The organism is Pseudomonas oryzihabitans, assembly GCF_006384975.1.
Lineage (GTDB): Bacteria > Pseudomonadota > Gammaproteobacteria > Pseudomonadales > Pseudomonadaceae > Chryseomonas > Chryseomonas psychrotolerans_B.
Map to the genome: position 1 here is coordinate 1113122 of NZ_CP021645.1, position 461373 is coordinate 1574494.

A 461373-nucleotide genomic window follows, 5' to 3' on the forward strand; every position below is an offset into this window, starting at 1 on the left:
GTTCTGCGTGCTGTTGTCGGCCACCTCGCACGAAGCGGCCCACACGGTGGCCGAACGCTTGAGAAAGGCCGTCGAGGCCCAGGCCAGCACCGAGGGTGCCATCCCGCTATCGGTCACCCTGAGCATCGGCCTGGCGACCCTGCGCGAGGTGGAATCGCCGCGCTGCCTGTTGCAGCGCGCGGATCGCGCCCTGTATCAGGCCAAGGCCGGCGGCCGCAATCGCCTCTGCAGCCTGGCCTGAAAGTCGCCTGCGCTCAGGCGACCTTGCTATCAGCGGCGACCGCCCTTGCCGGTACCACCACCGCTCGGCCCCCGACGTGGCGCGATGCCGGGTGCAGTCTGCCCCTTGCTCACCGGCTTCTTGCGACCGACTTCGTTCGGACGCTCGGCCACGGCCGAACCCTGGGTCTTGCTGCTCTTGTTCCGCGAGCCCCGGCCCGCATCGATCGGCCGCGCGGTCTTGCGCTGTTGCCGCTCGAGCTTCTCCTTGGTCTTGCCGCCCATGGCGGGCAAGGCTACCGGCGGCAAACCGACTTCACCGGCGAGGATGTCCACCTCCGCCTGGTTCATCTCGCGCCACCGCCCCACCGGCAGATCGCTGGTCATGAACACCGGCCCGAAGCGTACCCGCTTCAAGCGGCTCACCAGCAAACCCTGGGACTCCCACAGCCTGCGCACTTCGCGGTTGCGGCCTTCCATCACCACGCAATGGAACCAGTGGTTGAAGCCGTCGCCTTCGGGCGCCTGCTGGACGTCGGTGAAGCGTGCCGGACCGTCTTCGAGGATCACCCCGTTCTTCAGACGCAGCAGCATCTCTTCGGTGACCTCGCCGCGGACCCGCACCGCGTACTCACGGTCCATCTGGTAGGACGGGTGCATCAACCGGTTGGCCAGTTCGCCGTCGGTGGTGAATAGCAGCAGCCCGGTGGTGTTGATGTCCAGGCGACCGACGTTGATCCAGCGGCCCTGCTTGGGCTTGGGCAACCGATCGAACACCGTCGGACGACCCTCGGGATCGTCCCGGGTGCAGATCTCGCCCTCGGGCTTGTTGTAGATCAGCACGCGACGCACGACTTCCTCGGCCTGGTCGCGTTTGAGCAGGCGACCGTCGACCGCGATGGCATCGTTGGGCATCACCCGCAGGCCCAGGGTGGCGACCACCCCGTTGACCTTGATACGGCCTTCACCGATCCAGGCTTCGACGTCGCGGCGCGAGCCGACGCCCAGGCGTGACAGGACCTTCTGCAGCTTTTCACCGGCAGGAGCCGGAGCAGTTTCGGCGAGGGGATCGTGGGCGTGGGTTTTATCTTGGGTCATCTGGCACCTCCCGGTGTAGTGGACGACAGCAGCGCCACGGAATGGGCGCCAGGAAATGAACGAGGGGCGCATGATAGCGCCCCTCGGTCCGCCAGCCTAGTAAGTGTGGTGTCTCAGAAGTTGACTGCACAATTTTGGCGGCGCTTCTTCGACCCTGGCGGCGTTGCCACTTCTCGCCATAGCCCTGCTATGACTCGGCGCGGCGCCTGGCCAGAATCAAAGAATCACTCGCCAATTCTTGCGCGAACTTCTGAGGCACCACACTAGCCTGGCGGGTGACGGATGGCCGCATCAGTCCAACGCGGCCAGGGCCTCGCGGCACAGCTGCTCGACGCGGTTCCAGTCCTTGGCCTTCACCACGTCGCCGGGCAACATCCAGCTGCCGCCCACACAGAGCAGGTTGGGCTGCTGGAAGTAGTTCTTCACGTTGCCCGGATTCACCCCGCCCGTGGGGCAGAACTTGAGCTCGGCGAAGGGGCCGGCAAAGGCCTTGAGCGCATCCACGCCACCGTAGACGTTGGCGGGAAACAGCTTGAAGCGGCGATAGCCCAGGCGGTAGGCCTGCATGATCTCCGACGGCGTGGCGATCCCCGGCAGCAGCGGTATGGGTGCGGACACCCCGGCCTGGAGGATTTCCTCGGTAGTGCCCGGCGTGACGATGAACTGCGCTCCCGCCTCGACGGCAGCGTCGAACATCCGCACATCCAGCACGGTGCCGACACCGACGTCCAGATTCGGGCGTTCCTTGCGCAGCAACCGTACCGCATCCAGCCCGTGGACCGATCTCAGGGTGATCTCCAGCGCAGTGAGGCCACCAGCCGCCATGGCATCGGCGAACGGCAACACATCGGCCGGGTCGTTGATCACGATCACCGGCAGGATCCGGGCACGGGCGCACAGGGCATCTAGGGTCGCGATCTTGTTCTGCATATCCACAAACTAACTCCTCGTCACGGGCACCAGTAGACGACCAGGGGTTCACGCAGGAACGCCTTGATCGGAGTGGCCAGCTCATCGCCCTCGGCCAGTGCGGTTTCCAGTACCTGACGCTTGCCCGCGCCCTGGATGGCGAGGATCTGCTGCCGCGCACGACTCAGGTAGGCGCGGCTCAGGGTAATGCGGGTCTGGGGTGCGGAAGGCGCTACGCCTGGAAAGCTCAATCGCTCGCTGGCGGGGTCGAGGGCCTCTTCCAGGCCGGGGCTGCCCGGGAACAGCGAGGCGGTATGGGCGTCATCGCCCATACCCAGCACCAGCACGTCGGGCGTACCCAGGGCATCGCCCAGGCGCGCCTCGGTCAGCGCCATACCCTCTTCGGGAGTCGCCGCCGGGCTGTACAGATCGATGAAGCGTGCAGCCGCAGCCGCGCCCTGGAACAGGTGCTTGCGCAGCAGGCCGGCATTGCTGTCGGGATGGTCGACGGGTACCCAGCGCTCGTCCGCCAGGGTCACCGTCACCTTGGCCCAGTCCAGCTCGGCCTGGGCCAGGCGCTCCAGGAAGGGCACCGGGCTGCGCCCGCCGGACACGATCAGCAAGGCCTCGCCACGGGCTGCCAGGGCCTCGCGCAGCGCCGTGGTGACCGTCTCGGCCAGGGCCGCGGCATGGGCCTCGCGGTCGGCTAGTTCGCGCAGGGTCACGCCCTGCCCCAGGTCAGACGTCGCCATACCAGGATCTCCCGTCTCGTGCGATCAGTGCGATGGAGGTCAACGGACCCCAGCTACCCGCGGCATAGGACTTGGGCGAATCGCCCATCTTCGACCAGCCGGCCAGCAACTGGTCGCACCACTTCCAGGCCGCCTCGATCTCGTCCTTGCGTACGAACAACGACTGGTTGCCCTGCATGACTTCCAGCAGCAGTCGCTCGTAGGCGTCTGGGGTGCGCAGGTGCTTGAAGGTCTCGGAGAAATTCAGTTGCAGCGGACCACTGCGCAGTTGCATGCCCTTGCGCAGGCCCTGGTCCTTGCTCATCACCTGCAGCGAGATGCCTTCGTCCGGCTGGATACGGATGATCAGGCGGTTGCTGATCAGGCTGCGCTGCTCGGGAGCGAAGATGTAGTGCGGCGGCTCTTTGAAATGGATGACGATCTGCGACAGCTTCTGCGGCATGCGCTTGCCGGTACGCAGATAGAAAGGCACGCCGGACCAGCGCCAGTTGCGGATGTCCGCACGGATGGCGACGAAGGTCTCGGTGCGGCTTTCGGTATTGGAGTTGGGCTCTTCGAGATAGCCCGGCACCGGCTTGCCGTCGCTGTAGCCCGAGGTGTACTGCCCCAGGACCACCCGGCTGGCGAACTGGTCGGGGGTGATGGGTTCCAGCGCCTTGAGCACCTTGACCTTCTCGTCCCGGATACTGTCGGCCGAAAGATCCGCCGGCGGATCCATGGCGGTCAGGCAGAGCAGTTGCAGCAGGTGGTTCTGCACCATGTCGCGCAGCTGGCCAGCCTGGTCGAAATAGCCCCAGCGCCCCTCGATGCCCACCTTCTCGGCCACGGTGATTTCCACGTGGGAGATGTAGTTCTGGTTCCACTGGGTCTCGAACAGGCTGTTGGCGAAGCGCAGCGCGATGAGGTTCTGCACCGTCTCCTTGCCCAGGTAGTGGTCGATACGGTAGACGCGATCTTCCGGGAAGAAGCGCGCCACGGCGTCGTTGACCACCTTGGAGGATTCGAGGTCGTAGCCGATGGGCTTTTCCATCACCACGCGGGTGCGTTCGCACAGGCCGACCGCGGCGAGGTTCTCGCAGATGGCGCTGTATACCAGGGCGGGCGTGGCGAAATAAGCGATCAGCGTATCGGTATCACCCACATCCTCGGCGAGTCCCGTATAGTCTTCGCGGTTGCGGAAGTCGATGGCGCGATAGCCCAGGCGGGCACGCATCCGCGCGAAGACCGTCTCGTCCCAGTCCGCCTTGGGCACATAGTGACGCAGGCGCTCCTCGATGTGCTCGAGCTGCTTGACCCCATCGCCCTTATCACGCGCGAGCGCCATGATCCGGGTGTCGTCATGCAGCAGACCTTCACGATCCAGCTGATACAGGGCAGGGAAAAGTTTGCGCAGGGCGAGGTCGCCCAACGCGCCGAAGATTGCCAGGGTACAGGGTAGAACTCGGACGCCAGCCATAAATATTCGTTCTTTTACTTAAAGTTTGAGATATTCCGGCGCCATGATAGGGGAGCCGGGCCGATTCGCGTAGTCTTTATATTAAAAAATACGGTCCAGGGGTCAGCCCGGCCCAAACCTTTTATAGCCTTAGGATAGAGGCACAACAACCACTAGGAGTTCTCATGGATCGTGCCAGCACCCTGCTGCAAACCATCCAGACCCGTATCGGCGAACTCAACCGTGCGGAACGCAAGGTCGCCGAGGTCATCCTGCAGAATCCCCGGCAGGCCACGCGCTACACCATCGCGGCCCTGGCCCAGGCGGCGCAGGTCAGCGAACCCACGGTCAATCGCTTCTGCCGCTCCCTGGGCGTGAGTGGCTATCCAGAGATGAAGATCCAGCTGGCGCAGAGCATCGCCAGCGGTGCGGTCTACGTGAGCCAGGCGGTGGCGGCCAATGACGAACCCGAAGCCTACGCCGAGAAGATCTTCAGCAGCACCATCGCCTCCCTCGACAGCGCTCGCCAGCGGCTGGACGCCAAGGTGGTGGATCGGGCGGTCGACCTGATGATTCAGGCCCGGCAGATCCATTTCTTCGGCCTGGGTGCCTCGGCACCGGTAGCCCTGGATGCCCAGCACAAGTTCTTCCGCTTCAACATGGCGGTGTCGGCGCATTCGGACGTGCTGATGCAGCGGATGCTGGCGTCCATCGCCCAGACCGGCGAGCTGTTCGTGATCATTTCCTACACGGGTCGCACCCGCGAGCTGGTGGACGTGGCCAAGGTGGCACGGGACAACGGCGCCTCGGTACTCGGCCTGACCGCCAGCAACACGCCGCTGGCCAAGGTCTGCACCCTGAGTCTGGACATCCCGCTGCCGGAAGACACCGACATCTACATGCCCATGACCTCGCGGATCATCCAGCTCACCGTACTGGACATCCTGGCCACCGGGGTGACGCTCAAGCGCGGCGTGGATTTCCAGCCGCACCTGCGCAAGGTCAAGGAAAGCCTGGTGGCGACGCGTTACCCCTCGGAGCCCGACCAGGGCTAATGGCGCCCTGCCCGATGTGCAAAACGTGCTTACGATCTCGCGAGCTAGAGCCAAACAAGGCGAAAGCGCCTGAGGAAGCGGAGTTTACATATAGTAAATGAGCATTCCGAAGGCGATTTCAACGCAGTTTGGCCGACGCGCAGCAGATCGTAAGCAGGTTTTTAGATATCGTCGCGGTGGCTGAACAAATCCCAGGTCGACATGAACAGCGCGGCGATCAACGGACCGATCACGAAGCCGTTGAGACCGAACAGCGACATGCCGCCGATGGTGGAGATCAGCACCACATAGTCGGGCATCTTGGTGTCCTTGCCGACCAGGATCGGGCGCAGCAGGTTGTCCACCAGGCCGATCACCACCACGGCGAAGACGATCAGGATCACGCCCTTGAGCACCGAACCGGTGGCCAGGAAGTAGATCGCCACCGGTACCCAGATGAGCGCCGAGCCGACCGCGGGCAGTAGCGAGAGGAAGGCCATCAAAGTGCCCCAGAGCACCGCCCCCTGCACGCCCAGCACCCCGAGAATGAAGCCCCCCAGGGCACCCTGCACCACGGCGACGATGATGTTGCCCTTCACCGTGGCCCGTACCACCGCAGTGAACTTGGCCATCAGGCTGCGCTTATGCATGTCGCTCAGCGGTATGGCCTTGCGGATCAGCGCCACCAGTTGGGAGCCATCGCGCAACAGGAAGAACAGCAGGTAGAGCATCACGCCGAAGCCGATGAGGAACTGGAAGGTTCCCTGGCCGAAGCTGAAGGCCTGGGTGGCGACGAACTGACTGCCCTGCATGGCGCCTTCGGAGAGCTTCTGGCGGATGCCTTCCAGGTCACCGGCACCGAAGCGCTCCAGCACGCTGCGCACCGAGTCCGGCAGCGCGCCCCAGACCTGCTGGTAGTACTGGCCGAAATTGAGCTGACCACTACTGATCTGCTGATAGAGCAGCGCGCCTTCCTGCACCAGGGAGATGGCGATGAACACCACCGGCAGGATGACGATGAGCAGGATCACGAACAGGGTACAGAGCGCGCCGAGGTTACGGCGGTTGTTGAAACGCCTGACGAACCAGCGCTGCAACGGTGCGAAGAGGATGGCGAGGATCGCCCCCCAGAACACCGCGCCCAGGAAGGGCGTGAGGATCCAGACGAAGGCGAGCGAGACCACCACCAGCAGGATCAGGAACGTCTTGTTTTCCAGCCGAGCGCTTTTCATTGGCTTTTCGTGATTCCAAACAAGGAGGACAGGCCTTGCTTAGAGCCTCGGAAGCCGTGGGGTTCCCGTGAGCGCCCCAACTCGACCTTGAGAGGCACGCCAGAGAAGCCCGGCGCGCCTTGCATCATACACGGAACTGACGCACCAACCCGTCCAGTCGCTTGCCCAGGCCAACCATGCCAGCGGTACTTTGCGCGCCCTGCTGGGCACCCTGGGCCATGCTGTCGACGGCCCCGGCAATGGTATGGACGCTGCGATTGATCTCTTCGGCCACGGCGGTCTGCTCCTCGGCCGCACTGGCGATCTGGCTATTCATGGCATTGATGGTCGTGATCAGTTCACTGATCGATGCCAGAGCAGTACCCGCCTGCTCGGCTTGGGCAGTGGTGGCTTCGCCCAGGTTGCTGGAGCGCTCCATGGCGCCCACGGCGCGGCTGGTAGCCTGCTGCAACCGATCGATCATGCCCTGGATTTCCTGGGTACTCTGCTGAGTCCGGCTGGCCAGCGCCCGGACTTCGTCGGCGACCACGGCGAAGCCACGCCCGGCCTCACCCGCGCGGGCGGCCTCGATGGCGGCGTTGAGCGCCAACAGGTTGGTCTGCTCGGCGATGGCGCGGATCACGTCGAGTACGCCGACGATAGCGCCCACATCCTGCTTGAGCCCATCGAGGGATACGCCGCTCTGGCGAACCTCTTCCACCAGTTCGTGAATACGGATGACGCTGGCCGTGACCACCTGATGCGCGGCATCGCCCTGCTCTTCGGCCGCACGGGTCGCCTCGGAAGCCTGCTGGGCGCTACTGGCGACCTCCTGGGCGGCGGAGGACATCTGGTTGATGGCGGTGGCGACCTGATCGGTTTCGCTGCGCTGGCGCTGCATGGCCTGATCGGTTCGCTCAGCCTGGCCAGCCACTTCGTTGAGCAGGCCGGTGAGTTGGTGGGTGATATCGACCACCTGGGCGATGGTGCCCTGGATCTTGTCGACGAAGCGGTTGAAGGAGACGGCGAGCTGGCTGAATTCGTCCCGCCCGGTGACCGGCAGGCGCCGGGTCAGATCGCCTTCCCCATCGGCGATGTCGTCGAGGTTGGCGCGGATCTGCAACAGCGGGCGCAGGGTACGGCGGGCGAAGACCTGGGCGATGACGCCGATCACCAGCAGCAGGGCCAGGGCCACGCCGAGGGTCAGCCAGAGTTGCGCACGGGTGCGCTGATCGACCTGCTCGGCCACCGCGGCGACCTGGGCATCTATACCGTCCAGGTTCACCGCCGAACCGATCACCAGATCCCATTTCGGCAGGTAGTCGGTGTAGGCGAGCTTGGGCACCAGGACGTCCTTGTTCCCAGGCAGCGAGGAACTGTAGCGACTGAAGTGCGAGCCATCCTTGCCCACCCGCACCAGCTCCTGGTTGAGATAGACGCCGTTGGGATCGCGATTGTCCTTGAAGCTCTTGCCGATGCCGGCCGGGTCGTTGCCTTTGAAGAGTCGCACGACGTTGGAGTCGTAGCCGAAGAGGTAGCCGTCCTGGCCGTAGACGATGGAGGACAGCAAGCGGATGGCTTGGTCGCGCGCCGCGGTATCGCCCGGCGCCGAAGCGTCGTAGAGCGGTTTGATCACGGTCATGGCGATCTGTACGTTGTCCTGTAGACCGGCCTTGCTACGCGCCATGAGGCGCTCGCGGACATCCTGGACGTCCTGGATGGCCTGACGGTGCAGGATCCAATAGGAGAGACAGCTCAGAATCAGGGTGAATAGGCAAACTGGAATAATCGCCAGGGCGGTGACTTTGAGCTTGAGGCTCATGCAGGAAATCTCCAAAGAGCTGGATCAGGGCCCGCATGATCGGCCGCTTTCGAGAAAACTTGAAGTCAAAAATGTGGCGATGGGTAAATGACGCGGGAACTCAGGGCGATCGGTGTGGTCTCGGCAGGTGGACGGCTGCCCGAAGGCCGCCCCAGAGGCTTTCCATCAATTGCAGCTCGCCGCCACAGGCCGTGACGATATCGCTCACGATTCCCAGACCCAGGCCATGTCCGGCGACCGCCTCGTCGAGTCGTGTCCCGCGCTCGAGAATGGCCAGGCGCTCTGCCTGGGGCACTCCGGGGCCGTCATCGTCGACCGCGATCCAATAGCCCTCCTCCCGCACCTCCACGGTCAGGCGCACCCGGCTACGCGCCCACTTACAGGCGTTGTCCAGCAGATTGCCGAACAGCTCCAGCAGGTCCTCGCGATCCCAGGGCAGGCGCGCTGCGCTCGGCAGCTGACAATCCAGGCACAGGTGCTCGCCGTGCACCCGCCCGAGCAGTTGGCAAAGCTCGCGCAGTTCGTTCATTTCCAGATAGGCACCCGGCAGAGCCTCCCCGGCCAGGCGCGCCCGGCGCAACTCGCGCTCCAGACGGGCGCGGATCCGCTCCAGTTGCTCGCGCAGGGTGGCCTGTAGCTCAGGAGAACCTTGCAGCTCGGGTCGCTCGGTCAGGCTCAACAGTACCGCCAACGGCGTCTTCAGCGCATGGCCGAGGTTACCGATACCGTGCCGCGCCCGGCGCAGACCGTCCTCGGTATGCCGCAGCAGGGCATTCATCTCGTTGACCAAGGGCTCCAGTTCTACCGGCACCTCGGGATCCAACGCCGAGCGCCGGCCCTGATGCAACTGAGCGATTTGCTCGCGGACCTGATCCAAGGGCCGTAGCGCACGACGGACGATGAGCCGCTGCAACAGCAGCACCAGCAGCAGCGTCGCCAGCCCCAGCAGCGCACCGAGACCGAGGATGCGCAGCAGACTCGTCAGCAGTGGATTGTAGTCGTCGGCCACGATTACCCTCACCTGCTGACCATAGCGCTGGTAATCGGCTCGATAGGTGAGCAGGCGCTGGCCACTGGGGCCAGCGGCGAGGCTGTCGGCCATTCCCTGGCTGGCCGGGATGTCGAGCTGGGCATCCCAGAGCGAGCGTGAACGCCAGCGGATGTCCAGCGCCGGGATTTCGATGAGGAAGTAGCGCCCGGACAGTGGCCGGGTATAGAGATTACCCAGGCGCCCCTCGTCCAGTTGCAGCCTGTGAGGGCCGCGCACCAAGGCAGCCAGCAGATTCTCGGTCTCACTGCGCAGACCGGTTTCCAGGTAGCGGCGTAAGGCGTGGTCCACCAGCCAGGCGCCGCCGAGCACCAGCACCAATCCCGCCACCAGCAGGATGGCGACCAGACCGAGCCGCAACCGGGCCTGGATCGACCTCAATCGACACCGCCCAGGCGATAACCCTGGCCACGGCGCGTCTCGATCACGTCACGACCCAGCTTGCGCCGCAGGTGATTGACATGCACCTCGATGACGTTGGAGTCACGTTCGCTCTCGCCGTCGTACAAATGGTCGTTGAGGCGGGTCTTGGAGAGGATCTGGCCGGGATGCAGCAAGAAGCAGCGCAAGAGGCGGAATTCCGCGGCGCTCAGCTCGATGGTTTCGTTGCCTCGGACCACGCATTGGCGCGCCTCGTCCAACGCCAGCCCGGCGGACTGCAGCAGCGGCTGGTTGGTCACACCCCTCACCCGTCGCAGCAAGGCGGCGATGCGCAGGCCGAGCTCCTCGGGATGAAAGGGTTTAGTGAGATAGTCGTCGGCGCCCGCCTTCAGCCCCTCGATGCGCTCGGCCCAGCTGTCACGGGCGGTGAGGATCAGCACCGGGGTGGCCAGGTCGGCTGCGCGCCACTCCCTGAGTACCTCCAGACCCGGCCGGCCGGGCAGGCCGAGGTCGAGTACGATGAGGTCATAGGGCTCCTGGGCACCTTGCCAAGCGGCATCGCGACCATCGGCGAGCCAGTCCACGGCATAGCCCTGGCGAGCGAGAAACGCCGAGATCTCGTCGGCCAGGGCTACGTCGTCTTCCACCAACAACAGGCGCATCTAGTCGTCCACCTCGTCCTTCATGATGGCGCCATCCATCGCGCCGATTTCCAGTTCGCGGACACCATCGCCAACGAGAATTTCGATCTCGTAGCGATACTGCCCGTCTTCCTCTTCCAATTCGGCCTCCAGCAGCCGTGCCGTGGGATAGCGCTCGTTGACCTTCTGCAACAGGGTTTCCAGGGGCCGGATCACGCCTTCCTTGCGCAACTTGAGGGCCTCGTCCTGGTCCAGGTCGCGCGCCTGGACCAGCGAGCTGGCACCGCCGAGCAGGATCAGCCCGGCCAGGATGAGACTCAGTTGTCGCGCTGGTTTTTCAGGACTTCGCCAGTGGTGGCGTCGAGTTCCAGATCCCATTTCACACCTTGGGGGTCACGTAGTTCCAGTTGGTAGATGTAGCGGCCGTACTCTTCTTCCAGCTCGGTGTCGTGGGTGGTCGACCCCGGATGCTTGGCGATGGCGGCCTGGTTGAGCACCTCGAAACTCTTGATCTTGCCGCTGTCACGCAGTTTGAGGGCTTCGTCGGGGCCGAGGTCGCGGGCCTGGGCGACGCCCACACCGGTCAGCAGGAAGGCGGCAGTGGCAATGGCGGTCAGCTTTTTCATGGTGATTCCTCTGGGTTGCTGTCTGTTCCGGGTCCAGAGTAGCCATCGGCCATTAATCGAAACTTAATCGTCCATTAAGCCAAACTTAATCGGATCGGGCCATGCCAGGGCGCGGCGGGATGCAAGGCTTCGCCCTTCTGGCTCACCCGCAGGCGTCCCTCGCGCGCCAATTCACGGGCAGCCAGGCGCAGCGGCTCCATCAGCGGTCGCCAATCCGCCGCCAGCTCACGGGCGACCTCCGAAGGACAGAAGGTGGCACCTGGGCGGCGCGTGCGCGCCTTGGCGAGCAAGGCCTCGCGGAGCTGTGCGTCGGTCGGCTTGGCGGTGGTCATGAGAACCTGGTCCGGTTTCCTGGAGTCCACCGTTTCGACCAGGAAATCGTCGGTGCAGTCATGACCTCTCGTTCGAAAGTAATGCAACGCCTCGCCCAGACCGATCTACCCGCCCCCACCGATGAGCGTGACGACACCGGTACCGCCCTTTGCACCCCCTTGCCACCCGATCTCAACTACGTCGACGACCGCCAACCCGGCCTCAGCCGGCGCAAGCTGCGTGGCAAGTGGACCTACTTCACCGCGGACGGCGAGCGCATCCGCGACCAGGCAGAGGTGGAGCGGATCAACAAGCTGGCCATCCCCCCGGCCTATACCGATGTCTGGATTTGCCCGGACGCCAATGGCCATCTCCAGGCCACGGGTCGCGACGCCCGCGGTCGCAAGCAGTATCGCTACCATCCGCGCTGGCGCGAGATTCGCGACACTGACAAGTACGAGCGGATGCTCGCCTTCGGCCAAGCCTTGCCGAAGCTGCGCCAGCGCGTGGAAGAAGACCTCAATCGCCGCGGTCTATGCCGGGAAAAGGTCATGGCCACGGTGATCAGCCTGCTGGATGCCACCCTGATCCGGGTCGGCAACGCCCAGTACGCCAAGAGCAACAAATCCTATGGCCTCACCACCCTGCGTAACCGGCATGCCGAGGTGCATGGCAGCACCATCGCCTTCCACTTCCGCGGCAAGAGCGGGGTGGAACACGATGTGAAGGTGAGCGATCCCCGCCTGGCGCGGACCGTGAAGAAGTGCCTGGAGCTTCCCGGCCAGCACCTGTTCCAGTACGTGGATGCCGAGGGCGAACGGCATACGGTGACCTCCTCCGACGTCAATGCCTACCTCCACGAGCTGACCGGCGCCGAATTCACCGCCAAGGACTATCGCACCTGGGCTGGTAGCGCCCTGGCGCTGGAGGCCTTGCGCGAGTTGCGTTGTGAGACCCAGACCGAAGCCAAGAAGGAGCTGGTGGACATGGTCAAGGCGGTTTCGCGCACCCTGGGCAATACCCCGGCGGTTTGCCGCAAGTGCTACATCCATCCCGGCGTGCTCGACGCCTTTCTCGCCGGGGATCTCGGCACCCTGCCCAGACCGCGCAAGCGCAAGGGACTCAAGGAGGAAGAGGTGTTGCTGCTCAATTTCCTCCAGCGCCTGGAGCAGCGGGTAGCGCAGACACAGGCGGCCTGATCGCCTGGAGTGGCCGCCAGGCTGCCTGCCCCGGAACACGCAGCCTGTCCCAGGTTGCGTGCTACCGCACTTTGGAGATCAGGGGCCACACTTCGATAGATGCACTCGGCGGGTATGGCGCGCCAGCGACTCGACCGGATGACGGGAGCAATTTCGTTATGTTATAACTTAGTTACAACTTGTAAGGCTTGACCATGTCCTCCACTCGCCCCTCCCTGCTGATGCTGTCGGTCCCCTGGCGCCTGTTGCTCGCCTGCATTCCCCTGGTCGCGCTCTGGCTGGCCGTGCTCTGGGCGGTTGCCCTGCCATGAGTGCCGCCGTCGAATTGCAGGATTTGACCCTGGCCTATCAGCGGCATCCTGCCATCCACCATCTGAACGGCCACTTCGCCACCGGCAGCCTCACCGCCATCGTGGGTCCCAACGGCGCCGGCAAATCCACCTTGCTCAAGGCTATCGCCGGCACCCTGCGCCCGGTCAGCGGCCGGATCAAGCGAGCGGTCTCGCAACGGCGTCTGGGATATCTGCCACAGGCCGCGGAAATCGACCGCAGTTTTCCACTGAGCGTACTGGAGACCGTGGTTCTGGGCGCGTGGCAGACGGTGGGAAGCTGGCGCGGGGTCAGCGCCGCCCAGCGTGAAGAGGCACGCCAAGCCCTACGCGCGGTTGGTCTCGACGGGCTCGAAGAGCGACTGGTGGGCACCCTTTCCTCCGGCCAGTTCCAGCGGGTCCTGTTCGCCCGGCTGCTCTTGCAGGATGCACCGGTGCTGCTGCTCGACGAGCCCTTCACCGCCATCGACGCCCGCACGACGGCCGACCTCCTGACCATCGTCCGCCGCTGGCACGGCCAGGGTCGCACGGTGATCGCCGTCCTGCATGACCTGGATCAGGTTCGCCAGCATTTTCCCGAAACCTTGCTGCTGGCCCGGGAGGCCATCGCCTGGGGCGATACCGCCCAGGTACTGATTGCCGAGAACCTGGCCAAGGCACGCAATCTCGCCGAGTACTGGGACGCCGACTCGGCGATCTGTGAGCGCGTATGACCCTCTATCAGCTGCTGTTCGAGCCCTTCGTGGAATTCGGCTTCATGCGCCGGGCCCTGGTGGCCTGCCTGGCCCTGGCCCTCGGGGCCGGTCCGGTGGGGGTGCTGCTGATGCTGCGCCGCATGAGCCTGGTGGGCGACGCCATGAGCCATGCCGTGCTGCCAGGTGCGGCCCTGGGCTTCATGGTCGCCGGGCTTTCGTTGCCCGCCATGGGCATCGGCGGCCTGCTCGCGGGTCTCCTGGTGGCGGGCCTGGCCGGGCTGGTCAGCCGCTTCACCAGCCAGCGCGAGGATGCCAGTTTCGCCAGCTTCTACCTGATATCCCTGGCCGCCGGGGTGCTGATCGTGTCGTTGCACGGCTCCAGTGTCGATCTACTGCACGTGCTGTTCGGCACCATCCTCGCCATCGACGCCACGGCCCTGTACCTGGTCGCCGGCATCGCCACCCTGTCGCTGCTGATGCTGGCGGTGATCTATCGGCCGCTGGCCCTGGAATGCTTCGATCCGGGCTTCCTCCGCGCGGTGGGCGGTCGCGGCTCGCTCTACCACCTGCTGTTCCTCTTGCTGGTGGTGCTCAATCTGGTCGCGGGCTTCCAGGCGCTCGGCACCCTCATGGCCGTGGGCCTGATGATGCTGCCCGCCACCGCCGCGCGCTTCTGGGCCAGCAGCCTGCCCGGACTGATGGCCGTGGCGAGCCTGATCGCCAGCCTGAGCGGTCTGGTCGGCCTGGTGCTCTCCTATCACCTGGGTTACGCCTCGGGCCCCGCCATCGTCCTCACCGCCGGCGCCTGCTACCTCTTCTCCCTGCTGTTCGGTCGCTTGGGCCTCTACCGCCGACTGCGTCCACCTCCCCACCTCACGCACTGATAAGGAGTCACCATGAAATCCCTATTTTCACTAGGCGCCGCCCTGCTGCTCGCCATCGCCGGCCAAGCGCAGGCGGCGGAACCGATCAAGGCCGTCGCCACCTTCACCGTGATCGCCGATGTGGTCAAGCAGGTGGGCGGCGACCACGTCCAGGTGACCTCCCTGGTCGGCCCCAACGGTGACCCCCACGCCTATGAGCCCACCCCTGCCGATGCCCAGGCACTCAAGCAGGCCGACGTGGTGTTCATGAGCGGCCTGCACATGGAGGGCTGGATGGATCGGCTGATCAAGGCCTCCGGCCAGGCTCGCCCGCCAGTGATCCTCAGCGAGGGCATCAAGACGCGGGAGATGGCAGAAGACGAAGACGGTCATGACGACCACGATCATGAGCATGGCGTCGATCCCCATGTCTGGAACAACCCGCTGAACGTGGTCGTCTACACCCGCAACGTGGTGAAGGCGCTGTCCCAGATCGACCCGACCGATGCCGCCGTCTACAAGGCCAATGGCGATCGCTACATCGCCAAGCTCGAAGCCCTGGACCGTTATGCTCGCGAACAGATTGCCCAGGTGCCCAAGGCACGGCGCAAGGTCCTGACTTCCCACGATGCCTTCGGTTACTTCGGCGATGCCTACGGGGTGCAGTTCATCTCGCCGCTGGGCATCTCCACCGAAGCCGAGGCCTCGGCCCAGGACGTCGGCAAGCTGATCCGCCAGATCAAGAAGGAGCATGTCACGACTTATTTCTTCGAGAACTCCAACGACCCGCGCCTGGTGCAACAGATCGCCAAGGCCAGTGGTGCCCAGCCGGGTGGCGAACTCTACGTGGAAGCCCTATCCCCGGCCAACGGCCCCGCGCCGACCTATGCCGACATGTTCCGCTACAACGTGGATACTATGGTGAAGGCGATGAAAGCAGGGCATTGATCCCGGCGCTAGCGTTAGGTGTAGGTTGGGTTGAGCGTAGCGAAGCCCAACACCACGGCATCTGAATCCTTGATTGTTGGGCTTCGACGATGAAGCCGTCTCAACCCAACCTACATGACCTAGCAGGTTGGGTTGAACGTAGCGAAGTCCAACATCCTGGCTAGATCTCCGGCACCTCTTCCAGGTGCCGGTACTCCGCTCCCAGACGTCGGGCGAGCTCCGTAGCCCGCCCCAGCCGAACCGGTCCCAGCTCGATATCCAGTACCAGGGTCCGGCAAGCGGGCACCGCCAGTCCCGCCAGCTCCCACAGCCGACCATCGGTGACCAGCAATAGCTGGCATTCCTCCCCAGGGTGGCGACGTCGACGCCCCTCGAGCCACGTTCGGGCCTCCTCCAGCCCGGCGAGCAACGGAGTTCCACCGCCCGCCCCCAAGGTATCCAGCCAGACCTGTAGCGCCTGACCACTGCGCTGCCCCTGGAAGGACCACTCCGGCTGGTCGCCGGCGGCCTGGAGTACCGCGACCCTTACCCGTTGGCGATAGGCCTGCTCGAACCAATCGGCCAAGAGGCCCTTGGCCTGGGCCAGGGCGCCATGGCGGCGGGTGGAGGCGGAATGGTCGAGAATCACCAGCCAGAGTTGGGCCGGACGGCGGCTGCGCGGCTGACGGACCAAATCGGCAGCCCGCCGCGGACGACCGCGCAACAGGGTCGGTAGCCAGGCGATGGCGCCCTTTTCGCCCAAGGTGCGGGCACCCTGACGGCCACCCGCGGTCCTGCCCACCCCGGTACGGGCATCACGATCCGCGGTGTAGGTGGATCGGATGCCTAGGGCTTTTTTGCCACGTCCAGCCGGCGCCGCGGACCACTCGCCATCGGTTCGGGGGCCAGGGCGCCCCAGGCATCGCCTTCACCGCCGGGACTTTCGGCGTCGCCCCCGCCCTTTTGATTACCTGACTCCTGCTCCGAAGTTGAGGAAGGAGCCTCACCATTCAGGGGTGGTATTATTACCGAAGGGTCGGCTGAATCTCGGCGACGATGCCGCAGGGCGAAGTCGGCTACGGCGGCGATGTCGGCGTTTTCGATGGCAGCACTGCCGCGCCAGGCGGCATGGGCCCGCGCCGCGCGCAGCCAGACGAGGTCCGCCCGCAAGCCATCGACACCGGCCTGATGGCAGCCCTCGGTGATGGCGTCCAGCGCGACGTCATCCAGGGGAATGCTGGCGAGGCGCGCGCGCGCCTGGGCGCAGCGCTGGCGCAACTCCGCCTGAGCCGTCGCCCACCGAGCGACGAAGGCCGCGGGATCGCTATCGAAGGCCAGCCGCCGGCGCAGGATCTCGGCTCTTTCACGCGGCGCCGGACGACTATCCAGCGCCAGGGCGAAGCCGAAGCGGTCGAGCAACTGCGGGCGCAACTCGCCCTCTTCCGGATTCATGGTGCCCACCAGCAGGAAACGGGCAGCGTGCTCGTGGGAGATGCCATCGCGCTCCACCCGGTTGACGCCGCTGGCGGCCACGTCCAGCAGCAGATCCACCAGATGATCCGGCAGCAGGTTGACCTCGTCGACATAGAGCACCCCGCCGTCGGCGGCGGCCAGCACCCCGGGGGCGAAGCGCGCCCGGCCCTCACCGAGAGCAGCGTCCAGGTCCAAGGTGCCGACGATGCGCTCTTCGCTGGCGCCCAGCGGCAGGGTGACGAAGGGGCCCCCGCCGAGCAGATCGGCCAGGCCGCGGGCCAGGGTGGACTTGGCCATGCCGCGCGGCCCCTCGATCAGCACCCCGCCGATACGGGGGTCGATGGCGTTCAGGCACAGCGCCAGCTTCAAGGGCTCCGCGCCAACCACGGCGGCCAGGGGAAAGACAGGGGCGGTCATCTCAGGCTTCATCCATATCCATCAGTAGCTGCTCAAGGGCCTCGCGATAATCGCCGGGCTCCTGCCAGAGGCCGCGCTGCTGGGCTTCCAGCAGGCGTTCGGTCATGTCGCGCAGCGCCTCGGGATTGTGGCGCTCGACGAAGCTGCGGGTGTCGACATCCATTAGGTAGGCATCGGCCAGTTGCTGGTATTGGTGATCCTCCACCAGCTGGGTGGTGGCGCCAAAGCCGAACAGGTAATCCACGGTGGCGGCCATCTCGAAGGCGCCCTTGTAGCCATGGCGCTTCATACCGGCGATCCATTTGGGATTGGCCGCCCGCGACCGTACCACTCGGCCCAGCTCTTCCTTGAGGGTACGAATGCGTGGCAAGTCGGCTTGGGCATGATCGCCGAAATAGCTGGCGCGGCGTTCCCCGCTCAGGGTCTCGGCGGCGGCCAGCATGCCACCCTGGAACTGGTAGTAATCGTTGGAATCGAGCAGATCGTGCTCGCGGTTGTCCTGGTTCTGCAGCACCGCCTGCAAGCGACCGAGGCGGCGCGAGAAGTCGTCGCGGGCGGCGGTGCCGTCATCCTCGGCGCCATAGGCAAAGCCGCCCCAGTTGAGATAGGCGGTGGCCAGCTCGCTGCGGTCCTGCCACTGACGTTCTTCCACGGCACCCTGGACCCCGGCGCCATAGGCGCCGGGCTGGGCGCCGAAGATCCGCCAGCCGGCCTGGCGCCGCGCCTGTTCTGGTTCTGCACCGGCCGCCTCCAGTTCAGCGCCTTCGCGACGGACCTGGGCGGCCAGGGGATTGAGCTCGTCCGGCTCGTCCAGCGCCGCGACCGCCTGGACGGCCGCATCGAACAGCCGCACCAGCCCGCCGAAGGCATCGCGGAAGAAACCGGAGATGCGCAGGGTGACATCCACCCGCGGCCGGTCCAGCAGCGACAGGGGCAGGATCTCGAAATCCTCGACCCGGGCGCTGCCGGTCTGCCACACCGGGCGCACGCCCAGCAGGGCCATGGCCTGGGCGATGTCGTCGCCACCGGTCCTCATGGTGGCCGTGCCCCAGACCGAAAGACCCAGTTGGCGCAGGTGATCGCCCTCTTCCTGCAGATGCCGCTCCAGGAGCAGGTTGGCCGACTGCCAACCCAGGCGCCAGGCGGTCATGCTCGGCAGGTTGCGCACGTCCACGGAGAAGAAATTACGCCCGGTGGGCAGCACATCCAGTCGGCCGCGACTGGGCGCGCCACTGGGACCGGCTGGGACGAAGCGGCCCTCCAGCGCCGCCAGCAGTCCACCGAGTTCGGCGGGACCGCAGCTGTCCAGCGCCGGCGCGACCTGGGCTGCGAGGTGTTCCAGCACCGGACGCGTCATGGGGAGATCGTCCAGTGCCACCGGCAGAGGCTCGCCATCCACCGTCGCGGCCACCAGGGCAAGGGCCAGCAACTCCAGCCGCTCGCGGGTATCGCCCAGGGTGCGCCAGGGTTCGGCGGAAAGCGCGGCCAGGCAAGCCGGACGTGGGCCCTGCCAGGACTCGCCCAGGTCGGCAGCCAGGGGATCGAAATCCAGCTTGAGGTCTTTGGCCAGCGCGCGCAGCAGACTGGCATTACCGCCCTGGGCATCGCCGCGCGGAATGCGCAGCAGGGCCACCAGGGTATCGCGGCGCAGCTGTCCGGTCGGTGATTCGCCGAACACGTGCAGGCCGTCGCGGATCTGGGATTCCTTGAGATCGCAGAGATAGGCGTCCAGCTGCGGCAGCCAGCTGTCCGGATCCTCAGTGATGACCAGACCCAGCTCGCGATCCAGAGCGGTCTCGCGCACCAGTCGCAGGATCTCGCCACGCAGCTCGGTGGCGCGACGCAAGTCCAGCAGGCTGGCGTCATAGTATTCGTCGGCCAGGCGCTCCAAATCGCGTAGCGGACCGTAGCTCTCGGCGCGGGTCAGCGGCGGCATCAGGTGATCGATGATCACCGCCTGGGTGCGTCTTTTGGCCTGGGCACCCTCACCCGGGTCATTGACGATGAAGGGATAGACGTTGGGCAGCGGTCCGAGGATGGCATCTGGCCAACACTCGGCGGACATTCCCACGCCCTTGCCCGGCAGCCATTCCAGGTTGCCGTGCTTGCCCAGGTGGACCACCGCCTGGGCGCCATAGACTTCGCGCAGCCAGAAGTAGAACGCCAGGTAGCCATGGGGCGGCACCAGCGACGGATCGTGGTAGACCGCGGCGGGATCGACGTCATAGCCACGGGCCGGCTGGATGCCGACGAAGGTCAGGCCGAAGCGCACCCCGGCCACCATGAGCCGACCGCGACGGTGCATGGGATCGGCATCGGGGGCGCCCCAACGCTCGGTCACCGCCTGCTGCAGGCTTTGCGGCAGCTGGGCGAACAAGGCTTGGTAGTCGTCCAGGCTCAGGCTCTGCAAGGCTGGCCGCAGATCGCGCAGGGCACTGTCGTTGGTGACGCCACCGAGCAGGCGCTCGATCAGGGCGGTCCCGCTCTCCGGCAAATTGGCCACCGGATAGCCCGCCACCTGCAGCGCCTGCAGCACCTTGAGCGCCGCCGCCGGGGTATCTAGACCGACGCCATTGCCGATGCGGCCATCACGGGTCGGATAGTTGGCGAGGATCAGGGCGATGCGTTTATCCGCTGCCGGGCGGCGCGCCAATTCGATCCAGTTGCGCGCCAGGCGCGCGACGAAGGCCATGCGCTCGCCATCGGCCTGGTAGTTGACCACGTCGCTCTGGCTGCGCTCGCAGCGCCAGGCCAGGCCCTTGAAGCTGATCGGCCGGGTGATGATGCGCCCGTCCAGCTCCGGCAAGGCGATGTGCATGGCCAGGTCGCGGGCGCCCAGGCCCTGGGGATTCTCCAGCCAGCGCTCGCGATTGTCCTGGGCGCAGATGGCCTGGAGCACCGGCACCGGTCGGCGGAAGGGCGCAAAATTCGGTCGCTCCGGGCTGGACTGGGCGAAACCCGTGGTATTGAGGATCAGGGCAACGTCGGTCTCGTCCAGCAGCCGCTCCACCTCGGCCAGGCAAGCCGGCTCCTTGAGACTGGCCACGGCGATGGGCAGCGGATTCAGGCCCTGGGCCTGCAGTTGCTGGCAGAAGACCTCGACGAAGGCGGTGTTGGCCGCCTGCAGATGGGTGCGATAGAACAGCAGCGCGGCCGTCGGCCAATCCGGTCGCCAGTTCGCGCGCCAGCCGTCGAGGCCCAGCCCCTCCGCCTGATAGACCGCGACTCGCGGCAATTCCCGCGGCGGCTCATAAGAATAGTCCGCACCCAGGCACTCGGCGGCCAGGCAGTGCAGGAAATCCCGCGCATTGGCCAGGCCACCCTGGCGCAGATAGCGCCATAACCGTTCGGCCAACTCGGGCGCCACCGTCCCCAGGGCCATCAGCTCCGGATCGGGCCGGTCGCAACCGGGCACCGCGATCAGGGTCAGCCCCCGGGCGGCCAATTCCGCCAGCCGCTCCATGCCATAGCGCCAGTAACCCTGGCCACCATGCAGCGAGATGAACACCACCCGCGCCTGGCTCAGCACCTCCTCGGCATAGAGATCCACCGAGGCGTGGTTCTGCAACTGCATGGGATTGGCCAGGCGCAGGCTCGGATAACCGGCGTCCAGGGTGCGGGTCGCCTCGGCCAGCAGCGCCAGGTGCGAGTCGCCACTGCAGAGGACGACGATTTCACCTGGCGTCTGGGCCAAATGGGCGATGCCGTCGTCCGGGACAAAGCCGCCCGGCTGGGTACGCAGCAGATGCATCTAGGCTCAGGCCACCGCAGCGCGCAGCTGGGCGGTGATGGCCGCCTGGTCCAGCTCCTGGCCGATCAGCACCAGTTGGGTACTGCGGGCCTCACCCGCCTGCCAGGCGCGATCGAAGTGCTTGTCGAAGCGGGTGCCGACGCCCTGTACCAGCAGACGCAGCGGCTTGCCGGCAATGGCGGCGAAGCCCTTCACGCGCAGCACGCCATGGGTCTTGACCACCTCGCCAAGAGCCGCCAGCAAGGTCGCCTCGGCCACCTCGGGCAGCTCGACACCAAAGGAATCGAATTCATCGTGATCGTGGTCTTCGTGCCCTTCGAGATCATGATGGGTCGGACGGCTGTCGATATGGGCTTCGGACTCGGCTTGCAGGCCCAGCAGGACCGACAAGGGCAGCACACCACGACTGGCCTCCACCACCTTGACCGCGGCTGGCAGCTCTTCGCTCACCTCGGCACGTACCCGCGCCAGGGCCTCGGCGTCCAGACCATCGGCCTTGTTGAGGATCACCAGATCGGCGCTGGCCAACTGGTCTTCGAACAACTCGTGCAACGGCGACTCGTGGTCGAGGTTGGGGTCCTGGCGGCGCTGGACGTCCACCTGCTCGGGATGGGCGGCGAAGGTACCGGCCGCCACCGCCGGGCTGTCGACCACGGTGATCACCGCGTCCACGGTGCAGGCGTTGCGGATCTCCGGCCACTGGAAGGCTTGCACCAGGGGCTTGGGCAGGGCCAGGCCGCTGGTCTCGATGAGGATGTGGTCGATGTCGCCACGGCGTGCCACCAGCTCCTTCATCACCGGGAAGAATTCCTCCTGCACGGTGCAGCACAGGCAGCCGTTGGCCAACTCGAAAACGCGGCCCTGGGCTTCTTCTTCGGTGCAGCCGATGCTGCATTGGCGCAGGATTTCACCATCGATGCCCAGCTCGCCGAATTCGTTGACGATCACCGCGATGCGGCGGCCTTCGGCGTGGTCGAGCATGTGGCGCAGCAGGGTGGTCTTGCCGGCACCGAGGAAGCCGGTGACGATGGTGACGGGGGTCTTGGCCAGGGTTTTCATGGGCTGCCCTTAGGTAGAAAGCGAAAGAAGACGGGCAGGCATGCCGGACGCTCGCCCAACGGCGAGGCCCTGATGGCAGCCCGGATCACCCCGCCCGGTTGCGTATGGGAACTTGGCGAGGCAGGTCTCCTGGCTCGCGGCGCCTGGCTCCGGCCTTCCCGCGTGAGCAGTGGCCTAGTGGAGAGGTTCTGGATGCCGCTTACAGTTGCGGGGGCAGCCGCGGTATCGCACCGCGTTCCCTTTCAAGCTCTTGCATAGAGCCTGTTCACAATCTCGCGAGCTAGAGACCAACAAGGCGTTTTCAACGCAGTTGGGCCGACGCGCAGCAGATTATGGACAGGCTCTTAGAGCACCTCGAAGCCCGACAGGCTACGAGTGCCCCGCCGGGGTGTCAATCGAACAGGCTTGACCGGCGGACAACGCCCATGGTCTGCTGAACCTTGCTTCAGGTGTCGCGACTCCGCCATGGGTCGCGGTGAAACGGGAAGCCGGTCCGAGTCCGGCACTGCCCCCGCAACGGTAGACGAGCGCAGGATCACGATGCCACCCGGCCGGCAAGCTTGGGGAAGGCGATCCTGGTAATTGCAGCCTGCAATCCTCGTAAGTCCGGAGACCGGCCTGTCGCTTTCAAGCAACCCGCGGTGGGCGGTCGTGCTGGACGGCGGCCGCCTGCGGCTCGCTGCCTAGGCGCGTCCCTGCCGCTTCGACTCCGAGGCCTTGCCATGACCGTCGCCCGCTCCGCCACCACCCTGCCCCAGACCAATACCCTTGCCCAGCGCCTGACCGCCACCCTCCTCGCCGGTCTCCTCGGCCTGAGCCTCGTATTCCTGGCCGGCTTCTCCCACATCGAGGCGCTGCACAATGGCGCCCACGATACCCGCCACAGCGAAGGCTTCCCCTGCCACTAGAGGAGCTCGACATGTTCCAGCGTATTGCCTTCAGTGCCGGTATCGCCGGTCTACTCGCCGCCCTGCTTCTGAGCGCGCTGCAGAGCCTATGGATGACCCCTCTCATCCTCCAGGCGGAAACCTACGAGGTCCAGGCCGAGACTCCGGCCCTGGCCGAACATCATGAGCATGGCGAGGAAGCCTGGTCACCCGCGGATGGCTGGCCGCGCACCCTGTCGACCTTCGGCGGCAACCTGGTGGTGGCGGTGGGCTTCGGCCTGTTGCTCGCCGGCCTGTTCAACCTGCGCGCCCCGACGCGCGTTCACCAGGGGTTGCTCTGGGGGTTGGCCGGCTATGCCACCTTCTGTCTCGCCCCCAGCTTAGGCCTGCCGCCGGAATTGCCGGGCACCGCCGCCGCCGACCTGACCCTGCGCCAGCTCTGGTGGATCGGCACCGCTGGCGCCACCGCGTGCGCTCTCGCCCTGCTGGTCTTCGCCCGCCGTCCCGGCTTCAAGATCGCGGCTTTGGGCCTGTTGGTCCTGCCGCATCTGCTCGGCGCCCCGCAACCGGTCGAGCATGCCAGCCTGGCGCCGGAAGAGCTGCAGCGGCACTTCCAGATCGCCGTGCTGGCGAGCAACCTGCCGTTCTGGCTGGTACTGGGCCTGGCCTGCAGCTGGCTATTCCAGCGCCAGAGCGGCCGCGCCTGATGACGCTGATACTGGGTTTGGGCTGTCGCCGGGGTTGCTCGGTTGACGAACTGGCCGAGCTTGCCCAGGCGGTGTTGAACGAAGCGGGCTGCGAGGTCGACCAACTTGCGGCGCTCGCCACCCTGGACGTGCGGCTGGAAGAGCCCGGCCTGCTGGAGCTCGCACGGCGTTGGCAACTGCCCCTGCGGGGCTTTCCGGCGGACCAATTGGCCGCGCGACCGGGCGTTACCTCTGCCAGCCCGGTCGCGCTGCAACACACCGGCAGTCCCAGCATCGCCGAAGCCGCTGCCCTGCTGGCGGCTGGGGCAGAGGCGCGATTACTGGTGAGCAAACGCAAGAGCGCCGCGGCCACGGCGGCGCTGGCCTATGCCTGAAGCTCCTCTTCCGCGGCGGCGCCGCTGACCCGGGCGCGGACGTGGATGGGGCTGAAGGGCTCGTTCTGCACCAGCTCCACCAGGGATTCCTTGACCAGCTCAAGGATGGCCATGAAGGTCACCACCACCCCAAGTCGGCCTTCTTCCAGGGTGAACAGGGCAACGAAGGGCACGAAGGCACCATCCTTCAACCGCTCCAACACCTGACTCATGCGCTCGCGAGTGGACAGGATCTCGCGGGTCACCTGGTGGCTTTCGAACAGATCCGCGCGGCGCAACACCTCGCCCATGGCCAGCAGCAACTCGCCCAGCTCCACTTCCGGCAGCAACTTGCGCGCCCGGGCCTCGGGCGCCGGCAGCGTGGGCACCACGAAGTCGCGGCCTTCGCGCGGCAGCTCGTCGAGGTCTTCGGCGGCCTTCTTGAAGCGCTCGTATTCCTGCAGACGGCGGATCAGTTCGGCCCGTGGGTCTTCTTCTTCCGCCTCCAGTCCCTCGGCGCGGGGCAGCAGCATGCGCGACTTGATCTCCGCCAGCATGGCCGCCATCAGCAGATACTCGGCGGCCAGTTCCAGCTGTACCGCCTTCATCAGCTCGACGTAGCTCATGTACTGCCGGGTGATCTCGGCGACCGGGATATCGAGGATGTCGATGTTCTGTTTGCGGATCAGATAGAGCAACAGATCCAGAGGCCCCTCGAAGGCTTCGAGAAAGACCTCCAGGGCATCCGGCGGAATATACAGGTCCTGGGGCAGCTCGGTGAAGGCCTCGCCATAGACCAGCGCCAGCCGCAGTTGCTCGGGTTCGAGCAACTGGGCATCGACAGCCTCGCTCATGCTTCGATCATGAAGGGCGTCGGATCCCCGGCCCCTACCCGGATGACCTCCGGCTCGTCATCGGCCAGGCTGATGACGGTGGACGGCTGCAGTCCGCCAGGGCCACCTTCGATGACCAGGTCGACGAAGTGTTCGAGCCGCTCACGGATCTCCCAGGCGTCGCCCAGGGCCTCGTCATCCCCTGGCAGGATGAGACTCACGCTCATCAAGGGTTCGCCCAGGGCCTCCAGCAGCGCCAGAGTGATGGGATGCTGGGGTACCCGGACGCCGATGGTGCGCCGCTTGGGATGCAGCAACATGCGCGGCACTTCGCGGGTGGCATTGAGAATGAAGGTGTAGGGCCCAGGCGTGTAGGCCTTGAGCAGACGGAAGGCGCTGGTGTCCACCTTGGCATAGATGCCCAGCTCGGACAGGTCGCAGCACACCAGGGTGAAGTTGTGCTTGTCGTCGAGCTGGCGGATGCGACGGATGCGTTCCACCGCGCTCTTCTCACCGATACGACAACCCAGCGCATAGGATGAATCGGTGGGATAGGCGATCACCCCACCGGACTGGATGACTTCCACGGCCTGACGAATCAGCCGCGGCTGGGGATTCTGCGGATGAATCTCGATGAACTGGCTCATTGGGGTTCCCGATTCTGTGGGTACAGCGGTTGACTGAAGCGCGCCCAGAGTGGCGGCAGATCTTCGGGCAACGGGCGGTACATCCCCAGCTCCGACCAGTCGGCCGGGGCGTGGAAATCGCTGCCCGCACTCACCATCAGACCGAATTCCCGCGCCAGAATTGCCAGGGTGCCGACCTGCTCGGCCGGCTGCACGCCATTGACCACCTCGATGGCATGGCCACCGCCGGTCACGAATTCGCCAATCAGCTTGCGCAACTTGGTGCGAGTGAAACCGTAGGCCAGCGGATGCGCCAGACTGATCCAGGCCTTGGCCGCCTTGAGCGTGGCCAGGGTTTCGGCCAGGGTCGGCCAATGCTGCTTGACGTCGCCGAGCTTGCCACCGCCCAGCCACTTGCGGAAGGCATCGCCCCTATCCTCGACGTGACCGGCCTGTACCAGGTATTCGGCGAAATGCGGTCGGGCCGGCGCGTTGCGGCTATCGCCAAGGGCCATCTGCACCGCCCGGGCACCTTCCAGGGTACCGGGCATGCCCTTGGCGGCCAGCCGCCGGTCGATTTCCCGCGCGCGCTCCCAGCGACCCTCGTGCAACGCATTGAGCGCCGCGATCAGCGTTGGGGAGTCGGGCGCGAAGTTATAGCCCAGCACGTGCAGCGTCGCACCACCCCAGGTACAGGACATCTCGATTCCCGACAGCAGCCTGACTCCCAGGCTTTCCGCCGTCTCCATCGCTTCGGCATAGCCGTCCAGGGTGTCGTGATCGGTGATCGCCAGCAGTTGAACGCCACGCTCATGGGCACGCCTGACCACCTCGGCGGGCGCGAAGGCGCCGTCGGACGCGGTGGTATGACAATGCAAGTCGACACGCATGGGCTTTCTCCTCCGGCTTCATCGGGTATTATGCCGCGATGCACTGCTATCGGCTGCGGTAATGAAACAATTCATCGACTTCATCCCCCTCCTGTTGTTCTTCCTCGTCTACAAGCTCGATCCGCGTCCGGTGGAATTCGCCGGGCACGCCTTCACCCTGGGCGGCATCTTCAGCGCCACGGCCGTGCTCATCATTGCTTCGCTGGTGGTCTATGGCGCCATCTACCTCACCCAGCGGCGCCTGGAGAAGGGCCAATGGCTGACACTGGCGGCCTGCCTGGTATTCGGCGGCATGACCCTGGCCTTCCACAGCGAGACCTTCCTGAAATGGAAGGCGCCGGTGGTGAACTGGCTGTTCGCCCTGGCATTCCTGGGCAGTCATTTCATCGGCGACAAGCCGCTCATCCAGCGCATGCTCGGCCATGCGGTCAGGCTGCCGGCACCGATCTGGGCACGCCTGAACATCGCCTGGATCCTCTTCTTCATCGTCTGTGGCTGCGCGAACCTCTACGTGGCCTTCACCTACGAAAGCTTCTGGGTCGACTTCAAGGTATTCGGCAGCCTGGCGATGACCCTGGTCTTCATGCTCGGCCAGGGCCTGTATCTGGCGCGCCATCTGCAACCCATGGATGAACCGCGAGACTAGTGTCATGAGTCAGATTCTGCTGATCGACGACGACCAGGAACTGTGCGATCTGCTCGGTGCCTGGCTGAAACAGGAAGGCTTCGAGGTCACCGCCTGCCATGCCGGTACCGATGCCCGAAGGCAGTTGCGCGAGGCCACGCCCGACGTGGTGGTACTCGACGTGATGCTGCCTGACGGCAGCGGCCTGGAACTGCTCAAGCAGCTGCGCAGTGATCATCCGCAGCTGCCGGTGCTCATGCTGTCCGGTCGTGGCGAACCGCTGGATCGGATTCTGGGTCTGGAACTGGGCGCCGATGACTACCTCGCCAAGCCCTGCGATCCACGTGAATTGACCGCTCGCCTGAGAGCCATCCTCAGACGCAGCCATCCGGCGCAGCCCGCCGCCCGCGTGCAATTGGGCGATCTGTCGCTGAGTCTGGCGCGCGGCGTCGCCAATATCGGCGAAACCGAGATCACCCTGACCCTCACCGAAAGCCGGATTCTCGAAGCCCTGTTGCGCCAGCCAGGCGAACCCCTGGAGAAACAGGCCCTGGCCCAGGCGGCCCTGGGACGCAAGCTGACCCTCTACGATCGCAGCCTGGACATGCACGTGAGCAATCTGCGGCGCAAACTCGGCAACCATGCCGACGGTCGCCCACGCATCCTCGCCCTGCGCGGCCGCGGCTACTACTACAGCGTGTAGTCGGGCCCACTGACAGGCTCAAGCCTTTACCCCCTCTTTACGCCCGCTGACCGCCCCTGACTCCCCCGCTCCTAGACTGGGCTCATCCGGTTGCTGCACCGGCCATCCCAAGGAGATATCCAGATGCGCAAACTCATTCCCGCCGTCCTGTTCGCCGCCCTGCTGCCGACCTTGACCTTGGCCGCCACCCAGGACAGCGCCGACGTCGCGCCCCCGCCCCCCGCCAAGATGATGGACGGTGGCCCCCATGGCGGCGGCCCCCTGCGCGGCCTCAAGCTCACCACCGAGCAACGCGAGCAGGTGGGCAAGCTGATGGGCGAGGAACGCCGGCAAGAGCGCGAGATCGTCAAGAGCTACCTGGACAAGCTGCCCGAAGATCAACGCAAGGCACTGCACGACCAGCTCGGTGGCAATCGCGACAAGACCCGCCAGGCCATTCGGGCGCTGCTCAAGCCCGACCAGCAGAAGCGCTTCGACGAAATGGAGAAGAAGCGTGAGGATCACGCCAAGGAGTGGGCCGAATTCCAGCAGTGGAAGCAAGACCACAAATCCTCGTAACCCCCGCGCGCTGCGTCGACGGTCCTCGGCGCAGCGCCTGACCAAGCGCTAAGGCGACCGCATGGTTTTTCGCTCTCTCTTCTGGCGCATCTTCGCCACCTTCTGGCTGGCGATCCTCTCCGCCGTTGGCCTGACCATGCTCCTTGGCCACCTGGCCGACCAGGATTCCTGGATCCTCGCGCAACATCCGGGCTTGCGTGACCTGCCCGAACAATGGGTGCAACGCTATGAAAACGACGGTCCCGCCGCCGCCCAAGCCCTCCTCGAACAACGCAAGGGCCGCTACGGCATCGATGTGCTGGTGCTGGGCGAAAACGGTTCGCCCCTGGTGCGCGGCACCCTGCCACCGCGCGTCTTCGACCAGGATCTCGACCAACCGCAGCGCCTGCAGCGCACCGGCCCCGGCGCCCGCGATCCCAATCGCCCGCTGCCATGGCGACGCCTGACCGACGAATACACCAGCTCCAACGGCCAGAGCTATCTGTTCATCTACCACCTGCCCACCCCCGAACTGGGTGCCTGGCGCCGCCAGAGTCTGTTCTGGCCGGTCGGCCTGCTGGCCATCGCCACCGTGGTACTGACCCTTTTCAGCCTGCTGCTGACCCTGAGCCTGACGCGCCCGCTCAATCATCTGCGCCGCGCGGTGCACGACCTCGGCCAAACCGCCTACCAGCAGGACACCCTGGCACGCCTGGCGCGACGCAAGGATGAGCTGGGCGTGCTGGCCGAGGACTTCAACCGCATGGGCGCCCATCTGCAGCGCCTCATCGACAGCCAGCGACAGCTGCTGCGCGACGTCTCCCATGAATTGCGCTCGCCGCTGGCACGACTGCGCATCGCCCTGGCCCTGGCCGAGCGTTCGGATCCCCATGACCTGGGCAACATGTGGCCGCGTCTGACCCTGGAGTGCGATCGTCTGGAAACCCTGATCGGCGAAATCCTCGCCCTCGCCCGCCAGGAAGCCGACCCCGGTCCGCCCGAGCAGGTCGAATTGCATCCCTTGCTGAGTGGCCTGGTCGAAGACGCCCAGCTCACCGCTCCGCAACAGCGGGTCGAGTTGGACGTACCCACGGCGCTGCACCTGGATGGCTGGCCGGATGTGCTGGAGCGCGCGCTGGACAACCTGCTGCGCAATGCCTTGCGTTTCAACCCGCCGGCGCAGCCCATCGTCATCTCGGCAGCGCCCGTCGACGGCGAGATCCGTATCCAGGTCCGCGACCACGGCCCCGGCGTCAAGGCCGATGATCTACCGCGCCTGGGCGAACCCTTCTTCCGCTCGGACCAGCAGCAGGCCACCGGTTACGGGCTGGGCCTGGCCATCGCCCGCCGCGCCGTACAGCGGCACGGCGGCGAGCTGCACCTGGCCAATCATGCCGAAGGCGGTTTCGTCGCCACCGTCACCCTGCCGTTGCGGCCGGTCCTGGCCAATGGCTGACCCGATCATCCAGGCTTCTGGCCGCCGGTACCCGCGGCGCCACTTCCGGCGTGCCCAGATAGATATAGCCCACCAGTTGCTCGGCATCGGCCAGTCCCAAGCCCTTCAGGACCCACGGATCGTAGCTGAAGTCGCCGGAACGCCAGACCGCGCCCAGACCCAGGGCGAAGGCCGCAGTGACCAGGCCGTGGGCGACACAGCCAGCCGTGATGACTTGCTCCTGCAGCGGCACCTTGGGGTGCTCCTGGGGGGTCGCGACGACGGCGATCACCAGCGGTGCACGCAGCGGCATCCGCCGGGCCTTGTCCAGGGCCGCCGCATCCGCCTCGGGTTCGCGACGCTGCAACGCGTCGGCAAAGAGTTCGCCCAGGGCCACCCGTGCATCGCCCGACACCAGGATCAGTCGCCACGGACGCAGTTGCTTGTGGTCCGGCGCCCGGTCCGCGGCGCGCAGGAGCAACTCCAATTGCTCGGCAGTGGGACCCGGCTCGATCAGGCGACCGACCGATACGCGATTGCAAAGGGCCTCGAGGGCATCCATGGCGTCACTCCTATGGAAATGTCGCAGTGTACCCCAAGGACGGAGCCCGATTTTCGATGTCATACGACTCGATTTGGTGACATCCTTGGCCGCTACCCAAGCTCTCAGCTAAGATCGCCACAGCTTGAAAACCCGGCCGCTTTCATCGTCGCGAACGGAGTTATCCCGACCTCTCGCCTTTCACGAAACGGACCCGTCAGATGAAGTTTGCGCTCAACCGGTTCCTGGCTGCTTCCGGTGACAGCCTGGGCGTTTACTACGCTCGGGTATTCGCCTATCTGATCGCCGCCGCCAGCGTCACCGCTGGCTACTACACCCAGGCCAATCCCGTCGGCTGGTGGCTGATCCCCTACGCCCTGCTCTATCCACACTTGGCGCAGACCATCAGCCTGAAGCTCAGGCGCGATCGCGGCCCCCAGACCGATATCCTGCTCGCCGCCATCGATGCCATCCACGTCGGCATGGCGGCGGTGGCGCTGCGTTTTCCGCTGATGCCCACGCTGATGCTGCTGATCATGCTCGGCTACACCAGCATGCTGCGCGGCGGCCCGCGCCTGCTCGGACTCTGCCTGCTGTTCGCCACCAGCGCCGCGGCGCTGGGCAGTGCCACCTTCTTCCAGGGCGTCGACCTGACCAGTCCGCTGCTGGTGGCCGTCACCAGTGTGGTGGGCACCATGCTGCACCTCTGGGGGACCGGCTACTTCCTGCACCGGCAGCGCAAGCGTCTCATCCAGATCAACGATGACCTCAAGCGCGAGCAGGAAAAGTCGGCGATCCTGGCACACAACCTGGCCAAGTACCTCTCGCCCCAGGTGTGGGAATCGATCTTCACTGGCAAGCAGCACATCGCCCTGGGCACCCAGCGCAAGAAGATCACGGTGTTCTTTTCCGACATCAAGGGCTTCACCGAGCTGTCGGAAGAACTCGAGGCCGAGGCCCTCACCGACATGCTCAACAACTATCTCAACGAGATGTCGAAGATCGCCGTGAAATACGGCGGCACCATCGACAAGTTCGTTGGCGATAGCGTCATGGTGTTCTTCGGCGACGCCAACAGCCAGGGCGCCAAGAAGGACGCCGTCGCCGCGGTGTCCATGGCCATCGCCATGCGCAAGCACATGAAGGTACTGCGCCAGCAGTGGCGTAGCCAGGGCATCAACAAGCCCCTGGAAATCCGCATGGGCCTGAACACCGGTTACTGCACGGTCGGCAACTTCGGCTCCAGCACGCGCATGGACTACACCATCATCGGGCGCGAGGTGAATCTCGCCAGCCGCCTGGAAAACGCCGCCGATGCCGGCGAGATCCTGATCAGCCACGAGACCTACTCGCTGGTCAAGGAAACCATCATGTGCCGCGACAAGAGCCAGATCACCGTCAAGGGCTTCAGCAAGCCGGTGCAGATCTACCAGGTGGTGGACTTCCGTCGCGACCTCGGTGCCTCGCCCAGCTACGTCGAGCACGAACTGCCCGGCTTCTCCATGTATCTGGATACCAACAATATCCAGAACTACGACAAGGAGCGGGTCATCCAGGCGCTGCAATTGGCCGCCGAGAAGCTGCGCGACAAGGTGATCTTCTAGCTCCAGCCCGGAGCTCGGCGACCCGGCAGAAAGCCTCGCTCATGGCCTTCTTGCAGGCAGAAAAAAGCCCCGGATATCCGGGGCTTTCTCATGTCACTGCGGGGATCAATCCTCGCGATAACGACGCAGGCGCAGGGCCTTGCCGGCAACGCGGGTGTCCTTGAGCTTGGTCAGCAGGCGCTCCAGGCCTTCCTCGGGCAGCTCCACCAGACTGAAGGAGTCACGGATCTGGATGCGGCCGATGGCCTCACGATCCATGCCACCCTCGTTGATGATGGCGCCGAGCAGGTTCTTGGCGGCGATGCCATCGCGTGCGCCCAGGGCGGTACGGCAGCGGACGCGACCTTCCGGCAGCGGCTGCATCGGGCGACGCTCGCCACGATCCGGACGCTCACCGCGCTCGCCACGCTCAGGACGTTCGCCACGCTCGGTACGCGGACGGTCGCTGCGGCCGGCGCCGGGGGTCAGCGGCTGCTCACGGCGCACGGACTCGATGTCCAGGGCACGACCGGAGGTCAGCTTGGCCAGCAGCGCGGCGGCAAGGGTCGAAGGATCGCACTGCAGACGCTCGCAGAGTTCCTGACGCAGCGCGCCATGGGTGGCATCGGCATCGGCCAGCAGCGAGCCCACGCCATCGGCCAGGCGAGAAATACGGGCTTCCAGCACGGCTTCGGCATCGGGCAGGCGGATCTCGCCCACGCGCTGACCGGTGACGCGCTCGATGACCTGCAGCATGCGGCGCTCGCGCGGGGTGACCAGCAGCAGGGCGCGGCCTTCGCGACCGGCACGGCCGGTACGACCGATACGGTGCACGTAGGACTCCGGATCGTAGGGCATGTCCACGTTCAGGACGTGGGTGATACGCGCCACGTCCAGACCACGGGCGGCCACGTCGGTGGCGACCACGATATCCAGGGAGCCGTCCTTGAGCGACTCGATGACCTTCTCACGCTGGGCCTGGGGCATGTCGCCGTTCAGGGCGCTGACGCGATAGCCCTGGCGTTCGAGCAGCTCGGCCAGGTCCAGGGTCGCCTGCTTGGTGCGGACGAAGGCGATCAGGGCGTCGAAGTTCTCCACTTCCAGCAGGCGCAGCACCGAGGCCGGCTTCTGGTCGGCGTGGACCATCAGGTGAGCCTGCTCGATGCGGGCGACGGTCTGGGTCTTGGCCGCGATACGGACGTGCTGCGGCTCCTTCAGATGACGCTCGGCGATGGCGCGGATCGACGGCGGCAGGGTCGCCGAGAACAGCACGGTCTGGCGGGATTCCGGCATGGCTTCGAAGATGAATTCGAGGTCATCCATGAAGCCCAGCTTGAGCATCTCGTCGGCTTCGTCGAGCACCAGGTGCTGGACGGTGGCCAGCAGGTTTTCGTCGCGACGCAGGTGATCGCACAGACGACCGGGGGTGGCGACCAGTACCTGGGCACCCATGCGCAGGGACTTCAGCTGCGGCCCCATGGGCGCGCCGCCGTAGAGCGCCACGACTTTCACGCCGGGCATCTCGGTGGAATAGGTTTCGCAGGCGGTGGCTACCTGCAGGGCCAGTTCCCGGGTGGGAACCAGCACCAGGATCTGGGGTTCGCGGCGGGACGGATCGAGCTTCGATAGCAGCGGCAGGGCGAAGGCTGCGGTCTTGCCGGTACCGGTCTGCGCCTGGCCGATCATGTCATGGCCGGCGAGGATTACCGGGATCGACTGCGACTGGATGGGCGACGGCTCTTCGTAGCCAACGGCCTTGATGGCGGCCAGGATGGCGGGATTGAGATTGAGCGCAGCGAAATTGCTGGTGTCCTGGGTCATTGTCTTGCCTCGTGTGCTTCGCAAAGACCCCAAAGCCAAGAGCTGCGCTTATCCGAATGACCGAAGTCGCCCAGGCAGCCAAGGTGTGAGCTTTTTGCGAAATAGCGGATGAAAAAGGGGTGTAGCGTCTAGGATTGTTCGCCGTCGGGCGAACGCACGACCGGTATGGCCAAGGCGGCGGACCGGGAAAATGCAGTTCCTGAACGGAAGGTCAAAAAGACCGGGGCGAATAATACCCGAACCCTGGACATTTCTCCAGAAAACCTTGGCCGATCTACACGTCAGGTTGCCGCACGCAGGGTATCGAGATACGGCTCCAGATCGAAGCCGGCTCGCGCCGCCAGATCTCGCACGCGCCGCCGGGTGCCCGCCTCGTCCAACGACTGCTCCAGACTCGCTGGCACCAACAGGATGACGTTACCCTCCACCACCGGGCACTCCCAGTAGTGATGGCGGAACAAGCCGCGCAACAGCGCAGCGCCCAGCGGCTTGCCGTCGGTGGCGCTCCACTGGTTGATCACCAACCAGCCACCCGGATTGAGCTTGGCCTGGCAGTCTTCCAGAAAGCGCCAGGCCAGGTGGGCGCTGGACGGACCGACGTCGGTATAGAGGTCGACGAAGATCAGATCGGTCGCAGAGGCCGCTTCGAGCAACTCCATGGCATCGCCGATGCGGATGCTGAGTCGCGGATCGTCGCTCAACCCCAGATGCTGCCGCGCCAGGCGCGGAACGTCGGGACGCAGCTCCAGCGCCTCTACCGCCTCCAGTGGCAGCCACTTGAGGCAAGCCTGGGTCAGGGTGCCGGCACCCAGCCCCAGAAACAGTGCGCGGCGCGGCTGCGCATGGCAAAGCGCACCCAGCAACATGGCGCGGTTGTAATCGTATTCCAGCCAGGCCGGATCGCGGGTGAAGACGCAGCTCTGCTCGATCTCTTCACCGAATTCGAGGAAGCGATAGGGACCTACCTCCACCACCCTGATCCGCCCATGGTCGTCGATGACCTCTTCCAGCAACACTTCCGTATCGGCCATGACTACCCTCCTCTATTAACGCCCATGGTAGCCGCGATGGGCATTGTCTATCGAGCGCTACGCCTTGCTTCGGTTACCATGGAAGGCTTCGTCGAACCATTCAGAGAGAATCATGTCCGCGCCCTGGAGCCCCACCAGCTGGAGAGGCCTGCCCATCCAGCAGCAGCCCGAATACCCCGATCAAGCCCGTCTCGCCGAGGTAGAGCGCACCCTGGCCAGTTATCCGCCGCTGGTCTTCGCCGGTGAAGCCCGCGAGCTGCGCCGGCAGTTCGCCGAAGTCACCCAAGGGCGGGCCTTCCTGCTGCAGGGCGGCGATTGCGCGGAAAGCTTCTTCGAATTCTCCGCCGGCAAGATTCGCGACACCTTCAAGGTGCTCCTGCAGATGGCCGTGGTCATGACCTTCGCCGCCGGCTGCCCAGTGGTCAAGGTCGGCCGCATGGCCGGCCAGTTCGCCAAGCCGCGCTCTTCTGGCGAAGAGGTTAAGGACGGCGTGTCCCTGCCGGCCTACCGCGGCGATATCGTCAACGGCATCGACTTCAACGAAGGCAGCCGTATTCCCGATCCCCAGCGGCTGATCCAGGCCTACAACCAGTCCACCGCCACCCTCAACCTGCTGCGCGCCTTCGCCCAGGGCGGCTTCGCCGACCTGCATCAGGTGCATCGCTGGAACCTGGATTTCATCGCCAACTCGGCGCTGGCCGAGCGCTACCATCAGTTGGCCGACCGCATCGACGAGACCCTGGCCTTCATGCGCGCCTGTGGCCTGGACACCGCGCCCCAGGTCAAGGAAACCAACTTCTTCACCGCCCACGAAGCGCTGTTGCTCAACTACGAGGAAGCCTTCGTCCGTCGCGACAGCCTGACCGGCGACTGGTACGACTGCTCCGCGCACATGCTGTGGATCGGTGACCGCACCCGCCAACCCGATGGCGCCCATGTCGAATTCCTGCGCGGCGTGAACAACCCCATCGGCGTCAAGGTCGGCCCCTCCACCACCAGTGAGGATCTGATCCGCCTGATCGATACCCTCAATCCCGAGAACGATCCAGGTCGCCTCAACCTGATCGTGCGTATGGGCGTGGGCAAGGTCGGCGACCATCTGCCGCGGCTGATCCAGACCGTGGAGCGCGAGGGTCGCCAGGTGCTGTGGAGTTCCGACCCCATGCACGGCAACACCATCAAGGCGTCCACCGGCTACAAGACCCGGGATTTCGCCAGTGTGCTGGGCGAGGTCAAGGAGTTCTTCGGCGTGCACAAGGCGGAAGGCACCTATGCCGGCGGCATCCATATCGAGATGACCGGCCAGAACGTCACCGAATGCATCGGCGGTGCCCGCCCGGTCACCGAAGACGCCCTCTCCGACCGCTACCACACCCATTGCGATCCACGCCTGAACGCCGATCAGTCCCTGGAACTGGCCTTCATGATCGCCGAGACCCTCAAGGGCATCCGCCGTTGAGTTTGCCGGGTGGTCGCCGAAGCGGCGACCACCTAGTAACGCGCCAGCGCCTCCTGTAATAGGCTGGCCGGCCCATGCAGCTGCACCTCGTCGAGGCCGAGCCAGTCGGCCAGACTGCGTAGTTGTCCGGCCAGGGCGTCCACTCCCTCCTCGTCCAGCCCCTTGGGCTCCAGATGCACCGCATGTACCGCCAGGCGCGATGCCGAGCGCTCGGCACGCAGATCCACTCGCGCCGCCAGCCGCTCACGGTAGAGAAAGGGCAATACGTAGTAGCCATAGATCCGCTTCGGCGCCGGCGTGTAGAGCTCAAGGCGATAGCGGAAAGCGAACAGTTGCTCGGTGCGTTCGCGCTCCCACACCAGAGAGTCGAAGGGCGACAGGAGCGTCGCCGCTCGCACCGGTCGCCCGGGATTCGGCGCCTCCGCGACATAGGCGAGCTTCGACCAGCCCTGTACCTGAACCGGCTGCAGTGCACCCTCCTCGCACAACTCGAGGATACCTTGACGGGCCTCGGCGGGACTCAGGCGAAAATAGTCACGCAGTTGAACCTCGGTCGCAACGCCCAAGGCCCGGGCGCTACGCAGCAACAGTGCTCGGCGCGCCGCCGCGGGCGTGGGCGCCGGAGCCGCCAGGATCGCTGCTGGCAGGACTCGCTCGGGCAGATCGTAGAGGCGTTCGAAACCACGCCGACCCGCCACCGTCACCTCGCCCGCGGCGAACAACCATTCCAGCGCCAGCTTGCTGGGGCTCCAGTCCCACCAGGGGCCGGCCTGGTCGGCACGCTTCGCCAGGCTCCCAGCGCCCAGAGCACCCCGTTCCACCACGGCCGCCAACGTCTGGGCCACCAGCTGCGGCTGCTCCTCGGCGAAGCGTGCCAGTTGCCGATAGATGCCGACACCCTGGCGCGCCAGGTCGCGACGCCAACGCAATTCGGCCCAGACTTCGCCCGGCACCAGCGATGCCTCGTGGGCCCAGCACTCATAGAGTCGACGCGAGCGTCCTTGCCCCCAGGCCAGGGCATCGAAGTCGGCGAAGGCGTAACGCCCGAGGCGACTGAACAACGGTAGGTAGTGGGAGCGCACCAGCGCATTGACCGAGTCGATCTGCAGCACACCCAGACGTACCGCCTGCCGGTACAGCGCAGCCGGAGCGGCGCCGCCCTTGGGCGGCGAACCAAAGCCTTGGGCGCGCAACGTCAGACGACGCGCTTCGCGCAGGGAGAGACTGTCCATCCAGAGTCCTGACGGGAAAGGGCATTCCCCACCCTAGCAGGATCGGGCGAAACGCGGTGCCTTTGGCTGCTCACTCGGAACCGTTGGCACCACCTAGAGCGCCTTGAGTGATCGACCTGGCGCTCTGTATGACACCTGCCCGAACCGAGATGCCGATTGTTATCTATCGACCTAGCGTTGCGCCGGAAGAAAAGCTGTTGAATTTCTTGAACGCCGAAGAAAAAGACCCCCCTGAACGGACTAATCTTATTCGAAGAAAACGCCCTGCTCTCGATATGCCTGCACGACGTTGTAGCCGCCAATATGGGTAAGAACCAGTCCTTCTCTCGCTTTTTTGTAATATGACAGAATGCTTTCACAGTCCCAGCCAGCACGCTTCTTGTCCGTATTCAACGTCCCATGAAGTACGTCTAATAAGTCATAAGCCGAGACATTTACTTGGGATTTGGCCAGGCTCTTTTGATAAGACTCCACGAGTTTCGCGATATTTTCCGCCTCCTCGCCGACGCCTCTATCGTTGCGGCATTGACTCATGGCTTGCTCAACCATCATCAGCGTCTGCGATAGGCGCTCAGGCTTGGCCGACGCATCGAATCCCTGATCGAGCCCCACGAAAAACAAGGTCACCGAGCCACTGGTGGATAGGTCTTCGGCATAGCTGCCAGATGCGAATACGCTGAGTAGAAAACCTGCTGCAATCCGTTTCATCCAATGCATAGCTCCGTTGCCGAACGCAAACAAGTCGGGCGCATTGCAGCTATGCACGGCCCTCTGGCGGGCGATGATCGCATAAACGGTTGGAGAAGTGATCTCGCACTCGAATATCACGCCAAGAGAGCTCTTTCATTACCGCCCAACCAGGGAGCATGAGGGCTGGACGGTTTAACTATGACTGCCAAAGTGCCCGTATCAAACGGGCCCTTTGGCAATCTTCCCACGCTAGCGAGAGCTGCAGCTGGCCTCCTCCGCAGGCTGCTCCCAGAACGGCTTGTCGGCTTCCTGCCAGGCATCGGCGCGACTCAGACCGAGGTCGTTCAAGGCAGCATCATCCAGCTGGTACAGCGCTCGACGCTGACGAGAAACTTCCAGCGCACGCTGGAGCCAGGTACGAACTTGGACGAGGCGGACTCTCACGCCAGAAGAAGATTTGCCGAGAGAAACCGAAAGGTGACGCGGACTGAGCTGAGCCATGATGAAACTCCTTCGCTAGGGGCTATGGCTCAAGTCTCCAATCCGGCTTAACATCAATCCAACGAATCTTTCTGATACGACCCATTCCTAGGGCTGATGAATGAACTATCCAAGCATAGAGACCGACCTGCTGCGTACCTTCGTCGCCATCGCTGATCAAGGCGGCTTCACCCGAGCCGCGGAAGTGGTCAATCGCACCCAGTCAGCGGTCAGCATGCAGATGCGTAAACTCGAGGAAGACGTGCTGCAGCGCCGACTGTTCGAGCGCGAGGGCCGCCAGGTACGTCTGACCGCCGAGGGCCAGATCCTGCTGGGCTACGCGCGGCGGATTCTCAAGCTGCACGGTGAGGTGATGACCACCCTGCGCGAGCCGCATATGGTGGGCACGGTGCGTATCGGCACCCCGGACGACTATGTAATGAGGTTCATCCCGGGCATCCTGGCCGGCTTCGCCAAGGCCTATCCCTTGGTGCAGGTGGACGTCCACTGCGAGACCACCGCTGGCCTGCTGCAACGCCAGGATCTGGATCTGACCATCGTCACCCGCGAACCGGGTAACGAGATCGGCCTGCCGCTGCGGCGGGAACGCTTCATCTGGGCCGAGGCGCCCGGCTTCGATGTGCATCAGCGCGATCCGCTGCCGTTGGCGATGTTCAATACCTCCTGCTTTCTCAGCGAATGGGCGCGCCGGGCGCTCGACAATCGCGGAAGGACCTATCGACTGGCCTACAGCAGTCCGAGCCTCGCGGCGCTGCTGGGGATCGTCAAGGCCGGCCTGGCGGTCACTGCGCAACTGGAAAGCCTGCTGCCCGCCGAGTTGCGTCGACTTGGCGAAGCCGACGGCATGCCGGACCTGCCGTCCTGCTCCATCGAGTTGCTACGCAATCCGCGCAGCGCTTCGCCGATCATCGACACCCTCGCCGAGCATATCGCCGAGGGCTTTCGGCAGTAGTCAGCGCAGGGCCAGCAGCACCGCGCACAGGAGCAAAAAACCGCAGAACAACAGACGCAGCAGCCGCTCGGGAAGCTGGTGGGCCAGTCGCACGCCCCAGCTCACGCTGAGCAGCCCACCGATTGCGAGGGGAATACCGACGCGCCAGTCCACCTCGCCATGCCAGGCATAACTGGCCAAGGTGACGCCAGTGGTGGGCAAGGCCATGGCCAAGGACATGCCCTGGGCGGCGACCTGGGTCAGGCCCATCACCCCCGCCAGGATCGGCGTGGCGATCACCGCGCCACCCACGCCGAACAGCCCGCCCACCAAGCCGGCCACCAGCCCCAGTACGCCCAGCCCGGTGCGGCTGGGCGTGGTCAGCGGTGGCTGGCCGCGACGATAGAGCTGCCAGAGGTTGTAGACCACCAGGAGCAGCAGGAAGCCGACGAAGCCGTGGCGCATCGAGCGGGCATCCAGGGACACCGCCAGCGCCGTGCCGACCAAGGCCGAGACCATGCCGGCAGCGGCGAGCAAGGCGGCACGCTGCCAGTCGATGCGGTTGCGCTGGTTGTACTTGTAGACCGACAACAGCACGTTGGGCACCACCATCACCAGGGCCGTACCCTGCGCCAATTGCTGGTCGAGCCCGAACAGCAGCGCCAGTACCGGAATGGCGATCAACCCTCCGCCGATACCGAACAGCCCACCCACGACACCCAGTACCGCCCCAAGGACGATATCGATCAACAAGGTAAACAGCGATTCCACGGTGGCACTATCCGGACACAGACATTGAGAGAAATCGACCCAACCCGCAGTGGCAGGTCATGGCCAAACCCCAGACAGCAAAAAGCCCGGCGAGCCGGGCTTTCTATCGAGACGCCTGGTTTAGACCTTGGCGCGCGACTTGTACTCGTTGGTACGGGTGTCGATCTCGATGTGGTCACCGATGTCGCAGAACTCGGATACCTTCAGCTCGTAGCCGTTGTTCAGGCGAGCGGTCTTCATGACCTTGCCCGAGGTATCGCCGCGAACGGCCGGCTCGGTGTAGGCGATCTGGCGCACGATGGTGGTGGGCAGTTCGATGGAGATGACGCGCTCGTTGTAGAACACGGCTTCGCAGACGTCGGTCATGCCGTCTTCGATGAAGGCGATGGCTTCGCCCAGATCGTCTTTCTCGACTTCGTACTGGTTGTAGTCGGCATCGACGAAGACGTACAGCGGATCGGCGAAGTAGGAATAGGTGACTTCCTTGCGATCCAGGATGACCGGCTCCAGCTTGTCGTCGGCGCGGAAGACGGTTTCCGTCGCGCTGCCGGACAGCAGGCTCTTCAGCTTCATCTTGACCACTGCAGCGTTACGGCCGGACTTGTTGTATTCAGCTTTCTGGATGACCCAGGGAGCGTTATCGATCATGGCCACTTGGCCGGCACGGAACTCTTGTGCGGTTTTCATGCGGTTATCCGTATGGATGGGAGAACGGGATTTCGAGGCGCCATATGATAGCCAATCTGTATGAAATTGCACCAGGCTGGCGGCAAGATCGCTTCGGGCGCCCATTTTTTCGCTCCATTGCCACGCCAGCTCCTGCCAGTCCGTGACCTGGTCACCAAGCGCAGACCAGGCGGCAGTCAGGTCACCGCGCCCGTTCCAGGCCAGCCAGAAGGCGCTCAGAGCGGCGGCCAGCTCTGGCTTGGCCGCCTCCAGGTAACGGGCCAGGAAGGCCTCCAGCTTGATGAAATGCGCCTCTTCCTCCTGCGGATAGATGTGCCAGACGAAGGGCTTGGCCGCCCACTGCGCCCGCACGAAGGAGTCTTCGCCACGCACGGCGTTGAAATCGCAGCACCAGAGTAATCGGTCGTAGTCCTGCTGGGAGACGAAGGGCAGTACCTGCAACCGCAGGGCGCCGCGGCGATGGCCGTCGCCGGTCTTGAGCCAGTCGACCCCCAGCCAGGCCGCCACGTTGGCCAACACCCGCCCCTCCGGCACCAGCAGGCAGGTAGGCTGAGTGCCCGCACTGAGGGCATCCAGCCAGTCGATCAGCGCCGGATTTTCGTAGGCGAACAGGGAAAACAGGCGCTCCCCTGGCTGGCGCTGCACACCCAGGCCGGCGAGAAAGTCAGCGCGGACCTCGGGGGCGGAAAGAAAGCCGTCGCGCTGAGTCAGCAGATCCTGCTCGCGCAACAGTCCGCCCACCTTGGGGGTGAAGCCGGGAAAGAAGAAATACTTGTTCAGTCCGGTGGGCTGCAGGGAGGGCAAGGCGTGGCAGCCTTCGATCCACTCCTCGGCGCTCAGGTACTCCAGGTTCAGCCACAGCGGCCGTTCGGCACGCCGCGCCATGGCGGCGATGAAGCCTTCCGGCAGTTGGCAGGCAAAGGCCTCCACCACCACGTCGCCCGGCTCGGCGCCCTTCCAATCGGCGTGCCAAAGACGGACCTCGACCCCCCGATGCCACTGCTGCTCGGCAGCCCTGTCGACCCCGGGCTGGATGCGCGCCAGCGGATAGAGATCGTCGATCCAGAGACGGACCTGCTGCCCGTGCTCGGCAACCAGCTGGTGGGCGAGACGCCAGGTGATGCCCGCGTCACCATAGTTGTCCACCACCGTGCAGAAGATGTCCCAGGCGGCCATGCCTTACCTCTAAGTCATTGATATCGAATTCTTTCCGCAACAGAATGCGGGCACGAGCGGGACGGCTTCCAGTGAACCCAGTCACACCGCGACCTCATGCGGGTCGGTAGTATCCGCGCTTTTTCGGACGGATTCTCCATGTCGTTGCGCCCCGCCCTGCTGCTTTGCCTGACCCTGGCCTCCCTGACAGCCCTGGCGACCCCCGAACCACCCCGCACCTTTCGCGAGGCCAAGGTGGTGGCCGCCAAGCTCTACGCCAAGCAGAGCGTGGACTTCTATTGCGGCTGTCATTACAGCGGCAAGACCGTGGATCTCAAGAGTTGCGGCTACGTCCCGCGCAAGAGCGCCCAGCGCGCCAGTCGGATCGAATGGGAACACATCGTGCCGGCCTGGGTAATCGGCCATCAGCGCCAGTGCTGGCAGAAGGGCGGCCGCAAGAACTGCACGGCCCACGATCCGGTGTACCAGCAGGCCGAGGCGGATCTGTTCAACCTGGTACCGGTGGTCGGCGAGGTCAACGGCGACCGCAGCAATTTCGCCTTCGGCTGGCTACCACAGAAGCCGACCCAATACGGCGCCTGCCAGATGGTGGTGGACTTCAAGGCCAAGACCGCCATGCCACGCCCGGAAATCCGCGGCATGGTGGCGCGCACCTACTTCTATATGAGCGACCGCTACGGCCTGCGCCTGTCCAAGCAGGATCGCCAGCTCTATACCGCCTGGACCAAGCAGTACCCGCCGGAAGCCTGGGAGCGCCAGCGCAACCAGCGGCTGGCGTGCATCATGGGCCGTGGCAATCCCTACGTCGGCGAGACCAAGGCCTGCAAGTGAGGCGGCTCACGCCCCCTGCGGGATCCCGCTGTGGAATCTCATCTCCTGATCGCTGGAGGTGATCAGCTCCACTTCCAGGGCGCGGACCTCGGCGATCTTGGCATCCACATCATCCCGCTCGCCATAGAGGTAGGCGAGCTTGAGATAGTCCTGGAAATGCCGCGCCTCGGAGGCTAGCAGGCCGCTGTAGAACTTGCCCAGTTCCTCGTCCAGATGGGGCGCCACGGCGCCGAAGCGCTCGCAGGAACGGCACTCGATGAAGGCGCCGATCACCAGGCTGTCGGTCAGCTTCAGCGGCTCGTGGTTGCGACAGAGCTTGCGCAAGGCACCGGCATAGCGTGCCGAGCTGACATTGCGATGCTCGATGCCGCGGCGCTTCATGATCTGCAGCACCTGCTCGAAATGGCGTAGCTCTTCCCGGGCGATGCGCGACATCTTCCAGGACAGCTCGGCGCGGTTGGAATAGGTGAACAGATAGTGGAAGGCGGCACCGGCAGCCTTCTTCTCGTTGTTGGCGTGGTCTTGCAGCAACGTCGGCAGATCCTGCAGCGCCGCCTCGACCCAGGCATCCGGCGTGCGGCAGCCGAGGAATTCGTTCATCTCGGGCAAGGACATCAGCGTAATCCCGTGCAAAAGCCGCGCATTATAGAGAAAGCCCGACCAGGCTCTACCCCCTTCCGCCGGCCCGCACAGCATTCGCCCAATGGGGAGCCGCGCTCCCCCCTTCGCCTCGGCCGTCAGGGATACTTCGTGGCCTGGATCCGGATGGCTTGAACGCCCTGCTCGCCTTGACCGGACCCGCAAGACGAACAGCTGCCACACCCACTGCCACAGGCAGCGGACGACCGTCGCCACAGTCGCCTCACCAGCGCCCCTGTCGCGAGCAGGACGATGCCCCCGACAAGGGCGTATTGCCAGATCAGGCTGGTAGTCATATGAGCACCTCGAGCAGATGGTAGGCGGCGAACGCGCCGACATAGGCGACGACGAACATGTAGCTGAAGGCGATGGCCGTCTTGCGCCAACTCAGGGTTTCCTTGCGGATCACCGCAAGCGTCGACATACATTGCGGGGCGAAGGCGAACCAGACCATCAGCGATACGGCACTGGCCAGGGAGATATGTTGGGCCATGATCTCCGCGAGCGAGGACACATCACCCGCATCGGCTACCGAGTAGATGGTGGCCAGGGTGGCGACCGCGGTCTCCCGCGCCGCAAAGGCCGGAATCAGCGCGAGGGTGATTTGCCAGTTGAAACCCAGGGGCGCGAAGAAGAATTGCAGCGAGCGCCCCAGGTAACCGGCGATGCTGTAGTCGATAGCCGGACCGCTGGCTCCCACCGGGGCACCGGGGAAACTGGAGATCGCCCACATGATGATCGTCAGCGCCAGGATCACCCCGGTGAGCTTGCGGAGAAAGGTCACGCCCTTCTCCCAGAGCCCCAGGGCGACGTTGCGCGGCCTGGGCAAGCGATAGGCGGGTAGCTCCAGGATCAGGGTAGGCGGCTCCTGTGCTGAGCCACGCAGCTTCTTGCATACCCAGCCGACGGCCATGGCGCCGAGGATCCCGAGCAGATAGAGCCCGAACAGAACCAGGCCCTGCAGATTGAAGGTGTTGGCGATGGTGCGATCGGGAATGAAGGCACTGATCAGCAGGGCGTACACCGGCAGGCGCGCCGAGCAGGTCATCAACGGTGCCACCAGGATCGTCGTCCAGCGGTCCCGGCTATCACTGATGCTGCGACTGCCGATGATGCCGGGAATGGCGCAGGCGAAGCTGGACAGCAAGGGAATGAAGGAACGGCCGGTGAGCCCGACCGCCAGCATCGCCCGGTCGAGCAAAAAGGCCGCACGCGGAAGATAACCGGACTCTTCCAAGATAAGGATGAAGAAGAACAACACCAGGATCTCGGGCAAAAAGCCCAGGACCGTCCCGAGTCCGCCGATCAAGCCCTCGCAGAGCAGTCCCTGTATCGGCCCTGCTGGCAGCACGCTCGCGGCCCAGGCATTCAGGGCGTCGAAGCCCGCGCCGATGAGATCGGTGAGCGGTTTGCCGAGGGAATAAACCCCCTGGAAGACCATGAACATCACGGCGACCAAGAGCAGGGGGCCGACGACCGGATGCAGCACGACCCGGTCGATGGCGTCGATCCTGCTCTCGGAAAGCTGGGGCAGAGACACGCAGCAGGCCATGAGGCGGCGCGCCTCCTGGTGCAGGTCGTCCAGCGGACGGATGACTGGCGGCGCTATCTCCCGCTGCTCGTCGAGCAGGCGGATCAATTCGTCGGCGCCCCCGCGCCGGATCGCCACCGTAGAGGCCACAGGCATCCCCAGCTCCGCCGCCAGGCGCTGCTTGTCGATGCGAATTCCCTGACGCTGGGCGGCATCGGTCATGTTCAGCGCCAGCACCATGGGGCGCCCCAGCCGCTGCACTTCCAGAACGAAACGCAGGTGCAGCCTGAGGTTGGTCGCATCGACGACGCAGATGACCAGATTCGGCGGCGCCTCGCCGGGATAGTTCCCGGCCAATACATCCGCCGCGATGCGCTCGTCGGCGCTCTGGGATTCCAGGCTGTAGGTTCCCGGCAAATCCAGCAGCCGTACGGATCGACCGGAGGCAGTGAGAAAACGTCCCTCCTTCCGCTCGACCGTCGCCCCAGCGTAGTTCGCGACCTTTTGCCGCGCCCCGGTGATCAGGTTGAACAGCGCGGTCTTGCCACAGTTGGGCGTACCCACCAGCGCCGTATACAGACTTTCGGTACTCATGATGCGACGCTCTCGCGCAGCAGGACCTGCTCGGCCTCGTCCCGCCGCAAGGCGAAGCGCGCCCCAGCGACCTGCACCAGTACCGGATCGGCGGACCAGGGGGCGTGGGTGATCATCCGCACCTCCTCGCCCTGGACGAAACCGACATCCTGCAGCCGCCGCAACAGAGCCGGCCGGCCATCCGCGCGTCCACCGTCCACCCCAACCACTATGCCGCATTGTCCCGGCCGCAAATCAGCTAATCGCATTCGTCATCTCCAGAGTCATACTGGCTGCAAATGCTACAACTTATCGCTAGCGTTTGTATTAAGGCTGGCTTAGCACAGCGACGCCGAAAGGCGCGCGCTTGACGCATCCGAGTGGAAACAGCCTTGGTCGGCGGGCCAGCAGCAAAGCGTCCGGGATGTTCAAACGCGACTATCGACGCCTTCCAAAAGGAAGCGCGGGGCGATGTAGCGGTCGTAATGGGCTTCGGAGAGCAGGAAGAATTCCCGGTCGATGGCGTCGCGCAACTCGGCCAGGGGCCGCTCGCGAAATTCCGGCAGCAGGCGTACCCCGTAGGCATCCAGTTGCTGGATATGGCGAGCGCCACGGGCCAGGAGCTGATAGGCCCAGCAGTATTCCGACTGATCCGGGCGGAAGCGAATGCTGCGCTGCTGCAGTTGCTGGCGCAGCAGCGCCGGATCGAAGACGTCGACCTTGGCCGAGACCACCTGCACCAGCAGCAGCTCCAGGCGGGCCCAGACGGCGCGACGCTCGTCTTCGCTGTAGAGATTCCAGTTCACCACCTCGTGATGAAATCTCTTGCAACCACGGCAGACGTGATCGCCGAACATCGTCGAGCAGAGGCCGACGCAGGGCGTCTTGATGACAGGAGCGGACATGGGTGAAGCGCCTTGGAGCAAAACACCTAGTCTAGCCCGAAACGCCAGCGGCCGGAGCAGGTAGCCAGCTCCGGCCGCTGGGGATCAGTGGGTCGATCAGACGGCGGTGGCGCCGCCAGCCGGCAGCGGACTGGCGCTGCGGCGGCTCAGGGCATAGAAGAACAGCCCGCCCAGGAAGCAGCCGGTGAACCAGGCGAAGTTGGCGATCGGCTTGAACCAGGGTACGAAGGTGAAGCACAGCCCGATCAGCGCCGCGGCCACCAGTGCCTGGACGGCCACCCAGTTGACCCCGCCGCTGTACCAGTAGGCGCCGGTAGGGGTGTCGTCGAACAGAGCATCGACGTCGATCTGGCCTTTGCGCAGCAGGTAGTAGTCCACCAGCAGGATGCCGAACAGCGGGCCGATGCAGGCGGCCAGGACATCCAGGGTGTAGTGGATCACCTCGGGGTTGTTGAACAGGTTCCAGGGGGTGATGAAGATCGACGCCACGGCCGCGATCATGCCGCCGGCGCGCCAGCTGATCTTGCTCGGTGCCACGTTGGCGAAGTCGAAGGCCGGCGAGACGAAGTTGGCCACGATGTTGATGCCGATGGTGGCGGTGACGAAGGTGAAGGCGCCCAGCAGCACGGCGGTGGTGTTGTCGATGCGGGCCACGGTGGCGATGGGGTCGTGGATCATCTCGCCGAACACCGGCAGGGTGCCGGACACGATCACCACGGTGACCAGGGAGAAGGCCAGGAAGTTGATCGGCAGCCCCCAGAAGTTGCCGCGCCGTACGTCCTGCATGGAACGGCAGTAGCGGCTGAAGTCACCGAAGTTGAGCGTCGGGCCGGAAAAATAGGACACCACCAGGGCGATGGCCATGATCACCTGGCCGAAGGCGGCCCAGCCGGTCAGCTGCTTTTCCGCCAGGGTGAAGCTGATGTTGCTCCAGCCGGCGCGCCAGACGATCCAGGCAGCGAGCAGGAACATCACCGCATAGACGGCGGGACCAGCCCAGTCTATGAAACGGCGGATAGATTCCATGCCCGCCCAGAACACGCAGGCCTGCAGCACCCAGAGGGTCAGGAAACCCATCCAGCCGAGATACGAAAGACCGAGGAAGCTGGTATCGCCATAGACGGCCAGCGCCGGGAAGAATCTGAGCACCACGATGACCAGGGCACTGGAGGCCAGGTAGGTCTGGATACCGTACCAGGCCACCGCGATCAGGCCACGGATCACCGCCGGGATGTTCGCGCCGAAGACGCCGAAGGCCAACCGGCAGATCACCGGATAGGGCACGGCCGCCTGCTGGCTGGGGCGGGCGACCAGGTTGGCGATCACCTGGATGATGCAGATGCCCACCAGCAGCGCGATCAGCACCTGCCAGCTGGCCAGGCCCAGGGCGAACAGGCTGGCGGCGAAGACGTAGCCACCCACGCTGTGCACGTCGCTCATCCAGAAGGCGAAGATGTTGTACCAGTTCCATTTCTGCTCGACCGGGCCGAGATCTTCGTTATACAGACGCGGGCTGTAGCCCGGTGGAATCTGCTGGGTCATGAATCGCCTCCTCCGTGGTAGCAGCCACCTGCGTACGATGCCTGCCTGATTTTGTATACAATCCACCACGCAGGGAACGTGCCAGTTGCTCAAGAACCGAGCTAAATGGCTGGCTCAACACCAGAATTCCGCGATAAACCCCTCTGGCACAGCGGCTAAGCCTACGGCGAATGTGCACTTCTCTGGGGCATTTGGTATCAGTGAAGCGCTACCTTGGCGCATAACCGCTCAGCCCTTTTCTCATCGTCGCCAATCAGAATTCTGTATACAATTTACGCAAATCGCCGGAGCACGCCCATGAGTGCAGTACCTTCGTCACTCGCCGTTGCCGCCTCTCCCCGGGACGAGCGGATTTATCAGGACATCCTCGAAGCCATCGTCGAACATCGCCTGGCGCCCGGCACCCGACTGCCGGAAGACACCCTGGCGGAAACCTTCGGTGTCAGCCGTACCGGCATCCGCAAGGTGCTGCAGCGCCTGGCCCTGGAGCGCTTGGTGACCCTGCGCGCCAATCGCGGCGCCCAGGTCGCCCAGCCCAGTGCCAAGGAAGCCCAGGACATCCTGGCGGCGCGGCAACTGATCGAGCCAGCACTGATGCCCCTGGTCGCCGCCCGGGTCGACGCCGCCCAGCTGGCACCCCTGCGGCAGCTTTGCGTCGAGGAGCACGAGGCACAGCACAGTGGGCGTCACAGCCTGGCGATCCAACTGTCCGCCCGCTTCCACGTCGAACTCGCGGCGCTGGCCGATAATCAGGTGCTGACCGAACAGGTCGCCCAGTTGGCCAGTCGCTCGTCGCTGTTGATCGCCATCTATGGCTCGCGCCACAGCCTGGGCTGCGATTGCGGCCAGCACGGCGACCTACTGGACCTGCTCGCCCAGGGCGACGGGACCGCCGCCAGCGATTGGATGGCGCAGCACCTGCGCCTGATTCGCGAATCCCTGCGGATCGATCGGCCCACGGCGGCCGATCCAGATTTCCGCAGCATCTTCAAACGCAGTTGAGACACCTCATGCAGATTCAGGTCATCAATCCCAACACCAGCGCCGCCATGACCGCCAAGATCGGCCATGCAGCCCAGGCCGTCGCCCGTCCGGGCACCACCATTCTCGCCAGCAATCCGGACGCCGGTCCGGTGTCCATCGAAAGCCACTACGACGAGGCGGTGGCCGCGGTCGGGGTAATAGAAGAGATGCGCAAGGGCGTCGAGGCGGGCTGCGCGGCCCACGTCATCGCCTGCTTCGGCGATCCGGGCCTGTTGGCCGCACGGGAAATGGCCCAGGGGCCGGTGCTGGGCATCGCCGAGGCCGGCTTCCACCTGGCCAGCCTGTTGGCCACCCGCTTCGCCGTGGTGACCACCCTCACCCGCACCCGCATCATCGCCGAGCACCTGCTGCAGAGATACGGCTTCGCCGAGCTGTGCACCTCGGTGCGCTGCATCGACCTGCCGGTACTGGCGCTGGAAGCCGCCGATGACAGCCTGATCGAGCTCATCGCCGCCGAGGGCCGCCGCGCGCGGGACGAAGAAGGCGCCGGCGCAATCGTGCTCGGCTGCGGCGGCATGGCCGATCTGCGCGAAGCCCTGAGCGAGGCCATCGGCATCCCGGTGATCGAAGGCGTCAGCGCCGCGGTCAAGCTGGCCGAAGCCCTGGTCGACCTGGGCCTCGGTACCAGCAAGCACGGTGATCTGGCCTATCCCATCGGCAAACCCTTCACCGGTCGTTTTGCCCATCTGGGTCGCTAATACATCTAGGGCCAAGGTCTAAGGCGGGGAAGCAGGGTTGCGACAACGCAGCGCTTAACTTCGCCAGAGGCTTGGCGTAGAATTGGGCAGCCTTATAGGCGCAATGTCCGATACGAAGCTGTTTTCAAAGCGTCACGAGCAAAGTTTCCGGCGACCATCCGGGCAGCGGCGGCCTCATCAACCGCACTGCTGCCCGACCTGCCTTGCAGCAGCCGGCGTAAAACTTTGAAAACAGCTTCTAGCGGAATGCGTCCGGCGCGACGGCGGTCTGCCCGCAGCCTCCCCCGTCACCCCTGCCGGATGCATTTTGGGGCACCAGCCCCCGGACGCAATATTTGGACCACTGATGAGGGTCAACCTGTGCTTGAAGCCTATCGTAAACACGTAGAAGAGCGTGCCGCCCAGGGCATCGTGCCCCAGCCGCTGAACGCCGAGCAAACGGCCGGTCTGGTCGAGCTGCTGAAGAATCCCCCCGCCGGTGAGGAAGACTTCCTCGTCGATCTCATCACCAACCGCGTTCCGCCGGGCGTCGACGAAGCCGCCTACGTCAAGGCCGGTTTCCTCTCCGCCATCGCCAAGGGTGAAGCCCAGTCCCCGCTGATCTCCAAGCAGCGCGCCACCGAGCTGCTGGGCACCATGCAGGGCGGCTACAACATCGCCACCCTGGTCGAGCTGCTGGACGACGCCGAACTGGGCTCTGTTGCCGCCGAGCAACTCAAGCACACCCTGCTGATGTTCGACGCCTTCCACGACGTAGCCGAAAAAGCCAAGGCGGGCAATGCCCACGCCAAGGCCGTGATGCAGTCCTGGGCCGATGGCGAGTGGTACCAGAAGCGTCCGGAAATCGCCGAGAAGTACACCCTGACCGTGTTCAAGGTACCCGGCGAAACCAACACCGACGACCTCTCCCCCGCCCCCGACGCCTGGTCGCGCCCGGACATCCCGCTGCACGCACTGGCCATGCTGAAGATGGCTCGCGATGGCATCGTCCCCGAGCAGCAAGGCAGCATCGGTCCGCTGAAGCAGATCGAGGAAGTGCGTGCCAAGGGCTTCCCGGTCGCCTACGTCGGTGACGTGGTCGGTACCGGTTCGTCCCGTAAGTCCGCCACCAACTCGGTGCTGTGGTTCTTCGGCGACGACATCCCCTACGTGCCCAACAAGCGCGGCGGCGGTTTCTGTTTTGGCTCCAAGATCGCCCCGATCTTCTATAACACCATGGAAGACGCCGGCGCCCTGCCGATCGAATTCGACGTGTCCGCCCTGGAAATGGGTGACGTCATCGACGTCTATCCCAAGGCCGGCAAGGTCACCCGCCACGGCAGCGACGAGGTGCTCGCCACCTTCGAACTCAAGACCCCCGTGCTGCTGGACGAAGTCCGCGCCGGCGGCCGTATCCCGCTGATCGTCGGCCGTGGCCTGACTGAAAAAGCGCGTGCCGAACTGGGTATGGGCCCGTCCGACCTGTTCAACAAGCCGGACCAGCCGGCCGAGAGCAGCAAGGGCTACACCCTGGCGCAGAAGATGGTCGGCAAGGCCTGCGGCGTCGCGGGCGTACGTCCCGGCACCTACTGCGAGCCGAAGATGACCACCGTCGGCTCCCAGGACACCACCGGCCCGATGACCCGTGACGAGTTGAAAGACCTGGCCTGCCTGGGCTTCTCCGCCGACCTGGTGATGCAGTCCTTCTGCCATACCGCAGCCTATCCCAAGCCCATCGACGTCAAGACCCACCACACCCTGCCGGATTTCATCCGCACCCGTGGCGGCGTCTCCCTGCGTCCCGGCGACGGCATCATCCACAGCTGGCTGAACCGCATGCTGCTGCCTGACACCGTCGGCACCGGTGGCGATTCCCACACCCGCTTCCCGATCGGCATCTCCTTCCCGGCCGGTTCCGGCCTGGTCGCCTTCGCCGCCGCCACTGGCGTGATGCCGCTGGACATGCCGGAATCCGTGCTGGTGCGCTTCAAGGGCAAGATGCAGCCTGGGATCACCCTGCGTGACCTGGTGCATGCCATCCCCTACTACGCCATCCAGAAAGGCCTGCTGACCGTCGAGAAGAAGGGCAAGAAGAACATCTTCTCCGGCCGCATCCTCGAGATCGAAGGCCTGGAAGACCTGACCGTGGAGCAGGCGTTCGAGCTGTCCGATGCCTCCGCCGAGCGTTCCGCCGCCGGTTGCACCATCAAGCTGTCGCCCGAGTCCATCACCGAGTACCTGCAGTCCAACATCACCCTGCTGCGCTGGATGATCGAGGAAGGCTACGGTGACCCGCGCACCCTGGAGCGCCGCGCGCGCGCCATGGAAGCCTGGATCGCCAACCCGGAACTGCTCTCCGCCGATGCCGACGCCGAATACAGCGAAGTCATCGAGATCGACCTGGCCGAAGTCACCGAGCCGGTACTGTGTGCCCCGAACGATCCGGACGATGCCCGCCTGCTGTCGCAGGTGGCCGGCGACAAGATCGACGAGGTGTTCATCGGTTCCTGCATGACCAACATCGGTCACTTCCGCGCTGCCGGCAAGCTGCTGGACAAGGTCAAGGGCTCGATTCCGACCCGCCTGTGGCTGTCGCCGCCGACCAAGATGGACCAGCACCAGCTGACCGAGGAAGGCTACTACGGCATCTACGGCAAGGCCGGTGCGCGCATGGAAATGCCGGGCTGCTCGCTGTGCATGGGCAACCAGGCCCGTGTGGCCGCCAACGCCACCGTGGTCTCCACCTCCACCCGTAACTTCCCCAACCGCCTGGGCGACGGCGCCAACGTCTACCTGGCGTCGGCGGAACTGGCGGCGGTGGCCTCGATCCTGGGCAAGCTGCCCACCGTCGAGGAGTACATGGAATACGCGAAGAGCATCGACAGCATGGCCGCGGACGTCTACCGCTACCTGAGCTTCGATCAGATCGCGGAATTCCGTGAAAGCGCAGAAAAGGCCCGCATCGCCGCCGTCGAAGTTTGACGCTAGCGTTCGGTACTGAAAACCGCCCTTCGGGGCGGTTTTTCATTTCAGGACCAAGAGGACAACTCCGGTACTCACTTCGCTGAACTAGCGCCGTTCCGTACGAAAAGTCCGAGCGCGCGGAGGCGAGGCAAAGGGCAATGAACTCCCTGATGAAGCAAGGGAGTTAATCGTAGATTTATCCCGCGCAGGTCGGGCACAAGCATCGGGTTCACGGACGTCTATCAACCAGGGAAAAGACGCTGGCAATATAACGCTCTCATTGGAGCAATGACGGGCTTCGCCGCCTGGATGAAGACACAACGAAGTCGTGCGCATAGGGAAAGAGATGTATGGTGTCGATCTGGGTGGATGGCAAGGATAAGACCTCACAAGTCAGCGACTGGAAGATCTGGAGCGACAACTACGCAGTCCTGCAACTGACGTGTTGTTTCCCCTCCCAAAAACGCTATACGCGCCCGCTTAGCGTCTGCAGCGTTTCTCCCACTCGCGAACTGGGCGAGAGGTTGCTAACCAAACCCGGCAGCACGATCTTCAAGCCCATAGTCAAGGCGACGATCTACGATGAGCGGTATGCCGTCGTGCATTATCCAGACACCGAAAAACCCGAAGTCTTCAAAATGGATGACGTCGACTTTGTCATGCCGACAGCGATGAAGGACACACCGGTCTTCCGCTATTTCACTACCGTAGCCAATGCCCGGCAAGAACGTGCGGCTTCGAAGACCGCCAGCGACATCGCCGCCAATGTCGTGCGCCAGCTAGGAAAACTACCCGCCAGTGCCGACACGGCCTTGCAGGCCTACTGCACGGGGCGCAACGGCCTGCTGGCGCCGGGTCGGGGGCTGATCTTTCCGTTCGGACTGAACGAAAGCCAACTCGCGGCAGTTGAACAGGCATTCCGCGCGCAGGTCAGCGTGATCGAGGGTCCTCCAGGCACGGGCAAGACCCAGACCATCCTCAACATCCTCGCCAATATCCTGCTGCGTGGGCAGACGGTGGCAGTGCTCTCCAACAACAATGCGGCGGTGGAAAACGTCTACGAGAAGCTGGAGAAGTGCGGTCTGGGCTATCTGGTCGCCAAGCTTGGCAATCAGGATAACCGCGAGGTTTTTTTCTCCGCTCTGCCGCCATGGCCAGCCGACGAACCCGAGCCCGCACCGACGCTGGAGGAGATCCAGACCCTGCTGGCCCGCTTGAAGCAGTACCTGCACGATCACAACCGGGCGGCGCAATTGCAGGTCGAACTCGATGAGCTGACCATCGAGCGACGCTATTTGCAGCAGTGGCAGGCAGACAATGGCGTGCAGCCTGCCGTCTCGCTGGCGCGGTACGGACTAACTCCGCGCAAGAGCACCGACCTGATGGCCTACCTGGCCCATCTCGGCGAGCGGCGCATTCGTCTCAAAGACCGTGTCGAGCTGCTATTCAACTTCCGGATTTTCCGCGCCAAGCCGTTCGCCGACGACGAGGCGCGGCTGTCCGTGTTTCATGCCTTGCAGCTGCACTACTACGACAAGGCAGTGCAAGCCAAAGCAGCGGAGTTGCAGGCATGCCGCGAGGCGCTGGCACGTGGCAATTTCAGCGCCCTGTTGGATGAAGTGAAGAGTGCCTCGATGCGCCATCTGAAGCAGCACCTGCACAGGCTGCCTCGGCCGTCGGAACGCTTCGATGCCAAGACCTACCGTAAACAGTTCGACGCCTTCTTGAAGCGCTTCCCGATCCTGGGCAGCGGCACGCACTCCATCGTCAATTCGATCGCAGCGGGAGCGATCCTCGACTACGTGATCATCGATGAAGCCTCGCTACAGGACATCGTGCCGGGCATCTTGCCGTTGGGCTGCGCAAAGAACCTGATCGTCGTCGGCGATAATCGCCAGTTGGCTCATATTCCAGTAAAGCTAGGTCTGCCGGCGCCGGCCGAGACCTACGATTGCGAGCGCTACAGCCTGCTCGATTCGTGCATCAAGGTGTTCCAGGAGACGCTACCCAGGACCCTGCTGAAAGAGCATTACCGCTGCCATCCCAGGATCATCCAGTTCTGCAACCAGCAGTTCTACGACAACGCGCTGGTGCCGATGACCGAGGACAAGGGCGAGACACCGCTGCGCCTGGTGGTGACCGCCAAGGGCAATCATGCCCGCCAGAACACCAATCTGCGGGAACTGGACTCCTTGCTCAAGGTGCTCGACGACGAGGGCGAGCCCGTCGGCATGGACGGCGAAGGCCGGGGTTTCATCGCGCCGTTCCGGGCCCAGGTCAACCTGTCCGGCACGCGCCTACCGGCGGATTTCGTCAAGGACACCGTGCACAAGTTCCAGGGCCGGGAGTGCGACGAGATCGTCTTCTCCACCGTACTGGACCAAAAGCGCTACAACCAGGAGCACAAACGGCTGACGTTCGTCGACGACCCGCGCATGATCAACGTGGCGGTGTCACGGGCCAAGCATCGCTTCACCCTGGTCACGGGCGACGCGGTATTCGCCGGCCACAACGGGCACATCGCGGCCTTGATGCGCTACCTCACCTATTACGCCCAGGACACGCAGATCGTCCGTGCACCCGTGGTGTCGGCCTTCGACCTGCTGTACCGCGAATACGACCAGTCCCTGGCGCGCTTGAACGCGCGCTTGCGACCCGAGGATTCGCGTTACAAGTCCGAGCAGATCGCGGCGCAGTTGCTGCGCGAAGCCCTGTCTGATCCGGCGTACCACGCCTTGATGGTCCATGATCAGGTCAAACTGGATCAGGTCGCCGCGCCGAGCAACCCGGCCCCGACGGAGCGCGAGCGAGCCTTCATGGCCCGCGCCAGTTGCGACTTCGTCATCTATTTCCGCGTCGGCAAGATCCCGGTAGGGGTGATCGAGGTCGACGGCGGCGCCCACGACCGGCCCGATCAGGCAGCGCGGGATGCCATGAAGGACAGCATCCTGGCCAGGAGCGGCATCGCTATCCTGCGCCTGCGCACCGTCGAAAGTCGCATCGAAGAGCGGATCGACAAGTTCATCGCCCCATGGGCGGCCTTAAGCGCCAGTTAACCCTGCTGCCCTTACCCTCGGCTCTCCATCCAGCCTGAGATCCCTTTCATGAAACGTCTTGCTGCCATCACCCTGACCGCCCTGCTGTTCGGCCTCAGCCAGACGAGCATGGCGGCCGGTTGTATCAAGGGCGCCGTGGTGGGCGGTGTGGCCGGGCATGTCGCCGGTCACCATGCCATAGCGGGCGCGGTCGCCGGTTGCGTCATTGGCCATCACCTGGCGGAGAAGGCCAAGAAGGAAGATCACCCGCACCATTTCCTTTGAGGTCAATGGCCTGCTCCTGACGGGATGCCGGAAAGCAGCGCCTGACCCCTTACGAGGCCATGCTAGAGTCCCCAGGGGAATCTCGAAGATGCCGCGCTCCGTCGTCGCCCTGCTGCTGTCTCTCGGTCTCTTGAATGCCAGCGCTGTCGCCCTGGCGGCCGATCCAGAGACGCCGGCTGCCACCCGCTCCCTGGCCGCAGCCTATGACGGCCGGCTGAAGATCGGCGCCGCCATCGAGCCCGATCAGCTCGCCGGCCACGATGGCGCGCTGCTGGCGCTGCAGTTCAGCAGTGTGGTCGCCGAGAATGCCATGAAGCCCCTGCAGATCCATCCTCAGGAGGATAGCTACGTCTTCGGGCCGGCCGATGCCATCGTCGCCTTCGCCGAACGCCATGGCCTGGCGGTGCGCGGCCATACCCTGCTCTGGGGCAGCCATACGCCGGATTGGTTCTGGCAAGGGGACAACGGCCAACCGGCCTCGCGCGAACAGGTGCTGCAGCGACTCCGCCAGCACATTGCCGCGGTGGTCGGGCACTATCGGGGTCGAGTCTACGCCTGGGATGTGGTCAACGAGGCCATAGATCCCAATCAGCCTGGCTGCCTGCGTAATGATCGCTGGCTGCAGGTGGTCGGCCCCGGCTATCTCGCCGAGGCCTTTCGTGCGGCCCATGCCGCCGATCCCAAGGCGCGCCTGTTCATCAACGAGTTCAACACCAATGAACCGGCCAAGCGCGACTGCCTGGCGCGGGTGGTGAAGGGGCTGCTGGCCGAGGGCGTGCCGGTGCAGGGGATCGGCCACCAGACCCACATCAGCATCTACTGGCCAGCGCTGGCGGCCATCGACCAGTCGCTCACCACCTTCGCCCGGCTGGGCCTGGAAAACCAGATCACCGAGCTGGACATGAGTCTCTATCAGCACCATGACTATCGACCTACGCTAACCTTGCAACAGCGTTTGGGGCTGCAGGCCGAGCGCTATCGCGATCTGCTGGCCATGGTCCTGAGGCATCCCAAGGTGACTGCCGTGACCTGGTGGGGCGTGGCCGACAACCACAGCTGGCTCAACAACCAGCCAGGTGTGCCGGGCGATGACCAGCCCTTGCTGTTCGATCGTCAGCAGCGACCGAAGCCGGCCTATTGGGCGGTGCTGCATCTGCGAATGCGCCAGTAGCACGGCCTGTACAGGGGGCACTCTCCACGGCCTCCCGTCCGCGCCCGACGCAGTTATCACGGCCATGGCGATCCGTCGAGGCGGCCGCTACCCCGGGCCGCCGTAGGTTGGGTTGAGCACAGCGAAGCCCAACAGGGTCTCCGGACCCAGGCAATGTTGGGCTTCGACGATAGAGCCGTCTCAACCCAACCTACAGCCTATCGCGGCCATGGCCGCGAGCGCGACTGGATAGCGCAAGAGAACCGGCAAGGCTCGTTCGGGTCAATTGCTACAGGACATTACTTCGCACCCACGAGAGGTCGCCACCATGAAACTCCTGCCTACCCTTGCCCTTTCCGCCCTGCTACTAGGCGCCAGCCAAGCTACTTTTGCCGCCGGCTGCATCAAGGGTGCCGTCGTTGGCGGTGCCGCTGGCCATGTCGCTGGGGGGCACGGCGTCGCTGGTGCCGCAGCCGGTTGCGCCATCGGTCACCACGAGGCCAACAAGAAGGCCAAGCAGGAACAGCAGCAACAGAACGCCCCGCAACAGTAATGCGCTAGAGGCCCCGTCACGCCTGGAGGGCGGGGCCGATTTAACGCTTTCTTTACGCCCCTTTCCCTGAGCACGTCTCGCTTCTTTACAGCCCTCCTCCCGACAATTTCTCTACGCGGCAATCGCCGTTCGAGGAGTTTTAATTCGTGGAGAGCGCGCAATGAATCCCTGGAATCTCCTGGCCCTGCTGCTGGCACTGGGTCTGTTCGTCTATCTGCTGGCGGCGCTGCTGCGCGCCGGCCGGTCCTAGGGAGGCGGCATGGACAGGCAAGCCGCGTTCCTCATCCTGGCCTTCCTGGCCCTGACCTTTCTTCCGGCGCCCTTCCTGGGGCGCTTCTTCTATCGTGCGCTCGAAGGCGAGCGAACCTGGCTGACCTTCATCGGCGCGCCCCTGGAGCGGCTGACGCTCAAGCTGGTCGGCACCGATGGCCGCGGTCAGGACTGGCGCACCTATGCCATCGCCCTGGTGCTGTTCAACCTGCTGGGCATCGCCCTGCTGTTCGCCATCCTGTTGCTGCAGGGCGAATTGCCGCTGAATCCCCAGCATCTTCCGGGCCTGGAATGGACCCTGGCACTGAACACCGCCATCAGCTTCGTCACCAACACCAACTGGCAGGCCTACAGTGGCGAAGCCTCGCTGAGCTACTTCAGCCAGATGGTCGGGCTAGGGGTGCAGAACTTCGTCAGCGCCGCCGTGGGCGTGGCGGTATTGGCCGCCCTGGCTCGCGGCATTGCCCGGCGGAGCGCCCGGGAGATCGGTAATTTCTGGGCCGACCTGTTCCGCGCCACCTTCTATGTGCTGCTGCCACTGTGCCTGCCGCTGGCGCTGCTGTTGATCTGGCAAGGCGTGCCCCAGACCTTCGCCGCCTACGTGGATGCCACCACCTTGCAGGGCGCCAGCCAGAGCCTGCCGCTCGGCCCGGCCGCCAGCCAGATCGCCATCAAGCAACTCGGCACCAATGGCGGCGGCTTCTTCGGGGTCAACTCGGCACATCCCTTCGAGAACCCCACGGCGCTGAGCGATCTGCTGGAGCTGGCCGCCATCCTGATGATCCCGGCCGCCCTGGTGTTCAGCTTCGGCCACTATGTGAAGGACCAGCGGCAGAGCTGGGCGATCTTCGCCGCCATGTTCGGCCTGCTGGTGCTCGGCGCCGTGGTCGCCATCGCGGCCCAGGACCACGCCAATCCGACGCTGGCCAACCTGCCGATCACCCAGGGCGCCTCCCTGGAAGGCCTGGAGACCCGCTTCGGCGCCACCGCCTCGGCGCTCTGGGCCACGGTGACCACCGCGGCCTCCAACGGCTCGGTGAATTCCATGCACGATAGCCTGGCTCCCCTCACCGGCCTGATCGCGCTATTCAACATGATGCTGGGCGAGGTGATCTTCGGCGGCGTCGGTGCCGGGCTCTACGGCATGCTACTCAATGTGCTGATCGCCGTTTTCATCGCTGGGCTGATGGTCGGCCGCACCCCGGAATACCTGGGCAAGAAGCTGGAGGCACCCGAGGTGCGTCTGCTGATGGCGACGCTGCTGGTAATGCCGCTGGGCGTCCTGGTGCTGGGTGCCATCGCCGCCAGCGTCCCGGCCGGCGTGGCTGGCATCGGTGCCAGCGGGCCCCATGGTTTCAGCCAACTGCTCTATGCCTATACCTCAGCCACCGCCAACAACGGCTCGGCCTTCGGTGGCTTCAGTGCCAACACCCCCTTCCACAACCTGATGCTGAGCCTGGCGCTGTTGATCGGTCGCTTCGGCTACATCCTGCCGATCCTGGCCATCGCCGGCAGCCTGGCCGCCAAGCGCGCCGTGCCGGTGGGCCCGAATAGCTTCCCCACCCATGGCCCGCTGTTCGTCACCCTGCTGGTCGTCACCATCCTGCTGGTGGGCGGCCTGACCTTCCTGCCGACGCTCGCCCTGGGGCCGATCGCCGATCAATTGCAACTGTTCGGAGTCCGCTGAAATGGATGCCCAGACCCACACCTTGCCCACCCCTACCGCCGGCACCCTCTGGCGCCAGGCGCTGCGGCAGGCGTTCGTCAAGCTCGACCCGCGCCAGCAGATCCGCTCGCCGGTGATGTTCGTGGTGGAGATCACCGCGCTGTTCTCCACCCTGCTGTGCCTGGCGCCCAACAATGGCGTCAGCACTGGGGTAGCGGTCCAGATCACCCTCTGGCTGTGGTTCACCCTGCTGTTCGCCAACTTCGCCGAAGCCCTGGCCGAAGGCCGCGGCAAGGCTCGCGCCGACAGCCTCAAGGGCATCGGCCAGAACCTGGCCGCCCGCCTGGAGGAGAACGGCAACCATCGCATGGTGCCGGCCAGCTCCCTGCGCAAGGGCCAGGTGGTGCGCGTCGAGGCTGGCGAGCTGATCCCCGGCGATGGCGAGATCATCGAGGGCGTGGCCGCGGTCAACGAAGCGGCCATCACCGGCGAATCCGCGCCGGTGATTCGCGAATCGGGCGGTGACCGCTCGGCGGTCACCGGCAACACGCGGGTAGTGTCGGACTGGATTCGGGTGCGCATCACCGCCAATCCGGGCGAATCCACCCTGGACCGGATGATCGCTCTGGTGGAGGGCGCCAAGCGCCAGAAGACCCCCAACGAGGTCGCCCTGGACATCCTGCTGATCGGCCTCACGCTGATCTTCCTGTTGGTGGTGGTCACGCTGCAGCCCTTCGCCGCCCTGGCCGGCGGCCAGTTGCCACTGCTGTTCCTGGTGGCCCTACTGGTGACCCTGATCCCCACCACCATCGGCGGGCTGCTTTCGGCCATCGGCATCGCCGGCATGGATCGCCTGGTGCGCCTCAATGTGATCGCCACCTCGGGCCGCGCCGTGGAGGCCGCGGGTGACGTCCACACCTTGCTGCTGGACAAAACCGGCACCATCACCTTCGGCAACCGCCGTTGCAGCGCCCTGTACGCCACCCCCGGCGTCACCCCCAAGGCCCTGGCCGAAGGCGCCCTCTATGCCTCCCTGGCCGACGAGACCCCGGAGGGCCGTTCGATCGTCGAGTACCTGCGCAACCTGCACCCGCTGGAAGAGCCGCCGCGTGCCCAGGTCACGCCCATCCCCTTCAGTGCCGAGACGCGGCTGTCGGGTATCGACTGGCAGGGTCGCGAGTATCGCAAGGGTGCGGTGGACGCCGTGCTGATGTTTCTCGGCCAGACCCGCGCCGACCTGCCGGAGGTATTGGCCCGGGAGATCGAGACCATCGCCAAGAGTGGCGGCACCCCGCTGCTGGTCTGTGGCGAGGGCCGGCTGCTCGGCGCCATCCACCTCAAGGATGTGGTCAAGCCCGGCATCCGCGAACGCTTCGCCGAACTGCGTACCCTGGGCATTCGCACCGTGATGGTGACCGGCGACAACCCCCTGACCGCCACCGCCATCGCCGCCGAGGCGGGCGTGGACGACGTCATCGCCGAGGCCACCCCGGAGAAGAAGCTGGAGCGCATCCGCAGCGAACAGGCCGAGGGCAAGCTGGTGGCCATGTGCGGCGACGGCGCCAACGACGCCCCGGCCCTGGCCCAGGCCGATGTGGGCATGGCCATGAACGACGGCACCCAGGCCGCCCGCGAGGCCGCCAACCTGGTGGATCTGGATTCCGATCCGACCAAACTGCTGGACGTGGTGCAGGTGGGAAAGGAATTGCTGGTGACCCGCGGCGCCCTGACCACCTTCTCGGTGGCCAACGACGTGGCCAAGTACTTCGCCATCCTGCCCGCGCTGTTCGCCGGCATCTATCCGCAGCTCAATGTGCTCAATGTGATGCACCTGGCCAGCCCGCAGAGCGCCATTCTCTCGGCCATCGTCTTCAACGCCCTGATCATCGTCGCGCTGATTCCCCTGGCGCTGCGTGGGGTGCGGGTCAAGGCCGCCAGTGCCGCCGCCCTGCTGCGTCGCAACCTGCTGATCTACGGCCTGGGCGGTATCGCCGTGCCTTTCATCGGCATCAAAGCCATCGACCTGGCGCTCGGCGCCCTCGGTCTGGTCTGAGGAGACCGCCATGCTCATGCAATTGCGTTCCGCCGTGCTGATGCTCCTGTTGCTCAGCGCCCTGACCGGGGGCGCCTACCCCCTGCTGGTGACGGTGCTCGGCCAGGTGCTGTTCGCCGACCAGGCCGGCGGCAGCCTGATCCAGCGCGCCGACGGCAGCGTGGTCGGCTCACGCCTGATCGCGCAGAAATTCAGCGGCCCCGAGTGGTTCCAGCCGCGCCCCTCGGCTGGCGACTACGCCACCGTCTCCAGCAGCGCCAGCAACCTCGCGCAGTCGGCACCGGCGCTGCGAGAGCGGATCGAGAAGGCGCTGCCCGAGGTCCAGGTGACCGGCCAGGGCCCGGTGCCCCAGGAACTGGTAACCACCTCCGCCAGCGGCCTCGACCCGGACCTGACCCCGGCCGGCGCCCGCTATCAGATCGCCCGGGTCGCGGCCGCTCGCGGTCTGGCACCGGAACGGCTGGAAGCCCTGGTACGCGAGCAGACGCACACCTCGCTCTTCGGCCCGGCAACGGTTAATGTCCTGCTCCTCAACCTGGCCCTGGCAGACCTGAGCAAATGACCGACAGCACCGGGCGCGCCGAAGCGCTGCTCGCCGAACATCGCGAAGGGCGCGGGCGCCTCAAGGTCTTTCTCGGTGCCGCCCCTGGGGTGGGTAAGACCTACGCCATGCTGCAAGCCGCTCAGACCGCCCTGCGCCAAGGTCGCCGGGTACGTGCCGGGATCGTCGAAACCCATGGGCGGCGGGAGACCGCTGCCCTGCTCGCCGGTCTGCCGCAGCAACCGCTGCGGCGGGTCGAGCACCGGGGTCTCAAGCTCACCGAGCTGGATCTGGAGGGCCTGCTGGCCGAGCCGCCGGAACTGGTGCTGGTGGACGAGCTGGCCCATAGCAACGCCCCTGGCAGCCGCCACGCCAAGCGCTGGCAGGATGTCGAGGACCTGCTCGCCGCCGGCATCCACGTCTACACCACGGTCAACGTCCAGCATCTGGAAAGTCTCAACGACGAGGTGCGCGACATCACCGGCGTGCAGGTACGGGAAACGGTGCCGGACCAGGTCCTGCTCGATGCCGATGAATTGGTGCTCATCGACCTGCCACCCCGGGAGTTGCTGGAGCGCCTGCGCGAGGGCAAGGTCTATGTGCCCGAACAGGCCCGCGCCGCCATCGATGCCTTCTTCAGCCAGACCAACCTGACCGCGCTGCGCGAGCTGGCCATGCGCACCGCGGCCGCCCAGGTGGATTCGACCCTGGCACTGCGCTATCGCCAGCAGGGTCAGGCCGCACCGCCGCTACTGGGGCGCCTGATCGTCGGCGCCGGCACCTCGCCCTCGGCGGAACGCCTGGTGCGTCATGCCAGTCGCCTGGCGGAACAGCGCCACCTGCCCTGGACCCTGGTCCACGTCGACACCGGCCAACCGCTGGACGACAGCGCCCGCTCCAATCTACAGGCCAGCCAGCGCCTGGCCGAACGACTCGGCGGCGAGGTACTGACCCTGCGCGACAGCGACCCGGCCCGCGCTCTGGTCCGCCATGCCCGCGATCAAAGAGCCAGCGTGCTCTTGATCGGCCGCGGGCGACCACGTGGCTTCAGCCTGAGACGCCGCCTGGCCAACCGACTTTTGCGCCTGGCCCAGGGCCTGGAGATCGCCATTCTCGACCTGGATCGCGACGCCCCGCCCACCGCTCGTCCTCGGCGCCCCTGGCGGCCCGGCCCCTATGGCGCGGCCATCCTGGCGACCGGCTTGGCCGCCGCCATCGCCGAAGGCGTCTCGGGCTTGCTGGAGTTGCCCAACATCTCGCTGGTCTTTCTCGCCGCGGTGCTGCTGGTGGCGGTGCGCAGCAGTCGTGGACCAGCGCTGTTCTGCGCCCTACTCGGCTTTCTTGCCTACGACTTCCTGTTCATTCCGCCGGCCTTTTCGCTGACCATCAATCGCGAACAGGATGTGCTCACCCTCGCCTTCTTCCTGCTCATGGCGCTGCTCACCGGCGACCTCGCCGCACGCCAGCGCCGGCAGTTGCAGGCACTGCGCCTGACCCAGCGCGAGACGCTGGCACTGCTGGACTTCACTCGCCAACTGAGCGCCGCCAGCGACCGCCAGGCGGTGGTCAGCGTCACCCTCAAGCACCTGGGCGGCAAAGGGCAACACGTCTGCCTGCTGCTCCCTGAAGACAAGGCGGGACTGGCGCCCCACCCGTCCGACCTGGTGCTGGCCGATAACGAGCGCATCGCCGCCGAATGGGCCTGGAAGCAGGAAAAGCCGGCGGGCTGCGGTACCGACACCCTGCCCTCCGGTAGCTGGTGGTGGTGGCCGCTGCTGGCCGAGAGTGGCAGTCTCGCGGTCCTCGGCGTACGCCGCACGGATGCCCAACCGCTGGACCATGTGGAACGTCGTCACCTGGCCAGCCTGGCGCAACCCCTGGCCCAGGCCCTGGCGCGGGTCCGTCTCAGCGAGGATCTGGAGGCCGCGCGCCTGCATGGCGAGACCGAGCAATTGCGCAGCGCCCTGCTGGCCTCCGTCTCCCATGATCTGCGCACGCCCCTGACCGTGATGCGCGGCTCCATCGATGCCCTGGCGACCCTGGGCGAGGCCATCCCCGCCAGTGATCGCCAGGAGCTGCTGGATGCCACGCGCCAGGAAGCCGAGCGCCTCGATCGCTACATCCAGAACCTGCTGGACATGACCCGCCTTGGGCATGGCAGTCTGCAACTGGCCCGTGACTGGGTCGACCCCGGCGACATCCTCGCCAGCGCCCTGCAGCGCCTGCAACCGCTGCTGACCGGCTTGCAGGTCACCACCCGGGTGGAAGAAGGCCTGCCGCTGCTCTGGGTCCATCCGGCGCTGATCGAACAGGCCCTGGTCAATGTCCTGGAAAACGCCATCCGCTTCTCCGAACCCGGCGGGCGCCTGGAAATCAGCATTACCCGCCAGGCCGGTGAGCTACAGATCGCCGTGGCGGACGAGGGGCCCGGCATTCCGCGGGAAGATCGCGCCCGGATCTTCGACATGTTCTACACCGCCGCCCGTGGGGATCGCGGCGGCCAGGGCACCGGGCTGGGCCTGGCAATCTGCCAGGGCATGGTCGGCGCGCATGGCGGCCGGGTCAGTGTGGATGACGGGCTCGACGGCAGGGGCACGACGATGCGCATGCATCTGCCACTACCGACGCCTCCTGCGGAATAGCCCAGGTACCTGGCTCACCGCAGGCGCTATGATGACGCCCTCTCGCGTGGAACCCTGCTGATGTCCGCTCATGTCCTCGTCATCGACGACGAACCCCAAATCCGCAAATTCCTGCGCATCAGCCTCGCCGCCCAGGGCTACCAGGTCAGCGAAGCCGCTACCGGCACGGACGGCCTGGCCCAGGCCGCCGTCGGCCAGCCGGCGCTGGTCATCCTCGATCTCGGTTTGCCAGATCGCGATGGCCAGGAGGTGCTGGCCGAGCTGCGCGAGTGGTCGGCGGTACCGGTGCTCGTGCTCTCGGTGCGGGCGGATGAACGCGAAAAGGTCCGCGCCCTGGATGCCGGCGCCAACGACTATGTGACCAAGCCCTTCGGTATCCAGGAATTTCTCGCCCGGGTCCGCGCCCTGCTCCGCCAAACGACGGGCAGCACCACCGCGCAGGTCGCCACCCTGGAGGTGGGCGAATTACGCGTGGACTTCGCCTATCGGCGGGTCACCCTGGCCGATAACGAAGTTGCCCTGACGCGCAAGGAATACGCCGTTCTGGCAGCGCTCGCCCAGCATCCCGGACGGGTCGTGACGCAACGCCAGTTATTGATCGATATCTGGGGACCGACTCATGCTCAGGACACCCACTATCTGCGGATCGTGGTCGGTCATTTGCGGCAAAAGTTGGCCGATGATCCCGTGGCCCCGCGTTTCATCGTGACCGAAGCAGGTGTGGGTTATCGCTTGCGTCACGATGCCTGAACGAAACCTGTCCATTAGAAGAGCGAGCGGGTCTAGCCTAGGCCTGATTACCCACTCACGTTTGTTCAGCGGCGAAACCGAATAGGCTGAAACACGGGAAGGAATTCGCTGCCGGTGCAAAACCGCGGAAGAATTAACCTTTCGGTCAAGTTAGGGTAAAGAACGCGCGGTGGCAGGGGCTAGACGGCGAATTTTCTGGGACAGGTGAAATCCGTAGTACTCGCTAAAACAGATAACGCTCAAGCCGGCGGCCAGGCATTGCGCCTGGCGCCGACCGAAACGTGATGAAGCTTTACTGCAGCCAGCCCTCGACGGTATCGGCACCGTGTTCGGCTTTCCAGGCCTTGAGCACCTTGTGATTGCCACCCTTGGTCTCGATGACTTCGCCGGTCTGGGGGTGCTGATAACGCTTGGTGGTACGCGGACGCCGCTTGCCTGCTGGCTTTTCCGGATGCGGGGTCTGCGCCTTGTGCTTGGGGGCGGCATTCGGATCCAGGATGCCGATGATGTCGCCCAGGTTCATGTGGTACTCGTCCATCAGCGATTGCAGCTTGCTTTCGAACTCGATTTCTTTCTGCAGGGAACTGTCCTGCTTCAGATCTTCGAGCAACTGCAATTGGGCACGCAGTTGTTCTTCGGCGGCGCGGAATTCGGCAAGGCGGGACATGACTACTCCTGAAGAGATAAAGAGGACGGGAATTCAGACTTCGCCCATAAGCGAAAGTTGAGGGAAAGATAAATCATCTCGCGTCATCATACCAGTGGCATTTGGAAAGATAGGATAAATGTCGATGCCTGCTCATTTGTATGGTGAGTTTATTAAGGACGGCTTAAAAGGGCGGACTACATCGGTGCATGATCCGTTGAATAACGAAGGCTCGTCAGCGATCGACAAAAATCGAGTTGGAGCTCGTCGCTATAGCCCAGCCTAGAGAGCCCAAACTTTTCTGCTCTAGCGTTCCAATACTTGGAATTCAATGCGACTTCAAGGCCAATGTCGCGATGAAGGTTGGCAGAAAACGATCTATGACGAAGCGTGGTACGGGTGCACGGGCCTCTGCAAATCCTGCAATCCTGAAGCCTGACTCGGTTTGACCGCCGATCTGATCGGTCAGACCATGGCCGAAGACCAACGCCTCGCCACGCATGATCTTTGCATCCAGCTGGTCCGCGTCGAGATCCCGCGTATCGGCGTACGGCACCTTGCAGATCGGGCGGATGAGCGCTTGCTCCTCCCATTGGGTGTCGCGGTCACCGACGAAAACGATCGGATTGTAGAAGCCCGCCAGCACCCGCCCACCCTTGCGAAGCGTTCGATAGCACTCCCTCCACACGGGCCTGAGATCGGGCACGTAGAGATTGGAAATGGGATGGAAGACTAGGTCGAAAGATTCGTCTGAAAACCGGGAAAGGTCACGCATATCGCCCTGAATCACGGACAAAGCCAGCCCATCCCGCACCGCTACCAGACGGTCCTGCTCCAGTTGTCTCGCCGAGGCATCGAGGACAGTGACTGTTGCACCCGCGGCGGCCAGGATAGGGGCTTGTTGTCCGCCAGTTGAGGCAAGGCACAGAATATCCAGACCCGACACATCACCGAGCCAGTGGCGGGGCAGATCGTCCGGTATCAATCTCACGGACCAATCACCCTGGCGGGCAGCTGCGATGACTTGCGCTGAAACGGGGCGAGACCACTCACAATCCTGCGCCGCAAGTTTGTCCCATGCAGCTTGATTGTGCGCAACGACGTTGTCCGACGAACGACCTGAAAATGCCATGCTGATACCTGTGAAGTTCTCGTTCCAGCGCAGCGTCTGCACGAGGCGGACATGTTGCACGACAGAGAACAAATAGAACGAAGTGATGACCGCGCCGCGTGGGTGCCGTCTCCAATCGGAATCGCCTAGTGCGATGAGTCGGAGTTACTTCGTTACAGGATCACTGCCAGGGCACTCCTACCTATAGTGCAGAAAGGATAAAGGCGAGATTGCTCGGGGGCCAGGCAGCAGGTCGTCCAGAGAGGTGACCGGTGGCCGATCGGTGTGGGCGTCCCGGTCGGGGCCTAGGCCATGAGCAGCCGGCTAACCAACTTAGCATTCATTCGACACCGCGAGTCGAGCTCAAAAAGGCGCTTCACCGGTCTCTATACCAATCCAGCGCCTGTTGAACCCTAGGCCGACTTGCCAATATCCAGTGTCGCTTCCGGCAGCGGCAACCAATGGAAGGTCTCTTCGATGAGCCGCCGGTAAGGGGTATCTATGGCGACCGGCGTGCGCTGGATGTAGTCACGCGCATGGGCTTGCCGCTCGGCATCGAGGGTGCGTAGGTAGGTCAGGGCTTCTTCGGCCGAAGGCTGACGCCCGTTGCGGCCACCGCTGCGCGGGGGCAAGGCGGTCCAGACCACGGCATCCAGCCCCTGACCGCGCGCCCAGTTCGCTATGGTGGATTGGAACGGCGATGACGGCCCCTCCGGCCAGCTACCGATACACTCCGGCTGCTGCCTGGGCACGCCTTCGCGTTCGCGCAGGGCCTCGCGGGCGGCGTCCAGGGTAGTCACGGCCAGGTAGGCCCACAGCACCTGCACCTCGGCCACGCCCTCGCAGAGTACCGTGGCCAACTCGCCGCTATCCCCTTCCCGGGCGAACTCGACGGGCAGCCAGGGCCCGTCGGTGAACCAGTCGGAGGCCACCGGCAACTCCGCGGCTTTCCAGATCAAGGAACCCCACCCCAGACAGGCGATCTTCATGGCCACTCCCACGCTTGGACGTTAGGGGTTGGAGGTCAACGAAGCGCCGCGGTTTCGCTCTGGCAAGACTTGGCGACAAAAAGGCAGGACGAAAAAAAGCGGCCACGAGGGCCGCTTCTTTCGATACCCGCAAGGCAGAGCTTACGGGTGGTAGATGGCGCAGCGGACGGGACTCGAACCCGCGACCCCCGGCGTGACAGGCCGGTATTCTAACCGACTGAACTACCGCTGCGCATGGAAGCCTTGCGGCATCCGGCTGGCTTGAGCAGCGAACCTGTTCAGCGGGGTTCTCTGCACCAGCGGCCGCTAAGATACTGATTTATCAGGAAAGAAACAACAGGCTTAGGAAAATATTTCTGCCTTCAGCGGCGCGGCCCACGGATGCCCCTGCAGGACTCAACCGCCCCCTTGCCCGCCTGCCGCCTGAGCAGCTCGAGAAAGCCTTGAAGCGCTGTGCCCGGCACCTGCCCCGCCCGCAGCAGGATGCCGAAGGGCGTCAGGGGTTCGGTGATCTCGAGGTCGAGCGGCACCATGAGACCGGTACGCAGATGGTCGCGCACCACGGCCTCGGTCAGCACCAGGATGGCGTCGGTGATCTGCACCAGTTGCAGCATGGCGAATACCGAACCGCACTCGATGATGTCCGCCGGGGGCGGTAGCTGGCGGCGGGCGAAGGCGGCCTCCAGGGCGACCCGCGCCGGGCTCGCCTCGGGTTGCAGGATCCAGGGCCACTCCTCGACCAGCTCGGCCAGATCCGGTACGGCGCGCCCGGCCAGCGGATGTCCGGTGCGCACCACCACCGCCAGGTGCTCATTACCCAACGGCTCGAAGGTGAAGCGGCCGAGATCGGCCGGGCTGGTGAAGCGAGCGATGGCGACATCGATCCGCTCCTGCTCCAGCAACTCGGTGAGCTGGTCGCTGGTATCGCCGAGGATGCGCAGCTGCAAGCCCGGTTGACGCGCCTTGCTCTCGGCGATGGCCCGCACCACCAGATCGGGCAAGGCGCCCATGATGGCGCCCACCGCCAGATGACCATAGCCACCGGCGCGCCGCGCATCGAGGTCTTCGGCGCAGCGATCCAGGCCATTGAGGGCGCGCCGGGCGAACTCCAGGATCTCCGCGCCCAGCGCCGTGGGCTTCAGGCCCCGCGCGTGCCGCTCGAACAATGCGCAGCCAAAGGCTTCCTCGACCTCCTGCAGCATCCGGGTGGTGGCCGGCTGGGACATGTGCAGGGCTTCCGCGGCCCGGTGCAGATTACGGGTACCGGCCAGGGTCACCAGCATCAGCAGGTGCTTGTAGCGCAGGCGATTGAACAGAGCGCGGGCATGCGGGGAGGCGTTCATCGGTAGCGTCCTGGTGCGTGATCGACGACGCGTGCGCGTCTTGAGCGTGAAGGCTCTGGTCAGGCCCTCACCCAGTACCGATACCCTAAGGGTATCGGCCCTAAACAAAAAGCGATTATCCAGGCATTGCAACTGCGACTACCTTGAGCCGTGGCCGAATCACAACAACAAGAGAGATCGCCATGCATACCACCCTGTCTCCAGGGCTGGTCGCCAAGGTCACCCGGCGCCTGCTGCCCTTCCTGCTGCTGATGTACGTCATGGCCTTTCTCGACCGGGCCAACGTGGGCTTCGCCAAGGTCGCCTTCCAGGCCGATACCGGCATCTCCGATGCGGCCTTCGCCTTTGGCGCCGGGGTCTTCTTCGTCGGCTACGCCTTTCTCGAGATTCCCAGCAACCTGATCATGCACCGGGTCGGCGCCCGGTTGTGGATGTGCCGGATCATGGTGACCTGGGGGCTGATCTCCGCCGCCATGATGTTCGCCCACACGGCGACCACCTTCTATGTGCTGCGCTTCCTACTCGGGGTGGCCGAAGCCGGCTTCTTCCCGGGCGTCATCCTCTACCTCACCTACTGGTTTCCCTCGCGCTACCGCGCCCGGGCGCTGGGGTTCTTCTATTTCGGCGCGCCCCTGGCCTTCATCTTCGGCAGTCCGCTGTCGGGCCTGCTGCTGGAGTTCGACGGCCTTGGCGGTCTGCAGGGCTGGCAATGGATGTTCCTGGTCGAAGGAGTGCTGGCCAGTCTGGTGGGCATCTGGGCCTGGTTCTACCTGGACAATCGGCCGCGCGATGCCCGCTGGCTGAGCGAGGCGGAAAAGCAGACCCTGCAACAGGCCCTGGATACCGAGGACGCCGCCAAGCCCCACCATGGCGGGCTGCTGCGCCTGCTCGGCCAGCCGCGCATCCTGCTGCTGTGCAGCATCTACCTGCTGATCCAGGCCAGCGTCTATGGCGTGGTCTTCTATCTGCCGACCCAGGTGGCCGGGCTGCTCGGGCAGAAGGTCGGGTTGCTGGTCGGCCTGGTCTCGGCGATTCCCTGGGTCTGCGCCCTGCTCGCCGCCTGGCTGATCCCCAGCTGGTCGGATCGCACCGGCGAGCGCCGTCGCACCGCCGCCGCCACCCTGGCCCTTTCCGGCCTGGGCATCGCCGCCTCGGTGACCTTCTCACCGCTCTATGCGCTGATCGCCCTGTGCTTCGCCGCCGCCGGCTTCATCGCCGTTCAGCCGCTGTTCTGGACCTTTCCGTCCGACCAGTTGCGCGGTAGCGCCGCCGCGGGCGGCATCGCCCTGATCAATACCTGCGGCGCCATCGGCGGCTTCATCGCGCCCCTGGCCAAGCGCTGGGCCGAGGTGACCTTTGCCCACCCCGGCGCCGGCCTCTATCTGCTCGCCGGCACCACCCTGGTCGCCGCCGCCCTGATCCTCGGCCTGCGCCGACGCGACCAGGCCGATCCCCAACCCCAGCTCACGCCCAGTCATTGAGGGAGCCTCGCCATGCCCCTACCCACCATCAAGCAGGTGCGCGCCTACACCCTTCGCGGCGGCGGCGCCGACTACCACGACCAGGGCGACGGCCACTGGATCGACGACCACATCGCCACGCCCATGGCCAAGTACCCGGAATACCGCCAGAGCCGGCGCAGCTTCGGCATCAACGTGCTGGGCACCCTGGTGGTGGAGGTCGAGGCCAGCGACGGCACCGTGGGCTTCGCCGTCACCACCGGCGGCGAGCTGGGCGCCTTCATCGTCGAGCGGCACCTGGCGCGCTTCCTGGAGGGGGCCAAGGTCACCGACCTGGAAAAGATCTGGGACCAGATGTACCTCTCCACCCTCTACTACGGGCGCAAGGGCATCGTGCTCAACACCATCTCCGGGGTGGATCTCGCGCTCTGGGACCTGCTCGGCAAGCTGCGCCAGGAGCCGGTGCACCAGTTGCTCGGCGGCGCGGTGCGCGACGAATTGCAGTTCTATGCCACCGGCGCCCGGCCGGACCTGGCCAAGGAGATGGGCTTCATCGGCGGCAAGCTGCCGCTGCAGCATGGCCCGGCCGAGGGCGAGGAAGGCCTGCGCAAGAACCTGGAGGCCCTGGCGACCATGCGCGAGCGGGTCGGCGACGACTTCTGGCTGATGCTCGACTGCTGGATGAGCCTCGACCTCAACTACGCCACCCGCCTGGCCCAGGGCGCCCAGCAGTTCGGCCTGAAGTGGATCGAGGAGGCGCTGCCGCCGGACGACTACTGGGGCTATGCCGAACTCAAACGCAATGTGCCACGCGGCATGCTGGTGACCACCGGCGAGCACGAGGCCACCCGCTGGGGCTTCCGCCTGCTTCTGGAGATGGGTTGCTGCGACATCCTGCAGCCGGACGTCGGCTGGTGCGGCGGCCTCACCGAGTTGATGCGCATCTCCGCCCTGGCCGATGCCCACAATGCCCTGGTGGTGCCCCACGGCTCCTCGGTCTACAGCTATCACTTCGTCATCACCCGCACCAACAGTCCCTTCGCCGAGTTCCTGATGATGGCGCCCAAGGCCGACGAGGTGGTGCCCATGTTCCATCCGCAACTCCTCGACGAACCCGTCCCGATGCGCGGCCGCCTGCGCGCCTCGGCGCTGGATCGGCCCGGCTTCGGCGTGCGCCTCAATCCGGAATGCGCCCTGGAACGTCCCTATCGCCACTGAGGCCTTGCCCAGGAGGGCTGGATGAAAGCGACCCAAGAGACCCTGGCGACGCCCCTGCCGGATGCGCGCCCCGCGGCGACGCCGCTGCCACCCAAGAGTGCCCGCCTCAAGCGGGTCCAGGTGATCGCCCTGGCGCTGCTGGTGCTGGCCGGCTTCGTCAACTACCTGGACCGCAGCACCCTGGCCATCGCCAACCAGACCATCAGCGGCGAGCTGGGCTTCACGCCGACCGAGATGGGCCTGCTGCTGTCGGCCTTCGCCTGGGCCTATGCCTTTGCCCAGTTGCCCATCGGCGGTCTGCTGGATCGCTTCGGTGCGCGCCTGACCCTGGGCCTGGGCATCTGCCTCTGGTCCCTCGCCCAGGGCGTGCTGGGGCTGCTCAGCAGCCTGCACCTGATGATCCTCGCCCGCGTCGGCCTGGGCATTGGCGAGGCGCCGCAATTCCCGGCCGGCGCCAAGGTGGTCAGCGAGTGGTTCAATGTGCGCGAGCGCGGCCTGCCCTCCGGCATCTTCAACCTCTCCTCCTCCCTGGGACCGGCGATCTCCCAGCCGATCCTCACCGCCCTGCTGCTGTGGCTGGGCTGGCGGCAGATGTTCATCGCCATGGGCGTGCTCGGGATCGCCGTGGCGGCGCTCTGGTACCTGAGCTATCGCGATCGGGTCCAGGTGGCGCTGGACGCCGCCGAGCGGGCGCACCTGGACGCCGGGCTGCCCCCCCAGGACGCCGGCCAGCGACTGACCTTCGCCGACTGGCTGGGGCTGTTCCGCCGCCGCCTGACCTGGGGCGTGGTGATCGGCTACGTCGGCATCATCTACATGCTGTCGCTGTTCCTGACCTGGCTGCCGGCCTACCTGGAGCGGGTCCACCACCTGTCCCTGTCCCAGGCCGGCTGGGTCGCCAGCCTGCCGTTCCTGGCCGGCGCCTGTGGCGTGATCGGCGGCGGCCTGCTGGTGGATCGCCTGACCCGCAGCGGGCGCAGCCTGGCCTTCAGTCGCAAGCTGCCGATCTGCGGCGGCCTGGCCGCGGCCGGGCTGTTCGCCCTGTGCAGCGCCGGGGTGACCGGCATCGGCAGCGTCATCCTCTGCTTCAGCCTGGCGCTGTTCAGCCTCAACGTGGCGGTGGCCGGCACCTGGTCACTGGTGAGCGTCGCCGTGCCCTCGCACCAGGTCGCCTCGCTGGCCAGCATCCAGAACTTCGGTGGCTACTTCGGCGGCGCCTTCGCTCCGGTCATCACCGGCATGATCGTCCAGCAGACCGGCTCCTTCGGCCTCGCCCTCGGCATCGCCGCCGCCGTCGCGGTGGCCGGTGCCCTGAGCTACGGCCTGCTGGTCCAGTTGCCCGATACCTCTTCCTGAACCCGTTGGAGCCCTTATGGACCTGCCCCGCAACCCCTTCAAGACCCGCCTGGCGGGCCGCGACACCCTCTATGGCCTCTGGGCCGGCTTCGCCACCGGCTATGCCGCCGAGATCGCCGCCGGCACCGGCTACGACTGGCTGCTGATCGACGGCGAACACGCGCCTAACACGGTGCCGAGCATCCTCGCCCAGTTGCAGGCGGTGGCGCCCTACCCCACGGCGCCGGTGGTGCGCTGCGTGACCGGTGACGCGGTGCTGATCAAGCAACTGCTGGACATCGGCGTGCAGACGCTGATGGTGCCCATGGTGGAGACCGCCGAGCAGGCCCATGCCCTGGTGCGGGCCATGCGCTATCCACCCCACGGCATCCGCGGCGTCGGCGGCGGCCTGGCCCGCGCCACCCGCTGGGACGCGGTGCCCGACTATCTGCACAGCGCCCATACCGAGCTGTGCCTGATCGTCCAGGTGGAGTCGCGCCTGGGCAGCGACAACGTCGCCGAGATCGCCGCGGTGGACGGGGTGGACGCCGTCTTCGTCGGCCCGGCGGACCTCTCCAGCGGCCTGGGCCATGCCGGCAATCCGGGCCATCCCGAGGTACAGGCGCGCATCCGCACGGCCATCGAGGCGACCCTGGCCGCCGGCAAGGTAGCCGGCATCCTGGCGCCCCAGGAAGACGATGCCCGGCGCTATCGCGACTGGGGTTGCCAGTTCGTCGCCGTCGGCATCGACATCAGCCTGTTCCGCCAGGCGGCCCTGGCCAACCTGGCCCGCTATCGTCCGCTGGATGCGCTCCAGGCGCCCCAGGCGTCCTCTCGTACCTACTGACTCAGCAGCGGCTGCCCAGCCGAAATCGGCAGCCGCTCGATCAAGCCTCAATCCCGCTGCCCAGCTACTAACAGCCGCATTACCCGGTGCGAACGACACGGCGTTCGCTGCCTATACGGCCTGGGCAACGTCGCCGGCAGCCTACGTGACCTTACCTGCTGCACCAGGCGAGACATGACTCTGAGGCGTGCCGACATAGCTCCAAATGCAGGCGGTGATAGCACGCCTTGACCAGAAAAGGGGCATTCCGCCGAAGCCATTCAGAACCGCTGCCCGTAAACACGGCGGCGCGGTCTGGCACAAGCCTTGCAATTCCTAAAAGGAATAATTTTTAACCAGCACTTCTAGAACATCCGTTTGCCCTTTCTACCGATCATTGCTCAAGCCACCGTCACCTCCGTTTTGAGGATTCTGTGATGAGAGAAAGGAGAACCCTTTCCTTTATCGACCTGAAGCCCAAGGAATCCATTATGGCCTGGTTCAAGCCCTCTCCCTCCCCTACACCGGCCTGGCAGGTCGCCCTGCTCGCCGGTGATGTCGAAGGCGCCCTGCGCCTCGACGACGGCAACCTTCCCGCGCGCCTGCGCGAGTTTCTGGAGCGCGGTCGGATCCAGCCCGAGCAGGACGGCGAGGGTCCCGCTCTGAGCCTGCTCTGCCAGCGTCTGGACGCCTTGCAGCGTCATGCCCTGCAAGCGGTCGAGCAGACCGAGAACAGTCTGTCCGAGATCGCCGTACGCAGCGGCGAACAACTGACCTATCTCGATGACACCCGGGGTTTCCTCGATCACAGCAGTCAGAGTGCCGACGAGTTACGTCAGGCGCTGGCCCGCGAGTTGGAAGAGACCCGGCAGTTCTTCGCCCAGCAATTCGCCGAACTGCAGCAGGCCATCGAGGAACGTGCCCACGCCTCGCATCAGGTGATCCGCGCCATCGACGAGATCGGCCGCACTGTGCAACTGCTTTCGATCAACGCGGCCATCGAGGCGGCGCATGCCGGCGAGGCTTCGCGGTCGTCGCCACGGAGATCCGCGACCTGGCCCAACGTACCCAGGTCAACACCCAACAGGCCTTCACGCAGATCGACATGTCGCAGGTTGGTACCCAGCTTCATACCCTGCTGGGTAGCGCCGAATCGCAGTTGCATCAGCTCAGTGGCAAGGTCGGCACCTCGCTGAGCAGTCTGCACGGACTGTTCGACCAGATGGACAAGCGCCTCGACCAGATCGAGGGCAACAATCGCGTCATCGTGGCAGGCGTGCAACTCGGCCAGAGCGCCAATTCGCAACTGCGCGAACGGGGCAGTTGGAGCCGAGCACTGCTCAGCGACCTGCAGTCGGCCTATGCCAGCCACCCCCCGTCGCAGGGGCTGCGGCGTCTACTGCAAGAGGAACGCCTACAATCTGATCCGCACTACGACCGACTGGCCGACATCCGCGCCCGGGGTGAAATCCGCGTGGCGATAGAGCCGGCCTTCAAGGGCCTGTCCTTTCGCACCGAACCGGGTGCCGAACTGCAGGGACTGGACGCTGACTTGGCGCGTGCCTTCGCGCGCTGGCTGGGCGTGCGGTGCCGCTTCATCGAGCATCCCTGGGATCGCTGCCTGCAGTTGCTGGAGGCCGGGGCGCAACGGCGGGACAACGAGGCCGACCTGGTGTGGAGCGCCCTCCCGCCGATGCCCGGCTACGATCGGGTAGCCTTTTCCGCACCCTATGTGTTCCTGCCCTATGTGCTGGCCCGGCGGGCCGGCGACGAGCGCATCCGCGGCGTCCAAGACCTCGCCGGCAAGGTCCTCGGCTGCATCAATGACCCGGCCGCCCTGGCGGCCCTGGAGGCCTGCGGTCTGCGCTGGCAAGCCAACCGCAGCAAGCCTGGTGGCAAGGTCGAACTGGCCAACCTACTGGCTTATGGCGACCAAAGCCTGATCCACGACTGCCTGGCCAATGCCACGGTGGACGCTTTCGCCGTTGATTTGCCCATCTATCACTGGGCCTGCCAGGGCGAGCACAGTCCCTGGCGCGGACGCCTGGAGATCCTCCCCGGCAATCTCAGCCCGACGCTCTGGTACTACTCGGCAGCGGTAGCCAACCAGCCGGGCAATGCCACGCTGCTCTCCGCCATCGACAGCTTCATCAACCACTATCGCAGCCAACCGGCCTATCACGAACTGGTGCAACGCTGGCTGGGCAAGGTCTACGACGACGCGCACTGGCGCTTCGCGCCGGGTATCCACGACGCCCGCAGCCTGACCAGCGCCTGAACCTGGACTCGAAGGCCGCCGAGAACAAAGCCAGCTGGCAGGCGACAGCAGGGCCTGCGCCACCACCCAGGCCTAACGCCTGCACAGGAGCCAGACGTGCGCGGCTTTCCACGCAACGCACTGATATCTCGCGCTCATCGAGCGTACCGGCGCACGCAACCTTGACGATGGCCTACCCGGTTGCCTGGCAAAAGATGTCGGCGATTTCCGCGCTATCCTCCATTGGCTTACGGGTAACGGCCTGCACCCTAGGAGGGAGGTCCACACCATCTGCCTTGCTTCTTCCTCCGTGTGTTATCTCCCATCCAACGGCACGGCGCGAGCCTGAGGCGATCAGCTTGGTAAGGCTGGAAATAGATGTCGAAAAGCCTGGCGGCAAACAAATGGTCCACCTGCGTGCGGCATCAGCGGACCGCCCCACCCAACATGCAGGGCAGGTCATGCAGGTCGATCATCTACTTGGGCTTTTCCCACCGAACAGGGGCCTATAGGGGCAACGACTCGACAGCGGTACCCTTGCGGGCAAGACCGGCAGCGTCTCCATCCGATAGATCGAAGTTTTATAAGAAGAAGAGCGCACCGCCCCAGGCAATGCAGGGACGGCACGCTCAGAGCGGGACATCAGCCACCGCAGCGTCCAGAGTGGCTGGCTCAAGCAGGAGACCGATTTCAGCTGTAGGCTTTTTCGCCATGCTGGAGCAGGTCCAACCCTTGCTCCTCCACCTCTTCGTCGACGCGCAGCCCGCGGGTCAGTACCCGGGTGATGCTGAGCAACAGGAAGGTCATGACGCCGCAGAAGACCACGGTGAAGATGACGCTCTTGAGTTGGATGAGGACCTGGCTGACGATGGAGATGTCCTGGTAGCCGCCCAGGCTCTTGGCGGCGAAGACGCCGGTGAGCAAGGAGCCGACGATGCCGCCGATCCCGTGTAGGCCGAAGGCGTCGAGGGCGTCGTCGTAGCCGAAGGTACGCTTGAGATAGACCACTGCAGCGTAGCAGATGGCGCCGGTCACCAGGCCCATCACCAGCGCACCGGCCGGACCGACGAAGCCGCAGGCCGGGGTGATGGCGACCAAGCCGGCCAGGGCACCGGACGCCACGCCCAGGGCACTGGCCTTGCCGGTGCGCAGCCATTCCACCGCAAGCCAGCCGAGAATACCGGCGCAAGCGGCGATCTGGGTGGTGAGCATGGCCATGCCGGCGCTGGCGCTGGCAGCCACCGCGGAGCCGACGTTGAAGCCGAACCAGCCGACCCATAGCAAGGCGGCCCCGGTCAGGGCGAAGCCCAGATTGTGCGGCGGCATGGCCTGGGTGCTGTAGCCCTGGCGGCGTCCGAGCATCACGCAGGCCACCAGTCCGGCAACGCCCGAGTTGATGTGAACAACGGTACCACCAGCGAATTCGAGGATGCCCCAGTCATAGAGCAGCCCACCCGGGCCGCTCCAGGCCATGTGCGCCAAAGGCAGGTAGCAGAAAGTGAACCAGAGGGCGCAGAACAGCACGGCGGCGCTGAATTTCATCCGCTCGGCGAAGGAGCCGGCGATGATCATCGGCGTGATCAGCGCGAAAGTCATCTGGAAAGTAGCGAAGACGCTTTCCGGAATGCTGCCGACCTTGCTGTCGCGCACCACGTCGAGCAGCATCCAGTGCTGCAAGCCGCCGATCACGCTGTGCAGGTTGAACTCACCGGCCGCCATGCCGGTGGTGTCAGCGAATAGGCTGTAGCCGTAGACCATCCACAGTACACCGATCACCCCGGCCACGGTGAAGCTCTGGGTGAATACCGAAAGCAGGTTCTTCGCCCGCACCAGTCCACCATAGAAGAGCGCCAGGCCCGGGACCAACATCATCAATACCAGCACGCTGGAGATCATCATCCAGGCCGTATCGCCGCTGTCGAGCTTCGCCTCCTGGGCCAGCGCCATACCCGGTAGCCCGAGGGCTCCTACCAGAACTGCAAACGCCTTGCCTTTACCGATCATGTCGAGCTTCCTTCGCTGAGAGATGAAAGGGAACGTGAGTGTTCCAAAGCGTCGGCAGGTCAGGCGACCTGCCGAAACAACCCTTCGTGTGCTTCTATCGCGGCCATGGGCCGCTCCTACGGGACATCCGGCTTTTGTAGGAGCGGCCCACGGCCGCGATCCGACCAAGCACACCAGGCATGAACGTAGCGGCGAACCGCCACGACCACGATCACAAAAGCCACCCTTCACAGCGCTAGGGGTGGCCCTACCCACTAAAACCCCGTCTGCCCCGGAATCCACTGGGTGCCCGCCAGGGGTACGCGGGCCATGGCCGCGGCCTCGATGGTCAGGGCTACCAGGTCTTCCGGATCAAGGTTGTGCAGGTGCGACTTGCCACAGGCGCGGGCCATGGTCTGGGCTTCCAGCACCAGCACCCGCAGGTAGTTGGCCAGGCGGCGACCGCCTTCCACCGGGTCCAGGCGCTTGGCCAGCTCCGGGTCCTGGGTGGTGATGCCGGCCGGATCGCGGCCGTTCTGCCAGTCGTCGTAGTAACCGGCGGCCGAGCCGAGCTTGCGCAGTTCGGCGTCCAGCCGCGGATGGTTGTCGCCCAGGGCGATCAGGGCGGCGGTGCCGATGGCCACGGCGTCGGCGCCCAGGGCCATGGCCTTGGCTACGTCGGCACCATTGCGGATGCCACCGGAGACGATCAGTTGCACCTTGCGGTGCATGCCCATCTCCTGCAGCGCCTGCACCGCCTGGGGAATGGCCGGCAGGATAGGGATGCCGACGTGTTCGATGAACACCTCCTGGGTCGCCGCGGTGCCGCCCTGCATGCCATCCAGTACCACCACGTCGGCGCCGGCCTTGACCGCCAGCTTGACGTCGTAATAGGGCCGGCTGGCGCCGATCTTGACGTAGATGGGCTTTTCCCAATCGGTGATCTCGCGCAACTCGGCGATCTTGATCGCCAGGTCGTCCGGGCCGGTCCAGTCGGGGTGGCGGCAGGCACTGCGCTGGTCGACGCCGATGGGCAGGGTGCGCATGCCGGCCACCCGCTCGGTGACCTTCATGCCCAACAGCATGCCGCCACCACCGGGCTTGGCGCCCTGCCCCAGGACGATCTCGATGGCGTCGGCCTTGCGCAGGTCGTCGGGGTTCATGCCGTAGCGCGACGGCAGGTACTGGTAGACCAGGTGCTGGGACTGGCCGCGCTCCTCGGGGGTCATGCCGCCGTCGCCGGTGGTCGTGCTGGTGCCGGCGATGCTGGCGCCACGGCCCAGGGCCTCCTTGGCGTTGGCCGAGAGCGCGCCGAAGCTCATGCCGGCAATGGTTACCGGAATCTTCAGGTGGATCGGTTTCTTGGCGAAGCGGGTGCCAAGCACCACGTCGGTGCCGCACTTCTCGCGATATCCCTCCAGCGGATAGCGCGAGACGCTGGCGCCCAGCAGCAGCAGGTCGTCGAAGTGCGGCAGCTTGCGCTTGGTGCCGCCACCGCGGATGTCGTAGATGCCGGTCTCGGCGGCGCGCTGGATTTCCTGGATGGTGAGGCGATCGAAGGTGGCCGATTCGCGCAGCACGGGGGTGTTCTGGTCAGTCATGGCGAGTCTCCTGCGCGATCAATAGGCCGAGGCGTTGTCGACCTTGAAGTTGTAGAGCTGGCGGGCGGAGCCATAGCGCTTGAAGTCGCCGGCGCGCTCGGCGAAGCCGGCGGTGTCGAGCAGTTCCTGGAGTTCGGCCAGGTGCTCGGCGCGCATCTCCTTCTCGATGCAGTCCGAGCCCAGGGAGGCGACGCTGCCCTTCACATAGATGCGCGTCTCGTAGAGCGAATCGCCCAGGGCCTCGCCGGCATCGCCGCAGACCACCAGGCGCCCGGCCTGGCCCATGAAGCAACTCATGTGACCGATGCTGCCGCCGACGACGATGTCGACGCCCTTCATGGAGATGCCGCAACGCGCCCCGGCGTCGCCCTCGATGACCAACAGGCCGCCGTGGGCGGTGGCGCCGGCGGCCTGGGAGGCGCTGCCCTTGACCCGTAGCGAGCCGGACATCATGTTCTCGGCGCAACCGACGCCGACGTTGCCGTGCACGGTGATGGCGGCGTGCTGGTTCATGCCGGCGCAGTAGTAGCCGGCATGGCCATGGATATCCACGGACACGGCGTCGTTCACGCCCACGGCGAGGTTGTGGGCGCCGTTGGGATGGGTCACCACCCACTCGCGCTCGGCGGCGGTCTGGGCGGCGTCGTGCAGCGCCTGGTTGAGGTCACGCACGGCGATTTGGGTGAGATCGAAGGTTTTCATGTTCGCTGCTCCTCAGGCCGACTCGCGTTCCCAGACGTACAGGGTGGCCGGTGCCGGTTCCCAGACCTTGGCCTGCTCGATGCCGGGCAGGCTCGACAGCGCCTGATATTCGGAGGCCATGGCCACGTAGTCGTCGGTTTCGGCGAGGATGGCCGGCTTACAGGCGATGGGATCGCGGATCACCGCGAAGCCGTTGCGGGTGCCGATGGCGAAGGTGAAGAAACCGTCCAGGTCTTCCAGGGAGCGATCCAGTGCCTGCTTGAGGCTGTCGCCCTCGCGCAGGCGCCAGGTCAGGTAGCCGGCGGCCACCTCGGTGTCGTTCTCGGTCTCGAAGGTGATGCCTTCGCGCCGCAGGTTCTGGCGCAGCCGCGAGTGGTTGGACAGCGAGCCGTTATGCACCAGGCAGAGGTCGGCGCCGGTGGAGAACGGGTGGCTGCCTTCCATGGTCACGGCACTCTCGGTGGCCATACGGGTATGGCCGATGATGTGGCTGCCCTGCATGCCGGCCAGGCCGAAGCGGCTGGCGATCTCCTGCGGCAGGCCCATGCCCTTGAGGATCTCGATGCTGCGCCCGGCGCTCATGATGCGCACCTCGGGCGCCAGGTCGGCCAGTACCGCCCGCACCTCGGCTTCCGGCGCACGGATCTTGAGCACGATGGCGCTGGCGTTCTGGAACCAATCCAGCTCGGCGCCCAGCCGCTGCTGCACGGCGGCGACCAGGCCGGCGAAGTCGTAGCCCTCGCTGGTGGCCTGCAGGGTCAGCTTGACCCAGCCCTCGGCTACCTCATCGCCATAGATGGCGAAGCCGGCGCTATCGGGCCCCCGGTCGGTCATGGCTTCGAGCATCGGCTCGAAGAGGCTGCCGAGTTGGGCCTCCAGTGCCGGGTTCTTCAGATAGAGTCCAACGATTCCACACATGGGTGTCACTCCTTCGCAGGCAGAGGGCGCGTCAGGGCGCCCGAAGAACAGTCAGGAAAAATCCAGAGCGATCAGAAGAATTCGGTGTAGCGCTGGATCTCCCAGTCGGAGACGTGGCGGCTGTATTCCACCCACTCCATGCGCTTCAACTTGATGAATTCGTCGACGATTTCCGGCCCGAGCATCTCGCGGAACAGCGGATCGGCATCCAGGGCATCGCAGGCTTCCTTGAGGCTCTGCGGGAGAGTCGCGATCCCCCGCGCGGCGATGGCTTCGAGGCTCAGGTCGTAGAGGTTCTCGTTGCAGGGGACGCCCGGATCGAGTTCGCGCTCGATGCCGTCGAGACCGGCGGCGATGATGGCGGCGGTGACCAGATAGGGATTGCAGCCAGCGTCGGGCAGGCGGAACTCCAGGCGGCCATAGGGCACCCGCACCATCGCCGAGCGGTTGTTGGCGCCATAGGCGATGAAGGCCGGTGCCCAGGTGGCACCGGACAGGGAGCGCCCCACCACCAGCCGCTTGTAGGAATTCACCGTGGGCGCGGCGAAGGCGCACAGCGCCGGGCCATGGGCCAGCAGGCCGCCGAGGAAGTGATAGGCCAGCTTCGATAGGCCCATGCCGCGCGGATCGCTGTCGTCGTGGAAGAGATTGCGGCTGGTGGCGCTGGCTAGCGACAGGTGGAAATGCATGCCGTTGCCGGCGCGCTTGGGATCCGGCTTGGGCATGAAGGAGCAGATCATGCCCAGCTCGTTGGCGATCTCCCCAGCGGCCATGCGGAAGAAGGTGAAGCGATCCGCCGATTCCATGGCTTCGCTGTAGGTGTAGTTGATCTCGAACTGGCCGTTGGCGTCTTCGTGGTCGATCTGATAGATGTCGAAGCCCACCGGTTGCAGTGCCTCGGTCAGCTTTTCGAGGAACAGCCGCGAACGCGACAGGCCCTTGTAGTCGTAGCAGGGCTTGTCCAGGGTATCGCTGCCATCGACCAGAGAAAGCTTGCCGGCCTCGTCGCGGCGCATGAGAAAGAATTCCGGCTCCAGGCCGGTATTGAGACTCCAGCCGCGGTCGCTCAGCCGCTGCACCTGGCGCTGCAGCACATAGCGGCTGTCGTAGGGATGGGGCTTGCCGTTCACGTGGCCGATGCAGACCACCCGGCCGTAACCGGCCTGCCAGGGCACCGGGATCAGGGTGGAAAGGTCGCCGCGGGCCATGAAATCCGGGCCATGGGGTTCCATGCCCATACCGCAGATGGCGAAGCCGGCGAAGCCCGCACCCTCTTCCGCCACGGCGGCCAGACCCGCCACCGGTACGGACTTGGTCTTGGCGGAACCGTGGATATCGACGAACTGGGCCAGTACGTAGCGGATACCGTGCTGATCGATGAGGTGCTGCGTTTCGCTGGGCAACATGACGGGCTCCTGGGCTGAGGTCGTATATATTCCCAAGGGGAATTTATTCTTCCCAAAGGGAAAGCAAGGAGTCTGCCAATTTGGGAGTCGCTGGCCTTTTGGTATACCAGGTGTCGTCGCACTCCTTACTAAAGCCCTGAGTCTCAAAGGAAATCGCTGGTGCAGCCCAGCAGGCATTTTTCCGGCATGATGGCTCTCACACCAGACGCCTCTTGCGTCTTCCCTCTCGCTCTGCACTTTACTGGTGCGAATTTTTTATTCTCAAAACTAAAATGATGCAAGAAACCTCAAGTCGTGAGCCACGCCTGAAGATCGAGCAGTACATCGGCATCCAGATTCGTCGCCAACGGCAGGACCAGGGCCTCAAGACCGCCGACGTGGCGCGCATGGCCGGTATTAGCCAAGGCATGCTGAGCAAGATCGAGAACGCTCAGGTCTCCACCAGCCTGGAAACCCTCGGCCGGCTATGCGATGCCCTGGGCCTGCCCTTGTCGCGGCTATTCAGCCAGTACGATCAGCAGGAGCGCGATGCTCTGCTGGTCAAGGCAGGCGAAGGACTGGAGGTCGTGCGCCGGGGAACCGACAAGGGCCACACCTATCATCTGCTCAACCACTCTCGCGGGCCGAAGAAGAGTCTCGAGGCCTACCTGGTCTCCATGGACGATGCCAGCGAGGAATTCCCCACCTTTTCCCATCCCGGCACGGAGTTTCTCCATCTGCTCGAAGGCAGCCTGGTCTATCGCCATGGCAACCATCTCTATGAGATGAATCCGGGCGACAGCCTGACCTTCGACAGCGACATTCCCCACGGGCCCGAGCGTCTGACCCAGGTGCCGATCAAACTGCTGTCGATCATGACCTTCAAGGACGACTGAGCCTCGTCGTCACCGGTGAAAGACCGATTCACCGGTGAAACAGCCATCAGATAACTGACAGGAAATTTTTATTACTCGACGCTAGACGAGGGCTTCTCCTTACCCTATAAAAGCTTCCGTGAATTTTATATTCCCAACAGGAAATACCGCGACAGCGAAAAACTTCCTTCACTGGTGAAATCCGGACGCGCCCATGGAAACCTTGCCCACCTACATCCTCAACGTCAGTTGCCCGGCCACCTCGGGCATCGTGGCGGCGGTCAGCACCTACCTCGCCCGTAATGACTGCTACATCGCCGAGATGGCCCAATTCGACGATGAGTTCACCGAGCGTTTCTTCATGCGCACGGTGTTCCGCTTCAATGCCGGTGCCAGCACTGGAATAGCGGCGCTACGCGACGGCTTCGCCGCGGTCGCGGGTGAGTTCGCCATGGAGTGGGAGCTGTATAGCACCGAGCGCCCTACCCGTGTCCTGCTGATGGTGAGCAAGTTCGATCACTGCCTCACCGACCTACTCTATCGCCACCAGAAGGGTGAGTTGCCGATGGAGATCACTGCCATCGTCTCCAATCACCTGGACCTGCGCCCCATGGCGGAGCGGGAAGGCATCCGCTTCGTCTATCTGCCGGTGACCAAGGACAACAAGCGCCAGCAGGAGATCGAACTGCTGCGCCTGGTGGAGGAAACCGGTACCGAACTGGTGGTGCTGGCGCGCTACATGCAAATCCTCTCGGACAATCTCTGCAAGGAACTGGCCGGGCGCGCCATCAATATCCATCACTCCTTCCTGCCCGGCTTCAAGGGTGCCAAACCCTACCACCAGGCCTTCGAGCGCGGCGTGAAGCTGATCGGGGCCACCGCCCACTACGTGACTTCGGACCTCGACGAAGGCCCGATCATCGAGCAGGAGGTGCAACGCGTCGACCACGGCTATCGCCCCGACGACCTGGTCGCCATCGGCCGAGATACCGAGACGGTGGCGCTGTACAAGGCGGTGAAGTACCACATCGAGCACCGCCTGTTCCTCAATGGCAATCGCGTGGTGGTGTTCCGATGAGCGCCCTGCTCATCGACGGCAAGGCGGCTGCCGCCCGCTTGCTGCAACGAGTCGAGCGGGACGTGGCCGAATTGCGCGAGCGCGGCATCCAGCCCGCCCTGGCGGTGATCCTGGTGGGCAGCGATCCGGCCAGTCAGGTGTACGTGCGCAACAAGATCCGCCGCGCCGCCGAGGTGGGCATCCGCTCCCTCAGCCATGAACTGCCGGCGGACCTGGAGCAGACCGAGCTGCTCGGCCTGATCGACTCGCTCAATGCCGATCCCGAGGTGCACGGCATCCTGGTGCAATTGCCGCTGCCGCCGCAGATCGACGAGGCCGCGGTGATCCAGGCGATTCGCCCGGACAAGGACGTCGACGGCTTCCATCGCGAGAACGTCGGCGCCCTGGCCCTCGGGCAGCCGGGCCTGGTGCCCTGTACCCCGGCCGGCTGCCTGCAATTGCTGCAGGACCACCTGGGCGATCTCAGCGGACGCCACGCCGTAGTGGTCGGGCGTTCCAATATCGTCGGCAAGCCCATGGCCGCCCTGCTCTTGCAGGCGCACTGCACGGTGACCCTGGTGCATTCGCGCAGCCGGGACGCCGCGGCGCTGTGCCGCCAGGCCGACATCCTGGTAGCGGCGGCCGGCCAACCCGGCCTGATCACCGCGGGCTGGGTCAAGCCCGGCGCGGTGGTCATCGACGTCGGCATAAACCGCGTGGAGCTCGAGGGCAACGCCCGGCTGGTGGGCGATGTCGCCCCCGCCGTGGCGGACATCGCCAGCGCCCTTACCCCAGTGCCGGGCGGAGTCGGGCCCATGACCATCGCCCTGCTCATGCACAACACCCTGAGCGCCGCCCAGCGCCAGCATCCCCACGCCGCCGCGACCTGACCGGGAGTCCGTCATGCCTTTCAGCCTGTTGAAATATGGCCTCTCCGCCGACTATCCGGTGGAGGTCGATCTGCCGCCGCCCAAGGAACTCAAATCCAGCTACGACGTGGTCATCATCGGTGGTGGCGGCCATGGCCTGGCCACTGCCTACTACCTGGCCAAGTACCACGGCATCACCAACGTGGCGGTTCTGGAGAAGGCCTACCTGGGCGGCGGCAACACCGCGCGCAACACCGCGGTGATCCGCTCCAACTACCTCACCAGCGAAGGGGTGAAGTTCTACATCGAGTCGGTACGGCTGTTCAAAGAGCTGTCCAACGAGTTCGACTTCAACATCATGTATTCCGAGCGTGGCCAGCTGACTCTGGCGCACACCGACGCCACGGTACGCGCCTTCCGCCAGCGCGCCGAGGTGAATAAGCACTTCGGCGGGCGCACCGAGCTGATCGATCGCCAACAGATCCGCGAACTGGTGCCCTGCCTCAACCTCGATCCGGGCCACCTGCCGGTGCTGGCCGGACTCTGGCACATCGACGGTGGCACCGCGCGGCATGACGCCGTGGCCTGGGGTTACGCCAAGCAGGCCGCCAAGCGCGGCGTGGAGATCCACCAACTGACCGAAGTGCAGGACTTCGTGGTGGAGAACAATAGGATCGCCGCCATCAAGACCAACCGTGGCACGGTGCGCTGCGGATGCGCGGTACAGGCGGTAGCCGGCACCAGTTCGCTGCTGATGAACAAGCTGGGCATCCGCGCGCCGCTGCACACCTATCCGCTGCAAGCCATGGTCACCCAGCCGTTCAAGCCATTCCTCGATCCCCTGGTGAGTTCCAGCGCCCTGCACTGCTACGTGCAGCAGACCAGCCGCGGCGAGATTGTCTTCGGCGGCGGCTCGGACCCCTATCCGCTGTACCACACCCGCTCGACCCTGGACCTCAAGGAAAGCCTGCTGGCCCACGCCATCGAAATGTTCCCCTTCATGGCCAACGCCAAGCTGATGCGCCAATGGGCCGGGATGACCGACATGACCCCGGACTACAGCCCGCTGATGGGCCTCTCGCCCATCGACGGCTACTACCTGGACGCCGGCTGGGGCACCTGGGGCTTCAAGGCCACGCCCATCTGCGGCAAGACCATGGCCGAACTGGTGGCCAGCGGCGGCCGGGTACCCGAACTCATCGCCCCCTTCGGCCTGGACAGGTTCAGCCGCTTCCAGCAGGTCAACGAGATGGGCGCCACCGCGGCCAGCCATTAAGGAGCAGTCATGAAAATCCTCACTTGCCCGCTCAACGGGCCGCGCAACATCAGCGAATTCACCTATGGCGGCGAGCTCAAGGCCATGCCCGATCCCAAGGCGTGCAGTACCGCCGAGTGGGCCGACTACGTCTTCAACTGCGAGAACCGCCGCGGCGTGGTCACCGAGTGGTGGCTGCACAACGCCTCCAGCTACTGGTTCCTGGCCGAACGCCACACCGGTACCGACGAGGTGCTGCGCACCTTCGATCCCCGCGAGCTGTTCACCCAGCGGGTCGACTTCAGCGCCCAGGAGACCCGTTCATGACCCGCCTGCCCGCCCCCATGGGGCTGCTGATCGACCGCAACCGCCCGCTCACCTTCAGCTTCGAAGGCCGGAGCTACCAGGGCTATGCCGGCGATACCCTGGCCAGCGCCTTACTCGGCGAGGGTCGCTGGTTGCTGTCGCGCTCCTTCAAGTACCACCGGCCCCGCGGCCCCCTGACCCTCGCCGGCCAGGACGCCAACACCCTGGTGCAGTTGCCGGACGAGGCCAATGTGCTGGCGGACGAACTGCCGCTGCGTGAAGGCCTGACCGCCAGGGCGCAGAACGTCAGCGGTAGCCTCGAGCGCGACCGCGACGCCCTGCTCGGCAAGTTCTCCAGGTTCATGCCGGTGGGCTTCTACTACCGCGCCTTCTACAAGCCCAAGGGCATGTGGAAACGCTGGGAACCGCTGATCCGCAAGAAGGCCGGCCTCGGCGTGCTCGACCTGAGCTTCGTCCCCACCTACCACGATAAGGCCTATCTATTCTGCGACGTGGCGGTGATCGGCGCCGGTCCCGCCGGCCTCAGCGCTGCGCTGGCCGCCGCCCAGGGTGGCGCCGAGGTGCTGCTCGTCGAACAGCAGCCGCTGCTCGGCGGCGCCCTGGCCTGGGGCCGCTTCGGCCTCGACGCCGGCCAGGGCGAAGGGGTGCGCGAGGAACTGGTGGCCGCGGTGCGCGCCGAGCCGCGCATCCGCGTACTGGAGGCCGCCGTGTGCAACGGCTGGTTCGCCGATCACTACCTGCCGGTCATCCAGGGCAACCGGATGTTCAAGGTCCGGGCGCGGCAGACCATCCTCGCCAGCGGCGCCTTCGACCAGCCGGTGATCTTCCGCAACAACGACCTGCCCGGCATCCTGCTGACCAGCGCCGCCCAGCGCCTGATGCGCCTCTACGGCGTGCGGCCGGGCCAGCGTGCCGCGGTCCTGGCCGGCAACGACGACGGCTATCTCGCCGCCCTCGATCTGCAGGAACAGGGCGTCGCCGTGGCCGCGCTCATCGATCTGCGTGCGGCGCCCTTGGATGGGCAATTGCTACAGGCGGTGACGGAACGCGGCATTCCGGTGCATCGCAACCACACGGTGTACGAAGCCCACGCCGATGCCGCCGGTCGCCAGCTGGCGCGGGTGGACGTCCGCCCCATCGTCGCCCAGGGTCAGGTCGGCCCCGCGGGCCTGACCCTGGACTGCGACCTGCTGTGCATGTCCGCCGGCTACATGCCGGTCTACCAGTTGGCTTGCCAGGCCGGTGGCACCCTTGGCTACCTCGATGAGCAGGCGGCCTTCAGCCTTGGCAACCTGCCGGGTGGCCTGCACCTGGCCGGTTCGGTCAATGGTCGCCACGCACTGGAGCGGGTGTTGGCCGACGGTCGCGCTGCGGCGGCAAAAGCCCTGGCCGAACTGGACCTCGCCCCGCTCGACATCACAGCGCCGCCGGCCGACGACAGCCAGGTCAACTTCCCCTGGCCGATGTTCGCCCATCCCCAGGGCAAGGAATTCGTCGACTTCGACGAAGACCTGCAGATCGCCGACATCGTCAACGCCACCCGCCACGGCTATCGCGATGTCCAGCTGGTCAAGCGCTTCTCCACCGTCGGCATGGGTCCCTCCCAGGGTCGCCACTCGGCGCTGCCCACCGCGCGCCTGGTGGCCGCTGCCACGGCGCGCAGCGTCAGCGACACCGGGGTGACCACTGCGCGGCCGCCCTTCACCGCGGAAAAACTCGCCCATGTTGCCGGGCGCGCCTTCGATCCCTATCGGCGCACGCCCATGCACCGTCGCCACCTGGAGCTGGGCGCCAGCCTGATGCCGGCGGGCGTTTGGCAGCGACCGGCCTTCTACGGTCCCGCCGCCGACCGCGAACGCTGCATCCAAGCCGAGGCCCGCCAGGTGCGCGAAAACGTGGGGCTGATCGACGTCTCCACCCTGGGCGGCCTCGATGTGCGCGGTCCCGATGCGGCCGAGTTGCTGGAGCGGGTCTACACCTTCGGCTTCCGCAAGCTGCCCGTGGGGCGTACCCGCTACGCCCTGATGACCGCCGAAGACGGCGTGGTGATCGACGACGGCGTGGCCGCGCGCCTGGGCGAGCAGCACTTCTATGTGTCGGCCACCACCAGCGGCGTCGACCGCGTCTATCGCAGCCTGCTGAAGTGGAACGCCCAGTGGCGCCTGGACGTGGACATCGCCAACGTCAGCGCCGCCTTCGCCGCCGTAAATCTCGCCGGCCCGCGCTCACGGGAAGTACTGCGGACGCTGTGCCCGGACCTTGACCTGTCGTCAGAGGCCTTCCCCTACCTGGCCGTGCGTGAAGGTCGGGTCGCCGGCATCCCCGCTCGCCTGCTGCGGGTCGGCTTCGTCGGCGAATTGGGCTACGAGATCCACGTGCCGGCGCGCTTCGGCGAACGGCTTTGGGATGCGCTGATGGAGGCCGGCGCCCAGGCGGGCATACGTCCCTTCGGCGTCGAGGCCCAGCGCCTGCTGCGCCTGGAAAAGGGCCACGTGATCATCGGCCAGGACACCGACGGCATGACCCATCCCGCCGAGATCGACATGGGCTGGGCCATCGGCCGGCAAAAGCCCTTCTTCGTCGGCCAGAAGTCCATCGAGATCCTCGAGAGCCAACCGCTGCGCCGCAAGCTGGTGGGCTTCACCCTGCCGGCGACCGCCACCCGGCCGCTGGAGGGTCATTTGGTGCTGCGCGGCGGTGACATCGCCGGCAACGTCACCTCCTGCGAATTCTCCCCCACCCTCGGCCACATCGTCGGCCTGGCCTATGCCGCAGCCGACCAGGCCGAGCCCGGCACGTCGTTACCGATCCGCGTCGAGGGCGGCGAGATCGTCCAGGCCACGGTGGTGCGGATGCCCTTCTACGATCCCCAAAGCCAACGCCAGGAGATAGGCGCATGAACCAGACCCTCATGAGTTTCGACGAGCGCAGCCCCCTGGCGGAACTCCAGCTCGATGCCTCCGTGTTGCAGCATGAGGGGCGGATCTTCGCCGAACGACTGAGCGATGGAGACGAAGCGGACCTGCTGCAACGCGGTGGTCTGGCCGACCTGTGCAACCTGCCACGCTTCGGCCTGCGTGGCCCTGCGGCTGCTGGCTACCTGCTCAACCAGGGCTATGTGTTGCCGGAGCGACCCAACCAGGCGCTGCGCCAGGCGTCAGGGGAGTGGCTGCTGCGGTTGTCGCAGAGCGAGTACCTGCTGCTCGGCGCCCTGGCCGATGGCGGGGCCCGCGTCGCCGCCCTGGAGGCGGCCGCGGGAGAGCTGGGCCCCGGTTGCTACCCGCTGCCGCGGCAGGACTCCCACGCCTGGCTGATCCTTACCGGTGCCCAGTTGCCGGCGCTGTTCGCCAAGCTGTGCGGTGTGGACCTCGGTAAGCCCTTCGCCGTGTGCCAGGTGGTGCAGACGTCGGTGGCGCGACTCAACGCCATCCTGCTCAATGCCGGCGACGGCGCCCTGCCGCACATCCATCTGCTCTGCGACCGCGCCAGTGCCCATTACCTTTGGCACGTGCTGCTGGATGCCTTGGACGAGTTCGACGGCGGTGCCCTGGGCGTCGCGGCGCTGCTGGAGGCGGGCATCCCATGACGGTCCTCGACGCGGCGGCGGTCGAGACCGACAGCGACTACCTCGTCCCCGCCCTCCTGCGCGGCCTGCGGGTGCTGGAGCTGTTCGGTCCCGAGCGGCGCTTGCTGACGCTGCAGGAGATCGCCGACGGCCTGGGCGGCTCGACCTCTTCGGTCTACCGCATCGTGGTCACCCTCACCGAGCTGGGCTATCTGGAGCGGCGCTCCAAGACCGAGTACGGCCTAGGCATCAAGGTAATCAGCCAGGGCTTCGCCTACCTCGCCAGCCGCGACCTGGTGGACATCGCCCAGCCCCATATGGAACGGCTGCGCTACGTCACCTCGCTGTCCTGCCACCTGGGCGTGCGCGACCGCACCGAGGTGGTCTACCTCTATCGCGCCATGGCCAGCCAGCGGCTGACGGTGAACGTCCCGGTGGGCACCCGACTGCCCTGCACCCGTACCGCCCTGGGTCGGGTTCTGCTCGGCGGCCTGGACGCCGAGGCACTCGGCGCCCTCTACCAGCACGAGCGCCTGGACGACCAACCAGCCCCGGCACCGCGGACCCTGCCGGAGCTGCTGCGGCTGATCGAGGAGGATCACCGCCAGGGCTGGGTGCTGCATCGCTCCGACTACTCCACCGCTATCGCCACCGGCATCCGCGATCATCGTGGCCAACTGGTGGCGGCACTCAACGTCTCCGGACCGGATGCGGTGATGGATACCCCGGCGACACGGGAATGGGTAGGTGCCGTGTTGGCGGAGACGGCTGGGCGGATTGCTGGGGAATTGGGGTATCGGGCAGGCGGTTGAACAGCTGGCGAGGGCTAGGACGCCAAAGAGCAACGCCGAATACACCAAGACTGAAGGCAATCAATGTACCCTTTACCTAAACTGCCTCTTCCCTAGGAACCGAAATGCAAAACGCATAACCTAGAGAGTATTTTTCATCAAGTCACTCATTCCGGTGAAGCTCAAGCGCTTACGGGACTTTGCTGAGCGCCCTTTCGATCTCACAAGCATCAACATATCGAAACCGCCGGCGCCCATTCTTACCTATCTTTAAACTCCTTGAACCGCAGCTTCAACACTACTTCTCTTTAAACTACCTATTGCAGAAACCACAACAAGTAAGACACCAGCAATCTGCGTCATTGAAAGTGCCTGCGACAAAATCAAAAATCCCAGGAGAGCACCTATAGCTGGCTCTAAACTCATCATCAGTCCAAATGTATAAGATGGAAGAACCCTAAGCGCCTGAATCTCCAATATATAGGGCAACAGCGGAACCAATACTGCCAAACCAGCTGCTTGTAGGTAAAAATCAACATTTCCCAGAGCGTAGGCGCTAGATAACCCCATGGGCGACAGTATGAGTGCAGCAAAAAGCAGCGAAACTGATAGCCCTTCCAAGCCTTTGAAGCGGGCTCCGACGGATTTCATGAGCAAAATATAACTACCCCAGCCAACAGCAGCCCCTAATGCAAGGAAAACTCCCTGGACAGTGGCAACCCAAGCCGTTCCGTTATAGGCAATCATGATTACGCCTATCAGTGAAATAATAGGCCACACAATCATCCTTATTCTTGCCGCGCTCATTACAGCAACGCATATAGGACCTAGAAAATTAATTGAAATAACCAACCCAAGAGGAGCATACAAGACGGCCTCAAAGATACATGTCGTCATTAAAGCCATTGCAGCGCCCAACGCAAACGAACACAGCCATTGCTGAGCTGAAAAATGTCGAAAATTAGGCCTCGCAATGAGCAAAACAACCGCCGCTGCAAAGCACAACCTCATCCAAGTAGTAGCAAAACTTCCAAACTGCTGCAGCGTGCCTACTGATAGAGAAACACCAAGCTGAATACTTATCATTGAAGCCAGACAAAAAACTACCGCCACACGCCTATTCTTAACCAATTCATCAAGAAGATAGAGCAAGCCGCCCCTACGAATATCTATTTCGCTTATTTCGTTCTCGCTCATAGGATCACTCTTTAATTCGATTTGAATTCACCAGTTCATTCTCGCCAATTGCGCAGATCCCATGCATTGCAGCGCGAGTTCTCAGGACGCCCACAAACGTTAATAGCCTCCCCAAAAATCGTCCATCAAGTTTTTCTTAACAACCTATAAGCAAGCCTAATAAACACCCGTAACCTATGGCGCACCTGCTTAGGCATGAGGTATGCTGACAGCAGCAGATCTCTACGCACAGACATAAGCTTATGCATAACGACATAGACAATGATTTGTTACGCACCTTTTTAACAATTGTAGAAACAGGCTCTTTTAGCCGAGCTGCGGATGTACTGCATAAAACACAAGCAGCGCTGAGCCTGCAGATCAAACGACTGGAGTCTGACTTGGGCGTCAAGCTGCTAGAAAGGTCTACAAAGGGTGTTTACCCTACCGAGGCAGGGAATAACCTGAAGCCTTATGCTATTGAGTCGCTAAAATTAAGTGACACCATAAAGAGCGTCATTGAAGGGAAAAAGATATCAACAGTGATTCGTGTAGGACTACTCGAGGATATTGCTCTGGGGGCATTACCTCATGTGATGCAAAGATTCATAAAGTCCAACCCGAACGTCAAGATAGAAATCACCGTTAGTGACAGCCAAAACATGTCCAAAATGCTAAAAGACCGGCAATTGGACATTGTCATAGCCGATAGAAACCATGTAGATGCAAAGCCTAGTTTTTGCTGGCAGGAAAAGCTGGTCTGGATTTGCGCTTACGATTATCAACCACCCAAAACCGGGCCCGTTCCCGTTATCGCTTTCGGTAAAAACTGCCCATGGCAAGAGCAAGCCTTTAAGGCATTAGACTCAATGAATACGCCTTGGGAGATTATCCTCAACAGCTCGAATCTGAGCGCGATCAACTCCGCGGTGGAAGCAGGAATAGGAATCTCCTTTGGATTAAACTACAGCGTCGTGCGTAGCAACCTCAGAGTACTCAGCACTGCAGACGGCTTCGCCGATATTGAACCTGTTGAACTAGGAATTTATGTGAATGACAGGAGCAACATTTCAGATCAACTAGGCAAAATATTTGAAATCGTATGTGGAGAACTTATCGATAGCCGTATTTTTACGGGGAACTCTGCTGATCAATAATGCTTTGGGATTTTGTCCGAACAGCCAACATTTCGACGGCGTTCGATGTAGATCAAAGCGCCAGTGCTTTAAAATGCCGGCCCGCCTAGCTGGGTACGGCCTCCCTGAGTAGGCCGATAGAGGCGTATCTGCTCTGCTGCCGCTTCATCGAACCGGTTAAGGGCTACTGGCAGGTTTCATGGAGAACGACGAGCGATCCCCGTTGCGGGAACCTGGTAGGCAAGCGGCGTCGTCACAGCGCAGCTCATTGCTACCTACTCCATCTTAAACGCCGCCGCGACGAACAAGGTCTATCTAGCCTTCTATGCCAAACTGATCGAGATCGCGGCGGGGCATCCCTGGCCCGAGCTGGCCGATCCCTAGATCCATCAGATCCTGGCCCGACGCATCCAGCAGTCAAAAGATCATCAAGATCTCTATTTCGATACTTGCCGAAGAGGCAGTTGCAACCCCTTGGCTGATGCCTTTCGGTCGGGCTACGACCACCTCAGCGCACTCTTCGATGCTGTTTGATCGCGGCCATGGGCCGCTCCTACGGATATATCGGACCCTGTAGGAGCGGTCGTGGCGGCGGACTGCTACGCCCGCGATCAGGACCAGAATCGCCAAAGGAGCTTTCCTCTCGCCAACCCTTTCCCGGTGGTAGGCGTCCTTGCGCCCTTCGATTACAACTGCGCTTGCCACATCCGGTATTATGGTATACCAATATGAAAAGAGACGGATTCTAGCCGTCGTAGACCACTAACAACAGCACTCGCGCCCGCCGCCAGGGTGGACGACAAGAGGTAGGCACCTATGAAGTTTTCCCTGTTCGTGCACATGGAACGCTGGGACGACAGCGTCAGTCATCGGCAGCTATTCGAAGAGCTCACCGAGCTGACGCTGTTGGCTGAAGCCGGTGGCTTCTGCACCGTCTGGGTCGGCGAGCACCACGCCATGGAGTACACCATCTCCCCCAGCCCCATGCCCATCCTGGCCTATCTCGCCGCCCGTACCTCGACCATCCGCCTGGGCGCCGGCACCCTGATCGCGCCCTTCTGGCATCCCCTGCGCGCCGCCGGCGAATGCGCCCTGCTCGACGTGATCAGCGAAGGACGCATGGAAGTGGGCCTGGCGCGCGGCGCCTACCAGGTGGAATTCGACCGCATGGCCGGCGGCCTGCCCGCCACCGCCGGCGGCAAGCACCTGCGCGAACTGGTCCCCGCCTTGCGCAAGCTCTGGGAAGGTGACTACGCCCATGACGGCGAGATCTGGCAATTCCCCACCTCCACCAGCGTGCCCAAGCCGGTTGGCACCCCGCCGATCTGGATCGCCGCGCGCGACCCCGACTCGCACAATTTCGCCGTCGCCAATGGCTGCAACATCATGGTCACGCCCCTGATGAAGGGCGACGAGGAAGTGGTCGACCTCAAGCACAAGTTCGACAGCGCCCTGGCCAACAACCCCGGCGTCGCCCGGCCCAAGTTGATGGTGCTGCGCCACACCCATGTGCACGCCAAGGAGGAATCCGAGGGCTGGAAGATCGGCGCCCAGGCCATCGGCCGCTTCTACCGCACCTTCGATGCCTGGTTCGGCAACAAGGAAACCCCGGTCAATGGCTTCCTCGCGCCGAGCCCGGAAGAGAAGTTCGCCGGCCGTCCCGAGTTCGAACTGGAGAACATCCGCAAGAACACGATGATCGGCACCCCAGAGGAAGTGATCGCCCGCCTGCGTCACTACGAAGAACTGGGCGTCGATGAATTCAGCTTCTGGTGCGACAACAGCCTGCCCTTCGCCGAGAAGAAGAAATCGCTGCAGCTGTTCATCGACCAGGTGGCGCCGGCCTTCGCCTGAGCATAGAGCCGCCGGGAGTCGGTTCGTCCACAGCACGCCCAAAGGCATGGCATACCATCATTTAACAGACATATCAGGAGTCACCATGAGCTTCGAAATCCGCAAGGTCGTCACCTACCTCGAAGAGACCCACAGCGAAGGCGGCAAGGCCACCGACAAGCCCGTGACCATGGCCGGTGTCGCCGTGGTCATTCGCAATCCCTGGGCCGGCAAGGGCTTCGTCGAAGACCTCAAGCCAGAGATCAAGGCCCACTGCTCCGATCTCGGCGCCTTCATCGTCGAACGCCTGACCCGCGCCATCGGCGGCGCCGAGCGCATCGAGGCCTATGGCAAGGCGGCCGTGGTGGGCGCCGACGGTGAGATCGAACACGCCTCGGCGGTGATCCACACCCTGAGATTCGGCAATCACTACCGCGAGGCGGTGAAGGCCAAGAGCTACCTGAGCTTCACCAACAAGCGCGGCGCGCCGGGCACCTCCATCCAGATCCCCATGATGCACAAGGACGACGAGGGCCTGAGATCCCACTACATCACCTTGGAAATGCGCATCGAAGATGCGCCGCGCGCCGACGAGATCGTGGTGGTGCTGGGCGCCGCCGACGGTGGCCGCCTGCATCCGCGCATCGGCAACCGCTATATCGACCTCGAGGAACTCGCAGCTGAAAAGGCCCGCTGAGGAGAATCCGCGAATGATCCGCTCTACAGACGCCAAGACCCCTGCCGGCACCGCCTTCAGTATCGCCGGCGACGGCAGCCCCCTCGTCCTGATCCACGGCGTGGGGCTCAGCAAGGAGATGTGGGGCGGTCAACTCGCGGGACTCGCGCCACGCTACCAGGTGATCGCCTACGACATGCTCGGCCACGGCGCCAGCCCGCGCCCGGCGCCGGACGCCACCCTCGACGACTATGCCGACCAGCTCGCCGAGCTGCTCGACCATCTCGCCATGAAGACGGCCGCGGTGGTGGGCTTCTCCATGGGTGGCCTGGTCGCCCGCGCCTTCGCCCTGGGCCATCCGCAGCGGCTGGAAGCGCTGGTGATCCTCAACAGCGTGTTCAACCGCTCCGTGGAGCAACGCGCGAGCGTGCTGGAGCGCACCCGCCAGGCCGAATTGGAAGGGCCTGACGCCAACCTGGATAGCGCCCTGGCGCGCTGGTTCAGCCGCGAATACCAGGGTGCCAATCCGGCCCAGATCCAGGCGTTGCGCGAGACCTTCGCCCATAACGATCCCCAGGGCTACCTGACCAGCTACACCCTGTTCGCCACCCAGGACCGCTATGGCGCCGAGCGGCTCGCTAGCATCCAGGTCCCCACCCTGGTGGCCACCGGCGAACTAGACAGCGGCTCCACCCCGGAGATGGCGCGGCAGCTAGCGGCGCGGATTCCTGGGGCGCGCACTGCCGTGCTGGCCGATCAACGCCATATGATGCCGGTCGAGTCACCCAAGCTGGTCAACGCCCTGCTGCTGGACTTCCTCGACGAGGTCCTGGACACGGCCTCCTCCACTTCCATCAAGGGATACGTGGCATGACCCTGCAACGCTTTCAGATGTGCATCGACGGCGAATGGAACTCAGCCCGCTCCGGCCGCACCTTCGCCAGCCTCGATCCGGCCACCGCCGAGCCCTGGGCGGAATTGCCCGATGCCGACGCCGAAGATGTCGACCGCGCCGTCCAGGCCGCCCAGCGCGCCTTCGAGGCGCCCGCCTGGCGCGGCCTGACCGCCACCGCCCGCGGCAAGTTGTTGCGCCGGCTGGGCGATCTCATCGCCGCCAACAAGGAAGCCCTGGCGCAGTTGGAGAGCCGCGACAACGGCAAGCTGATCCGCGAGACCCGTGGCCAGGTCGGCTACCTGCCGGAATTCTTCCATTACACCGCCGGCCTGGCCGACAAGCTCGAAGGCGGCACCCTGCCGCTCGACAAGACCGACCTCTTCGCCTACACGGTGCACGAACCCCTGGGCGTGGTGGCTGGCATCGTGCCTTGGAACAGTCCGCTGTACCTGACCGCCATCAAGGTCGCCCCGGCCCTGGCCGCCGGTAACACCGTGGTCATCAAGCCCTCCGAGCATGCTTCCGCCACCATCCTGGAGCTGGCGCGGCTGGCCCTGGAAGCCGGCATTCCGCCCGGGGTCTTCAACGTGGTGACCGGCTACGGTCCGGGTGCCGGCGCGGCCCTCAGCCGCCATCCGCTGGTGCGCAAGATCGCCTTCACCGGCGGTGCCGCCACCGCCCGCCACGTGGTGCGCGCCAGTGCCGAAAACTTCGCCAAGCTGAGTCTGGAGCTGGGCGGCAAGTCACCCAACATCATCTTCGCCGACGCCGACCTGGACAGCGCGGTCAATGGCGCGGTAGCCGGCATCTATGCCGCTTCCGGCCAGAGTTGCGTGGCCGGCTCGCGGCTGCTGGTGCAGGACGAGATCTACGACGAATTCGTCGCCCGGCTAGTCGAGCGCGCCCAGCGCATCCGCATCGGCAATCCCCAGGAGGACGCCAGCGAGATGGGCCCCATGGCCACCGAGCAACAACTCGCCATCGTCGAGCGCCTGGTCGCCGACGCCCTGGCCGAAGGGGCCACCCTGCGCCTGGGTGGTAAACGGCCGGACACCGGCAGCGCCGGCTGGTACTACGAACCCACCCTGCTGGAATGCGACCGCCATTCGCTGCGCATCATGCAGGAGGAAGTCTTCGGTCCGGTGGCCGCGGTGATCCGCTTCAAGGACGAGGCCGAGGCCCTGCGCCTGGCCAACGACAGCGAGCTGGGACTCGCCGCCGGCATCTGGACCCGCGACCTGGGCCGCGCCCATCGCCTGGCGCGGGACATCCGCTCCGGCATCGTCTGGGTCAACACCTATCGCGCCGTCTCGGCCATGGCGCCCATCGGCGGTTTCAAGAACAGCGGCTACGGCCGCGAGAGCGGCATCGACTCGGTACTGGCCTATACCGACACCAAGACGGTATGGATCAACCTGTCCCAGGCACCGATGCCCGATCCCTTTGTCATGCGTTGAACGAGGTTGGCAGTCATGATCGATCCGACAATCTACAAGCAGGTGATGGGCGCCTTTCCGTCCGGCGTCACCGTGGTCACCACCCTGGACGCCGAGGGCAACCTGGCCGGCCTGACCGCCAGCGCCTTCAGCGCCCTGTCGCTGGATCCGGCCCTGGTGCTGTTCTGCCCCAACTACAGCTCAGCTACCTATCCCCTGCTGCGCGATGGCAAGGGTTTCGCCATCCACCTGCTCGGCGCCGAGCAGCAGCGCATCGCCTACGCCTTCGCCAGCAAGGGCAAGGACAAGACCCAGGGCATCGATTGGACGCGCAGCGCCCTGGGCAATCCGCTGCTGGCCGATGCCACCGCGGTGATCGAATGCGAGCTGTGGCGCGAATACGACGGCGGCGACCACGCCATCATCGTCGGCGCGGTGAAGAATCTCATCGTGCCGGAACAGGAGGTCGTCCCCATGCTCTATCACCGGGGCAAGATGGGTGCCGCGCCCGCCCACGCCTGAGGACCACGGCGCGCCGACGGACTTATGGCATGCCAAGGGTGCATGCTAGACTTCGATCTCATCGTACAGGCATGGGCTGTGCGGTCGTACGTCCCTTGGGGGAGTACCGCCGCCCCGGCCATCTCCTGTGGAACCGGTCCGCCAGAGAGCCTCATGAGACGCGCGCAACTAGACGACAGCTTCAAGATCACCCGTAGCCCCGTCACCCTCCGCGAGATGGTATGCAACCGTCTACGCCAGGCGATCCTGAACTTCCAGCTGCTCCCCGGTGACCGCCTGGTGGAGCGTGATCTCTGCGACCGCCTGGGTGTGAGCCGTACCTCGGTACGCGAAGCCCTGCGTCATCTCGAATCCGAGGGGCTGGTGGAGTTCGCCGATGCTCGTGGTCCGCGCGTCGCCATCATCACCCTGCAGGACGCCTGCGACCTCTATGAGCTGCGCTGCGTACTGGAAGGCATGATCGTGCAGTTGTTCACCCTGCGCGCCGGGCCGCAGGAGATCGCGGCGCTGGAACAGGCGCTGGTGGAAAACCGTGAAGCCCTGGAAGGTGCCGAATTACCAGACGTCCTCGAAAGCGTGCAGAACTTCTATGACGTACTCATGGAAGGCTGCGGCAACCGCGTCGCCGCTACCCAGTTGCGCCAGTTGCAGGCCAGGGTCAGCTACCTGAGAGCCACCTCAGTGTCCCAGGCCAATCGCCGCCAGGCGAGCAATGCCGAAATGGAGCGCATGGTCGCCGCCATCCGCAGCGGTGATGCCCTGGCCGCTCACCAGGCCTCGGTCGACCACGTCCGGGCCGCCGCCAAGGTCGCCCTGGATTACCTGCGCCGCCAGCAGGAACACCAGGGCGAAGAGCCGCGCGAACTCTTCACTCCGCAGGTGCAGGACGAGCCGCGCATCGAGCGCTAGCCTCTTCCGGCCAGAGCCGGCCCCCGCGCGCCTGGCCCTGGGCTTACAGCCCTTCGACGATGAATATCTCCGCCCGCGCCGCCGTCTGGCGGTGGCCGCAAGCGTCCTGGTACTCCGCCGAGCGATAGCAGGCCAGCGCCTGCTCGTAGGAATCGAATTCGATCACCACGCGCCGCGTGGCCCAGCCTTCGCCCTCCACTTGCTCGGCACGCCCACCGCGGGCGAGAAAGCGGCCACCGTAGCGAGCGAAGGCCGCCGGCGCACGCTCCGTATAACCGCGATAAGCCTCGGGATCGGTCACGTCGACCTGGGCGATCCAATAACCTTTCATGGCGACTTGCCTCTTTCACTGGGTCTTGTCTAATGGTATACCAGAATACATAACCTTCTAGAAGCCCTGTGAGGACGTCGTGGCCATCCACCCTATCGAAGCGCTCATCGAGGATTTTCGTGCCGGCAAGATGGTCATCCTGGTGGATGACGAGGACCGCGAGAACGAAGGCGACATCCTCATCGCCGCGGACGCCTGCACGCCCGACGCCATCAGCTTCATGGCCCGGGAAGGTCGGGGCCTGATCTGCCTGACCCTTACCGAAGAGCGCTGTCGGCAGCTCAACCTGATGCAGATGGTCAGCGACAACGGCACCGTACACGGCACGGCTTTCACGGTCTCCATCGAGGCGGCCAGCGGGATTTCCACCGGTATCTCGGCCGCCGATCGGGCCCGCACCATCGCCGCCGCCGTGGCGCCCGGCGCCACCCCGCGCGACCTGGTGCAGCCCGGCCACATCTTTCCCCTGCGTGCCCGCGACGGCGGCGTGCTGACCCGTGCCGGTCATACCGAGGCCGGTTGCGACCTGGCTCGGCTGGCGGGTCGCGATCCATCCGCGGTGATCGTCGAGGTGATGAACGACGACGGCAGCATGGCCCGCCGGCCGGACCTGGAGCGCTTCGGCGAACGCCACGGCATCAAGCTGGGCACCATCGCCGACCTCATCCATTACCGACTGCGCACCGAGCACACCGTGGTCCGCATCGGCGAGAGCGAACTGCCCACGGTGCACGGCACCTTCCGCCTGCTCACCTACGAAGACCGCATCGAAGGCGGCGTCCACCTGGCCATGGTCATGGGCGCTATCGACCGCGAGACGCCAACGCTGGTACGGGTGCACGCCCTGGACCCACTGCGCGACCTGGTCGGTGCCGAGTACAGCGGTCCCCCCAGCTGGACCCTCTGGGGCGCCTTGCAAAAAGTCGCCGAGGAAGGCCACGGCATCGTCGTGGTGCTGGCGAACCACGAATCGTCCCAGGCTTTACTGGCACGGGTCCCCTCGCTAACCCAGCCCAGGCGGCTGTTCGAGCGCTCCCAATCGCGCATCTATGCCGAGGTAGGGACGGGGGCGCAGATCCTGCAAGACCTTGGCGTCGGACGCATTCGCCATCTCGGTCTGCCGCTGCGCTATGCCGGCCTGACCGGCTACGAGCTGGAGATCGTCGAGACACTGCCTTTCACCGGTTGAAGGCCATTCGCCGCGGGGGAAGGCTTGCAAAAGGTTTGGAATACCATAATATCGAATTACGCCACGGCCTGCAGTAGACGGGCCGACAGAACAAGTCAAGGTCTCTACTTTCTGGTCTCTGGCCGCACTGCTCTTAAAACGGACAAGGCACCCACGCCATGTCGATCCAATAACAGAGAGGGCATTACGATGTCGTTGAAGCGCAAAGTCATAGCCGTAGCAGTCGCCGGTCTGCTGACCACCCTGGGCGTTCAGGCCCAGGCGGAAAGCATCACCTTCACCAGCTGGGGCGGCACCACCCAGGATGCTCAGAAGAAGGCCTGGGCCGAACCCTTCACCCAGCAGACCGGTATCCAGGTGGTGCAAGACGGCCCCACCGACTACGGCAAGCTGCAGGCCATGGTGCAAAGCGGCAACGTGCAGTGGGACGTCGTGGATGTCGAGGCGGATTTCGCCCTGCGCGCCGCCCAGATGGGCCTGCTCGAACCGCTGGACTTCAAGACCATCGACCGTAGCAAGATCGATCCGCGCTTCGTCAACGACCACGCGCTGGGCTCCTTCTTCTTCTCCTTCGTGCTCGGCTACAACCAGGGCAAGCTAGGCAGCAAGCAGCCACAGGATTGGTCGGCGCTGTTCGATACCACCACCTATCCCGGCAAGCGTGCCCTCTACAAATGGCCGAGCCCTGGCGTCCTGGAGCTGGCCCTGCTGGCCGACGGCGTGCCCAAGGACAAGCTCTATCCGCTGGACCTGGACCGGGCCTTCAAGAAGCTCGACACCATCAAGAAGGACATCGTCTGGTGGGGTAGCGGCGCCCAATCCCAGCAGCTGCTGGCCTCCGGCGAAGCGACCCTCGGCCAGTTCTGGAACGGTCGGATCTATGCCCTGCAACAGGACGGCGCGCCGGTCGGCGTGAGCTGGAAACAGAATCTGATCATGGCCGACATGCTGGTGGTACCCAAGGGCACCAAGCACAAGGACGCCGCCATGAAGTTCATCGCCGAGGCCACCAGCCCGAGCGGGCAGGCCAATTTCGACAACCTCACCGCCTATGCGCCGGTGAACGTCGACAGCGTCGCCAAGCTGTCGCCGGACCTGGCCAAGAACCTGCCCACGGCTTACGCCAGTGAGCAGGTGAGCCTGAACTTCGCCTACTGGGCACAGCATGGCAGCGAGATCGCCACTCGCTGGAACGAATGGCTGGTGAAATGACATGGCGGCCCCAAGCTCCAGCCGGGCGGTGCTCGGCACCATGAGGGACAGGCAGCGCCAGGTGAGCGATCCGACCCGGATGCGGGGTGAAAGGGCCGTACGCTGGAAGGGGGCGGGTCAGCTCGTCCCCGCCCTGCTGTTCCTTGGTGTGTTCTTCCTGCTCCCGCTCAGCGGCCTGCTCCTGCGTGGGTTTCTCGATCCCACGCCAGGGCTGGAAAACTACCAGACCCTGTTCGCCAACGGTGCCTATGCGCAGGTGCTGTTCAACACCTTCGGCGTTGCCGCGCTGGTGACCCTGTTCAGCGTGCTCATCGGCTTTCCATTGGCCTGGACCATCACCCTGATGCCCCGCGGCTGGGGCCGGATACTCTTCAACATCGTGCTGCTGTCGATGTGGACCAGTCTGCTGGCGCGTACCTATGCCTGGCTGGTGCTGCTGCAGGGTTCGGGCGTGATCAACAAGCTGCTGTTGGCGACCGGCCTGATCGACCAACCCCTGGAGCTGGTCAACAACCTCACCGGGGTGGTGATCGGCATGACCTACATCATGATCCCCTTCATCGTGCTGCCGCTGCAGGCGACGCTACAGGCCATGGACCCCATGGTGCTGCAGGCGGGTGCCATTTGCGGCGCCAGCCCCTGGACCAACTTCCGCAAGGTGTTCCTGCCCATGTGCCGCTCGGGCCTGGGTTCGGGCGCGCTGATGGTGTTCGTCATGTCGCTCGGCTACTACGTCACCCCTGCGCTGCTCGGCGGGGCGCAGAACATGATGTTGCCGGAATTCATCATCCAGCAGGTGCAGTCGTTCCTGAACTGGGGACTGGCCAGCGCCGCGGCGGCCTTGCTGATCGTCATCGCCCTGCTGCTGTTCGCCCTCTATCTCAGGTTGCAACCGGAATCCCCGGTCGATCCCCAGAACGCGAGGTGACCCATGCTGCTGACTCCCAATGCCATCGGCTGGCGCCTGCGTGGTGGCCTGCTACTGGTCACCGGTGCCATCGCCGCGGTTCTGCTGCTACCCATCGTCTTCATCGTGCTGCTGTCGTTCGGCTCGTCGCAGTGGCTGATCTTCCCGCCGCCGGGCTGGACACTGAAGTGGTACCAGCAATTCTTCTCCAACCCGGAATGGATGGAGGCCGGGCTGACCAGCCTCAAGGTGGCGCTGCTGACCACCCTGGTCTCGGTAGCCCTGGCGCTGCCCTGCGCCTTCGCCCTGGTACGCGGCAAGTTTCCCGGGCGCAAGACGCTCTATGCGCTCTTCACCCTGCCGATGATCGTGCCGCTGGTGGTGATCGCCGTGGCCATCTATGCGCTGTTCCTGCGGCTGGGCTACACCGGCACCCTGCTGGCCTTCGTGGTCAGCCACGTGATCGTCGCCCTGCCCTTCACCCTGATCGCCGTCATCAACTCGCTCAAGCTGTTCGATCAGTCCATCGAGGACGCCGCGGTCATTTGCGGCGCCTCGCGCCTGCAGGCCATCTACCGGGTGACCCTACCAGGCATCTGGCCAGGGGTATTCGCCGGGGCGCTGTTCGCCTTCCTGGTGTCCTGGGATGAGGTGGTGCTCAGCGTGATGATGGCCAGCCCCACGCTGCAGACCCTGCCGGTGAAGATGTGGGCGACGCTGCGTCAAGACCTGACGCCGGTGATCGCCGTGGCGTCGACGGTCCTGATCGGTCTTTCCCTGCTGGTGATGCTTGGCGCCGCCCTGCTGCGCCGCCGCCAACCCCATTCCCATTGATGCCCGGAGACCTGCCATGAGCGCCGTACTCCAGAACACCACTCCCGCGGCCCCGCTGGTCCGCCTGCAAAATCTGAACAAGCACTACGGCGACTTCACCGCCGTCGACGATCTCTCGCTGGACATTCACGAAGGCGAATTTCTCACCTTCCTCGGTTCCAGCGGCTCGGGCAAATCCACCACCCTGGCGATGCTGGCGGGCTTCGAGACGCCCAGCTCCGGCGCCATCAACGTCGCCGGCCGCTCGCTGCTGCGGGTGCCACCACATCAGCGCGACATCGGCATGGTGTTCCAGCGCTACTCGCTGTTCCCGCACCTCTCGGTGCGCGACAACATCGGCTTCCCGCTGGATATCCGCAAGCTCGGCACCGCCGAGCGCAACCAGAAGGTCGACGCCATGCTGCGTCTGGTCCAGCTCGAAGCCTTCGCCCATCGTCGCCCGGCGCAACTCTCCGGCGGCCAGCAGCAGCGCGTGGCCATCGCCCGGGCGCTGGTGTACGAGCCACGCATCCTGCTAATGGACGAACCCCTGGGCGCCCTGGACAAGAAGCTGCGCGAAGACCTGCAGGACGAACTGCGCCAGTTGCACCGGCGCCTGGGCATCACCATCGTCTACGTCACCCATGACCAGGAAGAGGCGCTGCGGCTGTCCCAGCGCATCGCCATCTTCAGCCACGGTCGCATCGTCGGTCTGGGCAGCGGCTATGACCTCTACCAGAATCCGCCCAACGCCTTCGTCGCCGCCTTCCTCGGCAATTCCAACTTCCTGCGCGTCACCGCGCGGGCCCAGGCGCATTGCGACTTCGAGGGTCAGGGATTGGCGATGCGGCCTACCGCGAATGTCAAACCCAACCAGGAATTGCTGCTCATGCTGCGCCCCGAGAAGCTGCAGCTGCTGACAGCCGAACAGACCGCCGCCACGCCCCTCCCTGCCGGCTGGAACGAGATCGACGCCCGGGTCGGCGAAGCCCTGTTCCTCGGCGAGAGCCAGAGCTGCACCCTGCAGACCGGCAGCGGCACCCAGTTGATGGTCAAGTCCCTGGCCCATGCCCAGGGTTTGCAAGTCGGCCAGTCGGTACGACTGCGCTGGGCCGCCAGCGATGCCTGCGTCTACACCGAGTGGAACGACGCCGACCTGAGCAAGGCCGCTGCGCATTAGCAATCCAGGGGGCGGCAGCACGTCGTCCCCGCCTTCCTCGCGCTGCTCGATCTACCTCATCCCCTTCTCGCCGCTAGGCCTGCACCGAGACACGCGGGCCTGCTATGGACCGCGTCGGCTCCATCGCCGTTTTTTTCGCCTCATGTCGATTTCCGACCCAAAGCTGTCCTTGCCTGCGGGCAGCCACCAGCCAGAAGTAGCCGCGAGCGCCCTATCAATCCCACCACCCTCAAGGTGGGCAGTGCGATCGGAAAGGCAATATCGGCGAGTATTTACACTGCACTCGTCGGTGATGTCGGGCAAGGGTGTAAACCTGCGGACTTAAGGCGCTTGAGACAGAAACAGAAGCCGTGGTGCTCCCAGTACTAGATTTTCACGCGATTGCGCGACTTGGTAAGGAGCAGGTATAGGATGGGGTGAACACGGCATCGTTGTTGTCCAGTGAAAAACCCAGCCGCCTAGCAGGGCGAGATGTAGTTAATCTACTTTTTAACTATCCGAGTGCCATGACGCTTGGCCTTTGATACTCTTGTATCACGACCCATAAAAGGACGAGACCGTGAGTGATTTTTTTATTGAGCGTGTATACGCAAAAAACTATCGACAATTTTCTACGCTTGATGTCACATTCAATCGAGGCTTTAACTTTATCACCGGGCCAAATGGTTCTGGAAAAACCTCAATACTCGCCTGTATTGCACATTGCCTTCACCATAGTACTTTCAACTACTCGCGATTTAAAGAGAATGTAGAGTTCTGGACAGATCTCGCCATGCCTGAAGGAAAGTACCGAATTGGAATGGGAGCTGGCAGCATAAGCCCAATGGGGTACCGGAAGAATCAGTTAACATCATGGACAAGCCCACCCCTAGAGGATGATAGACACTCAATAAGCACGAGCAACATTAAAAATATAGAAGAATTTTGCCCTTTATTCATCGGTTCAAACCGAAACATAAAGTATACAAAAATTGATGGAATGCAACGCGAAGCTACGCAGGATGAACGCAGCAACTATTACACCTCGAGGTCACTGAACTCGCTTTATGGGGAAAATCAAGAGCCCATAAAGCAGTGGCTCATTAACCGATACTTCATCATTGACAAAGAATGGGCGCAGGTAGAAAAAGAGAACTGGAACCATCTTATAACATCACTCCCACACCTGGGCCCATTTAACAGTGACTTAAAATACATAAAGACTGAGCGAGATCTTGAGCCAATCTTCTCAATTTATGGTGAGGAATGTTACCTCGAAGAACTTTCATCAGGTTTTCAAGCCGTTCTTTATATTGTTATTAACATTTTTGAGTGGATCGAATCCACTAAGCCAGAGGGGAAGCGGGTAGCCTCAAAAGCTTTCGGGACTGTCCTCATTGACGAGCTAGATATCCACCTTCATCCAGAGTGGCAACTCACGCTCAGAAAGGGCTTAAAAATAATATTTCCTAACTTGCAGTTCATCGTCACAACACACTCCCCGCACCTATTGGCCTCTGCTGAAAGCGGAGAAACTATTATTTTGCCGAGAGAACACGGGCAAAAAGATTATATTATTAAGCCAACGAGACAGAAGTTCTCCGGGTGGAATACCGATCAAATATTATCAGACGTTATGGACGTCAAAAGCCTAGCCAACAAAGATTACGAGCAAGCAATCCATAGAGCCTTCACGGCAATCGAGCAAAATTCGGCAGATCACCTTGAGCAGGAAATTCAAACGCTTGCAAAAATCTCCCACCCAGACGATAGCATAGTGACTGTTTTAACTACCAGACTAGCTGCAATGAAGGTGAAAGGATGATCAAACTGGAACGCCCTCCGAAGCCAGCCATCCTAGTAGACAAAGAGCAGGAGTGGCTCGAACCGTTTTTAGCAGCGTTAGATCAGTATGGTAACTACAAGAAGATTCCAAAAGAAGAAAAAGACAAGCTGACTGGCCACTATCGACATGACCAGATTAAGCAAGCGCTCTTTCCGAGCTCATTTTTTAAATGCGCATTCTGCGAAGGGAAACCGCAAGAGAACGGAAACATAGAGGTAGAGCATTTCTTTCCGAAATCTCTTTACCCCGAAAAAATATTTAGTTGGGAAAATCTTCTACCCGCGTGTCGAAAATGCAACGACTCCAAACTGGTGCATGACACAGGTCACGAGCCGATAGTCAACCCCTATGATGAGGATCCGGACGACTACTTCCAGTATACCGATATTTTGATCAAGCCTTTCAATGAAAACAAAAAGGGGCATAGCACTATAGTAGTGTGCAGCCTAAATAGCGCTCGACTTATGAAGCCAAGAGCGGAAATATTAATAAGCCTTCACACATTCAGAAGTAATTTGCAGGAGGCATTAGAAGATCTAGATCTCCAAGTCACCTCAAAAAGAAAGCAGCATAAATTACGAAAAATCGCAGAGGCTATCGATATAATGGAGCAGCTCACGGAAAACAACAAAGCATACTCCGGGTATTGCAGGCACTACTTGAAATCATGCAAAGTTTACCAGTCGGCGAAGAAAGTCATCGAAGATTTCACGCAGAGCGCTGATTAAATCTGGGTGAGTTTCAAGAAAGTCGTCCAGTACTTGAAATATGGGGATTAGGCGGCTTTCGTAGTTATACATGCAAATCAAAAGTGCTCTATGCCACTTGGAATGGCGCTCGTGTGCTTCTTTCTCCACCTAAATTTCGACCTAAGCTGTCTCATTGTAAGATCCCAAGAACTTTAAGTTTAATTTTGCGCCGAATCTTGTAGCTGGTAGGTGACAATGCTCGACCTTTTCATCCGAGCCTAAAGAAAACGGCACATCGTGTTAATGACATAAAGCCTTCATGAGATCCTGCATTATCGATAGTAGCGCGGATTCTTATTTTCAAGAAATGATTAGAGAGCACCTTCAGACGTGCCGATGATCACTTTGGCGCTGACTGATGAAACTGCACAAGGTTTTGTATATCAATGGACGCCGCATCAATTTGGTAAATATAAATGTGGCTCGAGCACGCTCCCCCGGGCTTTGTTCCGTCAAAGCTGATCCGGCGCAAAGCAGATTGCTAATGCTTGAATTTGCCAAAAAAAGGCCTTTCAGCGGCATTTTGAGGTTAAAAGTGGTAAAAAAGGTGGCCGCTTCTGGCCGTTTCCGCCTCGGTGACCGGCTGAGGGGTCGGATAGCTCCATCCTATGGTCGGGCCCATGCTTGTACTCCCTCACTGAGGAGAACAAGCCATGAAAGCGATAGCAGTCGTTAGCCACGAGCCTTGGAACAAGGGAAAGCTCGTTGGTCAGAAAGCCCCGCTTCGGATTAGGGATATCTGGGCTATCCGCGTCAGACTCCACCAGGGACCGTGATGCAGCTAAACTCATCGTCCGGTGCAGTTTGAGATCACAGAGCAGACACGCTCAGCGGTGGAGGCTTGGATACGCCATACCGAGCTTCGAAGCGAGAACTTCCTGTTCCCAAGTAGGCTTACCCACTCCGAGCATATTTCCACCTGACAGTACGCACGGATCGTCAAAGCCTGGGTGACAGCGATTGGTTTGGATCCGGCCTTGTACGGAACCCATACCCTGCGGCGAACCAAGGCGTCGCTAATCTACCGCAGGACAAAGAACCTCAGGGCTGTACAGCTCTTACTGGGCCATACGAAGCTGGAAAGCACTGTCAGGTACTTGGCATCGAGGTAGACGATGCTCTGGAGATGGCCAGACAGGGGTTTAGCCGCATGACTTGGCGACGGCTTCTGGGCCGTCGCTATCCGACCCAAAGCTGCCGTTGCCGTAGGGCAGCTAGCGGCCAAAAGCGGCCCCCTAGGGGAAGGTGGCTCGCCTCGTTACGTGCAGCAGTAACAGGCCAAAAAGAGGCCATGGACACGCTGCTAGCGACTTCGTAATCTCCATGCAGGCCCATGTCGCTTTTTCTCCCTGACTCATGTCGCGTTTCCACCGTAACTAGCACGCTGCTGAAGGGGTTGCCCATGGACAAGGAACGTTATCAGACACAAGTTACGGAAAAAATTACCCCGCTTGTGTCGTCTACTTATAGTTAGGTCGCAAGAAAATGAACCCAGCCCCACAAGCTCCAGGAAGGCAGCTAGCCCTATTTCGCTTAGCGGCAGTCGCTGCGCTTGTCTTCATAGTCAATAAAGCATTCATTGTACTAAATACCGGCCGCATTCAAACAGCCAGCTCGCACATAAATTTCAATCTCAGCGAAGAGCATCTATGGGCAGGCTATTTATTTCTCTCAGTTTCAGCAGGAATTTTCGTGCTCCTGTTATTTATAAATCACGCCAAAAGAAGAAAATTTTCCACCATCGCCAAGGCACTAGGCTTTGCTTGGTTTGTGCCACTATCACTGGCCGTATGGCTGAACAGTGCAACCTAATAATGCGCTCGACTATCGCTCACTTCGCTCGCTGGGCGTCCAAAAGCTGCGCTTTTGGACGCCCGTTAACCTAATCGTTAGGCCCACATGGGAGCTTCAATGAAACTTGATGCAATTGTTGTGCGTGCTGACCAGTTAATAGTTATGGGACAACAGGTAGTTGCCACGCGACATTCTTCGGGATATAGATCAGACGGGGTTGAAAGCGCCCCGATGAAAGGTTTCCGCGTAGCGGCACTCTCGTTTATTGATCGCGTCTATGGCCGCGATCATCCACATTTCGCAGAATTCGAAGCCAGCACCAATGACAGCTGGCTCTACAACGCAGAGCATGGGCTAGCCATAGTCCAAACCATTCGTGATGAGATCGCCGGAGGCTGGTTATTTACTGTTCGGGGATTGGTTGCCGCGGAGGTTTTTGCCGACTTTCTCGAAATGGCGGAGCATCTACTCGAGTCCGGCTACAAGGATCCTGCTGCGGTCATGGCTGGAAGCGTTCTCGAAGAACACTTGCGGCAACTGTGCGACAAGCATGCGATACCGATCAATGAACAGAAAAATGATAGGCAAATGCCCAAAAAAGCAGATCGCCTCAATGCTGAGCTGACCGCTTCGACGGCATACTCGAAGCTTGACCAGAAGCAAATTACGGCTTGGCTGGATTTGCGCAACAATGCCGCACATGGAAACTACAATGCTTATACCGCAGAACAAGTAGAACAGCTTCTAGCGGGTGTCACTAACTTCATGGTTCGCGTTCCGGCTTAGCAGTGAACCTTAGAACCCGCCAAATTCGACGCCACCCAGGGGCAGAGCTTAACTCAAATGCGAGCCTAACAAATGGTTCAAATCTTTCGCTCCGCTCACTCGGGACCGGCTAAAGCCGGCCCCTTAACCAAACGTTAGGCGGCACATGGCGCATCGTCGCGAATTGCTAGTAGCATGGGAATTTCCGCATACCCAAAGACATGGGGTGACTCTCGTTGCCCGTGCAGACGCTGTTCCCTGCATTCAGCGCATCTTTGCTTCAGGCTGCCGCTTCTATGGCTACGACTCTTTTACCGTGTTTCCTGATGGCAAGATCCAGCCGCACATGGAGTGGAGCCCTAGCTGGGACAGTAGCTCGGCCCCACTACTGGACACACTCATTGCTGATCTACAATCCCATCCAGCGGGCATCACACACTATGAGTTTATGTTCGAGAGTGCCGCCTAACAATTCATTCAAACCGATGCCGCTTCGCGGCGCGGCTTAACTCACGCGCATGAACCGTATTGGATCGAAGCTGCGGTGCGCAAACGACAGCTTCTGGCCGATCATTGCCTCTCGTCACTGGCAGCTACGGGTCGATTGCTGTCATTGACTGATTCCAGTTTTGGTATTTCCAAAACTTCGCAACGATTTCGGAAACCGGCATCTCATCTGCGTCTATTGAACCTAACGGCTCAACGCGACGACGTTCGAGGATCGACGTCGTCAGAGGCAGAGAAAAGAGCGGGCTCTCGATTGCCGATGGCCCGTCGTTACGAACCGGACAGATCGTGAACTAGAGCCGGAAGCGACTAATACGCGCGGTCAGGTCTTCACCCGACTGGCCCAACTCCAGGCTGGCGGCGGCCATCTCCTGGCTGGAGGTGACACTGGCCTCGGCCAGGGCTTTGAGGCCAGTCGCCCATTCGATAGCCAGGTGCAGAGACCGTAACGAGGGCCTTCCCTTCCAGCCGCCCAGGTTCGCCGATCCAGCAAAACCAGCGCCCATGGCCAGCCCTTCCGCTTGCTCCCATAATGGCGGCTCCTCTTCTCCAAGGAGCCGTTTTGGCCAGGAAATCCCGACGCGAACTCGCCCAGCAGAGCGGTCAGACCGAGTTGCCGCTCACCGTGCGCGAGGTCGCTCTCGCCGCCGGGGTGTCGCCCATTACCGTCTCGCGCGCGCTGCACCGGCCCACGCTGGTAAGCGAGGCCACTCGCGAGCACGTGCTGGCCGTGGTCAAGGAACTGGGCTACGTGCCCAACCTGTTGGCGGGCAGCCTCGCCTCCAGCAAGAGCCGGCTGGTGGCCATCCTGCTGCCCACCATCGCCAACTCCATCTATGCCGCCGTGGTCCAGGCCATCCTGGAGCGACTTACCGAAGCGGGCTACCAGGCGCTGATCGGCCCCACCGGCTATTCGCCGGAAAAGGAAGAGGAGCTGCTCGAAGCCATCCTTGGCCGCCGGCCCGATGGCATCGTGCTCACCGGTACCCTCCACACTCCAGCCAGTCGCGAGCGGCTGGTGGCGCTGGGCATTCCGGTGGTGGAAGCCTGGGATCTCAGCACCGAGGCCCTGGACATGCAGGTAGGTTTCTCCCACGAACGGGTCGGCGTGGCCCTGGCGGAGCACTTCGTCGCCCGTGGCTATCGCCGTTTCGGCGTGATCTCGGTGGACGATCCCCGCGCCCTGCGCCGCAATCGGGCGCTGCAGGCACGCCTGGCCGAACTCGGTATCCCCGAGTTGCACATGGAAATACTGCCCCTGCCGGCCACCTGGGAAGTGGGCCGGATCGGCCTGTCGCGGCTGCTGGAACGCCCCGCGCCGCCGGAGCTGGTGCTGTGCAGCTCCGACACCCTGGCGCTGGGCGTGTTCGCCGAAGCCAGCAGTCGCGGACTGCGTATTCCCGAACAGTTGGGAGTGGTCGGCTTCGGTGACACCAGCAATGGCCGCTTCGCCACGCCGGCGCTGTCCACGGTCAGTGTGAATGCCGACGAGATGGGTCGCTGCGTGGCCCAGGCGCTGCTCGACCGTCTGGCGGGCGACCAGCAGGTCGTATGTCTGGACACCGGCTTCGCCCTGATCGAGCGCCAGAGCTCCTGATATCAGTGGGTGATATCGGTAAGTCGAATCCTCAAGGGCCGGCGCCCGACAATAGACACAACTCGAAACAATTTTCCAGCCAGAGATTGCCCAGAAGCAAGCGGAAATCCGCCTACGGACTTCTGTCTTTCGGCGGTCTTCCGCCTATCCATCGCTCATAAACCCAGCAGTGGTGCGCTTTTTCAGCCTGGCACGTCCCCTGCAATCACTCTTGTTGACATCTTTACGCACCCTATAACAACGACAAGAGGAATCCTCTGTGGATAGCACCGCTACCCTCGCGGCCGGCCAGGCCGCGCCCAAGACCACCTCGCAACGCATCAAATCCATCTTCAGCGGTTCGGTCGGCAACCTGGTCGAGTGGTTCGACTGGTACGTCTACGCCGCCTTCTCCCTGTACTTCGCCAAAGCCTTCTTTCCCCAGGGCGACCAGACCGCCCAGCTGCTCAACGTCGCCGCCATCTTCGCCGTGGGCTTTCTCATGAGACCCATCGGCGGCTGGCTGATGGGCCTCTACGCCGACAAGGCCGGACGCAAGGCCGCGCTGATGGTCTCGGTGATCATGATGTGCGCCGGCTCCCTGATCATCGCCCTCACCCCCAGCTATGCCAGCATCGGCGTCGCCGCACCGGTCATGCTGGTCTTGGCACGCCTGCTGCAGGGCCTCTCGGTAGGCGGTGAATACGGCACCTCCGCCACCTACCTGAGCGAGATGGCGACCAAGGAAAGCCGCGGTTTCTATTCCAGCTTCCAGTACGTCACCCTGATCTCCGGCCAGCTCCTGGCCCTGGCCACCCTGATCGTGCTGCAGCAACTGCTCACCGTGCAGCAGCTGGAAAGCTGGGGCTGGCGCATTCCCTTCGTGATCGGTGCCGCCTGCGCCGTGACCGCCCTCTACCTGCGTCGCGGCATGGAGGAAACCTCCTCGTTCAAGAAGTCCGAGAAGCCCAAGGAAAGCCTGATGCGCACCCTGGCACGGCATCCCAAGGAGTTCTTCACCGTGGTCGGCCTGACCATGGGCGGTACCCTGGCCTTCTACACCTACACCACCTACATGCAGAAGTACCTGGTCAACTCGGTGGGCATGAGCAAGACCGACGCCACCTCCATCTCGGCGGCCACCCTGTTCCTCTTCATGCTGCTGCAACCCCTGGTCGGCGCCCTCTCCGACAAGATCGGCCGGCGCCCGGTACTGATCGCTTTCGGCGTGCTGGGCACCCTGTTCACCTATCCGATCCTGACCGCCCTGGGTAGCGTCACCAGCTGGTGGGGCGCCTTCGGGTTGATCATGGTGGCGCTGGTGATCGTCAGCTTCTACACCTCGATCAACGCCGTGGTGAAGGCCGAGCTGTTCCCCACCGAGATCCGCGCCCTCGGTGTCGGCCTGCCCTACGCCCTGACCGTGTCCATCTTCGGTGGCACCGCCGAATACCTGGCCCTGTGGTTCAAGAGCATCGGCATGGAAAGTGGCTACTACTGGTACGTGACCGGCTGCATCGCCTGCTCGCTGCTGGTCTATGTCTTCATGAAGGACACCCGCGACCACTCGCGCATCGTGCACGAGTAACCGCTCGCCTCAGAGCACTCCAGAGCGCGGGCCGCTCGGCACCTTCAAGTCCGGTGGCCCCGGCTCGGCTCTTTCGCGGTCACCCCTCCTTTAGAAGCCAGGTCTCGTAGAAGCCTGGCCTCGAAATCACCTTCGAGAGCCAGGCCGTGCCTTTCACTTTACTTACCTAGAAGACACCAAACTGCCCCGGACAACAAAAATGAACATACACCGCATAATATCGAACTTATCCATCAGTAAAAAAATGGGGATAAGCTTTGGCATCATCGTAGCGCTGACCCTATTTATCGCCGCCATTGGCAATCACGCCACGGATAGAATGATCGAAAGCGGTGAGAATCTTTCTCGCGCCAACTCGATGGAAAAGACCTTACTGAGTGCGCAAGTCTCCCTTGAAAAATTCATATCAAAGGGAGAGCGCGTTGATGCCGAGCGCCTGTCCGAGCAGATAAAGAACTTAAACGACCAGATAGACGCCAACGCCGCCTTGCTATCGGATCAGCAACGCGGTGAGCTACTGGCAATGCGTAAGACCATAGAGAACTATGCAACGGCCTATACGCTCCTCGTAGACAAGCAAAAACAGCGGGATGCGGCTCGCAGCGTGCTGGTAAGCTCTGGGAACAAGACGTTCGACGCGTTCAACGAGCTACAGAGCCAGCTGTATCGCCAACTATCCAGCGCTCCCAACGCCAACACCCTGCAAACCCTGCAAAGAGTCAGCTCCGTTTACCAGCAGCTGCTGCACATTCGATACTTGGTGAGAGGTTATATTTTTCAGCAGACCGACGACTCTCGCAACTTGGCAACCACAGCCTTGAGCAAGGTCGCTGCATCGCTCAATGAATTGTTGAGCTCGACTCCCGAAGATCAACGTCATTCGGTAGTCGAGGCCAACCAATATTTCACGCAATATCAAAAGGCGCTGGATACCTTCATCAAAGGCCTTACCGCCACTCAAACGGCGACCGCTGAGATGAATGAGAAAAGCGCTCTGATGCGCGAAGCCAGTCAACGTATCTATCAGCGCCAGATAGCGGAGCGTAGCCAAGAAGAGCACCTGGCCAAAGCTCAGCTGCTGGGAGGGCTGGTTGCAGCGTTGATTATCGCCTTGCTTGCCGCCTGGACCATGACGCGGCAGGTAGTCCGACCATTGCGGGAGGTGCTTGAAACGTCCACCCGGATTGCCGACGGCGACCTGACCATGCGCATCGAAACCAAACGCCAGGATGAACTGGGTCAACTGCAGCGCAGCACCCAGGCGATGGTGGATGGTCTACGCGCCTTGATTGGCCATATTGGCAATGGCGCGACCCAAATGGCCACGGTGGCCCAACAACTCTCTCAGGTGACCGAATCCGCTAACCGCGGCATCCTCCAGCAGCGCAACGAAACGGACCAGGTGGCCACCGCCATGAACGAAATGGCCGCCACGGTGCATGAAGTCGCGGCCAATGCGTCACAAGCTTCTTCCGCCGCTCGCAGTGCCGATGAACAGGCGCGCGAAGGAGATCACAAGGTCAATCAGGCGATCACCGAAATGGACTTGCTCGCCAAGCACATGGCCACCTCGACCGAAGCCATGCAGCGGCTGCGTGGCGCGAGCGATCAAATCGGGACCGTTCTCGATGTAATCAAATCGGTCGCACAGCAAACCAATCTTCTCGCGCTCAATGCCGCGATCGAAGCGGCACGTGCTGGTGAGGCGGGTCGCGGTTTTGCCGTCGTCGCCGACGAAGTTCGCAGCCTTGCCAAGCGCACCCAGCAATCCACCGAAGAAATCGAAGCGCTGATCAAAGAACTACAGCAGGAAGTGCGGCAAACCACTGAACTCATAGAAGGCAGCGGCGAGCTAACCGAGCGAACATTGGTCTTGGGCAAGGACGCGGGCTCGGCGCTTTCGATGATCACCCAGGCAGTCTCCAGCATCCAGAACATGAATCTGCAGATCGCCACCGCCGCCGAGGAGCAAAGCTCGGTGGCCGAGGAAATCAACCGCAGCATCGTCAATGTTCGCGGCATCGCTGAGGAAACCGTGGGCATCAGTGAGGACACCGCCCAGTCCAGCGCGCGAATGATAACGCTCAGCCAAAACCTACAAACGCAGATTGCCCGGTTTCGGATTTGACTGGGTCCTCCGCCTCACCCTTGATGGGCACTGCCCCAGGACCCCTGAGGAAATCAGCCAGGCACCCGCTTGTCATTCTTCCAGTACGTAGTCTTGGGGCTTTCTTGCCGCTGTGACGATCAAGCCGCAGCTGAAACACAGCCGTTTGACTCGCAGGTAGACCAGGCATGTTGCCGACCTCTCCACTGCCTTCAGGCTGCCGCGACGGCCAGCCTGGTTTTTCGAATTTCACGGTCGCCTGCCGGGGCGCTGCCCCAGGGTAGCGCTCTTCCCTAGCTATCTCTGCAACCTGGAAGCGCGTTCCGATACCTTTCACTACCCGTGACTCTTACGCTCCCTCCCGCTTTACCAGTTGAAAGCTGACTCCATTTGGTAAATGATAGCGCTATCGTTGTCAGACGACTTACAACTTAAGTCCGTTACGCGATCTCAGCCCGCACACAAAAACAACCAGTGGGAGCTATTCATGCAAGACACCCAGCAGACCCGCGTCCGCTATCTGATCCTGTTCATGCTCTTCGTGGTGACCACGATCAACTACGCCGACCGCGCCACCATCGCCATCGCCGGCTCCAGCCTGCAGAAAGACCTCGGCATCAGCGCCGTCTCCCTCGGCTACATCTTCTCCGCTTTCGGCTGGGCCTATGTGCTCGGTCAGATCCCCGGCGGCTGGCTGCTCGACCGCTTCGGCTCGAAGAAGGTCTATGCCGCGAGCATCTTCACCTGGTCGGTGTTCACCCTGCTGCAGGGCTATATCGGGGAATTCGGCATCGGCACCGCGGTGTTCCTGCTGTTCGCCCTGAGATTCATGGTCGGCCTGGCCGAGGCGCCCTCCTTCCCCGGCAATGCCAGGATCGTCGCCGCCTGGTTCCCCACCAAGGAACGCGGGACCGCCTCGGCCATCTTCAACTCGGCGCAGTACTTCGCCACGGTGCTGTTCGCGCCGCTGATGGGCTGGATCGTCTATCACTTCGGCTGGCAGCACGTCTTCGTGGTGATGGGCGCCCTGGGCATCGCCTTTTCGGCGGTCTGGATGGCGGTGATCTACGGACCCCGCGAACATCCCCGCGCCAATGCCGCCGAAATCGACTACATCGCCCGCAACGGCGGCCTGGTCGACCTGGATACCCCCGGCAAGAAGAGCGAAGGGCCGAAGTGGAGCTACATCGGCCAGCTGCTTTCCAACCGCATGATGGCCGGTATCTACCTGGGTCAGTTCTGCATCAACGCCCTCACCTATTTCTTCCTCACCTGGTTCCCGGTGTACCTGGTGCAGGAACGCGGCATGACCATTCTCAAAGCCGGCTTCATCGCCTCGTTGCCGGCGATCTGCGGCTTCATCGGCGGCGTGCTCGGCGGGGTGATCTCCGACTGGCTGCTGCGTCGCGGTAGCAGCCTGAGCATGGCGCGCAAGACGCCCATCGTCGCCGGCATGCTGCTGTCGATGACCATGATCCTCTGCAACTACGTCGACGCCGACTGGATGGTGGTGGGCTTCATGGCCATGGCCTTCTTCGGCAAGGGCATCGGTGCCCTGGGTTGGGCGGTGGTCTCCGACACCTCGCCCAAGCAGATCGCCGGCCTCTCCGGCGGCCTGTTCAACACCATTGGCAACCTGTCGTCCATCACTACCCCCATCGTCATCGGCTACATCATCGCCGCCACCGGCTCCTTCAAGATGGCCCTGGTGTTCGTCGGGGCCAACGCCCTGATCGCCGCCTTCAGCTACCTGTTCGTCGTCGGTGAGATCAAGCGCATCGAGCTCAAGGGCGCCCCTACGCCGCCCGCCGAAGCCCCGCTCGCCGTCGAAACCTCTCGCTGATCGCCAAGGAACCCCGATCATGAATCAACTCAACACCTCTGCGACCCTGCACACCGGTACGCCGGTAGTCACCGCGCTGGACGTCGTCCCCGTCGCCGGCCAGGACAGCATGCTGCTCAACCTGAGCGGCGCCCATGGCCCCTACTTCACCCGCAACGTGCTGATCCTCAAGGACAGCGCCGGTCGCACCGGCGTCGGCGAGGTGCCCGGCGGCGAGCGCATCCGCCAGACGCTGGAAGACGCCCGCCAGTTCCTCGTCGGCCAGCCGCTGGGCCAGTACCAGCGCATCCTCGGCCAGGTGCGCCAGGCCTTCGCCGGGCGTGACGCCGGGGGGCGCGGCCTGCAGACCTTCGACCTGCGCATCACCATCCACGCGGTGACCGCCCTGGAAGCCGCCCTGCTCGACCTGCTCGGCCAGCACCTGGAGGTACCGGTCGCCGCCCTGCTCGGCGAAGGCCAGCAGCGCGACGCCGTGGAAATGCTCGGCTATCTGTTCTATGTCGGCGACCGCAACAAGACCACCCTGGACTACCGCAGCGAACCCGATGCCGACGACACCTGGTTCCGGGTGCGCAACGAGGAAGCCCTCACGCCCGAGACCGTGGTGCGCCTGGCCGAGGCGGCCTACGACCGCTATGGCTTCAAGGATTTCAAGCTCAAGGGTGGCGTGCTCAGCGGCGACGCCGAGATCGAAGCGGTCACCGCCCTGGCCGAGCGCTTCCCCGAGGCGCGCGTGACCCTCGACCCCAATGGCGCCTGGTCACTCAAGGAGGCCATCCGCCTGTGCCGCGACCAGCACCAGGTGCTGGCCTATGCCGAAGACCCCTGTGGCGCCGAGAACGGCTATTCAGGACGCGAGGTGATGGCCGAGTTCCGCCGCGCCACCGGCCTGCCCACCGCCACCAACATGATCGCCACCGACTGGCGCCAGCTGGGCCATGCCATCCAGCTGCAATCGGTGGACATCCCCCTGGCCGATCCGCACTTCTGGACGATGCAGGGCTCGGTGCGGGTGGCGCAGCTGTGTCACGACTGGGGGCTGACCTGGGGTTCGCACTCGAACAACCATTTCGACATTTCCCTGGCCATGTTCACCCACGTCGCCGCCGCGGCGCCGGGCAAGATCACCGCCATCGATACCCACTGGATCTGGCAGGACGGCCAGCGCCTGACCCGGCAACCGCTGGAGATCAAGGGCGGCCTGGTCGAGGTACCGCAGCAAGGCGGCCTGGGCGTGGAGCTGGACCTGGATGCCCTGGCCCGCGCCCAAGAGTTGTACAAGACCAAGGGCCTCGGTGCGCGCGACGATGCCCTGGCCATGCAATTTCTCTCGCCCAATTGGACCTTCGATAACAAGCGTCCCTGCCTGGTGCGCTAAGTCCCGGGTAGTGGGCGGTCACCACGGATGAGCTGCGGTGACCGCCTCCCGATGCCCCACCCATGATGAAAAACTTAGTTACATTTACCGATAGCCAGCTAAGCTTTCGTTAAGCCCACCGGATCGACACTGAACCCACGGTATCTCGCAACCCTGCCCGATACCCCCGCGGTTCCAGTTACTTTCGTATTCGGGAGAAGCACATGAACCTCAATCGTCGTTTCACCAAAGGCATCCTCGTCGTCGCCATCGCCTCGCTGTTTTCCAGCGCCGCCTTCGCCGATACCCGTCCCGATGTCGCCAGCCAACAGGTCGCCACCCTGCCGGTGATTTCCCAGCAGGGCCAGAAGGCCTTCATGGATGTCGTCGCCGCCCGCCAGGATCTGTTCAACGGCCAGACCGATCAGGCCAAGCAGCAGCTGAACGCCGCCGAAAGCGCCCTGCACCTGGCCCAGACCGACAACACCGCCTATATGAAGGCGGCCAAAGATCTGCGTGGCCAGAACGGCCAGGCCGTCAAGGTGGCGGAGCAAGACGCCAAAGCCACCGCCTGGCTACCGATCTGGAGCGGAATGGCCCTGCGCGACGACTACGTCGCCACCCCGGTCAAGAACCAGGCCGTGGCCCAGGCCAGCGACAAGATCCAGCAGGGCGATACCAAGGGCGCTGCCGAGATCCTCAAGGTGGCCGGGGTCGACGTGGACTACTCCACCGCCGTGCTGCCAGCCGAGCAGACCGCCGATCTGGTGCATCAGGCCAACCAGCTCATGGCCCATGACCAGTTCTACCAGGCCAATCTGGTGCTCAAGAAAGTGGAGAACAGCCTCCGCTACGACAACGCCAACGTGGACGTGACCCCCACCAGCTGGTTCACCAAGAGCACCTCGGTCTTCACCCCGGTCGATAAGACCTAAGGGAGCGCGGGCCACGCGGATGTTCCCCATCCGCTGGCCCGCAATATCGCTTGAACGTTAACTTCAGCGTAACGATCGCGCCTTCAGGTTGATTGAAGGCCCGGCAGTCGAGGTCTAGGGTGACTCCACGACAGGTGATTCGTGGAGACCAGAATGACAACCACACCCTCCCCACCCACCCGGATCAATAGAAGACGCAGCGACAAGCAGCGGCGGCTGGATCAGGTGGCCCGTCTGGCCGATGGCAAGGTGTTGCCCAGCGCGTCCATCGTCGCGGCTCTGGAAAGCCTGCTGGCACCCGGTGATCGGGTGGTACTGGAAGGCAACAACCAGAAGCAGGCCGACTTCCTCTCCCGTGCCCTGGCCCAGGTCGATCCGGCCAAGCTGCACGACCTGCACATGATCATGCCCAGCGTCGGCCGTCCCGAGCACCTGGACCTGTTCGAACGCGGTATCGCCCGCAAGCTGGACTTCTCCTTTGCCGGCACCCAGAGCCTGAGGATCAGCCAACTGCTGGAAGATGGCCTGCTGGAAGTGGGCGCCATCCACACCTACATCGAACTCTATGCCCGGCTGCTGGTGGACCTGATTCCCAAGGTGGTGCTCAGCGCCGGTTTCATGGCCGATCGCGCCGGCAACGTGTACACCGGGCCCAGCACCGAGGACAGCCCGGCGCTGATCGAGCCGGCGGCCTTCAGCGACGGCATCGTCATCGTCCAGGTCAACCAGCTGGTGGACGACGTCAGCGAGTTGCCCCGCGTGGACATCCCGGCGGACTGGGTCGATTTCGTGGTGGTGGCCGACCGGCCCTTCTATATCGAACCGCTGTTCACCCGCGATCCGCGCCATATCAAGCCGGTGCACGTGTTGATGGCGATGATGGCCATCCGCGGCATCTACGAACGTCACCAGGTGCAGTCGCTCAACCATGGCATCGGCTTCAACACCGCGGCCATCGAACTGATCCTGCCCACCTACGGCGAGCGCCTGGGACTCAAGGGCAAGATCTGCCGGCACTGGACCCTCAATCCCCATCCCACCTTGATCCCCGCCATCGAGAGCGGCTGGGTGGAAAGCGTGCACTGCTTCGGCACCGAGCTGGGCATGGAGGGCTACATCGCCCAGCGCCCGGACATCTTCTTCACCGGTCGCGATGGCTCGCTCCGCTCCAACCGCCTGCTCTGCCAGCTGGCCGGCCAATACGCCGTCGACCTCTTCATCGGCGCCACCCTGCAGGTGGATGGCGACGGCCACTCCTCCACCGTGACCCGCGGCCGCCTGGCCGGCTTCGGCGGCGCGCCCAACATGGGCCATGATCCCCGCGGTCGCCGCCATCCCACCCCGGCCTGGCTGGACATGCGCCAGCAGACGGGCGACAGCGCCCCGGCACTGCTGGAGCGCGGCAAGAAGCTGGTGGTGCAGATGGTCGAGACCTTCCAGGAAGGCGGCAAACCCACCTTCGTCGACACCCTGGATGCCGTGGAGGTGGCGCGCAAGAGCGGCATGCCGCTGGCGCCCATCATGGTCTATGGCGACGACGTGACCCACCTGCTCACCGAGGAAGGCATCGCCTACCTCTATCGCGCCCGCTCCCTGGACGAGCGCCGGGCGATGATCGCCGCCGTGGCCGGGGTCACCGCCATCGGCCTGCGCAGCGATCCGGCCGAGGCGCGGCGCCTCCGCCAGGAAGGCCTGGTGGCCCTGCCGGAAGACCTCGGCATTCGCCGCACTGATGCCAGCCGCGAACTGCTCGCCGCCAAGAGCATTGGCGAACTGGTGGAATGGTCCGGCGGACTCTATCAACCCCCGGCCAAGTTCAGGAGCTGGTGATGCGCGCCCTTGCCCGTCTTACCCCAACCCGCGCCGAGCGCCTGGCCGAGTGGGCCGTGGAGGCCCTGGTGGACGAAGCCGAACTCTCGCCCAAGCCGGCAATGGTGGATCGCCGCGGCCAGGGTGCCCACCGTGACCTGAATCTTGGACTGATGCTGGCCTCGGCTGAGGCCCTGAGGCCCTGCTTCCAGGCCATGGCCGAAGCGGCGGAGCTGAAGTTGCCCGCTGCCGACTTGCGTCGCCTGATCGGTCGGCTGGGTCGCGATGGCGAAGCCGCCATGCTGCAGGTCACTGGCGGGGTCAATACCCACCGTGGCGCCATCTGGGCGCTGGGGCTGCTAGTGACGGCGGCCGTGCAGGGGCGTCCGGCGTCGGCTCAGGCGCTGTGCCTGGCGGCCGGCCATTTGGCCAGCCTGCCTGATCCGGAAACGCCCAAGGCCGCGCCAAGCCATGGCCAGCGCGTCGCTCAGCGTTATGGCGTCGGCGGCGCCCGGGCCGAAGCCGCCGCAGGCTTTCCCGCCATCCTCCAGCGCGGCCTGCCGCAACTGCGCGCCAGCCGCCAGGCCGGTTCCGGCGAGCAGAATGCGCGCCTGGATGCCCTGCTGGCGATCATGACCCGCCTGGACGACACCTGCGTGCTGCACCGCGCCGGTCCCGCCGCCCTCAGCGCCATGCACCAGGGTGCCCAGGCGGTACTGGACGCCGGTGGCAGCGCCAGTCTGGCCGGCCGCCGCCGGCTGCTGGCCCTGGACTGCCAGTTGCTGGCCGCCAATGCCTCCCCTGGCGGCGCCGCCGATCTCTTGGCCGCCACCCTTCTCGTCGATCGCCTGGAGCCACGGCTCCCTGGAGACCTCTGATGGAACATTTCAGCTGCAGCTATCCAGCCAGCCAGCGCCGCCGGGGTCGTACCCTGGTGGGCTGCGTCGGCTCGGGGGACCTGGAGGTCCTGCTCGAACCCGCCAGCGCCGACTTCACCCTCAAGGTGACCACCTCGGTCAACGGCAGCGAACCGCGCTGGCGCGCCCTCTTCGACCGGCTGTTCGCCGCCCGCGACGACCTGCCGGCCCTGACCCTGGACATCCACGACTTCGGCGCCACCCCCGGCGTGGTCCGCCTGCGCCTGGAGCAGGGTCTGGAAACCCTGGAGCTGGAGGAAGCTGCCCATGTCTGACGTCACCCTTCCCGATGTGCAGGAGCTGCTGCACAGCCGCAGCTTCGTCGAACTCGGCGCCCGTGAGCGAGCCCGTACGGTGTTGGATGCCGGCAGCTTTCGCGAGTTGGTCGGGCCCTTCGAGCGGCTGATGTCGCCCTGGCTGCCCAAGCAAGGCATCGTCTGCCAGGCCGATGACGGCGTGGTGGTGGCCAAGGGGCTGATCGACGGCGAGCCCGCGGTGGTCTGCGCCATCGAAGGCGCCTTTCAGGGCGGCAGCATGGGCGAAGTGGGCGGTGCCAAGATCGCCGGCGCCCTGGAGTTGGCACTGGAAGACAATCTCGTCGGCACCCCGACCCGCGCCGTGCTGCTGCTGGAAACCGGCGGCGTGCGCCTGCAGGAAGCCAACCTGGGCCTGGCGGCCATCGCCGAGATCCAGGCGGCCATCGTCGCCCTGCGCAGCCACCAGCCGGTGATTGGCGTCATCGCCGGCAGCGTCGGTTGCTTCGGTGGCATGTCCATCGCCGCCGGGCTGTGCAGCCAGTTGATCGTCACCCGCGAGGCGCGGCTGGGGCTCAACGGTCCCCAGGTGATCGAGCAGGAAGCCGGTATCGAGGAATACGACTCCCGCGACCGTCCCTTCATCTGGAGCCTGACCGGTGGCGAGCAGCGCGTTGCCACCGGCCTGGCCGATCTCTTCGTCACCGACGACAGCACCGCCGTGGCCAACGCCATCCGCCAGGCTTTCGCCGCTGGCGTCACCACACCTCCGCGCAGCCAGCAGGCCGACCGTTATCTGGCATGCCTTGCCGATCTCGATACCGAACCCCAGGCGGACGCCGCCGCGGTTCGCCACCTCTATGCCGGAGACCAGCCATGAGCACCCAGCCCTCGCAACGCGGCCTGACCTGGTTCGAGGCCCTGGCCGGCCAGGGTCAGGCCGTTACGGGCCTGCCCGCTTCCCTGCGCGTCGCCGACCTCGAACTGGCCGGGCGCCCCGCACGCTGGCTGGCGGTGGTAGCGGATGCCGGCAATCCCTTCCCCCGCGCCCGCCAGGGCGAGGTGGGCCTGCTGGAAGGCTGGGGCCTGGCCCGGGCCATCCAGCAGGCCATCGCCGAGGATGGTGACGCCACGGTGAAACGCACCCTGATGGCCCTGGTGGACGTCCCCAGCCAGGCCTACGGTCGCCGCGAGGAAGCCTATGGCATCCACCAGGCCCTGGCCGGGGCCGCTGGGGCCTATGCCGAGGCGCGTCTGGCCGGGCATCCGGTCCTGGGCCTGCTGGTCGGCAAAGCCATGTCCGGCGGCTTCCTTGCCCATGGTTACCAGGCCAATCGGCTGCTGGCCCTGCGCGATCCCCAGGTGCAGGTGCATGCCATGGGCAAGGCCTCGGCGGCGCGGGTGACCCTGCGCAGCGTCGAAGAACTGGAACGTCTGGCGGCCGACATTCCGCCCATGGCCTATGACCTGGACAGCTATGCCTCCCTGGGCCTGCTCTGGCGCCAGCTGGAGGTGGCCCAGCCAGACCACCCCACCGAGACCGACCTGGAGCAGGTCCGCCAGGCCCTGGCCGACGCCCAGGCGGATGTCCTCGCCAGCGGTAGCACCGATCTCAAGCTGCGGCTGGACGGCACCAACCGCGCCGCCTCCCGTGAGGTGCGCGAGCGGCTGCGGGCGGGATGGAGCGCGTGATGAACAGTTGGCAGTCGGGCCTGTTGGGCTTCGCTGCGCTCAACCCAACCTACGAGGCTCCGGTAGGTTGGGTTGAGCAACGCGAAGCCCAACACAGACCCCACGACCTGCTCTGGGGCCTGACGCCGGGTGCCCTGCCCGAGGATGCCCCCGCCTGGGCGATAGAGGTAGCCCAGGCCAGTCTGCCGGTGGTGGTACGGCGGGCTACACCCGAGGCAGACCGCATTCCGGTCGGCCTGCGCGGCACTACTCGGGCAGAGCGGCTGGCGGTCTGGCTGGAGCCCGCTGCCGTGCTGCAGCACCGCTCCCCTGAGGCTCTGAGAATCTCGAATGGTTGCCGTGACCTACCCGTCTTCGAGACCCTGGCCCGACTACAAACTCTACTGGATGACCTGGGCCTGCCCTGGGGCCCTACCGGCGCCGCTGGCTACGAACTGGCCTGTGGCTGTCCCGCATTGCATGCAGGGAGCGATCTGGATCTGCTGATCCGCTGCGAAGCCCCTCTTCCGCGCGACCGGGCAAGAGCGCTGCTGGTCTCCCTGCAAGGGCAGGCACTGTGCCGCCTGGACGTCCTCCTGGAAACCCCACTTGGCGGCGTGGCGCTAGCCGATTGGGCCGGGAGCGCCCAGCAGGTGCTGCTCAAGACCGCTGCCGGTCCCCGGCTGGTGCGCGATCCCTGGCCAGCGGAGCGCGCCGCATGAGCACCCTCTTCCAGTTTCCCGGCCAGGGTGCCCAGCGTCCCGGCATGCTGCACGCCCTGTCCGAGCACGCCGAGATCCGGCGTACCCTGGAGGAAGCGGCCGAGGTGCTGGAAAGCGATCCCCTGGGCCTGGATACCGCCACGGCACTGGAACACACCCGCGCCGTGCAGCTCTGTCTGCTGATCGCCGGCGTCGCCACCGCGCGGCTGTTGTTGAGTCGTGGCCCGGCACCGCAGTTGGTGGCCGGGCTGTCCATCGGTGCCTATGCCGCCGCGGTAGTGGCCGAGGCCCTGGACTTTGCCGACGCCCTGCGCCTGGTGGCGCGGCGCGGCGAGCTGATGCAGGACGCCTACCCCCGCGGCTACGGCATGCTGGCGGTGCTTGGTCTGGGGCGTGGCGCGGTGGAGCGCCTGGTCGCCAGCCACCATCGTCCCGAAGCACCGCTCTACCTGGCCAACGCCAATGCCGAGCAGCAATACGTGGTGGCCGGCAGCGACGCGGGCCTGGCCTTGCTGGCCGATGCCGCCAGGGCTGAAGGCGCCGCGGCCGCCAAACGCCTGGCCATGAGCGTGCCCTCGCATTGCCCGCTATTGGCAGAGGCAGCCGCGACCCTGGACGAGGCCTTCGCCACCGTCGAGATGCGCGCTCCGCGCCTGGCCTATCTGAGTGGCACCTCGGCACGGCGGCTGGTGCGCGCCGAGCAGTTGCGCGATGACCTAGCCTTCAACATGGCGCGGCCCATCGAATGGCACGCCACCTTGGAAGCCGCCCGCGAGCGCGGCGTGTGCCTGGCCATCGAATTGGCGCCAGGTAGTGTGCTCACCCAATTGGCCAAGCGCGTGCTACCCGCGGCCGGGTCGCTGGCCTGGCAGGACACCCATCCGGACACCCTGGACGCGCTGCGGCGCGAGGAGGCAGCGCGACTGGATTGAGCATCCCGACTACGGCGGCTGCCCTCTCCCCAGCCCTCTCCCCAAGGGAGAGGGGGCAAGAGCGGAAGCGGTGCCCAGGCTTCATCCCATCCAAGCACAACCGAGGCTAGACGGAGACGTTAGAACAAGGCGGCTGCCCTCACCCTAGCCCTCTCCCCGAGGGAGAGGGGATAAAAAGCGAGAGCGGCGCCAGGCTTCACCCCACCCCAAGCACAACCGAGGACAACAACAATGATCATCTACGGTGTAGCGCTCCTGGCCGTCTGCATGCTTGCAGGCGTCATCATCGGCGACTTCCTGGGCGTCCTGCTCGGGGTCAAGTCCAATGTCGGCGGGGTGGGCATCGCCATGCTCCTGCTGATCTGTGCGCGGCTCTATATGGAGCGCCATGGCGGCATGAGCAAGGAATGCGAATTCGGCGTCGGTTTCTGGGGCGCGCTGTACATCCCGGTGGTGGTGGCCATGGCCGCCCAGCAGAACGTGGTCACCGCCCTGCACGGTGGCCCGGTGGCGGTACTGGCGGCGGTGGGGGCAGTGGCGGTGTGCGGGGTGACCATCGCCCTGATCAGCCGCAGCCATCGGGGTGAGCCCTTGCCGCCGCTGGCGGATGAGCCGATGGTGCCTAAACCGACGGTCGCCCAGGCCGCGCCGGCGGGGGGTCGCTAGGATGAACGATATCGTCATGAAGGCTCTGCAACACAATGGCCTGGTGGCCGCCTTTGCCCTGGTCGGCCTGATCATGTGGGTCTCGGTAGTCCTCTCGCGCCGGCTGACCTTTGGCCGGGTGCACGGCTCGGCCATCGCCATCGTCATCGGCCTGGTGCTGGCCTGGGTTGGCGGCACCCTCACCGGAGGCCAGAAGGGCCTGGCGGACCTGGCGCTGTTTTCCGGCATCGGCCTGATGGGCGGCGCCATGCTGCGCGACTTCGCCATCGTCGCCACGGCCTTCGAAGTGCAGGCCACCGAGGCGCGCAAGGCCGGGATGATCGGCGCGGTGGCCCTGCTGCTCGGCACCGTGCTGCCCTTTATCGTCGGCGCTGCGGTGGCTTGGGCCTTCGGCTATCGCGATGCGGTGAGCATGACCACCATAGGCGCGGGCGCGGTGACCTACATCGTCGGCCCGGTGACCGGCGCGGCCCTCGGCGCCAGTTCCGACGTCATGGCGCTGTCCATCGCCACCGGCCTGATCAAGGCCATCATCGTCATGGTGGCGACACCGGTCTCGGCGCGGCTGCTGGCGCTGGACAACCCGCGCTCGGCGATGGTCTTCGGCGGCCTGGCCGGCACCGTCAGCGGCGTCACCGCGGGGCTTGCCGCCACCGACCGCCGCCTGGTGCCCTATGGCGCCCTCACCGCCACCTTCCACACCGGCTTGGGCTGCCTGCTGGGGCCGTCGCTGCTGTATTTCTGCGTACGAGCCCTAGTGGGTTAGTGGCGCGCGTACATCCGGCATTCGGCGACGAAGGCCAGCAGATTGGGATCGCGCTCGCGGCTGCGCAGAAAGACTGCCCCGATCCGTTGCTGCAGCCGGTAGCGCGGGGCCAGGGGCAGCAGTTTGAGGCGGTTCTGGTAGACCGCCTCGACCCGCCCCGGCAGCAGCGCGTAGCCCACCCCGGAGCTGACCATGCTCATCAGCGAGAAGATGTCGTTGACCTGCATGATCACCTCCGGTTCGAAGCCGGCCTGGGCGAACACCTGGCGGCCGTCGCGAAAGGTGGCGAAGCCCTGGGTCAGGGTCACGAAGGGCACTCCGGCCAGGTCGCGCAGGTCCACCTCGGACTGGTCGGCGAAGGGCGAATCGCTGGGCGCGGCGAGGAAGATGTCGTCGCTGAACAGCTCGACGCTCTCACAGTCGGCATCCACCACGGCGTCGTCGAGGGCCACCAGCATGGCGTCCAGCTTGAAGTCGTGCAGTTGCTCGGCGAGGTCGGCGTTGGAGCCCAGCACCAGATCGATGTTGAGTTCGCTGCGCCTGAGCTTGAGGCCCATGATCAACTGGGGCACGGTCTTGACCGTTAGCGAATAGAGCGCGCCCAGGCGAAAGCGATCGGCCGAGAAGCCCGCCGCCTGCCGGGTCAGCCGCACCGTCTCGGCCAGGTCCTGCATCAGTCGCTCGGCGCGCGCCTCCAGCACGAAGGCGCCATCCAAGGGCGTCAGGGTTCGCCCCTCGTGCTTGAACAGCGGACAGCGCAGGGCGTTCTCCAGCGAATGGATGGCGCGGTGCACGCTGACATGGCTGGTGCCCAGCTCGGCGGCGGCCCGCGCCAGGTTACGGCTACGCATGAAGGCCAGGAAGATCTCCAACTTGCGCAGGGTGAGTTCATCGGTATCGGACATGGCGGCCAGCGGGGGTGGAAGACAGCTGATCACCTTGCCCGGATGGGCGGACGGCGTCGAGGGCTGGGCCATGGCAGAGGCTGCCATAGCCATCAGGCAGCGGAACCGATAGCGACCAGAGCGAGCCAACTGAGCACGGTGTTCAGCCAGGAGACCCCACCCGGTAGCTCGGCAAGCTCGTCAACAGCACGGTGTCCTTGTCGAGCGGCACCTGGGCACCCTTGCGGCGCAGTTCGTTGATGGCGTGCAGCAAGACCAGATTGATCTGCTCGACGCTGCTCAATTCGTCGATCTTGATCAGTCGGGATACCCGGGCGTTGTGCTCAGACTCGATAAGGGTGATGACCAGGCAATCGCCGCGGTGCTCCACTTCATGGCGTAAGGGCGGATCGAGTTTGGCCAAGCGTTCTTGCAACCTATCCATACGCAGGCTCCCGGCGATGGAACATCACCCTATTCAGGCTAGCCGTCGCGCTCAGGAACGCAAGCCTCTGTACGGAGGCTTTCGACTCGGCAAGGCTGTCCAGGAGGCGCCAGCTGGTCGCTATCGCCCGGCGTTGTCACGAACCGGCCATCAGCCCCTGGCAAACTGACCCTCTTGACCGCCCAACGCCGCGGCAGAGGCCCATCGATGGATACCCGCCCCGCCGTCCACCTGTTCGGCGCCCTCTTCGCCCCGCTGCAACGCCTGAGCCCCAGCGCCGAAGCCATCCGCTGCCTGTCGGCCCGGGGACGCGGCCAGCGCATCGCCCGGGCTACCCGGCAGCTCCTCGCGCTCGGTCATCGCCGCATCCTGCTGGTGTCGGGACCGGAGCAAGATGCCAGGCTCACCAATGCCTACATGTACGGCCACGCCCAGGTCATGCTGACGGAAGGACTGCCGCTGCTGCCCCGGCTGGAACTCGGCGCGACGCCGGAGCCGATCTGGCCGGAGTTGCTGGCATTGCTGGCATTGCTGGAAGAGCTGGAAGAGCTGGCGCCCAGCGTGTTGCTGTGCACCCAGGAAGCCGTCGTTGCTGACCTCGAGAGCGCCCTGCGCCACCATGCAGGGTTCGCCAAGCTGCTGATCGTGGGCCCTGAGATCCGTATGACGGGGCCAGGGGCGATTCGGCACTGACCGCGCCCCCTAGAAATTCGATCCCCTGACGCCCTGTCCGGCCGGATCGGGCCGCTGCAGGTTGCCAGAGCCAGCAGCCTTGGGTAGATTCCAGTCGATCTCCGCACGCTGCACGGCGGCAGCGGTGAAGCGCTCGGTACGCTCGGGCGCCAGGCGATGGGCCCAGCAGGCGAGCGCGGCCTTGTAACCGACGGTGATCTCCGGTTCCGGCTGCAGCAGCGCCCTGACGATGGCCTGCACGGCCTTGTCCGGTGCGTCCTTGGTGGGCAGGTCGGCGCGATGCCCGGTATAGCTGGCCGCATGGCCCCAGATCGGGGTATCGAGCGCCCAGGGCAGCACCGTTGACAGCTGGATATTCGGCTGCCCTCCGCGCCGCAGCTCCTGCTGCAGCACCCGGCCGAGGCTGAGCACGGCGGCCTTGGATGCCGAGTAGGAGGCCTGGTAGGTGTGGGGAATCTCGCCGTCCACCGAGGCCACGTTGACCAGCCGACCGTAGCCCTGGCGGCGAAAGCGCTGCAAGGCCAGGTGGCTGCCGATCACCACCCCTTTCACATTGGTATCCAGCAGGCGCAGGTGGTCTTCCAGGGGCACCTCCTCGAAGCGTCCGACCGCCACCACACCGGCATTGTTGATCCAGCCGTCGATGTGGCCGAAGCGTTGTTCGGCCTGTTCGGCCAGGGCGGTCATCTGTGCCGCGTCGGCCACGTCGGTCGGCACCACCAGGGCGGCCACGCCCAGGGCCTGCACCTCCACCGCCAGGGCTTCCAAGGCTTCGGTCCGCCGTGCGGCCAGCACCAGATTGGCGCCGCGCTGGGCCAGTGCCAGGGCCACGCCGCGGCCGACGCCACTGGAGGCGCCCGTGACCACCAGGTTTCTTCCGCCCAATTGCTCGCGGTCCGAGCGCCCAAGGCGACGCGGCGAGGCGCGATTCAACAGGGCCAGGGCGGCAGGCAGGGCGAGCAATAGCGGCAGGGTACGCATCAGGGGTCTTCCTCGGGGGTCCGTGTCTGAGTTGTGACCCCTGGGCGGCAGCCGTGACGCTTCGTCCGGGATGACCGGTGCCCGTCACACCATCCCCTGCCGCCTCGCTTGAGCGCCAGGACGACCGCCCCAGGGCAGCCGCGCCGCCAGGCGACCGTTCAGCGGAAGACTCAGGCCTCCGGTTGCCGATGCGGCATGGCGATGCCGTAAAGCTTTAGGCGCCGATAGAGGGTGGCGCGGGAGATACCCAGCGCCCGGGCAGCGGGGATGGCCTTCCAGCGATGGCGAACCAGGGCGGCGAGAATCGCCCGGCGTTCGGGGCTGTCGACCTGGGGTTCCGGCTCGCTGGCCAGGGGCTGTTCTGGGTGCAGGCTGGCCGGCAGGTGGTCGAGGGTGATGAGGGTGCCCTCGCAGAGCGCGCCGGCATAGCGCAGCACATTGCGCAACTCGCGCACGTTGCCTGGCCAGTGGTGGGCCAGGATGGCCTCTTGCACCTGGGCCGCCAGATCCGGTGCGGGGCGGTCAGCGCACTCCTCCGCCAGCAGCCGCCGCGCCAGGGCCAGGCGGTCGGCACGCTCACGCAGCGGCGGCAACTGGAAGACGGCACCGTTGAGGCGATAGAGCAAATCTTCCCGAAACAGCCCGGCGGCCACCCGCTCGGTGAGATTCCGGTGGGTGGCGCAGACCAGGCGTACATCCACCCGCCGCGGCCTGGCGCTGCCCACCGGCAGCACCTCGCCCTCGGCCAGGACGCGCAGCAGCCGGGTCTGCAGGGCCAGGGGCATATCGCCGATCTCGTCGAGGAACAGGGTACCGCCATCGGCCGCGACGATCAGGCCGTCGCGGCCCTGGCGCTGGGCCCCGGTGAAGGCACCGGGGGCATGGCCGAAGAGTTCGCTCTCGATCAGGCTCTCGGGCAGGGCCGCGCAGTTGAGGGCGACGAAAGGTCGCGCCGCCCGGTCGCCACCCCCATGCAGGGCGCGGGCGAAGACTTCCTTGCCGGTGCCGGTCTCGCCGGTGACCAGGATCGGCAGGCCGTGGCGATAGAGACGCACGGCGGTCTCCAAGGCGCGGGTGACGCGGAGCTCCTGTTCGGGCTCGGCGCTGGTGCGCACCAGGGGGATGACCGCCCCCACGCGCGGGCGCGGCGGCCTGACGCGCCCATGGAAACGCGCCTCGCCGAGGCGCAGGGGCTCATCGTCGTCCTCCCGCAGCCGGGCCGTAGCGTCACGCCCAAACAATTCTTCGAGGCGTTGCGGCAGGTAGCCGAGCTGGCTCAGGCAGAGGTGCCGCGCCGGGCGGTTGAGACCGGTCAGGCGGCCACTGGCATCCCAGGCCAGCAGGAATTCCGGCTGGGTCTCCAGGTAGCTGGCCTGGGTATGGCCGCAGAGCACCCAGTCGCCGCGGGCGCTGTGCATGAAGTAGGCGTTCTCGATGCGCTGGGCGCTGTCGCGGGTGAATTGCTGGATCAGCAACTGGCTGCGGCGGTCGTCCGGTGAACGCGGCGCCGAGACGTCCAGCACCCCGAGCAACTCGCCACCCGGAGCGAACACCGGTGCGGCGCTGCAGGTGAGGCCGGTGAAGGCAGCGCGGAAATGATCGGCCTTGTGCACCGTCACCGGCGCCCGGTCGGTGAGCACCGCCGCGACACCGCAGGTGCCCTCCTCCTGCTCGGACCAGCAGGTGCCCAGGTAGAGCCCGGCGCGGCGGCATTCGTCGTCCAGGCGATCACTCACCCGGTAGTCGAGGGTGTGGCCCTGGGCATCGGCCAGCAGCACGCAGTAGTCGGCCGCCTCCACCCGCGCATGCAAGGCGCCCAGTTCACCGTCGGCGACGCGCAGGAAGTCTTCTGCCGCCTGCTGGTGCTGGCGCAGTTCGTAGCGCGAGAGGATGCGCGGGCCGTGCAGGCAGCCCGGATCGAGGTGGTGCTGCTCGAAGGAGCGGCGCCAGGATTCGAGGATGCGCCCGGGCGGGCTGACGCTGCGCAGCGGCGCGCGCAGGGCCTGGTCGATGGCACGGGCGTGGTGATGTGCCTGGGCAGACAGCATGGGGTGTCTCTCCCTCAGTTCCGGTCATGGCGTGGAAGGCCGGTCATTGTTCTGCCCTTCATTTAGCGCCCCCAGCGCCCGCCGTTCAAGTCACCCCGTCCTTGAGACGAATCGTCTCAGCGTCTCGCCGCGCGGATGCGGCGCTGAGACACCCCAGCTCGTCCAGCCACCTTGACCATAGGTGCCCGCTACCGCTGCAAACCGCGCCACGCCTGGGTTGCAGGAAGTTCGAAGCGACCTGGCACCAGCCTTGCTCAGGGCTCTGCGACGCTCCCATCACAACGACAAGAGGGCCAGACCCATGAGCGCACCCCTGCTTGGCAAGACCGCCCTGGTGACGGGCGGTGGACGCGGCATCGGCCTGGGCATCGTCACCGCCCTGGCCGAAGCCGGCGCCGATGTCGCCGTAGCCGACCTGACGCTGGACCTGGCGCGACAGGGCGTCTCCGCCGTGGAGGCAGCCGGTCGCCGCAGCCTGGCCATTGCCGTGGACGTGCGCGACGCGGCCAGTGTCCAGGCCATGGTGCGGCGCTGCCGGGATGAGTGGGGCCAGTTGGACATCGCTGTGAACAACGCCGGGGTGATCAGTATCGCCTCGGTGCGCGAGTTGGACGAAGCGGCCTGGGACCGGGTCATGGACGTCAACGCCAAGGGCGTCTTTCTCTGCTGCAAGGCCGAACTGGAGCTCATGCGTCCGCAAGGCTTCGGCCGCATCGTCAACACTGCCTCCATCGCCGGCAGGGTCGGCTTTCCCGATCTCGCCCACTACAGCGCCTCCAAGTTCGCCGTGATCGGGTTCAGCAATGCGCTGGCCAAGGAAGTGGCGCGCGAGGGCATCACGGTCAACGCGCTCTGCCCCGGTATCGTCGGCACCGGCATGTGGCGCGGCGACGACGGCCTGTCCGGGCGCTGGCGCCAGCCGGGAGAAAGCGAGGAGCAGTCCTGGGCCCGCCACCAGGGCACCCTGCTGCCCCAGGGTGAGGCCCAGACCGAAGCCGACATGGGGCAACTGGTGGTCTACCTGGCCCAGGCGCCCCACGTCACCGGCCAGGCCATCGCCGTGGACGGCGGTTTTTCCCTTTAGGAGCGCCGCCATGCCCATCACCGTCGGCATCCTGCCCAACCCCGCCTCGGGACGTGACCTGCGCCGCCTGACCGGCAATGCCGCCCTCACCTCCAGCACCGACAAGGCCGGGGTGGTCATGCGCCTTCTGGCCGCCTTCGGCGCCACGGGGGTTGAGCGGGTGCTGCTACCGCCCGATATGACCGGCATCGCCGCCACCGTACTCAAGGCCAGCGGCAGCCGCCAGGCCCGCGAGCAGCGCTGGCCGGAGCTGGTATTCCTCGACCTGCCGCTGACCCAGACCGTGGACGACACCCGCCGCGCCGCTCGTCTGTTGCTGGCGCAAGGGGCCGCCGTGATCGCCGTGCTCGGCGGCGACGGCACCCACAAGGCGGTGGCCGCCGAGGTGGGTGATCTGCCGCTGCTGACGCTATCCACCGGCACCAACAACGCCTTTCCCGAATTGCGCGAGGCCACCAGCGCGGGCCTGGCCGGCGGCCTGGTGGCCAGCGGCCGGGTCGATCCGGCCCTGGCGCTGCGGCGCAACAAGCGACTGCGAGTGGAGGTCCCCGAGCGCGGCATTCGCGACTGGGCGCTGGTGGACGTGGCGGTCTGTCGCCAGGCCTATCTCGGCGCCCGGGCGGTGACCCAGGTGGAGGACCTGGTCGAGGTCTTCACCACCTTCGCCGAACCCTGGGCCATCGGCCTGTCGGCGCTGTGCGGCCTGTGGCATCCGGTAGGTCGCGACGCCCCTCACGGCGGCTGGGTGCGCCTGGACCCGAGTGCCCTGGCGCAACTCACCGTGCCCCTCGCCCCCGGCGTGCTGGCCCAGGCCGGTATCGCCGCCAGCGGTCTGCTCTTGCCGGGCGAGCCACGGGGCCTATCGCTGGCGGCCGGCACCCTGGCGCTGGATGGCGAGCGCGAAATCGAATTCGGCCCCGAGGCGCGTCCGCAGGTGACGCTGGATCTCGACGGCCCCCTGAGCATCGACGTGGAGCGGGTGCTGGAGTTGGCGGCGCAGCAGCGCCTGCTGGTCCACCGCCGGCCCGCGTCGGCCCTCGGCAATCCTGGAGAACAATAAGATGAGCGAGACCGTAAGCGTCGACCAACTGAGCCATGCCTACCGGGTGATGCGCACCATCCGCGCCTTCGAGGAGCGGCTGCATGTGGAATTCGCCACCGGCGAGATTCCCGGCTTCGTCCACCTCTATGCCGGCGAAGAGGCCTCGGCCGCCGGTGTCATGGCCCACCTGGGCCACGAGGACAGCATCGCCTCCACCCACCGTGGCCACGGCCACTGCATCGCCAAGGGCGTGGACGTCTACGGCATGATGGCCGAGATCTACGGAAAGAAGACCGGGGTCTGCCAGGGCAAGGGCGGCTCCATGCACATCGCCGACCTGGAAAAGGGCATGCTCGGCGCCAACGGCATCGTCGGCGCCGGGGCACCACTGGCTGCCGGTGCCGCCCTGGCAGCCAAGCTCAAGGGCAGCGACGCCGTGGCCGTGGCTTTCTTTGGCGACGGCGGCTCCAACGAGGGCGCGGTGTTCGAGGCCATGAACCTGGCCTCGGTGTGGAATCTGCCGTGCATCTTCGTCGCCGAGAACAATGGCTACGCCGAGGCCACCGCCTCGAACTGGTCGGTGGCATGCGACCATATCGCCGACCGCGCCGCCGGTTTCGGCATGCCCGGGGTGACGGTGGACGGCTTCGACTTCTTCGCCGTCCATGAGGCCGCCGCGGCCGCCGTGGCGCGCGCCCGGGCCGGCGAAGGCCCCTCGCTGATCGAGGTGAAGTTCACCCGCTACTTCGGCCACTTCGAGGGCGACGCCCAAACCTATCGCGATCCCAACGAGGTCAAGCAGGCCCGCGAGCAGCGCGACTGCCTCATGCAATTCCGCGAGCGGGTGACCCGCGCCGGCCACCTGCAACCCGCCCTGCTCGACAGCATCGACCAGGAGGTGGAACAGCTCATCGAGGACGCTGTGCGCAAGGCTAAGGCCGATCCCAAGCCCGGCCCGGAAGACCTGCTCACCGACGTCTACGTCACCTACGCCTGATCGGAAAACAACAAGGAGCGCCACCATGGCCAGAAAGATCAGCTACCAGCAAGCCATCAACGAAGCCCTGGAACAGGAGATGCGCCGCGATCCCACCGTCTTCCTCATGGGCGAGGACAACGCTGGCGGCGCCGGCGCGCCCGGCGAGCAGGACGCCTGGGGCGGCGTGCTCGGGGTCACCAAGGGGCTCTACCATAAGTTTCCCGGCCGGGTGCTGGACACCCCGCTGTCGGAGATCGGCTACGTCGGCGCGGCGGTGGGCGCCGCCGCCCGCGGCACCCGACCGGTGTGCGAATTGATGTTCGTCGACTTCGCCGGCTGCTGCCTGGACCAGATCCTCAACCAGGCGGCCAAATTCCGCTACATGTTCGGCGGCAAGGCGGTCACCCCACTGGTCCTGCGCACCATGGTCGGCGCCGGCCTGCGGGCCGCGGCCCAGCATTCGCAGATGCTCACCGCCTGGTGGACCCACATCCCCGGCCTCAAGGTAGTCTGCCCGGCCACCCCCTACGACGCCAAGGGACTGCTGATCCAGGCCATCCGCGACAACGATCCGGTGATCTTCTGCGAGCACAAGCTGCTCTACGGCATGCAGGGCGAGGTCCCCGAGGAGTCCTACGCCATCCCCTTTGGCGAGGCCAGCTTTCTGCGCGAGGGCGACGACGTCAGCCTCATCACCTATGGCCGCATGGTGCACCTGGCCATGGACGCCGCCGCCAACCTGGCGCGCCAGGGCATCTCCTGCGAGGTGCTGGACCTGCGCACCACCAGCCCGCTGGATCGCGACAGCATCCTGGAAAGCGTGGAGAAGACCGGTCGCGCGGTGATCATCGACGAGGCCAATCCGCGCTGCTCGGTGGCCACCGACATCGCCGCCCTGCTCGCCGAGCAGGCCTTCGACGACCTGCGCGCCCCGGTGCAGCTGGTGACGGCGCCGCACACCCCAGTGCCCTTCTCCGATGCCCTGGAAGACCTCTATATCCCCGACGCGGCCAAGATCGAGCGCGCCGTGGTCAAGATCACCCAAGGGAGGCAGGCCGCATGAGCCAGATCCATACCCTGACCATGCCCAAGTGGGGGCTGTCCATGACCGAGGGCCGGGTCAACGCCTGGCTCAAGGCCGAAGGCGACCCCATCGCCAAGGGCGACGAGGTGCTCGACGTCGAGACCGATAAGATCAGCAGCAGTGTCGAGGCGCCCTTCTCCGGCACCCTGCGGCGCTGCCTGGCGCGTGAGGACGAGACCCTCGCCGTGGGCGCCCTGCTGGCCATCGTGGTGGAAGGCGAAGCCAGCGAGACCGAGATCGATGCGGTGATCGCCCGCTTCGAGGAAGACTTCGTACCGGGTGGCGAAGAGGCAGGCGACGCCGGTCCCCAGGCCCAGCGCATCGAACTCGACGGCCGACCGCTACGCTACCTGGAACGCGGTGAAGGCGGTCTGCCGCTGGTGCTGATCCATGGCTTCTCCGGCGACCTGGACAACTGGCTGTTCAACCACGAGGCCCTGGCCGCCGAGCGCAGGGTGATCGCGCTGGACCTGCCGGGCCATGGGCAGTCCGGCAAGACCCTGGCCAGTGGTGACCTCGCCGAGTTGGGCGCCGCGGTGCTGGGTCTGCTGGATCATCTGGACATCCCCCGCGCGGTGCTGGTCGGCCATTCCATGGGCGGCGCCGTGGCCTTGCATCTGGCGCAGGTAGCGCCGCAGCGGGTCGCCGGCCTGGTGCTGATCGGCAGCGCCGGACTCGGCGCGGAGATCAATGGCGAGTACCTCGCAGGCTTCGTCGCCGCCACCAGCCGCAACCAGCTCAAGGGCCCGGTCAGCCTGCTGTTCAGCGACCCTGGCCTGGTCACCCGGCCGCTGCTGGAAGACCTGCTCAAGTACAAGCGCCTGGAAGGCGTGGACGCGGCGCTGCACCAATTGGCCGGCAAGCTCTTCCCCGGCGGTCGCCAGGCCCAGGTGCTGCGCGATGTCCTGAGCGGGGATATCCCTGCCTTGCTGATCTGGGGCAAGGCCGACGCCATCATTCCGGCCCAGCATGCCGAAGGCCTGCCAGAGACGGTCCAGGTCGAGATCCTGGCCGACCAGGGCCACATGGTCCAGATGGAAGCCGCCGACCGGGTCAACGCCCTGATCAAGGCCTTCCTACCCCGTTGCGTTGCCTAGAGGAGCCCCACCATGAAAGCTGCTCGTTTCCATGCCGCCCGCGACATCCGGGTGGAAGACGTCCCGCCGCCCGGCGCACCGGGCCCCACCCAGGTGCTGGTCAGAAACCAGTTCTGCGGTATCTGCGGCACCGATCTGCACGAATATGTCGGTGGCCCCATCTTCATCCCCACCGCCCCTCATGCCTACACCGGCGGCCAGGTGCCGCAGATCCTCGGCCACGAATATTCCGGCGTGGTGGAAGCCGTGGGCAGCCAGGTGACGGCGGTGAAGCCCGGCGACCGGGTGTCCATCCAGCCCATGGTCTCGCCGCGGGACGACTACTACGGTCGGCGCGGCCAGTACCAGCTCAGCGAACAGCTAGCCATCATCGGCCTGTCGCATCCCTGGGGCGGCATGGCCGAATACTCCCTGGTGGAGGACTACAACGCCATTCCCATGCCGGACAATCTCAGCACCGAGCATGCGGCGCTGATCGAGCCCACGGCGGTGACCGTCTACGCCACCCACAGGGGCGGCGTGAAGCCGGGCGACAGCGTGCTGGTGGCCGGCGCCGGGCCCATCGGCCAGCTACAGGTGCTGACCGCCCGCGCCGCCGGGGCGACCCGCATCTTCCTGGTGGACCTCAACGACAACCGCCTGGAAATGGCGCACGCCTTGGTGGACGGCCTTATCACCCTGAACCCCGGCAGCACCGACGTCCTGCGCGAGGTGCGCGCCCACACCGCCGGTGGCGTGGGGGTGGACGTGGCCTTCGAATGCGTGGGCGCCGAGGCGCCGCTGGGGCTATGCCTGGAGGCCGTGCGCCGCCAGGGCGTGGTGGTCCAGGTGGGGATGCAGGGCAAGCCGCCGGCGCTGGATGGCTTCACCCTCACCTACAAGGACGTCGACCTGCGCGGTTCCTGGTGCTACTCGACGCTGATGTGGCCCCAGGTGGCCGCGCTCATCGCCAGCGGCCAACTACCGGCGGAGAAGATCGTCACCCGCCACATCGCTTTGGACGAGGTGGTGGAACAGGGTTTCGAGGCGTTGCTCGACAAGGGCGGGACCCAGTTGAAGATCCTGATCGAGCTCTAGGGCTTTCCCACGCGGCCGGCGGGGGCCGCCGCGTGAGGCTTTCTCCGCCTTACTGGAAGGTCGTCGCAGTAAAGCTGGGCCGTGCCATGAGGCGCCGGTGGAAGGCCACCAGTCGCGCGTGAGCGGACCAGTCGATTTCCGGCAGGCGAAAACTCAGATAGTCCAGGCCGACGGCGACCAGGAAGTGGCCGAAGTCGAGGCGTTCTTCGTCCAGCAGGGGCGTCTCTTCGAGCCGCTGCAGCAGTCGGTCGAGGGCCGCCAGCCGACGGGCACCCAGCACCGAGTCATCCTGGGCCGCGCCGCCATGCTTGCGCCCGATCACGGTGGCGAAGGCGGCATCGATCAGGCCCTGCCCCAGGCCGGCCAGTTGCAGTCGCTCGGCCACAAGAATGCTGCCACCCGCCAGTTGATGCAGATGAAGGCAGATCAGCAGGGTTTCGCTGAGGGCAAGGCCCTCGTCGGTGATCAACACGGGCACCTTGCTTGCCGGGTTGGCCGCCAGCAGTCGCGAGTCTTCGTTCCAGGGATCGCTCCACACCAGCTCCAGGCGCGCGCCGAAACCGGCTTCCAGGGCGGTGACGCGCGCAGCGCGGGCATAGGGCGAGGTCTGGTTCAGCAGCAATTGCATGGCGGGCTCCTGGGCACGGACGGGGCGGTAGCCTTCCGCCCGCCAGTGTAGCCTGAGGTCAGGCGGGCCGCGTCACCGTCAGCACCACCGCCGCGATGCGGTCGGTGTGGGCGTAGACCCCGGCCTCCAGTTCTTCGCCGAAGACGTCCGGGTCCAGTTCGCGATAGCGCCAGCCGAAAGCGCTACCGGCCAGGCGCGTCTGCACCTCGGCCAAGAAGGGATCGCGACCCTCGACCATGGCGACCCCGGTGTAGAGCAACAGGGTGCCGCCCGGTGCCAGACGCTCCAGCGCGGTATCCAGGATCGCCAGCGACAGCCCGGCACCCAGCGGGCCGCCTCCATGGCGATAGGCGCGCTCGCCCGGGTCGACCAGATAGGGCGGATTGGACAGGATGAAATCGAAGTCACCGTCCACGTCGTGCAGCAGATCGCTGTAGCACGCCCTGACATTGGCGGCCCCGGCCAGCTCGGCGTTGACCCGGGTCAAGGCCAGGGCGCGTTGGTTGATGTCCACCGCCAGCACCTCGGCCTCGGGCCGTGCCAGGGCCACCAGGATGGCGCCAGGACCGGCGCCACTGCCGATGTCCACCGCCCGGCGGATGGCGCCGGTGTCATGGCGCAGCTGGGCTTCCAAGGCATTGGCATAGCGGTAGGTGTCGGGGCCGAAGAACACCGCATCGGCCTCGTCGGTGGGATAGGCGGAATGCACGAACAACTGGTCGCCCAGCGTCGAGACCCGTACCCGACTGCGCCAGCCGCCCGGTACCTCGGTCAGCAGCCCGGCGGCCGCGAGGGCCTCGATCAGCGCCTCGGGCAGCAACTCGCGGGAAAAGGGGCGGCTCCAGCCGAAGATGCCTTGGAGGTCCCGGGCCCAGGCATTGCCGGGCCGGGCATTGACCCGGGCGTGGGAGGCCGGGGTCGGGGTGATGAACTGATAGTCTGCCGCGAGCAGCGTCTCGATCAGCAGCCGTAGCGCTGCGGCCGGATCGGGCGTGGCCGCACTGAGGTCGGGGTGTTCCATGGCCGTCACGGGAATGTCCTTGAATGGCGGTCGAATTGAGAAAGGCTCAGCCCAGCAGGGAGACGAACAGCCGCGTGGCCAGCAGCCCCGCACGACTGTGGTGCCGTGCGGGCGACAGCTGCTCGACCAGCAGCGCCATGGCCGCCGCGCGACTGGGCTGGCTGGCCAGGCGCCGTTCCAGGGCGGCCTCTTCACTGTCGAAATCGCTCGCCTGGGCCTGGCTGGCATTGGCCGCCGTGCCCTGCTCCGCTTCCAGCGCCGGGCATAGCCGCTCCTGCTGGCGCTGGCGGGCGCGAAAGCTCAGCTCGCGGCGTGGCAATACCGCCACCCGTTCGGCCCCGGCCGGGTGCTTGGCACCGCTATGGATCAGATCCCCGGCGATCCAGTCATGGATCAGCTGCTGCTCGTAGGCGGTGAACACGCCGAACATCTCGGCGCGCTCGCCCTGGATCAGGCGCCAGAAGCGGCTATTGCTCGGGTCTTCGTGGCGCTTGATCCAGTCCTGCTCCTGCATGACCTGGAGGAAAGCGGGGATCTGCGCGGGATCGCCGAGCCAGTCGCTGACACTGCGGCCACCGATGCGGCAGTAATCGGAATGCACATAGCGCCCGACGTTGCTCTTTTCCGCCAATACCGCGATCACCTCCTGCTCCAGATCGAAGCTGGCGATCACCGAGGTGGTGCTGGCCCCCAGTTCGTTGAGCAGATAGCCCTGCACCACCCGGCGATAGAAGGCGGCGCGGCCTTCGGCGGGTAGCGCATCCTGCACGGTCTGCAGGGCCTTGCGCGCATGGCCGGTCCCGGCGTTGTCGACGGTCACGTGCAGGGTGAAGTAATAGGGATCGATGCCCAGTTCGTTGAGTTCGTAGGCGGTGATCAGCAGGTGCAGCGGCAGTTGCTCGTAGCCGAGATTGAAGCCGATCACCTCCGGCAGGTAATGATCGGCGTGGTAGGCCAGGGCGAGCTGGATGGCGCCCTGCACATAGTGCTCGTCGTCCAGTGGCGACAGGTCCTCACAGCCGTGGCTGGCCAGCAGCTTGCGATAGAGCACCACGTGGTTCTTGTCCGGCTGGCCATCGCCCAGTTCTTCCAGGTAGATCTGGATGGCCGCGCGATAGCGCAGGTCGTCCCAATGCGCGAGCGTGCCATAGAGCCAGGCACCGTCCACCAGCTTGGTCGGCGCCACGCCCCGCAGGAAATACAGCGCATGGGCCTTGCTGCCGAAGTAGCGCCGTGGGGCACCGGCCTTGCGCGCGGCCAGGTAGTCGCGGTACTGGGCGCCGACCCGGGCGGTGTTCTCCAGCATCCAGCTTTCCAGGCCTTGGGGATCGGCCGGCAAATCGGCGCTCAGGCTGCTCGCGGCCTGTAACTGGTCGTCGAGGTACTGCCGCGCCCGCTGCCGTGCCGCCGCGGAGGGGTTCTGCACCAGCAGCTCCTGATAGAGCGCGGTGGCGGGTGCGAAGGCGACCGTACGGGAGTCGGCGTGCTGGCCTGTGAGGGCTCTTGTAGTGGTCTGCATAGGGGGACATCTGGCAGCTGAGGATTACAGCATTCGGCCTGGCTTCAAGGGCTTGGTTCCGACCCGCGCCGGCCTCGCTCGCCGCCGTCTCGCTTGCAGGCGTCAAAGGCGAAGGCCTGGCAGGAATGCCATTCGTCGGCGGGCGACGGATACCCCTCCGTTGGCGGCTGTCGCGCCGTTTCGCCTAAGCGGAGCGCTGCCCGCAGCATCCGTAGATCGGGCGACGGATGGCCGGCGTGCGGCGCTCAGTTCCCGTCGCGGCGGGCCGATAAGCCTATACCTGTACGACTTCCTGGCCCTGCCCATGTCCCCCGCCGACACCGACGTTGATCTTCGCGCCCTGCTCGATTCGATCCAGGAATTCATCGTCGCCAAGGACGGCCAGGGTCGCTGGCTGTTCGTCAATCGCATCGTGCTCGAAGCCTACGCCATGGTCGGCTTCGACTACGTCGGGGTCACCGATGCGCAACTGATCGAGCGCTTCCCGGCCTTCGCCGAGGCCTTCATCTACAACATCCAGACCGACGAGCTGGCCTGGAACAATGCCCGGCCCACCCTCATCGAAAAATCCTTCCTGGGGCCGGATGGGCGGATCAACACCTGGGAAGTGGTCAAGACGCCCCATTTCGACGCCCAGGGCGGGCGGCGCTTGCTGACCATCGTCAGTCGCAACGTCACCGAGCGCAAACTGGCCGAGACGGCGTTGCAGGAAAGCGAACAGCGCTTCAGATCCCTGGCCTACCTGGATGCCCTCACCGGGGTGGCCAACCGCCGCAGCCTTCTCGACCAGATCGCCAGTCATCGCGCCGGCAATGCCTCGGGACAGCCCTGCGCCCTCTGCTACCTGGACCTCGACCGCTTCAAGGCGATCAACGACCAATACGGCCACGAATTCGGTGACCTGCTGCTGGTGGCCTTCGTGGCCCGGGTGAAGAGCGGCCTGCGCGAGGGGGATCTGCTCGGGCGCATCGGTGGCGACGAATTCATCGTCTTCCTCCGCGACACCTCGCCCGCCGCCGCCCTGGCGCTGGCCGAGCGCCTGTGCGGCGCCCTGCAGGAGCCCTGGCCGATCCAGGGCATCACCCTGCAGACCACCTCCTCCATCGGTATCGCCTCCTGCACCGATGGCAGCCTGAACGTGCACGAGCTGATCCGCCGGGCGGACAGCGCCCTCTACCAAGCCAAGCGCGCCGGACGGGCGCGCGTCGTACTGGCCGAGACCTAGAGCCGCTCCACCGGCTGCGCACGAATGAGGATCTCGCGCTGCCGAAAGGCCTGCTCCAGGCGGCGGCGATAGGCCGCCCACCAACTCCGCTCCAGGGTCTCGGCCATGACCTCGTAGACGACCAGCTCGTCGTCCTCGACCTCGTCCGCTGCGCCCTGGCACAGGCCCTCGACCGGGGCCCGGCTGAAGGCGGTCAAGCCGCCGAAGCGCTCGACCAGTTCTTCACGCACCTGCTGGAACAGCGCCTTGGCCAGCGGCTGGCCGTCGTTATCGCTCAGGGGTAGCAGCAACTGGACGAGGTACATGGTGGTCTCTCCTTTCGCGGTGCTACGGAAGACTCCGCCGGACCCCGGCCAGGTTCCCCCGCCACGACCAGTTGGCAGAGTGCCTCCTGTCCACGCCAAAAGGCCCTGCCGGCGGATACCACCGGCAGGACCTTCCAGGTCGCGCTCGATCAGACCGAGAAGCGCGTCACCAGGCGATTCATGTCCACCGCCAGGCGCGAGACTTCGTGGGCGGCCGCCGCGGTCTGGTGGGCGCCGGCGGAGGTCTGGATCGACAGGTCGCGGATGCTCACCAGGTTCTGATCCACCGAGCGGGCGACCTGCGCCTGCTCTTCCGAAGCCGTGGCGATGAGGAAGTTGCGCTCGTTGATCTCGGTGATGGAACGGGCGATCTCTTCCAGCGCCGCACCGGCTTCACTGGCGATCTTCAGGGTCGCGGTCGCTTCGTCACGGCTGCGTTGCATGGCCTGGACGGCGCCTTCCGAGCCGGACTGGATGCCCCCGATCATCTGCTCGATTTCCCGAGTGGATTCCTGGGTGCGGTGGGCCAGGGCGCGGACCTCATCGGCCACCACGGCGAAACCACGACCCTGCTCGCCCGCCCGGGCCGCTTCGATGGCCGCGTTCAGCGCCAGCAGGTTGGTCTGCTCGGCGATGCCACGGATGACGTCGACCACGGTCGCGATACCCTGGGCCTGCTGCGCCAGGTCGACGATCTGCTCGCTGGTGCGCGACACGGTGTCGGTCAGGTCGTGGATGGCTTTCACCGTTTCGGTAACGCGCGCAGCGCCCACCCCGGTCGACTGTTCCGATTGCTGCGCCGACGCCGAGGCCGAGGCGGCATTGCGGGCCACTTCCTCCACGGCGCTGGTCATCTCGTTGACCGCGGTCGCGGCCTGTTCCACCTCGGCGTTCTGGCGCTGCAAGCCGCGGCTGGCCTCGTCGGTGACGGCATTCATTTCCTCGGCGGCCGAGGCCAGTTGCGTGGACGCCTCGCCAATGTGGCTGACGGTCTCACGCAGGGTGTGCTGCATCTGCACCGTGGCCTTCATCAGCTCGGCCATCTCGTCACGACCGGTCGCCTCGGCGGCGACCCGCAGGTCGCCCGCGGCGATGCGCTGGTTGATCCCCAGTACCTGGCGCAGCGGCTGCAGGATGCTGCGGGTGTAGAGCACGGCGAGCACCACGGTCAGGACCACGGCCAGGGCCGAGATCACGCCCAGCAGCCAGAGGCTTCTGCTGTAGGTCTGCGCCGCCAACTGCCCGGCCTGCTTGGCGCCCCGCTCGTTGAAGGCACCCAGGGCCACGATCTTCTCTTGCAGATCGTTGGTGAGCGGACGGATTTGCGCATTGACGTAGGCGATCCCTTCGCTACTGGGTCGCGTCCGGGCGATGGTGAGGATCTCGTCCAGACGCCCTTCGTAGGCCTTGACGCCGGCTTCGACGGCGTCGGCCAAACGCCGCTCTTCCGGAGAGGCGATCAGGGCCCGATAGTCGGCGACCTCCTTCTGCAGCTCGAGGCGCGCCTGGGCGATGGTCGCGGCGGTGGTCTGCTTCAACTGCTCATCATCCGTCGCCACGATGCGGAAGGTTTCCAGCCGCAACCGGAGCACTCGGGTATCCATCCTCGCGGTTTGCGCGATGCTGGCCATCCAGTTGGTCTCGACATCCTGTTCGGCCTTGTACAGCGAATTCAAACCCAGGGCCGAGGTGACGGCGAGCACCAGGAGCAACAGGGTGATGGTGGCGAAACAAAGGGCCGAGCGGGCCGACAACTTCAGGGTGCGCATGGAGCAACTCCGGGCAGAAAAAGGCGTGTTCAGCGTGTTTCTTCGGCGGCCTGTGGGCCTACTGAATGCCCCGCTCATCGCCGATCAGCGGCCGCTTCGACTCCAGCCGCACGCTAGAGCGGACGCGGTCTCCGAGGGATTTTTCGCTATAGCGACGGCAACGTTTTCTGACAAAACATCCGCGGTGCTCAGGCTAGAATGACGGCTTTCCGCCACTGAGGCCGACATGTCGCCGTCGCCCAATCGCCCTGCGCGTCTGATCCCTCTCCGCAACCGCCTGCTGGCGATCGCCTTCGCCGGGATCGTGCCCCTGGCCCTGGTCGCCGGCCTCGGTCTCTGGCTACTGGTACAGCACCAGCAACACGAAGCCGAACAGCGTGCGCTGGAGTCCAGCCGCCAGGCGGCCACCACCATCGAAAGCGAATTGCGCCGTGCGGTGACCATCCTGCAGACGTTCTCCCAGTCCCCCTTGCTGCTGGCCGGCAACCTGGACGGCTTCGCCACCCTGGTCGAGCGGGTACTGCCGCTGGTGCCGGGATGGCGGACGATCTTGCTCGCCACCCCCGATGGGCAGATCGTGCAGCGGATCTCCACCCAGGGCCAGGCACCGGGAGGCCCCCTGGCCGAGCCGGCGAGCTTCGCCGAGGTGATCGCCCAGCGCCGGCCGGTGGTCGGGCAACTGGCCACAGGCCCCGGCGGGCTGCTGGCCTTTCCGGTACGGGTCCCGGTACTGCAAAACGGCCAGGTGAGTTTCGTGCTCACCGCCGTGATGACGCCGGACAGCATCAGGGCCGCCCGCCTGATCCGCACCCTGCCTGCGCACTGGGTCGGCTCGGTGTTCGACCGCAACGGCCTGCGGATCGCCCGTACTGCGCTGCACGAGGAAACCCTGGGCCAACCGGCCCCGGCGGGACTGGCCAAGATCCTGGCGCAACCCGGCGACGAAGGGATCGGCGTGGCCCGGACCCGCGAAGGTCAAGAGGTCTACACGGCCTTCGTCCGCCTGCCCGAGTCCGGCTGGACGGTCACCACGGGCATTCCGACCGCAGAGGTCTCGGCGGCGGCCATCCGTTCCTTCGCCCTCTACGGCGGCGGCCTGATCCTTTCGGTGGTCTTCGCCTGGACGGTCGCCCTGCTCCTGTCACGGCGTATCAGCCGGCCGGTGCAGGCGCTCCAGGAAGCGGCCCAGGCCTTCGGCCAACGGCGACAACCGGTACTGCCGACCAGCGATGTGCTGGAGATCCAGCAGGTAGGCGAGGCCCTGCTAGCGGCGGCCGAAGCGCGCCGCCTCACCGAAGAAGAGCGCGACGACTACCTGCACGGCCTGCAGCGGAGCCAGGAGGAGCTCAGGCTCCAGGTCGCCGACCTGGAAATCCTGCAGCGCTTGAATCATCGTTTACTGCAACTGCCGTCCCTGCCGCAACAGCTGCAGGAGATCCTCGAGATACTCTGCCGCTTCCACCAGACGCCCTTCGGCTGCGTCTCGCTGCTGGACGAAGGCAAACGGCCCCAGCTGTATTTCGCCGCCGGTTTTTCGGCCGAGGCCCGGGAGCGGCTGGCCGCCCTGAAGCCCGAGGAAAGCGCCTGCGACGTCGCCATCCGCACCCATGATCGCGTCCTGGTCCGCGATCTCGGGACCTCGGCGGACTTCGCCACCCTGGCCGCCATCGGCCATCGCGAAGGCTTCGCCGCCCTGCATGCCGTGCCCTTGCGCAGCACCCTGCACGGCACCCTCGGCGCCGTGACGATCCAGTTGCCGGAACCGCGCGAACCCACGGCGCGAGAGCAACGCCTGGCCGATCTCTGCGCCTCCAAGGCGGTGCTGGTGATCGACCGGGCCCGTATCCAAGAGGCGGCGCTGCGCTCGCAACGGCGCCTGCGCGTGGCCCTGGAAAGTTCGCTGGTGTGCTTCGGCATCGCCGTGCCCCAGGCCGAGGGGGCCTTTGTCTGGGACTACCTCAACCCCATCGGCGCGACGACGCTGGGGGTGACGGCGAACGCCCGGCCCGAGGCGACCGTGACGCTGGAGTGGGCCAGTGCCCGTATCCTCCAGCTCTGCCAGGAGCACAGCGGCAACGAAGGCGCCTGGTCGGCGGAATTGCAGGGGCCGGATGCCGTCGGCGCCCGGCACTGGCTGGAGGTCAGCGCGACGCCCTTCGATGGCAACGTCGCGGTCTGGTTCCAGGACATCAGCGAGCGCAAGCACCAGGAAGAGCTGTTGCGCGACGCCGACCGGCAAAAGGACGAATTCCTCGCCGTCCTGGCCCACGAACTGCGCAATCCTCTCGCCCCCATTCGCCACGCGGCGGCGCTGATCGCCGCACCGCAGGTCTCGCCCGAGCAGCAGCAGCGCAGTTGCCAGACCATCGAGCGGCAGGTGGAGCGCATGGGCGCGCTGCTCAACGACCTGCTGGATATCTCCCGCATCACCTTTGGCCGCATCACCCTGCACCACGCCTTCGTCACCCTGCAATCCGTGCTCGACTCGGCGACCGACGCGGTGCAGGTGCTGATGCAGGACAAGGGCCATGCCTTCGACTTGCACCTGCCCACGGCGCCGCTCTGGCTGTATGCCGACCCCTTACGCCTGGAGCAGATCTTTCTCAATCTGCTGGGCAATGCGGCCCGCTATACACCGCCGGGCGGCCGGATCGCCCTGACCGTGCAGGCGGCGGACGACGAGGTGCGGGTGGAGATCGCGGACAACGGCATCGGCATCGCGCCGGATCGCCTGGATGCGCTGTTCCAGATGTTCGGTCAGATCGATCCGCGCCAGGCGGAACGCGCGGCGGGACTGGGCATCGGCCTGGCGCTGTCGCGCGAGCTGGCGCGGCTGCAGGGCGGCGACATCACGGCGCAAAGCGCAGGACTCGGGCTGGGCAGCCGTTTCACCGTGACCCTGCCGGTCACCGTCGCACCGCCGTCGACCCTGCCCGAGACGCCCGCGGCGGCAGCGGTGGCGGCCCAGCGGCGCATCCTGGTGGCGGACGACAACCCGGACATCGCCGATACCATCGCCGAATTGCTGGAGCTGGACGGCCACCAGGTGCGGATCGCCTATGACGGCCAACAAGCCCTGGAGGCCTTCCACAGCTACGGCCCCGACATCGTCATCTCCGATATCGGCATGCCGGGCCTGACCGGTTATCAACTGGCGCGGGCGATCCGCCAGACCGCCGCGGGCCGGACGGTCAAGCTGATCGCCATGACCGGCTGGGGCCAGCCCCAGGACCAGGCCGAAGCCCTGGCGGCCGGCTTCGATCATCACCTGACCAAACCCGCCGACATGAAGACCCTCTATGGACTGGTCGCCTCCTGACGCCCGCCGGGCGCCTCAGGCCTCGGCCGGACGCGTCCCGGCCAGCCGGGTCAGCCCATAGAGCACCCCGCCCACCAGCAACATCAGCCCGGCGCGCAGCCAGGTCGCCCCGCCCTGCTGGGCCATCAGCAGCGCGCAGGAAGCCAAGGCCAGCACCGGGAAGATCCAGTGTACCCGGAAGTGCGGGTGGTCCACACTCTCGCGCTTGAGCACCAGCACCGCCAGATTGGTACTGATGAACACCACCAGCAAGAGCAGCACCACGGTTTCGGCCAGTACGTCCAGGGTGCTGGTGAAGCTCAGGGCGATGGCCACGGCGGTGGTGGCGAGGATGGCCACGCCAGGCGTACGGCGTCGCGGCAGCACCCGGCCGAGCACGGGGGGCAGGAGGCCCTGGCGCGCCATGCCGTAGGCCAGGCGGCTGGCCATGATCAAGGTCAGCAGGGTTCCATTGGCCACCGCGATCAGGGCGATGACGGCAAACAGGCGGGTCGGCACGCCCAGACCCGAGGCGCCCAGCACGTCCATCAACGGCGCCCCCGAGGTCTTGAGCTGGTCGAGGGGCAGCACCAGCGCCGCCCCGGCCCCCACCAGCAGGTAGACGACGCCGGCGATGAGCAAGGCGCCGAACAGCGCCCGTGGATAGACACGGCTGACATCGCGCACCTCTTCGGCCAGATTGGCCGAGGTCTCGAAGCCGACGAAGGAATAGAAGGCCAGCAACGCGGCGCTGAGGATGGCCAGGCTGGCCGAGGGTGCATCGACCTCCAGCAGTCGCGCCGGATCGCCTCGGCCCTGGAGCAGGAACCAGCCGGCGGCGGCGATGACGAGTAGCAGGCCGGACAATTCGATCAGCGTCAGCACCAGATTGACCGAAAGCGACTCCTTGATCCCACGGGCATTGAGCAGTCCCACCAACAGCAGGAAGCCCAGGCAAACCCAGCCGGGCGACCAGGGCACCAGCGCCTGCAGATAGCCCCCGGCGAAGGCCACCGCCAGCCCCGCGGCGCTGGTGACCCCGGCGGCCAGCATCGAGAAGCCCACCAGGAAGGACAGCCAGGGCCGGCCGAAGGCGCGCTCGGCGAACACCGCCGCCCCGCCCGCCTTGGGATACTTGGTCACCAGTTCGGCATAGGACGCGGCCGTGAGCAGGGCGAACAGCAGGGCGATCAGCAACGGCGCCCAGAGCGCGCCACCGACCCGACCGGCGATGGTGCCCGCCAGGGCATAGACCCCGGCGCCGAGCACGTCGCCGAGGATGAAGAACAGCAGCATGGGAAGGGTGATGGCACGCTTGAGCGCACCCGGTGCGGGGGATGAAGAGGTGACCATGCACGAGGCTCCTGCGGGTCCGGTGGGATGCGACGCCGGCGCTATCGATGAACGCCGCTGCCTCCGTAGAGAGCGCTCGGCCCAAGCGGGTTCCAGGCGTCGCCACTCGCCCAGCCAAGCCCCGTGGCGAGGGCGCCAGGGCGGCGGCGAGCACCGTGGCGCGGCGCCCGGCCAACCGATCCGCTCTACCCCGCGGCCCAGCGCCAGCGGCCGTTTCGCTGGGTTCGAGGCGTTTTTCGCGCGGCCGGCGCGGCACTCAGCAGCGCCACGGGCCGATCAGCGGCTAAGCTCTTTTCTGCCAGACGCAACGCCCCCACACTCTGCCGTTTTGTGTGGTCGAAGAACCCGGCAACCGCTTCCCTGAGAGGACCCCCGCGAGATGAGTGAGGCACCCCTGGCCAGTTTGACGCGTGAAGAGCTCGAAGCCGAGGTCCTGCGCCTGCGTGCCATCGTGCAGGCCACCAGCGCGGCGGCCTTTCCCGCTGCCGCCCGCCACGACAAGGCGCGCAGCCGTGCCGTCCTGGAGAACACCACCCAGTTCGCCATCGTCGTCAGCGACCGCAGTGGGCGCATCACCGATTGGAATCCCGGCGCCGAGCAGGTGATGGGCTGGACCGCCGGCGAGATGATCGGCCAGGACGCCTCCCGTCTCTTCACTCCCGAGGACCGCGCCAATCGCCGCGACGAGTACGAGATGGCCAAGGCCCTGCGCGATGGCAGCGCCCTGGACGAACGCTGGCACCTGCGCGAGGACGGCCAGCGCTTCTGGGCGTCCGGCGAGATGATGGCGCTGACCGACGACGACGGCGAACCCGTAGGCTTCGTCAAGATCCTGCGCGACCGCACGCTGGAACACCTCTCGGGCCTGGCGCTCAAGGAAAGCCAGGAACGCTACCGGCTGGTGGCCGAGGCGACCAATGATGCCATCTGGGATTGGGATGTGGTCACTGGCCAGGTGCTGTGGAACGATGCCCTGTACGCGGCCTATGGCCATGCCCCGGAAAGCGTCGCGCCCACCGGCGCCTGGTGGCTGGCGCAGATCCATCCGGACGACCGGGCGCGCATCGAGGCCTCCGTGCGCCAGGTGATCGACGGCGATGCCCTGATCTGGATCGACGAATACCGCTTCCTGCGCGTCGACGGCTCCTATGCCCTGGTGTACGACCGCGGCCGGGTGCTCCGCGATGCCTACGGCCGTCCCACACGGATGATCGGCGCCATGCTCGACATGAGCCCGCTGCAAAAGGCCGAGACCGCGCTGCGCAAGAGCGAGGAGCGTTTTCGCGCCATCATCGAGACCATCGGTTCGGCCTTCGCCATCGTCCAGGTCAAGTTCGATGCCGACGACAAGCCCATCGACTATTGCTTCCTGGAAGCCAACCCGGCCTTCGAACGCCAGGCCGGCGTCAACCTGCGCGGCAAGTGGGTGACCGAATTCGCCCCGGATCTCGAACAATTCTGGTTCGACACCTATGGTCATGTCGCCAAGACCGGTGAACCTGCCACCTTCGAGAACTACGCCAACACCTTCGAGCGCTGGTTCGACGTGCGCGCCGTGCGGGTGGGCGATCCAGAAGACCGCCAGATCGCCATCCTCTTCAGCGACGTCACCGAGCGCCGCAACGCCCAGGAGCGACTGCGCATCAGCGAGGCGCTGGCGCGGGAGAACATCGAGCGGGTGCAACTCGCCCTCTCCGCCGGGGCCATCATCGGCACCTGGCATTGGGATCTGCCCAGCGACAGATTCACCGTCGACGAAGCCTTCGCCCTCTCCTTCGGCCTCGATCCGGCCCTGGGTCGCGAAGGCCTGAGCCTGGCCCAGGTGGTGGCCACGGTGCATCCGGACGACCAAGCCGGCGTGGCGACCGCCATAGCCGCCGCGATAGCGCGCGGTGGCCCCTACGCCCACCAATACCGAGTACGCCGGGCCGACGGCCACTACTACTGGATCGAAGCCAATGGCCGGGTCGACCACGCCGCCGATGGCACCCCGCTGCGCTTTCCCGGCGTCCTCATCGACGTCGAGGAAAGACGCGCGGTGGAAGCCGAACGCGACAAGGCGCTGGCCGCCCTGCGGGTGCTCAACGAAGCCCTGGAATCGCGGGTGGCCGAGCGCACCAGCGAATTGATGCAGGCCGAGGAAAAGCTGCGGCAATCGCAGAAGATGGAAGCCGTCGGCCAGTTGACCGGCGGCCTCGCCCACGACTTCAACAACCTGCTGGCCGGCATCTCCGGCGCCCTGGAATTGATGGAGACGCGCATCGCCCAGGGTCGCCTGCGCGATCTCGACCGCTACCTGGTGGCCGCCCAGGGCGCGGCCAAGCGCGCGGCCGCCCTCACCCACCGGCTGCTGGCCTTCTCCCGCCGCCAGACCCTGGCGCCCCGGCCGATCAACGTCAATCAACTGGTCGATGGCCTCACCGAACTCATCCAGCGCACCGTGGGCCCGGGCATCCAGGTGGAAACCGTCGGCGCCGCCGGTCTGTGGCCGGCGCTGGTGGACCCCAGCCAGTTGGAGAACGCCCTGCTCAACCTCTGCCTCAATGCCCGTGACGCCATGCCCAGCGGGGGTCGCATCACCATCGAGACCGCCAATCGCTGGATGGACCGGGAAGCCGCCCGCGCCCAGGAGCTGCCGGAAGGCCAGTACCTGTCGCTGTGCGTAACGGATACCGGGGTCGGTATCCCACCCGAGGTCGCTGCCCGGGTGTTCGAGCCCTTCTTCACCACCAAGCCCATCGGCCAGGGTACCGGCCTGGGCCTGTCGATGATCTATGGCTTCGCCCGCCAGTCCGGGGGGCAGGTGCGGCTCTATTCCGAGGTGGGCCAGGGCACCACCCTGTGCATCTATCTACCGCGCTACCTGGGCGACGCCCCGGAAGACGACCGGCTGGCCACACGACCCGCCGTCACCGGCTCCAAGGACGGTGAGACGGTCCTGATCGTGGATGACGAGCCCACGGTACGGATGCTGGTCATGGATATCCTCGGCGACCTGGGCTACAGGGTCTTGGAGGCCAGCGATAGCCTCGGCGGGCTGCAGATTCTGCAGTCCGACGTGCACCTCGATCTGCTGATCACCGATGTCGGCCTGCCGGGCGGCATGAACGGCCGGCAGATGGCCGATGCCGGGCGCCAGTCGCGGCCGGGTCTGAAGACCCTGTTCATCACCGGCTACGCCGAGAACGCCGCCATCGCCAATGGCCAGCTGGACCCCGGCATGGAGATCCTGACCAAGCCCTTCGCCGTCGATCACCTGGCCGCCCGGGTGCGTGAGATGATGGGCTCCAGCTAGCCCGCGGTCACCCGGGCGAGCTGCCCGGTATCACCGGGGGGCCAGCAGCGCATTCAGCTCGCCGTAGGTGTGGGCCTGCAACGCCTGGACATCGAGTCGCCCATCCTTCAGGAAGCCCTGGGCCAGCCCGCTCAGGGCGCCATACAGGTATTCGGCGATGCTCGAACCGGCACTCAGGCGTCTGACGCCCAGACGTTGCAGTTCATCGGGAGCGGCCAGGCCGGCGCGCCAGAGCAGGTTGACGGGCACCTTGGCTTCCCGGCACAGCGTGGCGATCTCCCGAGGCTCGGTCACCCCGGCGGCGAAAAATCCATCCGCGCCGGCGTCGGCGTACCGTGCGGCGCGCCTGAGTAGCTCCTCCAGACGCTGCTCGGCGGGTAACAGGTTTTTCAGGTAGACGTCGCAGCGGACGTTGACGAACAGGTCGATCCCATGGCGATCGGCAACCGTCCTGGCCGTTTCGAGCTTGCGCACCAGCAGGTCGGGAGCGCCGACGCCGTCCTCGATGTTGATCCCGACCGCGCCCGCCGCCAGGACGGCCTCGATGACCTTGGCCACCGCCACCGGCTCGTCCGAATAGCCCCCTTCGATATCCACCGTGAGCGGCACGCCGAGTACCCGCGTCATCGAGGCGATGCTGGCGCTCAGCAATTCCAGGGGAAGCTGGTTGCCATCCTGGTAGCCATGGGTCCAGGCCATCGCCGCACTGCTGGTGGCGACTGCCTGGCTGCCCAGGCGCTCCACCAGACGCGCGCCGCCGGCGTCGCCCACGTTGGCGAGGATCAACAGCCCTTGCCGATGAAGGTCATGAAAAGTCTCAGCCAATGCCGCCATGCGTTCCTGCTCCTCTACGAGATGTCGCTGGATCACTGCTGAAGCTGAAACCTGAGCGGGCGTCGGCAGCGAGGAAAATAGCTTGCGCCAAGGTATACCTCGGTCAGCAACTGCGTATCCATGGTCAGTTGGGCTTTTATCCCAGGCTACAGATGTTCCGAGCAGGCTAGAAGCTAACCCCGAGCTTAAGCGCAACCGTATAGCCCTCCGCCCGGTTACGCGCCTCGAATTCCTTGTAGGCATGCAGCCAGATGGCCGGCAGCCCGGAGCTGGGTTGGAAGAAGCTCACCGCCGGCCCCAGCGCCACCACCCGAGCGCGATTGCCGCGGGTCAAGCCCGGGGCATCGTCATCGCTGAGCTGGCGGTAGTAGTAGCCGCCCAGGCCGACGGTCCAGTCGCCCAGGTGCTGGCCGACGGCGAATTCGTGGCGATACTCCACCCCGCTGCGGTAATCGGTAGCCGGATTGCGCGCATTGATGTCGACCTGGAAGCTGGACGATAGCTCCAGCCCGCGCGGGCTGATGTAGCTGGCATTGAGGATTGGCGAGAGCGTCCAGTGGTTGGTGCCGGGGCTGACCAGGCGGTCCTTGTCGTAGTCGCCGGTGGGCGCCTGGATCGACAGCTGGGTGTTGATGCCCACTCCCGGCGCCAGCCGCCAATCGAGGATCAGCGGGATCAGTTGCAGATCCGCCGGGCGAAACAGCTGGGCGTTGTCGCTGAACACCCGCTGGCCACCGGCGTTGATGCCGAGGTCGGCGTCCATGCGAAAGAACACCGACACGGCGCCGAAGCCGTAGCGCGCACCGAGCAGTTGCCTATCGGTCATGCGCAGATAGGCCAGGCCGATGGCCAGGACGTTGATGTCGAAGTCGTTGCCGTCGTCACGACCGTGGCTGTCCTTGATCACCCGCGCCTGGTAGTCGCTGATGCGCATGCCCAGGGTGCCGAAGGGCGTCGACGGCGGCATGAAGCCGGCACCGAAATCCTGCACTCCGGCGGCGGTGGTCGGCATGCCCTTCTCGGTGGCGTGGGCGGTGGTGGCCAGCGCCGCGAGCGACAGGACGGCGGCACGGGTCAGGATTCCAGGCGAACGGGACATGGCAAGACTCCTCAGGACTTTCGAGCGGACGAGCGCGCCCGCACCGGGCGCGGTGGGCGCCCGAGCGAGGCGAACGGGTCAGCGAGGGGGTGGGATCAGTCGGGCGCGGCCGCGACCTGTTGCGCGATCTGCGCCTTGCGATTGACGCCGAGCTTTTCGTAGATGCGCCTCAGGTGGTGGCGCACCGTGGCCGGCGCCATGCCCAGGGTGCGGGCGACTTCCTTGTAGGTCTGGCCGAGGGCGAAACACTGGGCCACTTCCAACTCGCGGGCACTGAGGCGCTCCGCCGAGCTGCGCCGGCGCGCCTTGAGCAGCAAGAGATCGCCCAGCGGCTGGGCGTCGAGTTGCAGGGTGCGACCCTGGTAGCTGTCCTGGGGATCGCAGCCGACGGGCAGGCGGTTGCCCTGCCAGCCCTGCCACTCCGCCGCCAGCAGGGCGGCGAAACCCGGCTCCATGGACAGCAATACGCCATAGCGGTCGCTCACCGCCAGGGCCAGTTCGTCGAAGCTGCCCTGGCTGTCCCTCAGCGTCGCCAGGGTACGCAGGCAACTCTCCCGTTCGGCGTGCAGCAGATGGGGCATCAGCCATTCGAGCAGCTGGCATTCCAGCGGCGTGAAAGGGTTGCCAGGGTCCTGCCGGAACAGCGTCAGGTGCACGCCCAGGCGGGTCTGGTCGTCGGTCAGCACGATGCGCAGGCCATGGGCCAGGCCGTAGCGGCGACCCAGGGAGGCCAGCGCCGGCGAGGCTTGATCATGGTGACAATCGAATACCTGGCAACGGCCCTGCACCTGGTGCAAGTCGCCGAGGTCACGATCCTGGGTCTTGAGGGCGTCCCATTCCCTGGTATAAACACTGGGCAGGCCCAGCAGGAAGGCGCTGTGCGCCACCGGCCCCCCGTCGCGCCAGGTGGAGTTGCCCCACCAGGCCTTGTCGAAGGCGACCAGATGTTGCAACTGCTCCAGGGCCTGGGCGTGGAATTCGGTGATGGCCCCGCCGCGCAGACGGGACTGCAAGGCCAGGACGACCTGGCTGAAGCGTGCGACCACCGCGGCGGGCACACTGCAGGAAACGGCGGCTGACTGGGCCATGCTACCCCCTTTGTTTTGATTGTCTTGGGTAGAACGCCGGCCCCGAATGGGACCTGGCTTGGATCCGAGTCTACCGGAGCGCCGCGGCCCGCCTATCGTTCAGATGCAGGATAGTCCCCTGAACCCTGATCTTAAGCGCAACGGCCGTCCGTTAGTGGCGGTCTCAACCCAAACGCCATCGTTCATCTGATCGATAGACCGCCCGCAGCAGCTCCGGCGAGGCTGGCGGCGAACCGGCGTCGGCCTTGGCGCCCAGCTTACCCAGGAGAAGCCCCATGCCCGACGTCTTCGCGCGCCTCGATCCCCAGGTCGCCAGCCTGCTGGCGCAACTGGCCGCGCATCCGCAACCGCCGATCGAAAGCCTCACGCCGCAGCAGGCGCGCGCCGCCTATGTGCAGATGAATCGCGCCCTGGGCCTGCCACCGGCACCCATGGCACGCATCCAGGAGCTGGCCGCGCCGGGCCCGCTGGGTCCCATCCCCCTGCGCCTGTACCGGCCGCAGGCCGAGGACACTGCGCCAACCCCAGTGGTGGTCTATCTGCACGGCGGTGGCTGGGTGATCGGCGACCTGGACAGCCACGACTCCCTCTGCCGCCAGATCGCCCTGGGTACGGATTGCGCGGTCCTGGCGGTGCACTATGCCCTCGCCCCCGAACATCCGGCGCCGGCCAGCCCCGACGACGTCCTCGCCGCCCTGCACTGGCTGGCCGGTGCTGGCGCCGCCTTCAATCTCGACACCCAGAGGGTCGCCCTGGCCGGCGACAGCGCCGGCGGTGGCCTGGCCGCCATGGCCGCCCTGCACCTGCGCGAGGGACCGCTCGGGCTCAAGGCCCAGGTGCTGATCTACCCCGGGGTGGACAACACCCCCGCCGCCTGGGATCACCCCTCCCGGGTCGAGAACGCCCAGGTACCACCGCTGACCAGACCGCTGATGGACTACTTTTCCGGCATGTACCTCAAGGATGCGGACACCCTGGACCCGCGGGTATCGCCGCTCTATGCGCCCTCCCACGCCGGCCTGCCACCCGCGCTGATCTTCGGCGCCGAATGCGATGCCCTGCGCGACGACGCCCGCCTCTACGCCCAGGCACTGATCAAGGCCGGCAACAGCGTCGAGTACCACGAGCTGCCGGGCATGATCCACGGCTTCATCGAGATGCTTGGAGCGCTGCCCAGCGTGCGCTGGACCCTGGCACGGATGAACGCCTTTCTGCGCGAGCACCTGGGGCGCGATGCCTGAGCCCGCTAGATCCGCCCCAACCACTGCAGCACCAACCGATAGAGGTGCTGCGGCCAGCGCGACCACCAACCGCCCTGCTCGGCGTCCGCCAGGGCCACCAGGGGTCGCGTTTGCAACACCCGCTCGCCATCCACCAGCTCCAGCCGGCCCACGACATCGCCTTGGGCGATGGGGGCCACCAGCGGCTCGTCGAGCACCAGGCGCTGCTGCGGTGCGTGCTGGCCCTTGGGGTGGGTCAGCACCAGGTCCTGGGCCACGCCCACTGGCAGGGTCGCCGTCTGGGCTTCCCAGACCCTTGGGGTGCCCAGGGGGACACCGGCCTGGTCGTAGGTCTGGTTTTCGAAGAAGCGAAAGCCATAGGTCAGCAGCTTCTGGGTATCGGCGGCCCTGTTGTTGAGCGAGGTGGAGCCGAACACCGCGGTGATCAGCCGGCGCCCGTCGCGCAGCGCCGAGGTCACCATACAAAAGCCCGCCGCCTCGGTGTGGCCGGTCTTGAGGCCATCCACGGTGTGGTCGCGCCAGAGCAGCAGGTTGCGATTGGGCTGGCGGATGCCGTTCCAGGTGAAATACTTCTTGGCGTAGAGCTCGTAGTAGGCCGACTCGTCCTGGATGATGGCGCGGGCCAGCAGCGCCATGTCGTAGGGCGAGGAAAAGTGCTCCGGATCGGGTAGCCCGGTGGGGTTCATGAAGTGGGTATCGTGCAGGCCGAGGCGCTGGGCGGTGGCGTTCATCAGGCTGGCGAAACTCTCTTCGCTGCCGGCGATGTGCTCGGCCAGGGCCACGCTGGCGTCGTTGCCGGAGTCGATGACGATGCCCTGCAGGAGATCGTGCACCGAGACCTGGCTGCGCGGATCGAGAAACATCCGCGAGCCTTGGGTACGCCAGGCGTTCTCGCTGACGGTGACCGGGTCATCCACCTTGAGCCGCCCGGCCTGGATGTCGCGGGTCGCCACGTACACGGTCATCAGCTTGGTCAGGCTGGCCGGTGGCAGGTGCGCGTGGGAGTCCTCTTCGGCGATCACCTGGCCGGTGGTGGCGTCCAGCAGCACCCAGGCCTTGGCCGAGAGCTGGGGTGGCGAGGGAATCAGGGCATCGGCGATGGGCGCGGCGTCCACCTGGCCGAGCCAGGCGAAGCCAAGGGCGGCGAGGCCCAGGCAGAGGAAGGGGCGTTTCACGAGCGGCGCATCCGGTTCAGCAGGAGGGCCCGCCACCCTAGGCAAGGCCCGGAAGGCTCGCAAATGAAGGAAAATGAAGAAAAATTTAGGAAAGCCTGGCCGCCTAGCCCGCGCTGGCAATGACCACCCGGGCGCCCCTGGGCTGCGCGGCTTCGATGCTCAGCTGGAAACCATGCAGCCGCACGATGGCCGCCACCAGCGACAGCCCCAGGCCATAGCCGGGCTGCTGGCGGCTGGCATCGCCGCGGTAGAGCCGCCGCAGCACGCTTTCCCGCTCTGCCTCGGGGATGCCGGGGCCGTCGTCGCTGACCTCGATGCGTACCCCGCCCGCGGCGCTCCGCGCCACCAGGCGCACCTGGCCGCCCACCGGGGCGAACTTGATGGCGTTGTCCAGCAGGTTGACCAGCGCCTCGAACAGCAGCGAGGCATCGCCCTGGACGTCCGGCAGGTCGTCGGCCAGTTCCAGGGTCAGGGTCTGGGCCTTCTCCTGGGCCATCGGCTCGTAGAATTCATGGGCCTGGCGCAGCAGCGCGGCCAAGTCCAGCGAGGCGAAGGCCAGGCGTCGACGGGTGTCCTCCAGCTCGGAGATGCGCAGCAAGCCCTGGAAGCGCGACATGATGGCCTCGGTCTCGGCCAGCGCCTCGCCCAGGCTGTCGGCCTGGGGCGCCGCCAGCGGCAGCTGCTGGAGTTGGTGCAGCCGCGCCCGCAGGCGGGTCAGCGGGGTGCGCAGGTCGTGGGCGATGCCGTCGCAGACGTCCTTCACCTCGTGCATCGAGCGCTCCAGCTGAGCCAGGGTGGTATTGACCGCATCGGCCAGCATGTCCAGTTCATCGTGACGCTTGGACAGCGGCAGGCGCTCGTCCAGGTGGCCGGCGACGATGAGCTCCAGGCTGTCCTGCAGGCGCTCGACTCGGCGCAGCGGGCGCCGGCGCAACAGATGCCAGCCGATCAACCCCGGTATCAGGGTGAGCGACAGCCCCCAGAACAGCGCCTGGCCGATGATGCCGCCCACCGCCGAGATGGAGCCGCCGTCGCGGGCCAGCACCAGGATGCGCCCGTCCGCCCGGCGTTGCAGGAAGGCATGGCTGCTGCGCGGCTCGTCCAGGGTATCGGCCGTCTTGAGGCCGCGTTGCAGGTAATGCACCCGGCCATCGTCGGGCAGGCTGCGCAGGAGCTTCACCAGGCTGCCGGCCAGGTAGCGACCGTCGGCCTCGAACAGGCCATAGGCATCGATGCCGGGAATCGAATAGACCTCACTGGCCTGGAGTTCGCCCAGCAGATCGGCGTCGGCGACCTTGCGGTAATAGTGGGCCCGCTGCAGCAGGGTGCGTTCCGCCACCTCGCCCAGGTAGGCGGAGATCTGCCAGTAGAGCACCCCGGTGAACACCGCGCCCCAGGCCGCGAAGAACAGCGCATAGAGGGCCAGCAGGCGACTGCTGCCCGAGCGCCAGCGCCTAGTCCGGGACGACGAGGACATAGCCGGCTCCACGCACGGTATGCACCAGTGGCTGCCCTGCTCTTTCGATCTTGCGTCTCAGCCGGCCCATGTGCACATCGATGATGTTGGTGCCCGGATCGAAGTGATAGCCCCAGACCTGCTCGAACAGCATGGTGCGGGTCACCAGTTGCCCGGCGTTGCGCATCAGGTAGGTGAGGATCTTGAATTCGGTGGGCAGCAAGGCGATGGCCTCGCCGGCGCGGGTCAAGGTGTTGTCGATGAGGTCCAGGGTCAGCTCGCCCACCTTCAGTTGGTGGCTGGCGGTCTGGGCCGCCGGGCGCCGCAGCAGTGCCTCCAGACGCGCCACCATTTCCACCAGGGAAAAGGGCTTGGTCAGGTAGTCGTCGCCGCCGCACCTCAGGCCGCGCACCCGCTCGTCGACATCCGACAGGGCACTGAGCATCAGCACCGGGGTGCTGATGCCGAGGCCGCGCAGGGTGCTGACGATGGTCAGACCGTCGAAATCCGGCAGCATGCGGTCGAGGGTGATGATGTCGTGCCCGCCGGCGATGGCGGCGGCCAGGCCGTCGCGCCCGGTGCTTTCCCAGCGTACTTGGTAGTCTTGGGCCTGCAACTCGCTGGCGATGGAATGGGCGGTCACCGCGTCGTCTTCGATGACCAAAGCCTGGGTCATGCTGGCCTCCCGGTCTGGCGGACCGCACACCCTAGGGAAAACCTCCAGGCCGGTAAACTAAATTTTTTTTCATCCAACCTCACGCGCCAAGGCCACGCGCGAGGTCTATCGTCCGTCTTTTCCATCGAGAGTCTCTGCCATGTTCCGACGTCTACCTGCCCTCGCCCTCGGCACCCTGCTGCTCGCCGCCACCACGCCGCTGCTGGCCGCGCAACCCACCACCCTCACCGTGCTGAGTTCGGGTGGCATCATGGGCGCCATCCGCGCCGTGGCGCCAGCCTACGAAAAGGCCACCGGCGTCAAGCTGGACATCGCCGCCGCGCCGTCCATGGGCGATACGCCCCAGGCCATCCCCAATCGCCTGGCACGCCACGAACCGGCCGACGTGGTGCTGATGGTGGGCTCGGCGCTGGACAAGCTGATCGCCGATGGCCAGGCCGTGAAAGACAGCCGCGTCGACCTGGGCCAGTCCTTCATCGCCATGGCAGTGCGCCAGGGCGCACCCAAGCCGGACATCTCTACCATGGCAGCCTTCAAGCAGACCCTGGAAGACGCCCAGTCGGTGGCCTACTCCGACAGCGCCAGCGGCGTCTATCTGTCGCGCATCCTCTTTCCGCGCATGCAACTGGGCGAGGCCTTCAAGGCCAAGGCGCACATGATCCCGGCCGAGCCGGTGGGCGCCGTGGTCGCCCGTGGCGAGGCGCAGCTCGGCTTCCAGCAACTCAGCGAACTCAAGCCGGTGCAAGGCATCGACATCGTCGGCCTGATCCCCGACCAGGCGCAGAAGATGACCCTCTACTCCGGCGCCGTGGTCACCCACAGCCAGCACCCGGAAGCTGCCCGCGCGCTGCTGAAATACCTGGCCTCCAAGGACGCCGCCAAAGCCATCGAGGACAGCGGTCTCAAGCCCATCCCCGCACAGCAGCAATAAGGCCCTCCACCGGCGTCAGACGAAGAAGGAAATGGCGCCGGTCAGCAGGGCGATGGCGGTGATGACCAGGGAGGTCAGCACCGCCCATTTGACGGTGGCCTTCTGGAAGTCACCGATGTCGCGGTCGACCATGCCCACCAGCAGCAGGGTGGACGCCACCAGCGGACTCATCAGATGCACCGGCTGGCCGAGCACCGAGGCGCGGGCGATTTCCACCGGATCGATGCCATAGGCCGCGGCGGCATTGGCCAGGATCGGCACTACCCCGAAGTAATAGGCATCGTTGGAGAGTACGAAGGTCAGCGGCATGCTGGTGATGGCTACTACCAGCGGGAACCAGTGGCCCCAAGCCGGCGGAATCCAGTCCACCAGGGTCTGCGCCAGGGCGTCGACCATCTTGGTGCCGGAGAAGATGCCGGCGAAGATGCCCGCGGCGAACACCAGTAGCACCACGGTCATGGCGTTGCCGGAATGGGCCAGGATGCGTTCCTTCTGCAACTCCAGTTGCGGATAGTTGATCATCAGCGCCAGCACGAAGCCGATCATGAACAGGATGGCGGCGTGCATGAGCCCCATGACCAGGGCGGTCATCACCGCGATCACCAGCACCAGGTTGACGTAGGCCAGGCGCGGCCGCTTGGTCGGCGAATCGCCGAGGATCTCTTCGATGTAGCACTTGCCGCCATTGGCCCCGCCGCTCGCCAGGCTGATGTTGCCGATGCGAGCGCGCTCGCGCCGGCCGAGCAGGAAGGCGGTGAATACCACCCAGGCGCCCCCGCCGATCACCGTGGGCAGCATGGGGATGAAGTAGGCGGTCGCGTCCAGGCCCAGGGCCGCGATGGCGCGGGTGGCCGGGCCGCCCCAGGGACTCATGCCACTCATGATGCTCAGCGAGAGCATGGAGACGGTCGCCAGCACCATGGGGTCCATGCCGATACGCTTGTACAGCGGCAGCATGGCGGCGCAGGTGATCATGTAGGTGGTGGTGCCATCGCCGTCCAGGGCTACCAGCAGCGAGAGCAGCGCCGTGCCGATGGCGATCTTCACCGGATCGCCGTTGACTCGCTTGAGGATCTTGCGGATCAGCGGATCGAACAGCCCCGCATCGATCATCAGGCCGAAGAAGAGGATGGCGAACAGCAGCAGAGCCGCCGAGGGTGCCACCATCTTCAGGCCGTCGAGCATCATCTTGCCGGTGGTGGGCGCGAAGCCGCCGATTAGGGCGAAGACGATGGGTACCACGGTGAGCGCCACGATGGGCGACAGGCGTTTGCTCATGATCAGGTAGGTGAAGGTCACCACCATGATCAAACCGAGGAGTGCGAGCATGGGCGTATCCCGGATTGTTGTTGTGATTATTGGCGTATCGATGGCTGCGCAGAGCGCAGCCGATCCCTACCTCCGGCCAGCTGACGGCGCGGAGGTGGGCTGAAACGGTGGTCAGGGTATAGCGATCAGGCGTGGGGACGGACGTCTGGCGCAGTCCACTCGGCGGCATCGGGTACCGCCAGGGGTTCGGCCTTGCCGCTGGCCAGGGTGCGCATCAGTCGCTCCCGGTCACAGGCGCCTTCGGACAGCGAGATCACCACGGTGGCCACGGCGTTGCTGGCCAGGCTGGTCAGGGCGCGGGCTTCGGACATGAAGCGGTCGATGCCGATGAGCAGCGCCAGGCCGGCCAGGGGGATGTCGTGGATCACCGTGAGGGTCGAGGCCAGGGCGACGAAGCCGCTCCCGGTGACGCCCGCCGCGCCCTTGGAGGACAGCAGCATGATCGCCAGCATGGTCAGGGTCTGGCCGATCGTGAGGTCGATGTTGCAGGCCTGGGCGATGAAGATGGCCGCCAGCGACAGGTAGATGGCGGTGCCGTCCAGGTTGAAGGAGTAGCCGGTGGGCAGCACCAGGCCGACCACGCCCTTCTTGCAACCCAGGGCTTCGAGCTTCTGCAGCATGCGCGGCAGCACCGGCTCGGTGGACGAGGTGCCCAGTACCACCAGGAATTCCTCGCGGAAGTAGCGCAAGAGCTGCCACAGGCTGAAACCCCGCGCGCGGCACAGCGCGCCCAGCACCACGAAGACGAAGAAGGCGCAGGCGATGTACAGCGTCATGATCAGCTTGGCCAGGGAGCCCAGCGAGGTGATGCCGTACTGGCCCACGGTGAAGGCCAGGGCGCCGAAGGCACCGACCGGGGCGAAGCGCATCAGGTAGCCGAAGATGCGGAAGACCATCTGCGAAGCCGACTCCAGCACGTTCAGCACCGGCTTGCCGCGCTCGCCCATGGAGGACAGGGCGAAGCCGCAGAGCACGGCGATGAACAGCACCGGCAGCACCTCACCCTTGTTGAACGCCCCCATGAAGGTGTCCGGGATGATGTGCATGAAGAAGTCGACCACGCTGAGCTTGGCCGCCGACGCCGTGTACTGGGCGATGCTGGCGGTGCTCAGGGTCGCGGGATCTATGTTCATGCCCACGCCGGGCCGGAACAGGTAGACCGCGCCGAGGCCGATGAACAGGCTGATCACGGTGAGCACCAGGAACAGCAACAGCGTCTTGCCCATCAGCCGACCCAGACTGCTCTTGTCGGTCATGCCGGCGATGCCGGTGACGATGGTGCAGAACACCACGGGCGCGATCATCATCTTGACCAGCTTGATGAAGGCGTCACCCAGGGGTTTGAGCGCCACCGCCTGTTGCGCCCAGAAGTGACCGACCACTACCCCGAGGACCACGGCGCAGAGGATCTGGAAGTACAGCGATTTGGCAAGTTTCATGAGGCATCACCGTTTATTGAAGTTGTGCGGATGCGCTGGTGGTTGGGGGTGTTGCGTTAGCCGGCGAGCCTCCGCGCAGTAGGCGCATAGACATGACCGGAAAATAGCCGCCTGGCGGTGCGGACGACCGACGCCTGGATGGTAGTGCCGTCCGCGCCGCCGCGCGACAGCACCACGTCGATACCGCCGCTGGGATGTTCGAGGCGCACCTGGGTCAGATCGGCCGCGGCTTCGCCCAACAGCTCCATCACCACGGTGCTCGGGGTGACGCAAGCGGTGGCCAGGCCGATGGAACCGGTGATGGCCAGGGCGCGGTGGCAATTGTGCGGCATGAAGTAGCGCACCTGCAGGGTGCCGCCGTGTTGCGGCCGGGAGATCAGCACCGGCTTGGGAATCACCTTGCCGCTGACATCGCCCAGGCCCATGGCCCGACCGGCCTGCAGGCGCAGCCCTTCCAGCCGGGCCAGCAGCGCCGCGTTGGCGTCCAGATCGGCCGGGCGCTCGCTGCCGGTGACGCCCAGGTGGCGGGCCTCGACGATCATCATCGGCATGGCCATGTCGATGCAGGTCACCGGCACGCCATCGAAGACATCGCTGGCCTGGCCGGTGGGAAAGAGCTGGCCGGTCTTGCTGCCGACGGCGTCGAGAAAGGTCAGCTGGACCGGCGCGGCGGTGCCGGGCACGCCGTCGATGGCGGTGTCGCCTTCGTAGCGCACCTGGCCACCGGGGGTCTGCACCAGGGAGTCGACGAAGCTGTTGGTATTGAGGTTGCGGATGCGCACCAGGGTCTTGCCCTCGCGCGCCGCGACTAGGCCCTGCTCGACCGCGAAGGGGCCCACGGCGCAGAGCATGTTGCCGCAATTGGGCGCGGTATCGACGCGACGCTCGGCGACCATCACCTGGACGAACAGATAGTCCACGTCGGCGTCGGGATGGCTGGAGGGGCTGATGATGGCGACCTTGCTGGTCTGGGGGCTGCCGCCACCGATGCCGTCGATTTCCAGCTCGTGGCCGGCACCCATGAGGTCGATCAGCATCTCGTCGCGCGCGGCGGGATCGCTGGGCAGGTCGCTGGCATGGAAGAAGGGGCCCTTGGAGGTACCGCCCCGCATGAGAACGCACGGAATACGTTGCATGACTGCTGACTCTTGTTGATCAATAGCGGTTATTGATGTTCTGGAGACAAGATTGGCAGCCCCGCATAAATCTATCCAATGCAAATATCGTCGCTATTATTCCACCTAGATAATCAATAATTCCGTCGCTCGGGCAGAGGCCATTCATGGATTACGAGCTGCAAGACATTCGATCTTTCGTGAAAATCGCCGAACTGGGCAGCTTCCACGAGGCCGCCGATGCGCTGCACCTGTCCCAACCCGCCCTTAGCCGCCGCATCAAGAAGCTGGAAGACGGACTCGGCACGCCCCTGCTCGAACGCACCACTCGTCGGGTGGGCCTCACCAGCGTGGGTCGGGATTTCCTGCCCAAGGCTCGCCGGCTGCTGGACGACTTCGAGGACTCCATCCTCAGCATCCGCGAGCTGGCCGAACGCCAGACCGGTCAGGTCACCCTGGCCTGCATCCCCACCGCGGCCTTCTACTTCCTGCCCTCGGTGATCCGCCAGTACAACGAGCAATACCCCAAGATCCGCATCCGCCTGCTCGACCTCAGCGCCAACGATGGCCTGGAAGCCGTGCTGCGCGGCGAGGCCGACTTCGGCATCAACATGCTCAGCGGCCAGCACCCGGACATCGAATTCGTGCCCCTGGTGCAGGAGCAATTCGTGCTCGCCTGCCGCCGCGACCACGTATTGGCCGAGCGCAGTTCGGTCAGTTGGGCCGAACTGGTCGATCATCGCTTGATCGGCGTGGGCCGCCTGAGCGGCAACCGGGTGCTGCTCGACCACGCCCTCTCCGCCCGCGGCATCCGCCCCAAGTGGTTCTATGAGGTGCAGCACCTGTCCACGTCGCTGGGTATGGTGGAAGCCGGCCTGGGGGTCTCGGCCATGCCCAGCCTGGCCATGCCGGACGCCGATCACCCGACCCTGGTCAGTGTGCCCCTCAGCGAACCCGAGGTGACGCGCACCCTGGGCCTGGTCTCGCGCCGGGGCGCCTCGCTGTCGCCTGCCGCCGAGAAATTCGTCGCCATCCTGCTCGGCCAGTGGAAAACCGAGCCCAGCTGACCAGTCGCCGAAAAGCCCATGCCAGAGCGGCGGACCAGGGTGAGGGCGAAGCGCCACGCTAGCCAAGGGCCAGCCAGTGGTGAACGCCCGCCGCTTGCCTGGGGTCTGTTGGCTGCAATAACTGGTTACGGTCCGATCGCCCATGTCCCTCGCGAGTCCCTCGCCTTCCACCGGCAGCCGCCGCGCAGTCCACTCGAGATGCCTGCTGTCGCTCCTGTTCTCGCTGGGTGGCTGCTCGCCGCTGCAGCATGGCTTTCTCGCCCCGGCGGGCCTCGCCGCCATTGGCGAACGCGACCTGCTGCTGTGGATCGTCGGCCTGACGCTGATCGTGGTGCTGCCGGTGATCCTGCTCACCCCGTTGATCGTCTGGCGTTATCGCCACGGCAATGACCGCGCCGCCTACCGGCCACGCTGGGAATTCTCCTGGCTGCTGGACATCTTCGCCTGGGGCGTGCCGGCGCTGGTGGTGGCGGTGCTGGCGGTACTGGTCTGGACTCGCACCCACAGCCTCGACCCCTATCGCTCGCCGACGCCCAGCGAGGCGCCCCTGGAAGTCCAGGTGATCGGTCTGGACTGGAAATGGCTGTTCCTCTATCCCGAGCAGGGCATCGCGACAGTCAACGAACTGGTGCTACCGGCGGGTCGCCCGGTGCAGCTCAGACTCACCAGCGATACGGTGATGCAGTCCCTGCTGCTGCCGCGCCTGGGCGGCCAGATCTACGCCATGGCCGGCATGCAGACCCAGCGCTTCCTGCAGATTCCGGCACCCGGCCAGTTCGAGGGCCGCAACGCCCAGTACAGCGGCGAGGGCTTCCAGGACCAGCACTTCCCGATCCGGGTGCTGGACGCGCAGGACTTCCAAGCCTGGACCCAGCGCGTGCGCCAGTCCCGTGCGGCCCTGGACTGTGCTCATTACCAGGTACTGGCCCGCCCCGGCACACTGGAGCAGGCCGCCGAGCTGCGCCTGACCCAACCCGCCCTCTTCGCCTGGGTGCTGGCGCGCTATCGCCAACACCCGGTGCCCGCCTGCGACGCTTTCAAGGGAGCCGACCATGACTGAATCCTCGGCCCTCTGGCACTTCCTCTTCGGTCGCTTGGGCTATGACGCCCTGCCCTTCTACAGCCTGGTCGCCACCTGCGGCGCCAGCGTGGTCATCCTCGGCGCCCTGGCTACCGCCGGGGTGATCACCTGGCTCGGCAAGTGGCGCTATCTCTGGCAGGAGTGGTTCACCAGCCTGGACCACAAGCGCATCGGCATCATGTATGTGGTGCTAGCCCTGGTGATGTTCAGCCGTGGCGTGGTGGAAGGGGTGATGATGCGCACCCAGCAGGCCCTGGCGGTCGATGCACCCGGCTATCTGCCGCCCGAGCACTTCGGCCAGTTGTTCAGCACCCATGGCACCATCATGGTGTTCTTCGTCGCCATGCCCTTCCTCACCGGGCTGATCAACTTCGCCATGCCGCTGCAGATCGGCGCCCGCGACGTGCGCTTTCCGCTGCTCAATGCCATCAGTCTCTGGCTGACCGTGGCCGGCGCGGCGCTGGTGATGGTGTCCCTGGTACTGGGCCGCTTCTCCACCGGTGGCTGGAGCGGCTATCCGCCCTATACCGGCGCCGAATACCAGCCCGGCGTCGGCCCCGACTATTGGATCTGGGCGCTGACCCTCAGCTCCCTCGGCAGCACCCTCACCGGCCTGAACTTCGCCGTCACCCTCTACAAGGAAAGAGCGCCGGGGATGCGCCTGTTCCATATGTCGCTGTTCAGCTGGACGGCGCTGTGCACCAGCATCCTGATGATCTTCGCCATGCCGCCCCTGACTGTGGCCACCCTGCTATTAGCCCTGGACCGTTACCTGGATTTCCACTTCTTCACCAACACCCAGGGCGGCAACCTGATGAACTACATCAATCTGTTCTGGCTGTTCGGCCACCCGGAGGTGTACATCCTCATCCTGCCGGCCTTCGGCGTCTTCTCCGAGGTGTTCTCGACCTTTTCCACCAAGCGGCTCTATGGCTACCACTCGCTGGTCTGGGCCACCCTGGTGATCGCCGTGCTGTCCTTCACCGTCTGGCTGCACCACTTCTTCACCATGGGCCAGTCGCCGAAAATCAACGCGGTGTTCGGCATCGCCACCATGCTCATCGGCATTCCCACCGGGGTGAAGATCTACGACTGGATGGCGACCATGTTCCGTGGCCGCATCCGCCTGACCACGCCGCTGATCTATGCGGTGATGTTCATCATGCTGTTCGTCATCGGTGGCCTCACCGGCATCACCCTGGCTACGCCACCGGTGGACTACCAGGTGCACAACACCGTCTATCTGGTCGCCCACTTCCACAACATGCTGATCCCGGGAATGCTGTTCGGCATGCTGGCGGGCTACCACTTCTGGTTTCCCAAAGCCTTCGGCTTCCGCCTCGACGAGCGCTGGGGACGCATCGCCGCGCTGAACTTCGGCCTGGGCTTCATCCTGGCCTTCATGCCGCTGTACGTGCTGGGCGCCTCCGGCCTGCCGCGGCGCAGCCAGGCCATCCACAATCCCGACTTCGCCCCGCTGCTGTGGGTCGCCGAGGTGGGTGCGGTCCTGCTGCTGGCCGCCCTGGCGAGTCTGGTGATCCAGCTGGTGGTGAGCATCCGCCACCGCGACCAGGCACGCGTACCGGTGGGCGATCCCTGGAACGGCCGCACCCTGGAATGGGCGGTCGCCGCGCCGCCGCCGGAATACAACTTCGCCGTGCCCCTGCCGATCAACGACCGTGATCCCTTCACCTGGCTCAAGGAACAGCGGCTGGCCTATGACCGACCGCGCACCTATGCCGACATCGAGCTGCCAAAGAACAGCGCCGTGCCGGCCATCGTCGGGGCGGCGGGCTTCGCCTGCGCCTTCGGCCTGGTCTGGCACATCGGCTGGATGGCTGTGCTCGGCCTGGTAGTGGCCTGGGGCGCGGTGATAGCGCGCAGTTTCCAGCGCGATACCGAGCGATTGATCTCGGCGGCCGAGATCCGCCGTGAACACGAGGCCTGGCTAGATAGGGTCGCCGCCACGCGTGCGGTCAATCGCGACGAGGAAACCACCCCTGGCAATCGCGGCCTTGCGGAGATGGGTCCATGAGTCCGCGTGATATGAACCACGCCGGCCTCAACGTCGGCGCCACCGATCACGCCACCCACGCCAAGGCCGAGTATTCTTTGTTCGGCTTCTGGATCTTCCTGATGAGCGACGCCCTGCTGTTCGCGCTGCTGTTCGCCATCTACGCGACGCTGCAGCACGCTACCGCTGGCGGTCCGGTCGCCCGCGACGTGTTCGAGATCGGCAGCGTGACCCTGCAGACCTTGGTGCTGCTGGCCAGCAGCTTCACCTATGGCCTGGCGTCACTGGCGATGAAATACCACGAGGGTCGCCTGAGACCCCTGGTGACCTGGCTGCTGGTGACCTTGGCCCTGGGCCTGGTCTTTCTCGGCCTGGAGCTGCACGACTTCCTGGGCATGGCGGACAAGGGCGCCCTGCCCCAGCGCAGCGCCTTTCTTTCGGCATTCTTCGCCCTGGTGGGCATGCACGGCGTCCACGTCGCCAGCGGTTGCCTGTGGCTGGTGGTGATGCTGGCGCAGCTCCGGGTATTCGGCCTGGATACCCTGGTGAAGACCCGGCTGATGCGCCTGGGCCTGTTCTGGCATTTTCTCGATATCGTCTGGGTCGCCATCCTCTCGGTGGTCTACCTGCAAGGACTCCTGCCATGAAGCGAGATGACTATCGCCGTGAGCTGGCGAGCTATGTGATCGGCCTGGGACTGGCCGTGACGCTGAGCCTGATCCCCATCGCCCTGGTGCAATTCCCAACCTGGCCGCGCGGAACCACGCTGGGCATCGTCTTCGGCCTGGGCTTGCTGCAGATCCTGGTACACCTGCGCTGCTTCCTGCATGTCAGCCTGGGCCGCTCGCACCGCCACGACCTCTATCTGCTGTTGTTCACCAGCCTGATCCTGGTGCTGATGGTAGTGGGCAGCCTGGTGGTGCTGGGCGATCTGCATCACCGCATAGGGTGATCACGGTCGCCGTCCCGAAGAGCGGCGACCGGATCGAACCGCAGCTTATTGAGTACGCGTCACCCGCCAGACGGTATTGGCCAGATCGTCGGCGATAAGGACACCGCCGCGCTGGTCCACCGCGACGCCTACCGGTCGGCCACGGGTCTTGCCATCGTCGCCGTAGAAGCCAGTGGCGAAGTCGATGGGTTCACCGACGGGCCGCCCCTGCTGGAAGGGCACGAAGACCACGCGGTAACCCACCGGCTTGTCGCGGTTCCAGCTGCCATGCTCACCGACGAAGACGCCCTCGGCGAACTGCGGACCCACCGCCGCGGTGGAGAAGCTCAGCCCCAGGGCAGCGACGTGGGAGCCCAGGCTGTAGTCGGGCTTGATGGCGGCGGCCACCTTGGCCGGGTCCTGCGGCTGGGCTCGGCTATCGACGTTCTGCCCCCAGTAGCTGTACGGCCAGCCATAGAAACCACCCTCACGGATGGAGGTCAGGTAGTCCGGCACCAAGTCGGGACCGATTTCGTCGCGCTCGTTGGCCACCGCCCACAGCTGGCCGCTGCCGGGCTGCATGGCCAGTGCCGTGGGATTGCGCACCCCGGTGGCATAGTTCTTGTGCGCACCGCTCTGGGCATCGATCTGCCAGATCACCGCGCGATCCACCTCGACGTCCATGCCCCGCTCGCCGACGTTGCTGTTGGAGCCGATACCGACATAGAGATAGCGACCATCGGGGCTCACGGTGAGCGCCTTGGTCCAGTGGTGATTGATCGCCGCAGGCAGGTCCACCAGCTTGGCTGGCGCGCCGCTGGCCTGGGTCTGGCCGTCCTGGTAGGGAAAGCTCACCAGGGCGTCCTGGTTGGCCACGTAGATGCGGCCATTGGCGAAGGCCAGGCCATAAGGCGCGTTGAGATTCTCGGCGAACACCGTCTTGAGTTCGTAGGTGCCGTCGCCATCGGCATCGCGCAACAGGGTCAGGCGATTGCCACCCTTCACCTGGGTGTTGCCCTGGGCCTTGATGTAGCCGGCGATGACGTCCTTGGGCTTGAGCTTGGGCGCATTGCCGCCGCGGCCCTCGGCCACCAGGATGTCGCCATTGGGCAGCACCAGCATCTGCCGTGGAATGCGCAGGTCGGTGGCGATGGCGGTGATCTTGTAGCCTTGCGGCACGGTGGGGACACGATCCCCCCAGGGCGCCGGCTCGGCGATCTTCATGCTCGGCAAGAGGCCGCGCTGGGGTTCGGGCAGCTTGGGATCCGGACCACGGGCCTGGGTGTCGGCGCCGCCCTCGTTGCCACAGGCGGCTAGCAGCATGGCCAGACCGAGGACGCTCAAGGCTCTTGGAGTGCTCATCGAACCACCTCCGAACGCAGGTTGGAGAGGCCGATCCAGGCCGCGACGAGGCTCAGCACCGAGACGACCACCGAGAGGATCAGCCCGGCGGGCATCACCGCCCAGGCGTCCTTGGCATGTTCGAAGGCGTTGACCAGCCCCAGCACCCAGGCCAGCAGCAGCAAGAGAAAATAGGCTGCGGGTCGCCGGCCGCGGAAACGGGCGCCGAAGAGATTACCCAGAGCGAACAGCAGGGCCAGACCGGACAGCAACAGGGCGCCGGCGATCAGCCAGGCGGCGAAGTTGGCCCACTGGATCTGCATGGTCTGGTAGTAGGCGATGTCGCTGAGCAAGCCGCCGACGAACAGCGGCACGGAGCCCGCCAGCAGCAGCGCGTGCAGCGGGCCGGGCCGGACAGGGTGGTAATGGTGGGCAGCTACGGTCACTGACGACTCCTTTTCATGACGGGACGTGGCAGGGCGGGACAGCCACTGCGCGGCAAGACGCACTGAAAAGGATTGCCCGCGCGCCGGGTTAGTTCAGCCGTTTCGCCTGGCGGACACCTCTTGCAAAAGAAGAGATAATGACAGTCTCGTTGCAGTAGCCCCCTCTGCCAGGCGACTGTCCGGCACAGCCATCCCCTGCAATCCGCTGTCCAGCCGCCGACCGAAGGGCTGGACGTCACCTCCGCTACAGGAATCCCTTCTGCATGACCTCTTCCCGGTCCGTCGATCAGGCCTCCCGGCGCGCGGCCATCGTCCTCGCCTGCTGCCTGCCCAGCGACGTATTGCTCTATCTCGTCCTGCCGATGTACGCCCCAAGCTTCGGCATCAGCCTGATCGAGGCCGGCATCCTGCTGGCCGCCAACCGGGTGATCCGCATCGTCGGCTATCGCTACGTGGTGCGGCTCTATGCCCGCTACGGTGATCGCCGCAGCCTGATGGTGGCGGCCGCGGTGGCCGCCCTTTGCGCCCTTGGCAATGCCAACCTCTCGGGCTTTTGGGCGCTGCTCGGGCTGCGCCTGGCCTGGGGCCTGAGTTTCGCCACCTTCAACCTGTCCACCCAGGTGCTGGCCACCGCCGACCCGGCCGGTGCCGCCCGCCGCACCGGTACCTCGCGTGCCCTCATCGCCATCGGCCCGATGCTCGCCCTGTCCGCGGGTGCCTGGCTCACCCTGCACTATGGTCCGCGGGCGGTCCTGCTGCTGAGCAGCGGGCTCTGCCTGGTCGGCCTGGCCCTCGCCGCCGGTTTGCCCAGCGCCGGGCACCAGCTGCCCGAACCCGGACGACGCCTGCGCTGGCCGGACCGCATCGTCACCTGGTCCTTCATCGAGGGCGTGACCCTGGATGGCCTGTTCATCTTCGGTCTATCGGCCTTTTCCCAGGCGGTGCTGGGCGGTGATGCGGTCCTGATCGCCGGCCTGCTCATGGCGTTGCGTTACGTATCGGACATGCTGCTCAGCCCTCTGGGCGGCCGGGCGGCGGACCGCTATGGGGCGGCGAAGATGCTGGTGGCCTGTTCGACGCTGACCGCCCTGTCGCTGACCGCGTTCGGCTTTCACTGGCTGATCCTCGGTGCCGGCGGCGTGCTCATCCTGCGCGCGCTGCAGATCCCGCTGGTGGTGACCATGGTCGCCGAACGGCATCCCGGTCAGGCGCGGGTACCGGCATTGGCCTCCAACGCCATGTGGCGCGACGTGGGCGCCAGCGTCGGTCCGCTGCTGGCCGGCTTTCTCATTCCGCTGGTGCCATCCACCCTGCTGTATCCGCTGTCCGGGCTGGCGATCCTGATCAGCTCCCTGGCCTGCCTGAGATTGAAGCCAGCGCGCGAATGAGGCCGCCGGGCCTGACCCCTGCCGGCAAGGGACGGGGGTCAGGGCCGGCCTGCCACTACTGGCCGTGCGCCTGGAGCACCGGCTCGCTGACGCCCTTGATGCCCACCAGGGTCAGGCTCGTCAGCAGCACGTTCTGCGGGCCCTGGTAGGCGTTGACCGGCTTGTACCATTCCGCCAGCGAGTGGGCGCTGCCGCCCTCCCCGCCACCGCTGATGGTCATGGCCGGCACGCCGAGGGCCATGGCGGTATTGGAGTCGGTACTGCCGCCGCTGAGGGTGACCTTGGCACCACTGGTGACTACGGCGATGGAACGCTGCGCCGTCTGTACCATGGGTGAATCCTCCGCCGTGCCACCGGCCGGACGATCCCCGATCAGCTTCACCTCGACGGATATCTGGTCGGTATCCCAGCGCTGGTTTTCTTCCTTCACCGCGTCCTGCACCAGGGCCAGAATTTCCTTTTCCTCCGCCAGCAGCGCGGCCTCCTCGTTGGATCTCATGTCCAGGGTCAGGCGCGCCTCGGCGGCGATGGCATTGACCGAGGTGCCACCCTGCACGGTGCCCACGGTGAAGGTGGTCTTGGGCTCCTTGGGCGGCCGCACCTCGGCGATCTTGGCGATGGCCCGGCCCATGGCATGGATGGCGCTGGGGCGACCGAATTCACCGAAGCTGTGGCCACCCGGCCCCTTGAAGGTGATCTCGTAGCGGTGGCTGCCGGTGCCCCGATTGACCACCCGGCGCACGTCGATGCCATCCACCGAGATGAAGCCATCGATGCCCTGGCGATCCTTGAACAGCGCCTTCACCCCGCGCAGGTTGCCCAGCTCCTCCTCGCCCACGGTGCCGACGAAGATCAGATCACCCACCGTCTCGATGCCGCTCTTGTTGAGGGCGTCATCACCGATGCCGGGGCCGAAGGTCTTGCCGTCCTGTTCCTTGAGTTTGAGGTCAGTGCCCTCGGGAAATACCGTATCCAGATGCGCCGACACCACCAGTTGTGGCCCCTGGCCACTACCCTTGCGGGTGGCGATCACATAGCCCTCCTGGGCGATGCTGGCATCCTTGAGCCCCAGCGCCTGGAAGCGCTTGAGGTAATACTCTGCCCGCACCTGTTCCTTGAACGGCGGCGCGGGAATCTGGGCGATGTGCTTCTGTTCCTCGAAGGTGCGCCCATCATCGGCGCGCAGCGCTTCCAACGCCTTGGTCACCCGGGCATCGCCCTGCACGGCGGTAAAGGCACCCTCGACGCCAGGCGCGGCAGCCAGGGGCAACGCCAGGGTGGCGGTCGCGGCGGCGAGAAGAACAGCGGACAAGCGGTTGGCCAAGGCCGAACGAGCAAAAGACATCTGACACTCCCATTGCCTAGGTTGGTATTCCGATGGCGCGCAATCGTCAGACGAATGCGCAACCTCTTGACGCTAGGTGGGGGTGAATCAATCGTCAAAAAGCGGGACGTAACCGGATGCTACATCCAGGCGGCGCCGGTCTGTGCCAAGTACGCCGGAGTCGCACTGCCGAGCCATCCCTGTCGCGACACGCCCTGCCAATCGAGCGGATTCATCTCGACAGGTACTGCTTGATGAATTCGAGGTCCTTCGCGAGCTGTATCCGCATGACCTTGAGCAGTTTTCGCGCCGTATCCGAGAGCGGCTTTCCAGGACGGAACACCAGCAGGCTTCGTGTTCGCACATCCAGGTCGAAAGGTCTGATGACCAAGCCCCGGTCGACGAAATCGAGCGCCGCCAGGGGATTGATGAAGGCCACTCCGGTGCCCCTCAGCACCAGATTGCAGATCGTATGCAGGTAAGCCGTTTCCACCCTTACGTTCAAGGCCACGCCTGCCGAATCGAGGGCGACCTCCAGGCGGCGGCGACTGCTGTCTTCCGGATTGAGGGCGATGAACTCGCAACCCGCCAGATCCCTGGCCGCAATGGACGATTTCCGGGTCAGCGGATGCCCCTGAGGCAAGGCGATCACCCCCGGCTCGTTCATGAACTCGGAATGTTCGAGTCCGGCGGCCGGCATTTCGTCGGCCATGACGCCAAAATCGCAGAGTCCGGCAGATACCTCCTGATGCACCTCCCGCGAACTCTGCACACGCAGGGAAACCCGGATGTCCCTTTGCTCGAGATCGAACTCAGCCAGGGCACGCGGCATGAACGCATTGCCCATCAGGGGATGTACCGCGATGGCCAGTCTGCCGGTGCCGAACTGCTTCAGACTCTTGATGCGATGTTCGATGGCATCCATACCGATGAACAGCTTGTCGACATCGATCAGCAGCGCCCGGGCTTCCTCGGTCGCAATCAGACGACCATGGGCACGGTGAAACAGCTGCAGCCCTGCGCTGCTTTCCAACTTGCGAATCGACTGGCTGACGGCCGGCTGGCTGACACCCAGCACCTGGGCTGCCTTGCTGGTACTTCCCGCGCTCATCACTACGCGGAACACCTCGATATCTCGCACACCCATGCAGAAGACCTATAAGCCTGGCTTATCGACTTGATAATCCTAGAGCTAGCCGCTGGTTCCGGTCCAGCCAACAATGGGCCGGACACGGACTCGCTGACAGGCCCTCTCCATGAAAACCATCGACTTCGCAGGAAATCCCTACGCCAGCCTTTCGCCCCCGGTGTGGCGCGGTTCAACGGTGGTCTTCGATAGCTTCGAAGACTTCGTGGACCGCAAGCGCCGGCAGCCCGACGGGTACAGCTACGGCATAACGGGTACCCCGACCGCGCGCCAGTTGGAGAGCAAGATCGCCCAGCTCGAAGGTGCCCAGCATTGCCTGGTGCTGCCTTCCGGCGCCGCGGCCCTGATCACCACCTTGCTTGCCTTCGTCCGCGGGGGCGATCATCTGCTCATCGCCGACTCCTGCTATGGCTCCTTGAAGGCCTTCGCCGAGCTGTGGTTGCAGCGGATGGGCGTGGATGTCGAGTTCTACCCGCCGACCCTGGATGACGGTATCGAGTCGCTGATCTGTTCGAATACCCGAATGATCTGCCTGGAAGCCCCTGGCACGGTCACCATGGAAATGCAGGATATAGACGCCATCACCCGTATCGCCCGGCGCCATGGCGTTCTGACGATGATGGACAATACCTGGGCCAGTCCGCTGTTCTGCAAAGCCCTCGACCACGGTGTCGATTTCGTCATCCAGGCCGTCACCAAATACCTGGGCGGTCACTCCGACCTGTTGATGGGCAGTATCAGCCTCAACGACCGGGAGCATTACGCTACCTTGCGGGAAACCCAAAGCGTCTTCGGCCAGGCGACCAGTCCGGAAGACTGCTTCCTGGTAGAGCGAGGCCTGCAGACCTACCCACTGCGGCTCCGCGAACAGAGCCGCAAGGCGCTGAGCGTGGCGCGTTGGCTGGAGACCCAGCCCATGGTCGAGCAGGTGCTGTTTCCCGCACTGGAAAGCGACCCGGGCCATCGAATCTGGCGAGAACAGTTTCAAGGCTGCGGGTGCCTGCTGTCGGTCATCCTGACGCCCACGGAGCAGGAGTCCGCCTTCGCGGCCTTTTTCAACACCCTGCAGCTCTTCCCGATTGGCGCCAGCTGGGGCGGAACCCGCAGCCTGATCGCCTACTACCCGGCCGAACTCCAACGCGCTCGCCGCTACTCACCCACCGATCAGCCCGTAGTACGGATTTCCGTCGGACTTGAGGACGAAGCCCTGCTGACCCAGGACCTGGAGCAGGCCTTGAAGGCCTACGCAGCCGCGCGGTAACCAGCGGCACGGTCATTCGTGCGGCCCAGCGGAGGCTAGCGGTGAGCGGGTGAAACTCCTTGCCAGGCAGTCGCTGGGCGCGAGGCTGGTCGAGCGGGATGAGGCCTCGCTGGTCGTGGCTGCCTACTGAACGGCCTTTAGCGAGACTATTTGTCACTCAATGTTTCACCACAGCGACAATTTCCAAGTTTCAACGGGCAGTGCTCCCTTACCTGGCCGTTGCAAAAGCCGCGAGCCAGATAGACTGGATTCGCCGCGCGAATAGAGTCGTCCAGTGACCTGAAGGCTACCGGACAGACCAAATCCGCTCGGTCGGTACATGGCCGACCGAGCGCGCGCCGCAATAATGCATCTATCTTGATCTAGGGTTCGAGAACAAGTGGCGACGAATACCAGCCAGCCCTAAAGACTGACTAATTACATCCTAAATGCCACCCTTCTTCCGTCTGAGTTAAGAGACCGAGTATTGAAAGAAGAAAGCTCAGCGCAAGCAAACGACAACAAGGACTGCCTGCTGATCAATATAAGGGAGCCCTCCGAACTGCACTTCTGGTCGAAGCGGCTTGGCATCTCCATAACGGCGCTGGAAACCCTGGTTCGAAGTACCGGTACCCGGGTAGATGATATTAAGAAGGCCTTGACCCAGCAGACACCGCTCCAGGGAGACACCCAAGAAGATCGCCGGACCGGCAGCGGACGCAAAAAAAGTCAGGGTTAGCTTTTTTTCATGAAGGCATGACCATTTTTTGACAATTCAGGCGCGATGATGCGCGCCTCGCCGGCCACTTCGTCCGGCCCGTCTTTCTGGCGTGCCTTCCCATGAACAAGCTTCCCCACATCACCCTGGCTTTCTGGGTCATGAAGATCTGTGCAACCACCCTGGGCGAGACGGCCGGGGATCTGGTGTCCATGACCTTGGGGGTCGGCTACGCGCTGAGCTCGGTGATCCTCATCGGCTTCTTCGTGGCGACCCTGCTCGGGCAACTCTCGGTGCGCCGCTACCATCCGGCGCTGTACTGGACGGTCATCCTCTCGACCAGCATCGCCGGCACCACCCTGTCCGACTTCATGGATCGCACGCTGGGCCTGGGTTACGCCACCGGCTCGGTCATCCTCATCGCCATCCTGACCAGCATCTTCTGCCTCTGGTACCTGAGCGAAAGAAGTCTTTCGGTGAGCCACATCGCCAGTCGCCGGGCGGAGTTGTTCTATTGGTTCGCGATCCTCTTTTCCAACACCCTGGGTACGGCGCTGGGTGACTACCTGGCCGACGACTCCGGCCTGGGCTTCGCCGGCGGCGCCCTGCTGATTGGCAGCCTGATCGCCCTGATGGCCATACTGCACTATGCAACCCGGCTCTCTTCGGTATTGATCTTCTGGGTCGCCTTCGTGCTGACTCGGCCGTTTGGTGCCACCTTGGGCGATGTGCTTACCAAGCCTCGAGATCATGGCGGCCTGGACTTCGGCACCCTGGGTTCTTCCCTGGTACTCCTTTCCATCCTGCTCGCCCTGGTCATCTATGCCTCGATCATGAATCGACGCCCTGACATAGGCATTGCCAAACCGTGAAGCCATCACCTAGAACAATCAATAAACCAGGCAAATGCAACCTGGAAGTTCAGCTCAAAAGTTCGAGCCCTAGACTCTCGCCTGCCATCTAGTGCTCCTTCTCATGGCGATCTGCCGTCAATTGATCGGCCCGGAAGAATCAGCGAAAGTGCCCGGCGATTACTCGTCGGGCGTTTCGCTGAAGGCGTACTAAGCTGACTTGAATGAACTTCGCCAACGGACAAGGTGTTATGACAAATTCGCTTCAAGGCTCTGCAACGCTCGACGCCGATCTACCCTTTCTACCCTTCTCCCGCCCCAGTATCGGGAGCGAAGAAGTCGCGGCCGTGAGTGAAGCCCTCACCTCCGGCTGGATCACCACCGGGCCCAAGGCGAATGCCTTGGAAGAGCGCTTCGCCGCCTCGGTGGGCGCGGCCCACGCCGTGGCCCTGTGCTCGGCCACCGCCGCCATGCACGTGACCCTGCTGGCGCTGGACATCGGCCCGGGCGACGAGGTGATCACCCCCTCGCTGACCTGGGTCTCCACCGCCAACATGATCACCCTGATCGGCGCCACCCCGGTGTTCGTCGATGTCGACCGCGACACCCTGATGGTCTCCGCCGAGCAGGTGGCCGCCGCCATCACCCCGCGCACCAAGGCCATCGTGCCGGTGCACTACGCTGGCGCCAGCTGTGACCTGGCCCCGCTACGTGCCCTGGCCGAGCAGCATGGCATCGCCCTGATCGAAGATGCCGCCCACGCCGCCGGCACCCGCTACCAGGACGAGCCCATCGGCCGGCGCGGCACCGCCATCTTTAGCTTCCACGCCATCAAGAACCTGACCTGCGCCGAAGGCGGCATGCTGGTGACCGACGACGCCACCCTGGCCGAGCGCGTGCGCCGGCTGAAATTCCATGGCCTGGCGGTGGATGCCTTCGACCGCCACTCCCTGGGCCGCAAGCCCCAGGCCCAGGTGCAGGAGCCCGGCTTCAAGTACAACCTCTCGGACATCCATGCCGCCCTGGCGCTGGTGCAACTGGATCGCCTGGGCGAGATCAACGCTCAGCGCGCACGCCTGGCTCAGGCTTACGGGCAGCGCCTGGCTGGGCTTCCGGTACTACCGCTGTTGGTCCCGGGCTACCCCCAGACCCACGCCTGGCACCTGTACATCCTGCGCATCTGCCCCGAGCGCTGCGGACTGGATCGCGAAGCCTTCATGGCCGGCCTCAAGGCCCGTGGCATCGGCACCGGTATCCACTTCACCGCGACCCACCTGCATCCCTGGTACCGCGAGCGCTGGCCCGCGCTGGCGCTCCCCAACAGCGAATGGAATTCGGCGCGGCTGTGCTCCATCCCGTTGTTTCCAGACATGACGCCGGATGACGTCGAGCGGGTTGCCCAGGCCATCGAAGCGGTACTTGCGCAAGGTCCTGTCTAGCCAGTCGCGACTGCGCCTCAAAACGCCTCTTAGGCATTACTCAGAACCTGTTGGAGAAGGCGTATGAAGCCCTATGCCATCGATAAGCTGTCCGTGGTGATTCCGGTCTACAACGAAGAAGCCAGCCTGCCGGAATTGCTGCGCCGCACCCGCGCCGCCTGTGCCCTGCTGGACTGCCAGGTGGAGATCATCCTGGTCGACGACGGCAGCCGCGACCGCAGCGCCGAACTCCTGCAGCAGGCCGCCAGCGAACTGGACAGCCCGGTGGTGGCGGTGCTGCTCAACCGCAACTACGGCCAGCACTCTGCCATCCTCGCCGGCTTCGAGCAGGCCCGGGGCGATCTGATCATCACCCTGGACGCCGATCTGCAGAATCCGCCGGAAGAGATCCCACGCCTGGTGCACACCGCCGCCCAGGGCTACGACGTGGTCGGCACCGTGCGCCAGCAGCGCCAGGACTCCTACCTGCGCACCCTGCCGTCGCGGCTGATCAACCGCGCCGTGCAGCGCTCCACCGGTGTCGCCATGCGTGACTACGGCTGCATGCTGCGCGCCTATCGCCGCCAGGTGGTGTTATCCATGCTCGCCTGCCACGAACGCAGCACCTTCATCCCGATCCTGGCCAACAGCTTCGCCCGCCACACCACCGAGATCGAGGTGGCCCACGCTGAGCGTGAACACGGGGATTCCAAATACGGCTTCCTCAAGCTCATCCATTTGATGTTCGACCTGCTGACCTGCATGACCACCACCCCGCTGCGCATGCTCAGCCTGTTCGGTGCTGGCCTGGCGCTGTTCGGCTTCGTCTTCGCCTTTTTGCTGCTGTTCCTGCGGCTCACCCATGGTGCGGACTGGGCGGCCGATGGCGTGTTCTCCCTATTCGCCATCCTGTTCATCTTCACCGGTGCCCAGTTCCTCGGCCTCGGTCTGCTCGGCGAGTACCTCGGCCGGGTATACAACGACGTCCGCGCACGACCGCGATTCCACATCGAGCGAATCATCAGTGCGCCTGGCGGTTCCCCCTCGTCCGCGCCGCTGCGCCAAAGCCCGGTAATAGGAAAAGCCCAGTAATGGGAAAAGCCCGGTAATCAGGCAAGCCCAATAATCAAGAAAGCCCAGTAACAGGAAAGCCTTTGATGAAAACCGCCATCGTCTTCGCCTACCACGACATCGGCTGCGCCGGCCTCGCCGCGCTGATCCAGGCCGGCTATCCCATCGCGGCCGTCTTCACCCACCCGGACGATCCGGGCGAGAACCGCTTCTTCGCCTCGGTGGCCCAGCTCTGCGCCCGCCACGGCATCCCGGTGCATGCCCCCGAAGACGTCAACCACCCGATCTGGATCGAGCGCATCCGCGCCCTGGAGCCGGACTTCATCTTCTCCTTCTACTACCGCAACCTGCTGTCCGAAGAGGTGCTGGCCTGCGCCAAGCGCGGCGCCTACAACCTGCACGGCTCGCTGCTGCCGCGCTACCGCGGTCGCGCCCCGGCCAACTGGGTGCTGGTCAACGGCGAGACCGAGACCGGCGTGACCCTGCACCGCATGGTCAAGCGCGCCGATGCCGGCGCCATCGTCGCCCAGCAGCGCGTCGCCATCGCTCCCGACGACACCGCCCTGACCCTGCACGGCAAGCTGCGCGAAGCCAGCCAGGAACTCCTGCGCGAGGCCCTGCCGGCGCTGGCCGCCGGGACCCTGCAAGAGCGTGAGCAGGACGAAAGCCAGGCCAGCACCTATGGCCGCCGCAGCGCCGCCGATGGCGAGCTGGAGTGGAGTCGTTCGGCCACCGAGCTTTCCAACCTGGTGCGCGCCGTGACCCAACCCTATCCGGGCGCCTTCGGCTGGATCGGCGACCGCAAGCTGATCGTCTGGAGCGCCCAGGCCTTGGCCGAACACCACGGCCAGGCCCCCGGCAGCGTGCTGAGCCTGGAACCCCTGCGTATCGCCTGCGGCGAAGGTGCCTTGGAAGTGCGTGCTGGCCAGCTGGGCGATGCCGGGCTGTATCTCTCCGGCCCGCAACTGGCCCGCGAAGCCGGCCTGGTGGTCGGTGCCCGCCTGCATCGCCAGGAGCGCCGTGCCAAGCGTCGCACCCGGGTCCTGATCCTCGGCGTCAACGGTTTCATCGGTAACCACCTGTCCGAGCGCCTGCTGGCCGACGGCGAGTACGAGGTCTATGGCCTGGACATCGGCTCCGACGCCATCGAGCGTCTCAAGGCCGATCCGCACTTCCATTACGTGGAAGGTGATATCTCCATCCACACCGAGTGGCTGGAGTACCACATCAAGAAGTGCGACGTGGTCTTGCCGCTGGTGGCCATCGCCACCCCCATCGAATACACCCGCAATCCGCTGCGCGTGTTCGAACTGGACTTCGAGGAAAACCTCAAGATCGTTCGCCACTGCGTGAAGTACAACAAGCGCGTGATCTTCCCGTCCACCTCCGAGGTGTACGGCATGTGCCAGGACGAGCGCTTCGACGAAGACCGCTCCAACCTGGTGGTCGGTCCGATCAACAAGCAGCGCTGGATCTACTCGGTCTCCAAGCAACTGCTCGACCGGGTGATCTGGGCCTATGGCGCCAAGGGGCTGAAATTCACCCTGTTCCGTCCCTTCAACTGGATGGGCCCGCGCCTGGATCGCCTGGATTCCGCACGCATCGGCAGCTCCCGCGCCATCACCCAGTTGATCCTCAACCTGGTGGAAGGTACCCCGATCAAGCTGGTCGACGGTGGCGCCCAGAAGCGTTGCTTCACCGACGTCGACGACGGCATCGAGGCGTTGTTCCGCATCATCGAGAACAAAGGCGGTCGTTGCGACGGCCAGATCGTCAACATCGGCAACCCGGACAACGAAGCGAGCATCCGCGAGCTGGCCGAGGAGCTGCTGGCCCAGTTCGAGGCCCATCCGCTGCGCCATGAATTCCCGCCCTTCGCCGGCTTCCGTGAGGTGGAGAGCAAGAGCTTCTACGGCGATGGCTACCAGGACGTGGCCCACCGCAAGCCCAGCGTGGAAAACGCCCGCCGCCTGATCGACTGGCAGCCGACCACCGCCATGGCCGCCACCGTCGGCAAGACGCTGGACTTCTTCCTGCGCGAAGCCCTGGCCCAGCGGGAGGCGTGATGAACCCTGTGATCCCGGCCAGCCTGCGCATCGACGTGGACACCTATCGCGGTACCCGCGAAGGGGTGCCGCGGCTGCTCGACCTGCTGGATGAAGCCGGGGTCAAGGCGACCTTCTTCTTCAGCGTCGGTCCGGACAACATGGGGCGCCACCTGTGGCGCCTGGTGAAGCCCACCTTCCTGTGGAAGATGCTCCGCTCCAAGGCCGCCAGCCTCTATGGCTGGGACATCCTCCTGGCCGGCACCGCCTGGCCGGGCCGGCCCATCGGGCGCGACCTCGGCCACCTGATGCGCGAGACCCGCGCCCGGGGGCACGAGGTCGGGCTGCACGCCTGGGACCACCACGCCTGGCAGGCCCATACCGGGCACTGGAACGTGGAGCGCCTGGGCGAGGAATTCGGTCGTGGCCTGCACGCCCTGGAAGACATCCTCGGCGCCAAGGTCGACTGCTCCGCCGCCGCTGGCTGGCGCGCCGATCCCCGCGTGGTGCAGGCCAAGGAGGCGTTCGGCCTCAGGTACAACAGCGACTGCCGTGGCAGCGCCCTGTTCCGTCCGCGCCTGGGCAATGGCGGCCACGGTACGCCGCAGATCCCGGTGGATATGCCGACCTTCGACGAGGTGGTCGGCCCCGACCTCGCCGCCGGCGACTGGAACGACTATCTGCTCAAGCTGTTCCGCCCCGGTGCGCTCAACGTCTACACCCTGCACGCCGAGGTGGAAGGCATCGCCTTCGCCGAGGATTTCCGTGCCCTGCTCAAGGCGGCGCGGGAGCAGGAAATCCACTTCGGGACCCTGGGCGAACGTCTGCCCGACGATCCACAAAAGCTTCCGGAAGGAAACGTTGTCCGCGGCAGCCTCGCAGGGCGCCAGGGATGGTTAGGAGTGCAACAATGAGTCGTGTGCGTTTGCTGTTATTGCTGCCCATTGCGCTGCTGGCGTATGTGCTGCCGTTGAATTGGCGTGGCCTATGGATTCCCGATGAGTCACGCTATGCGCAGATCGGCCAGGAGCTCTGGCGTAGCGGTGACTGGGTGGTACCGCACTTCCTCGGGCTGCCCTATTTCGAGAAGCCCATCGGCGGCTACTGGACGCAGGCCATCGCCCAGGCCTGGCTCGGCGATTCGCTGCTGAGCGTGCGCCTGGTGCCGCTGCTGGCCAGCCTCGCCACCGCTGCCCTGGTCGTGCGGCTGACGCGGCTGATCTGGGGCGACCGCCTGCTGGCCTTGCTCACCGGCGTCCTCTACCTCTCGTGTCTCGCCATCTCGGCGTCGGCCACCTATGTGACCCTGGACGCCCAATTCGCCTTCTGGACCACCCTGGCCCTGCTCGCCCTTTGGCAAGCCCAGGCCGCGCCGACCCGCAGCGCGGCCTTGAGAAACTGGGCGCTCCTGGGCCTGGCCTGCGGCTGCGGTCTGCTGACCAAGGGCTTTCTGGCGCTGGTGTTGCCGGTGCTGGTGGCGGTGCCCTTCTTCCTCTGGCAACGCCGGTTCCTGGAGTTGGTCTGCCGCGGCCCCGTGGCGGTCATCGTCGCGGCCCTGGTGGTCGCGCCCTGGGCGCTGCTGGTGGCCCACCGCGATCCGGACTACTGGCATTTCTTCTTCTGGCACGAGCATATCCAGCGCTTCGCCAGCGACGACGCCCAGCACGAGCGGCCCTTCTGGTTCTATGGACCTATCCTGCTGGTGGCCATCCTGCCCTGGGCCGGTTTGCTGCCACGCACCCTGGGCAATCTCTGGCAGGAGCGCAAGCACAGCGGCACGGCCTTCCTGGGCATCGCCTTCGTCAGCCAGCTGATCTTCTTCAGCCTCAGCCGCGGCAAGCTGCCCACCTATCTGCTACCGACCATGGCAGCCCTGGTCCCCCTGCTCGCGCGCGTCCTCTTCGACGCCTATCAAAAAGGCGACTGGCGCGCATTTCGGCTCAACGGGGTCGCCAATCTGCTGCTGGGGGTCCTGGGTTTCATTGGCCTGATGGTCTTCGACGACCGTATCTATGGCGGCGCGGACAACCTGGCCTGGGCCTTGGCCCTCTTGGCTCCCCTCGGGTTCATCCTGGCAGGTCTGGGCGCACTACTATGGCCACGGGCAACCGCCTTGGCACCCGCCCTGGCGCTATGGTTGGTGTTGCCGCTACTGACCGTCGCGCTGCCCAAGGGTCTGGTCTACAACAAGCTGCCCAGCGTCTTCATCCAGGAGCACCTGGGCACGCTCCAGTCGGCCCATTGGCTGGTGAGCAACGACCTGGGACCGGCCGCCAGCCTGGCCTGGGCGACCCACCGCACGGACGTGGTCCTGGTCGGCGGGCCGGGAGAGCTGAAATATGGTTTCGCGCGCCGACCCGATAGCGGACGGCTGCTCACTGACGGCGAACTTCCCGCCTGGATCGACAGGCACCGCCGCGAAGGCTCGGTGGCCGTTCTGCTGAGAATGAGTGGCGACAGTGACGATCGCTTGCTGGCGAGTCTGCCGGCGGCCAATGAAAAACTCACCCAAGAGCGCTTGGTCCTGCTGGTCTACTCGAGGAAGGCGCCGTGACGGTCACCGACCTCGCGCTGATCCTGGCGGTCATCCTGCTGACCAGCGCCAGCCAGTTCGGCCAGAAGAAAGCCGCCGCCGCAGGCGCGGACCTGGCGGGTCGCCTGGGCTCGAAATGGCTCTGGTTGTCGCTGCTCGGCCTGGGTTTCGCCTTGCTGCTGTGGTTCGCGGTGCTGCAACGCGTCCCGGTGGGCATCGCCTATCCCTTGCTGTCGCTCAACACCCTGGCCGTGACGCTCCTGGCACGCTTCGCCTTCAAGGAGTCGGTGGACCGCCGCGCCTGGTGCGGCTGCCTCTGCATCGTGCTCGGCGCCGGGCTACTGGGTGGCCAGGCATGAGCAGCCTGGTCGCCCTCATCGCCAGCATCGCCCTGACTTCGGTGGCCCAGCTGGCCATGCGCTATGCCCTGGTGCAGCTACCCGCGATACCCGCTTGGCTGAGCCAGCCGGGTGCGCTACTCAGCGCTGCCGGCCTGCAACTGGCCGGCGCCGTGCTGTGCTATGGCCTGTCGCTGCTGGCGTGGCTGATCGCGCTGGCCAGGATACCCCTGGGCCGTGCCTATGCCGCCTTGAGTCTTTCCTACGTGGTGGTGCACCTCGGCGCCCTGTGGCTGCCGGGCGCCGCCGAATTCATCTCCGCGCGCACCCTGCTCGGCATCGCCCTGATCGTCGTTGGCGTGGCCCTGGTCGGTAGCGCGCGTCCCCCTGTCTCCTCTTCTCGCGGGAATACCCTATGAACATCAGCGTCTTCGGCATCGGCTATGTCGGCCTGGTGCAGGCCGCCGTCCTGGCGGAAGTGGGCCATCAGGTCCTGTGCATGGATATCGACCAGGCCAAGATCGAGAAACTCAAACGTGGCGAAATCACGCTCTATGAGCCCGGTCTGGAAGAGTTGGTCCGCAACAATCTGGCCGACGGCCGCCTGGAATTCACCGATGACGCCGCCGCCGCGGCCGCCCATGGCAACGTTCAGTTCATTGCGGTCGGCACCCCGCCGGCCGCGGATGGCTCCGCCGATCTCACCGCCGTCTTCGCCGTGGCCGAGAGCATCGTCCGCTTGCGCCGCGAGCATCGCAGCGCCGATCCCCTGCTGGTGGTCAACAAGTCGACGGTACCGGTGGGTACCGGTGATCGCGTCCGCGCCATCATCGATAGAGTGCTCGCCGAAGAAGGCCGCACCCTGCCCATCGAGGTGGTCTCCAATCCGGAATTCCTCAAGGAAGGCGCCGCCATCGCGGACTGCAAACGTCCCGACCGGATCGTCGTGGGCACCGACTCGCCCGCAGCACGTGACCTGATGCGGGAGCTGTACGCGCCTTTCAACCGCAACCACGACCGCATTCAATTCATGGATATCCGTAGCGCCGAACTGGCCAAATACGCGGCGAACAGCCTGTTGGCCACCAAGATCAGCTTCATCAACCAGATCGCCGAGGTGGCCGAGCAGGTGGGTGCTGACATCGAGGCGGTGCGGCTCGCCATCGGCGCCGATCCGCGCATTGGCCACCACTTCATCTACCCCGGCTGTGGCTACGGCGGCTCCTGCTTCCCCAAGGACCTGCAGGCCTTGATCCGTACCGGCGAAGAACAGGGACTGTCCCTGGACTTGCTCCAGGCGGTGGAAGCGATCAACGTCAGGCAGAAATCCAAGCTCTTCGAACGTATCCAGCGCTATTTCAAGGGCGACCTGCAAGGCCGCACCTTCGCGCTCTGGGGCCTGGCGTTCAAGCCGAACACCGACGACATGCGCGATGCGCCGAGTCGGGTCCTGATGGAAGCCCTGTGGGCTGCCGGCGCCCGCGTCAGGGCCTTCGATCCGGTGGCCATGGCCGAAGCCCAGCGCCTCTACGGGCATGGCGATCGCCTGGCGCTCATGGGTACCCCAGAAGCCACCCTGGCCGGCGCCGATGCCCTGGTCATCTGTACCGAATGGCAACAATTCAAGGCACCGGACTTCGACCTCATCTTCCAGCAACTGAAACAACCGCTGATCTTCGATGGCCGAAATCTCTATGACCCCGAGCGTATGGCACGGCGAGGCTTCGAGTACTTCGCCATCGGCCGTGGCAAATCCCTGACCGCTCCCGCCGCTGCGACTCCCCTGGATAACGCTGAATGACCACCTTGCCGTTATCTATCGACCAGGCATCACCCAAGGCTACGCGCGCCAAGCTGGGCGCCGAAAGTCTGCTGGTGTTCGTGGCCGCGCTGGCGCTCTTCACGCTGGGGATCTGGGATCAGGCTCCGCAAGGCTTCGATTACCGCTGGGCGGTGTTTTTGAACGAGATGTTCCGCCACGGTGCTTCGTTCTTTCCCACCACCTATGGACAGCCCTATCCGGACTATCCCGGCACCGCGACCTGGCTGAGCTGGCTCGTCGCCCGCGTCGTCGGCGCACCGAATCAATTCGCCAACGTACTGCCCACGGCGCTGGCCGCCGCCGGGGTACTGGGCCTGACCTACCGCATCCTCGCGGACCGCAGCCGCGCCTGGGCGCTGCTGACCATCCTCCTCGTGGCGCTGACGCCCCAATGGCTGGAAAAGGCCCGCGCGGTGTGCCTGGACCAATTGGTCGCCCTCGTGGTGCTGGGGTGCTTCTACCTCTTCTACAGCGCCGACCGTGACCAACGTCCCGGACGCCGCCTGCTGGTACTGCCACTGTTCGCGCTCGGCTTCGCCATCCGGGGTCCGCTGGGGCTGATCGAGCCCTGCGGCATCGTCAGCATCTATTGGCTGGTGACCGCCTGGTGCGATCCGCAACGCCGGGCGGCGGCAATCCGGGGCCTCGTCGGCTACGGCGTGGCCGGCCTCGTCATCCTGGGCCTGTGCTGGTGGACGCTGATGCAGTTGGCACGCCTGGAGGGCGGTGAGGCCTTCGCCGCCGAGGTCTGGCACATGCAGGTCGCCGGGCGCCTGGACGAGAGCGGCAAACCCTTCTGGTTCTATCTGCAGCTGGGTCTGTATCGCTATCTGCCGGTGCTGCCGCTGGCCCTGCTGGCGCTCTGGGCCTGGCGGCGCGAGCTGCTGTTCAGCCCGGACAGCGCCGACCGTCGCCAATTGCTGTGGCTCGCCGGCTGCGGGCTGATGATCCTGGTGGGCCTGTCCATCCCGAACTTCAAGCGGGCCTATTACGTCGTGCCCATGGTGCCCTTCCTGGCCGCGGTAGCCGCCTTCGCCCTGCTACAGGCGGCGTCGCGGCTACGCTGGATGGAGGTGGCCTATCGGGCGCTCATGGGTCTGTTGCCGGGCCTGGCACTGGTCGCCCTGCTGGTCGGCCACCATCTCTGGCAGAAGCAGGGCTACTGGCCCGCGATATCCCTGCCCGCCCTCATCATCTTCTTCGCCGGACTCCAGCTGCTCAGCCTGCTGAAGTGGCGCAGCCAGCGCGGCGCCAGGCGACTGTTGACCCTCAGCGCCCTGGCGTTCGCCGCCCAATGGACGATGCTGGTAGCCGCGGTCGACCCGGTCCAGGACCTGGAGTACGACACCCGCGGCTTCGTCCAGCAGGTGGAGGGACTGCGCCAAGCGCAGCCGGGGCCGCTGGTGTTCTTCGGCATTGACCATGACGGTGAGGCGATCCGCTACATGATGAATCTCAAGCATGATGAGCAGCCCCTCTTCATCGCTCGCGAGCAGAAGGCACAGTTGGATAGCCTACCGGCGGGGTCCTGGATAATCCTCGCCCAAAAGGACCGCGACCTGCTCCAGGGCACACGCCTGGCGCAGCTGCAACCGGTGGTGGAGCGACGCTTCAATAGAAATCCCTGCCTGGTCTATCGCCTGCCCTAAGGTCTCCACCGGCTTGCGCGCACCTGAGCCAGGTCTCCTGATAGGAAGGAGCCCTGGCTTGATAGACCGCGATCATGGCGATCCGAAAGATCGCCAGTGCCTGGCTCCGTGCCGGCCAGGCGACAGGCCTGCCCGTGGCCGAGCGCCATTCCCCTTATCCGCTTTCCTGACGACAGTGGTATGGGGAATATGGTCTTCCGCCTTTGCTAGCTGCCCGGTCAGCTAAGATGGCGCGCGCCGGGAACACGGCTGCGGCCTCCGCTCCAGCATCGCCTATGGCCGAGCCCCCAGCCGGTCAGGCCGGTACCAACAGCTCCTTGGCACGGTAGGCATCGATATCGATGCCATAGGCACCCGCAGGCTTTATCGAGCGGACGCCGATGAGGCAGCCCTGGGCGTCCAGCGGATCGCTTGACAGGTCGAGCACGCGCTCCGGGCAGGGCTGCTGGTCGGCGTCCAGCACGATCAGGACGCGCGGCTTCAGTTTGCTGCCGGCCTCGAAGCCGATGACGATCCCCACCTCTCCGGTACTCAATTCGACGATCTCGCCAGGGGGATAGACGCCGATCAGCTGGATGAAGGCCAGAACGACGGTTTCGTCGAATTGCGTACCCTTGGCTTCGAAGAGAATCCGCAAGGCTTCCAGACTCGAACGGCCACCGCTGTAGGGCCGGTCACTGGTAATGGCGTCATAGGCATCCACCACGGCGATGATCTTGGCCTTGAAGGGAATACGCTGCGCAGACAGCTGCCGGGGATAGCCCTTGCCGTCCAGACGTTCGTGGTGGGTATAGGCGACATCGACGGCCGCCGGCGGCACCTCGCTGTTGGCCATCAGCAACTGCCAACCGTAGGTGGTGTGGGCTTGCATGATGCGGAATTCTTCCTCGGTCAGCCGGCCCGGCTTATTGAGTATCTCGTCGGGCACCTTGATCTTGCCGACGTCATGCAGCATGCCGCACACCCCTAGCTCCTCCAGTTCGAAGGGCAACAGGCCCAGCTCTTTGCCCAAGGCGATGGCATAGAGCGACACGCGCAGGCAATGCTCCGCCGTGTAATGATCGCGCTGCTTGATGCGCGCCAGCCAGAGGCTGGCCGCCGGGTGCTTGAGGACGCTCTCGACGCACTCCCCGACCGCCCGGCGTACTTCACCGACGTCGAGTTCCTTACCGAACTTGACGGCGTCGAGCAGCCGCATCGATACCGCCCGGGCTTCCCGCCATACCGGTTCGGTAACCTTGACCGCCTCCCGGTAATCGATGGCATAGGTCTTGGTCTGACCGCCCAGCGCCTGATTAGCTGATAGCGGTGTCGCCGACGCGCTTTGACGCCGATCCACCCAGACGAATTCGCAGGTTTCCTGCAGAGCACGGATGTCATGGACACTTTGGATGGGAAAGCCCTGGAACAGAAAGGGCGTGCCCTCCCAGGGACGATCCAATTCGCAAACGTACATACCCAACTGTAGCTGGGAGACAGGGACTCTGATGCTGTATTGAGGCAACGCCATGATTGCTCTAATAAGGGGGCAGTGGACTTGCCTGAAGAGATCTTACAACCGCGACTGATACAAAAAGCCATTATTTATGGAAGCGCCAAGCCTGCCCGTGCCAATGAACCGCAGAAATGAGTGGCTGGAGGTAATTTATCGGCTGCCAGAAGCGCCAGGCGGCTCAGCGCCCTCGGGGTTCCAAGGCTGGCCTGCAGGCTTCAGCGCCGACCGGGGTGACGCACCGCCAGCCCGCGGTTGCGCTACCGGCGCCTCGAACACCCCCGGCACACGCGCACGCCCTCTGCTTGAGCTTTGACGCCAGCACGGCAGTGATCGCCAGGCCAACGATCGAAACGTCGGCACTCAAGGCATGCAGCCCCACGCTAGGCGTCCCGCCCCCTCACGCCAGCTTGAAGCGCCTTACCAAGGTCTCCAGCTCCCCCGCCAACCCGGAAAGCTCTTCACTGGCACCCACGGTTTGCCGATTGCCATCGCTGGTCTGCACCGAAAGGTCGCGGATGCTGATGAGGTTGCGGTCCACCTCGCGGGAGACATGGGCCTGTTCTTCGGCGGCAGTGGCGATCTGCAGATTGCGTTCGTCGATCAGGCGGACGGCCTGGAGGATGTCATTCAGGGCGCGGCCGGCGTCCTGGGCGATCTCGTAGGTCGCGTGGGCCTGGCTGGTGCTGAGGCGCATCGAGTCCACGGCTTCGGCTGAGCCCTTCTGGATGGTCTGGATCATCTGTTCGATCTCGCGGGTCGAGGTTTGGGTACGGTGCGCCAGGGCGCGTACCTCGTCGGCGACCACGGCGAAACCACGGCCCTGCTCGCCGGCGCGGGCCGCTTCGATGGCGGCGTTCAGCGCCAGCAGGTTGGTCTGCTCGGCAATGGCGCCGATCACGCTCAGCACCTGGCTGATGTCCTGGGCCTGCCCGGCCAGGCCTTCGACCTGGACCGAGGTCGATTGCACCTGTTGGCTGAGGCGCTGCATGGCGTCGAGCGCCTCGCCGACCTTGGCGTTGCCGCTTTCCGCGGCGGCGCTGGATTCGCGCGCCGCCTGGGAGGTAGAGGCCGCGTTGCGGGCCACCTCTTCCACCGCGGCGCTCATCTCGGTGACTGCGGTGGCGGCCTGGTCGATCTCGGCGTTCTGGTGGGACAGCGCCCGACTGGCGTCATCGGTCACCAGGGTCATGGTCTGGGCCGTCTCGCTCAGGCGATTGGACGAGCGCGAGATGCCATGCAGGGTGTCCTTGAGGTTGCCCTGCATCTGCGCCAGGGCGCGCATAAGGCCGGCGGCCTCGTCGGCGCCGGTCGGATCTATCTTGCCGGTCAGCTCGCCCTGGGCGATGGCGTTGGCCACGGCCAGGGAAGCACCGATCGGCTGGGCCAGGCTATGCGTCAGGCGCCAGGCCAGCAGCAGCGTCGCCAGTACCGCCAGCAGCATGATGGCCAGCACGACGCGCACGCTGTGGTCATAGATCTCCGTCGCGGACTGACCGGCCAGGCGAGCGCCCTCGGCGTTGAAATCACGCAGTTGGGTGAGCTGCTCTTGATAGGCCTCCGCCCGCCCCCGCTGTTCGCCGTTGGCCAGGCTGAGCGCCTGGGCATGGTCGGTCTTGGCCAGGGCGACGACGCGATCCAGGCCGTCGAGATAGGCCTTCATCTGCGCGGCGGCCCGCTCGAAACTGGCCCGTCCTTCCACAGTCGAGATGAGATGTTCGCGGTAGTAGTCCGTCCGCGCGTTCATCACGTCACGGTTCTGTTCGATCTGCTGAGCCGCCTTGGCAATGGCGGCACTGTCGTCGGTGGCCAGCAGGCGGATGCTTTCCAAGCGGGTGTGCATCAACGCGACCTGGATATCGTCAGCCGTTTGCACGCTCGCCAGCCACTTGGCCTCCATCGCCTGCTCGGTGGCGCGCAGTGCGCCGAGCTGGATCAGGGCGAAACCGCCGAGCAGGATCACGAACAGGGTAATGGCGCCAAAGCATAGGGTGGCGCGAGGGGCGATACGGAACGAGCGAAGATTCAAGAGGGGCTCCTGGGATCGGCGGATGCGATCTTCTAGCCCCCACAATCGACTGACTATTTACTATCTTGAGCCTCACCGCGACGAGCGTGGCAACGCAGTCGCCCACTGGCTCGTCAGCGCTCACGCGCCTTGGCTCGAAAGCAGAACTACCGCGGCGCCTCCAACCGCTCCACCATCTTCACCAATTCCGCCAGCGAACCGGCCTGCAGCTTGCGCATGAGGGCGGCGCGGCGCACCTTGACGGTGATTTCGCTGACGCCCAGCTGAGCGGCGATCTGCTTGTTGAGCAGGCCGGTGACCACCCGCGCCAGCACGGCGCGCTCGCCGTCGTTGAGGGTCTCGACCCGGGCCTGCAACTCCTGCAGTTGCGCCCGCTGCGCATGGGTCTCCTGGGCCTTGCGCAGGGCCTGGTCGATGGCGTCGAGCAGATCCTGGTCGCGGAAGGGCTTGGTGAGGAATTCCAGGGCGCCCTGCTTCATGGCCCGTACCGACATGGGGATGTCGCCGTGGCCGGTGATGAAGATGATCGGCAAGGCCAGTTCGCGGCGCTGTAGCTCTTGCTGCAGATCCAGGCCGTTCATGCCCGGCATGCGCACATCGAGCACCAGGCAGGCCGGGACGTCGAAGCGGGCCCGGTCGAGGAAGTCGGCCGCCGACACATAGCTATGGGTGGTGAGCCCCACGGACGCCAGCAAGTCTTCCAGGGCGGCGCGCACCGAGGCGTCGTCGTCCACTAGGTGGACCAGGGTGGGTGAAGCGAGCTCCGTCATGGTTCCTGATCCTTCGGCAGGCTGCAGTAGACGCCGGTCCCCCCCTCGGGTAACGAGGTCGCCCAGATCCGGCCGCCATGAGCTTCGACGATGGAGCGACTGAGCGCCAGCCCCAGGCCCATGCCCTGCTCCTTCGTGGTGTAGAAGGCTTCGAACATCTGCTCGCGAGCCGCAGGACTCAGGCCGCGACCGCTGTCTTCCACCCCCAGGCGGATACAGCCGGCGGTATCCAGCGCCACCTGGATGACCACCCGGCGTTGCTCGGGCGGCACGCCCTCCAGGGCATCGAGGGCATTGAGCAGTAGGTTGAGCACGACCTGCTGCAACTGGCTGCGGTCGGCCAGCAACGGCGGCAGGCCCTCCTGCAGACGCACGTCCACCGCCACCTGACGCTGGACCAGCTCGGCCCGGACGAAGTCGAGCACCTGTTCCACGGTGTCGGCGACGTTCAGCCAATCCTTGGCCACCTGGGCCTGACGCACCAGGCCGCGCACCCGGGCGATCACCTCACTGGCGCGGTGGGCGTCGTCGATGACCCGCTGCGCCGCCTGCACCGCGCGCTCCACCTGCGGCGGCTGATTGGTCAGCCAGCGTTGGCAGGCGTTGCCGCTGGCGGCGATGGCGGTGAGCGGCTGGTTGATCTCGTGGGCGATGGAGGCCGCCAGCTCGCCGAGCTGGCTCAGGCGCCCGGCCTGGGTCAGGCGCGTCCGCGCTGCCTCGGCGGCGCGCTTGGCGGCATCCAGGCGCAAGGCCAGGGCGGCGACCGCGACGATGGCCAGCAGGCTGATGACACAATTGACCAACCCGGCATCACGATCACCGCTACGGGTGATGACATAGCTGCACAGCACCAGCAGCGCACAGCCCAACGCCGTGACGGTGACACCACGGGTGGAGAGGAAGCCCGCGGCCAGCAGCACCACCACCACCTGGAAGACGCCAATGGCGATCTCCCGATCGGTTAAGGTATCCAGCAGGGCGATGCCGAGCGCCAGGGCGCAGAGTCCACCCAGGCGCAGCCAGTGGGTGGTGGTGGCGAAAGGTCGTCGATCCATGGCCAGTCTCTCGTCGAATGCCGCGCCGGTCGTACCAGCGCGGGAAGTGTTTAACCCGGATTCTCCAGGCTGAACATGTCGGCCGCTTGATCATAGGCGAAGAGTTCACCATAGCGCCCCCATTGGATGGCGCTGCCAAGGGTGCGGGCGGCATCGGCCTCGTCCATGAAGTCCTCCAGCTCGTCGCGGAAACGCCGCGCTGGCGCCGTGTGGCCCTGGCGATCGTCCAGCACCCGGCGGATATGGCCGACCAGGGGCACGAAGTTGAGCAACTGTCGGGCGAACAGTTGCTTGCGCACGTCCACGCCGGCTTCGACATAGGCGCGACCCGGCGCGAGCAGGCGCAGGTCGCCGCCTTCCAACACCGCGAAGCGCAACAATTGCAGCACCTCGGCCAGGGGGAAGAGTTCATCCAGCGCATAGCCCAGGCCACCGGCCAGTTCCGGCAGGTCGGCGCGGCCATTGTAGGGCGCGGCATGGACCGCCTCCAGCAGGCCCGCCAGGGCGTTGGTGGAGACGGTGGGCAGCAGCATGCCCAGGCCATTGCCGGGGAAGCCCCCTTCCTGGGCGGCCGGCGTGGCCTCCCCGGTCATGCGCACGTAGATTTCCTCCACCAGCTCGCGGAAGGCAGGATCGTGGCGATTGCGCGGCTGCGGCAGGTCGATGCGGATCTCGCTGGCGACCCGGCCCGGATTGCTGGAGAAGATCAGCACCCGGTCGCAGAGCAGCACCGCCTCGGCGATGTTGTGGGTGACCATGAGGATGGAGCGGATCGGCATGCGACCCTCGACCCAGAGATCGAGCAGATCGGTTCTCAGGGTCTCGGCGGTGAGCACGTCCAGCGCCGAGAAGGGTTCGTCCATCAGCAGCACGTCCGGATGCACCACCAGGGCACGGGCCAGGCCGACGCGCTGGCGCATGCCGCCTGAGAGTTCCTTGGGATAGGCGCTCTCGAAGCCGTCCAGGCCGATCAGGTCGATGGCCGCCAGGGCGCGGCGGCGGCGCTCTTCCAGGGGCACGTGCAGCGCCTCCAGGCCGATCTCGACGTTTTGCAACACGGTCAGCCAGGGGAACAGAGCGAAGCTCTGGAACACCATGCTGACGCGGGCGCGCTGGCCGTCGTCCTTGGGCGGGAAGTCGACGGTGCCGCCGCTGGGAGTGATCAGTCCGGCGATGGAACGCAGCAGGGTCGACTTGCCCGAGCCGGAACGGCCCAGCAGGCCGACGATCTCGTTTTCGTGCAGGGTCAGGGAGACCCCGTCGAGCACTACGCGGGCCGGGCCGCCGGCGTTGCCGTAGAGCTGACGGACATCCTGGACGTCGATCAGGGGACGCTGATTCAGAGTGGTCAGGTTCATTGCGTTTCTCCTCTAGTCCAGCCGCAGGCGCCGTTCGGCGTAGGCATACAGAGGCCGCCAGAGCAGCCGGTTGAATCCGAGCACGAAGACCGACATCACCACGATGCCCAGGGCCACCCGGGGGAAATCCCCGGCGGTGGTCATCTGTGCGATGTAGGCACCCAGGCCGTGGGCCTGCAGGCGCTCGTTACCCCAGCTCACCACCTCGGCGACGATACTGGCGTTCCAGGAGCCGCCGGCGGCGGTCAGGGCGCCGGTGACGTAGTAGGGAAAGATCGCCGGCAGGGCCAGTTGCCGCCACCACTGCCAGCGCTTGATGCCGAACAGCCGGGCCGCTTCGCGCAGGTCGTTGGGCACCACGCTGGCACCGGCGATGACGTTGAACAGGATGTACCACTGGGTGCCCAGCACCATCAGCGGCGACAACCAGATGTCCGGATTCAGGTGGAAGGTGACGATGCCCACCACTGCCACCGGGAACAGCACGTTGGCTGGGAAGGCAGCGAGGAACTGGGCCACTGCCTGCAACCGCTGCGACCAGCCCGGGCGCATGCCGATCCAGACGCCGATCGGCACCCAGATCAGGCTGGCGATGACGATCAGCAGCAGGACCCGGACCATGGTGATCAGCCCCAGGCCGAACACCGAGACCACCTCGGGCCAGTAGACGCCCTCGGCGATGAAGCGGAACAGCGCATAGACCGCGTAGGGCAGCACCAGCAGCAGCAAGGCATACCAAAGCAGGTCCAGGCCGCGCTGCAGCCAGGCACGACCCTGGGGTGCCAAGTGCCAGTGCGGCCAGGCCCGGCGAATCCGCGGGGTAGCGAGCTGGGTGCAGAAACTGCCGAAGCCGGCCAGCACGCGACCCAGGCGGGCACGGCGGACCAGGTCATAGACCCAGGAACGCGGCACCTGCTGGCTGGCGGTCTGCTCGACGCGGAAGCGATCGGCCCAGGCCACCACCGGACGAAAGCACAGCTGGTCGTAGAGCAGGATCACCAGGCCCATGGCCAGCACCGCCCAACCGATGGCGGCGATGTCCTGCTTGGCGATGGCCAGCGCCAGCCAGGAGCCGATGCCCGGCAGGTTGATGGTGTTGTCGCCGACGGTGATGGCTTCCGAGGCCACCACGAAGAACCAGCCACCGGACATGGACATCATGGTGTTCCACACCAGGCCGGGAATGGCGAACGGCAACTCCAGGCGGAAGAACCGGCGCCAGGGCGAGAGGCCGAACTGGCGACTCACCTGCTGCAGATCCTCGGGCACGGTGCGCAGCGACTGGTAGAAACCGAAGGCCATGTTCCAGGCTTGGCTGGTGAAGATGGCGAAGATCGCCGCGCACTCGGCGCCCAGCTCCCGACCGGGGAACAGGCCCATGAAGAAGCTCACGGTGAAGGTCAGGAAGCCGAGGATGGGCACCGACTGCAGGATGTCGATGGCCGGCAGGATGATCATCTCCGCCTTGCGGCTCTTGGCCGCCAGGGTGGCGAAGACGAAGGTGAACAGCAGCGAGGCACCCAGGGCGATGAACATGCGCAGGGTGGTACGCAGGGCATACTCGGGCAGGCGCGCCAGGTCCAGGGTCACGGGATCGGCGTCCAGCACCGCCAGCGGCTGGCGCATCTCGCTGAAGCCGTGCCAGATCAGCGCCAGGGCGACCAGACCCAGCAGCAGGCAGAGGCCATCGGCCCAGAGGGAAGTCGGACGTTGCCGCGGCAGGCGCGGCGCCACGGCAGGGGCGTAGAGGCCAGGAAGGGTCTTCATGGCGTACCTCGTAGATGAGCGGGTAGGGAAACGGCCTGGCCCCTGCCGCGCAGGTTCCAGCCGCCGGGCTAATCTAGGTCCGCCGTGGCGTCCAAGCCATTGAAACGATGGATGTCTGGTTATACCAAGGTATAGGTCGGGCGATCACACCGGGGCGGCGACTCGCCCGGGCAACTCGATCCGCAGCAGCGCCCCGCCGCCGGGCCGCTCCAGGGCGCGGATCTGCCCCTGGTGGGCGACGCAGATGGCGCGGGCGATGGATAGCCCCAAGCCGCTGCCGCCCAGATGCCGCGCACGCGAACTCTCGGCGCGCCAGAAGCGATGGAAGACCCGTTCCCGGTCGGCCTCCGGGATACCCGGGCCGCGGTCGCGGAATTCCAGGATCAGGCCGTCGGCCTGGGCCTGCTGGACGATCTCCAGCTCGCCCCCGCTGGCGCCATAGCGCAGAAAGTTTTCCAGCAGGATGGTGAGCAACTGGCCGATGCGCTCCCGGTCGGCGAACAGCTGCTGGCGCTCGTCGAGGTGCAGCTCGACGCGGACGCCCTCGGCCTGCAACTGCGGGGCGAACCAGGCCAGCCGCTCCTCCACCAGCGCCGCCAGGGCGAAGGGCCGTTGATCCAGGGCCAGTTGCCCGGCCTCGGCGAGCGACAGGGTGTGCAGGTCGCCGACCAGGGTATTGAGCAGGTCGAGCTGGCGCTTGACCAGCTGCAACTGCCGGGCGTCGGCGGGCAAGACCTCGTCGAGGATGCCCTGTACCCGCACCGAGGCCGCGTTGAGCGGGGTGCGCAATTCGTGGGCGAGGATGGCGCTGGAGTCGCGCACGTCATTTTCGTATTGCTGCAGCCGCGCGGTGAGGCTGTTGAAGTCCAGCGCCAGGCGCCGCACTTCCGCCGGTGCCGTCTCGGCCACGTCCAGCCGGGTGTCCAGCTCGCCCGAGGCGACCCGGCGCGCGGCGGCAGCGATGGCGGAGAACTGGCTCGACAGGGGGCGCGACAGGCGGAAACCGGCGAGCAGGATCAGGGGTACGGCCGCCAACAGCAGGCCGGCCAGCACCCACCAGTCGCGGCTGGCGATGCCGGGCAGGAAATAGCGCACCGGGTAGTAGTGACTGAACAGCTCCCACAGCCGCGCCTCGTTCTGCTGCGGATCGGCGCGCAGCTGGAGGATTTCCGCCCGCGCCGCCGCTGGCACCTGGCGCAGCACCCACCAGTCGCCGAACAGGAACCAGAGGTACATGCCAGCGGCGATCGCCAGCACCGCGCCCAGCGCCAGCAGGCTCATGCGCCAGCCGACCCAGCGCCCCAGGGATGGCTGGCGGCTCATGCGAAGCGGTAACCGACGGCGCGGACCGTCACCGGCACCCCAGGTACGCCAGCGCTTTCCAGCTTGCGCCTGAGGTTGTGCAGATGGGTATCCACCACCCGCGCCAGGGCCTCGCTCTCCGGCAGGCAGCGCTCCAGCAATTCGTCGCGGGTAAAGGCCTTGTGCGGGGTACGCATCAGGGTGGTGAGCAGGCCGAATTCGGTGGGGGTCAACTCCAGCGCGCGCGGTTGGCCGCCCTGCTCCACCGTGGCGCTGAAGCTCTCCAGGTCCACCGTCAGAGCGCCGTGGCGCAGCCAGCGCTCGTCGCGCGGCGCCTGGTGGCAGCGGCGCAGCACGGCATGCACCCGGGCCACCACCTCCTTGGGGTTGTAGGGCTTGACCACGTAGTCGTCGGCGCCATAGCGCAGCGCGCCGAGTTTTTCCGGCTCGTCGCCGATGGCGGTCACCATGATCACCGGGGTATCCCCCGCCCGGCGGATCTGCGCCAGCACCTCGGTGCCGCCGAGCCGCGGCAGCATCATGTCCAGCAGCACCAGGTCGGGCTGCCGGCGTTGGAACAGTTCCAGTCCCTGGCGGCCGTCTTCCGCGAGGACCACCGCGAAGCCGTCGCGCAGCAGATAGGCTTCCAGCACGCTGGCGCTGTCCGGATCGTCCTCGACGATGAGTATGAGTTTGTCGCCCACGTCCGCTCTCTTGATCGAATCTCGACAATTCGCCGAAGGAATCTTGATCCGGCGTTCCTAGGCTGGCGATCAGCATCTCAAGCCTGGTCGTCTCGCCATGTCCGTCACCGCCCGCTTCGTCCTGCGTTCGCTCGCCCTCGCCGCCTTGCTCGGCCTGGCGGGCTGTTCGCTGATTCCCGCCTATCAACGCCCGCCGTTGCCGATCCCGGCGCAGCAGGGCCAGCACCAACGGGCGGCAGTCCCGACGGCGGACCTCGCCTTGAGCCAGGACGAGCGGCAATTACTCGCCGCGGTCAGTGACGAAGTCCTGTTGCCTGAGCTGGTAGCCCAGGCGTTGGCGGGCAATCGAGACTACCGGATAACGCAACTCAGGGTCGAGCAAGCCCGGGCGCAACTCGGGCTACGCCAAGCCGAGCGCTGGCCCACCCTGGGCCTGGCCGTGCAGCGGCCCCGCCAGCGCTTCGCCGATCCGGCGCTGGACGACCGCTACCAGCAGGACCTGGCCACCGCCACGCTCGGCACGGACGACTTCGAGCTGGATTTCTTCGGTCGCCTGGCCAGCCTCGGCGAGGCGGCCCGACACCAGCTGCTGGCCAGCGAATACGGCCAGCAGGCCGCCCGCGGTGCCCTGGTGGCCGAGGTGGCGCGGCTGTTCCTGCTGGCGCGGGAGGCCGATGCCGAGGTCGCCAGCAGCCAGGCCCTGGACGCCCTCAGCGGGCAGCTGGTGCAACGCACCCAGGCCCTTATCAGCGCGGGTGAGCTGCCCGCTGCCGCCCTGGAACCCGTCAGCCAGGCCGCCCTGGAGAGCGGCCAGCAGGCGCGGCAGGCCCTGGCTCAGCGCGCCCAGGCCTACCAGGCGCTGGCCTGGGTCAGCGGTTATCGACTGAGTCCGGCGCCCAGTGCACCCCGGCCGCTCTCCACCGGACTGCCGGAAGCGCCCGGGGAGTTGGCCGACCTGCCCTCCACCCGCCTGCTGGAGCGTCTCGACGTCCGCGCTGCGGAAGAGCGGCTGCAGGCCGCCAACGCCAGCATCGGGGCCGCCCGCGCGGCCTTCTTGCCGAGCATCCGCCTGAGTACCGCCATCGGTCTGGCCAGCCCGGACCTGCAGAGTCTGCTCAGCGCCGGCCACGGCCTGCGCCTGCTCACCCCATCGCTGTCGCTACCGCTGTTCGACGGCGGTCGCAACCAAGCCAACCTGGACGCCGCGCGCATCGAACGCGACCTGGCCGTCGCCGCCTACGAACGCACCTTGCAGGACGCCTTTCGCGAGGTGGCCGATGGCCTGGAAGAACGCCGCCAGCTGCTCGATCAATGGCGCAGCGGGGATGCCCAGGTACGCCTGGCCCGGGAGCGCAGCCAGCGCCTGGAGCGCCAGTGGCAGGCTGGCGCCGGTAGCCCCTCCGCCATCCTGCAAGCCGCACTCGACGGCCTGCGCCGCACCGCTGCCTGGCGCCAGGCCGATCACGCCCTGCGGCTCAATCGCCTACGCCTGTATCGCGCCCTGCACGGCCTGGACAACCCCTCCGCCACCTGAGAGAGCCCGTCATGAAACGTCCCCTGCTCCTACCGTTGTTGTTCTGCCTGATACCCGCGGCCAGCCGTGCGACCGAGACCTCGCCTTGGGGCGACCATACCGAGGTCAGCCTGGGCCTGGTGACTGGCGTCGTCAGCCGCTACCTGGGCTCAGCCGACTATCGGCCGCAACTCCTGCCGCTGGTGGCGGTGCAGCGCGGCCTGTTCTTCGCCGACACCACCCGCGGCCTTGGCCTGCAATGGCAATCGACCCAGGGCCTGACCTTGAGCGGCGCCCTGAACTACGACCTCGGTCGTGACGACCGGGACAACGCCTCGCGTCCCGGCGCCGATCGCCTGCGTGGCTTGGGCGAGGTCGGCGGCGCCAGCGTGCTCGATCTCAACCTGAGCCAGGCCTTGGCTCCCTGGCTCAGCCTCAACGCGGAGGGGGAATGGCGTCTGGCCGGCGCCCAGCGTGGCACGCGTTATCGCCTGGGGCTGGAAGCCATCGGCCTGCACACCGACCGCGACACCCTGGCCCTGGACCTGGATGCCCACGCCGGCGACCAGCGTTTCAACCAGACCTACTTCGGCGTCGACGCCGCCCAGAGCGCCGCCAGTGGCTTTGCCGCGGCACGGATGGATCGGGGGTTCTATGCCTATTCGCTGGCCCTGAACTGGCTGCACAGCTTCGATCCGCACTGGAGTTCGGTCGTCACCCTGACCACCACTCACTACGGCGATCAGGTGCGCGACAGCCCTCTGTTGCAACGCGCCACTGCGACCACCGCCCAATTCGCCCTGACCTACAGCTTCTGATACTGGAGCACGCCATGCCCGGCCCGCATACCCTCGTCCCTTTCCTCTTGCTCGGCGTACTGCTGGGCGGTTGCTCGCCGAGCGAAAGCTCCGGCCCCCAACCCGTACGGACCGTCAAGCTCGCGGAGGTGGGTAGCCTGGTGCCGCGAGCACCGCTGCTGCCAGGCATGGTGCGCCAGCCGCGGACGGCGAACCTGGCCTTCGAGAATCCCGGCCGGGTCCTACAGGTGCTGGTGGAGGTGGGCACCCGGGTCGCGGCCGGCCAGGTGCTGGCAGAGCAGGATGCCGAGCCGGCGCGCCTGCGCCTCGCCCAGGCACAGGCCCGCCTCCAGGCCGCCAAGGTGGAGCTCGACCAGCGCCGCACCAGCCAGCGACGTGCCAAGCGCCTGTTCGCCGACGGCAACCTCTCCGCCGCCGAGGTGGAGGCGGCCAACGCCGCCCAGGGCTCCGCCCAGGCCCAGCAACGCGAGGCCGAGGCCGAACTGGCACTGGCGCGCCGCACCCTGGCGCAGACCCGTTTGCGGGCGCCCTTCGCCGGGCGGATCGTCAGTCGCATCGCCGCGCCCCTACGCCTGGTCGGTGCCGGCGAGCCCCTGTTCGAGCTGCAGGCCGAGGGCGAACGCCAGGTGGTGGTGAACATCCCGGTCGCCCTCGCCGGCCAGTTGCAGCCGAATGCCACGGCACAGGCATTCGCCACCGGCGGCGGCACGCCCTTGGCGTTGCGCCTGGTCGGCGTCTCACCCCAGGCCGAGCAGGGTCTGTTGCAGGAGGCCATCTTCACCCTGGATCCCAGCGCCAACGCCCTGCCCAGCGGCAGCCTGCTGGACGTGCGCCTGCCCCTGCCCCTCGCCGACACCCTGGCGGTGCCCCTGGGCGCCCTGCTGCCAGGCCAGGACGGTAAAGCCGGCAACGTTTACGTCTATCAGGCCGCGACCCAGCAGGTGCAAGCGCGCGCCGTGACCTTCGGCGCCCTGCAGGACGGCCAGGTGCTGATCGACAGTGGCCTGGCGGCCGGCGAGCGGATCGTGGTGGCCGGGGCCGCCTTCCTGCGCAGCGGTGAACGCGTGCAGCCCTATCAACCCAGCACCCTGCTCACCCGGGAGTAAGGCCATGTCCCTGACCCATCTCGCCCTGGCTCGCGGCCGTCTGGTGCTGTTTCTCGCCATCGCGCTGCTGCTGGGCGGCGCCCGTGCCTTCCTCGGTTTTCCTTCCCAGGAGGAACCCAGCGTGACCATCCGCGACGCCCTGGTCAGCGTCGCCTTGCCCGGCCTACCCAGTGACCGGGTCGAAGAGCTGCTGGCCAAGCCCCTGGAGGCCCGCCTGCGCGAATTGCCCGAACTCAAGACCCTGGTGACTACCCTCAGACCGGGCCAGGCCATCATCCAGCTCACCGCCCGCGACGAGATCAAGGATCTGCCCGCACTCTGGCAGCGGGTACGCAACAAGGTCGGCGAGGTCGCCGCGAGCCTGCCGGAAGGCACCCAGGGCCCCCAGGTGGACGACGACTTCGGCCGGGTGGCGGTGGCGTCCATCGCCGTGACCGCACCCGGCTTCTCCCTGGCCGAACTGCGCGGCGAGGTTGAACGGCTGCGGCGTGCCCTCTATGACCTGCCGGGGGTGGAGCGTATCGCCCTCTATGGCCTACAGCAGGATCGCATCGTGCTGGAGCTTGCGCCCACAGTCCTGGCCCGCCTGGGACTGGCACCCCAGGGGCTGCTCGCGCAACTGCGCGCGCGCAATCTGCTGGTCAGCGGCGGCAACGCGCAGCAGGGGGGCCGCGATCTGAGCCTGGCCATCAGCGGGGAGCTGACCGACCCTGCCGCACTCCGCAGCCTGCCGATCCAATTGCCCGACGGTCGCGCGCTGCCCCTGGGCGAGCTGGCCCAGGTCGGCGTCGAACCCGAACATTCTCCGCAGAGCGCCGCCTTCTACCGGGGCGACCGGGCTGTGGTCCTGGGCATCGCCATGCTGCCTGGACGCAGCGTCGAGGCCTTCGGCGAAGCGCTGCACGATCGCCTCAAGGAACTGCAAGGCACCCTGCCCACCGGCTTCGCCCTGCACCGGGTGACCTTCCAGCCCGAGGTGGTGCACCACGCCATGGACCGCATGCAACACGTGCTGCTGGAAACCATGGCCATCGTCATGGCGGTGGTCATGCTGTTCCTTGGCTGGCGTCTCGGCCTCATCGTTGGCACCATCGTGCCGCTCACCGTACTGGCGACCCTGTTGATCATGCGCGCCTTGGGCATCGAGCTGCAGACGGTGTCCATCGCCGCCCTTATCCTCGCCCTGGGCCTCTTGGTGGACAATGGCATCGTCATCGCCGAGGACATCGAGCGGCGTCTAGGTGCTGGCGAGGCGCGCCGCGCCGCCTGCGAGGCCGCCGGGCGGACCCTGGCGGTGCCGCTGCTGACCTCCTCGCTGGTGATCATCCTGGCCTTCTCGCCCTTCTTCCTCGGCCAGACCAGCACCAATGAATACCTAAGGTCCCTGGCCGTGGTGCTGGCCCTCACCCTGCTGGGCTCCTGGGTACTGAGCCTGACGGTGACGCCGCTGCTCTGCCTGCGCCTGGTCCCTGATCCGACCCAGACCCATTCGACGGCTGCCAGCGCCCTGCACCAGCGCTACCGACGCCTGCTGGAAGTACTGTTGCAGCACAAGGTCGCCTACCTGCTGGCGATGCTGGCGCTGCTGGTCGTGGCCACGCTCAAGCTGCTCAGCCTGCCCTACGACTTCCTCCCGCCCTCGGACCGCAATCAGTTCCAGATTCCCCTCCAGCTGGAGCCCGGCACCCAGGCCGCGCGCACTCTGGAACGCATGCAGGCGTTCAGCCGCTGGCTGGGCGAAGACCCGGACATCGTCGAGAGCATCGGCTACGTCGCCGACGGCGGGCCGCGCATCGTGCTCGGCCTCAATCCGCCGCTGCCGGGTGCCAACGTCGCCTACTTCACCGTCACCACCCGCCCCGATGCCGACCTCAAGCAGGTCATGGCCCGGGTGGGCGACTACCTGGCACGCCAGTACCCCGACGTCCGCGCCCAACCCAAGCGCTTCTCCCTGGGCACCACCGAGAGCGGCCTGGCGGTTTACCGCCTGAGCGGTCCGGACGAAGCCACCCTGCGCCGACTCGGCGCGCAACTGGAAGAACTGCTCGCCGCCGTTCCCGGTACGCGGGACATCCAGAACGACTGGGGCCCGCGCCTGCTGCGCTACCGCGTCCAGGTCGACCAGGCCCTGGCCCGCGCCGCCGGGGTCGACAGCCAAGACCTGGCCCAGGCCCTGCAATTGGTCGGCGATGGCCTCGGTGGTGCCCAGTTGCGCGATGGCCAATATCCGGTCGACGTCGTCGCGCGCAGCCGGCGAGCCCTCCCCGGTGCGCTGGCCGACACCCTGGTCTATCCCCATGCCGGTGGCCCGTCGATCCCCCTCGCCGCCATCGCCCGGGTCGAACTCGGCAGCGAGGCCGGGGTGAAGGTCCGGCGCAACCTGGTCCCGACCCTCACCGTCAGCGCGCGCAATCCCGGGATGACCGCCGCCACCCTGGTCGCGACGCTCGCCCCCCAGTTGCCCACCTTGCAGCTGCCAGCCGGTTACCGCCTGGAGCTGGGTGGCGAGATCGAGGACTCCGCCGCCGCCAACGACGCCCTGCTGCGCTATCTCCCCCTGGCGGTGGTGGCCATGCTGCTGCTCTTCCTCTGGCAATTCGATTCCTGGCGCAAGGTGCTCATCATCGTCGCCAGTATCCCCTTCATCCTCATCGGCGTGGCCCTGGCCCTCTGGCTCAGCGGCTACCCCTTCGGCTTCATGGCTACCTTCGGCCTGCTGTCCCTGGGCGGCATCATCGTCAACAACGCGGTACTCCTACTCGAACGCATCGAGACCGAGCGCCAGGCCGGCAAAGCCCTGGTTCCCGCGCTGCTGGACGCCGCCGGCGAACGACTGAGACCCATCCTCATGACCAAGCTCACCTGCATTCTCGGGCTCATCCCGCTCATGCTCTTCGGTGGCCCGCTGTGGACCGGCATGGCCATCAGCATGATCGGTGGTTTGGCCCTGGGCACCCTGGTGACCCTGGGGCTGATCCCGGTGCTGTACGGATTGCTGTATGAACCGCGCCAGCCTGGACAGCCGGACCAGCCTCGCCCGCGCTGAGCGGCGAAACTTCATCTGGCTGTCATCGCAACGACACAGACGGCGGGCACTGTCTGCACTCGATGAGATCGATCTCAAACGAGGCAGGCATGACCGATCTGAAACAGGTGGCGGAACAGGCCGGGGTGTCCCGGGCCACGGCGGCGCGGGCCTTCGCCAGCCCCGAACAGGTGCGAGAGAGTACCCGCCAGCGAGTGCTGGACGCCGCGCGCAAACTCAATTTCCGCCCCAATCTGCTGGGCCGTCAGTTACGCCAGCAGAGCACCCGGCTGATCGGCGTGGTGGTGCCCAGCCTGCTCAACCCGGTGTTCGCCGAGCAATTGCACGCCATGGAGCGCACCGCGCGTGGCCAGGGCTATTCGCTGGTGATCGCCACCACCGACTACCAGCCCGAGCGCGAGGCGGCAGTGGTGGAAGAACTCTTGCGCCAGCGCGTCGCCGGCCTGGTGCTGACGGTGGCCGATGCCGACCGTAGCCAGGTGCTGGCCGAACTCAGTCGCGAGCGCACCCCCTTCATCCTGGCCTATCACGAACCCAAGAAACCCTATGCGGCGGTGGCGGTGGACAACCGCCAGGGCATGGCCATGGCCACCGAGCACCTGCTCGGCCTGGGCCACCGGCGCATCGCCCTGGTCTCGGGTCCGGCGCTGCAATCGGACCGCAGCGAGCGGCGCTTCGCCGGCTACTGCCAGGCCATGGCCGCCACCGGCCTGCCGCCGCTGCCACGCCTGGAGTTGGCCAGCCACACCGACGCCGACTGGGCCGAACTCGCCCCGCGCCTGGAGCGCGACGCCCCGACCGCCCTGCTGTGCACCAACGATCTGCTGGCGCTCAGCGTCATCGCCGAGTTGCAACGCCACGGGGTGCCGGTGCCCGGCGAACTCTCGGTGGTGGGCTTCGACGGCATCGCCATGGGCGCGCGCCTCGAACCCAGCCTGTGCAGCGTGATGCAGCCCCTGCAGAGCCTGGGCGCCCTCCTCGTTACCGAATTGCTGGCGCTGATCGCCGGCAGTGCCATCCACCAGCAGTGTTTGCCCTGCCTCGTCCGTCCCGGCACCAGTGCCGGTCCCCTGAAGGAGCCTTGCCGATGAAATCCCGTTTCCCGTTACGTCGTCTCCTGGCCGGTCTGGCCCTGGCCTGCGGTCTGGCCAGCGCCCAGGCCGCCGAAGAAACAGCCATCTGCTACAACTGCCCGCTGGAGTGGGCCGACTGGGGTGAGCAGCTCAAGGCCATCGCCGCCGATACCGGCATCCACGTCCCCCAGGACAACAAGAACTCCGGCCAGGCACTGGCCCAGTTGGTCGCCGAGCGCGACGCGCCGGTAGCCGACGTCGTCTATTACGGGGTGACCTTCGGTATCCAGGCGGAAAAGGCCGGGGTCTTGGCCTCCTACAAGCCCAAGCATTGGGACCAGATACCCGCCGGCCTGAAGGACCCCAAGGGTGAATGGACCGCCATCCACTCCGGCACTCTCGGCTTCATGGTCAATACCCAGGCGCTGGGCGGCAAGCCGGTCCCGCAGAGCTGGGCCGATCTGCTCAAGCCCGAGTACCGCGGCCTGGTGGGCTACCTGGACCCGTCCAGCGCCTTCGTCGGCTACGTGACGGCCGTGGCGGTCAACCAGGCCATGGGCGGCGACCTCGACGACTTCGGCCCGGCGCTGACCTTCTTCAAGCAGCTGGCCGCCAACGACCCCATCGTGCCCAAGCAGACCGCCTATGCGCGGGTGCTCTCGGGTGAGATCCCGATCCTGGTGGACTACGACTTCAACGCCTATCGCGCCCGCTACAAGGACGGCGCCCCGGTGGCCTTCGTGATTCCTAAGGAAGGCAGCCTGACCGTGCCCTACACCATGAGCCTGGTGAAGGGTGCGCCGCACCGCGCCAATGGCGAGAAGGTGCTGGACTTCGTGCTGTCGGACAAGGGCCAGGAACTCTGGGCCAAGGCCTATCTGCGCCCGGTGCGCGACGTGCCGCTGCCCGCCGAGGTGAAGGCCCGCTTCCTGCCGGCCGCCGACTACGCCCGCGCCCATACCGTGGACTATGGCCACATGGCGGCGGTCCAGGAAGCCTTCGCCAAGCGCTACCAAGCCGAGGTGCGCTGACATGCAGGACCTCGCCGTCTCCCTCGGGCGCCAAAGGGTGCCGCGCCGGCTACCCTGGCCGGTCCTCGTCGCCCTGGCGCCGGCGAGTGCCTTCCTGTTGGCCGCCTGGCTGCTGCCACTGGCACACCTGCTGGTGCTCGGCGCCAGCCGCGATGACAGCGGCACGTCGGGCTACTGGGCGGTGCTGACCAGCGCCGCCTATCTCTCCGGGCTGGGGCAGACGGTGGCCCTGGCCGCCGTCACCACCCTGGCCACCCTCATCGTGGCCGGCATCGCCGGCTGCTTCCTGGCGCGCCATGCCTTCGTCGGGCGTAGTCTGCTGGTGGCCCTGCTGACCTTTCCGCTGGCCTTTCCCGGCGTGGTGGTGGGCTTTCTCATCATCCTGCTCGGTGGTCGCCAGGGCCTGTTCGCCGACCTGGGGCGCAGCCTCTTCGGAGAGCCCTGGGTGTTCGCCTATTCTCTGTTCGGCCTGCTCCTCGGCTATCTCTACTTCTCCATCCCGCGGGTCATCCTCACGGTGATGGCAGCCTGCGAAACCCTCGACAGCAGTCTCGAAGAAGCCGCCCGCTCCCTGGGCGCCGGCCTCTTCGCCGTGGTGCGCGACGTGCTGATCCCGGGCCTGATGCCGGCGCTGCTGTCCAGCGGCGCCCTCTGCTTCGCCACCGCCATGGGCGCCTTCGGCACCGCCTTCACCCTGGGCACGCGCCTGGCGGTGACGCCGGTCGCCATCTACGACACCTTCACCAACTTCGCCAACTTCAGCGTGGCCGCGGCGCTCTCGGTGGTCTTAGGCCTGGTCACCTGGCTGGTACTGCTGCTGGCACGGCGCCTGGGCGGGACCGAAGGAGACCTGCGATGAACCGCCCCCTGCGTTTCTGGTTGCAACTGTTGTTCACCCTGCTGGTGGCGGCCTTCCTGCTGGTGCCGGTGCTGCTCTCGGTACTGGCCGGCCTGACCCGTAACTACTTCCAGGGCGTTGCCAGTGGCCTCACCTTCGAATGGGTGATCCAGGTGTGGCAGGCCTATGCCCCTACCGTCTGGCTGTCGCTGCAACTGGCCCTGGGTACGGCAGTGCTCGCCGTGCTGCTCGGCGTCCCGGCGGCCTATGCGCTGGTGCGGCTGGACAACAGGCTCGCCCGCGCCTTCGAGGAATTGCTGGTACTGCCGGTGGCCATGCCCGGCTTCGCCTCGGCCCTGGCGCTGCTGCTGACCTACGGCCATTTCGGCGGCTTTCGCCGCAGCCCGGCGATCATCCTGGTCGGCCACCTGCTGTTCACCCTGCCGTTCCTGGTTCGCCCGGTCATGGCCGTGCTGCGCCGCTGCCAACTGCCACTGCTGGAAGAAGCCGCGGCCAGCCTCGGCGCCGGCCCCTGGCGGCGCTTCTTCGGCGTGGTGGTGCCCAATGCCCGCGCCGGCATTCTCGCCGGCAGCCTCATGGTGATCACCCTGTCGTTGGGTGAATTCAACCTCACCTGGATGCTGCATACGCCGATGACCAAGACCCTGCCGGTGGGCCTGGCCGACAGCTACGCCTCGGCGCGGCTGGAAGTCGGCTCCGCCTACACCCTGATCTTCCTCTGTCTGATCGTGCCGCTGCTGATCGCCCTCCAGGCCCTCAGCGCCCGCCTCTCCCGTGGAGCCCTGCGATGACCCAAGGTACCGCCGTCCGCCTGCGCCAGTGCGCCAAGACTTTCCCCGGAGGCCGCCAGGTGCTGCAGCCCCTGGACCTCGACATCCACCCGGGCGAGACCCTGGTGTTCCTCGGCCCTTCCGGCTGCGGCAAGACCACCACCCTGCGGCTGATCGCCGGCTTGGAGCAGCCCGACGCCGGCGGCCAGGTGCTGTTCGACGATGGCGACGTCACCCGTCTGCCCATCGAGCGGCGCGACGTCGGCATGGTGTTTCAGAACTATGCCCTGTTTCCCAACCTGGACGTGGCCGGCAACATCGCCTACGGTCTGAAGATTCGCGGCCTGGCGCGTGCCGAGCGTGACGCCCGGGTCGCCGAGCTGCTGGCCATGATGCAGCTGGAAGCCCTCGCCGAGCGGCGCATCCAGCAACTCTCCGGCGGCCAGCGCCAGCGCGTGGCCCTGGCCCGCGCCCTGGCACCGCGCCCGCGGGTGCTGCTGTTCGACGAACCCCTGGCGGCGCTCGACGCCCAGTTGCGCGAGCAACTGCGGGCCGACATCGGCGCCCTGCTGCGCGAACTGGGCACCACCGCGGTCTACGTCACCCACGACCAGCAGGAAGCCCTGGCCCTGGGCGATCGGATCGTGGTGATGGGTGAAGGGCGCATCGCCCAGATCGGTACTCCGGCGCAGATCTATCGGACACCCGCCAGCCGTTTCGTCGCCGGCTTCGTCGGCCAGCTCAACAGCTTCGAGGTGTGCAGCCAGGTCGGCAGCGAGGTGGCGGTCGCCGGCGGCCACCTACCCTGGAACGGTCAGGCCACCACCCTGTTCTGCCGTCCGGAGCACCTGGAACCCAGCCCGACGCCCGCGCACCTCACCGGCATCCTGGTCGGCCAGTTCTTCCAGGGCACCCATTCACGCCTGCTGGTCGAGGTGGGTGCCAACCAGCCGTTGCTGGTGGATACCGCCCAGCCCATCACCGCCCAGCCGGGCGACCTGCTGCACCTGAGCGTGAGCCCCGCCGCGCTCTTCACCCTGGCTTCCTGATCGGAGGATTCCCATGCACGAGCCCTTCCTGCTGGCCCAGCTCAGCGACCTGCACATCAAAGCCGGCGGTCGGCTGTCCTATGGCGTGGTCGATACCCTCGGCGCGCTGCGCACCGCGGTGGACCGCCTCAATACCCTGCAACCGCGGCCGGACGCCCTGGTCATCACCGGCGACCTGGTGGACTTCGGCACGCCCGAGGAATATGCCACCCTGCGCGAGGTACTGGACGGGCTGGCGATGCCCTTCTATGTCATCCCCGGCAATCATGACGACCGCGCCGCCCTGCGCGCCGCCTTCGCCGATCACTCCTACCTGCCAGCCAGCGGTACCCTGGAGTGGCAGCAGGACTGCGGCCCGCTGCGGCTGATCGGGCTGGACACCCATATTCCCGGCGAGCACGGGGGTCGTCTCGACGCCGCGCAACTGGCCTGGCTCGACGACCAGCTCAGCCGGGCGCCGGGGCAACCGACCCTGGTGCTCTTGCACCATCCGCCGTTCCCGGTCGGCATCGGCCACATGGATCGCATCGGCCTGGACGGCAGCGCCGAACTGGAAGCCATGATCCGCCGCCATCCCCAGGTGGAGCGCCTGCTCTGCGGTCACCTGCACCGGCTGATCCAGCGCCGCTTCGGCGGCACCCTGGCCTGCGTCTGCCCCGGCGTCTCGCATCAGGTCGACCTGGACCTGCGCGAGGCGGCCCCTTCCCGCTTCCGGCTGGAGCCGCCGGGCCTGCTGCTGCATCGCTGGGCGGACGGCGCCCTGGTCACCCACCACCTGCCGCTGGGCGACTATCCCGGTCCCTATCCCTTCTTCGCCGCCGATGGGCAGTTGCTGGACTGACAGCCAGGCGAACGGGCGCCTGGTGCGCCCGTTCCGCTGCGTGGCAGCGTGCCCTGCTTCGGGTCCTCGGGTAGCGGAGAAGATCCCGCGCGACCCAAGGTGGTGCAAAAGGTAACGTCCTCCAGGGGCGCTCTACCTCGCGGTTCAACAATGGCGCGCCCTCCGCTCACTGGCATGTCCTTTGCCTGGGCAGATTGGATACAAAAATCCAGGAAGCCAGTCCATGCCGCTATCCGCCCTGTCCCGCTCCGCTCCCTTCAGCGCCGAAGAAGAGGCCTATCGCCATTTGTTGCAGGCCATTTGCGCCGGGCGTTATCGCAACGGTGACCGGCTGATCGCCGAGGACATCGCCAGCGGCCTGGGCATGAGTCGCATGCCGGTGCGCAGCGCCTTCCAGCGCCTGGCCGCCGAAGGCCTGGTGACCCTGCGGCCGCACCGCGGCGCCGTGGTGAGCGGCCTGGACCTGGCCGACATGCGCGAGGTGTTCGAGATGCGTAGCGCCCTGGAAGGCCTGGCCATCCGCCTGGCCACGCCCCATGTCGGTCCGCGGGAAATGACCCGCCTGGAACGCCTGCTGGAAGACCTGGACGAGGAAGACGACCCCAGCGCCTGGGTCGCGCAGCACCGCGCTTTCCATGAATACCTGTGCAGCCTGGCCGAGCGGCCGCGGCTGTTGCGGCAGATCACCAGCCTCTATGCCCTGATCGAGCCACACATGCTGCTCTGGCTGCACGTCGACCGCCCCCAGTCGGCGCGCGACGAGCACGCGCCCATCCTCGCCGCCCTGCGCGCCGGAGATGCCGTCGCCGCCGAGCGGGTCCTGCGCGAGCACATCGAGAGCACGGTGCCCGACCTGCTGACCTTCATCGAACGATCGGGCGATCAGACCCGAAGTGAACCCCGAAGCTGAGCTATCCGCCCTGCCCACCCTCGTCCTTCCGGAGAAGACCATGTCCCGCCACCGGCTTTCCTGCAGTCTGCTCGCCCTGACCCTCGCCGCCGGCCTCGCCCAGGCCGCTCCCCAGATCCCCGAGCGCCTGGCCAAGGCATCCAAGATCACCTATTGCGGCGCCCTGGATACCCCGCCCATCGGCTTCTTCGATGCCAACCAGAAGCCCCAGGGGCTGACCGTCGACCTCGGCGCCGAGATCGCCAAGCGCCTCGGCGACAAAAAGGTGGAATGGCACGTGGTGCCCTTCTCCGGCTTGATCCCGGCGCTGCTCGCCGGCCAGTGCGACCTGCTCGTCGACCAGTTGTTCGACAAGCCCGAGCGCCGCCAGGTGATCGACATCGTCAACTACATGAACTCCAGCCAGGCGGTGGTGGTGCCCCAGGGTAACCCGGAGGGCATCCACACCCTGGACGACCTCTCCGGCAAGAAGGTGGCGGTGCTCAACGGCTCCACCATCCGCACCCTGCTGGAAGCCAAGAACGAAGAGCTGAAGAAAGCCGGCAAGGCGCCCATGAAGCTGGTGGCCTACAACACCGACACCGACGCCTTCCAGGCCCTGCGCCTGCACCAGGCCGATGCCTACGGCACCACGGTGGAAACCGCCGCCTATTACCAGAGCGTGGCGCCCGGCCAGTTCGAAACCGGCGTGCCGGCCTTCGCCCGCATCCTCACCGGCATCGGCGTGCGCAAGGACGATCCCCAGCTGAGCGCCGCCCTCACCCAGATCCTCAGCGACATGAAGGCCGACGGCAGCTACGCCGCCCTCATGCAGAAATGGCACCTGGAAGGCGACAAGCTCGATTAAAGGAAGGGCACGATGAACTTCAGCTGGGATGTGTTCTGGCAGTACCTGCTGCACCCGAGCGACGTCTACCTCTACGGCCTCTGGCTGACCTGCATCATCGCCGTCAGCGCCATGCTGCTGGGTTGCGTGCTCGGCCTGCTGGCGGCGCTGGCGCGACTGTCGCGCTACCGGGTGCTGCAATACCCGGTGCGCGGCTACGTCTGGCTGATGCGCGGGACACCGCTGCTGGTGCAGATCGTCTTCCTCTACACGGCCCTGGCTGCAGGTGGCATCTTTCGCTTCGAGGACCTGGACCTGGGCTTCCTGGTGATCCCCGGCAACATCCAGGCGGCCATCATCGCCCTGGGTCTCAACGAGGGCGCCTACATGGCCGAGATCATCCGCGCCGGCATCGGCGCGGTGGATCGCGGCCAGTACGAGGCGGCCCGCTCCCTGGGCATGCCCCCGGCCAAGCTGATGCGGCGCATCATCCTGCCCCAGGCCATGCGGGTGATCATTCCGCCGCTGGGCAACGAGTTCAACGTGATGCTCAAGAACACCACCCTGGTCAGCGTCATCGGCGTACCGGAGCTGTTGCTCAGTACCCAGATGATCACCTCGGCGACCTTCCGCGTCTTCGAGCTGTACCTGGTGGTGGCCATCTACTTCCTGGTGCTGACCACCCTCTGGGGCCTGTTCCAGGCCTGGCTGGAGCGCCGCTTCGGCAAGGCCGAGGGGCAGCGGCCCACGGCCACGGGTCGGCTGTTCAGCCTGCAAGCCTTCAAGCTACGGGGACGCTAGCCATGACGACCACGCAAGAACCGGTGATCCAAGCGCTGGAGGTACACAAGGCCTTCGGCGAGCTGGAGATTCTCAAGGGCGTCTCCCTGGAGGTGCGGCGCGGCGAGGTGGTGGTGCTGATCGGCGCCTCCGGCTCGGGCAAGACCACCTTCATCCGCTGCCTCAATCACCTGGAAGACATCCAGGGCGGCACCATCCGCGTCAACGGCGAGTTGATGGGCTATCGCGAGCGTCCCGATGGCAGCCGGGTGCCGGATTCGGAGCGCAACATCGCCCGTCGCCGCCGTGACATCGGCATGGTCTTCCAGAGATTCAACCTCTTCCCGCACATGACGGTGCTGGAAAACATCATCGAGGCGCCCATCCAGGTGCTCGGCGTATCCCGCGCCACCGCCCTCGACCAGGCCCGCGCCCTGCTCGCCCGGGTACACCTGGCGGACAAAGCCGACCATTACCCGGCGCAACTCTCCGGCGGCCAGCAACAGCGGGTGGCCATCGCCCGCGCCCTGGCCATGAAGCCCCAGGCCATGCTGTTCGACGAACCCACCAGCGCCCTCGACCCGGAAACCGTGGGCGAGGTGCTGCAGGTGATGAAGGAGCTGGCCGAAGACGGCATGACCATGGTGGTGGTGACCCACGAGATGGGCTTCGCCCGCGAGGTGGCCGACCGCGTGGTGGTGCTGCACCAGGGCGAGCTGATCGAAGAAGGTCCGCCGGCCCAGGTATTCGGCAATCCCACCCACCCGCGTACCCGCGAATTCCTCAGTCGCGTGCTCTGAGCCGCCACTGGTCTTGAACATGACGAGCCTGCCATGCTGAATTTTTCCGCCCACGATTATCCCTACGCCTCCCAACGCCAGAGCGTCTTCGCCCGCAACGGCATGGTCGCCACCTCCCAGCCGCTGGCGGCCGAAGCCGGCATTGCCATGCTGCGCCAGGGTGGCAACGCCATCGACGCGGCCATCGCCACCGCCGCCGCCCTCACCGTGGTGGAGCCCACCGGCAATGCCATCGGCGGCGACGCCTTCGCCCTGGTCTGGGTCAAGGACAAGCTGCACGGCCTGGACGCCAGCGGCCATGCCCCGGCCAGCCTGGACATTGCCACGGTCAAGGCCGCCGGCCACGAGCGCATGCCGGTGCACGGCTGGCTGCCGGTGACGGTGCCGGGTTGCCCCGCCGCCTGGGCCGAGCTGTCACGCCGCTTCGGCAAGCTGCCTTTCGCCACCCTCTTCGAGCCCGCCATCGCGCTAGCGCGCGACGGCTTCCCGGTATCGCCAGTGGTTGCTCACCAGTGGCGCATCGCCCAGGCCGAATACCAGGCCAGCCGCGCCACGACACCGGAATTGGAGGCCTGGTTCGACACCTTCCTCATTGATGGCCAGGCCCCCGCCGCCGGCCAGTTGTTCCGCAACCCCGCCCAGGCGCGCACCCTGGAAGAACTGGCCCAGACCGGGTGCGAAAGCTTCTATCGCGGCGCCATCGCCCAGCGCCTGGCCGCCCATGCCGCAGCGACCGGCGGCCAGCTGACCGCCGCGGATCTCGCCGGCTACCGGCCGCGCTGGGTGGAACCGATCAAGGTCGACTACCGTGGCTATCAGGTCTGGGAAATCCCACCGAGTGGCCAGGGCCTGATCGCCCTGATGACGCTGAACATCCTCAAGGGCTATGACTTCGACCAGCGCGACAGCCAGCTCACCTGGCACCGCCAGCTGGAGGCCATGAAAAAGGCCTACGCCGATGGCCTGCACTACATCACCGATCCGGAGCACATGAGAGTCGCCGCCAGCGTCTTGCTGGACGAGGCCTATGCCGAGCGCCGTCGCGCCGAGATCGGCGACCAGGCCCAACCGCCGCTGCACGGCGATCCCCAGGCCAGCGGCACCGTCTACATCGCCACCGCCGATGGCGAGGGCAACCTGGTGTCCTTCATCCAGAGCGCCTACCACGGCTTCGGCTCCGGCGTAGTGCTGCCCGACAGCGGTATCGGCCTGCAGAATCGCGGTTCGGAATTCAGCCTGGACCCCACGCACGCCAACGCCCTGGCACCGGGCAAGCAGACCTTCCACACCATCATCCCCGGCTTCCTGACCAAGGGCGACGTGCCCATCGGTCCCTTCGGCGTCATGGGCGGCTACATGCAGCCCCAGGGCCATGTGCAGATGGTGATGAACCTGGTGGACTTCGGCCTCAACCCCCAGGCGGCGCTGGATGCGCCGCGCTGGCAGTGGCTGGGCGGCATGAAGGTCGGCATCGAGCAGGCCGCCTCCCGCGCCCTGGCCAGCGGCCTGGCGCGGCGCGGCCACCAGATCGAGATCGCCCACGACTCCACCGACTTCGGTCGCGGCCAGATCATCGTCCGCGACCCGGAGACCGGGGTGCTCTGCGGCGGTACCGAGCCCCGGGCGGATTCCCACATCGCGGTGTGCTGAACCTTCACACCTTGAAGCGCGCCGTCATCTCCTGCAACCGGACGCTGACGCGCGCCAACTCCATGCTCGACGACGCCGTTTCCTCGCTGGCAGCGGCCGTCTGGTCGGAGATATCGCGCACGTTGGTCACGTTGCGGCCGATCTCTTCCCCGGCGGCGCTCTGTTGTTCGGCGGCGCAGGCGATCTGCTCGTTCATGGACTCGATGTCCTTGACCGACCGGGTGATGCGCTTGAGCATCTCGCCGGCTTCGCGGGACAACCCGACACTGCTCTCGGTCAGTACCACGTTCTGCTCGAGCACCGCGGCCATCTGGTCGGTACTCTGGCTCAGGCCGGTGATGAGCTGAGCGATCTCGTCGGTCGAAGAGCGCGTACGCTGGGCCAGCCCGCGTACCTCATCGGCCACCACCGCGAAGCCGCGACCGGCCTCGCCTGCCCGGGCCGCCTCGATGGCTGCGTTCAACGCCAGCAGGTTGGTCTGCTCGGAGACCGCCTTGATCACGTCCAGCACGCCGCCGATGCTTTCTGCATGGCTGCGCAGCGTCGCCATGGCAGCCTTGGTCGAGTCCATCTCGCGCGCGAGAAGCTCGATCTGGGAAATGGCCTTGTCCACCGCCTGGTCGCCCTGCAGGGCCTGCTGGCTGGCGCTCAGCGCCGACTTGGCGGCTTCCCCCGCGTTGCGCGCCACCTCATGGGTGGTGGCGGTCATTTCCTGCATGGCCGTGGCGATCTGATCGGTTTCCACCTTTTGCGCCTGCACCCCGGCGCTGGTCTGCTCGGTAACCGCTGATAGTTGCTCGGCGGCACTGGCCACCTGCACCACGCCATCCTTCATCTCGCCGATGAGCCCGCGCAGATTGGTGGTCATGCGTTGCATGCTGGTCTGCAGCGCACCCAGCTCATCCTTGCGCGTCACCTCTTGCTGCCGAGTGAAATCGCCGTTGGCCACCGTCTCGGCCAGGGCCACGGTTTCCCGCAGCGGGCCGACGATGGAACGGGTGATCAGCCAGGCACCGAGCAGGCCGAGGACGATGGCGAAAGCGAGCCAGACCAGCAGCATCTGCCGAGCGTGGGCGACATCGGTTTCCCGGAAGTCCTGCTGGATCGCCGTCAACTTGTCGGCGATGGACAGCAACGAAGTGATGGTGCTGGTGATGCCGCCCTGAGCCTCCTCGACCTTCGCCTGCAGGGTCACCAGCTGCTGTAGCCGCTGTTGATAGCCGTCGAGTTCCCCGGCCAGCTTTTGCACCAGGTCAGCAGGCAAGGCCGTGGCCTCGAGCGCCTTGACCTGCTTGAGAACCTCGTTGAAGGCGTTACGCGCGGCTTCTTCGGTCTCCTTGCTCGGCAGCGCCGTGTAGCTGCGGACATCGACACGCAGCTTCTGGATGGCGATGAACAGCTTCGCCACCTGTTGGCTATCCCCCTGACGACCGCCTTCGACACTGGCCGCGGTGGACAGCGCCAGGAGCAGCGCATTGGCGGCTTCCATCGAAGTCGCTGCCACCTTGCGCGTGGCCTCCCGCTCCCGAGTGGCAGCGACCGTCTGCTGGTAGAACTCACGATAGCGCTGGAGCGCGGTACTGGCCTCGTTCAGCAAGGCCTGGTTAGCCGGCGACCTGAAGTTCGGCATGATGTCGTGCAACTGGCTCTCGGTCTTGTCCAGCGCCGCCAGCCACTTCGCCGCCTGGGCGTCATCGGCCTTGGTGAAGTACACCAGGCGCTCGATGCGCATGTCCCGGGCCACGGTGCTGAAGCCGGCGATATTGCTCATGCGCTCGCTGCGGTCACGCAAGCTGTCGGTGGACTGCCAACCGGTATAGGCCACCAGCAGGATCATGCCGATGAGCAGTGAAAAGCCTAGCGCGAGCTTGGCCCGCACACTGAGATTACTGAAGAAATTCCAGCCATTGGGATGCATATGGACTACCTGGATAGCGGAGCTAAGGACGGCGAAACCACCGGGATCTCGTCGCGGAAAGTGCGGTTACGAAAGCTTCTGCGAATAGGACAGCCCTGCTGGAGCCAGGACTGTCCAGCGAGCGTTTGGCGTCAGTTGCCAGTAACTGCGAGAGGACCTGCAGCGACTGCCGTCGGCCGGCCGCCAGCGTCGCCGCCGTTCATGACCAGGCACAGGATCAGGGTGAGCGTGGTCAGGACGATCAGCGGGTTACGGACCGTGATGTTCTTCAAGGCGGTACTCTCAAGCAGGTCGCGTAATAGACCGGGATCGGCTCTGGAATGCGAAATCTACCGATGGGCTGCAAAAAACTCGGGACGGCCGGCAACATGACCGAGACGCAAGGCCCCAGGTGTAAATAAATATGACGGCAATCCGGAACATCCGCCTAACACCGCTGTGCGCGAGAGGTCCGCTGGCTGAAGCGAACAGGCGACCTTCATAGGGTACTCGCCCTGTGCTTGCGACAGGCGCTCAGCGCGCAATGAACAAAGCCGCCAAGGGGAAATGTCGGCTGAAAACTCGATCGGTTTTTCCGACCGGCTTTTTTCCAGGCACAAAAAAAGCTGCCTAGGGCAGCTTTCGTTGTCTCATCCGGGCGTTCAGCGGACCCATGATGAGCTATATATGGCGCGGCGGACGGGACTCGAACCCGCGACCCCCGGCGTGACAGGCCGGTATTCTAACCGACTGAACTACCGCCGCGCATTGCGTGTACCTTGCGGAACACTCCCCGAAGAGTTTGGTGGCTGATGACGGGATCGAACCGCCGACCCCCTGCGTGTGATGCAGGTGCTCTCCCAGCTGAGCTAATCAGCCATCCCCTTCGGGTGACGCGCATTCTGCTCGTAGCTCCTTGATCCGTCAAGGATTTTTCCATTTATTTTCTACCGAGCGCTATTCGGCGTAGATCATCTTGCGGGTCATGCCACCGTCCAGGGTGATGGCCTCGCCACTGATGAAGCCGGCATTGCCCCCGAGCAACCAGGCCACGCAGGCCGCCACGTCTTCGACCGTCCCTACCCGTCCAACCGGATGCTGGGCATGATCGGCCGCCGACAACGGCTCGGCTTCCCGTACATGGGGATCACGGGCGTCGATCCAGCCGGGACAGAGGGCGTTCACCCGCACCTCCGGCCCCAGGCTGATCGCCAGAGCATGGGTCAGGGCCAACAGCCCACCCTTGCTGGCGGCATAGGCTTCGCTGTGCGGCTCGGATTGCTGGGCGCGGGTCGAGGCGATGTTGACGATGGCGCCCTGCTGCTCGCGGAGATAGGGCGCGCAGTGCTTGGCCATGAGCATGGGACCGTCCAGATTCACCCCAAGCACCCGACGCCATTCACCGAGCGCCAGGCTTTCCAGCGGCTGGCCCTGGGCGGTAGCCAGGCCAGCATTGTTGACCAAGGCGTCCAGCCGACCGAATTGGCCGATCACCTGGGCGACGGCGGACTCGACCTGGCTTTCGTCGGCTACATCCAGGGCCACGAAGCAGGCCCGGTCACCCAGCGCGGTCGCGACCTTGGCACCCCGCTCCTGCTCGATGTCCGCCACCACCACGCGCCACCCCTCGGCGACCAGCCAGGCGGCGATGCCCAGGCCAATACCGCGGGCCGCGCCCGTGACCAGGGCGACCCGCGGTTCCACCGGTGCGAACGTCAGACTCATAGCGCCGCCAGTCCGCGGGCCAGATCCTGCTGCAGGTCACCCAGGTCTTCGAGGCCCACGGCAACCCGGATCAGGCTGTCTTTGATACCGGCATTGGCCCGCTCGGCGGGCGACAGGCGACCATGGGAGGTAGTCGCCGGGTGAGCGATGGTGGTTTTGGTATCGCCCAGGTTGGTGGTAATGGAGATCATCCGGGTGGCATCGATGAAGCGCCAGGCAGCGTCGCGTCCCCCCGCCACCTCGAAGCTGACCACGGCGCCGAAGGCCGACTGCTGGCGGCGGGCCAGGTCGTGCTGCGGATGGCTTTCCAGGCCGGCGTAGTGGACCCGCTCGATACCGGGCTGCGCTTCCAGCCAGCGGGCCAGCTCCAGCGCGGTCTGGCTGTGCGCCTGCATGCGGATCTTCAGCGTCTCCAGGCCCTTGAGGAACAGCCAGGCATTGAAGGGACTGAGGGTCGGCCCTGCGGTACGCAGGAAGCCCACGACTTCCTTCATCTGCTCGGCACGGCCCGCGACCACGCCGCCCATGCCGCGGCCCTGGCCATCGATGTACTTGGTGGCCGAATGGATGACGATGTCGGCGCCCAGCGCCAGCGGCTTTTGCAGCGCCGGGGTGCAGAAGCAATTATCGACCGCCAGCAGCGCGCCCTGGGCATGGGCGATTTCGGCCAGGGCGGCGATGTCCACCAGCTCGGCCAGGGGATTGGACGGCGACTCGACGAAGAACAGCCGGGTATTGGGCTTGCAGGCGACCCGCCAGGCGTCCAGATCGGCCAGCGGCGGATAATCCACCTCGATGCCGAAGCGCTTGAAGTACTTCTCGAACAGGCTGATGGTCGAGCCGAACACACTGCGCGAGACCAGCACGTGGTCACCGGCGCTGCACAGGCTCATCACCATGGCCAGGATGGCCGACATGCCCGAGGCGGTGGCCACCGCCTGCTCCGCCCCTTCCAGCGCCGCGATACGGGTCTCGAAGGTACGCACCGTGGGGTTGGTGTAGCGCGAATAGACGTTGCCCGGCACCTCGCCGGCGAAACGCGCCGCCGCATCCGCGGCGGTACGGAACACGTAACTGCTGGTCAGGAACAGGGCTTCGCCGTGCTCGCCTTCCGGCGAGCGCTGCTGCCCTGCCCGCACCGCCAAGGTCTCGAAGGCCGCGCCCTCGAGATCACTGTCCAGGCGTCCGGCTTCCCAGTCTTGGCTCATGTGCAGCTCCTTAGTCGTTGTAGAGGTCGATGATGGCGCTGACCGCCTGGTGCTTGACCTTGGCGGCATCGTTGCGCGCCTGCTCGATGCGGTTGAGATAGGCCGCATCGACGTCGCCGGTGATGTACTCGCCATCGAACACCGCGCAGTCGAACTGCTCGACCTTGGGCGCCTTGCGGGTGCGCACGGCTTCCTTTAGATCCTGCAGGTCCTGGTAGATCAGCCAATCGGCACCGATCAGCTCGCCGACCTCCTCGGTGGTCCGGCCGTGGGCGATCAGTTCGTGCACGCTGGGCATGTCGATGCCGTAGACGTTGGGGAAGCGCACCGCCGGCGCCGCCGAGCAGAAATAGACCTTCTTGGCCCCGGCCTCGCGGGCCATCTGGATGATCTGCTTGCAGGTGGTGCCACGGACGATGGAGTCGTCCACCAGCATCACGTTCTTGCCGCGGAATTCCAGCTCGATGGCGTTGAGCTTCTGGCGCACCGATTTCTTGCGCGCGGCCTGGCCGGGCATGATGAAGGTACGGCCGATGTAGCGGTTCTTGACGAAGCCCTCGCGGAACTTGACGCCCAGGTGGTTGGCCAATTCCAGGGCAGCGGTGCGGCTGGTATCAGGGATCGGGATGACCACGTCGATGTCATGGTCCGGGCGCTCGCGCTGGATCTTCTCGGCGAGCTTCTCGCCCATGCGCAGGCGTGCCTTGTAGACCGAGATGCCATCGATGATGGAATCCGGACGGGCCAGGTAGACGTGTTCGAAGATGCAGGGCGCGTACTGCGGATTCTGCGCGCACTGGCGGGTGTAGAGGCGGCCGTCTTCGGTGATGTACACCGCTTCGCCCGGTTCCAGGTCGCGAATCAGGGTGAAGCCGAGCACGTCGAGGGCGACGCTCTCGGAGGCGATCATGTATTCCACGCCGTATTCGGTATGACGCTGGCCAAAGACGATGGGGCGGATGGCATTGGGATCGCGGAAGCCGACGATGCCGTAACCGGTGATCATGGCCACCACGGCATAGCCACCGCGGCAACGCTCGTGAACTTCGGAGACCGCGGCGAAGACGTCGTCCTCGGTCGGCTGCAGCTTGTTGCGCACCGCCAGCTCATGGGCGAAGACGTTGAGCAGCACCTCGGAATCGGAGGTGGTGTTCACGTGACGCAGGTCGGATTCGTAGATCTCGCGCGAGAGCTGCTCGACGTTGGTCAGGTTGCCGTTATGCGCCAGGGTGATGCCGTAGGGCGAGTTCACGTAGAACGGCTGCGCCTCGGCGGAGCTGGAGCTGCCAGCCGTGGGATAGCGTACGTGGGCGATGCCCATATGGCCCACCAGGTGCTGCATGTGCCGCTGCTGGAAGACATCGCGGACCAGGCCGTTGTCCTTGCGCAGGTACAGCTTGCCATCCAGGCTGGTGACGATACCGGCGGCATCCTGACCCCGATGTTGAAGGACGGTGAGCGCGTCGTACAACGACTGGTTGACGTTAGTCTTGCCCACGATACCTACGATGCCACACATGTGACGCGACCCCACTGTTTCAAGTGATGCGACGGCGAACCATCGCAGGATGACCCCGCAAGGCGAGGCCTGGAAAAACGCTTCAAGGAGCCTTGGGCCCCAGCTGCGGCAAAAACTGCAGACTTGGCAGGGGCGTGGAGCCCAGCCATTGGCCGGCAAAGCCCAACAGCAGATTCTTCGACCAATCGGCCACCAGCAGAAAATGTGGCACCAGTACCGACTGCTGCCACCAGCCGTCCTGCTGGACCGGCCCGAGACTCAGCAGCCCTACCGCCACGGTCACCAACAGCGCGCCGCGGGCCGCCCCGAAGGCCATGCCCAGAAAACGATCGGTGCCCGACAATCCGGTGACGCGGATCAATTCGCCAAGCAAGAAACTCACCAGGGCACCGACCAGCAGGGTCAGCACGAAGAGAATGACACAGGCGGCGATCACCCGCCCGGAAGGCACCTGGATATAGTCCACCAGGTAGGTGGAAAGCGCTCCGCCGAATACCCAGGCCACCCCACCGGCGACGATCCAGGTGGCCAGCGACAAGGCCTCCTTGACGAAGCCGCGCCTGAGACTGATCAGGCTGGAAACGACGACGATGGCGACGATCGCCCAGTCCACCCAGGTGAAGCCCACGGCAAGGTCCACTTACAAAAAGGCCCTGCATTCTAGCAGAGCCTTGTGACCGGGTTAACCGCGCTCCGGCTGAAAGCGTACGACGAAACCCTTGACGCCATTCTGCTTGTTGAGCTGATCGCGCAGGCGATCCGCCTCCGTGCGCTCTATCACCGGCCCGACGAAGACCCGGTTCATGCCGTCGGCACTGCGTACATAGGCGTTGTAGCCCTGGCTGCGCAGCTTGGCTTGCAGGGCGTCGGCACTGGGGCGCGACGACAGGCTGGCGAGCTGAACCGACCAGCTGTTCGGCAGGTTGGCGGCCCCCAGGTGGGTCTCCGGCTTGGCCGCGGGCGCCGGGGTTGCCGCTGCCGCAGGTGCTGTCGGGGCAGTGACGGCCGGCGCCTTGGCGACCGGCGCCGCCTGGGGCTGGGCGGGCGGCGCGGTCACCGGGGCATTCTGTACCGGCGCCTGCCCGGCGGTGCCGGCGATGGGCGTCTGCGGCTTGCCGAGCGGCTTGCCCGGATCATCGGGGACCACTTCCACGGGCGGGGCCTCCGGCGTTTGCACCGCCTGCACCTCGGTGTTGGGCACGACCGGAGCAGCCGGTTGCGGCGGCGCCTCGACCACCACCTTGCGGGCATCGTCCTGGCGATTGAACAGCATGGGCACGAAGATGATGATCAGTGCCAGCAGCACCAGCGCGCCTATGACTCTTTGCTTGAGCATGAGCTTATGCCTCCGCGGATTCGGATGGAGAAGTGAGCTGCGCGAGCACCTCGGCGACGCTGTAGAAGGAGCCGAACACCACCACCTCGTCGCCAGGCGCACTGGCCGCCAGTTGGGCAGCGAAGGCCTCTACCAGAGAAGGGTGGACCTGCACCTGGGCACCTCGGGCGGCCAGGAGCGCAGCCACCTCGCTACCCTCTCGGCTACGACCAGTGGGTAGCGTCGCCACCGCCCAATCGGCGAACAGGCTCTCGAGCGGTGCCAGGATACCGTCCAGGTCCTTGTCGGCCAGCACGCCGAACACCGCGCGACGCACACCTGCGACGGGCTTCATGGCCAGCCGTCGGGCGAGATACTCGGCCGCATGGGGGTTGTGCGCCACATCCAGCAGGACGTCGAGGGCTGCACCTGCCCGCTCGACCTGGCGGCGATCCAGGCGGCCGGTCATGCGCGTCGCCAGCAGGGCGGCGGCGATCTGTTCGGGCAACCAGGGCCGGTCGAGCAGCGCGTAGGCCTGTAGTGCCAGGGCGGCGTTTTCCATGGGCAGGTCCAGCAGCGGCAAGCCGGGCAACGACAGCTCGTTGCCCTGGGCATCGCGACCGCGCCAGAACCAGCTGGCAGCCTCGATCCGCAGGTCGAAGGCCTCACCGCGCTGCAGGAAAGGCGCGCCCAGGCGCTCGGCCGCCTGCGCGAGCTCCGCTGGCGGCTGCAAATCGCCGCACAGGGCCGGCTTGCCGGAACGGAAGATGCCCGCCTTCTCCACGGCCACGCTTTCCCGGGTATTGCCCAGCCATTCGGCGTGATCCAGGCCGATGCTGGTGACCAGCGCCAGGTCGGCATCGATCAGGTTCACCGCATCCAGGCGACCGCCGAGGCCGACTTCGAGCACGGCGGCGTCCAGCTGGGCCCGCTCGAACAACCAGAAGGCCGCCAGGGTACCCATCTCGAAATAGGTCAGGCTGATCTCGCCGCGGGCGGCTTCCACCGCGGCGAAGGCGGTGCAGAGATCGTCATCGCTGGCCAGGCTACCGTCGACATCGACGCGCTCGTTGTAGCGCACCAGATGCGGCGAGGCATAGACCCCCACCCGCTGCCCGCTGGCGCGCAGCAGGCTGGCCAGGAAGGCACAGGTGGAGCCCTTGCCGTTGGTGCCGGTCACGGTCACCACCAGGGGCGCGGGCCGGGTCAGACCCAGCCGCTGCGCGACCTCGCGCACCCGGTCCAGGCCCATGTCGATCGCCGATGGATGCAGCTGCTCGAGATAGGCCAGCCACTGCGCGAGGCTGCGCGAAGCCATCAGGCCGCCGGAGCCGGCTGGTGCTGGAAGGTCGCCAGCAGGCGCGCCAGGCGGTCACGCAATTCCTTGCGCGGCACGATGATGTCGACGGCGCCATGGTCCAGCAGGAATTCGCTGCGCTGGAAACCTTCCGGCAGCTTTTCGCGCACGGTCTGCTCGATCACGCGCGGACCAGCGAAGCCGATCAGCGCCTTGGGTTCAGCGACGATGACGTCGCCCAGCATGGCCAGACTGGCGGAGACGCCGCCGTAGACCGGATCGGTCAGCACGGAAATGAAGGGAATGCCCTCTTCGCGCAGGCGCGCCAGTACCGCCGAGGTCTTGGCCATCTGCATCAGGGAGATCAGGGCTTCCTGCATCCGCGCACCACCCGAGGCGGAGAAGCAGATCAGCGGGCAGCGCTGTTCCAGGGCCACGTTGGCGGCGCGGACGAAGCGCTCCCCCACCACGGCGCCCATGGAGCCGCCCATGAAGGAAAATTCGAAGGCACAGACCGCTACCGGCATGCCTTTGAGCGTGCCACTCATGGAAATCAGCGCGTCTTTCTCGCCGGTTTCCTTCTGCGCCGCGGTGAAGCGATCCTTGTACTTCTTGCTGTCGCGGAATTTCAGGCGATCCACCGGCTCCAGCTCGGTACCCAGCTCTTCACGCCCTTCGGCGTCGAGGAAGATGTCCAGGCGGCGACGCGCATTGATGCGCATGTGGTGACCGCACTTCAGGCAGACGTCCAGGTTCTTTTCCAGCTCCGGACGATAGAGGACCGCTTCGCAGGCCGGACACTTGTGCCAAAGACCTTCCGGTACCGAACTGCGCTTCACCTCGGACCGCATGATGGAAGGAATCAGTTTGTCGACCAGCCAATTGCTCATGCATCTCTCTCCACTTGCATGGGCTCCCAGCGCGGCCTAGGCCACGCCTTCCTTGAGCATCCGTATATAGGGTTCGGCAATGTCCGCACTGCGCAGGCCACTGCCACGTCTCAATGCCGACTCCACCGGAGCCGGACTTCAGGCCTGCCTGGGCATGCCTGTCGAATATGTTGCAGGTGTGGACGGCGACCACCCCGCGAGGGTCACATCAGGCGACCGGGGCCTCCCGTACCGCCGCGATGAAGCGGGCGATCTCGGCGGCATCCTTGATGCCCTTGGCCTGCTCCACGCCGCCACTGACGTCCACGCCATAGGGACGCGCCGCGGCGATCGCCGTGGCGACGTTACCGGCCTCCAAGCCGCCCGCCACGATCAGCGGCAGCGCCAGATCCCGTGGCACCCGCGTCCAGTCGAAGGCCTGGCCGGTACCACCGGGTACACCGGCGACATAGGTGTCGAGCAACAGACCGCGCGCCCCGGCGTAGTCGCGGGCGATGGCGGCGAGATCGATGTCCTCACGCATGCGCAGCGCCTTGATATAGGGCCGCCGGTAACGCGCACACTGCGCCGGCGATTCATCGCCATGGAATTGCAGGAGATCCAGCGGCACCGCATCCAGCGTCTCCTCGATCTCGCAGGGCGCGGCATCGACGAAGAGCCCGACACTGGTCACGAAGGGCGGCAAGGCTGCCACGATCTGGCGTGCCTGGGCGGCGCTGACCGCTCTGGGACTGCGTGGATAGAACACCAGGCCGATGGCATCGGCACCGGCCGCGGCGGCGGCCAGCGCATCCTCGACCCTGGTGATCCCACAGATCTTCACTCGAACGTTAGCCAAACCGGGATGACCTCGTTCCAAAACCAGGAATGGTAGCAGACCGCCCGCGCAGCGTCAGCCTTACGGGATTTCCAACTCCGGCACCCGCCCCAGGAACAGCGGCCCCAGCGGGCGCTCGGGCAGTTGCAGGCCGTCGGGATATTCCACCCGCACCAGGTAGAGTCCGAAAGGATGAGCCGTGACCCCGCCCTGGCGCCGCTCGCGCGCGGCCAGGACTTCGGCGACCCACGCCACCGGACGATCACCGCAACCGACCGCCATCAGTACCCCGGCGATATTGCGCACCATGTGGTGCAGGAAGGCATTGGCGCGGATGTCCAACACCAGTAGCCGGTCGTTCTGCCAGAGGCGCAGGTGATGCACCGTCTTGATCGGCGACTTGGCCTGGCACTCCTTGGCGCGGAAAGAAGTGAAGTCATGGGTGCCGATCAGCACCTGGGCTGCCTCGCGCATCCGCTCGATGTCCAGCGGGCGATGGTTCCAGGTCACCTCCTCCGCCAGGTGTGCGGGTCGAATGGGATCGTTGTAGATCACATAGCGATAGCGCCGGGCCATGGCACTGAAGCGCGCATGGAAGTCGTCACCGACCGGCTGAACCCAGGTCACGCTGATGTCCGGTGGCAGGTTGGCGTTGGTGCCGAGCACCCAGGCCTTGAGCGGTCGTTCGACCGGGGAATCGAAGTGCACCACCTGGCCGCTGGCATGGACGCCGGCATCGGTCCGTCCGGCGCAGCTGATGCTGATGGGCGCGGCTGCCACCTTGGACAGTGCCGCCTCCAGGGTCTCCTGGACCGAGCGGACACCCGGCTGCTGGCGTTGCCAGCCACGATAGCGGGCGCCCTTGTATTCGACACCGAGGGCGATGCGTTGCGGAGGGACGATGACGGTGGGGTCTAGAAAATCCACGGCGGCAGCCAGGCGAAAAAAAGGGGAGGCAGCTTATCGGTGCCTCCCCTCCTCTGCCAAGCCTGGCAGGTATCAGCTGAGCTGGGCGAGGATCTCGCGGGCTTCCTGCTGCTGCCCGGCGTTACCCTCGGCCAGCACTTCGTCGAGGATGTCGCGGGCGCCTTCAGGATCGCCCATGTCGATGTAGGCGCGGGCGAGATCCAGCTTGGTGGCGGTCTCGTCTTCGCCCGACAGGAAGTCGAAGTCGTCCAGGCTTTCTTCTTCGGCGGCCGGACCCTTCGTCGTCTCGGCATCGAATTGACGCGAGGCTTCCTGCAGGCGTGCGGCGAATTCTTCGTCGCTTTCGCGCTTGGCTGCGGGTTGCTCCTCGAAGTCGGCCAGATCGAAATTCGCCGGCAATTCGGCAACCGGCTCTTCCCGGGCATCCAGTGGCTCATCGAAGGTCGAGGCGGCAGGCGCCTCGTCACGCGCCAGATCGCCCTGACGCTCGAACTCGCTGAAGTCCAGGGCGAAGTCATCGTCCTTGGCGGCAGGAGTGGTAGCGGCGGCAGCGGGCTCGGGATCGAAATTGAGGTCGAAGTCGAAATCGTCGCGGGAATCGGCGGCCTTGGCCTGGGCATCGGCGAAAGCCTCGCCGAACAGGGGCTCTTCGGCTGGACCGGCCGGCTGGGTCGAGCGGCCATCGTCGGTACCGAAGTCATCCAGAGACAGATCGAAGTCCTGGCTGTCCTCGGTGGCCGAGAAGCCCTGGTTACGCGACTGTTCTTCGCTCAGCTCATGGGCGGCGGCCAGAGCGGCGGCACCAACGGCTGCAGCGCCCACGGCGACGGTGGCCATGGCCGGATAACGCGACTTCAGATGATCGACCGCGGGCTGGGCGCCACCGATTTCCTTGAGCTCACGCTCTTCACGCAGGAAGCCGTCCTTGTCACCCATCTCGGCATAGACTTCCATGAGCTTGAGTCGCAGATCGGCGCGATGGGGCTCCTGGTCGCTAGCCTTCTTGAGCACCTCCGCCGCCTGGCTGAAGCGGCCATAGGCCATGTAGATGTCCGCCTGCCCCAAGGCATCGTCCTGGGCATCAGCGTCGCGCGCGCCGTCCTGAACGTTCGGATTCAGATCCAGACCGGCCAGCCCATGATGATCGCCCAGCTCGGGATCCGGATCGAAGGCCGTCTCGTTGCGTGCGGCCTCGGCCTCGCGCTCACGCTCGGCCTCCTTCACCGCATTGCGCCGGGAGTTGATCATCAACAACACCAGCAACGCCAGCAGCGCGCTGCCGCCGATGAGGCCGAGCCACAGGGGGTTGCTGAGGATATCGTCGAGGAAACTGTTGGTCGCCTCGGTCGGCTGGGTCGCCGGAGTGCTGGGGGTGACCGGAATGACCTTGGGCTCGCTCGGGCTGGCAGCGGGCGGCGCACTGCCGGTTCCCGCTTCGCTGGCCGGGGGCGTCGAGGCGTTCTCTGCCGGCGGTGTCGTGGCGGCAGCCGCTGGCTCCTGGGGAGTGGTCGCGGGCGGCGTGGCGGCCGCAGCCTCTGGTGCCGTCGGTGCCGGCTGACCCGCCGCCTGGGGATTGGCCATGCTGGCCTGCATCCGCGCGAGCTGGGCGTCCTTGAGCTGCATGATCTTCTGCAACTTGTCGAGCTGCGACTGGAGATCACCCAGGCGGCTCTTGAGCTCTTCGTTCTCGCGTCGCGTGGTATCCAGGCTTTCCTGGGTCACGGCGAGACGATCAGCGAGAGCCTGATCGCTACCCTTGCCTCCCTTCGCCCCTGCCGATTCACCCGCATGCTCGGAGGCTTGGCCGGACAGCAACTTGAGCTTGTCCTTGGGCGCCGCCGTGGCCGGTGCTTCGCTGGCATTGGGTTGATCGGCAGCATCCACCTGCCGCCGCGGCGTACCGGCGGCAGCGCCGTCGCCACCCTGCTTCCAGGCGCGGGTCTGGCGGGCGATTTCCGCCACGGCCTCGCGCTGGGAACGCGCCTTGGCCTGAGCCTGATCGGGCAGGCGCAGCACCTGGCCGCTCTTCATGAGGTTGATGTTGTGATCGATGAAGGCGTCCGGATTCAGCGTCTGGATCGCCAGCATGGTCTGGTCGACAGTGACGCTGGAGGACGGCCGATTGCGTGCCGCCACCTCCCAGAGGGTATCGCGCCTTTCGGTGGTGTAGGTACCGGGCGTGCTGGGCGCTTGTGCCGCGGGCGCGGCTGCCGGCGCGGGTGCAGCCGGAGCGGTGGCACGCGGACGTGGAGTGGCAGGGACCTGGGGAGCGAAAGGCGCAGCGGCGGCCTGCGGGGTGTACAGCGGCGGGTCGAGCAGCACCGTGTACTCGCGCACGATCCGGCCACTGGGCCAGTTCACCTCGAGCAGGAAATTGAGGTAGGGCTCGCGTACCGGACGCGCCGAGGTGATGTGAATCACGGTGCGGCCATTGCGCACCTCGGGCGTGAACTTCAGATCGTTCAGGAAGAAGGCCCGGTCGACGCCGGCCCTGCTGAACTCGGCAGGCGAGGCGAGACTGGGGCGCAAGTCGCCCGTACCGAGATCGCGCAGGTCCGACAGATTGATGGTGGCATCGAGAGGCTGATTGAGGGCGGAATTGAGCTGGATGTCCCCCAGACTCAGCGCCTCCGCAGCGCCGGACATCAAGGCGCTCGCCGCTGCTATTGCCCGCACCAGTTGCTGAACTCGAACCATGACCGTCCCTTTTTAGAATCTGTCGACCGCGCCGCCGAAGCGGCGCCTGTGTCCATCGCTGCGTGCCATTGCCGCTGCGCCGTGGCTCATGCCAAGAGGACGAAGCGTTTCACGAAGTATCTTTTAGGCCGACTGTTTAAGCAACAATTCGGCCAATTGAGTGGCGGTAAGCGCCGGCAGCCTGACGTTGTCCGCCACCAGCCAGCATTCCAGCCGCCGGGCATCGCGCGGATGACGGCGCACCCGGCCCACCAGCACCTCTTCCCGGCCCAGGGCATCGCCTACCGCCGAAGGACAGTCCAGGTCCTCTTCGAAGGATAGCCCGGGCTCGTCCCCCAGGGCCTCCAGCACCTGCTCCAGCATCCAGGCGTCCTGGCCACGCACGCTCAGGGCGAGACTGTCGCCAAAGAATACCGGGGCCTGCACGGCGGTGACGTCCAGCACCGGCAACGCCTCACCCAGCACCTGCTGACACTCGTCCAGCAGCCGATGTTCCTGGGCAGTATAGCCATCCGCTGCGGGAGCACCGGTGCGACCGAGCAGATTGAAGGCCAACTGGCCGTCGAACAGCCGTGCCTCGACGGGGCGACCATTGAGCAACTCGGCGGCCTGGCGAGCCAGTTCCTCGACACCACCCCGCCCGGCGCCGGAGGCCGCCAGGCAGGCGGTCAGGGACGCGTCGACCAGGGTATTGAGACGCGCCAGCACGGCCGCCACGCTGGCGGCGGCCTGGGCCGCGGCGAGCGGTACACCGAGCCAGGTTGCGGGAGGCAGGTCATCGAGCTGCGCACCGTTGATACGGGGCAGGACACAAGCGCCCGCCGAGGCGCCACTGAGATCCAGCACCGCACAGCCGGCCTCGATCAGTTGCGGCCTCAGGCTTTCCACCACCGCCGCGGGCACCGCGAGGATGGCGATCCCGACCTGGGCGAAATCGAAGCCTTCGAGACCGGCAACGCGCAGGTTGCTGCCTCGGAACGGCAGATTCTGACCCGCCGATTCGCCACTGGCGAGCAGGTGCAGGCGGCCGAGGGGGACTTCACGCTCGTCCAGCAGCTCGCGAATGGCTTCACCGTAGGCGCTGGTGGCGCCGACGAGGGCGATATCTCTGGCAGTCATGATAGGAGCGTCCAAAACGAAAGAGGGCCGCACTTTACTGGCGGCCCTCCTCTATAGGCAAACGTTTAGCTAGGGCTTCACTGCTCCAGCAGGATCCGCAGCATGCGCCGCAGCGGCTCCGCGGCGCCCCACAGGAGTTGGTCGCCGACGGTGAAGGCGCCCAGGTACTGGGAACCCATGTTGAGCTTGCGCAGGCGGCCGACCGGGACACTCAGAGTGCCGGTCACGGCAGCCGGAGTGAGTTCGCGCATGCTGACGTCACGGTTGTTCGGCACCAGCTTGACCCAGGGGTTGTGCTGGCTGATCAGCCCGTGGATGTCGGACAGCGGCACATCCTTGTTCAGCTTGATGGTCAGCGCCTGGCTGTGGCAACGCATGGCGCCGATGCGCACGCAGATACCGTCTACCGGGATGGGATTCTTGAAGCGGCCGAGAATCTTGTTGGTTTCGGCCTGGGCCTTCCACTCTTCGCGGCTCTGACCATTGGGCAGTTCCTTGTCGATCCAGGGGATCAGGCTGCCGGCCAGGGGTACGCCGAACTGCTCGGTGGGGAAGGCCTCGCTGCGCAGGGTCTCGGCCACCTGGCGATCGATGTCGAGGATGGCGCTGGCCGGATCGGCCAGGCTGTCGGCCACGGCGGCGTGGGTCGCGCCCATCTGGCGGATAAGTTCACGCATGTTCTGCGCACCGGCGCCGGAGGCAGCCTGGTAGGTCATGGCGCTCATCCAGTCCACCAGACCGGCTTCGAACAACCCGCCCAGGGCCATCAGCATCAGGCTGACGGTGCAGTTGCCGCCGATGAAGTCCTTGCGACCATCGACCAGGGCCTGGTCGATGACGCGACGGTTGACCGGGTCCAGCACGATGACGGCATCATCCTGCATGCGCAGGCTGGAGGCCGCGTCGATCCAATAGCCTTTCCAACCGGCCTGGCGCAGTTTGGGGAACACCTCGCTGGTGTAGTCGCCACCTTGGCAGGTGAGGATGACGTCGAGGGTCTTGAGCTCGTCGATGCTGTAGGCATCCTTGAGCGGCGCCACGCTCTTGCCAATGGCGGGGCCTTCACCGCCGACGTTGGAGGTGGTGAAGAACACGGGTTCGATCAAGTCGAAATCCCGCTCTTCGAGCATGCGCTGCATGAGCACGGAGCCCACCATGCCACGCCAACCGATCAGACCTACACGCTTCATCGCTACTGCACCTTTGTTGTCTTGAGGACGGCCGCCTCCCCCGGCGGCCGATCAGATTAACGCCTTCCGAGGGCGGCTACCACTGCCTCGCCCATCTCACGGGTACCGACCCGCTGCTTGCCTTCCGACCAGATGTCACCGGTCCGCAGCCCCTGGTCGAGCACCTTGCCCACGGCGGTCTCGATGGCTGCTGCAGCCTCGGCCGCGCCGAAGGTGTACCTGAGCATCATGGCTACCGACAGGATGGTCGCCAGCGGATTGGCCACGCCCTTGCCGGCAATGTCCGGCGCCGAGCCGTGGCAGGGTTCGTACATGCCCTTGTTGTGGGCATCCAGGGAGGCCGAGGGCAGCATGCCGATGGAGCCGGTGAGCATCGAGGCTTCGTCGGAGAGGATGTCGCCGAACATGTTGTCGGTGACGATCACATCGAATTGCTTGGGCGCCCGGACCAGCTGCATGGCGGCGTTGTCGACGTACATGTGGCTGAGTTCGACGTCCGGGTAGTCCTTGGCCACCTCCTCCACCACTTCGCGCCACAGGCGGCTGGATTCGAGCACGTTGGCCTTGTCCACCGAGCAGAGCTTCTTGCCACGCAGGCGGGCCATGTCGAAACCGACGCGGGCGATGCGGCGGATCTCGCCTTCGCTGTACGGCAGGGTATCGAAGGCCTGGCGCTCGCCATTCTCCAGCACCCGGGTCTCGCGCGGCGAGCCGAAGTAGATGCCGCCGGTCAGTTCGCGAACGATGAGGATGTCCAGACCCGACACCACCTCGGGCTTGAGGGTGGACGCCTCGGCCAGCTGCGGATAGAGGATGGCCGGACGCAGGTTGCCGAACAGGCCCAGCGCGGAGCGGATCTTCAGCAGGCCGCGCTCGGGACGGATGTCACGCTCGAGCTTGTCCCACTTGGGACCGCCGACGGCGCCCAGCAGCACGGCATCGGCGGCGCGGGCACGGGCCAGGGTCTCGTCGGCCAGGGGCACGCCGTAGCGGTCGATGGCGGCGCCGCCCAGGTCGTCGTGGACCAGCTCGAAGCCCAGGTCGTAGTCATGATTGACCTTCTCCAGCACCTTGACCGCCTCGGCCATGATCTCTGGACCGATGCCGTCGCCCGGCAGGATGAGGATCTGCTTGCTCATTGTCTTTTCCTGTTCCAAATCAGATGGGCTGGGCCCAGAGAACCATGACGTCGACGGTGAAGGAGCCGTCGTGGTCGATTTCGAAATACTGGCGCACTTCCTGGCCGATTTTCTTCTGCAGGCTGCGAATGGCCTGGCACTGGGGCTCGGGCGTGCGCATGCGCTCGGTCCAGCTGGCGAAGTTCAGATGCAGCCGCTGGCGTACGCAGCGGGTCACGCCGAGGCGCGCAGTATCCAGCAGCCGATGCCACTCAGCCAGGGAGTAGTTCCGCACATGGCTGATGTCGCGCAGGATCTCCACCGTCTGCAGGTAGGTGTCCAGGCGCGGGTTGGCCGGCGAGACCACGTCGATGATGGCCATCTCGCCGCCAGGCCGCAGTACCCGACGCACTTCGCGCAGGGCCGCGCCGATGTCGCGCCAGTGGTGGGCGGAGTAACGGCTGAAGACGAAGTCGAAGCTGGCATCGCCGAACGGCAGGTGCTCGGCCATGCCGGGCTGGACGCTGATGTTGTCCAGGCCCTGCTCGGCGGCGCTGCGCTTGACCACCGAGAGCATCTCTTCGGCCAGGTCCAGGGCGACCACCTGCCCTGCCACGGGCGCCACGTTGTAGCTGACGTGACCGCCACCGCAGCCGAGGTCCAGCACCTTGGCGTTCTCGCGCCGGGCGACCGCGTCACGCAGTTCGAGGAGTTCGGCCCCCTGGGCGTGGACGGCACTGGTCAGATAGGCCTCGGCGGTGGCGCCGAATTGCTGCTGTACGTGTTGCTCGTGTTCACCGCTCATGGAGCCTCCGGGAGAGCGCCGATCGCTGGATCGGCGGCTGGGTTCAAGCGCTGGGAAACATCCAGGGACTGCTCTGGCGATAGCGGGTTTCGAAGCTGGCGATGGCGTCGGCATCCTGCAGGGTCAGGCCGATGTCGTCCAGGCCGTTGAGCAGGCAGTGCTTGCGGAAGGCATCGATCTCGAAGGGCAGCGCGACACCGTCGGGACGGCGCACGGTCTGACTTTCGAGGTCGACCACCAGCTGGTAACCCTCGTTGGCCTCGACCTGGCGGAACAGCTCGTCGACGTCCGCATCGCTGAGGATGATCGGCAGCAGGCCGTTCTTGAAGCTGTTGTTGAAGAAGATGTCGGCGAAGCTGGGGGCGATCACCGAGCGGAAGCCGTAGCCATCCAGGGCCCAGGGCGCGTGCTCACGACTGGAGCCGCAGCCGAAGTTCTCGCGGGCCAGGAGGATGCTGGCGCCCGCATAGCGCGGCTGGTTGAGCACGAACTCGGGGTTGAGCGGCCGCTTGCTGTTGTCCTGGCCGGGCTGGCCGACATCCAGGTAGCGCCACTCGTCGAACAGGTTGGGGCCGAAACCGGTCCGCTTGATCGACTTGAGGAATTGCTTGGGAATGATCTGATCGGTATCGACGTTGGCGCGATCCAGGGGCGCGACCAAACCGGTGTGCTGGGTGAAGGCTTGCATGATCAGGCTCCTCAGGCGTTGGCGAAGTCACGGACGTCGACGAAACGACCGGCGATGGCGGCAGCGGCGGCCATCGCCGGGCTCACCAGGTGGGTACGGCCACCGGCGCCCTGACGGCCTTCGAAGTTGCGGTTGGAGGTGGAGGCGCAGTGCTCGCCACTTTCCAGGCGGTCGGCATTCATCGCCAGGCACATGGAGCAGCCCGGCTCACGCCACTCGAAACCGGCTTCGATGAATACCTTGTCCAGCCCTTCACGCTCGGCCTGGGCCTTGACCAGGCCGGAGCCCGGCACCACCAGCGCCTGCTTGAGGGTCGCGGCGACCTTGCGACCCTTGGCCACGGCGGCGGCGGCGCGCAGGTCTTCGATACGGGAGTTGGTGCAGGAGCCGATGAAGACGCGATCCAGCACGATGTCGGTGATCGGCTGGTTGGCCTTGAGACCCATGTATTTCAGGGCGCGCTCGATGGAACCACGCTTGACCGGATCGGCTTCGCGGGTCGGGTCCGGCACCTGCTGGTCGACGGCCAGGACCATCTCGGGCGAGGTGCCCCAGCTGACCTGCGGCTTGATCTGGGCGGCGTCGAGTTCGACGACGGTATCGAAGTGGGCGTCGGCGTCGGACACCAGGCCGCGCCACTCGGCCACGGCGGCCTCCCAGACGGCACCGGTGGGGGCGAAGGGACGCCCCTCGACATAGTCGATGGTGGTCTGGTCCACGGCAACCATGCCGACCCGGGCACCGGCCTCGATGGACATGTTGCAGATGGTCATGCGGCCTTCCATGGACAGGGCGCGGATGGCGCTGCCGGCGAATTCGATGGCATGGCCGTTACCGCCGGCGGTGCCGATCTTGCCGATGATGGCGAGGACGATGTCCTTGGCGGTGACGCCGAAGGGCAATTCACCCTCCACCTTCACCAACATGTTCTTCATCTTCTTGGCCACCAGGCACTGGGTGGCGAGCACGTGCTCGACCTCGGAGGTGCCGATGCCATGGGCCAGCGCGGCGAAGGCGCCGTTGGTGGAGGTGTGGGAGTCGCCGCAGACCACGGTCATGCCCGGCAGGACAGCGCCCTGCTCCGGGCCGATCACGTGGACGATGCCCTGGCGCACGTCGTTCATCTTGAACTGGGTGATGCCGAAGTCGTCGCAGTTCTCGTCCAGGGTCTTGACCTGGATGCGCGAGGTCTCGTCCTTGATGGAGTCGAGGCCTTCCTTGCGATCGGGCGTGGTGGGCACGTTGTGGTCGAGGGTCGCGAGGTTGGCGTCCAGGCGCCAGGGCTTGCGGCCGGCCAGACGCAGGCCTTCGAAGGCCTGGGGCGAGGTCACTTCGTGGATGATGTGGCGGTCGATGTAGAGCAGCGCGGAACCGTCGTCGCGCTGCTTGACCAGGTGCATATCCCAGAGTTTGTCGTAGAGCGTCTTGCCAGCCATGGATCGATTCCTCATCAGGCGTGGAGCGGCACGGGCCTTTGGCATGCCCTTGGTGCTTGTGGGGTCAAAGATACCGCGCTAGGCTCGCATGAAACAAATTCATCTTTTTCATGAAGCGCATAACCAACAGGAATTCGAAGTCGTGGACCTCGCCAATCTGAATGCTTTCGTCGCCGTGGCCGAAACGGGCGGCTTCTCCGACGCTGGCGAGCGCCTGCACCTGACCCAGCCGGCGGTGAGCAAGCGCATCGCCGCCCTGGAACAGCAACTCGACCTGCGCCTGTTCGATCGCATCGGCCGCGAGGTCAGCCTTACCGAGGCCGGCCGCGCCCTGCTCCCCCGCGCCTATCAGATTCTAGGCGTGATCGATGACACTCGCCGTGCCCTGACCAATCTCAATGGTGCCATCGGCGGCCGCCTGACACTGGCGACCAGTCATCATATCGGTCTGCATCGACTACCACCGATCCTCAGACGCTTCACCCGGGAGTATCCGGAAGTGGCGCTGGACATCCGCTTTCTCGACTCGGAAGCGGCCTACGACGAGATCCTGCATGGCCGGGTGGAACTCGCGATCATCACCCTGGCGCCCCAGACCGCGGCGCCCATCCGGGCGGTGCCGGTGTGGGACGATCCGCTGGATTTCGTGGCGGCGCCCGAGCATCCGCTAGCGAACCAGGAACAGGTCACCCTGGCCGATGTGGCCAGGCATCCGGCGGTGTTTCCCGGCGGCAATACCTTTACCCGGTTGATCGTCCATGGCCTGTTCGATGCCCAGGGGCTAACGCCCAATATCGCCATGAGCACCAACTATCTGGAAACCATCAAGATGCTGGTGTCCATCGGACTGGCCTGGAGCGTGCTGCCGCGTACCCTGCTGGATGACCAGGTACGCCGGCTGCCGCTGGCGGGTATCCAGCTGCAACGGCGGCTGGGGTACATCCTGCATACCGAGCGCACCCATTCGAATGCGGCCCAGGCGTTCATGGGGTTGCTGGATGAGGTGGAGCGGGAGTAGCGAAAGATGGTCGATGGCCGCGAGCAAACGTAGCGTGGAAAACGGCGCAGCCTTTTCCACCGGTGAGTTCATGATGAGGGGCGCCCTCACCCCAACCCTCTCCCAAAGGGAGAGGGGGCAATCCGAGTAGGCGTTCAGCTTTTCAGCCGTAGGTTGGGCTGAAATGGCTTTATCGTCGAAGCCCAACAGTGCGGGGTCGGCTTGGGCAGCGTTGGGCTTCGCTGCGCTCCACCCAACCTACGGTGATGGCGGAATCGACTCAGCCCTTCTTGAGCTTCTTCAGGCGCTTCCTGGACTTGTCGATGACTTCCTTGCGCTCGCGGTCCTTCATCTCCTTCCATCCTTTGATCTCGGCGCGTTTGCGGCCACATCCCTGGCAGACTTCGTCTTTGATCTTGCATTGGCTGATGCAGGGACTTTCGACCTTACCCACGGCAACCTCGGAAATGAAAAAGGCCCTGCAGTATAACGACTGCAGGGCCTTGGCCAGCGCCATCCGGCTGGAGGGCGGGCTATGGGGGCGATTTAAAAGACTGCTTGAACCTTCAGGCCACCCACCACGGCATTGTCGACCTCACGGACACCACCCGGATTCTTGATGTACTGCAGGTTGGGGCGCAGGGTCAGCCAGTTGGTGACGTGGACGCCGTAATAGATCTCGGCGTCGTACTCGTTGTGCTGCAGCGGCGTGAAGGCCGGATCGTCATAGTCGGTGGCACCGGCGGCCTGGTTGAGGGCGCGCTGGTTGTCGCGGAAGTCGCTGTTGGTGCTGATGCGCGCGACGCCGAAGCCGATGTCATCCTTGGGACGACCGTCGAAGGGGCCCTTGTACACCAGGCCGGCCTGCACGTAGTTGCTGACCTTGTTGACGTCCTTGGCATGGGCGGTGAAGTTGGCGAACACCGACAGACCACGGCTCGGGTCGCCGTTGTGGGCGGTCACCTGCTGGCGAGCCACGATCCAGTAGCCATGCTTGCTGGAATGTTCCTTGTAGGGCAGACCGGTGAGGGCAGCGGAATTGCCGTTGACGTCTTCGTAGACGTCGTCGGCCTTGGCGGTGCTGTAGTAGTAGCCAACGCGGTATTCGCCCGGCAGGCCATTGACCTTGGGCGACCAGACCATCTCCACCGGCAGGACCGCACCCTTGGTGCCGCTGCCATTGAGCTTGAAGCCGTTGCCGGTCTCCAGCAGCGAGGGGTTCTGCTCGTAGGCACCGACCTGCACGAACAACTCGGGGGTCAGGCTGTATTTGACGCGCAGGGCCCACTGGCTGACCGGCCAGTTGTACCAGACGCCTTCCCAGTTACCGACCTGGGAGCCGCAGAACGCCAGGTTCTGGAAGTCGCACTCGAAGGAGTTGAAGTCCTCGCCTTCGCCGAAACGACCGGCCTTGATGTCCAGACGGCCATCGAAGAAGCCCTTGGACAGCCACAGCTGGGTCAGACGCCAGGTCTGGCCGCGGCCATAGACTTCCTGCACCGAGGAGTAGCCGCCGACGCGCGGATCGGTGATGCGGTCGTCGGTCAGGTTGCGACCGTCACGGGAGGTGATGGCGAGCTTGAACACCGAGTTCTCCCAGCCGGCGATCTTGTTCATGTCGCCCCACAGGCCGAACATGTACTGGGAGCTCCAGCGACCGGTGCGATCGTCATCGTAGCCGCCGCGCAGATTGGTAGCGCCCTCGCCCACGTATTCGAGCTTGATGTCCCAACCCTTGTCGCGCAGGTCCTTGCGCACGCCACCCCAGTCGCCGGTCATGGTGTTGCCCAGCGGCTGGAAGGCAGCCTCGGTGTTGTTCACCCCGCTGAAGTTGCCACCCGGGTTGGCCTGGGGTGCGGCGTGGACGGTACCGGCCACCGCCAGGGCGAGCGCGGAGACCAGGGGCAGTGCGATACCCCAACGATTCTTGAGCTTCTGACTGTTCATTACTGAGATCCCTTTTTATAGAAGTGTTGACACCCAGGGCCCGAAACCCGCGTCTCTAATACTTACGGCAGGACGTTGAGGACTTCGTAACAGGCACCCATGGTGTGGTAGTCGACCTTGCCGGCCGGACTCTTGTCGTCGGAGTACTTGTGGTTCCGACGGTCGAGCAGGCGCCACCACGCGCCGTGCTCGTGATCGATGAAATGCTCCCAGCTGTAGCGCCAGAGCGCTTCATAGTGTTGCCAGTAACGGTCGTCGCCGCTGCGGTCGGCCAGCAGCGCCGCGGCGGCCAGGGCCTCGGCCTGGACCCAGAAGTACTTGTCCGGATCGCAGGGCGAGCCATCCGGGGCGAAGCCGTAGTAGAGACCGCCGTGCTCGGCGTCCCAGCTCAGGCGCCAGGAGATGTCGAACAGCGCCTTGGCCCGCGGCAGCAGCCAGGGCTGGGGGCGATGGCGTTCGAGTATCAGCAGCAGCTTGGCCCATTCGATCTGGTGCCCCGGCTGGAACCCCCAGGGGCGGAACAGGTTGGCCGGGTCGTCGCGGTTGTAGTCCCAGTCGATGGACCAGTCGCTGTGGTAGTGCTCCCAGATCAGGCCGCCGGGGACCTGATCGGCCACCCCACCCTGCCCCTGGGTCAGCGCTGCCTGGCGCTGGGTCATGTTGCGCGCCAGGGTCTCGGCGCGATCCAGGTAGCGCACCTCGCCGCTGGCCTCGAAGGCGGCCAGCAGAGCTTCACAGGCGTGCATGTTGGCGTTCTGGCCGCGGTACGGCGAGACGGTCTGCCAGTCGGCGCTGATCTCGTCGACATAGAGGCCATCGGCTTCGCGCCAGAAATGAGTTTCCAGGGATTCCCAGGCTTCGCAGAGCCAGCCACGTGCCTCTTCGATACCCGCCTGGAGACCGTGGGCATAGGCCAACACCACGAAGGCCAGGCCGTAGCAATGGTTGGTGCCATCCACCACGGTGTCGCCATCGAGCAGCCAGGCATAGCCGCCGTTGGCCTGGCGATGCCGCTCGCGCAGGTATCTCAGGCCATGGCGGGTCGCGTCGAGAAAGGCCGGATCGCCATAGTGCCGATAGGCCATGGCGAAATCGAAGACGAAGCGGGTGCTGGAGACCAGATGGCGGGTCTGGCGGTCGTAGATCGTGCCGTCGTCCTTGAAGAAGTGATAGAAGCCGCCTTGCGGATCGACACAGCGGGGGTGATAGAACGCCAGCGTCTGGCGGACGTGCTCCAGCAGGGTGTCGCGACGACGAAAATCGGGGAAGTCCATCGGGTTTCCTTGGCGGCTATTGTTGTTGTGAGAAAGCGCTCTAGTGGGGGCTCACCTGCAGCAGGGCTTCGACGTCGGCCCGGGTCGGTGCATAGGCGCCAGCGTGGCGGCAGGACACGGAGGCGCTGGCGGCGGCGAATCTCAGGCGCTGCTGCAGATCGGTCAGACCCAAGAGGCCCGAGGCCAGCCAGCCGGCCATGCTGGCGTCGCCCGCCCCCACGGTGTCGATCACGTCCACGGCGATGGCGGCTTGCTGCCATTCACCGTCCGGGGTGTAGAGCACCAGGCCGTGTTCGCCGCGGGTGAAGAGGATGCGGGCCTGGGGATTGAGGGCGCGCAGTTCGTCCAGCGCGGCGCGCTCGTCCAGACCGGGATAGATCTGGCGGATGTCCTCGTCGGACAGTTTGATGTCGTCGGCCAGGCGCACCAGCTCGGGAAAGGTCTGCTGGCGATAGCGGTCGTCCATCAGGTTACGCCAGTTGGGATCGTAGCTCAGCCGCTTGCCGGCGGCCTTGGCCTGGCGCGCCAGGTCCAGCAGGGTGTCGGCCAGCGGATAGCGGGCCAGACTGATGCAGCTGAAATGACAGACTTCGGCGGCGTCCAGCCAGCCCGCGGGCAGCAGCGCCGGATCGAATTTCAGGTCGGCTTCACCGGCGAAGAAATAGCGCGGTGGACGACTGGACGGCACGATGGCCACCAGGGGATCGGCGGCGACGCGCTGTAAAAAGCGCCCGTCGAGCCCGGCGGTTTCCGATTGCCAGGCGATCTCGTCGCCCAGGCCGTCCTGGCTGATGGCGCCACCGAAGGCGCTTTCGACGCCGAGCCGGGCCAGCCCACGGGCCACATTCCAGGGGGCGCCGCCCGGGTAACCGCGCCATTCGCCAGGATTGCCCTGGACGATGTCGGTAAGGGCTTCGCCAAAGACCACGACTCGGGGTAGTGCCATTCTTGTTCTCCTGTCTGTCACGGCGGCCAGGGGGGCGTCCCCAGGCCTCTGGTAGGGCCGCGACCCGACGTCAGGCGCGGCGGCGGGCGGACCTTACCATTGCTGTAACGTTTCAGCCATGAGCCACGTTCAAGAAAGTCGTCGACCACTCGCCGGGTCGAACAATACCGCCCGTCGCGGATCTATGCGCCAGAGCACCTGGTCGCCGGCGCGAGGGGCTTCGCCCGGCGCCACGCGGCAGCATACCTTGGTGCCGTTCCACTCCGCGTACAACAGGGTATCCGGCCCGGTCGGCTCGACCACCTGGACCCGCGTCAGGATGCCTGGCACGGTGTTGTCCGCCGGGTGCGCAGACTGGATCTGTTCCGGGCGCACTCCAAGGATAGCCTCTCGGCCAGCCAGTGCCGGATCGAGTTCCGGCAATTCCACCTGGCTGTCACCGGTGTCGCCGGTCACCCGGGCGACCACCCTGCCCTCGCGGGCTTCCAGGCGCACCGGCACGAAATTCATCGGCGGCGAGCCGATGAAGCTGGCGACGAAGAGATTGGCCGGATCGTTATAGATCTCCTCGGGAGTGCCGAATTGCTGCACCTCGCCGTCCTTCATCACCGCCACCCGGTCGCCCAGGGTCATGGCTTCGATCTGGTCGTGGGTGACATAGACGGTGGTGGTCTGCAGCCGCTGGTGCATCAGCTTGATCTCGGTACGCATCTCCACCCGCAGCTTGGCATCGAGGTTGGAGAGCGGCTCGTCGAACAGATAGAGCTTGGGCCGCCGGGCCAGGGCGCGGCCCATGGCGACGCGCTGCTGCTGGCCGCCGGAGAGTTGCGCCGGCTTGCGCTCCAGCAAATGCTCGATCTGCAGGAGCTTGCTGACCCGCGCCACCTCGGCGTCGATCTGCTCCTTGGGCGTCTTGCGGATCTTCAGGCCGAAGGCGATGTTCTCGCGCACGGTCATGGTCGGGTAGAGGGCGTAGGACTGGAACACCATGGCGATGTCTCTGTCCTTGGGCTCGACCTGGGTAACGTCCTCGCCATCGAGGCAAATGGCGCCGCTGCTGATGTCTTCGAGGCCGGCGATGGCGTTCATGAGGGTGGACTTGCCGCAGCCGGAAGGCCCGACCAGGATGAGGAACTGGCCGGCGTCGATGCGGATGTCGATGCCCTTGAGGGCTTCCTGGGCGGCGTTGCCGTAGGTCTTGCGTACGCTTTTGAGTTCGAGAGCTGCCATGGTGGCCTTCCTTATCCTTTGACCACGCCCGAGGTCAGGCCCCGGACGAAATATTTACCCGCGAAGATGTAGACCAGCAGGGTCGGCAGCGCGGCGATCATGGCGGCGGCCATGTCGACGTTGTATTCCTTGGCACCGGTGCTGGTGTTGACCAGGTTGTTCAGGGCCACGGTGATGGGCTGCGACGAGCCGCTGGCGAACACCACGCCGAACAGGAAGTCGTTCCACACCTGGGTGAACTGCCAGATCAGGCTGACCATGACGATGGGCGTGGACAGCGGCAGCAGGATCTTGAAGAAGATGGTGAAGAAACCCGCGCCGTCCAGCCGCGCCGCCTTGATCAGGGCATCGGGGATACCGACGTAGTAGTTGCGGAAGAACAGCGTGGTGAAGGCCAGGCCATAGATCACGTGCACCAGCACCAGGCCGGCGGTGGTGTTGGCCAGGCCCAGCTGGCCGAGGGTGAAGGACATCGGCAGCAGGATCACCTGGAAGGGAATGAAGCAGCCGAATAGCAACAGACTGAACAGCAGGTTCGAGCCGCGGAACTGCCACTTCGACAGGGCGTAGCCGTTGAGCGCGCCGATGAAGGTGGAGATCAGCACCGCCGGGACGGTGATCAGGAAGGAGTTCCAGAAGTAGCTGTGCACCACGTCCCAGGCCTTGAGCCAGCCGATCACCGTCCAGTCCAGCGGCAGGCTCAGCAGGTTGCCGGTGCGGACATCGTCCGGGGTCTTGAAGCTGGTCAGCAGCATCACCAGCAGCGGTACCAGATAGACCGCGCAGGCGATGATCAGGGTGGCGTGGATGGCCACGCGATTGACGTTCAGAGCCTTAGCCATTTCGCTTGCTCCGCAATTCCGAGTAGAGATAGGGCACCAGCACCGCCAGCACCGCGCCGAGCATCAACACGGCACTTGCCGAACCAAGGCCCATTTGGCCGCGGGTGAAGGTGTGCTGGTACATGAACACCGCCGGCAGATCCGAGGCGTAGCCGGGCCCGCCCGCGGTCATGGCCATGACCAGGTCGAAGCTCTTGATGGCGATGTGGGCCAGGATCATCACCGCGCTGAAGAACACCGGCCGCAGGCTGGGCAGGACGATGCGCAGGTAGATGGTCGGCAGCCCTGCCCCGTCGACCTGGGCAGCCCTCAGGATGGACGAGTCCACTCCGCGCAGTCCGGCGAGGAACATGGCCATGACGAAGCCCGAAGCCTGCCAGAGGGCGGCGATCAGCAGGCAGTAGATGACCCGGTCGGGGTCCACCAGCCAGTCGAAGCGAAAGCCCTCCCAGCCCCAGTCGCGCAGCAGCTTGTCCAGGCCCAGGCCGGGGTTGAGCAACCACTTCCAGGCGGTGCCGGTGACGATCATCGACAGCGCCATGGGGTAGAGATAAATGGTGCGGATGAAGCCCTCGCGGCGGATGCGCTGGTCCAGCAGGATGGCGAAGAAGACGCCGATGGCCAGGCTCAGCAGGATGAACAGGCCGCCGAAGATCGCCAGGTTCTTGCAGGCCACCAGCCAGCGATCGTTCTCCAGCAGCCGGGCGTACTGGGCGAAGCCGGCGAAGTTGTAGCTGGGCAGGAAGCGCGAATTGGTGAAGGAGATCACCGCCGTCCACAGCATGTAGCCGTAGAGGCAGACGACCATGGCGATGGCCGTGGGCGCCAGTACCAGCTTGGGCAGCAGGCGCTGCAGCCGGTCCGGCCGTCGACTGACGGCTACGGTGGGAAGGGTTTCGGTAAGAGCCATGAGGCACTCCCAGGGGTGGTATTATCTAGAGACCAGGTATCAGGTTGATCGCGGCGATGGCGGGCCGTCGTAGGTTGGGTTGAGCGCAGCGCAGCCCAACATTGCCTCGGGGCCGGCAATGTTGGGCTTCGACGATGGAGCCGTCTTAACCCAACCTACGGTTTAGCCGCGACCGGCCTTACTTCGCAGCCTGGATGGCGGCGACCAGTTGCTCGGTGGCCTTCTTCGGATCGGCGTTGGCGTCGTTGAAGAAGTTGGTCACCACATCGAAGATGGCGCCCTGCACGTAGCTGGTATTGGCCATGCTGTGGGCCATGCTCGGTTCGGCCTTGCCGTCGGCGTTGGCGGCCTGGAAGTCCTTGGCGGACTGCTGGGCGCAGCTGTCGAACTTGGCGAGGTCGATGTCGTTACGCACCGGGATGGAGCCCTTGTTGAGGTTGAACACCTCCTGGAAGGGGTTGTCGATGACGGTGCGCACCAGGTCGTCCTGGGCCTTCTGGTTGTCCTTGTTCTTGAGCTTGAACATGGCCAGGGAGTCGATGTTGTAGATGAAATCGCCCTGGGTGCCCGGCATCACCACACACTCGTAGTCGACACCCGGCTTCTTGCCAGCCGCGGCGAATTCGGCCTTGGCCCAGTCGCCCATGATCTGCATGCCCGCCTTGCCCTCGATGACCATGGCGGTGGCCAGGTTCCAGTCGCGGCCGGCGGCGTTGGGATCGACATAGCCCTTGACGCGCTTGAAGGTCTTGAACACCTCGACCATCTGGTCGCTGCGGATGGTGTCGGCATCGGTCTGCACGAAGACCTTGTCATAGCCTTCCGGGCCCATGATCGCCATGACCAGGGATTCGAAGATGGTGCCGTCCTGCCAGTTCTGGCCGCCGTGGGCCAGGGGCACGACGCCGGCAGCCTTGAGCTTGTCGGCGGCTTCGAAGAATTCGTCCAGGTTGGTGGGGACCTTGGCGCCGGCCTTCTTGAACACGGCGGGGTTGATCCACAGCCAGTTGATGCGATGGATACCGGCGGGAACGGCGACGTACTCGCCTTCATGTTGCATGGTCTGGGCCACGCGCTTGGGCAGGATGCCGTCCCAGTTGCCTTGCTTGGCGATGTCGCTGATGTCGGCCAGGAAGCCCATGCTGGCCCACTCCTGGATATCCGGCCCCTTGAGCTGGGCGGCCGAAGGCGGATTGCCGGAGACGGCGCGGGTCTTGAGCACGGTCATGGCGGCTTCACCGGCACCACCGGCCACGGCGAAGTCCTTCCAGGTATCGCCCTGCTTCTGCATCAGCTGCTTGAGCACATCGACGGCGCGGGCCTCGCCACCGGAGGTCCACCAGTGCAAGACCTCGACCTCACCGGCATGGGCGGTCAGCGGGACAACGACGGTAGCGCAGGCGAGAGAAACGGCGAGAGCGAGACGATTCAACGCATTCATGGGGGTCGTTCCTTGTTGTTTTTATCGGAGCTGGCCCGAGTCTAGTCAGACGACTGCGTTTTTGGGTAACGAAGGGAAAGAGATTTGTCACGACTTTGTGACATAAGGTCGGACTAAATACTAGGCACGCGGCAGAGTCAGGGTAACCCTCAGGCCCCCTTCGCGACGATTGCGCAGCTCCACCTCGCCACCGTGGGCATGGGCCAGGTTACGCGCGATGCCCAGGCCCAGTCCGTAGCCGTGCCGATCGGTAGCCAGCCGCACATGGGGCTGGAAGACCTGCTCCAGCTCCTGTTCCGGCACGCCTGGCCCCTCGTCGTCGACGTGCAGGACGAAGGTATGGCCGTCGTCTTCCACCTGCAGGTGGGCGCGATAGCCATACTTGAGGGCGTTGTCCAGCAGATTGCCGATGCATCGCTTGAGCGCCAGCGGCTTGCCCAGCAGGCTGCCCCGGACCTCGCCGGTGAGGCTCACCCGTGGCGGCTGCTCCTGGGTGAAGGGTTCCACCAGCTGCATCAGCAGCGCCTGCAGATCCACCGGCTCCAGGTTTTCGTGGATGTCGGTGTCCTTCACGCATTGCAGGGCGCCCTTGACCAGCAGGTCCAGCTCGTCCAGGTCGCGCACCAGCTTGGCCTGCATCACTTCGTCGTCCACCAGTTCGGCACGCAGGCGCAGGCGGGTGATGGGGGTACGCAGGTCATGGGAGATGGCGCTGAACAGTTGCGCGCGTTCGTCGAGATAGCGAGCGATGCGTTCGCGCATGGCATTGAAGGCGCGGGTGACCTCGCGGATTTCCTGGGCACCCTCCTCCCGTACCGGCGGCGTATGGACCTCCAGCGACAGCTCCCGTGCGGCCCGCGACAGCCGCTTGAGCGGGCGACTCTGCCAGCGGATCAGCAGGCCGATGAACAGCAGCAGGAAGGCGCTGCTGAAGATCATGAACAACAGCTGCTGCAGCGGCAGCCAGGATTCGTCGAGGCTGTAGTAAGGCGCCGGCATCAGGGTCGCCAGATACACCCACTCCCCTTCGCCGATGCGGATCTGGGTAACCAGTACCGGCGGCTCCAGAGGCTCCAGACTCAGGGCGTAGTGGGCCCAGGAACGCGGCAGCTCGTCGAGCGCCACGGCGCCGTTGAACAACCGCAGCTGTTGCGGAGCGATGAATTCCACGTACATGGGCATGGTGGCGCCCAGGCGTTCACGCAGCACCGCCTCGACTTCCCGGAGCACCGCCCGCCGTCCCGGGGTCGCGGGCAGCGCCTGCATGGTCAGCGGCTTTTCGTTAAGCGAGACGAAGAAGCGGGTGCCACCCATGTTGCGCAGTTGCTCCAGCACCAGCGGCCGGTAGGCCGGTGGCAGCAGGCTGAAATAGCGCACGCTGGCGGCGATGGAGTAGCCCAGGCTGCGGGCGGCGGTCTGCAGGCCCTGGTTGCGATCACTGCGCAGGGAGGCGGACCAGAACAGCGCCGAGGCGCCCTGGGCCAGCAGCACCGCCAGCAGGGTCAGCAGCAGCATGCGCGCGAGCAGCGAACGTGGCACCAGCCGTGCGCAGGGACCGCTAGACCGCATCGGCGACCAGTCCACTGACCTCGGCGGCCAGCAGATAGCCGGAGCCGCGTACAGTGCGGATCAGGCGCGGCGACTTGCCAGTATCGCGTAACCGCTGCCGCAGGCGACTCACCGCCATGTCGACGATGCGCTCCAGGGGCAAGACTTCGCGCCCACGGGTGGCATTGGCGATGGTGTCGCGGTCAAGGATCTGCTGGGGATGATCGAGAAACAGCTTGAGCAGGGTGAAGTCGGCGCCGGAGAGAATCACCTCCTCGCCATCGCGATGGAACAGGCGGTGGCTGATCGGATCCAGCCGCCACTCATCGAAGGTCAGCAGACCGCTCGCGGCCGGACGGCTCTCACCGAAGCCGGCACGACGCAGCAGCGCCTTGATGCGCGCCAGCAGCTCGCGTGGACTGAAGGGCTTGCCCAGGTAATCGTCGGCCCCGAGTTCCAGGCCGATGACTCGGTCGGCCTCGTCGGAGCTGGCGGTGAGCATGATGATGGGCACCTGGCGACAGGCGGATTGTTCACGCATCCAGCGGCAGAGGGCGAAGCCGTCTTCACCGGGCAGCATGACATCGAGGATCAGCAGGTCGGGCACGAAGTCGCCCAGGGCACGGCGCAGCTCGCGGCCATCGCCGACGGCGCGCACCTGGTAGCCGGCGCGGGTGAGATAGGTGTCGAGAAGTTCACGGATCTCCCCATCGTCGTCGACGATCAGGAGGGATTTGCCCAGGGTGGACATGGCGATGTTCGCTCTTGTTGTCTTTTGGCCAGTGGCCAGCCACCGGTGATTGCCGGCAGCATACCGGGGCCGGGCGACCTTGAGTAGTCGCCCGGCCCCGGGTGGATCAGAGCCTGTTCAAAGGCTCGCGAGCTAGAGCCAAACAAGGCCTAGGCGGCCCCGCAAAAATAGCTGAGGAAGCGGATCGGACCCGCGCTCGGGTTTACGAGTGGTAAATGAGCATTCCGACCGGGCTGGCGACCCAGGCCATTTTTAACGCAGTTTGGCCGACGCGCAGCAGACTTTGAACAGGCTCTTAGACCTGCCGTGCTTCGGCGATGGTCTGATCCAGGGCGACGCCGGCACCGAACAGGCCCGGGTACTCGGCCGTCACCAGCCAGGCCGGGATGTCCTTCAGGTAGGCGCTGCTGGTCTTGCCCTTGTCGGCGAAGGCATGGGCGAAGGCCCCGCTCTGGAAGCGCTCGACGAAGCGCGGCAGGATGCCCCCGGCGATGTAGACGCCACCCAGGGCGCCCAAGGTCAGGGCGGCGTTGCCGGCGACCCGTGCCAGCCAGATGAAGAACTGCTCCAGCACCGCGTCAGCGTAGGGATCGCCCTTGAGCGCCAGCTCGCAGATGTCCGCCGCGCTGTGCAGGGCGGCGGTACGGCCGTCCAGTTCGCAGCTGGCGTGATAGAGGTTGACCAGGCCACTGCCGGACACCACGCGCTCGGCGGAGACGTGGTTGCCGAACTGGCGCTTGAGGATCTTCCAGATATCGAATTCGCGCTGGGTGTTGATCGGCAGGTCGACGTGACCGCCTTCACTGGGCAGCACGATCCAGCGATCCTTGCCACTCGGCACCAGGCTCGCGACGCCCAGACCGGTACCGGGACCTATCACCAGGCGGGTCCGGGTCGGCAGCGCGACACCGTCACGCACCTGGACGCAATCCGCCGGATCCAGGCGGGCCACGGCCCAGGCCATGGAGGTGAAGTCGTTGATCAGCAGCAGATGGGTCAGGCCCAGTTGCTGGCAGAACTGCTCGCGCTTGATCACCCAGTGATTGTTGGTGAAGCGGAAGTCGCCCTCGCCTACCGGACCGGCACAGGCCAGGCACACGGCGGTGATGTCGTCCAGGGCTACCCCGGTTTGCGCCAGGTACTTGCGCACCGCGTCTTCCGGACAGGCGTAATCCGCACAGGCGAAGACCTCGATGGCCTCCAGGCGACCGTCGCGCCACAAAGCGAAGCGGGCATTCGTGCCCCCGATGTCGCCAACCAAAGCCAAACTCATTTCAGCGCCTCCAGGCTGGAAGTAAATGCACTGGCACCCGATTCTGCCGTGCTCATGGCGCCGCGCATGAAGGCGAACAACTCACGACCACAACCCACCCCGGTGCCCTGGGGCGCTTCGACCGCCTGACGCGCCGTCCATTCGTCCGCCGCGACCAGAATCTTCAGTTCGCCGGTACGACCGTCGACCCGAATGAGATCGCCGTCACAGACCTTGGCCAGCGGACCGCCATCGATGGCTTCCGGGCAGACGTGGATGGCCGCCGGAACCTTGCCCGAGGCGCCGGACATGCGCCCGTCGGTGACCAGCGCCACCTTGAAACCGCGATCCTGCAGCACACCCATGTAAGGAGTGAGCTTGTGCAATTCGGGCATGCCCAGCGCCTTGGGCCCCTGGAAGCGTACCACTGCCACGAAATCGCGCTCCAGCTCGCCGGCCTTGAAGGCCTCCGCCAACTCGCTCTGGTCGTGGAAGACCCGCGCCGGCGCTTCCACCAGCTGGTGCTGGGGCGCCACCGCCGACACCTTCATCACGCCACGACCGAGGTTGCCGTGCATGACGCGCAGACCGCCCTCTTCGTTGAACGGCCGGCTGGCCGGACGCAGGATGTCTTCGTCCAGGCTCTCGGCGCGCCCGGTGCGCCATTCCAGCTTGCCATCCACCAGGAAGGGTTCCTGCAGGTAGCGCGACAGGCCATGGCCCATGATGGTGTTGACGTCTTCATGCAACAGCCCGGCTTCGAGCAGGGTGTGGATCATGAAGTTGACGCCGCCGGCGGCATGGAAGTGGTTCACGTCGGCCTTGCCGTTGGGATAGACCTGGGCCAGGGTCGGGGTCACTGCCGAGATGTCGGCCATGTCGTCCCAGGTCAGCTGGATGCCGGCGGCCTGGGCGATGGCCGGGATGTGCAGGGTGTGGTTGGTCGAGCCACCGGTGGCACTCAGGGCTACCACCGAGTTGACGATGGCCTTCTCGTCGACGATCTGGCCCAGCGGCATGAAGTTGCCACCTTGCTGGGTGATGCGAGTCACCTGGCGCGCGGCTTCGCGGGTGAGTTCGTCGCGCAGCGGGGTGTAGGGATTGACGAAGGAGGAGCCCGGCAGGTGCAGGCCCATGACTTCCATCACCACCTGGTTGGTGTTGGCGGTGCCATAGAAGGTGCAGGTGCCCGGGCTGTGGTAGGACTTCATCTCCGACTCCAGCAGCTCTTCGCGGGTGGCCTTGCCCTCGGCGAAGGCCTGGCGGACGCGGGCCTTTTCCTTGTTCGAGATGCCCGAGAGCATGGGGCCGCCCGGAACGAAGATCATCGGCAGGTGACCGAAGCGCAGGGCGCCGATCATCAGGCCAGGAATGATCTTGTCGCAGATGCCGAGCAGCAGAGCGGCATCGAACATGTTGTGCGACAGGGCCACCGCGGTGGACATGGCGATGACCTCGCGGCTCGCTAGGCTCAGCTCCATGCCGGCCTCGCCCTGGGTCACACCGTCGCACATGGCGGGTACGCCACCAGCGAACTGACCGATGGAGCCGATCTCGCGCAAGGCCTGCTTGATGATCTCGGGATAGTGTTCGTAGGGCTGGTGAGCCGACAACATGTCGTTGTAGCTGGAAACGATGGCGACGTTGGCCTGGTCCATCAAACGGAGACGCTGCTTGTCCGTCGACGAGCCGCAACCGGCGACACCATGGGCGAAGTTGGCACACTGCAGCTTGCCGCGCTGAGGGCCGTCGCTGGCGGCAGCCTGGATCATGGCGAGGTACCGCTCACGGGTCGGACGACTGCGCTCTACCAACCGCTGTGTGACTTCGAGGACGCGAGGATGCATGGTTTCGATTCTCCACCAGGCTAAATTTGTTGTTATTTAAAACATTCACCGAATTTGGCGCTATTATTCACGGCAGCAAGCGTCGTGTGTAATGTTTTTTACAACAAAACCCAGCTATCGCGAGGTTTCTCTCAATGAGTATTCGTATTGCCATCAACGGTTTTGGTCGCATCGGCCGCAACGTACTGCGGGCGTTGTACACCGAAGGCTACCGGCAGGACCTGGAGGTCGTCGCCATCAACGACCTCGGCGACGCCGCCATCAACGCCCATCTCCTACAGTATGACAGCGTCCATGACCGTTTCCCGGCCGAAGTGTCCGTCGAGGGCGACAAGCTGGTGGTCAACGGTGATCGCATCGCCGTCACCGCCATCCGCAACCCGGCCGAACTGCCTTGGAAGGACCTGAAAGTCGACGTGGTGTTCGAGTGCACCGGCCTCTTCACCAGCCGCGAGAAGGCCGCCGCCCACCTGAGCGCCGGCGCCTCCAAGGTGATCATCTCCGCACCTGGTCAGAACGTGGACGCCACCATCGTCTATGGCGTCAACGACAACATCCTGCGCCAGTCGCACCAGATCATCTCCAACGCCTCCTGCACCACCAACTGCCTGGCGCCGGTCGCCCAGGTGCTGCAGCGCGAGCTGGGTATCGAGAATGGCCTGATGACCACCATCCATGCCTACACCAACGACCAGAACCTGTCGGACGTCTACCACACCGACCCCTTCCGCGCGCGTTCGGCCACCCAGTCGATGATCCCCACCAAGACCGGCGCCGCCGAAGCCGTTGGCCTGGTGCTGCCGGAGCTGCAGGGCAAGTTCAGCGGCATGGCCGTACGGGTCCCGACCATCAACGTGTCGCTGGTCGACCTGACCATCCAGACCGCCAAGGAAACTGACGCCAAGACCATCAACGCCTTCATGAAGGCCGCCGCCGAAGCTTCGCCGGTGCTGGGCTATAACGACAAGCCGCTGGTCTCCATCGACTTCAACCACAACCGCCTGTCGTCGATCTTCGACGCCAACCACACCAAGGTGAGCGGCAAGCTGGTGAAGATCATGGCCTGGTACGACAACGAGTGGGGCTTCTCCAACCGTATGCTCGACACCTGCAAAGCGCTGGTCAACGCGCCGGCCTGAGGTTGCTAGGTCGTGCAGAAAAAGCGCCTTCGGGCGCTTTTTTCGTTTTGGTGGGAATGTTGGGCTTCGCTGCGTTCAACCCAATCTACGGGAGTACGGAGAGATAGAGAGCCGTAACGTGGAAAACGGCGCAGCCTTTTCCGCTTGGGCATTCACCGTGAAGCGTGCCCTCTCCCCAACCCTCTCCCCGAGGGAGAGGGGGCTGTCCGAGCGAGGGGTCGTCCCCCGGCGGGAAAGGGGCGGTTCAGCGTGTAGGTTGGGTTGAGCGCAGCGAAGCCCAACAGGCCTCAACTCAAACCTCGTCTTCCTCGTCCACCGCCTGGCGCAGGTCGTCGAAGTCGGTCTTGAGGCCGGTCTCCATGGCGTCCAGCTCGGTGAGCAAGGTGCGAAAGCTGGTGCGCTCGGGGATGACCAGGGCGCCCTCTGCTTCCTCCGCGCCTCCGACTTCCAGGGCCGCCAGGCTCAATTCCGGGTCCTCCAGCACCGAGGCCGGCTCGGGTTCCAGCTGGCGGACCTCGGCCAAGGGCGGCAGTTGGTCGAGGCTGCGCAGGTCGAAGTAGTCGAGGAAGGTCTTGGTGGTGGCGAACATGGCCGGTCGACCGGGAACGTCGCGATAGCCGACCACGCGGATCCAGTCGCGCTCCAGCAGTGTCTTGACGATCTGGCTGTTGACCGCCACGCCGCGCACCTCCTCGATCTCGCCGCGGGTGATGGGCTGGCGATAGGCGATCAGCGCCAGGGTCTCCAGCATGGCGCGGGAATAGCGCGGCGGGCGCTCCTCCCACAGCCGGCCGACCCAGGGCGCGTATTTTTCGCGCACCTGCAGGCGGTAGCCGGAGGCCACCTCCTTGAGTTCGAAGCCGCGCTTGCGACAGGAGCCGCCGAGCACGGCGAGGCCGGCGCGCAGGTGGGCGGGCTCGGGGCGTTCGTACTCGTCGAAGAGTTCGGCCAGGCGCTCAAGGGTGAGCGGGCGGCCGGCGGCGAGCAGGATGGCTTCCAGCAGCGGCGCCAGTTGCTTGGGATCGGTGTAATTCATGGGCGGCGATGATAAGGCCGGGCGCGGGCGACGCCAAATCGGAGCTGCCAGGGCTGGCCAGATCCGTGGGGTCTTTGACCTTGTCGCCAGACAGGGGCAAAGGCATGCTCGGTGCATCGCCAAGGAGAGCCCTCATGCCCCTCATCGCCGCCCTGCTCTACCCCGACGTCATGAGCCTGGACGTCACCGGCCCGCTGCAGGTGTTCGCCTCGGCCAATCTGGAGCGCGAGCGGCAGGGCCTGCCGCCGCACTACGAGCTGCGCCTACTGGGCGCCGCCGAGGGCCTGGTGCGGACCTCGGCCGGCATCGGCATCCAGGCGGAACAGGGCTGGTACGACCTGGATCTTGAGCAGGTGGATACCCTGCTGATCCCCGGCGGCGTGGGGATCGGCGCCCTGCGCCAGGACTCCGGCCTGCTGGCCTGGCTGCGCGACCTGGAGCCGCGGATACGTCGCCTGGGCTCGGTCTGCTCCGGTGCCTTGCTGCTGGCCAGCGCCGGCCTGCTGGATGGTCGGCGCGCCACCACCCACTGGGCCTACGTGGAAGAACTCGCTGCCTTCCCCGCCATCGAGGTCCAAGGCGACCGGCTGCACACTTATGATCCGCTGGGGCGTGATGGCGATCCCCATGTGTTCACTTCGGCGGGTGTCACCGCCGGTATCGACCTGGCACTGGCGCTGGTCGAGGCGGATCTGGGTCGGTCGCTGGCCTTGGCGGTGGCGCGGCGTCTGGTGATGTTCCTGCGGCGTCCCGGTGGTCAGGCGCAATTCAGCGCCTGCCTCGCGCCCGACCCGGGGCGGACGCCACGGCTGGCCGCCCTGCTCGACTGGATTCCCGGTCATTTGGGCGAAGACCTCGGCCTGGAGCGCCTGGCCGAACGGGCCCACATGGCACCGCGCACCCTGTCGCGGCTCTTCAGCCGCGAGGTGGGCATGGGGCCGGGCCGCTATGTCGAACAGGTTCGCCTGGAAACCGCACGCGTCCTGCTGCAGGACGGCCAGGCCTCCATCGCCACGGTCGCTCGCCTGTGCGGCTTCGGCCATCCGGAGAATCTGCGGCGCACCTTCCACAAGCACCTGGCGGTGAGCCCCCAGGACTACGCGGCGCGCTTTGGCGCCTGATTCGAGGAGTGACGACCATGCTGGAGATGCGTACGTCCTGTGAGCACTGCGCCTTGGAGTTGCCGGCCGATAGCGAGGGCGCGGTGATCTGCTCTTATGAGTGCACCTTTTGTACTGACTGCGCCCAGGGGCCTTTGCAGGGGCATTGTCCGAATTGCCAGGGCGAGTTGGTAAGACGGCCACGGCGGGTGGCTAAGGGACTGTCGGATACGGACCATTGAAAGCAAGCGCGGCCATGGCTCTCCGCCGCTGTGACCACCGGGCTAATCGCGGCCATGGGCCACTCCTACAGTAATGCCTGAACCTGTAGGAGCAACTGTCTTTTCGCGGCCATGGGCCGCTCCTACAAAAGCATCATCCCCTGTAGGAGCGGCCCGTGGCCGCGATCACGTAACGCCGAATTACCGCCCCTCACCGCAACAACCCCGCCTCCGCCTTGATCGGCTCGGGCGTCGGCTCGCCCAGCAGATCCAGCACGGCGATCTCCAGGCCGCGACTGAGGGCATCCAGCGGCAGGTGGTTGGGTTGGGTGCCGAAGGGATCGGCGATCTGGTCACCCAGGGCGTCCAGGCCGAAGAAGGTGTAGGCCAGCACCAGCACGGCCAGCGGCGTGAACCAGCCCAGGCTATCCACCAGGCAGAACGGCAGCAGGAAGCAATAGACGTGCACCACCCGGTGCAGCATCAGGATGTAGGGATAGGGAATGGGCGTCTGGCGGATGCGTTCGCAACCGCTGAGCACCGTGGTCAGCCGGTTCAGTTGCCCATCGACATTGGCGATCAAGGGATCGCCCAGGCCTTCGCGTCGCGCGCAGGCGATCAGCTCGGTGCCGAGTCGGCGAATCAAGGCGCTGGGTCGATGCGGCGCCGCCAGCAGACTCTCTTCCCCTTGCAACAGCCGTTGCACATCGGCGGACGACGGCTCGCGCCGCAAGTGATCGCGCAGCGCATAGCCGAAGGCCAACAGCGGCGTGAGTAGCCGACGCCGCTCGACCGCGCTCAGGCCGGGCAGCAGGGTCTCGACCTGTCGCGCCAGGTTGCGCCCGGCGATCAGCAACTCACCCCAAAGGCCGCGTGCCTCCCAGAAGCGCTGGTAGGCGGTGGTGTTGCGAAAGCCGAGGAAGATCGCCAGGGTCAGGCCCCAGAGGGTCAGGGGTGTGGTGGTCAGGCCGAAGTCGAAGCTGAGGATGACGCCATGGCTCAGGGTCACCGCCAGGCTCAGCAGCACCACATAGAGCAGCTTGCGCCAGATGGCCTGGACGATGGAACCGCGTACCGCGAACAGCAGTTCCGGCAGCGAGGGATTCTGGGGACGGGTGATCATGGCAGGCCTGAAGCGGAGTAGAGACGCCATGCTGCGCCGGGTCGGGCTTCCCGCAAGGCTGGACGTCGGCAGCCAGCGCCAGGTCGCTTCTCTGGCCCACCAGCCGCCCTTGTCAATTGCCCGACCTCTCGCCTAATCTTTGCCGCGCGCGTGCGCCCCTGGATCAGCAGACAGGGCCTAACTGAGCTGGCTTCCCCTTCATCCACCAAGAGGAGCCGCCATGTCGCGCCTGTGGATCCAGAACCCCCTCGCCGTTTTCACCGCCAATGACCAGGACGCCCGCGGCGGGCTGGTCGTCGACCAGGGCCTCATCACCGAACTGGTGCCGGCGGGCGGCCAGCCCCGCCAACCGGTCGCCACCACCCTCGATTCCCGCGAGCTCGTGCTGCTGCCCGGGTTGATCAATACCCACCACCACTTCTACCAGACCCTCACCCGCGCCTGGGCGCCGGTGGTCAACCAGCCGCTGTTTCCCTGGCTGCAACGGCTCTATCCGGTCTGGGCACGGCTGACCGCCGATCAGTTGCACCTGGCCACCCAGGTGGCGCTGGCCGAATTGCTGCTCTCGGGCTGCACCACCGCGGCCGATCATCACTATCTCTTTCCCGATGGCCTGGAACAGGCCATCGACGTCCAGGTTGCAGCCGCCGCCGATCTTGGTTTGCGGGTGCACCTGACGCGTGGCTCCATGAGCCTGGGCGAGGCTGAGGGTGGCTTGCCACCGCAGTCCACGGTGCAGCCGCCGGAGTTGATCCTGGCCGACAGCGAGCGCCTGGTCGCACGCCATCACCAACGCGGCGCCGGCGCCCGGGTGCAGATCGCCCTGGCACCCTGCTCGCCCTTCTCCGTGACGCCCAGCATCATGCGCGAGAGCGCGGAGCTGGCCAGGCGGCTGGACGTGCGGCTGCATACTCACCTGGCCGAGACCCTGGACGAGGAAGCCTTCTGCCAACAGCGCTTCGGGATGCGCACGGTGGACTACCTGGAAAGCGTCGGCTGGCTCGGGCCGCGTACCTGGCTGGCCCATGGCATCCACTTCGACGCCGCCGAGATCGCCCGCCTGGGCGCCGCGGGCACCGGCATCTGCCACTGCCCCCACTCGAACATGCGCCTGGCGTCCGGCATCTGCCCAACCCTGGACCTGGAGGCGGCAGGTGCTCCCATCGGCCTGGGGGTGGACGGCTCGGCGTCGGGCGATGCCTCCAATCTGCTGCTGGAAGCCCGTCAGGCACTCTATCTGCAGCGCCTGCGCTATGGCGCCGAGCGCATCACGCCCGAATTGGCCCTGACGTGGGCCACCCGCGGCTCGGCACGACTGCTCGGACGCGACGACCTGGGCGAGTTGGCGGTGGGCAAGCAGGCCGACCTGGCCCTGTTCCGGCTGGACGAGCTGCGCTTTTCCGGTAGCCACGATCCGCTGGCCGCGCTGCTACTGTGCGGCGCCGATCGCGCGGACCGGGTGATGGTGGGCGGTCACTGGCGCGTCATCGACGGCTCCATCGTCGACCTGGATGTAGCGGCCCTGATCGCCCGCCATCGGCAGGCCGCGCGCCGCCTGGTGGCCTAACCGAACAGCACCCCAAGCAGAGCGCCACCCGCCAGCAACCAGAGCGGATGCCAGCGGGTGAGCAGCGAGCCCAGCGCCGCGGCGACCAGTACCAGCACCCACAGCGGCGTAGTGGCCACGCTCCCGCCGACCAACCAGGCGCTGGTGGCGACCAGGCCCACGGTGATCGGCACCAGGCCGGCCTGCAGATGGCGGCGCCAAGGCCGCTCCTCGAAGCGACGCCAGGCATGCAGCACCGCCATGACCAGAATCGACGAGGGAGCGAAGCAGGCAGCGGAGGTCACCAACAGGCCAGGCCAGCCGGCCACGTGCCAGCCGATCAGCGGCACGATCATCATGTTGGGGCCAGGGGCCGCCCGGGCCAGGGCGAACAGCGCGGCGAAATCGGCATCGCTCATCCAGCCGTGTACCGCCACCACCTGGCGCTGCATTTCCGGCAGTACTGAGTTGCCGCCGCCGAAAGCCAGCAAGGAAAACTGGGCGAAGATCAGCGCCAGGGTCAGCAGGGTACCGTTCATAGTCCCCACCGATAGCTGAGCAGCACGCTGAGTGGGGTGAGCAGCAGCATGGTCCAGAGCAGCGGCAGCTGGAGCAGCGCCAGGACGACGAAGACCAGCAGGGCAATGCCCAGGGCCAGCCAGCGCCCCCGCAGCGGCTTGAGCAAGGTGATCGCCATGGCTACCAGCAGGCCGGCCGCCGCGGCGGCCAGGCCGGCGAAGGCACGCCCTACCAGGGGATCATCGTGGTAGCGGTCATAGAGCACGCCCAAGCCGACCACCACCAGCGTCGGTCCGACCAGCAGGCCCGCGACCGCAGCCAGGGCGCCGCCGCAGCCGGCGAATCTCATGCCCACCGCCACCGACAGGTTGATGATGTTGCCGCCCGGCAGGAACTGGCAGAGGCTGAGCAATTCGGTGAATTCCTCGGCCGACAGCCAGCGCCGCTTCTCCACCAGATAGCGCCGCGCCAGGGGCAGCACCCCACCGAAGGCGGTGATGCCCAGGCTGAAGAAACCGAGAAAGAGATCGCGGCGGCGGGGACGACTCGGGGTGGGGGTGGCGTCCATCGGCGTGCCTCGTCCTATAGCCAGACTGACAACAATAGCGTGCCCGCCAGGCCGGTGAGAGAAACCAGGGTCTGCAACACCGACCAGACCCATAGCGTCTGCTTGAGCTCCAGGCCGAAGTACTCGCGCACCATCCAGAAACCAGCGTCATTGACGTGACAGAAGAACACCGAACCGGCGCCGATGGCCAGGGCGACCAGCGATGCCTGGGGACCGGCCAGCCCTGCCACCACCGGGGCCAGGATGCCGGCCGTGGTGGTGGTCGCCACCGTCGCCGAGCCGGTCGCCTGGCGCAGGGCCACGGCGATCAGCCAGGCCAGCAGGATGTAGGGCAGATGGGCGAGCTCGGCCACCTTGGCCACGGTGTGGCTGACGCCAGCATCGAGCAGCGTCTGCTTGAGGCCGCCGCCAGCGCCTATGGTGAGCAGCAAGGCGGCGATGGGCGCCAGGCTCTTGCGCAGCACCCCGCCTACCCGCTCGCGCGGCATGCCACTGCCCCAGCCGAGCAGCACGGTAGCTGCCAATACCGCGAGGCCCAGGGCGATCAGCGGCTCACCAAGAAATTTCAGCCCTTGCGCCAGACCACTGTGCGGATCGAGGGCGACCTTGGCGAAGGTGCTGCCCAGCATCAGCAGCACCGGCAGCAGGATGACCAGCAGTGACAGGCCGAAGCCCGGCTGGTGGGCACTGGGATCACGGGCGCTGAACAGTTCGCCCAATTCGGCCGGCGGCTGGATCACCATCCGCCGCGACAGCCAGCCGCCATAGAGCGGCCCGGCGAGGATCACCGCCGGCACGGCGATCGCGAAGCCCAGCAGCATGGTCAGCCCCAGATCGGCATGCAGCGCCGCCACCGCGATCAGTGGACCGGGATGCGGCGGCAACAGCGCATGCAGGGTGGTCATGCCGGCCAGCGCCGGAATGGCGATGCGCAACAGCGGCTGGCCGGAGCGCTGCGCCATCACGAAGATGATGGGCACCATCAGCACCAGCCCGACTTCGAAGAACAGCGGCAGGCCGATCACCATCGCCACCAGCGCCATCACCCAGGGCAGGCTGCGCCCCTTGCCCAGCCCCAGCAGGGTACTGGCGATGCGGTCGGCGGCGCCGGATTCGGCCATCAGCGCGCCGAGCATGGAGCCGAGGGCGATGATGATGCCGGCCTCGCCGAGAATCCCGCCCGCGCCCTTGCTGAAGGCCTTGGCCACCGCCTCGGCCGGCAGCCCGGCGCCCAGGCCGGCAATGAAGGTGCCGATGAGGATGGAGAGGAACGGCGGTAAGCGGGTGACGCCAATCAGGATGACGATGGCCAGAATGGCGGCCACACAGCAGAAGATCAGCCGGGTGTCATGGGCGACCCAGGCGAGCGCAGCGGGATCCACAGGCAACTCCTCTTGTAACTTATTATTTCAAAGTCACCATACCTGAAGCGGTCCCGATAGTACGGCTGGAATCGAAGTGCCACCTAAACAAATCCTGTCGCTTATTGCGCTTAGCTCGCGAACCTCAGCCGTTCCGTACGATCCTAGGCTCTGTACGAGCCTGTTCATAATCTCGCGAGCTAGAGCCAAACAAGGCCTAGGCGGCCCCACGAAAATGGCTGAGGAAGCGGAGTTTACGAGTGGTAAATGAGCATTCCGAAGCCATTTTCAACGCGGTTTGGCCGACGCGCAGCAGATTTTGAACAGGCTCTAAGAAGAGTCGCCGAGCGCCGGGACTTGTCGTGCGGCGTCCAATAGCGGTCGGTCGTGACCGAATCCCCTCCCTTTGCTAGCAGGCGGTTGGCATGAACGAAACCTTTACCCTTTGGCAGCAGACCCTCGCCCAATTCCGTGACGGGACCGGCTCCACCCTGCCCACGCCTGGCAGTGGCTCGGCGGCCACCGTGGCGGCGGTGCTGGGTATCGCGCTGGTCCTCAAGGGTTTGAAGATCAGCCAGCAACGGCAACCGGTGACCCGTCACGCCGAGTTGATCACCCTGGGCGAACGGCTGCAGGAAGCCTTGAGCACCTGCGCCGATGCCGATGTCCAGGCGTTCGCCAACTACCTGGAGGCGGATCGCCAGGCCAACGGTGCCGTCAGCGAGGAAGGCGAACGTCGCCAGCAGGCGCTCAATCTGGCCGCGGCGAACGCCATCCAGATTCCCATCGCCACGGCACAGCTGTGCCTGGAGGCCCTGGACCTCGCCGTCATCGCCACGCCGCTCACCGTCGAACCGCTGCGCAGCGATGCCCTGGCGGGCGGGCGGCTGCTGCATGGGGCCCTGGGCGCGGTGCTCACCACGGTCGATGCCGACCGCAACGGCCTGAAATCCGGCGATGCCCGCGAAGCCGCGCGGCAGATGCGCGACAAGCTCCAGCAGCAGGCCGATCAGCGACTCGCCCAGCTGCGCGCCACCCCCGTTCCCCAGACCATGGGTTGACCGCTTATGCTCGCACGCCTGGGCTGGGTCCTGCGGGGACTCCAGCGACGTCTCTGGTTTCGCGCCACGCTGTTCTCGGTCGCCGGAGTGGCGACCGCCCTGCTCGCCCTGCTGCTACGCGACCACATTCCGGCGAGCCTGCCGGCCAAGATCGGCGCCGATGCCGTCGACAAGATCCTCACCATCATCGCCAGCAGCATGCTGGCGGTGACCACCTTCTCCCTCAGCACCATGGTGACGGCCTACAACGCCGCCGCCAGCAGCGTGACGCCTCGCGCCTATCCGCTGCTGCTGGAAGACAGCACCACCCAGAATGCCCTGGCCACCTTTCTCGGCTCTTTCCTGTTCAGTCTGGTCGGCCTGATCGCCCTGAGCACCGGCCTCTATGGCGACAACGGCCGCGTGGTGCTCTTCGCTGTGACCCTGGTAGTCATCCTGCTGATCGTCTTCACCCTGCTGCGCTGGATCGACCATCTCTCGCGGCTCGGCCAACTGGATGCCACCAGCGACAGCATCGAGATGGCCGCCCAGCACAGCCTGGAGCGTTGGCTGGCCACTCCGCACCTGGGTGGCGTCGCCGCGCCGGTCGATGAGCCGGCTACGGGTCGCCCGCTGCTGGCCGACCGCACCGGCTACCTGCAACGAATCGACATGCCGTTGCTGGCAGACCTTTGCGGCGAACAGGGCCGCCTGCGCCTGGCCGCCCTGCCCGGGGCCTTCGTCGACCCGGCGCAGCCGCTGCTCTGGGTCGAGGGCCTGCCGCCCGAGCAGGACGACCGCCTGCGCGCCGCCTTCACCCTGGACGTCCACCGCCTGCACGATCAGGACCCCCGCTTCGGCCTCACCGTGCTGGGCGAGATCGCCACCGGCGCCCTGGTACCCTCGCGCAGCGACTCGGGCACTGCCATCGCCATCCTCGGTCGCGCCCAGCGGCTGCTGACCGTGCTCACCGAGCCCCGCGAGGCGGTCGACCCCCTGTATCCGCGGATCGAGGTGCCGGAGCTGTCACTGGACGATCTGTTCGACGACTTCTTCCTGCCGGTGGGCCGCGACGCCGCGCCGCTGGTGGAGGTGGGCATGCGCCTGCAGAAGGCCCTGGCGCGCCTGGCGGTACAGGGCGATGCGCAACTCAAACGCGAGTGCCTGCGCCACTCCCGGCTGGCGTTGGCCCGGGCCGAGGCGACGCTCGGCCAGGCCGAGGACCGCGCCATCCTCCAGCAACTGGCGGCGGACGTGGAACGCCTCTGCAAGCCGACCGACACCCGCGTGGTCTAGTCGACCTCGCTGGCCGCCCCGTGCCCAGCCTGCCCGGGGCGGCTATCATGACGCGCTAGAGGAATTCCCATACGGCGACTGCTCATGATCGAAGTAACCGAACGCTCCATTGCCGACTTGCGCGCCGCCCTGGAATCCGGCCAAGTCACGGCGGTACAACTGGTCGAAGCCTACCTGGCGCGCATCGACGCCTACGACGCGCCCGGTACGGCAACGGCGCTCAACGCCGTTGTGGTACGCAATCCCGAGGCGCTGGCCGAAGCCGCCGAGTCCGACCGCCGCCGCGCCCGCGGCGCAACCCTGGGCCCGCTGGACGGCATCCCCTACACCGCCAAGGACAGCTACCTGGTCAAGGGCCTCACCGCCGCCTCCGGCAGCCCGGCCTTCAAGGACCTGGTGGCCCAGCGCGACGCCTTCACCATCGAGCGCCTGCGCGCTGCCGGCGCCATCTGCCTGGGCAAGACCAATATGCCGCCCATGGCCAACGGCGGCATGCAGCGCGGCGTCTACGGGCGCGCCGAGAGCCCCTACAACGCCGCCTATCTCACCGCCCCCTTCGCTTCCGGCTCTTCCAACGGTGCCGGCACCGCCACCGCGGCCAGCTTCGCCGCCTTCGGCCTGGCCGAGGAAACCTGGTCCAGTGGTCGCGGCCCGGCGTCCAACAACGGTCTCTGCGCCTACACCCCTTCTCGGGGGGTCATCTCGGTGCGCGGCAACTGGCCGCTGACGCCGACCATGGACGTGGTGGTGCCCTATGCACGGACCATGGCCGACCTCCTGGAAGTGCTCGACGTGGTGGTGGCGGACGACCCCGATACCTCGGGCGACCTCTGGCGCCTGCAACCCTGGGTGCCACTGCCCAAAGCCTCGGCGGTGCGTCCGGCCCGCTACCAGGAGCTGGCCGTGGGTACCGGTGCCCTGGCCGGCAAGCGCCTCGGCGTGCCGCGCATGTTCATCAACCAGGACCCGGACGCCGGCACCAGCGACAACCCCGGCATCGGCGGCCCCACCGGCCAGCGCATCCACACCCGCGCGTCCGTCATCGCGCTCTGGGAGCAGGCCCGCGCCGCCCTGGAAGCGGCCGGTGCCACCGTGGTCGAGGTGGACTTCCCGCTGGTCTCCAACTGCGAAGGCGACCGCCCCGGCGCACCCACGGTGTTCAACCGCGGCATCGTCTCCAAGGAATTCCTCCACGACGAACTCTGGGACCTCTCCGCCTGGGGCTTCGATGCCTTCCTGCGCGATAACAACGACCCCAAGCTGAATCGCCTGGTCGACGTCGAAGGCGAACTGATCTTCCCCCACGAACCCGGCACCCTGCCCAACCGCGAAGGCGATCTTGCCGCCGGCATGGCCGAATACGTGCGCATGGCCGAACGCGGCCTCAAGTCCTGGGACCAGATCGCCACCCTCCCCGATGGCCTGCGCGGCCTGGAGCGCACCCGCCAGCTCGACCTGGAAGACTGGATGCAGGCCCTCGGCCTGGACGCCGTGCTCTTCCCCACCGTGGCCGACGTGGCCCCTGCCGACGCCGACATCAACCCCGCCTCCGCCGACATCGCCTGGAGCAACGGCATCTGGGTGGCCAACGGCAACCTCGCCATCCGCCACCTGGGCGTGCCCACCGTCACCGTGCCCATGGGCCTGATGGCCGACATCGGCATGCCGGTCGGCCTGACCTTCGCCGGTCGGGCCTATGACGACTCGAACCTGCTGCGGCTGGCGGCGGCCTATGAAGCGACCGGCTCGAAGCGGGTGGTACCGCCGCGGACGCCCCCTCTCGCCGACGTCGCACCCTGAGGCACGAAGCACAACGGGTGACCGCTAGGGCTGGAATCCGCTGCGCCGCAAGGGCGTGGCGGGTTCCAGCCCAGGATCTGCCGCTCGGCCTTCGCCGTGAACACCAGCGGGACACCGGCACTCCTGCGCTGCACCCGCTTCACTGCTGGGGCGACTCCTCAGACACCTGCTGGCAACGCGTCGGTGAGCGTCGACCGAACTGGACGGTTATCTCCCCAGCCCTTCCCGCCCGCTAGCTCCCCCGCACGCCAGGCGCTACTCGACAGCACTCGCGGCATACATGCTCTCCCACCTGCGACGCCCTCCCGCCCGGGAACTTCCATCGCCAGGTACAGGGCCCCGAAGCCCCGCCCCACTTCGCATCGACGACCAGATCGCTATTGACCTCTGCTGATACTTGAGCAGGCAAGTGCTGCCAAAGGGCATATTTCATTTGACCAGAATCGAAATTGAAAATAAATTATATGAAATTGATTTACTTATATCGCAAAGCGATACGAGGTAAGCAAATTGTACGATCCCTTGGTCAACCCCACTCCTGGTCGCGCTCAACCTCATTCGCCGTCCTACTGGGCGCAGACGGTCGCGACCGAGCCGCCTGATGACGGCGTGTGGGCAGGAGAGCGGGAGGTCGAGGTCGCCATCATCGGCGGCGGTTACACCGGATTGAGCTGCGCTCTACACCTGGCCAGGGACCATGGCGTCGAGGCTGTCGTCCTCGAAGCCAATCGCACGGCCTGGGGCTGCAGTGGACGCAACGGCAGCTTCGCGCGCATCTCCGGCGGCCGTGTCCCCCTGGGTGAACTCATCACGCGCTATGGCGAGGATCTGGCCCGGCGCTACTTCGAGGAGATGCGTGCCGGACTGGCCACCACCCGGGCGCTGATCGCCGAGGGCGACATCCAATGCGATGCACAACCGGACGGCGCCTTCAAAGTCGCCAGTAAGGCCAGCCACCTGGAGGCGCTACGGCGCGAAGAGCGGCTCTACCAGGATGTACTCAAGTACCCTGCCCGCTTCGTCACCGCCGAAGACATCCAATCGGTGCATGCCGGCGCCGAGTCCTTCGGAGCGCTCCATATGCCCGATGGCTTCAGCCTGCACCCGCTGAAACTGGCGTGGGGCATCCAGCGTCTCGCCCGTCAGGCGGGTGCCAGGGTGCATCCCGGTTCGCCAGTCACCGACTGGACCAGCCACCCGACCGGCCACCGCCTGGTGACACCCGGCGGCGTGGTCCGGGCGCGTCGAGTGGTGGTGGCCACCAATGGCTATACCTCACCGCAGTTGCATGGTGAATTGGCGGGCCGAATCCTGCCGGTGCATTCTCAGATCATCGTGACCCGGCCGCTCAGTGACGAGGAACGGCGGCTGAGCATTCCGGGCACCGAGTGCCTCTTCGATACCCGCAACCTGCTGTTCTACTACCGCCGCCTACCGGACAACCGCATCCTCTTCGGCGGGCGTAGCGCCGTAAACGGCCGCGACGCCGAGAATCCCCTGCATCGCGAGCGGCTGTTGGCAGCGCTGGTGCGCAAGTTCCCCGTTTTGAACGGCATCCGCGTCGACTACAACTGGGGCGGCTGGGTGGCGGTCTCCCATAGCTCGCTCCCCCACTGCTATCGGGTGCCGGGTCTGCAAGACGTCTTCGCCGGGGGCGGCTATGCCGGCAGTGGCGTGTCCTTCTCCCTACAGACCGGCAAGCGCCTGGCGCAGATGCTGGCCGGGGATGCCCAGCCCACCGCCGTGCCCTTCCTGCATCAAGCGCCCCAACGTTTTCCGCTGCAGCCCTTTCTACGCCTGGGTCAACGCCTGGCCTACGCCTGGTATCGCTTCAAGGACGCCGAGTGACCTCGTTTTCACCTGGGAGATAGTGATGATCCACAAAGAATTCCTCATCGATGGCCAGTTGGTGACCGGCAACGGCGACCTCGAACCCGTGCTGGCACCAGCCGATGAAAGCCTCATCTATGAATTGGCCAGCGCTACCACGGCGCAACTCGACGAGGCGATAGACGCCGCCCAGCGCGCCTTTCCAGGCTGGTCCCGCCTCCCGCCGGGCAAGCGGGCCGCGCTGTTGCTCAAACTCGCCGATCGCATCGAGGCCAGTGCCCAGGAACTGGGCACCTTGGAAAGCCGCAATTGCGGCAAACCGCTGCAGAAGGCCATCCATCACGAGGTGCCAGCGGTCGCCGATGTCTTCCGCTTCTTCGCCGGCGCCTCGCGCTGCCTGCAGGGCAGCGCGGCGGGTGAATACGTGGAAGGTTCGACCAGCATGATCCGCCGTGACCCGCTAGGCGTCGTCGGCTTGATCGCCCCCTGGAACTATCCTCTGCTGATGGCCGCCTGGAAACTGGCCCCGGCCCTGGCCGCAGGCAATACGGTCGTCTTCAAACCGTCCGAACTCACCCCCTTGACCGCCCTGTACCTGGCGCGCCTCTGCGCCGAGATCTTCCCGCGTGGGGTGGTGAACATTCTCTCCGGGCGCGGCGCGACCCTGGGCGCCCAACTTTCCGCCCATCCCAGGGTGCGCATGGTGTCGGTCACCGGTGACATCGGCACCGGCCAGGCGGTGGTCAGAGCTGCGGCAGGCAACCTCAAGCGAACCCACCTGGAGCTGGGCGGCAAGGCGCCGGTGCTGGTCCTGGCGGATGCCGACGTCCAGGCCGCAGCGGCCATGCTGCGCACCGGGGGCTATTACAACGCCGGGCAGGACTGCACCGCGGCCTGTCGCGTCTATGTCGCCGCTGCTCGCCAGGACGAGTTCCTCGAAGCGCTGCACCGTGAGGTCGCTGGCCTCAAGGCAGGTCATCCGGAAGATCCCGCCAGTGACTTCGGCCCCCTGATCAGCCGCCGCCAGCAGGAAAGAGTGCAGGGCTTCGTGCAACGGGCGCGTGAGTTAGCACACAGTGAGGTGGTCCTGGGCGGCACCGTGCAGGAGGGACCTGGCTTCTTCTTCCAGCCCACGGTCATCACCGGCGTGCGTCACGAGGATGAGATCGTGCAGAAAGAGGTATTCGGCCCGGTGGTCACCGTGACCCGCTTCGACGACGAGGACCAGGTGCTCGACTGGGCCAACGACAGTGAGTACGGCCTCTCCGCCTCGCTCTGGACGCGGGACGTCGGCAAGGCGTTGCGGTTGTCGAGCCAACTGCACTATGGCTGCGTCTGGGTGAACCAGCACATGACCCTGGCCACCGAGATGCCCCATGGCGGGCTGCGCCAATCGGGCTACGGCAAGGACCTGAGCATGTATGGTCTGGAGGACTACACCAACGTGCGCCACATCATGATCAAGAACGCCTGATCGTCAGGCTTCGCATCCATAAAGAATGTAGGGAAAGCTATCCGGACAGGACGTCCGAGTGCCTCGCCTCAACTGCCTAACTAAAACAAACCAGGGGTCGAATGATGAAACGGATTAATTGGTCGAACGTCACGTTGGCAATCGCGGTCGGGGTCGTCACCGTTCAGAGTGAGGCGGCGGAAAGCATCACCTTCGCCGGTTGGGGCGGCGCCCTTCAGGATGCCGAGCGCAAGGCCTATCTGGAGCCTGCGGCCAAGCACCTCGGGGTGACCATCAAGGAGGACACCATGGATGGCCTGGCGGCGGTACGCGCCCAGGTCATGTCGGGCAAACCCGAATGGGACGTCGTCGAGCTGGCCTCGAACGACTGTGTCCTGGCCGAAGCCCAAGGGCTGACCGAGCCACTGGATTACTCGATTATCAAGGTCGACGGCGTCGACCCCAAGCTCCGGGGCAAGAACTGGATCGCCAGTAACGCCTATTCGACCGTGCTCGCCTGGACCACGGAGAAGGACGCGGCCAAGGTCCGCACCTGGAAGGAATTCTTCGATCCCGCGGTGAAAGGCCCGCGCGCGCTTTACCGGCAGCCCTTCACCACCCTGGAGCTGGCGCTCATGGCCGATGGCGTGGCGCCCAAGGATCTCTATCCACTGGACGTGGACCGCGCCTTCAAGGTTCTGGAGCGGATCAAGCCGCAGGTGGTGAACTGGTGGAGCAGCGGCAGCGACTCCGCCCAACTGCTGCGCAGCCGCGAGGTCGACTTCCTGTCGATCTGGGCCTCGCGGGTCGATGATCTGAAAAAGTCCGGCGCCCCCGTCGATTACACCTACGACCAGGCACTCGTGGACTATGACTGCGTGGTGGTACCCAAGGGTGCGCGCAACAAGGCCGGGGCGATGCAACTCATCGCCCAGATCATGTCGCCCGAGAGCCAGGCGAAGCTGGTCACGCTGATCCCCAATCCGCCCATTAACACCAAGGCCTACGACACCGGCATCATTCCAGCGGAGCTGGCGGCCACCTTGCCGACCGCACCGGCCAATGCCGCCAAGACCGCGCTGTTCGATCCGCGCTGGTGGCAGGATCACCAGGCCGAGCTGCAACGTCGGTTCGACCTCTTCATCCAGAACTGACGCAGGACGCAGGCTGCGCTGCCCCTCTCGGCTGACGAGAGGGGCTTGGGCCTCGGCCCCTTACGCTTTCGTTTACCGACCTTTGGCCTCGGGCTCGATCATGGCAAAAGATACCCAGCACTCCCTTTCGATCGACATCGAGCATGTCACCAAGACCTACGACAGCTTCGCGGCCTTGGACGACGTGTCGCTCAGTATCCGCAGTGGCGAATTCCTGTCGCTGCTCGGCTCTTCTGGCTCGGGCAAGACCACCCTGCTGATGGCGCTGGCGGGCTTCGTGCGTCCCGATGCCGGCAGCATCCGCTTCGGCGGCCGCGAGATGGTGTTCGAGCCACCGCACAAGCGTGACCTAGGCATGATGTTCCAGAACTACGCCCTGTTCCCGCACATGGACGTCTTCCAGAACGTTGCCTATCCGCTGAAGCTGCGTGGCTATGGGCGCGACGACATCCGGCGCCGGGTACAGGAAGCCCTCGAACTGGTCGAACTGGACCAGCTCGTGGCGCGCAAGATCAACGAGATGTCGGGTGGGCAGCGGCAACGCATCGCCCTGGCACGCGCCATCGTCTTCGAGCCCAAGGTTCTGCTCATGGACGAACCGCTCTCGGCGCTGGACAAGCGCCTGCGCGAGACCATGCAGCTGGAGCTGCGCAGGTTGCACGAGCGCCTGGGCATGACCGTGGTCTACGTGACCCACGATCAGCGCGAAGCGCTGACGATGTCCGACCGGATCGCGGTCATGAGTCAGGGCCGTATCCAGCAAATCGACATTCCGGAACGGCTCTACGAACGACCGGCCAATCGCTTCATCGCCGAGTTCGTGGGCGAGTCGTCCTTCTTGCCGGTAACCGTCCGTCACGGTCAAGTCTGGTTCCAGGACCAACTCCTCGAAGCGACGCCGGGCGGCAGCCCCACTGGACAGCCGAGCCTCCTGCTACGCCCGGAGAAATTGCGCTTCGTCAGCGACCAGGACACGACCTTCAACCGCTTCCGCGGCACCATCACCGACATCATCTACCAGGGCGAAAGCCAGTTGATCCAGGTCGACCTGGGGCAGGGTCACCGGGCCTCGATTCGCCGCCCCTCACGCACTGACAGTGGCCAGCCGCCAGCCTGTGGCGACCGCGTCACCCTTGGCCTGCATCCGCAGGACACCTATGTGGTGGGAGACTAACGATGGCCGCTAACGCCCAACAGGTCGTGCACCAGAGCGCCTTGCGCCGCGCCGCCCGCCGTCACGGCTGGTTGCTCATGTCGCCCCTGGTCCCTGCAGTGCTGTTGATCCTGGTGACCTTCGTCGTGCCGATCGGCTGGCTGTTCGGCCTGTCGTTGTTCGACGCGGAAGGCCATTTGACCCTCGACAACTACAGCCGACTGCTGCAACCCCTCTATGTGCTGGCCTTCACCCAGACCTTCAAGATCAGTCTGATGGTCACCCTGGCCTGCATCCTCATCGGCTATCCATTCGCCTATGTCATGGTGCACGGCAACAAGCTCTTCGCCAGCCTCGCCATGGGGCTGTTGCTGGTCTCGCTGTGGACCTCGCTGCTGGTGCGAACCTACGCCTGGCTGGTACTGCTGCAGCGACGCGGTGTGATCAACGACGCCCTGCTGAGCCTGGGGCTGATCGATACGCCCCTGACCCTGGTGCACAACCTGACCGGCACCATCATCGCCATGACCCACATCATGCTGCCCTACCTGGTACTGCCGCTGTACGCCTCGATGAAGAGCATCGATCCGCTCTACCTCCAGGCTGCGGCCACCTTCGGCGCCTCACCGGCCCGGGCCTTCCGCGACGTCTTCCTGCCCCTGTCACTGCCGGGCCTGGCCGCGGGCGCGACACTGGTCTTCGTATTGAGCCTGGGGTTCTACGTCACCCCTGCCCTGCTCGGCGGCGGCAAGGTGCAGATGCTGTCCATGCGGATCGCCAGCGATGTGTCCCTGTATTCGAACTGGGGCGCGGCGTCGTCGCTAGGCGTTGTGCTACTGGTGGCGACGCTGCTGATCCTGTTCACCGTGAAGAAACTCGCGAACCTTGGCCGGTGGGGTAACTGAATCCATGCATCCGTCCTTCTCCCGCACCCTTGGCCAGGTGGCACGCCGCGCCTGGCTGTACCTGCTGGTCCTGGCGACCCTTATCTTCCTGGTCACCCCAACCCTGATCGTGCTGCCGATGGCGTTCTCGGATGCCCGTTATCTGGCCTTCCCACCCAAAGCCTTCAGCCTGCAACCGCTGCTCAACTACTTCGCATCGCTCGAATGGCGCAGCGCGACGACCGTCTCCCTGATCACCGCCTTCCTGACCATGGTACTGGCGACCACCCTGGGCACGGCGGCGGCCTATGCCCTGCACAACAGCCAGCAGCGCTACCTGGGCGTGCTGCGCGGGCTGATGATGGCGCCAATGATCGTCCCCACCATCTTCACCGCCATAGGTCTGTTCTTCGTCTACGCCAGGCTCGGGCTCAACAACAGCATTCCCGGCCTGGTGCTGGCCCATACGCTGCTGGCGCTGCCCTATGTGATCATCAACGTCGGCGCCGGCCTCAAGAGCTATGACATGACCCAGGAACACGCCGCCTGCATCCTGGGCGCCACCCGCCTGCGCGCCTTCTTCGACGTGACGCTGCCGCAAATTCGCTTTTCCATCATCGCCGCCGCCATGTTCGCCTTCGCCGTGTCCCTGGACGAGGCCGTGGTATCCATCTTCGTCAGCGGGGGCGACAGCGCGACCCTGACCAAGCGGATGTTCAGCTCGCTGCGCTCGGAGATCGATCCGGTGATCGCCGTGGTCGCCACCCTCATGACACTGCTGTCCATCGCCATGCTGGCGGTGAGCCTGGTGGCCCAACGCCGCAACAACCGTGGAGGTGCCGCATGAGCCCGATGTCGCTGCGCCTGCCAGGCGCGCAGGGCCAGCCCTTGAGCTTCTTCTGGAATGGCCGACGACTGGATGCCCTGAGTGGCGACAGTGTCGCCGAGGCCCTGCTGGCCAACGGCATCCGCACCCTGGCCTGGACCCGCAAGTCCCATCGCCCCATGGGCCTGTCGGGGATCTACGTCAATGGGGTGCTGGCACGGGTCGATGGGGTACCCAATGTACGGCTCGATCAGTGTCCGGTCCGCGATGGCATGAGGGTTGAAATGCAGAACTGCTGGCCGAGCCCGCGCTTCGACCTCTTGCAACTGAGCCGGGCGCTGCCCGCACACTGGATCCAGGGCGGCTTCGAACATACCAATCTGGTGCCCAGCGGCAGTCGCTTGTTTCAACACTGGGAGCGTCTACTGGCCTTCCTCGCCGGGGTGGCCAAGCCGGCCAGCAACCGCCGCCAGGTGGCGATACCCCCGGCCACCCGGATGGTCACCGAGGTGCTGGTGATCGGCACCGGCCGGTCGGGCTGTGAGGCCGCCAATGCCGCGGCCCAGCAGGGCAAGACCGTGGTGCTGGTCACCCGCGACGACCGGATCGGCCGCGCTGCGCTCAATGCCGGCCGTCCCATTCCCGAGCTCGATCCCCGGGTGCAGTGCCTGTTCGGCATCGAGGTCTTCGGTGCCTATCGCGAGGGTGAGCTGCTGGTCGGCGCCCCCCTGGATAACTCTCGCGGTGCCATCGCCTTCGCGGCCACCCAGGTGATCCTGGCAACCGGCCGCCGGGCTGCCGTCCCCCTGGTGGGCGGTGCCTGGCTGCCTGGCGTCATGGATGCCCGGACCGCCCTGGCCTTGGCGACGGAACGGCGAATCGCGCCAGGATTGGCAGTCGCGGTGGTCGGCGATGATGACGCTGAAGACGTCGCGAACCGGTTGCGAGCCCTGGCGGTGAACGTGGTACTGGTCGGCGATGTCCAGCGGCTGCGCCGCATCCGGGGCCACGACCGGGTACGCGGTATTCACTTGCAGGGCAACAGGCGTTGCGATGCGGTGGTCTTCGCCGGGCCGACGACATTTGACGACAGCCTGAGCTTCCAGGGTGGCGCTCAAGGACGCCTGCAGTTGCGCACCGGGGCGGACCCTTTCATCCGCGTCGGCTCGGCGAGCCTCGACGAGCAGCGCCTGCCACCACCCTATGACGCGAGTGCCCTGCTCTGCCCCTGCTTCGACGTATCGGCAGCAGAGGTCGATGCCCTGCTCGACCAAGGCATCCAGGATCTGGAAGTCATCAAGCGCCTGACCTCCTGCGGCATGGGCCCCTGCCAGGGCCAACCCTGCTGGCATTCGCTGCGGGAGTTCGTCGCCTGGCGCCTGGGTACCACCCCGGAGCGGCTGAGCAAACCCAGCCTGCGGCCCCCACGGCGCGCCATCACGGTCGCCCAGGCGGCAGGCCTCGCCGATGTCGTGGAGCCTCTGCAATGACTGTTGAACGGCTACCGGAACGCTGCTCGGTGTTGATCGTCGGCGGTGGGATTCAAGGTCTTTCCCTGGCGTTCAGCCTGGCGGAGCGTGGGCTCAAGGACGTGCTGGTACTGGACGCCGGCTATTGGCAAGGCGGCGCCTCCGGGCGCAATGGCACCCTGATCCGTGGCGCCTTCAGTTCCGTGGAATGGACCCGCTTCTTCGCCTATTCCTCCGAGTTGTGGCACGGCCTGTCCAGGCGGCTGGGCGAGAACGTCATGTACTCACGCCGTGGCTACAGCATGGTCGGCGAACGGGACAGCACGGCGCAGTTGTTGGACCGCACGCTGCGGGTGCACCAGGAGTGCGGGATCAACTCACACCTGCTGAGCCCGGCGCAGCTGCGCCGCGTCCTGCCCGCCCTGGCCCACGAGCGGGTGAGTGCCGCACTGCACCTGCCCGATAGTGGCGTCGCCCCGCATCACGCGGCCATGCACGCCTATCGCCAGGCCTGCGAACGACTCGGCGTACGCATTCTCTATCGCAGCCGGGTCACGGCGATCGACTACGGCGCCGGGCGGGTATCAGGCGCCTGGGTGGGTCAGCAGCACGTCTTGACCGATACCCTGGTGCTGGCGGGCGGAGCGGACAGCAATGCCCTCGCCGAACTCGTCGGGGTGCCCTTGGATGGCTATCCGATGCGCCTGGAAGCCATGGCGCTGGAGCCCACCCGCCCGCTGATCGGCCCTGCAGTGGCCTTGCTGGATCGGCTGTGCTACTTGCATCAGACCGCCCGGGGCGAGGTGGTGGGCGGCGCCGAAGTCGCCGAGCGCCCACAGGACACCCTCAATGCCGATGTCCCGGTCATGGCGGCGACCGCGAAAGCCTATCTAGAGATGTTTCCACAGCTGGGCGAGGCTCGTATCCTCCGCCAATGGGCCGGGCTCGTACACATCTCCAAGGACTTCGGCCCCTTGCTGGGTGCCCATCCGTCCCTGGCCGGGCTATTCATCTCGGCGGGCTGGTGCTACGGCCATGCGGGTGCGCCCGCCGCTGGCGACCTGCTGGCCAAGGCCATCGTCGAAGGGGTGGTCGATGAGCGTATGCAGCCCTTCGCCGTCGACCGCTTCGAGCGGGGCTGCCCGGTGATCGAACCCGGCATCGTCCTGAGCCACTTTGAATGAATACCCAACGCCTGGAAGAGACTCTGGCCGCAGCGGCACCGGCCCGAACGCGTCTTTCCCGGCGCATAACGACAAGGATCAAACCCATGAGTGACGCGGAAGACTCGCCACTGTTCGTGACTGCCCTGGCCAAGGGCCTGGCGGTGATCACCGCTTTTCGCAGCAGCCGGCCCACCATGAATCTCGTCGAGTTGGCCGAGGCCACCGGGCTGAACAAAAGCACGGTGCAGCGCTCGGTGTTCACCCTCGAGGCCTTGGGCTACGTGTGCAAGGAGGCGGATTCCAAGCGCTATCGCCTTACCCCCCGCTCGCTGGACCTGGGCACCGGCTATCTGCAAACCAGCAGCCTGGTCGGGCTTTCCACGCCCTACCTGCACGAACTCAATCGCGGCACCGAGGAAAGTTGCAATCTGCTGGAGCCCGATCAACAGGACATGATCTATGTGGCGCGCTTCCCGAGCCACAAGCAGATTTCCATTCACGTTCCCGTGGGCCGGCGGTTGCCGATGTATTGCACCTCGGCAGGTCGCGCCTATCTCGCCGCCCTGCCGAGCAGCGAATGCGAAAGCCTCCTGGCCGCCATAGAACCGGTGGCCTACACCGCCAATACCATCGTCGACCGTGAGCAGTTGCGACAGGTGATCGAACAGGCCCGCCGGGACGGCTACGCCTTCGCCAACGAAGAATTCTACGTGGGGGACATCAGTGTGGCGGCCGCGGTGGTCAACGCGGACGGCTATCCCCTGGGCGCCGTGAACGTCGCCGTGCCCTTCAGTCGCTGGTCGCTGGACCTGGTCAAGCGCGACCTCGCCCCCAAGGTCATCACCACCGCCCGATCCATTTCCAGCGCTGCCCGCAGCTTGCGCCCAGCCAGTTGATAGCGGCGGCTCGGCCGCCCGCTTCGAGTCACTGAAAAAAGCGCCCGAGTCGGCGCAGCGGCCTCGCTTTGCCTGAAAAAAGCGCCGCCACCCGTTATCGATTCGCCAACCCTGCCCTCCCGAGGAGCACACCATGCTGATTCAACGCTTCCAACCCAACAACGGCCGCCTCAGCCATGCCCTGGTTTACAACGGTATCGTCTACATCACCGGCCAAGTCCCAGCCGACCGGACCCAGGATGTCGGCGGCCAAACCAGCCAGGTCCTGGCGCGTATCGACGAACTCCTGGCGGAAGCCGGCTCCGACAAGTCCCATATTCTGTTCGCCCAGGTGTGGTTGAAGCATGCCGTGAAGGACTTCGCAGCCATGAATGCGGCCTGGGATGCCTGGGTTCCCAAAGATGCTCTGCCGGCCCGAGCCACGGTCGAGGCCAATCTGGCGGCCGAAAACATCCTCGTCGAGATCGCCGTGCAGGCTGCGGTAAAGGCCTGATTTCGTCCTTGGCGCTCCTCTCCACGGAGCGCCCGCCTCTCGTACAAGGAGTCCCTTCATGAGCCTCAAGCATCTTATCGGCGGCCAACTGGTCGACGGTGGCAGCCGCCGCGCACCGGTCTACAACCCCTCCACCGGCGCGGTAATCCGCGAAGTGCCCCTGGCCGATGCCGCCACCCTGCGGCAGGCCATCGACGCTGCCCAGACGGCCTATCCGGCCTGGCGCAACACCCCGCCGGCCAAGCGCGCCCAGGTGCTGTTCCGCTTCAAGCAACTGCTGGAAACCAACGAAGCACGCCTGGTCCAGCTGATCAGCGAAGAACATGGCAAGACCCTGGAAGACGCTGCCGGCGAACTGCGCCGTGGTATCGAGAACGTCGAATACGCCACCGCCGCGCCCGAATTGCTCAAGGGCGAGTACAACCGCAATGCCGGCCCCAGCATCGACACCTGGTCCGACTTCCAGCCCCTGGGCGTAGTCGCCGGCATCACCCCGTTCAACTTCCCGGCCATGGTGCCACTGTGGATGTATCCGCTGGCTATCGCCTGCGGCAACACCTTCATCCTCAAGCCCAGCGAGCGCGATCCCAGCTCCACCCTGGCCATCGCCCAGCTGTTCGAGGAGGCCGGCCTGCCCAAGGGCGTGCTCAACGTGGTGCATGGCGACAAGGAAGCCGTGGACGGCCTGCTCGATGCCCCCGAGGTCAAGGCGCTGAGCTTCGTCGGTTCCACCCCCATCGCCGAATACATCTATGCCCGCGGCACCGCCAAGGGCAAGCGCGTCCAGGCCCTGGGCGGCGCCAAGAACCATGCGGTGGTCATGCCCGACGCCGACCTCGGCAACACCGTCAATGCGCTGATGGGCGCCGCCTATGGCTCCTGCGGTGAACGCTGCATGGCCATCTCGGTGGCGGTCTGCGTCGGCGACCAGGTCGCCGATGCCCTGATCGCCCGGCTGGTGCCGGAGATCGAGAAGCTCAAGGTCGGTCCCGGCACCCAATGTGGCCTGGACATGGGCCCGCTGGTCACCGGCGCGCACCTGGACAAGGTCACCGGCTACGTCGCTGACGGCGAAGCTGCCGGTGCCAAACTGGTGGTGGACGGTCGCAGCCTCAAGGTCGCCGATCATGAAGAAGGCTTCTTCCTCGGCGGCTGCCTGTTCGACCAGGTCACCCCGGAGATGCGCATCTACAAGGAAGAGATCTTCGGTCCGGTGCTCTGCGTGGTGCGGGTCAAGAGCCTGGAAGAGGGCATCGCCCTGATCAACGCCCACGAATACGGCAACGGCACCTGCATCTTCACCCGCGACGGCGAAGCGGCACGGCTGTTCGCCGACCAGATCGAAGTGGGCATGGTCGGCATCAACGTACCCCTGCCGGTACCGGTGGCCTACCACAGCTTCGGCGGCTGGAAACGCTCGCTGTTCGGCGATCTCCACGCCTACGGCCCGGACGGCGTGCGCTTCTACACCCGCCGCAAGACCATCACCCAGCGCTGGCCGCAACGCGAAGCTCAAGAAGCCTCGCAGTTCGCCTTCCCCAGCAACGGCTGAGTGGGCGAAACGCGCTTGGCCGGCTATGCCGCCCAAGCGCTATAGAGCCGACCATGGGGCGCTAACGCCTGGCGTGAAGTTATCCAGAGGGCGAAGGGCAACTTCATCCCGCCATCTGGTTCTCCCCGCGTTTGCGTATACCTGTGCATTGCCTACGCGTGGCTTTCTGATCGCCACCCCGACTGACGGGTATCCCTTGCGACCCTCTTGCCTGGACGACCTTTTTCCTATACTTGTATATACATGCTCTATCATTAAAACCTCTTGCAGGACCCCGCCATGACCGACGCCACCCGCCATCGCTCCGTGACCATCCGCGCGCCCCGCGGCACCCAGCTCAACGCCCGTAGCTGGCTCACCGAAGCGCCGTTGCGCATGCTGATGAACAACCTGGACCCCGAGGTCGCGGAAAACCCCGAGGAACTGGTCGTCTATGGCGGGATTGGCCGGGCCGCGCGCAACTGGGAGTGCTACGACGCCATCGTCGCCAGCCTCAAGACGCTGGGTGACGACGAAACGTTGCTGGTGCAGTCCGGCAAGCCGGTTGGGGTGTTCAAGACCCACAGCAACGCGCCGCGCGTGCTGATCGCCAACTCCAACCTGGTCCCGCACTGGGCGAGCTGGGAGCACTTCAACGAGCTCGACGCCAAGGGCCTGGCCATGTACGGCCAGATGACCGCGGGCAGCTGGATCTACATCGGCAGCCAGGGCATCGTCCAGGGCACCTACGAAACCTTCGTCGAGGCCGGGCGCCAGCACTATGAGGGCAATCTCAAGGGGCGTTGGGTACTGACCGCCGGCCTGGGCGGCATGGGCGGCGCCCAGCCCCTGGCCGCGACCCTGGCCGGTGCCTGTTCGCTGAACATCGAATGCCAGCAGAGCCGCATCGATTTCCGCCTCAAGACCCGCTACGTCGACGAGCAAGCCAAGGATCTGGACGATGCCCTGGCCCGCCTCGACCGCTACACCAGCGAAGGCCGCGCCATCTCCATCGCCCTGCAGGGCAACGCCGCGGAAATCCTGCCCGAGCTGGTGCGGCGCGGTGTCCGCCCGGATATGGTCACCGACCAGACCAGCTCCCATGATCCGCTCAATGGCTATCTGCCGGCCGGCTGGACCTGGGAGGAATATCGCGCGCGTGCCCTCACCGAGCCGGCGGCGGTGGTCAAGGCGGCCAAGGCCTCCATGGCCCAGCACGTGCGCGCCATGCTCGACTTCCAGCGCCAAGGCGTGCCTACCTTCGACTACGGCAACAACATCCGCCAGATGGCCAAGGAAGAAGGCGTGAGCGATGCCTTCGCCTTCCCCGGCTTCGTCCCGGCCTATATTCGCCCGCTGTTCTGCCGGGGCATCGGGCCGTTCCGCTGGGCAGCGCTGTCCGGTGATGCCGAGGACATCTATCGCACCGATGCCAAGGTCAAGGAACTCATCCCCGATGACGCCCACCTGCACAACTGGCTGGACATGGCGCGCGAGCGCATCGCCTTCCAGGGGCTGCCGGCGCGTATCTGCTGGGTCGGCCTGGGCAAGCGCGCCAAGCTCGGTCTGGCCTTCAACGAGATGGTCCGCACGGGCGAACTCAAGGCACCCATCGTCATCGGTCGCGATCACCTGGATTCCGGCTCGGTGGCCAGCCCCAACCGCGAGACCGAAGCCATGCGCGATGGCTCCGACGCGGTCTCCGACTGGCCGTTGCTCAACGCCCTGCTGAACACAGCCAGTGGCGCCACCTGGGTATCCCTGCATCATGGCGGTGGCGTGGGCATGGGCTTCTCGCAGCACTCGGGCATGGTCATCGTCTGCGATGGCTCCGATGAAGCCGCTGAACGCATCGCCCGGGTACTGACCAACGACCCGGCCACCGGGGTGATGCGCCACGCCGACGCCGGCTACGAGATCGCCATCGAGTGCGCGCACGAGCAGGGCTTGAATTTGCCGATGATCATCCAGCCTCAGGCGTAATAGGTGGCGCGGTGGCGGCCCAGCTGCCGCCACTGGCGCCTTTCCGGGTCCCGGCCTCCCCGGCTGCCTGCGATGGGCACTGGTGGCGGGCCATCGTCGCGCAGGTCCTATATGTCCGAGTCCGCTTCCGCGCCGTCGCTGATCGAACGGCGCTCCATCGACTACATCCCACCCCAGGAACGTCACGGCCGGCTGTACAGCCAGTTCACCCTCTGGCTGGGGGCCAATCTGCAGATCACCGCCATCGTCACCGGCGCCCTCGCCGTGGTGCTGGGCGGCGATGTCTTCTGGTCGCTCTGGGGGCTGTTGCTCGGCCAGGTGCTCGGCGGCACGGTGATGGCCCTGCACGCCGCCCAGGGCCCGCGCCTGGGGCTGCCGCAGATGATCTCCAGTCGCGTCCAGTTCGGCGTCCAGGGCGCGGCCGTGCCCCTGGTGCTGGTCTGCCTGATGTACCTGGGCTTCACCGCCACCGGCACGGTGCTCTCGGGGCAGGCGCTCGGCCAGTTGTTCCAGGTCAGCGACAGCCTGGGCATCCTGATCTTCGCCGCGGTCATCGTGTTGGTGACGGCGCTGGGCTATCGAGCCATCCACCTGCTTGGGCGGCTGGCCAGCGTCCTGGGGGTGATCGCCTTCTGCTACCTGTTCAGCCGGGTGCTCAGCGTCGGCGACGTACCGGCGCTGTTGCAGAATCGGCATTTCAGCTGGAGCGGCTTCCTGCTCGCCGTGTCCCTGGCCGCCTCCTGGCAGATCGCCTATGGCCCCTATGTGGCCGACTACTCGCGCTACCTGCCCGCCCGCACCTCGCCGCTGAAGACCTTCTTCGCGGTGGGCGCTGGTTCGGTGCTGGGGGCCCAGACCGCCATGGTGCTCGGGGTCTTCGCCGCGGCCATGGCCAACGGCCGGTTCATGGGCCATGAGGTCGCCTTCATCGTCGGTCTGGGTGGCAGCGGCGCCACGGCCGCGCTGCTCTATTTCAGCATCGCCTTCGGCAAGGTGACCATCTCCACCCTGAACTCCTATGGCAGCTTCATGTGCATCGCCACCCTGATCAGCGGCTTCCGCGGCGAAGTCGAGATCAGCCCGCGCCAGCGACTGCTGTTCGTCCTGGCCATCGTCGGGGCGGCCACCCTGATCGCCCTGCTCGGCCAAGGCGCCTTCCTGCTGGCATTCAAGTCCTTCATCCTTTTCTTGCTGACCTTCTTCACGCCCTGGAGCGCGATCAACCTGGTCGACTACTACCTCATCACCCGGGAGCGCTACGACCTGGCGGCGCTGGCCGACCCGGATGGCCGCTACGGGCGCTGGAACCGTACTGGCCTGACCGTCTATGTCATCGGCGTGCTGATCCAGCTGCCCTTCCTGTCGACCAAGCTCTACACCGGCCCGCTGGTCGCCCACCTGGGTGGGGTCGACATCTCCTGGGTCATCGGCCTGCTGGTACCGGCCCTGCTCTACTGGCTGCTGGCCCGCCGCCGCGCGACCGCACCGGCCTATCCCCTGCGCGAGGACACTCCATGAAGCTCTGGTACAACTGCCATGCCGCCACCCTGGTCGACGGGGTCTATGGTGCCCTGGAAGACGCGGCCTTGCTGGTCGATGGCGAGCGCCTGCACTGGGTGGGTCCGCTGGCCGAGCTGCCCTCGATAGCGATCAGCGAACGCCATGACCTGGCGGGCGCTTGGGTCACGCCCGGCTTGATCGATTGCCATACCCATCTGGTCTTCGGCGGCGATCGCAGTGGCGAATTCGAGCAGCGCCTGCAGGGTGTCAGCTATGCCGAGATCGCCGCTGCTGGCGGTGGCATCGCCAGCAGCGTGCGCGCCACCCGCGCCGCCAGCGAGGACGAATTGCTGGCCAGCGCCCTGCGCCGCGCCCGGCCCCTGCTAGCCGAAGGCGTCACCGTGCTGGAAGTGAAATCCGGCTATGGCCTGGACCTGGCCAGCGAACGCAAGATGCTGCGGGTAGCGCGCCGACTGGGCGAGGTATTGCCGGTCACGGTCCGCACCACCTGCCTGGCCGCCCACGCCCTGCCCCCGGAATTCGCCGGCCGGGCCGATGACTACATCACTGCCATCTGCGACGACTGGCTCCCGCAACTGGCTGCCGAGGGTCTGGTCGATGCGGTGGATGCCTTCTGCGAGCACCTGGCCTTTTCCCCGGCCCAGGTCGAGCGCGTCTTCCAGACCGCCACCCGGCTCGGCCTGCCGGTCAAGCTGCACGCCGAACAGCTGTCGGTACAGCACGGCGCGGCGCTCGCGGCGCGCTATGGCGCGCTGTCAGCCGACCACCTGGAATACCTGGTCGAGGAAGACGTGGTGGCCATGGCCGCCGCCGGCACCGTGGCGGTCCTGCTGCCCGGCGCCTTCCTCACCTTGCGCGAGACGCAATTTCCGCCGGTGGCGGCGTTGCGCGCCCATGGCGTGCCCATCGCCCTGGCCAGCGACGCCAATCCAGGCACCTCGCCGGTGCTGTCGTTGCGGCTGATGCTCAACCTGGGCTGCACCCTGTTCGGCCTCACCCCGGAAGAAGCCCTGGCCGGCGTCACCCTCAATGCCGCCCGGGCGCTCGGCCTCGCGGACCGCTACGGCAGCCTGGAAGCGGGCAAGTACGCTGATTTCATCGTCTGGGACATCACCCGCCCCGCCGAGCTGGCCTACTGGCTCGGCGGCCAACTCGACACCCGCATCATCCGCCACGGCCAGGAGCTCGCCCGTGTCTGACACCTTTAAGTTCACTCGCGGCCAGGTGCCGCTGCTGATCAGCATGCCGCATCCCGGCACCCGCCTCACCGCCGCGGTCGAGCAGGGCCTGGTGCCCGCCGGCCAGGCCCTCGCCGACACCGACTGGCACATCCCCCGGCTCTATGCCATGGCCGAGGAATTGGGCGCCAGCCGGCTGGAGGCGCTCTATTCGCGCTACGTCGTCGATCTCAATCGACCCGACGATGACGTGCCCCTCTACAGCAGCGCCACCACCGGGCTCTTTCCCGAGGTGCTCTTCGACGGCAGCCCGCTGTTCCTCGACGGCCAGGCACCGGACGCCCAGGCACGCCAACAGGCGCTGGAGGAGATCTGGCGACCCTATCACCAGACCCTGGTGACGGAACTGCAGCGACTGCGCGAGACCTTCGGCTATGCGCTGCTGTGGGACGCCCATTCCATCTGCTCGCGCATCCCGCGGCTGTTCGACGGTCAACTGCCGGATCTCAACTTCGGCACCTTCGACGGAGCCAGCTGTGATCCGGAACTGACCAGCCGGCTGCAGGCGGTCGCCAGTGGCCAGCAACGCCTGACCCACGTCTTCAATGGCCGCTTCAAGGGCGGCTTCATCACCCGCCACTATGGCGCCCCCGACCAGCACATCCATGCCGTGCAACTGGAACTGGCGCAATGCACCTACATGGACGAGGCGCCGCCCTTCGGCTATCGCGAAGATCGCGCCACCCCTACCCAGGACGTCCTGCGCCAGTTGCTCGAGGCGGCGCTGACCTGGGGGCGTGAGCGGTACGGTCGTTGAACCCGAGGGCCCCGACTTGGTCGGGGCCTCCTTCCTTCAAGCGAGCAGGGTACGGAGAACCTTGGCGAAATCCTGGGCACTGGCGGCTTCGTCGGGATGCCGCCCCTCCTGCACCACCCAACGCCCCCCGACCATCACGTCCCTGACCTGGCGATCGCCGCCGGCGAACAACCAACGGTTGAGCACAGCCTCCGCCGGTGCGCTGGACAGGTAGGGATCGGCGCCATCCAGAACCACCCAATCAGCACGCCGACCGACCTCCAGCGCGCCAATCTGCTGGCCCAAGGCCACAGCGCCACCCTGTAGGGCCTGCTCGAACAGCTGTTGGCCGACATTGGGCTGGCGCGCGCCGACCAGCCGATTGCGCTGCTGATCGCGCAGGCGCTGGCCGTACTCCAGCCACCGCAGTTCCTCGACCGGGCTGACACTCACATGGCTGTCCGAGCCGATGCCGAAGCGCCCACCGGCGGCGAGGAAAGCCGTCGCCGGAAAGATCCCGTCGCCCAGGTTGGCCTCGGTGGTCGGACAGAGGCCGGCGATGGCCCGACTCCGCGCCATCAGGGCGACTTCGTGGGGTAGCGCGTGGGTGGCGTGGACCAGGCACCAGCGCTCATCCACCGCCACCTGGTCGTACAGCCACTCGAGGGGCCGGCGCCCGCTCCAGGCCAGGCAGTCGTCCACTTCCTTCTGCTGCTCGGCGATATGGATGTGCACCGGCCAGCTCGCATCCGTCGCCGCCAATACCGTGGCGAGTTGCTCGCCGCTGACGGCGCGTAACGAGTGAAAGCACAGGCCCAGGCGCTGCCGGTCATCCAGCACCGCCGCCAGGCGGGGCAAGAGTTCCAGGTAGCTGTCGGTGGTATGCAGGAAGCGCCGCTGACCCGCGGTCGGCGCCTGGGCGCCGAAGCCGCTGTAGCTGTAGAGCACCGGCAACAGGGTCAACCCTATGCCCGCACTGCGCGCCGCCTGGGCGATACGCCCACCCAGTTCGGCAGGGTCAGCGTAGGGAGTGCCTTGAGGATCATGGTGCACGTAGTGGAATTCAGCCACGGCGGTGTAGCCGGCCTTGAGCATCTCGATATACAGCTGCCGGGCTACCACCTGCACCTGCTCCGGCTCAAGCCGGCCCACCAGGCGATACATCAGGTCGCGCCAGGTCCAGAAACTATCCCGGGTGGCACCCGCCACTTCCGCCAGGCCGGCCATGGCCCGTTGGAAGGCATGGGAATGCAGATTGGGCATGCCTGGCAGCAGCGGCCCCTGCAGTCGCTCGGCGCCCTCCGCCGAGCCGTGGGCCTGGACGCTCTGCAGATGGCCCTGGGCGTCTACCTCCAGGCGTACGTCCATCGCCCACCCCTCGGGTAGCAGCGCCCTTTCCGCGAAAAAAGCCGGCATAATCGACCTCATCCTAGCCAAGCCTAACATGTATATACATATACAGACATAAACGGCTACGGTAAACTGCTGGTTGTCTTTCCAAGGGGCCTTTCATGCCTTCACCGTCGAACTCCGCCTCTGCGCCCAAGGCCGCTCCCGCGCCCTTCTACGAGCAGGTCAAGCAACTCATCCTGAGGCAGATCCATTCGGGCGCCTGGCCACCGCACCAGAAGATTCCCTCCGAGGCCGAGCTGGTCGCCCAGTTGGGCTTCAGCCGCATGACGGTGCACCGCGCCTTGCGCGAGCTGACCAGCGACGGCCTGCTGGTGCGGATGCAGGGCGTTGGCACCTTCGTCGCCGAACCCAAGGGCCAGGCCGCCCTCTTCGAGGTGCACAACATCGCCGACGAGATCGCCTCCCGGGGCCACCGGCACCGCCTTGAAGTCATCCGGATGCAGAGTGAAACGGCCAACGGCGAACGCTCCATGGCGCTGGGCGTACGCGAAGGCCAGCCGGTCTTCCACTCGCTGATCGTGCACTACGAGAACGACGTACCGGTGCAGATCGAAGACCGCTACGTCAATCCTGCGGTGGCGCCGGAGTATCTCGACCAGGACTTCAGCAGCGAAACGCCCTACGTCTACTTGAATCGCCTCGCGCCCCTGACCGAAGGCGAGCATGTGGTCGAGGCCGTGCTCGCCTCCGCCGAAGAGCAGCAGTTGCTGCGTATTCCTGCCACGGAGCCTTGCCTGATGATTCGGCGGCGCACCTGGTCGGGACGCCGCGCCGTCACCAGCGCCAGGCTGCTGTATCCCGGCAGTCGCTATCGACTCGAAGGGCATTTCGGCTCATGAGCAAACTCACTCGCCTCCCCGCAGGCGGGCACCGGCGCATGCCCTGGCGCAATGGCCTGGGCAGCACCCTCGAAATCGCGCGCGATACCACCGCCACGGCTACCGATTTCGGCTGGCGCGTATCGCTGGCCGACGTGACGCAATCCGGGGCCTTTTCCCCTTTCGCCGGGATGACGCGAATCATCAGCGTGATCGAGGGGATGGGGATGCGGCTGCACGTCGACGGCGAGATCACCCCGCCCCTGGGTTGCTGGCAGGCATTCGTCTTCTCCGGTGATGCCCAGGTCGAGTGCGAGCTGCTCGCTGGCCCTATCCGGGACTTCAACCTCATCTATCGCCCAGATCGTTATGCAGCCGAACTCGACTGGGTATCGATTGACGGCACCTGGGAGCTGGATGATTCGCGAGCGCTGCTGCTGTTTTGCGCTGAGGGATCGCTGGAGGTCTGCCATGAAGGTGCCCGCTTGGGACTCGAACAGCTGGATGCCCTGCACGTCCAGCCAGGGCCGGCGCCTACCGAGTTGACTATACAAGGCAAGGCCCAGCTTGGCGTGATCCGCTTGCGCGCCCTGGCACTGTAGCCCTGAGGCGGTATTTGTCCGCCGCGCGTTACCGGGCTGTTACCCAAAGTAGCCAAGAGCAGGTTCAGAGCCAGCGCCGACGCGCTCTCGATTGGTGCAGCCGAAGAGCAAGCGCACCTTAATTGCGCTCAAGACGCTCTTCAATCCGTCTCCTCCTCCTCTCAAACCCGGACAAACCTGTACCGAAAGAGCTGGCCCTACATTTGCTTATGGTTGTACATACATGTGTCGGTAACCAAAGATCCACGGCTTCATCCAGACAACACCAAGGAGCAATAATGAGAAAGACACGAGGGTTGAAGGCACTGATGGCAGGCATGGTTCTGCTCATGACTGGGGGCCTGGTACAGGCCAAAGAGTGGACCAGCGTGAAGATCGCCACCGAGGGCGCCTACGAACCCTGGAACCTCACGCTGCCAGGCGGCAAGCTCGGCGGCTTCGAGATCGATCTGATGGACAAGCTCTGTCCGCAGATGCAGCTCAAGTGCACCTACGTCGTGCAGAACTGGGACGGCATGATCGCCAGCCTCAATGCCGGTAAGGTCGATGTGCTCATGGACGCCATCGTGGTGACGGACGAACGCAAGCAGGCCGTGGCCTTCTCGATACCCTACGCGCGCACGCCCGCCAGCTTCGCGGCGCTCAAGGCCGATCTGTTGCCCGGCCAGACCGGCGCCCAGGGCATACGCACCCTGAGCACCGCACCGGCGGATATCGAAGCCGGCGTCGCCGACCTGCAGAAGGCCCTGGCCGGCAAGACCATCGGCATCGCCTCGGGCACCGTGTACACCAATTTCATCGATACCTATTTCGGCAAGATCGCCACCATCCGCGAATACACCACCTCCGCCGAAGCGGTGTTGGACCTGACGGCCGGACGCATCGATGCGGTCTTCGATGACGTCACCTTCCTCAACTCCATCATGGCGCAGCCGGGCAACCAGCAGGTGGTGTTCACCGGTCCCGAATTGGCCGGGCCCATCTGGGGCGAAGGCGAGGCCCTGGCCTTCCGCCAGCGCGACCCCGAGCTCAAGGCCAAATTCGATGCCGCGCTCAAGGCGGCGATCGCCGACGGCACCGTCAAGCAGCTCAGCGAGAAATGGTTCAAGGTCGACCTGACTCCTTGATCTCAAGGCGAGGTGGCCCGCGCCGCCTCGCCATCCGTCACGTCAAATCAGGATTTCCGGATGAATTTCCTCGCACTTCTAGGGTTCGGCGAACGAGGCTGGGGCGCCTCGCTGCTCGTGGCCATGGGCACCACCTTGCTGGTCACCCTGACGGCCTTGTTGATCGGTGCCCTGTTCGGCGCCTTGGTCGCCAGTGCCAAGCTGTCCAGGCGTCGCTCGTTGCGGCTGCTGGGTGAAGGCTATTCGATCCTGTTCCGCGGCGTGCCCGAGCTGTTGATCATCTACCTGTTCTTCTTCGGCGGCGCGACCTTGGTGACCGCCATCGGCTACTGGTTCGGTGGCGAGGGCTACATAGACCTGCCGCCTTTCTGGGTCGGCGCCCTCACCGTGGGCCTGATCTCCGGCTCCTACCAGGCCGAGGTCTATCGCGGCGCCTACCTGGCCATCGCGCCCGGCGAGATCGAGGCGGGTCAGGCGATCGGTATGTCCCGGCCGCTGCTGTTGCGCCGCATCATCATCCCCTTGGTGTGGCGCTTCGCCCTGCCTGGCCTTGGCAACGTCTGGCAGATGAGCCTCAAGGATTCCGCCCTGGTGTCGGTGATCGGCCTGGTGGAGCTGATGCGTGCCAGCCAGGTGGCGGCAGGCTCGACCCGCCAGTACTTCACCTTCTACATCATCGCCGGGATCGGTTACCTCCTGCTAACCGGTCTGTCGAGCCGGCTGTTTCATATCGCCGAAGCCCGGGTACGCCGTACCCAGCGGCCCCTGCATAGCGGAGCCTAACGCATGCCCGATTTCGCCTTTCTCGCCTCTGTCATGGGCCGGCTGCTGACCGCGCTGCCCACTACCCTGGCGCTGTTCAGCCTCTCGCTGATCTGCGGTATCGCCCTGGCGATAGGGATCGTGGCGCTCAGGGTCAATCGCCGTCCCTGGCTGAGCCTGCCCGCGCGCGGCTACATAGCGCTGTTCCGGGGCACGCCGCTCATGGTCCAGCTGTTCCTCATCTACTACGGCCTGGGCCAGCTGAGCGTGATCCGGGACAGTTTCGCCTGGCCACTGCTGCGCTCCCCCTTCGGTTGCGCGGTACTGTCGCTGGCCTTGTGCACCGCGGCCTATACCGCCGAGATCATCCGTGGCGGCCTGCTGGCGGTCCCGCGCGGCCAGATCGAAGCCGCGCTGGCGGTAGGCATGACCCGCTGGCAGGTGCTGCGCACGGTCATCGCGCCCATCACCCTGCGCCAGGCTCTGCCCGCCTATTCCACCGAAGCCATCCTGCTGGTCAAGTCGACGGCGCTGGCCAGCCTGGTGACGGTCTGGGACGTGACCGGCGTGGCCCAGCAGATCATCCAGCGCACCTATCGCACCATGGAAGTCTTCGTCTGCGCCGCGGCCATCTACCTGGTGCTCAACTTCCTGCTGGTCCGCCTCGTGGCCTGGCTGGAGCTATTGCTGACGCCGCCACGCCGGGTACCGCCGCCCGCCCAGGCCAGCACCTCCCTCGCCCAACCTTCCGCCGATCTATGATTCGCTCCTGGAGCCCGCTATGAATCAACAAGCCGCGGCGACGCTCGTCGTCCAAGACATCCGCAAGGCCTTCGGCAGCCTGGAGGTACTCAAGGGCATCTCGCTGGAGGCACGCCCGGGTGACGTGATCTCCATCCTCGGCGCCAGTGGATCGGGCAAGAGCACCTTCCTGCGCTGCATCAACCTGTTGGAAACGCCGGACCAGGGCAGCATCAGCCTGGAAGGCCAGACCATCGGCCTGCAGCGCGGCCGTGACGGCACGCTCAAGGCCACCGACCAGCGCCAAGTCGAGTGGTTGCGTACCCGCCTGGGTATGGTGTTCCAGAGCTTCAACCTGTGGTCGCACCGCAGCGTGCTGCAAAACGTCATGGAAGGGCCGCTGCGGGTACTCAAGCGCTCGCCGGCCGAATGCCGCGAGCAGGCCGAACGCCTCTTGCAGCGGGTTGGCCTCTACGAACGCAAGGACTACTACCCCGCCCAGCTGTCCGGCGGCCAGCAACAGCGGGTCGCCATCGCCCGGGCTCTGGCCATGGAGCCCGGGGCCCTGCTGTTCGACGAGCCGACGTCGGCACTGGACCCGGAATTGGTGGGCGAGGTGCTCAAGGTGATGCGCTCGCTTGCCGATGAAGGCATGACCATGTTGGTGGTGACCCACGAGATGGGCTTTGCCCGCCACGTCTCCAACCGAGTGGTGTTCATGCACCAGGGCCAGATCGATGCCCAGGGCACCCCGGAGGAGCTGTTCGAGCGACTGCCGACCGAGCGTTTCCGGCAATTCGTGTCCAGCCACCAACTGCGGAGCGGCGAGTGATGCCCATGACCCAAGCCTCACCCCCTACCCTGGCGGCCGCTACCGTCGTTCGCGGCAGTACCTCGCTGAGCTGGCAGGACATCGTCGCGGTAGCCCGCGATGGCGCACTGCTGGAATTGACCGCCGACACCTGGCAACGCATCGATAAGGCGCGTGCCATCGTCGAGGGGATCGTCGCCCGGGGCGAACGCGCCTATGGCATCAGTACCGGCCTCGGGGCCCTGTGCGATGTGCTGCTCGAAGGACCGCAACTGGCCGAACTGTCCCGCAATACGCTGCTCAGCCATGCCTGCGGGATCGGCGAGCCGCTCAGCGACGAGCAGACCCGCGCCATCATCTGCGTGGCCATCAACAACTACGCCCATGGCTACTCGGGCATCAGCCGCGAGATCGTCGAGGCCCTACTGGCGCTGCTCAATCTGGGGATCACGCCCTTGGTGCCCCGCGATGGCTCGGTGGGCTATCTCACCCATATGGCCCATGTGGGCGTGGCCCTGCTGGGTTACGGCGAAGTCCGCTGGGGCGGACGCATCCTCAGCGCCAGCGATGCCCTGCAGACGGCCGAGCTGCCGCCGTTGGCGCTGGGCGCCAAGGATGGTCTGAGCCTGGTCAATGGCACCCCCTGCATGACCGGTCTGAGTTGCCTGGCCTTGGCGGACGCCCACAACCTGGTGGAGTGGGCCGACTGCATCGCGGCCATGAGCTTCGAAGCCCTCGGCGGCCAACTCGATGCCTTCGATGAGCAGGTACTGGCGCTCAAGCCGCATCCGGGCATGCAGCAGGTAGGTGCCAAGCTGCGCGCCCAGCTGGCGAACAGCGAAGTGCTGGCCAGCTTCCAGGGCGTGCGCACCCAGGACGCCTTGAGTATCCGCTCGATTCCCCAGGTGCATGGAGCCTGTCGCGATCAACTCCGGCATGCCGCCCAGCAGATCGATCTCGAATTGGCCGGTGCCACCGACAATCCGCTGGTGCTGGGTACGCCGGAAGGCTACCGGGTCGTCTCCCAGGCCAATCCGCATGGTGAGTCCGTGGCTATGGCAGCCGACCTGCTGGCCATCGCCCTGGTCGAGCTGGGCGGGATCGCCGAGCGGCGCCTGGATCGCCTGGTGAACCCATTGGTGAGCGGTCTGCCGCCGTTCCTGGTCGCTCATCCCGGAGTCAATTCGGGAATGATGATCGCCCAGTACGTGGCCGCCGCCCACGCTGGGGAAAATCGCCAGTTGGCCCAGCCCGCCGTCGTGGACAACTTCGTCACCTCGGCACTACAGGAAGACCACCTGAGCATGGGCACGGGCGCCGCGCTCAAGCTCCTGCGGGTGATCGAAAACAGCACGCGCATCCTGGCCATCGAGTATCTGCTGGCCGCGCAGGCGTTCGAATTTCTCAAGGCACGGCGCTTCGGAGAAGGCACCTCGGTGACCTGGCAGCGGCTACGCGCCGTGGTACCGCCCTACGAACAGGATCGTTGGTTGGCGCCTGATATTGCCAAGGCGGTGGAGGTACTACACGGTCGGGCATGAACGCCACGGGCAAATTCCCGCCGGCGCTTGAAAAGCCTGCCAGACAACAGCCGCCTGACGCGTCAGGCGGCCCCTTCTCAGCGGGCCACGCCATTCACCCTGAATAGCCAGTCGAACGTTTGGTCGAGGGACGGCGTGGCCGTGTCCAGCAGCTCGCTGGCCAGTTGCTCCGAGGTGCGGGCGAAGAGTGCCTTGATCCCGGGCAGCACGGCGACCGGCAGGTCCGCCGCGCGCAGTTGACGCTCGGCCTTTTCGACTTCCTTGAGACGGCGCGGTGCATGGACTACGTGGGTACGGATCAGGGCGCCGAGAAAGTCCCGCAGGTTGGCCTGGTCGATATCGCTCAAGGCGTCATGGAGCTTGGCTGTGACGCCCTGTTGCTCCGCGGCCATGAAACACTCAATGGTCAGGGCTTCGAGACCCTTGGTATAGACGCTACGCAGGATCTTCAAGGCGGCGGCATCGCCCGCGGCGCCGCCCTCCACCAGTTTCAGCGGCGCGCCAGCGGCAGCGAACAAGGCCAGGGCACGATCCATCCCGTCTCCGGCGCCCAGCAGGTTGGTCTTCTCCCGGGTCAGGGCGATGGCGCCGAGAATGGCCAAATCGACGTAGGCGATGGCCTGCTCCGCGGCCAGCCGCGCCGCCTTGCGAATCTGCTCGGGGTCCGCCGTCGTCATGTCGATGAACAGCGCGTATCGTGGCATTACGGTATCGTTAATCCTTGTCTGCGGCCAATGAGCGATTATGAGTATTAAGCCTGAATATTTTGAAAAATTGCGTGAAATGCTTATTTCAGGCGCTATCACCGCAATCACCTTTGATACGCAGGCATTTGATAGGAACGGCAGAACTTTCAGAGCAGGGCTCTTAGCACAGCTGGGACAGATAAAAAACTCCAGCATTAAGCTGATTGTCACTGAATTGGTTCGTGACGAGGCAGAAAAGCATATGCTTGAAATGCACAGTGCAAGGCATAAGAAAGTTGATGACGCATTTGCGCTTGTAGCCCAATATTTGAGCGACGACTTAGTTGACGAGGTGCGCGAAGAGCTCCAAGCAAGGGCCACCCCAGCGCAAATAGTCTTTCATGAAATAAATGATTTTTTCCTCGCGACGAATGCTGAGCTGGCATTCTACGACGAAATATCCACCAGAAATCTTTTTAAACTTTATTTTAATAATAAGCCCCCTTTCCACAGAAACAACGATAAAAAACATGAATTCCCTGATACTGTAGCGCTTCTAAGCCTAGAAGCACATGCAGAGAATGGCGGTATTCTAGTCGTTTCCTCAGACAAGGACTGGATTGAATTCTGCAACAGCTCTGAAAATAAAAGACTTCATTGCATACCGGACCTGACAACTGCACTCTCACTAATCAATTCAATAGAAGCTAATGTTAGGGAAATCACCAACCAACGCTTTTTACAGCTTCAGAGATTCAATGATTGCGGAGGTCTCAAGGCAGCAATTAGTGATAACCTGACCGAAAAGCTAGAACGCGACCTGCTTTTTACTGCCAGGACCAAACATCTTTATAACGCTCGCTGTTCAAGCATAAAGGTTGACTCTGTTATCCAGAGAGAAAATAAAATATTCGGAAAAATCCGAGATGACTCGAGCAGGACGATTTGGGCGCTTGAGCTAGATGCTGCATGCAACATTACTGTAGATGTTGATTTTTTTTGTGAAAATAGAAACTATATTGGCTCCAACAGCTATCATCACACTCTATCAATACCCACCATCTCAATCATTAAGTTAACAAGAGAATGCATTGATGTAGAAGTCAGCTTTGACATCAAAACAATATTGGACTTAGGGCCCATCGAGCCAAAATAGTTGACCCAGAGTGCGACAGAGAGCCAATAATTATACTGCCTAACGAGAGCTGCTTTTTGCCGATACCCTTCAGGCAGATTGTGACTAGCTGACATTAGCTGCTTTACCATAAGGGTGATCTTACTACGGAGATATAATTTTCATGCAAAATAATATAGCAAAAAGCTCCAAAAAGCCAAGAACCACAAAGAAGAACAGAACAAACGATTCATGCATAGACCACCTTCAAACTAAATGGCGAAATATTTTAACTAAAAGATTCATCTATTTTTTTAATAAATCCCCCGAGTCCGCCCAGCGCATGGAGCTGATCATAAACTGCATGGTAAAAGGTCTAGAATCTCTATTCTTAAGGTTTTCGGACTTAAAGGATACTCAGTTCAACACGCAAGTCATGCTGTCTGATGTTGATGTATATTCCCAGCGGATGGCAGAGATGTTGTTTTACTACCAGCTTTTAGGAATGGGCTTCAGCGACATTAGAAGCAAGGATGCTGGACCAGATTTTGTCGCCAAGAAAAATGATGAAATATTCTGTTTTGAGGTGACAACACCTACCCCGAAAGATGCTATCAGAGAGCTTATTGGGCAGGCCAAGTTAGCACCCAAAGAGCGAGACTTAGTTTTTCGCGAGCGTTTGCTGTCGGTTACGTCTGCTATCAAAGGAAAACTGGAAAGTTTTGAAAATCATAAATCGGCAGGGCACGTCCCAAAGGGCGCCCATTACATAATCGTTATCAATGATTCACTGCTGCTACCATATGACCAGCCTTGGTATGGGGTGCTGGCTGAGCTTTGCTTTGGTGACAGTACCCTGCCGATTACCGTAGATGCTACGCTTGGCTCTGGGAGTATCGATTTCGCTGATATTCTCGCTGAAGCACCTTCAGAAAGTGATGGCGACGAGTTTAAAAGCCTTGTAATGAAGAGCAATTTCGGAATTTCTATCAATGGAGGGGAGCCGATCACTCCAGAGGACTCTTTGTTGCGTATAAAAATCAGAAAGAAAATACCCACCAGAAATAACACCGACACCGTCTTGGTAGATATAGTTGAATCTATGGGTGTAGCTGGGATTTATCAAATAACACTACGAGAGGACCTATTTTTTTACCACTCCTTTAAGTCTAGCAAGAGCGTAAAACCCGCTTCCGCATTGATCAGCTCGGTAAAAAACAAACAGCTGGTCAGAAATTCAATACATTTCAAATCAGCATATTCTAAAGATGAAAATCTCGTGCAGCCCCCCATGCCACCTGCGCGCATGCTTGACCGCGAACCACACGACTTTAATAACCAAGTTGCCTATGATATGTTCTTTAAACCCTACGTAGAGGGTGGTGAGCTCTATAAATCGCCTGAAACCCGAAATTAGTCAGCAGCATAAGCTCACGGCTGTTTTTTGTAGGGTTAGTGGATGCAAACCTGGCAGGCTTTTGCTCTTTATTTTCCCAGTCGCAAAGATAGCATTAACCGCTCTGTAATAGATTTTACAGATCTTCATAGTCGGTTATAGAGTTTCTTTACTGGATAGAGCAAGGCAGAGGCCAAAGAGCCCAACAATAGCCATGAAGAATGCGAAACTCTATCGAGTTGCGTGCAGCCAGAAGGTGTCGACTAGTGCGAATGGCCGACGGCTCTCATGCGAAAAATGAATAGTTTGGCGTTTCAGAAGTTAACCACACAATTTTGGCGGCGCTTTTCCGCCATAGGCGGATCGTCCGGCCAGTGGCACCACTCCTCGTCAGCCCTGCTATGACTCGTCACGGCACCGGCCCGGTCGGGGCGACGCATCGAAAAAATGACTCCCCTATTCCAGCGCAAGCTTCTGAAACACCCTACTAGGCCCACATCGAGCCTAGCTCGACAATCCCTGCGATGACTAGACCGCCGCCTCGGCGACACCCAGGGCGGAGCGATAGACCTTGAGCATGCCGATGCTGTGGGAGGTACCGATCAGCAGCGTGACGAGGGAGGTCAGGCCGATGGCCGCCGGTGCTATCACCCGCACGCTGACCTTGCTGAGCAGCAAACCGGCAGGGATCTGGCCCAGGGAATATGAAGAGGAAGAAGGCACTGACCAGCAATCCCACCTCGGCATTGGTCGCCCAGAATTCCTTCTGGATATAGGGCAGCGCGATGCCGATGTTCGCCCGATCCGCCGCGGCCAGCCGATAGGCCACGACGATGACCGCCAGCACCACCCAGCGATAGCGGGTCATCGTCGCCGTCCGCCCGAGCGCTCGGCCGAATGGACAGCGCCCTTGGAAGCAACGGATTCGGTCATGGAGTCCTCACTTGTTATGGTTATTAGGATGAGGACGTTTTACGGCGGGTGCTCAGGCTGAAAAAGCGATAAATAAGCACAAGCATTCATTCCCAATCAGAATGAATGCTAGAAAAAGGCCGGGCTAGAGGCGTCTGATGCAGCCTTGGCCCCGGGTTATGCACCCTGCGCCAGGAAGCCACCCTGCCCCGCCAACAAGGCCGGGGTCTCAGCGCGCGCTGGCCAGCGCCGCCCGAATCCCCGGGCGGCTTCCCTGGCGGCCGATATCAGCCCTGGGGCAAGGGCTGCCAGCCAGCGGCCGTGCGCAGTTCCAGGCACGCCGGCTGGCCATCGAGACGCAGCAGATGCAGCCAGCCGTGGTGCACCAGATCGCGCACCACCGCATGGGCAGCGATCACCTGATCGATCAGGGCGCGGGGCGCCTCGATCACCACGTGCAGGCGCAGCGGCCGATGCATCCACTGCTTGCCGTCGTGCAGCGACTGACGCGCCAGGCCGATGCGCAGGTCGCCACCGTTGCCCTCGAACACGCCGATATGCCCGCCTACCACGTTGTGCAGCAGTTTGTTGCCGCTGCCGAATCTTAGGTTATCGGTGGTCGAGGTGAAGTACTGCAGGTTGATCCAGTGCGCCACCACCATGGGCGCGGTCATGATCGACTCCAACACCTTGCCGGCCTCGTCCTGCCGCCAGTCGTAATCGTGCAGGAAGGCACGCCCCTGCAGGTCGACCCCACGGGTGCGGGCACGGGGCGCGGCGATGAAGGCGGCATTGCCGGCCAGGCCCCACTCGGGCCGGGTTTGCGCCCAGTCGCGGGCACGCCGACGCAGCCGTCCGAGCAGCTTGTCCGGCTGCTCACGCAGCGCCGCCAGCCCCAGCTTCAGAGCCCTTTGCTGGCGCACCTCGGTAGTGGCCTTGTCCAACGCCGCCCGCAAGCGTTGCCAATGGGACTGCAAGGCCTCGGGCAGCGCCTCATGGGCGAAGACCTGCACCTCGTCGGTGGTGGTGTTGTGCAGTCCGGCGAGAACCTGGCAGTGCGGCGGCAATTCGAGTCCGCGCTCACGCAGGCCGGCGCGCACCTCGCTGTCGTTGAGCAGGCCAGCCAGCAGCCGTGCATTGATCTCGCCGCTCTGGCCGCAGCAGGCGCCACAGTCGAGGCCGGCCGCCTGCGGATTGTTAGCACTCTGGCTGCCGTGGCCGAGCAGCACCAGCAGCGCCGGCACCGGCCCATTGAGCCCCATGGCCTTGAGGATCCGCTCGGCCAGGTCGACCTTCTGCGGCAGCGCCATGGCCGGCAGCTGCGGTTGCAGGCGTTGCCATTCGGTGCGGCGCCAGGCGCTCCGGTCGGGCTGGACCGCCCCGCCGGTCAGGCCGTAGGTCCGCCCCAGCAGCGCCCCGGCATAGCCGAGACCGATACTCTCGACCAGGGTGAAGGTCGAGGCCGGCAGCCGCTCGAACAGGCGCCAGCGTCCCTGACGGGCCAGGCGCTCCTGGCGCACCTCGGCCAACCGCCGATCTCCGGCGGCATCGCCACTGCCCTCGCTGACCTGCAATTGCGGGGCGAGCAGGCCCGGTAACTGCGGGCGCGTGGCACTGGTACCCAGGGGCGTATAGGCGATGGGCAAGCCGAAGAAGCCGGCGAAACCGCCAGTCTCCAGCTCCGGGCAGGCATGCTCAAGCGCGCGTCTCAGCGGCTCCGAGCGCACGTCGATGCAGAAGAACAACTTGGCCAGCGGCGCCTTGGGCAAGGCCGTGGGTACGCTCTGGCACAGCGCCTGCTGCAATTGCTCCTGCCAGGCCAATTCATCGGCCCGCTGCCAGAGTTGCAGGGCCTGCCAGGTGGCCGAAGGCGCTTGCTGCAGACGCATCCGCCAAGTCGAGCGCCAGAGGTGCCAGCGACTGTCGGCATCGCGCCGCCGATCGTCCACCAGCCACTCCCAAGCCGCGCGGATAGCCAGCAGTTCGAGCATGGTCTGGTCGTCTTCGCCCTGTAGCCTGGCTTGCCAACGCCGGTAGGCGCACCAGGACGCCCAACCCAGGTTACGCAGCAGCAGACAGTCGAACCAGGCGCTCCACTCCTGCGCCGGCAACTCCAGATGCTGCACCGCTGCCTCCAGCGCCGCCAGCGGTTGCGCGGGCAACTCGGCGATGCGCTGGTGCAGGTCGCGGCAGGCGCTGAGCACGCTCAAGCCCCGGTCTGCCAGCAGGCTGTCACGCCAGGCCTGGTAGAGCCCGGCACCGTCGGCGGGACGCCAGTCCGCCTGTTCGCGATCGAACCAGGCGGCGCAGCTCTGGCCGATCTGCTGGGTGATCAGCGCCGGCCAGCCCGGCAGCGGGATACCCGGCTCGGCCAAGTCCTCCAGCAGCGGCAGCCCCTGCCCCGCTTCCTCGGGCGCATTGAGGGCCTGCAACAGGTGGGCCGGCGTCCAGGCTCCGCCCTGCTCGGCCAGCGCCTGCTGCAGATGGCGCTCGGCGATGGCGCCGTCCTGCCAGGCCTGGAGGTAATCCGCGGCGCTCAGCGTCAGTCGGCTGCCGGCACGCTGCCAGAGCTGCGCGGCGACGGTCCGCCAGGGTTGCTCACGCCGCTCCCACAGGGGGCTGACAGCGATCATGCGATCCAGTGGCCAGGTCGGCGCGATGCGGGCGCACGCCTGCCGCGCAGCCTCGTGCAGGGAGGCCTGGGCGAGGCCGGGAATGGGTTCGTAGGCGGTCATGAGCGGTCTCCAAGGGGCGCGAAAAAGGGCTGAGGCGCAGGCCACAGGCGGAAGGTCAGGCGGGTGAAGTGCTCATCCAGGTAGAAACCGGCGAAAGCCAGGGGGTAAAGACGTTGCGCCAGGGCGCCGCGGGGGTGCGCCAGGAGCACGGCCTGCAGCAGGTAGAGGCCGAGTAGCAGCAGCACGGCCAGGCCGGTCAGGGGCAGCGGCGCCGTGGGCAGGCGCTGGTCGAGAATCCAGCCGGCCGCCTGGTGCCACAGCAGATAGGCGCCCAGCAGCAGACCGAACATCAGCAGCCCATGCGCCAGCTGTCCGCGACTCAGGCACCAGGGGGCCAGGCCGATGGCCAGGATCGTCAGGGCCACCCAGGGCAGCTCGTGGCCCGGCAGCGCCCAGGCCCACAGCCCTTTCAGCAGGAGCAGCGCCACGGCCGCCAACGCCAGGGCGCGCAGCAGGCCGCCCAGCTCGGGCGCGGGCATCAGCGGCTGCAGGGCGTGTTGCCGGCTGTGGGCCACGGTATCGCCGGCCGCCAGGAAGGCATGGGCTTTGTACAGCGAGTGGGCCAGCAGGTGCACCAGGGCCAGCTCGTACAACCCCAGACCGCATTCGAGCAGCATCAGGCCCATTTGCGCGCAGGTCGACCAGGCCAGGCGTACCTTGATGCTGATCCGGGTCATCATCACCAGTGCCGCCAGGACCGCCGTCAGGCCGCCGACCAGTACCAGCAGGCTCTGCGCCGGCACGGCGGCGGAAAACAGCGGGGCGAAGCGCAACAGCAGGAAACCGCCCAGGTTGACCAGTCCCGCATGCAGCAGCGCCGAGACTGGCGTCGGCGCCTCCATCACCTGGATCAGCCAGCCATGCACCGGCAACTGCGCCGACTTGAGGATCACCGCCAGGGCCAGCAGCAGCGCTGCCAACTGCAGGTCCCACCCCAGATGACCATTGGCTTGCAGCTGTCCGTTCACGGCCGCGAGAATCGCCGAGATCTGGCTGTCACCGCTCGCCCGCACCAGCAGCCCGGTCGCCAGCAGCAGGCTGACATCGGCCAGCCGACTGGCGAGAAATTTCTTGTGGGCGGCCACCACCGCCTGGGGCCGGTCGCGATAGAAGGTGAGCAGCTGGTGCAGGCACAGGCTGGACAGGATCCAGGCGCCCACCAGCAGGAACACATCGGCGGTGGTCACCACCGTCGCCACCGTCGCCAGGGTGGCCAGCAGGGCGAGCACGTAACGCCGCTGTCCCGCTTCGCCGTCCAGATAGCGCTGGGAATATTCGATGATCACCAGGGCCAGCAGGCCGATCAGACCGGCCATGGCCAGGCCGAGGCGGTCGCTGGAATGCCCATTGAAGATCGCCCGTAGCACGGCGGCGACGGCCAGCATCAGGCCGAGATAACCGGCTGCCCGGGCGGGCCACCAGAATCGACGTGGCGAGTGGAGGAAGGCGACGGGGATCAATGCCAGGGCATAGGCCCAGGGCAGCAACGACGCCAGGGAAACCGGCAGGCTAGACACGGTGCGTGCTCCTTGAAGAGGGGTAGCACTAGTGTCAAGAAATGTCTGATCCATTTAAAATAGATAGATCAGAACCAATCGTTCACTTTATAAGAACATCCATGCGCCGATTGAATTTCCACCATCTGCACTACTTCTGGGCCGTCGCCAAGGAAGGCAACCTGACCCGTGCCGCCGAGGCGCTGCATGTCTCCCAATCCGCCCTCTCCACCCAGATCCGCGTGCTGGAAGACCAACTCGGCCATGCCCTCTTCATCCGCTCCAGTCGCAGCCTAAAGCTGACCGAAGCCGGGCAACTGGTGCTGGATTACGCCGACACCATCTTCGCGCTCGGCAGCGAGCTGCAGACCACCCTGCAGCACACCGGCCAGGCCAGCCAGACGCTGCGCATCGGCGCCGTCGCGACCCTCTCGCGTAACTTCCAGGAGAACCTGCTGCGCCCCTTCCTCGGGCGAGACGACCTGGTGATCACCCTGGAGTCCGGCGGCGTGGATGAACTGCTGGAACGCCTGGCCCTGCACAAGCTGGACGTGGTGCTGACCAACAAAGCCGTCAGCGCCGACAGCCAGCGCACCTGGCAATGCCGCCTGCTCGCGCGCCAGGCAGTGTGCCTGATCGGCCCACCGCGCCAGGACAGCCGCCCCTTCGACCTGCGGCGGGACCTGCAACAGGCCCGGCTGATCGTGCCGGGGCGCAGCAGCGACGTGCGCAGCCAGTTCGAGGTCTATTGCACCGGCCACGGGCTGCATCCACTGATCTGCGCCGAGGTCGACGACATGGCCATGTTGCGCCTGCTGGCGCGGGACTCCGGCGACATGGCCCTGCTGCCGGCCGTGGTGGTGCAGGACGAGTTGCGCAGCGGGGCGCTGCAGCTGTACGCCGAGGTGCCCGAGATCGCCGAGCAATTCTATGCGGTGACCCTGCAACGGCAATTCCGGCTGAAGATCCTGGACGAGCTGCTTGGCCAGCCGCCCGCGCAGGTGGAATCGGACAACGCCGTCCCCGGCACCGCCATTGCAGCGGAGCCAGGGGGCTCGGCGCCTTAGAAGCGCCAGCTCAGCTTGGCGTTGAGATCCTGATCCTTGCTGCGACCGCTCAGTTGGCCGTCGTAGCCCAGGCCCAGCGACACCGTCTCGGTCAGCGCCATGTCCAGCGCGCCCTGCACCACCGCCGCTTCGCGCGCGATGGGCGCACCCACCACGGTGAAGTTCGGGCCACCGGCGAAGGCGGCTTCGTGCTCGGGGGTGGTGTCGCCGAAGGCATGGCGCCAGCCCAGAGTGGCACTCGGCACCACCTTCCAATCACCCAGCGGCTTGCTCGCCAGACGCAGGCCCAGGGTGCTAAAGGTCACGTCGGTGTTCTGCCGCGGATTGTCCAGCGCCAGGGCACCGCTGCGCTCGTGGAAGCCATCGGTCTGCAGGTGCACATGGGCCAGGTTGGCGAAGGGTTCCAGGTTCAGGCTGCCCGCGTCGATCCGGTAGGCCAGTTCGCCGAAGGCCTGGGTGGTACCGGCGTCATACTCCGGCGCCAGGTGCTGGTTGCTGCCGAGGATCGTGAGATCGCGGCGCGCCTCCACCGAGTGCCAGGTGTGGGCCAGGCCGAGCTTGAGGCTCAGCGCATCCCACTGGTTGCCGGCGTAGAGACCCAGGTGGTAGTCGGTGCTGGTGGCCGAGCCCGACTCGTCGCGCAGGTCGAGATCGGTATGGCCGAAGCCGATCAGGCCACCGGCGCGCCAGCCGTTGTCCAGGGGAATGTCACCGCCGATCAGCAAGCCATGGCTGTGGCTGTCCAGGCTACTGGCGTCGTGGCTGCCGTCGTTACGACCCCAGGCGCCGAGGGCCTGGGTCCAGACCAGGCCGCGCTCGGGGCTGCCGGCCAGGCCCTGGATACCGGAGCTGGACGGCGCATCGTCCTGGGCCTCGTGCAGGCGCTCGGCCATGGCGTTGCGGACCAGGCGGCTGTCTTCCACGAACACCGTCTTGGTGGTGGCATGCAGTTCGTTGCCCAGGCTCTGGAAGGTCGAGCGAGCGCTGGCGGCATTGGTCGCGGCCACCTGATTCCACAGGGCATTGCCGGCACCGGCCGCATCCAGGCCAGCCGCGGCAGCGCGAGCGTTGCGGCCATTGGCCAGGTCGGCGAAGGCCACGCCGTTGCGCGGCAGGCTCAGGGTCGCCTGGTTGGCGCTGTAGCTCAGGGTCGGGGTGAGGAAGGCGAAGTCGGACTGGATCTGTCCGAAGCTGCCGCTCAGGCCATTGCCGGCGCTGAGCAATTGATAGCTGCCCAGCGCCTGCCAGTAGGGGCTGGAGACCAGTGCCAGGGTGGCGCCGTTGACCGCGATGCTGCCGTTGGCGACCAGGCGGTCGGCGCGGCCGGTGGCATCGGTTTCGACCTGATAGATCGAGCCCTGGTCGAGGGTCACGTCGCCATTGACGTTGAGCTGGCCCACCGAGTTACCCGGCGCCAGGATACCGCCCTGGGCCACGCTCAGGCTGGCCAGGCTGCCGTTGCCGCCGAGGGTGGCACCGGAATTGACCGTCACCGCCGAATTGCCGAGGTTGCCGTTGATGGCCAGGCGGCCCTGGTTGACGGTGGTGGTACCGGAGAAATCGCTGTTGCCGGTCAGGCTCAGGGAGCCGACGCCGGTCTTCACCAGGCTGCCATTACCGTGCAGGTTGTTGGCCAGGCTGTCGTTGACCGACTGATCCAGCACTAGGGTGGCGTTGTCGGTGATGTCACCGCTGCCGAAGGCCTGGGCATAGCCGCGCAGGGTACCGCCATTGATCACCGTGCCACCGCTGTAGGTGTTGAATCCGGTGAGGGTGAGTTCGCCGCTGCCGTCCTTGGTCAAGCTGCCGCTGCCACCGATGTTGTTGCGCCAGGCGTCGCTGGCATTGAAGCCACCCTGGCTGGCATCCATGTTGACCTCGACGTTGCCGTTGAAGGCGCCGTAGCCGTCGGCGGCCGCCATGAGATTGAGGCGGCCGTAGCCGTTGGATTCGTCGATGACCACATAGCCGGAAGACAGCTCGGTGCTGGCCAGGATGTCGCGGCGCTGGCTGGCGCTGAGGTAGGGGAAGCGCGTTTCCAGCAGCACCTCGGCGTTGGTCGGTACCACCGGCGCCAGGTTGGTCGGGCCGACGGGCGCGAAGCCGTAGGTCATGCGGTAGGTGTACAGCGCCTTGTCCTGGGCATGCTGCGACTGCTGGTCGGTGGCCGGATCGACCTTGGCCACGCAGTTGTTGATGTCGCCGCCGCACACCTGGGCGAAGTAGGCCTGGGCCTGGGTGAAGGCGTCGCTGCGCAACTGGGCGTTGTTGACCAGGTTATCGATGGCGAAATAGGTAGCGGTGATGCGCCCGCCGATCACGTCCAGCGGCGAATGCATGCCGGCGACGATGCGGTTGTTACCCAGTTCGGAGGCGCGGAACAGCTCTTCGCTCAAGCGCTGGGGCACGGCGTAGCCGAAACCCATGGCGGCCAGGTAGGCGGCGTTGGTGTGGCCGCTGGGGAAGCCGCCATCGGTCTGAGGTGTGGTACTGAGCGCCGGACGCAGCGACAAGGGCACGATATCCACGCCGGCCTGCCGCCAGGGGCGCGGATATTGATAGGCGTTCTTCGCCGGGGTGGTGGAGGCATCGTTGCGGATCGCCTGGACCAGTTGCACCACCTTGCCCAGTTGCGAATTGGCGTCGCCGGCACCGTTGCCGTTGTCGCTGTACTTGGTGGTCTGGGTGGAGGCGTCGAACACCGGGATGGTGGTGAAGGCCCCGGAGCCGGCCAGGTAGGCATTGGCCAGAGAGCCCAGGCCACTGATCAGGCTGTAGCTCTGGTCGCGGCGGTCATCGTAGTAGGCCGCAATTTCCTGGGCCTGGGTGCGGGTCTTCGAGAGGTCGACCACGTACTGGATATTGCGCTGCAGTATAGGTGCGCCCAGGGCGGTGGGGGTCCCGGTATTCCAGGTGGCCCCCGGCGTCCAGAGCTTGTTATAGCCAGACAACAGGTCGACGCCATTGATGGCGTTGTTGCCCGAACGACTGGCGGCCTGCACCGAAAGCGCCAGCAACGAGGCCGTGAACACAGCCGTCATCACTACGGGTTTATTACCTGAACGTTTCACCAGCTCTTCTCCTTGGCGTCATGGATACAACCTGTTACAGGTTGTCGTGAGGCGGCGAGGCTAGAGTGGTTGTATGACGATATGGAGGCAGTCTGATGGCAATTTTTGTTTACTGGGCAACAGCTTACGTACGCAACCCGTTTTCCCTTCCCGCGTGCGTCAAAAAAGCGTGCAGAACCTTCCGTGGACGCGACCGAAGCGACTTGGCTGAGCGAGGTACACTCCCACCTTGAGTCGCCTGCCCTGCCAAAGATTCGCGCCATCGCGATCAAGAGGCCGCCCTACCCCAGCGGAGTTCAGACATTGACGACCACCCTCCACATCGCGGCAGCCGTGCTGCTGAACGAGCAACAGCAACTGCTACTGGTGCGCAAACGCGGCACCTCGGCCTTCATGCAGCCGGGAGGGAAGATCGATCCTGGTGAGCAGCCTCTGGATGCCCTGATCCGAGAGCTGCATGAAGAGCTTGGTCTTGTCATCGATCCGGGAGACGCCACCTTTCTTGGTAACTACCAGGCTCCAGCGGCCAATGAGCCTGGATTCATGGTTGATTGCGCGCTGTATTGGATCGAGCTGAAGCCGGGAGACCAGGCGATTACGGCGGCAGAAATCGAAGAGGCGCAGTGGGTTTCGATAGCAGGGGCGTGCGAGCTAGAGCTGGCTCCGCTGACGCGGGAGCTGGTGTTGCCGCTGGTGAAGTGTTTACATTCTAACTAGACTTGCTATTTTCCAAGCTTTCTGCAAGGAAAGATCACATGGCCGCAGAAAAGGTTTGACATCGCATTGAACGAGACCTATCACTCTGCGAACGACAAAAGGAGCTTGACGTGTCGCTTTCCGTAGACAGCAAAATAATTAAGAAAATAAATTCGCTACACAACACAGACAAAGAATACTGGTCATTTTCTCGCAGGTCGAAGCGAACCCATTGCCATGGATTCATTAAGTATCCCGCAATGATGGTTCCTGAAATGCAAGGCGAACTGATAGATATTTTTCTAAATCACCAATCCAAAATAAAGTCCATCTTCGACCCGTTTGTTGGCTCAGGAACAACAATGGGCGAAGCCATGATGAGGGGGCTAAACTTCCAAGGAGTAGACATTAACCCCTTAGCTATTCTCGCCTGCGAAACAAAGTCAGACGCCTTTTATATTTCCTCGCTCAAGCATAAAATCCTGGAACTCAACAACCGCTTACAGAAGGACACTCTAGACTCTATAGAAGTTAACTTTCCAAAAATAGAAAAGTGGTTTATACCTCGAGTCCAGATTGAGCTGAGCAAAATTAGACGCGCCATAATGGCTGAACCTAGCAAATGGGCCAGAAGATTCTTCTGGGTTGCATTCAGCGACACCGTGAGAGGATGCTGCAACTCTCGCAGCTCCACCTACAAACTTCACATGAAACCTCAAGATGAGATAGACGAAGTAGGGTCTTGCCTTGAGATTTTTAAAAATAAAATTCAATTCAACTTTGAACTCAAGAAAGAACAGATGGATCTCTTGGCAGAACAAGGCCTGCTATCGGGCTCCACTCTTCTAAGCAACATCAATCTTTCCATATCAGACATCCAGGCGCTACCCAAGAAAAGCGAGCACAATCTACATGACATGCTGATTACCTCTCCACCATATGGTGACAATTCTACCACCGTACCTTATGGGCAATTTTCTTATCTTCCTCTGATGTGGATCGACACAGCCGACTTGCGAAATAAAGTCCCAAGCAAATTATTATCGAATGCCTCTGCAATTGACAGAGCCAGCCTTGGCGGATCGCACGCTAAGAAAGTTGAAGGCATAGACCAACTAAGATGCATGTCACAAAGCTTTTCAACAAGTCTAGATCAGTTACTTAAGTACGAAAACAGTGGCCCAGTACGTCTATCTTCCTTTATCAAGGATCTGAATAACTCACTAGACAATATGCTTTTTAGGATAAAACCCAAAGGCTATCTTATTTGGACACTAGGAAACAGGCACATTTCTGGACAAAAAATCCCATTAAATAATATTTTAAGGGAACTATTAGAGGCTCGTGGCTGTGAATTTTTAATAGAAATAGACCGCAATATACCCCATAAAAGAATGGCGAACAGAAACAGCCGATCTCAAACCATGACCGAAGAACAAGTCCTGATAATGAAAAAGGGCTAACTTCAACCATAGAACATTCAAACCTATAAGTCTATTCGCGGAAAGGAATCTCATATGCCAGAGGCATCTTTGAAGTTTGGCGGAAAGATAATAGAAGAACTGTCACAAAAAATCCCATCCTCCTTATTCGCCCTAAATGAATTAATAAAAAATGCTTATGATGCTTTTTCTCCTTACATAAAAATAAAAATTGAGCCCTCCCAAAATACAATAACCATCTCAGACAACGGAAATGGAATGGGCATAGCGGAAATAGAAAATCTATTTCACATATCACAAAGTTCTAAAAATTATGGTGAAATTATTGAACAAGACGGAATCCAGAGAATAACTCAAGGATCCAAAGGATTAGGCTTTCTAGCCGCATTCAAATTTGGCCACAAAGTAGAATGGACGACTTCAAAAAATGGCATTGAAAGTAAATTCTCTCTTGAGAAGTCCGCTCTAGTCTCCAAAACAGACCTCACAGGAACAGCCATACCAATAACAACAAATCCCAGCAAACAAAAAGGGACAACAATCGTTATCTATTCAAGCCAGAAGTATCTTGAAGAGCTACAAGCTGACCTAGAGGATGAAAGAGTCTCAGAAAAGCTCGCTGCTGCAATCGAAGACAACGCATTTAATATAGAAATATACATAGAAAATACATTAATTTCCTCAACTCAAAAAATCAAGGACTTCCGTCAGGAGAGAGAAAACGATCAGCTTTTTTATGTAAAGTACAATTCAGAGGAAAATATTTTACACTTCTACCATCGGGGGGAGCTCTTGGACCCCGTTTCCGGATTAGAACTCCCCATCAACCCTAAAGACTACCAAATAGACTTAGAGCTAATAATATTTAGCTTAGGCAAAGGAAAAAAAGAGAGATCCATATCCAAACTTAATAGAAGAACACATGACAAAGCACTGTATCCCTTAGTTTATGTCAATCGCAATCTATTTAACAATACAGCCATATTTGACCCAGACATTCTTAGAAAATCCAAATTAAGCCATTCACTCCCTCAAATTATTGGGCGAGTAAAAATAACAAGCCAGAGCAAGGAGCTAGAATTCAATTCAGATAGAACTAATTTTGTAGAAAACTCATTAACAAAAGGACTAATGAAAAATCTAAGGAAACTCAATGAGCGCATTCAGACTACTGGTTCTGAGCTAAAAAAAGAACTGCAGGCACAGACACCAAAAAATGAGATCCCCACAGGCAAAGCTGCTCCAATCTCAAAGCCAGAGACCTCCCAAAAAAGGACAGCGCATGTACTGATTGATAGAAGCATGCCCTTTGAAATCAATATACCATCGAGCCAACTGGACTTGGCTAACTATATTTTCCTAGTAAAGAACAGCCTTGGCGAAGAAGTTAATAAACATGAAGTCATCATCCTAATTGACAGTGAGCCTTCAAACGATGGCATATTGCAGTCAATAGAGGAACCTTGCGAAAAGATAATTCTTTTCAGGTACTGCGACCCACATACAAAAGTAGCTTCCACCGAAATCACATTAAAATTCATCAAAAAGACATCCAGCATTACTGGGGCGCCCCTAAACAAATCTCTCTTTACAATTGAGTCAGAAACAGGATACCGCATTAGCCATAATACAATTTCGAGCCTAATAAATGGCATAGACACAGCCTATCAATCACGAAACAAAGAAAATTATCTTCCGCTCATAGCTTGTTCCATGAGGTGTATACTCGAAATCTCTTCGAAAAAGACATTTCAAAGAAAGAATCGGCTCTTTGCAAAGATAAACACAAAAACATTGAATCAAAGGCTACAAAGCGAGCTAAAATCCGACTTGATGCTCGAAGTCATGTACATATTGATTTTATTAAAGAAAAATCAAAATCTCTTAAGGGTAATATCCGAAGCCAGCGGAATCAGCTTTAAAATATTTAACAACCTTCTAGATTTAGAGGCATTTGGTAGCGCAGTTAAGCTATCTAACGTAGGAGCTCACTCTTCGTCTGGCTACCTATCCAAACCCAAAATCGAAGAGTGCGCAAACAAATGCGGGCTGTTTGCAGTTATATGCGACATTCTGATAAATTTAGATAGCAAAACAGAAAGCTCCCTAGCGATAATAAAACTAGACGAGACTGATTTTTCATCTTATCTTGGACAATAATTATATATATGGGCTATAGATTTTTAGCCCATATTACCTTTCCAAACTCAACACTCTTTACTGCAGCGCAAAAACCTATGCACAACGAACGAATTTACACCCTGATCACATTAGAAATCCAGCCTCCTTCAATAGATTCCTGAATTATTAAATTCGAAAATATGCTATAATAATAAGTAAATGGAGATTTCTTGCAGCCTTTTGAATACTCAATCAATATAATGCCTTTATTCTCACTGTTCAATTCAATCTAAACAAACAATGGAGGCAATCTTTCTTTGCAACGCTAATAACCACCCGGCACCCCAGGCGTACCATACCCGCCCTCCCCCCGCTACAATACCCGCCCTGCTGTGCCCCACCTGATCGAGAAGAACCGCCATGTCCCTGCCCAAGCACCATCTGGAATTGCTCAGCCCTGCCCGCGATGTCGGGATCGCGCGGGAGGCCATCCTGCATGGGGCGGATGCCGTCTACATTGGTGGGCCGAGCTTTGGCGCGCGGCACAATGCCTGTAACGAGGTGAGCGAGATCGCCGAGTTGGTGACCTTCGCCCGGCGCTACCATGCGCGGGTATTCACCACCATCAACACCATCCTGCATGACGACGAGCTGGAGCCGGCGCGCAAGCTGATCCATCAGCTCTACGACGCGGGGGTGGATGCGCTGATCGTGCAGGACATGGGCGTGCTGGAGCTGGATATTCCGCCGATCGAGTTGCACGCCAGTACCCAGACCGACATCCGCACTCTGGGCCGGGCCAAGTTTCTCGACCAGGCCGGCTTTTCCCAGCTGGTGCTGGCCCGCGAGCTGAACCTCAAGGAAATCGCGGCCATCGCCGCCGAGACCGAGGCGGCCATTGAATTCTTCATCCATGGCGCCCTGTGCGTGGCCTTCTCCGGCCAGTGCAACATCTCCCATGCCCAGACCGGCCGCAGCGCCAACCGCGGTGACTGCTCCCAGGCGTGCCGCCTGCCCTACACCCTCAAGGACGAAAAAGGCGGGGTGATCGCCTACGAAAAGCACCTGCTGTCGATGAAGGACAACAACCAGAGCGCCAACCTGCGCGCCCTGGTCGAGGCCGGGGTGCGCTCCTTCAAGATCGAGGGGCGCTACAAGGATGTGGGCTACGTGAAGAACATCACCGCCTACTATCGCCAGTTGCTCGACGAGATCCTCGAAGACCGCAGCGACCTGGCGCGCGCCTCCAGCGGGCGCACCGCGCACTTCTTCGTGCCCGATCCGGACAAGACCTTCCACCGCGGCAGCACCGACTATTTCGTCACCGAGCGCAAGGTGGACATCGGCGCCTTCGATTCGCCGACCTTTACCGGCCTGCTGGTCGGCCAGGTGGAGAAGGTCAACAAGCGCGACCTGATCGCCGTGACCCAGGAGCCGCTGTCCAATGGCGACGGCCTTAACGTGCTGGTCAAGCGCGAGGTGGTGGGCTTCCGCGCCAACGTCGCCGAATTGAAAGGTGAATTCGAAGAGGACGGCGAGAAGCGCTACCGCTATCGCGTCGAGCCCAACGAGATGCCCGAGGGGCTGTTCCGCCTGCGGCCGAACCATCCGCTGTCGCGCAACCTGGACCACAACTGGCAGCAGGCGCTGCTCAAGACCAGCGCCGAACGCCGCATCGGCGTGCGCTGGAGGGCCGAGCTGCGTGAAGAGCGTCTGCGCCTGACCGCCACCAGCGAGGAAGGCGTGAGTGTCGAGGTGGCCCTGGCTGGCCCCTTCGGTGTGGCCAACAAGCCGGAACAGGCGCTGGAGGGTCTGCGCGATCTGCTGACGCAGCTGGGCACCACCGAGTACCACGCCCTGGACGTGGCCCTGGACGCACCCCAGGCCTTCTTCGTGCCCAATTCGCAACTCAAGGCACTGCGCCGCGAGGCCATCGAGCAACTGACCGCCGCCCGCATCGCCGCCCATCCGCGTGGCAGCCGCAAGGCCGAGACCAGCCCGCCGCCGGTCTATCCCGAGGCGCACCTCTCGTTCCTCTACAACGTCTACAACCAGAAGGCCCGTGACTTCTACCATCGCCACGGCGTGCAACTGATCGACGCCGCCTACGAGGCCCACGAAGAGCCCGGCGAGGTGCCGGTGATGATCACCAAGCACTGTCTGCGCTTCTCCTTCAACCTCTGCCCCAAGCAGGCCAAGGGCGTTACCGGCGTACGCACCAAGGTCGCGCCCATGCAGTTGGTCCATGGCGACGAGGTGCTGACCCTGAAGTTCGACTGCAAACCCTGCGAGATGCATGTGGTCGGCAAGATGAAGGGCCATATCCTCGACCTGCCACTACCGGGCAGCCAGGCCGCCGCCAAGGCGGTCGCCAGCATCAGTCCGGAAGACCTGCTCAAGACCATTCGCAACAAGCCGACGGGTTACAGTCACTAAGCCGGTGACGGGCTTGCCAGTGCACTTGGCGCGGTTCCCGTTCGAGCCTGACCGGTAAGCGCTACAGCTGGCCTGTCGAATGCCTGCCCCTCAGGCCAGGGCGGGCCAACCACCACAGCGGTCCCTGCGCCAACAGCGCCAGAGCCACGCCCACCCAGGGCGTCAGCGCCAGTTGGCCATGCGCGACCAGGCTGCTGCCCAGGGTTTCACCCAGGGTGATGCCGAGATTGAACGCCGCGATGTTCAATGCCGAGGCGAAATCGAGGGCGTGTGGCGTCCAGCGTTGCGCCGTTTCCAGCATTCCGGCCTGGAAGCCGGGGGATAGTCCGAACGCCAACCCACCCCAGACGAACAACAGGGGCACCATGACGCTCTTCCACGGCAAGGCCAGCGCCATGGCCAGCAACACCAGCAGCAATCCGAACAACAGGAGCCGCAAGGCCGTCGGCCAGCCCAGCCGTGCGGCCCAGCGGCCGCCGAGGAGATTGCCCACCAGGGTGGCGATGCCGAACACCACCAGCAGTCCACTGGCCATCTGACTCGAAAAGCCGGTGATCTCCGTCAGAATGGGGGTGATGAAGGTAAAGCTGGCGAAACTGGCGCCAAAGCCGAGCACGGTGACTGACATCATGGCCAGGATCGCCGGACTGGCCAAGGCCGCGATCTGGCGCTTTGCCGGCCCCGTCGCCTCGGCGGGCAACGACGGAATCCACCGCGTGATGGCGAGCAAGGCCAAGCCGGCCAGCCCCACCACGGCAAAGAGCGGCAACCGCCATCCCAGGGCGTTGCCGATCAGGCTGCCCAAGGGTACGCCGAGCACCATCGCCAGGGTCAGGCCCGCGAACATCGATGCGATGGCGCGGCTGGCCTGACCGTCCGGTGCCAGACGTGCCGCGACGGTGGCGCCGATAGCGAAGAAGCTGCCATGCGCTACGGCGGTCACCAGGCGTCCGGCCAGTAATAGCTCATAGCTGCCGGCAAGCGCCGATAGCAGGTTGCCCGCCAGGAAGATGGCCACCAGTACCAGCAGCAGCGGCTTGCGCGGCAGGCGGGCGAGCGCCAGTACGGTGAGGGGCGTGCCCACCGCCAAGGCCAGGGCGTAAAACCCGACCAGCCCACCCGCCTGGGCGAGGGGCACCGCGAGATCCTCGGCAATGGCCGGCAGCACGCCCACTACGATGAATTCCGCCACGCCGATGGCGAAGGCGGTGATCGCCAGAGCCCAGATGCCCGGGTGAGTTCGCTGGACGCCACTCATGGGCGGCCTGCCGCCGTCAGGGCTATGGCTTGGTCGGCAGCCAGGGTGGCGCCAGCGACGCCCAGGCCGCCGATAACCCTGCCATCGGGGTCGTACAATACCACGCCGCCTCCGAAACCGATCAGACCACCATTGGAGGCCTCCAGGGTGTAGAGGGCGCCACCCGGCTGGGCGGCGACACCGATCTCGCCGCTGTCGGTCCGGAACAGCGCGGCCATCCGCGCCTTCTTGAGGGACACGTCGATGGCCCCGGGGACGGCGTCCTGCATGCGCAGGAAGCCGCTCAGCAGACCTGCGGCATCCACCACGCTGATACAGATCGAGAAACCTTGCTCGCGGGCCAGTGCCTGGGCGCGGTCGATGATTTGCTGGGTAAGGACATCGGTCAAAGGAGGCATACGCAAACTCCACGCTGAAGGAAGGAGTTTTCGATGATTTCCGCAGCGCGCCCAGGCGGGAAGACCGTGAGAGGCGAAGGGCGCTAAAGTTTGATGATGTCGAACATCTCGCGCATGGCGGTTGTGGCGAGGCTGCGCAGGGTACTTTCTCCTAGTCGCTGAGCAGGCCCGGCGACCCCAAGCGCCGCCACTACCCGCCCTTGCCGGCGCAGCGGCAGGGCCAGGCAATTCAAGCCGGGTTCGGCTTCTTCCAGATCCAGCGCATAGCCCTGTTCGATGATGCGGGCCAGATCATCTTCCAGCGCGACCGGAATCAATTGCGCACGCCGCAAGCTTCGCAGCAGCATGGGATCGAAGGCGAGGAAGAGCTTGCCGATGGCGGAGGTCGTCAGTCCCTCGCGACGGCCACGTGGACTACCCACACGCAGGCTGCCGTTGCCTTCCACGGCATCGAGGTAGAGGTATTCCCGCGTGCCACAGGGGACGGCCAGGTAGCAGGTTTCACCACTACGGTCGGCCAACGCCCACATGGCCGGCGCGAAGGCGGAACGCAGCGTCGCATCGGCATCGGCCAGCGGCTGGGCGATGTCGCGGAGCCGCAAGCCGAGGATGTACCGGGTTCCTTGACGGGACACGTAGCCCATAGCCGCCAGGGTATTGAGCAGGCCATGCAAGGTGCTCTTGTGCAGGCCGAGTTGCGCGACCAGCTCCGACAACCGTGCCTCGCCGCCTTGCGCCGCGATGACTTCGAGCACCCGCAGGGCCCGCTCCACGGATTGAATGCGGCGGTTTTCGTCGATCATAAGGGGACCGTCTGGCCGTTATCCATGAGCCGCAATGCGCTCTGTCTTATTGGGACAACGTTAAAAGGTATCGCCATGAATGTGGGTATTCCCTTGGAAACCACTACACCTTGGGGTTACACACCTAGCGCCCGGTCTGGGCGATGTAGCCGATGAACAGCCTGAACAATTCGGCGTGACTGGAGATTTCCAGACGCTGGTAGAGGTTGTGCTTGTGCACCTTCACCGTTCCCTCGGAGATACCCAGCTGGCGGGCGATGGAGGCGGTGCTGTGGCCCTGTAGCAGCAACTTGGCGATATAGCGTTGGGCCTCGGTCAGTTGCCCCAGAACCCCGACGAAGGCGCTTTCCAGCTGGTTGTCCGTGCCTGTGGGCTCCAGCTGGCATCGCAACTGGCTCCCATGCTGCTCCAGAGCGGCGCTCACCAGCGGTGTCAGCCGATGCAGGTAGGCGACCTCGGTGTCGTCAAAAGCGCCGTGTTCTTGCGCCTTCATCAGGGTAAACACCAAGGCGGTGTGCGCCCGCAGGTGAATGATATAGCCGATCTCGTCAATCTGGGTGCCATGGGTGGAAGAGACGCAAGGATGGAGGTCGGGCGAGATGGCGAAGCCCGAGGAGAAAAAACTGTCCGGAGCCAACTCGCTCATTCGCCACAGACCACCTGGATGACGGTTCATGCTGGCGACGTAGAAGGGATCGAGCAGGTAGCCGCCGCGGCTGTAGGCATCCAGGGTGCGGGCGGCGACCTGCCCCCGATAGCCATCGTGCAGAAGCTCGGCAGGTTGATCGAAGCGAAACAGGTAGAGGCAGCTCATGTCGAAGCTAACCCCGCCCTCCAGCAAAGCACACAGCGCCTGTCCCAGCGAGGCGCTGCCGATGGCGCCGATTAGCCGGGCCAATACATCGACATCTAGCGTATTCATCTCGGCGCTCCTGTGCGAGAGCGCCGGCGGATCGAGCGCTCTCGTGCCGCTCGCTGGGTGATTTACTGCGGAGTCGAGTCCTAGCGAGCAGGTTCCGGTGTCGTCATTCACATACCCGAAGCATGTCACCCCAAGTACGCCCGAGGCTTCACCCTAGCCGACCTTCCAACGCACTGGTAGCGGCAGGGCTCTCCCCACGCCGGTAGGTGGAGGGGGTTGGCAGGGGCTACGTCACTCGAATAGCGTTCGCAGGTGGTCGTTCAGGAAGTAGCCGTGCGGATCCACCTCGCGGCGCAGTTGGCGAAAGGCTTCGGCCTTAGGAAACCAACGATCCACGTCGTCGCGTTGGGTGAAATGCAGCTTGCCCCAGTGCGGACGCGAGCCGTACTGCCGCAGGATGGCATCGACGTCCCTGAGGAAGGGCCAGTAGTCAACGCCGTTGGGTCCACCGGAGCAGGAAATGGTAACGCTGTCCTGCTCGTGGAAGGGACTGATCCAGGCGGGATCACCTTTGGTGAAGCGGTACTCGACGGGATAGATGCAGCGTGGATGCTTGGTCAGCACCAGCTCGCGAATTTGCCGCAGCGCCTGCTTGCCGAATTGCGCGGGCACGGCGTATTCGAGTTCGTGGAAGTTGGCGACGTAGTGGATGGCGAACACTTCCGAACTGTAGGCGATTTTTTCGTGCTCTCCATCGTAGTAGCTGCGCTCGTCAGTCATGTCCATAACCTTCACTTCACACACGTCGAATTCCTTACGACTCCGCGAGACCTTCGCGGTATCCGGCAGACAGTACAGATGGCGACTTTCCGCAGTCGGACACCAGAAGAAGCCGAAATGGCGATGCCGGGCGGCCAGTTCGTCGTAACGCTCCATCAGCGCTTCGAAGTCTTCACGCCACACCCGATCATGCAGCCAGTAGGCGTCGCTCACCTGCAGGGTCATCTCCGAGATGACCCCGAACAGGCCGATGTTTACCTGGGTTGCATGAAGCAGATCCAGGTTCTGCGTATCGGACACTTCCATCACCGAGCCATCGGGACGCACGATCTTCATGCCGACGACTTGCGACGAGAGATTGCCCAGCGTCGTACCCGTGCCGTGGGTACCGGTGGCAAGCGCTCCGGCGATAGCCTGGGAGTCGATGTCGCCTTGGTTGGTCAGCGAATAGCCCATTTCCTTGAGGAAGCGCGTGAGGGTATTTAGCTTGGTCCCGGCCTTAACCGAGACCCGCTTGCGTTGCTCGTCTACGCCGGTGATCCCCTGGTAGTCCTGCAAGGACAACAACAGACCGCTAGTTGCCACCACCGGGGTGAAGGAATGCCCGGATCCGGCGCACCGGACGGACTTGCCCTGGCTGGTAGCCGCCTGGACCAGTGCCGAGATTTCCTCTTCGCTCGTAGGCGAAGCCAAGTGGGCCGCCATGAACGACTGATTGCCCACCCAGTTGCGCCAGTGCCCGCCGCGTGGAAGCTCCATAAATTTTCTCCTTGAATCAGACTCGAAACATCGAACGATCATTATCGGCCCACCACCGAGAGCCCGTGGCAGCGCCGTCATCGGCCGGCGCCGATAACAGGCGGCCGGCCGGACGCCTTACGGCTCAGGCATTCTCGAATGGGCTGACCGGAGCGGTGAAGGACTGGACGCTGTCGAAGGGCGTCAAGTGCAACTGTTTGCGACGATTCACCAGGTAATACAGCACCCCAGGAACGACCAGCGCGGGCAGCCAAGAGATATCAGTACCGACGAGGCTGGCTATGGGCCCCTTGTAGAAAGACAGCTCCATGAAGGGGATCTGCACCACTACGGCAAAGGCATAGATCGACAGGGTATTCCAGTTAACCTTGCCGTAAATGCCATTGACGTCGTACATGGCCGCCACGCTGTAGCGCCCCTTGCGGATCCAGTAGTAGTCCGCCAGGTTGATGGCGCTCCAGGGAACCAGCACATAGACCTGGCCGATCAGGATGTCGCTGAAGTAGGCGCTGAAGTTGTATTGGGCGGCGATGGCGATCCAAGTGACGATCACGGCGACGATCGCCATGATGAAGAACTTGGTCAGCAGGCTGATCCGCACCTTGCCGTTGAAGCCGGTGAAGATGGTTGTGGTGGACATGTAGGAGCTGTACAGGTTCATCACGTTCCACTCCAGCACCCCGACGATGATCACGCAGTACACCAGCGTCTCGTAACCAGGGAAGAGCTTGGCGATGGCGCTACCGGGATCGGTAGTCACGTCCAGCGCAGAGGCGGCCATGATAGCGCCGAGCAGCATCAACAGCGTCGAGCCGATCACGATGCCCAGATAGCTGTACCAGAACGTCGATCGCGTGGAGATGGTAGTGGGCAGGTAACGGGAGTAGTCGGCCACGTAAGGTCCGAACCCGAGGGTCCAGGACGCGGCTTGGGTCACCACCAGGCAGAAGACCGCGAACTTGAAGGTGCCCGACGACAGTTCCCACACGCCGGCGGGCAAGCCATGCTGAAGGACGGCATAGGCCGCCAAAGCGAAGACGATGCTGGACAGCGCGCTCATCCAGGCACCGATGCGGTGGATCAGCTCGTAGCCCACGAAGCCGACGACGAGGGTGAGCACGCCGAACAGGATGATGGCGTTGTTATCCGAGACCGGCGCCACCGCCTTGATCGAATCACGCATCACCACGCCATTGGCCGCGGTGAAGAGGATATAGGCCAGCACTACGATGGCCAGCGGCACGCCGGCCCCGAGCACGCCGAACTGCGCCCGACTCTGGATCATCTGCGGGATACCCAGGTGCGGCCCTTGCGCGGAATGCGCCGCCATGAATACGGAGCCGATCAGGTTGCCCAGGATCAAGCCGATGAAGGTCCAGCCCAGGTTCAATCCGGCAACCACGCCCAGTGCCCCGATCACCATGGTGGTGACCTGCATGTTGGCGCTGCACCAGATGGTGAAGAGCCGCTTGGGCGATCCATAACGTTCGTGCTCGGGAATGAATTCGACGCTGCGATTCTCGATTTCCATGTATTGCTCCCTCTCGCCAAGAGTGTTCTAGGTTTTTTGGTTTGGCAGTATCAGGTGCTGGGAAGCCGCGCCTTGTTATGAGCTGGGGGCGCGGGCTCACTATGGTCAGAGCTCGAACAGGTTCTCAAGCCGCGGTGTAGGCGTTATCGACGAACAAATGGGTACCGTTAACGAAGCTGGAATCATCGCTGGCGAGGAACAACGCGGCTGACGCTACTTCCGCTGGATCGCACAGGCGCCCCTGCATTCCCGCCAGGGTCGCGTCGGATATCTCGGTACCGTGCTCGCGCAACAGGTCGAGTTCGCGACGGCCATGGGCGGTACCGATGAAGCCAGGGCAGATGGCGTTGCTACGGATGTTGCGGTCGCGGAACTCCACGGCTAGCGCCCGGGCGAACATGTGGCAGGCACCCTTAGTGGTGCAATAGAGCACCTCCATCGGTGTACCGACGACTCCAGAGATCGACGAGGTGCAAATCACGCTGCCGCCCCCGGCGGCGATCATCCCCGGCAGGACGGCACGGGACACCAGAAACATGCTCTTGACGTTGATCGCCATCAACCGATCCCAGTCGTCCTCCCCGGTTTCCAGAAAGGGGCCCACATGGATGGTGCCGGCATGATTCATCAGTACGGTGATCGCGCCGAAGCGCTGCTCCACCTGAGCGACGGCGGCGTGGACCTGGTCGGCCACGGAGACGTCCGCGGCCACGAAGCAGACGCTACCGCCCGCAGCGCTGATGCGTTCAGCCACGGCGGCGCCGTCGCTGCTCGGCAGGTCGAGAATGGCGACCCTGGCGCCTTCGCGGGCGAAGAGTTCGGCTGCCGAGAGGCCGCAGCCGCCTGCGCCACCGGTGATCAAAGCGACTTTTCCTGCAAGGCGTCCCATGGTGCTTTCCTGATAGTCCGAGGCTGAGCCGATGGATCGAAAACTAAGGGCCAGCGAACCGGAGCGTCCATATGCCAGGGGATATATGGGCAGTCAAACCTTTGAATCCTAAAGAAATATTCTTGAATCCAGGCCGTAATTGAGCGCCGCGGGCGGACCATCCGCGCCAAGGGAACCTCGTGGACGACCCGACCGTTCAGGCTGGGGCTTGACCAGGCTAGCCAAGCCACAGTAGGTCGCGAGCGCGACGTCCCAACCAGGCACCCTATCCAGCACTCGCTGTCAAACGAAGGTAGCGGATGAGGCGTACGATCAGGCCTTGCTTGAGCCTAGCCCGCCCCGAGATCGCTACAACCTAGGACAACGCCATGACGCTCACCGATATCCTCGTCCCCACCTACACCCATATGCTCCAAGCCCTGTCGGCCTGGCTCGACAAGGCCGAGGCCCAGCGACCTGAGGGTGCTGCCGAAGCGCTGCTGGTGGCGCGCCTGGCGCCCGACATGTTCCCGCTCGCCACCCAGGTGCGCTTTGCCTGCGTCCAGGCTCAGGAAGGGGTTTTCCGCCTGCATGGCCAGGCCTTTCCGCCCTCGCTGACGACCCTGCTCGATGAGGGCCGCCACGCCGCCGAGCAGCCCGGCTCGCTCGCCCAGGCCCAAGCGCGGATCAGCGAAACGCTGGCAGAGTTACAGCGTACGGTGGCTGAGCAGACACCAGTCGCCGAGGGAACGCCCCTGGCCCATGAACTGCCGCAGGGCCTGGTGTTCGATTTTTCGGCGGAGCAGTACGTGCGCGATTGGGCGCTGTCGCAGTTCTATTTCCATGTGATGACGGCCTACGCGATCCTGCGTGCCGAGGGCATCGAGCTGGGCAAGGCCGACTACGTCGCCCATATGCTGCCCTACCTGCGCCCTGGCGTCGCGCCGACCTGATCCAACTTCAACGCAGAGGCGAATACTCACCGGCCAGGGCGATCATGGACGTCGCCTGATCGATCTGCTCGGGGGCGCCCTTGGGCGGCCACAGCCCCGCCACATAGTGTGCTGTCCGCAAATCGAAGCGCTGTTGGATGGACTCGAAACCCCAGATGTGCGTGATACGCGGTGGCCCATCGAGGGCGATCATATTGATCACCAGATGCTCTGGTATAGGCCTTGGCCGGCTCCAGCGCAGCCCGCCAGGCGGCGAGCGTGGGCGGCAGGCCGCCGGGTTTGAGCCGGTAGGTGCGGAATTCGTAGAGACCGCCATAGGCACGGGGCTCAATGTCCGGTAGGAAATCGAACCCCTGGTAGCTCTCCCCTTAGGTGGTACTGCGCCTGGCCGCCCGGGCGATCTGGCTCGCGTCCGCCAGTTGCTCCACCTGCCAGCAGGTTTCCATCAGCGCCTGGGTCTGCTGCCTGGGCAGGATGCCTTCGGCCAGGTCACTGAACTTGGCTGCCAGTTGCTCATCGGTCATGGGTACTTCCACGCTGCCGATGGCGTGCTGGATGTACTGGTGCAACTGGCGACCGTCGTTCAATACGATGGTCATGTCCACTTGCTGCGGCTTGATCTCAGGGTCGACGGTGGCCACCACCTTGGATCGGAGCGCCAACACGGCAGGGTCCTGGACGGCCTGATCGCTGTATTGGCGTTCGCCCGCCGCGCCCTGGATCAGGGCGATGGCGACGGAGTGGTAGATGCTGAACTTGCCTTCCAGCCCGGTCTGCGGGGTCTGCTTGCCGGTCAGCTCCAGCACCAGTGGATGGACGCGCAAGCGAACCTCGGCGATCTGCTCGGGTTTGAGCTGATACCTGTTGCGCAACTGGATGGCCGCATCCAACGCCGGATGGATGACGATGCCGCAGGCGAACGGCTTGTAGGTGTTGAGCGCCGCTTCGTAGCGAGTGCCCAGGCCCTCGGTGATCTCGGCTAAGTCCTGCTTGGTGCTGATGGTATGGGCCCAACCGCGCTTCGCTTCGAGCATTCCGTCTGAACTGGTGAAATCCTGCGCGGCCAGTAGCGCGGCGAAGAGGCCATTGCTGGCGGCCCGGCCGGGATTGAAGCTCTTGTTCATGGAGCCGAAGGATTCGCGCAGGCCAACCGGCTGCGACGCGGCCAGGCCCAGCGCCCAGACCAGCTGCTGCTCGCTCAGGCCCAGCAACTTACCCGCGGCGGCCGCGGCACCGAACACGCCGGCCGTGCCGGTGATGTGCCAACCCACGTCGTAGTGATTCGGATAGACCGCATTGCCGATACGGCACTCGGTTTCGACACCCAGTACCAGCGCATTCAGAAACTCCCGCCCCCTTACCGGCCGGTACTCGGACAGCGCCAGAATGGCCGATACCACCGGCCCGGCGGGATGGATGATGGTCTTCAGGTGGGTGTCGTCATAATCGAAGATATGGCTGGCCACCCCATTGAGAAAGGCCGTATTCATGATATCCAGCCGCTCGGTCCGCCCCAGCAGGCTGGCCTGTTCGGGCCCCGAGAAGGGCCCGAGCGCGCGGAGTGCACGCGCGACCGTCTCATGTTGCGAGCCACCGACGGCGACGCCCACCCAGTTGAGCAAGGTGCGTACGCCTTCCTTGCGCACGGCCGGTGGCAGATCCTCGTAGCGAGCCTTTACGAGGTAGCTGGCCAGGATGTGCGTAGTGCCTTTGCCCTCAGCTGACGTCATGGTTGCCTTACCTGTGGCGCTGGCTTCGGTGGCCCCTACCCAGCGCGGTGAAGCGGCAGCTGCCGAGGCGAGAGCGCCGATTTTCAGCAGACTGCGGCGGTTCATGGGAATCATGCAAAGCTCCGAATTATTGGTTTTGAAGGGAGAGATGCGCGCCCTTGGAGCATGGATCACCAGGCGACTAAACTTAACTGCATTTATCGAATGGGCTCATGCATGAAAAACATGAATGTCGAGATAGGCGATCTACGCGCCTTTGTCGCGGTGGCCGATCTCGGCAGCTTCGCCGCCGCCGCCCGGGAGTTGTACCTGTCTCAACCTGCCCTTTCCCGGCGCATACTCAAGCTCGAAAACAGCCTGGGCGTACGGCTGCTCAACCGGACCACGAGACGCATCGAACTCAGCGCCCCCGGTCGCGCCTTTCTGGGTCGGGCGCGCCAGGTACTGAACGACTTCGACGAATCCCTGCTCGACGTGACCGACGCCGCCAATCGGCTGACCGGTGAGGTCACCCTCGCCTGCGTACCCACGGTGATCAACCAATTGCCAGAGGTGCTCAAGCAGTATCAGCGGCAGTACCCGGGCATCCTGGTGCGCGTGATGGACGAAGGGGCCAGCGATGTCCTGACCCGGGTGACCCGTGGCGAAGCGGATTTCGGGATCAACTACCTGGGTGCGCAGGAGGGCAATCTCGTGTTCGAGCCGCTGCACGAGGATGACTTCGTGCTGGTCTGCCCCAGGAGTCACCCCTTGGCTACCTGCGCATCGGTGCGCTGGGCGGAATTGGCTAGCCATAGCTACATCGCGGTCAACAAGGCCAGCGGTAATCGCATGCTGCTGGACCTGGCCCTGGCCCGGATTCCTGATCTACCCAAGCCGGTCCTGGAAGCGCGGCATGTCCGCACCGTCATCGATCTGGTGGCCGCCGGCCTGGGTGTTGCCACGGTGCCGCGCCTGGCCATTCCGGCCAGTGCGCTCGATTCCTACCTAGTGGCCGTGCCTCTGAGCGAGCCTGCGATCACCCGCTCGCTGGGCCTTATCACTCGTCATGGTCAACTCCTCAGCCCTGCCGCGCAGCGCCTGTGCGACCTGCTCAGGCAACGGGGTTTGGCTGCCGGACGCCTTCCTACCCATTGATATATCCATCAATAGCGCCGAGACCTTAGTAACGGCGCTGATATTTTAACTATGCCTATCTAACTTATTCAGAATTCTCTAGTGGCAAGACCTTAATCATCTCAGTCAGCAACGACTTTCCGGATGCAATTGGCAGTAACTTTGCAACTTTCACCTCAGCAAGCCAGATATCTTTAGCATAGAACTAAGCCAGGATAGACCGCTCTAGCACCGCCCTTCCCGCGCTGATTCGTCGCGTCATCAATGGATCACTCCCCTTAGGAAACTTCATCTGCAACTCAGGCGAAGCGGCGATATAGCAACAGCCGTCCCTCGTTCATGCCTTATTCAGCAGTGCCTCGATATCCCAGGGTATACATCGATAGATTTCCCTTTGCGGTCGAGCCGCCCCACCCGCCTACAGGCCGCTCCGCACCTGGCTTTCAGAGATGAGGCCAGCGCACACCCGTCAAGCCCGCCGCATCTTTGGCAGGTCTTCGCCGCAAGCGCGAAAACCTTTATCGGACTAATCCAGCGCAACTTCGATAAGTATCTGCCATTCATCCCATGGCCCAAGGCCACTATAAATTTAAGGTCTCTCAATCCGAAAGACTGACTATTGACGCCGCTTTTCCGCCGTCGGTCTTGACTGGTCTCGATCACCAGTCGTTCTCAGTAGGAGCACTCCATGTTCAAGAATTTCCGGATTGGCACTCGGCTAATCGTGTCCTTTATCGCCGTCGCGGCTATTAGCCTCGTGGTCGGGATGGTAGGACTCAATAACAGTGGCCAGATCAATGATCTGGCGACGCAACTCTATCAACGCGAATTGCTCGGGCTTTCCTATATCAAGGAAGCCAATCTGAACCTCGTCGTCATAGGCCGTGCCCGCGGTAATTACCTGTTGGCCACCAATGACGGAGACCGCACCCGCGCCCAGGCGGAAGTCAAACAGGGGCTGGCGAACGTACGGGATTATCTGGCCAAGGCCCGACCGCTGTTCACCAGTGAGGCCTCGGCGAACAACTTCCGGCAGATCGACGAACTGCTCAACAGCTATGCCAACCGCCTGGATCAAGCCATGGCGACCGCCCAAGGCCAGACGCTGCGTGAAGCCAATCCGGTGCTGGACGACCAGCTCGCCAGCGTGCGGCACTACGGTGACCAGGTGGGTGCGCTGATGGACGAGCTGTCCAAGCGCAAGGAGCAGAACGCCAGTGACGCCAACGACCTGACCGACCAGCTCTATGAGCATAGCCGAGTCATGCTGATCGGCATCATCGCCATCGGGGTGGCCTTCGGCATCCTGCTCGGCTTCCTGATGAGTCGCAGCATCACCCGCCCGCTGGGTGCTGCGGTGGTCATTGCCGATCGCCTGGCGGCCGGTGACCTGACCCAGCGCATCGAAGCCGAAGGCCGCGATGAAACCGCCGCGCTGCTACGCGCCATGGACGGCATGAGCCAGCGCCTGGCGCAGATCATCAGCGACGTACGCAGCGCCTCCGATGGCCTGGCCAGTGCCTCGGAAGAGATCTCCGCCACGGCTCAGAGCATCAGCCAGGCCAGCACCGAACAGGCGGCCTCGGTCGAGGAAACCAGCGCCAGCATCGAAGAGATGTCGGCCTCCATCGCCCAGAACACCGAGAACGCCAAGGTCACCGACGGCATGGCCGGCAAGGCCGCGAGCGAGGCGAACGAAGGGGGCCAGGCGGTCAGCCAGACCCTGACCGCCATGAAGACCATCGCCGACAAGATCGGCATCATCGACGACATTGCCTATCAGACCAATCTGCTGGCGCTCAACGCCGCCATCGAAGCGGCCCGGGCCGGCGAGCATGGCAAGGGCTTCGCCGTGGTGGCCGCCGAGGTGCGCAAGCTGGCGGAACGCAGCCAGATCGCCGCCCAGGAGATCGGTAACGTCGCCCAGGGCAGCGTGGCCCTGGCCGAACGCGCCGGAGCTTTGCTGGACGAGATGGTGCCCTCCATCAACAAGACCTCCGATCTGGTACAGGAAATCACCGCCGCCTCGGAAGAACAGAGTGCCGGCGTCGGCCAGATCAACAGCGCCATGCTGCAACTGAGCCAGGTCACCCAGCAAAACGCCTCGGCGTCCGAGGAGCTGGCCGCCACCGCCGAAGAGATGAGCAGCCAGGCCGAGCAGCTCCAGCAGCTGATGGAATACTTCACCCTCAGCAGCTCACTCACCGCGAAACCGCTGGAAGCCGCCGCACCCAAGCGGTCGAAGCCGGCATCGTCCCTCGACACCGCGCGGCGCGCCCCTCTGGGCGGCGTGCCGGCCGGCTTCGCCCGTTTCGAGGAGCATGCCTGATGCTTTCCCGTCAGTTCCTCATCTTCCAGCTCGGCAACGAGCGCTATGGGGTGAATACCGGTTGCGTGCGGGAGATTATCGAGTATGGCGCGGTCACGACGGTCCCCCTGCTGCCGCCCGCGCTCCGCGGCGTCATCAACCTGCGCGGCGCCGCCGTACCGGTGATGGACCTCGGTGTGCGCTTTCATGACCAGGTGACCGAGACCCTGAGGCGCAGTTGCATCGTGGTCCTGGAGACCCAGGTCCACGGCGCGGCCCAGTTGTTCGGCATCGTCGTCGACGCCGTCTGCGAGGTGCTGGAGATCGCCGCCGACGGCATCGAGCCGGCCCCACGCTTCGGGGCCTCGATCCGCACCGACTACATCTCGGGCATGACCAAGCAAGGAGCGGGCTTCGTCGTCCTGCTCGACATGGAGCGGGTACTGGGCGAAGACGAACTCACGCAGCTTGCCGCCGCAACAGCTGCCTGATCCCAAATCTCCGGCGCCGGATAGCCTTGGCGCCTTGGCGTCAGGCCGCCCGCGATAGCCAGAACAGGGCGCGGCAGTAAGGTGGGCAGTCGTCTCGCCTTTAACCGACCACGGCAGTGCGCCCGGCGCTGTCGGCGTCGATGCCCTTTCTACGCGCTACTGTACGTATGCCAACCTGCTGAACGCCTGTCACCATACCGACTTCGAGCTCAGGCGCGCCTCCGAACTCGACCGTGCGCTCACCTCTCAGCCAGGTGGCCGTGGTGCGCACATCTCCGCGGTACCGGCCTCAATGACCGAGCTGCACGGAGCGAGCAGCTTCTAACTGGCCCACCCGCGTGGACAGGCTTCGCCAACGGGAACGAGACACCTTTTGATCACGGCGTATCAGGGCAGTGTTCAGTGTCGCGCGATGGCTGGCCTTAGTGCTCGCCGAGCGGCTGCAGAGCACAGCATTTCGCAAACGGCTCGATAATGGCCAACGTTACTCGCCAATCCAGGGGAAACAGCACTGTCATCGAGCCCCGTTTTATAACGACACCTTGACGAGCACTCATGACTTTTTCTAATTCAATGACGCACCTGACCTCAATTCAGGTTGTAGCCATGCAAGCGGGTCAACAAGACTTCCTTCCAATGATTTTCCCGTGCCGATATTTCGTGACTCATTGCATGTAGGTCAGCGATTTCCAGTATCGAGAATCGAAGATCATATTTCCGCTCCGGGACTGCCTCGATTCCGAATTCCTGCCTCAAGGCGACATTACCCCCGTGGGTAGTTGCAGCGTATGTGCACCAACGTCCCCATATCCCGTCTTCCCCGTCAGCTTTGCCTACATAAAGCTTCCCAGTGGCACTGTCGGTGATCAGGTAGATGCCTTTGACGCTGGATAAGGCAGATCGCCACGTCGAAATGTCTTGGCGAACCACAATATCGAGATGCTCCTTCGTCAAATTAACGGACTTATAGCCTGGGAAGTCGCCGATGGTCAGCCGCTTGGATAGCAGCTCGCTGACAACCAAATCGTTGGCCAGGGTCGTACCAAGCGGATAGGAATGGCGCTCTTTATACTGGCTGTCCAAATAGAGTCGACCCACCCATTCCTCGGCTGCCTCTATCCGTTCGAGCTCATAGAGGTAGTGAGGGCGAGGCTCGGTGTGTGGAGTACTGCCAATTTTGCGGAACAGTCCCGCAAACAACCACCGCGTCGGACGACCGGCCTGTATCAGCGAGACGACAAACTCCTTTTGAAAATTGCGCTGCGTCTGCCAGGATTGCCAGCCGTCGAATCGCCCCTCGAGAAAGACGTCCAGCGGGTGTTCCTTACCGTTGTGCCTGGCAAGGTGAACCTTGGCGTTCTTGGCAGTGAAGCCAGGTTCCCAGAGCTTGAGTAGATCGAACAGCAGCATGTCGCCTTCCATTGCAAATAGGGTAAGAGGTGTCCACAACGCCGATCCAGGCGCTCGGGCTGTTGATTCGTGCCATTGCCACGAATCCGTTTCAGACTCGACCGTACAAGGTGTCAGGGTTCACTGCGACACAGGTGGCCATCGACAGCCCGGCCATTCCGGGTCTATCTGAGGAGAAGAGGTATGAACGGCGAATCGAGCCGATGGAAGCGGAGTTGCCTCAGCCCTTGAAGCCCTTGCCCACCAGATAGACCTCGCGCGAACGGGGTCGCGAGGCCTCGGGCTTGCGGATCGATACCTTCTCGAAGGAGCTGCGCACGTCCTTGAGGAAGTCATCGGAGCCTTCGCCCTGGAACACCTTGACCACGTAGTTGCCGCCCGGCTTGAGCACCTGGCGCACCATGTCGAGGGTCAGCTCGACCAGGTACATGGCAGCCGCCTGGTCGGCCGCTGCGACACCACTGATGTTGGGGGCGATGTCGGACACGATCAGATCGGGTTGCCGGCCATCGAGCACGCCGAGGATCTTCTGGAAGACGCCATCGTCGGTGAAGTCGCCCTGCACGAAGTCGACGTTGTCGAGGGCGCCCATCGGCAGGATGTCGGTCGCCACCACGCGACCCTTGTCGCCGACGATGCCGCCCGCCACCTGCGACCAGCCGCCGGGAGCCGAGCCCAGATCCATGACCAGCATGCCGGGGCGGATCAGCTTGTCCTTCTCGTTGAGCTCGATCAGCTTGTAGCTGGAGCGCGAGCGCAGGCCGTCTTTCTGAGCGCGTTTCACGAAGGGATCGTTGACGTGTTCATCCAGCCACCGACGGCTGCTTTTGGATCGTTTCATGTTGGAGCTACCACGGAAATCGGGAGAGAAGCGGACGCAAAACCAAGCCGGTCGGCCGCGAAGTGGCGGCGATTATAAGCCGATAACGCGCCGGGACGAATCGGGGATCGCCGGAACGACCGCCAGGCCGCCCAGTGGAGCGCCCATCGTCCTGGCCTGACAGGGCCGGGGCCGCCGGGTACAATCGCCGCCCTTCCCCTTCTTCTCCCTCCTTTGCCGGAGTCACCGGCCAGGATTATTGTCATGATTCGCATCAACGAACTGTCCCTGCCGCTCGATCACACCCCCGCCGAATTGCGCCAGGCCATCGTCGCCCGCCTGAACCTGCGCGACGCGGACCTCCTCGATTTCACCGTGTTCAAGCGCAGCTACGATGCGCGCAAGAAGAACAGCGTCATCCTGTTCATCTACATCATCGACCTGGAAGTACGCGACGAGGCGGCGGTGCTGGCGCGCTTTGCCCAAGATCCCCAAGTGCGCCCCGCCCCGGACACCGGCTACTACCCGGTCGGCCAGGCGCCGGCCAATCTGACCGAGCGCCCCCTGGTCGTGGGCTTTGGCCCCTGCGGCCTGTTCACCGCCCTGCTGCTCGCCCAAATGGGCTTCAAGCCCATCGTGCTCGAACGCGGCAAGGACGTGCGCAGTCGCACCAAGGACACCTGGGCCCTATGGCGCAAGAAGGTGCTGACGCCCGAATCCAACGTGCAATTCGGCGAAGGCGGGGCGGGACTGTTTTCCGATGGCAAGCTCTACAGCCAGATCAAGGACCCGAAGTTCTACGCGCGCAAGGTGATGCACGAATTCGTCCGCGCCGGCGCGCCGGAAGAGATCCTCTACGTCAGCAAGCCGCACATCGGCACCTTCCGCCTCACCGGGGTGGTGGCGGCCATGCGTGAGGAAATCATCGCCCTCGGCGGTGAAGTCCGCTTCGAAAGCAAGGTGACCGATCTCTTGATCGACGGAGACCAGCTCGAAGGCGTGGTGCTCGCCAATGGCGAAACCCTGCACAGCCGCCATGTGGTGCTCGCGCTGGGCCACAGCTCCCGCGACACCTTCCGCATGCTGCACCGCCAGGGCGTGTTCATCGAGGCCAAGCCCTTCGCCATCGGCTTCCGCATCGAACACCCCCAGGGCATGATCGACGAGGCCCGCCTGGGCAAGTACGCCGGCCACCCGGAACTGGGCGCCGCCGACTACAAGGTGGTCTATCACGCCAAGAATGGCCGCGCCGTGTACAGCTTCTGCATGTGTCCGGGCGGCACCGTGGTGGCCGCTACCTCCGAGCCGGGCCGCGTCGTCACCAACGGCATGAGCCAGTACTCGCGCAACGAGCGCAACGCCAACTCCGGTATCGTGGTGGGCATCAATCCCGAGCAGGACTTCCCCGGCGATCCGCTGGCCGGTGTCGAGTTGCAGGAGCGCCTGGAATCGCGCGCCTACGAGCTGGGCGGTAGCGACTACTGCGCGCCCGGCCAGTTGGTCGGCGACTTCATCCGCGGCGTGCCTTCCACCGAATTCGGCGAGGTCGAGCCCTCCTACAAGCCCGGCGTGCGCCTGGGCGACCTGGCGCCATCGCTGCCCGCCTACGCCATCGAGGCCATTCGCGAGGCGCTGCCGGCCTTCGGCAAGCAGATCCGCGGCTTCGACCGCCATGACGCCATCCTGACCGGCATCGAGACCCGTACCTCTTCGCCGGTGCGTATCACCCGTGATCACGAGACGCTGCAGAGCCTCAATCTGCGCGGCCTCTATCCCGCGGGTGAAGGCGCCGGTTACGCCGGCGGCATCCTCTCCGCGGGCGTGGACGGCATCAAGGTGGCCGAGGCGCTGGCCAAGGCGATGCTCGCGGAAGGCGACGCGCAGGACGCCCCGCTAGCCCGGGCCGCTGGCTGATGAAGCTCGACGACATCAAGAAGCTCCACCAGAAGAAGTACCGCGCCGAATTCGGTCATTTCCTGGTGGAGGGCGAGCATCTGGCGCTGGAGCTGCAAAAGGCCGCGCTGCAGAATCCGCAGCTGCAGCGCGCGGAGCTTTACGTGACCGCCGCCTACGAGCACTGGCAGAGTCCGTTCCGCACGCACCTGATCAGCGACCGGCAGATGGCGCAGATCGCCGATACCAAGACGCCGCAGGGCATCATCGCCGTGGTGCCCCTACCCTCGACCGAGCAGGCCGTGGCCGCCTCCGCTGCCAGCGAGCGCGCCTTCTACCTGCACGAGATCCAGGACCCCGGCAACCTGGGTACCATCCTGCGCACCCTGGCCTGGTTCGGGCGCTTTCGCTGCCTGCTCAGTCCGGGCAGCGTCGACCCCTACAATCCCAAGGTGGTCCGCGCCAGCATGGGCGCCATCTTCCACACGCCACTGGAGCTCGACGTCGAACTCGACGGCTTGCCGCAGCGCTTCCCCCGCATCGCCTGCCTGGACATGCAGGGCGAGCCCGTCCAGGCGGCGGGCTTCAAGGCCTTCGACTGCTACCTCTTCGGCAACGAAGCGCGCGGCGTACCCCGGGAACAGCTCAGGGCGCTGAATGCCCAGCCCTTCACCATCACCGGCTCAGGGGCCATCGAATCCTTGAATCTGGCCGCCACGGTGAACATGTGCGCCTATGAGCTGAGTCGGTAGACGGATCTGCCGAGCTTTGGACCTGAGTGCAGCCAAGCACCTACGCTTGCCGTCATAGCGGCAACCAGGCGGTTCTTGGTGTGGACCGGTACCTCGACGCTCCTGACGAGCGTCGAGGCAGCGTCCATGACGGATTTGTAATCCGCCCGTCAGCCTGGCGTCCCCCCTGCCCTCCTACAGTGGCCCGGTCAGCAACACGCTGCCCCACTCAAGAGGACTCACCATGAAAGCGCTCATTCTCGGCCTCCTTGGACTGCTCATTACCGGCTCCGCCCTGGCCGATACCACCAGCTCCGCCCCGATCCACGACGAGCCCGGCTTCTTCGTCCACCTCGACATCGACAAGGTCATCAGCCAAACCGATCTGACCAACCGCTGCGGTATCGTCCCGGCTCGCCTCGACTACCTGGATCACAGCGGCCGGGAGCACGTGATGGACTATCTCGTGTATGGCTATGGTTGCCACAACGACAACTGAAATCGCTACCCGTGGCTGCTCTCGCCTGGAAGCTTGCCAAGGACGGCGGTCCGCGCCTGTTCCAGCAGCTCCCGGCACTGGACCTGTAGCTCGAACCCGCGCTCCTACCGGCGACCAAGGGAAGGATGTATAACCCTCGACTTGGCTGCCCCTCCAACGGCGAGCCCCCAGGACATACCAGAGCCAGCACCCCCATGAACCTTGCTTTCATACCGACCGCGTTATGCGATGCGCAGCCCCTGGCGGACATTCGCGTTGCCGCCATGCGCGAGAGTCTGGAGCGGGTTGGAAGATTCGATCCGCAACGAGCCAGGGAGCGCTTCCTGGCCGCCTTCGAACCCGAGCTCTGCCGGTTCATCGAGGCCGATGGCGTTCGAGTGGGCTTTTTCGTCGTCCGTCCTTTTCCCGACCACCTGTATCTCGATCACCTGTACGTCCTGCCTGAGCATCAGGCGAAGTGCATTGGCAGCGCGGTGCTTCAAGAGGTCATGGCCGACGCCGATGCTCGCCGCCTGCCGCTTCGGCTGGGCGCATTGCGGGGTAGCGACGCCAACCATTTCTATCGGCGCCACGGTTTTGTGCAGGTGGCTGAGTCCGAGTGGGATATCCATTATGTCCGCCAACCCAAGCTCGAGTGACGACGCTCTAGCGCGGGTTGGCGTTCGCCAACCGCGGCTCCCGTATGGGCACCAGCACCTGGACCGGCACCGACGGAGCTGGCGAAGACCGTCGTGATTCCCACACTGCCGCAGGGGTTCCAGACGCACCAGCAATGGGGTTCGAGCTGTCAGCACGGATCGCCAGGTGGATCTGGTCCAGAACGGTTTCGACGGCGTGCTCCGTCCGCGGCCGTTCGTCGTATTTGCCGACGGCTCTCCTTATTGCAACGGCATGTTCGACCGCGCCGCTTGGGTGACCGGTATACTGGCCGGGCACGGCCTGTGACGAGCGCCTCTAGCGCGGCAACCTGGAGACGTCACCCTGTCGCTCGCTACCCAACCTACTGCCCGGCCCGGGCAACGTACGAGCGGCCCGATGAGCACCCTGATCCCACCTCCCGTCCCTGCGTACAGCCTCGACGACGATGTCGACCTGATCGGGGAAATCGCCGCGGTTCCCAAGATCCTGGAAGTGGTGTGCCGGATGACGGGCATGGGCTTCGCCGCCGTGGCCCGGGTGACCGATGACCGCTGGATCGCCTGCAGCACGCTCGACCATATCGGCTTCGGCCTCGAGCCCGGTGGCGAGCTGACGGTCGAATCGACGATTTGCGACGAGATCCGCGACCATCTCCGGCCCGTCGTGATCGACGACGTGGCGCAGGACGCCCTCTACCGCGACCATCACACACCCAGGCAGTACGGTCTACGCAGCTATATTTCCGTACCCATCGTGCTGGACGATGGCAGCTTCTTCGGCACCCTGTGTGCCATCGACCCCCAGCCGGCCCGACCGAGCAGCCCCGAGATTCTGCCGGCCCTCGAGTTGTTCGCCGGCATGATCGCCCTGGAGATCGGTGCGCAGCGGCGCTTCCGCGCAGCCCGCAATGTCCTGCACAGCGAAGCCTTTTCCCGCAGCTTGCTCAAGGCCAGCCTGGATTGCGTGAAGATTTTCTCGGCCGAGGGTTACGTCGAATTCATCAACCTCCAGGGTCTGGAACTCTTCCAGCTGCAGTCCGAGGATCAAATGGTGGGGATCGAGTACGCCTCGCTATGGCCGGCTGAGGAACGCTGGAAGATCAGGCAGGCCATCGAGCGGGCCGGCCAGGGCCAGACCACTCGCATCGAGGGCTTCTGCCCCACCGCCCAGGGCGAGCCACGCTGGTGGGAAGTCTCCTGCTCGCCTTTCGAGGTTGCCGGTACCGACCAACTGAAGATCGTCTGCATCTCACGCGATATCAGCGCTCGCGTCCTTGCCCAGCGGGAGCAGCAGGCCAGGGCCGAGGCGATCGCGACGCTCAACGACGACCTGGAACGCCAGGTCTCGGCGCGCACCGCCGAGCGGGATCAGATCTGGAAATGCTCGAACGACCCGCTGTGCGTGGCGAGCCTCGAGGGCTTCTTCCTCAGCCTGAACCCGGCGTGGGTGATGACGCTGGGTTGGACGATCGATGAGCTCAAGGCTCAGCCGTTCATGGCCTTCGTCCACAGCGATGACCTAGTCGCCACCCGCCAGGCGCTGGCCGATCTCCAGCAGGGGGAGCCGGTGATCAGTTTCGAGAACCGCTACCGTCACCGCGATGGTTCCTACCGGTGGTTGTCCTGGAATGCCGTGCGTAACGCCGATCTGATCTACGCCACGGTCCGCGATGTGTCCCAGCAACGGCAGCAGGCACAGGACCTGGCGATGGCCGAGGATGCCTTGCGCCAGTCGCAGAAGATGGAGGCGATCGGTCAGCTTACCGGCGGCGTGGCCCACGATTTCAATAACTTGCTGACGGTCATCAAGTCATCCTGCGACCTGCTCAAGCGCCCAAATCTTAACGAGGAACGCCGCGACCTCTATATCGGCGCCATTTCTACCACGGTCGATCGGGCGGCGAAGCTGACGGGCCAGTTGCTGGCCTTCGCCCGGCGCCAGGCGCTCACACCCGAGGTGTTTTCGGCGAACGCCAACGTCCGTGCCTTGCACGACATGCTGGGGACGCTGCTGGGATCACGCATCAGTATCAACCTGGACCTCTGCGAGCAGCCCTGCCTGGTCTACGCCGATCCGGGCCAATTCGACACCGCGCTGGTCAACATGGTGGTCAATGCCCGGGACGCCATGGAGGGGAGTGGAACCCTGACCATCAGCGTCAAGACCGTGACCGACATGCCCACCAGCGCTGCCCCGCACGCGGTCGCCACCCCGTCGGTAGTGGTTTCCATCGCGGATGATGGTAGCGGTATCGCCCCGGAGCACCTCGCGCAGATCTTCGAACCCTTCTTCACCACCAAGCGAGTGGGCAAAGGCACGGGGCTCGGGCTGAGCCAGGTGTTCGGCTTCATCAAGCAGTCGGGTGGAGAGATCCGTGTCACGAGCGAGGTCGGCCAGGGTACGACCTTCCACCTCTATCTACCGCAGGCGAGTGGCGAGTCCGCACCCCTGCTCGTGAGCGAAGCCCAGGCGGTAGCCGATGGCCATGGCGCCCGCGTGCTGGTGGTCGAAGACAACGTCCAAGTCGGCAACTTCGCCGTCGATTCGCTGCGGGATCTGGGCTATCACCCGGTGCTGGCCGCGAACGCCGACCAGGCCCTGACCCTGCTCGCCGAGCAACCAGGCCACTACGACGTGGTCTTTTCGGATGTCGTCATGCCGGGCATGAGTGGCCTCGAACTCGCCATCGAAATCCGTCGGCTGTATCGCAGCCTCCCCATCCTGCTGACCTCCGGCTACAGCCACGTCCTCGCGACCAATGGCACCCAGGGCTTCGAGCTGATCCACAAACCCTATTCCGTCGACGAGTTGTCACGCCGACTGCAGGAGATTCTGGGGGAAGCCTCCAAGCACCTGACAAGCTAGGCTCAGCCGCGGTCCGCCCGGGAAAAGCGGACCGCGTGGCAGAAGCTCGTTAGCCGAGCACGGCGCTGCGCAAGACGTCCGGGCTGACCGCCCGTGCCTGGTAACGCACCGAGACCGGGCCGTAGGCCTTGGAATCGAGGATGCGATCCCAACCGACGGGAGTCACCTGCTGGACAGGTGCGATATCCGCCTCCGCCACCTTCGACTGCGGGATGACCTGGTTGCGACGCTCGTTGAGTTCGCTGGCCATGGCGGCATAGCTGGCAGTGCTGAGCATGGCGAGGGCGGCCATCTTGTTGAAGACGTTCATGGACATGATGATTCCTCCTGTCGAAGACTCGGGCCTGGCGTCGCCACAAGGAAGCGGTCTGGCGTCAGTGACAGCTTCACTGTGCGCCTCGCTGTCTTAACGCCGTCTTAACCCCTCTGAACCCTACCTGAACGACTGCGACAACCTGCCCCAGGCGATGGCCACTGGCCAATTGATCTGGATCAGTTTTGCCCAGGGCCAGCAGGCGCATCCTGCATGCAGCCGCCACTCCGCCCTGGAGGGGCGCCACGGCTCGCGAGGTCGCCATGAACGGACGCCTGGTCAAGGAATTGCTGGTCATCCTGCTGCTCAAGCTGGCGTTGCTCATGGTGATCAAGAGCCTCTGGTTCAGCGCCCCCACGGTCCCGCTCGACGCCGTCCAGGCGGTCAGCGCCCACCTGCTGGACTAGTACCCCTTTCTTTTAGTTGAGGAGATTGCCGGGATGATCTCGGAATCCGTCGTGGACCTGTCACGCCTGCAATTCGGCATGACCGCGCTGTATCACTTCATCTTCGTGCCCCTGACCCTGGGGCTGGTGGTGATCCTGGGGATCATGGAGTCGGTCTATGTGATGACCGGCAAACAGGTATACAAGGACATGACCCAGTTCTGGGGCAAGCTGTTCGGCATCAACTTCGCCCTGGGCGTCACCACCGGCCTGACCATGGAGTTCCAGTTCGGCACCAACTGGGCCTATTACTCCCACTACGTCGGCGACATCTTCGGCGCGCCCCTGGCCATCGAGGGCCTGATGGCCTTCTTCCTGGAATCGACGCTGATCGGCCTATTCTTCTTCGGCTGGGATCGGCTCTCCAAGGGCCAGCACCTCTTGGTGACCTGGCTGGTGGCCCTGGGCTCGAATCTCTCGGCCCTGTGGATCTTGGTGGCCAATGGCTGGATGCAGAATCCGGTCGGCGCCGAATTCAACTACCTGACCATGCGCATGGAGCTCACGGACTTCGGGGCCCTGCTGCTCAATCCCGTCGCCCAGGTGAAGTTCGTCCATACCGTGGCCTCGGGCTATGTCACCGGCGCCATCTTCGTGCTGGCCATCTCCAGCTACTACCTGCTCAAGGGTCGCGACATCGGCTTCGCCCGGCGCTCCTTCGCCGTGGCCGCCGCCTTCGGCATGGCCGCGGTGCTATCGGTGATCGTACTGGGCGACGAATCCGGCTATCGCGTGGGCGAGGTACAGAAGGTCAAGCTGGCCGCCATCGAAGCCGAATGGAACACCGAAGAAGCCCCCGCCTCCTTCACCCTGTTCGGCATTCCCAACCAGCAGGAGATGCGCACCGACTATGCGGTGAAGATCCCCTACCTGATGGGCCTGATCGCCACCCGCTCCACCACCGAGCCGGTCACCGGCATCAAGGATCTGGTCAAGCAATACGAGGTGCGTATCCGCAACGGCGCCCTGGCCTATGCGCTGCTGGAGCAGCTACGCGCCGGTAACGATACGGCCGCCACTCGCGCCGCCTTCGACGCCCGCAAGCACGACCTCGGCTATGGCCTGCTGCTGAAGAAGTACGTGAACGATCCCACCACGGCCACGCCCGAACAGGTGCGCCAGGCCGCCCTGGACACCATTCCCGGCGTCGCCAGCCTGTTCTGGACCTTCCGCATCATGGTCGCCAGTGGCGTGCTGATGCTGGCGCTGTTCGTCTGCGCCTTCTGGGCCTCGACCCGCCGCAACGAACTCCAGAAGCCCTGGCTGCTGAAGTGGGCGCTAATCAGCCTGCCCTTGCCCTGGATCGCCACCCAGACCGGTTGGTGGGTCGCCGAGCACGGTCGCCAGCCCTGGACCATCAGCGAGGTGCTGCCCACGCATCTGTCGGCCTCGACCCTGGCTGCGGGCGACCTGCTGGGTTCCATCGGCGCCCTGGTGGCCTTCTACACCCTGCTGTTGATCGTCGAGCTCTACCTGATGATCCGCTTCGCCCGCCGCGGCCCGAGCAGCCTGCATACCGGCCGCTACTTCCACGAACGCGCCGCCCAGGTGGGCGACGCCCTGCGTCAGGCCGCCGTAGCCAAACCCGCTACTCCGGCCAACGTCTGAGGAGACCGCCATGTTCGACTACGAAGTGCTCAAGCTCAGCTGGTGGGTACTGATCGGCGTATTGCTGATCGGCTTCGCCCTCACCGATGGCTTCGACATGGGCGCCATGATCCTGATGCCGCTGATCGGCAAGACCGACAAGGAACGCCGCGCCGCCATCAACAGCATCGCTCCGCACTGGGATGGCAACCAGGTGTGGTTCATCACCGCGGGCGGCGCCCTCTTCGCCGCCTGGCCGCTGGTCTATGCCACCGCCTTCTCCGGGCTCTACTGGGCGCTGCTGCTGGTGCTCTTCGCTCTGTTCCTGCGCCCGGTGGGCTTCGACTACCGCAGCAAGCTGGACAACCCCCGCTGGCGCAACGCCTGGGATTGGGGGCTGTTCGCCGGTAGCCTGGTCCCGGCGCTGGTGTTCGGCGTAGCCTTCGGCAACCTCTTCCAGGGCGTGCCCTTCCAACTCGACGACACCCTGAGAACCACCTACAGCGGCAGCTTCTTCGCCCTGCTCAATCCCTTCGCCCTGCTCTGCGGGCTGGTCAGCCTGGCCATGCTCTGCGCCCATGGCGGCGCCTGGCTGATGCTGCGTACCCACCAGGCCCTGGGCGAGCGTGCCCGGCGCGCCACCGGCCTCTGCGCCCTGCTCCACCTGGCCACCTTCGGCCTGGCCGGGGTCTGGCTGGCGTACGGCTTCGAGGGCTACCTGCTGGTCAGCCAGGGCGATCCGGGCAGCGCCCTGAATCCGCTGCACAAGGTGGTGACCGCCGGCAATCCGGGTTGGCTGGCCAACTATCATGCCCAGCCGCTAACGCTGCTCGCCCCAGTGCTGGCGGTACTCGGCAGTGTGCTGGCCCTGCTCGGCAGCAGTTGGCGCCAGGCAGGCCTGGCCTTCGCCGGCACCGCCCTGGCCATCGTCGGCACTATCGCCACCGCCGGCTGCGCGCTGTTTCCCTTCGTGCTGCCGTCGAGCCTGGACCTGGCGTCGAGTCTCACCATCTGGGACGCCGTTTCCAGCCAGCGCACCCTGGGCATCATGTTCGTCGCCGCGGCGATCTTCGTGCCCATCATCCTGGCCTACACCCTGTGGAGCTACCGGCGGATGTGGGGCAAGGTCGACGACCGCTTCATCGACGCCAACCCCCACGGCCTCTACTGATCGAGCCACCTTCAAGGAGATTCGCCATGTGGTACTTCACCTGGATTCTCGGTGTCCTGCTCGCCGCGAGCTTTGGCATCATCAACGCCCTCTGGCTGGAAAGCACCCGGGAGCTGGACGTCCATGACGATGCCGAATGCTGAAGCTCTGCCCCGCGTCCACCCGCTCGGGCGGACGCTGTCCCTGCTGCTAGCGGCGCCCCTAGCACTGCTGCTGCTGATCCACCCTGGGTTGATGCTCGACACCAGCGGCCACTACAGCCATCCGCTGCTGATGGCGGTGATGCTCGGTGTCTCCGCCGGGCTGGTCCACGGCGTCGGCTTCGTACCACGGCTGTGGCTGTGGCGGCTGCTGTTCGGACCGGTGGTGGGCTGGCCGTTGCTGGTGCTGGGCTATGCGCTGCTGCTCAAGGCCCAACTGGGCTGATTTAGACCGACAATAAACGTCTGGCACGCCAACGGGCTCGCGCCGCCGCGCCAGACGCGGCGCTACCCACAGGCGGCAATGCCGCCGATCCCGCCAGTCATCCCGCACACTAGCTTGACTATTAAGCTTCTCCGCCACCTGCCGACACGCCGGAAAGGCCAGCGCACTGCTTGGCCGCCCACCGCCTTCATGCCCGCCGCGCGACCGTTCGACGCCAGAGAATCGACCCATGCTCAGGAATGCCCCGCTCAGTACCAAGCTCCTGTTGATCCTGCTCTTGCCGTTGGCCGGTTTTCTGGTGATTTCCAGTCTCTATACCGCCGAGCGCTATCGGACGCTCAAGGACATGCAACACACCGTGACCGCCAGCGCCGCCGCCCAGCGCATCAGCGCCGTGGTCACCCGTCTGCAGCGCGAACGCGGCGCCAGTGGGGTGTTCCTCGGCAGCGGCGGCAAGGCGATGCAGGACAAGCTCAAGAGCTTCCGCCAGGACAGCGACCAGGCCCAGAGCGACCTGCGGGCCGTGGCCAGCAGCGACGATGCCGCCCTCCAAAGCGTATTGCGCACCCTGGACGGCTTGCCTGAGCTGCGGACCAAGGTCGACGGCCTGGGGCTCAACAGCACCCAGTCCGGTACCGCCTATACCGACCTCATCAAGGCGCTGATCGGCTACACCCACGCCCTCGAAGCCGGGGTCGAGGACTCGGCCATCCTGCGTGCGCTGGGTGCCCTGAACCTGTTCGTCGAGATAAAGGAAAGAGCGGGCCGCGAGCGGGTACTCCTGGGCCTGGCGTTCAACCAGAATCGCTTCGACGCCGCCCTGCTGTCGCGCTTCGCGCGCAATCTGGGCGAATTTTCCGCCTATGCCGATGCCTTCCAGCGCAAGGCCACGCCGGCATTCATCCAACAACTCGACGCCGCCTTCAAACAACCCAGCGCCCGGGAGGTCAGCCGCCTGCAGCAACTGGCGTTCGAGATCCCCCTGGGCGATCCCCTGGGCGTCAAGCCCGAGGATTGGTTCAACCTCGCCACCCAGCGCATCGACCTGATGAGTGCCGTGGAAAATGACCTAGGAGCCAGTGTCAGCGTCCTCGCCGAACAAGCCCGTGCCCGCGCCAGCCGTGACCTCTGGACCACCCTCGGCCTAGTGCTGGTAGTGCTGGTAGCCGTGTCGGCGCTGGCCTGGGCGATCATTCGCAACATCAAGCAGGCGGTCGACCAGGTCAACGGCACCCTGACCCGCCTGGCCACCCGTGACCTCACCGCGCGCTGCGCCTACCAAGGCCGCGATGAGTTCGGCACCATCACCGGCAATCTCAATCTCATGAGCCAGGAGCTCGGCCAGGTGATCCAGGAAATCGGCGCGGCCACCATGCAGGTCGCCACCGCCGCCGAAGAAGCCTCTGCGGTCGCCGTCCAGACCAGCCAGAACGTCGCCCAGCAGCGCCTGGGCACCGACCAGGTGGCCACCGCCATCGCCGAGATGAGCGCGACCGTGAAGGATGTCGCCCGCAGCACCACCGAGGCCGCCGAAGGCTCGCGGCAGGTCGAGGGCAATACCAGCCAGGGTCGCCGCGAATTGCAGGCCACCATCAGCCTGGTGCAAGGCCTGTCGGTACAGGCCGAGCGCACCTCGGCGATCATCGCCGAGCTCAAGCAGGAGAGCGATTCCATCTCCTCGGTGCTGGACGTGATCCGCGGTATCGCCGAACAGACCAATCTACTGGCACTCAACGCTGCCATCGAGGCCGCCCGCGCCGGCGAGGCGGGCCGCGGCTTCGCCGTGGTAGCCGACGAGGTGCGCGCCCTGGCGCAAAAGACCCAGCAGTCCACCGGCAACATCCAACAGATGATCAGCCATTTGCAGACCGGCTCCGACCGCGCCACCCAAGCCATGCAGGAAACCCTGAGCCAGGTACAGACCGGCGCCAGCAACGTGGTGCGGGCCGGCGAGTTGCTCGGCGAGATCGCCGAGGGCGTGACCCTGATCAACGACCGTACCATCCAGGTGGCCTCCGCTGCCGAGCAGCAGAGCCAGGTCGCTGAAGAGATCAGCCGCAACGTCAACGACATCAACGACCTGGTGATCCAGGTCAGCGCCGGTGCCGAGCAGACCGCCGTCACCAGCCGCGAGCTGGCCCGCCTGGCCGAGCAGCAGCAGTCGCTGGTGGGGCGCTTCCAGGTAGCCTGAGCGGTTCCAGCGCGAGCGCTCGTCGCAGAGCGCCTGCGCCACGGTAGAGCGACGCCGCGGCACTTTTTCAATAACGGCTCGCCAGGCGTCGCAAGTCGTTGATCTAAGGAAGTGAGGCGCGAAGACGCAATTGCGCTCACAATGGGCTCCTGGGCATCCCGCGTGCGGGTGTACGCTCATCAACGGTAAAAAGGCTCGGTCCCCGCAATACGATGGCAACGACAAAGCAACAGGGTGTGGCCTGGTTCGTCGACGGCGCTTACGCTTTGAGCGCCTGGAACGGTTCCGTATCCAACGCTAAATTCGATTATCTCAAGCTCCGCCAATTTATCGAACAGGATGCGGGAGAACGCATCGGCGACGCCTACTACTTCAACTGCGATAGCGATCCGCCCACTATCGCCCAGACCAACTTCAATAAATTCCTCAGCTCGGCCCCACCCAAGGGCGCCGGGTTGAGGGTCAAGCTCTATTGGCTGCAAAGCAAAAGCCACGAGTGGCCCGCGTCGGCAGGTGGCGGGCCGATTCTGCATCCCGTGACGGGCGAGCAGTACACGACGAAAAGTCAGAAAGGCGTCGATGTTGGCTTGGCGTTCAATCTCATGCGCTCCCACACGAAGCGCGGTTGGAAGAAGCTTTACCTGGTGGCAGGCGACGGCGACTTCCATGAGGTCGTCCAGCACCTGGTGGAAAACGAGGGCGTCGAAGTCACGGTGATCGGCGCCCATTTTTCGATCAGTGGCGAGATCGCCCCCTACGTTCGGGTGGTGGAGTTCAAGGATATCGAGGCGGCTATCGCACGCTAGTGTGGTCTCCGAGTGGAAAGGGTAAGGACATCGCGACAGGGTTTCGGGCGCCCTGTCCAACGGGACCTGAAAGCGCATCGGTAGCCATGGGCGAAGCCCCTGACCCGCAGTAGAGTGACACTGAAACGCGGCCGGGTTGGCTACCGCCCGGCCCGGCGCCTCTCAGCCCCAGCGGACCCCTGCCATGCCTGCTTCCCCGCCCGACACTGCCGATGTCGCTGAACTGCAGCGTCTGTTCACTGCCCAAGGTCCCCGCGCCCTGGCCCTGCGCACCTCCACCACCGCCGACCGCCTCGCCTCGTTGCAGCGTCTGCACACGGCCCTGGTGGCCCGCCGAGCGGCTCTCTACGCCGCCTTTCGCGCAGACTTCGGCAAGCCCGAGGTGGAGGTGGAGCTGTCGGAAATCATGCCGGTGCTGGAGGAAATCCAGCATGCCCGGCGCCACCTGCGGCGCTGGATGCGCCCGCAACGGGTCCGGGCCACCCTCACCTCGCTGGGCTCCCCGGCGCATATCCAGCGGCAGCCGCGGGGGCGCTGCCTGATCATCGGCCCCTGGAACTACCCGGTCTCCATCCTGCTCGGGCCGCTGGTATCGGCATTGGCCGCTGGCAATACCGTGATCCTCAAGCCATCGGAATTCACCCCGGCGATCAACCAGGTGCTGCGCGAGCTAATCACCGAGGCCTTCGCGCCGGATACCGTGGCCTTCTGCGAAGGCGGCGTGGCCACCGCCCAGGCGCTGCTGGCCCTGCCGTTCGATCACTTCTTCTTTACCGGTTCGACGGCGGTCGGTCGCTTGGTCATGCAGGCCGCCGCCCTGCACATGGCGTCGGTCACCCTGGAACTGGGCGGCAAGTCGCCAGCTATCGTCGAGGCCAGCGCCGATCTGGACGCCGCCGTGGAGCTGCTGCTCTGGGGCAAGTTCTTCAATGCCGGCCAGTCCTGCATCGCGCCGGATCATGTCTTCGTCCATCGCAGCCTGCTGGACGCCTTCAACGAACGCTGCCGCCGCCTGCTGGCCCAGCGCTATGGCAGCGATCCCGCCGCCAGCCCGGACCTCGCCCAGCTCATCCACGAACGCCATGCGGCAGGACTCGCCGAGCTGCTGCAGCGCGCCCAGGCCGCCGGTGCCCGGCTGATCTGCGGTGGCGACCACGACGTGGCCCGACGCTACCTGGCGCCGACCCTGCTGGATTGCTCGGCCATCGCCAGCCCCCTCGACCAGGTGGAGATCTTCGGGCCGCTGCTGCCGGTGATCGCCTACGACGAGCTGGACGACGTCCTGCAGCGCATCGATGCCGGCCCCAAGCCCCTGGCGCTCTATCTCTGGAGCCGTGACCGGCAGGTGCAGCGACAGGTGCTGGCGCGCACCCGTTCCGGCAGCCTCGGCCTCAACCTGTGCATGCAGCAGTACACCCAGGTCAACCTGCCGTTCGGCGGCGTCAATCATTCGGGCAGCGGCAGCGCTCACGGCTTGGCGGGCTTTCGCACCTTCTCCCACGAGCGCAGCGTGCTGCGCGCCGGCCCCTGGCTGGCGGTCAAGCTACTGTTCCCGCCCTACTCCAAGGCCAAGCTGCGCCTGGCGCTCTGGGTCTCGCGCCTGGTCGGGCGCGGTTGAGGCGAGTCCTCAACTCAAGGGGCGTATCAGCTGGTGCCGGCTGAGGAAGCGCTCCAGCTCCCGTGGCTCCGGCTCCAGGCCGGTGAAGATCTTCAGGTATTCGGGAATGAAGATTAGCCGGCGCTCCAGGGGCTCGACGGTCTTCATGCTGATGTAGCCGATCTGGGTCAGGTAGATGGAGCGGGCGCGGGTCTCGGCCGCGCGGTCCTCGAAGCCGAAGCGGTCGAACATGGCCTTGAGCGCGGCGATGCGCAGGGCGTCGGCCTCGGCGATGTCCTGCGCCACCTCGGCGGACTGCAGCGCCCAGCTGCGCATGGCGAACTCGAACTGGGAATCGAACAACCGGGCATCCAGCCAGCAGTCGAAGACGTTGAGGATGGCCTCGGTGATGGACTCGGCATAGGCCTCGGTACGGGCCACCAGGTTGCCGGTGTTCTTGCTCTTCCATTGATCGATGAGCGCCTGCAGCAGCGCCTCCCGATCCTCGAAGAACCAGTAGAAGCTGGTGCGCGACAGCTTGAGCTTCTTGGCCAGCGGCTGGATGCGCACGGCATCCACGCCGGCGTCCTTGAGGCTCTCGTAGGCAGCGGTGAGCCAGCTCTCCAGGGAGCCGCGCGCGGGTTCGATAACAGCGGGATTCGATGCATTCATGGGGCGATAGTACAGCCCGTCCACAGGCTCAACAAGCCAAAATGTTCACCCATGTCATTTTAGTTGACACCTGTGTACACAGGGTTTTAAGTTCTTTCCACCTGATGAGCGCTGGTGGACTCCGGACATGAAGAACGATCCCTTGCTGCAGCCGTATCAACTCAAGCACCTGACGCTGCGCAACCGCGTCATCATCACCTCCCACGAACCCGCCTACCCCGAAGAAGGCATGCCCAAGCAGCTCTACCGCGCCTATCACGTGGAGCGGGCCAAGGCCGGAGTGGCCATGACCATGACCGCCGGCTCGGCGGCCATCTCGCGGGACAGTCCGCCAGTGTTCAACAACGTGCTGGCCTACAAGGACGAGGTGGTCGGCTGGCTCAAGGACCTCACCGACGAGTGCCACGAGCATGGCGCAGCGGTGATGATCCAGCTGACCCACTTGGGCCGCCGCACCCGCTGGGACAAAGGCGACTGGCTGCCGGTGGTGTCCTCCTCCCACAGCCGCGAGCCGGCTCACCGCGCCTTTCCCAAGCGCCTGGAAACCTGGGACATGGAGCGCATCGTCAAGGACTACGCCGACGCCGCCGAACGCATGGTCGCCGCCGGCATGGACGGCATCGAGCTGCAGGCCTACGGCCACCTGATGGACCAGTTCTGGTCGCCGCTGACCAACGACCTGGACGAACCCTACGGCGGCTCCCTGCGCAATCGCCTGACCTTCACCTTCGAGGTGCTCAAGGCCATCCGCGCCCGAGTCGGCGACCAGTTCATCGTCGGCATGCGCTACACCGCCGACGAGGTCGCCAAGGGCGGCCTGACCAAGGACGAAGGCCTGACCATCACCCAGTTGCTCAAGGAAAGCGGGATGATCGACTTCCTCAACGTCATCCGCGGCAACATCGCCACCGATGCCGCCCTCACCGACATCATCCCGGTGCAGGGCATGCGCAACGCCCCGCACCTGGACTTCGCCGGCGAGATCCGTTCGCGCACCGGCTTTCCCACCTTCCATGCGGCCAAGATTCCCGACATTGCCACCGCCCGCCACGCCATCGCAGCGGGGCTGGTGGACATGGTCGGCATGACCCGGGCGCACATGACCGATCCGCACCTGGTGCGCAAGCTGATCGAAGGCCGCGAAGACGACATCCGCCCCTGCGTGGGCGCCAACTACTGCCTGGATCGCATCTACAACGCTGGCGCGGCCTATTGCATCCACAACGCCGCCACCGGCCGCGAGACCAGCATGCCCCACACCATCCCCAAGGCCGCGACCCGGCGCAAGGTGGTGGTGGTCGGTGCCGGCCCTGGCGGGCTCGAAGCCGCCCGCGTGGCTGGCGAGCGCGGTCACCAGGTGGTGGTGCTGGAGCTGGCCGAGCAGGCCGGCGGCCAGGTGCGGCTCACCGCCCAGTCCGAGCGGCGCAAGGAGATGCAGAGCATCATCGACTGGCGCCTGGCCCAGTGCGATCGCCTCGGCGTGCAGTTCCACTTCAATACCTGGGCGGACGCCGAGCGGGTGCAGGCGGAAGATCCCGACGTGGTGATCATCGCCACCGGCGGCCTGCCCCACACCGAGGTGCTCGAACGCGGCAACGAGCTGGTGGTATCCAGCTGGGACATCATCGCCGGCGACGTCAAGCCGGGGAGCAATGTGCTGGTCTACGACGACGCCGGCGACCACGCCGGGCTGCAGGCGGCCGAATTCATCGCCCGTAGCGGCGCCCGTACCGAAATCATGACTCCCGACCGTAGCTTCGCCCCGGAGGTGATGGGCATGAACCTGGTGCCCTACATGAGATCCCTGCAGGGGCTCGATACCCACTTCACCGTGACCTACCGCCTGAAAGCGGTGGAGCGTGACGGCGACCGGCTCAAGGCCATCGTCGGCACCGACTACAGCGATCTGGAAAGGGTCTGCCACTACGACCAGGTGGTGGTTAACCACGGCACCCTGCCCCTGGACGAGCTCTACTTCGACCTCAAGCCGCTGGCGAGCAACGAGGGCGCGGTGGAATATCAGGACCTGATCGTCGGCCGACCGCAGCAGCTCGCCACCAATCCTGCGGGTCGTTTCCAACTGTTCCGCATCGGCGACGCGGTGTCTTCGCGCAATACCCACGCCGCCATCTACGACGCGCTACGCCTGGTGAAAGACCTCTAAGAAGGTCGGTTCGTCCTATGGCGAGCCTGTTACACCCTTTTGCTACTGCCTCTTCGACGTCTCACAAGAGCATGCCGGCCCAGGCTGGCCAGACGAGGTCCTCATGCAGCACCCAGATTCACTTGCCGGCTTCGATCCGGTCGCCGACGCGCGCCTCAGCTTTCGCCGAGACAGCCGCGTCAGCGAGTATCACCTCGCCCCGCTCGACGAAGACCTGCTGCGTGCCCACGCCGCCATCGACCGCCGTGCCCTGCGCCGCTATCGCCTTGAGCGCATCCGCGCGCAACTGGTGGCGCACGACTACGCCGGCGTGCTGCTGGCCGATCCGATCAACATCCGCTACGCCACCGACACCAACAACCTGGGGCTGTGGGTGATGCATTCGCCCAGCCGCTATGTGCTGGTGACCACCAACGGCCCGGTGATCCTGTTCGACTTCACCAGCAGCAAGCACAACAGCGAACACATCGAGACCCTCGACGAGATCCGCCCGGCCACGCCCTGGCTGTACTTCCTGGCCGGTCCGCGGGTCGAGGAAAAGGCCAACGGCTGGGCCCAGGAGGTCGCCGAACTGGTGCTGCACCACGGCGGCGGTAATCGGCGCCTGACGGTGGATCGCTGCGATCCCTGGGGCGCCACCAAGCTGGTGAACCTCGGCCTGAGTCTGCACGACGCCCAGCCGCTGATGGAGCAGGCGCGGCTGATCAAGTCGGCCGAGGAACTGGCCAGCCACCGGGTCTCGATGGGCGTCTGCGACCTGGCCATCGCGCGGATGCGCGCCAGCCTGCGGCCCGGCATCACCGAGAACCAGCTGTGGAGCATCCTGCACGGCACCAACGTCGCCCACGGCGGCGAATGGGCCGAGAGCCGCCTGCTCAGCTCCGGCCAGCGCACCAATCCCTGGTTCCAGGACGCCACCGACAAACCCATCCAGGCCGGGGAAATGGTCTGCTTCGATACCGACATGGTCGGCCCCGGCGGCTACCTGTCGGACATCTCGCGCAGCTTCGTCTGCCCCGGCCAGCCGGCCACGGCGCGCCAGCGCGACCTCTTGCAGACCGCGGCTGAGCAGCTGACACAGAACATCAACCTGCTGCGTCCCGGCCTGGGCTTCCGCGAATTCGCCGAGCGCTGCTGGCCAGTGCCGGAAAAGTATCGGCACAACCGCTACATGATGATGCTGCACGGCGTCGGCCTGGTGGACGAGTACCCCAGCGTGGCCTACGCCACCGACTTCGCCGACTGGGGTTACGACGGCACCTTCGCCGAGAACATGGTGGTCTCGGTAGAAAGCTTCATCGGTGAGCAGGGCGGCCCCGAGGGCGTGAAGCTGGAGGAACAGGTGGTGATCACAGCGAAGGGTGCGGTGAAGCTGTCGCGCACGCCGTTGTTGGATCCCGATCTGGCCTGATGGCCCCGCCTCCCCTATGGAGGCACCTGCGAGGAGAGCGAGATGAGCGCCATGAGTATCGTCAGAACCCCCGTGTCGTCGGTGCCGGAGCAACCCGATGAGCGTCCGGCGTTCCTGCGTCTGGAAGGCATCGGCAAGCATTTCGGGCCCTATGAGGTCTTGCACGACGTATCCCTGGACATGGCCAAGGGCGAGGTGCTGGCCATTATCGGCCCCAGCGGCTCGGGCAAGAGCACCCTGCTGCGCTGCATCAACCAGTTGGAGCCGCCCACCAGTGGCAGCGTGACCCTGGAAGGCCTGAGCCTGCAGGCCGGCCAGGTCTCTCGCCAGCAACTGGTGGCCTTGCGGCGGCGCATCGGCATGGTCTTTCAGTCGTTCAATCTCTTTCCGCACCTGACCGTGCTGCAGAACGTCAGCCTCGCCCAGGTGTGCAGCCTGGGGCGCAGTCGCCAGGAAGCTGACCGGCGCTCGCTGCAGCTGCTCGAACGCGTCGGCCTGGCCGCCAAGGCCAAGGCCTATCCCAGCCAGTGTTCCGGCGGTCAGCAGCAGCGTGTGGCCATTGCCCGTGCCCTGGCTCTGGACCCGGAGCTGATGCTGTTCGACGAGCCCACCTCGGCGCTGGACCCGGAGCTGGGCATGGAGGTGCTCAAGGTGATGCAGGAGCTGGCCCAGGAAGGCATGTCGATGATCATGGTCACCCACGAGATGCACTTCGCCGAGACCGTCTCCGACCGCGTGGTGGTCATGGCGGACGGCCGCATCATCGAACAGGGACCGAGCGCCCAGGTCATGCGCCATCCACAACACGAACGGGTCCAGCGCTTCCTGGCCGCGGTGAGGAATCGCTGATGGGCGCCATCCTGCTCGCCCTGCTGCAGGGCATTCCCTGGACCCTGGCGGTGACCGCGACCGCCTTCGCCATCGGCCTGGTGCTGGGTTTCCCGCTCTGTGGCCTGCGGGTGTGCCGACTCAAGCCTCTGCGCCTCCTCGCCTTTACGGTAATCCTCACCTTGCGCGCCATTCCGCCCATCGTCTGGTTGTTCTTCATCTTCTTCGGCCTGGGCGGCGGCTGGTTGACCCTGTCGCCCTTCGCCGCAGCCACCCTCGGTCTAGGGCTGATCACCGCCGCGCATATGGCCGAGGTCTACCGGGGTGCCCTCACCGGCATCCCCGCCGGCCAGTACGAGGCGGCGCTGGTGCTCAACCTCAGCGCCCGGCAGCGCTTCTTCGACGTCATCCTGCCGCAACTGGTGCGCATCGCCATCCCGGCCGCCGCCACCTATGCCATCGGCCTGCTCAAGGACTCGGCCATCGCCTCGACCCTGGGCGTCACCGACATCAGCGCCGCTGCCTACCAGCAGACCCAGCAGACCTTCCAGGGCTTGCCGGTATACAGCCTGGCCGCCCTGCTTTACATCGCCCTGAGCGTGCCGGTGGCGTTGTTCGCCCGGCGCCTAGGCGACCACCTCGGCCGGAGGATCCAGCGATGACCGAACTCCTCGCCAACTGGGTCGAATGGTTTCCGGATCTGTGGCACGGCCTGCTGCTCTCGCTGCAGGTGACCGCCCTGGCCCTGCTGGTCGGCATTCCGCTGGGGCTGCTGTTCGCCCTGGGCGTGTCCAGCCGCAGGCTGCCGCTGCGCTGGCTGACCGTGGTAGTGGTGGAACTGGGACGAGGCGCCCCGGCGCTGATCCTGCTGCAGTACTTCTATTTCGGCCTGCCCTCCGCGCACATCACCCTCAGCGCCTACAGCGCCGCCGCCCTGGCGCTGGCCTACTGCACCGGCGCCTACACCAGCGAGATCCTTAGGGGCGGCCTGAACGCCGTCGCCCAGGGCCAGCGCGAGGCGGCGGACGTGATCGGACTCACCCCGCTCGACGCCCTGCGCTTCGTCATCCTGCCGCAGGCCCTGCGTATCGCCATCCCGGCGCTGCTGGGCTTCTCCATCATGATTTTCCAGGCCTCGTCGCTGTGCTTCACCATCGCCCTGCCGGAATTGGTGAGCCGCGCCTCGATGATCGGCTCCAGCACCTTCCAATACATGCCCGTGCTGGTCCTGGCGGGTGTGATGTACGCGGCCCTGTGCATTCCCGCAGCCCTGCTGGTGGGAAACCTGGAACGCCGCCTGGCCCCGGAACGGGCCTGACCTTCGCCCTGCCGATCAGCATACCGAGGACCACCGCCATGACCGATGCAGCTACCCTCTTCAAGCGTCTCACCTTCGCCACTCTGCTGCTGTGCGGCAGCGCCGCCGCCCTGGCCGACTGCAAGCCCGCGCATACCTTCGACACCCTGGAAAGAGGCGTGCTCAAGGTCGCGACCTACGTCTTCCCGCCCTATGCCATCCCCGGCCCCGACGGCCAGATCGCCGGTGTGGAAGGCGATATCCTCAACGGCTTCGCCGCCCAGGAGTGCCTAACCGTGCGCGCCACCACCGTGGACACCGCCGCGGTGGTGCAATCGGTGATCACCCGGCGGGCCGACGTTGGCATCGGCGACTGGTATCGCACCGCCGAGCGGGCCAAGGTGCTGGGTCTTTCCGCCCCCACCTTCCTCGACGTTATGGGCATCATCTCCAAGGACAACCTGAGCCGCATCGATCAGCTCGAAGGCAAGCGCGTCGGCACCGTACAAGGCTATCTCTGGGTCGCCGACTTGAAGAAGGTGCTGGGCGACAATCTGGTGCTCTACCCCAACCCCGTGGCCATGGCCCAGGACCTGGCCTCGGGGCGCCTCGACGTCGCCACCGACAGCTTCGCCGTGGCCAAGACTGCCCAGCAGAAAGGCGCCTATCCGGGTGCCAGCATCAACGTCGCCGCTGGCGATCCCAGGGTCAAGGCCTCGCAACAACCCGGCCAGGCGGCCATTCTCTTCGCCAAGCAGAACGCAGCCCTGGGCCAAGCGCTGTCGGCCTACATCGAGCAACTGCACCAGGACGGTGGCCTGCGCAAGATCGTTGCCCACTACGGCCTCGACGAGCAGATCACCAACGTCGGCGCTCCCCGGTTGATCGAATGAGCCGGGAGGCCGATGGGACGCCGATTAGGCTGACTCAGCCTGAAGCCGAAACCCTGGCGCGGGCCTGCTGCCTGCGCCAGGGGGCCAGCCAGGCGGTCGCCATCGCCCTGACCGCCGCGACGCTGACCGCCGAATACCGCGGCCTGCCCGCCCTCGGCTTCGCCCACCTGCTGGATTATCTCGACGGCTTCCGCCAGGGTCGTATCGACCCCCGCGCCGAACCGCAGCTCAGTCGTCCGGCGCCGGCGTTGGTCCAGAGCGATGCGCGCCGCGGCATCGCCCAGCTGGGTTTCGAGCGGGCCTTCGAGGATCTCTGTACAACGGCCAACGGCTTCGGCCTGGCCCTGTTCGCCCAGCGGGAAGCCTTCACCTGCGGCGAACTGGGCTACTACCCGCGCCGCCTTGCCGAACGCGGCCTGGTGGCCCTGGCCTTCACCAACGGCCCGCCGCTGTTGGCCCCCCAGGGCAGTAGCCGGGCGCTCTACTCGACCAACCCGCTGGCGTTCGCCGCCCAGGCCGCTGATGGCCGCCTGCTGGCAATCGACCAGGCCTGCAGCGCCACGGCCTTCGTCAACCTGCTGCGCGCGGCCGCGGCCGACGCACCCATCCCAGCAGGCTGGGCGCTGGATGAGAACGGCCTACCCACCCGCAATGCCCGTGACGCGGTGCGCGGTGCCCTGTTGGCCTTCGGCGGCACGCGCGGCGCCAACATCGCCCTGATGGTGGAGGTCTTGGCCGCCGGACTCACCGGGGCGAACTGGTCGCTGGATGCCGGGGACTTTCGCCAAGGCGCGTGCAGTCCGGGCAGCGGTCTGCTGGTGGTGGCCGTGGCCCCGCGATTGCTGGACGACCACTTCCCCGAGCGCCTCGGCGCACAGCTGACACGCCTCGCCGCACACGGCGTCCATCTGCCCGGAATCACCCGGACACGGGCTCGGCCAGGGGACACCGAGGCCCTCATCACCCTACCCGCCAGCCTCTATGACCAGCTCAGGGCACTGGCCTGAACCGCCCCCTTCAACTTTCAGGCGCTCGCTGCTAGGCCTCGTCGAGCACCAACGCCTGCTGGCGCAGCGCAGCGAAACGCGCCCGGGACAGCGGCCGCTGCAGGTGGAAACCCTGGGCCTGATCGCACTTGAGATCGGCGATGCGCGCCAGCTGGCCGGCGGTCTCGATGCCCTCGGCGACCACCGTCAGCGACAAGGCCCGGCCCATGCTGACGATAGCCTCGACGATGGCGGCATTGCTCTCGCTCACCTCGATGTTGGAGACGAAGCTGCGGTCGATCTTCAGGCAATCGAAGGGATAGGTGCGCAGATAACTCAGGGACGAGTAACCGGTGCCGAAGTCGTCCATCGACAGCCGCACCCCCAGCGCCTTGAGCCGCTGCATCAGCTCCAGGGCACCGGCGGCATCGTCCAGCAGCACGTTTTCGGTCAGCTCCAGTTCGACGCGAGCCGGCGCTATACCGGTGCGTTCGAGCACGCCGCGGACCCGCGCCACCAGATCGTCGCGCTGGAACTCCAGGGGCGACAGGTTGATGGACACGATCAGCTCCGGCTCCCAGGCCACCGCCTGGGTGCAGGCCTCCTGCAGGACCCAGTCGCTGAGGCCCAGGATCAGTCCGGTCTCCTCCGCCAGCGCGATGAACTCGGCAGGCGCCAGGCGGCCGCGGACGGGATGATTCCAGCGCACCAGGGCTTCGGCGCCCAGCAGACGCTGGCTGCTGGCGTCGAAGCGCGGCTGGAAGTCGAGCTCCAGCTCTCCACGCTGCAAGCCCAGGCGCAATTCGGTCTCCAGTTGGCGCCGTTCGAGGATGCGCTGGTTCATGGAGGGCTCATAGAATCTCAGGGTATTACGCCCCGCGGCCTTGGCCTCGTACAGGGCGATGTCGGCATAACGCAGCAGGTCCTCGGCGTTGTGGCCATCCTCTGGTGCCCGGGCGATGCCGAGGCTCGCACCTATGGCGATGTCGTGCTCGCCCACGCGGATGGGGCAGCTGATGGCGTCCAGAATGCGGCTGCACTGGCTGGTCAGTTGCTCGACGCTCAGGCTGCCGCTCAGCGCGATGACGAACTCGTCCCCGCCGATCCGGGCGACCAGATCACCCTCACGCAGGCTGGCGCGCAACTCCCGGGCGACCTGGCACAACACCTGGTCGCCCGCCGCATGTCCCAGGGAGTCGTTGACCGGCTTGAAGCGGTCCAGATCGAGGACCAACAGATGCAGGGGCTGGCTGGCGCTGACCCCCTCGGCGAAGCGCTGCGCCAGGTGGCGATGCAGCTGATGCCGGTTGGCCAGACCGGTCAGGGCATCGTGCTGGCTGAGGTGTTCGATGCGCGCCTTGGCTTCGATCTCCTCGGTGACGTCGCACACGGTGCCGCGAAAGCCGGCCAGGCACCCGCCGGTCACGATGGGCTGGGCCGAGAGCTGACAAAATCTCAGTTTGGTCTGGGCATCGCGCATCTCGCAACGCAGTGCCTGCCGGATGCGGCTGGCGACGACCGGCGTCCTGGCCATCTCGTCGAGCTGGGACCGCTCATAATCGAGCAATTCATACAGCGGTCGATTCAGCCAGTCCGCCTGCCGAAAGCCGGTGACGGCGACGAAGCGTTCCGAGATATAGACCAGACGCTGCTCGGCGTCGGTCTCCCAGATCCAATCGGACGCGGCCTCGGACACCATCCGAAAGCGCTGCTCGCTATACCTCAAGGCCTCCTCGACCCTTTCGGTCTGGCGCGCAGCCAGGGCGATGCGATATCGCAGATACCCGACCAGCAGCAACGCCAGGCCACACATACCGGCCAACAGCGGCAGGAATTGCATCAGCAGTCGATGTCCCAGGGCCTGGATAGTCCAGTGAAAGGTCACCGCGATACCGGGATCGGAACTCACCACCAGCGTCGGCCGCCCATCGGTGGGTAGCGCCCCCGGCTGGGCCGTCAGGCCGTCCAACTCGAACACCTGCCCGAGCGCGGCGAGCTTGTCCGGCGTCAGCACATCGACGAACACCATGTAGGAGAGCCCCTTGAAATCCTGATAGCTGGCATCCGGCCGGATGACCGCCGCCGTCACGCTGGCCGGCTTGCCATCGATGAGAAAATACCCCTGGGCATAGCCCTCCGCGGGCGAGCGCTCCCGGGCTTGAGCGAGCAGGGTTACCTGATCCTCCTTCAGCCAGAGCTCCAGCCGTAGCTGACTGAGCTCGCCGTCGACCACGGCATAGCGCGTCGTGCCATCGGGGGCCAGGATGAAGGCGCCATTGACTCCATAGTTCTTGTAGAGGGACGGTCCAACGTTGTCCTGATCGTATGCCCAGTCCACATCGACCTGCTGCTCGGTCCGTGCATAGGCCTCGATCCAGAACGAATAGTCGGTCAATACCCGACCCAGCTTGTCCTGCCGCGTTTCCAGCGCCCGCTGGGCGTCCGTCTCTCTGTGGCGGCGCTGCTGTTCGTCGATGCGCTTGCACAGGTCGAACAGCATGAATCCCGCTAGAACGAAGATCAGGATGACCAGCACGAAGAAGCCAAGGGATGCCTGACGGGCGACACGATTGAGTTGAGTAGGCACAGCGGCGACCTGTTGGAGCAGGATGGACAGAAGTAGAGCGCACGACAAAACGCGCGAATCGTATGCCTTTATATCGACATAGGCGATAACGACTTGATGCCACTACATAAATATTCCGATAAGGTGCGGACTAGACGGCTTCTGCTGCACCGTCAGCGGGCAAGGACGAAGTCGATGCGCCAGTAAGGCGCAGCCCTACCGTCGTCTATCCGACACCCATGCCCAAAAACGACAAAGCCCTGCCATTCGCCAGAACAAATGTTGACCTAACGGTCAACTTTACTCACCATCGATTCATCCATGACCCCAAGCGGAGAGCGGCCTTGATCAGGTTTCTACTCGACCAGGAGCTGCGCGTCGAAGAGCAGCTCGACCCTAATCTCACCGTCCTCCAATACCTGCGTGAGCGTTGCGGCAAGACCGGTACCAAGGAAGGCTGCGCCTCCGGCGACTGCGGGGCCTGCACCGTGGTGCTCGCCGAGCCCGATGGCGACCGGTTGCGCTATCGCACCGTCAACAGCTGCCTGACCTTCGTCGCGGCGCTGGACGGCCGGCAACTGATCAGCGTGGAAGACCTCAAGCACCAGGGCCGCCTGCATGGCGTGCAGCAGGCCATGGTCGACTGCCATGGCTCCCAGTGCGGTTACTGCACCCCGGGCTTCGTCATGTCGCTGTTCGCCCTGCAGAAGAACGTCGCCGCGCCGGACAACGCCGCCACCCACGAAGCCCTGGCCGGCAACCTCTGCCGCTGCACCGGCTACCGGCCGATCCTGGCCGCCGCCGAGCAGGCCTGCGCCAGCCGTCAGCCGGACCACTTCGATGCCCGCGAGCAGCAGACCCTGGAGCGGCTGAGAGCCCTGGCCCCCGCGCCCGCGACCCGCCTCGAAGGTGCGGGCAGCCGCAGTCATAGCCCCACTACCCTCGCCGAACTGGCCACCCTCTACCAGGCCTATCCCCAGGCCCGGTTGTTGGCTGGCGGCACCGACCTAGCCCTGGAAGTCACCCAGAATCATCGCCGCCTGGAGACCCTCATCTACCTGGGCAACCTGCCTGAGCTAAGGGGCGTGACCGTCACCGAAGACAGCATCGAGATCGGCGCCGCCACGCCGCTTACCGACTGCGCCACCGCCCTGGCCGCCGACTACCCCGACTTCGGCGCCCTGCTGCAGCGCTTCGCCTCCCTGCAGATCCGTAACCAGGGCACCCTGGGCGGCAACATCGGCAATGCCTCGCCCATCGGCGACAGCCCGCCCTTGCTGCTGGCGCTCGGCGCCACGGTTTTGCTGCGACAAGGCGAGCGCTTGCGCGAATTGCCGCTGGACGACTTCTTCCTCGACTACCGCAAGACCGCCCTGGCGCCCGGCGAATTCATCCAGGCGGTGCGGGTGCCGCGGACGCGCGAGGGTCTGATCTTCCGCGCCTTCAAGATCTCCAAGCGCCTGGACGACGACATCTCCGCGGTCTGCGCCGCCTTCGCCTTGGAACTCGACGAGGGCCGGGTCGCAGCCGTGCGCATCGCCTATGGCGGCATGGCGGCCACGCCCAAGCGTGCCAGTCACTGCGAGCAGGTGCTACTGGGCCAGCCCTGGGACGCCGCCACCATCGAGCGCGCCGCCCAGGCCCTGGCCAACGACTTCGCCCCGCTCTCGGATTTTCGCGCCAGTCGCGAATACCGCCTGCTGACGGCGCAGAACCTGCTGCGCAAGTGTCATCTGGAGACCACCCAGCCCACGCTCGCCACGAGGGTCACCGCCCATGTCTAGCAGCCTCCCCGTCCGTACCCCCGAGGAAATGGCCGCCGCCTTCGCCGCGGGCCTGGCCACCGGTGTCGGCAAGCCGCTCAAGCACGAGAGCGCCGACAAGCATGTGAGCGGCGAAGCCCTCTACATCGACGACCGCCTGGAATTCCCCAACCAGTTGCACGTCTATGCGCGGATGAGCGAACACGCCCATGCGCGGATCAAGCATATCGATCTCTCGCCTTGCTACGGGATACCTGGCGTGGTCCTGGCCATCACTGCCGCCGACGTGCCCGGCCAGCTGGACATAGGCGCCGTGCTGCCCGGCGATCCGCTGCTGGCCGATGGCGAGGTCCAGTACCTCGGCCAGCCAGTTCTGGCGGTCGCCGCCAGCAGCCTGGACGCCGCCCGCCGCGCGGCCCAGGCCGCCATCGTCGAGTACGAGCCGCTGGAAGCCATCATCGACGTCAAGGAAGCGCTCAGACGCGAGCATTTCATCTCACCGAGCCATAGCCACCACATCGGCGACGCGGCCGCCGCCCTGGCCGCCGCGCCCCACCGCCTGCAGGGCGAACTGGCCATCGGCGGCCAGGAGCACTTCTATCTGGAAACCCAGGTCGCCTCGGTCATGCCTACCGAAGACGGCGGCATGCTGGTCTATTCCTCCACCCAGAATCCCACCGAGGTGCAGAAGCAGGTGGCCGAGGTGCTGGGGGTGTCGATGAACAAGGTCACCATCGACATGAGGCGCATGGGCGGCGGCTTCGGCGGCAAGGAGAGCCAGGCCGGTATGCCGGCGGCACTCTGCGCGGTGTTCGCCAGCCTCACCGGACGCCCGGTGAAGATGCGCCTGCCGCGCTGCGAAGACATGCACATGACCGGCAAGCGCCATCCCTTCCATGTCGAATACGACGTCGGCTTCGACGATGACGGTCGCCTGCTGGGCATCCGCTTCGAGCTGGCGGGCAACTGCGGCTATTCGCCGGACCTGTCCAACGCCATCATCGACCGCGCCATGTTCCATGCGGACAACGCCTACTTCCTTGGCAACGCCCAGGTCACCGGCCATAGATGCAAGACCCATCTGGCGTCCAACACCGCCTATCGCGGCTTCGGCGGCCCCCAGGGCATGCTGGCCATCGAGAACGTCATGGACGCCATCGCCCGCCACCGCGGCCTCGATCCGCTGGAGGTGCGTCGGCGCAACTACTACGGCAAGGAGACGCGCAATGTCACCCACTACCACCAGGTGGTGGAAGATAACCTGCTCGACGAGATGACCGCGGACCTGGCAGCCAGCAGCGACTACCAGGCGCGTCGCGCGGCCATCCGCGTCTTCAACCAGAGCAGCCCGGTGCTGAAGAAGGGCCTGGCGCTGACCCCGGTGAAGTTCGGCATCTCCTTCACCTCCTCCTTCCTCAACCAGGGCGGCGCCCTGGTCAACGTCTACACCGACGGCAGCATCCACCTGAACCACGGCGGCACCGAGATGGGCCAGGGGCTGAACACCAAGGTCGCCCAGGTGGTGGCCGAGGTCTTCCAGGTCGACATCGGCCGCATCCAGATCACCGCCACCAACACCGACAAGGTGCCCAACACCTCACCCACCGCTGCCTCCAGCGGCACCGACCTCAATGGCAAGGCCGCGCAGAACGCCGCCCAGACCATCAAGGATCGCTTGATCGACTTCGCCAGCCGGCACTTCCACGTCGGGCCCGAGGAGGTCGACTTCCGCAACGGCCACGTCAAGGTACGCGACCAGCTGTTGAGCTTCGAAGAGCTGATCCAGCTGGCCTACGTCGGCCAGGTGTCGCTCTCCAGCACCGGTTACTACCGCACGCCGAAGATCCACTACGACCGCGACCAGGCGCGCGGCCGGCCGTTCTACTACTACGCCTTCGGCGCCGCCTGCTCCGAGGTGCTGATCGACACCCTCACCGGCGAATACCGGCTGCTGCGCACCGACATCCTTCACGACGTCGGCGCCTCCCTGAATCCGGCCATCGACATCGGCCAGGTCGAGGGCGGCTTCGTCCAGGGCCTGGGCTGGCTGACCATGGAAGAACTGGTGTGGAACGACGCCGGCAAGCTGCTCACCGCCGGCCCCTCCACCTACAAGATCCCGGCGGTGAGCGACGTGCCACCGGACTTGCGGGTACGGCTGGTGGAGAATCGCAAGAATCCCGAGGCCACGGTGTTCCATTCCAAGGCCGTGGGCGAGCCGCCCTTCATGCTCGGCATCTCGGTGTGGTGCGCCCTGCAGGATGCCGTGGCCAGCGTGGCGGACTATCGCTTCCACCCGGCGCTGGACGCCCCGGCCACCCCCGAGCGGGTGCTCTGGGGCGTGGAGCGGATGCGCCGCCTGGCCGCCGAGGCCCAGGCCCTACCCGTGACCGCCACGGAGGAACCGGCATGACCCCGAAACGTGGCTGGCTGGCGTTGCTGGCCGACTTCGAGGCGCGTGGCGAACCCTGCGTGCTGGTTACCGTAGCCAATGAACAGGGCTCCACGCCCCGCGACGCCGGCACCAAAATGCTGGTGGGTCGGACCGAACAGCACCTGACCATCGGCGGCGGCCACCTGGAATACCGCGCCGTGGAGATCGCTCGGGAACTGCTCGCGGCCGGCAGCCGCCAGCCGCGCCTGGAGCGCTTTTCCCTGGCGGCTAGCCTCGGCCAGTGCTGCGGCGGCGTCACCACCCTGCTGTTCGAGCCACTGCTGGCCCAGGAGATACCGGTGGTAGTCTTCGGCGCCGGCCATGTCGCCCGCGCCCTGGTCCCCCTATTGGCCGGCCTACCCTGCGCGGTGCGCTGGGTCGACTCGCGGCCCCAGGAGTTTCCCGATCCGCTGCCCGCTGGCGTCGAGAGGATCGTCACCGACGAGCCGGTCGACGAGATCGCCCGGATGCCAGCCGGGGCCTACTACATCGTCATGACCCATAACCACCCCCTGGATCTGGAGCTGACCGATGCCATCCTCGCCCGCGGCGACCATGGCTACTTCGGCCTGATCGGCTCCAAGACCAAGTGGGCCAAATTCCGCCACCGCCTCACGGCCCGTGGCCACGGCGCCGAACGCCTCGCCTCGGTACGCTGCCCGCTGGGCCTGCCCGAGGTGCAGGGCAAGCTGCCGCTGGAAATCGCCATCGCCGTGGCCGGCGAGGTCATCGCCCACTATGGCCGCCAGGCCCAGCAGGCGGACCAGCCGCTGCGCCTGGTCAATGCCGTCGCGCCCAGTTGATCCCCCTATTTCGCCGCTTCGCCTATCAGAGACCGTTATGACCGCCATCGCCCACCGCGCCGCCCTGCTCCACAGCCTCGCCGACCCGGCCGAGGTGGGGCTGGACGCCTCCTACGAATACCACGCCGACGGCCTGCTGCTGGTCGAGGACGGCCGCATCCAGGCCATGGGCCCGGCCGCCGACCTGCTGCCCACCCTGCCCGCCGGCACCGAGGTGATCGAGCATCGCGATGCCCTCATCACCCCCGGCTTCATCGACACCCATATCCACTATCCGCAGACCGGCATGATCGCCAGCTACGCCGAGCAATTGCTGGACTGGCTGGACACCTACACCTTCCCCACCGAGCGCGCCTTCGCCGATCCGGCCAAGGCCGCCGAGGTGGCCGAGGTCTTCGTCGGCGAACTGCTGCGCAACGGCACCACCACCGCCCTGGTGTTCGGCAGCGTCCATCCGCAGTCGGTGGAGGCCTTCTTCGAGGTCGCCGAGCGCCTCGACCTGCGCATGATCGCCGGCAAGGTGCTGATGGACCGCAATGCGCCTGACTATCTGCAGGACACGGCCGAATCCGCCTATGCCGACAGCAAGGCGCTAATCCAGCGCTGGCACGGCAAGGGCCGACTGCACTATGCCGTCACCCCACGCTTCGCACCGACCAGTACCCCCGAACAACTCGAAGCCGCCGGGCGCCTGCTGGCCGAGCACCCCGATGTCTACCTGCACACCCACCTCTCCGAGAACCTCAAGGAGATTGACTGGGTGAAGGCGCTGTTCCCGGAGCGGAGCCACTACCTGGACGTCTACGACCACTTCCAGTTGCTCGGCCCGCGCTCGGTGTTCGCCCACGGCATCCACCTCTGCGACGCCGAATGCCAGCGCCTGCACGACACCGGCTCCGCTGTGGCCCACTGCCCCACGTCCAACCTCTTCCTCGGCAGCGGTCTGTTCGACCTCCAGCGAATGGAAGCTTTCAAGGTCAACGTCGGCCTGGGCACCGATGTCGGCGCCGGCACCAGCTTCTCGCTGCTGCAGACCCTCGGCGAGGCCTACAAGGTGCAGCAGCTGCGCGGCAACCGCCTGCACCCCTTCAAGTCTTTGTACCTCGCCACCCTCGGCGGCGCCCGCGCCCTGCGCCTGGACGACCGCATCGGCAGCCTGGTGCCTGGCCACGATGCCGACTTCGTGGTGCTCGACCTCAAGGCCACCCCGCTGCTGGACTACCGCCTGCAGCAATCCAAGAGCCTGGAGGAAACCCTCTTCGTCCTCACCACCCTGGCCGACGACCGCGTGGTGCGCGAAACCCACGCCGCAGGTCGGCGGGTGCATAGCCGCGACGCCTGATCTTGGCCGGCTCGCCACTGTTGGGCTTAGACGCGATGAGGCCGTCTCAGCCCAACAGACTCCGAGCAACTGCGCGCGATCAAGCTTCAATCGCGTAGCGTGGAAAACCGCGCAGCGTTTTCCACTGGTACTTTCGGATCCAACAGTGGATAAGGCTGCGCCGTTATCCACGCTACAAGGCCTTTGCAGATTGGGCTGAGCATAGTGAAGCCCAACAAAAACCGCTCACACCTCGTCCAACACACACAAAAGCCGCCCCTGAGGGCGGCTTTCGCGTTTCAGCCTAGGCCGACTCAGCTGCTGCGATAGCGCTCCAACCAGTGGGCATAGGGCGCCGGCAGCACCCAGGACGGCTTGTCGACGCCCAGGGCCTTGGCCGCGTAGTAGGGCCAGTGCGGATCGGCCAGGTGGGCGCGGCCCACCATTACCAGGTCCAGCTGCTCGTCGGCCACTACCTGATTGGCCAGGGCCGGGGTGTCGATGTTCCAGGCCGAGGCGACCTTCAGGCCGGTGGCCTTGCGCACCTGCTCGGTGATGGGCGCCAGCAGGCCCGAGCCCCAGGGGATGTTGGCGGTCGGGGTGGAGAAGCCGATGCTGACGCTGAGCAGGTCGAGGCCTTCACGCTTGAAGCCCTGGGCGAGTTCGATGGATTCGGCCAGGGTCTCCTCGTCACGACCGTCGTATTCGATCACGCCGAAACGGGCGGTCAGCGGCAGGTGCTCCGGCCAGACCTTGCGGACCTCGGCCAGGGTCTCCAGCAGGAAGCGGCTGCGGCCGGCCAGATCACCGCCGTACTGGTCGTCACGCTGGTTGGAGTGCACCGAGAAGAAGCTCTGCGCCAGGTAGCCGTGGGCGAAGTGCAGCTCCAGCCACTCGAAGCCGGCCTCGTAGGCGCGCTTGGCGGCGTCGACGAAGTCCTGGCGGACCCGGGCGATGTCCTCGAGGGTCATGGCCTTGGGTACCTTCGGCAGGTTGGCGCCAAAGGCCACGGCGGACGGGGCGATGGTGTCCCAACCGCGGCTATCGTCGGCGGCGATATGGTCGTCACCTTCCCAGGGACGATTGGCGCTGGCCTTGCGGCCGGCGTGGGCGATCTGGATGCCCGGCACGGAACCGGCGGCCTTGATCGCCTGGACCACCGGCACGAAGGCCTGGGCATGGGCATCGGACCAGATGCCGGCGCAGCCGGGGGTGATCCGGCCTTCCGGCGAAACGGCCGTGGCCTCGACGATGACCACACCGGCACCGCCACGCGCCAGACCCGCGTAGTGCACCTGGTGCCAGTCGTTGATCACGCCGTCGACGGCGCTGTATTGGCACATGGGCGGAATGGCGATGCGGTTGCGCAGCGTCACGTCCTTGAGGGTAAAGGGTTGGAACAATGCGGACATCTGAGCGGTCTCCCATACGGTGACTGTTGGTTCGTTATTTCGATACTAATCGAACATAGTATGATCGCCAACCCCCGGTGTATGATTGGCTCATGCGCCCTTTCAAACATCCCAGTCCTGACGAATTCTCCCTCGAGCGCCTGTTCCACGCGCTCAGCGATCCGGTGCGCCTGGATATCGTCCGCTACCTGGCGCGGGTCGCCGAGGCCACCTGTGGCGAGCTGGACGGCGGCCGGCCCAAGTCCAGCATGTCGCACCACTTCCGCGTCCTGCGTGACGCCGGCCTGGTGCACACCCGCAATGCCGGCACCACGCACATGAACCAGTTGCGTCGCGAAGACCTGGATCTGCGCTTTCCCGGACTGATGGCGGCCATCCTGGCGCAGTCGCCCGAGCCATTCAGCAAAGCGGATTGAGATAGCCCCAGCCCTTTCTGCAGCACTGATACCAGGCTGTTCTGGTCCTGCCCAGCCATCCGGCTGCCTGTCATCGGCTGGCAACGCCTCTATCCCCAGCCCAAGGAACTTGCGCCCGCTGTTCCGCTCTTTCCGGTATGAAGGTTGCTAAAAAGTATGACAGCACAGCCGCTGGATGCTGTCGGGAGGTGGGCGATGAGCAAGCACTGGGGATTGGCGACCGCACTGGCTGGCGTCGCTGCATTGCTGGTACTGGTCCCCAGCCCGGAGCCCATCGCCGAGTCCAGGGGCATCCAGCGGGTGATCGCCTTCGGTGACAGCCTAATGGACTGCGGCACCTTCGGTCACATCTACGCCACCAACCCCGGCCGCACCTATCCCCAGGAAATCGCCGACGCCTACGGTATCGAACTCGGCCCCAATCGGCAGGTTGAAGGCTATGGCCACGACGGCTCGGTCGATCCCGATGGGCTCTGCTACGCCGAAGGCGGCGCCGTGACCGGCAGCTTCACCGAGCCCGGTTTCGACCACAACGAAGCGCCCCTGGCCTTCTCCCAGCAGATCCGCAACTTCGAGATGCAGCACGGTCGTTTCCACCAGCAGGATCTGGTGCTGGTGCAGATCGGTGGCAACGACATCATCGGCCCCTTCTACGACAAGAAGCTCAAAGCCGCGCTGCTGGCCGATGCCCCGCTCCCTTCGGATGTCCGCGAGCAGATCGATGCGCGGATCCGCCATGCAGCCATGAACGAGGTCAAGCTGCTGCGCTATCTCCTGAGTCTGGGCGCCCAGCGCCTGGTGGTCCTCAACAACACGGACTACGGCAAGGCCCCTTATCTAGAGCCCTGGACACCCGCCCTCGCGGAGCGCAACCACGAGCTGGTACGCCTCTACAACGACACCCTACAGGCCAATCTCCCGGCCGGTGATCGCCTGCTGCTGGTGGATGCCTATCGGGTGCTGGAAGAGGTCTACGCGCACTACGGCAACTATGGCTTCACCCACGCCGATGGCGATGCCTGCCTGCCCGGCCGCGAATTCTGCGAACCGGATAGCTATGTCGAACCCGGGGCCGATCAGGCCTATATCTTCGGCGCTCGTGGACATTTCGCCAGTCGTACCCACAGCATGTTGGCGCAGGTGGTGCTGGAACGTATCGCCCAGACCTGGCCCGGCAGCGCCCCGCACTCCAAGCCCTTGCTGATGACAGCGCGGCTCGCCACCGAGCCAACCTACCACTAGCAACTCAGCGCCCCACCCTGGTGCCGACCCATGGCGAACCGCACCGCGCCGGGGCAGCTAGCTACCTCTATAGGTCGAGTAGCCGTAGGGCGATACCAACAAGGGGACGTGATAATGCGCAGCCTCATCGGCAATGCCGAAACGCAGGATCACCGTATCGAGAAAGGCAGGTTCGTCCAGCGGCACGCCTAGTTGCCGATAGTAATCCCCCACCTCGAACTCCAGTTCATAGACGCCCCTCTGGAAGGCCTCGCCTTGCAGAAGCGGCGTATCGCCCCGGCCATCGGCATTGGTCCGCCACTCACCGAGAGATTGCCGCGCCCCGTCCGCCAGGCGGTACAGGCGTACGGCGATCGCCGCGCCAGGACGGCCTCCCGCGGTGTCCAGGATATGGGTGGTCAGGTATCCAGCAGAAGTCGAAGCGGACATGGCGTATTTCCTGAAAGAGGTCGGGCCAGGCTAACAGTTTTTGACCCTTTGATTGTATACAACCCTGCCATTAGCCCGCACGCTCTGGCATAAGTGCGTATAAAAGCTTTTTTGCGCTCAGACCGGTCTGACCAGTTAGGCAAGATTCTTGCTGGGACTCGGCAAAGGTCTTCAAACATTGTATACAAAACCTTTCGACTGCCAGGATGCCCCCTCCATGACCTATCCCCGCGATCTTATCGGCTACGGCGCCCAGCCACCCCATCCCCACTGGCCGGGCGATGCCCGTATCGCCCTGTCCTTCGTGCTCAACTACGAAGAAGGCGGCGAGCGCAACATTCTGCACGGCGACAAGGAGTCCGAAGCCTTCCTGTCCGAGATGGTGGCGGCCCAGCCCTTGCCCGGCGTGCGCAACATGTCCATGGAGTCGCTCTACGAATACGGTAGCCGCGCCGGCGTGTGGCGCATCCTCGAGCTGTTCGCCAAGCACCAGGTCCCACTCACCATCTTCGCCGTGGCCATGGCCGCCGAGCGCCATCCCGAAGTCATCCGCGCCATGGTCCAGGCCGGCCACGAGATCTGCAGCCATGGTTATCGCTGGATCGACTACCAGTACATGGACGAAGCCGAGGAGCGCGCCCATCTGCGGCGCGCCATCGAAATCCTCACCGAGCTGACCGGCGAGCGTCCCCTGGGCTGGTACACCGGCCGCACCGGCCCCAACACCCGGCGCCTGGTGATGGAGGAAGGCGGCTTCCTCTACGACAGCGACACCTACGACGACGACCTGCCCTACTGGGAGCCCAACACCCCGACCGGCAAGCCGCACCTGGTGATCCCCTACACCCTGGACACCAACGACATGAGATTCACCCAGGTGCAGGGCTTCCATACCGCCGAGCAATTCTTCCAGTACCTCAAGGACGCCTTCGACACCCTGTATGAAGAAGGCGCCACCGCGCCCAAGATGCTCTCCATCGGCCTGCACTGCCGGCTGATCGGCCGTCCCGGTCGCCTGGTGGGGCTCAAGCGCTTCCTGGAGTACGCCCAGAGCCACGAGCGCGTCTGGTTCGCCCGCCGGGTGGATATCGCCCGCCACTGGCACAAGGAGCATCCGCCGGCATGAGCACCTTCCAGACCGTCACGCCCAGCCAGCTGGACCGCGCCGCCTTCGTCGCGGCCTTCGGCGGCATCTACGAGCACTCCGCCTGGGTCGCCGAACGCGCCTTCGACCAGGGCCAGCCCTTGCCGGATACCATCGAGGCCCTGCACCAGCGGCTGTCCGCCCAGGTCGCCCGGGCCAGCCAGGCCGAGCAACTGGCGCTGATCCAGGCCCACCCGGATCTCGCCGGCCGCGCCGCCCTGGCTGGCGAGCTGACCGCTGCCAGCACCAGCGAACAGGCCGGCGCCGGCCTGGACCAGTGCACGCCGGACGAACTGGCCCGCTTCACCGGCTACAACGACGCCTACCGCGAAAAATTCGGCTTCCCCTTCATCATGGCGGTGAAGGGCAGCAACCGACACCTGATCCTCGCGGCCTTCGAGGAGCGCCTGCCCAACACCCCGGAGCAGGAATTCCAGCGCGCCCTCGCCGAGATCGACCGTATCGCCCTCTTCCGTCTCCAGCCCCTCTGACCTCAGTCCGCACACGAGCCCCTCATGAAACGCACCTACGCCGCACCCTTCGAGAAATACCTCAACCTCGCCGACGCCCGCCTCGGCACCCGCGTCATCAGCGTCACCGACGACTGGTTCGCCGCCGCCGATCGCATGCTCCAGCCCCACGAGCCGGAGTGGAAGGAAGGCGTCTACGACGACAACGGCAAGTGGATGGATGGCTGGGAATCGCGCCGCAAGCGCTTCGAGGGCTATGACCATGCGGTGATCCGCCTGGGCGTACCCGGCTCGATCAAGGGCGTCGACATCGACACCCGCTGGTTCACCGGCAACTACCCGCCCTCCGCCTCCCTGGAAGCCTGCTTCTGCGCCGACGGCGATCCGGCCGCCGACGCCGCCTGGACCGAGGTACTGCCAGCCATCGAGATGCAGGGCAACAGCCACCACTACCACGCCATCAGCGATGATCGCCCCTGGACCCACCTACGCCTGAACATCTATCCCGACGGTGGTGTGGCCCGCCTGCGGGTCTACGGCATTCCCCATCGCGACTGGTCGGCCCAGGCCGAGGACGAGGTGCTGGACCTCGCCGCCGCGCTCAATGGCGGTCGCGCGCTGGCCTGCAACGACGAGCACTACGGACGCATGAGCAACATCCTCAATCCGGGTCGCGCCAGCAGCATGGCCGATGGTTGGGAAACCGCCCGCCGTCGCACCCCCGGCAACGACTGGGTGATCATCGCCCTGGGCCACGCCGGTATCGTCGAGGAAATCCTGGTCGACACCCTGCACTTCAAGGGTAACTACCCGGACAGCTGCCAGATCCAGGGCGCCTATGTGCGCGGCGGCACCGACGGCCAGATCGAAACCCAAAGCCTGTATTGGAAGGAATTGCTGCCGTCGCAGAAGCTACAGATGCACCAGGAACATAGCTTCCGCGAGCAGGTGCGCGACCTCGGCCCCATCACCCACGTCCGCCTGAACATCTTCCCCGACGGCGGCGTCAGCCGCTTGCGGCTGTTCGGCAAGGTGGCGCGGGGCCAGGCATGAGCCGCCAACTCGTCATCGAACCCCTGACCGCCGAGGGCTTCGCGCCCTTCGGCGACGTCATCGAGACCGAAGGCCGCGACTGGTTTCCCATCAATAACGGCTCGACCCAGAGATTCCATGCCCTGGCCCGGGTCGAGACCGGGCCGGCCGACGGCGCGGCGATCATCAGCATCTTCCGCGCTCGGCGCCTGGAATACCCGCTGACGATTGCCATGCTGGAACGCCACCCCCATGGCAGCCAGGCCTTCGTGCCCCTCCGTGGCGAGCCCTTCCTGGTGGTGGTGGCGCCCCCGGCGCCGCAGCCGGACGCCCAGGCCATCCGCGTCTTCCGCACCGATGGCCGCCAGGGCATCAACTACCATGCGGGGGTCTGGCACCACCCGGTGCTGGCCCTACGCGACGAGGATGAATTCCTCATCGTCGACCGCCATGGCGAGCTGCCCAACTGCGACGAGCACTTTTTCGCCGCGGACGAGACCTCGACTCTGGCGCTTTAACGGTTGCCCGGTGCGCGCCTCAGCTGCTTGCGCAGCAGGCGTGCACTGTCCAGGCAGACCCAGGCCACCGCCAGCCAGATCGGGCCGTAGGTCCAGATCGCTCCGATAGGCAGTTGCTCACCGAGAATATAGAGCGCCACGAACACCAGCAGCGCCGGTTCCACATAGCTCAGGATGCCGAACAGACTCAGCGGCAGCAGTCGACTGGACGCCAGCATGGCCGCGAAGGCGATGGCACTGACCAGCCCCAATCCGGGCAACAGCGCCCACAGCCAGGGCGCCTGCTGCAAGGCCAGGCTCGGCGAGAACCAATGCACGACGAGCAGTGCGAACGGCAGCAGGCAGCACATCTCCAGCACGAAGCCGGACAAGGCATCCACCGCCATCCACCGCCGCAGCACGAAATATGGCGGATAGCCCACTACCGGCAGCAGGCTGACCCAGGACAGCGCCCCGGTCACCCACACCTCGTTGATCACCCCCACCAGCGCACAGGCCACCGCCAGGCGTTGCAGGGGGCGCAGGCGCTCGCCATAGACCAGGCGTCCGGTCAGCACGATCGCCAGGGGCAGCAGGAAATAACCCAGCGACATGGCCATGGCTTCGCCATTCATGGTCGCCCAGACGAACACCCACCACTGCACGCCCATCAGCAGCGCGGCGGCCGGAATGGCCAGGCACAGCCGGGGTTCACGCACCAATCGCTTGAGCGTGGCCCAGAGCGCCTTGCCCTCGCGCAGCACCAGCACCATCAGCAACACCATGGGCAGTGACCAAACCACCCGCAGCGCCACCACCTGCAGGCCATCCAGGGGCGCCAGCCAGGCGAAGTACACCGGCATCAGCGCGAACAGCACCGACGACAGTACGGAAAGGCCCAGCCCCTTGCCCGACAGCACACTCATGCCCGCCGTCCCAGACGATTGATGAACAGCGACAGCAGAATGACGCCGCCGCCCAGGAACAGCCTAGGCAGGTCGGCCGGATGCTGCCAGATCAACAGGCTGACCAGCAGTCCCGCGGGCACATGGGCCTCGTTCATGATCGCCAGGGTGCCGCCGTTGACCCGTAGCGAGCCGAGGGTCCACCAGTAGAGGCCGAGCGCCGTGGCGAACACGCCCATCCAGACCAGCACGCCCCATTGCAGCGGGGTAGCGGGCAGACGCGCCGGATTGCCGAACAGCAGGAAGGACAGCGCCGCCACCAGCAGCGCGCCAAGAAAGAACAACCCAAAGTAGCGATGCAAGGGGCCCTGCCCGGCATAGGCATGGCCCAGGTGCTTGCACAGCACCTGGCCGGCGGCGAAGGTCAGGTTGGCCACCTGCAGCAGCAGGAAGCCCAGCAGGTAGTCACCGGTCAGCGCCTGGAAACGAATCAGCGCCGCGCCACCCACCGCCACGACCGCAGCCAGCAGCGACCAGAAACGGAACCGACGCTGCCAGGCGTCATCCAGCAGCGTCACATAGATAGGCGTCAATACCGTGAACAGCAGCACCTCCGGCACCGTCAGCACGGCGAAGCTGCGGTACAGGCAGAGATAGGTGATGCCGAATTGCAAGGCGCCCGCCGCCATCAGGCCCAGTGCGAAGCGCCCCGGCACCCCACGCCAGCGGGTGAAGGGCAGGAACAGCACGAAGGCAATGGCCACGCGGGCCAGCACGGCGAAATCGCTGTCGACGCGACCAGCGAGATATTCCCCGATCAGGCTGAAGGAAAACGCCCAGATGAGGGTGACGAGCAGGAGATAAGGCATGGCGACGGCGCACGAAAAAGGTGCGCGACCTTAACGCGCCCGTCGCCGGAGGAAAAGCCCCGTGGCGGACTGGCTCAGCGCGTGGCGTTCATCCCGGACGGATCACTACTGGTGATCGCCGCCACCGACTGATTGGCCTGCAGAATATTATCGGCACCCGAAACCAGCGTCTTGGGTTCCGCTACGCCGGCCGCTCGCGACCAGTACACCTGCTGATTGGAACCACCCACGGCCACGTCGGCCTGGCTTAGCAGCGTCAACCGGACCCGGGCGCCATAACCGTAGGCATCGATCTTGGCCAGGCCCTCACTGCCACCCCGGACATTGGCCTGCACCTGTTGGTAACCGCCGCCGACGCTCAGCTTGGCCACCGCGCCCTTGACCGTGGTGACGCTGCCCAGGCCATGGATGTCCAGTGATCGAGCGCTATCGACGATAAGACGATGGTGACTGCCATAGACGGTGACTTCGCCACACTGACCTTTCAGCGTCAGGGTATTGCCCTCACCGGAAAGCGACACGTCCCGGCCCTGGCAGTCGAGAGTACGGGTCAGATTCAGTCCTTCGATCTCGATGGGCTCGGCGGCCGCGGCGACCGACTCTTCGGCCTGGACCAGCAGCGGAGCGACGAGCAGACAGCAACCCAGCAATGCCTTGAATGACGACATGGTGACTCCTTGTCTTGCCTAAAGGGGGAACTCATCGGCTAGCTTGGAAAGCGACCTCGGCAGCGCGTTTGGCCCGGCATCCGACTTTTTTTCATCCCGTGAAATACGCCGCGTTTTCTCATTTGCGCGCCAGGCTCTAACATGCGCTCTTTCGCGGTCACGAAGCGTTCAATGAAGACTCCTCGCGTTTCTCTCGATCAGTGGCGAACCCTGCAAGCGGTAGTGGACCATGGTGGCTACGCCCAGGCGGCCGAAGTACTGCATCGCTCCCAGTCATCGATCAGCTATACCGTAGCGCGCATGCAGGAACAGCTCGGCGTACCCCTACTGCGCCTGGAAGGGCGGCGTGCCGTCCTGACCGATGCGGGCGCCGTGCTCCTGCGGCGCTCCCGGCGGCTGGTGCAGCAGGCCAGCCAACTGGAGGAGCTGGCCTATCACATGGAACAGGGCTGGGAGTCCGAGGTACGGCTGGTGGTGGATGCCGCCTACCCTACCCGCCCCCTGCTGCTCTGCCTGCGCGAATTCATGCCCCAGAGTCGCGGCTGCCGGGTCCGGCTGCGCGAAGAGGTGCTCTCCGGGGTGGAGGAAGCCCTGCTGGACGGTTCGGCGGACTTGGCGATCACCGGCCTGGTGATCGCCGAACACCTGGGCGCCTCTCTTGGTACGGTGGAGTTCGTCGCCGTCGCCCATCCCGAGCACCCCCTGCATCTGTTACGGCGGCCCCTGGTGACCACCGATCTGGAAGAACAGCTACAGATCGTCATCCGTGACAGCGGCCGCGCCCAACCCCGGGATGCCGGCTGGCTGGCCGCGGAACAGCGCTGGACGGTGGGCAGCATCAGTACCGCTGCCACCTTCCTGCGCGACGGCCTGGGCTTCGCCTGGCTGCCGCGGGATGCGATCCAGACCGATCTCGACCAAGGCCTGCTCAAGCCGCTGCAGCTGGAACAGGGAGCGCACCGTTTCCACCCCTTCCAGCTGTACAAGACCCGCCAACACGAACTCGGACCCGCCTCGCAGATTCTGATGAATCTCCTGCGCAACCACGCCCTGCCCCGCTGACCATGGCGGGGCGCCGGCCGGATTGCTATCGTTCGCCAGTCGTATCTGCCTATTCAAGGATCCAACATGTTCAAAGCCCTGCTTGCCGCCTGTGCCCTGCTCATCGCCTCCACCGCCTGGGCCGCGGACAATCCACACGTGCTGATCAGCACCAACAAGGGTGACATCGAGGTCGAGCTGAATGCGGACAAGGCGCCCGTCAGTACGGCGAACTTCCTGGCCTACGTCGACAGCGGCTTCTACAAGGGCACCCTGTTCCACCGCGTCATCCCCGGCTTCATGATCCAAGGCGGTGGCTACACCCGTGACATGCAGGAAAAGCGCACCAAGGCGCCCATTAAGAACGAAGCCGACAACGGCCTGAAGAACCTCCGCGGCACCCTGGCCATGGCCCGCACCTCGGACGTCAACTCCGCCACCAGCCAGTTCTTCATCAATGTCGAGAACAACGCCTTCCTCGACCACGGCTCGCGGGATTTCGGCTACGCCGTGTTCGGCAAGGTCGTACGCGGCATGGAGGTCGTCGACCAGATCGCCGGCGTCCAGACTATCCGCCAGGGCATGCTGCGCGACATTCCCCGTGAACCGGTCATAATTCTCGCTGCCAAAAGACTGTAAGCCGACCTGTCCCACTGGACGATCCCTGGCGGTCGTCCAGCCTGAGTGGCGAGGTTCCTACTCAGCGACGCGAGACATTGTCTCCCTTCTACAAGGACCCCGCATGATCTTTCGCCGCTTCGAGCGCATCATCGATGCGTTTCGGGAAGCTCCCGATGAAATGCCGCCCACGAGCGTCGGCGCCTTCTATCTCCACTTCCTCAAACAAGCCTGGCCAGCCTTCGCCCTGCTGCTGGTCGTGGGCCTCATCGGCGCCCTGATCGAGGTCGCGCTATTCAATTTCATCGGCCAACTCGTCGACCTGGCCGGCAGCTCGCCCAACAGCACGGTGTTCTTCCAGCAACACGGTGGCACCCTGATCTGGATGGCCGTGGTCACCCTGGTCATCCGCCCCCTGTTCATCAGCCTGCACGACCTGTTGGTGCACCAGACCATCACCCCCAGCCTGACCACCCTGATCCGCTGGCAGAACCACCGCTACGTGCTCAAGCAGAGTCTGGGTTTCTTCCATAGCGACTTCGCCGGGCGCATCTCCAACCGCATCATGCAGACCGGCGTTTCCTTGCGGGACTCGGCCGTGCAGGCGGTGGATGCCATCTGGCACGTGCTGATCTTCGCCGTCACCTCGCTGATCCTGTTCGCCCAGGCCGATGTCTGGCTGATGGTGCCCCTGATCCTCTGGATCATCGGTTACGTCATCGCGCTTTGGTACTTCGTGCCCCAGACCAAGGAGCGCTCGGCCATCGCCTCGGAATCCCGCTCGCAACTCTCGGGGCGGATCGTCGACGGCTATACCAACATCTCCACGCTCAAGCTCTTCTCACATTCGGCCCAGGAAGAGCAGTACGCCCGCCAGGCCATGGAGGAACAGACGGAAAAGGCCGAGAGCGCCGCGCGTCTGATCACCGCCATGGGCGTGACCATCGCCATCCTCAGCGGCTTCCTCATCGCCGGCACTACCGGTCTTGCCCTCTGGCTCTGGCACCAGGGCATCATCAGCGTCGGTGCCATCGCCCTGGCGACCGGCCTGGTCATCCGCATCAACAGCATGTCCGGCTGGATCATGTGGGTGGTCAACGGCATCTTCGAGAACATCGGCATGGTGCAGGACGGCATGAGCACCATCGCCAAACCGCGCCAGGTCGGCGATGCGCCGGACGCCAAACCGCTGGTAGTGACCCGCGGCGCGGTCCTGTTCGACGACATCCGCTTCCACTACGGCAAGGGCGCCGGCATCATCGAGGGCCTGACGCTGGACGTGGCGCCAGGCGAGAAAATCGGCCTGGTCGGCCCCTCGGGCGCGGGCAAGTCGACGTTGATCAACGTGCTGCTGCGCCTCTATGACCTGGAAGGTGGGCGCATTCTGGTCGATGGCCAGGACATTGCCCAGGTGACCCAGGAAAGCCTGAGATGCCAAATCGGCGTGGTCACCCAGGACACCTCGCTGCTACACCGCTCGATCCGCGAGAACCTGCTCTACGGCCGCCCCGAAGCCACCGACGAAGAGCTGCACGCCGCTCTGCGCAAGGCCAAGGCCGACGACTTCATCGCCCGCATCACCGATGCCCATGGCCGCACCGGCCTGGATGCCCAGGTAGGCGAGCGTGGGGTCAAGCTGTCGGGCGGTCAGCGCCAACGCATCGCCATCGCCCGTACCCTGCTCAAGGATGCGCCCATCCTGTTGCTGGACGAGGCCACCTCGGCGCTCGATTCGGAAGTGGAAGCGGCCATCCAGGAAAGCCTGGAGACCCTGATGGAAGGCAAGACGGTGATCGCCATCGCTCACCGGCTATCGACCATCTCGCGCATGGACCGCCTGGTGGTCATGGAGCGCGGCCAGATCGTCGAGATGGGCTCTCACGAAGAGCTGATCGCGCACAACGGACTCTATGCCCGGCTATGGCGCCACCAGACCGGCGGCTTCGTCGGTCACGGCGTACCGGGCAGGCAGCGGGTGCGCAGCAGTTCCAACTGATGTTCCTGATCCAGGCCCGGATAGAAACCTTCGATCTTCTGGAAACCACCCAGCCAGCTGCGCCGCTCCACCACGCAGTCGAACACCGGGCAGGCTGCCTGCCCGGCCTGGCCGCAATCGCGGTAATAGGTCAGCTGCTGGCTCTTCTGCAGGGTGCCCTGAAAGGGACCAGCGCGCTCCTGCAGCATATAGAAGTCGATGACGGCAGCGCTCCGATGGTTTTCCCACTGGAACGCCAGGGTGCTGGGATAGAAGAGCACCAGCAGCGTCGCCAGCATCACCCAGATGATGGCGGCGGTAACCGGCAATGGCAGCCGGGCGCGAAAGCGTCGCCCCCCACGAATGATCAGCGCGGTGACCACCGTGACCAGGGCCAGGGCGATGCACAGTGACGGCAGGCCGCTGATCACCTGTCCAGCCACGCCGATCTCCAGCCCACTGGGCGACGGCACCGTGCGATAGCCGATCTCCAGCCGGTCCCAACCCACCCGGTTACCGATCAGGCCGATAAGACCGAAGACGACGGCTAGTCCGACAAGGATCCAGAAGGTACGGGGATTGGCACTACGCATAGGAAATCGTCCAGATAAAGACAGGGAGCCTGCCTAAACCCTCCCACGAAGGCAAATCAGAATTTTTCGCAGCGCCTGCGCTCTATCGCAGACAAGCGCCCAAGGAGTCCGTCCATGTCGATCGATCTCACCAACGCCGTCCGCATCGTCGAAAAAGCTTTTTTGCCGCTGCAGGGCGAGGTTCGCCAGGACCCGAGCGATGCCAGTTTTTCCTTCACGGTTACCGATGGTCGCCAGGTACTGGCCTCGGTCGCCCACGTCGCCCGCAGCCAATACAGTCACGCCGGCCACCTCGCCGCCTTGATCGAACAGACCCGCCTGGAACTGGCGTGCGACGGCCATTTGCTCGAACCCTGGTCGATGCCCGGCTAGACCACGACGGCAGCTCGACATCGCGAGGTTCGGCAATGCGGTTTCGAGCTGGTAGACTGCCGGCCCGCAGCCGCCACACTCCGTGGCCCAACGCGAGTGGTTATCGTGGAAATCTTTAAAGAATTCATTTTCGAAGCCGCACACTTCCTGCCCAATGTTCCAGCAGGGCACAAGTGCGGTCGTCTCCATGGGCATTCCTTCAAGGTCGCCCTGCACATCGAGGGCACCATCGATCCCCATACCGGCTGGGTGCGTGACTTCGCCGACATCAAGGCCGTGTTCAAGCCGCTCTACGAGCGACTGGATCACCACTACCTGAATGACATCCCAGGCCTGGAAAACCCTACCAGTGAAGTGCTCGCGCGCTGGATCTGGCAACAGCTCAAGCCCCTGCTGCCGGAGCTGAGCCAGGTGCGCATTCATGAGACCTGCACCAGCGGCTGCATCTACCGCGGCGACTAAATCGCCTCTCCCATTCAAGGCGGCGATGGTGGCAGTCATTTTTCTGCCATAATTCGCGCCTGCCAACTGTCGACGTATCCCCATGTTCGAACTTTTCAGCGGACTCCACGCCTGGGTCGCCATCAGCCTCGTCCTGGCCCTGGCCTTCGTGCTGGCCTTTGAATTCATCAATGGCTTCCACGACACCGCCAATGCCGTCGCCACGGTGATCTACACCAAGGCGATGCCGCCGCATCTCGCGGTGCTCTTCTCCGGCATCTTCAACTTCCTCGGAGTGCTGCTCGGCGGCGTTGGCGTGGCCTATGCCATCGTTCACCTGCTGCCGGTGGAGCTGCTGATCAACGTCAACACCGGCCACGGCCTGGCCATGGTGTTCTCCCTGCTCGCGGCGGCCATCACCTGGAACCTGGGCACCTGGTACTTCGGCATTCCCGCCTCCAGCTCCCATACCCTGATCGGCTCCATCCTCGGCGTCGGCGTGACCAACGCCCTGCTGACCGGCATCCCGATGAGCGAAGGCGTCAACTGGCAGAAGGCGATCGACATCGGCCTGTCGCTGATCTTCTCGCCGCTGGCCGGCTTCGCGGTCGCCGGCCTGCTACTCATCGCCCTCAAGCGCTGGCGGCCGCTGTCGAAGATGCACAAGACCCCCGAACAGCGTCGCGAACTGGACGCCAAGAAGCACCCGCCCTTCTGGAATCGGCTGATGCTGGTCCTCTCGGCCATGGGCATGAGCTTCGTGCATGGCTCCAACGATGGCCAGAAAGGCATCGGCCTGATCATGCTGGTGCTGATCGGTATCGTCCCGGCCAAGTTCGTCCTCGACCTGGATAGCACCACCTACCAGATCGAGCGCACCCGCGACGCGGCCATCCACCTGGGCCAGTTCTATGAGCGCCAGGGCGATAACCTCAAGGACTTCCTCGTCGAGGTACCCGGCAATCGCGACCTGCCCCAGGAATTCCGCTGCGCTCCCCACATGACCCTGCCGACGCTGAAGGCGCTGCTGGCCGATCTGGAAGGCATCACCGACTACCGCGCCATGAGCGATGACCATCGTCAACAGGTGCGCCGCTACCTGCTGTGCCTGGACGATACCGCCAAGAAGGTCAGCAAGCTGCCGGTGCTGACCGCCCGTGATCGCGACGACCTGAGCCGGCTGCGCAAGGACCTCACCAGCACCACCGAATACGCGCCCTTCTGGGTCATCATCGCCGTCGCCCTGGCCCTGGGCATCGGCACCATGGTCGGCTGGCGCCGGGTGGTGCTGACGGTGGGCGAGAAGATCGGTCGCCAGGGCATGACCTATGCCCAGGGCGTCAGCGCCCAGGTGACTGCGGTGGCGGCCATCGGCATGGCCAACGTCTTCGCCCTGCCCGTCTCCACTACCCATGTGCTGTCTTCGGGCGTGGCCGGCACCATGGTCGCCAACCGCAGTGGTCTGCAGGGCAGCACGGTGCGCAACATCCTCATGGCCTGGGTGCTAACCCTGCCCGCCTCCATGGCGCTATCCGCCGGCCTGTTCTGGCTGGCCCACCTGTTCCTCTGATCCGGGCTGGCCGGGCGATGCGCGAGTGTCGCCTGGCCGCACCCCTCGTCGGGAAAGCCCGAACAGGATAGCTATTGACGAGTCTAGTGAAATGTGTCCGCAGCGACACCTTTTCCGAGACAGCCGTACGGTGAACGTCAATGACTCCTGCGACCTACATCCTTCTTCTCATCCTCGGCTGGCTGGCCCTGGCGCTGGCCATCCTCTGGGCAATGCTCCGCCTGGCACGTCGTGCGCGCCCAGTAGCTCAGCTGCCATCCAAGTCGACGGCTTCGTCCCCAGCTTCCGCGCCCGCAACCACCCGCAAGCACTTGGCCTGCTAACCAACCAGGCCCCGGCCAAACGCAAGGCGTGACGAAGCGGCCACGGCGATCCAGACGATGCGCGGAGAAAAAGGTGGATTCTTGTCGTTATAAGGAGAGGTGATTCGAGCGAATCAGGTGAGCAGGGTATTTTCCTGAGCGCTGCGGCTCATCTGCTCGAGGATCTGGTCTTGCTGCTGCGGGGTCAGGGTGTCCCAGCAGTGGTGCTTGATGAACAGGCCAACGCCGAAGGCGATGTACAGCGACAGGGCGACGATGACGAGCGTTTCCAGCCCAATGATCGCCCAGGAACGGCTTTTGGACGCACTGTCCTTGGTTTTCATAACGACCTCTTGAAATTTGGAGGGTCAATAGTTTAGTCCCCTAAGCAACTCCCGTGCAGAGCCAGTCGTCGATTGGTCAATACCATTGACCTGATCTTGCGTACTTCCGCGATCTTCCCGCCGCCCGCCCGGGCCGGCAACCGTCCCCCACCGTCATCCAGCAGCGGTACGAATGCACGCCAGGCGCCGCGCTGATATACTCCCGCGACTGACGGGTCGCTGCAGGCCCTGCCGGTTCCGCTGGCTGTATCGGCCGACCGCGCAACTTCCGCAGCGACGCTTTGTCGCATCGCACGTCCATCGGGTCGCGCCTACTCCGCGGCCCGATAACGCCTTCTTGGGGCGTCTATCGACTTCAGGGTCGATCCTCGCTCGCCCGGCTTCGCGCCACAGCTGTGATAAAGAGGAGTTAAAGCAAGACATGTCCACCACGTCGAAGATCATCTACACCCTGACCGACGAAGCGCCCGCCCTGGCGACCTATTCGCTGCTCCCCATCGTCGAGGCCATCACCGCCTCGTCCGGCGTCGCCCTCGAAACCCGTGACATCTCCCTTGCCGGCCGCATCATCGCCCTCTTCCCCGAGTATCTGAAGGAAGAGCAGCGCATCTCCGACCACCTCGCCGAACTCGGCGAACTGGCCACCACTCCCGAAGCCAACATCGTCAAGCTGCCCAACATCAGCGCCTCTGTCCCGCAGCTCAAGGCCGCGATCAAGGAGCTGCAGGGCCAGGGTTATGCCCTGCCGGACTACCCGGACGAGCCCAAGGACGACAAGGAAAAGGACGTCAAGGCCCGCTACGACAAGGTCAAGGGCAGTGCCGTGAACCCGGTCCTGCGCGAAGGCAACTCCGACCGTCGCGCGCCCCTGTCGGTCAAGAATTACGCCCGCAAGCATCCCCATCGCATGGGTGCCTGGAGCGCCGACTCCAAGTCCCACGTCGCCCACATGGATGCCCATGACTTCTACGGCAGCGAGCGCTCGGCCACCATCGAGAACGCTGGCAGCCTGAAGATCGAATTGATCGGCAAGGACGGCAGCGTCAAGGTCCTGAAAGAGAAGACCGCGGTCAAGGCCGGCGAGATCGTCGATGCCTCCACCATGAGCCGCAAGGCCCTGGCGAGCTTCATCAACGCCCAGATCGAAGACGCCAAGGCGCAGGGTGTGCTGTTCTCCGTGCACCTGAAGGCCACCATGATGAAGGTCTCCGACCCCATCATGTTCGGTGTCATCGTCGGCGAGTTCTACAAGGACGTGCTGGCCAAGCACAAGGCCGTCCTGAAGGAAGTCGGCTTCGACCGCAACAACGGTATCGGCGACCTCTACGCCCGCCTGTCCAGCCTGCCCGAAGCCACCCAGGCCGCCATCAAGGCCGATTTCGACGCCCAATACGCCCAGCGCCCGGCACTGGCCATGGTCAACTCCGACAAGGGCATCACCAACCTGCACGTGCCGAGCGACGTCATCGTCGACGCCTCCATGCCGGCCATGATCCGTGATTCCGGCAAGATGTGGAACGCCGAAGGCAACCTGCAGGACACCAAGGCCATCATCCCCGACCGCTGCTACGCCGGCGTCTACCAGGTGGTGATCGAGGACTGCAAGAAGAACGGCGCCTTCGATCCGAAAACCATGGGCAGCGTGCCCAATGTCGGCCTGATGGCACAGAAGGCCGAGGAATACGGCTCCCACGACAAGACCTTCCAGATCCCCGTCGACGGCACCGTGCGCGTGACCGACGACCAAGGCAAGGTGATCTTCGAGCACCCGGTCGAAACCGGTGACATCTGGCGTATGTGCCAGGCCAAGGACGCGCCGATCCAGGACTGGGTCAAGCTCGCCGTCAATCGCGCCCGCGCCAGCAACACCCCGGCGATCTTCTGGCTGGACCAGAACCGCGCCCACGACGCCCAGGTCATCGCCAAGGTCGAGCGCTATCTCAAGGACCACGACACCAATGGCCTGGACATCCGTATCCTGTCGCCCGAGGACGCCACCCGCGTCTCCCTGGAGCGCATCCGCAAGGGCGAGGACACCATCTCGGTGACCGGTAACGTCCTGCGTGACTACCTGACCGACCTCTTCCCCATCATGGAACTGGGCACCAGCGCCAAGATGCTGTCCATCGTCCCGCTGATGAATGGCGGCGGCCTGTTCGAGACCGGTGCCGGCGGCTCCGCGCCCAAGCACGTCCAGCAATTCGTGCAGGAAAACCACCTGCGCTGGGACTCCCTGGGCGAATTCCTAGCCCTGGCCGAATCCCTCAACCACCTGGGCGAGACCACCGGTAACGCCAAGGCCAAGGTGCTGGCCAAGACCCTGGATCAGGCCAACGGCAAGTTCCTCGACAGCAACAAGTCGCCGTCGCGCAAAGCCGGTGAACTGGACAACCGTGGCAGCCACTTCTACCTGGCGCTGTACTGGATCCAGGCGCTGGCAGAGCAGAACGACGACGCCGAGCTGAAAGCCCAGTTCGAACCGGTAGCCAAGTCGCTGACCGCCGACGAAGCCAAGGTGGTCGCCGAGCTGAACGGCGTCCAGGGCCAGCCGGTGGACATCGGTGGCTACTACCACCCCGACCAGGCCAAGACCAGCCAGGCTATGCGTCCGAGCGCCACGCTCAACGCTGCCCTGGCCCAGCTCAAGGGCTGAGCCTGAGGGCTGCGTCCACAGCCTGAATGGGTGATACCAGCGAACCCCGGCCCCGGCCGGGGTTCGCTGCATTTGGGAGCGGCAGATCTTAAGGCGTATACTGCGCGATTACCGATAGCGGAGTCCGAGATGGATTGGCACGCCCACGTCACCGTGGCCACCGTGGTGGAAGACGCCGGCCGTTTTCTGCTGGTCGAGGAAGAGAAACAGGGCCGCCTGGTGCTCAATCAGCCAGCCGGGCATCTGGAGCCGGGCGAGAGCCTGATCGAGGCGGCCTATCGTGAAACGCTGGAAGAGACCGCCTGGCGGGTAGAGATCCAAGGCGTGATCGGCATCGGGCTGTATACCGCGCCGAGCAATGGCGTCACCTACTACCGCACCGCCTTCCATGCCCAGCCAGTGGCTCATGAAGCCGAGCGCGCCCTGGACGCCGACATCACCCGTGCGGTGTGGCTGACCCTCGACGAGATCCGCGCCGAGCAGGCCCGGCTACGCAGTCCGCTGGTCTTGGACGCCATCGAGAAATACCTGGGCGGACACCGCTATCCCCTGTCGATGATCGTAGATATGAGAGGTTTTTGAAGTGAACGGCACCCGCGTCATCGTCGGCATGTCCGGCGGAGTGGATTCCTCGGTCTCGGCCCTATTGCTCAAGGAGCAGGGCTATCAGGTCGAGGGCCTGTTCATGAAGAACTGGGACGAGGACGACGGCACCGAGTACTGCACCGCCAAGGAAGACCTGGCCGACGCCCAGGCGGTCTGCGACCGCATCGGCATCAAGCTGCACACGGCCAACTTCGCCGCCGAGTACTGGGACAATGTCTTCGAGCACTTCCTCGCCGAATACAAGGCTGGCCGGACACCGAACCCGGACATCCTCTGCAACCGCGAAATTAAGTTCAAGGCCTTCCTCGACTATGCCCTGGCTCTGGGCGCCGACCTGATCGCCACCGGCCACTACGTGCGCCGCCGCGACGTCGACGGCCAGACCCTGCTGCTCAAGGGCCTGGATGCGAACAAGGACCAGAGCTACTTCCTCCACGCCGTGGGCGGCGAGCAACTGGCGCGCACCCTCTTCCCGGTGGGCGAACTGGAAAAACCCGAGGTCCGCGCCATCGCCGAACTGCATGGCCTGGCCACCGCGCGCAAGAAGGATTCCACCGGCATCTGCTTCATCGGCGAGCGGCGCTTCAGCGACTTCCTCAAGCAGTACCTGCCAGCCCAGCCGGGCGATATCGAGACCACCACCGGCGAAGTCATCGGCCGCCACCATGGCCTGATGTACCACACCATCGGCCAGCGCCAGGGGCTGGGCATCGGCGGCATGAAGGACGCCGGTGACGAGCCCTGGTACGTGCTGGCCAAGGACCTGACCCGTAACGTGCTGGTCGTCGGCCAGGGCAATGCCCATCCCTGGCTGTTCGCCGAGGCCCTGACCGTCGGCGAGATGTTCTGGGTCAACGACCTGGACCTCGCCCAGCCGCGTCGCCTCACCGCCAAGGTCCGCTATCGCCAGCAAGACCAGCCCTGCCAGATCGAGCGCCAGGGCGCCGGCTACCGAGTGGTGTTCGACGAACCCCAGCGGGCGGTGACCCCCGGCCAGTCGGTGGTCTTCTACGACGGCGACGTCTGCCTGGGCGGCGGCGTGATCGAACACACCGTACCCGCCTGCGCCGAGGCGCCTGCCGCATGAATCGCACCCAGGAACAACTCATCGCCCTGGGTGGCGTCTTCCAGGCCGCCGTGCTGGTCGACCAGCTGGCGCGCACTGGCCAGGTGCCCGAAGAACCCCTGGCCTGTCTGCTCGGCAGTCTGCTGGTGCGCGACCCCGGTAGCACCCTGGAGGTCTATGGCGGCAGCGTCACACCCTTGCGCGAGGGCCTCGGCGCCCTCTCCAGCACCCTGGAGCGCAATCCCAATAGCCTGCAGCGCGAGCCCCTGCGCTACGCCCTGGCGATGACCGCCCTGGAGCGCAAGCTGGAAAAGCGCGGTGACCTGCTCGACCTCATCGGCCGGCGCCTCACCCAGATCCAGTCGCAGGTCGAGCATTTCGGCGTGACCCACGAAAATGTGATCGCCGCTTGCGGGGGTCTCTATGAAGACACCCTGAGCACCTTCAAGCAGCGCATCCAGGTGCACGGTGAAATGCGCTACCTGCAGCAGTCGGCGACCGCCTCGCGAGTGCGCGCCCTGCTGCTAGCCGGCATCCGCTCCGCGCGCCTGTGGCGCCAGCTCGGCGGCCATCGCTGGCAGCTGGTGCTCAACCGCCGCAAGTTGCTCGACAACCTCTACCCCCTGCGCAACGCCTGACGCCGGAATGGCCGGCGGCGGTACTAAAGCCCCGGCCTTTGCGTGTAGAATTCCGCCCCTTTCTCCCCCGCTACCAAGAGAATGCCCATGCAGCTCTCCTCGCTCACCGCCGTATCGCCCATCGACGGCCGTTACGCCGGCAAGACCGCCGCCCTGCGCCCCATCTTCAGCGAATTCGGCCTGATCCGTTTCCGCGCCCAGGTCGAGGTCCGCTGGCTGCAGCGCCTGGCCGCCCACGCGGGCATTCCCGAGGTCGCGCCCTTCTCCGCCGAGGCCAATGCCCTGCTGGACAAGCTGGCCACCGAGTTCAGCGCCGAGCAGGCGCAGCGGGTCAAGGACATCGAACGCACCACCAACCACGACGTCAAGGCCATTGAATACCTGCTCAAGGAAGAAGTCGCCGGCCTGCCCGAGCTGGCCGCGGTGAGCGAATTCATCCACTTCGCCTGCACTTCCGAGGACATCAACAACCTGTCCCATGCGCTGATGCTGCGTGAAGGCCGCGACCAGGTGCTGCTGCCGCTGATGCGCCAGATCACCGGCGAGATCCGCGTGCTGGCCCATCGTTTCGCCGACGTGCCCATGCTCTCCCGCACCCACGGCCAGCCCGCCTCCCCCACCAGCCTGGGCAAGGAACTGGCCAACGTGGTCTATCGCCTGGAGCGCCAGATCGAGCAGATCGCCGCCATCCGTCCGCTGGGCAAGATCAACGGCGCCGTGGGCAACTACAACGCCCACCTGTCCGCCTACCCGGATGTCGACTGGGAAGCCAATGCCCGCACCTTCATCGAAGACGACCTCGGCCTGACCTGGAATCCCTACACCACCCAGATCGAGCCGCACGACTACATCGCCGAGTTGTTCGACGCCATCGCCCGCTTCAACACCATCCTGATCGACTTCGACCGGGACGTCTGGGGCTACATCTCCCTCGGCTACTTCAAGCAGAAGACCGTGGCCGGCGAGATCGGCTCCTCGACCATGCCGCACAAGGTCAACCCCATCGACTTCGAGAACTCCGAAGGCAACCTGGGTATCGCCAACGCCATCCTCCAGCACCTGGCCAGCAAGCTGCCGATCTCCCGCTGGCAGCGTGACCTGACCGACTCCACCGTGCTGCGCAACCTGGGCACCGGCCTGGCCCACGGCGTAATCGCCTACGAAGCCACCCTCAAGGGCATCGGCAAGCTGGAACTCAACGCCGCGCGCATCGCCGAAGACCTGGACGCCTGCTGGGAAGTCCTCGCCGAGCCGGTGCAGACCGTGATGCGTCGCTATGGCGTCGCCAACCCCTACGAGAAGCTCAAGGAGCTGACCCGCGGCAAGGGCATCAGCGCCAGCGCTCTGCAGGACTTCATCGACGGCCTGGAAATCCCCGAGGCGGCCAAGGCCGAACTGCGCCAGCTGACCCCGGCCGGTTATATCGGTAATGCCGCCGAGCAGGCCCGTCGGGTCTGAGAACCTATTCACGATCTGCTGCGCGTCGGCCAAACTGCGTTGAAAAGACCTTCGGAATGCTCATTTACCACTCGTAAACTCCGCTTCCTCAGGTCTTTTCGCCTTGTTTGGCTCTAGCTCGCGAGATCGTGAACAGGTTCTGAGGCTGATTTCTTTCTCACGCCCGGCACCGCCGGGCGTTTTTCATTGCGCGAGGTGTGCATGAACCCGGATCAACCCCTGCAACTGCTCGGCGGCCTGACCGCCCGTGAATTCCTGCGCGACTACTGGCAGCAGAAACCCCTGCTGATCCGCCAGGCCATCCCGGACTTCCAGAGTCCCCTGGAGCCCGACGAACTGGCCGGCCTGTCGCTGGAAGACGAAATCGAATCGCGCCTGATCATCGGCCAGGACCGCACCTGGGAGCTGCGTCGCGGCCCGCTGCCCGAAGACACCTTCGCCAGCCTGCCCGAGCGCGACTGGACCCTGCTGGTGCAATCGGTGGACCAGTTCGTCCCCGAGGTGGCCGAGGTGCTGGAGTCCTTCCGCTTCCTGCCCAGCTGGCGCGTCGACGACGTCATGATCAGCTATGCCGCTCCCGGCGGTGGCGTCGGCCCGCACTACGATCACTACGACGTCTTCCTGCTGCAAGGACACGGTCGCCGCCGCTGGCGCATCGGCCAGCACTGCGATGCCGACAGTCCCTTGATCGACGGCCTGGAACTCAAGATCCTCGCTGACTTCCGGCAGACCGACGAGTGGGTCCTGGAGCCGGGCGACATGCTCTATCTGCCGCCGGGCCTGGCCCATGACGGCATCGCCGAAGACGAGTGCATGACCTACTCCATCGGCTTCCGCGCGCCCAGTGCCGGCGAGGTCCTCACCCACTACACCGACTTCCTCGCCCAGTTCATTCCCGAGGACGAGCGCTACAGCGACGCCGGCAGCAACCCGGCCAGCCCCAGTCACGCCGAGATCACCCCGGACGCCATCAAGCGCCTGCGCACCCTGATGGCGCGTCACCTAGGCGACGATCGCCTGCTGCTGGCCTGGTTCGGCCAATACATGACCGAGCCGCGCTACCCGGAGCGGGTCGCCGGGGAAACCCTCAGCAGCGAACAACTGCGCCAGGCCCTCGACCAGGGCGCCCTACTCATGCGCAACCCGAGTGGGCGCCTGGCCTGGAGCCGCCTGGATGACGAGGTGATGGTCTTCGCCAGCGGCCAGAGCCGTCTGCTGCCGCTGGATCTGCAACCGCTGCTCGACCTGCTATGCTCGGCGGAAGTGCTGCATCAGGCCAATCTCGCGCCCTGGCTGCAGGACGACGACGCCATGCGTCTGATCCGTGAACTGCTCCAGCAGGGCAGCCTGATTTTCGCGGAGGACGACGAGGACTGAATAAGGGGGGCCGCCGTGGACGAATCCTTCGATCTAACCCTGGACGGCCTGCCCGAACCCCAGCTCGGCGAGGATTTCGCCCTGCGCCTCGAAGGTCTGGACGCCTTGCGCGAGCACAGCGTCCGCCTCATTGGCCAGGGGCGTCGCCAGCTGTCCATCCAGACGCCCGATCTGGAAGGCGCCCTCTACGACCACGCCGAGATCGAAGCGGCCATCAAGCGCCTGCTGCTCGGACAGCCCCGCCATCAGGTCCGTATCCTGGTCAACGACAGTGCCTCCGCCGTACGCCAGGGGCACTGCCTCGTCACCCTGGCGCAGCGACTGACCAGCAATCTGCTGATCCGGCGACCACCCACGGATCAGCGACCGGAAGGTGCCTGTCTCATCGTCGATGACCTGGCCTTGTTGCGGCGCACCAACACCGCCGTGCCCCAGGGTTTCGTGCGCTACGGCGATCGTGCCGCGGTCAAGGTCCAGCAACAGGTCTTCGACCGTCTCTGGGCCATAAGCCAGCCGGATCTGGAACTGCGGAGGATGGTGCTGTGAAACATCTGCTGGCCCTACTGCTGCTCCTGACCACCTGCGCCTGGGCCGCGCCGAGAACCGAGGTCATACCGCTGCAATACCGCACGGCCGATGATCTGCTGCCCACCCTGCAATCGGTGCTTGGCGCCGAAGGCAAGATCAACGTCTACGGCAACCAGTTGATCGTCAACGCCGAGCCGGTGAAGATCGCCGAGATCAAGAATCTGCTGGCGCAACTGGATACCCAGCCGCGGCGCCTGCTCATCACCCTCGCCACCCGCGCCGGCAGTAGCGGTGCCAGCCAGGGCTATGACGTGGCGGGTGACGTACGCTCGCCACGGGTGCGCATCATCGAGAACAGCACCGACCAAGCGGAGAATGGCGCCCAGCGCGTCCAGGTCACCGAGGGCTACCCGGCCTTCATCCGCTTCGGCGAAGACGTTCCCGTGACCACCTACCAGACCTCCCCCTACGGCCAGAGCTATGCCCAGACCGACTATCGTCGCCTGGAGCGGGGCTTCCAGGTCGTCGCGCGCCTGAGTGGCAACCTGGTTCACCTGGACATCACCAGCGTCGACGACCGCGCCGCGGCGATGCATCCGGGCACCGTCAAGACCCAGAGCGCCGCGACCCGCATCAGCGGCCCCCTGGGCCAGTGGCTGGATCTCGGTGGCTTTCGCCAGCAGGTGGAAGACGACCGTTCCGGTCTCACCCGGTATTACTCCACCGAAGGCCGCAACGACCGACAGTTGAGCATCAGAGCCGACCTGATCGACTGACAAAATTGGCGAATGGGAGAACTCTCGCTACGCTCTGCAATCTAGGGTTCATAAGAAACACTCGGTCAATCGAGAATAATTCTTATATTCATTCTCATATAAAAACCAAGTTTGGTTTAATTTGATTCAAAGCAGTCAAATAGAATCTTTTTAGGCCAATAAATTTACAGAATGAATCGATAGAGCATAAAATCTGTCCGCCTTGCGACACCGTGTCGCACTGATTGCGCCTGATACCCATAATTAAGGATTCAAAGCATGTCTGAGTCGATCAGCCTACTGACCCACAACTGGAGCTTCGCGGTATTCCTCCTGGGCGTGGTCGGTCTGATCGCCTTCATGCTCGGAGTCTCCAGCCTCCTCGGCAGCAAGGCCGTAGGTCGTAGCAAGAACGATCCCTTCGAGTCCGGCATCGTCCCTACCGGGGGTGCCCGTCTTCGCCTTTCTGCCAAGTTCTATCTGGTCGCGATGCTGTTCGTGATCTTCGACGTCGAAGCCCTCTTTCTCTTCGCCTGGTCGGTATCCATCCGTGAATCGGGATGGGCCGGCTTCGTGGAAGCAGCCATTTTCATAGCAATTCTGTTGGCGGGTCTTGTCTACCTGTGGCGAATCGGAGCGCTCGATTGGGCGCCTGCGAGTCGTCGCCAGCGGCAGGCGAAGTCGAAACAATGAGGCTTTGGCAATGCAATACAAACTCACCCGGATCGATCCCGATGCGGCGGTAGACCGTTATCCGGCCGGCCAACGGGAAACCGTGGCCGACCCGGTCGAAAGTCAGGTCAACCGCAGCATCTTCATGGGCAAGCTCGAAGATGTCCTGCGGGGCGCGGTCAATTGGGGGCGCAAGAACTCCCTGTGGCCCTATAACTTCGGCCTGTCCTGCTGCTACGTGGAAATGACTACCGCCTTCACGGCCCCCCATGACATCGCCCGCTTCGGTGCCGAAGTCATCCGGGCATCGCCGCGTCAGGCCGACTTCATGGTCATCGCCGGCACGCCCTTCATGAAGATGGCCCCGGTCATCCAGCGCCTGTACGAGCAGATGCTGGAACCCAAGTGGGTGATCTCCATGGGTGCCTGCGCCAACTCTGGCGGTATGTACGACATCTACTCGGTCGTTCAGGGCGTGGACAAGTTCCTGCCCGTCGACGTCTATGTGCCTGGCTGCCCGCCGCGCCCCGAAGCCTTCCTGCAGGGCCTGATGCTCCTGCAAGACTCCATCGGCGAAGAGCGCCGCCCGCTGTCCTGGGTGGTGGGTGACCAGGGGATCTACCGCGCCGAAATGCCTTCGCAGCGCGAGCAGAACCGCGAGCGCCGCATCCAGGTCACCAACCTGCGCAGCCCAGACGAAGTGTAAGTCCCCTTTCGGGACTTACATGCTGACGACGATAGATAGCGACGGAACATCATGACCGCAGACACCGCTCTGTCCGCCTCTGCGCTCGCCCCTGCCGGCGAAGCGTCGGTGGTTGGCGAACTCCAGGGCCATTTCGGCGCAGACGCCTTGACCCTGCAAGACACCCGTACCGGCATGCCGGTGATCTGGGTGGCGCGCGAAAAAATCATCGAAGTGCTGCGCTTCCTGCGCAACCTGCCCCGCCCCTACGTCATGCTCTATGACCTGCATGGCGTGGACGAGCGGCTGCGGACCCACCGCCGCGGCCTGCCCAACGCGGACTTCACCGTCTTCTACCACCTGCTCTCCATCGAACGTAACAGCGATGTGATGATCAAGGTGGCGCTGTCCGCGGGTGACCTGCGCCTGCCCACCGCCACCGGCATCTTCCCCAATGCCAACTGGTACGAGCGGGAAGTACTGGACATGTACGGCATCCATTTCGACGGTCACCCGCTGCCCAAGCGCATGCTGATGGCCGACAACTGGCAGGGCCACCCGCTGCGCAAGGACTATCCGGCGCGGGCCACCGAGTTCGATCCCTATGCGCTGAACGCCGCCAAGCAGGATCTCGAACAGGAAACCCTGAGATTCAAGCCCGAGGAATGGGGCATGAAGGAGCATGCGGAGAATTCCGACTTCATGTTCCTCAACCTGGGCCCGAACCACCCTTCCGCCCACGGTGCCTTCCGCATCATCCTGCAGCTGGACGGCGAAGAGATCGTCGACTGCGTACCGGAGATCGGCTACCACCACCGGGGCGCCGAGAAGATGGCCGAGCGCCAGTCCTGGCACAGCTACATCCCCTACACCGACCGCATCGACTACCTCGGCGGGGTGATGAACAACCTGCCCTACGTGCTCTCGGTGGAAAAGCTCGCCGGCATCAAGGTGCCGTCGCGGGTCGACTTCATCCGGGTGATGATGGCCGAGTTCTTCCGCATCAACAGTCACCTGCTGTACCTGGGTACCTACATCCAGGACGTCGGCGCCATGACCCCGGTGTTCTTCACCTTCACTGACCGCCAGCGCGCCTACAAGGTCATCGAGGCCATCACCGGCTTCCGCATGCACCCGGCCTGGTTCCGCATCGGCGGCGTCGCCCACGACCTGCCGCGCGGCTGGGACAAGCTGGTCCGCGAATTCCTCGACTGGATGCCCAAGCGCCTGGACGAGTACGAAAAGGCGGCGATGAAGAACAGCATCCTGGTCGGCCGGACCAAGGGCGTCGCGGCGTACAACACCAAGGAAGCCCTCGAGTGGGGCGTCACCGGTGCCAACCTGCGCGCCACCGGCCTGGACTTCGACCTGCGCAAGGCCCGCCCCTACTCCGGCTACGAGAACTTCGAGTTCGAGGTGCCCATCGCCCATAACGGCGACTGCTACGACCGCGGCATGCTGCGCGTCGAGGAGATGCGCCAGAGCCTGCGCATCATCGAGCAGTGCCTGCAGCACATGCCCGAAGGCCCGTACAAGGCGGATCACCCGCTGACCACGCCGCCGCCCAAGGAACGCACCCTGCAGCACATCGAGACCCTGATCACCCACTTCCTGCAGGTGTCCTGGGGTCCGGTGATGCCGGCCGGCGAAGCCTTCCAGATGATCGAGGCGACTAAGGGCGCCAACAGCTACTACCTGACGAGCGATGGCAGCACCATGAGCTACCGCACCCGCATCCGGACGCCGAGCTTCCCGCATCTGCAGCAGATCCCGGCCGTCATCCGCGGCAGCATGGTGTCCGACCTGATTGCCTACCTGGGCAGTATCGACTTCGTCATGGCCGACGTGGACCGCTGAGCATGAGCACCGAAACCCTGATCCAAACCGACCGTTTCGTCCTGAGCGACACCGAGCGCTCGGCCATCGAACACGAGATGCACCACTACGAGGACCCGCGCGCGGCGTCTATCGAGGCCCTGAAGATCGTCCAGAAGGAACGCGGCTGGGTGCCGGACGGCGCCATCTACGCCATCAGTGAGGTGCTGGGCATCCCGGCCAGCGACGTCGAGGGCGTGGCAACCTTCTACAGCCAGATCTTCCGTGTACCGGTCGGTCGCCACATCATCCGCGTGTGCGACAGCATGACCTGCTACATCGGCGGCCACGAGTCCGTGGTCGGCGAGATCCAGCGCCAGCTGGGCATCGGCCTCGGCCAGACCACCGCCGACAGCCGCTTCACCCTGCTGCCGGTGTGCTGCCTGGGCAATTGCGACAAGGCCCCGGCGCTGATGATCGACGACGATACCCATGGCGATGTCCAACCCGCGGGCGTGGCCAAACTGCTGGAGGGATACGCATGAGACTGACCTCCTTCGGGCCTGCCAACAGCATCGCCCGTACTCCCGAGACCCATCCGCTGACCTGGCGCCTACGTGACGACGGCGCTCCGGTCTGGCTGGAGGAATACCAGGCCAAGAACGGCTACGCCGCAGCGCGCAAGGCGCTGACCGAGCTGGCGCCCGACGCCATCGTCCAGGAAGTCAAGGACTCCGGCCTCAAGGGGCGCGGTGGTGCGGGCTTTCCCACGGGCGTGAAGTGGGGCCTGATGCCCAAGGACGAATCCCTCAACATCCGCTACCTGCTGTGCAACGCGGACGAGATGGAACCCAACACCTGGAAGGACCGCCTGCTCATGGAGCAGCTGCCGCACCTGCTGGTGGAAGGCATGCTGATCAGCGCCCGGGCGCTCAAGGCCTACCGTGGCTACATCTTCCTGCGCGGCGAATACGTCGACGCCGCCGCCAACCTGCGGCGCGCCGTGGAAGAAGCGAAGGCCGCCGGCCTTCTGGGCAAGAACATCCTCGGCAGCGGCTTCGACTTCGAGCTGTTCGTCCACACCGGCGCCGGGCGCTACATCTGCGGTGAAGAAACCGCACTGATCAATTCCCTGGAAGGCCGCCGCGCCAATCCGCGCTCCAAGCCGCCCTTCCCCGCCGCTGTCGGCGTCTGGGGCAAGCCCACCTGCGTCAACAACGTCGAGACCCTGTGCAACGTGCCGGGCATCGTCGCTGGCGGCGTCGACTGGTACAAGAGCCTGGCCCTGGCTGGCAGCGAAGACATGGGCACCAAGCTCATGGGCTTCTCCGGCAAGGTGAAGAACCCCGGCGTCTGGGAACTGCCCTTTGGCATCACCGCCCAGGAGCTGTTCGAAGACTACGCCGGCGGCATGCGCGACGGGTTCAAGCTGAAATGCTGGCAGCCCGGTGGCGCCGGTACCGGCTTCCTGCTGCCCGAGCACCTCTCGGCGCAGATGTACGCTGGCGGCATCGGCAAGGTCGGCACCCGGATGGGCACCGGCCTGGCCCTGGCGGTCGACGACAGCATCAACATGGTCTCGCTGCTGCGCAACATGGAAGAGTTCTTCGCCCGCGAATCCTGCGGCTGGTGCACCCCCTGCCGCGACGGTCTGCCGTGGAGCGTCAAGCTCCTGCGCGCCCTGGAGAAGGGCGAAGGCCAGCAGGGGGATCTGGACACCCTGCTGCAGCTGGTCAACTTCCTCGGCCCAGGCAAGACCTTCTGTGCCCACGCACCAGGCGCCATCGAGCCGCTGGGTAGTGCCATCAAGTATTTCCGCGAGGAGTTCGAGGCCGGCGTGCGCAAGGCGCCCAGCGAGCCGCGTCCGACCGCTTCCGCGACCGTGACCTGAAGACCGGCCCCGCATGGGGCCGCCTTCGTAGCTTTCAGGCCGGGCCCGACCCGGCCGGCGTTGTCTCTGGCGCTCGCCACGACGGCGCGAATGTTTTCCCATTAGCCAGACCCGCCCTGCGCGGGTGAGAAGAAAACCCTATGGCCACTATCCATGTAGACGGCAAGACGTACGAGGTCGACGGGGCGGACAACCTCCTCGAAGCCTGCCTGTCCCTGGGGCTCGACATCCCCTATTTCTGCTGGCACCCGGCGCTGGGCAGCGTCGGTGCCTGCCGCCAATGCGCGGTCAAGCAGTTCGCCGACGAGAACGACACCCGCGGACGTCTGGTCATGTCCTGCATGACGCCGTCCAGCGACAAGACCTATATCTCCATCGAAGACGCCGAAGCCAAGGAATTCCGCAGCTCGGTCATAGAATGGCTGATGACCAACCATCCCCACGACTGTCCGGTCTGCGAAGAAGGCGGCCACTGCCACCTGCAGGACATGACGGTGATGACCGGCCACAACAAGCGCCGCTATCGCTTCACCAAGCGTACCCACCAGAACCAGGACCTCGGCCCGTTCGTCGCTCATGAGATGAACCGCTGCATCGCCTGCTACCGCTGCGTGCGCTACTACAAGGACTATGCCGGCGGTACCGACCTGGGCGTCTACGGTGCCCATGACAACGTCTATTTCGGCCGCGTCGAGGACGGTGTCCTGGAGAGCGAATTCTCCGGCAACCTGACCGAGGTCTGCCCCACCGGGGTATTCACCGACAAGACCCACTCCGAGCGCTACAACCGCAAGTGGGACATGCAATTCGCCCCGAGCATCTGCCATGGCTGCTCCTCGGGCTGCAACATCAGCCCCGGCGAACGCTACGGCGAACTGCGTCGCATCGAGAACCGCTTCAACGGTTCGGTGAACCAGTATTTCCTCTGCGACCGTGGCCGTTTCGGCTATGGCTATGTCAATCGCAAGGATCGTCCGCGCCAGGCACTGCTGAAAGACGGCAGCCTGGAGACCGGCATCGACGCCGCCCTGGATCGCGCCGCCCTGTTGCTGCGTGGCAAGAAGGTGATCGGCATCGGCTCGCCGCGTGCCAGCCTGGAAAGCAACCACGCCCTGCGCGAACTGGTTGGCGCCGACAACTTCTACAGCGGCATGGCTGCCCGTGAGCTGGCCAACGTGCGCCTGGTCCTGCAGGTGCTCAAGGACAGTCCCCTGCCCGTCCCGACCCTGCGCGAGATGGAAAAGCACGATGCCGTCTTCGTCCTCGGCGAGGATCTGACCCAGACCGCGGCCCGCCTGGCCCTGTCCCTGCGTCAGGCCGTCAAGGGCAAGCCTGAGGCCATGGCCGCGGCGCAAAAGATTCAGCCCTGGCTGAACGCTGCCGTGCAGAACATCGGCCAGAGCGAGCGCAATCCGCTGTTCATCGCCAGCGTCGCCGCGACCCGCCTGGACGACGTCGCCGATGCCCGCCTGCATGGCTCGCCGCTGGAACTGGCCCGCTTCGGTCATGCCGTGGCCCATGCCATCGACGCCAGCGCCCCGGCCGTCGAAGGCCTGAGTGATGAAGTCGCCGAGCAGGCCCGCCTGCTGGCCGAGACCCTGCTGGCCGCCGAGCGCCCGCTGGTGGTGTCCGGTACCTCTTTGGGTGAGCCCGCGCTGATCGAAGCGGCCGCCAACCTGGCCAAGGCCCTGGCCGCCAAGGGCAAGGCCGGCTCCCTGAGCCTGGTGGTGCCCGAGGCCAATAGCCTGGGCCTGGCGCTCTACGGCGGCGAGTCCGTCGAGGACGCCTTCGCCGCCCTGGAAAATGGCCAGGCCGATGCCCTGGTGGTGCTGGAGAACGATCTCTATCGCCGCGCCCCGGCCCAGCAGGTCGAACAGGCCCTGAGCCGCGCCCAGGTATTGGTGGTGCTGGATCACCAGCGCACCGCCACTGCCCAGCGCGCCGATCTGGTACTGCCGGCGGCGAGCTTCGCCGAAGGCGACGGGACCCTGGTCAGCCAGGAAGGTCGCGCCCAGCGCTTCTTCCAGGTCTATGAGCCGAGCTACTACGATCCCTCCAGCCTGGTCCGCGAGGGCTGGCGCTGGCTGCACGCCCTGCGCAACACCCTGGACAACCGTCCGGTGGATTGGACCCAGCTGGACCACGTCACCGATGCCGTGGCCACCGCGGCGCCGCAACTGACCGCCATCCGCGACGCCGCGCCCAACGCCAGCTTCCGCGTCAAGGGCCTCAAGCTCGCCCGCGAACCGCACCGCTACAGTGGCCGGACCTCCATGCGCGCCAACCTCAGCGTGCACGAGCCGCGCGCGCCGCAGGACGCCGACACCGCCTTCGCCTTCTCCATGGAAGGCTATGCCGGCAGCGCCGAGCCGCGCCAGCAGATCCCCTTCGCCTGGTCGCCGGGCTGGAACTCGCCCCAGGCCTGGAACAAGTTCCAGGACGAAGTTGGTGGTCACCTGCGTGCCGGCGATCCGGGCGTACGCCTGATCGAGTCCCAGGGTGATCGCCTGAGCTGGTTCGCCGTCCCGACTGCCGCCGCGCGCGGTACCGACAGTGGCTTCCAGGCCGTGCCGCTGTATCACCTGTTCGGCAGCGAAGAGACCTCCTCCCGCGCCGAGCCGGTGCGCGAGCGCATCCCGGCTGCCTACGTGGCCCTGGCCAAGGCCGATGCCGACCGCCTGGGGGTCAACGAGGGCGCCCTGCTGCGCCTGCAGGTGGCTGGCCAGGAGCTGCGCCTGCCGTTGCAGATCAAGCCTGAGCTGTCGGCTGGCCTGGTTGGCCTGCCCGCCGGCTTCGAAGGGATTCCGGTGGGCTTCGCCGGCCTCACCGTGGAAGGATTGCAGGAGGCCGCGGCATGACCTGGCTCACCCCCACTCTCATCGCCGTGGTCATCGGCATCCTCAAGGCCATCGTCATCCTCTTGGCGGTGGTCATCTGCGGGGCGCTGCTGAGCTTCGTCGAGCGGCGTCTGCTGGGCCTCTGGCAGGACCGCTACGGTCCCAACCGGGTCGGCCCCTTCGGTGCCTTCCAGCTCGGCGCCGACATGCTGAAGATGTTCTTCAAGGAGGACTGGACGCCTCCGTTCGCCGACAAGATGATCTTCAGCCTGGCGCCGGTGATCGCCATGGGTTCGCTGCTGGTGGCCTTCTCGGTTATCCCCATCACGCCTTCCTGGGGCGTGGCGGACCTGAACATCGGCCTGCTGTTCTTCTTCGCCATGGCCGGCGTCAACGTCTACGCCGTGCTCTTCGCCGGCTGGGCGAGCAACAACAAGTTCTCCCTGCTGGGTGCCATGCGTGCCTCGGCCCAGACCCTCTCCTACGAGGTGTTCATGGGTTTGTCGGTGATGGGCATCGTCGCGGTGACCGGTTCCTTCAACATGAGGGACATCGTCGAGGCGCAGCATCAGGGCTGGTGGTTCATCATTCCCCAGTTCTTCGGCTTCTGCACCTTCTTCATCGCCGGCATCGCCGTCACCCACCGCCATCCTTTCGACCAGCCGGAAGCCGAGCAGGAGCTCGCCGACGGTTACCACATCGAATACGCGGGCATGAAGTGGGGCATGTTCTTCGTCGGCGAGTACATCGGCATCGTGCTGATCTCGGCGCTACTGGTAACCCTGTTCTTCGGCGGCTGGCACGGTCCCTTCCTGGACACCCTGCCCTGGCTGTCGTTCGTCTGGTTCGCCCTGAAGACCGCCTTCTTCATCATGATCTTCATCCTGCTGCGCGCCTCGGTCCCCCGCCCGCGCTACGACCAGGTAATGGCCTTCAGCTGGAAGTTCTGCCTGCCCCTGACCCTGATCAATCTGCTGGTGACCGGCGCTGTGGTGCTCTACAACGCCCAGCCGGCCATCGGCCAGTGAGGTATTCGTCATGATCAAGGAAATCCTGCACATCCTGCATGGCACCTACACCCAGTTGCGCAGCGTGGTGATGATCTTCGGTCACGCCTTCCGCAAGCGCGACACCCTGCAATACCCCGAGGAACCCGTGTACCTGCCGCCGCGCTACCGTGGCCGCATCGTCCTCACCCGTGACCCCGACGGCCAGGAGCGCTGCGTGGCGTGCAACCTGTGCGCCGTGGCCTGCCCGGTCGGCTGCATCTCGCTGCAGAAGACCGAAGCCGAGGACGGTCGCTGGTATCCCGAGTTCTTCCGCATCAACTTCTCGCGCTGCATCTTCTGCGGCATGTGCGAGGAGGCCTGCCCCACCACCGCCATCCAGTTGACCCCGGACTTCGAGATGTCCGAGTTCAACCGCCAGGAGCTGGTGTACGAGAAGCAGGACCTGCTGATCTCGGGCCCGGGCAAGTATCCGGAGTACAACTTCTACCGGGTGGCCGGCATGGCCATCGCGGGCAAGCCCAAGGGTGCCGCGCAGAGCGAGGCAGAGCCGATCAACGTGAAGAGCCTGCTGCCCTAAGGAGCTGTCGTGGAATTCGCCTTCTATTTCTCCGCCGGGGTGGCCGTCCTGGCCACCTTCCGGGTGATCACCAACACCAATCCGGTGCATGCCCTGCTGTACCTGATCATCTCGCTGCTGGCGGTATCCATGGTGTTCTTCGCCCTGGGCGCGCCCTTCGCCGGGGCCCTGGAGATCATCGTCTACGCCGGCGCCATCATGGTGCTGTTCGTCTTCGTGGTGATGATGCTCAACCTGGGGCCGGTCATCTCCGACCAGGAACGCAAGTGGCTGACGCCCAAGGTCTGGATCGGTCCGACCATTCTCGCCGGTGCGCTGCTGGTGGAACTGCTGGTAGTGCTCTCTCGCACTCCAGGCGGCGCCGCCATCGGTCACACCAGCGTGGAAGCCAAGGCCGTGGGCATCAGCCTGTTCGGACCCTATCTGCTGGCGGTCGAGCTGGCGTCCATGCTGCTCCTGGGGGCCCTGGTCGCGGCCTACCACCTGGGTCGCAGCGACGTCAAAGACGGGATCGGCGAGTGAGTCGCCAAGGACTGGAGAACAGCCAATGAACGCCATACCTCTGGAACACGGACTCGCCCTCGCCGGCGCCCTGTTCGCCCTTGGCCTGGTGGGCCTGATGGTCCGCCGCAACATCCTCTTCGTGCTCATGAGTCTGGAAATCATGATGAACGCCGCCGCCCTGGCCTTCGTGGTCGCGGGTAGCCGTTGGGGCGCTCCCGACGGCCAGGTGATGTTCATCCTGGTGCTGAGCCTGGCTGCCGCCGAGGCCAGTATCGGCCTGGCGATCCTGCTGCAGCTCTATCGCCGCTTCCACACCCTCGACGTCGATGCCGCCAGCGAGATGCACGGATGAACCTGCTACCCCTCACCTTCGCCTTTCCCCTGGTCGGCTACTTCCTGCTGGCCTTTTCCCGCGGTCGGCTGTCGGAGAACCTCTCCGCCCTGATCGGTGTGGGTTCGGTGGGCCTGGCGGCGCTGGTCGCCGCCTGGGTCGGCTGGAACTTCCACATCGCGCCGCCGGCCGACGGCCACCTGACCATCGTCCTCTGGCAGTGGATGAACGTGGAGGGCTTCGCGCCCAACATGGCTCTCTACCTGGACGGCCTGTCGCTGACCATGCTCGGCGTGGTCACCGGCGTCGGCTTCCTGATCCACCTCTTCGCCTCCTGGTACATGCGCGGTGAAGAGGGCTACTCGCGCTTCTTCGCCTATACCAACCTGTTCGTCTTCAGCATGTTGCTGCTGGTGCTCGGCGACAACCTGCTGCTGCTGTACTTCGGTTGGGAAGGCGTGGGCCTGTGCAGCTACCTGTTGATCGGTTTCTACTACAGCGAACGCGCCAACGGTAACGCGGCGCTGAAGGCCTTCATCGTCACCCGCGTCGGCGACGTCTTCATGGCCTTCGGCCTGTTCATCCTGTTCATGACCCTGGGGACCCTGGACATCCAGGAGCTGCTGCAGAAGGCGCCCGATGTCTTCGCCAGCGGCGATCCGCTGATCGTGCTGGCCACCCTGGCGCTGCTCGGCGGTGCGGTCGGCAAGTCCGCCCAGCTGCCGCTGCAGACCTGGCTGGCCGATGCCATGGCCGGCCCGACCCCGGTCTCGGCGCTGATCCACGCGGCGACCATGGTGACCGCGGGTGTCTACCTGATCGCCCGGACCCACGGCCTGTTCGCCCTGGCGCCGGACATCCTCCACCTGGTGGGTATCGTCGGTGCCGTCACCCTGGTGCTGGCCGGCTTCGCCGCCCTGGTGCAGACCGACATCAAGCGCATCCTGGCCTATTCGACCATGAGCCAGATCGGCTACATGTTCCTGGCCCTGGGTGTCGGCGCCTGGCAACCGGCGATCTTCCACCTGATGATCCATGCCTTCTTCAAGGCGCTGCTGTTCCTCGCCTCGGGTTCGGTGATCCTGGCCTGCCACCACGAGCAGAACATCTTCAAGATGGGCGGCCTGTGGAAGAAGATCCCCCTGGCCTACGCCAGCTTCGTGGTGGGTGGTTCGGCCCTGGCGGCGCTGCCGCTGGTCACGGCCGGTTTCTACTCCAAGGACGAGATCCTCTGGGAAGCCATGGCCAGTGGTCATACCTACCTGCTCTATGCAGGCCTGGCCGGTGCCTTCCTGACCTCGATCTACACCTTCCGCCTGATCTTCATCACCTTCCACGGCGAGGCGCACACCGAGGCCCATGCCGGCCATGGCATCGCCCACAACCTGCCGCTGGCGGTGCTGCTGGTGCTGTCGACCTTCGTCGGCGCCATGATCGTGCCGCCGCTGGCGGGCGTGCTGCCGGAATCCATCGGCCATGCCGGTGGCGAAGGCAAGCATGCGCTGGAGATCACCTCGGGCGCCATCGCCATCGCCGGTATCCTGCTGGCCGCCCTGCTCTTCCTGGGCAAGCGGACCTTCGTCAGCGCGCTGGCGAAGAGCGCTCCGGGGCGGTTCTTCGGCACCTGGTGGTATCACGCCTGGGGCTTCGACTGGCTGTACGACCTGCTCTTCGTCAAGCCTTACCTGCTGCTGGCCCGCCTGCTGCGCCACGACCCCATCGACCAGGCCATCGGTCTGATCCCGTTGCTGGCACGCGGTGGCAACCTGGCACTGAGCATCACCGAGAACGGCCGTCTGCGTTGGTACGCGGCGTCCATCGTGGGGGGCGCCGTGCTGTTGCTCGGCGCGCTGCTGCTGGCCTGACCCTCTGACTAAGGATAAGTACACGTCATGCTTCTGCCCTGGCTAATCCTGATCCCCTTCATCGGCGGCCTGCTCTGCTTCCTCACGGAAAAGACCGGCCCGCTGGTGCCCCGCTGGATCGCCCTGTTCACCATGCTGCTGGAGCTGGTGCTCGGCCTGTGGCTGTGGGCGCACGGCGACTACAGCCTGGCCCCCGCCCCCGGCGCCGAAACTGCCTGGACCGCAGAATTCCAGATGAACTGGATTCCGCGCTTCGGCATCAGCCTGCACTTCGGTCTCGACGGCCTGTCGCTGCTGATGATCCTGCTCACCGGCCTGCTCGGTGTGCTGGCGGTGACCTGCTCCTGGCGCGAGGTGCAGCGCCACGTCGGTTTCTTCCACCTCAACCTGCTGTGGATCATCGGCGGCGTGGTGGGGGTATTCCTGGCGCTGGACCTGTTCCTGTTCTTCTTCTTCTGGGAAATGATGCTGGTGCCGATGTACTTCCTGATCGCGCTGTGGGGCCATAGCTCCGCGGACGGCAAGAAGAGCCGCATCACCGCTGCCACTAAGTTCTTCATCTTCACCCAGGCCAGCGGCCTGATCATGCTGGTGGCCATCATCGCCCTGGTACTGGTGAACTACGGTGCCACCGGCGTCCTGACCTTCGACTACGAAGACCTGCTGCAACTGCAACTGGACCCGCGCCTGGAATACCTGCTGATGCTGGGCTTCTTCATCGCCTTCGCGGTGAAGCTGCCGGTGGTGCCGGTGCATTCCTGGCTGCCGGACGCCCACGCCCAGGCGCCTACCGCCGGTTCCGTCGACCTCGCCGGCATCCTGCTCAAGACCGCCGCCTACGGCCTGCTGCGCTTCGCCATCCCGCTGTTCCCCAATGCTTCGGCGGAGTTCGCACCGATCGCCATGTGGCTAGGTATCATCGGCATCTTCTACGGCGCCATCCTGTCGTTCGCCCAGACCGACATCAAGCGTCTCGTGGCCTACTCCAGCGTCTCGCACATGGGCTTCGTGCTGATCGGCATCTACTCCGGCAGCCCCCAGGCGCTGCAGGGCGTGGTGGTGCAGATGATCGCCCACGGCCTGTCCGCCGCCGGCCTGTTCATCCTCTGCGGCCAGCTCTACGAGCGTCTGCACACCCGTGACATGCGCGAGATGGGCGGTCTGTGGGCGCGGATGCCCTATCTGCCGGCGCTGAGCCTGTTCTTCGCCTCGGCCTCCCTGGGCCTGCCGGGTACCGGCAACTTCGTCGGCGAATTCCTGATCCTGCTGGGTGCCTTCCCGGTGGTGCCGATGATCGTGGTCATCGCCACCTTCGGCCTGGTGTTCGCCTCGGTCTACTCGCTGATCATGATCCACCGTGCCTACTTCGGCCCGGCCAAGGCCGAAGGCGCGCTGAGGGGCCTGAACGCCCGGGAGATGTCGATGCTGCTGTTGCTCGGCGTGCTGCTGGTGCTGCTGGGTGTCTATCCGCAGCCGGTGCTGGATACCTCGGCCGCGAGCATGGCCGGTGTGCAGCAGTGGCTCGGCGAAGCCTTCTCCTCCCTCGTTTCCGCCCGGTAAGAGCGCCATGACCTTTACCTACGAACACCTCATCGCCCTCCTGCCGATCCTCATCACCGGCTTCACCGCCGTGGTGGTGATGCTGGGCATCGCCTGGCGACGGGATCACACCCTCATCCCGACCCTCGGCGTGATCGGTCTCAACCTGGCCCTGCTGTCCTGCATTCCGGCTCTGGGCGTCGGCGCCATCGACGTCACCCCGCTGCTGCGGATCGACGGCTTCACCTGCTTCTACATGGCGCTGATCCTGATCGCCACCCTGGCCTGCATGACCCTGTCGCATGCCTACATGGAAGGCTATCCGGGCAACCGTGAAGAGCTGTACCTGCTGCTGCTGATCTCCGCCACCGGCGGTCTGGTGCTGGTGGCGGCGCAGAGCGTCGCCGGCCTGTTCATCGGCCTGGAACTGCTGTCGGTACCGGTCTACGGCCTGGTGGCCTACAGCTACTTCAACCGCCGCTCCCTGGAAGCGGGCATGAAGTACCTGGTGCTGTCCGCCGCTGGCTCGGCCATCCTGCTGTTCGGCATGGCCCTGCTCTACGCCCAGTCCGGCAGCCTGAGCTTCGCCGACATCGGCGTGCAGATGGACGCCCCGGCCAGCACCGGCCTGCTGATGGAAATCGGCCTCGGCATGCTGATCGTCGGCCTGGGCTTCAAGCTGTCGCTGGTGCCCTTCCACCTCTGGACGCCGGACGTCTACGAAGGCTCTCCGGCCCCGGTGGGTGCCTTCCTGGCCACCGCCAGCAAGGTCGCCGTGTTCGCCGTGCTGATGCGGGTGTTCCAGACCATGCCCCTGGCTACCCAGGACGGCTGGCTGCACGACACCATCGCCTTCATCGCCATCGCCTCCATGCTGGTGGGTAACCTGCTGGCCCTGATGCAGAACAACCTCAAGCGTCTGCTGGGTTATTCCTCCATCTCCCACTTCGGCTACCTGCTGGTGGCGGTGGCCTCGGGCGAAGGCCTGTCGATGGAAGCCGCGGCGGTCTACCTGGTGACCTATGTCTTCACCAGCCTGGGTGCCTTCGGCGTGATCACCCTGATGTCCAGCCCGAGCAACGGCCAGCGCGATGCCGATGCCCTGTTCGAGTACCGTGGCCTGTTCTGGCACCGTCCGTACCTGACCGCGGCGCTGACGGTGATGATGCTGTCGCTGGCCGGTATTCCGCTCACCGCGGGCTTCATCGGCAAGTTCTATGTCATCACCGTGGGCGTGGAAGCCGGCATGTGGTGGCAGACCGCAGCCATCGTGCTGGGTAGCGCCATCGGCCTGTTCTACTACCTGCGCGTCATGGTCACCCTGTACCTGACCCGCCAGGGCCTGCAGCGCCACGATGCACCGATGAACTGGGGCCAGCGCGCCGGTGGCGTGATGCTGATCGCCATTTCAATCGCCACCTTCATCCTCGGCGTCTATCCGCAGCCCCTGCTGCAACTGGCGCAGCTGACGGTGTTCTGATCCCCTGCGTCGCTCGCGATCCCCGCTTCGGCGGGGATCGTCGTTTCTGGGGTCCACGAAGACCCGCCTTGGCAGGGTCGCACCCTGACCGCTACCCTCGACGCCCTACCCCGCTTCTGTACTTTTCTGGAGACCCTTTTCTCCCATGCCTGCGTTGAAACCCCTTGCTCTCGCCATCGGCCTGCTACTCAGCGGCCAGGCACTCGCCGCTCCCGTGTTCGACGTCAACGAACTGGGTGATCCCGCCACTGCCTGCACCGACCTCGATGCCTTCGTCAACGCCAAGTGGGTGGCGGCCAATCCGATTCCGCCGGACAAGTCACGCTGGGGTTCCTTCATGGCCCTGGGCGAAAAGTCGCTCAACGACCAGCATGCCATCCTGCAGCGCGCCGCCCACGAGGCGGATCGTGCGGCCCAGGGTTCGGTGGAGCAGAAGATCGGCTGGCTCTATCGCTCGGGGATGGACGAGGCCGCCATCGAGCGCGCCGGCTATCGACCGATCCAGCCGCAGCTGGCCGCCATCGACGGGCTGCGCACCACGGCCGACGTGGTGAAGTACCTGCAACAGAGTTTCGCCCGAGGCGACATGCAGGTGTTTTCCTTCGGCTCCGGCGCCGACTACCAGAACGCCAAGCAGCAGATTGCCTACGCCTTCCAGGGCGGCCTCGGCCTGCCGACGCCCGATTACTACACCGAGGCCGACTACGCCAAGCTGCGCCAGGCCTATCTCAAGCATGTCGCCCGACTGCTGACCCTCACCGGGGTACCCAAGGCCCAGGCCGCCGCCCAGGCCGAACTGGTGCTGGCCCTCGAAAGCCGCCTCGCCCGTGCCTCGGTCAAACCGGTGGACCTGCGCAACCCGGAGAACCAGTACCACTACCTGAGCTTCGCCGAGGCGAACCAGGTGACGCCGCATTTCGACTGGCAGGCCTTCTTCGCCAGTCAGGGCGTCCACGGCCAGCAAGGTTTTTCGCTGTCCCAGCCCGGCTTCTTCGCCGAATTCGACCGGATGCTGGCCGATACGCCCATCGAGCAATGGCAGGCCTATCTGCGCGCCCATGTGATCGACGATGCCGCGCCCTGGCTATCCAAGCCCTTCCAGCAGGAAAGCTTCGACTTCAACCAGAAGACCCTGAGTGGCCAGCAGCAGCAGAGCGAACGCTGGAAGCGGGTGCTGCGCGCGGTCAATGGCGCCATGGGCGAAGGCCTCGGCCAGCTCTATGTACAGGAGCATTTCTCGCCCCAGGCCAAGGCCCGCGCGCAAGAGCTGGTGGACAACGTGATGCAGGCGCTTAGAGCGCGCATCGAGAAACTCGACTGGATGAGCCCCGAGACCAAGCAGAAGGCGTTGGCCAAGTGGGACAGCTTCCTGCCCAAGATCGGCTATCCGGAGCGCTGGCGCGATTGGAGCGGCCTGACGATCAAGCCCCAGAGCTTCTACGCCAACCTGGAAGCCGCCTCGCGCTTCAACTATCGCCATGACCTGGACAAGATCGGCAAGCCCACCGACCGCCAGGAATGGGGCATGCTGCCGCAGACGGTGAACGCCTACTACAGCTCCACCGACAACACCATCAACTTCCCGGCTGCCATCCTGCAGCCACCGTTCTTCTATGCGGACGGCGACGACGCCATCAACTACGGCGGCATCGGCGCGGTGATCGGGCACGAGGCCAGCCACGGCTTCGACGACCAGGGCAGCAAGTTCGATGGTGCGGGCAACCAGGTGGACTGGTGGACACCTGCCGATCGGGAGGCCTTCGAGGCCCGGACCGGCAAGCTGGTGGAGCAATTCGACAACTACCATCCGCTACCGGACCACCCGGAGCTGCACGTCAACGGCAAGCTGACCCTGGGCGAGAACATCGGCGACCTCGGTGGCATCAACGCCGCCTACGATGCCCTGCAACTGGCGCTGGCCAAGCAGCCGGAAGAAGCCCGCAGCAAAATCGATGGCTATACCCAGGAGCAGCGCTTCTTCCTCAACTGGGCGCGGGTCTGGCGTGGCTCGATCCGCGAAGAGCAGGCACGCCTGTTCCTCAACACCGATCCCCATGCGCCCATGAGATTCCGCGCCATCGGCGCACCGTCCAACATGCCGTCCTTCGCTCAGGCGTTCAGTTGCAAGCCAGGCGATGCCATGGTCCGCCCGGACGCCAAGCGGGTGGAGATCTGGTGATGAACGCGGGGCGCAGCGACGACGGGTATCGCTTTTGCATCGCCTTGCGTCCCCTCTCTCCGGCGCCCCGCCCATGCCCCTAGAACTCGCCACCGCCGAAGCCAGCGTGACCGGCCCGCGCAAGGAAAACCAGGATGCCTTGCGCAGCGTCCAGCCCAGTGCGGCGTTGGCGGCGACCAAGGGGCATCTGTTCGCCCTGGCCGATGGTGTCAGCGGCTGTCCGGATGGCGGACTGGCCGCCCGTGCCACCCTGCAGGCCCTGGCGCTGGATTATTACGCCACGCCGGAGACCTGGCCGGTGGCCCAGGCGCTGGAACGGCTGCTGCTGGCGCAGAATCGCTGGCTGCAGGCCGCCGGCAACGGCCAACCCCTACTGACCACCCTGACCGCCCTGGTGATCCGCGGGCGCCGCTACACCCTGGCCCATGTCGGCGATTGCCGCGCCTATCGCTGGCACGGCGGGCGACTCACCTGCCTCACCGTCGACCACGTCTGGCAGCAGGCCGGCATGCAGCATGTGCTGACCCGTGCGCTGGGTCTGGAAAGCCATCTGGTGGTGGACTTTCGCGAAGGCGAACTGGAAGCCGGCGAGACCCTGCTGCTGGTGAGCGACGGCGTCTGGGCGGCGCTGGGTGAGGACAGCATGAGGCGCATCCTCGCCGATGCCGGAGCGGACCTGGAGGCGACCGCCCAGGCACTGGTGGCCGGCGCCCTGCATGCCGGCGGCCAGGACAACGCCAGTGCCCTGCTGGTGCGGGTCGACCAGCTACCCGATGTCTCCCTGGCCGATACCCTCGCCAGCGCCGATACCTGGCCCGCCCTGCCGGCCCTGCGACCCGGACAGCAATTCGAAGGCTGGACGGTGCTCGAACGCCTGGCCGAATCGCGCCAGTCGCTGCTCTACCGGGTAGAGGACGAGAGCGGTCGCCACTGGCTGCTCAAGACCCTGCCAGCGGCCTTGCAACACGACACCCTCGCCGGCCATGCGCTGCTGATGGAGGAATGGTTTCTGCGCCGCGTGGCCGGGCGCGCCTTCGTCGAGGTGCATCCGCTACCGCGCCGCGCGCACCTTTATTTCGTCCAGCGGGAGTATCCCGGGCGCACCCTGGCGCAACAGCTGCACAGCGATGGGCCGCTGGCGCTGGCGGAGTGGCTGGACGTCGCCTCCCGCCTCTTGCGCGCCCTGGGCCAACTGCATCGCCGCAACATCCTGCACCGCGACATCAAGCCGGATAACCTCCACCGCGGCACGGATGGCGAATTGCGCCTGCTGGACTTCGGCCTGGCCTATTGCCCGCAACTGTCCCAAGACCTGCAGGATACCCCCGGCACCCCTAGCTATCGGGCTCCCGAGTCCTTCGACGGCGCCGCCCCGAGTCCGACCCAGGATCTCTATGCCGCCGGGGTGACGCTCTACGAATTGCTCACCGGCAGCTATCCCTACGGTGAGGTCGAACCCTTCCAGCGACCGCGCTTCGGCACCCCTGCCAGCGTGCTGCGTCGCCGCCCCGATGTGCCGACCTGGCTGGAAGACTGGTTGCAACGCGCCGTAGCAGTGACACCCGAAGAGCGCTTCGAGACCGCCGAGGAGGCGCTGCTGCTGCTCGAACAGGGCGAACGCCAACCCGCCGCGCGCGCCCTGCCCCTGCTGCAGCGTAATCCGTTACGTACCTGGCAGACCGTGGCGGCCCTGTCCCTCGCCGCCAATCTGGCGATCCTCCTGTTCTGGCTCTATCGCCACTGATGCCAGGCTGGAGCAGCTTTTGCAGGCCACTGGCCAGCGCCCCGTTCGAGCCCCCGTCATGTCCGATCGCCAGATGCCCCCCGCCCTGCGTTTCATGCTGGCGGCCCGTCGCTGTGAATTGCAGCACCTGGAAGGCCTTGCCCTGACCTGCGAGCTGGTGGAAGGCGCCAGTGCCCTGGTGCACGACCTGCAGCGTGAGCGTGGCTTCAGCAATATCCTGCTGGGCACCGGCAATGATCGCTATCGCACCGCGCTGGAGCAGCACTCCACCACTGCACGCGGCAGCGAGGCCCGGCTGCGCGACTGGCTGGATGCACTCGACGCCAGCGTCGCCCAGGATCGGCCCCGGCTGCTCAACCGCATCGCCTGCGTCCTGCATCTGCTCGATGGCCTGCCGAGTCTGAGACGCGGCATAGTCGAACGGCGGGTGGCGATGCAGGCGGCCACCACCGCCTTCTCGCACCTGATCGCTGGTCTGCTGGCGGTCATCTTCGAGGCCGCCGACACCGCCAGTGACCCCGGCCTGACCCGCGCCCTGGTGGCACTGTTCAACTTCATGCAGGGCAAGGAGCTGGCCGGGCAAGCCCGGGCGACCGGGGTGGTCGGCTTCACCCAAGGCCACTTCGACGCCAGCCTGCTCGCCCGGCTCGGCGAGCTGGACAGCAGCCAGTCCCGCTGTTTCGAAGGTTTCCTCACCCACGCCGATGCCGAGGCGCTGCAGCGCTGGGATGAGGTGCAGCGCTGCCCGTCCCGCGTGCAGATCGAGCGGCTGCGCGAGGTCGCCCGGCGGACCTCGGCCAACGCCCGGGTGGAGCCGGCGCTCGCCGAGCTCTGGTTCGAACTCAACACCCGCCGCCTGGATGCCATGCAGACGGTCGCCCAGCACCTGGTGGCGGAGTTGCGGACGCGTTGCGCGGCGAGCATAGACACCGCCCAGGCCGATCTGGACAGTCACCGCAAGTTGTCGCGGCGACTCGCCGAGCTGGAACGCGATCCGGGCCAGCCGCTGCTGTTCAGCCTCGCGGCCCAGCCGGTCGGGGAGACCCGACCAGGCGAGCCTTCCCCAGGAATTCTCGACCTGCTCCATGCCCAGACGCGGCGGCTGCACGAAGTCGAGGCGGAATTGCAGGAGACCCGCCAATCCTTGGCCGAGCGCAAGTTACTGGAGCGCGCCAAGCAACGCCTCATGCAGCAACTGGCGCTGCCCGAGGCCGAAGCCCACCAGCATCTGCAGCAGCTGGCGATGCACAGTGGCCTACCCCTGCCGGAAGTGGTGCGGCAGGTATTGGCGCAACCTCGTTAGGTTCTTTTCGTACAGAACCTAGTACAGCCCATCGTGCGCCCGGACGGCGCACACCGAGCGGAATTCGCCCCGCCGCTGTGCGCGCCCCAGCCTCTTATCCCCGCCAAAGGCGCTATTCAGCGCTTGGCACGGTCCCTGCAATTGCCCTAGCGAGCGATTTTTCGCTCCCACAGAACACCCCGGACGACGGCGTCCACCCTCGCAGCCACGGCTGCCGAGAGTGGATGCCGTTTTTTTATGCCCGAGAAAAAGGATAGGACGATGGACGACAGCTCCCGTAACGATGACCAGGCCGGTCGTGGACTCCCCCGCCGCAGTTTCCTCAAGCAGTCGCTCGGCGTGCTCGGTGCCGGTGCTGCCCTCGGTCTGCTGCCACCCGGTCTCAGGTCCGCCGCCTGGGCGGCCGGCAGCGACGCCGTGGAAACCACCAAGGCCAAGCTCGGCTTCATCGCCCTCACCGATGCCGCGCCGCTGTTCGTGGCCGACGAGCTGGGGCTGTTCGCCAAGTACGGCATGACCGAGGTGGAGGTGCTCAAGCAATCCTCCTGGGGCACGACCCGCGACAACCTAGTACTGGGCTCGGCCGCCAACGGCATCGATGGCGCCCATATCCTCACGCCCATGGTCTATCACCTGGCCTCCGGCAAGATCACCCCCAACGGCCAGCCGCTGCCGATGGCGCTGCTGGCCCGGCTCAACGTCGACGGTCAAGGCATCTCCCTGTCCAACGAGTACAAGGACCAGAAGATCGGCCTCGACGCCAGCGGCTTCAAGAGCGCCCTGGCCGCCCGCCAGGCCGCCGGCAAGAAGACCTCGGCCGCCATGACCTTCCCCGGCGGCACCCACGATCTGTGGATTCGCTACTGGCTGGCGGCCAACGGCATCAACCCGAACCAGGACACCACTACCCTGGTGGTGCCGCCGGCGCAGATGGTGGCCAACATGAAGGTGGGCAACATGGACGCCTTCTGCGTGGGCGAGCCCTGGAACGCCCAACTGGTCAAGCAGAACATCGGCTACAGCGCCCTGACCACCGGCGAGCTTTGGGCCAATCATCCGGAGAAGGCCCTGGCCCTGCGCGGCGACTATGTCCAGGCCAACCCCAAGGCCACCGTGGCGCTGCTCAAGGCGGTGCTGGAAGCCCAGCAATACTGCGAGGCAGCGGCCAACAAGGCCAAAGTAGCCGAGATATGCGCCAAGCGCCGCTGGATCGGCGCACCCGCCGAAGACGTGGTCGGCCGCCTGCAGGGCACCTTCGACTACGGTAATGGCCGGGTGGTGCAGAACAGTCCGCACCTGATGAAGTTCTGGAGCGAGCACGCCTCCTTCCCCTACCAGAGCCATGACCTCTGGTTCATCACCGAGAACCAGCGCTGGGGCTACCTGCCTGGCGATCTGGATGCCCAGGGCCTGATCGCCCAGGTGAACCGTGCCGACCTCTGGCGCGAAGCGGCGGCGGCCATCGGCGTACCGGCTGGCGACATCCCCACCGGCAACTCGCGCGGCCGGGAGACCTTCTTCGACGGCAAGGTGTTCGACCCCGCCGATCCCAAGGCCTATCTCGCCAGCCTGACGCTCAAGGCCTGACGTCCACCATCCTCACAGGAGTGCCGCCCATGAACGCCCATACCCGGCCGCCCAAGGCCCTCGCGACCTTTCGCCCGCAGACCCGGCTGCGTCGTCTCACCCAGCAGGTGCTGCGCAATGGCCTGCCGCCGCTGGTGGTGGGCGCCCTGCTGCTGATCGTCTGGCAATTGCTGTGCAGCCGCCCCGGCGCGGCCCTGCCGCCGCCGAGCCAGGTGGTCAGCGACACCTGGGAGCTGATCACCCAGCCCTTCTACGACAATGGCGGCAACGACGTGGGGATGGCCTGGCAGCTGCTCGCCAGCCTCGAACGGGTCGCCTATGGCTACCTGATGGCCGCGGTGGTGGGCATCGCCCTGGGGGTACTGGTCGGCCAATCGGCCTGGGCCATGCGCGGTCTCGATCCGCTGTTCCAGATCCTCCGTACCGTGCCGCCACTGGCCTGGCTGCCGCTGTCCCTGGCCGGCTTCAAGGACAGCCACCCCTCGGCACTGTTCGTCATCTTCATCACCGCCATCTGGCCGATCATCATCAATACCTCGGTGGGCATCCGCAACATCCCCGAGGACTACCGCAACGTGGCGCGGGTGCTGCGCCTGAACGGCTGGGAATACTTCCAGAAGATCATGCTGCCGGCGGCGGCGCCCTACATCTTCTCCGGTCTGCGCATCGGCGTCGGCCTGTCGTGGCTGGCCATCATCGCCGCCGAGATGCTGATCGGCGGCGTCGGCATCGGCTTCTTCATCTGGGATGCCTGGAACGCCTCGCGCATCAGCGACATCATCCTGGCGCTGGTCTACGTCGGCGTCATCGGCTTCCTGCTCGACCGGTTGGTGGCCCTCATCGGCCGGCTGGTCACCCGCGGCACCGCGAACTAGAGGACTCCCCCATGGCCAAGCCCTACCTGAGCATCGAGCACGTCGACAAGAGTTTTACCCGCAACGGCATGACCTCCACGGTGCTGCGCGACGTCAACCTCAAGATCGAACGCGGCGAATACATCTCCATCATCGGCCACTCCGGCTGCGGCAAGTCGACGGTGCTCAACATCGTTGCCGGGTTGATCGAGCCTACCTCCGGCTCGATCCTGCTGGAGAACCGCGAGGTCCGCGGCCCCGGTCCGGAACGCAGCCTGGTGTTCCAGAACCACTCGCTGCTGCCCTGGCTGACCGTCTACGAGAACGTCGCCCTGGCGGTGGACAAGGTGTTCAAACACACCAAGAACAAGGCCGAGCGCCACGCCTGGACGCTGCACAACCTGGACATGGTCAACATGAGCCATGCCCTGCACAAGAGACCCAGCGAGATCTCCGGCGGCATGAAGCAGCGCGTCGGCATCGCCCGTGCCCTGGCCATGGAGCCCAAGGTGCTGCTCCTGGACGAGCCCTTCGGCGCCCTGGACGCCCTCACCCGGGCGCACCTGCAGGACGAGGTGATGCGTATCCAGAGCGAATTGCACAACACGGTGATGATGATCACCCACGACGTGGACGAGGCGGTGCTGCTGTCGGATCGGATCGTCATGATGACCAACGGCCCGGCCGCCACCATTGGCGAGATCCTCACCATCGACCTGCCGCGCCCACGCGATCGCATCACCCTGGTGGACGACCCGCGCTACAACTTCTATCGCCATGCGGTACTGAGCTTCCTCTACGAAAAGCACGGCCATCCCGGCGCCGTGGCCTGAGCCGCCGCCCTCTTTTGAGGCACTCCGCCTTGAAAGAGGGCAGCCTTTCTCCGCTACCGGCCAGGAAACCCCAGCAAATCGGGGCTCGAACACCTGGCATGAAGCCTGCAAATCCCTAGGCAACATAGGTCTTTCTTCAACGGCGAGGAAAGACGCTTCAGGACAAAGGCGTCCCAGCTGCTTGCAGCGGGACGCCTTTTTTTTTGCGTTAGCGTTTCTTCCAACACGAGAGGTAGCTCGGATGAGCGGAAAAGTCTGGTTGATCGGTGCCGGCCCTGGCGATCCCGAGCTGCTCACCCTCAAGGCGGTGCGCGCCCTGGGCGAGGCCGAGGTGGTGATGATCGACGATCTGGTCAATCCGGCCGTGCTCGAGCACTGTCCAGGCGCCCGGGTGATCCGCGTCGGCAAGAGAGGCGGCTGCCGCTCCACGCCCCAGGCCTTCATCCATCGGCTGATGCTGCGCTATGCCCGCCAGGGTCGCTGCGTCGCCCGGCTCAAGGGCGGTGATCCCTGCATCTTCGGCCGGGCCGGCGAAGAAGCCGAGTGGCTGGCCGCCCGTGGCGTGCAGAGCGAGATCGTCAACGGCATCACCGCGGGCCTGGCCGGTGCCACCGCCTGCGGCATCTCCCTCACCCTGCGCGGCGTGGCCCGCGGCGTGACCCTGGTCACCGCCCACACCCAGGACGACAGCGCCCCCAACTGGAACGCCCTGGCGGCCACCGGGACCACTCTGGTGGTGTACATGGGCGTGGCCCGTCTGAGCGAGATCCAGCAGGGCCTGCTGGACGGCGGCCTGCCGACGACTACCCCGGTAGCCATGATCGAGAACGCGTCCCTGCCGACCCAACGCGAAAGCCGCTCGACGCTGCTGGATCTCCAGGTGGACGCCGCCCTCTTCCAGCTGAAAAGCCCGGCGATCCTGGTGATCGGCGAGGTGGTGGGCCAGGCGGCGCTGCAACAGGCCCTGAGTTTCGCCGATCAGGCCAGTGCCTGAGCACCGCACTAGGTGCCAGAGTGGTGCGTCTCCCATGGACGCGCCCACCAAAATAGCCAGACAGGAAATCAGGGGGTGCGCGAACGGCGGAAGACTTAGCCGCTGTCTGTGTAGGCATCCTCTGTCTATCGACAGCCAGCCCCCGCTGCTGGCTGTCGCTACAGGTACTCGGGCTCCTATTACGATCCTCAGACACCCAGCCCCATGCATAGCGCAGCAATAGACCAGCCTGCGCAGAGCTGCCTGCTGCGCGAACTTACGGCAACTCGCGAGTCATCGCTCCCAAGCGCTATCACCCCCCGACAGCACCGCGCCAATCTCGGCTAAAGCCTTACCAGCCAAGTACAGCTGCCACAGACCGAGTCTTGCTGCTTGCAAAAGCCCTTACGGCCAGGACCTTGACGGCAAGACAAGAAGAACCGGAATAAGTTCCTTGGTGAAGGGCCTCCTCCATTGGCACCGTTCCTGTCATGTCCAGGCCCGCCGAGCGGTATCAAAGCCTTGACAAGCCGCCTAATGCTCTAGAAAGAAGGTTCCGATACCCCTATTGACCTAGGCGTATGCCTACGAAACTTATTGACGTCATATTTTTGGCAAAAAATTACTGCGCTATTTGTAAAAAATAGTTTCTTGACGCCTCCAAAAAGTGATGTAATTCACAGATCACCCCAATGGCCTTTTGCCATATCGGTCACTGTTACCCTCGTATTCTCAAGATCAGGACGATCATGAAGACCCGCGCTTCGGACTCAACGGTTGTAGATTTGAAGCCATTCGATACCGGCTCGCCCATTGCCACCAGGCAGCCCGGACCAGAGGTCGCAGCGATCACCCGCTTACGCCGCGCCACGGAAGAGCTTGGCACCGTCATGTACTGCCTGCCCGCCCCTTTCGCAACCCTGTGCTCCCGCGAGCGCCTGGTTGCTTATGCCTATTCAGAGGGTTGAGCATGAAGGTTCTGGTAACTGGAGCGGCTGGCTTCATCGGGGCTCATTTGACACGTCGGCTGCTCTTGGACGGCCATGAGGTCGTCGGGCTCGACAACTTCAACGACTACTACTCGCCACACCTGAAGGAGCAACGCCTCGCCTGGATAGAGGCAGCGGCGGGCGGCTTCTCGATGTACCGGCAGGACATCAGCGATCTGGACAAGCTGCTGCGGCTATTCGTCCATGAAAGACCCGAGGCGGTAGTCCATTTAGCGGCACAGGCCGGCGTCCGCTATTCCCTGGTAAATCCTGCCGCCTACCTCGACAGCAACCTCAAAGGGTTCCTCAATGTTCTGGAAGCCTGTCGGCACCATCCGGTGAGCCACCTGCTGTTCGCTTCTTCCAGTTCAGTGTACGGCGCCAACGGTGCTACCCCCTACGCCGTGGCTGATCGCACCGATCATCCGCTGTCGCTCTACGCCGCCAGCAAGAAAGCCAACGAACTGATGGCACACAGCTATAGCCATCTCTATCAACTACCCGCGACCGGGCTGCGCTTCTTCACCGTCTATGGGCCCTGGGGGCGTCCCGACATGTCGCCGATGCTGTTCGCCAAGTCGATCGTCGAAGGTCGACCGATCCGGCTGTTCAACTTCGGCGAACACCAACGCGACTTCACCTACATCGACGACATCGTGGAAGCCTTGGTGCGTTTGCTGCCCGTAGCGCCGACGCACGATCCGAACTGGAATGACCAAGTACCGGATCCCGCCGGCAGCCGGGCGCCTTGGCGGCTCTACAACATCGGCGGCAATCGGCCGGTGTATCTCCGGCGTTATGTAGCACTGCTGGAAGAGTGCCTGGGGCGCAAGGCCGAACTGCAATTGCTGCCGAGGCAGCCCGGAGATGTGCTGCACACCTTCGCCGATTGCGCCCCCCTGGAAACCGCCATCGGCTTCGCGCCCCAGGTCACTCTCGAAGAGGGGCTGCGCCTCTTCGTGGACTGGTTCCGCACCTATCACGGGCTGTCGACCAGCGCCCGTGTGACCAGCGTCGTGCCGGGAGATCACTGAGATGCAACTGGATCCGCTGTCGGGAAAACTCACCGACTTCGCCGATAGCCACACCGAAGCTCGACGGGAACGGCGCAATCCCGAGTTACGCGCCCGTATCGATAAGGCGCTGGCCAAACAGGATATCTCCTGGGTGACGGGGCGTCCGGGTGGCCGCTCCTGGGCGCTGTCGCGCAGCAAAAGATTCACCTCCGCCCTTCTCGCAGCACTGCTGCTGTTGCTGCTATCCCCCTTGCTCCTGCTGGTCGCGATTCTGGTAAAGGCCAGCGGACCAGGGCCGATACTGTTCGTGCAGCAACGTACCGGCTTTCGCGGACGCCGCTTCGGCATGTACAAATTCCGCACCATGGTGGCCAACGCCGAAGCGCTCAAGAGCTCGTTGCAGCACCTGAACAAGCACGGATCGGATGCCATAGATTTCAAGGTGGATCGCGATCCCCGGATCACTCCGATCGGTCGCTGGCTGCGGCGCACCAGCATCGATGAGTTGCCCAATTTACTCAACGTGATACGCGGCGACATGCGTCTGGTCGGCCCTCGGCCGACCTCCTTCAAGGCGGACACCTATCTACCCAGCCATCTTTCCCGGCTGAGCATCTATCCGGGCATCACCGGGCTCTGGCAGGTATCCGGGCGCAGCAATGTGGGTTTCGACGAACGTGTGCAGTTGGACATGCTGTACATCGAGCGCCAAAGCCCTTGGTTCGATCTGCGCATCCTGCTCAAGACGCCGCTGAAAGTTATCGACGGCCAAGGAGCCAGTTGACATGCCGTTATCACCGCCCTTCTCGCCTAGCGAGGTCAACCTGGCCAGTACCGTGATGGACAAGGAGCAACGCGTGGTTCTGCTCACGGCGGCGAATGCCGGCAGTGGCGTCACCACCAGCGCCTTGGCACTGGCCAATGAGCTGGCACGCTCCAGCCGCGGCCGGGTCCTGCTGGTGGATGCCAGCTTCTCGGCGACCGCCCTGAGCCAGCAGTTGAATCTGACCAGTCATCCCGGCTTTCTCGATCTGCTGCTGGAAACCCCGCCACCGACGCTAGACGACTGCATCCATACCCAACCCCAATGGACCTTCGACGTCCTGGGCAGCGGTCACGTGAAACGCTACAACGATCGCCTGCCGCCAGAAGTACTGGAAGGCCTGTTGGATGAATTGCGCCAGCGCTATCGCTTCGTGGTAATCGATGCAGCCGCCATCTATTCACCGGCCGACACCCTGGCCATCAGTGCCCTGGTCGACGGCGTGATCCTGGTGATCAAGGCCGAGGACACCCGTTGGGAAGTCGCCCAAGCTGCCGTTCAACGCCTTACCCAAGCCGCGGCCAAGGTGATCGGCTGCGTCTTCAACGAACGTAAGTACTACATGCCCAAGTGGATCTACGACCACCTGTAGCCAATGCGGTCCCCGTCATGAAAATCCGCCTTACCACCTTAGCGCTCCTGACCCCGCTGCTGGTCAGCTGTGCCAACGTCCCCGATGCCCAGAATGTGCCGGTGGATATCCTTACCGCACCGCCCGCTGACAACCAGCTCACCACTGTGATGCCCGTGCAGCAGGCCCTGCGTCCGCAGGATGTCCTGGATGTCATCTTCCACATGAACCTCAGCAGTGCCACGGCCTATCGGATCCAACCGATGGATAAGGTCGAGGTCTTGTTCGCCAATGCTCCCGAACTCAACGGCACGCGCCTCGTGATGCCCGATGGCGTCGTCGAGTTGCCCTACGTCAATGGCGTGAAGATCGGCGGCCTGACGGTGGATGAGGCCCGGGCCCAGCTCACGCGTAGCTACCTGAAAGTCCTCAGGCGCCCTGAGATCACGCTGTCGGTTCCGCAACTGATGTCCAAGGAAGAAAACCTGCGGCTGACGCTGAATCATCCGAGCTATGGCCAGAGTCGCGAGATCTTGGTTGGCGACGATGGCACGGCCAGCTTCCCGCTGCTGGGCAACCTCTCGGTACGCGGCATGACGATCAGCCAGCTGGAAGCCGAACTGGACCGTCGCTACGCCAACCAGACCGGCCACATGAAGGTGGACGTGCTGCTCAAGAGCACGGCACCCAACGAGGTCTATATCCTTGGCGAAGTGGCACAACCGGGCGCCTATCCGGTTCGCCGTCCCATCTCGGTGCTGGAGGCCCTCACCCTGGCTCGCGGCGCCACCGTCGGCGCCAAGCTGGATTCAGCCGTGATCATGCAGCGCCAGGGCGACCATGTGGTGGCACGGGTCTACGATCTGTCCAAACTGCTCGATGGCAAGGCCGCCGCCTTCGCCTATCTACGCCCGGACGACCTGCTCTACATTCCCAAGACGCGTCTAAGCCGCGCCGGCCAGTTCAGCAAGCAACTCGCGGACGTACTGCTGTTCCAGGGGGTTGGCGTAGGCCTCTCCTATCGTCTGGACAACAAGGGCGACACCGTCTACCGCGAACAGGGCGGCACGACGAGTAACACCACTACCACCAGGGCGCCCTAGCAGGTTCAAGATGAACAAGATGGAAAACTATCTCCACGAATTTCTGCGGGTATTTTTCGCCAATAGCCGTCTGATCAAGCGGGTCTTTCTGGTCTTCACCCTGGTGACCCTGGCGCTGGCCTTGCTCCTGCCCAAGCATTACGACATCTCCGGCCAAGTCATCGTACAGTCCAAGAAGCTTTCTCAAAGCGATCCCAATGGCCTGCTCACTCCAGACGCGGACAAGTATCTGCCCCTAACACTGGCCGACATGGAGACCGAAAGCGACATCCTGCGCTCGCCCACGCTGATTCGCAGCACCCTGGCGGAGCTGGTCGCCGAGGGACACTACCAATTGCGTCCGACCTTGGTGCAACGCTTGTTCGTACTGCCGCTCAAGACGCTGGTAATAACTCCCCTGCGCTCGATCGTGATCGATCCGCTGCACCGCCTGCTCGGCGGAGAGCCTTTGCCGCCCAAGGAAACCTTGCTGGACGAATACACCGCGGATGCCATCAAGAATCTGAAGATCGCGACCCTGCCGGGTTCGAACGTCATCTCGGTGGACCTCAAGTCCCTCGATCCAGCCCAAGGCACGCTGTTCGTCGATCGCCTGCTGCACAACTACCTGGAACGCCGCCGCGCCCTGCAGTCGAACGATCTGCCGGAGACCTTCTATGAAAAGAAGAAGGCACAGTACGGCGAGCGTCTGAACGCCCTGGAGAGCCAGCGCATCCAGTTGCTGCAAGGGGTCAATTCCGTAGATCCCACTCAGGAAACCACCTTCCGCTTGAATGCGATCAGCACCGAAGAAGCGGCACTCAACACTTATCGTGACAACTACCTGGAAGGCAAGCACTGGCTGGAATACCTGGAAAAGAACTTGATAGAGGCCAAGAAACGCCGCCCCAGTGACTACGCCTTTCCCTTCAGCTTCACCAACACGGTGAATGGCGTCGCCTACCAGGACAGCGAGATCAAGCAACTGGGTGATCAGTTGATCCAGCAGATCAGCCGCTACGGCAATGCCGCCGAGGTCTTTCAGCCCGATAGCGTGCCCATGCAACAACAGCGCGCCCAGATCGACCGCACTCACCAGGAATTCCTCAAGATCGTGGCGAACCGCATTCGCGAGCGCCAAGCCAATCAACAGACGTTGCAAGCGGTGATCGACCAGAAAACGGCGCGCATCGACGAATACAAGGCCCGGGTACGCCAGTTGCAGGACATCGAGGGGCGGCTACGGCAGCTGGATACCGAAATCGATGCGTTGCACAAGGCCTTCTTCACCTACACGCAGCGCTACGAAGAAAGTCGCGATCTCAACCTGATTGAGAGCCTGCCCTCCAACGCCCGCATTCTCAGCAACCCGCAAGAGCCCACCCAGGCCGCCTTCCCGCGCCCATTCCAGGTCGTGCTGCTGGGTTTGCTGACCGGTCTGCTGCTGGCCATCGCCTTGGGCTACATCCGCGAGTTCTTCGACCATCGCTTCAAGCATCCCAACCAGATTCAGCAGCATCTGAATCTACCGGTGCTGATGGTGCTCAACAGCCAGCGCCGTGTGCTGGGCAACCCCTATCGGCGCGGCTCCTTGCGCTGGCTGTGGCATTGCCTGTGGCGATGAATCCGCCGACGGTGGTGCACCTGATCCATAGTGGCGGCTTCTATGGTGCCGAGCGGATGTTGCTCGATCATTGCCTGCATGTGCCGGGACGCCACGAGGTACTGTTCCTCCAAGCACCGGCCGCGTTGCTGGCCCGCTTTCGCGCGGCCGGCATCCGCTGCACGGACTGCTCGGGCCTGACTGCGGTAATGCGCCAGCTGCGCGGACGCGCGGTGGTGCTCAATGCTCACAACTTCAAGGCGCAGGTCTTTGCATGGCTGGTCGCGCGCCGACTGGACCTTCCCTTGCTACTCACGCAGCACGGCTTCACACCCCGTAGCCTCAAGCAGCGCCTCTACACTCGCCTGGCCCTGGCCATCGCCGGTAGCCGGGGTGTCAGCCGGGTGGTCTGCGTGTCCCGTGCCCTGGAGCGCCTGCATCTGGCACATGGCATCGCGGCCGAGCGCCTCAGCGTGATTCCCAACGGCCTCCCCGCGCTGCCCGAGCAACCGTTGCCAGGTGGGTTGGAGCCGTTGGTAGGTTTCATCGGCCGCCTGAGCAGCGAGAAGGGACCGGACCTGTTCCTCGATGCCGTGATACCGCTATGCCGAGCCCGCTCCGGGCTGCGAGCCGTCATGCTGGGCGATGGTCCGGAGGCGGTGGGCGTGCGCGATCGGCTGGCAGCGGAACAGCTGACTGAGCGCATCGAACTGCCCGGCTACCAAGACGATAGTCAGGCCTGGTTGCGTCGACTCTCGGTATTGGTAGTCAGCTCGCGCACCGAGGGCACACCTTTGGTGGTGCTCGAAGCCATGCGTGCCGGAGTGCCCGTCGTCGCCTTCGCGGTCGGCGGCGTGCCTGACATGCTCGAGCATGAGCGTAGCGCCCTTTTGGCAGCCCCTGGCAATCCTGATCAGCTAGGAGCGGCTATCGCCCGGCTGCTGGACGATCCCGCCTTGGCGCAGGCACTGGCCCGGCAAGCGCGGGTCCGCCAGGTACAGGACTATCATCTACCAGCCCTGGCGGCCTGCTGGTCGAGGCTCTATACCCAAGCCAGTCGAGGACTGGCGACATGACGGTAGTGCTCTTCGGCACCCTGCTGGGTCTGCTCAGCCTTGGCTTGCTGGCCAGTCCCTGGCCGTTCCTCGCGCCCCTGGCACTGTTCGGGCTGGCCGGGCTGGCCCTGCTGCTGCGACGTCCGGCCTTGGGCAGCGTGGCGCTCCTCGCCATGGTGCCTTTCGAGGACCTCGTTAGCGAAAGCTCGTACAGCGCCCCCAAACTGGTCGGCGGCGCCATGCTGGCGATCCTGATACTGCGCCTGGTCCTGCGCCAGAGCCCGCTTCGCGACCTGCGCAGCAATCTCTGGCGTCTGCTGATCCTGTTCCTGCTCTGCACCGCCTTGAGCCTGCTCTACAGCGAGCGACCGGACGCCTCGCTGGGCAATCTGCGCGAGCTGTTCATCGGCATGCTGCTGTTCCCCATCGCCCTGCTGACCCTCAGGGAATTCGACCTTTTCTGGCTGTGTCGGCTGGTAGCGTTCGGCGTGGCCACGACCTGCCTGCTGAGCCTGCTGAGCAAGAGCCACGAAGTGGGAGGACGAGCCATTGGTTTACTCAGCGATGCCAACTATTTCGCCCTGCTGATCGCGGTCGCCATACCACTGGCGGCCTTGTTGCTCCTGCATGAACGCCATACCAGCGCCAAACTGGTGTGGCTTCTCAGCCTGGTCCTGCTCTGCACGGGCCTGGTCAAGACCGACTCGCGCTCGGGCCTGCTGGTGGCGACACTGGCCGCACTGATCGGCCTGTGGCATCACCGCCATCGCCTAGGCTGGCTGCGGCCGAAGCATTTCGGCTTCATCGTGCTGGGCGGCGCGATACTGCTGCCGACGATGGTAGCCGTGCTGCCCGCTTCTTATCTGGAGCGTATCGCCACCCTGAGTAGTCTCGGCGAGGGCATCAATCCCCAGGAAGACCCTTCACTCGGTCGGCGAGCCTCCTACATCACCGTGGGCGAGGCGATGATCGCCGCCAAGCCCTGGTTCGGCTCGGGTCCAGGAACCTTTCCCTATCATTATGCGACGACCGGATACGCCACCGCCTTCTCCATCGGGCTCGAAGTGCCGGAGCTCTTCCGCAGGGCGCACAACACCTATCTTGAGATCTTCAGCGAGTTCGGCGTCCCCGCCGGCCTGCTGTTCGTCGGCATGATCGTCATGGCCTTGAACAACTTCCGCTGTGCCAGTCGTGCCTGGTCTGCCCAAGGCCAACAGCGGCTGGGCGATCTCGCCATGCATCTGGGGCTGAGCCTGCTGGTGGTGAGCCTGTTCATGGCGTTCCTGAGCATTCCCAACCACAAGTATTTCTGGGCGCTGCTGGCGCTCTCCAGCGTCGTCCGCGATCAGGCCGAACGTCAGACGTCACAGGCGGGGCAGCCGACATGAGCCTGAGCATCGTGATACCGCTGTACAACGAGGCGCGCCACATCGAGCGAACCCTCATGGCCGTGGCCCAGGCGGCCAGCCGGGCCAAGCTGCAGCCGGAAATCCTGGTGGTCGACAACGGCTCCAGCGATAGCGGGCCCGCCCTGGCCCGGGCGCTCGGCGCCCAGGTAATCGACGGGCGCGGCCTGACTATCGCCGGGGTACGTAATCTGGGGGCTCGCCAGGCCCGCCATGCCGAATTGGCCTTTCTGGATGCCGACATCGAGGTTCCGCCTGACTGGCTGCTGATCTGGCAGCGGGAGCGCGCTGCCGGCGCTGATGCCTTCACCCTCGATTGCCTGGCGCCAAGCATAGCGCCCTGGTACGCCCGGGCCTGGCAACGACGCAGCCTGGGTAGCGCGAGACGACGCTGGCGCGCCTGGTTACCCACCCCCGCACTCTGCCTGTCGCGAGCTTGGTTCGAGCGGGTCGGCGGCTTCGACGAACAGTTGAACACCGGTGAGGACAAGGATCTCGGCTTGCGCCTGCATACCCTTGGTGCAAAGCAGTTGGCCATCCCCGAGCCCGTTGTCTGGCATTGGGGCTACGAGGCGTCCTGGCGCGAATGGCTAGGTAAGGAACTGTGGCGCCAGAGCGGTCACCTGGCCGGGCAGCGGGCCAGCCTTGGCCTATGGCGCTTTTCCCTGCTGTGCCTGTTCGCTGCGGGTTGCTCGTTACTGGCGCTGATCGGGTTGCTGCTGGGCTCACCCTTAGCCCTGGCCGGTGGCCTGAGCGGCGTGCTGCTCCTGCCCCTGGCTCTGGCCTTGCGCCAGACCCTGCGCCAGGGACAGCTCCTGCTGGTGCTGCAGCTCTGGCTGCTGCATGGCATACGCCTTCATCTGGGGGCTGCGGCAGCACTATTACAGCTATTCAACCTAAGGATAGGGAGGCCGCGTCGTGGCTGAATGGATCTTCTGGTCGAGCGTGGCCATCCCCCTCTATGCCTACCTCGGCTTTCCCCTGGCGATCACCCTGTGCGGCTGGCTGACTCCGCGGCGGCCCAGGTCTATCGCTCCGCCGCTCAGGGTCAGCGTAGTGATCGCCGCGCACAACGAGGCACGCCACATCGAGGCCAAGCTCGCCAGCCTGCTGACCCAGACCTATCGTCCCGCAGCGCTCGAAATCCTGGTCGCCAGCGATGGTTCCACGGACGCCACCGTGGCCATGGCGCGAGCCGTGGCGGACGACCGGGTGCGGGTACTGGACCTGCCCCGGGTCGGCAAGGCGGCGGCGCTCAATGCCGCCGTGACCGCGAGTAGTGGTGAGATCCTGGTGTTCACCGATGCCGACAATCGCTGGGCACCGACCACCCTGGCCGAGTTGCTCGGACCGCTGGCGGATCCGCAGGTAGGCGCCTGCGGCGGCAATCTCCGCATCCTCCAGACCGGTACCGGCCTCAGCCTGGGCGACAGCCTGTATCGGCGCTACGAAGGCTGGTTGCGCGAGGCCGAGGATCGCCTCGGCTGCACGGTGGCGGTCGACGGTGCCCTGCTGGCCTTGCGCCGCGAGTTGTTCAGCCCGGTACCGGCCGACGTCAACGACGATTTCTTCCTCAGCACCTGCGCACCGGCGGCTCACCGGCGCATCGCCTACGTGGACGCTGCCCGGGTCCTCGACCAGGGCGTCGACGCCCCGGAGCGCCAGTTCCGTCGTCGCCTGCGCGTCACCGTCGGTGGCCTGCAGAGCCTGGCGCAACGCAAGGCCCTGCTCAATCCCTGGCGATATGGGCGCTATGCCCTGGCGCTGATCAGCCACAAGCTCCTACGCCGCCTGGCGCCCCTCGCCCTACTGCCGTTGCTACTGAGCAACCTGCCACTGCTCGCCTCGCCCTTCTATCAACTGACCCTGGCGGGCCAATTGCTGGCCTATGGCGGCGCCCTGTTGGGCCTGCTGGATCGAGGCGGGCGCCTGCCACGCCCCTTTCGCCTGGCCGCCTTCCTGCTGGTCACCCTGGCCGGCATGACGGTAGGCCTCCTGCAATTCCTCGCCGGACGGCGCTATACATTGTGGAATCCGGAGCAGAACCGCTGACATGATTCCCCAGGCATTGCTCAAGCAATTGATCGGCGGGCTCTATCTGGCGACCCTGGCCCGTCGACAGCTCCGCGCGTCCGGCACCATTCTCATGCTGCACCGGGTGGTGGCCGACGACCCGCTGGCCAGTCCGCCGCATCGCGCGGCGCTGTGCCTGGGCCTACCCACCTTCGCCCGCCTGCTGGACTGGATCGGCATGCATTTCGACTGCGTGCCCCTGGAAGAGCTGCTGCAACCGGGCGTTGGCCGACGCCCCCGCCTCGCCCTCACCTTCGACGATGGCTGGCGCGACAACGCCGAGCTCGCCTTTCCGCTGCTGCGCCAGCACTCGCTGCCTGCCAGCATCTTCCTGTCGACCGATCACATCGGCAGCGGCAAGCCGTTCTGGTGGGAGGCCATCGGCGAATTGCTCTGGCAAGCGCCCGCTAGCCATGCCGCCAGCCCCTTGCTCGCACGGCTCGCCGAACTCGACCTCAGGGCTCCCGCGCGACTCCTGCAAACAGATCCCAGCCAGACCCGTAGCCTGCTGCTAGGCAACTACCTGGCGCAGCTCAAGCAGCTGCCCCCCGCGCGGCTGGATGAATTGGCAGCCCTGTGTCCACCCTCCGCCCAGCCCCATGGCCTGGACTGGGAACAGGTGCGCCTGCTGGAGCGGTCGGGACTGGTGCGCTTCGGGCCCCATGGCGCGGCGCATGCCATCCTCACCCAACTGACACCCGCCGCCGCCCAGCTCGATCTGCGCCGCTCCCAGCAAACCCTGGCCACGGAATGCGCTCAGCCTTTGCCGATCTACTGCTATCCCAATGGCGACCACGACGCCAGGGTACGGGAGGCGATTTCCCAGTTGGGCTATCGCTTCGCCCTGGGCACGGCGCCCGGCCTGGTGAGACCGCACAGCCCTCCCCTGGCATTGCCGCGGATCGACGTCGGCCAGGTCACGGCCCAGCGTCCGGGGCGCTTTGGCTGGCGCCTGCTCAAGGCGGCCCGGCAATGAAGGGCTATCGCGCTGACCTGCTGTTCAGCCTGGCGACCCGGCTGGCCAGCATCATCTTGCGCCTGGCCCGTAACGTTCTGTTGGCCCGGCTGCTGGGCCCGGCGGATCGGGGCCTTTTCGCCCTGCTCAACTCCCTGCCGGACCTGATCGCCGCGGCCACCAGTGGCGGCCTGAACACTGCCATCGGGGTCCAGGCCGCCCAGCAACGCTGTCTCGGCTTGCTGCTCAGCCAACTGCTGGTCTTCGGCTGCCTGCTCGCCACCGGGGCGACCCTGGTCGGCATCGTCCTCCTGCGTCACTTCGGCCTGGAACTCGATGTGGTCAGGCAACTCGGCCTGACGATCTGGCTACTGCTCCTGGCGACCCCCTTGACGGTGCTCAAAGGCGGCCTGCTGACCCTGCACAATGCCAGCGGTGGCGTAACGGCCTTCAACAGCCTGCGCCTACTCGAATCCAGCTTACCGCTGATCTTGCTACTGGCGCTGTGGCTGGTATGGCGCGATCAGCCGCTCCTGGCAGCGTTGGCCAGTTGGCTGCTCGGTCTGTCGGTGGTGGCGCTGGTGGGCTGGGCCTGGCTGACCCGGAGCGGCGCAGCGCGGCCACGCTGGCAGCCGGGCAGCGCCCGGGAGCTGCTCAGCTTCAGCGGACGTAGCCATCCCGACGTGCTGTTCCGGCAGCTCCTGCTGCGCGCCGACTACCTGCTTATCGCCAGCCTGCTGGGCAGCAGCGCGGTCGGTCAGTACGCTATGGCCACGGCCGCCGTGGAATTGCTGCTGATCGTGCCGGAAGCCGTGACCACGCCCTTGATGAAGCGCCTGCTGCAACAGGAGCAGGGAATCGAGACCCTTACCCCACTGGCGTTGCGCCTGACCGCCAGTGTGATGCTGCTGGCCTGTCTGGTCCTGGCGGCGCTAGGCGAGGTCCTGATCCGGTTGCTGTTCGGGGCGGCCTATCTACCGGCCTATCCCGCCTTGCTAGCCCTGCTGCCCGGGGTGTTCGCCCTGTGCTACGCCAGCATCCTGCGGCTCGACCTGCTGGGCAAGGGGCACCCCGGACGCCTGTCCCTGCTGCTGGGGTTGGCGGCGCTACTCAATCTGGCCGTCAACCTGGTGCTCATCCCGCGCCTGGGCATCGTCGGCGCGGGCCTGGCCTCCTCGCTCGCCTATCTGCTCGCCACGCTGGGCATGCTGGTGCTGTTCTGCCGCCTGAGCCATACCCCTTGGCAGCGGACGTTGTTGCTATTACCGAGCGATCTGCACCTGCTGCGTCGGCTATGGCGCGAACGGAGAACCGGATGAAAGCCTTGTTGCTGAGTAGCCTGGCCCTGTGGCTGGGCGGCGCCCAGGCGGCGTCGATGTCCTGGCAGGAGCTGCGCTCCGGGAACCTCTATCTGCAGACCGCCACGGGCGATGCCTTGACGGTCGACTGGCGGCCGGCCTGGCAGGCAGCGGCCAATCGCGAGCAGCTCTATCTGCTGGATGGGTCTGGCCACCTGCAGCAGCAACTGGATATCGCCGCCGACCAGACCCGTGGCTCGGCTCGGCTGGCCCTCCCCGCCAGTCCGCTGGATTATCGCTTCGATGTGCCGGGCTATAGCTTTCGCAATTACCGCCTTACCCACGACGCCGCCACCAAGGCGCAGTTCGAGCCGGCGAAGTTGCATCTGACCGCCGATGTCGCACCCGGTGTCGAACTGTACTTCAAGGTCGGCGCGGGCGAGCACGCCGTGCTGAATGGCAAATACCAGGGCGGCGTCGAGGCATTGGTGGTCCAGCCGCAGAACGGTGTGACCGGCGCGCGCCTGCCACTGCAGCGCCATGCGCGCTACCGCGACTTCGACCGGCTCGAACTCCCGGTTGCCGCCCAGGATCGGGTCTTCAAATTGCGATTGATCGGCTCCGGCAAGGTCTCCTTCTGGCTGGATGGCACCGCCAATCTCTTCGCTCAGGACCCGGCCCAGCTGCACCCGTTGCAGCAGGCACCTGGTCAGGTCGATTTACGCCTGCGTCAGGACTCTCCCGGCCCCACGCCTCGCCTGGGCGTTGGCTTGCCCTATGCTCAGATACCACCCCCCTTGCGTAAGGACTTCGCCGATCTAGGGGTTCAAGGCGCGGGCCTGTATAGCTTCGCCGATGTCCTCAACCGCGCACCTCAGCGAGAGCTAGAGGTACGCCAGGACTATCGCCAGCGCTTCGGTCTGGATTTCGACGTCACCCTGCTCGCCTCTTCAGGCCGGCAAGCCGTGTTGGAGGCCGATCCACAGACCGGGCTCGCCCTGACGAGATGGTTGGAAGACACGCGCGCCCTAAAGGGTGGCCTGCACTATCTCAGCTTCGCCGACGAACCCAATCTCAACTATCCCAGCTATGCGGCCTTTTCCCGCTACTTCGGCGCCATGCTGAGCCAGGTCAAGGCGATACCCTGGGCGCACGCGGTCGGAGTGCGCATCGCCATGCCGGCCAGCGCGCAATTCATCAACGGTCCCTTTTGCGACGATGCCGCCAGCCGCCGTGGCCTGGATTGGGCCCGGTCGCTGCTCAAAGAGCATGGCCCCGACATCGATGCCATCGCCTGGCACCGGTGGATGCTCCGTGACCTCCTCGCCACCCGCCGCTATCGGGACGAGATTCAGGCTGCGGCGGAGCTCGTCGGCCGGGACGACCAGGGTCGCCCACGCAAGGCCCTGCTGCTCGACCAGACCAATATCTCCAGCGGCGACAGCCTGAGCCCCTACGAGCAGGACACCTGGTACGCCGCCCAGTGGTGGGCAGCGGTCGCCATCGCCAGCGGCCAGGATGGCTTGCTGAGCCTGGTCAGCTGGTTCCAGCTCGCCGACGAGGATGACTATCCCAAGGGCCTCTGGCACAACACCGGCACCAGTTTCGCGGCCAAACCGATCGGTCGGGCCTGGACCTTCGTCCGGCAACACTGGCTGGAGCGGGTGGTGGGCCTGGACAACGACGCCTTCGAGGTGGATGCCTTGGCCATGAGTGTCCCACATCGGCAGGGCATCGTCGGGGTGAACAAGGCGCAGCGTCTACAACAGGTGACCCTGGCCCCTGCCCCTCCCCATTGCACCAGCGCTACGTTGGAACTGTTGCTGCCAGAAGGTCCGCAGCGGTCCGCCGTTTCCTGCACGGCGGAGCGTTTGACCTTCGAGCTACCGCCGAACGCCCTCTTCTCGCTCGACTGGAGTACCCCGTGACTAGGCTACTGGAGTTCTTCTCTCGCCTGCGCCGTAAAGGCCTACTCGGCAGTCTGCGCGTGCTGGGTGAACGCCTCGGCTGCTATTGCTGGACGGTCGTGCTGCTCGAGCGTGACCTGGTACCACCCAAGGAGCACCGCCGCCGTCAGGACCTTCGGGTAGTGGAGATAACCCCCGACCTGTTGCCCGCCGTAAGCGAGGAATTCAACCATTACGGCGACAATCTCACGGCGCTGATGGAAGGGGGCTATATCGGCTATGCGATCCTGACCCCCCAGGACCAGGTCGCTGGCATGACGTGGGTCACCGACAAGGACTACTACGACGATCAACTCTATCGCTGCCTCGTGCCTGTACCAACCGCCTGTGTCTACCAGTTCGCCGGAGAAATCGCGCCAGCCTATCGTCGAACCGGAGCCGTAGTGGTCTTGCTGGACGGCGTCTGGCGAGCACAACGCCAAAGGGGCATGACGCGGACGCGAGCCTTGGTCAACCGGCGCAACCTGCCAGCACTAAAGCTGCATGTCGGCCTGGATTTCCAGGAGCTGGGCCAGGAAGTCCAGGTCTTTTGCCTGTTCGGCTGCCTCCACTATCATCGCTGGCGGCGCTACCAGGTTCCTTCCCTCGCACACGTGCGACGTGCAGGGCGCCTATCCGCCGAGCGCTCGGAAACATGACCATCCGCTGCCATTGGAGCCGCACCCTCGCTCCTGCTGACCTATCACCTGCGGCCTATGAGGAGCTGTTAGGGCGCCTACCCCATGCCACCCCCTTCAACCGCCTCTCCTGGTTGCAGGGTGCGGCGGTGGCCTTACCGCCCGGAGCCGAGCTGCAGATCCTGCAGATATGGCAAGGGGAGCGGCTGGTGGGATGCCTGCCGCTGGTAAGGCAGCGGGAAAAGCGCCTGGGTATCCGGTGGACAATCCTGCGCCATCTGGGCTATCCGCTCAGTGATCGCCTGGCCCTGGCGCTGGATCCAACAGTCCCCGACGCGACACGGGCCGCCTATGCCGAAATCCGGAGACATCTGCCCCACGACCTGCTCGAACTCGATGAGCTGACAGTGGTGGACGAGCCGATCTTCAAGCTCTGGCAGGCGTCGGCGGCCCAAGCCCGGATACGCCTCAATTGCCGGGTGCCCGTTCACCGCATCCAGCCGCAAGATGCCGCAGAACCCTCAGGCCCCGTGCGCTACAAACTGCGCCGGGCCAGACGCCGCTGCGAAGAACTGGGCGCCAGGGTCCAGCGCGTCGCGCCGACCGCTGACACCTGGCCAGCACTAGCCGAACGCCTGCAAGAGGTCGAGGCGCTGAGCTGGAAAGGTACGGACGGCGTCGGCATCTTTTCCGGCCACCTACGGCAACGCTGGATGACAGCAGCCCTCTCCGGACTCGCCGACGAGGACCGCTTGCGCGTGCTACTACTGGAGCATCAGGGCAACTGCCTCAGCTATCGACTCGGCTTCCTGCAAGACGGTCGCCTGTACGACTACAACCTCGCCTTCCATCCGGACTACGCGGCCCTGGGCAGCGGTCGACTGCTACTGGACGAATGGCTGCGCTGGGGGCTGGAGGCCGACTGGGAGTGGGTCGACGCTTCACGGGTGAGCCTGCACAACTCCAGTCACCAACTGCACGAGCGCCAGACCGACAGCTGCGAGCACTGGCGTTGGAGTCTCTACAGCCGAAGCGCCAAGGGCCTTCTCCTGGCCCTGCTCACCAGCGGCTGGCAACTGTTCAAGCGCGTACGGCACCGCCTCCGCACGCGCGCCAAGACACCGGAGGCCTGAATGCGCTACGCCATCGTCAATGCCGATGACTTCGGGCTGTCGCTGGAAGAGAATCGAATCATCCTAGCCGCCTTCCACCGGGGTGTCATCAGCTCCGCAACCCTGATGGCCAACATGCCCGCCTTCGTCGAAGCCTGCCAGGCGATCGCGGCGCATCACCTGCAGGGGCGCATAGGCCTGCATCTGAATCTGACCTACGGCAGCCCCCTGACCCAGGCATTGCGTGACTGCCCACGCTTCTGCAACCACGAAGGTCAATTCCAGCTACGCCTGCCGTTCTGGTTGCCCGTGCTGAGGGCGCGCGAACGCCAGGCGGTGCGGGAGGAACTGGCGGCCCAATGGGACCGCTGCCTGGCACACGGCGTGACGCCCAGCCATCTGGATTCCCACCAGCACGTACACAATCGCTGGGCCCTGGCCGGCCTGGTTGCCGACTTCGCCGCGAGCCATGGCGTACCGGTACGCCAGGCCCGCAATCTGGGGCGCAACCTTGGGCCATTGAAACGGCTATACAAGCGCCTGATCAACCGCCGCCTGGCAGCACGCGCGCCGAGCAGCATCGCCTTCACCTGCACGCCCCGGGATCTCCAGGACGATTTGCTGGGCACCCGGGGACCGGTCGAGGTGATCGCCCACCCGACCTTGCTGGCCGATGGCGACTTCGGTGACGTCTATCTCGACGACGACCTCTCCCTGGTGGCGCTGCTCGATCGGAGGTTGGCAGGTTATCAGCGCCTCGGCCATGCGGAGCTCGGCGCGCTGTCTCCCTAGCCAAGGGCGAACTCCGGCGCCTCGCTACCGCTCCTATGGGAGAAGCCCTGCAGAGTCGCCCCATGGACCTCGTCATCGCCCGCCCGGACGGTCTCTACTGCCCGCCCGGTGATTTCTACATCGACCCCTGGCATCCGGTGGAGCGTTCGGTCATCACCCATGGTCATGGCGATCATGCCCGGGTGGGCAACGGTCACTATCTGGCGACCTCGGCCAGCGCCGGTATCCTGCGCGCGCGCCTGGGCGCCGACATCAACCTGCAGACGCTGGACTACGGCGAGGTCATCGACCATCACGGCGTGAAGCTGAGCTTCCATCCAGCCGGCCATGTGCTGGGCTCGGCCCAGGTGCGCCTGGAATACCGCGGCGAGGTCTGGGTGGCCTCGGGCGACTACAAGGTCGAGCCCGACGGTACCTGCACCCCCTTCGAGCCGGTGCGCTGCCATACCTTCATTACCGAATCCACCTTCGGCCTACCGATCTATCGCTGGCGGCCACAAAGCGAGATCTTCGCCGAGGTCAATGCCTGGTGGCGGGCCAACCAGGCCCAGGGGCTGGCCAGCGTGCTCTACAGCTATGCCTTCGGCAAGGCGCAACGGTTGCTGCACGGTATAGATCCGGAGATAGGGCCCATCCTCGCCCATGGTGCGGTGGAGCCGCTCAACCGGGTCTATCGCGACGCCGGTATCCGCATACCCGAGACCCACTACGCCGGCGACTTCAAGAAAAGCGATCCGCTGCTGCGCCAGGCGCTGATCATCGCCCCGCCCTCGGCCGGCGGCAGTACCTGGATCCGCCGCTTCGGCGAACACAGCGACGCCTTCGCCAGTGGCTGGATGATGCTGCGTGGCACCCGCCGCCGCCGCGGCGTGGATCGCGGCTTCGTGCTGTCCGACCACGCCGACTGGCCGGGCCTGCTGTGGGCCATCGAGCAGACCGGCGCCGAACGAGTGATGGTCACCCACGGCTCGGTCGCCACCCTGGTGCGCTATCTACGCGACCAAGGTCTGGACGCTCAGGGCTTCACCACCGAATACGGTGAGGAAGACGACACCCCCGTTGCCACGGAGGCCCAGGCATGAAGGCCTTCGCCGAACTCTATGGCCGTCTCGACGCCACCACCTCCAGCAACGCCAAGCTGGCCGCGCTGGTGGACTACTTCGGCAGCGCCCCAGCCGCCGATGCCGCCTGGGCGGTGTACTTTCTCGCTGGCGGTCGCCCACGGCGCCTGGTGCCGACGCGACAGCTGCGCGAATTGACCATGGCCCTTTCCGGGCTGCCTGAATGGTTGTTCGAAGAAAGCTACCAGGCGGTGGGCGACCTGGCCGAGACCATGGCGCTGCTGATTCCCACCGCCGATACCGCCAATGCCGAAGGGCTGGCGTTCTGGCTCGAAGAATACCTGCTGCCGTTACGCGGCCTGCCGCCGGAAGCGCTGGCCGAGCGCCTGCCGCCGCTCTGGGGCCAACTGGATCGCCAGAGCCTGATGGTCTGCATCAAGCTGATCACCGGCGAATTCCGCGTCGGCGTCTCCAAGCTGCTGGTGACCCGTGCCCTGGCCACCCTGGCCGACCTCGATCCCAAGCGGGTCGCCCAGCGCCTGGTGGGCTATACCGATCTCTCCCACCGCCCCACCGCCGAGGGCTATGCGCGCCTGATCGCCGCGGAAAGCCCGGACGAACATGCCCAGCGCGGCGGCCAGCCCTATCCCTTCTTTCTCGCCCATGCCCTGCAACTGCCGGTGGAGCAATTCGAGGCGCAACTGGGGCCGGCCGAGGACTGGCAGGTGGAGTGGAAGTGGGACGGCATCCGCGCCCAGTTGGTCAAGCGCGATGGCCGCCTGTGGATCTGGTCGCGGGGCGAGGACCTGGTCACCGATCGCTTTCCCGAATTACATCCCCTGGCGGCCCTGCTGCCGGACGGCACGGTGATCGACGGCGAGATCGTGGTCTGGAAGGAAGACGCCGCACCCGACACCCTGCTCAGCAGCGAGGAAGTGAGCGAACACCAGGACGGCCGCGATCCGGCCGCGCCCATCCCCTTCGGCGTGCAGCCCTTCGCCCTGCTGCAGCAGCGCATCGGGCGCAAGACCCTGGGCAAGAAGATCCTTGAAGACGTGCCGGTCATCCTGCTCGCCTATGACCTGCTGGAATGGCAGGGCCATGACCTGCGTAGCCAGCCGCAACGGCAGCGCCGCGCCCAATTGGAAAGCCTGGTGGCCCATTGCGCCAGCCCGCTGCTGAGACCCTCGCCATTGCTGCACGGCCGCGACTGGCAGGACCTCGCCCGCCAGCGCGAAGCCTCCCGCACCCTGGGCGTGGAAGGCATGATGCTCAAGGCGCGCGACTCCCTCTATGGCGTCGGCCGCACCAAGGACATGGGTACCTGGTGGAAGTGGAAGGTCGATCCCTTCTCGGTGGATGCGGTGCTCATCTATGCCCAGCGCGGCCATGGGCGGCGCGCCAGCCTCTATTCCGACTACACCTTCGCCGTCTGGGATGGCCCGCCGGACAGCTCCGAGCGAACCCTGGTGCCCTTCGCCAAGGCCTACTCGGGTCTTACCGACGAGGAAATGCGCAAGGTCGACGCCATCGTGCGGCGGACCACGGTGGAGAAGTTCGGTCCGGTGCGTAGCGTCGAGCCGACCCTGGTGTTCGAGCTGGGCTTCGAGGGCATCGCCCTGTCCAAGCGCCACAAGAGTGGCGTCGCCGTGCGCTTTCCGCGCATGCTGCGCTGGCGCCATGACAAGCCGGTGGCCGAAGCGGACACCCTGGACATCCTGCAGAACCTGCTGGCCTAGCCCATGGCAGACGACAGGCCACCGCCCGTTACCGATGGCGCCCTGGGCGCGCCCCAGGAACCGCGCTGGACACTGGCACTCGTCTGCTTGCCGGCGCTGGCGACCATCCTGCTCACCGGCTTGCTGACGGGCGCCTGGCTACCCTGCGTCGTGGCCCTGGGCGGCGCCTACACGGTCGGCTTCGGTGCCTACAAGAGCTTTGCCGCCGAACCCCTGGCACCCATGCTGGTGGCGGTCCTGGGCATGGCCTTTTCCGCGGCGGTCGGCTCCCTGCTCGGCCACTATCCACCGGCCTTGGTCCTGGCCGGGGCACTCTGGGCGGCCTGCTGCGCCTGGCTATTCGCGGTCGGTAACGGGCCCTGGTGGATCACCCAGCAATGGACCGTGGCCTTGCTGGTGGCCGGCGGTTTTCCCGGTGATATGCACCAGGCCCTGCTGCGCAGCGGACTGGTGCTCGCGGGCGGCCTCTGGCAAGTACTGCTCTTCGCCCTGCTGCAGAAGGCCCTCTACCGTTCCCAATGGCGCCTGCGCACCGGCTCGCTCAAGGCCCACCTGCACGAGGTGGTGCTGCTGTTCGAAGACAAATTCCGCCTCGGGCGCTACGGCTTCTACGCCGCCGCCGTGGTCGCCCTCTGCCAGGCATTGACCGATCTGCTCGACTACGGTCACGGCTACTGGGCGCCGATGACCGCGCTGCTGGTGCTGAAACCGCGGTTCAGCGACACCTGGCGGCGCGCCCTGGGCCGACTCGGCGGTACCCTGGCGGGTTGCCTGCTGGCCAGCGCCTTGGTCTGGCTCGACAACACAGCCAGCGTATTGGCCAGCGGTTGTCTGCTCAGCGCGCTCGGTGCCTATCTGCTGCAGGACGGTCGCTACTCGCTGCAAACGATCTTCATCACCGCCACCACGGTCCTCATGGTCGCGCTGGCAGGGGCACCCGAAACCAGCATCGCCCTCGAACGCTTCGGCAGCACCCTGCTCGGTGGCGGCGTGGCCCTGGCGTTCCTCGCCCTCGAAGCGGGCATCGAGCGGCTCCTACCCGGCCTTCACCGGCGACGGCTGCGCCAGCAGAACGCCAATAACCCCAGCAAGGCACCCAAGTAGCTGCCATCGTGCATCCAGGCCGCCAGCAGAAAACCCCGGACGTCCTGAACGCAGGCGGGCACGCGCTGAGCGTGGCCGAATTCCAATGCCAGCCAGCCGAGTAACAGGCCAACGACCGCCAGGCTCATAGCGCCCAGCAATACGGCTGCCGCACCCCGCCAGAGCAGATTGCCCAGGCCACTTCTATTGCGCACCCACCCCAGCAGTGCCAGCCCCAGCGGCAAGCCCGCCGCAGCCCCAGCCAACAGCCCCACCTGGGCCGCCCGCCAGCGCGGCGCGATCTCTTCGTCGAGCAGGCCGAATTGCGCAAACTTCAGGCAGGTGAAGTATTCCGGGCCAAGGGCATAACTCAGTTGATCGTGCAGGGCACCATAGAGCGCGGCCACAGCCACCAGGACAGCCAGGCGCAGCGCCTGGCCACCCCACGCTTGCCCGGTCAATCGACCAACTCCTTGTAGAAACTGTGCAGACCAGTACCCAGCGGCCGCGGCAGGTAGCCGCAGTGTCGATAGCCGCAGCGCTTGTAGAAGCCAGCCGCCTGGGCCGTGCGCAGGTAGGCCACCGTGGCGCCCAGGGCGCGGGCCTCGGCTTCCGCCCGTTGCAACAGCCGCTGGCCCAGCCCGCAGCCGCGATGGGTTTCGGCGACCCAGAGCACCTCGATTTCCAGCCCCTGCCAGAACACCTTGCCCAGCAGTCCGGCGATTACCCCCGTCGTATCGCTGATCACCAGGCGCACGGGTACGTCGGCCGATTCGTCCGCCAGCCCTGGATGCTGGGCGCTCACGAAGGCCGCGAAGCCCTGTTCCACCGCATCCGCCTGCACCGGCGTCGCTACGAGGATGTCGTACGCCATATCTGGTTTGCCACCTGCGCTCACTGTCATCCTGACCTGCTCCCGTTTCCTTTGCACACAGCACTGCTCCACGATTGCTACCGCTCGGGTTCAGCCTCTGCGGTCAGCGGAATCCTCTGCTACCTTTTTGCCCATTGATGATGCGACTGCGCCTTTTTCGACCCAAACCAGTGCATTCGTCTGCACCATGCAGGAAAGCCGCGCCCTTCCAGTGCATAATGCGCGCCGCTTCGTGACGGCGGCTGCTACCGGATGTAACTAACGCGGCAAACGCGTACAGATTTGGGACGATCTTCGCCGACTGGTAAGCTTATTGCTCCCGCGAGGGCACGGGTGTCGTAATGGCGCCATGATTTCATCCACATTCGCATTAGGATCCGACATGAAAAAAAGCTGGCTGACTCTCTCTGCGCTCGCCCTGTGCCTGGCCGCCGGTTCGGCGATGGCCAAGGAATGGAAAGAGATCCGTTTCGGTGTGGATACCACCTACCCGCCCTTCGAGTCCCAGGCGGCCGATGGCAGCTTCGTCGGCTTCGACATCGAGCTGGGCAACGCCATCTGCGAAAAGCTCAAGGTCCAGTGCAAGTGGATAGTGAGTGACTTCGACGGCCTGATTCCCGGCCTGCGCGCGCGCAAGTTCGACGGCATCCTGTCCTCCCTGACCAAGACCCCGGCCCGTGCCGAGCAGATCGATTTCTCCGACCTGATGTGGTCGGGCCCCTCCTCCATGGTCACCAAGGAAGGCTCCAACCTGCAGGCCACCGCGGAAAGCCTGAAGGGCAAGACCGTTGGCGTCCAGCAGGGCACCATCCAGGAAACCTTCGCCAAGCAGAAGCTGGCGCCCAACGGCGTCAACGTCAAGAGCTACCAGAACCAGGATCAGGTCTACGCCGACCTGGTATCGGGTCGTATCGACGTCGCCATGCAGGACATGCTGCAGGCGCAGGACGGCTTCATGAAGTCGCCCGAAGCCAAGGGCTTCGTCAACACCCCGATCCACGACGATCTGCTGCCGGCTGATACCGCCATCGGCATCCGCAAGGGCAATGACGAGTTCAAGACCTTCGTCAACAAGGGCATCGCGGCCATCCACGCCGACGGCACCTACGACAAGATCCAGAAGAAGTACTTCGGCGACCTGAACCTCTACGATCCCAAGTAAAGCTCGCTCGGCCAACGCCTCCGGTGCCGCCGGGGGCGTTTTACATATGACCGCCGGCAACCCCGGCGGCCAAGGTCCAACCAGGCGATTCCCTCTCGACGCATGCAGCAGAATTCCTTCGACTCCTTCTTGCAGTCCATCGGACTGGGCACGCTCAGCCTGCATGGCTACGGCCCGCTGATCCTGGAAGGCACCCTGACGACCCTTCAACTCGCCGGCTTCGCCCTGGTGGTAGCGGTCATCCTCGGTCTGCTCGGCGCCTCCGCCAAGCTGTCGCGCCTGGCGCCGCTGCGCTTCATCGCGCAGAGCTACACCACCCTCATTCGCGGCGTACCGGACCTGGTCCTGATGCTGCTGATCTTCTACAGCCTGCAGAACTGGCTGGGCGCCCTGACCGACTACCTGGGCTGGGACTACATCGACATCGATCCCATGGCCGCCGGTATCGCCACCCTCGGCTTCATCTACGGTGCCTACTTCACCGAAACCTTCCGGGGCGCCATCCTCGCCGTGCCGCGCGGCCAGGGCGAGGCTGCGCTGGCCTACGGCCTGACCCGCTGGCAGACCTTCACCCTGATCACCTTTCCGCAGATGATGAGATTCGCCCTGCCCGGCATCGGCAACAACTGGCAGGTGCTGCTCAAGGCCACCGCGCTGGTCTCCATCATCGGCCTGGCCGATCTGGTGCGCGCGGCCCAGGAAGCCGGCAAGGGCACCTTCAAGCTGTTCTATTTCCTGATCGTCGCCGGCGTCATCTATCTGCTCATCACCGCCCTCACCAACGCCATCCTCGGCGCCCTGGAACGGCGCTATCACGTCGGCGTGCGGGAGGCCAAGCGATGATCGAACTCCTGCAGCAATACTGGAAACCCCTGCTGTGGACCGATGGCTACCACATCACCGGCCTGGCCATGACCCTCTGGCTGCTGGTGGCCTCGGTGGCGATCGGCTTCATCGTCTCGGTCCCGCTGTCGGTGGCCCGGGTCTCCGAACGGCGTTGGTTGCGCTGGCCGATCGGTTTCTATACCTACGTCTTTCGCGGTACGCCGCTCTATCTGCAGTTGCTGATCTGCTACACCGGCATCTACAGCCTGAGCGTCGTGCGCGACCAGCCGCTGCTGGGCAGCTTCTTCCGTGACGGCCTGAACTGCACCATCCTGGCCTTCGCCTTGAATACCTGCGCCTACACCACCGAGATCTTCGCCGGGGCCATCCGCAATACCCCCCACGGCGAGGTGGAAGCGGCCAAGGCCTACGGGTTGGACGGCTGGCGCCTGTACGTGCATGTCATCCTGCCGTCGGCCCTGCGCCGTTCGCTGCCCTTTTACAGCAACGAAGTGATCATGATGCTGCACTCCACCACCCTGGCGTTCACCGCCACGGTACCGGACCTGCTCAAGATCGCCCGCGACGCCAATACCGCGACCTTCCTGACCTTCCAGTCGTTCGGCCTGGCCGCCTTGCTGTACCTGACGGTGTCCTTCATCCTCATCGGCCTGTTCCGCCTCGCGGAGCGCCGCTGGCTGGCCTTCCTCGGCCCGACCCACTGATACAAGCGGCCGCGCCCGGCGCGGCTCCGGAGTAGTGATGCGCCATCTCACCCATGCGCTGGTCGCCCCCGTCCCGGGCACCGAGCGCTGCATCCACAGCTTCCACTTCGGCCCTGCCGAAAGTGGTCGCAAGGTCTACATCCAGGCCTCGCTGCACGCCGACGAATTACCCGGCATGCTCACCGCCTGGCACCTCAAGCAACGCCTCAAGGCCCTGGAGGCCGCCGGCGAGTTGCTGGCGGAGGTGGTCCTGGTGCCGGTGGCCAACCCCATCGGCCAGGACCAGCAGGTGGCCGACGTGCACCTGGGTCGCTACGAGCTGGAGACCGGGCAGAATTTCAACCGGCGCTTTCGCGACATGACCGCCCAGGTGGAAGCGGCCATCGCCGAGCGTCTCGGTGACGACGTGGCCGCCAACCAGGCGCTGGTGCGCGAAGCCTTCCGCAACGCCCTGGCCGCGGAAACCGCCACCAGCCAGCTCGACAGCCAGCGCCTGACCCTGCAGCGCCTGGCCTGCGATGCCGAGGTGGTGCTCGATCTGCACTGCGATTTCGATGCCGTGGCGCACCTCTACACCACCCCGGAAGCCTGGCCCCAGGTGGAGCCCCTGGCGCGCTACTTCGGCTCGGAGGCCAGCCTGCTCGCTACCGACTCGGGCGGCCAGTCCTTCGACGAATGCTTCACCCTGCTCTGGTGGAATCTCAACCAGCGCTTCGGCGAACGCCTGCCGATGGGCAGCCTGTCGGTCACCCTGGAGCTCCGCGGTCAGTTGGACGTCCGTGACGAACTGGCCAGCGCGGATGCCGCGGCCCTCCTCGAGTACCTGCGCCACCAGGGCTACCTGGCCGGCACGGCGGCGCCCTTGCCGCCGCTGCGCCAGCCCGCGACGCCACTGGCGGCCGTGGAGCCGGTGGCGACCCGCCAGGGCGGCGTGCTGGTGCTCAAGGCCCAGGTGGGCGAGCGGATCGAGGTCGGCCAGGTGCTGGCGCTCGTCATCGACCCCATCAGCGATCAGGTGGAAGAGGTCCGTAGCGCGGTCGCCGGTATCCTCTACGCGCGCTCCAATCGCCGCATGGCCACGGCCGGCATGGTGATCGCCCACGTGGCGGGCACCGAGGCCTACCGTAGCGGCTACCTGCTCTCGCCGTGATCCCTACCCCTTTTCAGCTGTGGAATCCCTATCCATGTACAAACTGACCGTCGAAGGCCTGCACAAGCGTTACGGCGACCACGAAGTGCTCAAGGGCGTCTCGCTCAAGGCCAAGACCGGTGATGTGGTCAGCCTGATCGGCGCCAGCGGCTCGGGCAAGAGCACCTTCCTGCGCTGCATCAACTTCCTCGAACAGCCCAACGAAGTGACCATGACCCTGGATGGCGAGACCATCCGCATGGCCGCCGATCGCGGTGCGGTGCGCGTCGCCGACGCGGCCCAGTTGCAGAACCTGCGTACCCGCCTGGCCATGGTCTTCCAGCACTTCAACCTCTGGAGCCATCTGAGCGTGCTGGACAACATCACCCTGGCGCCGCGCAAGGCCCTGGGCGTGAGCAAGGCGGAAGCCGAAGACCGCGCGCGCAAGTATCTGGACAAGGTCGGCCTGCCGGCGCGCGTCGCCGAACAATACCCGGCGTTTCTTTCTGGCGGTCAGCAGCAACGAGTCGCCATCGCCCGCGCGCTGGCGATGGAGCCGGAGATCATGTTGTTCGATGAACCCACCTCGGCGCTCGACCCGGAACTGGTCGGCGAGGTACTCAAGGTGATCCGCGCCCTGGCCGAAGAAGGCCGTACCATGCTGATGGTGACCCACGAAATGGCCTTCGCACGGGAAGTATCGACCCAGGTGCTGTTCCTGCACCAGGGCGTGGTGGAAGAGGAAGGTCCGCCGAGCCAGGTACTGCAAAGTCCGCGTAGCGAACGGCTGCGTCAGTTCCTCAGTGGCAATCTGAAATAGTCAGAGGTGCCTCATCTAAGCAAAAAAACCGCAGAGCCTAAGGCCCTGCGGTTCGCGGTGCCAGGGCAGCCGCTTAGCGACGTTGCTCGCGACGACGCTGGGCCGCCAATCGCTCGCGCTCGCGGCTGGGAACCGGGATAGCCTTCACCAGACCGAATCGGGCGAGCAGGTCCAACACCAGGGCTTGTATACGGTCGTTCATGAAACCTCCTCGAGCCAGCGCTCAATCCGGGACAGCTGCGACAGGGCGTGCCAGACGCCCCTCTCACTACAATATTGAGTCTTTTCGGTCCGATTCAATCCACTACCCTGCGGTTGTTCGTCGCGACAGCCCTGCCCTTTGTCAATAAATATGTCCTTGTGCCCCGCACACTGGCGTTCATCACCGGTAGCAGTAACGGCGGCACAGCGCTTTTGTTGTCTAAACCCATATCAAAATTCGCCAGAGGCTTTAGAACTCCGAGTTCAATCCCTGGTCAAGAACCTGACGAATGGTAAAAAAAGGACGTTATCGTTCGTTATCATCGAGGTTCAATAACGGGTTAGCCGCTGTTTTTCATCCTATAACAACGATGTCATCAGGGTGTTCGCACTCGGATGTATTCCCTGCTTGTTGTTATCTCCCTATCTCATTGGTCTTTGTCGCTCTATCGGCACGGCAGGAGTGCTTTCATGAACAGATCGTTACCTTTTCTCGTCGTGCTCGGGATGCTGAGCAGCCCAGTGATGGCTGCCAACTGGGGCATGCAGCGCGAGGTAGGGGATTTCGATCTGAAGATGGGCACGGCGCCCTCGCGCAGCATGGCCCAAGGCCTGGTGGCTCCCACCTCGGCCGGTATGGGCGGTGGTTTCGACCTAAGCCATGACAGCGGTCTGTATTTCGGCCAATGGACGACCAATAACGCCTCGTCCGCCGATACCCCCGTGCTGGAGATGGACACCTATGCCGGCTACAAGCATAGGGTCGCGCCCGGTTATGGCTACGAATTCGGCGTGATCAACTACAGCAACCTGATCCAGAACGTCGACTCCAGCCGCGAGCTGTATTCCGGCATGACGGTGTTCGGCAAACGCCTGGGCGCCGCCTTCGCCAATGACCCCGGTCGGCACAACGCCTCGCTCTACGCTGACCTGGGTACCCTCCCCCTGCTGAATACCGGCCTGTCCCTCAAGTACACCAACTATGAGCTAGACACCCCGGCGACCCTCGACCACGGCGGCCTGGTACGCAGCTTCAACGACTGGTCGGTGAACCTGAGCCGCAGATGGGTGCACACTCTGTTCAACCTCTCCTACAGCAGCACCAGCCTGAAAGGCGCCGACTGCTCGGTGTATTCGGGGCACAACACCTATTGCGACAACGCCCTGATGCTCAAGGCTTCGCATCCGTTCTTCTAGCGCTCGCAGCCTCATCCCCGATGGGTTCGGTATCCTGGTCCACACTGTCGCTCCACCCAGGAATTTCGCAGGCTCCTCCCTCGCGTACCCAGAGCGCGCAAAGGCAACTGGCAGTCTGGCCTGCTGCTGCGCTACGCGCTTATCCAAATGTAGAACGCCGACTGATTCTCTTCGTCCCACTAGGTCAGTAACGTGCTGAAAGCTTAGTCTTGAAGGCGGTTTTTCCCGTGTTCCTACCAGCCCCTTGGAGCACCAGCGCGCCATCATCCAGTCAAGACCAGCGTCCTAGAGCGGTCTAGCCCTGCAAAGGACTTGTCGAACCAAATTTCATTGGTGATCCTAGGTTTCGACAGCGGCTGAGCTGAACCTGCAGGCTGCAAGCTGCTAAAGCCAGTTTTTACCGACAAGGAGCGCCAGTATGTTGCTTGCTGACCAACCTCATCCCCTGCTCGATCTGCTGTCCACCGACATCAGCGAACGTGAATTGCGGCAATCCTTGCGGGTTGTACGCCAGTATCTCGGGATGGACGTGGCCTTTCTTGCACGCTTCCAGCAGACGGATCGGGTATTGGAGCACGTGGACAGCCCTGCGGACTGCCCGATCCAAGAAGGTGTGATCATTCCCTTGAACGAGGGCTATTGCCAGAAAGTGGTTAAAGGCGAGTTGCCACAGTTGATCCCGGATACCTCGCGGATACCGGCGACCCAACAGATACCGGCGACAGCTTCGATTCCCATTGGCTCGCACATGAGCGTACCTATCCAGCTGGATGGCAATGTCTACGGCACCCTGTGCTGCTTCGGCTTCCAGCCCAATGCCGACCTGGGCGAACGTGATCTCCAAATGCTGCGCGCCTTTGCCGAGATCCTGGCGTTGCGTCTGCATGAGGTAGAGAGCAATAGACGCGCTCGCCAAACCATGATCGACGAGATCGATGCAGCCCTGGCACAGGATGCGCCACGCATCGTCTTCCAGCCGGTTTTCCAGCTACCCGATTTGCAACTATATGGCTTCGAATGCCTATCGCGCTTCGAGGTGGAGCCACGGCGCTCGCCGGATAAGTGGTTTGATCAAGCAGCCCAGGCCGGGATAGGGGTGAGGCTGGAAGAGCACGTTCTGCGCAAGAGCCTGGCCTACCAGCGAGATTTCGCCACCCCCTCTGTACTCAACGTCAACGCCTCGCCGGAGCTGGTTACCTCGACTCACCTGGAATCACTACTCCATAACGTGCAGGATCTGTCGCGGATCACCCTGGAAATCACCGAGCACGCCATCATCAAGGACTATGCGACCCTGGCCAGGGCTCTCGAACCCTGGCGCCGTCAGGGTATGCGACTGGCGGTGGACGATGCCGGTGCTGGCTACTCCAGCATGAAGCACATCCTGCAGCTGGAACCTGACATCATCAAACTCGACATGAGCCTGACCCGCTGCATCCACAAGGACCGCCGTCGTCGCGCCCTGGCCAAAGGTCTGGTCGGCTTCGCCCATGAAATCGGCTGCCAAGTCGTGGCCGAGGGCGTGGAAACGACGGAGGAGCTCGCCACCTTGCGCGATCTACAGGTGGATTACGCCCAGGGTTATCTGCTGGGCAAACCCCTAGCCCTGGCCGAGGCTCTGCAGCTCACCACCGAGACGCTCACCCACTAATCAGGCATGGCGGCTTTGCCAGGGCGCAAGTCCATAGCGGGTAGCCAGAGTCCCTGGCTGCTTGTCGCGCTTGCTCGAGGCCGCTCCCGCCCCAGCTGCAGCAGCGCCTGCCGTGCCCGGGCCTGGTCGTCGGGCGACAACTCCACCAGCCATTTGAACGCCGTGCCGATTCGGGCGGCGATGGGTACGCCATCGCGATAGAGGAGTCGATTACCCAAGACGGCCGGCACCTTGGCACCCGGCAGCAAGGTGCCGACGAGATTGAGCGGGTCCAGCGCCGAGACGCTGACCCAGGTATCGTCCGCTGGACGCTGGCGCCACTCCCGCAGCGGGGCGATGGCTGCAGGATCGGCGAATTGCTCGCCGGAAAGCCCGGCGATGAAGCGCCCTCCGCGGATCTCGCCGCGGGCCTCCAGGCGGTGGCAGGCGCGCAGGAGATCACGCCAGGGCGGCAACACCTCGCTCTCGCGCTGCAGCAGTTGCCAGCAGAGCACGCCATAGCGGCGCAAGAGCACCCACACCAGCCGTTCCAGCAGAGCCTCCGGCAAGCGCGCTTCCTCCAGGGTGTCGGCTGGGCGCAGGGCAGCCCAGCGACCGGCATCGTCCATGCCGCCATAGAGCGGAATGCGGCCACGCCGCAGACCGGTCCGGCTGCCACGCTTGGCCGCCGGCAACAGCAGGGCGCGCAGGCCGGCGAAGCTGTCGGCATTGACCGCGCCCGCACCGACCAACTCACCCAGGGCCAGCTCCAGCTCGCTACGCAGCAGGCGCGCCTCCCCGAGGAGTTCATCGAAGAAGGAGGCACCCCGACGGGTCAGTACCTCCAGCACCCGTTGCGCCTTGGGTGACAGCGTCTCGCCCTCGGGCGGAGTGGTCAGGCTGTTCCAGTCGGCCAGATGCCGCCGCGGCAACAGGACGATGGGTGAGCTCTTGACCGGTCCGCCGCCATGGCGGCCCGGCAGCGGCAAGCGCAACCAGACCACCCGCCCGGCCCGACAGAGGTCGTCGAGACCGGTGAACAGGTAGCCCGGCAGGCGACTCGGCAGGATCTCGCCTTCCCAACCGGCGGCGGCGACCTCGAAGCCTTCCAGCAGGCCGACGACCTGCTCCAGGCCCTCTCCTCCCCTCAGGGTCGCCGGCCCAGCCAGGTGATGGTGCTCCAACAGGAACCTCAGGTAATCGGCCAGCGCCACCGGCTCGATGGCCTTGCGCAGGCGGCCCAGGGTGTAGCGATGGATCCGTACCAGCAGATGGCGCTCGCACCATTCGAGCTCCGGGTGCTCGGGGGTGAAATGCCCCTGCAGTACATAGCCTTCGCCTTGTAACGCCAGCAGCGCCGGGGTGAGGCGCTCCGGCGGCAGGCCGAGGCTCGCCGCCAGTTCTGCCTGGGCTATCGGTCCCAGGGCGGTCAGGCGCGCGCGCAACACCTCGACCAGTGCCGCCTCGTCATCCGCAGGCGCGACGAAACCGGGCGGCGCCTCTAGCGCTGGTTCTATGGGAGCCTCAGGAAACAAGCGCTGGAACAGCGGCAGGCGCTCCGTGGCGATCCACAGGGTCGTCTCCGGCAGCCGCAGTCGCCCGGCCCGCCCGGCCTTGGTCAACTGCCTGGCCTGGGCCGGGTGGGACGCCATTTCCACCTCGGTGAGAAAGCCCACGCCCAGCAGGGCTTCATGCAGCTCATCGGCCGTCTCCAGCCGCGGCCAGGCTTCCTCCCGGACCAGGGCGATGGCCGCCGGATCCAGGGCGCCGAGTTCGTCGGGATCGGCACCGCCGAAGCGCCGATTCTGTACCGCCAGAGTACGGCGCTCCTCGACCGGGGCATCGTCCAGGTAGGCGTAGGGCTTGGCCGTGAGCACCTCGGCGGCCAGCGGCGAGGGACCCGGCAGGTCGCGGGTCAGCAAGGTCAGCCGGCCCTGGCTGATGCGCTCCAGCAGCGCCAGCCAACCCCTGCTGTCGAGGGATTCGTGCAGGCAGTCATCCAGGGTCTGGCGCACCAGGGGATGCTCCGGCACCTGGCGCTCGCCGGTGAGGTTTTCCAGGCAGGCCACCTGATCGGGAAAGACCGTGGCCAGGAGGTCTTCGCTGCGCATGCGCTGCACCTGGGTCGCCACCTTGCGCCCGGCGCTGAAGCGCGGCAGGGCCAGGGCCGTGGTGGCGTTCCAGCGCCAGCGCACGGCGAACAGCGGAGCGTCGAGCAGCGCCTGGATCAGCACGGTCTCGGCGGTGGCCGGATGCAGATAGCGCCAGACCTCGTCGAGCACGAAGCTGTGGCTGGTGACCAGCGACAGGATCAGGGCGTTCTCGGTCGCCGCCGCCTGCAGCTCGACATTGAACGTGCGGCAGAATCTCTTGCGCAGGGTCAGGCCCCAGGCGCGATTGATGCGGCTGCCGAAGGGCGCATGAATGATCAGCTGCATGCCGCCGGCCTGATCGAAGAAGCGCTCCATCACCAGGGTCTGCTGGGTGGGCAAGGCGCCCAGCGCCTGGCGCGCCCGACCGAGATAGTCCACCAGCTGGCGCGCCGCGTCCTCGGCCAGCGCATAGGCCGCGCCGATGCGGGCGATGGCCGGTTCCGGCGGCTCGTCGGCGCCGGGCAACAGGGGTTCGAGTTCCGCGCGCAGGCGCGCCAGACCCGCCGACAGCTCATCGCTGCGCCCCGGCGCCTCGCCGTGCCAGAAGGGAATGTTGGGCGGCTGGCCCTTGGCATCCTCCACCCGCACCTTGCTGCCTTCGATCTTGACGATGCGGTAGGCGGTGTTGCCCAGTTGGAAGACATCGCCCACCAGGCTTTCGAAGGCGAAATCCTCGTTGACGCTACCGACGGTATGGCCCTGGGGTTCCAGCAGCACGCTGAAATCGCCGCTTTCCGGGATGGTGCCGCCGCTCATCACGGCGGTCGCCTTGCCGCCGCGGCGGCCGCGCAGGAGTCCGTTGACCGCGTCCCGATGGACATAGGCGGCGCGCGGACCACGGCGATCCGTATAGCCCTGGCTGAGCATCTCCACCACGGCCCGGTAGTCGGCCTCGCTCAGTGCGGCATAGGGTTCGGCCTGGCGCAGTACGGCCAGCAGGCCGGCTTCCGACCACTCCTGGCAGGCGACCTCGGCCACCAGTTGCTGAGCCAGGACGTCCAGCGGCGCCACGGGGATGTGCAGGGTATCCAACTCACCGCGGCGCACGCAGTCGAGCAGCGCCACGCACTCCACCAGATCGTCGCGCGAGGTGGGAAACAGCCGTCCCTTGGGCAGCCCGCCGACCTGGTGATTGGCGCGGCCAACCCGTTGCAGAAAGGCGGCGATGGAACCCGGCGAGCCGATCTGGCAGACCAGGTCGACCTCGCCGATGTCGATGCCCAGCTCCAGGGAGGCAGTCGCCAGCAGCAGGCGCAATTCGCCGCGCTTGAGGCGCTGCTCGGCGTCCAGTCGCTGCTCCCTGGCCAGGCTGCCGTGGTGGGCGGCCACCTGGGCATTGCCGAGGCGATCCGAGAGCTGTCGGGCCATGCGCTCGGCCAGCCGGCGGGTGTTGACGAACACCAGGGTGGTGCGGTGCGCCTCGGCCAGTTCGGCGAGGCGATCGTAGACCAGCTCCCAGGCCTGGGTGGACAGGATCGCCTCCAACGGGATGGGCGGGACTTCCAGGGCCAGGTCGCGGGCGCGCTGGTGGCCGATGTCGACCACCGTACAGGGGCGCGGCTGCCCGAGGGCGTCGCGCCCGACCAGGAAGGCGGCGACCGCCGCCAGCGGCTTCTGGGTCGCGGACAGGCCGATGCGTTGCAGGGGGCGCCCCGTCAGGGCCTCCAGCCGCGCCAGGCTCAGGGTCAGGTGACTACCGCGTTTGCCATCGGCGATGGCATGGATCTCGTCGACGATGACGCCCCTTACGCGCGCCAGCATCTGCCGGCCGGAATCCGAGCCGAGCAGCACATAGAGGGATTCGGGCGTGGTGACCAGCAGGTGCGGCGGTCGCCGCCGCATGGCGGCGCGTTCCTTTTGCGGGGTGTCGCCGGTACGCACCGCGGTCCGCAGCTGCAGCGGCGGCAGGCCACGGGCTGCCAGCGCCGCGCCGATACCGGCCAACGGCTCTTCGAGGTTGAGGCGGATGTCGTTGGACAGCGCCTTGAGCGGCGACACATAGAGCCAGAGGCAGGCCTCGGGCAGGCCGCCGTCGCGCAACGCCTCCTGCACCAGGCCGTCGAGCACGGCGAAAAAGGCGGTCAGCGTCTTGCCCGACCCGGTGGGCGCGGCCACCAACACCGATTCACCGGCGCGAATGGCCGGCCAGGCCTGGCGCTGAGCCTCAGTCGGCGCGGGAAAGCGCCCCTTGAACCAGCTAAGGGGCGCGTCGTGAAAATCCGCCAGGACAGCGGCAGCAGGCGAGATCGAGGTCATGCGGCCAATATGGGAGCGGACCGCAGCGGCCACAACCCAGACCGACCAGTGGCGCCTCAGGCGATGCGGTTGCGCAATTCACCACCGCTCAACATGGCGTCGATATTGGCCAGCATCACCTGCTGCTGGGCGGTCTGGGCCGAGGCGGCATTGGCGGCCACATGGGGGCTGAGCACCAGGTTGGCCTGGCTGCGCAGCCGCTCGGGCACCTCGGGTTCCCGGGCGAAGACATCCAGTCCGGCACCGGCGATCACACCCGCCTCCAGGGCAGCGGCCAATGCCTCTTCGTCGACCACGCTGCCGCGGGAAATGTTGATCAGGTGCCCCTCCTCGCCCAGCGCAGCCAGGACCTCGGCATTCACCGCGCCCACGGTCTCGGCGCTGGCCCGCACCGCCACCACCAGCACATCGCTCCAGCGCGCCAGCTCCAGCAGGCTGCCGTGATAGGCGTAGTCCACCTCGGTACGGGGCAAGCGATTGAAATAGCCGATCTCCATGTCGAAGGCCTCGCCGCGCCGGGCGATACGTCGGCCGATTTCGCCCAGGCCATAGATACCCAGTCGCCGTCCGGCCAGGCCCGGCACCTGGGGCATGCGTTCGACGGCGTTACCCTGCCAGCGGCCGCTACGGACGAAGGCATCGCCCTGCAATAGACGGCGGGCGCTGGCCAGGATCAGACCGAAGGCGAATTCGGCCACGGCCGTGGCATTGGCATCACCGGCGGTGGTCACCGCGATGCCCCGCTCGCGACAGGCCGCCAGGTCCACGCCTTCGTAACCGGTGCCGTAGCAGGCCACCAGGCGCAGGGCCGGCAAGGCGTCGAGCAGTGCGGCGCGAGTCGGCAGGCCGCCGATGGTCAGGAGTGCAACGGCCGCTTCGGCACCCTCCGGGAGGGCGGCGGGATCGGCGGAGGGAAGAGGCCCCAGTAATTGATAGTGGGCTTCGAGCTGGGTGACCAATCCCTGCGGCAATTGCGGAGCCATCAGCAACGTCTGTTTCATTTTGAAATACTTTCCCTGACCGAAAATCCAAGCGTCGCCAGTGAGGGCACGATCGTCAACCGTTCTCTTTAGACCGCCGCTTTCGCCTAGCCTAGCCATCGCTGAAGAACCACGCCAAGCCTTTGATAGGTCAGGTTTTTCCTGCAACTTGCCAGCACTGCTCCAGTCCGATCGAGATCCGTCAACGACACCGGGACCTTCGGATGAGCAGAGTTCTCCGCCGCGCAGGTAGCGCCTCCTGTCTTGCCCTTTTCGCCAGCAGCCTGCCGCTGACGGCAACGGCCCTGGAATTCGATGGCTATGGTCGCGTAGGCGTCGGCGGTTCCGCCGACGGTGGCAAGCAAAGCTGCTTCCAGCTACCTGGCGCGCCGGCCAAGTACCGGCTCGGTAACGAATGCGAGACCTACTGGGAACTGGAACTGCACCAGACGCTGTACAAGGGCGCGGATGGCACCGAGCTCAAGGTGCATGGCATGGCCAGCCTCTACAACGTCTATGACCAGACGCCCACCTTCAGCGGCGACAACGGCAACGTGCGCCTGCCGCAGCTCTGGACCAGCCTCAAGTTGCCCGCCCTGAACGGCGGCGGTCTCTGGGCCGGACGGCGCTACTACAAACGTCATGACATCCATATCAACGACTTCTACTACTGGAACCCGAGCGGCACCGGCTTCGGCGTGGAGGACTATGGCCTGGGCGACAGCGGCCTGCGCCTGAGCTACGCCTTCAGCCGCGAGGACAACATCGACCAGCCGGACAAGGCCAATCGCCATGATCTCAACCTGGGCGGCATCAAGACCAATCCCGGTGGCGAGATCGAGCTGGGCCTGTCCTACATCCAGCGCGCCGGGCAGGTACAGGGTGCCCACAGCGGCTGGTCGGCCACCGCCGAGCACAAGCAGAGCGCCTTCTTCGGTGGGGTCAACGTCTTCACCGTGCAATACGGCCGTGGGCCGGGCACCGGTCTGGGTGCGACCGGCAGCCTCACCGCCGATCAGGATTACCAAAGCCTGCGCATCCTCGAATCGCCGCGCTGGCAGATCACGCCGCGCTTCGGTGGCCAGTTGCTGGCGCTCTATCAGCGCGACCGGGCGCCCGGCGATGCCGGCCAGACCTGGTATTCCTTCGGCGTGCGGCCCAGCTATGCCTTCACCCGCCTCTTCAAGCTGCAGGTGGAATTCGGCCATGACCAGATCCATCCCGACAGCGGCGCCACCCGTACCCTGAACAAAGTCACCGTGGCCCCGACCCTGGCCCTGGGCGGCATGGGCCTGATGGACCGCCCGGAGATCCGCCTCTACTGGACCTACGCCAGCTGGAACCGTGGCGCCCAGGAAGCGGCGGTGGCCGGCACCGCTCTCTCCGATACCGGCGCCTTCGGCGATGCCCGCCATGGCAACAATTTCGGGGTACAGCTGGAAACCTGGTGGTAGAGGGCGGGCCCAAGCGAGACCACCCGTCATAACTCGTCGAACTTTGCTTATGCCGCCCGGTCGGTTTCCTGACCACAGGAAGACCGACCCGGAGCCCGCCATGAATCTTTTCGCCCGCGAACTGCCCGCCGCGAGCGTTACCGCCGCTACTCCGCTGGAACGCTATCGGCAGGTGCGCCGGGCCAGCGAAGCGCTCTGCGCGCCGCTCACCGTCGAGGATTACGTCGTCCAGAGCATGGCCGACGTCAGCCCACCGAAATGGCACCTGGCCCACGTGACCTGGTTCTTCGAGGCCTTCATCCTCAAGCCCTTCCTCAAGGGCTACCAGACGCCCAATCCGGCCTACGACTACCTGTTCAACTCCTATTACGAGACCCACGGCAAGCCCTTTCCCCGGGCGGCCCGCGGGCACCTGTCACGTCCGGGCGTCGAGGACGTCTATCACTTCCGCGCTGCGGTCGATGAGGCCATGGCCGAGCTGCTGACCTCGCCGCCCGCCGAACATGCCGCCGAGATCGAGCGGCGCCTGGAACTGGGGCTGCACCACGAGCAGCAGCACCAGGAACTGTTGCTGATGGACATCAAGCACATCCTGGCGCAGAACCCACTGTATCCGGTCTATCGCGCCGATCTGGCCAAAGCCAGCGCGAACCAGGTGGCGCCCCTGGGCTGGGAAAGCCATCCCGGCGGCGTACGCCATGTCGGTCACGCGGGCGAGGGCTTCGCCTTCGATTGCGAGACGCCGGTCCATCGCCAGTTCGTCGACGACTTTCAATTGGCCGACCGCCTCGTCACCAACGCCGAATACCTCGCCTTCATCGAGGACAATGGCTACGGCCGCAGCGATCTCTGGCTGTCCGATGGCGCCGCGGCCATCCGCAGCCTGGGCTGGCAGGCACCGCTGTACTGGCAGAAGCTGGATGGCGTCTGGCATCACTTCACCCTCGGCGGGATGACGCCCATTGACCTGGCGGCACCGGTCTGCCACCTGAGCTTCTACGAGGCCGATGCCTATGCCAGCTGGGCCGGTGCCCGTCTGCCCACCGAAGCGGAATGGGAAACCGTGGCGGCGCGCCAACCGATCGCGGGCAATTTCGTCGACCAGGATCACCTGCAACCGGTCGCAAGCACAGGCGGTGGCATGCACCAGCTGTTCGGCGATGTCTGGGAGTGGACCGGCAGCGCCTTCCGTCCCTACCCCGGCTTCAAGCCGCTGCCGGGCAGCCTGGGCGAGTACAACGGCAAGTTCATGTCCGGCCAGATGGTCCTGCGCGGTGGCTGTTGCGCCACCCCGCAGAACCATGTGCGCGCCACCTACCGCAACTTCTTCTACCCCACCATGCGCTGGCAGTTCGCCGGTCTGCGCCTGGCCCGCGAGGTCTGACCCATGGCCCTAGCCGTACGCTTCTTCGATCAGCAACCGGCGCAGATCGCCGACAGCTCACTGCGCGACGACGTGCTGCGGGGCTTCGCCCAGACGCCCAAGGCGCTCTCACCCAAGTATTTCTACGATCAGCGCGGCTCCGAGCTATTCGAAGCCATCACCCGGCAGCCGGAGTACTATCCCACCCGTACCGAAGAGGCCATCCTCGCCACGGCAGCGGGTGAAATCGCCCAGTTGGCGGGGCGCGATGCCGCTCTGGTCGAACTGGGCAGCGGCGCCAGCCGCAAGGTCAGGCTGCTGCTCGAAGCCATGCGACCGGTGGGCTACCTGGGGATCGACATCTCCCGGGAATTCCTGCTCAGCAGCACCCAGCGCCTGGCCGCCGACTATCCCTGGCTGGACGTGAGCGCCGCCTGCGCCGACTTCAGTCGCCCCATGGCCCTCCCGGACAGTCTCGACGGCCTGCGCCCTATCGCCTTCTTTCCCGGTTCGAGTATCGGTAACTTCACCCCGGAAGAAGCAGGCGTCTTCCTGCGTAACCTCCATGCCATGCTCCCCGCCACCGGTGGCCTGCTGATCGGCGTCGATCTGATCAAGGACCAGGCGCGCCTGGATGCGGCCTACAACGACGCTGCGGGGGTCACCGCGGAATTCAACCTGAATCTGCTGCGGCGCATCCGCCGCGAGCTGGATACCGATCTGGACCCGTCCCGCTTCCGCCACCTGGCCTTCTTCGACCCCATCGCCTCGCGCATCGAGATGCATCTGGTCAGCGTGCGAGATCAGACCGTGCGTCTGGAGGGACAGCGCTTCACCTTCCGCGAGGGTGAGCGGCTGCATACCGAAAATTCCTACAAATACAGCCTGGACGGCTTCCACGCCCTGGCCGAAGACGCTGGTTTCAGACAGGTTCGCGTCTGGACCGATAGCGCCAAGCTCTTCGCCGTCTTCTACTTCGCCGCCTGACATACGCAAGAAACCTGAGCCACTGTGATGGGTTGGGCGAGGGAACTCTCGACCCGATCACGCTCTAAGTAGCAATCTGCTATTACTGCGTATCGGAACGACGCCCATGGAGCCTGCGCCACTCACTGCAGCCAACGAACGCCAGCGTCTTGCGCTGCTGCGTGACCTTGCCCTGATCGATCGTCCCTCGGACCGCGTCTTCCAGGATCTCACCGCGCTGTGCGCCCAGTTGTTCGACGTGCCCTTCGCCATGGTCTGCTTTCTCGATGACCAGCAGGTGCACTGCCGAGCCACCGTGGGCTGTGGTCCCATGGCGATGCCGCGTAGCGAATCCTTTTGCCAGTACCTGCAGGATCGCAACCTGCCGCTGCAGGTCGAGGATGCCCGCAATGACGAGCGCTTCGCGCGACTGCCGATGGTGAAGGGGGCTCCCGGCATCCGTTTCTACGTAGGCGCGCCACTGCGCACGGCCGAAGGCCTGATGCTGGGCAGTCTGACCCTGTTCGACATAGGTCCACGCGCCGTGCTGTCGCCTGATCGCGTGGTGGTGCTTCAGCAACTGGCCAACCTGGCCGTGCAGCATATCGAGCAGCTGCGCAGTGGCGCCTATTGGGATCCGGTCACCCAATCGCCCAACGCCGAGCGTTTCAGCCAGGATGCCGAAGCCCTGGCCCGCGCAGGCAGCCGGGTGGTCGCCGTGGCGGCCGATCTGTTCGCCCAGGGTTATCTGAACGACTTCATCAAGGCCATGGGCCAGGCGCATTTCGATGGTCTGCAACGGGCCATCAAGCAGCATCTGCGCCGCCTGCTGCCACCTGGGCAACCGCTGTATCGCCTGGGTCCGGCCCGTTTCGGCTTCCTGCTCAACGACGTCGACGAAGGACGCCAGCGCGATCTGCTCGAACGGGTCCAACAGGAGTTGACCGGCGTCCTCGACTACAACGGCATTCCCATTCAGACCCGCCTGGGCCTGGGCGTGCTGTCGCTCACCGATGACCGCCCGACCGACTGGCTGCGGGCGCTGATCGCCACCGCCGACGATGCCCGTGCCGAGATGAGTGGCTGTCGCCACTTCGATCCGCAGCACGACGCGGCCTATCGGCGAGCCTTCGCCCTGCTCAGCGCCCTGCCCCAGGCGCTACGGGCTACCCATCAGCTGAGCCTGGTCTACCAGCCGCGCATCGATCTGGCCACTGGGCGCTGCCACAGCGTCGAGGCGCTGCTGCGCTGGCAGCATCCGCACCTGGGCCCCATCAGCCCGGCGGAATTCATTCCCCTGGCAGAGAAGACCGCACTGATCACCGCCTTGAGCAGCTGGGTGATGCGCAACGCCATCGCCCAGGCCTACGCCTGGCAGTGCGAGGGCCGCATCCTGGGCATGGCGATCAATATCTCGGCCCATGATCTCAACGATCCGGACTTCGCCGAGCAGACCACCGAGCTGTTACAGCGCTATCCAGTGAGTGCCCGGCGCCTGGAGCTGGAGGTCACGGAAAACGCCCTGCTGGGTGACGCCCCGCTGATCCATCGCCAGTTGGCCATGCTGCGCGAACTGGGCGTCGGCATTGCCATCGACGACTTCGGCACCGGTTACAACAACCTGTCGCACCTGCGGGAGTTGCCGGCCGACACCATCAAGATCGACCGCAGCTTCGTCCGCGACCTGCCCCATCGCGACAAGGATCGGCTGATCGTCAGCTCGCTGATCGAACTCTCCCATCACCTGGGCTTTCGTATCACCGCCGAAGGCATCGAAACAGCCGAAGCCATGGCGAGCCTGCTGGCCATGGGCTGCGACGAAGGCCAGGGCTACTGGATCGGCAAGCCCATGGCCGAGCCGGAATTGCAGGCCTGGCTACTGGTGCAGCAACCGGATCTGCAGCGCCCGAACCGGCGCGCCCCGGTGTTCCAGCTATTCGACGGCGCGGCCAAGCGCTAATCCTGGCCGGCGCCCCGTGCCCCGCTTGTTTACCGCGGGGACGGTCTCACCTCAGGCTCATTCCGTCGTGCGCTTGCGCGGCGGCGCGAAGCCGTCGGCCGAGGTCGGCACCAGGGCACCGGGGCGGCGCTCCGGCTTGGCTTTCGCCTTGGCCTTGCCGTCCTTCTTGCCGTCGGTTTTTTTCTTCTTGGTGCCGGCCGCCTTGCCCGAGGCCTTGAGCTTCTTCGGGCCACTGTAGCTGGCCTTGAGCCCCGGCAGCTGACGACGCTCGAATCTCAGCTTGAGATAGCGCTCGATGCTGGACATCAGATTCCAGTCGCCATGGGTGACGAAGGAAATCGCCAGGCCCGCCTCCCCCGCTCGCCCGGTGCGGCCGATGCGGTGGACGTATTCGTCGCCACTGCGCGGCAGATCGTAGTTGATGACCAGGTCCAGGCCTTCGACATCCAGGCCGCGGGCGGCCACGTCGGTGGCGATCAGCACCTTGACCGCACCACTCTGCAGCCGCTCCACGGCCAGCTTGCGGTCCTTGGTGTCCTTGTCGCCGTGCAAGACGAAGACCTTGAGGCCTTCGGCCACCAAGCGGCCGGTCAGGCGGTCGGCCTGCACCTTGGTGTTGGTGAAGACGATGGCCTTGCGATAGGTCTCGTTGGCCAGCAGCCACTGCAGCAGGCGCTCCTTGTGCGGCGGCTCGTCGGCCAGGATCACCTGCTGCACCACGGCCTCGTTGAGTTCGCCGGTGCGGTCCAGCATGAGGTTCTGCGGCTCGCGCAGGACCTGTTCGACCACCTGACGCAGGCTGTTGCCGCCGCTGGTAGCGGAGAACAGCAGGGTCTGGCGGCCTTCGCGTTCGCAGCTGGCGGCGATCTGCAGTACGTCCTCGGAGAAACCCATGTCGAGCATGCGGTCGGCTTCGTCCAGCACCAGCATCTCGATGTCCTTGAGATCCACGTTGCCGGCATTGCGCTGCTCCAGCAGGCGACCGGGGGTGGCCACCAGGATCTCGGGATTCTTGCGCAGGCCGGCGGCTTGGACGCGGAAGTCCTCGCCGCCGATCACCAGACCGGCCTTGAGGAAGGTGAACTGGCCAAAGCGCTCGATTTCCTTGGCGGTCTGCTGGGCCAGCTCACGGGTCGGCAGCAGGATCAGGGCCCGGGCGCCGGACCTGGGCTTGGGGTCCTTGAGCAGACGATCCAGCAGCGGCAGCAGGAAGGCCGCGGTCTTGCCGCTGCCGGTGCGAGCGGTGACGCGCAGGTCGTGGCCTTCCAGGGCCGGGCCCACGGCAGCGGCCTGGACCGGAGTGGGCGTCTTGAAGCCCAGGGTGTCGAGGGCCTTGAGCAGGCGCTCGTGCAGAGCGAGTTCGGTAAACACGGATAGACCTCGGAAAAGAAAGGCGGCCGCCGCGGGCGACCACGGGTGATCAGGGAACCAGACGGCTACGGAACAGCGCCTGGTGCTCGCGGCACTGGGCGGCGGCGAGCAGGAAGACGCCATGGCCGCCACGTTCGAATTCGAGCCAGGTGAAATCGACTTCCGGATAGAGCGCCTCGACATGGACCTGGCTGTTGCCCACCTCCACGATCAGCAGGCCCTGCTCGGTGAGATGATCGGCGGCCTCGGCCAGCATGCGCCGCACCAGATCCAGGCCATCGTCGCCGCAGGCCAGGCCCAGCGCGGGTTCGTGCTGGTACTCGGCCGGCATGTCGGCGAAGTCCTCGGCGTCCACATAGGGCGGATTGCTGACGATCAGATCGAAGCGCTGCCCCGGCAGGCCGGCGAAGCCGTCGCCCTGCACGGTATAGACGCGATCTTCCAGGCCATGCCGCTCGATGTTCTGCCAGGCCACTTCCAGGGCGTCGTAGGACAGATCGCCCAGGGCCACCTCGGCCTCGGGAAAGGCATAGGCGCAGGCGATGCCGATGCAGCCGGAACCGGTGCAGAGATCGAGGATGCGTGCCGGGGTAGCCGGCAGCCAGGGTTCGAAGCGGGCATCGATCAGTTCGCCGATGGGCGAACGCGGCACCAGCACCCGCTCGTCGACGGCGAAGGGCAGTCCGCAGAACCAGGCCTCGCCGAGCAGATAGGCGGTGGGCACGCGCTCCTGGATGCGCTTGTGCAGGAGCACGCCGAGTTCATAGCGCTCGTCGTCTTCCAGGGCGCAATCCAGGTAGCGGTCGGCGGTGTCCCAGGGCAGGTGCACCGCGCCCAGCACCAGGGCGCGGGCCTCGTCCCAGGCGTTGTCGTGGCCATGGCCGAAGAACAGGTTTTCGGCGTGGAAGCGGCTGACGGCCCAGCGGATGTGGTCGCGCAAGGTGCGCAGGCGGGATTCGCTCATGAAAGGCTCCGGATGATCAGCCGCGCATTCTAACCCGCGCCCGGTCCGGCTGCAGGAACTTAACGTCGGAGGCCTTCTTCCTAACTCTAGAAGCCAAGTGAGGAGAACGTCATGAGCAAGACCGTAGCCGACCATCTCTGGGAGCGTCTCGGCCAGTGGAACGTCGAACGCGTCTTCGGTTATCCGGGCGATGGTATCAACGGCATCATGGGTGCCCTGGGGCGGGTGGCCGAGCGCTTCGACTACGTGCGGGTGCGCCATGAGGAGATGGCCGCCTTCATGGCCTGCGCCCACGCCAAGTTCACCGGCGAGGTAGGGGTCTGCCTGGCCACCTCCGGTCCCGGCGCCATCCATCTGCTCAATGGTCTGTACGATGCCAAGATGGATCATATGCCGGTGGTGGCCCTGGTCGGCCAGCAGGCCGCCTCGTCCTTGGGCAGCGACTACCAGCAGGAAGTCGATCTGCACACCCTGTTCAAGGACGTGTCCGCCTATGTGGAGACGGTGGTGCATCCGGCGCAGTTGCGCCATGTCCTCGACCGCGCCTTCCGCGTCGCCATCGCCGAGCGTCAGGTGGCCACGGTGATCATTCCCAATGACATCCAGCAACTGCCGGCGGTGGAAAGCCCACCCCACAAGCACGCCAACGTGCTGTCCGGCGCGGGCGCCATCCCACCGCGGCCCTATGCCCAGGAAGACGATCTGCAGGCCGCCGCCGACATCCTCAATGCCGGCAAGAAGGTGGCCATGCTGGTGGGTGCCGGTGCCCTGCAGGCGCGCAGCGAGGTGATGGCGGTAGCCGAAAAACTCAGCGCCGGGGTGGCCAAGGCGCTGCTGGGCAAGGGCGTGCTCTCGGACGAACTGCCCTATGTCACCGGCTCCATCGGCCTGCTCGGCACCGAGGCCAGCGATCTGCTGATGAAGGAATGCGACACCCTGTTGATCGTCGGCTCGACCTTTCCCTACACCGAATTCCTACCCAAGGAGGGCCAGGCGCGGGCGGTGCAGATCGACCTGCATGCGCGCAACATCAGCCTGAGGTATCCCATCGAGCAGCCGCTGCTGGGCGATGCCGCGGAAACTCTGCGCCGGCTGCTGCCATTGCTCGACAGCAAACCCCACGACGCCTGGCGCACGCGCATCGAAAAGAGCGTGGCCGACTCCTGGCAATCGATCAAGGCGCGCGCCCTGGCGCCGGCCGACCCGATCAATCCGCAGCGGGTATTCCACGAACTCTCCAGCCAGCTACCCAAGGATGCCATCCTCTGCGGCGACAGCGGCTCCCACACCAACTGGTATGCCCGCGACATCCGCATGAGTGGGCAGATGATGGGCTCGCTGTCGGGCAAGCTGGCGACCATGGGGTGTGGCATTCCCTATGCCATCGCCGCCAAGTTCGCCCATCCGGACCGCCCGGTGATCGCCCTGGTGGGTGACGGTGCCATGCAGATGAACGGCAACGCCGAACTGGTCACCCTGCAGCAGTACTGGAAAAGATTCAGCAATCCGACCTTCATCGTCATGGTGCTCAACAACGGCGACCTCAACCAGGTGACCTGGGAGCAACGCGCTCTGGCCGGTGATCCCAAGTTCGCCCCGGCCCAGGACGTGCTCGACTTCCCCTACGCTCGCTATGGCGAATTGCTCGGCTTCAAGGGCTTGCGCATCCATCGACCGGACGAGGTGGCCGATGCCTGGCAGCAGGCTTTCGAAGCGGATCGGCCGGTGGTGCTGGAGTTCGTCACCGACCCTAGCGTGCCGCCCTTGCCGCCGCACATCAGCTTCGAACAGGCCCGAGCCTTCCTTGGTTCCATCGCCAGCGGCGATGCGGATCGCTGGGATATGCTCAAGCAGGGAGTGCGCCAACTACTGCGCTAGAGCGTCTTGCGGGCTCGCTAAGACTCGCCGAGGCGTATAACCTCGGCAGCCTTGGATGAACCCTGGGGTATGAAAATGAAGTTGCCCGAACAAGATCGTTTCGATCCACCGCCACTGCGCCTGCGGCGGCCCTTCATGACCTGGGTGACCACGGGCCTTGGACTGCTGTCCTCCCTGGCCGGTCTGGTCGCCCTGCTGGTCGGCGGCGCCGCCTTGCTGCAAGTGCCGGAACTGGAGCGCTATCTGGTACTGCCGCGGGAAACCGCCCAGGGCTTGCTGGGCAGCGGCGCCCTGCTGTTGCTGCTGGGGCTCTGGCTGCGGCAACGGAGCCAGCGGCGCTGGCGCTATCGCAATACCCTGAGCCTGGCCCCGGAACTCAGGCGGCGGCGTTGATCAGCGTGGCCGTAGCCGTGCCAGTCCGCCACCCAGCAGCCCGCTGAGGCAGCCCAGCACCAGGCCGCCGACATGGGCGCCATTGGCGATGGCACCGAAGCCGAGCACCCCGAAGACGCCGGTCAGGCAGATCACCAGCCAGATCAGCATCATCGCCACCACGCCGCGTGGCATGCGATAGGCGGGATTGGGCGCCAGCCACTGGAACAGCCAGCAATGGCCGAGCAGGCCATAGAGCACCCCGGACAGGCCGCCGAACAACGCCGGCCCGCTCCAGGCGTACTGGGCCAGGTTGGAGCCCACGGCGAAGACCAGGGTCAAGAGCAGCAGCATCAGCCCGCCCTGGCGAAATTCCACGCGCCGGCCTAGCTCCCAGTACCAGAGGGCATTCATCGCCAGGTGCAGGATGCCGAAATGCAGGAAGATCGGCGTGACCAGTCGCCACCATTCGCCCTGGGCCAGGCTGACGCCCAGATCGAGGAAGGCGAGGTGATCGGCGTCGACCAGGCGGAACGGCTGTAGCGTCAGGTACTGGATCACCGACGGGTTGTCGCCCAACTCGGTCGCCAAGCCCACCAGCAGGGTGACGAGCAGGACAGCCGCGCTGAACGGGCTGGCCTTGAGCTGTGCCAGGAGACCCAACCCACGGCGTCGCTGGGTGGGCGGGACCTGCCCCTGGGGATCGCCATCGGGGTAACGCTCGTAGAGGCTGCGGGCCTCTTCCGCCCGCGCCGAGTCCAGCACCCAGAGCACCTGGCTGTCGCCCTCCTCCACCACGCGATGGCGGATCTCCAGCCGGCGCAGCAGGCGGGTGAAACCCAACAAATCACGCCCCAGGGGCACGCGGAGTACGGGTTGCGGCTGGTTCATCGGCCCTCCTCGCGCTGCACATCGATCCAGACGAACTTGGCGGGGTCGATCTCGCGTTCATCGTCGAGTCGGTAGGCGACCAACTTGCCGTACTTGACCGCGCTGTAGTCCAGGCAAGCCAGATTGGGTCTTAGCGGCTCGGGATGGCCATCGCGCCAGTAGTGGCCGACGAACAGCAGCGGCTGGTCTTCCCCGTAGCAGAGCAGCCCGGCCTTTTCCTCGTCGCTCAGGCGCTCGCAGGCGATCTCCGCCGGCAGGGCATCGGGCTGGAAGACCACGTCGCCATAGGTCTGGGGATCGCTCTCCCAGAACTTGGTGCGAAAGCGCGCGCGGACGTAGCCGTCGCTGCCGGTCAGGCGTACGCCATGGGGCAGCGGCAGCGACACCCCGTTGAGCAGCCGCGAGGCGACCCGGCTGGCCAGGCTGCCGCCGACGATGGATTGGCGGACGAAATCCTCGTCGATGCAGGCGTCGGGGTAGTGATGCAGGAATTCGTCGATCAGCCCCTGATCCCAGCAGGCATGGACGATGCGGAAATGGCCGAAGTCCTTGCACAGCGGCAGGGTATAGAGCCAGCGCAGATGGTCCTGCCATTCCTGTGGGTGGTCGGCGAAGGCGCTCAGGGTTTCCTGGATCAGTTGGCGGTGCCGTGGCGTGTGTTCGCGCACCCAGGTCTGGCCGGTGCCGGGCGCGGCCGGGGTGTGCCAGGCCAGGGCATTGAGTTCGTGGTTGCCGAGGATGCAGTGGGCGTGGCCGCCCTCGACCATGGCGCGTACCCGGCGCAGGGCGCCACGGATGCGGGGTCCGCGGTCGACCAGGTCGCCGAGAAAGATCGCCTGGCGCTCGGGGTGCTGCCACACGCCGTCCACCAGGCGGTAGTCCAGGCGCTCCAGCAGCAGGTCCAGGGTTTGGGCACAGCCGTGGAGGTCACCGATCAGATCGTAGCCGAGCGGCATCAATCGTCTCCCAGCCGACTGCCCCAGCCGAGCTTGGTCCGGCAGATCTCGTAGTAGTTGTGATCCAGTGGGTGGATCAGCCTGAGCTTGTGGGGCTTTTTCTGAATGGTCACGGTATCGCCGGGTGCGCAGGTGAAATGATTCTGGCCATCACATGAGACCTGCGGATAGATCGTCATGTTCGGCGACACCAGGATCGACAGGGTGCTGTCGCCGGAAACCACGATGGGACGACTGGACAGGGTGTGGGGATACATGGGCACCACGACGATGGCATCCAGCTTGGGATGCATGATCGGCCCGCCGGCCGACAGCGAATAGGCGGTGGAGCCGGTGGGGGTGGCGACGATCAGGCCATCGGCGCGCTGGCTGCAAACGAACTGGCCATCGATGTACAGCTCGAACTCGATCATCCGGGTGGACTTGCCGGGGTGCAGCACCACATCGTTGAGCGCATCGCCCTGGCCGATGATCTCGCCGCCGCGCTCGACGAAGGCGTCGAGCAAAAAGCGCGTCTCCATCAGGTACTGGCCGTCGAGCACCTCGGCGACCTTGGTCTCCAGCTCGTCCGGGCGGATGTCGGTGAGAAAGCCCAGCTTGCCACGGTTGATGCCCAGCACCGGTACGCGCGGGCGGACCAGGGCGCGGGCGGCGCCGAGCAGGCTGCCGTCGCCGCCGACCACGATCACCAGGTCGCAGATCTCGCCCATGAGCTTGCGCGACACCGTCTGCAGGCCGTGCCCGGGCAACACCTCGGCGATGGTGTTTTCCAGGATCACATTGCGATTGCGCTGCAGCAGAAAGGTCTTCAGCCGGCGGATGGTGTCCAGCACCTGGGTGCTGCCGAGTCGGCCGATGATGCCAATGTTACGAAAGGAGTCCATGACGCGCCGGCGGCCCCGTTGGCTGGAATGGGCAGAAAGTATGGGCGAAAGCCCGTGGCAGCGGCAAACCGCCTCTATCCGACCACGGGTCGTCGAGGTTGATCCGCAGGGCCTCCGCTTGGCCTATGCTGGCACCATGACGCCCTTCGCCGAGCTGCATGAACTACCGCGACGCCTGAGCCAGCCCCAGGTGCGGGATCTCGCCTGGACCCTGGTCGCCCCGCCACTGCTGGTCGCTGCCGATACCCGTCATCCACTGTGCGCCAGCGACTGGGCGAGCCACCCCGGGCAACTGGCCGACTGGCTGCGGCAACAGGACGCGGCGCCGGAGGAATTGGCCGCCTGGCTGGCCCAGGGCAGCGATCGCCGCCTGGGCCGTCAATACGAGCGCCTCTGGCAATTCGTCCTGGCCCGGGCGCCCGGGGTCCGGCTGCTGGCGGCCAACCTGCCCCTGCGCGAGGGCGAGCGCACCCTGGGCGAACTGGACCTGTTGGTGGCGGACGCCGAGGGCGTTCACCACCTGGAGCTGGCGGTGAAGTTCTACTTGGGCGAAGGCTCAGCCGCGGCTCCACGCTGGCTGGGCCCGGGCGGTGAAGACCAACTGGCACGCAAGCTGGCCCATCTACGCGAGCGTCAGCTGCCGCTGTCGGCCACGCCCCTGGCCCAGGCCAGCCTGGCGGCCCTGGACATCGCCCCGCCCCGGCCCGCCTTCTGGCTCGGCGGCTATCTGTTCCAGCCGCTCGATTCTCCCCTGCCCTGGCCCGCGGGCGCCCTGCCTCCTCGGCAGCCACAGCTCTGGTGCGAGCGGCAACGGTTGCCGGAAGGCTCCTGGGAGGTGCTGCCCAAGGGCCACTGGCTCGCCCCGGCGGTAGCGAATACGCCCTGCCTGCCGCTGCCCGCAGGGGAACCGGTGTGGCCGCAACTGCTGGTGCGCCGCGATGGCACGGGCGCTGAGGTCGCGCGCCTGTTCCTGGTCCCTGCCGGTTGGCCGACTCAGCCCGCGGCCAGCGCGCTCAGCTGAGCCGCCAACGCCCGGCGCCCCTGGAGGCCACCGCTGTGGATCAGTACCAGGCGACTGCCCGGTGCCACGGTGCCCCGCTCGATCTCGTCACGCAGGGCGAGCCAGAGCTTGCCGGTATAGAGCGGATCGAGGGTGATGCCGGTCTGGTCGGCGAAATCCGCCATGGCCCGCGCCAGGTCGGCGTCGATCCTCCCGAAGCCGCCGCGACTGGCATCGACCAGGCGCCAGTTCCGGCTCGTATCGCGTGGGAGTAAGGTCTGCAGGGTGGTCTCGACGCCATGCCCCGGCGGCACGGCCAGGCCGCCTACCACCTGCCAAGCCGAGTCGGCGGCCCGGATCACTC

General features: G+C 65.1%; 404 protein-coding genes, 3 tRNA genes, 8 pseudogenes and 2 riboswitches (2 of these 417 only partly in view). Of the genes and pseudogenes, 260 read left to right on the forward strand and 155 right to left on the reverse strand.

The genetic code is table 11. The annotated features are described in order from the left end of the window. A protein-coding gene (locus tag CCZ28_RS04825) for a GGDEF domain-containing protein (RefSeq protein ID WP_140216375.1) crosses the window boundary here: on the forward strand, positions 1–241 show its 3' portion. Its footprint begins 683 nt before the window's first position; 241 of the gene's 924 nt are visible here — the last part of the coding sequence; its start codon lies off the left edge, out of view; the stop codon is at positions 239–241. Positions 242–270: 29 nt separating this feature from the next. Here the strand turns inward: CCZ28_RS04825 and rluB are convergent, their stop codons facing one another. The 4 genes from rluB to zwf form a co-directional block, all read right to left on the reverse strand. Next, positions 271–1317, reverse strand: coding sequence for a 23S rRNA pseudouridine(2605) synthase RluB (gene rluB, locus CCZ28_RS04830; RefSeq protein ID WP_140216377.1), 1047 nt, complete (start codon positions 1315–1317; stop codon positions 271–273). Between the two features lie 291 nt (positions 1318–1608). Next, entirely contained in the window at positions 1609–2247 is a 639-nt protein-coding gene (locus tag CCZ28_RS04835; RefSeq protein ID WP_205894635.1) for a bifunctional 4-hydroxy-2-oxoglutarate aldolase/2-dehydro-3-deoxy-phosphogluconate aldolase, read from the reverse strand. A 20-nt stretch (positions 2248–2267) separates the two neighbouring features. Next, positions 2268–2978, reverse strand: a complete 711-nt coding sequence (pgl, locus tag CCZ28_RS04840; protein WP_140216381.1) for a 6-phosphogluconolactonase — start codon at positions 2976–2978, stop codon at positions 2268–2270. Beyond that, positions 2965–4434, reverse strand: a complete 1470-nt coding sequence (gene zwf / locus CCZ28_RS04845; protein WP_140216382.1) for a glucose-6-phosphate dehydrogenase — start codon at positions 4432–4434, stop codon at positions 2965–2967. Before zwf ends, pgl begins: the two co-directional genes overlap by 14 nt. Positions 4435–4598: 164 nt before the next feature. Between zwf and CCZ28_RS04850 the strand changes: the two genes are divergently transcribed. Further along, positions 4599–5468, forward strand: coding sequence for a MurR/RpiR family transcriptional regulator (locus CCZ28_RS04850; RefSeq protein WP_058762783.1), 870 nt, complete (start codon positions 4599–4601; stop codon positions 5466–5468). A gap of 161 nt (positions 5469–5629) precedes the next feature. Here the strand turns inward: CCZ28_RS04850 and CCZ28_RS04855 are convergent, their stop codons facing one another. From CCZ28_RS04855 to CCZ28_RS04885, 8 genes and pseudogenes are all read right to left on the reverse strand, one after another. Continuing rightward, positions 5630–6679, reverse strand: coding sequence for an AI-2E family transporter (locus CCZ28_RS04855; RefSeq protein ID WP_140216384.1), 1050 nt, complete (start codon positions 6677–6679; stop codon positions 5630–5632). A gap of 124 nt (positions 6680–6803) precedes the next feature. Continuing rightward, positions 6804–7334 (reverse strand): annotated as a pseudogene (locus CCZ28_RS25020) (methyl-accepting chemotaxis protein); the annotation flags it as partial. 327 nt (positions 7335–7661) lie between these two features. Then, positions 7662–8480, reverse strand: a pseudogene (locus CCZ28_RS25025) (cache domain-containing protein); the annotation flags it as partial. Between the two features lie 100 nt (positions 8481–8580). Beyond that, positions 8581–9909, reverse strand: coding sequence for an ATP-binding protein (locus tag CCZ28_RS04865; protein ID WP_140216387.1), 1329 nt, complete (start codon positions 9907–9909; stop codon positions 8581–8583). Beyond that, positions 9906–10571 (reverse strand): response regulator transcription factor, encoded by a 666-nt coding sequence (locus CCZ28_RS04870; RefSeq protein WP_140216389.1) that lies wholly within the window; start codon positions 10569–10571, stop codon positions 9906–9908. The genes CCZ28_RS04865 and CCZ28_RS04870 overlap by 4 nt, the downstream gene beginning before the upstream one ends. Further along, a complete protein-coding gene (locus tag CCZ28_RS04875) occupies positions 10572–10928 on the reverse strand; it encodes a PepSY domain-containing protein (protein WP_437179190.1) in 357 nt (118 codons plus the stop codon). Further along, positions 10868–11176 carry a PepSY domain-containing protein gene (locus CCZ28_RS04880; RefSeq protein WP_058794664.1) on the reverse strand — a complete coding sequence of 103 codons (309 nt, stop codon included), beginning with the start codon at positions 11174–11176 and terminating at the stop codon, positions 10868–10870. The genes CCZ28_RS04875 and CCZ28_RS04880 overlap by 61 nt, the downstream gene beginning before the upstream one ends. Positions 11177–11250: 74 nt before the next feature. Continuing rightward, positions 11251–11508 (reverse strand): DUF3253 domain-containing protein, encoded by a 258-nt coding sequence (locus CCZ28_RS04885; RefSeq protein WP_140216391.1) that lies wholly within the window; start codon positions 11506–11508, stop codon positions 11251–11253. 81 nt (positions 11509–11589) lie between these two features. On the opposite strand from CCZ28_RS04885, the gene CCZ28_RS04890 reads away from it, so the two are divergent. The 4 genes from CCZ28_RS04890 (at position 11590) to CCZ28_RS04905 (ending at position 15522) form a co-directional block, all read left to right on the forward strand. Continuing rightward, positions 11590–12687 carry a DNA topoisomerase IB gene (locus CCZ28_RS04890; protein WP_140216392.1) on the forward strand — a complete coding sequence of 366 codons (1098 nt, stop codon included), beginning with the start codon at positions 11590–11592 and terminating at the stop codon, positions 12685–12687. 307 nt (positions 12688–12994) lie between these two features. Continuing rightward, positions 12995–13729 (forward strand): zinc ABC transporter ATP-binding protein AztA, encoded by a 735-nt coding sequence (gene aztA, locus CCZ28_RS04895; RefSeq protein WP_140216394.1) that lies wholly within the window; start codon positions 12995–12997, stop codon positions 13727–13729. Next, positions 13726–14595: a metal ABC transporter permease gene (locus CCZ28_RS04900; protein ID WP_058762774.1), complete on the forward strand. Its 870-nt coding sequence runs from the start codon at positions 13726–13728 to the stop codon at positions 14593–14595. Before aztA ends, CCZ28_RS04900 begins: the two co-directional genes overlap by 4 nt. 12 nt (positions 14596–14607) lie before the next feature. Beyond that, a complete protein-coding gene (locus CCZ28_RS04905) occupies positions 14608–15522 on the forward strand; it encodes a metal ABC transporter substrate-binding protein (RefSeq protein ID WP_140216396.1) in 915 nt (304 codons plus the stop codon). 160 nt (positions 15523–15682) lie between these two features. On the opposite strand, the gene CCZ28_RS04910 is transcribed toward CCZ28_RS04905, so the two are convergent. From CCZ28_RS04910 to cobW, 4 genes are read right to left on the reverse strand one after another with little or no spacing between them, the layout of a single operon-like run. Beyond that, a complete protein-coding gene (locus CCZ28_RS04910; protein WP_140216398.1) occupies positions 15683–16303 on the reverse strand; it encodes a vWA domain-containing protein in 621 nt (206 codons plus the stop codon). A gap of 44 nt (positions 16304–16347) precedes the next feature. Further along, on the reverse strand, positions 16348–17391 hold the full coding sequence (locus tag CCZ28_RS04915; RefSeq protein ID WP_140216401.1) for an ATP-binding protein: 1044 nt from the start codon (positions 17389–17391) through the stop codon (positions 16348–16350). Position 17392: 1 nt separating this feature from the next. Next, entirely contained in the window at positions 17393–21142 is a 3750-nt protein-coding gene (gene cobN, locus CCZ28_RS04920; protein WP_140216402.1) for a cobaltochelatase subunit CobN, read from the reverse strand. A gap of 6 nt (positions 21143–21148) precedes the next feature. After that, a complete protein-coding gene (gene cobW, locus CCZ28_RS04925; RefSeq protein ID WP_140216405.1) occupies positions 21149–22201 on the reverse strand; it encodes a cobalamin biosynthesis protein CobW in 1053 nt (350 codons plus the stop codon). A gap of 102 nt (positions 22202–22303) precedes the next feature. Then, a riboswitch (cobalamin riboswitch) is annotated at positions 22304–22481 on the reverse strand. Between the two features lie 150 nt (positions 22482–22631). Next, positions 22632–22837: riboswitch (cobalamin riboswitch) on the forward strand. An 86-nt stretch (positions 22838–22923) separates the two neighbouring features. Here cobW and CCZ28_RS04930 point away from each other — a divergent pair. From CCZ28_RS04930 to CCZ28_RS04940, 3 genes are read left to right on the forward strand one after another with little or no spacing between them, the layout of a single operon-like run. Continuing rightward, positions 22924–23109 carry a CbtB domain-containing protein gene (locus CCZ28_RS04930; RefSeq protein WP_140216406.1) on the forward strand — a complete coding sequence of 62 codons (186 nt, stop codon included), beginning with the start codon at positions 22924–22926 and terminating at the stop codon, positions 23107–23109. 11 nt (positions 23110–23120) lie between these two features. Continuing rightward, the gene (locus CCZ28_RS04935) at positions 23121–23795 is read left to right on the forward strand and encodes a CbtA family protein (RefSeq protein ID WP_140216407.1); all 675 of its coding nucleotides are present in this window, start codon (positions 23121–23123) and stop codon (positions 23793–23795) included. Beyond that, positions 23795–24169, forward strand: a complete 375-nt coding sequence (locus CCZ28_RS04940) for a cobalamin biosynthesis protein (protein ID WP_140216408.1) — start codon at positions 23795–23797, stop codon at positions 24167–24169. The genes CCZ28_RS04935 and CCZ28_RS04940 overlap by 1 nt, the downstream gene beginning before the upstream one ends. Here CCZ28_RS04940 and CCZ28_RS04945 read toward each other — a convergent pair. The 3 genes from CCZ28_RS04945 to CCZ28_RS04955 all read right to left on the reverse strand — a co-directional run bounded on the left by CCZ28_RS04945 (position 24160) and on the right by CCZ28_RS04955 (position 26497). After that, on the reverse strand, positions 24160–24888 hold the full coding sequence (locus CCZ28_RS04945; RefSeq protein WP_167509286.1) for a segregation and condensation protein A: 729 nt from the start codon (positions 24886–24888) through the stop codon (positions 24160–24162). The two genes, CCZ28_RS04940 and CCZ28_RS04945, sit on opposite strands and share 10 nt — an antisense overlap. Before the next feature lie 110 nt (positions 24889–24998). After that, positions 24999–25628 carry an L-threonylcarbamoyladenylate synthase gene (locus CCZ28_RS04950; RefSeq protein WP_074527914.1) on the reverse strand — a complete coding sequence of 210 codons (630 nt, stop codon included), beginning with the start codon at positions 25626–25628 and terminating at the stop codon, positions 24999–25001. Further along, positions 25625–26497 (reverse strand): PHP domain-containing protein, encoded by an 873-nt coding sequence (locus CCZ28_RS04955; RefSeq protein ID WP_140216412.1) that lies wholly within the window; start codon positions 26495–26497, stop codon positions 25625–25627. The genes CCZ28_RS04950 and CCZ28_RS04955 overlap by 4 nt, the downstream gene beginning before the upstream one ends. Positions 26498–26558: 61 nt before the next feature. Between CCZ28_RS04955 and CCZ28_RS04960 the strand changes: the two genes are divergently transcribed. From CCZ28_RS04960 to CCZ28_RS04975, 4 genes are all read left to right on the forward strand, one after another. Continuing rightward, on the forward strand, positions 26559–27143 hold the full coding sequence (locus tag CCZ28_RS04960) for a septation protein A (protein ID WP_140216413.1): 585 nt from the start codon (positions 26559–26561) through the stop codon (positions 27141–27143). Positions 27144–27147: 4 nt separating this feature from the next. Then, a complete protein-coding gene (locus tag CCZ28_RS04965) occupies positions 27148–27825 on the forward strand; it encodes a response regulator transcription factor (RefSeq protein WP_140216415.1) in 678 nt (225 codons plus the stop codon). Between the two features lie 123 nt (positions 27826–27948). Beyond that, a complete protein-coding gene (locus CCZ28_RS04970) occupies positions 27949–28383 on the forward strand; it encodes a Spy/CpxP family protein refolding chaperone (RefSeq protein ID WP_140216417.1) in 435 nt (144 codons plus the stop codon). Positions 28384–28444: 61 nt separating this feature from the next. Further along, complete coding sequence (locus CCZ28_RS04975) at positions 28445–29818, forward strand: sensor histidine kinase (protein ID WP_140216424.1); 1374 nt, start codon at positions 28445–28447, stop codon at positions 29816–29818. On the opposite strand, the gene CCZ28_RS04980 is transcribed toward CCZ28_RS04975, so the two are convergent. Continuing rightward, complete coding sequence (locus CCZ28_RS04980) at positions 29781–30359, reverse strand: nitroreductase family protein (RefSeq protein ID WP_140216425.1); 579 nt, start codon at positions 30357–30359, stop codon at positions 29781–29783. The two genes, CCZ28_RS04975 and CCZ28_RS04980, sit on opposite strands and share 38 nt — an antisense overlap. Before the next feature lie 200 nt (positions 30360–30559). Here CCZ28_RS04980 and CCZ28_RS04985 point away from each other — a divergent pair, with 200 nt between their 5' ends. After that, entirely contained in the window at positions 30560–31942 is a 1383-nt protein-coding gene (locus CCZ28_RS04985) for an adenylate/guanylate cyclase domain-containing protein (protein WP_140216426.1), read from the forward strand. 105 nt (positions 31943–32047) lie between these two features. Here CCZ28_RS04985 and CCZ28_RS04990 read toward each other — a convergent pair whose 3' ends face one another. Both CCZ28_RS04990 and CCZ28_RS04995 read right to left on the reverse strand, forming a co-directional pair. Next, positions 32048–33742 carry a DEAD/DEAH box helicase gene (locus CCZ28_RS04990; RefSeq protein ID WP_140216432.1) on the reverse strand — a complete coding sequence of 565 codons (1695 nt, stop codon included), beginning with the start codon at positions 33740–33742 and terminating at the stop codon, positions 32048–32050. A 281-nt stretch (positions 33743–34023) separates the two neighbouring features. Then, positions 34024–34773, reverse strand: a complete 750-nt coding sequence (locus CCZ28_RS04995; protein ID WP_140216441.1) for a spermidine synthase — start codon at positions 34771–34773, stop codon at positions 34024–34026. 112 nt (positions 34774–34885) lie between these two features. On the opposite strand from CCZ28_RS04995, the gene CCZ28_RS05000 reads away from it, so the two are divergent. Then, positions 34886–36232 carry a class II 3-deoxy-7-phosphoheptulonate synthase gene (locus CCZ28_RS05000; RefSeq protein ID WP_140216443.1) on the forward strand — a complete coding sequence of 449 codons (1347 nt, stop codon included), beginning with the start codon at positions 34886–34888 and terminating at the stop codon, positions 36230–36232. A 32-nt stretch (positions 36233–36264) separates the two neighbouring features. Here CCZ28_RS05000 and CCZ28_RS05005 read toward each other — a convergent pair whose 3' ends face one another. The 3 genes from CCZ28_RS05005 to CCZ28_RS05015 all read right to left on the reverse strand — a co-directional run bounded on the left by CCZ28_RS05005 (position 36265) and on the right by CCZ28_RS05015 (position 38655). Next, entirely contained in the window at positions 36265–37464 is a 1200-nt protein-coding gene (locus tag CCZ28_RS05005) for a winged helix-turn-helix domain-containing protein (RefSeq protein WP_140216445.1), read from the reverse strand. A 246-nt stretch (positions 37465–37710) separates the two neighbouring features. Further along, positions 37711–38292, reverse strand: a complete 582-nt coding sequence (locus tag CCZ28_RS05010; RefSeq protein ID WP_140216447.1) for a hypothetical protein — start codon at positions 38290–38292, stop codon at positions 37711–37713. 111 nt (positions 38293–38403) lie between these two features. Then, entirely contained in the window at positions 38404–38655 is a 252-nt protein-coding gene (locus CCZ28_RS05015; RefSeq protein WP_140216448.1) for a DUF1127 domain-containing protein, read from the reverse strand. A 100-nt stretch (positions 38656–38755) separates the two neighbouring features. On the opposite strand from CCZ28_RS05015, the gene CCZ28_RS05020 reads away from it, so the two are divergent. Further along, the gene (locus CCZ28_RS05020; RefSeq protein WP_140216450.1) at positions 38756–39607 is read left to right on the forward strand and encodes a LysR substrate-binding domain-containing protein; all 852 of its coding nucleotides are present in this window, start codon (positions 38756–38758) and stop codon (positions 39605–39607) included. Here CCZ28_RS05020 and CCZ28_RS05025 read toward each other — a convergent pair whose 3' ends face one another. The 3 genes and pseudogenes from CCZ28_RS05025 to earP all read right to left on the reverse strand — a co-directional run. Next, positions 39608–40348 carry a sulfite exporter TauE/SafE family protein gene (locus CCZ28_RS05025; RefSeq protein WP_140221282.1) on the reverse strand — a complete coding sequence of 247 codons (741 nt, stop codon included), beginning with the start codon at positions 40346–40348 and terminating at the stop codon, positions 39608–39610. It lies immediately after the preceding gene. A 129-nt stretch (positions 40349–40477) separates the two neighbouring features. Beyond that, positions 40478–41044 (reverse strand): elongation factor P, encoded by a 567-nt coding sequence (gene efp, locus CCZ28_RS24380; RefSeq protein WP_167509287.1) that lies wholly within the window; start codon positions 41042–41044, stop codon positions 40478–40480. Between the two features lie 48 nt (positions 41045–41092). Then, a pseudogene (gene earP / locus CCZ28_RS24385) lies at positions 41093–42220 on the reverse strand (elongation factor P maturation arginine rhamnosyltransferase EarP); the annotation flags it as partial. Positions 42221–42358: 138 nt separating this feature from the next. On the opposite strand from earP, the gene CCZ28_RS05035 reads away from it, so the two are divergent. Then, positions 42359–43051 carry an endonuclease gene (locus CCZ28_RS05035; RefSeq protein WP_058762749.1) on the forward strand — a complete coding sequence of 231 codons (693 nt, stop codon included), beginning with the start codon at positions 42359–42361 and terminating at the stop codon, positions 43049–43051. 6 nt (positions 43052–43057) lie between these two features. Here CCZ28_RS05035 and CCZ28_RS05040 read toward each other — a convergent pair whose 3' ends face one another. The 6 genes from CCZ28_RS05040 to CCZ28_RS05065 all read right to left on the reverse strand — a co-directional run bounded on the left by CCZ28_RS05040 (position 43058) and on the right by CCZ28_RS05065 (position 48241). Then, positions 43058–43669, reverse strand: coding sequence for a tRNA-(ms[2]io[6]A)-hydroxylase (locus CCZ28_RS05040; protein ID WP_167509288.1), 612 nt, complete (start codon positions 43667–43669; stop codon positions 43058–43060). Between the two features lie 119 nt (positions 43670–43788). Further along, a complete protein-coding gene (locus tag CCZ28_RS24910) occupies positions 43789–43986 on the reverse strand; it encodes a FeoB-associated Cys-rich membrane protein (RefSeq protein ID WP_167509210.1) in 198 nt (65 codons plus the stop codon). Continuing rightward, entirely contained in the window at positions 43983–45815 is a 1833-nt protein-coding gene (feoB, locus tag CCZ28_RS05050) for a ferrous iron transporter B (protein ID WP_140216458.1), read from the reverse strand. The genes CCZ28_RS24910 and feoB overlap by 4 nt, the downstream gene beginning before the upstream one ends. Then, the gene (locus CCZ28_RS05055; RefSeq protein ID WP_140216460.1) at positions 45812–46063 is read right to left on the reverse strand and encodes a FeoA family protein; all 252 of its coding nucleotides are present in this window, start codon (positions 46061–46063) and stop codon (positions 45812–45814) included. Before CCZ28_RS05055 ends, feoB begins: the two co-directional genes overlap by 4 nt. A 159-nt stretch (positions 46064–46222) precedes the next feature. Beyond that, complete coding sequence (locus CCZ28_RS05060; protein ID WP_140216462.1) at positions 46223–46699, reverse strand: DUF1289 domain-containing protein; 477 nt, start codon at positions 46697–46699, stop codon at positions 46223–46225. Positions 46700–46795: 96 nt separating this feature from the next. After that, positions 46796–48241, reverse strand: coding sequence for an NCS1 family nucleobase:cation symporter-1 (locus CCZ28_RS05065; RefSeq protein WP_140216464.1), 1446 nt, complete (start codon positions 48239–48241; stop codon positions 46796–46798). Positions 48242–48538: 297 nt separating this feature from the next. Here CCZ28_RS05065 and CCZ28_RS05070 point away from each other — a divergent pair, with 297 nt between their 5' ends. The 13 genes from CCZ28_RS05070 (at position 48539) to CCZ28_RS05130 (ending at position 65871) form a co-directional block, all read left to right on the forward strand. Next, a complete protein-coding gene (locus tag CCZ28_RS05070; protein ID WP_140216466.1) occupies positions 48539–49243 on the forward strand; it encodes a GntR family transcriptional regulator in 705 nt (234 codons plus the stop codon). A gap of 8 nt (positions 49244–49251) precedes the next feature. Next, positions 49252–49983 (forward strand): aspartate/glutamate racemase family protein, encoded by a 732-nt coding sequence (locus CCZ28_RS05075; RefSeq protein WP_058762744.1) that lies wholly within the window; start codon positions 49252–49254, stop codon positions 49981–49983. A 360-nt stretch (positions 49984–50343) separates the two neighbouring features. Next, positions 50344–52944, forward strand: coding sequence for a bifunctional aconitate hydratase 2/2-methylisocitrate dehydratase (gene acnB, locus CCZ28_RS05080; protein ID WP_140216468.1), 2601 nt, complete (start codon positions 50344–50346; stop codon positions 52942–52944). Positions 52945–53276: 332 nt separating this feature from the next. Next, entirely contained in the window at positions 53277–55982 is a 2706-nt protein-coding gene (locus CCZ28_RS05085) for an AAA domain-containing protein (protein ID WP_140216470.1), read from the forward strand. Positions 55983–56030: 48 nt separating this feature from the next. Continuing rightward, positions 56031–56246, forward strand: coding sequence for a hypothetical protein (locus tag CCZ28_RS05090; RefSeq protein WP_140216472.1), 216 nt, complete (start codon positions 56031–56033; stop codon positions 56244–56246). Positions 56247–56334: 88 nt separating this feature from the next. Continuing rightward, the gene (locus tag CCZ28_RS05095; RefSeq protein ID WP_140216474.1) at positions 56335–57417 is read left to right on the forward strand and encodes an endo-1,4-beta-xylanase; all 1083 of its coding nucleotides are present in this window, start codon (positions 56335–56337) and stop codon (positions 57415–57417) included. Between the two features lie 307 nt (positions 57418–57724). Next, the gene (locus tag CCZ28_RS05100) at positions 57725–57949 is read left to right on the forward strand and encodes a hypothetical protein (protein ID WP_140216476.1); all 225 of its coding nucleotides are present in this window, start codon (positions 57725–57727) and stop codon (positions 57947–57949) included. 160 nt (positions 57950–58109) lie between these two features. After that, positions 58110–58199, forward strand: coding sequence for a potassium-transporting ATPase subunit F (locus CCZ28_RS05105; RefSeq protein ID WP_140216478.1), 90 nt, complete (start codon positions 58110–58112; stop codon positions 58197–58199). A 9-nt stretch (positions 58200–58208) separates the two neighbouring features. Continuing rightward, positions 58209–59906 (forward strand): potassium-transporting ATPase subunit KdpA, encoded by a 1698-nt coding sequence (gene kdpA / locus CCZ28_RS05110; RefSeq protein WP_140216480.1) that lies wholly within the window; start codon positions 58209–58211, stop codon positions 59904–59906. A gap of 1 nt (position 59907) precedes the next feature. Then, positions 59908–61938 (forward strand): potassium-transporting ATPase subunit KdpB, encoded by a 2031-nt coding sequence (gene kdpB / locus CCZ28_RS05115; protein WP_140216482.1) that lies wholly within the window; start codon positions 59908–59910, stop codon positions 61936–61938. A 10-nt stretch (positions 61939–61948) separates the two neighbouring features. Beyond that, positions 61949–62500, forward strand: a complete 552-nt coding sequence (gene kdpC, locus CCZ28_RS05120) for a potassium-transporting ATPase subunit KdpC (protein ID WP_140216484.1) — start codon at positions 61949–61951, stop codon at positions 62498–62500. Beyond that, positions 62497–65121 (forward strand): sensor histidine kinase, encoded by a 2625-nt coding sequence (locus CCZ28_RS05125; RefSeq protein ID WP_140216486.1) that lies wholly within the window; start codon positions 62497–62499, stop codon positions 65119–65121. Before kdpC ends, CCZ28_RS05125 begins: the two co-directional genes overlap by 4 nt. Positions 65122–65181: 60 nt before the next feature. Then, the gene (locus CCZ28_RS05130) at positions 65182–65871 is read left to right on the forward strand and encodes a response regulator (protein ID WP_167509211.1); all 690 of its coding nucleotides are present in this window, start codon (positions 65182–65184) and stop codon (positions 65869–65871) included. A 292-nt stretch (positions 65872–66163) separates the two neighbouring features. Here CCZ28_RS05130 and CCZ28_RS05135 read toward each other — a convergent pair whose 3' ends face one another. The 5 genes from CCZ28_RS05135 to CCZ28_RS05155 all read right to left on the reverse strand — a co-directional run bounded on the left by CCZ28_RS05135 (position 66164) and on the right by CCZ28_RS05155 (position 69960). Beyond that, complete coding sequence (locus CCZ28_RS05135; RefSeq protein ID WP_140216490.1) at positions 66164–66538, reverse strand: histone-like nucleoid-structuring protein, MvaT/MvaU family; 375 nt, start codon at positions 66536–66538, stop codon at positions 66164–66166. 307 nt (positions 66539–66845) lie between these two features. Continuing rightward, positions 66846–67691 (reverse strand): class I SAM-dependent methyltransferase, encoded by an 846-nt coding sequence (locus CCZ28_RS05140; protein ID WP_240795233.1) that lies wholly within the window; start codon positions 67689–67691, stop codon positions 66846–66848. 350 nt (positions 67692–68041) lie between these two features. Then, a complete protein-coding gene (locus tag CCZ28_RS05145) occupies positions 68042–68617 on the reverse strand; it encodes a hypothetical protein (RefSeq protein WP_140216492.1) in 576 nt (191 codons plus the stop codon). Between the two features lie 155 nt (positions 68618–68772). Further along, positions 68773–68849, reverse strand: a tRNA-Asp gene (locus CCZ28_RS05150). Positions 68850–68979: 130 nt separating this feature from the next. Further along, the gene (locus CCZ28_RS05155) at positions 68980–69960 is read right to left on the reverse strand and encodes a LysR family transcriptional regulator (protein ID WP_140216494.1); all 981 of its coding nucleotides are present in this window, start codon (positions 69958–69960) and stop codon (positions 68980–68982) included. A 182-nt stretch (positions 69961–70142) separates the two neighbouring features. Between CCZ28_RS05155 and CCZ28_RS05160 the strand changes: the two genes are divergently transcribed. From CCZ28_RS05160 to CCZ28_RS05185, 6 genes are all read left to right on the forward strand, one after another. Continuing rightward, on the forward strand, positions 70143–71441 hold the full coding sequence (locus CCZ28_RS05160) for an MFS transporter (protein WP_140216496.1): 1299 nt from the start codon (positions 70143–70145) through the stop codon (positions 71439–71441). Positions 71442–71453: 12 nt separating this feature from the next. Next, positions 71454–72638: an L-rhamnonate dehydratase gene (gene rhmD / locus CCZ28_RS05165; RefSeq protein WP_140216498.1), complete on the forward strand. Its 1185-nt coding sequence runs from the start codon at positions 71454–71456 to the stop codon at positions 72636–72638. Between the two features lie 21 nt (positions 72639–72659). Then, complete coding sequence (locus CCZ28_RS05170; RefSeq protein ID WP_140216500.1) at positions 72660–73994, forward strand: MFS transporter; 1335 nt, start codon at positions 72660–72662, stop codon at positions 73992–73994. Positions 73995–74010: 16 nt separating this feature from the next. Next, a complete protein-coding gene (locus CCZ28_RS05175; RefSeq protein ID WP_140216502.1) occupies positions 74011–74820 on the forward strand; it encodes an aldolase/citrate lyase family protein in 810 nt (269 codons plus the stop codon). 470 nt (positions 74821–75290) lie between these two features. Beyond that, on the forward strand, positions 75291–75995 hold the full coding sequence (locus CCZ28_RS24820; RefSeq protein WP_140216504.1) for a hypothetical protein: 705 nt from the start codon (positions 75291–75293) through the stop codon (positions 75993–75995). Next, positions 75905–77077, forward strand: coding sequence for a substrate-binding periplasmic protein (locus CCZ28_RS05185; protein ID WP_140216506.1), 1173 nt, complete (start codon positions 75905–75907; stop codon positions 77075–77077). Before CCZ28_RS24820 ends, CCZ28_RS05185 begins: the two co-directional genes overlap by 91 nt. A 669-nt stretch (positions 77078–77746) precedes the next feature. Here CCZ28_RS05185 and CCZ28_RS05190 read toward each other — a convergent pair. From CCZ28_RS05190 to glnT, 5 genes are all read right to left on the reverse strand, one after another. Continuing rightward, positions 77747–79060: an ammonium transporter gene (locus CCZ28_RS05190; RefSeq protein ID WP_140216508.1), complete on the reverse strand. Its 1314-nt coding sequence runs from the start codon at positions 79058–79060 to the stop codon at positions 77747–77749. A 254-nt stretch (positions 79061–79314) separates the two neighbouring features. Further along, positions 79315–80640 carry an FMN-binding glutamate synthase family protein gene (locus CCZ28_RS05195; protein ID WP_140216510.1) on the reverse strand — a complete coding sequence of 442 codons (1326 nt, stop codon included), beginning with the start codon at positions 80638–80640 and terminating at the stop codon, positions 79315–79317. Positions 80641–80658: 18 nt separating this feature from the next. After that, a complete protein-coding gene (locus CCZ28_RS05200; RefSeq protein WP_140216511.1) occupies positions 80659–81342 on the reverse strand; it encodes a protein glxC in 684 nt (227 codons plus the stop codon). 12 nt (positions 81343–81354) lie between these two features. Further along, a complete protein-coding gene (locus CCZ28_RS05205) occupies positions 81355–82260 on the reverse strand; it encodes a class II glutamine amidotransferase (RefSeq protein ID WP_140216513.1) in 906 nt (301 codons plus the stop codon). Between the two features lie 71 nt (positions 82261–82331). Continuing rightward, a complete protein-coding gene (gene glnT, locus CCZ28_RS05210; protein WP_140216515.1) occupies positions 82332–83666 on the reverse strand; it encodes a type III glutamate--ammonia ligase in 1335 nt (444 codons plus the stop codon). 275 nt (positions 83667–83941) lie between these two features. On the opposite strand from glnT, the gene CCZ28_RS05215 reads away from it, so the two are divergent. From CCZ28_RS05215 to CCZ28_RS05250, 8 genes are all read left to right on the forward strand, one after another. Beyond that, the gene (locus CCZ28_RS05215) at positions 83942–84541 is read left to right on the forward strand and encodes a helix-turn-helix domain-containing protein (RefSeq protein WP_437179191.1); all 600 of its coding nucleotides are present in this window, start codon (positions 83942–83944) and stop codon (positions 84539–84541) included. Positions 84542–84734: 193 nt separating this feature from the next. Further along, positions 84735–85598: a formyltetrahydrofolate deformylase gene (gene purU, locus CCZ28_RS05220; RefSeq protein ID WP_140216519.1), complete on the forward strand. Its 864-nt coding sequence runs from the start codon at positions 84735–84737 to the stop codon at positions 85596–85598. Next, positions 85595–86467 (forward strand): bifunctional methylenetetrahydrofolate dehydrogenase/methenyltetrahydrofolate cyclohydrolase FolD, encoded by an 873-nt coding sequence (folD, locus tag CCZ28_RS05225; protein ID WP_140216521.1) that lies wholly within the window; start codon positions 85595–85597, stop codon positions 86465–86467. Before purU ends, folD begins: the two co-directional genes overlap by 4 nt. A gap of 13 nt (positions 86468–86480) precedes the next feature. Then, complete coding sequence (locus CCZ28_RS05230; RefSeq protein ID WP_140216523.1) at positions 86481–87722, forward strand: FAD-dependent oxidoreductase; 1242 nt, start codon at positions 86481–86483, stop codon at positions 87720–87722. A 9-nt stretch (positions 87723–87731) separates the two neighbouring features. Further along, positions 87732–88028, forward strand: coding sequence for a sarcosine oxidase subunit delta (locus CCZ28_RS05235; protein ID WP_140216525.1), 297 nt, complete (start codon positions 87732–87734; stop codon positions 88026–88028). After that, positions 88025–90928: an FAD-dependent oxidoreductase gene (locus tag CCZ28_RS05240; protein WP_140216527.1), complete on the forward strand. Its 2904-nt coding sequence runs from the start codon at positions 88025–88027 to the stop codon at positions 90926–90928. The genes CCZ28_RS05235 and CCZ28_RS05240 overlap by 4 nt, the downstream gene beginning before the upstream one ends. Beyond that, the gene (locus CCZ28_RS05245; RefSeq protein ID WP_240795234.1) at positions 90925–91614 is read left to right on the forward strand and encodes a sarcosine oxidase; all 690 of its coding nucleotides are present in this window, start codon (positions 90925–90927) and stop codon (positions 91612–91614) included. Before CCZ28_RS05240 ends, CCZ28_RS05245 begins: the two co-directional genes overlap by 4 nt. Further along, positions 91611–92405 carry an IclR family transcriptional regulator gene (locus tag CCZ28_RS05250; RefSeq protein WP_140216529.1) on the forward strand — a complete coding sequence of 265 codons (795 nt, stop codon included), beginning with the start codon at positions 91611–91613 and terminating at the stop codon, positions 92403–92405. The genes CCZ28_RS05245 and CCZ28_RS05250 overlap by 4 nt, the downstream gene beginning before the upstream one ends. Positions 92406–92654: 249 nt before the next feature. Here the strand turns inward: CCZ28_RS05250 and CCZ28_RS05255 are convergent, their stop codons facing one another. Beyond that, entirely contained in the window at positions 92655–93581 is a 927-nt protein-coding gene (locus CCZ28_RS05255) for an EamA family transporter (RefSeq protein WP_140216531.1), read from the reverse strand. 242 nt (positions 93582–93823) lie between these two features. Here CCZ28_RS05255 and CCZ28_RS05260 point away from each other — a divergent pair, with 242 nt between their 5' ends. From CCZ28_RS05260 to CCZ28_RS05290, 7 genes are all read left to right on the forward strand, one after another. After that, positions 93824–94717: a LysR family transcriptional regulator gene (locus CCZ28_RS05260; RefSeq protein ID WP_140216533.1), complete on the forward strand. Its 894-nt coding sequence runs from the start codon at positions 93824–93826 to the stop codon at positions 94715–94717. Positions 94718–95512: 795 nt separating this feature from the next. Beyond that, the gene (locus CCZ28_RS05265) at positions 95513–96550 is read left to right on the forward strand and encodes an LLM class flavin-dependent oxidoreductase (RefSeq protein ID WP_140216535.1); all 1038 of its coding nucleotides are present in this window, start codon (positions 95513–95515) and stop codon (positions 96548–96550) included. Between the two features lie 85 nt (positions 96551–96635). After that, positions 96636–97226, forward strand: a complete 591-nt coding sequence (locus CCZ28_RS05270) for an amino acid synthesis family protein (RefSeq protein ID WP_059229647.1) — start codon at positions 96636–96638, stop codon at positions 97224–97226. 13 nt (positions 97227–97239) lie between these two features. Beyond that, positions 97240–98079 carry an alpha/beta fold hydrolase gene (locus CCZ28_RS05275; RefSeq protein WP_140216537.1) on the forward strand — a complete coding sequence of 280 codons (840 nt, stop codon included), beginning with the start codon at positions 97240–97242 and terminating at the stop codon, positions 98077–98079. Continuing rightward, positions 98076–99557 carry an aldehyde dehydrogenase gene (locus CCZ28_RS05280; RefSeq protein ID WP_140216539.1) on the forward strand — a complete coding sequence of 494 codons (1482 nt, stop codon included), beginning with the start codon at positions 98076–98078 and terminating at the stop codon, positions 99555–99557. Before CCZ28_RS05275 ends, CCZ28_RS05280 begins: the two co-directional genes overlap by 4 nt. Positions 99558–99572: 15 nt before the next feature. After that, complete coding sequence (locus CCZ28_RS05285) at positions 99573–100058, forward strand: flavin reductase family protein (RefSeq protein ID WP_140216540.1); 486 nt, start codon at positions 99573–99575, stop codon at positions 100056–100058. A 153-nt stretch (positions 100059–100211) separates the two neighbouring features. Further along, positions 100212–100967, forward strand: coding sequence for a GntR family transcriptional regulator (locus tag CCZ28_RS05290; RefSeq protein ID WP_140216542.1), 756 nt, complete (start codon positions 100212–100214; stop codon positions 100965–100967). A 43-nt stretch (positions 100968–101010) separates the two neighbouring features. Here CCZ28_RS05290 and CCZ28_RS05295 read toward each other — a convergent pair whose 3' ends face one another. Next, entirely contained in the window at positions 101011–101298 is a 288-nt protein-coding gene (locus CCZ28_RS05295) for a DUF1330 domain-containing protein (protein ID WP_140216544.1), read from the reverse strand. Between the two features lie 79 nt (positions 101299–101377). On the opposite strand from CCZ28_RS05295, the gene ribBA reads away from it, so the two are divergent. From ribBA to CCZ28_RS05350, 10 genes and pseudogenes are all read left to right on the forward strand, one after another. Next, positions 101378–102487 carry a bifunctional 3,4-dihydroxy-2-butanone-4-phosphate synthase/GTP cyclohydrolase II gene (gene ribBA / locus CCZ28_RS05300; RefSeq protein ID WP_140216546.1) on the forward strand — a complete coding sequence of 370 codons (1110 nt, stop codon included), beginning with the start codon at positions 101378–101380 and terminating at the stop codon, positions 102485–102487. A 189-nt stretch (positions 102488–102676) separates the two neighbouring features. Then, positions 102677–103699, forward strand: a complete 1023-nt coding sequence (locus CCZ28_RS05305; RefSeq protein WP_140216548.1) for an ABC transporter substrate-binding protein — start codon at positions 102677–102679, stop codon at positions 103697–103699. A 40-nt stretch (positions 103700–103739) separates the two neighbouring features. Next, positions 103740–104627, forward strand: a complete 888-nt coding sequence (locus CCZ28_RS05310; RefSeq protein ID WP_240795274.1) for an ABC transporter permease — start codon at positions 103740–103742, stop codon at positions 104625–104627. A gap of 3 nt (positions 104628–104630) precedes the next feature. After that, complete coding sequence (locus CCZ28_RS05315; protein WP_140216552.1) at positions 104631–105440, forward strand: ABC transporter permease; 810 nt, start codon at positions 104631–104633, stop codon at positions 105438–105440. A gap of 16 nt (positions 105441–105456) precedes the next feature. Beyond that, entirely contained in the window at positions 105457–106599 is a 1143-nt protein-coding gene (locus CCZ28_RS05320) for an ABC transporter ATP-binding protein (RefSeq protein WP_140216554.1), read from the forward strand. Between the two features lie 559 nt (positions 106600–107158). After that, positions 107159–108403, forward strand: coding sequence for an AAA family ATPase (locus CCZ28_RS05325; RefSeq protein WP_140216556.1), 1245 nt, complete (start codon positions 107159–107161; stop codon positions 108401–108403). Then, a complete protein-coding gene (locus CCZ28_RS05330) occupies positions 108400–109152 on the forward strand; it encodes an HNH endonuclease (protein ID WP_140216558.1) in 753 nt (250 codons plus the stop codon). Before CCZ28_RS05325 ends, CCZ28_RS05330 begins: the two co-directional genes overlap by 4 nt. A gap of 674 nt (positions 109153–109826) precedes the next feature. Continuing rightward, positions 109827–110311: pseudogene (locus tag CCZ28_RS24660) on the forward strand (tyrosine-type recombinase/integrase); the annotation flags it as partial. Between the two features lie 347 nt (positions 110312–110658). Next, entirely contained in the window at positions 110659–110985 is a 327-nt protein-coding gene (locus CCZ28_RS05345; RefSeq protein WP_140216562.1) for a hypothetical protein, read from the forward strand. Positions 110986–111084: 99 nt separating this feature from the next. Continuing rightward, positions 111085–111753, forward strand: coding sequence for a HEPN domain-containing protein (locus tag CCZ28_RS05350; RefSeq protein ID WP_140216564.1), 669 nt, complete (start codon positions 111085–111087; stop codon positions 111751–111753). Positions 111754–112532: 779 nt separating this feature from the next. Here CCZ28_RS05350 and CCZ28_RS05355 read toward each other — a convergent pair. Then, positions 112533–112745, reverse strand: coding sequence for a hypothetical protein (locus CCZ28_RS05355; RefSeq protein WP_140216566.1), 213 nt, complete (start codon positions 112743–112745; stop codon positions 112533–112535). 56 nt (positions 112746–112801) lie between these two features. On the opposite strand from CCZ28_RS05355, the gene CCZ28_RS05360 reads away from it, so the two are divergent. From CCZ28_RS05360 to madM, 16 genes and pseudogenes are all read left to right on the forward strand, one after another. Beyond that, positions 112802–113836 carry a LacI family DNA-binding transcriptional regulator gene (locus CCZ28_RS05360; RefSeq protein ID WP_140216568.1) on the forward strand — a complete coding sequence of 345 codons (1035 nt, stop codon included), beginning with the start codon at positions 112802–112804 and terminating at the stop codon, positions 113834–113836. A 259-nt stretch (positions 113837–114095) separates the two neighbouring features. After that, entirely contained in the window at positions 114096–115403 is a 1308-nt protein-coding gene (locus CCZ28_RS05365; RefSeq protein WP_140216570.1) for an MFS transporter, read from the forward strand. A 319-nt stretch (positions 115404–115722) separates the two neighbouring features. Further along, positions 115723–116673: pseudogene (locus tag CCZ28_RS25030) on the forward strand (methyl-accepting chemotaxis protein); the annotation flags it as partial. Positions 116674–116721: 48 nt separating this feature from the next. Further along, positions 116722–117409 (forward strand): annotated as a pseudogene (locus tag CCZ28_RS25035) (methyl-accepting chemotaxis protein); the annotation flags it as partial. 498 nt (positions 117410–117907) lie between these two features. Then, positions 117908–119353, forward strand: coding sequence for an MFS transporter (locus CCZ28_RS05375; protein ID WP_437179192.1), 1446 nt, complete (start codon positions 117908–117910; stop codon positions 119351–119353). Between the two features lie 19 nt (positions 119354–119372). Continuing rightward, positions 119373–120731: a glucarate dehydratase gene (gene gudD / locus CCZ28_RS05380; protein ID WP_140216576.1), complete on the forward strand. Its 1359-nt coding sequence runs from the start codon at positions 119373–119375 to the stop codon at positions 120729–120731. 203 nt (positions 120732–120934) lie between these two features. Continuing rightward, entirely contained in the window at positions 120935–121645 is a 711-nt protein-coding gene (locus CCZ28_RS05385; protein ID WP_140216578.1) for a YfdX family protein, read from the forward strand. Positions 121646–121798: 153 nt separating this feature from the next. Beyond that, positions 121799–123475: a malonate decarboxylase subunit alpha gene (gene mdcA, locus CCZ28_RS05390; protein WP_140216580.1), complete on the forward strand. Its 1677-nt coding sequence runs from the start codon at positions 121799–121801 to the stop codon at positions 123473–123475. After that, positions 123475–124332 (forward strand): triphosphoribosyl-dephospho-CoA synthase, encoded by an 858-nt coding sequence (locus CCZ28_RS05395; RefSeq protein WP_140216582.1) that lies wholly within the window; start codon positions 123475–123477, stop codon positions 124330–124332. Before mdcA ends, CCZ28_RS05395 begins: the two co-directional genes overlap by 1 nt. Then, positions 124332–124646, forward strand: coding sequence for a malonate decarboxylase subunit delta (locus tag CCZ28_RS05400; protein WP_140216584.1), 315 nt, complete (start codon positions 124332–124334; stop codon positions 124644–124646). Before CCZ28_RS05395 ends, CCZ28_RS05400 begins: the two co-directional genes overlap by 1 nt. After that, positions 124639–125505 (forward strand): biotin-independent malonate decarboxylase subunit beta, encoded by an 867-nt coding sequence (locus CCZ28_RS05405; RefSeq protein ID WP_140216586.1) that lies wholly within the window; start codon positions 124639–124641, stop codon positions 125503–125505. Before CCZ28_RS05400 ends, CCZ28_RS05405 begins: the two co-directional genes overlap by 8 nt. Then, positions 125502–126317, forward strand: coding sequence for a biotin-independent malonate decarboxylase subunit gamma (gene mdcE / locus CCZ28_RS05410; RefSeq protein ID WP_140216588.1), 816 nt, complete (start codon positions 125502–125504; stop codon positions 126315–126317). Before CCZ28_RS05405 ends, mdcE begins: the two co-directional genes overlap by 4 nt. Then, a complete protein-coding gene (locus CCZ28_RS05415; RefSeq protein WP_140216590.1) occupies positions 126317–127018 on the forward strand; it encodes a malonate decarboxylase holo-ACP synthase in 702 nt (233 codons plus the stop codon). Before mdcE ends, CCZ28_RS05415 begins: the two co-directional genes overlap by 1 nt. Next, positions 127015–127950, forward strand: a complete 936-nt coding sequence (gene mdcH / locus CCZ28_RS05420; RefSeq protein WP_140216592.1) for a malonate decarboxylase subunit epsilon — start codon at positions 127015–127017, stop codon at positions 127948–127950. Before CCZ28_RS05415 ends, mdcH begins: the two co-directional genes overlap by 4 nt. A 231-nt stretch (positions 127951–128181) precedes the next feature. Further along, a complete protein-coding gene (madL, locus tag CCZ28_RS05425) occupies positions 128182–128616 on the forward strand; it encodes a malonate transporter subunit MadL (protein WP_140216594.1) in 435 nt (144 codons plus the stop codon). Position 128617: 1 nt separating this feature from the next. Further along, positions 128618–129382 (forward strand): malonate transporter subunit MadM, encoded by a 765-nt coding sequence (madM, locus tag CCZ28_RS05430; protein WP_140216596.1) that lies wholly within the window; start codon positions 128618–128620, stop codon positions 129380–129382. Here the strand turns inward: madM and CCZ28_RS05435 are convergent. Then, the gene (locus tag CCZ28_RS05435) at positions 129379–130287 is read right to left on the reverse strand and encodes a LysR family transcriptional regulator (RefSeq protein ID WP_140221285.1); all 909 of its coding nucleotides are present in this window, start codon (positions 130285–130287) and stop codon (positions 129379–129381) included. The genes madM and CCZ28_RS05435 overlap by 4 nt on opposite strands. A 142-nt stretch (positions 130288–130429) precedes the next feature. After that, a complete protein-coding gene (locus CCZ28_RS05440; RefSeq protein WP_140216597.1) occupies positions 130430–130711 on the reverse strand; it encodes a hypothetical protein in 282 nt (93 codons plus the stop codon). A gap of 207 nt (positions 130712–130918) precedes the next feature. Between CCZ28_RS05440 and CCZ28_RS05445 the strand changes: the two genes are divergently transcribed. Then, positions 130919–131404, forward strand: coding sequence for a hypothetical protein (locus CCZ28_RS05445; protein ID WP_140216599.1), 486 nt, complete (start codon positions 130919–130921; stop codon positions 131402–131404). A 9-nt stretch (positions 131405–131413) separates the two neighbouring features. On the opposite strand, the gene CCZ28_RS05450 is transcribed toward CCZ28_RS05445, so the two are convergent. Together CCZ28_RS05450 and CCZ28_RS05455 are read right to left on the reverse strand one after the other, a co-directional pair. After that, on the reverse strand, positions 131414–132385 hold the full coding sequence (locus CCZ28_RS05450; RefSeq protein WP_140216601.1) for an SDR family NAD(P)-dependent oxidoreductase: 972 nt from the start codon (positions 132383–132385) through the stop codon (positions 131414–131416). A 170-nt stretch (positions 132386–132555) separates the two neighbouring features. Further along, positions 132556–134433 carry a sigma-54-dependent Fis family transcriptional regulator gene (locus CCZ28_RS05455; RefSeq protein WP_140216603.1) on the reverse strand — a complete coding sequence of 626 codons (1878 nt, stop codon included), beginning with the start codon at positions 134431–134433 and terminating at the stop codon, positions 132556–132558. A 301-nt stretch (positions 134434–134734) separates the two neighbouring features. Here CCZ28_RS05455 and CCZ28_RS05460 point away from each other — a divergent pair, with 301 nt between their 5' ends. Genes CCZ28_RS05460 through CCZ28_RS05485 form a run of 6 tightly spaced genes read left to right on the forward strand, consistent with a single transcriptional unit; the run spans position 134735 to position 140796 of the window. Then, positions 134735–135517, forward strand: a complete 783-nt coding sequence (locus CCZ28_RS05460; RefSeq protein WP_140216605.1) for an SDR family NAD(P)-dependent oxidoreductase — start codon at positions 134735–134737, stop codon at positions 135515–135517. Between the two features lie 10 nt (positions 135518–135527). Then, positions 135528–136577 carry an ATP-NAD kinase family protein gene (locus CCZ28_RS05465; protein ID WP_140216607.1) on the forward strand — a complete coding sequence of 350 codons (1050 nt, stop codon included), beginning with the start codon at positions 135528–135530 and terminating at the stop codon, positions 136575–136577. Position 136578: 1 nt separating this feature from the next. Further along, entirely contained in the window at positions 136579–137556 is a 978-nt protein-coding gene (locus tag CCZ28_RS05470) for a thiamine pyrophosphate-dependent dehydrogenase E1 component subunit alpha (RefSeq protein WP_077172704.1), read from the forward strand. Between the two features lie 25 nt (positions 137557–137581). Further along, complete coding sequence (locus tag CCZ28_RS05475) at positions 137582–138601, forward strand: alpha-ketoacid dehydrogenase subunit beta (protein WP_140216609.1); 1020 nt, start codon at positions 137582–137584, stop codon at positions 138599–138601. Next, positions 138598–139719, forward strand: a complete 1122-nt coding sequence (locus CCZ28_RS05480) for an acetoin dehydrogenase dihydrolipoyllysine-residue acetyltransferase subunit (protein ID WP_140216611.1) — start codon at positions 138598–138600, stop codon at positions 139717–139719. The genes CCZ28_RS05475 and CCZ28_RS05480 overlap by 4 nt, the downstream gene beginning before the upstream one ends. Before the next feature lie 12 nt (positions 139720–139731). After that, complete coding sequence (locus CCZ28_RS05485) at positions 139732–140796, forward strand: 2,3-butanediol dehydrogenase (protein ID WP_140216613.1); 1065 nt, start codon at positions 139732–139734, stop codon at positions 140794–140796. Between the two features lie 49 nt (positions 140797–140845). On the opposite strand, the gene CCZ28_RS05490 is transcribed toward CCZ28_RS05485, so the two are convergent. Genes CCZ28_RS05490 through CCZ28_RS05500 form a run of 3 tightly spaced genes read right to left on the reverse strand, consistent with a single transcriptional unit; the run spans position 140846 to position 143964 of the window. Next, positions 140846–141424 carry a glutathione S-transferase family protein gene (locus CCZ28_RS05490; RefSeq protein ID WP_140216616.1) on the reverse strand — a complete coding sequence of 193 codons (579 nt, stop codon included), beginning with the start codon at positions 141422–141424 and terminating at the stop codon, positions 140846–140848. 58 nt (positions 141425–141482) lie between these two features. Continuing rightward, entirely contained in the window at positions 141483–142445 is a 963-nt protein-coding gene (locus CCZ28_RS05495) for a methyltransferase (RefSeq protein WP_140221286.1), read from the reverse strand. Between the two features lie 46 nt (positions 142446–142491). Next, positions 142492–143964 (reverse strand): iron-containing redox enzyme family protein, encoded by a 1473-nt coding sequence (locus CCZ28_RS05500; protein WP_140216618.1) that lies wholly within the window; start codon positions 143962–143964, stop codon positions 142492–142494. A gap of 304 nt (positions 143965–144268) precedes the next feature. On the opposite strand from CCZ28_RS05500, the gene CCZ28_RS05505 reads away from it, so the two are divergent. Then, positions 144269–145189, forward strand: coding sequence for a GGDEF domain-containing protein (locus CCZ28_RS05505; protein WP_140216620.1), 921 nt, complete (start codon positions 144269–144271; stop codon positions 145187–145189). Here CCZ28_RS05505 and CCZ28_RS05510 read toward each other — a convergent pair. The 3 genes and pseudogenes from CCZ28_RS05510 to CCZ28_RS25045 form a co-directional block, all read right to left on the reverse strand. Beyond that, complete coding sequence (locus tag CCZ28_RS05510; RefSeq protein WP_140216622.1) at positions 145186–145494, reverse strand: hypothetical protein; 309 nt, start codon at positions 145492–145494, stop codon at positions 145186–145188. The two genes, CCZ28_RS05505 and CCZ28_RS05510, sit on opposite strands and share 4 nt — an antisense overlap. A gap of 149 nt (positions 145495–145643) precedes the next feature. Further along, positions 145644–146525: a methyl-accepting chemotaxis protein gene (locus CCZ28_RS25040; RefSeq protein WP_437179203.1), complete on the reverse strand. Its 882-nt coding sequence runs from the start codon at positions 146523–146525 to the stop codon at positions 145644–145646. After that, positions 146499–147341: pseudogene (locus CCZ28_RS25045) on the reverse strand (MCP four helix bundle domain-containing protein); the annotation flags it as partial. The pseudogene CCZ28_RS25045 and the gene CCZ28_RS25040, both read right to left, overlap by 27 nt. A gap of 148 nt (positions 147342–147489) precedes the next feature. Between CCZ28_RS25045 and CCZ28_RS05520 the strand changes: the two are divergent. Next, the gene (locus tag CCZ28_RS05520; RefSeq protein WP_140216626.1) at positions 147490–150582 is read left to right on the forward strand and encodes a hybrid sensor histidine kinase/response regulator; all 3093 of its coding nucleotides are present in this window, start codon (positions 147490–147492) and stop codon (positions 150580–150582) included. 15 nt (positions 150583–150597) lie between these two features. On the opposite strand, the gene CCZ28_RS05525 is transcribed toward CCZ28_RS05520, so the two are convergent. Beyond that, positions 150598–151914, reverse strand: a complete 1317-nt coding sequence (locus CCZ28_RS05525; protein ID WP_140216628.1) for an APC family permease — start codon at positions 151912–151914, stop codon at positions 150598–150600. A gap of 379 nt (positions 151915–152293) precedes the next feature. Here CCZ28_RS05525 and CCZ28_RS05530 point away from each other — a divergent pair, with 379 nt between their 5' ends. Then, positions 152294–155209, forward strand: a complete 2916-nt coding sequence (locus CCZ28_RS05530; protein WP_140216630.1) for a PAS domain-containing hybrid sensor histidine kinase/response regulator — start codon at positions 152294–152296, stop codon at positions 155207–155209. 30 nt (positions 155210–155239) lie between these two features. Here CCZ28_RS05530 and CCZ28_RS05535 read toward each other — a convergent pair whose 3' ends face one another. The 3 genes from CCZ28_RS05535 to CCZ28_RS05545 form a co-directional block, all read right to left on the reverse strand. Then, positions 155240–156043: an isocitrate lyase/PEP mutase family protein gene (locus tag CCZ28_RS05535; RefSeq protein ID WP_140216632.1), complete on the reverse strand. Its 804-nt coding sequence runs from the start codon at positions 156041–156043 to the stop codon at positions 155240–155242. A 166-nt stretch (positions 156044–156209) separates the two neighbouring features. Continuing rightward, the gene (locus CCZ28_RS05540; RefSeq protein ID WP_167509212.1) at positions 156210–157142 is read right to left on the reverse strand and encodes a SphA family protein; all 933 of its coding nucleotides are present in this window, start codon (positions 157140–157142) and stop codon (positions 156210–156212) included. 95 nt (positions 157143–157237) lie between these two features. Next, positions 157238–158230 (reverse strand): helix-turn-helix transcriptional regulator, encoded by a 993-nt coding sequence (locus CCZ28_RS05545; protein WP_140216634.1) that lies wholly within the window; start codon positions 158228–158230, stop codon positions 157238–157240. A gap of 275 nt (positions 158231–158505) precedes the next feature. Here CCZ28_RS05545 and CCZ28_RS05550 point away from each other — a divergent pair, with 275 nt between their 5' ends. After that, positions 158506–159471: an alpha/beta hydrolase gene (locus CCZ28_RS05550; protein WP_140216636.1), complete on the forward strand. Its 966-nt coding sequence runs from the start codon at positions 158506–158508 to the stop codon at positions 159469–159471. Between the two features lie 5 nt (positions 159472–159476). Here the strand turns inward: CCZ28_RS05550 and CCZ28_RS05555 are convergent, their stop codons facing one another. The 3 genes from CCZ28_RS05555 to CCZ28_RS05565 all read right to left on the reverse strand — a co-directional run bounded on the left by CCZ28_RS05555 (position 159477) and on the right by CCZ28_RS05565 (position 162778). Further along, positions 159477–160625: a D-alanyl-D-alanine carboxypeptidase family protein gene (locus CCZ28_RS05555; protein ID WP_437179204.1), complete on the reverse strand. Its 1149-nt coding sequence runs from the start codon at positions 160623–160625 to the stop codon at positions 159477–159479. 124 nt (positions 160626–160749) lie between these two features. Next, complete coding sequence (locus tag CCZ28_RS05560; protein ID WP_140216640.1) at positions 160750–162123, reverse strand: sensor histidine kinase; 1374 nt, start codon at positions 162121–162123, stop codon at positions 160750–160752. Further along, positions 162101–162778, reverse strand: coding sequence for a response regulator transcription factor (locus CCZ28_RS05565; RefSeq protein WP_140216642.1), 678 nt, complete (start codon positions 162776–162778; stop codon positions 162101–162103). The genes CCZ28_RS05560 and CCZ28_RS05565 overlap by 23 nt, the downstream gene beginning before the upstream one ends. A gap of 139 nt (positions 162779–162917) precedes the next feature. On the opposite strand from CCZ28_RS05565, the gene CCZ28_RS05570 reads away from it, so the two are divergent. After that, entirely contained in the window at positions 162918–163709 is a 792-nt protein-coding gene (locus CCZ28_RS05570; RefSeq protein WP_140216643.1) for a substrate-binding domain-containing protein, read from the forward strand. Between the two features lie 15 nt (positions 163710–163724). Here the strand turns inward: CCZ28_RS05570 and CCZ28_RS05575 are convergent, their stop codons facing one another. From CCZ28_RS05575 to CCZ28_RS05585, 3 genes are all read right to left on the reverse strand, one after another. Next, the gene (locus CCZ28_RS05575) at positions 163725–165053 is read right to left on the reverse strand and encodes a CitMHS family transporter (protein WP_437179205.1); all 1329 of its coding nucleotides are present in this window, start codon (positions 165051–165053) and stop codon (positions 163725–163727) included. A 110-nt stretch (positions 165054–165163) separates the two neighbouring features. After that, entirely contained in the window at positions 165164–166477 is a 1314-nt protein-coding gene (gene dctA / locus CCZ28_RS05580; protein WP_140216648.1) for a C4-dicarboxylate transporter DctA, read from the reverse strand. Positions 166478–166533: 56 nt separating this feature from the next. Beyond that, on the reverse strand, positions 166534–167613 hold the full coding sequence (locus CCZ28_RS05585; protein ID WP_140216650.1) for a 4-oxalomesaconate tautomerase: 1080 nt from the start codon (positions 167611–167613) through the stop codon (positions 166534–166536). 146 nt (positions 167614–167759) lie between these two features. Here CCZ28_RS05585 and CCZ28_RS05590 point away from each other — a divergent pair, with 146 nt between their 5' ends. From CCZ28_RS05590 to CCZ28_RS05610, 5 genes are all read left to right on the forward strand, one after another. Then, positions 167760–168659, forward strand: a complete 900-nt coding sequence (locus CCZ28_RS05590) for a LysR family transcriptional regulator (protein ID WP_140216652.1) — start codon at positions 167760–167762, stop codon at positions 168657–168659. A gap of 142 nt (positions 168660–168801) precedes the next feature. Beyond that, positions 168802–169719 (forward strand): ubiquinol oxidase subunit II, encoded by a 918-nt coding sequence (locus CCZ28_RS05595; RefSeq protein WP_140216654.1) that lies wholly within the window; start codon positions 168802–168804, stop codon positions 169717–169719. Beyond that, positions 169712–171775: a cbb3-type cytochrome c oxidase subunit I gene (locus CCZ28_RS05600; protein WP_140216656.1), complete on the forward strand. Its 2064-nt coding sequence runs from the start codon at positions 169712–169714 to the stop codon at positions 171773–171775. The genes CCZ28_RS05595 and CCZ28_RS05600 overlap by 8 nt, the downstream gene beginning before the upstream one ends. Beyond that, positions 171772–172401 carry a cytochrome c oxidase subunit 3 gene (locus CCZ28_RS05605; protein WP_140216657.1) on the forward strand — a complete coding sequence of 210 codons (630 nt, stop codon included), beginning with the start codon at positions 171772–171774 and terminating at the stop codon, positions 172399–172401. The genes CCZ28_RS05600 and CCZ28_RS05605 overlap by 4 nt, the downstream gene beginning before the upstream one ends. Next, positions 172398–172706 (forward strand): cytochrome o ubiquinol oxidase subunit IV, encoded by a 309-nt coding sequence (locus CCZ28_RS05610; protein ID WP_140216659.1) that lies wholly within the window; start codon positions 172398–172400, stop codon positions 172704–172706. Before CCZ28_RS05605 ends, CCZ28_RS05610 begins: the two co-directional genes overlap by 4 nt. A 45-nt stretch (positions 172707–172751) precedes the next feature. On the opposite strand, the gene CCZ28_RS05615 is transcribed toward CCZ28_RS05610, so the two are convergent. Continuing rightward, on the reverse strand, positions 172752–174047 hold the full coding sequence (locus CCZ28_RS05615; protein ID WP_140216661.1) for a PQQ-dependent sugar dehydrogenase: 1296 nt from the start codon (positions 174045–174047) through the stop codon (positions 172752–172754). Then, a complete protein-coding gene (locus tag CCZ28_RS05620; protein WP_140216663.1) occupies positions 174044–174472 on the reverse strand; it encodes a DUF2231 domain-containing protein in 429 nt (142 codons plus the stop codon). Before CCZ28_RS05620 ends, CCZ28_RS05615 begins: the two co-directional genes overlap by 4 nt. A gap of 263 nt (positions 174473–174735) precedes the next feature. On the opposite strand from CCZ28_RS05620, the gene CCZ28_RS05625 reads away from it, so the two are divergent. After that, positions 174736–175860: an MFS transporter gene (locus tag CCZ28_RS05625; protein WP_140216665.1), complete on the forward strand. Its 1125-nt coding sequence runs from the start codon at positions 174736–174738 to the stop codon at positions 175858–175860. 55 nt (positions 175861–175915) lie between these two features. Here CCZ28_RS05625 and CCZ28_RS05630 read toward each other — a convergent pair whose 3' ends face one another. Together CCZ28_RS05630 and CCZ28_RS05635 are read right to left on the reverse strand one after the other, a co-directional pair. Further along, complete coding sequence (locus CCZ28_RS05630; RefSeq protein ID WP_140216667.1) at positions 175916–177205, reverse strand: M20/M25/M40 family metallo-hydrolase; 1290 nt, start codon at positions 177203–177205, stop codon at positions 175916–175918. Between the two features lie 211 nt (positions 177206–177416). Further along, entirely contained in the window at positions 177417–178331 is a 915-nt protein-coding gene (locus CCZ28_RS05635) for a LysR substrate-binding domain-containing protein (RefSeq protein ID WP_140216669.1), read from the reverse strand. Positions 178332–178440: 109 nt separating this feature from the next. On the opposite strand from CCZ28_RS05635, the gene metC reads away from it, so the two are divergent. The 12 genes from metC (at position 178441) to CCZ28_RS05695 (ending at position 192016) form a co-directional block, all read left to right on the forward strand. Further along, on the forward strand, positions 178441–179592 hold the full coding sequence (metC, locus tag CCZ28_RS05640) for a cystathionine beta-lyase (protein WP_140216671.1): 1152 nt from the start codon (positions 178441–178443) through the stop codon (positions 179590–179592). A 466-nt stretch (positions 179593–180058) separates the two neighbouring features. Continuing rightward, complete coding sequence (locus tag CCZ28_RS05645; protein ID WP_167509213.1) at positions 180059–180310, forward strand: DUF3606 domain-containing protein; 252 nt, start codon at positions 180059–180061, stop codon at positions 180308–180310. 101 nt (positions 180311–180411) lie between these two features. Next, positions 180412–181161, forward strand: a complete 750-nt coding sequence (locus CCZ28_RS05650; protein ID WP_140216675.1) for a COG4705 family protein — start codon at positions 180412–180414, stop codon at positions 181159–181161. Between the two features lie 230 nt (positions 181162–181391). After that, positions 181392–182579, forward strand: a complete 1188-nt coding sequence (arnB, locus tag CCZ28_RS05655; protein ID WP_140216677.1) for a UDP-4-amino-4-deoxy-L-arabinose aminotransferase — start codon at positions 181392–181394, stop codon at positions 182577–182579. Between the two features lie 63 nt (positions 182580–182642). Further along, positions 182643–183650: an undecaprenyl-phosphate 4-deoxy-4-formamido-L-arabinose transferase gene (gene arnC / locus CCZ28_RS05660; RefSeq protein WP_140216678.1), complete on the forward strand. Its 1008-nt coding sequence runs from the start codon at positions 182643–182645 to the stop codon at positions 183648–183650. Between the two features lie 65 nt (positions 183651–183715). Beyond that, positions 183716–185695, forward strand: coding sequence for a bifunctional UDP-4-amino-4-deoxy-L-arabinose formyltransferase/UDP-glucuronic acid oxidase ArnA (arnA, locus tag CCZ28_RS05665; protein WP_437179193.1), 1980 nt, complete (start codon positions 183716–183718; stop codon positions 185693–185695). A gap of 11 nt (positions 185696–185706) precedes the next feature. Then, complete coding sequence (gene arnD, locus CCZ28_RS05670) at positions 185707–186588, forward strand: 4-deoxy-4-formamido-L-arabinose-phosphoundecaprenol deformylase (protein ID WP_140221288.1); 882 nt, start codon at positions 185707–185709, stop codon at positions 186586–186588. Further along, positions 186585–188228: a lipid IV(A) 4-amino-4-deoxy-L-arabinosyltransferase gene (gene arnT, locus CCZ28_RS05675; RefSeq protein WP_140216682.1), complete on the forward strand. Its 1644-nt coding sequence runs from the start codon at positions 186585–186587 to the stop codon at positions 188226–188228. The genes arnD and arnT overlap by 4 nt, the downstream gene beginning before the upstream one ends. Continuing rightward, positions 188225–188566 (forward strand): EamA family transporter, encoded by a 342-nt coding sequence (locus CCZ28_RS05680; protein ID WP_140216684.1) that lies wholly within the window; start codon positions 188225–188227, stop codon positions 188564–188566. Before arnT ends, CCZ28_RS05680 begins: the two co-directional genes overlap by 4 nt. Next, entirely contained in the window at positions 188563–188964 is a 402-nt protein-coding gene (locus CCZ28_RS05685) for a hypothetical protein (protein ID WP_140216686.1), read from the forward strand. The genes CCZ28_RS05680 and CCZ28_RS05685 overlap by 4 nt, the downstream gene beginning before the upstream one ends. Then, the gene (locus CCZ28_RS05690; RefSeq protein ID WP_140216688.1) at positions 188961–190346 is read left to right on the forward strand and encodes a UDP-glucose dehydrogenase family protein; all 1386 of its coding nucleotides are present in this window, start codon (positions 188961–188963) and stop codon (positions 190344–190346) included. Before CCZ28_RS05685 ends, CCZ28_RS05690 begins: the two co-directional genes overlap by 4 nt. After that, on the forward strand, positions 190343–192016 hold the full coding sequence (locus CCZ28_RS05695) for an ArnT family glycosyltransferase (RefSeq protein WP_140216690.1): 1674 nt from the start codon (positions 190343–190345) through the stop codon (positions 192014–192016). The genes CCZ28_RS05690 and CCZ28_RS05695 overlap by 4 nt, the downstream gene beginning before the upstream one ends. 295 nt (positions 192017–192311) lie before the next feature. Here the strand turns inward: CCZ28_RS05695 and CCZ28_RS05700 are convergent, their stop codons facing one another. From CCZ28_RS05700 to CCZ28_RS05735, 9 genes and pseudogenes are all read right to left on the reverse strand, one after another. Continuing rightward, positions 192312–193526, reverse strand: a complete 1215-nt coding sequence (locus tag CCZ28_RS05700; protein WP_140216692.1) for an HD-GYP domain-containing protein — start codon at positions 193524–193526, stop codon at positions 192312–192314. A gap of 382 nt (positions 193527–193908) precedes the next feature. Beyond that, complete coding sequence (locus CCZ28_RS25050; protein WP_437179206.1) at positions 193909–194793, reverse strand: methyl-accepting chemotaxis protein; 885 nt, start codon at positions 194791–194793, stop codon at positions 193909–193911. Continuing rightward, positions 194767–195582, reverse strand: a pseudogene (locus CCZ28_RS25055) (MCP four helix bundle domain-containing protein); the annotation flags it as partial. The gene CCZ28_RS25050 and the pseudogene CCZ28_RS25055, both read right to left, overlap by 27 nt. Positions 195583–195683: 101 nt before the next feature. Next, positions 195684–196307, reverse strand: a complete 624-nt coding sequence (locus CCZ28_RS05710; RefSeq protein WP_140216696.1) for a response regulator transcription factor — start codon at positions 196305–196307, stop codon at positions 195684–195686. Then, positions 196304–197362, reverse strand: a complete 1059-nt coding sequence (locus CCZ28_RS05715; RefSeq protein ID WP_140216698.1) for a sensor histidine kinase — start codon at positions 197360–197362, stop codon at positions 196304–196306. Before CCZ28_RS05715 ends, CCZ28_RS05710 begins: the two co-directional genes overlap by 4 nt. A 50-nt stretch (positions 197363–197412) precedes the next feature. After that, positions 197413–198720: an ABC transporter ATP-binding protein gene (locus tag CCZ28_RS05720; protein ID WP_140216700.1), complete on the reverse strand. Its 1308-nt coding sequence runs from the start codon at positions 198718–198720 to the stop codon at positions 197413–197415. Positions 198721–198732: 12 nt separating this feature from the next. After that, positions 198733–200487 (reverse strand): ABC transporter permease, encoded by a 1755-nt coding sequence (locus tag CCZ28_RS05725; protein ID WP_140216702.1) that lies wholly within the window; start codon positions 200485–200487, stop codon positions 198733–198735. A 144-nt stretch (positions 200488–200631) separates the two neighbouring features. Next, entirely contained in the window at positions 200632–201810 is a 1179-nt protein-coding gene (locus CCZ28_RS05730; protein WP_140216704.1) for a sensor histidine kinase, read from the reverse strand. Next, complete coding sequence (locus CCZ28_RS05735; RefSeq protein ID WP_140216706.1) at positions 201807–202493, reverse strand: response regulator; 687 nt, start codon at positions 202491–202493, stop codon at positions 201807–201809. Before CCZ28_RS05735 ends, CCZ28_RS05730 begins: the two co-directional genes overlap by 4 nt. Before the next feature lie 97 nt (positions 202494–202590). On the opposite strand from CCZ28_RS05735, the gene CCZ28_RS05740 reads away from it, so the two are divergent. The 15 genes from CCZ28_RS05740 to CCZ28_RS05810 all read left to right on the forward strand — a co-directional run bounded on the left by CCZ28_RS05740 (position 202591) and on the right by CCZ28_RS05810 (position 219565). Then, a complete protein-coding gene (locus CCZ28_RS05740) occupies positions 202591–204027 on the forward strand; it encodes an efflux transporter outer membrane subunit (protein ID WP_140216708.1) in 1437 nt (478 codons plus the stop codon). A gap of 11 nt (positions 204028–204038) precedes the next feature. Then, positions 204039–204824, forward strand: coding sequence for a MipA/OmpV family protein (locus CCZ28_RS05745; protein WP_140216710.1), 786 nt, complete (start codon positions 204039–204041; stop codon positions 204822–204824). A gap of 14 nt (positions 204825–204838) precedes the next feature. Next, positions 204839–205930 (forward strand): efflux RND transporter periplasmic adaptor subunit, encoded by a 1092-nt coding sequence (locus CCZ28_RS05750; protein WP_140216712.1) that lies wholly within the window; start codon positions 204839–204841, stop codon positions 205928–205930. 4 nt (positions 205931–205934) lie between these two features. Next, entirely contained in the window at positions 205935–208976 is a 3042-nt protein-coding gene (locus CCZ28_RS05755; protein WP_140216714.1) for an efflux RND transporter permease subunit, read from the forward strand. Between the two features lie 89 nt (positions 208977–209065). Further along, the gene (locus CCZ28_RS05760) at positions 209066–210067 is read left to right on the forward strand and encodes a LacI family DNA-binding transcriptional regulator (protein WP_140216716.1); all 1002 of its coding nucleotides are present in this window, start codon (positions 209066–209068) and stop codon (positions 210065–210067) included. After that, on the forward strand, positions 210064–211080 hold the full coding sequence (locus tag CCZ28_RS05765; RefSeq protein ID WP_140216718.1) for an ABC transporter substrate-binding protein: 1017 nt from the start codon (positions 210064–210066) through the stop codon (positions 211078–211080). The genes CCZ28_RS05760 and CCZ28_RS05765 overlap by 4 nt, the downstream gene beginning before the upstream one ends. A gap of 1 nt (position 211081) precedes the next feature. After that, complete coding sequence (locus CCZ28_RS05770) at positions 211082–211939, forward strand: ABC transporter permease (RefSeq protein ID WP_140216720.1); 858 nt, start codon at positions 211082–211084, stop codon at positions 211937–211939. Further along, positions 211936–212730: an ABC transporter permease gene (locus CCZ28_RS05775; RefSeq protein ID WP_140216722.1), complete on the forward strand. Its 795-nt coding sequence runs from the start codon at positions 211936–211938 to the stop codon at positions 212728–212730. Before CCZ28_RS05770 ends, CCZ28_RS05775 begins: the two co-directional genes overlap by 4 nt. Beyond that, a complete protein-coding gene (locus CCZ28_RS05780) occupies positions 212727–213758 on the forward strand; it encodes an ABC transporter ATP-binding protein (protein WP_140216724.1) in 1032 nt (343 codons plus the stop codon). Before CCZ28_RS05775 ends, CCZ28_RS05780 begins: the two co-directional genes overlap by 4 nt. 13 nt (positions 213759–213771) lie before the next feature. Next, complete coding sequence (locus CCZ28_RS05785; protein WP_140216725.1) at positions 213772–214599, forward strand: phosphodiesterase; 828 nt, start codon at positions 213772–213774, stop codon at positions 214597–214599. A 223-nt stretch (positions 214600–214822) separates the two neighbouring features. Beyond that, entirely contained in the window at positions 214823–215509 is a 687-nt protein-coding gene (locus tag CCZ28_RS05790) for a GntR family transcriptional regulator (RefSeq protein WP_140216727.1), read from the forward strand. A gap of 40 nt (positions 215510–215549) precedes the next feature. Further along, complete coding sequence (locus CCZ28_RS05795; RefSeq protein WP_140216729.1) at positions 215550–216356, forward strand: ABC transporter substrate-binding protein; 807 nt, start codon at positions 215550–215552, stop codon at positions 216354–216356. A 12-nt stretch (positions 216357–216368) separates the two neighbouring features. Then, the gene (locus tag CCZ28_RS05800) at positions 216369–217136 is read left to right on the forward strand and encodes an amino acid ABC transporter permease (protein ID WP_140216731.1); all 768 of its coding nucleotides are present in this window, start codon (positions 216369–216371) and stop codon (positions 217134–217136) included. Positions 217137–217138: 2 nt separating this feature from the next. Further along, complete coding sequence (locus tag CCZ28_RS05805) at positions 217139–217915, forward strand: amino acid ABC transporter ATP-binding protein (RefSeq protein ID WP_140216733.1); 777 nt, start codon at positions 217139–217141, stop codon at positions 217913–217915. Positions 217916–217948: 33 nt separating this feature from the next. Then, positions 217949–219565, forward strand: coding sequence for a gamma-glutamyltransferase family protein (locus CCZ28_RS05810; RefSeq protein ID WP_140216735.1), 1617 nt, complete (start codon positions 217949–217951; stop codon positions 219563–219565). 4 nt (positions 219566–219569) lie between these two features. Here CCZ28_RS05810 and CCZ28_RS05815 read toward each other — a convergent pair whose 3' ends face one another. The 20 genes from CCZ28_RS05815 to leuC form a co-directional block, all read right to left on the reverse strand. Continuing rightward, on the reverse strand, positions 219570–221483 hold the full coding sequence (locus CCZ28_RS05815; RefSeq protein WP_140216737.1) for a HAMP domain-containing methyl-accepting chemotaxis protein: 1914 nt from the start codon (positions 221481–221483) through the stop codon (positions 219570–219572). 131 nt (positions 221484–221614) lie between these two features. Next, complete coding sequence (locus CCZ28_RS24395) at positions 221615–221755, reverse strand: hypothetical protein (protein WP_167509214.1); 141 nt, start codon at positions 221753–221755, stop codon at positions 221615–221617. 395 nt (positions 221756–222150) lie between these two features. After that, positions 222151–222227: transfer RNA gene (locus CCZ28_RS05820), tRNA-Asp, on the reverse strand. A gap of 38 nt (positions 222228–222265) precedes the next feature. Next, positions 222266–222341: transfer RNA gene (locus CCZ28_RS05825), tRNA-Val, on the reverse strand. Positions 222342–222419: 78 nt separating this feature from the next. Further along, positions 222420–223187, reverse strand: a complete 768-nt coding sequence (locus tag CCZ28_RS05830) for an SDR family oxidoreductase (RefSeq protein ID WP_140216739.1) — start codon at positions 223185–223187, stop codon at positions 222420–222422. Further along, positions 223184–224395, reverse strand: coding sequence for an O-succinylhomoserine sulfhydrylase (locus tag CCZ28_RS05835; protein WP_140216741.1), 1212 nt, complete (start codon positions 224393–224395; stop codon positions 223184–223186). The genes CCZ28_RS05830 and CCZ28_RS05835 overlap by 4 nt, the downstream gene beginning before the upstream one ends. A gap of 10 nt (positions 224396–224405) precedes the next feature. Then, positions 224406–225914, reverse strand: a complete 1509-nt coding sequence (gene purF, locus CCZ28_RS05840) for an amidophosphoribosyltransferase (RefSeq protein WP_140216743.1) — start codon at positions 225912–225914, stop codon at positions 224406–224408. 82 nt (positions 225915–225996) lie between these two features. Further along, a complete protein-coding gene (locus CCZ28_RS05845; protein ID WP_140216744.1) occupies positions 225997–226542 on the reverse strand; it encodes a CvpA family protein in 546 nt (181 codons plus the stop codon). A gap of 54 nt (positions 226543–226596) precedes the next feature. Beyond that, a complete protein-coding gene (locus CCZ28_RS05850) occupies positions 226597–227250 on the reverse strand; it encodes an SPOR domain-containing protein (RefSeq protein WP_140216746.1) in 654 nt (217 codons plus the stop codon). Between the two features lie 4 nt (positions 227251–227254). Then, complete coding sequence (gene folC / locus CCZ28_RS05855) at positions 227255–228547, reverse strand: bifunctional tetrahydrofolate synthase/dihydrofolate synthase (protein ID WP_140216748.1); 1293 nt, start codon at positions 228545–228547, stop codon at positions 227255–227257. Continuing rightward, the gene (accD, locus tag CCZ28_RS05860; protein ID WP_140216750.1) at positions 228547–229416 is read right to left on the reverse strand and encodes an acetyl-CoA carboxylase, carboxyltransferase subunit beta; all 870 of its coding nucleotides are present in this window, start codon (positions 229414–229416) and stop codon (positions 228547–228549) included. Before accD ends, folC begins: the two co-directional genes overlap by 1 nt. A 208-nt stretch (positions 229417–229624) precedes the next feature. Then, entirely contained in the window at positions 229625–230254 is a 630-nt protein-coding gene (locus CCZ28_RS05865) for a phosphoribosylanthranilate isomerase (protein WP_140216752.1), read from the reverse strand. Between the two features lie 60 nt (positions 230255–230314). After that, complete coding sequence (gene truA / locus CCZ28_RS05870) at positions 230315–231172, reverse strand: tRNA pseudouridine(38-40) synthase TruA (RefSeq protein ID WP_237141957.1); 858 nt, start codon at positions 231170–231172, stop codon at positions 230315–230317. A gap of 60 nt (positions 231173–231232) precedes the next feature. After that, positions 231233–233857, reverse strand: coding sequence for a FimV/HubP family polar landmark protein (locus CCZ28_RS05875; protein ID WP_167509215.1), 2625 nt, complete (start codon positions 233855–233857; stop codon positions 231233–231235). Positions 233858–233980: 123 nt separating this feature from the next. Next, complete coding sequence (locus CCZ28_RS05880) at positions 233981–234976, reverse strand: aspartate-semialdehyde dehydrogenase (protein WP_140216756.1); 996 nt, start codon at positions 234974–234976, stop codon at positions 233981–233983. A gap of 77 nt (positions 234977–235053) precedes the next feature. Continuing rightward, complete coding sequence (gene asd, locus CCZ28_RS05885) at positions 235054–236166, reverse strand: aspartate-semialdehyde dehydrogenase (RefSeq protein WP_140216757.1); 1113 nt, start codon at positions 236164–236166, stop codon at positions 235054–235056. A 56-nt stretch (positions 236167–236222) separates the two neighbouring features. Then, positions 236223–237305: a 3-isopropylmalate dehydrogenase gene (gene leuB / locus CCZ28_RS05890; RefSeq protein ID WP_140216759.1), complete on the reverse strand. Its 1083-nt coding sequence runs from the start codon at positions 237303–237305 to the stop codon at positions 236223–236225. A gap of 19 nt (positions 237306–237324) precedes the next feature. Next, positions 237325–238089, reverse strand: coding sequence for a class I SAM-dependent methyltransferase (locus tag CCZ28_RS05895; protein WP_058762555.1), 765 nt, complete (start codon positions 238087–238089; stop codon positions 237325–237327). A 43-nt stretch (positions 238090–238132) separates the two neighbouring features. Continuing rightward, on the reverse strand, positions 238133–238777 hold the full coding sequence (gene leuD, locus CCZ28_RS05900) for a 3-isopropylmalate dehydratase small subunit (protein WP_058762554.1): 645 nt from the start codon (positions 238775–238777) through the stop codon (positions 238133–238135). Positions 238778–238788: 11 nt separating this feature from the next. Next, entirely contained in the window at positions 238789–240213 is a 1425-nt protein-coding gene (leuC, locus tag CCZ28_RS05905) for a 3-isopropylmalate dehydratase large subunit (RefSeq protein ID WP_058762553.1), read from the reverse strand. Positions 240214–240355: 142 nt separating this feature from the next. Between leuC and CCZ28_RS05910 the strand changes: the two genes are divergently transcribed. Then, positions 240356–241231, forward strand: a complete 876-nt coding sequence (locus CCZ28_RS05910) for a LysR family transcriptional regulator (RefSeq protein ID WP_140216761.1) — start codon at positions 240356–240358, stop codon at positions 241229–241231. Between the two features lie 259 nt (positions 241232–241490). On the opposite strand, the gene CCZ28_RS05915 is transcribed toward CCZ28_RS05910, so the two are convergent. The 12 genes from CCZ28_RS05915 to edd form a co-directional block, all read right to left on the reverse strand. Further along, complete coding sequence (locus CCZ28_RS05915; protein ID WP_240795236.1) at positions 241491–241727, reverse strand: DUF1289 domain-containing protein; 237 nt, start codon at positions 241725–241727, stop codon at positions 241491–241493. Between the two features lie 29 nt (positions 241728–241756). Beyond that, complete coding sequence (locus CCZ28_RS05920; RefSeq protein ID WP_437179207.1) at positions 241757–243166, reverse strand: carbohydrate porin; 1410 nt, start codon at positions 243164–243166, stop codon at positions 241757–241759. Between the two features lie 53 nt (positions 243167–243219). Further along, a complete protein-coding gene (locus CCZ28_RS05925) occupies positions 243220–244431 on the reverse strand; it encodes an AGE family epimerase/isomerase (protein ID WP_140216765.1) in 1212 nt (403 codons plus the stop codon). A 40-nt stretch (positions 244432–244471) separates the two neighbouring features. Further along, entirely contained in the window at positions 244472–245377 is a 906-nt protein-coding gene (locus tag CCZ28_RS05930; protein ID WP_140216767.1) for a carbohydrate kinase family protein, read from the reverse strand. Positions 245378–245506: 129 nt separating this feature from the next. Further along, on the reverse strand, positions 245507–246607 hold the full coding sequence (locus CCZ28_RS05935) for an ABC transporter ATP-binding protein (RefSeq protein ID WP_140216769.1): 1101 nt from the start codon (positions 246605–246607) through the stop codon (positions 245507–245509). A gap of 11 nt (positions 246608–246618) precedes the next feature. Then, a complete protein-coding gene (locus CCZ28_RS05940; RefSeq protein WP_140216771.1) occupies positions 246619–247449 on the reverse strand; it encodes a carbohydrate ABC transporter permease in 831 nt (276 codons plus the stop codon). Next, entirely contained in the window at positions 247442–248359 is a 918-nt protein-coding gene (locus CCZ28_RS05945; RefSeq protein WP_140216772.1) for a carbohydrate ABC transporter permease, read from the reverse strand. The genes CCZ28_RS05940 and CCZ28_RS05945 overlap by 8 nt, the downstream gene beginning before the upstream one ends. Before the next feature lie 178 nt (positions 248360–248537). Beyond that, entirely contained in the window at positions 248538–249800 is a 1263-nt protein-coding gene (locus CCZ28_RS05950; RefSeq protein WP_140216774.1) for an ABC transporter substrate-binding protein, read from the reverse strand. A 120-nt stretch (positions 249801–249920) separates the two neighbouring features. Beyond that, the gene (locus CCZ28_RS05955; RefSeq protein WP_140216776.1) at positions 249921–251369 is read right to left on the reverse strand and encodes an ATP-binding protein; all 1449 of its coding nucleotides are present in this window, start codon (positions 251367–251369) and stop codon (positions 249921–249923) included. Next, positions 251359–252099 (reverse strand): response regulator, encoded by a 741-nt coding sequence (locus CCZ28_RS05960; RefSeq protein ID WP_140216778.1) that lies wholly within the window; start codon positions 252097–252099, stop codon positions 251359–251361. Before CCZ28_RS05960 ends, CCZ28_RS05955 begins: the two co-directional genes overlap by 11 nt. A gap of 295 nt (positions 252100–252394) precedes the next feature. After that, positions 252395–253372, reverse strand: coding sequence for a glucokinase (locus CCZ28_RS05965; RefSeq protein ID WP_140216779.1), 978 nt, complete (start codon positions 253370–253372; stop codon positions 252395–252397). Then, positions 253369–255198, reverse strand: coding sequence for a phosphogluconate dehydratase (edd, locus tag CCZ28_RS05970; protein ID WP_140216781.1), 1830 nt, complete (start codon positions 255196–255198; stop codon positions 253369–253371). Before edd ends, CCZ28_RS05965 begins: the two co-directional genes overlap by 4 nt. A 134-nt stretch (positions 255199–255332) precedes the next feature. On the opposite strand from edd, the gene gap reads away from it, so the two are divergent. Continuing rightward, positions 255333–256337 carry a type I glyceraldehyde-3-phosphate dehydrogenase gene (gene gap, locus CCZ28_RS05975; RefSeq protein ID WP_140216783.1) on the forward strand — a complete coding sequence of 335 codons (1005 nt, stop codon included), beginning with the start codon at positions 255333–255335 and terminating at the stop codon, positions 256335–256337. Positions 256338–256629: 292 nt separating this feature from the next. Here the strand turns inward: gap and scpB are convergent, their stop codons facing one another. Further along, complete coding sequence (gene scpB / locus CCZ28_RS05980) at positions 256630–257373, reverse strand: SMC-Scp complex subunit ScpB (RefSeq protein ID WP_058783486.1); 744 nt, start codon at positions 257371–257373, stop codon at positions 256630–256632. Between the two features lie 134 nt (positions 257374–257507). Between scpB and CCZ28_RS05985 the strand changes: the two genes are divergently transcribed. Continuing rightward, on the forward strand, positions 257508–258494 hold the full coding sequence (locus CCZ28_RS05985) for a GlxA family transcriptional regulator (RefSeq protein WP_140216785.1): 987 nt from the start codon (positions 257508–257510) through the stop codon (positions 258492–258494). 26 nt (positions 258495–258520) lie between these two features. Then, on the forward strand, positions 258521–258715 hold the full coding sequence (locus CCZ28_RS05990) for a DUF1272 domain-containing protein (protein ID WP_346764007.1): 195 nt from the start codon (positions 258521–258523) through the stop codon (positions 258713–258715). 190 nt (positions 258716–258905) lie between these two features. Here CCZ28_RS05990 and CCZ28_RS05995 read toward each other — a convergent pair whose 3' ends face one another. Beyond that, a complete protein-coding gene (locus CCZ28_RS05995) occupies positions 258906–259817 on the reverse strand; it encodes a bestrophin family protein (protein WP_140216789.1) in 912 nt (303 codons plus the stop codon). A 220-nt stretch (positions 259818–260037) separates the two neighbouring features. On the opposite strand from CCZ28_RS05995, the gene CCZ28_RS06000 reads away from it, so the two are divergent. Continuing rightward, positions 260038–261384 carry an 8-oxoguanine deaminase gene (locus CCZ28_RS06000; RefSeq protein ID WP_140216791.1) on the forward strand — a complete coding sequence of 449 codons (1347 nt, stop codon included), beginning with the start codon at positions 260038–260040 and terminating at the stop codon, positions 261382–261384. Here the strand turns inward: CCZ28_RS06000 and CCZ28_RS06005 are convergent. The 3 genes from CCZ28_RS06005 to CCZ28_RS06015 are packed head-to-tail and all read right to left on the reverse strand — an operon-like array spanning position 261381 to position 263832. Next, on the reverse strand, positions 261381–261902 hold the full coding sequence (locus CCZ28_RS06005) for a chromate transporter (protein WP_140216793.1): 522 nt from the start codon (positions 261900–261902) through the stop codon (positions 261381–261383). The genes CCZ28_RS06000 and CCZ28_RS06005 overlap by 4 nt on opposite strands. Next, entirely contained in the window at positions 261899–262450 is a 552-nt protein-coding gene (locus CCZ28_RS06010; RefSeq protein WP_140216795.1) for a chromate transporter, read from the reverse strand. Before CCZ28_RS06010 ends, CCZ28_RS06005 begins: the two co-directional genes overlap by 4 nt. A gap of 14 nt (positions 262451–262464) precedes the next feature. Further along, entirely contained in the window at positions 262465–263832 is a 1368-nt protein-coding gene (locus tag CCZ28_RS06015; protein WP_140216796.1) for a GntT/GntP/DsdX family permease, read from the reverse strand. A gap of 404 nt (positions 263833–264236) precedes the next feature. Here CCZ28_RS06015 and CCZ28_RS06020 point away from each other — a divergent pair, with 404 nt between their 5' ends. From CCZ28_RS06020 to hutG, 18 genes are all read left to right on the forward strand, one after another. Next, complete coding sequence (locus CCZ28_RS06020; protein ID WP_140216798.1) at positions 264237–264872, forward strand: cyclodeaminase/cyclohydrolase family protein; 636 nt, start codon at positions 264237–264239, stop codon at positions 264870–264872. A gap of 6 nt (positions 264873–264878) precedes the next feature. Then, positions 264879–266147: a DUF2254 domain-containing protein gene (locus tag CCZ28_RS06025; protein ID WP_140216800.1), complete on the forward strand. Its 1269-nt coding sequence runs from the start codon at positions 264879–264881 to the stop codon at positions 266145–266147. An 84-nt stretch (positions 266148–266231) separates the two neighbouring features. Further along, positions 266232–267947, forward strand: a complete 1716-nt coding sequence (locus tag CCZ28_RS06030; RefSeq protein ID WP_140216802.1) for an amidase — start codon at positions 266232–266234, stop codon at positions 267945–267947. A 510-nt stretch (positions 267948–268457) separates the two neighbouring features. Beyond that, positions 268458–269795, forward strand: coding sequence for an NAD(P)/FAD-dependent oxidoreductase (locus CCZ28_RS06035; RefSeq protein WP_140216803.1), 1338 nt, complete (start codon positions 268458–268460; stop codon positions 269793–269795). 28 nt (positions 269796–269823) lie between these two features. Continuing rightward, complete coding sequence (locus CCZ28_RS06040; protein ID WP_437179208.1) at positions 269824–271251, forward strand: gamma-aminobutyraldehyde dehydrogenase; 1428 nt, start codon at positions 269824–269826, stop codon at positions 271249–271251. Between the two features lie 104 nt (positions 271252–271355). Continuing rightward, the gene (locus CCZ28_RS06045) at positions 271356–272384 is read left to right on the forward strand and encodes an ABC transporter substrate-binding protein (RefSeq protein WP_140216807.1); all 1029 of its coding nucleotides are present in this window, start codon (positions 271356–271358) and stop codon (positions 272382–272384) included. A gap of 100 nt (positions 272385–272484) precedes the next feature. Beyond that, entirely contained in the window at positions 272485–273558 is a 1074-nt protein-coding gene (locus tag CCZ28_RS06050; RefSeq protein WP_140216809.1) for an ABC transporter ATP-binding protein, read from the forward strand. 2 nt (positions 273559–273560) lie between these two features. Beyond that, complete coding sequence (locus CCZ28_RS06055; protein ID WP_140216811.1) at positions 273561–274442, forward strand: ABC transporter permease; 882 nt, start codon at positions 273561–273563, stop codon at positions 274440–274442. Between the two features lie 4 nt (positions 274443–274446). Next, positions 274447–275268 (forward strand): ABC transporter permease, encoded by an 822-nt coding sequence (locus CCZ28_RS06060; protein ID WP_140216813.1) that lies wholly within the window; start codon positions 274447–274449, stop codon positions 275266–275268. Next, positions 275265–276737: a 2Fe-2S iron-sulfur cluster-binding protein gene (locus CCZ28_RS06065; protein WP_140216815.1), complete on the forward strand. Its 1473-nt coding sequence runs from the start codon at positions 275265–275267 to the stop codon at positions 276735–276737. The genes CCZ28_RS06060 and CCZ28_RS06065 overlap by 4 nt, the downstream gene beginning before the upstream one ends. Then, positions 276734–277900, forward strand: coding sequence for an NAD(P)/FAD-dependent oxidoreductase (locus CCZ28_RS06070; protein ID WP_140216817.1), 1167 nt, complete (start codon positions 276734–276736; stop codon positions 277898–277900). Before CCZ28_RS06065 ends, CCZ28_RS06070 begins: the two co-directional genes overlap by 4 nt. Before the next feature lie 86 nt (positions 277901–277986). Further along, on the forward strand, positions 277987–278778 hold the full coding sequence (locus tag CCZ28_RS06075; RefSeq protein WP_058762238.1) for an IclR family transcriptional regulator: 792 nt from the start codon (positions 277987–277989) through the stop codon (positions 278776–278778). A 133-nt stretch (positions 278779–278911) separates the two neighbouring features. Beyond that, entirely contained in the window at positions 278912–279271 is a 360-nt protein-coding gene (locus tag CCZ28_RS06080; protein ID WP_058762239.1) for a RidA family protein, read from the forward strand. Positions 279272–279329: 58 nt separating this feature from the next. Next, positions 279330–280823 (forward strand): CoA-acylating methylmalonate-semialdehyde dehydrogenase, encoded by a 1494-nt coding sequence (locus CCZ28_RS06085; protein WP_140216819.1) that lies wholly within the window; start codon positions 279330–279332, stop codon positions 280821–280823. Between the two features lie 279 nt (positions 280824–281102). Further along, positions 281103–282785 (forward strand): urocanate hydratase, encoded by a 1683-nt coding sequence (hutU, locus tag CCZ28_RS06090; RefSeq protein WP_140216821.1) that lies wholly within the window; start codon positions 281103–281105, stop codon positions 282783–282785. 111 nt (positions 282786–282896) lie between these two features. Beyond that, on the forward strand, positions 282897–284303 hold the full coding sequence (locus tag CCZ28_RS06095; RefSeq protein WP_140216823.1) for a purine-cytosine permease family protein: 1407 nt from the start codon (positions 282897–282899) through the stop codon (positions 284301–284303). Then, positions 284300–285505 (forward strand): imidazolonepropionase, encoded by a 1206-nt coding sequence (gene hutI / locus CCZ28_RS06100; RefSeq protein ID WP_140216824.1) that lies wholly within the window; start codon positions 284300–284302, stop codon positions 285503–285505. Before CCZ28_RS06095 ends, hutI begins: the two co-directional genes overlap by 4 nt. Then, a complete protein-coding gene (gene hutG / locus CCZ28_RS06105) occupies positions 285498–286301 on the forward strand; it encodes an N-formylglutamate deformylase (protein ID WP_140216826.1) in 804 nt (267 codons plus the stop codon). Before hutI ends, hutG begins: the two co-directional genes overlap by 8 nt. A 36-nt stretch (positions 286302–286337) precedes the next feature. Here the strand turns inward: hutG and CCZ28_RS06110 are convergent, their stop codons facing one another. Continuing rightward, positions 286338–287696 carry a formimidoylglutamate deiminase gene (locus CCZ28_RS06110; protein WP_140216828.1) on the reverse strand — a complete coding sequence of 453 codons (1359 nt, stop codon included), beginning with the start codon at positions 287694–287696 and terminating at the stop codon, positions 286338–286340. Between the two features lie 95 nt (positions 287697–287791). Here CCZ28_RS06110 and hutC point away from each other — a divergent pair, with 95 nt between their 5' ends. The 7 genes from hutC to hutH all read left to right on the forward strand — a co-directional run bounded on the left by hutC (position 287792) and on the right by hutH (position 294095). Further along, positions 287792–288532 carry a histidine utilization repressor gene (hutC, locus tag CCZ28_RS06115; RefSeq protein WP_140216830.1) on the forward strand — a complete coding sequence of 247 codons (741 nt, stop codon included), beginning with the start codon at positions 287792–287794 and terminating at the stop codon, positions 288530–288532. Continuing rightward, a complete protein-coding gene (locus CCZ28_RS06120) occupies positions 288529–289113 on the forward strand; it encodes a HutD/Ves family protein (RefSeq protein ID WP_140216832.1) in 585 nt (194 codons plus the stop codon). Before hutC ends, CCZ28_RS06120 begins: the two co-directional genes overlap by 4 nt. Before the next feature lie 329 nt (positions 289114–289442). Next, positions 289443–290240, forward strand: a complete 798-nt coding sequence (locus CCZ28_RS06125; RefSeq protein WP_240795237.1) for a transporter substrate-binding domain-containing protein — start codon at positions 289443–289445, stop codon at positions 290238–290240. Between the two features lie 60 nt (positions 290241–290300). Beyond that, positions 290301–291023 carry an ABC transporter permease gene (locus tag CCZ28_RS06130; RefSeq protein ID WP_140216836.1) on the forward strand — a complete coding sequence of 241 codons (723 nt, stop codon included), beginning with the start codon at positions 290301–290303 and terminating at the stop codon, positions 291021–291023. A gap of 3 nt (positions 291024–291026) precedes the next feature. Then, entirely contained in the window at positions 291027–291764 is a 738-nt protein-coding gene (locus CCZ28_RS06135; protein WP_140216838.1) for an ABC transporter permease, read from the forward strand. Between the two features lie 19 nt (positions 291765–291783). Continuing rightward, complete coding sequence (locus tag CCZ28_RS06140; RefSeq protein ID WP_140216840.1) at positions 291784–292575, forward strand: ABC transporter ATP-binding protein; 792 nt, start codon at positions 291784–291786, stop codon at positions 292573–292575. A 5-nt stretch (positions 292576–292580) separates the two neighbouring features. Next, complete coding sequence (gene hutH, locus CCZ28_RS06145; RefSeq protein WP_240795238.1) at positions 292581–294095, forward strand: histidine ammonia-lyase; 1515 nt, start codon at positions 292581–292583, stop codon at positions 294093–294095. 77 nt (positions 294096–294172) lie between these two features. On the opposite strand, the gene CCZ28_RS06150 is transcribed toward hutH, so the two are convergent. Next, positions 294173–294799, reverse strand: a complete 627-nt coding sequence (locus CCZ28_RS06150) for a DUF1932 domain-containing protein (RefSeq protein WP_140216844.1) — start codon at positions 294797–294799, stop codon at positions 294173–294175. 40 nt (positions 294800–294839) lie between these two features. Between CCZ28_RS06150 and CCZ28_RS06155 the strand changes: the two genes are divergently transcribed. Next, positions 294840–295937: a PIN domain-containing protein gene (locus CCZ28_RS06155; protein WP_140216845.1), complete on the forward strand. Its 1098-nt coding sequence runs from the start codon at positions 294840–294842 to the stop codon at positions 295935–295937. A gap of 142 nt (positions 295938–296079) precedes the next feature. Next, on the forward strand, positions 296080–297312 hold the full coding sequence (locus CCZ28_RS06160; RefSeq protein ID WP_205894636.1) for a hypothetical protein: 1233 nt from the start codon (positions 296080–296082) through the stop codon (positions 297310–297312). Between the two features lie 507 nt (positions 297313–297819). On the opposite strand, the gene CCZ28_RS06165 is transcribed toward CCZ28_RS06160, so the two are convergent. The 3 genes from CCZ28_RS06165 to CCZ28_RS06175 all read right to left on the reverse strand — a co-directional run bounded on the left by CCZ28_RS06165 (position 297820) and on the right by CCZ28_RS06175 (position 302446). Further along, a complete protein-coding gene (locus tag CCZ28_RS06165) occupies positions 297820–298014 on the reverse strand; it encodes an MFS transporter (RefSeq protein ID WP_140216849.1) in 195 nt (64 codons plus the stop codon). 476 nt (positions 298015–298490) lie between these two features. Next, complete coding sequence (locus CCZ28_RS06170) at positions 298491–300938, reverse strand: YbcC family protein (RefSeq protein WP_140216851.1); 2448 nt, start codon at positions 300936–300938, stop codon at positions 298491–298493. Then, positions 300935–302446 (reverse strand): NADH-quinone oxidoreductase subunit L, encoded by a 1512-nt coding sequence (locus tag CCZ28_RS06175; protein WP_140221290.1) that lies wholly within the window; start codon positions 302444–302446, stop codon positions 300935–300937. The genes CCZ28_RS06170 and CCZ28_RS06175 overlap by 4 nt, the downstream gene beginning before the upstream one ends. A 110-nt stretch (positions 302447–302556) precedes the next feature. Between CCZ28_RS06175 and CCZ28_RS06180 the strand changes: the two genes are divergently transcribed. Further along, positions 302557–303501, forward strand: coding sequence for a LysR family transcriptional regulator (locus CCZ28_RS06180; RefSeq protein WP_240795239.1), 945 nt, complete (start codon positions 302557–302559; stop codon positions 303499–303501). On the opposite strand, the gene CCZ28_RS06185 is transcribed toward CCZ28_RS06180, so the two are convergent. Next, on the reverse strand, positions 303498–306542 hold the full coding sequence (locus CCZ28_RS06185; RefSeq protein ID WP_140221291.1) for an autotransporter domain-containing protein: 3045 nt from the start codon (positions 306540–306542) through the stop codon (positions 303498–303500). The two genes, CCZ28_RS06180 and CCZ28_RS06185, sit on opposite strands and share 4 nt — an antisense overlap. 333 nt (positions 306543–306875) lie before the next feature. Here CCZ28_RS06185 and CCZ28_RS06190 point away from each other — a divergent pair, with 333 nt between their 5' ends. From CCZ28_RS06190 to CCZ28_RS06205, 4 genes are all read left to right on the forward strand, one after another. After that, positions 306876–307289, forward strand: coding sequence for an NUDIX hydrolase (locus CCZ28_RS06190; protein WP_140216853.1), 414 nt, complete (start codon positions 306876–306878; stop codon positions 307287–307289). Between the two features lie 110 nt (positions 307290–307399). Then, on the forward strand, positions 307400–308731 hold the full coding sequence (locus CCZ28_RS06195) for a site-specific DNA-methyltransferase (RefSeq protein ID WP_167509216.1): 1332 nt from the start codon (positions 307400–307402) through the stop codon (positions 308729–308731). Positions 308732–308785: 54 nt separating this feature from the next. After that, on the forward strand, positions 308786–310870 hold the full coding sequence (locus tag CCZ28_RS06200; protein WP_140216856.1) for an ATP-binding protein: 2085 nt from the start codon (positions 308786–308788) through the stop codon (positions 310868–310870). Positions 310871–311251: 381 nt separating this feature from the next. After that, complete coding sequence (locus tag CCZ28_RS06205) at positions 311252–313267, forward strand: peptidase U32 family protein (RefSeq protein WP_140216858.1); 2016 nt, start codon at positions 311252–311254, stop codon at positions 313265–313267. A 61-nt stretch (positions 313268–313328) separates the two neighbouring features. Here CCZ28_RS06205 and CCZ28_RS06210 read toward each other — a convergent pair whose 3' ends face one another. The 7 genes from CCZ28_RS06210 to CCZ28_RS06240 all read right to left on the reverse strand — a co-directional run bounded on the left by CCZ28_RS06210 (position 313329) and on the right by CCZ28_RS06240 (position 320547). Beyond that, a complete protein-coding gene (locus CCZ28_RS06210; RefSeq protein WP_140216860.1) occupies positions 313329–314525 on the reverse strand; it encodes an MFS transporter in 1197 nt (398 codons plus the stop codon). Further along, the gene (locus CCZ28_RS06215) at positions 314522–314923 is read right to left on the reverse strand and encodes a GlcG/HbpS family heme-binding protein (RefSeq protein ID WP_140216862.1); all 402 of its coding nucleotides are present in this window, start codon (positions 314921–314923) and stop codon (positions 314522–314524) included. The genes CCZ28_RS06210 and CCZ28_RS06215 overlap by 4 nt, the downstream gene beginning before the upstream one ends. A gap of 83 nt (positions 314924–315006) precedes the next feature. Continuing rightward, the gene (locus CCZ28_RS06220) at positions 315007–315726 is read right to left on the reverse strand and encodes an IclR family transcriptional regulator (RefSeq protein WP_140216864.1); all 720 of its coding nucleotides are present in this window, start codon (positions 315724–315726) and stop codon (positions 315007–315009) included. Positions 315727–315850: 124 nt separating this feature from the next. Beyond that, the gene (locus CCZ28_RS06225; protein ID WP_140216866.1) at positions 315851–316648 is read right to left on the reverse strand and encodes a helix-turn-helix transcriptional regulator; all 798 of its coding nucleotides are present in this window, start codon (positions 316646–316648) and stop codon (positions 315851–315853) included. 231 nt (positions 316649–316879) lie between these two features. Then, the gene (locus CCZ28_RS06230) at positions 316880–318127 is read right to left on the reverse strand and encodes a D-arabinono-1,4-lactone oxidase (protein WP_140216868.1); all 1248 of its coding nucleotides are present in this window, start codon (positions 318125–318127) and stop codon (positions 316880–316882) included. Positions 318128–318251: 124 nt separating this feature from the next. Further along, entirely contained in the window at positions 318252–319658 is a 1407-nt protein-coding gene (locus CCZ28_RS06235; RefSeq protein ID WP_140216870.1) for a purine-cytosine permease family protein, read from the reverse strand. Positions 319659–319782: 124 nt separating this feature from the next. Beyond that, the gene (locus CCZ28_RS06240) at positions 319783–320547 is read right to left on the reverse strand and encodes an SDR family NAD(P)-dependent oxidoreductase (RefSeq protein ID WP_140216872.1); all 765 of its coding nucleotides are present in this window, start codon (positions 320545–320547) and stop codon (positions 319783–319785) included. A 368-nt stretch (positions 320548–320915) separates the two neighbouring features. Here CCZ28_RS06240 and CCZ28_RS06245 point away from each other — a divergent pair, with 368 nt between their 5' ends. Further along, the gene (locus CCZ28_RS06245; RefSeq protein ID WP_140216874.1) at positions 320916–321479 is read left to right on the forward strand and encodes a DUF1993 domain-containing protein; all 564 of its coding nucleotides are present in this window, start codon (positions 320916–320918) and stop codon (positions 321477–321479) included. Positions 321480–321486: 7 nt separating this feature from the next. Here CCZ28_RS06245 and CCZ28_RS24550 read toward each other — a convergent pair whose 3' ends face one another. Together CCZ28_RS24550 and CCZ28_RS06255 are read right to left on the reverse strand one after the other, a co-directional pair. Next, positions 321487–321672: a hypothetical protein gene (locus CCZ28_RS24550; RefSeq protein WP_205894637.1), complete on the reverse strand. Its 186-nt coding sequence runs from the start codon at positions 321670–321672 to the stop codon at positions 321487–321489. A gap of 175 nt (positions 321673–321847) precedes the next feature. Next, positions 321848–323209 (reverse strand): MmgE/PrpD family protein, encoded by a 1362-nt coding sequence (locus tag CCZ28_RS06255; RefSeq protein WP_205894638.1) that lies wholly within the window; start codon positions 323207–323209, stop codon positions 321848–321850. Between the two features lie 216 nt (positions 323210–323425). On the opposite strand from CCZ28_RS06255, the gene CCZ28_RS06260 reads away from it, so the two are divergent. From CCZ28_RS06260 to CCZ28_RS06270, 3 genes are all read left to right on the forward strand, one after another. Continuing rightward, positions 323426–324346 carry a LysR family transcriptional regulator gene (locus tag CCZ28_RS06260; protein WP_240795240.1) on the forward strand — a complete coding sequence of 307 codons (921 nt, stop codon included), beginning with the start codon at positions 323426–323428 and terminating at the stop codon, positions 324344–324346. A gap of 667 nt (positions 324347–325013) precedes the next feature. Next, positions 325014–326654 carry a methyl-accepting chemotaxis protein gene (locus tag CCZ28_RS06265; protein ID WP_140216878.1) on the forward strand — a complete coding sequence of 547 codons (1641 nt, stop codon included), beginning with the start codon at positions 325014–325016 and terminating at the stop codon, positions 326652–326654. After that, entirely contained in the window at positions 326654–327124 is a 471-nt protein-coding gene (locus CCZ28_RS06270) for a chemotaxis protein CheW (RefSeq protein WP_140216879.1), read from the forward strand. The genes CCZ28_RS06265 and CCZ28_RS06270 overlap by 1 nt, the downstream gene beginning before the upstream one ends. A gap of 588 nt (positions 327125–327712) precedes the next feature. Here CCZ28_RS06270 and CCZ28_RS06275 read toward each other — a convergent pair. Further along, positions 327713–328534 carry a GIY-YIG nuclease family protein gene (locus CCZ28_RS06275; protein ID WP_140216881.1) on the reverse strand — a complete coding sequence of 274 codons (822 nt, stop codon included), beginning with the start codon at positions 328532–328534 and terminating at the stop codon, positions 327713–327715. Positions 328535–328754: 220 nt separating this feature from the next. Continuing rightward, the gene (gene rlmE, locus CCZ28_RS06280) at positions 328755–329375 is read right to left on the reverse strand and encodes a 23S rRNA (uridine(2552)-2'-O)-methyltransferase RlmE (RefSeq protein ID WP_140216883.1); all 621 of its coding nucleotides are present in this window, start codon (positions 329373–329375) and stop codon (positions 328755–328757) included. Positions 329376–329618: 243 nt separating this feature from the next. On the opposite strand from rlmE, the gene CCZ28_RS06285 reads away from it, so the two are divergent. The 6 genes from CCZ28_RS06285 (at position 329619) to CCZ28_RS06305 (ending at position 335981) form a co-directional block, all read left to right on the forward strand. Further along, positions 329619–331268: an NAD(P)/FAD-dependent oxidoreductase gene (locus CCZ28_RS06285; protein WP_140216885.1), complete on the forward strand. Its 1650-nt coding sequence runs from the start codon at positions 329619–329621 to the stop codon at positions 331266–331268. Beyond that, positions 331268–331999, forward strand: coding sequence for a TrmH family RNA methyltransferase (locus tag CCZ28_RS06290; RefSeq protein ID WP_140216887.1), 732 nt, complete (start codon positions 331268–331270; stop codon positions 331997–331999). Before CCZ28_RS06285 ends, CCZ28_RS06290 begins: the two co-directional genes overlap by 1 nt. Positions 332000–332222: 223 nt before the next feature. After that, the gene (locus CCZ28_RS06295) at positions 332223–332477 is read left to right on the forward strand and encodes a DUF2790 domain-containing protein (RefSeq protein ID WP_140216889.1); all 255 of its coding nucleotides are present in this window, start codon (positions 332223–332225) and stop codon (positions 332475–332477) included. 194 nt (positions 332478–332671) lie between these two features. After that, positions 332672–333115: a GNAT family N-acetyltransferase gene (locus CCZ28_RS06300; RefSeq protein WP_140216890.1), complete on the forward strand. Its 444-nt coding sequence runs from the start codon at positions 332672–332674 to the stop codon at positions 333113–333115. Positions 333116–333281: 166 nt separating this feature from the next. Continuing rightward, complete coding sequence (locus CCZ28_RS24400) at positions 333282–333422, forward strand: hypothetical protein (protein ID WP_167509217.1); 141 nt, start codon at positions 333282–333284, stop codon at positions 333420–333422. A 90-nt stretch (positions 333423–333512) separates the two neighbouring features. Beyond that, the gene (locus CCZ28_RS06305) at positions 333513–335981 is read left to right on the forward strand and encodes a PAS domain S-box protein (protein ID WP_140216892.1); all 2469 of its coding nucleotides are present in this window, start codon (positions 333513–333515) and stop codon (positions 335979–335981) included. A 49-nt stretch (positions 335982–336030) separates the two neighbouring features. Here CCZ28_RS06305 and CCZ28_RS06310 read toward each other — a convergent pair whose 3' ends face one another. Continuing rightward, positions 336031–336297: a hypothetical protein gene (locus tag CCZ28_RS06310; protein WP_240795241.1), complete on the reverse strand. Its 267-nt coding sequence runs from the start codon at positions 336295–336297 to the stop codon at positions 336031–336033. A 260-nt stretch (positions 336298–336557) separates the two neighbouring features. Here CCZ28_RS06310 and cydP point away from each other — a divergent pair, with 260 nt between their 5' ends. From cydP to CCZ28_RS06345, 8 genes are all read left to right on the forward strand, one after another. Next, complete coding sequence (cydP, locus tag CCZ28_RS24405; protein WP_167509218.1) at positions 336558–336701, forward strand: cytochrome oxidase putative small subunit CydP; 144 nt, start codon at positions 336558–336560, stop codon at positions 336699–336701. Between the two features lie 33 nt (positions 336702–336734). Next, entirely contained in the window at positions 336735–338348 is a 1614-nt protein-coding gene (locus CCZ28_RS06315) for a cytochrome ubiquinol oxidase subunit I (RefSeq protein WP_140216894.1), read from the forward strand. Between the two features lie 10 nt (positions 338349–338358). Further along, on the forward strand, positions 338359–339498 hold the full coding sequence (gene cydB / locus CCZ28_RS06320; RefSeq protein WP_140216896.1) for a cytochrome d ubiquinol oxidase subunit II: 1140 nt from the start codon (positions 338359–338361) through the stop codon (positions 339496–339498). A 26-nt stretch (positions 339499–339524) separates the two neighbouring features. After that, positions 339525–339641, forward strand: a complete 117-nt coding sequence (gene cydX, locus CCZ28_RS06325) for a cytochrome bd-I oxidase subunit CydX (RefSeq protein WP_007158843.1) — start codon at positions 339525–339527, stop codon at positions 339639–339641. After that, positions 339628–339924, forward strand: a complete 297-nt coding sequence (locus tag CCZ28_RS06330; protein ID WP_140221294.1) for a cyd operon YbgE family protein — start codon at positions 339628–339630, stop codon at positions 339922–339924. The genes cydX and CCZ28_RS06330 overlap by 14 nt, the downstream gene beginning before the upstream one ends. 229 nt (positions 339925–340153) lie before the next feature. Then, positions 340154–342115 (forward strand): methyl-accepting chemotaxis protein, encoded by a 1962-nt coding sequence (locus tag CCZ28_RS06335; RefSeq protein WP_140216898.1) that lies wholly within the window; start codon positions 340154–340156, stop codon positions 342113–342115. A gap of 236 nt (positions 342116–342351) precedes the next feature. Then, on the forward strand, positions 342352–342921 hold the full coding sequence (locus CCZ28_RS06340; protein ID WP_205894639.1) for an NYN domain-containing protein: 570 nt from the start codon (positions 342352–342354) through the stop codon (positions 342919–342921). Positions 342922–343105: 184 nt separating this feature from the next. After that, positions 343106–344539, forward strand: a complete 1434-nt coding sequence (locus tag CCZ28_RS06345; protein ID WP_140216901.1) for an aldehyde dehydrogenase family protein — start codon at positions 343106–343108, stop codon at positions 344537–344539. 9 nt (positions 344540–344548) lie between these two features. Here the strand turns inward: CCZ28_RS06345 and CCZ28_RS06350 are convergent, their stop codons facing one another. Next, entirely contained in the window at positions 344549–345190 is a 642-nt protein-coding gene (locus CCZ28_RS06350; protein WP_140216903.1) for a TetR/AcrR family transcriptional regulator, read from the reverse strand. Between the two features lie 127 nt (positions 345191–345317). Between CCZ28_RS06350 and CCZ28_RS06355 the strand changes: the two genes are divergently transcribed. The 7 genes from CCZ28_RS06355 (at position 345318) to CCZ28_RS06385 (ending at position 352790) form a co-directional block, all read left to right on the forward strand. Next, complete coding sequence (locus CCZ28_RS06355; RefSeq protein WP_140216905.1) at positions 345318–347354, forward strand: NADH:flavin oxidoreductase; 2037 nt, start codon at positions 345318–345320, stop codon at positions 347352–347354. A gap of 103 nt (positions 347355–347457) precedes the next feature. Continuing rightward, positions 347458–348765, forward strand: a complete 1308-nt coding sequence (locus CCZ28_RS06360) for a M24 family metallopeptidase (RefSeq protein ID WP_140216907.1) — start codon at positions 347458–347460, stop codon at positions 348763–348765. 51 nt (positions 348766–348816) lie between these two features. After that, positions 348817–349614, forward strand: coding sequence for an amino acid ABC transporter ATP-binding protein (locus CCZ28_RS06365; protein ID WP_437179209.1), 798 nt, complete (start codon positions 348817–348819; stop codon positions 349612–349614). Next, a complete protein-coding gene (locus CCZ28_RS06370) occupies positions 349614–350255 on the forward strand; it encodes an amino acid ABC transporter permease (RefSeq protein ID WP_140216911.1) in 642 nt (213 codons plus the stop codon). Before CCZ28_RS06365 ends, CCZ28_RS06370 begins: the two co-directional genes overlap by 1 nt. Then, positions 350252–350911 carry an amino acid ABC transporter permease gene (locus CCZ28_RS06375; RefSeq protein WP_140216913.1) on the forward strand — a complete coding sequence of 220 codons (660 nt, stop codon included), beginning with the start codon at positions 350252–350254 and terminating at the stop codon, positions 350909–350911. Before CCZ28_RS06370 ends, CCZ28_RS06375 begins: the two co-directional genes overlap by 4 nt. A gap of 38 nt (positions 350912–350949) precedes the next feature. Next, the gene (locus CCZ28_RS06380) at positions 350950–351783 is read left to right on the forward strand and encodes a substrate-binding periplasmic protein (RefSeq protein WP_140216915.1); all 834 of its coding nucleotides are present in this window, start codon (positions 350950–350952) and stop codon (positions 351781–351783) included. After that, the gene (locus tag CCZ28_RS06385) at positions 351780–352790 is read left to right on the forward strand and encodes an Ldh family oxidoreductase (RefSeq protein WP_140216917.1); all 1011 of its coding nucleotides are present in this window, start codon (positions 351780–351782) and stop codon (positions 352788–352790) included. Before CCZ28_RS06380 ends, CCZ28_RS06385 begins: the two co-directional genes overlap by 4 nt. 31 nt (positions 352791–352821) lie before the next feature. On the opposite strand, the gene CCZ28_RS06390 is transcribed toward CCZ28_RS06385, so the two are convergent. After that, entirely contained in the window at positions 352822–355356 is a 2535-nt protein-coding gene (locus CCZ28_RS06390; protein ID WP_140216919.1) for a bifunctional diguanylate cyclase/phosphodiesterase, read from the reverse strand. 323 nt (positions 355357–355679) lie between these two features. Between CCZ28_RS06390 and xdhA the strand changes: the two genes are divergently transcribed. From xdhA to guaD, 4 genes are read left to right on the forward strand one after another with little or no spacing between them, the layout of a single operon-like run. Further along, positions 355680–357119, forward strand: a complete 1440-nt coding sequence (xdhA, locus tag CCZ28_RS06395) for a xanthine dehydrogenase small subunit (protein WP_140216921.1) — start codon at positions 355680–355682, stop codon at positions 357117–357119. Further along, on the forward strand, positions 357112–359511 hold the full coding sequence (gene xdhB / locus CCZ28_RS06400) for a xanthine dehydrogenase molybdopterin binding subunit (RefSeq protein ID WP_140216923.1): 2400 nt from the start codon (positions 357112–357114) through the stop codon (positions 359509–359511). Before xdhA ends, xdhB begins: the two co-directional genes overlap by 8 nt. Then, positions 359508–360335 (forward strand): xanthine dehydrogenase accessory protein XdhC, encoded by an 828-nt coding sequence (xdhC, locus tag CCZ28_RS06405; protein WP_140216925.1) that lies wholly within the window; start codon positions 359508–359510, stop codon positions 360333–360335. Before xdhB ends, xdhC begins: the two co-directional genes overlap by 4 nt. 37 nt (positions 360336–360372) lie before the next feature. Then, complete coding sequence (guaD, locus tag CCZ28_RS06410; protein ID WP_140216927.1) at positions 360373–361677, forward strand: guanine deaminase; 1305 nt, start codon at positions 360373–360375, stop codon at positions 361675–361677. Between the two features lie 293 nt (positions 361678–361970). Here the strand turns inward: guaD and CCZ28_RS06415 are convergent, their stop codons facing one another. Continuing rightward, on the reverse strand, positions 361971–363068 hold the full coding sequence (locus CCZ28_RS06415; RefSeq protein ID WP_058763964.1) for an NADH:flavin oxidoreductase/NADH oxidase: 1098 nt from the start codon (positions 363066–363068) through the stop codon (positions 361971–361973). Between the two features lie 92 nt (positions 363069–363160). Between CCZ28_RS06415 and CCZ28_RS06420 the strand changes: the two genes are divergently transcribed. Both CCZ28_RS06420 and CCZ28_RS06425 read left to right on the forward strand, forming a co-directional pair. Then, a complete protein-coding gene (locus CCZ28_RS06420; protein ID WP_140216929.1) occupies positions 363161–363484 on the forward strand; it encodes an ArsR/SmtB family transcription factor in 324 nt (107 codons plus the stop codon). 195 nt (positions 363485–363679) lie between these two features. Beyond that, on the forward strand, positions 363680–364726 hold the full coding sequence (locus tag CCZ28_RS06425; RefSeq protein ID WP_140216930.1) for an SGNH/GDSL hydrolase family protein: 1047 nt from the start codon (positions 363680–363682) through the stop codon (positions 364724–364726). 57 nt (positions 364727–364783) lie between these two features. On the opposite strand, the gene uraH is transcribed toward CCZ28_RS06425, so the two are convergent. Continuing rightward, a complete protein-coding gene (gene uraH / locus CCZ28_RS06430; protein ID WP_140216932.1) occupies positions 364784–365155 on the reverse strand; it encodes a hydroxyisourate hydrolase in 372 nt (123 codons plus the stop codon). 217 nt (positions 365156–365372) lie between these two features. Between uraH and puuE the strand changes: the two genes are divergently transcribed. Genes puuE through CCZ28_RS06450 form a run of 4 tightly spaced genes read left to right on the forward strand, consistent with a single transcriptional unit; the run spans position 365373 to position 368319 of the window. Beyond that, positions 365373–366281, forward strand: a complete 909-nt coding sequence (gene puuE / locus CCZ28_RS06435) for an allantoinase PuuE (protein ID WP_140216934.1) — start codon at positions 365373–365375, stop codon at positions 366279–366281. Next, the gene (gene uraD, locus CCZ28_RS06440) at positions 366278–366790 is read left to right on the forward strand and encodes a 2-oxo-4-hydroxy-4-carboxy-5-ureidoimidazoline decarboxylase (RefSeq protein WP_140216936.1); all 513 of its coding nucleotides are present in this window, start codon (positions 366278–366280) and stop codon (positions 366788–366790) included. Before puuE ends, uraD begins: the two co-directional genes overlap by 4 nt. Positions 366791–366814: 24 nt before the next feature. Continuing rightward, entirely contained in the window at positions 366815–367822 is a 1008-nt protein-coding gene (gene alc / locus CCZ28_RS06445) for an allantoicase (protein ID WP_140216937.1), read from the forward strand. After that, entirely contained in the window at positions 367819–368319 is a 501-nt protein-coding gene (locus tag CCZ28_RS06450) for an ureidoglycolate lyase (protein WP_140216939.1), read from the forward strand. The genes alc and CCZ28_RS06450 overlap by 4 nt, the downstream gene beginning before the upstream one ends. On the opposite strand, the gene rarD is transcribed toward CCZ28_RS06450, so the two are convergent. From rarD to CCZ28_RS06465, 3 genes are all read right to left on the reverse strand, one after another. After that, the gene (gene rarD / locus CCZ28_RS06455) at positions 368316–369224 is read right to left on the reverse strand and encodes an EamA family transporter RarD (protein ID WP_140216941.1); all 909 of its coding nucleotides are present in this window, start codon (positions 369222–369224) and stop codon (positions 368316–368318) included. The genes CCZ28_RS06450 and rarD overlap by 4 nt on opposite strands. Beyond that, on the reverse strand, positions 369221–370072 hold the full coding sequence (locus CCZ28_RS06460; protein ID WP_140216943.1) for an EamA family transporter: 852 nt from the start codon (positions 370070–370072) through the stop codon (positions 369221–369223). The genes rarD and CCZ28_RS06460 overlap by 4 nt, the downstream gene beginning before the upstream one ends. 74 nt (positions 370073–370146) lie before the next feature. After that, entirely contained in the window at positions 370147–370740 is a 594-nt protein-coding gene (locus tag CCZ28_RS06465; RefSeq protein ID WP_140216945.1) for a DUF3060 domain-containing protein, read from the reverse strand. A 171-nt stretch (positions 370741–370911) separates the two neighbouring features. Between CCZ28_RS06465 and CCZ28_RS06470 the strand changes: the two genes are divergently transcribed. From CCZ28_RS06470 to CCZ28_RS06480, 3 genes are all read left to right on the forward strand, one after another. Next, entirely contained in the window at positions 370912–371802 is an 891-nt protein-coding gene (locus tag CCZ28_RS06470; protein WP_140216946.1) for a LysR family transcriptional regulator, read from the forward strand. 66 nt (positions 371803–371868) lie between these two features. Next, on the forward strand, positions 371869–372420 hold the full coding sequence (locus CCZ28_RS06475; protein ID WP_140216948.1) for a peptidylprolyl isomerase: 552 nt from the start codon (positions 371869–371871) through the stop codon (positions 372418–372420). A 103-nt stretch (positions 372421–372523) separates the two neighbouring features. Beyond that, positions 372524–374395, forward strand: a complete 1872-nt coding sequence (locus CCZ28_RS06480) for an ABC transporter ATP-binding protein (RefSeq protein ID WP_140216950.1) — start codon at positions 372524–372526, stop codon at positions 374393–374395. Here CCZ28_RS06480 and CCZ28_RS06485 read toward each other — a convergent pair. Beyond that, the gene (locus CCZ28_RS06485; protein WP_140216951.1) at positions 374350–374967 is read right to left on the reverse strand and encodes a hypothetical protein; all 618 of its coding nucleotides are present in this window, start codon (positions 374965–374967) and stop codon (positions 374350–374352) included. The two genes, CCZ28_RS06480 and CCZ28_RS06485, sit on opposite strands and share 46 nt — an antisense overlap. 114 nt (positions 374968–375081) lie before the next feature. Between CCZ28_RS06485 and CCZ28_RS06490 the strand changes: the two genes are divergently transcribed. From CCZ28_RS06490 to CCZ28_RS06500, 3 genes are all read left to right on the forward strand, one after another. Then, complete coding sequence (locus CCZ28_RS06490; RefSeq protein WP_140216953.1) at positions 375082–375339, forward strand: hypothetical protein; 258 nt, start codon at positions 375082–375084, stop codon at positions 375337–375339. Positions 375340–375444: 105 nt separating this feature from the next. Next, on the forward strand, positions 375445–375801 hold the full coding sequence (gene queD, locus CCZ28_RS06495) for a 6-carboxytetrahydropterin synthase QueD (protein ID WP_081320758.1): 357 nt from the start codon (positions 375445–375447) through the stop codon (positions 375799–375801). Positions 375802–375883: 82 nt separating this feature from the next. Next, positions 375884–377350: an inorganic phosphate transporter gene (locus CCZ28_RS06500; RefSeq protein WP_140216955.1), complete on the forward strand. Its 1467-nt coding sequence runs from the start codon at positions 375884–375886 to the stop codon at positions 377348–377350. A gap of 436 nt (positions 377351–377786) precedes the next feature. On the opposite strand, the gene CCZ28_RS06510 is transcribed toward CCZ28_RS06500, so the two are convergent. Next, on the reverse strand, positions 377787–377996 hold the full coding sequence (locus CCZ28_RS06510; protein WP_140216959.1) for a hypothetical protein: 210 nt from the start codon (positions 377994–377996) through the stop codon (positions 377787–377789). Between the two features lie 421 nt (positions 377997–378417). On the opposite strand from CCZ28_RS06510, the gene CCZ28_RS06515 reads away from it, so the two are divergent. The 46 genes from CCZ28_RS06515 (at position 378418) to CCZ28_RS06740 (ending at position 433019) form a co-directional block, all read left to right on the forward strand. Then, positions 378418–380649, forward strand: a complete 2232-nt coding sequence (locus CCZ28_RS06515) for an NADP-dependent isocitrate dehydrogenase (protein ID WP_140216961.1) — start codon at positions 378418–378420, stop codon at positions 380647–380649. Positions 380650–380778: 129 nt separating this feature from the next. Beyond that, positions 380779–381231 (forward strand): NUDIX hydrolase, encoded by a 453-nt coding sequence (locus CCZ28_RS06520; protein WP_140216963.1) that lies wholly within the window; start codon positions 380779–380781, stop codon positions 381229–381231. A 1-nt stretch (position 381232) separates the two neighbouring features. Beyond that, complete coding sequence (mnmA, locus tag CCZ28_RS06525; RefSeq protein WP_140216965.1) at positions 381233–382342, forward strand: tRNA 2-thiouridine(34) synthase MnmA; 1110 nt, start codon at positions 381233–381235, stop codon at positions 382340–382342. Then, positions 382339–382959 carry a high frequency lysogenization protein HflD gene (gene hflD / locus CCZ28_RS06530; protein ID WP_140216967.1) on the forward strand — a complete coding sequence of 207 codons (621 nt, stop codon included), beginning with the start codon at positions 382339–382341 and terminating at the stop codon, positions 382957–382959. Before mnmA ends, hflD begins: the two co-directional genes overlap by 4 nt. An 87-nt stretch (positions 382960–383046) precedes the next feature. Next, on the forward strand, positions 383047–384417 hold the full coding sequence (gene purB / locus CCZ28_RS06535; RefSeq protein ID WP_140216969.1) for an adenylosuccinate lyase: 1371 nt from the start codon (positions 383047–383049) through the stop codon (positions 384415–384417). Between the two features lie 201 nt (positions 384418–384618). Further along, complete coding sequence (locus tag CCZ28_RS06540) at positions 384619–385794, forward strand: ribosomal protein uL16 3-hydroxylase (protein WP_140216971.1); 1176 nt, start codon at positions 384619–384621, stop codon at positions 385792–385794. A 15-nt stretch (positions 385795–385809) separates the two neighbouring features. Further along, positions 385810–386340 (forward strand): hypothetical protein, encoded by a 531-nt coding sequence (locus CCZ28_RS06545; RefSeq protein ID WP_140216973.1) that lies wholly within the window; start codon positions 385810–385812, stop codon positions 386338–386340. Next, positions 386337–387098: a secretin N-terminal domain-containing protein gene (locus CCZ28_RS06550; protein ID WP_140216975.1), complete on the forward strand. Its 762-nt coding sequence runs from the start codon at positions 386337–386339 to the stop codon at positions 387096–387098. Before CCZ28_RS06545 ends, CCZ28_RS06550 begins: the two co-directional genes overlap by 4 nt. A gap of 258 nt (positions 387099–387356) precedes the next feature. After that, positions 387357–387770, forward strand: a complete 414-nt coding sequence (locus CCZ28_RS06555) for an NADH-quinone oxidoreductase subunit A (protein WP_058764023.1) — start codon at positions 387357–387359, stop codon at positions 387768–387770. A gap of 10 nt (positions 387771–387780) precedes the next feature. Beyond that, positions 387781–388455 carry a NuoB/complex I 20 kDa subunit family protein gene (locus tag CCZ28_RS06560; RefSeq protein WP_058764025.1) on the forward strand — a complete coding sequence of 225 codons (675 nt, stop codon included), beginning with the start codon at positions 387781–387783 and terminating at the stop codon, positions 388453–388455. A gap of 51 nt (positions 388456–388506) precedes the next feature. Then, a complete protein-coding gene (nuoC, locus tag CCZ28_RS06565) occupies positions 388507–390291 on the forward strand; it encodes an NADH-quinone oxidoreductase subunit C/D (RefSeq protein ID WP_058783356.1) in 1785 nt (594 codons plus the stop codon). Between the two features lie 2 nt (positions 390292–390293). After that, on the forward strand, positions 390294–390794 hold the full coding sequence (gene nuoE, locus CCZ28_RS06570; protein WP_058783357.1) for an NADH-quinone oxidoreductase subunit NuoE: 501 nt from the start codon (positions 390294–390296) through the stop codon (positions 390792–390794). Next, positions 390791–392140 (forward strand): NADH-quinone oxidoreductase subunit NuoF, encoded by a 1350-nt coding sequence (nuoF, locus tag CCZ28_RS06575; RefSeq protein WP_140216977.1) that lies wholly within the window; start codon positions 390791–390793, stop codon positions 392138–392140. The genes nuoE and nuoF overlap by 4 nt, the downstream gene beginning before the upstream one ends. 140 nt (positions 392141–392280) lie before the next feature. Beyond that, the gene (gene nuoG / locus CCZ28_RS06580; RefSeq protein ID WP_140216978.1) at positions 392281–394998 is read left to right on the forward strand and encodes an NADH-quinone oxidoreductase subunit NuoG; all 2718 of its coding nucleotides are present in this window, start codon (positions 392281–392283) and stop codon (positions 394996–394998) included. Then, positions 394995–396005, forward strand: coding sequence for an NADH-quinone oxidoreductase subunit NuoH (nuoH, locus tag CCZ28_RS06585; RefSeq protein WP_140216980.1), 1011 nt, complete (start codon positions 394995–394997; stop codon positions 396003–396005). Before nuoG ends, nuoH begins: the two co-directional genes overlap by 4 nt. Before the next feature lie 10 nt (positions 396006–396015). After that, a complete protein-coding gene (nuoI, locus tag CCZ28_RS06590; protein WP_058793297.1) occupies positions 396016–396564 on the forward strand; it encodes an NADH-quinone oxidoreductase subunit NuoI in 549 nt (182 codons plus the stop codon). A gap of 9 nt (positions 396565–396573) precedes the next feature. Continuing rightward, positions 396574–397086: an NADH-quinone oxidoreductase subunit J gene (gene nuoJ, locus CCZ28_RS06595; protein WP_140216982.1), complete on the forward strand. Its 513-nt coding sequence runs from the start codon at positions 396574–396576 to the stop codon at positions 397084–397086. Positions 397087–397111: 25 nt separating this feature from the next. Beyond that, a complete protein-coding gene (nuoK, locus tag CCZ28_RS06600; RefSeq protein WP_007158894.1) occupies positions 397112–397420 on the forward strand; it encodes an NADH-quinone oxidoreductase subunit NuoK in 309 nt (102 codons plus the stop codon). Next, positions 397417–399264, forward strand: a complete 1848-nt coding sequence (gene nuoL, locus CCZ28_RS06605) for an NADH-quinone oxidoreductase subunit L (protein WP_140216984.1) — start codon at positions 397417–397419, stop codon at positions 399262–399264. The genes nuoK and nuoL overlap by 4 nt, the downstream gene beginning before the upstream one ends. A gap of 27 nt (positions 399265–399291) precedes the next feature. Continuing rightward, a complete protein-coding gene (gene nuoM, locus CCZ28_RS06610; RefSeq protein WP_058764044.1) occupies positions 399292–400824 on the forward strand; it encodes an NADH-quinone oxidoreductase subunit M in 1533 nt (510 codons plus the stop codon). A 7-nt stretch (positions 400825–400831) separates the two neighbouring features. Next, a complete protein-coding gene (gene nuoN, locus CCZ28_RS06615; protein ID WP_140216986.1) occupies positions 400832–402283 on the forward strand; it encodes an NADH-quinone oxidoreductase subunit NuoN in 1452 nt (483 codons plus the stop codon). 145 nt (positions 402284–402428) lie between these two features. After that, positions 402429–404462 (forward strand): M13 family metallopeptidase, encoded by a 2034-nt coding sequence (locus CCZ28_RS06620; RefSeq protein WP_240795242.1) that lies wholly within the window; start codon positions 402429–402431, stop codon positions 404460–404462. Between the two features lie 73 nt (positions 404463–404535). Further along, a complete protein-coding gene (locus tag CCZ28_RS06625) occupies positions 404536–406206 on the forward strand; it encodes a bifunctional protein-serine/threonine kinase/phosphatase (RefSeq protein ID WP_140216988.1) in 1671 nt (556 codons plus the stop codon). 58 nt (positions 406207–406264) lie between these two features. Beyond that, positions 406265–407509, forward strand: coding sequence for a nitrate regulatory protein (locus CCZ28_RS06630; RefSeq protein WP_140216989.1), 1245 nt, complete (start codon positions 406265–406267; stop codon positions 407507–407509). A gap of 261 nt (positions 407510–407770) precedes the next feature. Continuing rightward, on the forward strand, positions 407771–409096 hold the full coding sequence (locus CCZ28_RS06635) for a CmpA/NrtA family ABC transporter substrate-binding protein (protein WP_140216991.1): 1326 nt from the start codon (positions 407771–407773) through the stop codon (positions 409094–409096). Between the two features lie 29 nt (positions 409097–409125). Further along, the gene (ntrB, locus tag CCZ28_RS06640) at positions 409126–409971 is read left to right on the forward strand and encodes a nitrate ABC transporter permease (RefSeq protein ID WP_140216993.1); all 846 of its coding nucleotides are present in this window, start codon (positions 409126–409128) and stop codon (positions 409969–409971) included. Positions 409972–409982: 11 nt separating this feature from the next. Continuing rightward, the gene (locus tag CCZ28_RS06645; protein ID WP_058764056.1) at positions 409983–410783 is read left to right on the forward strand and encodes an ABC transporter ATP-binding protein; all 801 of its coding nucleotides are present in this window, start codon (positions 409983–409985) and stop codon (positions 410781–410783) included. A 241-nt stretch (positions 410784–411024) separates the two neighbouring features. Then, positions 411025–411777, forward strand: a complete 753-nt coding sequence (gene cobA / locus CCZ28_RS06650; protein WP_140216995.1) for a uroporphyrinogen-III C-methyltransferase — start codon at positions 411025–411027, stop codon at positions 411775–411777. A 949-nt stretch (positions 411778–412726) separates the two neighbouring features. After that, on the forward strand, positions 412727–413779 hold the full coding sequence (locus tag CCZ28_RS06655) for an NAD-dependent epimerase (protein WP_140216997.1): 1053 nt from the start codon (positions 412727–412729) through the stop codon (positions 413777–413779). Position 413780: 1 nt separating this feature from the next. Next, positions 413781–414545: a sugar transferase gene (locus CCZ28_RS06660; RefSeq protein WP_140216998.1), complete on the forward strand. Its 765-nt coding sequence runs from the start codon at positions 413781–413783 to the stop codon at positions 414543–414545. Position 414546: 1 nt separating this feature from the next. Continuing rightward, on the forward strand, positions 414547–415176 hold the full coding sequence (locus CCZ28_RS06665; RefSeq protein ID WP_140217000.1) for a CpsD/CapB family tyrosine-protein kinase: 630 nt from the start codon (positions 414547–414549) through the stop codon (positions 415174–415176). A gap of 17 nt (positions 415177–415193) precedes the next feature. After that, on the forward strand, positions 415194–416258 hold the full coding sequence (locus CCZ28_RS06670) for a polysaccharide biosynthesis/export family protein (protein ID WP_140217002.1): 1065 nt from the start codon (positions 415194–415196) through the stop codon (positions 416256–416258). Positions 416259–416268: 10 nt separating this feature from the next. Then, on the forward strand, positions 416269–417861 hold the full coding sequence (locus tag CCZ28_RS06675; RefSeq protein ID WP_140217004.1) for a GumC family protein: 1593 nt from the start codon (positions 416269–416271) through the stop codon (positions 417859–417861). Further along, a complete protein-coding gene (locus CCZ28_RS06680) occupies positions 417858–418916 on the forward strand; it encodes a glycosyltransferase family 4 protein (protein ID WP_140217006.1) in 1059 nt (352 codons plus the stop codon). Before CCZ28_RS06675 ends, CCZ28_RS06680 begins: the two co-directional genes overlap by 4 nt. Continuing rightward, complete coding sequence (locus tag CCZ28_RS06685; RefSeq protein WP_140217008.1) at positions 418913–420283, forward strand: O-antigen ligase family protein; 1371 nt, start codon at positions 418913–418915, stop codon at positions 420281–420283. Before CCZ28_RS06680 ends, CCZ28_RS06685 begins: the two co-directional genes overlap by 4 nt. Then, a complete protein-coding gene (locus CCZ28_RS06690; protein ID WP_140217010.1) occupies positions 420280–421227 on the forward strand; it encodes a glycosyltransferase in 948 nt (315 codons plus the stop codon). The genes CCZ28_RS06685 and CCZ28_RS06690 overlap by 4 nt, the downstream gene beginning before the upstream one ends. Beyond that, complete coding sequence (locus tag CCZ28_RS06695) at positions 421220–422353, forward strand: glycosyltransferase (RefSeq protein WP_140217012.1); 1134 nt, start codon at positions 421220–421222, stop codon at positions 422351–422353. The genes CCZ28_RS06690 and CCZ28_RS06695 overlap by 8 nt, the downstream gene beginning before the upstream one ends. A gap of 1 nt (position 422354) precedes the next feature. Beyond that, on the forward strand, positions 422355–423350 hold the full coding sequence (locus tag CCZ28_RS06700) for a polysaccharide deacetylase family protein (RefSeq protein ID WP_140217014.1): 996 nt from the start codon (positions 422355–422357) through the stop codon (positions 423348–423350). Continuing rightward, on the forward strand, positions 423347–424648 hold the full coding sequence (locus tag CCZ28_RS06705; RefSeq protein WP_140217016.1) for a lipopolysaccharide biosynthesis protein: 1302 nt from the start codon (positions 423347–423349) through the stop codon (positions 424646–424648). The genes CCZ28_RS06700 and CCZ28_RS06705 overlap by 4 nt, the downstream gene beginning before the upstream one ends. Then, on the forward strand, positions 424645–426555 hold the full coding sequence (locus CCZ28_RS06710) for a hypothetical protein (protein WP_140217018.1): 1911 nt from the start codon (positions 424645–424647) through the stop codon (positions 426553–426555). Before CCZ28_RS06705 ends, CCZ28_RS06710 begins: the two co-directional genes overlap by 4 nt. Further along, on the forward strand, positions 426552–427232 hold the full coding sequence (locus CCZ28_RS06715; protein ID WP_140217020.1) for a GNAT family N-acetyltransferase: 681 nt from the start codon (positions 426552–426554) through the stop codon (positions 427230–427232). The genes CCZ28_RS06710 and CCZ28_RS06715 overlap by 4 nt, the downstream gene beginning before the upstream one ends. Next, positions 427229–428344 carry a GNAT family N-acetyltransferase gene (locus CCZ28_RS06720; RefSeq protein ID WP_140217022.1) on the forward strand — a complete coding sequence of 372 codons (1116 nt, stop codon included), beginning with the start codon at positions 427229–427231 and terminating at the stop codon, positions 428342–428344. Before CCZ28_RS06715 ends, CCZ28_RS06720 begins: the two co-directional genes overlap by 4 nt. Continuing rightward, positions 428345–429115 carry a ChbG/HpnK family deacetylase gene (locus tag CCZ28_RS06725; protein ID WP_140217024.1) on the forward strand — a complete coding sequence of 257 codons (771 nt, stop codon included), beginning with the start codon at positions 428345–428347 and terminating at the stop codon, positions 429113–429115. 62 nt (positions 429116–429177) lie between these two features. Then, the gene (locus CCZ28_RS06730; RefSeq protein ID WP_140217025.1) at positions 429178–430197 is read left to right on the forward strand and encodes a ligase-associated DNA damage response exonuclease; all 1020 of its coding nucleotides are present in this window, start codon (positions 429178–429180) and stop codon (positions 430195–430197) included. After that, a complete protein-coding gene (locus CCZ28_RS06735; protein ID WP_140217027.1) occupies positions 430194–431915 on the forward strand; it encodes an ATP-dependent DNA ligase in 1722 nt (573 codons plus the stop codon). The genes CCZ28_RS06730 and CCZ28_RS06735 overlap by 4 nt, the downstream gene beginning before the upstream one ends. A 3-nt stretch (positions 431916–431918) precedes the next feature. Then, positions 431919–433019 (forward strand): FUSC family protein, encoded by a 1101-nt coding sequence (locus CCZ28_RS06740; RefSeq protein ID WP_140217029.1) that lies wholly within the window; start codon positions 431919–431921, stop codon positions 433017–433019. Here CCZ28_RS06740 and CCZ28_RS06745 read toward each other — a convergent pair. Both CCZ28_RS06745 and CCZ28_RS06750 read right to left on the reverse strand, forming a co-directional pair. Beyond that, positions 432962–433459, reverse strand: a complete 498-nt coding sequence (locus CCZ28_RS06745) for a hypothetical protein (protein ID WP_140217032.1) — start codon at positions 433457–433459, stop codon at positions 432962–432964. The genes CCZ28_RS06740 and CCZ28_RS06745 overlap by 58 nt on opposite strands. Further along, positions 433456–433872, reverse strand: a complete 417-nt coding sequence (locus CCZ28_RS06750; RefSeq protein WP_167509219.1) for a GNAT family N-acetyltransferase — start codon at positions 433870–433872, stop codon at positions 433456–433458. Before CCZ28_RS06750 ends, CCZ28_RS06745 begins: the two co-directional genes overlap by 4 nt. A 382-nt stretch (positions 433873–434254) precedes the next feature. On the opposite strand from CCZ28_RS06750, the gene CCZ28_RS06755 reads away from it, so the two are divergent. The 5 genes from CCZ28_RS06755 to CCZ28_RS06775 all read left to right on the forward strand — a co-directional run bounded on the left by CCZ28_RS06755 (position 434255) and on the right by CCZ28_RS06775 (position 438533). Beyond that, a complete protein-coding gene (locus tag CCZ28_RS06755) occupies positions 434255–435034 on the forward strand; it encodes a transporter substrate-binding domain-containing protein (RefSeq protein WP_140217036.1) in 780 nt (259 codons plus the stop codon). Between the two features lie 102 nt (positions 435035–435136). Continuing rightward, complete coding sequence (locus tag CCZ28_RS06760; protein ID WP_140217038.1) at positions 435137–435877, forward strand: ABC transporter permease; 741 nt, start codon at positions 435137–435139, stop codon at positions 435875–435877. After that, positions 435874–436584, forward strand: coding sequence for an ABC transporter permease (locus CCZ28_RS06765; RefSeq protein ID WP_058764095.1), 711 nt, complete (start codon positions 435874–435876; stop codon positions 436582–436584). Before CCZ28_RS06760 ends, CCZ28_RS06765 begins: the two co-directional genes overlap by 4 nt. Positions 436585–436621: 37 nt before the next feature. After that, the gene (locus CCZ28_RS06770; RefSeq protein ID WP_140217039.1) at positions 436622–437734 is read left to right on the forward strand and encodes a succinylglutamate desuccinylase/aspartoacylase family protein; all 1113 of its coding nucleotides are present in this window, start codon (positions 436622–436624) and stop codon (positions 437732–437734) included. A gap of 34 nt (positions 437735–437768) precedes the next feature. After that, the gene (locus CCZ28_RS06775; RefSeq protein WP_140217041.1) at positions 437769–438533 is read left to right on the forward strand and encodes an ABC transporter ATP-binding protein; all 765 of its coding nucleotides are present in this window, start codon (positions 437769–437771) and stop codon (positions 438531–438533) included. Positions 438534–438606: 73 nt separating this feature from the next. Here the strand turns inward: CCZ28_RS06775 and CCZ28_RS24825 are convergent, their stop codons facing one another. Beyond that, complete coding sequence (locus CCZ28_RS24825) at positions 438607–438735, reverse strand: hypothetical protein (RefSeq protein ID WP_257787172.1); 129 nt, start codon at positions 438733–438735, stop codon at positions 438607–438609. A gap of 470 nt (positions 438736–439205) precedes the next feature. Here CCZ28_RS24825 and CCZ28_RS06780 point away from each other — a divergent pair, with 470 nt between their 5' ends. Both CCZ28_RS06780 and CCZ28_RS06785 read left to right on the forward strand, forming a co-directional pair. Continuing rightward, positions 439206–439931, forward strand: coding sequence for a TorF family putative porin (locus CCZ28_RS06780; RefSeq protein WP_140217043.1), 726 nt, complete (start codon positions 439206–439208; stop codon positions 439929–439931). A gap of 418 nt (positions 439932–440349) precedes the next feature. Beyond that, a complete protein-coding gene (locus tag CCZ28_RS06785) occupies positions 440350–441582 on the forward strand; it encodes a sensor domain-containing phosphodiesterase (RefSeq protein ID WP_140217045.1) in 1233 nt (410 codons plus the stop codon). On the opposite strand, the gene CCZ28_RS06790 is transcribed toward CCZ28_RS06785, so the two are convergent. Beyond that, complete coding sequence (locus CCZ28_RS06790) at positions 441579–445970, reverse strand: DEAD/DEAH box helicase (RefSeq protein WP_240795243.1); 4392 nt, start codon at positions 445968–445970, stop codon at positions 441579–441581. The two genes, CCZ28_RS06785 and CCZ28_RS06790, sit on opposite strands and share 4 nt — an antisense overlap. A 56-nt stretch (positions 445971–446026) precedes the next feature. After that, positions 446027–446971 carry an NAD(P)-dependent oxidoreductase gene (locus CCZ28_RS06795; RefSeq protein ID WP_140217047.1) on the reverse strand — a complete coding sequence of 315 codons (945 nt, stop codon included), beginning with the start codon at positions 446969–446971 and terminating at the stop codon, positions 446027–446029. 203 nt (positions 446972–447174) lie between these two features. Between CCZ28_RS06795 and CCZ28_RS06800 the strand changes: the two genes are divergently transcribed. The 4 genes from CCZ28_RS06800 to CCZ28_RS06815 all read left to right on the forward strand — a co-directional run bounded on the left by CCZ28_RS06800 (position 447175) and on the right by CCZ28_RS06815 (position 452693). After that, positions 447175–448404: a maltoporin gene (locus CCZ28_RS06800; protein ID WP_140217049.1), complete on the forward strand. Its 1230-nt coding sequence runs from the start codon at positions 447175–447177 to the stop codon at positions 448402–448404. A gap of 100 nt (positions 448405–448504) precedes the next feature. Next, positions 448505–449788 carry an ergothioneine biosynthesis protein EgtB gene (egtB, locus tag CCZ28_RS06805; protein ID WP_140217050.1) on the forward strand — a complete coding sequence of 428 codons (1284 nt, stop codon included), beginning with the start codon at positions 448505–448507 and terminating at the stop codon, positions 449786–449788. Positions 449789–449791: 3 nt separating this feature from the next. After that, positions 449792–450754: an L-histidine N(alpha)-methyltransferase gene (gene egtD / locus CCZ28_RS06810; RefSeq protein WP_140217052.1), complete on the forward strand. Its 963-nt coding sequence runs from the start codon at positions 449792–449794 to the stop codon at positions 450752–450754. A gap of 106 nt (positions 450755–450860) precedes the next feature. Further along, positions 450861–452693 (forward strand): putative bifunctional diguanylate cyclase/phosphodiesterase, encoded by a 1833-nt coding sequence (locus tag CCZ28_RS06815; protein WP_140217054.1) that lies wholly within the window; start codon positions 450861–450863, stop codon positions 452691–452693. A gap of 57 nt (positions 452694–452750) precedes the next feature. Here CCZ28_RS06815 and CCZ28_RS06820 read toward each other — a convergent pair whose 3' ends face one another. Next, a complete protein-coding gene (locus tag CCZ28_RS06820; RefSeq protein WP_140217056.1) occupies positions 452751–454064 on the reverse strand; it encodes a DEAD/DEAH box helicase in 1314 nt (437 codons plus the stop codon). Between the two features lie 49 nt (positions 454065–454113). Beyond that, positions 454114–455028, reverse strand: a complete 915-nt coding sequence (prmB, locus tag CCZ28_RS06825; protein ID WP_140217057.1) for a 50S ribosomal protein L3 N(5)-glutamine methyltransferase — start codon at positions 455026–455028, stop codon at positions 454114–454116. A 111-nt stretch (positions 455029–455139) separates the two neighbouring features. Here prmB and CCZ28_RS06830 point away from each other — a divergent pair, with 111 nt between their 5' ends. Both CCZ28_RS06830 and CCZ28_RS06835 read left to right on the forward strand, forming a co-directional pair. Continuing rightward, positions 455140–456906 (forward strand): thiamine pyrophosphate-requiring protein, encoded by a 1767-nt coding sequence (locus tag CCZ28_RS06830; RefSeq protein WP_140217059.1) that lies wholly within the window; start codon positions 455140–455142, stop codon positions 456904–456906. A gap of 75 nt (positions 456907–456981) precedes the next feature. Beyond that, on the forward strand, positions 456982–457299 hold the full coding sequence (locus tag CCZ28_RS06835; protein ID WP_240795244.1) for a hypothetical protein: 318 nt from the start codon (positions 456982–456984) through the stop codon (positions 457297–457299). On the opposite strand, the gene CCZ28_RS06840 is transcribed toward CCZ28_RS06835, so the two are convergent. From CCZ28_RS06840 to CCZ28_RS06850, 3 genes are read right to left on the reverse strand one after another with little or no spacing between them, the layout of a single operon-like run. Next, entirely contained in the window at positions 457300–458169 is an 870-nt protein-coding gene (locus CCZ28_RS06840) for a rhomboid family intramembrane serine protease (RefSeq protein WP_140217063.1), read from the reverse strand. It lies immediately after the preceding gene. Continuing rightward, positions 458166–459125 carry a metallophosphoesterase gene (locus tag CCZ28_RS06845; RefSeq protein WP_140217065.1) on the reverse strand — a complete coding sequence of 320 codons (960 nt, stop codon included), beginning with the start codon at positions 459123–459125 and terminating at the stop codon, positions 458166–458168. The genes CCZ28_RS06840 and CCZ28_RS06845 overlap by 4 nt, the downstream gene beginning before the upstream one ends. Further along, positions 459125–460009 carry an NAD(+) kinase gene (locus tag CCZ28_RS06850; RefSeq protein ID WP_058764127.1) on the reverse strand — a complete coding sequence of 295 codons (885 nt, stop codon included), beginning with the start codon at positions 460007–460009 and terminating at the stop codon, positions 459125–459127. The genes CCZ28_RS06845 and CCZ28_RS06850 overlap by 1 nt, the downstream gene beginning before the upstream one ends. 40 nt (positions 460010–460049) lie before the next feature. On the opposite strand from CCZ28_RS06850, the gene CCZ28_RS06855 reads away from it, so the two are divergent. Beyond that, positions 460050–461030 carry a DUF1853 family protein gene (locus tag CCZ28_RS06855; protein ID WP_140217066.1) on the forward strand — a complete coding sequence of 327 codons (981 nt, stop codon included), beginning with the start codon at positions 460050–460052 and terminating at the stop codon, positions 461028–461030. Here CCZ28_RS06855 and CCZ28_RS06860 read toward each other — a convergent pair. Beyond that, a protein-coding gene (locus CCZ28_RS06860; protein ID WP_140217068.1) for a 1-aminocyclopropane-1-carboxylate deaminase/D-cysteine desulfhydrase crosses the window boundary here: on the reverse strand, positions 461003–461373 show its 3' end. It continues 553 nt past the right edge of the window; 371 of the gene's 924 nt are visible here — the last part of the coding sequence; its start codon lies off the right edge, out of view; its stop codon occupies positions 461003–461005. The two genes, CCZ28_RS06855 and CCZ28_RS06860, sit on opposite strands and share 28 nt — an antisense overlap.

Bases quoted from the DNA above. Each gene is read 5' to 3' on its own strand.
- CCZ28_RS06515 (WP_140216961.1), top strand. From the start codon at position 378,418: ATGTCCACCACGTCGAAGATCATCTACACCCTGACCGACGAAGCGCCC.
- CCZ28_RS05005 (WP_140216445.1), bottom strand. From the start codon at position 37,464: ATGGACAGTCTCTCCCTGCGCGAAGCGCGTCGTCTGACGTTGCGCGCC.
- CCZ28_RS05930 (WP_140216767.1), bottom strand. From the start codon at position 245,377: ATGGCACTACCCCGAGTCGTGGTCTTTGGCGAAGCCCTTACCGACATC.
- CCZ28_RS05090 (WP_140216472.1), top strand. From the start codon at position 56,031: ATGAAACGTCTTGCTGCCATCACCCTGACCGCCCTGCTGTTCGGCCTC.
- CCZ28_RS05830 (WP_140216739.1), bottom strand. From the start codon at position 223,187: ATGAGTCTGACGTTCGCACCGGTGGAACCGCGGGTCGCCCTGGTCACG.
- kdpB (WP_140216482.1), top strand. From the start codon at position 59,908: ATGGATGCCCAGACCCACACCTTGCCCACCCCTACCGCCGGCACCCTC.
- xdhC (WP_140216925.1), top strand. From the start codon at position 359,508: ATGACCCCGAAACGTGGCTGGCTGGCGTTGCTGGCCGACTTCGAGGCG.
- CCZ28_RS05925 (WP_140216765.1), bottom strand. From the start codon at position 244,431: ATGGACTTCCCCGATTTTCGTCGTCGCGACACCCTGCTGGAGCACGTC.
- CCZ28_RS05465 (WP_140216607.1), top strand. From the start codon at position 135,528: ATGCCCATCACCGTCGGCATCCTGCCCAACCCCGCCTCGGGACGTGAC.
- CCZ28_RS05810 (WP_140216735.1), top strand. From the start codon at position 217,949: ATGCTGAATTTTTCCGCCCACGATTATCCCTACGCCTCCCAACGCCAG.
- CCZ28_RS05330 (WP_140216558.1), top strand. From the start codon at position 108,400: ATGATCAAACTGGAACGCCCTCCGAAGCCAGCCATCCTAGTAGACAAA.
- CCZ28_RS06005 (WP_140216793.1), bottom strand. From the start codon at position 261,902: ATGAACGGTACCCTGCTGACCCTGGCGCTGATCTTCGCCCAGTTTTCC.
- leuC (WP_058762553.1), bottom strand. From the start codon at position 240,213: ATGGCTGGCAAGACGCTCTACGACAAACTCTGGGATATGCACCTGGTC.
- gap (WP_140216783.1), top strand. From the start codon at position 255,333: ATGAGTATTCGTATTGCCATCAACGGTTTTGGTCGCATCGGCCGCAAC.
- CCZ28_RS05780 (WP_140216724.1), top strand. From the start codon at position 212,727: ATGACCCAAGGTACCGCCGTCCGCCTGCGCCAGTGCGCCAAGACTTTC.
- CCZ28_RS06775 (WP_140217041.1), top strand. From the start codon at position 437,769: ATGTACAAACTGACCGTCGAAGGCCTGCACAAGCGTTACGGCGACCAC.
- CCZ28_RS04880 (WP_058794664.1), bottom strand. From the start codon at position 11,176: ATGAAAAAGCTGACCGCCATTGCCACTGCCGCCTTCCTGCTGACCGGT.
- CCZ28_RS24820 (WP_140216504.1), top strand. From the start codon at position 75,291: ATGGCCTGGTTCAAGCCCTCTCCCTCCCCTACACCGGCCTGGCAGGTC.
- CCZ28_RS06180 (WP_240795239.1), top strand. From the start codon at position 302,557: ATGCGCCGATTGAATTTCCACCATCTGCACTACTTCTGGGCCGTCGCC.
- uraH (WP_140216932.1), bottom strand. From the start codon at position 365,155: ATGTCCGCTTCGACTTCTGCTGGATACCTGACCACCCATATCCTGGAC.
- CCZ28_RS06555 (WP_058764023.1), top strand. From the start codon at position 387,357: ATGTCTGAGTCGATCAGCCTACTGACCCACAACTGGAGCTTCGCGGTA.
- CCZ28_RS05600 (WP_140216656.1), top strand. From the start codon at position 169,712: ATGACTGAATCCTCGGCCCTCTGGCACTTCCTCTTCGGTCGCTTGGGC.
- CCZ28_RS05835 (WP_140216741.1), bottom strand. From the start codon at position 224,395: ATGAGCCAAGACTGGGAAGCCGGACGCCTGGACAGTGATCTCGAGGGC.
- CCZ28_RS05355 (WP_140216566.1), bottom strand. From the start codon at position 112,745: ATGGGCGCTGGTTTTGCTGGATCGGCGAACCTGGGCGGCTGGAAGGGA.
- hutH (WP_240795238.1), top strand. From the start codon at position 292,581: ATGACCCAAGCCTCACCCCCTACCCTGGCGGCCGCTACCGTCGTTCGC.
- CCZ28_RS05350 (WP_140216564.1), top strand. From the start codon at position 111,085: ATGAAACTTGATGCAATTGTTGTGCGTGCTGACCAGTTAATAGTTATG.
- hflD (WP_140216967.1), top strand. From the start codon at position 382,339: ATGAATCGCACCCAGGAACAACTCATCGCCCTGGGTGGCGTCTTCCAG.
- CCZ28_RS24550 (WP_205894637.1), bottom strand. From the start codon at position 321,672: ATGATCGCCCTCGATGGGCCACCGCGTATCACGCACATCTGGGGTTTC.
- CCZ28_RS04885 (WP_140216391.1), bottom strand. From the start codon at position 11,508: ATGACCACCGCCAAGCCGACCGACGCACAGCTCCGCGAGGCCTTGCTC.
- CCZ28_RS06215 (WP_140216862.1), bottom strand. From the start codon at position 314,923: ATGCCTCCTTTGACCGATGTCCTTACCCAGCAAATCATCGACCGCGCC.
- CCZ28_RS06850 (WP_058764127.1), bottom strand. From the start codon at position 460,009: ATGGACTCCTTTCGTAACATTGGCATCATCGGCCGACTCGGCAGCACC.
- CCZ28_RS05315 (WP_140216552.1), top strand. From the start codon at position 104,631: ATGCTGCTGACTCCCAATGCCATCGGCTGGCGCCTGCGTGGTGGCCTG.
- CCZ28_RS06785 (WP_140217045.1), top strand. From the start codon at position 440,350: ATGTTGCTTGCTGACCAACCTCATCCCCTGCTCGATCTGCTGTCCACC.
- CCZ28_RS04980 (WP_140216425.1), bottom strand. From the start codon at position 30,359: ATGGATGCCCTCGAGGCCCTTTGCAATCGCGTATCGGTCGGTCGCCTG.
- aztA (WP_140216394.1), top strand. From the start codon at position 12,995: ATGAGTGCCGCCGTCGAATTGCAGGATTTGACCCTGGCCTATCAGCGG.
- CCZ28_RS05095 (WP_140216474.1), top strand. From the start codon at position 56,335: ATGCCGCGCTCCGTCGTCGCCCTGCTGCTGTCTCTCGGTCTCTTGAAT.
- CCZ28_RS06755 (WP_140217036.1), top strand. From the start codon at position 434,255: ATGAAAAAAAGCTGGCTGACTCTCTCTGCGCTCGCCCTGTGCCTGGCC.
- rarD (WP_140216941.1), bottom strand. From the start codon at position 369,224: ATGAGTGTGCTGTCGGGCAAGGGGCTGGGCCTTTCCGTACTGTCGTCG.
- CCZ28_RS06360 (WP_140216907.1), top strand. From the start codon at position 347,458: ATGCAGCACCCAGATTCACTTGCCGGCTTCGATCCGGTCGCCGACGCG.
- CCZ28_RS05760 (WP_140216716.1), top strand. From the start codon at position 209,066: ATGACCGATCTGAAACAGGTGGCGGAACAGGCCGGGGTGTCCCGGGCC.
- cobW (WP_140216405.1), bottom strand. From the start codon at position 22,201: ATGAAAACCCTGGCCAAGACCCCCGTCACCATCGTCACCGGCTTCCTC.
- CCZ28_RS05540 (WP_167509212.1), bottom strand. From the start codon at position 157,142: ATGTCCCGTTCGCCTGGAATCCTGACCCGTGCCGCCGTCCTGTCGCTC.
- CCZ28_RS05055 (WP_140216460.1), bottom strand. From the start codon at position 46,063: ATGCGATTAGCTGATTTGCGGCCGGGACAATGCGGCATAGTGGTTGGG.
- nuoH (WP_140216980.1), top strand. From the start codon at position 394,995: ATGACCTGGCTCACCCCCACTCTCATCGCCGTGGTCATCGGCATCCTC.
- nuoM (WP_058764044.1), top strand. From the start codon at position 399,292: ATGCTTCTGCCCTGGCTAATCCTGATCCCCTTCATCGGCGGCCTGCTC.
- CCZ28_RS04960 (WP_140216413.1), top strand. From the start codon at position 26,559: ATGAAACAATTCATCGACTTCATCCCCCTCCTGTTGTTCTTCCTCGTC.
- dctA (WP_140216648.1), bottom strand. From the start codon at position 166,477: ATGAAACTTGCCAAATCGCTGTACTTCCAGATCCTCTGCGCCGTGGTC.
- CCZ28_RS05730 (WP_140216704.1), bottom strand. From the start codon at position 201,810: ATGAGCCGCCAGCCATCCCTGGGGCGCTGGGTCGGCTGGCGCATGAGC.
- CCZ28_RS06685 (WP_140217008.1), top strand. From the start codon at position 418,913: ATGACGGTAGTGCTCTTCGGCACCCTGCTGGGTCTGCTCAGCCTTGGC.
- xdhB (WP_140216923.1), top strand. From the start codon at position 357,112: ATGTCTAGCAGCCTCCCCGTCCGTACCCCCGAGGAAATGGCCGCCGCC.
- CCZ28_RS05595 (WP_140216654.1), top strand. From the start codon at position 168,802: ATGTCCCTCGCGAGTCCCTCGCCTTCCACCGGCAGCCGCCGCGCAGTC.
- CCZ28_RS05560 (WP_140216640.1), bottom strand. From the start codon at position 162,123: ATGTCCTCGTCGTCCCGGACTAGGCGCTGGCGCTCGGGCAGCAGTCGC.
- CCZ28_RS05135 (WP_140216490.1), bottom strand. From the start codon at position 66,538: ATGTCCCGCCTTGCCGAATTCCGCGCCGCCGAAGAACAACTGCGTGCC.
- madL (WP_140216594.1), top strand. From the start codon at position 128,182: ATGATCATCTACGGTGTAGCGCTCCTGGCCGTCTGCATGCTTGCAGGC.
- CCZ28_RS05520 (WP_140216626.1), top strand. From the start codon at position 147,490: ATGTCGCCGTCGCCCAATCGCCCTGCGCGTCTGATCCCTCTCCGCAAC.
- CCZ28_RS06855 (WP_140217066.1), top strand. From the start codon at position 460,050: ATGGGCGAAAGCCCGTGGCAGCGGCAAACCGCCTCTATCCGACCACGG.
- cydB (WP_140216896.1), top strand. From the start codon at position 338,359: ATGTTCGACTACGAAGTGCTCAAGCTCAGCTGGTGGGTACTGATCGGC.
- CCZ28_RS05395 (WP_140216582.1), top strand. From the start codon at position 123,475: ATGCGCGCCCTTGCCCGTCTTACCCCAACCCGCGCCGAGCGCCTGGCC.
- CCZ28_RS05075 (WP_058762744.1), top strand. From the start codon at position 49,252: ATGCAGATTCAGGTCATCAATCCCAACACCAGCGCCGCCATGACCGCC.
- CCZ28_RS06315 (WP_140216894.1), top strand. From the start codon at position 336,735: ATGATCTCGGAATCCGTCGTGGACCTGTCACGCCTGCAATTCGGCATG.
- CCZ28_RS06845 (WP_140217065.1), bottom strand. From the start codon at position 459,125: ATGCCGCTCGGCTACGATCTGATCGGTGACCTCCACGGCTGTGCCCAA.
- CCZ28_RS05100 (WP_140216476.1), top strand. From the start codon at position 57,725: ATGAAACTCCTGCCTACCCTTGCCCTTTCCGCCCTGCTACTAGGCGCC.
- CCZ28_RS06760 (WP_140217038.1), top strand. From the start codon at position 435,137: ATGCAGCAGAATTCCTTCGACTCCTTCTTGCAGTCCATCGGACTGGGC.
- guaD (WP_140216927.1), top strand. From the start codon at position 360,373: ATGACCGCCATCGCCCACCGCGCCGCCCTGCTCCACAGCCTCGCCGAC.
- CCZ28_RS05895 (WP_058762555.1), bottom strand. From the start codon at position 238,089: ATGAGCGGTGAACACGAGCAACACGTACAGCAGCAATTCGGCGCCACC.
- CCZ28_RS04875 (WP_437179190.1), bottom strand. From the start codon at position 10,928: ATGGGATCTGGAACTCGACGCCACCACTGGCGAAGTCCTGAAAAACCA.
- CCZ28_RS06185 (WP_140221291.1), bottom strand. From the start codon at position 306,542: ATGACGGCTGTGTTCACGGCCTCGTTGCTGGCGCTTTCGGTGCAGGCC.
- CCZ28_RS05650 (WP_140216675.1), top strand. From the start codon at position 180,412: ATGAACAAGCTTCCCCACATCACCCTGGCTTTCTGGGTCATGAAGATC.
- CCZ28_RS06080 (WP_058762239.1), top strand. From the start codon at position 278,912: ATGCTGATTCAACGCTTCCAACCCAACAACGGCCGCCTCAGCCATGCC.
- CCZ28_RS06125 (WP_240795237.1), top strand. From the start codon at position 289,443: ATGACTGGGGGCCTGGTACAGGCCAAAGAGTGGACCAGCGTGAAGATC.
- accD (WP_140216750.1), bottom strand. From the start codon at position 229,416: ATGAGCAATTGGCTGGTCGACAAACTGATTCCTTCCATCATGCGGTCC.
- CCZ28_RS05345 (WP_140216562.1), top strand. From the start codon at position 110,659: ATGAACCCAGCCCCACAAGCTCCAGGAAGGCAGCTAGCCCTATTTCGC.
- CCZ28_RS05700 (WP_140216692.1), bottom strand. From the start codon at position 193,526: ATGGCGTTGCCTCAATACAGCATCAGAGTCCCTGTCTCCCAGCTACAG.
- CCZ28_RS05245 (WP_240795234.1), top strand. From the start codon at position 90,925: ATGAACCAGACCCTCATGAGTTTCGACGAGCGCAGCCCCCTGGCGGAA.
- CCZ28_RS05590 (WP_140216652.1), top strand. From the start codon at position 167,760: ATGGATTACGAGCTGCAAGACATTCGATCTTTCGTGAAAATCGCCGAA.
- CCZ28_RS05495 (WP_140221286.1), bottom strand. From the start codon at position 142,445: ATGGAACACCCCGACCTCAGTGCGGCCACGCCCGATCCGGCCGCAGCG.
- CCZ28_RS06450 (WP_140216939.1), top strand. From the start codon at position 367,819: ATGAGCCGCCAACTCGTCATCGAACCCCTGACCGCCGAGGGCTTCGCG.
- scpB (WP_058783486.1), bottom strand. From the start codon at position 257,373: ATGAATTACACCGATCCCAAGCAACTGGCGCCGCTGCTGGAAGCCATC.
- CCZ28_RS06815 (WP_140217054.1), top strand. From the start codon at position 450,861: ATGGAGCCTGCGCCACTCACTGCAGCCAACGAACGCCAGCGTCTTGCG.
- CCZ28_RS06660 (WP_140216998.1), top strand. From the start codon at position 413,781: ATGCAACTGGATCCGCTGTCGGGAAAACTCACCGACTTCGCCGATAGC.
- CCZ28_RS06230 (WP_140216868.1), bottom strand. From the start codon at position 318,127: ATGGAGCTTCCACGCGGCGGGCACTGGCGCAACTGGGTGGGCAATCAG.
- CCZ28_RS05385 (WP_140216578.1), top strand. From the start codon at position 120,935: ATGAACCTCAATCGTCGTTTCACCAAAGGCATCCTCGTCGTCGCCATC.
- CCZ28_RS06270 (WP_140216879.1), top strand. From the start codon at position 326,654: ATGCTTTCCCGTCAGTTCCTCATCTTCCAGCTCGGCAACGAGCGCTAT.
- CCZ28_RS06235 (WP_140216870.1), bottom strand. From the start codon at position 319,658: ATGGAAATCGAGAATCGCAGCGTCGAATTCATTCCCGAGCACGAACGT.
- CCZ28_RS06540 (WP_140216971.1), top strand. From the start codon at position 384,619: ATGAACCCGGATCAACCCCTGCAACTGCTCGGCGGCCTGACCGCCCGT.
- CCZ28_RS05085 (WP_140216470.1), top strand. From the start codon at position 53,277: ATGGTGTCGATCTGGGTGGATGGCAAGGATAAGACCTCACAAGTCAGC.
- feoB (WP_140216458.1), bottom strand. From the start codon at position 45,815: ATGAGTACCGAAAGTCTGTATACGGCGCTGGTGGGTACGCCCAACTGT.
- edd (WP_140216781.1), bottom strand. From the start codon at position 255,198: ATGCATCCTCGCGTCCTCGAAGTCACACAGCGGTTGGTAGAGCGCAGT.
- CCZ28_RS06345 (WP_140216901.1), top strand. From the start codon at position 343,106: ATGCCTGCTTCCCCGCCCGACACTGCCGATGTCGCTGAACTGCAGCGT.
- CCZ28_RS06670 (WP_140217002.1), top strand. From the start codon at position 415,194: ATGAAAATCCGCCTTACCACCTTAGCGCTCCTGACCCCGCTGCTGGTC.
- CCZ28_RS05230 (WP_140216523.1), top strand. From the start codon at position 86,481: ATGCCTTTCAGCCTGTTGAAATATGGCCTCTCCGCCGACTATCCGGTG.
- arnC (WP_140216678.1), top strand. From the start codon at position 182,643: ATGAAGCCCTATGCCATCGATAAGCTGTCCGTGGTGATTCCGGTCTAC.
- CCZ28_RS06060 (WP_140216813.1), top strand. From the start codon at position 274,447: ATGCATCCGTCCTTCTCCCGCACCCTTGGCCAGGTGGCACGCCGCGCC.
- CCZ28_RS05985 (WP_140216785.1), top strand. From the start codon at position 257,508: ATGCCCCTCATCGCCGCCCTGCTCTACCCCGACGTCATGAGCCTGGAC.
- glnT (WP_140216515.1), bottom strand. From the start codon at position 83,666: ATGTTGCCCAGCGAAACGCAGCACCTCATCGATCAGCACGGTATCCGC.
- CCZ28_RS06385 (WP_140216917.1), top strand. From the start codon at position 351,780: ATGAGCCGGGAGGCCGATGGGACGCCGATTAGGCTGACTCAGCCTGAA.
- CCZ28_RS05270 (WP_059229647.1), top strand. From the start codon at position 96,636: ATGAGCTTCGAAATCCGCAAGGTCGTCACCTACCTCGAAGAGACCCAC.
- CCZ28_RS05880 (WP_140216756.1), bottom strand. From the start codon at position 234,976: ATGACTGCCAGAGATATCGCCCTCGTCGGCGCCACCAGCGCCTACGGT.
- CCZ28_RS06025 (WP_140216800.1), top strand. From the start codon at position 264,879: ATGCTCGCACGCCTGGGCTGGGTCCTGCGGGGACTCCAGCGACGTCTC.
- CCZ28_RS05400 (WP_140216584.1), top strand. From the start codon at position 124,332: ATGGAACATTTCAGCTGCAGCTATCCAGCCAGCCAGCGCCGCCGGGGT.
- CCZ28_RS25040 (WP_437179203.1), bottom strand. From the start codon at position 146,525: ATGAAGGCCACGGTGCAGATGCAGCACACCCTGCGTGAGACCGTCAGC.
- CCZ28_RS05955 (WP_140216776.1), bottom strand. From the start codon at position 251,369: ATGCGGTCTAGCGGTCCCTGCGCACGGCTGGTGCCACGTTCGCTGCTC.
- CCZ28_RS06710 (WP_140217018.1), top strand. From the start codon at position 424,645: ATGAAAGCCTTGTTGCTGAGTAGCCTGGCCCTGTGGCTGGGCGGCGCC.
- CCZ28_RS05035 (WP_058762749.1), top strand. From the start codon at position 42,359: ATGTCGTTGCGCCCCGCCCTGCTGCTTTGCCTGACCCTGGCCTCCCTG.
- CCZ28_RS04870 (WP_140216389.1), bottom strand. From the start codon at position 10,571: ATGCGCCTGTTGTTGGTGGAAGACGACGTAGCCCTGGCCGACGAGATC.
- metC (WP_140216671.1), top strand. From the start codon at position 178,441: ATGAAAACCATCGACTTCGCAGGAAATCCCTACGCCAGCCTTTCGCCC.
- cydP (WP_167509218.1), top strand. From the start codon at position 336,558: ATGAACGGACGCCTGGTCAAGGAATTGCTGGTCATCCTGCTGCTCAAG.
- uraD (WP_140216936.1), top strand. From the start codon at position 366,278: ATGAGCACCTTCCAGACCGTCACGCCCAGCCAGCTGGACCGCGCCGCC.
- CCZ28_RS06620 (WP_240795242.1), top strand. From the start codon at position 402,429: ATGCCTGCGTTGAAACCCCTTGCTCTCGCCATCGGCCTGCTACTCAGC.
- nuoG (WP_140216978.1), top strand. From the start codon at position 392,281: ATGGCCACTATCCATGTAGACGGCAAGACGTACGAGGTCGACGGGGCG.
- CCZ28_RS05160 (WP_140216496.1), top strand. From the start codon at position 70,143: ATGCATACCACCCTGTCTCCAGGGCTGGTCGCCAAGGTCACCCGGCGC.
- leuB (WP_140216759.1), bottom strand. From the start codon at position 237,305: ATGAGCAAGCAGATCCTCATCCTGCCGGGCGACGGCATCGGTCCAGAG.
- CCZ28_RS05765 (WP_140216718.1), top strand. From the start codon at position 210,064: ATGAAATCCCGTTTCCCGTTACGTCGTCTCCTGGCCGGTCTGGCCCTG.
- CCZ28_RS06415 (WP_058763964.1), bottom strand. From the start codon at position 363,068: ATGTCCGCATTGTTCCAACCCTTTACCCTCAAGGACGTGACGCTGCGC.
- CCZ28_RS05295 (WP_140216544.1), bottom strand. From the start codon at position 101,298: ATGAAAGGTTATTGGATCGCCCAGGTCGACGTGACCGATCCCGAGGCT.
- CCZ28_RS04950 (WP_074527914.1), bottom strand. From the start codon at position 25,628: ATGAGCCAGTTCATCGAGATTCATCCGCAGAATCCCCAGCCGCGGCTG.
- CCZ28_RS05405 (WP_140216586.1), top strand. From the start codon at position 124,639: ATGTCTGACGTCACCCTTCCCGATGTGCAGGAGCTGCTGCACAGCCGC.
- CCZ28_RS06295 (WP_140216889.1), top strand. From the start codon at position 332,223: ATGAAAGCGCTCATTCTCGGCCTCCTTGGACTGCTCATTACCGGCTCC.
- CCZ28_RS05795 (WP_140216729.1), top strand. From the start codon at position 215,550: ATGTCCCGCCACCGGCTTTCCTGCAGTCTGCTCGCCCTGACCCTCGCC.
- CCZ28_RS05475 (WP_140216609.1), top strand. From the start codon at position 137,582: ATGGCCAGAAAGATCAGCTACCAGCAAGCCATCAACGAAGCCCTGGAA.
- CCZ28_RS05435 (WP_140221285.1), bottom strand. From the start codon at position 130,287: ATGTCCGATACCGATGAACTCACCCTGCGCAAGTTGGAGATCTTCCTG.
- CCZ28_RS06055 (WP_140216811.1), top strand. From the start codon at position 273,561: ATGGCCGCTAACGCCCAACAGGTCGTGCACCAGAGCGCCTTGCGCCGC.
- CCZ28_RS05470 (WP_077172704.1), top strand. From the start codon at position 136,579: ATGAGCGAGACCGTAAGCGTCGACCAACTGAGCCATGCCTACCGGGTG.
- CCZ28_RS05250 (WP_140216529.1), top strand. From the start codon at position 91,611: ATGACGGTCCTCGACGCGGCGGCGGTCGAGACCGACAGCGACTACCTC.
- CCZ28_RS05125 (WP_140216486.1), top strand. From the start codon at position 62,497: ATGACCGACAGCACCGGGCGCGCCGAAGCGCTGCTCGCCGAACATCGC.
- CCZ28_RS05935 (WP_140216769.1), bottom strand. From the start codon at position 246,607: ATGGCAGCTCTCGAACTCAAAAGCGTACGCAAGACCTACGGCAACGCC.
- CCZ28_RS05375 (WP_437179192.1), top strand. From the start codon at position 117,908: ATGATAGCGCTATCGTTGTCAGACGACTTACAACTTAAGTCCGTTACG.
- CCZ28_RS06265 (WP_140216878.1), top strand. From the start codon at position 325,014: ATGTTCAAGAATTTCCGGATTGGCACTCGGCTAATCGTGTCCTTTATC.
- CCZ28_RS05945 (WP_140216772.1), bottom strand. From the start codon at position 248,359: ATGGCTCTTACCGAAACCCTTCCCACCGTAGCCGTCAGTCGACGGCCG.
- hutU (WP_140216821.1), top strand. From the start codon at position 281,103: ATGACCGACGCCACCCGCCATCGCTCCGTGACCATCCGCGCGCCCCGC.
- CCZ28_RS05510 (WP_140216622.1), bottom strand. From the start codon at position 145,494: ATGTACCTCGTCCAGTTGCTGCTACCCCTGAGCGATAACGACGGCCAG.
- CCZ28_RS06750 (WP_167509219.1), bottom strand. From the start codon at position 433,872: ATGGCGTACGACATCCTCGTAGCGACGCCGGTGCAGGCGGATGCGGTG.
- arnB (WP_140216677.1), top strand. From the start codon at position 181,392: ATGACAAATTCGCTTCAAGGCTCTGCAACGCTCGACGCCGATCTACCC.
- CCZ28_RS05720 (WP_140216700.1), bottom strand. From the start codon at position 198,720: ATGAACCTGACCACTCTGAATCAGCGTCCCCTGATCGACGTCCAGGAT.
- CCZ28_RS04915 (WP_140216401.1), bottom strand. From the start codon at position 17,391: ATGACCGCCCCTGTCTTTCCCCTGGCCGCCGTGGTTGGCGCGGAGCCC.
- madM (WP_140216596.1), top strand. From the start codon at position 128,618: ATGAACGATATCGTCATGAAGGCTCTGCAACACAATGGCCTGGTGGCC.
- CCZ28_RS06635 (WP_140216991.1), top strand. From the start codon at position 407,771: ATGGACGACAGCTCCCGTAACGATGACCAGGCCGGTCGTGGACTCCCC.
- CCZ28_RS05610 (WP_140216659.1), top strand. From the start codon at position 172,398: ATGAAGCGAGATGACTATCGCCGTGAGCTGGCGAGCTATGTGATCGGC.
- CCZ28_RS04940 (WP_140216408.1), top strand. From the start codon at position 23,795: ATGACGCTGATACTGGGTTTGGGCTGTCGCCGGGGTTGCTCGGTTGAC.
- CCZ28_RS05585 (WP_140216650.1), bottom strand. From the start codon at position 167,613: ATGCAACGTATTCCGTGCGTTCTCATGCGGGGCGGTACCTCCAAGGGC.
- CCZ28_RS24910 (WP_167509210.1), bottom strand. From the start codon at position 43,986: ATGACTACCAGCCTGATCTGGCAATACGCCCTTGTCGGGGGCATCGTC.
- CCZ28_RS06720 (WP_140217022.1), top strand. From the start codon at position 427,229: ATGACCATCCGCTGCCATTGGAGCCGCACCCTCGCTCCTGCTGACCTA.
- CCZ28_RS06200 (WP_140216856.1), top strand. From the start codon at position 308,786: ATGCCAGAGGCATCTTTGAAGTTTGGCGGAAAGATAATAGAAGAACTG.
- CCZ28_RS06300 (WP_140216890.1), top strand. From the start codon at position 332,672: ATGAACCTTGCTTTCATACCGACCGCGTTATGCGATGCGCAGCCCCTG.
- arnA (WP_437179193.1), top strand. From the start codon at position 183,716: ATGAAAACCGCCATCGTCTTCGCCTACCACGACATCGGCTGCGCCGGC.
- CCZ28_RS05240 (WP_140216527.1), top strand. From the start codon at position 88,025: ATGACCCGCCTGCCCGCCCCCATGGGGCTGCTGATCGACCGCAACCGC.
- cobN (WP_140216402.1), bottom strand. From the start codon at position 21,142: ATGCATCTGCTGCGTACCCAGCCGGGCGGCTTTGTCCCGGACGACGGC.
- CCZ28_RS05950 (WP_140216774.1), bottom strand. From the start codon at position 249,800: ATGAATGCGTTGAATCGTCTCGCTCTCGCCGTTTCTCTCGCCTGCGCT.
- CCZ28_RS05710 (WP_140216696.1), bottom strand. From the start codon at position 196,307: ATGACGGAGCTCGCTTCACCCACCCTGGTCCACCTAGTGGACGACGAC.
- CCZ28_RS06475 (WP_140216948.1), top strand. From the start codon at position 371,869: ATGTTCAAAGCCCTGCTTGCCGCCTGTGCCCTGCTCATCGCCTCCACC.
- CCZ28_RS06465 (WP_140216945.1), bottom strand. From the start codon at position 370,740: ATGTCGTCATTCAAGGCATTGCTGGGTTGCTGTCTGCTCGTCGCTCCG.
- CCZ28_RS06490 (WP_140216953.1), top strand. From the start codon at position 375,082: ATGTCGATCGATCTCACCAACGCCGTCCGCATCGTCGAAAAAGCTTTT.
- CCZ28_RS05060 (WP_140216462.1), bottom strand. From the start codon at position 46,699: ATGTCCGCTCCTGTCATCAAGACGCCCTGCGTCGGCCTCTGCTCGACG.
- CCZ28_RS06255 (WP_205894638.1), bottom strand. From the start codon at position 323,209: ATGACGTCAGCTGAGGGCAAAGGCACTACGCACATCCTGGCCAGCTAC.
- CCZ28_RS06205 (WP_140216858.1), top strand. From the start codon at position 311,252: ATGTCCCTGCCCAAGCACCATCTGGAATTGCTCAGCCCTGCCCGCGAT.
- nuoK (WP_007158894.1), top strand. From the start codon at position 397,112: ATGAACGCCATACCTCTGGAACACGGACTCGCCCTCGCCGGCGCCCTG.
- CCZ28_RS04855 (WP_140216384.1), bottom strand. From the start codon at position 6,679: ATGAAAAGCGCTCGGCTGGAAAACAAGACGTTCCTGATCCTGCTGGTG.
- CCZ28_RS06655 (WP_140216997.1), top strand. From the start codon at position 412,727: ATGAAGGTTCTGGTAACTGGAGCGGCTGGCTTCATCGGGGCTCATTTG.
- CCZ28_RS05020 (WP_140216450.1), top strand. From the start codon at position 38,756: ATGAACTATCCAAGCATAGAGACCGACCTGCTGCGTACCTTCGTCGCC.
- CCZ28_RS05715 (WP_140216698.1), bottom strand. From the start codon at position 197,362: ATGGATCGACGACCTTTCGCCACCACCACCCACTGGCTGCGCCTGGGT.
- nuoC (WP_058783356.1), top strand. From the start codon at position 388,507: ATGACCGCAGACACCGCTCTGTCCGCCTCTGCGCTCGCCCCTGCCGGC.
- CCZ28_RS04905 (WP_140216396.1), top strand. From the start codon at position 14,608: ATGAAATCCCTATTTTCACTAGGCGCCGCCCTGCTGCTCGCCATCGCC.
- CCZ28_RS06285 (WP_140216885.1), top strand. From the start codon at position 329,619: ATGATTCGCATCAACGAACTGTCCCTGCCGCTCGATCACACCCCCGCC.
- CCZ28_RS06210 (WP_140216860.1), bottom strand. From the start codon at position 314,525: ATGAGTGGCGTCCAGCGAACTCACCCGGGCATCTGGGCTCTGGCGATC.
- CCZ28_RS06735 (WP_140217027.1), top strand. From the start codon at position 430,194: ATGAAGGCCTTCGCCGAACTCTATGGCCGTCTCGACGCCACCACCTCC.
- CCZ28_RS05255 (WP_140216531.1), bottom strand. From the start codon at position 93,581: ATGAGCGAGAACGAAATAAGCGAAATAGATATTCGTAGGGGCGGCTTG.
- CCZ28_RS04975 (WP_140216424.1), top strand. From the start codon at position 28,445: ATGGTTTTTCGCTCTCTCTTCTGGCGCATCTTCGCCACCTTCTGGCTG.
- CCZ28_RS06130 (WP_140216836.1), top strand. From the start codon at position 290,301: ATGAATTTCCTCGCACTTCTAGGGTTCGGCGAACGAGGCTGGGGCGCC.
- hutC (WP_140216830.1), top strand. From the start codon at position 287,792: ATGCCTTCACCGTCGAACTCCGCCTCTGCGCCCAAGGCCGCTCCCGCG.
- CCZ28_RS06020 (WP_140216798.1), top strand. From the start codon at position 264,237: ATGAACGAAACCTTTACCCTTTGGCAGCAGACCCTCGCCCAATTCCGT.
- kdpC (WP_140216484.1), top strand. From the start codon at position 61,949: ATGCTCATGCAATTGCGTTCCGCCGTGCTGATGCTCCTGTTGCTCAGC.
- CCZ28_RS06225 (WP_140216866.1), bottom strand. From the start codon at position 316,648: ATGAATACGCTAGATGTCGATGTATTGGCCCGGCTAATCGGCGCCATC.
- purF (WP_140216743.1), bottom strand. From the start codon at position 225,914: ATGTGTGGCATCGTAGGTATCGTGGGCAAGACTAACGTCAACCAGTCG.
- CCZ28_RS06830 (WP_140217059.1), top strand. From the start codon at position 455,140: ATGAGCAAGACCGTAGCCGACCATCTCTGGGAGCGTCTCGGCCAGTGG.
- CCZ28_RS06305 (WP_140216892.1), top strand. From the start codon at position 333,513: ATGAGCACCCTGATCCCACCTCCCGTCCCTGCGTACAGCCTCGACGAC.
- CCZ28_RS05275 (WP_140216537.1), top strand. From the start codon at position 97,240: ATGATCCGCTCTACAGACGCCAAGACCCCTGCCGGCACCGCCTTCAGT.
- CCZ28_RS06120 (WP_140216832.1), top strand. From the start codon at position 288,529: ATGAGCAAACTCACTCGCCTCCCCGCAGGCGGGCACCGGCGCATGCCC.
- CCZ28_RS06680 (WP_140217006.1), top strand. From the start codon at position 417,858: ATGAATCCGCCGACGGTGGTGCACCTGATCCATAGTGGCGGCTTCTAT.
- CCZ28_RS04930 (WP_140216406.1), top strand. From the start codon at position 22,924: ATGACCGTCGCCCGCTCCGCCACCACCCTGCCCCAGACCAATACCCTT.
- CCZ28_RS05525 (WP_140216628.1), bottom strand. From the start codon at position 151,914: ATGGTCACCTCTTCATCCCCCGCACCGGGTGCGCTCAAGCGTGCCATC.
- CCZ28_RS04935 (WP_140216407.1), top strand. From the start codon at position 23,121: ATGTTCCAGCGTATTGCCTTCAGTGCCGGTATCGCCGGTCTACTCGCC.
- CCZ28_RS04985 (WP_140216426.1), top strand. From the start codon at position 30,560: ATGAAGTTTGCGCTCAACCGGTTCCTGGCTGCTTCCGGTGACAGCCTG.
- rhmD (WP_140216498.1), top strand. From the start codon at position 71,454: ATGCCCCTACCCACCATCAAGCAGGTGCGCGCCTACACCCTTCGCGGC.
- folD (WP_140216521.1), top strand. From the start codon at position 85,595: ATGAGCGCCCTGCTCATCGACGGCAAGGCGGCTGCCGCCCGCTTGCTG.
- CCZ28_RS05960 (WP_140216778.1), bottom strand. From the start codon at position 252,099: ATGTCCACCCTGGGCAAATCCCTCCTGATCGTCGACGACGATGGGGAG.
- CCZ28_RS05070 (WP_140216466.1), top strand. From the start codon at position 48,539: ATGAGTGCAGTACCTTCGTCACTCGCCGTTGCCGCCTCTCCCCGGGAC.
- CCZ28_RS06375 (WP_140216913.1), top strand. From the start codon at position 350,252: ATGACCGAACTCCTCGCCAACTGGGTCGAATGGTTTCCGGATCTGTGG.
- CCZ28_RS06240 (WP_140216872.1), bottom strand. From the start codon at position 320,547: ATGGGACGCCTTGCAGGAAAAGTCGCTTTGATCACCGGTGGCGCAGGC.
- CCZ28_RS06560 (WP_058764025.1), top strand. From the start codon at position 387,781: ATGCAATACAAACTCACCCGGATCGATCCCGATGCGGCGGTAGACCGT.
- efp (WP_167509287.1), bottom strand. From the start codon at position 41,044: ATGAAAACCGCACAAGAGTTCCGTGCCGGCCAAGTGGCCATGATCGAT.
- CCZ28_RS05205 (WP_140216513.1), bottom strand. From the start codon at position 82,260: ATGTGTGGAATCGTTGGACTCTATCTGAAGAACCCGGCACTGGAGGCC.
- CCZ28_RS24825 (WP_257787172.1), bottom strand. From the start codon at position 438,735: ATGAACGACCGTATACAAGCCCTGGTGTTGGACCTGCTCGCCCGATTC.
- arnT (WP_140216682.1), top strand. From the start codon at position 186,585: ATGAGTCGTGTGCGTTTGCTGTTATTGCTGCCCATTGCGCTGCTGGCG.
- CCZ28_RS05290 (WP_140216542.1), top strand. From the start codon at position 100,212: ATGAGACGCGCGCAACTAGACGACAGCTTCAAGATCACCCGTAGCCCC.
- CCZ28_RS06500 (WP_140216955.1), top strand. From the start codon at position 375,884: ATGTTCGAACTTTTCAGCGGACTCCACGCCTGGGTCGCCATCAGCCTC.
- nuoI (WP_058793297.1), top strand. From the start codon at position 396,016: ATGATCAAGGAAATCCTGCACATCCTGCATGGCACCTACACCCAGTTG.
- CCZ28_RS05815 (WP_140216737.1), bottom strand. From the start codon at position 221,483: ATGCATCCCAATGGCTGGAATTTCTTCAGTAATCTCAGTGTGCGGGCC.
- CCZ28_RS06480 (WP_140216950.1), top strand. From the start codon at position 372,524: ATGATCTTTCGCCGCTTCGAGCGCATCATCGATGCGTTTCGGGAAGCT.
- CCZ28_RS06780 (WP_140217043.1), top strand. From the start codon at position 439,206: ATGAACAGATCGTTACCTTTTCTCGTCGTGCTCGGGATGCTGAGCAGC.
- CCZ28_RS06425 (WP_140216930.1), top strand. From the start codon at position 363,680: ATGAGCAAGCACTGGGGATTGGCGACCGCACTGGCTGGCGTCGCTGCA.
- CCZ28_RS06290 (WP_140216887.1), top strand. From the start codon at position 331,268: ATGAAGCTCGACGACATCAAGAAGCTCCACCAGAAGAAGTACCGCGCC.
- CCZ28_RS05770 (WP_140216720.1), top strand. From the start codon at position 211,082: ATGCAGGACCTCGCCGTCTCCCTCGGGCGCCAAAGGGTGCCGCGCCGG.
- CCZ28_RS06160 (WP_205894636.1), top strand. From the start codon at position 296,080: ATGCAAAATAATATAGCAAAAAGCTCCAAAAAGCCAAGAACCACAAAG.
- CCZ28_RS05805 (WP_140216733.1), top strand. From the start codon at position 217,139: ATGACGACCACGCAAGAACCGGTGATCCAAGCGCTGGAGGTACACAAG.
- CCZ28_RS06700 (WP_140217014.1), top strand. From the start codon at position 422,355: ATGATTCCCCAGGCATTGCTCAAGCAATTGATCGGCGGGCTCTATCTG.
- CCZ28_RS06170 (WP_140216851.1), bottom strand. From the start codon at position 300,938: ATGACCGCCTACGAACCCATTCCCGGCCTCGCCCAGGCCTCCCTGCAC.
- CCZ28_RS06045 (WP_140216807.1), top strand. From the start codon at position 271,356: ATGAAACGGATTAATTGGTCGAACGTCACGTTGGCAATCGCGGTCGGG.
- nuoF (WP_140216977.1), top strand. From the start codon at position 390,791: ATGAGACTGACCTCCTTCGGGCCTGCCAACAGCATCGCCCGTACTCCC.
- CCZ28_RS06690 (WP_140217010.1), top strand. From the start codon at position 420,280: ATGAGCCTGAGCATCGTGATACCGCTGTACAACGAGGCGCGCCACATC.
- CCZ28_RS06675 (WP_140217004.1), top strand. From the start codon at position 416,269: ATGAACAAGATGGAAAACTATCTCCACGAATTTCTGCGGGTATTTTTC.
- CCZ28_RS06355 (WP_140216905.1), top strand. From the start codon at position 345,318: ATGAAGAACGATCCCTTGCTGCAGCCGTATCAACTCAAGCACCTGACG.
- CCZ28_RS04900 (WP_058762774.1), top strand. From the start codon at position 13,726: ATGACCCTCTATCAGCTGCTGTTCGAGCCCTTCGTGGAATTCGGCTTC.
- CCZ28_RS04990 (WP_140216432.1), bottom strand. From the start codon at position 33,742: ATGACCCAGGACACCAGCAATTTCGCTGCGCTCAATCTCAATCCCGCC.
- CCZ28_RS05145 (WP_140216492.1), bottom strand. From the start codon at position 68,617: ATGAAGATCGCCTGTCTGGGGTGGGGTTCCTTGATCTGGAAAGCCGCG.
- CCZ28_RS06110 (WP_140216828.1), bottom strand. From the start codon at position 287,696: ATGCCGGCTTTTTTCGCGGAAAGGGCGCTGCTACCCGAGGGGTGGGCG.
- CCZ28_RS05565 (WP_140216642.1), bottom strand. From the start codon at position 162,778: ATGACCCAGGCTTTGGTCATCGAAGACGACGCGGTGACCGCCCATTCC.
- mdcH (WP_140216592.1), top strand. From the start codon at position 127,015: ATGAGCACCCTCTTCCAGTTTCCCGGCCAGGGTGCCCAGCGTCCCGGC.
- CCZ28_RS05440 (WP_140216597.1), bottom strand. From the start codon at position 130,711: ATGGATAGGTTGCAAGAACGCTTGGCCAAACTCGATCCGCCCTTACGC.
- CCZ28_RS06800 (WP_140217049.1), top strand. From the start codon at position 447,175: ATGAGCAGAGTTCTCCGCCGCGCAGGTAGCGCCTCCTGTCTTGCCCTT.
- CCZ28_RS06275 (WP_140216881.1), bottom strand. From the start codon at position 328,534: ATGCTGCTGTTCGATCTACTCAAGCTCTGGGAACCTGGCTTCACTGCC.
- CCZ28_RS05285 (WP_140216540.1), top strand. From the start codon at position 99,573: ATGATCGATCCGACAATCTACAAGCAGGTGATGGGCGCCTTTCCGTCC.
- CCZ28_RS06630 (WP_140216989.1), top strand. From the start codon at position 406,265: ATGTCCGATCGCCAGATGCCCCCCGCCCTGCGTTTCATGCTGGCGGCC.
- CCZ28_RS05175 (WP_140216502.1), top strand. From the start codon at position 74,011: ATGGACCTGCCCCGCAACCCCTTCAAGACCCGCCTGGCGGGCCGCGAC.
- CCZ28_RS05790 (WP_140216727.1), top strand. From the start codon at position 214,823: ATGCCGCTATCCGCCCTGTCCCGCTCCGCTCCCTTCAGCGCCGAAGAA.
- CCZ28_RS05460 (WP_140216605.1), top strand. From the start codon at position 134,735: ATGAGCGCACCCCTGCTTGGCAAGACCGCCCTGGTGACGGGCGGTGGA.
- CCZ28_RS06010 (WP_140216795.1), bottom strand. From the start codon at position 262,450: ATGGACGCCACCCCCACCCCGAGTCGTCCCCGCCGCCGCGATCTCTTT.
- CCZ28_RS05750 (WP_140216712.1), top strand. From the start codon at position 204,839: ATGCCCGGCCCGCATACCCTCGTCCCTTTCCTCTTGCTCGGCGTACTG.
- CCZ28_RS05990 (WP_346764007.1), top strand. From the start codon at position 258,521: ATGCGTACGTCCTGTGAGCACTGCGCCTTGGAGTTGCCGGCCGATAGC.
- CCZ28_RS04850 (WP_058762783.1), top strand. From the start codon at position 4,599: ATGGATCGTGCCAGCACCCTGCTGCAAACCATCCAGACCCGTATCGGC.
- prmB (WP_140217057.1), bottom strand. From the start codon at position 455,028: ATGAGCGAATCCCGCCTGCGCACCTTGCGCGACCACATCCGCTGGGCC.
- egtB (WP_140217050.1), top strand. From the start codon at position 448,505: ATGAATCTTTTCGCCCGCGAACTGCCCGCCGCGAGCGTTACCGCCGCT.
- CCZ28_RS05490 (WP_140216616.1), bottom strand. From the start codon at position 141,424: ATGCAATTGCTGCTGAACCAGACCTCGCCCTATGCCCGCGCTGCGCGC.
- CCZ28_RS05740 (WP_140216708.1), top strand. From the start codon at position 202,591: ATGTCCGTCACCGCCCGCTTCGTCCTGCGTTCGCTCGCCCTCGCCGCC.
- cydX (WP_007158843.1), top strand. From the start codon at position 339,525: ATGTGGTACTTCACCTGGATTCTCGGTGTCCTGCTCGCCGCGAGCTTT.
- CCZ28_RS05415 (WP_140216590.1), top strand. From the start codon at position 126,317: ATGAACAGTTGGCAGTCGGGCCTGTTGGGCTTCGCTGCGCTCAACCCA.
- CCZ28_RS06365 (WP_437179209.1), top strand. From the start codon at position 348,817: ATGAGTATCGTCAGAACCCCCGTGTCGTCGGTGCCGGAGCAACCCGAT.
- CCZ28_RS05000 (WP_140216443.1), top strand. From the start codon at position 34,886: ATGTCCGCGCCCTGGAGCCCCACCAGCTGGAGAGGCCTGCCCATCCAG.
- CCZ28_RS06840 (WP_140217063.1), bottom strand. From the start codon at position 458,169: ATGAACCAGCCGCAACCCGTACTCCGCGTGCCCCTGGGGCGTGATTTG.
- CCZ28_RS04835 (WP_205894635.1), bottom strand. From the start codon at position 2,247: ATGCAGAACAAGATCGCGACCCTAGATGCCCTGTGCGCCCGTGCCCGG.
- CCZ28_RS06795 (WP_140217047.1), bottom strand. From the start codon at position 446,971: ATGAAACAGACGTTGCTGATGGCTCCGCAATTGCCGCAGGGATTGGTC.
- CCZ28_RS06740 (WP_140217029.1), top strand. From the start codon at position 431,919: ATGGCAGACGACAGGCCACCGCCCGTTACCGATGGCGCCCTGGGCGCG.
- CCZ28_RS05775 (WP_140216722.1), top strand. From the start codon at position 211,936: ATGAACCGCCCCCTGCGTTTCTGGTTGCAACTGTTGTTCACCCTGCTG.
- CCZ28_RS06460 (WP_140216943.1), bottom strand. From the start codon at position 370,072: ATGCCTTATCTCCTGCTCGTCACCCTCATCTGGGCGTTTTCCTTCAGC.
- CCZ28_RS06420 (WP_140216929.1), top strand. From the start codon at position 363,161: ATGCGCCCTTTCAAACATCCCAGTCCTGACGAATTCTCCCTCGAGCGC.
- CCZ28_RS06485 (WP_140216951.1), bottom strand. From the start codon at position 374,967: ATGCGTAGTGCCAATCCCCGTACCTTCTGGATCCTTGTCGGACTAGCC.
- CCZ28_RS05260 (WP_140216533.1), top strand. From the start codon at position 93,824: ATGCATAACGACATAGACAATGATTTGTTACGCACCTTTTTAACAATT.
- CCZ28_RS05635 (WP_140216669.1), bottom strand. From the start codon at position 178,331: ATGGGTGTGCGAGATATCGAGGTGTTCCGCGTAGTGATGAGCGCGGGA.
- CCZ28_RS05215 (WP_437179191.1), top strand. From the start codon at position 83,942: ATGCAAGAAACCTCAAGTCGTGAGCCACGCCTGAAGATCGAGCAGTAC.
- CCZ28_RS06245 (WP_140216874.1), top strand. From the start codon at position 320,916: ATGACGCTCACCGATATCCTCGTCCCCACCTACACCCATATGCTCCAA.
- CCZ28_RS05105 (WP_140216478.1), top strand. From the start codon at position 58,110: ATGAATCCCTGGAATCTCCTGGCCCTGCTGCTGGCACTGGGTCTGTTC.
- CCZ28_RS05615 (WP_140216661.1), bottom strand. From the start codon at position 174,047: ATGAGCACTCCAAGAGCCTTGAGCGTCCTCGGTCTGGCCATGCTGCTA.
- CCZ28_RS05015 (WP_140216448.1), bottom strand. From the start codon at position 38,655: ATGGCTCAGCTCAGTCCGCGTCACCTTTCGGTTTCTCTCGGCAAATCT.
- CCZ28_RS25050 (WP_437179206.1), bottom strand. From the start codon at position 194,793: ATGCGCGCCCTGGCGCAGATGCAGGGCAACCTCAAGGACACCCTGCAT.
- CCZ28_RS05195 (WP_140216510.1), bottom strand. From the start codon at position 80,640: ATGACTGACCAGAACACCCCCGTGCTGCGCGAATCGGCCACCTTCGAT.
- CCZ28_RS05755 (WP_140216714.1), top strand. From the start codon at position 205,935: ATGTCCCTGACCCATCTCGCCCTGGCTCGCGGCCGTCTGGTGCTGTTT.
- CCZ28_RS06335 (WP_140216898.1), top strand. From the start codon at position 340,154: ATGCTCAGGAATGCCCCGCTCAGTACCAAGCTCCTGTTGATCCTGCTC.
- CCZ28_RS05695 (WP_140216690.1), top strand. From the start codon at position 190,343: ATGACCACCTTGCCGTTATCTATCGACCAGGCATCACCCAAGGCTACG.
- egtD (WP_140217052.1), top strand. From the start codon at position 449,792: ATGGCCCTAGCCGTACGCTTCTTCGATCAGCAACCGGCGCAGATCGCC.
- cobA (WP_140216995.1), top strand. From the start codon at position 411,025: ATGAGCGGAAAAGTCTGGTTGATCGGTGCCGGCCCTGGCGATCCCGAG.
- CCZ28_RS05570 (WP_140216643.1), top strand. From the start codon at position 162,918: ATGTTCCGACGTCTACCTGCCCTCGCCCTCGGCACCCTGCTGCTCGCC.
- CCZ28_RS04955 (WP_140216412.1), bottom strand. From the start codon at position 26,497: ATGCGTGTCGACTTGCATTGTCATACCACCGCGTCCGACGGCGCCTTC.
- CCZ28_RS05500 (WP_140216618.1), bottom strand. From the start codon at position 143,964: ATGCAGACCACTACAAGAGCCCTCACAGGCCAGCACGCCGACTCCCGT.
- CCZ28_RS05455 (WP_140216603.1), bottom strand. From the start codon at position 134,433: ATGCTGTCTGCCCAGGCACATCACCACGCCCGTGCCATCGACCAGGCC.
- CCZ28_RS06150 (WP_140216844.1), bottom strand. From the start codon at position 294,799: ATGCCACGATACGCGCTGTTCATCGACATGACGACGGCGGACCCCGAG.
- CCZ28_RS05630 (WP_140216667.1), bottom strand. From the start codon at position 177,205: ATGTCTTTTGCTCGTTCGGCCTTGGCCAACCGCTTGTCCGCTGTTCTT.
- CCZ28_RS05685 (WP_140216686.1), top strand. From the start codon at position 188,563: ATGAGCAGCCTGGTCGCCCTCATCGCCAGCATCGCCCTGACTTCGGTG.
- CCZ28_RS06140 (WP_140216840.1), top strand. From the start codon at position 291,784: ATGAATCAACAAGCCGCGGCGACGCTCGTCGTCCAAGACATCCGCAAG.
- zwf (WP_140216382.1), bottom strand. From the start codon at position 4,434: ATGGCTGGCGTCCGAGTTCTACCCTGTACCCTGGCAATCTTCGGCGCG.
- CCZ28_RS06665 (WP_140217000.1), top strand. From the start codon at position 414,547: ATGCCGTTATCACCGCCCTTCTCGCCTAGCGAGGTCAACCTGGCCAGT.
- CCZ28_RS05545 (WP_140216634.1), bottom strand. From the start codon at position 158,230: ATGGCCCAGTCAGCCGCCGTTTCCTGCAGTGTGCCCGCCGCGGTGGTC.
- CCZ28_RS05535 (WP_140216632.1), bottom strand. From the start codon at position 156,043: ATGGCGGCATTGGCTGAGACTTTTCATGACCTTCATCGGCAAGGGCTG.
- CCZ28_RS06220 (WP_140216864.1), bottom strand. From the start codon at position 315,726: ATGATCGACGAAAACCGCCGCATTCAATCCGTGGAGCGGGCCCTGCGG.
- CCZ28_RS06075 (WP_058762238.1), top strand. From the start codon at position 277,987: ATGAGTGACGCGGAAGACTCGCCACTGTTCGTGACTGCCCTGGCCAAG.
- CCZ28_RS05155 (WP_140216494.1), bottom strand. From the start codon at position 69,960: ATGAACGCCTCCCCGCATGCCCGCGCTCTGTTCAATCGCCTGCGCTAC.
- CCZ28_RS04890 (WP_140216392.1), top strand. From the start codon at position 11,590: ATGCAACGCCTCGCCCAGACCGATCTACCCGCCCCCACCGATGAGCGT.
- CCZ28_RS05875 (WP_167509215.1), bottom strand. From the start codon at position 233,857: ATGGTTCGAGTTCAGCAACTGGTGCGGGCAATAGCAGCGGCGAGCGCC.
- CCZ28_RS05625 (WP_140216665.1), top strand. From the start codon at position 174,736: ATGACCTCTTCCCGGTCCGTCGATCAGGCCTCCCGGCGCGCGGCCATC.
- CCZ28_RS04970 (WP_140216417.1), top strand. From the start codon at position 27,949: ATGCGCAAACTCATTCCCGCCGTCCTGTTCGCCGCCCTGCTGCCGACC.
- CCZ28_RS06705 (WP_140217016.1), top strand. From the start codon at position 423,347: ATGAAGGGCTATCGCGCTGACCTGCTGTTCAGCCTGGCGACCCGGCTG.
- CCZ28_RS05320 (WP_140216554.1), top strand. From the start codon at position 105,457: ATGAGCGCCGTACTCCAGAACACCACTCCCGCGGCCCCGCTGGTCCGC.
- CCZ28_RS05745 (WP_140216710.1), top strand. From the start codon at position 204,039: ATGAAACGTCCCCTGCTCCTACCGTTGTTGTTCTGCCTGATACCCGCG.
- CCZ28_RS05280 (WP_140216539.1), top strand. From the start codon at position 98,076: ATGACCCTGCAACGCTTTCAGATGTGCATCGACGGCGAATGGAACTCA.
- CCZ28_RS06310 (WP_240795241.1), bottom strand. From the start codon at position 336,297: ATGTCCATGAACGTCTTCAACAAGATGGCCGCCCTCGCCATGCTCAGC.
- CCZ28_RS05995 (WP_140216789.1), bottom strand. From the start codon at position 259,817: ATGATCACCCGTCCCCAGAATCCCTCGCTGCCGGAACTGCTGTTCGCG.
- nuoL (WP_140216984.1), top strand. From the start codon at position 397,417: ATGAACCTGCTACCCCTCACCTTCGCCTTTCCCCTGGTCGGCTACTTC.
- CCZ28_RS05505 (WP_140216620.1), top strand. From the start codon at position 144,269: ATGTCCCCCGCCGACACCGACGTTGATCTTCGCGCCCTGCTCGATTCG.
- CCZ28_RS06770 (WP_140217039.1), top strand. From the start codon at position 436,622: ATGCGCCATCTCACCCATGCGCTGGTCGCCCCCGTCCCGGGCACCGAG.
- CCZ28_RS06765 (WP_058764095.1), top strand. From the start codon at position 435,874: ATGATCGAACTCCTGCAGCAATACTGGAAACCCCTGCTGTGGACCGAT.
- CCZ28_RS06380 (WP_140216915.1), top strand. From the start codon at position 350,950: ATGACCGATGCAGCTACCCTCTTCAAGCGTCTCACCTTCGCCACTCTG.
- CCZ28_RS05190 (WP_140216508.1), bottom strand. From the start codon at position 79,060: ATGATCGGTAAAGGCAAGGCGTTTGCAGTTCTGGTAGGAGCCCTCGGG.
- CCZ28_RS05605 (WP_140216657.1), top strand. From the start codon at position 171,772: ATGAGTCCGCGTGATATGAACCACGCCGGCCTCAACGTCGGCGCCACC.
- CCZ28_RS06070 (WP_140216817.1), top strand. From the start codon at position 276,734: ATGACTGTTGAACGGCTACCGGAACGCTGCTCGGTGTTGATCGTCGGC.
- CCZ28_RS05480 (WP_140216611.1), top strand. From the start codon at position 138,598: ATGAGCCAGATCCATACCCTGACCATGCCCAAGTGGGGGCTGTCCATG.
- CCZ28_RS04995 (WP_140216441.1), bottom strand. From the start codon at position 34,773: ATGGCCGATACGGAAGTGTTGCTGGAAGAGGTCATCGACGACCATGGG.
- CCZ28_RS05940 (WP_140216771.1), bottom strand. From the start codon at position 247,449: ATGGCTAAGGCTCTGAACGTCAATCGCGTGGCCATCCACGCCACCCTG.
- rluB (WP_140216377.1), bottom strand. From the start codon at position 1,317: ATGACCCAAGATAAAACCCACGCCCACGATCCCCTCGCCGAAACTGCT.
- CCZ28_RS06790 (WP_240795243.1), bottom strand. From the start codon at position 445,970: ATGACCTCGATCTCGCCTGCTGCCGCTGTCCTGGCGGATTTTCACGAC.
- CCZ28_RS05305 (WP_140216548.1), top strand. From the start codon at position 102,677: ATGTCGTTGAAGCGCAAAGTCATAGCCGTAGCAGTCGCCGGTCTGCTG.
- CCZ28_RS06350 (WP_140216903.1), bottom strand. From the start codon at position 345,190: ATGAATGCATCGAATCCCGCTGTTATCGAACCCGCGCGCGGCTCCCTG.
- CCZ28_RS05450 (WP_140216601.1), bottom strand. From the start codon at position 132,385: ATGCGTACCCTGCCGCTATTGCTCGCCCTGCCTGCCGCCCTGGCCCTG.
- CCZ28_RS06730 (WP_140217025.1), top strand. From the start codon at position 429,178: ATGGACCTCGTCATCGCCCGCCCGGACGGTCTCTACTGCCCGCCCGGT.
- leuD (WP_058762554.1), bottom strand. From the start codon at position 238,777: ATGCAAGCCTTCACCCAGCACACCGGTTTGGTCGCGCCCCTGGATCGC.
- CCZ28_RS05800 (WP_140216731.1), top strand. From the start codon at position 216,369: ATGAACTTCAGCTGGGATGTGTTCTGGCAGTACCTGCTGCACCCGAGC.
- CCZ28_RS06520 (WP_140216963.1), top strand. From the start codon at position 380,779: ATGGATTGGCACGCCCACGTCACCGTGGCCACCGTGGTGGAAGACGCC.
- CCZ28_RS06260 (WP_240795240.1), top strand. From the start codon at position 323,426: ATGAAAAACATGAATGTCGAGATAGGCGATCTACGCGCCTTTGTCGCG.
- pgl (WP_140216381.1), bottom strand. From the start codon at position 2,978: ATGGCGACGTCTGACCTGGGGCAGGGCGTGACCCTGCGCGAACTAGCC.
- rlmE (WP_140216883.1), bottom strand. From the start codon at position 329,375: ATGAAACGATCCAAAAGCAGCCGTCGGTGGCTGGATGAACACGTCAAC.
- CCZ28_RS05445 (WP_140216599.1), top strand. From the start codon at position 130,919: ATGGATACCCGCCCCGCCGTCCACCTGTTCGGCGCCCTCTTCGCCCCG.
- mdcE (WP_140216588.1), top strand. From the start codon at position 125,502: ATGAGCACCCAGCCCTCGCAACGCGGCCTGACCTGGTTCGAGGCCCTG.
- CCZ28_RS06370 (WP_140216911.1), top strand. From the start codon at position 349,614: ATGGGCGCCATCCTGCTCGCCCTGCTGCAGGGCATTCCCTGGACCCTG.
- folC (WP_140216748.1), bottom strand. From the start codon at position 228,547: ATGGCTTCGCGCAGCCTCGCGCAGTGGCTGGCCTATCTCGAGCAGCTG.
- CCZ28_RS05200 (WP_140216511.1), bottom strand. From the start codon at position 81,342: ATGAAAACCTTCGATCTCACCCAAATCGCCGTGCGTGACCTCAACCAG.
- CCZ28_RS06155 (WP_140216845.1), top strand. From the start codon at position 294,840: ATGAGTATTAAGCCTGAATATTTTGAAAAATTGCGTGAAATGCTTATT.
- nuoN (WP_140216986.1), top strand. From the start codon at position 400,832: ATGACCTTTACCTACGAACACCTCATCGCCCTCCTGCCGATCCTCATC.
- CCZ28_RS05725 (WP_140216702.1), bottom strand. From the start codon at position 200,487: ATGAAGACCCTTCCTGGCCTCTACGCCCCTGCCGTGGCGCCGCGCCTG.
- CCZ28_RS05915 (WP_240795236.1), bottom strand. From the start codon at position 241,727: ATGGCGCTGGCCAAGGCCCTGCAGTCGTTATACTGCAGGGCCTTTTTC.
- purB (WP_140216969.1), top strand. From the start codon at position 383,047: ATGCAGCTCTCCTCGCTCACCGCCGTATCGCCCATCGACGGCCGTTAC.
- CCZ28_RS06510 (WP_140216959.1), bottom strand. From the start codon at position 377,996: ATGAAAACCAAGGACAGTGCGTCCAAAAGCCGTTCCTGGGCGATCATT.
- alc (WP_140216937.1), top strand. From the start codon at position 366,815: ATGAAACGCACCTACGCCGCACCCTTCGAGAAATACCTCAACCTCGCC.
- CCZ28_RS06625 (WP_140216988.1), top strand. From the start codon at position 404,536: ATGCCCCTAGAACTCGCCACCGCCGAAGCCAGCGTGACCGGCCCGCGC.
- CCZ28_RS06135 (WP_140216838.1), top strand. From the start codon at position 291,027: ATGCCCGATTTCGCCTTTCTCGCCTCTGTCATGGGCCGGCTGCTGACC.
- ntrB (WP_140216993.1), top strand. From the start codon at position 409,126: ATGAACGCCCATACCCGGCCGCCCAAGGCCCTCGCGACCTTTCGCCCG.
- kdpA (WP_140216480.1), top strand. From the start codon at position 58,209: ATGGACAGGCAAGCCGCGTTCCTCATCCTGGCCTTCCTGGCCCTGACC.
- CCZ28_RS06330 (WP_140221294.1), top strand. From the start codon at position 339,628: ATGCCGAATGCTGAAGCTCTGCCCCGCGTCCACCCGCTCGGGCGGACG.
- CCZ28_RS06030 (WP_140216802.1), top strand. From the start codon at position 266,232: ATGATCGAAGTAACCGAACGCTCCATTGCCGACTTGCGCGCCGCCCTG.
- gudD (WP_140216576.1), top strand. From the start codon at position 119,373: ATGAATCAACTCAACACCTCTGCGACCCTGCACACCGGTACGCCGGTA.
- CCZ28_RS06085 (WP_140216819.1), top strand. From the start codon at position 279,330: ATGAGCCTCAAGCATCTTATCGGCGGCCAACTGGTCGACGGTGGCAGC.
- CCZ28_RS04965 (WP_140216415.1), top strand. From the start codon at position 27,148: ATGAGTCAGATTCTGCTGATCGACGACGACCAGGAACTGTGCGATCTG.
- asd (WP_140216757.1), bottom strand. From the start codon at position 236,166: ATGAAGCGTGTAGGTCTGATCGGTTGGCGTGGCATGGTGGGCTCCGTG.
- nuoE (WP_058783357.1), top strand. From the start codon at position 390,294: ATGAGCACCGAAACCCTGATCCAAACCGACCGTTTCGTCCTGAGCGAC.
- CCZ28_RS06065 (WP_140216815.1), top strand. From the start codon at position 275,265: ATGAGCCCGATGTCGCTGCGCCTGCCAGGCGCGCAGGGCCAGCCCTTG.
- CCZ28_RS06470 (WP_140216946.1), top strand. From the start codon at position 370,912: ATGAAGACTCCTCGCGTTTCTCTCGATCAGTGGCGAACCCTGCAAGCG.
- CCZ28_RS05550 (WP_140216636.1), top strand. From the start codon at position 158,506: ATGCCCGACGTCTTCGCGCGCCTCGATCCCCAGGTCGCCAGCCTGCTG.
- CCZ28_RS06645 (WP_058764056.1), top strand. From the start codon at position 409,983: ATGGCCAAGCCCTACCTGAGCATCGAGCACGTCGACAAGAGTTTTACC.
- CCZ28_RS05530 (WP_140216630.1), top strand. From the start codon at position 152,294: ATGAGTGAGGCACCCCTGGCCAGTTTGACGCGTGAAGAGCTCGAAGCC.
- CCZ28_RS05690 (WP_140216688.1), top strand. From the start codon at position 188,961: ATGAACATCAGCGTCTTCGGCATCGGCTATGTCGGCCTGGTGCAGGCC.
- CCZ28_RS06095 (WP_140216823.1), top strand. From the start codon at position 282,897: ATGTCCGAGTCCGCTTCCGCGCCGTCGCTGATCGAACGGCGCTCCATC.
- hutI (WP_140216824.1), top strand. From the start codon at position 284,300: ATGAAGCTCTGGTACAACTGCCATGCCGCCACCCTGGTCGACGGGGTC.
- CCZ28_RS06835 (WP_240795244.1), top strand. From the start codon at position 456,982: ATGAAGTTGCCCGAACAAGATCGTTTCGATCCACCGCCACTGCGCCTG.
- CCZ28_RS06050 (WP_140216809.1), top strand. From the start codon at position 272,485: ATGGCAAAAGATACCCAGCACTCCCTTTCGATCGACATCGAGCATGTC.
- CCZ28_RS05965 (WP_140216779.1), bottom strand. From the start codon at position 253,372: ATGAGTTTGGCTTTGGTTGGCGACATCGGGGGCACGAATGCCCGCTTC.
- puuE (WP_140216934.1), top strand. From the start codon at position 365,373: ATGACCTATCCCCGCGATCTTATCGGCTACGGCGCCCAGCCACCCCAT.
- CCZ28_RS05130 (WP_167509211.1), top strand. From the start codon at position 65,182: ATGTCCGCTCATGTCCTCGTCATCGACGACGAACCCCAAATCCGCAAA.
- mdcA (WP_140216580.1), top strand. From the start codon at position 121,799: ATGACAACCACACCCTCCCCACCCACCCGGATCAATAGAAGACGCAGC.
- CCZ28_RS05785 (WP_140216725.1), top strand. From the start codon at position 213,772: ATGCACGAGCCCTTCCTGCTGGCCCAGCTCAGCGACCTGCACATCAAA.
- CCZ28_RS06000 (WP_140216791.1), top strand. From the start codon at position 260,038: ATGTCGCGCCTGTGGATCCAGAACCCCCTCGCCGTTTTCACCGCCAAT.
- CCZ28_RS05850 (WP_140216746.1), bottom strand. From the start codon at position 227,250: ATGCTCAAGCAAAGAGTCATAGGCGCGCTGGTGCTGCTGGCACTGATC.
- CCZ28_RS05065 (WP_140216464.1), bottom strand. From the start codon at position 48,241: ATGACCCAGCAGATTCCACCGGGCTACAGCCCGCGTCTGTATAACGAA.
- CCZ28_RS06725 (WP_140217024.1), top strand. From the start codon at position 428,345: ATGCGCTACGCCATCGTCAATGCCGATGACTTCGGGCTGTCGCTGGAA.
- purU (WP_140216519.1), top strand. From the start codon at position 84,735: ATGGAAACCTTGCCCACCTACATCCTCAACGTCAGTTGCCCGGCCACC.
- CCZ28_RS05265 (WP_140216535.1), top strand. From the start codon at position 95,513: ATGAAGTTTTCCCTGTTCGTGCACATGGAACGCTGGGACGACAGCGTC.
- CCZ28_RS05235 (WP_140216525.1), top strand. From the start codon at position 87,732: ATGAAAATCCTCACTTGCCCGCTCAACGGGCCGCGCAACATCAGCGAA.
- CCZ28_RS05170 (WP_140216500.1), top strand. From the start codon at position 72,660: ATGAAAGCGACCCAAGAGACCCTGGCGACGCCCCTGCCGGATGCGCGC.
- CCZ28_RS05485 (WP_140216613.1), top strand. From the start codon at position 139,732: ATGAAAGCTGCTCGTTTCCATGCCGCCCGCGACATCCGGGTGGAAGAC.
- CCZ28_RS05310 (WP_240795274.1), top strand. From the start codon at position 103,740: ATGAGGGACAGGCAGCGCCAGGTGAGCGATCCGACCCGGATGCGGGGT.
- CCZ28_RS05185 (WP_140216506.1), top strand. From the start codon at position 75,905: ATGTCGCAGGTTGGTACCCAGCTTCATACCCTGCTGGGTAGCGCCGAA.